352 protein-coding genes, 2 tRNA genes, 2 pseudogenes and 1 riboswitch (1 of these 357 cut by a window edge) are annotated in these 461,373 nt (G+C 36.1%); of the genes and pseudogenes, 184 read left to right on the top strand and 172 right to left on the bottom strand.

Features of this window, described 5'->3' with window-relative positions; genetic code table 11:
- Positions 1 to 18 precede the first annotated feature (18 nt).
- From pepT to E4T88_RS04840, 7 genes and pseudogenes are all read left to right on the top strand, one after another.
- Positions 19 to 1,239: a peptidase T gene (gene pepT, locus E4T88_RS04860; RefSeq protein ID WP_135104332.1), complete on the top strand. Its 1,221-nt coding sequence runs from the start codon at positions 19 to 21 to the stop codon at positions 1,237 to 1,239.
- Positions 1,240 to 1,413: 174 nt separating this feature from the next.
- Positions 1,414 to 2,511 (top strand): glycine cleavage system aminomethyltransferase GcvT, encoded by a 1,098-nt coding sequence (gcvT, locus tag E4T88_RS04855; protein ID WP_135104331.1) that lies wholly within the window; start codon positions 1,414 to 1,416, stop codon positions 2,509 to 2,511.
- Between the two features lie 135 nt (positions 2,512 to 2,646).
- Positions 2,647 to 3,321: a neutral zinc metallopeptidase gene (locus E4T88_RS04850; protein WP_135104330.1), complete on the top strand. Its 675-nt coding sequence runs from the start codon at positions 2,647 to 2,649 to the stop codon at positions 3,319 to 3,321.
- A gap of 354 nt (positions 3,322 to 3,675) precedes the next feature.
- Positions 3,676 to 5,031 (top strand): PAS domain-containing protein, encoded by a 1,356-nt coding sequence (locus E4T88_RS18240; RefSeq protein ID WP_228093726.1) that lies wholly within the window; start codon positions 3,676 to 3,678, stop codon positions 5,029 to 5,031.
- Positions 5,012 to 5,236, top strand: a pseudogene (locus E4T88_RS18235) (PAS domain-containing protein); the annotation flags it as partial. The gene E4T88_RS18240 and the pseudogene E4T88_RS18235, both read left to right, overlap by 20 nt.
- 21 nt (positions 5,237 to 5,257) lie before the next feature.
- Positions 5,258 to 6,424, top strand: a complete 1,167-nt coding sequence (locus E4T88_RS18230) for an ATP-binding response regulator (RefSeq protein ID WP_260393671.1) — start codon at positions 5,258 to 5,260, stop codon at positions 6,422 to 6,424.
- 13 nt (positions 6,425 to 6,437) lie between these two features.
- Positions 6,438 to 7,493 (top strand): endonuclease/exonuclease/phosphatase family protein, encoded by a 1,056-nt coding sequence (locus E4T88_RS04840; protein WP_135104329.1) that lies wholly within the window; start codon positions 6,438 to 6,440, stop codon positions 7,491 to 7,493.
- On the opposite strand, the gene E4T88_RS04835 is transcribed toward E4T88_RS04840, so the two are convergent.
- Positions 7,490 to 8,620 (bottom strand): hybrid sensor histidine kinase/response regulator, encoded by a 1,131-nt coding sequence (locus E4T88_RS04835; protein ID WP_135104328.1) that lies wholly within the window; start codon positions 8,618 to 8,620, stop codon positions 7,490 to 7,492. The two genes, E4T88_RS04840 and E4T88_RS04835, sit on opposite strands and share 4 nt — an antisense overlap.
- Before the next feature lie 373 nt (positions 8,621 to 8,993).
- Here E4T88_RS04835 and E4T88_RS04830 point away from each other — a divergent pair, with 373 nt between their 5' ends.
- The 15 genes from E4T88_RS04830 to E4T88_RS04760 all read left to right on the top strand — a co-directional run bounded on the left by E4T88_RS04830 (position 8,994) and on the right by E4T88_RS04760 (position 26,827).
- Positions 8,994 to 11,333, top strand: coding sequence for an LruC domain-containing protein (locus E4T88_RS04830; protein WP_135104327.1), 2,340 nt, complete (start codon positions 8,994 to 8,996; stop codon positions 11,331 to 11,333).
- A gap of 120 nt (positions 11,334 to 11,453) precedes the next feature.
- Positions 11,454 to 11,819, top strand: coding sequence for a response regulator (locus E4T88_RS04825; RefSeq protein ID WP_185146729.1), 366 nt, complete (start codon positions 11,454 to 11,456; stop codon positions 11,817 to 11,819).
- A complete protein-coding gene (locus E4T88_RS04820; protein ID WP_135104325.1) occupies positions 11,816 to 12,967 on the top strand; it encodes a sugar transferase in 1,152 nt (383 codons plus the stop codon). Before E4T88_RS04825 ends, E4T88_RS04820 begins: the two co-directional genes overlap by 4 nt.
- Positions 12,968 to 12,999: 32 nt before the next feature.
- Entirely contained in the window at positions 13,000 to 13,731 is a 732-nt protein-coding gene (locus tag E4T88_RS04815; RefSeq protein WP_135104324.1) for a TolC family protein, read from the top strand.
- A 6-nt stretch (positions 13,732 to 13,737) separates the two neighbouring features.
- Positions 13,738 to 15,861, top strand: coding sequence for a GumC family protein (locus E4T88_RS04810; protein WP_135104323.1), 2,124 nt, complete (start codon positions 13,738 to 13,740; stop codon positions 15,859 to 15,861).
- Between the two features lie 410 nt (positions 15,862 to 16,271).
- Entirely contained in the window at positions 16,272 to 17,360 is a 1,089-nt protein-coding gene (locus tag E4T88_RS04805; protein ID WP_260393669.1) for an O-antigen ligase family protein, read from the top strand.
- Between the two features lie 16 nt (positions 17,361 to 17,376).
- Positions 17,377 to 18,267: a glycosyltransferase family 2 protein gene (locus E4T88_RS04800; protein WP_135104321.1), complete on the top strand. Its 891-nt coding sequence runs from the start codon at positions 17,377 to 17,379 to the stop codon at positions 18,265 to 18,267.
- The gene (locus E4T88_RS04795; RefSeq protein ID WP_135104320.1) at positions 18,264 to 19,415 is read left to right on the top strand and encodes a glycosyltransferase family 2 protein; all 1,152 of its coding nucleotides are present in this window, start codon (positions 18,264 to 18,266) and stop codon (positions 19,413 to 19,415) included. Before E4T88_RS04800 ends, E4T88_RS04795 begins: the two co-directional genes overlap by 4 nt.
- Positions 19,416 to 19,430: 15 nt before the next feature.
- Complete coding sequence (locus E4T88_RS04790) at positions 19,431 to 20,546, top strand: glycosyltransferase family 4 protein (protein ID WP_135104319.1); 1,116 nt, start codon at positions 19,431 to 19,433, stop codon at positions 20,544 to 20,546.
- Positions 20,543 to 21,163, top strand: coding sequence for an acyltransferase (locus E4T88_RS04785; RefSeq protein ID WP_135104318.1), 621 nt, complete (start codon positions 20,543 to 20,545; stop codon positions 21,161 to 21,163). Before E4T88_RS04790 ends, E4T88_RS04785 begins: the two co-directional genes overlap by 4 nt.
- Complete coding sequence (locus tag E4T88_RS04780) at positions 21,148 to 22,128, top strand: glycosyltransferase (protein WP_135104317.1); 981 nt, start codon at positions 21,148 to 21,150, stop codon at positions 22,126 to 22,128. Before E4T88_RS04785 ends, E4T88_RS04780 begins: the two co-directional genes overlap by 16 nt.
- Entirely contained in the window at positions 22,115 to 23,593 is a 1,479-nt protein-coding gene (locus E4T88_RS04775) for an oligosaccharide flippase family protein (RefSeq protein ID WP_167755426.1), read from the top strand. The genes E4T88_RS04780 and E4T88_RS04775 overlap by 14 nt, the downstream gene beginning before the upstream one ends.
- An 11-nt stretch (positions 23,594 to 23,604) precedes the next feature.
- Positions 23,605 to 24,486 carry an alpha-1,2-fucosyltransferase gene (locus E4T88_RS04770; protein ID WP_135104315.1) on the top strand — a complete coding sequence of 294 codons (882 nt, stop codon included), beginning with the start codon at positions 23,605 to 23,607 and terminating at the stop codon, positions 24,484 to 24,486.
- 1 nt (position 24,487) lies between these two features.
- A complete protein-coding gene (locus tag E4T88_RS04765) occupies positions 24,488 to 25,609 on the top strand; it encodes a glycosyltransferase (RefSeq protein WP_135104314.1) in 1,122 nt (373 codons plus the stop codon).
- A 21-nt stretch (positions 25,610 to 25,630) separates the two neighbouring features.
- Complete coding sequence (locus E4T88_RS04760; protein WP_135104313.1) at positions 25,631 to 26,827, top strand: glycosyltransferase family 2 protein; 1,197 nt, start codon at positions 25,631 to 25,633, stop codon at positions 26,825 to 26,827.
- Between the two features lie 34 nt (positions 26,828 to 26,861).
- Here E4T88_RS04760 and E4T88_RS04755 read toward each other — a convergent pair whose 3' ends face one another.
- The gene (locus E4T88_RS04755) at positions 26,862 to 27,272 is read right to left on the bottom strand and encodes a Fur family transcriptional regulator (RefSeq protein ID WP_135104312.1); all 411 of its coding nucleotides are present in this window, start codon (positions 27,270 to 27,272) and stop codon (positions 26,862 to 26,864) included.
- A 546-nt stretch (positions 27,273 to 27,818) separates the two neighbouring features.
- On the opposite strand from E4T88_RS04755, the gene E4T88_RS04750 reads away from it, so the two are divergent.
- Positions 27,819 to 29,978: a TonB-dependent receptor gene (locus E4T88_RS04750; protein WP_135104311.1), complete on the top strand. Its 2,160-nt coding sequence runs from the start codon at positions 27,819 to 27,821 to the stop codon at positions 29,976 to 29,978.
- Entirely contained in the window at positions 29,975 to 30,457 is a 483-nt protein-coding gene (locus tag E4T88_RS04745; RefSeq protein WP_135104310.1) for a DUF4625 domain-containing protein, read from the top strand. Before E4T88_RS04750 ends, E4T88_RS04745 begins: the two co-directional genes overlap by 4 nt.
- A gap of 335 nt (positions 30,458 to 30,792) precedes the next feature.
- Here E4T88_RS04745 and E4T88_RS18755 read toward each other — a convergent pair.
- Positions 30,793 to 30,975, bottom strand: a pseudogene (locus E4T88_RS18755) (alpha-L-rhamnosidase-related protein); the annotation flags it as partial.
- A gap of 195 nt (positions 30,976 to 31,170) precedes the next feature.
- On the opposite strand from E4T88_RS18755, the gene E4T88_RS04735 reads away from it, so the two are divergent.
- From E4T88_RS04735 to E4T88_RS04705, 7 genes are all read left to right on the top strand, one after another.
- Complete coding sequence (locus tag E4T88_RS04735) at positions 31,171 to 32,475, top strand: TolC family protein (RefSeq protein ID WP_135104309.1); 1,305 nt, start codon at positions 31,171 to 31,173, stop codon at positions 32,473 to 32,475.
- Positions 32,476 to 32,497: 22 nt separating this feature from the next.
- Positions 32,498 to 33,580, top strand: a complete 1,083-nt coding sequence (locus E4T88_RS04730) for an efflux RND transporter periplasmic adaptor subunit (RefSeq protein WP_135104308.1) — start codon at positions 32,498 to 32,500, stop codon at positions 33,578 to 33,580.
- A gap of 4 nt (positions 33,581 to 33,584) precedes the next feature.
- Positions 33,585 to 36,791, top strand: a complete 3,207-nt coding sequence (locus tag E4T88_RS04725; protein WP_135104307.1) for an efflux RND transporter permease subunit — start codon at positions 33,585 to 33,587, stop codon at positions 36,789 to 36,791.
- A 2-nt stretch (positions 36,792 to 36,793) separates the two neighbouring features.
- A complete protein-coding gene (locus E4T88_RS04720) occupies positions 36,794 to 37,105 on the top strand; it encodes a hypothetical protein (protein ID WP_135104306.1) in 312 nt (103 codons plus the stop codon).
- A 2-nt stretch (positions 37,106 to 37,107) separates the two neighbouring features.
- Positions 37,108 to 37,296 carry a YgaP family membrane protein gene (locus tag E4T88_RS04715; protein ID WP_135104305.1) on the top strand — a complete coding sequence of 63 codons (189 nt, stop codon included), beginning with the start codon at positions 37,108 to 37,110 and terminating at the stop codon, positions 37,294 to 37,296.
- 67 nt (positions 37,297 to 37,363) lie between these two features.
- A complete protein-coding gene (locus tag E4T88_RS04710; RefSeq protein ID WP_228093724.1) occupies positions 37,364 to 38,278 on the top strand; it encodes a phospholipase A in 915 nt (304 codons plus the stop codon).
- 16 nt (positions 38,279 to 38,294) lie between these two features.
- Positions 38,295 to 38,912: a class I SAM-dependent methyltransferase gene (locus E4T88_RS04705; protein ID WP_135104304.1), complete on the top strand. Its 618-nt coding sequence runs from the start codon at positions 38,295 to 38,297 to the stop codon at positions 38,910 to 38,912.
- 51 nt (positions 38,913 to 38,963) lie between these two features.
- Here the strand turns inward: E4T88_RS04705 and E4T88_RS04700 are convergent, their stop codons facing one another.
- Genes E4T88_RS04700 through E4T88_RS04675 form a run of 6 tightly spaced genes read right to left on the bottom strand, consistent with a single transcriptional unit; the run spans position 38,964 to position 40,801 of the window.
- The gene (locus E4T88_RS04700; RefSeq protein ID WP_135104303.1) at positions 38,964 to 39,152 is read right to left on the bottom strand and encodes a heavy-metal-associated domain-containing protein; all 189 of its coding nucleotides are present in this window, start codon (positions 39,150 to 39,152) and stop codon (positions 38,964 to 38,966) included.
- Positions 39,153 to 39,161: 9 nt separating this feature from the next.
- Positions 39,162 to 39,539 carry a MarR family transcriptional regulator gene (locus tag E4T88_RS04695; protein WP_135104302.1) on the bottom strand — a complete coding sequence of 126 codons (378 nt, stop codon included), beginning with the start codon at positions 39,537 to 39,539 and terminating at the stop codon, positions 39,162 to 39,164.
- Positions 39,540 to 39,563: 24 nt separating this feature from the next.
- Complete coding sequence (gene trxA / locus E4T88_RS04690) at positions 39,564 to 40,034, bottom strand: thioredoxin (RefSeq protein ID WP_135104301.1); 471 nt, start codon at positions 40,032 to 40,034, stop codon at positions 39,564 to 39,566.
- A 2-nt stretch (positions 40,035 to 40,036) separates the two neighbouring features.
- Positions 40,037 to 40,273 (bottom strand): hypothetical protein, encoded by a 237-nt coding sequence (locus E4T88_RS04685; RefSeq protein WP_135104300.1) that lies wholly within the window; start codon positions 40,271 to 40,273, stop codon positions 40,037 to 40,039.
- A gap of 8 nt (positions 40,274 to 40,281) precedes the next feature.
- Complete coding sequence (locus tag E4T88_RS04680) at positions 40,282 to 40,584, bottom strand: rhodanese-like domain-containing protein (protein WP_135104299.1); 303 nt, start codon at positions 40,582 to 40,584, stop codon at positions 40,282 to 40,284.
- A gap of 13 nt (positions 40,585 to 40,597) precedes the next feature.
- The gene (locus E4T88_RS04675; protein ID WP_135104298.1) at positions 40,598 to 40,801 is read right to left on the bottom strand and encodes a DUF6132 family protein; all 204 of its coding nucleotides are present in this window, start codon (positions 40,799 to 40,801) and stop codon (positions 40,598 to 40,600) included.
- A 183-nt stretch (positions 40,802 to 40,984) separates the two neighbouring features.
- Positions 40,985 to 41,082, top strand: a riboswitch (TPP riboswitch).
- A 104-nt stretch (positions 41,083 to 41,186) separates the two neighbouring features.
- Here E4T88_RS04675 and thiM point away from each other — a divergent pair.
- From thiM to arsM (E4T88_RS04635), 8 genes are all read left to right on the top strand, one after another.
- Positions 41,187 to 41,981 carry a hydroxyethylthiazole kinase gene (thiM, locus tag E4T88_RS04670; RefSeq protein ID WP_135104297.1) on the top strand — a complete coding sequence of 265 codons (795 nt, stop codon included), beginning with the start codon at positions 41,187 to 41,189 and terminating at the stop codon, positions 41,979 to 41,981.
- Entirely contained in the window at positions 41,978 to 42,634 is a 657-nt protein-coding gene (gene thiE / locus E4T88_RS04665; protein ID WP_135104296.1) for a thiamine phosphate synthase, read from the top strand. Before thiM ends, thiE begins: the two co-directional genes overlap by 4 nt.
- Positions 42,621 to 43,271 (top strand): thiaminase II, encoded by a 651-nt coding sequence (gene tenA, locus E4T88_RS04660; RefSeq protein ID WP_135104295.1) that lies wholly within the window; start codon positions 42,621 to 42,623, stop codon positions 43,269 to 43,271. Before thiE ends, tenA begins: the two co-directional genes overlap by 14 nt.
- A 13-nt stretch (positions 43,272 to 43,284) precedes the next feature.
- Positions 43,285 to 44,097 (top strand): bifunctional hydroxymethylpyrimidine kinase/phosphomethylpyrimidine kinase, encoded by an 813-nt coding sequence (gene thiD / locus E4T88_RS04655; protein ID WP_135104294.1) that lies wholly within the window; start codon positions 43,285 to 43,287, stop codon positions 44,095 to 44,097.
- Positions 44,098 to 44,226: 129 nt separating this feature from the next.
- Positions 44,227 to 44,553 (top strand): ArsR/SmtB family transcription factor, encoded by a 327-nt coding sequence (locus E4T88_RS04650; RefSeq protein WP_135104293.1) that lies wholly within the window; start codon positions 44,227 to 44,229, stop codon positions 44,551 to 44,553.
- 67 nt (positions 44,554 to 44,620) lie between these two features.
- Positions 44,621 to 45,046, top strand: coding sequence for an arsenate reductase ArsC (locus E4T88_RS04645; RefSeq protein WP_135104292.1), 426 nt, complete (start codon positions 44,621 to 44,623; stop codon positions 45,044 to 45,046).
- Positions 45,039 to 46,073: an ACR3 family arsenite efflux transporter gene (gene arsB / locus E4T88_RS04640; protein WP_135104291.1), complete on the top strand. Its 1,035-nt coding sequence runs from the start codon at positions 45,039 to 45,041 to the stop codon at positions 46,071 to 46,073. Before E4T88_RS04645 ends, arsB (E4T88_RS04640) begins: the two co-directional genes overlap by 8 nt.
- 21 nt (positions 46,074 to 46,094) lie before the next feature.
- Positions 46,095 to 46,904, top strand: coding sequence for an arsenite methyltransferase (gene arsM, locus E4T88_RS04635; protein WP_135104290.1), 810 nt, complete (start codon positions 46,095 to 46,097; stop codon positions 46,902 to 46,904).
- 76 nt (positions 46,905 to 46,980) lie between these two features.
- On the opposite strand, the gene E4T88_RS04630 is transcribed toward arsM (E4T88_RS04635), so the two are convergent.
- A complete protein-coding gene (locus tag E4T88_RS04630; RefSeq protein ID WP_135104289.1) occupies positions 46,981 to 48,315 on the bottom strand; it encodes a KamA family radical SAM protein in 1,335 nt (444 codons plus the stop codon).
- A 478-nt stretch (positions 48,316 to 48,793) separates the two neighbouring features.
- Here E4T88_RS04630 and E4T88_RS04625 point away from each other — a divergent pair, with 478 nt between their 5' ends.
- The 5 genes from E4T88_RS04625 to E4T88_RS04605 all read left to right on the top strand — a co-directional run bounded on the left by E4T88_RS04625 (position 48,794) and on the right by E4T88_RS04605 (position 56,329).
- Positions 48,794 to 49,789, top strand: a complete 996-nt coding sequence (locus tag E4T88_RS04625; RefSeq protein WP_135104288.1) for a FecR family protein — start codon at positions 48,794 to 48,796, stop codon at positions 49,787 to 49,789.
- Between the two features lie 23 nt (positions 49,790 to 49,812).
- Positions 49,813 to 53,172 (top strand): SusC/RagA family TonB-linked outer membrane protein, encoded by a 3,360-nt coding sequence (locus E4T88_RS04620; RefSeq protein ID WP_135104287.1) that lies wholly within the window; start codon positions 49,813 to 49,815, stop codon positions 53,170 to 53,172.
- Positions 53,173 to 53,191: 19 nt separating this feature from the next.
- Positions 53,192 to 54,721 (top strand): SusD/RagB family nutrient-binding outer membrane lipoprotein, encoded by a 1,530-nt coding sequence (locus E4T88_RS04615; RefSeq protein ID WP_135104286.1) that lies wholly within the window; start codon positions 53,192 to 53,194, stop codon positions 54,719 to 54,721.
- 222 nt (positions 54,722 to 54,943) lie between these two features.
- On the top strand, positions 54,944 to 55,753 hold the full coding sequence (locus E4T88_RS04610) for a glycoside hydrolase family 16 protein (RefSeq protein ID WP_135104285.1): 810 nt from the start codon (positions 54,944 to 54,946) through the stop codon (positions 55,751 to 55,753).
- A gap of 30 nt (positions 55,754 to 55,783) precedes the next feature.
- Positions 55,784 to 56,329 carry an RNA polymerase sigma-70 factor gene (locus E4T88_RS04605; RefSeq protein WP_135104284.1) on the top strand — a complete coding sequence of 182 codons (546 nt, stop codon included), beginning with the start codon at positions 55,784 to 55,786 and terminating at the stop codon, positions 56,327 to 56,329.
- 31 nt (positions 56,330 to 56,360) lie between these two features.
- Here the strand turns inward: E4T88_RS04605 and E4T88_RS04600 are convergent, their stop codons facing one another.
- The 12 genes from E4T88_RS04600 to E4T88_RS04545 all read right to left on the bottom strand — a co-directional run bounded on the left by E4T88_RS04600 (position 56,361) and on the right by E4T88_RS04545 (position 78,073).
- Entirely contained in the window at positions 56,361 to 57,449 is a 1,089-nt protein-coding gene (locus E4T88_RS04600) for an endonuclease/exonuclease/phosphatase family protein (RefSeq protein ID WP_228093723.1), read from the bottom strand.
- A gap of 92 nt (positions 57,450 to 57,541) precedes the next feature.
- Positions 57,542 to 59,632, bottom strand: coding sequence for a glycoside hydrolase family 36 protein (locus E4T88_RS04595; protein ID WP_135104283.1), 2,091 nt, complete (start codon positions 59,630 to 59,632; stop codon positions 57,542 to 57,544).
- A gap of 164 nt (positions 59,633 to 59,796) precedes the next feature.
- On the bottom strand, positions 59,797 to 61,872 hold the full coding sequence (locus tag E4T88_RS04590) for a glycoside hydrolase family 36 protein (protein WP_135104282.1): 2,076 nt from the start codon (positions 61,870 to 61,872) through the stop codon (positions 59,797 to 59,799).
- A 57-nt stretch (positions 61,873 to 61,929) separates the two neighbouring features.
- On the bottom strand, positions 61,930 to 63,090 hold the full coding sequence (locus E4T88_RS04585; RefSeq protein WP_135104281.1) for an MFS transporter: 1,161 nt from the start codon (positions 63,088 to 63,090) through the stop codon (positions 61,930 to 61,932).
- Between the two features lie 74 nt (positions 63,091 to 63,164).
- Complete coding sequence (locus tag E4T88_RS04580) at positions 63,165 to 64,850, bottom strand: leucine-rich repeat domain-containing protein (RefSeq protein WP_135104280.1); 1,686 nt, start codon at positions 64,848 to 64,850, stop codon at positions 63,165 to 63,167.
- Between the two features lie 22 nt (positions 64,851 to 64,872).
- Entirely contained in the window at positions 64,873 to 66,453 is a 1,581-nt protein-coding gene (locus E4T88_RS04575; protein ID WP_135104279.1) for a glycoside hydrolase, read from the bottom strand.
- A 25-nt stretch (positions 66,454 to 66,478) separates the two neighbouring features.
- Positions 66,479 to 67,057 carry an SIS domain-containing protein gene (locus E4T88_RS04570; protein ID WP_135104278.1) on the bottom strand — a complete coding sequence of 193 codons (579 nt, stop codon included), beginning with the start codon at positions 67,055 to 67,057 and terminating at the stop codon, positions 66,479 to 66,481.
- A gap of 10 nt (positions 67,058 to 67,067) precedes the next feature.
- Positions 67,068 to 68,039 (bottom strand): ROK family protein, encoded by a 972-nt coding sequence (locus E4T88_RS04565; protein ID WP_135104277.1) that lies wholly within the window; start codon positions 68,037 to 68,039, stop codon positions 67,068 to 67,070.
- A gap of 4 nt (positions 68,040 to 68,043) precedes the next feature.
- On the bottom strand, positions 68,044 to 70,446 hold the full coding sequence (locus tag E4T88_RS04560) for a glycoside hydrolase family 2 protein (protein ID WP_135104276.1): 2,403 nt from the start codon (positions 70,444 to 70,446) through the stop codon (positions 68,044 to 68,046).
- Positions 70,447 to 70,460: 14 nt separating this feature from the next.
- Positions 70,461 to 72,143 carry a RagB/SusD family nutrient uptake outer membrane protein gene (locus E4T88_RS04555; protein ID WP_135104275.1) on the bottom strand — a complete coding sequence of 561 codons (1,683 nt, stop codon included), beginning with the start codon at positions 72,141 to 72,143 and terminating at the stop codon, positions 70,461 to 70,463.
- A 14-nt stretch (positions 72,144 to 72,157) separates the two neighbouring features.
- Positions 72,158 to 75,304 (bottom strand): SusC/RagA family TonB-linked outer membrane protein, encoded by a 3,147-nt coding sequence (locus E4T88_RS04550; RefSeq protein WP_135104274.1) that lies wholly within the window; start codon positions 75,302 to 75,304, stop codon positions 72,158 to 72,160.
- 117 nt (positions 75,305 to 75,421) lie between these two features.
- On the bottom strand, positions 75,422 to 78,073 hold the full coding sequence (locus tag E4T88_RS04545) for a family 78 glycoside hydrolase catalytic domain (protein ID WP_135104273.1): 2,652 nt from the start codon (positions 78,071 to 78,073) through the stop codon (positions 75,422 to 75,424).
- 883 nt (positions 78,074 to 78,956) lie between these two features.
- Between E4T88_RS04545 and E4T88_RS04540 the strand changes: the two genes are divergently transcribed.
- The 6 genes from E4T88_RS04540 to E4T88_RS04515 all read left to right on the top strand — a co-directional run bounded on the left by E4T88_RS04540 (position 78,957) and on the right by E4T88_RS04515 (position 87,762).
- A complete protein-coding gene (locus E4T88_RS04540) occupies positions 78,957 to 79,979 on the top strand; it encodes a LacI family DNA-binding transcriptional regulator (protein ID WP_135104272.1) in 1,023 nt (340 codons plus the stop codon).
- 418 nt (positions 79,980 to 80,397) lie between these two features.
- On the top strand, positions 80,398 to 81,081 hold the full coding sequence (gene araD, locus E4T88_RS04535; RefSeq protein ID WP_135104271.1) for an L-ribulose-5-phosphate 4-epimerase: 684 nt from the start codon (positions 80,398 to 80,400) through the stop codon (positions 81,079 to 81,081).
- Positions 81,082 to 81,110: 29 nt separating this feature from the next.
- A complete protein-coding gene (locus E4T88_RS04530; protein ID WP_135104270.1) occupies positions 81,111 to 82,646 on the top strand; it encodes an alpha-N-arabinofuranosidase in 1,536 nt (511 codons plus the stop codon).
- Between the two features lie 36 nt (positions 82,647 to 82,682).
- Positions 82,683 to 84,185 carry an L-arabinose isomerase gene (gene araA, locus E4T88_RS04525; RefSeq protein ID WP_135104269.1) on the top strand — a complete coding sequence of 501 codons (1,503 nt, stop codon included), beginning with the start codon at positions 82,683 to 82,685 and terminating at the stop codon, positions 84,183 to 84,185.
- 148 nt (positions 84,186 to 84,333) lie between these two features.
- Entirely contained in the window at positions 84,334 to 86,001 is a 1,668-nt protein-coding gene (locus E4T88_RS04520) for a ribulokinase (protein WP_135104268.1), read from the top strand.
- A gap of 15 nt (positions 86,002 to 86,016) precedes the next feature.
- Positions 86,017 to 87,762 (top strand): sodium:solute symporter, encoded by a 1,746-nt coding sequence (locus E4T88_RS04515; RefSeq protein ID WP_135104267.1) that lies wholly within the window; start codon positions 86,017 to 86,019, stop codon positions 87,760 to 87,762.
- A gap of 454 nt (positions 87,763 to 88,216) precedes the next feature.
- Here the strand turns inward: E4T88_RS04515 and E4T88_RS04510 are convergent, their stop codons facing one another.
- The 9 genes from E4T88_RS04510 to E4T88_RS04470 all read right to left on the bottom strand — a co-directional run bounded on the left by E4T88_RS04510 (position 88,217) and on the right by E4T88_RS04470 (position 106,024).
- Entirely contained in the window at positions 88,217 to 90,424 is a 2,208-nt protein-coding gene (locus E4T88_RS04510) for an endo-1,4-beta-xylanase (RefSeq protein ID WP_167755433.1), read from the bottom strand.
- Positions 90,425 to 90,444: 20 nt separating this feature from the next.
- The gene (locus tag E4T88_RS04505) at positions 90,445 to 91,494 is read right to left on the bottom strand and encodes a DUF5627 domain-containing protein (RefSeq protein WP_135104265.1); all 1,050 of its coding nucleotides are present in this window, start codon (positions 91,492 to 91,494) and stop codon (positions 90,445 to 90,447) included.
- A 35-nt stretch (positions 91,495 to 91,529) separates the two neighbouring features.
- The gene (locus E4T88_RS04500) at positions 91,530 to 93,335 is read right to left on the bottom strand and encodes a RagB/SusD family nutrient uptake outer membrane protein (RefSeq protein ID WP_135104264.1); all 1,806 of its coding nucleotides are present in this window, start codon (positions 93,333 to 93,335) and stop codon (positions 91,530 to 91,532) included.
- 14 nt (positions 93,336 to 93,349) lie between these two features.
- Positions 93,350 to 96,187 carry a SusC/RagA family TonB-linked outer membrane protein gene (locus tag E4T88_RS04495; protein ID WP_135104263.1) on the bottom strand — a complete coding sequence of 946 codons (2,838 nt, stop codon included), beginning with the start codon at positions 96,185 to 96,187 and terminating at the stop codon, positions 93,350 to 93,352.
- 43 nt (positions 96,188 to 96,230) lie between these two features.
- On the bottom strand, positions 96,231 to 98,174 hold the full coding sequence (locus E4T88_RS04490; protein WP_135104470.1) for a RagB/SusD family nutrient uptake outer membrane protein: 1,944 nt from the start codon (positions 98,172 to 98,174) through the stop codon (positions 96,231 to 96,233).
- An 11-nt stretch (positions 98,175 to 98,185) separates the two neighbouring features.
- The gene (locus tag E4T88_RS04485) at positions 98,186 to 101,329 is read right to left on the bottom strand and encodes a SusC/RagA family TonB-linked outer membrane protein (protein ID WP_135104262.1); all 3,144 of its coding nucleotides are present in this window, start codon (positions 101,327 to 101,329) and stop codon (positions 98,186 to 98,188) included.
- A gap of 545 nt (positions 101,330 to 101,874) precedes the next feature.
- Positions 101,875 to 103,599 carry a glycoside hydrolase family 43 protein gene (locus tag E4T88_RS04480; RefSeq protein WP_135104261.1) on the bottom strand — a complete coding sequence of 575 codons (1,725 nt, stop codon included), beginning with the start codon at positions 103,597 to 103,599 and terminating at the stop codon, positions 101,875 to 101,877.
- A gap of 279 nt (positions 103,600 to 103,878) precedes the next feature.
- Complete coding sequence (locus E4T88_RS04475; protein ID WP_135104260.1) at positions 103,879 to 104,850, bottom strand: glycoside hydrolase family 43 protein; 972 nt, start codon at positions 104,848 to 104,850, stop codon at positions 103,879 to 103,881.
- Between the two features lie 31 nt (positions 104,851 to 104,881).
- Complete coding sequence (locus tag E4T88_RS04470; protein ID WP_135104259.1) at positions 104,882 to 106,024, bottom strand: endo-1,4-beta-xylanase; 1,143 nt, start codon at positions 106,022 to 106,024, stop codon at positions 104,882 to 104,884.
- 757 nt (positions 106,025 to 106,781) lie between these two features.
- Here E4T88_RS04470 and E4T88_RS04465 point away from each other — a divergent pair.
- From E4T88_RS04465 to E4T88_RS04455, 3 genes are all read left to right on the top strand, one after another.
- Positions 106,782 to 110,750: a hybrid sensor histidine kinase/response regulator transcription factor gene (locus E4T88_RS04465; protein WP_135104258.1), complete on the top strand. Its 3,969-nt coding sequence runs from the start codon at positions 106,782 to 106,784 to the stop codon at positions 110,748 to 110,750.
- Between the two features lie 248 nt (positions 110,751 to 110,998).
- The gene (locus E4T88_RS04460) at positions 110,999 to 113,026 is read left to right on the top strand and encodes a transketolase family protein (protein ID WP_135104257.1); all 2,028 of its coding nucleotides are present in this window, start codon (positions 110,999 to 111,001) and stop codon (positions 113,024 to 113,026) included.
- Between the two features lie 105 nt (positions 113,027 to 113,131).
- A complete protein-coding gene (locus E4T88_RS04455; RefSeq protein WP_135104256.1) occupies positions 113,132 to 115,495 on the top strand; it encodes a glycoside hydrolase family 127 protein in 2,364 nt (787 codons plus the stop codon).
- A gap of 97 nt (positions 115,496 to 115,592) precedes the next feature.
- On the opposite strand, the gene E4T88_RS04450 is transcribed toward E4T88_RS04455, so the two are convergent.
- The 10 genes from E4T88_RS04450 to E4T88_RS04405 all read right to left on the bottom strand — a co-directional run bounded on the left by E4T88_RS04450 (position 115,593) and on the right by E4T88_RS04405 (position 131,914).
- A complete protein-coding gene (locus E4T88_RS04450; RefSeq protein ID WP_135104255.1) occupies positions 115,593 to 116,294 on the bottom strand; it encodes an NUDIX hydrolase in 702 nt (233 codons plus the stop codon).
- Positions 116,295 to 116,514: 220 nt separating this feature from the next.
- Entirely contained in the window at positions 116,515 to 117,393 is an 879-nt protein-coding gene (locus E4T88_RS04445; protein WP_135104254.1) for an alpha/beta hydrolase, read from the bottom strand.
- Complete coding sequence (locus E4T88_RS04440) at positions 117,390 to 118,544, bottom strand: alpha/beta hydrolase-fold protein (RefSeq protein ID WP_135104253.1); 1,155 nt, start codon at positions 118,542 to 118,544, stop codon at positions 117,390 to 117,392. Before E4T88_RS04440 ends, E4T88_RS04445 begins: the two co-directional genes overlap by 4 nt.
- A 20-nt stretch (positions 118,545 to 118,564) precedes the next feature.
- Complete coding sequence (locus E4T88_RS04435; protein ID WP_135104252.1) at positions 118,565 to 119,848, bottom strand: family 8 glycosyl hydrolase; 1,284 nt, start codon at positions 119,846 to 119,848, stop codon at positions 118,565 to 118,567.
- A gap of 13 nt (positions 119,849 to 119,861) precedes the next feature.
- Positions 119,862 to 120,662 carry a sialate O-acetylesterase gene (locus E4T88_RS04430; RefSeq protein WP_260393668.1) on the bottom strand — a complete coding sequence of 267 codons (801 nt, stop codon included), beginning with the start codon at positions 120,660 to 120,662 and terminating at the stop codon, positions 119,862 to 119,864.
- A gap of 105 nt (positions 120,663 to 120,767) precedes the next feature.
- Positions 120,768 to 122,123 carry a glycoside hydrolase family 43 protein gene (locus E4T88_RS04425; RefSeq protein WP_135104250.1) on the bottom strand — a complete coding sequence of 452 codons (1,356 nt, stop codon included), beginning with the start codon at positions 122,121 to 122,123 and terminating at the stop codon, positions 120,768 to 120,770.
- A 20-nt stretch (positions 122,124 to 122,143) separates the two neighbouring features.
- Positions 122,144 to 123,445, bottom strand: a complete 1,302-nt coding sequence (locus E4T88_RS04420; protein ID WP_228093757.1) for a glycoside hydrolase family 43 protein — start codon at positions 123,443 to 123,445, stop codon at positions 122,144 to 122,146.
- 41 nt (positions 123,446 to 123,486) lie between these two features.
- Positions 123,487 to 125,427: a glycoside hydrolase family 97 protein gene (locus E4T88_RS04415; RefSeq protein WP_135104248.1), complete on the bottom strand. Its 1,941-nt coding sequence runs from the start codon at positions 125,425 to 125,427 to the stop codon at positions 123,487 to 123,489.
- A gap of 30 nt (positions 125,428 to 125,457) precedes the next feature.
- Positions 125,458 to 127,905 (bottom strand): glycoside hydrolase family 31 protein, encoded by a 2,448-nt coding sequence (locus E4T88_RS04410; RefSeq protein ID WP_135104247.1) that lies wholly within the window; start codon positions 127,903 to 127,905, stop codon positions 125,458 to 125,460.
- A gap of 136 nt (positions 127,906 to 128,041) precedes the next feature.
- Entirely contained in the window at positions 128,042 to 131,914 is a 3,873-nt protein-coding gene (locus tag E4T88_RS04405; protein ID WP_135104246.1) for a hybrid sensor histidine kinase/response regulator transcription factor, read from the bottom strand.
- 344 nt (positions 131,915 to 132,258) lie between these two features.
- On the opposite strand from E4T88_RS04405, the gene E4T88_RS04400 reads away from it, so the two are divergent.
- Both E4T88_RS04400 and E4T88_RS04395 read left to right on the top strand, forming a co-directional pair.
- Positions 132,259 to 133,326, top strand: coding sequence for a sensor histidine kinase (locus tag E4T88_RS04400; protein ID WP_135104245.1), 1,068 nt, complete (start codon positions 132,259 to 132,261; stop codon positions 133,324 to 133,326).
- On the top strand, positions 133,307 to 134,047 hold the full coding sequence (locus tag E4T88_RS04395) for a LytR/AlgR family response regulator transcription factor (RefSeq protein ID WP_135104244.1): 741 nt from the start codon (positions 133,307 to 133,309) through the stop codon (positions 134,045 to 134,047). The genes E4T88_RS04400 and E4T88_RS04395 overlap by 20 nt, the downstream gene beginning before the upstream one ends.
- Positions 134,048 to 134,053: 6 nt before the next feature.
- On the opposite strand, the gene E4T88_RS04390 is transcribed toward E4T88_RS04395, so the two are convergent.
- Positions 134,054 to 134,950: a phosphatase PAP2 family protein gene (locus tag E4T88_RS04390; RefSeq protein ID WP_228093718.1), complete on the bottom strand. Its 897-nt coding sequence runs from the start codon at positions 134,948 to 134,950 to the stop codon at positions 134,054 to 134,056.
- Between the two features lie 228 nt (positions 134,951 to 135,178).
- Here E4T88_RS04390 and E4T88_RS04385 point away from each other — a divergent pair, with 228 nt between their 5' ends.
- Complete coding sequence (locus E4T88_RS04385) at positions 135,179 to 135,766, top strand: phosphoglycerate mutase family protein (protein WP_135104468.1); 588 nt, start codon at positions 135,179 to 135,181, stop codon at positions 135,764 to 135,766.
- 143 nt (positions 135,767 to 135,909) lie between these two features.
- Here the strand turns inward: E4T88_RS04385 and E4T88_RS04380 are convergent, their stop codons facing one another.
- The 4 genes from E4T88_RS04380 to E4T88_RS04365 all read right to left on the bottom strand — a co-directional run bounded on the left by E4T88_RS04380 (position 135,910) and on the right by E4T88_RS04365 (position 143,090).
- Complete coding sequence (locus E4T88_RS04380) at positions 135,910 to 138,342, bottom strand: alpha-L-arabinofuranosidase family protein (protein ID WP_135104243.1); 2,433 nt, start codon at positions 138,340 to 138,342, stop codon at positions 135,910 to 135,912.
- A gap of 40 nt (positions 138,343 to 138,382) precedes the next feature.
- A complete protein-coding gene (locus tag E4T88_RS04375; protein ID WP_135104242.1) occupies positions 138,383 to 139,339 on the bottom strand; it encodes a glycoside hydrolase family 43 protein in 957 nt (318 codons plus the stop codon).
- Positions 139,340 to 139,467: 128 nt separating this feature from the next.
- Positions 139,468 to 141,438 (bottom strand): alpha/beta hydrolase-fold protein, encoded by a 1,971-nt coding sequence (locus E4T88_RS04370; RefSeq protein WP_135104241.1) that lies wholly within the window; start codon positions 141,436 to 141,438, stop codon positions 139,468 to 139,470.
- Between the two features lie 104 nt (positions 141,439 to 141,542).
- Positions 141,543 to 143,090: a glycoside hydrolase family 43 protein gene (locus E4T88_RS04365; RefSeq protein ID WP_135104240.1), complete on the bottom strand. Its 1,548-nt coding sequence runs from the start codon at positions 143,088 to 143,090 to the stop codon at positions 141,543 to 141,545.
- A 786-nt stretch (positions 143,091 to 143,876) separates the two neighbouring features.
- On the opposite strand from E4T88_RS04365, the gene E4T88_RS04360 reads away from it, so the two are divergent.
- The 9 genes from E4T88_RS04360 (at position 143,877) to E4T88_RS04320 (ending at position 157,500) form a co-directional block, all read left to right on the top strand.
- Positions 143,877 to 146,402, top strand: coding sequence for a glycosyl hydrolase 115 family protein (locus E4T88_RS04360; RefSeq protein ID WP_135104239.1), 2,526 nt, complete (start codon positions 143,877 to 143,879; stop codon positions 146,400 to 146,402).
- An 11-nt stretch (positions 146,403 to 146,413) separates the two neighbouring features.
- Entirely contained in the window at positions 146,414 to 148,348 is a 1,935-nt protein-coding gene (locus tag E4T88_RS04355) for a sialate O-acetylesterase (RefSeq protein WP_135104238.1), read from the top strand.
- Positions 148,349 to 148,356: 8 nt separating this feature from the next.
- A complete protein-coding gene (locus E4T88_RS04350; protein ID WP_135104237.1) occupies positions 148,357 to 149,769 on the top strand; it encodes an MFS transporter in 1,413 nt (470 codons plus the stop codon).
- Positions 149,770 to 149,794: 25 nt separating this feature from the next.
- Positions 149,795 to 150,946 carry an endo-1,4-beta-xylanase gene (locus tag E4T88_RS04345; RefSeq protein WP_135104236.1) on the top strand — a complete coding sequence of 384 codons (1,152 nt, stop codon included), beginning with the start codon at positions 149,795 to 149,797 and terminating at the stop codon, positions 150,944 to 150,946.
- A gap of 34 nt (positions 150,947 to 150,980) precedes the next feature.
- Entirely contained in the window at positions 150,981 to 151,955 is a 975-nt protein-coding gene (locus E4T88_RS04340; RefSeq protein WP_135104235.1) for a glycoside hydrolase family 43 protein, read from the top strand.
- Positions 151,956 to 152,058: 103 nt separating this feature from the next.
- Positions 152,059 to 154,089, top strand: coding sequence for an alpha-glucuronidase (locus E4T88_RS04335; RefSeq protein WP_135104234.1), 2,031 nt, complete (start codon positions 152,059 to 152,061; stop codon positions 154,087 to 154,089).
- 7 nt (positions 154,090 to 154,096) lie between these two features.
- Positions 154,097 to 155,269, top strand: coding sequence for a mannonate dehydratase (gene uxuA, locus E4T88_RS04330; RefSeq protein ID WP_135104233.1), 1,173 nt, complete (start codon positions 154,097 to 154,099; stop codon positions 155,267 to 155,269).
- Complete coding sequence (locus E4T88_RS04325) at positions 155,266 to 156,105, top strand: SDR family oxidoreductase (protein ID WP_135104232.1); 840 nt, start codon at positions 155,266 to 155,268, stop codon at positions 156,103 to 156,105. Before uxuA ends, E4T88_RS04325 begins: the two co-directional genes overlap by 4 nt.
- A 21-nt stretch (positions 156,106 to 156,126) precedes the next feature.
- Positions 156,127 to 157,500, top strand: coding sequence for a glycoside hydrolase family 43 protein (locus E4T88_RS04320; RefSeq protein ID WP_135104231.1), 1,374 nt, complete (start codon positions 156,127 to 156,129; stop codon positions 157,498 to 157,500).
- A 316-nt stretch (positions 157,501 to 157,816) separates the two neighbouring features.
- Here E4T88_RS04320 and E4T88_RS04315 read toward each other — a convergent pair whose 3' ends face one another.
- Positions 157,817 to 161,743, bottom strand: a complete 3,927-nt coding sequence (locus E4T88_RS04315) for a two-component regulator propeller domain-containing protein (protein WP_228093716.1) — start codon at positions 161,741 to 161,743, stop codon at positions 157,817 to 157,819.
- An 863-nt stretch (positions 161,744 to 162,606) separates the two neighbouring features.
- Between E4T88_RS04315 and E4T88_RS04310 the strand changes: the two genes are divergently transcribed.
- The 3 genes from E4T88_RS04310 to E4T88_RS04300 all read left to right on the top strand — a co-directional run bounded on the left by E4T88_RS04310 (position 162,607) and on the right by E4T88_RS04300 (position 169,353).
- On the top strand, positions 162,607 to 165,798 hold the full coding sequence (locus E4T88_RS04310) for a SusC/RagA family TonB-linked outer membrane protein (RefSeq protein ID WP_135104229.1): 3,192 nt from the start codon (positions 162,607 to 162,609) through the stop codon (positions 165,796 to 165,798).
- Positions 165,799 to 165,865: 67 nt separating this feature from the next.
- Positions 165,866 to 167,893: a RagB/SusD family nutrient uptake outer membrane protein gene (locus E4T88_RS04305; protein ID WP_228093714.1), complete on the top strand. Its 2,028-nt coding sequence runs from the start codon at positions 165,866 to 165,868 to the stop codon at positions 167,891 to 167,893.
- 293 nt (positions 167,894 to 168,186) lie between these two features.
- A complete protein-coding gene (locus tag E4T88_RS04300; protein ID WP_135104227.1) occupies positions 168,187 to 169,353 on the top strand; it encodes a BamA/TamA family outer membrane protein in 1,167 nt (388 codons plus the stop codon).
- Between the two features lie 5 nt (positions 169,354 to 169,358).
- Here E4T88_RS04300 and E4T88_RS04295 read toward each other — a convergent pair whose 3' ends face one another.
- Positions 169,359 to 170,699, bottom strand: coding sequence for a HAMP domain-containing sensor histidine kinase (locus E4T88_RS04295; protein WP_135104226.1), 1,341 nt, complete (start codon positions 170,697 to 170,699; stop codon positions 169,359 to 169,361).
- A complete protein-coding gene (locus E4T88_RS04290; protein ID WP_135104225.1) occupies positions 170,696 to 171,385 on the bottom strand; it encodes a response regulator transcription factor in 690 nt (229 codons plus the stop codon). Before E4T88_RS04290 ends, E4T88_RS04295 begins: the two co-directional genes overlap by 4 nt.
- Before the next feature lie 554 nt (positions 171,386 to 171,939).
- Between E4T88_RS04290 and E4T88_RS04285 the strand changes: the two genes are divergently transcribed.
- The 5 genes from E4T88_RS04285 to E4T88_RS04265 are packed head-to-tail and all read left to right on the top strand — an operon-like array spanning position 171,940 to position 178,394.
- Positions 171,940 to 173,412: a TolC family protein gene (locus tag E4T88_RS04285; protein WP_135104224.1), complete on the top strand. Its 1,473-nt coding sequence runs from the start codon at positions 171,940 to 171,942 to the stop codon at positions 173,410 to 173,412.
- 31 nt (positions 173,413 to 173,443) lie between these two features.
- Positions 173,444 to 174,433 carry an HlyD family secretion protein gene (locus E4T88_RS04280; RefSeq protein WP_135104223.1) on the top strand — a complete coding sequence of 330 codons (990 nt, stop codon included), beginning with the start codon at positions 173,444 to 173,446 and terminating at the stop codon, positions 174,431 to 174,433.
- A gap of 8 nt (positions 174,434 to 174,441) precedes the next feature.
- Positions 174,442 to 175,626, top strand: coding sequence for an ABC transporter permease (locus E4T88_RS04275; protein ID WP_135104222.1), 1,185 nt, complete (start codon positions 174,442 to 174,444; stop codon positions 175,624 to 175,626).
- A gap of 1 nt (position 175,627) precedes the next feature.
- Positions 175,628 to 176,818: an ABC transporter permease gene (locus E4T88_RS04270; RefSeq protein WP_135104221.1), complete on the top strand. Its 1,191-nt coding sequence runs from the start codon at positions 175,628 to 175,630 to the stop codon at positions 176,816 to 176,818.
- A 31-nt stretch (positions 176,819 to 176,849) separates the two neighbouring features.
- A complete protein-coding gene (locus E4T88_RS04265; RefSeq protein WP_135104220.1) occupies positions 176,850 to 178,394 on the top strand; it encodes a M20/M25/M40 family metallo-hydrolase in 1,545 nt (514 codons plus the stop codon).
- A 10-nt stretch (positions 178,395 to 178,404) separates the two neighbouring features.
- On the opposite strand, the gene E4T88_RS04260 is transcribed toward E4T88_RS04265, so the two are convergent.
- The 11 genes from E4T88_RS04260 to E4T88_RS04210 form a co-directional block, all read right to left on the bottom strand.
- Entirely contained in the window at positions 178,405 to 179,412 is a 1,008-nt protein-coding gene (locus E4T88_RS04260) for a DUF5106 domain-containing protein (RefSeq protein WP_228093712.1), read from the bottom strand.
- Between the two features lie 307 nt (positions 179,413 to 179,719).
- Positions 179,720 to 180,853 (bottom strand): clostripain-related cysteine peptidase, encoded by a 1,134-nt coding sequence (locus E4T88_RS04255; protein WP_135104219.1) that lies wholly within the window; start codon positions 180,851 to 180,853, stop codon positions 179,720 to 179,722.
- A 47-nt stretch (positions 180,854 to 180,900) separates the two neighbouring features.
- Positions 180,901 to 181,791 carry a peroxiredoxin family protein gene (locus tag E4T88_RS04250; protein WP_228093710.1) on the bottom strand — a complete coding sequence of 297 codons (891 nt, stop codon included), beginning with the start codon at positions 181,789 to 181,791 and terminating at the stop codon, positions 180,901 to 180,903.
- A gap of 24 nt (positions 181,792 to 181,815) precedes the next feature.
- Entirely contained in the window at positions 181,816 to 184,506 is a 2,691-nt protein-coding gene (locus tag E4T88_RS04245) for a FimB/Mfa2 family fimbrial subunit (RefSeq protein ID WP_135104217.1), read from the bottom strand.
- A gap of 29 nt (positions 184,507 to 184,535) precedes the next feature.
- Positions 184,536 to 185,477: a FimB/Mfa2 family fimbrial subunit gene (locus E4T88_RS04240; protein WP_135104216.1), complete on the bottom strand. Its 942-nt coding sequence runs from the start codon at positions 185,475 to 185,477 to the stop codon at positions 184,536 to 184,538.
- 105 nt (positions 185,478 to 185,582) lie between these two features.
- Complete coding sequence (locus E4T88_RS04235) at positions 185,583 to 186,854, bottom strand: Mfa1 family fimbria major subunit (RefSeq protein ID WP_135104215.1); 1,272 nt, start codon at positions 186,852 to 186,854, stop codon at positions 185,583 to 185,585.
- 242 nt (positions 186,855 to 187,096) lie between these two features.
- Entirely contained in the window at positions 187,097 to 188,569 is a 1,473-nt protein-coding gene (locus E4T88_RS04230) for a DUF3868 domain-containing protein (protein WP_135104214.1), read from the bottom strand.
- Positions 188,570 to 188,688: 119 nt separating this feature from the next.
- The gene (locus tag E4T88_RS04225; protein WP_135104213.1) at positions 188,689 to 189,777 is read right to left on the bottom strand and encodes a DUF3575 domain-containing protein; all 1,089 of its coding nucleotides are present in this window, start codon (positions 189,775 to 189,777) and stop codon (positions 188,689 to 188,691) included.
- 11 nt (positions 189,778 to 189,788) lie between these two features.
- Positions 189,789 to 190,802 (bottom strand): FecR family protein, encoded by a 1,014-nt coding sequence (locus tag E4T88_RS04220; RefSeq protein ID WP_228093708.1) that lies wholly within the window; start codon positions 190,800 to 190,802, stop codon positions 189,789 to 189,791.
- 137 nt (positions 190,803 to 190,939) lie between these two features.
- On the bottom strand, positions 190,940 to 191,494 hold the full coding sequence (locus tag E4T88_RS04215) for an RNA polymerase sigma-70 factor (protein ID WP_135104212.1): 555 nt from the start codon (positions 191,492 to 191,494) through the stop codon (positions 190,940 to 190,942).
- 461 nt (positions 191,495 to 191,955) lie between these two features.
- A complete protein-coding gene (locus tag E4T88_RS04210) occupies positions 191,956 to 192,900 on the bottom strand; it encodes a linear amide C-N hydrolase (protein ID WP_438503324.1) in 945 nt (314 codons plus the stop codon).
- A 529-nt stretch (positions 192,901 to 193,429) separates the two neighbouring features.
- Between E4T88_RS04210 and E4T88_RS04205 the strand changes: the two genes are divergently transcribed.
- From E4T88_RS04205 to E4T88_RS04195, 3 genes are all read left to right on the top strand, one after another.
- Complete coding sequence (locus E4T88_RS04205) at positions 193,430 to 194,170, top strand: ABC transporter ATP-binding protein (protein ID WP_135104210.1); 741 nt, start codon at positions 193,430 to 193,432, stop codon at positions 194,168 to 194,170.
- 23 nt (positions 194,171 to 194,193) lie between these two features.
- Positions 194,194 to 195,312, top strand: a complete 1,119-nt coding sequence (locus tag E4T88_RS04200) for an ABC transporter permease (protein WP_135104209.1) — start codon at positions 194,194 to 194,196, stop codon at positions 195,310 to 195,312.
- Positions 195,313 to 195,546: 234 nt separating this feature from the next.
- Complete coding sequence (locus tag E4T88_RS04195) at positions 195,547 to 196,857, top strand: sigma-54-dependent transcriptional regulator (protein WP_135104208.1); 1,311 nt, start codon at positions 195,547 to 195,549, stop codon at positions 196,855 to 196,857.
- Here the strand turns inward: E4T88_RS04195 and E4T88_RS04190 are convergent.
- On the bottom strand, positions 196,854 to 199,232 hold the full coding sequence (locus E4T88_RS04190; protein ID WP_135104207.1) for a hybrid sensor histidine kinase/response regulator: 2,379 nt from the start codon (positions 199,230 to 199,232) through the stop codon (positions 196,854 to 196,856). The genes E4T88_RS04195 and E4T88_RS04190 overlap by 4 nt on opposite strands.
- Positions 199,233 to 199,495: 263 nt before the next feature.
- On the opposite strand from E4T88_RS04190, the gene E4T88_RS04185 reads away from it, so the two are divergent.
- Positions 199,496 to 199,831 (top strand): hypothetical protein, encoded by a 336-nt coding sequence (locus tag E4T88_RS04185; RefSeq protein WP_135104206.1) that lies wholly within the window; start codon positions 199,496 to 199,498, stop codon positions 199,829 to 199,831.
- 118 nt (positions 199,832 to 199,949) lie between these two features.
- Here E4T88_RS04185 and E4T88_RS04180 read toward each other — a convergent pair whose 3' ends face one another.
- The 8 genes from E4T88_RS04180 to E4T88_RS04150 all read right to left on the bottom strand — a co-directional run bounded on the left by E4T88_RS04180 (position 199,950) and on the right by E4T88_RS04150 (position 207,387).
- Positions 199,950 to 200,564 (bottom strand): peptidase E, encoded by a 615-nt coding sequence (locus E4T88_RS04180; RefSeq protein WP_135104205.1) that lies wholly within the window; start codon positions 200,562 to 200,564, stop codon positions 199,950 to 199,952.
- Between the two features lie 166 nt (positions 200,565 to 200,730).
- On the bottom strand, positions 200,731 to 200,874 hold the full coding sequence (locus E4T88_RS17960; protein ID WP_167755425.1) for a hypothetical protein: 144 nt from the start codon (positions 200,872 to 200,874) through the stop codon (positions 200,731 to 200,733).
- A gap of 196 nt (positions 200,875 to 201,070) precedes the next feature.
- A complete protein-coding gene (locus E4T88_RS04175) occupies positions 201,071 to 202,702 on the bottom strand; it encodes an alpha-L-fucosidase (protein ID WP_135104204.1) in 1,632 nt (543 codons plus the stop codon).
- 67 nt (positions 202,703 to 202,769) lie between these two features.
- The gene (locus E4T88_RS04170; RefSeq protein ID WP_135104203.1) at positions 202,770 to 203,156 is read right to left on the bottom strand and encodes an L-rhamnose mutarotase; all 387 of its coding nucleotides are present in this window, start codon (positions 203,154 to 203,156) and stop codon (positions 202,770 to 202,772) included.
- A 48-nt stretch (positions 203,157 to 203,204) separates the two neighbouring features.
- Positions 203,205 to 204,470, bottom strand: coding sequence for an L-fucose:H+ symporter permease (gene fucP, locus E4T88_RS04165; protein ID WP_135104202.1), 1,266 nt, complete (start codon positions 204,468 to 204,470; stop codon positions 203,205 to 203,207).
- Positions 204,471 to 204,487: 17 nt separating this feature from the next.
- Positions 204,488 to 205,411 (bottom strand): amidohydrolase family protein, encoded by a 924-nt coding sequence (locus tag E4T88_RS04160; RefSeq protein WP_135104201.1) that lies wholly within the window; start codon positions 205,409 to 205,411, stop codon positions 204,488 to 204,490.
- Positions 205,412 to 205,425: 14 nt separating this feature from the next.
- Entirely contained in the window at positions 205,426 to 206,442 is a 1,017-nt protein-coding gene (locus tag E4T88_RS04155) for a zinc-binding alcohol dehydrogenase family protein (protein WP_135104200.1), read from the bottom strand.
- A 12-nt stretch (positions 206,443 to 206,454) separates the two neighbouring features.
- Positions 206,455 to 207,387, bottom strand: a complete 933-nt coding sequence (locus E4T88_RS04150; RefSeq protein ID WP_135104199.1) for an aldo/keto reductase — start codon at positions 207,385 to 207,387, stop codon at positions 206,455 to 206,457.
- A gap of 141 nt (positions 207,388 to 207,528) precedes the next feature.
- Between E4T88_RS04150 and E4T88_RS04145 the strand changes: the two genes are divergently transcribed.
- Positions 207,529 to 208,554 carry a LacI family DNA-binding transcriptional regulator gene (locus E4T88_RS04145; protein WP_135104198.1) on the top strand — a complete coding sequence of 342 codons (1,026 nt, stop codon included), beginning with the start codon at positions 207,529 to 207,531 and terminating at the stop codon, positions 208,552 to 208,554.
- A gap of 20 nt (positions 208,555 to 208,574) precedes the next feature.
- Here the strand turns inward: E4T88_RS04145 and E4T88_RS04140 are convergent, their stop codons facing one another.
- From E4T88_RS04140 to E4T88_RS04125, 5 genes are all read right to left on the bottom strand, one after another.
- Positions 208,575 to 210,065, bottom strand: a complete 1,491-nt coding sequence (locus E4T88_RS04140) for a UxaA family hydrolase (protein WP_167755424.1) — start codon at positions 210,063 to 210,065, stop codon at positions 208,575 to 208,577.
- Entirely contained in the window at positions 210,062 to 211,498 is a 1,437-nt protein-coding gene (locus tag E4T88_RS04135) for a tagaturonate reductase (protein WP_135104196.1), read from the bottom strand. Before E4T88_RS04135 ends, E4T88_RS04140 begins: the two co-directional genes overlap by 4 nt.
- Positions 211,499 to 211,809: 311 nt before the next feature.
- Positions 211,810 to 212,142, bottom strand: a complete 333-nt coding sequence (locus E4T88_RS04130; protein ID WP_135104195.1) for a beta-xylosidase family glycoside hydrolase — start codon at positions 212,140 to 212,142, stop codon at positions 211,810 to 211,812.
- A gap of 19 nt (positions 212,143 to 212,161) precedes the next feature.
- A complete protein-coding gene (locus E4T88_RS18220; protein WP_228093706.1) occupies positions 212,162 to 212,323 on the bottom strand; it encodes a hypothetical protein in 162 nt (53 codons plus the stop codon).
- Positions 212,324 to 212,357: 34 nt separating this feature from the next.
- Positions 212,358 to 215,321: a glycosyl hydrolase 115 family protein gene (locus E4T88_RS04125; RefSeq protein WP_135104194.1), complete on the bottom strand. Its 2,964-nt coding sequence runs from the start codon at positions 215,319 to 215,321 to the stop codon at positions 212,358 to 212,360.
- Between the two features lie 572 nt (positions 215,322 to 215,893).
- On the opposite strand from E4T88_RS04125, the gene E4T88_RS17955 reads away from it, so the two are divergent.
- From E4T88_RS17955 to E4T88_RS04080, 10 genes are all read left to right on the top strand, one after another.
- Positions 215,894 to 216,061, top strand: coding sequence for a hypothetical protein (locus E4T88_RS17955; RefSeq protein ID WP_167755423.1), 168 nt, complete (start codon positions 215,894 to 215,896; stop codon positions 216,059 to 216,061).
- Between the two features lie 996 nt (positions 216,062 to 217,057).
- Positions 217,058 to 218,914: an O-antigen ligase family protein gene (locus tag E4T88_RS04120; protein WP_135104193.1), complete on the top strand. Its 1,857-nt coding sequence runs from the start codon at positions 217,058 to 217,060 to the stop codon at positions 218,912 to 218,914.
- Between the two features lie 61 nt (positions 218,915 to 218,975).
- On the top strand, positions 218,976 to 219,218 hold the full coding sequence (locus E4T88_RS04115) for a hypothetical protein (protein WP_135104192.1): 243 nt from the start codon (positions 218,976 to 218,978) through the stop codon (positions 219,216 to 219,218).
- Positions 219,219 to 219,287: 69 nt separating this feature from the next.
- Positions 219,288 to 220,475: a DUF4221 family protein gene (locus E4T88_RS04110; protein ID WP_135104191.1), complete on the top strand. Its 1,188-nt coding sequence runs from the start codon at positions 219,288 to 219,290 to the stop codon at positions 220,473 to 220,475.
- 24 nt (positions 220,476 to 220,499) lie between these two features.
- Positions 220,500 to 220,949, top strand: a complete 450-nt coding sequence (locus E4T88_RS04105; RefSeq protein WP_135104190.1) for a hypothetical protein — start codon at positions 220,500 to 220,502, stop codon at positions 220,947 to 220,949.
- Between the two features lie 37 nt (positions 220,950 to 220,986).
- Positions 220,987 to 223,305: a hypothetical protein gene (locus E4T88_RS04100; protein ID WP_135104189.1), complete on the top strand. Its 2,319-nt coding sequence runs from the start codon at positions 220,987 to 220,989 to the stop codon at positions 223,303 to 223,305.
- A 53-nt stretch (positions 223,306 to 223,358) separates the two neighbouring features.
- Entirely contained in the window at positions 223,359 to 223,898 is a 540-nt protein-coding gene (locus tag E4T88_RS04095) for a hypothetical protein (protein WP_135104188.1), read from the top strand.
- Positions 223,885 to 224,763, top strand: a complete 879-nt coding sequence (gene lepB / locus E4T88_RS04090; protein ID WP_135104187.1) for a signal peptidase I — start codon at positions 223,885 to 223,887, stop codon at positions 224,761 to 224,763. Before E4T88_RS04095 ends, lepB begins: the two co-directional genes overlap by 14 nt.
- 68 nt (positions 224,764 to 224,831) lie before the next feature.
- Positions 224,832 to 227,324, top strand: coding sequence for a TonB-dependent receptor domain-containing protein (locus tag E4T88_RS04085; RefSeq protein WP_135104186.1), 2,493 nt, complete (start codon positions 224,832 to 224,834; stop codon positions 227,322 to 227,324).
- Positions 227,325 to 227,407: 83 nt separating this feature from the next.
- Positions 227,408 to 229,351 carry a transglutaminase-like domain-containing protein gene (locus tag E4T88_RS04080; RefSeq protein WP_135104185.1) on the top strand — a complete coding sequence of 648 codons (1,944 nt, stop codon included), beginning with the start codon at positions 227,408 to 227,410 and terminating at the stop codon, positions 229,349 to 229,351.
- Positions 229,352 to 229,596: 245 nt separating this feature from the next.
- On the opposite strand, the gene E4T88_RS04075 is transcribed toward E4T88_RS04080, so the two are convergent.
- A complete protein-coding gene (locus E4T88_RS04075) occupies positions 229,597 to 229,782 on the bottom strand; it encodes an Arm DNA-binding domain-containing protein (RefSeq protein WP_135104184.1) in 186 nt (61 codons plus the stop codon).
- Positions 229,783 to 230,551: 769 nt separating this feature from the next.
- On the opposite strand from E4T88_RS04075, the gene E4T88_RS04070 reads away from it, so the two are divergent.
- Genes E4T88_RS04070 through E4T88_RS04060 form a run of 3 tightly spaced genes read left to right on the top strand, consistent with a single transcriptional unit; the run spans position 230,552 to position 238,584 of the window.
- Complete coding sequence (locus tag E4T88_RS04070) at positions 230,552 to 234,382, top strand: protein NO VEIN domain-containing protein (RefSeq protein ID WP_135104183.1); 3,831 nt, start codon at positions 230,552 to 230,554, stop codon at positions 234,380 to 234,382.
- 28 nt (positions 234,383 to 234,410) lie between these two features.
- Positions 234,411 to 236,222 carry a DUF262 domain-containing protein gene (locus E4T88_RS04065; protein ID WP_135104182.1) on the top strand — a complete coding sequence of 604 codons (1,812 nt, stop codon included), beginning with the start codon at positions 234,411 to 234,413 and terminating at the stop codon, positions 236,220 to 236,222.
- A gap of 4 nt (positions 236,223 to 236,226) precedes the next feature.
- On the top strand, positions 236,227 to 238,584 hold the full coding sequence (locus E4T88_RS04060; protein ID WP_135104181.1) for a DUF262 domain-containing protein: 2,358 nt from the start codon (positions 236,227 to 236,229) through the stop codon (positions 238,582 to 238,584).
- Positions 238,585 to 238,718: 134 nt separating this feature from the next.
- Here the strand turns inward: E4T88_RS04060 and E4T88_RS04055 are convergent, their stop codons facing one another.
- The 12 genes from E4T88_RS04055 to E4T88_RS04000 all read right to left on the bottom strand — a co-directional run bounded on the left by E4T88_RS04055 (position 238,719) and on the right by E4T88_RS04000 (position 255,287).
- Positions 238,719 to 239,468 (bottom strand): hypothetical protein, encoded by a 750-nt coding sequence (locus E4T88_RS04055; RefSeq protein WP_135104180.1) that lies wholly within the window; start codon positions 239,466 to 239,468, stop codon positions 238,719 to 238,721.
- 155 nt (positions 239,469 to 239,623) lie between these two features.
- Positions 239,624 to 242,917 (bottom strand): DEAD/DEAH box helicase, encoded by a 3,294-nt coding sequence (locus E4T88_RS04050; protein ID WP_135104179.1) that lies wholly within the window; start codon positions 242,915 to 242,917, stop codon positions 239,624 to 239,626.
- Positions 242,918 to 243,216: 299 nt separating this feature from the next.
- Positions 243,217 to 244,458 carry a BamA/TamA family outer membrane protein gene (locus E4T88_RS04045; RefSeq protein ID WP_135104178.1) on the bottom strand — a complete coding sequence of 414 codons (1,242 nt, stop codon included), beginning with the start codon at positions 244,456 to 244,458 and terminating at the stop codon, positions 243,217 to 243,219.
- Between the two features lie 160 nt (positions 244,459 to 244,618).
- Positions 244,619 to 245,488, bottom strand: coding sequence for a lysophospholipid acyltransferase family protein (locus E4T88_RS04040; RefSeq protein ID WP_135104177.1), 870 nt, complete (start codon positions 245,486 to 245,488; stop codon positions 244,619 to 244,621).
- 203 nt (positions 245,489 to 245,691) lie between these two features.
- The gene (locus E4T88_RS04035) at positions 245,692 to 246,852 is read right to left on the bottom strand and encodes an acyloxyacyl hydrolase (protein ID WP_221411790.1); all 1,161 of its coding nucleotides are present in this window, start codon (positions 246,850 to 246,852) and stop codon (positions 245,692 to 245,694) included.
- 51 nt (positions 246,853 to 246,903) lie between these two features.
- Complete coding sequence (locus E4T88_RS04030; RefSeq protein ID WP_135104176.1) at positions 246,904 to 247,659, bottom strand: LytR/AlgR family response regulator transcription factor; 756 nt, start codon at positions 247,657 to 247,659, stop codon at positions 246,904 to 246,906.
- A 5-nt stretch (positions 247,660 to 247,664) separates the two neighbouring features.
- Positions 247,665 to 248,681 carry a sensor histidine kinase gene (locus E4T88_RS04025; protein ID WP_135104175.1) on the bottom strand — a complete coding sequence of 339 codons (1,017 nt, stop codon included), beginning with the start codon at positions 248,679 to 248,681 and terminating at the stop codon, positions 247,665 to 247,667.
- A gap of 60 nt (positions 248,682 to 248,741) precedes the next feature.
- On the bottom strand, positions 248,742 to 249,161 hold the full coding sequence (locus E4T88_RS04020) for a DUF2147 domain-containing protein (protein WP_135104174.1): 420 nt from the start codon (positions 249,159 to 249,161) through the stop codon (positions 248,742 to 248,744).
- A 22-nt stretch (positions 249,162 to 249,183) separates the two neighbouring features.
- Positions 249,184 to 249,693 carry a hypothetical protein gene (locus E4T88_RS04015; RefSeq protein ID WP_135104173.1) on the bottom strand — a complete coding sequence of 170 codons (510 nt, stop codon included), beginning with the start codon at positions 249,691 to 249,693 and terminating at the stop codon, positions 249,184 to 249,186.
- 41 nt (positions 249,694 to 249,734) lie between these two features.
- Positions 249,735 to 251,111 (bottom strand): TolC family protein, encoded by a 1,377-nt coding sequence (locus tag E4T88_RS04010; protein ID WP_135104172.1) that lies wholly within the window; start codon positions 251,109 to 251,111, stop codon positions 249,735 to 249,737.
- Complete coding sequence (locus E4T88_RS04005; RefSeq protein ID WP_135104171.1) at positions 251,098 to 254,196, bottom strand: efflux RND transporter permease subunit; 3,099 nt, start codon at positions 254,194 to 254,196, stop codon at positions 251,098 to 251,100. Before E4T88_RS04005 ends, E4T88_RS04010 begins: the two co-directional genes overlap by 14 nt.
- On the bottom strand, positions 254,193 to 255,287 hold the full coding sequence (locus E4T88_RS04000; protein ID WP_167755422.1) for an efflux RND transporter periplasmic adaptor subunit: 1,095 nt from the start codon (positions 255,285 to 255,287) through the stop codon (positions 254,193 to 254,195). The genes E4T88_RS04005 and E4T88_RS04000 overlap by 4 nt, the downstream gene beginning before the upstream one ends.
- A gap of 335 nt (positions 255,288 to 255,622) precedes the next feature.
- Between E4T88_RS04000 and E4T88_RS03995 the strand changes: the two genes are divergently transcribed.
- The 6 genes from E4T88_RS03995 to E4T88_RS03970 all read left to right on the top strand — a co-directional run bounded on the left by E4T88_RS03995 (position 255,623) and on the right by E4T88_RS03970 (position 260,943).
- A complete protein-coding gene (locus tag E4T88_RS03995) occupies positions 255,623 to 256,234 on the top strand; it encodes a GNAT family N-acetyltransferase (protein ID WP_185146721.1) in 612 nt (203 codons plus the stop codon).
- A 252-nt stretch (positions 256,235 to 256,486) separates the two neighbouring features.
- Positions 256,487 to 257,335, top strand: coding sequence for an RteC domain-containing protein (locus E4T88_RS03990; RefSeq protein ID WP_135104168.1), 849 nt, complete (start codon positions 256,487 to 256,489; stop codon positions 257,333 to 257,335).
- 275 nt (positions 257,336 to 257,610) lie between these two features.
- Entirely contained in the window at positions 257,611 to 258,144 is a 534-nt protein-coding gene (locus E4T88_RS03985) for a dihydrofolate reductase family protein (protein WP_135104167.1), read from the top strand.
- Between the two features lie 294 nt (positions 258,145 to 258,438).
- Positions 258,439 to 258,801: a helix-turn-helix domain-containing protein gene (locus E4T88_RS03980; RefSeq protein ID WP_135104166.1), complete on the top strand. Its 363-nt coding sequence runs from the start codon at positions 258,439 to 258,441 to the stop codon at positions 258,799 to 258,801.
- 4 nt (positions 258,802 to 258,805) lie between these two features.
- The gene (locus tag E4T88_RS03975; RefSeq protein WP_135104165.1) at positions 258,806 to 259,168 is read left to right on the top strand and encodes a helix-turn-helix domain-containing protein; all 363 of its coding nucleotides are present in this window, start codon (positions 258,806 to 258,808) and stop codon (positions 259,166 to 259,168) included.
- 74 nt (positions 259,169 to 259,242) lie between these two features.
- Positions 259,243 to 260,943 carry a hypothetical protein gene (locus tag E4T88_RS03970; protein ID WP_135104164.1) on the top strand — a complete coding sequence of 567 codons (1,701 nt, stop codon included), beginning with the start codon at positions 259,243 to 259,245 and terminating at the stop codon, positions 260,941 to 260,943.
- 41 nt (positions 260,944 to 260,984) lie between these two features.
- On the opposite strand, the gene E4T88_RS03965 is transcribed toward E4T88_RS03970, so the two are convergent.
- The 3 genes from E4T88_RS03965 to E4T88_RS03955 all read right to left on the bottom strand — a co-directional run bounded on the left by E4T88_RS03965 (position 260,985) and on the right by E4T88_RS03955 (position 268,442).
- Positions 260,985 to 266,363 (bottom strand): helicase-like domain-containing protein, encoded by a 5,379-nt coding sequence (locus tag E4T88_RS03965; RefSeq protein ID WP_135104163.1) that lies wholly within the window; start codon positions 266,361 to 266,363, stop codon positions 260,985 to 260,987.
- Positions 266,353 to 266,790 carry a DUF1896 family protein gene (locus tag E4T88_RS03960; protein WP_135104162.1) on the bottom strand — a complete coding sequence of 146 codons (438 nt, stop codon included), beginning with the start codon at positions 266,788 to 266,790 and terminating at the stop codon, positions 266,353 to 266,355. The genes E4T88_RS03965 and E4T88_RS03960 overlap by 11 nt, the downstream gene beginning before the upstream one ends.
- Positions 266,791 to 267,050: 260 nt before the next feature.
- On the bottom strand, positions 267,051 to 268,442 hold the full coding sequence (locus tag E4T88_RS03955) for a DUF3945 domain-containing protein (RefSeq protein ID WP_135104161.1): 1,392 nt from the start codon (positions 268,440 to 268,442) through the stop codon (positions 267,051 to 267,053).
- 192 nt (positions 268,443 to 268,634) lie between these two features.
- Here E4T88_RS03955 and E4T88_RS03950 point away from each other — a divergent pair, with 192 nt between their 5' ends.
- From E4T88_RS03950 to E4T88_RS03935, 4 genes are read left to right on the top strand one after another with little or no spacing between them, the layout of a single operon-like run.
- Entirely contained in the window at positions 268,635 to 269,018 is a 384-nt protein-coding gene (locus E4T88_RS03950; RefSeq protein WP_135104160.1) for a hypothetical protein, read from the top strand.
- Positions 269,019 to 269,026: 8 nt separating this feature from the next.
- Positions 269,027 to 269,584 carry an ABC-three component system protein gene (locus tag E4T88_RS03945; RefSeq protein WP_135104159.1) on the top strand — a complete coding sequence of 186 codons (558 nt, stop codon included), beginning with the start codon at positions 269,027 to 269,029 and terminating at the stop codon, positions 269,582 to 269,584.
- A 52-nt stretch (positions 269,585 to 269,636) separates the two neighbouring features.
- Positions 269,637 to 270,077, top strand: a complete 441-nt coding sequence (locus tag E4T88_RS03940; RefSeq protein WP_135104158.1) for an ABC-three component system middle component 5 — start codon at positions 269,637 to 269,639, stop codon at positions 270,075 to 270,077.
- The gene (locus E4T88_RS03935; protein ID WP_135104157.1) at positions 270,055 to 271,953 is read left to right on the top strand and encodes a coiled-coil domain-containing protein; all 1,899 of its coding nucleotides are present in this window, start codon (positions 270,055 to 270,057) and stop codon (positions 271,951 to 271,953) included. Before E4T88_RS03940 ends, E4T88_RS03935 begins: the two co-directional genes overlap by 23 nt.
- Before the next feature lie 11 nt (positions 271,954 to 271,964).
- Here E4T88_RS03935 and mobC read toward each other — a convergent pair whose 3' ends face one another.
- Positions 271,965 to 273,965 (bottom strand): conjugal transfer protein MobC, encoded by a 2,001-nt coding sequence (gene mobC, locus E4T88_RS03930; RefSeq protein WP_135104156.1) that lies wholly within the window; start codon positions 273,963 to 273,965, stop codon positions 271,965 to 271,967.
- 424 nt (positions 273,966 to 274,389) lie between these two features.
- Here mobC and E4T88_RS03925 point away from each other — a divergent pair, with 424 nt between their 5' ends.
- Complete coding sequence (locus E4T88_RS03925; RefSeq protein ID WP_135104155.1) at positions 274,390 to 275,940, top strand: BACON domain-containing protein; 1,551 nt, start codon at positions 274,390 to 274,392, stop codon at positions 275,938 to 275,940.
- A gap of 47 nt (positions 275,941 to 275,987) precedes the next feature.
- Here E4T88_RS03925 and mobB read toward each other — a convergent pair whose 3' ends face one another.
- Both mobB and mobA read right to left on the bottom strand, forming a co-directional pair.
- Positions 275,988 to 277,262: a conjugal transfer protein MobB gene (mobB, locus tag E4T88_RS03920; protein WP_135104154.1), complete on the bottom strand. Its 1,275-nt coding sequence runs from the start codon at positions 277,260 to 277,262 to the stop codon at positions 275,988 to 275,990.
- Complete coding sequence (mobA, locus tag E4T88_RS03915) at positions 277,247 to 277,690, bottom strand: conjugal transfer protein MobA (RefSeq protein WP_135104153.1); 444 nt, start codon at positions 277,688 to 277,690, stop codon at positions 277,247 to 277,249. Before mobA ends, mobB begins: the two co-directional genes overlap by 16 nt.
- 680 nt (positions 277,691 to 278,370) lie before the next feature.
- Between mobA and E4T88_RS03910 the strand changes: the two genes are divergently transcribed.
- From E4T88_RS03910 to E4T88_RS03845, 14 genes are all read left to right on the top strand, one after another.
- Entirely contained in the window at positions 278,371 to 279,144 is a 774-nt protein-coding gene (locus E4T88_RS03910; protein WP_135104152.1) for a ParA family protein, read from the top strand.
- Positions 279,137 to 279,541: a DUF3408 domain-containing protein gene (locus tag E4T88_RS03905; protein WP_135104151.1), complete on the top strand. Its 405-nt coding sequence runs from the start codon at positions 279,137 to 279,139 to the stop codon at positions 279,539 to 279,541. The genes E4T88_RS03910 and E4T88_RS03905 overlap by 8 nt, the downstream gene beginning before the upstream one ends.
- Positions 279,542 to 279,544: 3 nt before the next feature.
- Positions 279,545 to 280,207: a hypothetical protein gene (locus E4T88_RS03900; RefSeq protein ID WP_135104150.1), complete on the top strand. Its 663-nt coding sequence runs from the start codon at positions 279,545 to 279,547 to the stop codon at positions 280,205 to 280,207.
- Between the two features lie 159 nt (positions 280,208 to 280,366).
- Complete coding sequence (locus E4T88_RS03895; RefSeq protein WP_134435464.1) at positions 280,367 to 280,666, top strand: DUF4134 domain-containing protein; 300 nt, start codon at positions 280,367 to 280,369, stop codon at positions 280,664 to 280,666.
- A 42-nt stretch (positions 280,667 to 280,708) separates the two neighbouring features.
- Positions 280,709 to 281,044, top strand: coding sequence for a DUF4133 domain-containing protein (locus tag E4T88_RS03890; RefSeq protein WP_135104149.1), 336 nt, complete (start codon positions 280,709 to 280,711; stop codon positions 281,042 to 281,044).
- A complete protein-coding gene (locus E4T88_RS03885; protein WP_135104148.1) occupies positions 281,041 to 283,536 on the top strand; it encodes a TraG family conjugative transposon ATPase in 2,496 nt (831 codons plus the stop codon). The genes E4T88_RS03890 and E4T88_RS03885 overlap by 4 nt, the downstream gene beginning before the upstream one ends.
- 61 nt (positions 283,537 to 283,597) lie before the next feature.
- Positions 283,598 to 284,560: a fimbrillin family protein gene (locus E4T88_RS03880; RefSeq protein WP_135104147.1), complete on the top strand. Its 963-nt coding sequence runs from the start codon at positions 283,598 to 283,600 to the stop codon at positions 284,558 to 284,560.
- A 94-nt stretch (positions 284,561 to 284,654) separates the two neighbouring features.
- Positions 284,655 to 285,284: a DUF4141 domain-containing protein gene (locus E4T88_RS03875; RefSeq protein WP_135104146.1), complete on the top strand. Its 630-nt coding sequence runs from the start codon at positions 284,655 to 284,657 to the stop codon at positions 285,282 to 285,284.
- Between the two features lie 20 nt (positions 285,285 to 285,304).
- Positions 285,305 to 286,297, top strand: coding sequence for a conjugative transposon protein TraJ (traJ, locus tag E4T88_RS03870; protein WP_135104145.1), 993 nt, complete (start codon positions 285,305 to 285,307; stop codon positions 286,295 to 286,297).
- Between the two features lie 32 nt (positions 286,298 to 286,329).
- Positions 286,330 to 286,953 (top strand): conjugative transposon protein TraK, encoded by a 624-nt coding sequence (gene traK / locus E4T88_RS03865; protein ID WP_135104144.1) that lies wholly within the window; start codon positions 286,330 to 286,332, stop codon positions 286,951 to 286,953.
- Between the two features lie 12 nt (positions 286,954 to 286,965).
- Positions 286,966 to 287,289 carry a TraL conjugative transposon family protein gene (locus E4T88_RS03860; RefSeq protein WP_135104143.1) on the top strand — a complete coding sequence of 108 codons (324 nt, stop codon included), beginning with the start codon at positions 286,966 to 286,968 and terminating at the stop codon, positions 287,287 to 287,289.
- Entirely contained in the window at positions 287,279 to 288,565 is a 1,287-nt protein-coding gene (gene traM / locus E4T88_RS03855; RefSeq protein WP_135104142.1) for a conjugative transposon protein TraM, read from the top strand. Before E4T88_RS03860 ends, traM begins: the two co-directional genes overlap by 11 nt.
- A gap of 45 nt (positions 288,566 to 288,610) precedes the next feature.
- Complete coding sequence (gene traN, locus E4T88_RS03850; RefSeq protein WP_135104141.1) at positions 288,611 to 289,576, top strand: conjugative transposon protein TraN; 966 nt, start codon at positions 288,611 to 288,613, stop codon at positions 289,574 to 289,576.
- Between the two features lies 1 nt (position 289,577).
- Positions 289,578 to 290,153: a conjugal transfer protein TraO gene (locus tag E4T88_RS03845; RefSeq protein WP_135104140.1), complete on the top strand. Its 576-nt coding sequence runs from the start codon at positions 289,578 to 289,580 to the stop codon at positions 290,151 to 290,153.
- Here E4T88_RS03845 and E4T88_RS03840 read toward each other — a convergent pair.
- Entirely contained in the window at positions 290,150 to 290,434 is a 285-nt protein-coding gene (locus E4T88_RS03840) for a YciI family protein (RefSeq protein ID WP_135104139.1), read from the bottom strand. The genes E4T88_RS03845 and E4T88_RS03840 overlap by 4 nt on opposite strands.
- A 41-nt stretch (positions 290,435 to 290,475) precedes the next feature.
- Here E4T88_RS03840 and E4T88_RS03835 point away from each other — a divergent pair, with 41 nt between their 5' ends.
- The 9 genes from E4T88_RS03835 to arsM (E4T88_RS03795) all read left to right on the top strand — a co-directional run bounded on the left by E4T88_RS03835 (position 290,476) and on the right by arsM (E4T88_RS03795) (position 296,880).
- On the top strand, positions 290,476 to 290,904 hold the full coding sequence (locus E4T88_RS03835; RefSeq protein ID WP_135104138.1) for a DUF3872 domain-containing protein: 429 nt from the start codon (positions 290,476 to 290,478) through the stop codon (positions 290,902 to 290,904).
- A 197-nt stretch (positions 290,905 to 291,101) separates the two neighbouring features.
- The gene (locus E4T88_RS03830; RefSeq protein ID WP_135104137.1) at positions 291,102 to 291,668 is read left to right on the top strand and encodes a hypothetical protein; all 567 of its coding nucleotides are present in this window, start codon (positions 291,102 to 291,104) and stop codon (positions 291,666 to 291,668) included.
- Positions 291,669 to 291,678: 10 nt separating this feature from the next.
- Positions 291,679 to 292,260: a hypothetical protein gene (locus tag E4T88_RS03825; RefSeq protein WP_135104136.1), complete on the top strand. Its 582-nt coding sequence runs from the start codon at positions 291,679 to 291,681 to the stop codon at positions 292,258 to 292,260.
- Between the two features lie 33 nt (positions 292,261 to 292,293).
- On the top strand, positions 292,294 to 293,589 hold the full coding sequence (locus E4T88_RS03820) for an AbiH family protein (RefSeq protein ID WP_135104135.1): 1,296 nt from the start codon (positions 292,294 to 292,296) through the stop codon (positions 293,587 to 293,589).
- A gap of 141 nt (positions 293,590 to 293,730) precedes the next feature.
- Entirely contained in the window at positions 293,731 to 294,051 is a 321-nt protein-coding gene (locus tag E4T88_RS03815; RefSeq protein ID WP_135104134.1) for an ArsR/SmtB family transcription factor, read from the top strand.
- A 7-nt stretch (positions 294,052 to 294,058) separates the two neighbouring features.
- Entirely contained in the window at positions 294,059 to 294,520 is a 462-nt protein-coding gene (locus tag E4T88_RS03810; protein WP_228093704.1) for a GNAT family N-acetyltransferase, read from the top strand.
- 73 nt (positions 294,521 to 294,593) lie between these two features.
- On the top strand, positions 294,594 to 295,019 hold the full coding sequence (locus E4T88_RS03805; protein ID WP_135104133.1) for an arsenate reductase ArsC: 426 nt from the start codon (positions 294,594 to 294,596) through the stop codon (positions 295,017 to 295,019).
- Positions 295,012 to 296,046, top strand: a complete 1,035-nt coding sequence (gene arsB / locus E4T88_RS03800) for an ACR3 family arsenite efflux transporter (RefSeq protein ID WP_135104132.1) — start codon at positions 295,012 to 295,014, stop codon at positions 296,044 to 296,046. The genes E4T88_RS03805 and arsB (E4T88_RS03800) overlap by 8 nt, the downstream gene beginning before the upstream one ends.
- 21 nt (positions 296,047 to 296,067) lie before the next feature.
- A complete protein-coding gene (gene arsM, locus E4T88_RS03795; RefSeq protein ID WP_135104131.1) occupies positions 296,068 to 296,880 on the top strand; it encodes an arsenite methyltransferase in 813 nt (270 codons plus the stop codon).
- A 69-nt stretch (positions 296,881 to 296,949) separates the two neighbouring features.
- On the opposite strand, the gene E4T88_RS17950 is transcribed toward arsM (E4T88_RS03795), so the two are convergent.
- From E4T88_RS17950 to E4T88_RS03780, 4 genes are read right to left on the bottom strand one after another with little or no spacing between them, the layout of a single operon-like run.
- Complete coding sequence (locus E4T88_RS17950) at positions 296,950 to 297,096, bottom strand: hypothetical protein (RefSeq protein ID WP_167755421.1); 147 nt, start codon at positions 297,094 to 297,096, stop codon at positions 296,950 to 296,952.
- A 25-nt stretch (positions 297,097 to 297,121) separates the two neighbouring features.
- Positions 297,122 to 298,393: a PcfJ domain-containing protein gene (locus E4T88_RS03790; RefSeq protein ID WP_135104130.1), complete on the bottom strand. Its 1,272-nt coding sequence runs from the start codon at positions 298,391 to 298,393 to the stop codon at positions 297,122 to 297,124.
- Between the two features lie 3 nt (positions 298,394 to 298,396).
- On the bottom strand, positions 298,397 to 298,807 hold the full coding sequence (locus E4T88_RS03785) for a PcfK-like family protein (protein WP_135104129.1): 411 nt from the start codon (positions 298,805 to 298,807) through the stop codon (positions 298,397 to 298,399).
- A gap of 5 nt (positions 298,808 to 298,812) precedes the next feature.
- Complete coding sequence (locus E4T88_RS03780) at positions 298,813 to 299,832, bottom strand: fusion protein (RefSeq protein WP_135104128.1); 1,020 nt, start codon at positions 299,830 to 299,832, stop codon at positions 298,813 to 298,815.
- A gap of 621 nt (positions 299,833 to 300,453) precedes the next feature.
- On the opposite strand from E4T88_RS03780, the gene E4T88_RS03770 reads away from it, so the two are divergent.
- Genes E4T88_RS03770 through E4T88_RS03760 form a run of 3 tightly spaced genes read left to right on the top strand, consistent with a single transcriptional unit; the run spans position 300,454 to position 302,886 of the window.
- On the top strand, positions 300,454 to 300,888 hold the full coding sequence (locus tag E4T88_RS03770; RefSeq protein WP_135104126.1) for a LexA family protein: 435 nt from the start codon (positions 300,454 to 300,456) through the stop codon (positions 300,886 to 300,888).
- Between the two features lie 10 nt (positions 300,889 to 300,898).
- Positions 300,899 to 301,636: a DUF559 domain-containing protein gene (locus tag E4T88_RS03765; protein WP_135104125.1), complete on the top strand. Its 738-nt coding sequence runs from the start codon at positions 300,899 to 300,901 to the stop codon at positions 301,634 to 301,636.
- Complete coding sequence (locus tag E4T88_RS03760) at positions 301,636 to 302,886, top strand: Y-family DNA polymerase (protein ID WP_135104124.1); 1,251 nt, start codon at positions 301,636 to 301,638, stop codon at positions 302,884 to 302,886. The genes E4T88_RS03765 and E4T88_RS03760 overlap by 1 nt, the downstream gene beginning before the upstream one ends.
- 146 nt (positions 302,887 to 303,032) lie before the next feature.
- Here E4T88_RS03760 and E4T88_RS03755 read toward each other — a convergent pair whose 3' ends face one another.
- The 5 genes from E4T88_RS03755 to E4T88_RS03735 form a co-directional block, all read right to left on the bottom strand.
- Complete coding sequence (locus tag E4T88_RS03755) at positions 303,033 to 304,511, bottom strand: radical SAM/SPASM domain-containing protein (RefSeq protein WP_135104123.1); 1,479 nt, start codon at positions 304,509 to 304,511, stop codon at positions 303,033 to 303,035.
- Between the two features lie 397 nt (positions 304,512 to 304,908).
- Positions 304,909 to 305,436: an ORF6N domain-containing protein gene (locus tag E4T88_RS03750; protein WP_167755420.1), complete on the bottom strand. Its 528-nt coding sequence runs from the start codon at positions 305,434 to 305,436 to the stop codon at positions 304,909 to 304,911.
- Position 305,437: 1 nt separating this feature from the next.
- Positions 305,438 to 305,857 carry a virulence RhuM family protein gene (locus tag E4T88_RS03745; RefSeq protein ID WP_135104121.1) on the bottom strand — a complete coding sequence of 140 codons (420 nt, stop codon included), beginning with the start codon at positions 305,855 to 305,857 and terminating at the stop codon, positions 305,438 to 305,440.
- A 10-nt stretch (positions 305,858 to 305,867) separates the two neighbouring features.
- Positions 305,868 to 307,100: a site-specific integrase gene (locus E4T88_RS03740; RefSeq protein ID WP_135104120.1), complete on the bottom strand. Its 1,233-nt coding sequence runs from the start codon at positions 307,098 to 307,100 to the stop codon at positions 305,868 to 305,870.
- Positions 307,101 to 307,369: 269 nt separating this feature from the next.
- Positions 307,370 to 307,454: transfer RNA gene (locus tag E4T88_RS03735), tRNA-Ser, on the bottom strand.
- Between the two features lie 575 nt (positions 307,455 to 308,029).
- Between E4T88_RS03735 and E4T88_RS03730 the strand changes: the two genes are divergently transcribed.
- Positions 308,030 to 309,145, top strand: a complete 1,116-nt coding sequence (locus E4T88_RS03730; RefSeq protein WP_135104119.1) for an AAA family ATPase — start codon at positions 308,030 to 308,032, stop codon at positions 309,143 to 309,145.
- A 177-nt stretch (positions 309,146 to 309,322) separates the two neighbouring features.
- Here E4T88_RS03730 and E4T88_RS03725 read toward each other — a convergent pair whose 3' ends face one another.
- The 6 genes from E4T88_RS03725 to E4T88_RS03700 form a co-directional block, all read right to left on the bottom strand.
- Positions 309,323 to 310,369 (bottom strand): carbohydrate porin, encoded by a 1,047-nt coding sequence (locus E4T88_RS03725; RefSeq protein ID WP_135104118.1) that lies wholly within the window; start codon positions 310,367 to 310,369, stop codon positions 309,323 to 309,325.
- Positions 310,370 to 310,515: 146 nt separating this feature from the next.
- Complete coding sequence (locus tag E4T88_RS03720; RefSeq protein ID WP_006842764.1) at positions 310,516 to 311,274, bottom strand: NYN domain-containing protein; 759 nt, start codon at positions 311,272 to 311,274, stop codon at positions 310,516 to 310,518.
- A 135-nt stretch (positions 311,275 to 311,409) separates the two neighbouring features.
- Positions 311,410 to 312,207: an inositol monophosphatase family protein gene (locus E4T88_RS03715; RefSeq protein ID WP_135104117.1), complete on the bottom strand. Its 798-nt coding sequence runs from the start codon at positions 312,205 to 312,207 to the stop codon at positions 311,410 to 311,412.
- A gap of 115 nt (positions 312,208 to 312,322) precedes the next feature.
- Positions 312,323 to 312,496 carry a BF3379 family histone-like protein gene (locus E4T88_RS03710; RefSeq protein ID WP_006842762.1) on the bottom strand — a complete coding sequence of 58 codons (174 nt, stop codon included), beginning with the start codon at positions 312,494 to 312,496 and terminating at the stop codon, positions 312,323 to 312,325.
- A gap of 106 nt (positions 312,497 to 312,602) precedes the next feature.
- The gene (locus E4T88_RS03705; protein WP_135104116.1) at positions 312,603 to 314,729 is read right to left on the bottom strand and encodes a Tex family protein; all 2,127 of its coding nucleotides are present in this window, start codon (positions 314,727 to 314,729) and stop codon (positions 312,603 to 312,605) included.
- A gap of 323 nt (positions 314,730 to 315,052) precedes the next feature.
- Positions 315,053 to 316,342: an MFS transporter gene (locus tag E4T88_RS03700; RefSeq protein WP_135104115.1), complete on the bottom strand. Its 1,290-nt coding sequence runs from the start codon at positions 316,340 to 316,342 to the stop codon at positions 315,053 to 315,055.
- Positions 316,343 to 316,953: 611 nt separating this feature from the next.
- Here E4T88_RS03700 and E4T88_RS03695 point away from each other — a divergent pair.
- The 12 genes from E4T88_RS03695 to E4T88_RS03640 all read left to right on the top strand — a co-directional run bounded on the left by E4T88_RS03695 (position 316,954) and on the right by E4T88_RS03640 (position 328,648).
- The gene (locus E4T88_RS03695) at positions 316,954 to 318,144 is read left to right on the top strand and encodes an L-serine ammonia-lyase (RefSeq protein WP_135104114.1); all 1,191 of its coding nucleotides are present in this window, start codon (positions 316,954 to 316,956) and stop codon (positions 318,142 to 318,144) included.
- Positions 318,145 to 318,262: 118 nt separating this feature from the next.
- A complete protein-coding gene (locus E4T88_RS03690) occupies positions 318,263 to 320,290 on the top strand; it encodes a transketolase family protein (RefSeq protein ID WP_135104113.1) in 2,028 nt (675 codons plus the stop codon).
- 18 nt (positions 320,291 to 320,308) lie between these two features.
- On the top strand, positions 320,309 to 320,764 hold the full coding sequence (rpiB, locus tag E4T88_RS03685; protein WP_135104112.1) for a ribose 5-phosphate isomerase B: 456 nt from the start codon (positions 320,309 to 320,311) through the stop codon (positions 320,762 to 320,764).
- A 199-nt stretch (positions 320,765 to 320,963) separates the two neighbouring features.
- Positions 320,964 to 321,827 carry a glucose-1-phosphate thymidylyltransferase RfbA gene (rfbA, locus tag E4T88_RS03680; protein WP_135104111.1) on the top strand — a complete coding sequence of 288 codons (864 nt, stop codon included), beginning with the start codon at positions 320,964 to 320,966 and terminating at the stop codon, positions 321,825 to 321,827.
- Positions 321,828 to 321,881: 54 nt separating this feature from the next.
- Entirely contained in the window at positions 321,882 to 322,430 is a 549-nt protein-coding gene (rfbC, locus tag E4T88_RS03675; RefSeq protein WP_135104110.1) for a dTDP-4-dehydrorhamnose 3,5-epimerase, read from the top strand.
- A gap of 6 nt (positions 322,431 to 322,436) precedes the next feature.
- Positions 322,437 to 323,228: a glycoside hydrolase family 25 protein gene (locus E4T88_RS03670; protein WP_135104109.1), complete on the top strand. Its 792-nt coding sequence runs from the start codon at positions 322,437 to 322,439 to the stop codon at positions 323,226 to 323,228.
- An 18-nt stretch (positions 323,229 to 323,246) separates the two neighbouring features.
- Positions 323,247 to 324,260 (top strand): S41 family peptidase, encoded by a 1,014-nt coding sequence (locus E4T88_RS03665; protein ID WP_135104108.1) that lies wholly within the window; start codon positions 323,247 to 323,249, stop codon positions 324,258 to 324,260.
- Between the two features lie 175 nt (positions 324,261 to 324,435).
- Complete coding sequence (locus tag E4T88_RS03660; RefSeq protein WP_135104107.1) at positions 324,436 to 326,718, top strand: NADP-dependent malic enzyme; 2,283 nt, start codon at positions 324,436 to 324,438, stop codon at positions 326,716 to 326,718.
- 63 nt (positions 326,719 to 326,781) lie between these two features.
- Complete coding sequence (locus E4T88_RS03655; RefSeq protein WP_135104106.1) at positions 326,782 to 327,255, top strand: GNAT family N-acetyltransferase; 474 nt, start codon at positions 326,782 to 326,784, stop codon at positions 327,253 to 327,255.
- An 89-nt stretch (positions 327,256 to 327,344) separates the two neighbouring features.
- The gene (locus E4T88_RS03650) at positions 327,345 to 327,752 is read left to right on the top strand and encodes a GFA family protein (protein ID WP_135104105.1); all 408 of its coding nucleotides are present in this window, start codon (positions 327,345 to 327,347) and stop codon (positions 327,750 to 327,752) included.
- A gap of 120 nt (positions 327,753 to 327,872) precedes the next feature.
- Entirely contained in the window at positions 327,873 to 328,130 is a 258-nt protein-coding gene (locus tag E4T88_RS03645) for a hypothetical protein (RefSeq protein WP_135104104.1), read from the top strand.
- 155 nt (positions 328,131 to 328,285) lie between these two features.
- Positions 328,286 to 328,648 carry a 6-fold beta flower protein gene (locus E4T88_RS03640; protein ID WP_135104103.1) on the top strand — a complete coding sequence of 121 codons (363 nt, stop codon included), beginning with the start codon at positions 328,286 to 328,288 and terminating at the stop codon, positions 328,646 to 328,648.
- Positions 328,649 to 329,039: 391 nt separating this feature from the next.
- Here the strand turns inward: E4T88_RS03640 and E4T88_RS03635 are convergent.
- From E4T88_RS03635 to E4T88_RS03610, 6 genes are all read right to left on the bottom strand, one after another.
- Positions 329,040 to 329,113 (bottom strand) — tRNA-Ala (locus E4T88_RS03635).
- A 73-nt stretch (positions 329,114 to 329,186) separates the two neighbouring features.
- The gene (locus E4T88_RS03630; RefSeq protein WP_228093702.1) at positions 329,187 to 329,852 is read right to left on the bottom strand and encodes a hypothetical protein; all 666 of its coding nucleotides are present in this window, start codon (positions 329,850 to 329,852) and stop codon (positions 329,187 to 329,189) included.
- A gap of 141 nt (positions 329,853 to 329,993) precedes the next feature.
- Positions 329,994 to 330,935 (bottom strand): hydrogen peroxide-inducible genes activator, encoded by a 942-nt coding sequence (locus tag E4T88_RS03625; RefSeq protein WP_006842748.1) that lies wholly within the window; start codon positions 330,933 to 330,935, stop codon positions 329,994 to 329,996.
- Between the two features lie 21 nt (positions 330,936 to 330,956).
- Positions 330,957 to 331,625, bottom strand: coding sequence for a YggS family pyridoxal phosphate-dependent enzyme (locus E4T88_RS03620; protein ID WP_135104101.1), 669 nt, complete (start codon positions 331,623 to 331,625; stop codon positions 330,957 to 330,959).
- Positions 331,626 to 331,674: 49 nt separating this feature from the next.
- Positions 331,675 to 332,130 carry a DUF4494 domain-containing protein gene (locus tag E4T88_RS03615; RefSeq protein ID WP_135104100.1) on the bottom strand — a complete coding sequence of 152 codons (456 nt, stop codon included), beginning with the start codon at positions 332,128 to 332,130 and terminating at the stop codon, positions 331,675 to 331,677.
- 363 nt (positions 332,131 to 332,493) lie between these two features.
- Positions 332,494 to 333,027 (bottom strand): RNA polymerase sigma factor, encoded by a 534-nt coding sequence (locus tag E4T88_RS03610; protein WP_006842745.1) that lies wholly within the window; start codon positions 333,025 to 333,027, stop codon positions 332,494 to 332,496.
- A 396-nt stretch (positions 333,028 to 333,423) separates the two neighbouring features.
- On the opposite strand from E4T88_RS03610, the gene htpG reads away from it, so the two are divergent.
- Positions 333,424 to 335,313, top strand: a complete 1,890-nt coding sequence (htpG, locus tag E4T88_RS03605) for a molecular chaperone HtpG (RefSeq protein ID WP_135104099.1) — start codon at positions 333,424 to 333,426, stop codon at positions 335,311 to 335,313.
- A 107-nt stretch (positions 335,314 to 335,420) separates the two neighbouring features.
- Here the strand turns inward: htpG and E4T88_RS03600 are convergent, their stop codons facing one another.
- The 12 genes from E4T88_RS03600 to E4T88_RS03545 all read right to left on the bottom strand — a co-directional run bounded on the left by E4T88_RS03600 (position 335,421) and on the right by E4T88_RS03545 (position 345,999).
- The gene (locus tag E4T88_RS03600) at positions 335,421 to 336,047 is read right to left on the bottom strand and encodes a ribonuclease H1 domain-containing protein (protein ID WP_018074830.1); all 627 of its coding nucleotides are present in this window, start codon (positions 336,045 to 336,047) and stop codon (positions 335,421 to 335,423) included.
- Between the two features lie 80 nt (positions 336,048 to 336,127).
- On the bottom strand, positions 336,128 to 336,412 hold the full coding sequence (locus E4T88_RS03595; RefSeq protein WP_135104098.1) for a hypothetical protein: 285 nt from the start codon (positions 336,410 to 336,412) through the stop codon (positions 336,128 to 336,130).
- An 83-nt stretch (positions 336,413 to 336,495) separates the two neighbouring features.
- Complete coding sequence (locus E4T88_RS03590; RefSeq protein WP_135104097.1) at positions 336,496 to 337,194, bottom strand: porin family protein; 699 nt, start codon at positions 337,192 to 337,194, stop codon at positions 336,496 to 336,498.
- A 33-nt stretch (positions 337,195 to 337,227) separates the two neighbouring features.
- On the bottom strand, positions 337,228 to 338,451 hold the full coding sequence (locus E4T88_RS03585; protein WP_135104096.1) for a M16 family metallopeptidase: 1,224 nt from the start codon (positions 338,449 to 338,451) through the stop codon (positions 337,228 to 337,230).
- Entirely contained in the window at positions 338,448 to 339,149 is a 702-nt protein-coding gene (locus E4T88_RS03580) for a DNA alkylation repair protein (protein WP_135104095.1), read from the bottom strand. Before E4T88_RS03580 ends, E4T88_RS03585 begins: the two co-directional genes overlap by 4 nt.
- Positions 339,150 to 339,282: 133 nt before the next feature.
- Positions 339,283 to 340,758 (bottom strand): cysteine--tRNA ligase, encoded by a 1,476-nt coding sequence (cysS, locus tag E4T88_RS03575; RefSeq protein ID WP_135104094.1) that lies wholly within the window; start codon positions 340,756 to 340,758, stop codon positions 339,283 to 339,285.
- Between the two features lie 160 nt (positions 340,759 to 340,918).
- The gene (gene dusB, locus E4T88_RS03570; protein WP_135104093.1) at positions 340,919 to 341,914 is read right to left on the bottom strand and encodes a tRNA dihydrouridine synthase DusB; all 996 of its coding nucleotides are present in this window, start codon (positions 341,912 to 341,914) and stop codon (positions 340,919 to 340,921) included.
- Between the two features lie 156 nt (positions 341,915 to 342,070).
- Positions 342,071 to 342,748, bottom strand: coding sequence for a tRNA (5-methylaminomethyl-2-thiouridine)(34)-methyltransferase MnmC2 (gene mnmC2 / locus E4T88_RS03565; protein WP_135104092.1), 678 nt, complete (start codon positions 342,746 to 342,748; stop codon positions 342,071 to 342,073).
- A 19-nt stretch (positions 342,749 to 342,767) separates the two neighbouring features.
- Positions 342,768 to 343,247 carry a 2-C-methyl-D-erythritol 2,4-cyclodiphosphate synthase gene (ispF, locus tag E4T88_RS03560; RefSeq protein ID WP_135104091.1) on the bottom strand — a complete coding sequence of 160 codons (480 nt, stop codon included), beginning with the start codon at positions 343,245 to 343,247 and terminating at the stop codon, positions 342,768 to 342,770.
- A gap of 32 nt (positions 343,248 to 343,279) precedes the next feature.
- Positions 343,280 to 344,446 (bottom strand): type IX secretion system outer membrane channel protein PorV, encoded by a 1,167-nt coding sequence (gene porV, locus E4T88_RS03555; RefSeq protein ID WP_135104090.1) that lies wholly within the window; start codon positions 344,444 to 344,446, stop codon positions 343,280 to 343,282.
- A 145-nt stretch (positions 344,447 to 344,591) separates the two neighbouring features.
- Positions 344,592 to 345,218 carry a fumarylacetoacetate hydrolase family protein gene (locus E4T88_RS03550; protein ID WP_135104089.1) on the bottom strand — a complete coding sequence of 209 codons (627 nt, stop codon included), beginning with the start codon at positions 345,216 to 345,218 and terminating at the stop codon, positions 344,592 to 344,594.
- A 43-nt stretch (positions 345,219 to 345,261) separates the two neighbouring features.
- The gene (locus E4T88_RS03545) at positions 345,262 to 345,999 is read right to left on the bottom strand and encodes a polyprenol monophosphomannose synthase (RefSeq protein ID WP_135104088.1); all 738 of its coding nucleotides are present in this window, start codon (positions 345,997 to 345,999) and stop codon (positions 345,262 to 345,264) included.
- Between the two features lie 218 nt (positions 346,000 to 346,217).
- Between E4T88_RS03545 and E4T88_RS03540 the strand changes: the two genes are divergently transcribed.
- The gene (locus E4T88_RS03540) at positions 346,218 to 347,054 is read left to right on the top strand and encodes an energy transducer TonB (protein WP_135104087.1); all 837 of its coding nucleotides are present in this window, start codon (positions 346,218 to 346,220) and stop codon (positions 347,052 to 347,054) included.
- A 104-nt stretch (positions 347,055 to 347,158) separates the two neighbouring features.
- On the opposite strand, the gene E4T88_RS03535 is transcribed toward E4T88_RS03540, so the two are convergent.
- Positions 347,159 to 347,920 carry a TIGR03915 family putative DNA repair protein gene (locus tag E4T88_RS03535; RefSeq protein WP_135104086.1) on the bottom strand — a complete coding sequence of 254 codons (762 nt, stop codon included), beginning with the start codon at positions 347,918 to 347,920 and terminating at the stop codon, positions 347,159 to 347,161.
- Positions 347,920 to 349,182 carry a putative DNA modification/repair radical SAM protein gene (locus E4T88_RS03530; RefSeq protein ID WP_135104085.1) on the bottom strand — a complete coding sequence of 421 codons (1,263 nt, stop codon included), beginning with the start codon at positions 349,180 to 349,182 and terminating at the stop codon, positions 347,920 to 347,922. Before E4T88_RS03530 ends, E4T88_RS03535 begins: the two co-directional genes overlap by 1 nt.
- Before the next feature lie 306 nt (positions 349,183 to 349,488).
- On the opposite strand from E4T88_RS03530, the gene E4T88_RS03525 reads away from it, so the two are divergent.
- The 3 genes from E4T88_RS03525 to E4T88_RS03515 all read left to right on the top strand — a co-directional run bounded on the left by E4T88_RS03525 (position 349,489) and on the right by E4T88_RS03515 (position 352,789).
- Complete coding sequence (locus tag E4T88_RS03525) at positions 349,489 to 350,694, top strand: C40 family peptidase (RefSeq protein WP_135104084.1); 1,206 nt, start codon at positions 349,489 to 349,491, stop codon at positions 350,692 to 350,694.
- A 26-nt stretch (positions 350,695 to 350,720) separates the two neighbouring features.
- Positions 350,721 to 351,869 (top strand): dipeptide epimerase, encoded by a 1,149-nt coding sequence (locus E4T88_RS03520; protein ID WP_135104083.1) that lies wholly within the window; start codon positions 350,721 to 350,723, stop codon positions 351,867 to 351,869.
- Positions 351,870 to 351,940: 71 nt separating this feature from the next.
- A complete protein-coding gene (locus tag E4T88_RS03515) occupies positions 351,941 to 352,789 on the top strand; it encodes a hypothetical protein (protein ID WP_135104082.1) in 849 nt (282 codons plus the stop codon).
- Positions 352,790 to 352,803: 14 nt separating this feature from the next.
- Here the strand turns inward: E4T88_RS03515 and E4T88_RS03510 are convergent, their stop codons facing one another.
- The 7 genes from E4T88_RS03510 to E4T88_RS03480 all read right to left on the bottom strand — a co-directional run bounded on the left by E4T88_RS03510 (position 352,804) and on the right by E4T88_RS03480 (position 367,604).
- Positions 352,804 to 353,259 (bottom strand): cold-shock protein, encoded by a 456-nt coding sequence (locus tag E4T88_RS03510; RefSeq protein WP_135104081.1) that lies wholly within the window; start codon positions 353,257 to 353,259, stop codon positions 352,804 to 352,806.
- Positions 353,260 to 353,287: 28 nt separating this feature from the next.
- Positions 353,288 to 354,412, bottom strand: a complete 1,125-nt coding sequence (locus E4T88_RS03505) for a DEAD/DEAH box helicase (protein WP_135104080.1) — start codon at positions 354,410 to 354,412, stop codon at positions 353,288 to 353,290.
- A 356-nt stretch (positions 354,413 to 354,768) separates the two neighbouring features.
- On the bottom strand, positions 354,769 to 357,792 hold the full coding sequence (locus E4T88_RS03500) for a golvesin C-terminal-like domain-containing protein (RefSeq protein ID WP_135104079.1): 3,024 nt from the start codon (positions 357,790 to 357,792) through the stop codon (positions 354,769 to 354,771).
- 14 nt (positions 357,793 to 357,806) lie between these two features.
- A complete protein-coding gene (locus E4T88_RS03495; protein WP_135104078.1) occupies positions 357,807 to 360,347 on the bottom strand; it encodes a bifunctional glycoside hydrolase family 9 protein/polysaccharide deacetylase in 2,541 nt (846 codons plus the stop codon).
- Between the two features lie 108 nt (positions 360,348 to 360,455).
- Entirely contained in the window at positions 360,456 to 362,216 is a 1,761-nt protein-coding gene (locus E4T88_RS03490; protein WP_135104077.1) for a RagB/SusD family nutrient uptake outer membrane protein, read from the bottom strand.
- An 11-nt stretch (positions 362,217 to 362,227) separates the two neighbouring features.
- Positions 362,228 to 365,596, bottom strand: a complete 3,369-nt coding sequence (locus E4T88_RS03485; RefSeq protein ID WP_221411789.1) for a SusC/RagA family TonB-linked outer membrane protein — start codon at positions 365,594 to 365,596, stop codon at positions 362,228 to 362,230.
- A gap of 151 nt (positions 365,597 to 365,747) precedes the next feature.
- The gene (locus E4T88_RS03480; protein WP_135104076.1) at positions 365,748 to 367,604 is read right to left on the bottom strand and encodes an outer membrane protein assembly factor BamB family protein; all 1,857 of its coding nucleotides are present in this window, start codon (positions 367,602 to 367,604) and stop codon (positions 365,748 to 365,750) included.
- 569 nt (positions 367,605 to 368,173) lie between these two features.
- On the opposite strand from E4T88_RS03480, the gene E4T88_RS03475 reads away from it, so the two are divergent.
- The 14 genes from E4T88_RS03475 (at position 368,174) to E4T88_RS03410 (ending at position 386,942) form a co-directional block, all read left to right on the top strand.
- Positions 368,174 to 369,337 (top strand): exo-beta-N-acetylmuramidase NamZ family protein, encoded by a 1,164-nt coding sequence (locus E4T88_RS03475; RefSeq protein WP_135104075.1) that lies wholly within the window; start codon positions 368,174 to 368,176, stop codon positions 369,335 to 369,337.
- 12 nt (positions 369,338 to 369,349) lie between these two features.
- Positions 369,350 to 370,828 (top strand): sodium:solute symporter, encoded by a 1,479-nt coding sequence (locus E4T88_RS03470; RefSeq protein ID WP_135104074.1) that lies wholly within the window; start codon positions 369,350 to 369,352, stop codon positions 370,826 to 370,828.
- A gap of 10 nt (positions 370,829 to 370,838) precedes the next feature.
- Positions 370,839 to 372,296 (top strand): glycosyltransferase family 2 protein, encoded by a 1,458-nt coding sequence (locus tag E4T88_RS03465; RefSeq protein WP_135104073.1) that lies wholly within the window; start codon positions 370,839 to 370,841, stop codon positions 372,294 to 372,296.
- Positions 372,297 to 372,381: 85 nt separating this feature from the next.
- Complete coding sequence (locus E4T88_RS03460) at positions 372,382 to 373,335, top strand: DUF4922 domain-containing protein (RefSeq protein ID WP_135104072.1); 954 nt, start codon at positions 372,382 to 372,384, stop codon at positions 373,333 to 373,335.
- On the top strand, positions 373,320 to 374,615 hold the full coding sequence (locus E4T88_RS03455; RefSeq protein WP_135104071.1) for a SpoIID/LytB domain-containing protein: 1,296 nt from the start codon (positions 373,320 to 373,322) through the stop codon (positions 374,613 to 374,615). Before E4T88_RS03460 ends, E4T88_RS03455 begins: the two co-directional genes overlap by 16 nt.
- Before the next feature lie 25 nt (positions 374,616 to 374,640).
- Positions 374,641 to 376,491: an MFS transporter gene (locus tag E4T88_RS03450; protein ID WP_135104070.1), complete on the top strand. Its 1,851-nt coding sequence runs from the start codon at positions 374,641 to 374,643 to the stop codon at positions 376,489 to 376,491.
- Positions 376,492 to 376,513: 22 nt separating this feature from the next.
- On the top strand, positions 376,514 to 377,749 hold the full coding sequence (locus E4T88_RS03445; RefSeq protein WP_135104069.1) for an exo-beta-N-acetylmuramidase NamZ family protein: 1,236 nt from the start codon (positions 376,514 to 376,516) through the stop codon (positions 377,747 to 377,749).
- 128 nt (positions 377,750 to 377,877) lie between these two features.
- Positions 377,878 to 379,047: an acyltransferase family protein gene (locus tag E4T88_RS03440; protein WP_135104068.1), complete on the top strand. Its 1,170-nt coding sequence runs from the start codon at positions 377,878 to 377,880 to the stop codon at positions 379,045 to 379,047.
- Entirely contained in the window at positions 379,044 to 379,901 is an 858-nt protein-coding gene (locus E4T88_RS03435) for a BadF/BadG/BcrA/BcrD ATPase family protein (RefSeq protein WP_135104067.1), read from the top strand. Before E4T88_RS03440 ends, E4T88_RS03435 begins: the two co-directional genes overlap by 4 nt.
- Before the next feature lie 6 nt (positions 379,902 to 379,907).
- Positions 379,908 to 380,729 (top strand): N-acetylmuramic acid 6-phosphate etherase, encoded by an 822-nt coding sequence (murQ, locus tag E4T88_RS03430; protein ID WP_135104066.1) that lies wholly within the window; start codon positions 379,908 to 379,910, stop codon positions 380,727 to 380,729.
- Positions 380,730 to 380,922: 193 nt separating this feature from the next.
- The gene (locus E4T88_RS03425) at positions 380,923 to 382,215 is read left to right on the top strand and encodes a 3-keto-disaccharide hydrolase (RefSeq protein WP_135104065.1); all 1,293 of its coding nucleotides are present in this window, start codon (positions 380,923 to 380,925) and stop codon (positions 382,213 to 382,215) included.
- A 178-nt stretch (positions 382,216 to 382,393) separates the two neighbouring features.
- Positions 382,394 to 384,490, top strand: coding sequence for a dipeptidyl-peptidase Dpp5 (gene dpp5, locus E4T88_RS03420; RefSeq protein ID WP_135104064.1), 2,097 nt, complete (start codon positions 382,394 to 382,396; stop codon positions 384,488 to 384,490).
- A gap of 197 nt (positions 384,491 to 384,687) precedes the next feature.
- Positions 384,688 to 386,394 (top strand): tetratricopeptide repeat protein, encoded by a 1,707-nt coding sequence (locus E4T88_RS03415; protein ID WP_135104063.1) that lies wholly within the window; start codon positions 384,688 to 384,690, stop codon positions 386,392 to 386,394.
- Between the two features lie 167 nt (positions 386,395 to 386,561).
- The gene (locus E4T88_RS03410; protein WP_135104062.1) at positions 386,562 to 386,942 is read left to right on the top strand and encodes a DUF3244 domain-containing protein; all 381 of its coding nucleotides are present in this window, start codon (positions 386,562 to 386,564) and stop codon (positions 386,940 to 386,942) included.
- Positions 386,943 to 387,115: 173 nt separating this feature from the next.
- Here the strand turns inward: E4T88_RS03410 and E4T88_RS03405 are convergent, their stop codons facing one another.
- From E4T88_RS03405 to E4T88_RS03355, 12 genes are all read right to left on the bottom strand, one after another.
- Positions 387,116 to 387,334 (bottom strand): heavy-metal-associated domain-containing protein, encoded by a 219-nt coding sequence (locus tag E4T88_RS03405; protein ID WP_135104061.1) that lies wholly within the window; start codon positions 387,332 to 387,334, stop codon positions 387,116 to 387,118.
- A gap of 20 nt (positions 387,335 to 387,354) precedes the next feature.
- Positions 387,355 to 389,568: a heavy metal translocating P-type ATPase gene (locus E4T88_RS03400; protein WP_135104060.1), complete on the bottom strand. Its 2,214-nt coding sequence runs from the start codon at positions 389,566 to 389,568 to the stop codon at positions 387,355 to 387,357.
- An 80-nt stretch (positions 389,569 to 389,648) separates the two neighbouring features.
- Positions 389,649 to 390,218 (bottom strand): helix-turn-helix domain-containing protein, encoded by a 570-nt coding sequence (locus tag E4T88_RS03395; protein WP_135104059.1) that lies wholly within the window; start codon positions 390,216 to 390,218, stop codon positions 389,649 to 389,651.
- A 378-nt stretch (positions 390,219 to 390,596) separates the two neighbouring features.
- Positions 390,597 to 390,770 (bottom strand): hypothetical protein, encoded by a 174-nt coding sequence (locus E4T88_RS17945; protein ID WP_167755419.1) that lies wholly within the window; start codon positions 390,768 to 390,770, stop codon positions 390,597 to 390,599.
- A 384-nt stretch (positions 390,771 to 391,154) separates the two neighbouring features.
- Positions 391,155 to 392,369, bottom strand: coding sequence for an anaerobic glycerol-3-phosphate dehydrogenase subunit GlpC (gene glpC / locus E4T88_RS03390; protein ID WP_135104058.1), 1,215 nt, complete (start codon positions 392,367 to 392,369; stop codon positions 391,155 to 391,157).
- Positions 392,350 to 393,627, bottom strand: a complete 1,278-nt coding sequence (gene glpB, locus E4T88_RS03385) for a glycerol-3-phosphate dehydrogenase subunit GlpB (RefSeq protein ID WP_135104057.1) — start codon at positions 393,625 to 393,627, stop codon at positions 392,350 to 392,352. Before glpB ends, glpC begins: the two co-directional genes overlap by 20 nt.
- A gap of 7 nt (positions 393,628 to 393,634) precedes the next feature.
- Positions 393,635 to 395,251, bottom strand: a complete 1,617-nt coding sequence (glpA, locus tag E4T88_RS03380) for an anaerobic glycerol-3-phosphate dehydrogenase subunit A (RefSeq protein WP_135104056.1) — start codon at positions 395,249 to 395,251, stop codon at positions 393,635 to 393,637.
- 146 nt (positions 395,252 to 395,397) lie between these two features.
- Positions 395,398 to 396,570 carry an OprO/OprP family phosphate-selective porin gene (locus E4T88_RS03375; RefSeq protein WP_135104055.1) on the bottom strand — a complete coding sequence of 391 codons (1,173 nt, stop codon included), beginning with the start codon at positions 396,568 to 396,570 and terminating at the stop codon, positions 395,398 to 395,400.
- Positions 396,571 to 396,572: 2 nt separating this feature from the next.
- The gene (locus E4T88_RS03370) at positions 396,573 to 397,526 is read right to left on the bottom strand and encodes an HAD family hydrolase (protein ID WP_135104054.1); all 954 of its coding nucleotides are present in this window, start codon (positions 397,524 to 397,526) and stop codon (positions 396,573 to 396,575) included.
- 55 nt (positions 397,527 to 397,581) lie between these two features.
- Entirely contained in the window at positions 397,582 to 398,277 is a 696-nt protein-coding gene (locus E4T88_RS03365; protein ID WP_135104053.1) for an MIP/aquaporin family protein, read from the bottom strand.
- An 18-nt stretch (positions 398,278 to 398,295) separates the two neighbouring features.
- Positions 398,296 to 399,786, bottom strand: a complete 1,491-nt coding sequence (gene glpK, locus E4T88_RS03360; protein WP_135104052.1) for a glycerol kinase GlpK — start codon at positions 399,784 to 399,786, stop codon at positions 398,296 to 398,298.
- Positions 399,787 to 399,831: 45 nt separating this feature from the next.
- Complete coding sequence (locus E4T88_RS03355) at positions 399,832 to 401,427, bottom strand: glycerol-3-phosphate dehydrogenase/oxidase (RefSeq protein WP_135104051.1); 1,596 nt, start codon at positions 401,425 to 401,427, stop codon at positions 399,832 to 399,834.
- A gap of 241 nt (positions 401,428 to 401,668) precedes the next feature.
- On the opposite strand from E4T88_RS03355, the gene E4T88_RS03350 reads away from it, so the two are divergent.
- A complete protein-coding gene (locus E4T88_RS03350; protein ID WP_006842690.1) occupies positions 401,669 to 402,433 on the top strand; it encodes a DeoR/GlpR family DNA-binding transcription regulator in 765 nt (254 codons plus the stop codon).
- Between the two features lies 1 nt (position 402,434).
- Here the strand turns inward: E4T88_RS03350 and dapA are convergent, their stop codons facing one another.
- The 5 genes from dapA to gldG form a co-directional block, all read right to left on the bottom strand.
- On the bottom strand, positions 402,435 to 403,328 hold the full coding sequence (gene dapA, locus E4T88_RS03345) for a 4-hydroxy-tetrahydrodipicolinate synthase (RefSeq protein WP_135104050.1): 894 nt from the start codon (positions 403,326 to 403,328) through the stop codon (positions 402,435 to 402,437).
- A 73-nt stretch (positions 403,329 to 403,401) separates the two neighbouring features.
- Positions 403,402 to 403,914, bottom strand: coding sequence for a DUF6913 domain-containing protein (locus tag E4T88_RS03340; protein ID WP_135104049.1), 513 nt, complete (start codon positions 403,912 to 403,914; stop codon positions 403,402 to 403,404).
- Between the two features lie 90 nt (positions 403,915 to 404,004).
- Positions 404,005 to 405,147, bottom strand: a complete 1,143-nt coding sequence (gene galK / locus E4T88_RS03335; protein WP_135104048.1) for a galactokinase — start codon at positions 405,145 to 405,147, stop codon at positions 404,005 to 404,007.
- Between the two features lie 35 nt (positions 405,148 to 405,182).
- Positions 405,183 to 407,180: an NAD-dependent DNA ligase LigA gene (ligA, locus tag E4T88_RS03330; RefSeq protein ID WP_135104047.1), complete on the bottom strand. Its 1,998-nt coding sequence runs from the start codon at positions 407,178 to 407,180 to the stop codon at positions 405,183 to 405,185.
- A gap of 119 nt (positions 407,181 to 407,299) precedes the next feature.
- Positions 407,300 to 409,696: a gliding motility-associated ABC transporter substrate-binding protein GldG gene (gene gldG / locus E4T88_RS03325; RefSeq protein WP_135104046.1), complete on the bottom strand. Its 2,397-nt coding sequence runs from the start codon at positions 409,694 to 409,696 to the stop codon at positions 407,300 to 407,302.
- A gap of 33 nt (positions 409,697 to 409,729) precedes the next feature.
- Between gldG and E4T88_RS03320 the strand changes: the two genes are divergently transcribed.
- The 3 genes from E4T88_RS03320 to E4T88_RS03310 are packed head-to-tail and all read left to right on the top strand — an operon-like array spanning position 409,730 to position 411,904.
- The gene (locus tag E4T88_RS03320; RefSeq protein ID WP_135104045.1) at positions 409,730 to 410,554 is read left to right on the top strand and encodes a hypothetical protein; all 825 of its coding nucleotides are present in this window, start codon (positions 409,730 to 409,732) and stop codon (positions 410,552 to 410,554) included.
- Positions 410,555 to 410,604: 50 nt separating this feature from the next.
- Positions 410,605 to 411,015, top strand: a complete 411-nt coding sequence (mscL, locus tag E4T88_RS03315) for a large-conductance mechanosensitive channel protein MscL (RefSeq protein ID WP_135104044.1) — start codon at positions 410,605 to 410,607, stop codon at positions 411,013 to 411,015.
- Positions 411,016 to 411,055: 40 nt separating this feature from the next.
- Positions 411,056 to 411,904, top strand: a complete 849-nt coding sequence (locus E4T88_RS03310; RefSeq protein WP_135104043.1) for a M48 family metallopeptidase — start codon at positions 411,056 to 411,058, stop codon at positions 411,902 to 411,904.
- A 55-nt stretch (positions 411,905 to 411,959) separates the two neighbouring features.
- On the opposite strand, the gene E4T88_RS03305 is transcribed toward E4T88_RS03310, so the two are convergent.
- The 11 genes from E4T88_RS03305 to E4T88_RS03255 all read right to left on the bottom strand — a co-directional run bounded on the left by E4T88_RS03305 (position 411,960) and on the right by E4T88_RS03255 (position 426,838).
- Entirely contained in the window at positions 411,960 to 412,565 is a 606-nt protein-coding gene (locus tag E4T88_RS03305; protein ID WP_135104042.1) for an HAD family hydrolase, read from the bottom strand.
- Positions 412,565 to 413,449 (bottom strand): UbiA prenyltransferase family protein, encoded by an 885-nt coding sequence (locus tag E4T88_RS03300; protein ID WP_135104041.1) that lies wholly within the window; start codon positions 413,447 to 413,449, stop codon positions 412,565 to 412,567. The genes E4T88_RS03305 and E4T88_RS03300 overlap by 1 nt, the downstream gene beginning before the upstream one ends.
- Positions 413,450 to 413,456: 7 nt before the next feature.
- Entirely contained in the window at positions 413,457 to 414,743 is a 1,287-nt protein-coding gene (locus tag E4T88_RS03295; RefSeq protein ID WP_135104040.1) for a DUF6080 domain-containing protein, read from the bottom strand.
- 376 nt (positions 414,744 to 415,119) lie between these two features.
- A complete protein-coding gene (locus E4T88_RS03290) occupies positions 415,120 to 416,004 on the bottom strand; it encodes a helix-turn-helix domain-containing protein (protein ID WP_135104039.1) in 885 nt (294 codons plus the stop codon).
- Positions 416,005 to 416,894: 890 nt separating this feature from the next.
- Positions 416,895 to 417,362, bottom strand: coding sequence for an SMI1/KNR4 family protein (locus tag E4T88_RS03285; RefSeq protein ID WP_135104038.1), 468 nt, complete (start codon positions 417,360 to 417,362; stop codon positions 416,895 to 416,897).
- Between the two features lie 237 nt (positions 417,363 to 417,599).
- Positions 417,600 to 419,219 (bottom strand): OmpP1/FadL family transporter, encoded by a 1,620-nt coding sequence (locus E4T88_RS03280; RefSeq protein WP_135104037.1) that lies wholly within the window; start codon positions 419,217 to 419,219, stop codon positions 417,600 to 417,602.
- A 177-nt stretch (positions 419,220 to 419,396) separates the two neighbouring features.
- Positions 419,397 to 420,905 (bottom strand): dermokine domain-containing protein, encoded by a 1,509-nt coding sequence (locus E4T88_RS03275; protein ID WP_228093698.1) that lies wholly within the window; start codon positions 420,903 to 420,905, stop codon positions 419,397 to 419,399.
- A 378-nt stretch (positions 420,906 to 421,283) separates the two neighbouring features.
- Positions 421,284 to 421,703 carry a GNAT family N-acetyltransferase gene (locus tag E4T88_RS03270; protein WP_135104036.1) on the bottom strand — a complete coding sequence of 140 codons (420 nt, stop codon included), beginning with the start codon at positions 421,701 to 421,703 and terminating at the stop codon, positions 421,284 to 421,286.
- Between the two features lie 4 nt (positions 421,704 to 421,707).
- Entirely contained in the window at positions 421,708 to 423,186 is a 1,479-nt protein-coding gene (locus tag E4T88_RS03265) for a DUF3943 domain-containing protein (protein WP_135104035.1), read from the bottom strand.
- Positions 423,187 to 423,285: 99 nt separating this feature from the next.
- Complete coding sequence (locus E4T88_RS03260; RefSeq protein WP_135104034.1) at positions 423,286 to 425,913, bottom strand: carboxypeptidase-like regulatory domain-containing protein; 2,628 nt, start codon at positions 425,911 to 425,913, stop codon at positions 423,286 to 423,288.
- A 25-nt stretch (positions 425,914 to 425,938) separates the two neighbouring features.
- Positions 425,939 to 426,838: a GLPGLI family protein gene (locus tag E4T88_RS03255; protein ID WP_135104033.1), complete on the bottom strand. Its 900-nt coding sequence runs from the start codon at positions 426,836 to 426,838 to the stop codon at positions 425,939 to 425,941.
- Between the two features lie 198 nt (positions 426,839 to 427,036).
- On the opposite strand from E4T88_RS03255, the gene crcB reads away from it, so the two are divergent.
- The 4 genes from crcB to E4T88_RS03235 all read left to right on the top strand — a co-directional run bounded on the left by crcB (position 427,037) and on the right by E4T88_RS03235 (position 434,661).
- Positions 427,037 to 427,393 (top strand): fluoride efflux transporter CrcB, encoded by a 357-nt coding sequence (gene crcB / locus E4T88_RS03250; RefSeq protein ID WP_135104032.1) that lies wholly within the window; start codon positions 427,037 to 427,039, stop codon positions 427,391 to 427,393.
- A 90-nt stretch (positions 427,394 to 427,483) separates the two neighbouring features.
- Positions 427,484 to 433,465 (top strand): alpha-2-macroglobulin family protein, encoded by a 5,982-nt coding sequence (locus E4T88_RS03245; protein ID WP_135104031.1) that lies wholly within the window; start codon positions 427,484 to 427,486, stop codon positions 433,463 to 433,465.
- On the top strand, positions 433,462 to 434,139 hold the full coding sequence (locus tag E4T88_RS03240; protein ID WP_135104030.1) for a murein L,D-transpeptidase catalytic domain-containing protein: 678 nt from the start codon (positions 433,462 to 433,464) through the stop codon (positions 434,137 to 434,139). The genes E4T88_RS03245 and E4T88_RS03240 overlap by 4 nt, the downstream gene beginning before the upstream one ends.
- A gap of 126 nt (positions 434,140 to 434,265) precedes the next feature.
- On the top strand, positions 434,266 to 434,661 hold the full coding sequence (locus E4T88_RS03235; protein ID WP_006842670.1) for a DUF1573 domain-containing protein: 396 nt from the start codon (positions 434,266 to 434,268) through the stop codon (positions 434,659 to 434,661).
- A 165-nt stretch (positions 434,662 to 434,826) separates the two neighbouring features.
- Here E4T88_RS03235 and E4T88_RS03230 read toward each other — a convergent pair whose 3' ends face one another.
- Both E4T88_RS03230 and E4T88_RS03225 read right to left on the bottom strand, forming a co-directional pair.
- A complete protein-coding gene (locus E4T88_RS03230) occupies positions 434,827 to 435,201 on the bottom strand; it encodes a DUF805 domain-containing protein (protein WP_135104029.1) in 375 nt (124 codons plus the stop codon).
- A gap of 136 nt (positions 435,202 to 435,337) precedes the next feature.
- Positions 435,338 to 435,928, bottom strand: a complete 591-nt coding sequence (locus E4T88_RS03225; protein ID WP_006842669.1) for a sigma-70 family RNA polymerase sigma factor — start codon at positions 435,926 to 435,928, stop codon at positions 435,338 to 435,340.
- 368 nt (positions 435,929 to 436,296) lie between these two features.
- On the opposite strand from E4T88_RS03225, the gene E4T88_RS03220 reads away from it, so the two are divergent.
- The 4 genes from E4T88_RS03220 to aspS all read left to right on the top strand — a co-directional run bounded on the left by E4T88_RS03220 (position 436,297) and on the right by aspS (position 439,610).
- A complete protein-coding gene (locus tag E4T88_RS03220) occupies positions 436,297 to 436,803 on the top strand; it encodes a hypothetical protein (protein WP_135104028.1) in 507 nt (168 codons plus the stop codon).
- A gap of 74 nt (positions 436,804 to 436,877) precedes the next feature.
- Entirely contained in the window at positions 436,878 to 437,291 is a 414-nt protein-coding gene (locus E4T88_RS03215) for a putative quinol monooxygenase (RefSeq protein ID WP_135104027.1), read from the top strand.
- 254 nt (positions 437,292 to 437,545) lie between these two features.
- The gene (locus E4T88_RS03210; RefSeq protein ID WP_135104026.1) at positions 437,546 to 437,836 is read left to right on the top strand and encodes a putative quinol monooxygenase; all 291 of its coding nucleotides are present in this window, start codon (positions 437,546 to 437,548) and stop codon (positions 437,834 to 437,836) included.
- Between the two features lie 19 nt (positions 437,837 to 437,855).
- Positions 437,856 to 439,610, top strand: a complete 1,755-nt coding sequence (gene aspS, locus E4T88_RS03205) for an aspartate--tRNA ligase (RefSeq protein ID WP_135104025.1) — start codon at positions 437,856 to 437,858, stop codon at positions 439,608 to 439,610.
- A gap of 91 nt (positions 439,611 to 439,701) precedes the next feature.
- On the opposite strand, the gene E4T88_RS03200 is transcribed toward aspS, so the two are convergent.
- Together E4T88_RS03200 and E4T88_RS03195 are read right to left on the bottom strand one after the other, a co-directional pair.
- A complete protein-coding gene (locus tag E4T88_RS03200; protein WP_135104024.1) occupies positions 439,702 to 440,469 on the bottom strand; it encodes a M15 family metallopeptidase in 768 nt (255 codons plus the stop codon).
- A 74-nt stretch (positions 440,470 to 440,543) separates the two neighbouring features.
- Positions 440,544 to 441,497 carry an aldo/keto reductase gene (locus E4T88_RS03195; RefSeq protein ID WP_135104023.1) on the bottom strand — a complete coding sequence of 318 codons (954 nt, stop codon included), beginning with the start codon at positions 441,495 to 441,497 and terminating at the stop codon, positions 440,544 to 440,546.
- Positions 441,498 to 441,695: 198 nt separating this feature from the next.
- On the opposite strand from E4T88_RS03195, the gene E4T88_RS03190 reads away from it, so the two are divergent.
- A complete protein-coding gene (locus E4T88_RS03190) occupies positions 441,696 to 442,394 on the top strand; it encodes a carbonic anhydrase (RefSeq protein ID WP_135104022.1) in 699 nt (232 codons plus the stop codon).
- A 70-nt stretch (positions 442,395 to 442,464) separates the two neighbouring features.
- Here the strand turns inward: E4T88_RS03190 and E4T88_RS03185 are convergent, their stop codons facing one another.
- Positions 442,465 to 444,165 (bottom strand): tetratricopeptide repeat protein, encoded by a 1,701-nt coding sequence (locus tag E4T88_RS03185; RefSeq protein ID WP_135104021.1) that lies wholly within the window; start codon positions 444,163 to 444,165, stop codon positions 442,465 to 442,467.
- Positions 444,166 to 444,295: 130 nt separating this feature from the next.
- Complete coding sequence (locus tag E4T88_RS03180; protein WP_135104020.1) at positions 444,296 to 445,165, bottom strand: mechanosensitive ion channel family protein; 870 nt, start codon at positions 445,163 to 445,165, stop codon at positions 444,296 to 444,298.
- A 234-nt stretch (positions 445,166 to 445,399) separates the two neighbouring features.
- On the opposite strand from E4T88_RS03180, the gene E4T88_RS03175 reads away from it, so the two are divergent.
- From E4T88_RS03175 to E4T88_RS03135, 9 genes are all read left to right on the top strand, one after another.
- Complete coding sequence (locus E4T88_RS03175; protein ID WP_135104019.1) at positions 445,400 to 446,182, top strand: TIGR02757 family protein; 783 nt, start codon at positions 445,400 to 445,402, stop codon at positions 446,180 to 446,182.
- Between the two features lie 258 nt (positions 446,183 to 446,440).
- Positions 446,441 to 449,173, top strand: a complete 2,733-nt coding sequence (locus E4T88_RS03170) for a DNA gyrase/topoisomerase IV subunit A (RefSeq protein WP_135104018.1) — start codon at positions 446,441 to 446,443, stop codon at positions 449,171 to 449,173.
- Positions 449,148 to 450,080, top strand: coding sequence for a DUF3316 domain-containing protein (locus E4T88_RS03165; RefSeq protein WP_135104017.1), 933 nt, complete (start codon positions 449,148 to 449,150; stop codon positions 450,078 to 450,080). The genes E4T88_RS03170 and E4T88_RS03165 overlap by 26 nt, the downstream gene beginning before the upstream one ends.
- Positions 450,081 to 450,096: 16 nt before the next feature.
- On the top strand, positions 450,097 to 450,492 hold the full coding sequence (locus E4T88_RS03160) for a hypothetical protein (protein ID WP_135104016.1): 396 nt from the start codon (positions 450,097 to 450,099) through the stop codon (positions 450,490 to 450,492).
- 13 nt (positions 450,493 to 450,505) lie between these two features.
- The gene (locus E4T88_RS03155) at positions 450,506 to 450,994 is read left to right on the top strand and encodes a pyridoxamine 5'-phosphate oxidase family protein (protein ID WP_135104015.1); all 489 of its coding nucleotides are present in this window, start codon (positions 450,506 to 450,508) and stop codon (positions 450,992 to 450,994) included.
- Between the two features lie 181 nt (positions 450,995 to 451,175).
- A complete protein-coding gene (locus E4T88_RS03150) occupies positions 451,176 to 452,597 on the top strand; it encodes a GDSL-type esterase/lipase family protein (RefSeq protein ID WP_260393664.1) in 1,422 nt (473 codons plus the stop codon).
- Entirely contained in the window at positions 452,594 to 454,039 is a 1,446-nt protein-coding gene (locus E4T88_RS03145) for a LysM peptidoglycan-binding domain-containing protein (RefSeq protein WP_135104013.1), read from the top strand. The genes E4T88_RS03150 and E4T88_RS03145 overlap by 4 nt, the downstream gene beginning before the upstream one ends.
- A complete protein-coding gene (locus E4T88_RS03140) occupies positions 454,029 to 455,591 on the top strand; it encodes an MBOAT family O-acyltransferase (RefSeq protein ID WP_135104012.1) in 1,563 nt (520 codons plus the stop codon). Before E4T88_RS03145 ends, E4T88_RS03140 begins: the two co-directional genes overlap by 11 nt.
- A 12-nt stretch (positions 455,592 to 455,603) precedes the next feature.
- The gene (locus E4T88_RS03135; protein WP_135104011.1) at positions 455,604 to 456,797 is read left to right on the top strand and encodes a hypothetical protein; all 1,194 of its coding nucleotides are present in this window, start codon (positions 455,604 to 455,606) and stop codon (positions 456,795 to 456,797) included.
- A gap of 20 nt (positions 456,798 to 456,817) precedes the next feature.
- Here the strand turns inward: E4T88_RS03135 and E4T88_RS03130 are convergent, their stop codons facing one another.
- Together E4T88_RS03130 and E4T88_RS03125 are read right to left on the bottom strand one after the other, a co-directional pair.
- Positions 456,818 to 457,570, bottom strand: coding sequence for an RNA methyltransferase (locus E4T88_RS03130; RefSeq protein WP_135104010.1), 753 nt, complete (start codon positions 457,568 to 457,570; stop codon positions 456,818 to 456,820).
- A 44-nt stretch (positions 457,571 to 457,614) separates the two neighbouring features.
- Positions 457,615 to 458,007, bottom strand: a complete 393-nt coding sequence (locus tag E4T88_RS03125) for a VOC family protein (protein WP_135104009.1) — start codon at positions 458,005 to 458,007, stop codon at positions 457,615 to 457,617.
- 121 nt (positions 458,008 to 458,128) lie between these two features.
- On the opposite strand from E4T88_RS03125, the gene tamL reads away from it, so the two are divergent.
- Together tamL and E4T88_RS03115 are read left to right on the top strand one after the other, a co-directional pair.
- On the top strand, positions 458,129 to 460,543 hold the full coding sequence (gene tamL, locus E4T88_RS03120; protein WP_135104008.1) for a translocation and assembly module lipoprotein TamL: 2,415 nt from the start codon (positions 458,129 to 458,131) through the stop codon (positions 460,541 to 460,543).
- A 129-nt stretch (positions 460,544 to 460,672) separates the two neighbouring features.
- On the top strand, positions 460,673 to 461,373 hold the 5' portion of the coding sequence (locus E4T88_RS03115) for a tetratricopeptide repeat protein (protein ID WP_135104007.1). Its footprint extends 121 nt past the window's final position; only the first 701 of its 822 coding nucleotides appear in the window; its start codon is at positions 460,673 to 460,675; its stop codon lies off the right edge, out of view.

The following is a 461,373-nucleotide window of genomic DNA, read 5'->3' as shown; positions in this document are numbered from 1 at the left end:
AAAAAATAAATAGAGAATATGACAGTAGTAGATCGTTTCTTGAAGTATGTAAAATTTGACACAGAATCAAGCACTGAAACAGGTACAACACCAAGTACTCCCGGACAAATGGTTCTAGCCCGTGAACTCGAAAAAGAGTTGCATGAAATGGGTTTAGAAGATATATCTTTGGATGAGAAGGGGTATATTATGGCAACTCTTCCGGCTAATACAGATAAAGAAGTGCCAACCATAGGGTTCGTTGCGCACATGGATACTAGCCCCGATTTAACGGGTAAAGATGTAAATCCACAGATTGTAAAAAATTATGACGGAAAAGATATTATATTAAATAAAGATCTTAATATAGTTTTATCTCCTAACGATTTTCCTGAGATGCAAGACTATGTAGGTCAGGATTTGATAGTAACTGATGGTAAAACACTATTAGGTGCGGATGATAAAGCCGGGATAGCCGAGATATTGACTGCAATCAAATACTTGAAAGATCATCCGGAAATCAAGCATGGAAAAATCCGAATAGGATTTACACCTGATGAAGAAATTGGTGCAGGAGCTGACTATTTTGATGTTGAAAAATTTGGCTGCGAATGGGCTTATACGATGGATGGTGGACCTATTGGCGAACTAGAGTACGAAAATTTTAATGCTGCCGGCGTAAAAATTAATATACAGGGACGAAGCGTTCATCCCGGATATGCGAAAGACAAGATGGTTAATGCATTGGTAGTAGCCAACAAACTAGTCTCTCTCCTACCCTCAAATGAACGCCCCGAGCATACTACCGGATATGAAGGGTTCTTCCATTTGACTAATATATCGGGAACAGTAGATGCTGCAACCGTAGGTTATATAATACGTGACCACGATCGTGAAATATTCGAAAAGCGCAAACAAATAATGTTAGACACTATTGCTTTCATCAATAAACTATACCCCGATAGTACTACTGTAGAAATAAAAGACCAATATTATAATATGCGCGAGAAGGTTGAACCGGTAAAGCATGTGGTTGATTTAGCTTTCGAAGCAATGACTGCTGTAGGCGTTACCCCTATTGTAAAACCTATCCGGGGAGGAACAGATGGTGCACGTCTATCATTTATGGGGTTGCCTTGTCCGAATATCTTTGCAGGTGGGCATAACTTCCACGGACGTTACGAATTTATACCTATCCAATCGATGGAAAAAGCTGTACAGGTGATCGTTAAAATTGCAGAATTGGTAACGAGTAAATAAATTGCTGTTTATATAGATAAGTGTATTCATTTTTTAATGTGAATAAAATTATCTATATTATATGAAAATACACTATAAATAATAAAAAGTAACAAGTAAAACCTATATTATTATGTGTTACTTTTGTTACTTTTTAGTAATATTGAACACTAATAACGAAATATATAATAAGTAATGAAAAAAACTCCATTTACAGACATCCACATTGCTCTTGGCGCTAAGATGCATGAATTTGCGGGCTATAACATGCCAATCGAATATTCAGGTATTATAGATGAACATATGACCGTCTGCAAAGGCGTGGGAGTATTTGATGTATCTCATATGGGCGAGATATGGGTAAAAGGATCCAGAGCTCTTCCTTTTTTACAGAGAATGTTAAGCAATGATGTTGCCACTCTTGAAATAGGTAAAGCCCAGTATACTGCCATCATTAACGATCAGGGTGGAATAGTAGATGATATAATCATATATCATTACGAACCCGAGAAATACATGTTAGTAGTAAATGCATCGAACATAGAGAAAGACTGGAAATGGTTGACAGATCATAATGAAGAATTGGCTGATCTTGAAAACTCATCAGATACGATAGCCCAATTAGCCATACAGGGACCTAAAGCTTTGGCGACACTTCAAAAGCTAACCAAGATAGATCTAACAATGATTCCTTATTATTCTTTTGTTATTGGTAGTCTTAAGGGATCGGGGCTGGAGAGCGTAATTATATCCAATACAGGATATACCGGAGCAGGAGGTTTTGAGTTATACTTTTACCCTGAATACGGAGAAGATATATGGAATGCTATTTTTGAGGCAGGAGAAGAGTTTGGCATTAAACCGATAGGACTGGGTGCTCGCGATACACTTCGCCTCGAGATGGGATTTTGCCTCTATGGAAACGATCTGGATGATACAACTACTCCTATCGAGGCCGGATTAGGTTGGATTACCAAATTTACAGAAGGAAAGAATTTCACTGCTCGCGAAATACTTGAAAAACAAAAGCAGGAAGGCGTAAATCGGAAATTGTGTGGATTCAAGATGCTTGAAAAAGGAATTCCACGTCAAGGCTACGATATCGTAAACGAAAATAATGAAAAAATAGGAATAGTCACTTCGGGTACAATGTCGCCAACTTCGAAAATAGGGGTAGGATTAGGTTATGTAAAACCGGAATATGCTAAGCTGGGAACTCCTATTTTTATTAAAGTACGAGAAAAGAATTTGAAAGCAGAGGTAGTAAAACCGCCATTCAGGAAATTGGATTAATCCAATAAGACTTTTTCTTCGCATGATGCAGCAGCAAGAGATACAGACAGAGGCAAAGGAAGATTTAAACAATCTCTTTGTTTTATACGTTTGTATTTATAATGTATACTCGAGCAACATCTAAGAATACAAAATATGAGATTGGATGGCAGAAGGACTAGTGGCAATGTAGATGACCGTCGAGGAAAAAGGTCTTCGGGTAAAATTTCTTTAGGCATTGGCGGAACAATCATAATTGGTTTCATTATTGGGCTTGCTGGCGGTACCCCTATGGAATTCATGACTCAGCAAGCAACCGATATAATATCGCCGGAGAAAATCTATGTGTCATCTGCCCAAGAGGAATCTGCTGCTACTTTTGCAAAAACAATATTGTGCGATACAGAAGATGTATGGGCTGACATATTTGCTCAGAATAGACTAAAATATATAGTTCCCGAAGGAGGTCATCACGTACAGTACTTGATAGGTACGTTGCAAAAAAGACAACAAAAGCAACAGTTGACCGAAAAAGAAAGTAACGAGCTTAACGTTAGGCTTGAACTACAAGCTGAATTTTATGCCGAAGTATGGGTCTGTCACGATAATGAAAACTTCAATTCGCTTGAAGACGGTGATATAGAAGAAGGACTGAATGCAGCCTCGCAGATTGGAGACGACCGCTTGCAAATACAATCGCAAGGATACACGGTTCCCGACACCTCCAATCACGGAGCCTCTGCTCAACGTATACGTTGGTTGAAGAAAGGACTCCAAACAGGGAATATAAAAGAAGGAAACACCTTTGATATCCCCTATAAACAGTTATAACATAGAAACGAGGATTAAGCGTAGTAATTAGTTTCTTTTTTATAATTATAAACATGAAGTAAGCCTAAAATTTGCCCTAAATAGACAGAAAGTTTTATACTTCATTGTTATACTTTTACAAAAAACAAATATAAATCAGTAACACATGAGAAAAGCTAAATAAAGTTTTGATCATACTATATTCCACGTTATTTGATTGATATTTTAAATTTACAAAACCAATTTTGGATAAAATATATAGTGGCAAAACAGTTGAGACCACTAAACCATTATACCCTTATTGGTGTTGTTATAATCATCTTTTTTTGATAGTATTTATAAATATAGTTTCCTCTTTTTAATACACTATATACAATGGATATAAAGTATAGACAATATTCCAAGGATGAATTGATACAGCGCATAAAAGATCTGGAATATGACAATTTTGCATTACAGAAAGAATTAATAAACAAATATGTAGGGAATGTATCCTATAGTAATACGGAGGAGACCAATGTTAATCTGTTGCATGATAGAGAAAGAGCCTTTGAAATATTACTAAAAACCTGTGATTCGCTTTTTTTATTCCGCTACGACGGAACCTGTGTAGATTGCATTATAAAATCAAATCACTGGTTTCTAAAATCGGAACAAATTGTAGGGCAAAATATTTTTGATATACTCCCCGAAGAAACGGCATTAAATTTTAAAGCTCATTTTGATGATGTTGTAACAAATGGAGGAACTTCAAGCCTTAACTATGATCTTCCTTTAAAAAGAAACACCATATATTTCAAATGTATCATACAACTTTATGAAAAGGAGTTTGTACTTTGTCAATATCGTGATATAACTCAGCGAAGCCAGATGAAAAAGAGGTTGGATAACGCCAACCGAAAGCTAAAAGAAACGCAAAAAATAGCAAAAATAGGACATTGGAAATATAACCCTCAAGTAGGAATGTTGTATTATTCCGGATTTGGAAATATATTCTCTATAGTTGAAGAGGAAGCGATTATATCTATTGATGAATATTCTTCTAAAATACATCCGGCCGACAAAGAAGCATTTATAGATTATCTGAACGGCAGGATTTACAACGGTAAATACCTGGACTATAGACGAGTTTATACGAAAGACAATTACTCGATTGTATCTTATATAAGAACGCAAATCACCAGTGTATACGAATATAAAGGCGAAACAATCATAGAAGGGTACGTACAAAATATAGACGATGTTATAAAAAATCGTTGGGAATATGAAACAGTAAACTTCATGAATAATGTGACAAGCGATCATGTTTTTGGAGTTTATATGGAAGATGGCCAACTAATATTTGCCAATCAACAATTTTTACTTCACAATAATATATCAAAAGATAAAGATATTTCCGATTATAAAATATCAGATCTCAAACAACTTAGCACAGAACAATGGGAGCTTATTCTAAAAAATCTGGAATCGAATGAAAGCTATAAGTATAATATAATTTACACAGATAGTGAGACTGAAAAGACTTCTTACTTTGACTGTATCTCGTATTTGACGAGAGATACTTTCGGCACAAAATTTATATGGAGTTACTGGTCAAATACCACAAAACAGAAATACGCTGAGATTGAAAGTAAAAACACACGTAATCTCATGAATATGGTTTTAGATAATATGCCTATTTCTGTATTCATTAAAAACCCTTTGAACGACTATAGATATATATTGGAATAAGATATCAACACAATTTTACCTCGTTCAAAATGATGATTTTTCCGATAAAACGGACTTTGATATTTTCCCCAAAGAAGTAGCTGAAAAATATCGGACTGAAGACATAGGAGTATTTGAAACCGGAGTTCCTCAAAGAGTATTTCAAGAATTTGTAGATAATGATGGAAATATCCGATATGTTGATATACTCAAAATACGATTAAACAGCGAAACGGATAATTCTTCTTTGGTAATAGGTTTAGGTTGGGATATTACAGAACTCAAAAAAATAGAAAAAGAGCTTACAACAGCAAAGTTGAAGGCAGAGCAGTTAGACAAACTCAAATCTGCATTTCTATCTAATATGAGTCATGAAATACGCACACCTTTGAATGCGATATTAGGATTCTCTCGCATTATAGCAGAAACCGATGATCAGGAAAAACGAAATTATTATTTTAATTTCGTTGAGTCCAATAGTGGTCGCTTATTAGCCTTAGTGAATGAAATTTTAGACTTCTCGAAAATAGAATCCGGCATTGTAGAATTTGAACCCGAAGACTTTGATTTTGGCATGTTATGTCTGGAGATATATGAAACATACGCATCTCAATGCCATCCCGAAACAGAACTTATCTATAATAATATAGGAACAGAATTATGGATACGATCCGATAGAAACAGAATACACCAAGTTCTATCAAACCTTATTATTAATGCTCAAAAATTCACGAAGAAAGGATATATAAAGTATGGATTTGAGGTAATAGACAATAAGATCAAAGTTTATGTAAATGATACCGGAATCGGAATAATAGAGGATCAATTAGATAAAATATTCGAACGATTTATGCAAGTTGACAGCAATGCTATTGGAACCGGATTGGGCTTAGCGATTTGTCGTTCTATAGTAGAGCGTCTTGGTGGAGAAATATCGGTTAAATCAGAATTAGAAAAAGGATCTTGTTTCACTTTTACATTGCCGTATGAACCTACAAAAAACGGGGAAGCAGAAAAAAATAATACCGATAATTCGGTCAAGAATTATTCTTTCGATCAGAATTGCACGATCTTAGTTGCCGACGATGATGACAATAGTTATCAACTGATAGATGCAATGATAGGAGAAGAGTATGCTTTGCTACAAGGGCTAGATGGAGTGGAGGCTGTGAGAATGTTTGAAGAATATAATCCTGATATGATCCTGATGGACTTGAATATGCCAACGCTTAATGGATTTGAAGCAACAAAAATTATCCGTCAAGTTTCTCCTGACATTATCATTATTGCAATTAGTGCTAAAGCTTATGAAAAAGACATAAAAAAAGCAATTGATTCAGGTTGTAATGAGTTTTTAGCAAAGCCAATCTGCAAAGATAAATTAATAGAAACTATTCATAAATATATCATTTAAAAATCTGAATTTAATGGGAAAAGTTGCTGCAATAAAATTAGTAAACTTTTATATTGTTATTTTTAGTCTACTCATTGCAGGCACTACAATTGTAGGTGTCCTCTCCCCATTCTTTGACCCTAGAGATTATAGTATTATTCCTTTTATAGGACTAATATTACCTGTAATTTTAATCCTCAATGTACTAAACTGCTTATACTTACTCATTACTAAAAGATTTATCATCGCATCTATTATTGCTATCACCTTCTGTATAGGCTTTCTTGGTGCCGGCTACAAACTTCCTAACTCTTCCCCAAAAGTAGATCTAGAAGGAAAGAATATACGGGTAATGACATTTAATATAAGTGAAAATAAGGCTAAGAATGATAGTTATGGCAATCTACATCAAATAGTAGAGTTTGTAAAAACAGAAAATGTAGACATTTTTTGTATCCAAGAATATCCTAATAATAAGGAAATAGGAGACTCTCTGAGAAAATGTCTTAGCTTTTTACCTTATTATACCTTCTCCGAAAATGGAAGTGATTATTTAAAAGTAGCAATTTTTTCACGCTATCCAATACAAAACATAAAGCCTATATTATTCAACAATAGCAATAACAGCGCCATTGCAACAGACTTGCTGGTTGAAGACAAAACGATACGATTAATCAGTGCCCATCTACAGACGACAAACTTCAATCAGAAAAGAATAGGTTCGATATGGAACACTCCAAACTCATTGCATAAGACGATAAGTAAAATGAATGTAAACCAAAGAATACGGGCATCTCAGGCTAATCTTATCAGAGAAGAAATTTGCTCGAGTACCATGCCTATTATATTTTGTGGAGATATGAATGATACCCCAACCTCATATGCATACAAGACCATAAAAAAAGATCTACAAGATGGATTTAAAGAATGTGGAAACGGCATTGGGCATACTTATAAAGGTTTATTAAATATGCTACGGATTGATTATATCTTATATTCAAAAGAAATTACAGGAATAAAATATGATTCACCGAAGAAAGCTTATAGCGATCATAATCCCGTTATCATGGATTTAGTATTAAACTATTAATTGTTTATTTCTTTGGGAAGAGAAAAGAAAAATGTAGACCCCACTCCTTCTTTCGATTCAAACCATAGTCTGCCATTATTCTTCTGAACAAATTCCAATGTCAACAGCAGTCCCAAACCGAAACCTTCTTCCTGAGCTGTTCCATAGCTTGTATAATGAGTGCCGACATTAAGTAGTTTTTGCTGATTTGCCTCACTTATACCACATCCGTTATCAGATACAGATACAATATACTCATCATCAGTTTCTTTTATTTCTACTTTAATTACTCCTCCTTCATAACTAAACTTAATGGCATTGCTGATTAAGTTCCGCGTACAACTTTTCAACATATCTATATCTGAAAAAATATTCGCAGATTTAACCTCTGTATTAAATTCTATTTTAATATTCTTGATACTGGCAACATTCATAAAAACATCCGTAGTACCTTTCACAATAGGGACAAGATCTACACTTTGAGGAATAGCCAATTGCTTACCGATCTGCAATTTAGTCCATTTCAACAAGTTATCTAGGAGGGAAAATATATCTTCGGTTGTTTTATTTGCAAGCTTCAAAAGCTCATATATTGCCGGATCGACTTTATCTTTATCAACGTCATGCATTATTGAATTCATTATCATCATCATCGATGCCATTGGCGAACGTAGGTCATGTGCTATTACCGAATACATTTTGTCCCTATCCAGAATCGTCTTCTTAAGCACATGGGTTCGTTTTACAATTATACGTTTCGCGGCAAGTAATGAGAGTTGATGAATTATACGGGCCATTAATTCTTCCTTATTAAAAGGCTTTGTTATATAATCACTCCCACCTAATCTAAATCCCTTGACAATACTGTCAACATCATTCATCGCAGTTAAAAATATGACAGGAATCTCTCTATATAATGAGTATTTTTTCACCTCTCTTATCACTTCAAAACCATCCATATTAGGCATATTGATATCCAAAAGGATAAGATCAGGCGCATCATTCCGAATTATTTCAATGGCTGCTTGTCCCTCATTTGCTGTAACAACGTTGAATCCCTCCTTATCCAATAACACTTGAAGGAGTAATACATTCGTCATCACATCATCTACCACTAATATTGTATAATCGGAATGATTTATTTTCATTTTAAATAATTAGGTGTTAGTTTTAATAAAAATTTTTTATTGGATATTAGATACAACAAACAAGTGCCTATGAAGTTCACGAAACGGGACATTTTTAAAAGAAAAAGGCGTGTTCACATAAGATAGACATTGAAGACATTACAAACTGAATTATTCAAGAGAATCATAATGTGTTAATTTTTTCTCTTAATGAACTTGAGCGTATTTATTTTTGTTATAGCTATGACCTTAAGATATTTCAATAATATTTTTTGGAAATAAATGACTAATAATAAAGAAAATATATATACTTTTACTCAGTTTTTTATAAAACCATTTATACTATATATAGTTTATATTGAGGACAATCAGAAAACCCCATTTTTATTTAATTATGAAAATCAAATTTGCGTATACAGCATTGCTGTTCATAGCTTTACTAACTAGTTGCAGTGAACAAGATTATTATGACCCTAATTCTCAGGTAATACCTGATGAATTATCAGACTTAACCGTTCCTTCAGGTTTTGACTGGACTACAAGTTCCAATATTAGTCTCAATTTGGATGTGGATGACCAATTCAATGGTTCATATTATTACAAATTACAAGTTTTTAATCAAAACCCCATCATTTCACCAAATGCATCACTTTTGGCAGAAGGCCTAGCTAAGAAAAATGAACCATTTAAAGCTAAGGTTACATATGCTAAGTCTGATAGTATCTTGTATGTCCAAGAAACTGACCCAACAGGAAAAAGATCAGTAAGAGCGATCTATACCTCTAACGCATTAAAGTCAGCTAGCATAGCAACACTAAAATCAGGATCAACTAAAAGTTTAGACATAAATTATACTGCGCCAACAAGAACATATACAACACCATCTAATGCAACCGTTATATCCGGATCATCATATAGCATCAGCTATTCAAGCAATCAATATGTGATACCGGCAGGGCAAACATTTGAAGGGCAAATAAACAATAGTTCTTGGTACGATGCATACGTATATGTGGAAGGAACATGGAAAAACACTTCAACTAATACAGAATTGAATAATTTAAAAATAATTATTCAAGATGGAGGAAAATATATTCCAACACAAACTTCTTCAAACATAAAAGCAAATGGTTCGGCTAAAATTGTTGTAGCTACAACAGGGCAATTCAATCCGGATAAGAAAGAGGTTAATGTGGATATGAATAATGAAAATGGACAAATAGTAAACAACAGTACTGTATTCAACATCAATAACATTTCGAATATAAGAAGTTTGTTTAATTATGGCACAATGTCTGCATCCGGTACATTATCAGCAAATACGAGTAATGTACAGGTTATAAATGAAAGTTCCTTGACTGCTCAGAACTTGTCTATTAACAACAATGCGAATTTTATCAATAAAGGTCAATTTACAGTTAATGGCAATACATTCTTACAGAACTCAATCATCAACAACAATGCTGCATTTACAACTCAGAATATAACTGTTAATGATGCTACAATTGAAAATGGATGTAAATTTATCATTAATGATAAAGGAACTTTCCAGGGCACAACATTAAATACAGCTGCTGAAACATTGTTAAAATGTAACATTTTAGACCTTCAGGGTAATAATAAAATAAATCTTGGATCTTATGCTATAATGAACGTTACCAATGAACTTAAATTCAGTAACTCAGGAACTAGTATAAATGGTCCTACTTCCGACAATAAAGCCTTAGTAAAATTAGAGAAATTTTCAATCACAGAATGGAGACACCCGGCATTTACCGGTTATTTAGAGATAGAGTCATCAAACTATCCTGCAAACTCAGGATCAACAGGGTATGACGTTCCTTCAGATACTAAATATGTTAACTTTGTAAGAAAAGGAGAGTCTACTGTTGACATTGAAGCAACAAGCTGCAACGAGGGTGGAAATATTATTCAAAGAGGAGGTCCCGTTATTATAACATATCCACTAAGCACTACATTAGGAACAACTTATACTTATGCTTTTGAAGATAATTACCCAAGTATTGGTGATTATGACATGAATGACTTTGTTCTGGATATAAATTTAGGATATACATTATCGGCCGCTAATAAAGTTTCAAAAATAGACATTCAAAGTAAAGTAAGAGCTGTTGGCGCTACAAAAAGACTTGCTGCAGCTATTCAGCTAGACGGCGTATTGAAAGGTAATATTAAAAGTATAACAAATTCAAATACAAGCTTCAGTGGTGACGTTTTCTCTATGAGTAATGGTTTGGAAAACGATCAGGATTATGCAGTTATTCCGCTTACAGATAATGCTCATGCATTGTTTGGAGCTAATACTTCTCAGATAATAAATACTAAAGCAGGAGAAACTCATTTTCCGGCTAAAGCTATCACTATTAGCATATCATTCAACGAGCCTATAGATATTTCTAATGTTTCTTTGATCGATATACTAAACGTATTCATTGTCAACGGTGGTTATAATACATCTAATAGGAAGGAAATTCACTTAAGGAATTATGCAGCAACAAAAAAATCGACAGATGTATCTTCTGGAAGAAACTATAGTACATCAGACTTAGTATATGGCATAAGAGTTCCACTATCTTTGAAATATCCATTAGAGTGGGTTCGAATTATCGATGCATATCCTCAATTTAAATCATGGGTATCCTCAAATGGGCAAAATTATCCTAATTGGTATGAAACTTACGAAACAAATAAAGTATATTTATTAGAACAATAGAAAATAATACGAATATCTCAAATTATTTTATTAAATTGAGATATTCGTGAATTTTGGAACAAACTATTTCTATTTTCATATTTATTTGTTTATCCGAAGAATCCCTGATAAAAAAAGGAAATAATGCAAAGAATATTAATTATTGATGATAAAGAAGCTATAGCCAAAGTTATAGCTAACTATTTTAGAGAGGACTATGAATGTATTTATTTTGAGAATCCATTAAAAGCAATTCAATGGTTAGAGCAAAATTCGATACCGGATTTGATTATCCTGGATTTGAGAATGCCTTTCATGACCGGTGAAGAGTTTTTGGCATATATCAAAAAAAATGAGCTCTTTAAATCTATCCCCGTGGTTATCCTTTCTAGTGAAGATAACAGTATCAATCGAATTCGATTATTAGAAAATGGAGCGGAAGATTTTATATTGAAACCCTTTAACCCGATGGAGTTAAAAGTTAGACTAAAAAAAATCCTTAAATGACTTTTATTATATATATAGGTAGTAATAAAGAATATATCAATCATTTTCAAGAGTTATTACAAGAAAATATAGTTATAGTCAAAAATAAAGAAGAGGCTGGTATTATATTGAAAGAATTACCCTCAAATAAAATCCAGCCTCTTTTATATGAAAAAATTAATCCTGATGTAGATAAGGTTAATATTGCATACCTGAAAAAGAAATTCAAAAATCTATATATAATTCTCGTTACCAAAAAAATAGGAAAAGAAGAAACTAGTATATATATAGAGGCAGGAGCAAATAATACTATTTCTCCGTATGCCGATTCAGATGTATTTAAAGCAATCACTAATTTTATATCTAAAAATGAAATTCTGAATAAAAAAGAAAGAAAAGAAAAGAATAAGGTTGATGAAGTATTTACAATACCTAAAGGTAAACGTATATTTGACATAATTATTTCACTTTCAGCTCTTATCGTTCTATCTCCATTCTTGATTTTAATTATGGTCTTAATCAAGCTTGAAAGTAGAGGACCTATTTTATATAAGTCTAAAAGAGTTGGGAGCAACTTTTACATTTTCAATTTCTTGAAATTCCGATCTATGTATATAGATGCCGAGGAGCGCCTCTCTAGTTATCTATCAATGAATCAGTACACCAAAGAATCGAAAGAAAAAACATCGGAAGTAAGCGCAACAAACTCTGATATTATCAATGATGATACGGTACTAGTTTCAGACGATTACGAAATATCAGAACATGAATATCTAAATAAGAAAAAAGAGAAAAAAGATACAACCTTTTTTAAAATAGCACACGACCCCAGAGTCACAAAAATGGGTAGATTTATGAGAAAATATAGTATCGATGAAATCCCCCAACTGATAAATATATTAAAAGGAGATATGTCAATAGTAGGCAATAGACCTTTACCTCTTTATGAAGCAGAACTATTGACCGGAGATGAATATATTGAACGCTTTATAGCTCCGGCAGGATTAACCGGGCTATGGCAAGTAGAAAGGCGCGGAGGAGAGGGCAAGATGTCAGCAGAAGAAAGAAAACAGCTGGATATATATTATGCTCACAATTACTCCATATGGCTTGATTGCAAGATTATTTTTAAAACATTTTTCTCATTTATACAAAAAGAAGATGCTTAACATCTATTAAGCATTTGCAAGTTTTTACATTTATGAAACTAAAACTAGTCATCATTACATTTTTCCTATTCTCTTGTAGTATCTCTCTGCTAGCTCAAGATATAACAGAGTTAAAGCCTAAAGATTATCTAGACTTTCAGCTACCACCGATATCTGTTCTATACGAAAACGCCAAAGCTAGTCCTATTCTCAGCTATTATGAGAAAAAGAAGCAAGCAAATAAAAGTTTGATGGATTCCGAAAAAAAAAGATGGTTGAATTTTATTAAACTAGTTACCAACTATCAATATGGAATAATAGGTAACAATACTACTTTTTCGGATACAAACACACCAATATTTTATCAATACTCTGGTAATAAACAAAGCTGGTATAACTTTGGTGTCTCTGTAGCCATCCCATTAGATGACCTTTTTGATAGAAAGAATAAGGTAAGAAAACAAAGGATGGATATGGAAGCAACAGAGTTTGAGAAAGAAAAATGGTATGATGAACAAAAAATCCGTATAGCAACAATGTACAGTCTTGCTATGAGAGACTTAGCATTAATAAGAATCAAATCTGAAGCTCTACTATTTACTGAAGCTCAATTGAAGCTAAGCGAAGACGATTTTATTAATGGTAAGATATCTGTTCAAGACCTTGGGCGACAAAAATCTGCATATACAACAGCAGCATCAGAATATGAGGTAACCAAAGCAGATTTAAACTCCTCTCTACTTCAACTTGAGATATTGGCAAAAACTAAAATTATATCTAAATAAAAGAATATGCAACAAATAAGATGTGTATATACGTTCATCAATAAAATAAAATGGTGGTTGTTGATTGTACCGTTGCTAATATCTGGTTTAGTTATTTTATATACGAGAAATCTCAACCTCGAGTATGGTGTAGAAACTACCATTTTTACCGGAGTTGTCTCCGGTTATGGACTAGACCCTGAACAACCAACAACACAAAACTGGAATATCTTAAATAACACTTTAGAAAATATAATAAATATTGTAACTTCTAAAGAAACATTGAAAGATGTTGCACTCAGGCTTTATGTACAAGATATGATACATGGTAATGCGGAAAAAGATAATACTTACATCAAAGCCTCCAATTACAGGAAACTTTTAAGTATAACCCCGAAAGAAGTCCAGGCCCTTATAGATAAAAAATCAGAAGAAAAAACGCTCGAAAATATTCTTGCTTACGAAAAGTCTGATCCTACGAATTTTATATATGGATTACTAAATTGGCATCATCCACACTATAGTTATGAGGCATTAAGCAAGATCTCGGTAAAGAAACTGGGAAGCAGTGATATGCTACAAATAACATATTCGGCAAATGATCCGGGCATAGCATACAATACTTTGGTAATACTAAATCAAGCGTATGAGAAAAAGTATCAGGATATCCAGTTCGGAACAACCAATAATGTTATTCTTTATCTGGAAAAAGAACTTGCTAAAGTTAGTGCGGAACTTAAAAACGGAGAAGATTCTCTAACTAATTACAATATCGAGAACCGTGTTATTAACTACGATGAACAAACAAAACAGGTAGCAGCTTATGATAAAGATATTCAGTTGATATATCAGGATGCCTTGCTCAGATACAGTAGCTCTAAGGCATTAATTGCTCATCTTGAAAGTAAGATAGCCGAAAACTTAGCATCAATAAAAAACAACTCTGAGTTTGTCGCCAAACTCAATACGATATCTCAATTACGCAGTAAAATTGCAGAGATAGAACCATTCTACAAAGATACTCTGGTTAGTCCTACAAATCAAAGACAGATTAACCGGTATAAGGCCGATCTAAAAACGGCGGAAGGTGACCTTCATGTAATTATGAATACATTGAGTAATCAAAAATATACAAAGGATGGCTACCCTACATCAAATTTTGTATCTCAATGGCTTGACGAAGTATTGAAAAATGAAAAAGCTTCTGCAGAACTTGCAGTATTGGAAAGGAGACGCTCAGAATTAGATCAGGAATATCTTCATTTCTCACCAATAGGCTCTACAATAAAGCGGAAAGAAAGAAGTATCGACTTTCTAGAACGTTCTTATCTATCAATTTTATCAAGCCTTAATACGGCTCGATTAAGATTAAAAAGCTTAGAAATGAACTCAGCTTCATTGAAAGTACTCAATGAGCCTACATTTCCACTATTGTCAAAGCCAACAAAAAGAAAAGCTATCGTTTTAGGATCTTATGTCTCCAGTTTTATATTTATACTTGGACTATTCTTATTAAAAGAATTATTTGACAGGAGATTATTGGATAAAATGCGAACTGAACACATTACTTTAGGTAAAGTGTTAGCAGTATTTCCAGAAGAAGGAAAATTAGGTAAAAGAATATTCAGAAAATCTTATGAAGAAACCTGTATACTCCTATTAGGAAATAACTTATTAAATTACTTCGCATCTGAAAAGCCTAGTATAATAAACTTCTTCAGTATCTCTCCAGGGGTTCAAAAAACATATATAGCAAATGCTTTATCGGATTATTGGAAAAGCATAGGTTTATCCGTAAAAAATATTGATTGGAAGAAAGATTTCTCTAACTCTTCAAAAAGCTATCTATTAGTCAACAAATTATCCGATCTGGATATAGATGTAGTTAATAACGATGTCGTGATTGTTGAATATCCTTCAATAAAAGAAAATCCAATACCTAAAAACTTGTTACAGACAGCTACTTTTAATTTGATATTACTCGACGCAAAAAAACAATGGACAGGAAGCGATCAATTAATTTTTGATGAAATAACAAGACTTTCAAAAGAAGTTCCGATTATGATTCTATTAACAAATGTAAGTCATACAGTAGTAGAAAATATAACCGGGCTAAAACCTCTTAAAAAAGAACTCGAAGCCAATAATTAATACATCAGCTAGTAATGAGCAAAGTCTCAGATATATATTCCAAATGTTATGATAAATATTTTTATCTAGGGCTATTTCTTGGACTACTGACAATATTAGGGATAACAATATATACAACAAATTTTATTAGCGGAATATTATTCGCATGCATTCCAATAGCATGCCTCATTTTATTCTTTTTTTTTAAGTTTCCTCATTCGCTTCTAATTACTCTATTCATAGTTAATTACATAATTATGGGCGTCAGCCGGTATGTCTCGAGCATTTCCGGAGGAATAGTAATGGACGCTTTATTGCTATTAATACTATTTATTCTATTTGTACGTACGGTCTTCTTTTCTGTCGATTATTGGAAAAGATTTAATAATCCATTGACATATCTTTCTCTTATTTGGCTTATTTACTGTATTATGGAGATTTTAAACCCATATACAACAATTGAGCTTTGGATGACTTCAGTAAGAGGTTTGGGATTTTATTTATTCTTATTTGTAGTTGTTACCACGGCTTTATTCAAACACTATAAAGAAGTGAAACAAATACTGCTTTTATGGGGAATCCTCACTATTTTGGCTGTTTTAAAGGCTGTTATTCAAAAATTTATAGGATTTGATTGGGCTGAAAATCATTGGCTCTATCTTGAAGACGGAGCAAGAACACATATTATTTATTCGGGCATACGATATTTTTCATTTTTCACTGATGCTGCTAACTTTGGGTGTAGTATGGCTTTATCTATGGTTGTATTCTCAATAAGTGCATTATATATCAAGAGTAAAAAGTTAAAAGTTTTTTTCATTATTGTAGCTATATTAGCTGGATATGGCATGCTGATATCGGGAACCAGAACGGTTTTAGCGATATTATTTGCAGGATATGCAACCTTTATTTTAATATCAAAGCTCGGTAAAGTTATTATTGGTGGAACTTTTCTTATATTATCCTTATTTATTTTTCTCAATTTCACCAATATTGGTCAGGGTAATGCAGATATACGTCGCATGAGAACAGCTTTTCATGGCACCGAAGATGCGTCTTTCAATGTTAGGGTTGAAAATCAAAAAAAAATGCAGGAGTTCATGCCTGCCCATCCATTTGGAATTGGTATAGGAAAGGCTAAGCACACAGATTCAAAAGATCACATGTATGGTTTAGCGACAGATTCTTCTCTTATATATGTATGGATAGAAACAGGTATTGTAGGCCTCATTCTTTTCATTTCTATTTTTCTATTTGTACTAGGAAGAGGTATATATGATGTGTTGTTTCGTATCAAAAATAAAGAACTTAAAGGCATAATGAGTGCCTTAATAGCCGGGCTCTCCGGAATTTTAATTGCATCTTATGGCAATGAGGTACTACAACAGTTCCCTACCGGGCCAATTTTATATATATGTATGACATTTATTATGATGGGGCGGTATTTTGACAAAGAGATAGAAAACAAAGAAGCCGAAAATAGCAAGTTATCTTCAGAAAACGAATATAACTCTAATTAAGATTTAGCATAAGGATATGAATGATATCTATATATCTATAATAACCGTCAACTATAATGGAATGAATGATACATGCCATATGATAGATAGCTTAATGCAACATCTATCAAAAGTATCGTATGAAATCATTATAGTGGATAATGCTTCTTTAAAAAATGAAATCACCGAGATACAAGCAAAATATAAAAACATACATTGTATAAAAAGTGATTCGAACTTAGGTTTTGCTGGAGGCAATAACTTGGGCATAATGCAGGCTAAGGGGAAATACGTCTTATTATTGAATAATGATACATATATTAATGATGATTCATTATTAAGTCTCGCAGAGTTCTTAGATTCAAACACAACTGTAGGAGCTGTTTCTCCTAAAATAAAATTTGCAGATTCCAACATTATTCAGTTTGCAGGCTATACCGATTTATCTCAAGTCACATTGAGAAATAGTCTGATTGGTTTTGGAGAGACTGATTTAGGTCAATATGATACACCGGCTAAGTCTCCATTCCTGCATGGAGCAGCAATGATGCTTAGGCGAGACATTATAAAAAAAGTAGGTCTAATGTCTGAAATATATTTTTTATATTACGAGGAATTAGACTGGTGCGAGCAAATAAAGAAGAATGGATTTGAGTTGTGGTATAACCCTCAGGCTGTAGTATTTCATAAAGAAAGCCGGAGTGTAGGACAAAATAGTCCTTTGCGATGTTATTATATGACACGTAATAGATTATTGTATGCATGGAGAAATAGGAAAGGCTTGATTCGATTAATAGCTATACTATATCAATTTCTTATAGCCAATCCTAAAGGAATTTTTACCTATATATTCAACGGGCGCTTCGATTTAGTTCGAGCTTCTATAAGGGGAATGATTAGTTTTACTAACATGAGAAAAACTTTATGAACATCATTAATATAGTTGATTCAATATTATTTGCATTGATGTTATTTTCTGTTTTGTACCTTCTTCTATTTGCAATAGCTTCGCTAAAAAAAAGAAAGATACATTATCCTGAAACAGAAAACAAACTCAAATATGTTATTCTTTTCCCTGCATACAAAGAAGATAAGGTTATAGTATCATCTGTAACCTCCTTCCTTGCTCAGGAATATCCTAAAAGTCATTTCGATATTGTTGTTATCTCGGATCAACTGAAAGATGAAACAAACGAAGAACTATCTCAGTTAACTGTTGATCTACTCTTTGCTAATTACAAAGACAGCACAAAAGCAAAAGCTTTAATTTTCGCGCTTGATAATCTAAGTAAAGATGATTATGATGCTGTAGTAATAATAGATGCAGACAATACGGTAAGTCCTAATTTTTTGAATGAAATAAATAAAGCTTTTTCCTTTGGTATAAGAGCCCTGCAAGTTCATCGTATAGCAAAAGAGCCGGAGACTGATATGGCTATCTTGGATGCTGCAAGCGAAGAGATAAACAATTCTTTTTTCAGAAGAGGGCATATACGGTTAGGACTATCATCTGCACTCAGCGGTTCAGGGATGGCCTTCGAATACAAATGGTTTAAAAAGAATATTAAAAACATATCTTCTGTGGGAGAAGACAAAGAATTAGAACTACAGTTATTACGACAAGGTATATATATAGATTATTTGGAAGATGTATTTGCCTATGATCAGAAAGTACAGAATCAACAGGTCTTTTACAATCAAAGACGAAGATGGATGGCTTCTCAATACGAAAATTTGGTAAGAGGGATGAAATATATTTCAGAGGCTCTGACAACAGGAAATATCGATTTATGTAATAAACTTATACAATGGGCTATGCTTCCTCGGCTGATCTTATTGGGATTGATATTCGTTGTTGCAGTTTTATTCTTATTTATTAATATATTTTGGGCTATAAAATGGTGGATATTGTTAATGTTTATGTGCTTATCTTTAGCCATTGCTATTCCGGATGAGATGGTTAATGAACGTTTGATAAAAATACTCAGGAAATTGCCGAAACTGTTTATTTTGATGGTTATAAATCTATTCCGAATGAAAGGCGCAAAAAAGAAATTTATACATACAGAACATTGATATTAAGAATAGTAAATGAAAATTGCAATTGAAGCACAGCGTATATTTCGGAAGAAGAAACACGGGATGGATATTGTCATCTTAGAAGCTTTGCGGGAATTACAGAGACAAGATACGTTTAATGAATATTATATATTCGTAGCTCCGGGACCTGACAAGTGTTTAGAAAAAACCTCAAACTTTCATATAGTAGAAGTAAAATGTCCGTCCTATATATTATGGGAGCAAATAGGACTGCCTCGTGCTGTATCTAAAATAAAACCCAATGTGGTGCACTGTACAAGTAATACCGCTCCCCTATTTGTAAATGTACCGTTGATAGTGACATTACATGATATAATATTTTTAGAAAAGAAACAAAGTTCCAATAAGTCCCTATACCAAAACCTAGGGCGGATATATAGAAAACTTGTTGTGCCTCAAATTTTATCGAAAAGCAAGAAAATTATTACCGTATCAGATTTTGAACGTGAGAATATTTGCAAAAAGACAAATATACCACCATCTCAAGTAGTCACTATTCACAATGGATACAATAAGCGGTTTCATTATATACCAAACTATCATAACATTACAAAAAAATATATAGAAGAGGATAACTACATTTTATTCTTTGGAAACACTGATCCTAAAAAAAATACGCTGCGAACAATAAAAGCTTATGCCTTATATCTGGAGAAATCCGATTATAAAAGACCTCTTTTAATTTTAGATATTAATAAATCTATCATTGAGGAAATCCTGAAGGAAGAAAACATAGAGCACATAAAGCCTTTTGTACATTGTCCCGGATATATAAATAATTCAGATCTACCATATATATACAATGGCGCATTTGTTTTTATTTACCCATCTTTGAGAGAAAGCTTTGGCCTTCCAATCTTGGAGTCGATGGGCTGTGGAACCCCTGTTATTGTATCCAATACATCTGCTATTCCCGAAGTAGCAGGCGAAGGAGCTTTATATACAGATCCATATAACGAACAAGATATTGCCAATAAGCTGCTACTTATTGAAAATGACGAAGAAAAATATCAAAATTTAGTTGAATACGGAAGATTAAGAGTAAATTCGTTTTCGTGGGAATGGACGGCTAAAAAACTGATGAATGTATATAACTCTGTATTATGAATATACAAAAGGTAAGGATCTTATTAGAAAATAAACCTCATTTAAAAAAGATAGTATTAAATGCGGTCATGCATCCGATTAAAACCAGACCTAGATTATGGGTTCGCTTTTTCCAATTCATATATATAAAAAAAGGCAAAGGAAGTGTTATATATAGAAATGTTCGTAAAGATATAACCCCATTTAATAAGTTTGTAATAGATCATCATTCAGTTGTCGAGTCTTACTCGGTATTAAATAATGCTGTAGGAGACATATTTATAGGAAGTAACAGCCGCATAGGTATGTCCAACACAATCATTGGACCTGTCTCTATCGGGAATAATGTTAATCTTGCCCAGAATGTTGTTCTTTCGGGCTTAAACCATAATTATGAGGATATAGAAAAAAATATCGATGTACAAGGAGTATCAAAAAATTTAATAAAAATAGAGAATAATGTATGGATTGGAGCTAATGTAGTAATTTTAGCGGGAATAACTATTGGCACTCATTGTTGTGTGGGAGCAGGTAGTGTAGTAACAAAAAATATACCTCCATACACTATAGTTGCTGGAAATCCGGCAAGAATTATAAAAAAGTTTGACTTTCAGAAAAAAGAATGGGTGAGAATATAAATAATCCAAAAGTAAGTATTATCATTCCTGTTTATAATACCGAGTCATTTGTTGAAGAGGCAATTCTGTCTATACTCAATCAAACGCTGAGTGAGACAGAAGTAATTGTTGTGGACGATGGCTCAACAGACAGCAGTCTCGAAATAATAAAAACACTCGCTGACACTGATTCTCGTATAAAAGTTTTTTCTCAAAGAAATCAAGGACAATCTGTAGCCCGTAATCTAGGACTAAGTATCGCAAAGGGGGAATATATTTACTTCATGGATAGTGACGACATACTGAAAAAAGACACCTTAGCATGTTGTTACAAAAAATGCAACGAAGAACAATTGGATTTTGTCTTTTTTGATGCCCTCAATTTTGGCAGCGAAAATATATCTTTTCCTCTAAATTACGACAGAAAAGGAAAAATCAACGATCACCTTATTTATAGAGGACCTGAGATACTCAACATACTGCTTGATATAAAAGAATACAGAGTTCCTTTATGGCTTTATTTCATTAAGACTTCTTTTATTAAAGAAAATGAGTTATTGTTGCAAGCCGGATTATCTCATGAAGACCAGATATTTTCAGCGCAAATATTTTATCTGGCTGAAAAAGTAGGATACATACCTGAAATATTTTTCATGAGGCGCATAAGAGCTAACTCTGTTATGACAAGTCTCTTCTCTATACGAAATATCACCTCTTATTTTAAAATAGTTAGATACCTATTAAAGTTTGTAGAAAACAAGCCTCAATCAATACAAGAACTGAATGCAAAGACGATAAAATACATATTTGATCCGGCTGTATACGCCTCTCATACTTTAAACTTCAAGGAACGTATGTCTGTAGCCGAAACCTGTATGTTAGAGTTTAGTAAATATATCTCGTTTAAAAGTTGGCTAGTACTTTTGTTCCCATCTTTTCTTACTATTAAATCTTATTTCAAAAAATTACATAGTGGGAGAAAATAAAGCATATAGGTCTATAATAAAAACAACGTCTTTGTTCGGAAGCGTGCAGGTGTTTCAGATACTTATCAATCTGATAAGAGGTAAGCTTATTGCGATTTTATTAGGGTCGAGCGGTATGGGATTAAACAGTCTTCTGGTATCGTCCATGACTATGATGAATAATATTTCGGGATTGGGACTTAATTTTAGTGCTGTACGTGAAATATCAAAAACTACGGAGACAGAAAGTCGAGCTAAAATCATCGTTATTTTTCGCAGATGCCTTGGCTTCACTGCTCTACTCGGATTTCTGCTAACTATCATTTTTTCTCCAGCTCTCAGTTATTTCACATTCTCGAGATTCGATGAAACGTGGATATTTGGATGTTTGGCTGTCAGTCTGGTATTAAATATTCTGTCTACAGAAGCAGTAGTGCTATTGCAAGGAACCCGTAATCTGAGTGCATATGCAAAACTAACGGTTTCTATTTCTCTCATTTCGTTATGTGTTACTATACCGGTTTATTATTTTGGAGGAATTAAGGCAATCGTCCCTGCAATTATATTATCATCGTTTGTCAGTTTTGTTTTAAGTAAATATTATATCAACCGTATCAAAACAGGTAAACCCGAAGTTACTAAAAAAGAGACGATAGACAAAGGAAAAGAAATGCTCAAGCTTGGTATAGCAATGATGGCAGCAACTACAATAGGATCTACTACTTCATATTTGGTAAACACTTTTATATACAGTTACGGGACAGCATCCGACTTGGGGTTATATCAGGCGGGGATGAGCATTACAAGTCAATCTATCGGGCTGGTATTTTCAGCAATGTCTATCGATTACTTTCCTCGTTTGGCTGCAGTAAGCCATGATAGGACAAAAACAAGACGTATGGTAAATCAACAAGCCGAGATAACGCTATTACTATCCACTCCTATCCTACTCGTATTGATGGTTACAGCACCACTATTGATACATCTACTCCTTACCTCAGAGTTTATGCCACTTGAAGGATTTATAAGAATTTTAGCATTAGGGATGTTCTTCAAAGCGGCCTCATATCCTTTAGGAACTATATCCTTTTCGAAAGGTGATAAAAAAACATTTTTCCTACTCGAAGGTGTAGGAATTAATATTGCAACTCTTATATTCAATATATTAGGATATAGCATCGGGGGATTCAGCGGCTTAGCTTATTCATTCCTATTTGTGAATGCAGCATACTATGTAGCTATCAATATTATTACATTCAAACTATACTCATTCAGGATGAGTAAATCATTGAAAAGAATCTTTATAATACAGCTATTAATTCTTGCTTTAGCCTTTTTATCTTTTAATAGTCTCTATAGTCTATATGCTTATATATTACCTATTATATTAGTTTTGGCCGTTGCTATTTTTTCGTACAAACAATTGGATAGGTTAATAAATTTAAAAGCTTTTATTATCAGTAAGTTTAGCAATAAAAACAGTTAATATAACAAGATATGGTATATAGTATATTGACCGATCGAATAGGAAATAATTTATTCCAGATTGCCGCCGGAGCATCATTAGCACATCGCAACAATACCGATTACATGGGATGTGCGACAGATTTTGAAGTTCCAAACGGAGAACAGATTGAAAAATATATTAAGCAATATGAGCATACAATTCTTAGGAAAGTCAAAATTATAAATACTCTCCCAACAGATATTGTAACCTATAATCAGCCTGATTTTGGTTATACACCTATAGAATATGTCGATAATATTTGTCTTAGAGGATATTATCAGACAGAAAAATATTTCGATCAGGATTTTATCCGTGAGCTATTCGAAATAGATGAGCAAACAAAAGAATACATACAAAAAAAGTACGGGCATATCCTTTCTAAAGGTGTAATCTCGCTACATGTCAGACGGGGCGACTATATAAACCGTCCCCTACGCCAACCGGTTTGCTGTATGCCTTATTTTAAAAATGCGATTAGTTACTTTGGGAAAGATAAACTATATTTAATCATTAGTGATGACATAGAATGGTGTAAGAAAAATTTCAAAGGGAATAATTTTTTCTTCTCAGAAGGAGAAAGTTCTATTGTTGATCTTTATCTCCAAACAATGTGTAATCACAATATCATTAGTAATTCATCTTTCAGTTGGTGGGGAGCGTGGTTAAACAATAATCCGGAGAAAATAGTTATAGCACCAAAAAACTGGTTTGGAAAACAAATGAAGGATTGGAATCTTCAGGATTTAGTTCCATCTGAATGGGTAAGACTACCTAATCCGAAAGATCTAGGGCTAAAATTAAAAATATTGAGATATAGCATTGACGATCTATATAAAAGAGCCATAAAAAGATTACAACATATTTTTAATTGAGATGAAACTATTATACCTGATTTTTCATGGATTTGAAGCATATAATGGCATCAGTAAAAAAATACACTATCAGGTTAGTGCTTTGAAGCAGTGTGGCGTAGAAGCACATCTATGCTATATTCATATTGACAATGATGGTTATCAGAGACGAATGATAGATGATCAGGTTCTTGAAAATATTGGGCATGGAATTAAAGCCAAAATAAAGAAAAGAATTGACTATTCTGCGATATTAAATTATATAGAAAAGAACAACATCAACTTGATTTATATTAGATCATATCACAATGCAAATCCGTTTTTAATTTCCTTTGTTAAGCAAGCGGCTAAAGTAGGGGTGAAAACATTACTCGAAATCCCGACCTACCCATACGACAACGAATATATCAACAGTTCTTTGCCAACTCGCCTACAGCTACTTACAGATAAACTCTTTCGCCGCAAACTAGCTCATAATATATTCAGAATTGTGACATTTTCAAACGAAACAAATATCTTTGGAGCAAAAACAATTAATATATCGAATGGTATAGACTTCGATGCTATAAAAATAAAAGAGCCGACAAATAGTAATCCGAATATAATTACTCTGATAAGCGTAGCTGAAATTCATGTTTGGCATGGATTCGACCGTTTACTAAAAGGATTAACCGAATATTATAAAGTGAAACAAGATGTCGAAGTTCGGTATGAAATTGTTGGATACGGAGATGAACGTGAAATCTCGAAATTAAAAAATTACATAATCCAGAATAAACTAGAGAAATATGTCACCTTCCACGGGCCACAATATGGAGAAAGCTTAGATAGCTTGTTTAATCAGGCTTCAATCGGAATTGCGAGCCTGGGACGTCATCGAAGTGGAATCACCAATATAAAGACTCTAAAAAACCGAGAATACGCAGCAAGAGGCATTCCATTTATCTACTCCGAAGTAGACAATGATTTTGAAGAAAAACCTTATATTATGAAAGTAAGTGCTGACGAATCACCAATAAATATCCTTGACGTGATTGCATTTTATGAAAAAGTAAAAACAATATCTGCTATAGAAATACGCAATTCTATCAATAATCTTTCATGGAAGAATCAGATGGAAAAGGTTATTTTAGCTTGTAAATAAACGATTTGAATTGTTGTTTCTATGATTTTAATTATTGTATTCTGCCTATTTGCATTCATTATTTTCTATACTTACTTAGGGTATGGCATCTTAATTTGGTTTCTGGTTAAAATCAAAGAAATTTTAAAACCACAAAGTAAGAATAAATTGCAAGATGTCGAGTTACTCGATGTGACCTTGCTGATTGCAGCTTATAACGAAGAAAACGTTGTGGTCGAAAAAATGGCCAATATAGAGTCTTTAAATTATCCAGAGGAAAAGCTCCATGTTGTCTGGGTTACTGATGGTAGTACAGACAGTACAGTAGAAATGCTAAAGTCGTATCCTAATATAAAAATCTTACATAAACCTGAACGTGAAGGCAAAACTGCAGCCTTAAACAGGAGCATGTCTTACATAGATACTCCTATTGTTATATTTACAGATGCAAATGCTATACTAAACACTCAATGTATAAATGAAATAGTATCGCTATTTGCAGACAGTAAAGTAGGTTGTGTAACAGGAGAAAAAAGAGTAAACATAGAATCAAAAGATAACGCATCGTCTAGTGGCGAAGGATTTTATTGGCGCTACGAATCTGTATTAAAAAGCTTAGACTCTCGTTTATACTCTGTAGTTGGTGCTGCGGGAGAGTTATTTGCCATAAGACGTGATTTGTTTCAATATATTCCAAATGATACAATTCTTGATGATTTCGTCTTGTCTCTAAAAATAGCACAAAAAGGTTATCGCATAGCATATTGTTCCGAAGCATATGCAATGGAATATAGCTCCGATTCGATGATAGAAGAAGAAAAAAGAAAAGTAAGAATTGCAGCAGGAGGACTACAAGCTGTATGGAGATTATGTCCATTACTTAATATTTTCAGATACGGGCTACTAAGCTTTCAGTACATATCCCATCGCGTGTTGAGATGGACCATAACGCCTTTGGCTCTTTTTGCTCTATTGCCTCTTAATGTATTACTTTGTATACAAACCTACCCTACTTGTACATTGCCTGCTATATTATTAATATTACAAGTTATTTTCTACTTATTAGGTTTTGTAGGATATACACTTGCTAAAAAGGAGATAAAAAATAAAGTGTTGTTTATTCCATATTATTTTCTTTTTATGAATTTAAATGTCATAAAGGCATATTCTTATTTAAAGAAAAGAAGTAATAGCGGAATATGGGAGAAGGTTAAAAGAAAATCTACTCAGAATAGTTAAATTGGAGAAATCAAGATACCAAGAAAGAACCTAATTATAGAGGCTCACTACATTTATTACAACTCCCTTTTATTAATATCTCACATTCGTCAGATTTAAATCCTTCCGGTAAGTTATACTTTTTTAAAGATATATTGTCGAGACAAGTTATTGAATGACAACTTTTACAATAAAAATGAGCATGATCTTTTTTATTGCCTGAAAGATGAATATCATTCAGTACATATTTTGTTATGTTATCAACTGTAATTTTATGTATGATTTCAGTTTCCAATAATGTTTGAACAGTGCGATAAAAAGTTATACGATCGTAAAGATCTCCCATCTCCATCTTTATATCACCCTCGGTTAAAGAAATACTCCTCTTTTGCAAAATATTAATCAGCATAACTCGCTGAGCTGTTTTCTTTAAACCCTTATTTCTGAGTATATCTATTGCATTCATAATATCAATATTTATAGGTAAACAAAAGTACCACAAAATCACAGACCACACAAATTGATTATATATTAATATTGAAACAATGTTGCATTTAAATAAAATTTATATCTTTGCTGTCTCCTAGTCAAAATTCATATTCGGTGTGAGGCAATATAAAGTAAATAAAATTATCTTGGCGTGGCTATTAGCGGCTATCTTCATAACCCCGCTTATAGTTAAGGGTATTCATATTTATAAATATGAGTGCTACGAAGAACATTGTTCACATGCTAACGATAAACATAAACCTCAACATAATAGTAATACATGTCAGGTTTGTAAACTCACGTTTTCTTTATTTACTGAAGCTAGTTTTCGCATTTCGGATACAATACAAATAATATATACTAGCCGGATATATTCCTTATATCTGGAAAATGGATATAACTCGATAACCCAACTCAATTATCTACGAGCACCACCCTCTATTAAAAACATATTTTCCTCCGGGATAATTCTATCCCAACTTTATTCGTAAATTATTTTAATAAAATAAAAACAAATACTTATATGCATATCCGAATTATTCGGGTTATGCTCTTGCTGGTATTTGTATTGCCTTTGTATAGTCAAGAATCAGATTCTATCAAACAGGTAGAGTTAGAAAGTATTACTATAACTGCAACATCTTATAAGACATCGAGTAAACTTAATTCAGCTCTGTCGATAGAAGTAGCAGAAAAGGATTTTTTAAGAAGTCACTTTACAGGCAATCTTATACAAGCACTAGAGCATATACCGGGAGTCCGTTCTATGGATATTGGTTCCGGATTTTCGAAACCCATGATAAGGGGAATGGGATTCAATCGCATTTCTGTAACCGAAAATGGAATTAAACAGGAAGGCCAACAATGGGGAAGCGATCACGGCTTAGAGATTGACGCGTTTAATATCGAACGAGTCACTGTCCGCAAAGGGCCATCCTCACTCCTTTATGGGAGCGATGCAATGGGAGGCGTTGTAGAAATAACACAAGGTCCCCCACCCTTTGATAATCAGATTTTTGGTGAAGCTATGGTACTAGGCAAAAGTGTAAATGAAACATTCGGCGGTTCTGTATTATTAGGTCTGAAAAAAAATGCATGGTATACAAAGTTTCGATATTCCGAACAGCGTTTTGGAGATTATCGCATACCGACAGATACCATTGTTTATCTTACTCAGAAAGTACCAATATATAATCGGAAGTTGAAGAATACAGCCGGTATTGAGCGTAATATAAGTTCATACACCGAATACCGTAGCGGAAAGTATTATTCGAATTATTCAATCAGTAATGCCTATCAAAAAATAGGATTTTTTCCCGGAGCACATGGCATACCTGATATATACCGTGTACAGGACGATGGAGATGACCGTAATATTGAATTACCATATAGCAAAGTAAATCATTTGAAAATAACATCGCGACAGCAATATATATGGGATAAACTCATTGGATATTGGGATGTTGGATATCAGAAGAATCACAGGGAAGAGTGGAGTAAATTTCATACACATTATGGAACACAAGCACCTCCGGATAAAAATCCGGATCAGGAATTGGTTTTCACCCTGGATACATATAGTTCTTCTATCAAGTTGAAAACAATAGCCTCAGCCACATGGGAATATAATGTCGGGCTTGATATTCAATATCAACAAAACCGTATATCTGGATATTCGTTTCTCTTACCCAAGTACAATAGATTTACAAGTGGAGTATTTGGTCTTGCTACATGGCGACCATCACAGCAGCTTAGCTTTAGTGGAGGTATTCGCTACGATCATGGGAATATTGACATATCGGCTTATAATGATCCTTACCTAGAAACATATCTGCAAGAAATGGGATATGAGGACGAACTGATAAAGCAATATAAGTGGCGTAGCTATCCAGTAAATCGCAACTTTGGAGACTTTTCTGGATCGCTCGGTATTATATGGAATCCGAATATCTATCATCTTGTAAAAGCGAATATAGGACACAGCTTTCGGCTTCCCGGTGCAAATGAGTTAGCAGCAAATGGAGTACATCATGGTACGTTCAGGCACGAGCAAGGAAACCCATCGCTTAATTCAGAAAGAGGATGGCAGCTGGATGCATCTTACTTATATGAAAACAAGAGCATTTCTTTTTCCATCACTCCGTTCTTTAGCTGGTTTGGCAATTACATTTTTCTGAAACCAACAGGCGAATGGTCTGTACTTCCTCATGCGGGACAGATATATCGATATACGGGTGCTGAAGCTATTTTTGCAGGAACGGAGATATCTTTCAGTATAGACTTGTTTCCACATCTGAATTATTCTTTCACAGGTGAGTACGTATATACTTGCAACCTTGATGAGAATACTCCTTTAAGTTTCTCGCCACCGGCATCTATGCGAAATACAATAACATGGAAAAAGAATCAATTCCAAATACATGCCGAACTTTATAGTATTGCAAATCAAAATAGAGTGTCAAAGAACGAAAGTCCAACATCAGGAACCAATTTAATTAATCTCGGAGGAAATATAAGTATTCCGATATATAACACAATGGTAGATATCAGTTTATCACTGCGAAATCTATTGAATAATAAATATTATAACCACTTAAGTTTTTACAGAAAAGTTGAGATTCCAGAACCGGGACGCAACTTTCAATTATCAATTAAAATACCTTTTAAAAGTAAATTAAAATGAGAACAATTATTAAAATCCTATTCCTATCAATTATTAGTATAATAACATCTATATCATTTACATCTTGTAGTAATGATAACGATGGAGATACAACTCCACCTGTAATCAATCTAACTGCTCCGACAGAAGGCGCTGTATTAAAAATCGGATCAGATATTCATTTGGACATGGAATTATCTGACAATGAAATGTTATCTTCCTATAAAGTAGAGATACATAACAACTTTGATGGTCATAACCATACAAAATCATTAAAAGCCGAAGACAGTACTACCGCATTTGCTTTTCAGAAAACATGGAGTGTAACCGGACAAAAAACAGCCAAGATACATCATCATGAAATAATCATACCGGAAAATGCAACCCCTGGTAATTATCACTTGATGGTATATTGTACAGATGCCGCCGGGAACGAATCGTATGTTGCACGTAATATTGTATTAAGTCATGACGGAGAAGATGGTGATCATGATCACTAGATAAAAGCCCCTTTATAAGTAAAACCTCAGTATAAATCAATAAACTATACTGAGGTTTTCTTTTGAATTCAACAATTTCATTTACAGCAAAAAAAAACTCTTATACAATAACTTAACAAGTATTTTATTTGTAATTCAGATTCTAAATCAAAGAAAAAGGCTAGTTCAGACACGCCATTTCCAATTTCAATAGAAGATTTTGCTTTTTCCAAAGCAAGCCCATTTACTTTACTCTTATGAGCATTAGTTGGTACGATAACTGTTCCACGGCATCCCACCGGAAGTGTAACATTCATTTTCAACATGGAATACATAAAGTCTGCCGATTTGTTTTATATAGCCCATCTGGTAAGAATAGAAACGCCCACCAATCCTACTGCTATATGATCATTGTATTTCTCTTTTGTTTCTCTGAATAGTTAATCTTTCACTTTATCATAAACGTCCGAAGGCGTTACTCCTACAAGCATTGGATACAACATATCAAGTTATGAAGCTGTAGAATATATATTCTTATCAGCATCAAAGTTACTAAACAACAAAATTTAAACGGTCACTTACATACCCATTTGAAAGTTCAAATAATACCCATCCAAATATTTTCCATTGGAAATTTGTTTCTTTGGAAAATTATATTTTACTTTGCAATATATTTCTAAAGGATATTATTTCCAGTAGATATTTTATTGATCTAAATAATATTAAAATATAAAATGAAAAAGGCAAGTATTATTATTAGTGCTATTCTGGTTAGCTTTCTAATGCAAGCGCAAAATCAGTATATTTCAGTAAGGGATGCTGTAGAGATTGCAATGAAAAATAACAACAATCTTAAGATCTCCGAGTTGGATGAAAAAGTAGCAAATGCTAATTATCATCAAACAGATGCAGTATTTCTTCCACAAATAACAGCTGGATATACAGCTTTAAGTACAAATAACCCACTAAATGCTTTCGGATTTCTATTGCAGCAAGAATCTGTTACTGCAATGGACTTCGATCCTGCCAAACTGAATAATCCCGGAGCAAGACAAAATTACAGTGCTCAGGTAGAGGCTAAGCTACCATTGTTGAATATGGATATGATCTATGCTCGCAAAGGAGCTAAAGCTCAAGAAGAAGTTTACAAATACAAAACGGAACGAGCCAAAGAATACATCGAATTTGAAGTACGAAAGGCATATATTCAATTACAAATGTCTTATCAAGCTCGAAATATCCTTCAAAAATCATTAGACGATGTGAAACAAATACATCAATCAGTTTCCAATTTCTATAATCAAGGATTAGTTCAAAAATCGGATGTACTGAATGCTCAGGTGCAAGTAAATACAATTGAAACAGCATTGGCAAAAGCCGAAAGTAATATACAAAATGCCTCAGACGGACTGCGTCTCCTGATGGGATTAGATAGCAGCAGTGATGTGTATGTGACAGATTCGCTATCACAAGAGATAAACCTGAATCAAGACAGTGAGCTTTCATCTTTTCGGTCCGATATCATGGCATTAAACAAAGCTGTAGATGCAACTAGCATGATGGTAAAATCCTCAAAGATGGCATTCCTTCCACGTATCAATGCCTTTGGCTCATATAGTTTAAATGATTCTAAGGCTTTCAAATTTGGGAATGATTCTTACCTCGTTGGTATAAATCTAAGTTGGACAATATTTTCAGGCAATCAAAATCGGAGTAAGATGAAATCGGCACAATTCCAACGAGATAAAATACAAGAAGAGCTCAGCCTGCATATCAAAAAAGAAGAACTAGAGCTAAATAAAACCAAGCGTGATCTGAACGATTCCCAAGTCGAGATCAACAAGCAAAAGGCCAGCGTGGAACAAGCTGATGAAGCATTACGTATTCTCTCCAATCGCCACCGAGAAGGTTTAGCGAGTACCACAGATCTATTGATGGCACAAGCTCAATTCTTTCAACAAAAACTTATGCTATCTCAATCTATTATGTCGTATAATATAACAGAAGCATACCTCAATTTTTTATCAAAAACTAAGTAACAAATAAAATCGATAAATAGATATGAAAACTTTAAGAAATGCATTTTTAGGAATAGTGGGAATATCAACTCTTTACTCCTGCTCTTCTTCTGATAAGTTAGAGGATAAAGATAAGACTATAGTAAAAGTAGAAGCTTACTCTCCGGCCCAATCGACAAACGAAGGATTTTACCTTAGCGGTGAGGTCACAGCCAAGCAAACGGCTAATATAAGTACCCGAATGATGGGCTATGTAACGAAGATATATGTAAAACCTGGTGACAAGGTAGCATCAGGACAGCTTCTCGTATCAATCAGCAGTGATGATATTCTGGCAAAAAAGGCTCAGATACAAGCTATGATCACCGAAGCTGAAGCAGCAGCAAAAAATTCCCAACGTGATTATGAGCGTTTCAAAACACTACGCAACCAAAACAGCGTATCTGATAAAGAACTCGAAAATGTAGCTTTGCAGAATACTTCGATGAATGCCAGAGTACAAATGGCTCGTCAACAGATGAACGAAGTAAATGCGATGCTTTCCTACACCAATATACGCGCTCCATTTTCGGGAGTCGTAACACAAAAAATGGTGGACGAAGGAAGCATGGCAAATCCGGGAATGCCTATTTTGACAATTGAGCAGAATGGTGAATTGCAGGTTATAGCATCTATCCCCGAAAACTATATACAGTATGTAAAAGTAGGCGATGTAGCCAAGATGGAATTGAAATCATTAGGGATAACGATCGATGGAAAAGTATCCGAACTCAGTCCGTCGGCATTCCGCACAGGAGGACAATACTCTATGAAATTGGCTATTGACACAAAAGATAAAGAAAATATACGTCCGGGAATGTATGTAAATATATTGATACCGAACAAAACAGGTGAGAATATTACATCTAAAATCATGCTGGACAAAAGCTCTATTGTATACCGCGATCAGCTTACGGGAGTATATGTGATAGACGACCAAAGTCAAGCTAATCTTCGCTGGATACGTTTAGGCAAGACAATCGGCAATCAGGTAGAAGTACTTTCGGGGTTGAGCCAAAATGACAAAATTGTATCCAAAGCCGAAGGCAAATTATATAACGGAGTAAAAGTATCTGTAAATAAATAAAATTATGGAAAACGGAATTTCAGGAAAAATAGCCGGAGCGTTTATCAAGTCTAAATTGAGTATCCTACTCATGCTAGCTTTTATGCTCTTAGGTCTGTTCAGCATATATTTTATACCCCGCGAAGAAGAACCTCAGATTGAAGTTCCTATGGCGGACATCATGATTGGTTATCCCGGAGCAACACCCCAGGAAGTAGAATCAGGTGTTGTACAACCTATCGAAAAAATCATATCGAATATCAAAGGTGTAGAGCATGTTTATTCTACTTCTATGAATGGTATGGGTATGCTCACCGTGCAATTTTATGTGGGCGAAGATGTGGAACGTTCGTTAGTAAAACTTTACAACGAAATGATGAAGAATATGGATCGTATGCCACAAGGTGCTACTATGCCATTGGTAAAATCACGAGCCATAGATGATGTACCTGCATTAGCTTTCACTTTTTGGAGTGATAAAATGGGTGATTACCAAATACGCCAGGTAGCAGAAGTAGTTGGCAACGAGATAAAGAAAATACCGGATGTAGCACAAGTGAATATCGTAGGTGGACAAAGTCGACAAGTGAAAGTCATGCTCGACAAAGACAAGATGGCTCAAAGCAAGCTCGACTTTCGATCAATAGCCCAATCACTGCAAGTAAATAATGCACAGATGCAAAGCGGAAATATCGTAACAGGAGATATGGTTTACTCTGTGCAGACAGGCAATTTCTTTGCGAATGTAGATGAAGTGAAGAATCTGATTGTAGGAACAAATGATAATCAGCCGGTTTACCTGTATCAAATAGCAGAAGTAGAAGACGGACCGGAAGTACCCAAACAATATGTTTCGTTTGGATATGGAGCTGCGTCAGGCGATAAAAAAGCCGGCATGCCCGACGACTATTCGGCTGTAACTATTTCTATTGCCAAGAAAAAAGGTGCTGATGCAATGAAGCTGGCAGAAGTAGTCATTGATAAAGTAGATCACCTGAAAAAAGATGTCATCACAAAGGATCTGAATGTGGAAGTCTCTCGTAATTATGGAGAAACTGCGTCGCATAAAGTATCCGAATTACTGTTCCACTTATCTATTGCAATTATAGTTGTAACCCTGTTTGTAATGATAGCTATGGGATGGCGTGGTGGTTTGGTGGTATTTCTTTCCGTGCCTGTAACATTTGCCCTCACTCTTTTTGCTTATTACTTCTTGGGATATACACTCAATCGTATTACACTGTTTGCTTTGGTGTTTGTTACAGGTATTGTTGTGGATGACTCCATTGTGATTGCGGAAAATATGCACCGTCACTTCAAGATGAAAAAACTACCACCGTTACAAGCTGCGCTATATGCTATCAATGAGGTAGGGAATCCGACTATCTTGGCAACGCTGACTGTTATCGCTGCCGTACTGCCCATGGCATTCGTATCGGGAATGATGGGGCCATATATGAGTCCGATGCCTATAGGTGCATCCATAGCCATGATTTTCTCATTGCTAGTAGCACTAACATTGACTCCATATTTCGGATACTTATTCTTAAGACATAAAGAAAAGAATGGAAAAGGAGAGGATTCCGCAGAAAAAGAATTGGATTTACACGAAACAAAAATATATAAGTTATATGCTAAAATAGTAACACCGTTTTTGGAAAGCAGAAAACGCCGCTGGACATTTATGATTGGCTTAACTGTCGTTTTACTGGGATCGTTTGTGTTGTTTTATACAAAATCTGTTCCGGTAAAAATGTTGCCTTTCGACAATAAGAATGAATTTCAAGTGGTAATAGATATGCCGGAGGGAACGACTTTGGAACGTACTGCCGCCGTAGCTAAAGAATTAGCTGTATATATCAGCCGAAATGATAAAGTAACCAATTATCAAACTTATGTGGGAACTTCTGCTCCTATCAGCTTCAATGGATTGGTTCGCCACTATGATATGCGAATGGGTGACAATGTAGCTGATATACAGGTTAATCTTGTTGACAAAGGAGAACGTAGCGAACAGAGTCATGATATAGCGACATCGGTGCGTGCCGATTTGCAAGCTATCGGCAAAAAATACAATGCCAATGTAAAAATAGTAGAGGTACCGCCCGGTCCTCCTGTAATGTCTACAATTGCAGCCGAGATATATGGTCCTGACTATGATCAACAAATAGCTGTAGCCAAACAAGTGAAAGATATACTGACTGCGACAGATAACGTTGTTGATGTGGATTGGTCGGTAGAAGATGCTCAGACTGAATATAAGTTTGAGGTGGATAAAGACAAAGCTATGAAATTGGGAATTCCAAATGCACAAGTAGTTCAGAATATGAGAGCGGCTCTATCGGGTATGCCTGTAGGTATATTGCATCAACCTTCGTCAGTCAATCAAGTAGGTATTGTACTTCAACTGTCAGAAAAAGAGAAATCAAGCATAGAAGATGTATTAAGCATGAAAGTTGTGAATCAACAAGGTATGGCAATTCCCGTTAGCGATTTAGTGAAAGTCACTAAAGGTGAAAAGGAAAAGAGTATTCACCGCAAAGATCAAAAACGTGTAGTTTACATATTAACCGAAGTTGCAGGAAGTTTAGAAAGCCCTATATATCCTATTACGGAAGTGTCGGATAAGTTATCTCAGGTAAAACTTCCTGATGGATACACTTTATCAGAAGAATATAGTAAGCAACCAAAATATGAAGACAACTTTTCCTTAAAGTGGGATGGAGAATGGCAAATAACATACGAGGTGTTCCGCGATTTAGGATTAGCATTCTTATTTGTATTAATTATTATCTATGTACTCATTGTCGCATGGTTCCAAAACTTTATCACACCATTGGTACAGCTGGCTGCTATACCTCTATCATTGATTGGTATTATTTTCGGCCACTGGATTATGGGAGCTTACTTTAGTGCTCCGTCTATGATTGGATTTATTGCCTTAGCCGGAATTATGGTACGCAACTCTGTATTGCTTATCGACTTTATCGACATACGTCTCAAAGATGGTATTCCATTAAAACAAGCTGTAATTGAAGCCGGAGCTGTACGCACTACACCTATCATACTGACTGCAGGAGGCGTAGTTTTGGGGGCAATCGTCATTCTATTCGACCCTATATTCCAAGGGTTAGCAATCTCACTGATGGGTGGAACAATAACCTCTACTGTGTTGACACTGATTGTTGTGCCACTGTTGTATTTCAAAATGTTGAAAAAGAAAGTAAAATGATTATGAAGCTATTAGTTGTATTAAGTATAAAGGAATATCAGGAGCAGGTAGGAAGTCTGCTCCATGATGCCGGAGTAAAACGGTTTAGTGTAACAAATATCACCGGATATAAAAAGAAGGAAGAAAACTTGGGCTGGTTTGCAGCGAATGGAAGTAATGCAAAAACTAATTCGATAATGCTTTTCAGCTTTGTAACAAAAGAAATAGCAGACAAGGCTATTTTAGATATTGATAGTTGTAATATTGAGACAAAAAATCCTTTTCCTGTACATGCTTTTGTCCTTGATGTAGAGAATTTTTCTAAACTGATTTGATTATGAAACGTGAATATATTATACGGATAGTAGCGGGAACAATGGTACTAACAGGTATTTCTCTGGCTTATTTTGTTTCTATCGGATGGCTGTTCTTACCTGCATTTGTTGGTGTGAATCTTATACAGTCTTCGTTCACTAAATTTTGCCCGTTAGAAATCCTGCTCGATAAACTGAATATTAAACGGTAAATTGATTAATTAAACTTGAGAGAGCAAAACCGAACACTGAAATCGTCTTTTGCTCTCTTTTTTAGATATGAAAGCAATATTTTATATAATAATCGTATTGTTTATCCTCATTATACACATACCCAGGGTCTACTCACAGGAAAATACTATCTTACAGGTAGATAGTATTTCACTTCGGAATAACTATCTGAATGAGATGCAGTCAATAAATGTATTGAAACATAAACCGATTGAAGTTTCGGAAGACCTTGTAAGGTCAGTACTCGACAAACAGGCTCCTTTTGCGGTATATAAGGATAATTATATGGTAACCGGAATCCCTTTAAATAAATCTGTAACCCGCAAAACAGCGGATGCATTTTTCCAATTTAGCATTCGTCATAGAGTTACCAGAAGTGTACTCCCTTTCAACTCATTCTTATACATTACTTATTCTCAGAAATCATTTTGGGATATTTACGATGAATCAAGTCCTTTCAGCGATACAAATTATAATCCGGGAATAGGCATAGGTAGGTATGTGATAAAAGACAACAAACTGAAAGGGGCAATGATGATTTCTTTGGAACACGAATCGAATGGTAAAGCAGGAGAAGATTCCCGTAGTTGGAACTATATAAATCTGTCAGCTAAATACTTTTACAATATGCGATTATCGGCTAAAGCTCAAATATATCTACCCTATGTAGATGGTGGTAATAATAAAGATTTGTTGCGCTACAAAGGATATGGAATCTTTTCGGTCAATTATATTGATAAGGAAAATTTATGGTGGTTTAGCCTTAATATAATCCCTCGAGATAAGATTATAAACCCTAATTTACATACATCTTTATCATTTAGAGTATCTAAAATTTCAAATCAATACTTAACTTTGGATTATTATGCAGGATATGGAGAAGGGTTGCTAAATTACAAGAAATATACAAATCAGGTAAGAATAGGATTTACGATAAAACCGGATTTCTTCAGTGCATATTAACAAAAAATGAATGACTATGAATAATAAATGGGACGAAAGTTACAATATGAAGGAATACCGCTATGGAGAAGCTCCGAATCTATTTTTCAAGCAAATCATCGATACGCTTCCAATAGGAAAAATTCTTCTTCCGGCTGATGGAGAGGGACGAAATGGTGTATATGCAGCGACAAGGGGTTGGAATGTAGATGCTTTCGACCAAAGCCAGCAAGCTAAAGAAAAAGCCTTGCGTTTGGCTCAAAAGAATAGCGTGGATATTTCATTCAAAGTGATTGATTTCGAAGACATCTCTGAAAATTATATTGTAGACTCTTATGATGTAATCGCTCTTACCTATGTTCACCTACCGGAACAGTTAAAAGCAAGATATCACAGATCATTATTGCCTTTTTTTAAAATTGGAGGGCATATTATTATCGAAGGATTTAGCAAAGAGCATGTAAAATACCAGCAACAAAATCCATTGGCGGGAGGTCCTCCTCAACTGGAAATGATGTATTCGAAGGAAGAGATTTTATCTATTTTTGAATCTTTAAAAATAGATTTATTGGAAGAGATCACTGTAGAATTGGCAGAAGGTATAGGGCATAATGGAAAAGCCTCTGTAATACGCTTTATCGGGCAAAAGATATAAAAGAAAGAAGCAACAGTTGTTATTTACCGTTGCCTCTGTTTACTTTATAGATCAATATATATTTTCAAATTTTTCCTGAAGTTCTTTTTCTGTGATTTCTTCTGTGTGATCGATAACAATAGCTTTATTCGCAATATCCACATTCACACCATATACTCCGGGAACAATACCGATTTCTTTGCCTATAGACCGCGCACAGCTATTACACTGTATATTTTCTACATTTATAATTGTCTTCATAGGCTACGATTATAAATTGACTACAGGTTTGAGCGTTTCGGGAATGTCGAACTCAGCACATTTTATCGATTCAAGCTTTTTCTTGCCCAAATCAGTCAAAGCAAAATACATCTGACGCTTGTCTTCCTTACCTACAATACGGCGGATAAGACCTTTCTTTTCGACCGACTTTATCACTTTTGATGTATTCGAATTACTCAGCCCCAATACGCTCGCCAACTCATTTGATGAATATTTTTGAGTATTTAGCGAACATAGCAGCATTCCTTCATTCAGTCCAAGATCATATAATTGTTGAAAATTTAGTTCAAAGTCATAAATCGCCCGATACACATCTCTGATCTGACATAATGTTTTTACTTGCGAATTATTTATATTGTCTGCCATTTTAGTCTAAGTTTATATTTACTGTTATTCTTTTAATAAAAGATTATCAATAGCTTCCTTTAATTGCTGCTTAGGTAATGCTCCTGCAGCCATCTGAGGTTGTGCATTCATCGGAACAAAGAGTAAAGATGGTATACTTCTTATTCCGAAGAGAGCTGCAAGTTCAGGCTCTGTTTCCGTATTTATCTTATAAATATATATACGATCTCCATATTCTGCAGCCAATTCTTCCAACACCGGAGCTATAGCCTTACAAGGGCCACACCAGTCAGCATAGAAATCGATCAATGCCGGCTTATCCCCCAAATATTTCCACTCAGTAGGATTTGTTTCAAAATTAGCAACTTTTGATAAAAATTCAGCTTTTGTTAAATGTATTGTTGTCATTTTATTTTCTTTTTTAATTGTTTCTTCTATTTGATTTTTTGTTTTTGCCTTGTTATTACAAGAAATAAGCAATAATGCCACGAGTGAGAATAATACTGTATATTTCATTTTTAATCGGGTTTATATTTTTTTATCTGATCTCCATAAATATTTTCTTTGTGCTTAGTATCTGTATAGCATTCTCCGGAACCACAACAGGAAATATTCATAATTGCCTGAAAAAGCAGCCATCCTCCAAAAACCAGAAATATATAATTTTGCGAAATCATAGAATAGATAGCCATAAGTATTCCCAATAGCAAACGAACGATCCGTGCAAAATCCCAATTCTTCAATATGCGATTCATTTTGTTATTCATTTAAAATTAAACCAACTTCCACCATTATATACTTCCTGAAAACCTTTATTTCTTAGAAATGTTACTGCACTGCGGCTACGCATGCCACTCACACATACAGCAATAATCGGTTTATCTTTTTGCAGTTTCGATAAATTACTGCTTAAACTATCCAACGAGATATTAATAGAATGGGTAGCTGCCCCTTGTTTATACTCTTCTTTTGTACGAACATCTAAAAGTATAGCACCATCCTCTAAGAGTGCCTTAAAGTCAGCCTTATCCTCTAGTCCGAAAAATCTGCTAAGAAATCCTGCCATATTATTTATTTTATTACTGTTTCTTTACTTTATTCTTTTTAAATATTCCACCGAATAAACCGCCCAACAATACTCCGTATAGAGTACTGATAGTAGGTGATGAAGTTATGGGACAAGTACCGGTACTACAGCCGATATACCTCCAGTACATATATCCGCCTATTGCTCCGATGAGAGCACCTAAAAGGTATGTCCAATTGTTTTTTATAATTTGCATATTTAGTTATTCTTAGATTATGATGCTACAAAGATAGCAAATAATTTCCATTAGAAAATAATTCTAAGAGAAATAATTCGCATATATTTAATAAATAACATTAAATAACAAATAAATAAAGATTAGTTCATAATGAGTCGCAAGAATATCCTTTATTGTCAATATTTATATGTAAATTTGTTTTATCTCTGTTAGGGGTGTTCTTTTTATAAGAGCTGAGATTAAACCCTTGAACCTGATATGCTGTAATTGGCATCGTAGGGAAACGGAATGAATAGAAGATATTAATAATACTATATATAGAGTATTAATCAAGCCGTTTCATAGATATGAAGCGGCTTTTTTATTGTAAAAAACAAAATATCTATACATAAAATAAATAATTATGATAAATATCGAATCTCTTATACGAGATCTGGATCTTATCCGAAAACAATCACCGCTCATACATAATATAACTAATTATGTAGTAATGAACAATACAGCCAATGCCTTACTGGCTATAGGTGCATCTCCTGTAATGGCACATTCTGTGGACGAAGTGGTAGAGATGACAAATATAGCCTCATCACTGGTTATCAATATCGGCACATTAGAGGCTCTGTGGGTAGAGGCTATGCTTATAGCCGGGAAAACAGCGTTGAATAAATCTACTCCGATTGTCTTCGATCCGGTTGGAGCCGGAGCCACGTCATACCGCTCGAAGGTATGTAAACAATTGATAGATGAATGTAAACCCTCGATTATACGGGGTAATGCTTCGGAAATAATAGCCTTGTCAGATGCTCAGGCTCAGACGAAAGGCGTAGATAGCACAAATGCTTCTGACTCTGCATTAGATTCGGCTAAAACATTGGCTTATAAAACAAAAGCAATAGTTGTAATCAGCGGTGAAACTGATTATATAACCGATGGTATAACTGTTGAAACTGTAAAAAACGGTAATCCGATGATGGCGAAAGTCACCGGGATGGGATGCACAGCTACAGCTATAGTTGCAGCTTTTGCTGCAGTAAATAAAAATCTGCTCGAAGCTGCTACACATGGGATGTCGGTGATGGGAATATGTGGAGAAGTTGCCGCTGCACACTCGCAAGGGAATGGAAGCTTACAAGTAAACTTTCTCGATACATTATTTAATATCAATGAAGAAGTAGTAAGAAAAAAGATCAGGCTATGAAAGACTTTGATCTAACCTTATATTTGGTTACCGACCGTTCATTATCCCTCGACAGACCATTAGAACTTGTTGTGGAAGAAGCTGTAAAAGGTGGTGTAACGATGGTACAATTGAGAGAAAAAACATGTTCTTCGAAAGAATTTTATGACGAAGCCTTGAGATTAAAGAAATGTCTGAAACCGTATAATGTACCTCTAATAATCAACGACAGATTGGATATTGCACTAGCTTGTGATGCTGAAGGACTGCATATCGGTCAAGAAGATATTCCATATCATATAGCACGTAAAATATTAGGCAAAAATAAAATTATTGGTCTATCGGTAGAGAATATACAAGATGCTATTGAAGCCAACAAGTTGGACATAGATTACATTGGTATATCCCCTGTTTTCGGAACTTTAACCAAGACCGACACCGCACAAGCTTTAGGCTTAAGCGGAGTACGAGATATAACTCAAATATCGAAACATCCGAGTGTGGGTATAGGAGGAATTAATAAATCAAATACACAAGATATTATTCGTGCCGGAGCAGATGGGATTTCCGTCGTATCGGCTATTATGTCTGCTGACAATCCCCGACTAGCAGCATCGGAATTATTGGAAATCATAATTAAATCAAAAAATAAAGAATCAAATGAAGTGGAGTGAAGAAGCATGGGTTTCCGCAAAACCTGTTTATGATAAGATACTGGAGTTACCATTTATAAAAGAATTAATAAACGGAAAGTTAACAAAAGAACGATTTATATTCTACATCAGACAAGATGCCTTATACCTCGCTGAATACGGAAAGATATTGATAGGTATAGCCTCAAAGCTGGACAAAACAGAACATACTACTGCGTTTGTCAACTTTGCCAGCGACAGTATAAATGTAGAAAATGCATTGCATGAATCTTTTCTGCAAGAAATAAAGGATGAAAAGAGTGAAGCATCTCCTAGCTGTTTGCTATATACATCATTCCTACATAAACAATTAGCCCATGCTCCTATAGAAGTGGCATTAGCTGCTGTTTTACCTTGTTTTTGGATTTATAAGAAAGTGGGAGATTACATATTAAAAAATCAAACTGAAAGATATAATCCATATCAGAGTTGGATAAACACTTACGGCGGAGATGGTTTCGAAGATTCTGTATCGAGAGCTATTGCTATTTGTGATGAGGTTGCTGCACAATGTACCGAATCACAAAGACAAGCTATGACCGAGGCATTTGTGATGTGCTCCAAACTGGAATGGATGTTTTGGGATAGTGCATATAAACAAGAAAAGTGGATAATTTAAACAGCAAAGGAAAATGAAAAGACAATATAAGCGAGTGTTATCTATAGCAGGAAGCGACCCTAGTGGAGGAGCCGGCATTCAGGCAGACCTTAAAACGTTTTCTGCTTGCGGATGTTATGGGGCAACAGCAATAGTGGCGGTAGTAGACGAAAATACGGTTGGTGTAACAGGTGTACACCCTATTCCGGTTCCCTTTGTAGCAGGGCAAATCAAATCCGTACTAGACGACATTGGTGCGGATGCTATCAAAATAGGGATGCTACATTCCTCTGAACTTATACGTACCGTAAAAGAAACATTATCGTATTACAATATAAAAAACATTGTATTAGATCCTGTTATGGTAGCTACATCAGGCGATAAATTGCTGCAAGATGAGGCCATCCAAACATTAAAAAATGAGCTTATTCCTTTTGTGCGGGTAATAACGCCCAATATACCCGAAGCGGAGATAATATTAGGAAAAAAAATCCAAACACAAGAGGATTTACCTTTAGTTATCAAAGATTTATCTTTTGACAGATCTGTTTCTGTACTTCTAAAAGCCGGACATTTGACAAATGATGAGTTAGTAGACGTTTTTTATAACGCTGAAACAGATGAAATTATACATCTGAGTTCTAAGCGAATTAAAACACAAAACACACATGGTACAGGCTGTACTTTCTCGTCTGCCATAGCGGCTTATCTAGCTCATGGTATCTCGCTCAACGATGCTATAATAAAAGCGAAGGAATATATAAATAAAGCTATACTAGCCGGCGAAGAATACAAAATAGGGAAAGGACATGGCCCGGTACATCATTTTTTCAATTTTTGGCAATGACTTAGGGTTCTAAAACTCAAAAATTAAAAAATTACTGAATTAAATTGATATCGGCATAAAAGAATTGTTCGTAGATATACGAATTAAAATATTATTCGTATATTTGCGAACATAAAAAATATTAATTCAATGCAAAAAAAAGAATTAACAGCCGATCAGGAACAACTTGCACGCTTTGCGAAAGCATTGGGACACCCTATTCGCATTGCTATCCTTGAAATGCTTGCCAATCAATCATGCTGCTATCATGGCGATATGTCCGAGGTATTACCAATTGCCAAAAGTACGCTATCACAGCATTTAAACGAACTAAAAGATGCAGGGTTAATTCAAGGAACAATCACATTACCTACTGTAAAATATTGCATCAACAAGGAGAATTGGAACAAGGCCAAAGGTTTATTTTCAACATTTTTCATAGAGATTCGCAATGAAGATAATTGTAATGCTAAGTAAAAAATTTATCTGCAATATTCGTATTTTCACGAACAACGAACGGATTAACTTCTAATAAATATAAAATATGAAGATACTCATACTTTGCACTGGCAACAGTTGTCGCAGTCAAATGGCACATGGCTTTTTACAATCATTTGATCCTTCATTGTCTGTTTATTCCGCAGGGACAAAGGCTAGTGGAAAAGTAAACCCAAAGGCTATAGAAGTCATGTATCACGCAGGAATAGATATTTCGCACCATACATCCGATAGTGTAGACAAATACATGAATGATGAGTGGGATTATGTGATTACTGTTTGCGGAGGTGCAAAAGAAAGCTGCCCAACATTCTTAGGAAAAGTAAAGAACCGCTTACATATTGGTTTTGATGATCCGTCCGAAGCTACGGGAACACTTGAATTTATTCAATCCGAGTATATCAGGGTAAGGGATGAAATCAAAAAAATATTTTACGAATTATATATTGATAAAATAAAAGGTCATGAGTAAAAGGAAGATGAATTTCTTAGATAAAAACTTAACGCTTTGGATTTTCCTTGCGATAGCTATCGGTATAGGATTGGGGTATCTTATACCCACCTTCAGCAGCTACATAGATTCTATGTCGAGCGGTACAACAAACATTCCTTTGGCAATCGGTCTTATTCTGATGATGTACCCGCCATTGGCAAAAGTGGATTATAAACAACTACCGAAAGTATTTTCCAATATTAAAATATTATCTATTTCCTTAATCCTAAATTGGATTATCGGGCCTGTCTTAATGTTCTTACTGGCCATTTTCTTTTTGCACGATTATCCCGAATACATGGTTGGGGTTATTCTGATAGGTCTTGCACGGTGTATAGCGATGGTACTTGTATGGAACGACCTGGCAGAAGGGAATACCGAATATGGTGCAGGATTGGTTGCATTAAACAGTATCTTTCAGGTATTCTTTTATAGTTTTTATGCTTGGTTATTTGTAACAAAGCTACCACAGTTATTTGGCTTCGAAGGTGTAATTGTTGATATATCCATAGAAACAATTGCCGAAACGGTAGCTATCTACTTGGGTATTCCTTTTCTGATGGGCATTCTAAGCCGTCTGATATTAGTAAAAACTAAAGGGGAACAATGGTATAAAGAAAAGTTTATCCCGACAATCTCACCCATTACTTTGATCGCCTTACTATTTACCATTGTATTAATGTTTAGCCTCAAAGGGGAACTGATAGTACAAATACCATTGGATATGGTACGCATAGCCATACCATTATTAATCTATTTCGTAGTCATGTTCTTCCTCAGCTTCTTTGCAGGAAAATTAATGGGAGCATCTTACGATAAAAATGCTTCGATAGCATTTACCGCTACGGGCAATAATTTTGAATTGGCTATTGCAGTTGCTATTGGAGTCTTCGGCTTACATAGCGAGCAAGCCTTTGCTGGGGTAGTGGGGCCATTGGTTGAAGTACCTGTACTCATACTTTTAGTGAACATTGCTTTTTTGTTAAAGAAGAAATATTACAAATAAAATAACTACAATACTTTCATTATGAACACGAACGAAGAAAAGAAAGCTTTAGTAAAACAAAGGTATAGCGAACTAGCATTGAATAGTAATGCTCTAAAATCTGGTTGCTGTTGTGGAACGAACCCTGCAACTCCTTCAAAAAAGGTCTTTACAATCATGAGCGAAGACTACAGCGGGCTTAAAGGATATGAAGCCGATGCGGATTTGGGTGTAGGCTGTGGATTACCTACTGAGTATGCAGGTATTAAAGAGGGTAATACCATTTTGGATTTGGGCTCAGGTGCGGGCAACGACTGTTTTATAGCCAGAGCAGAAGTCGGAGAAACAGGGAGAGTAATCGGCATTGACTTTTCTCCACAAATGATAGAAAAAGCGCGAAAGAATGCAACTAGGCGAAGATATACCAATGTCGAATTTATTGAGGGAGATATAGAAAATATGCCTCTACCCGATAGTTCTATAGATGTTGTAGTAAGTAATTGTGTTTTAAATTTGTTACCTGAAAAGGATAAGATATTTAAAGAAATATATCGGGTATTGAAACATGGAGGCCATTTCTGTATTTCCGATGTGGTGCTGAATGGTTTATTTCCAAAAGAGTTTACGGATAATGCTTCTATGTATGCAGGCTGTATAGCCAGTGCCATACAAAAAGACGATTATTTAGGTGAGATTGAAAAAGCTAATTTTACTAATATAAAAATTGAACGGACAAAAACGGTAATCATTCCTGATGATGTTTTACAGGAACATCTCGATGAATCGACAATTGAAAAATATAAAAAAGGAAATGTCGGTATTTATTCCATTACTGTGACAGGAGTAAAGTAATAGAATTCATGAATAGCTTAAGCCATCATAAGGTGGCCTAAGCTATCAAATTTGTATTTCTCTATAACTTTATTTATTATTCAAACAAAAATGGTTTCGTATCGATAAGTTTATGACGGTCTTCTTCAAAGAAGAATTTGTCTTCACCGAATGCCGGTTTAAGCTGATTAAACCAAGTTGCTTTAGGATCATATTCAGCAAAAAACGGAATATGTACCCATTTAGGATTACGTCCCTGAATAAAACGAAGAACAAACAGCTTTTCTCCTTTAATTTCCTGTACACCTAGTACCTGTATCTTCCCGGCATGATCACTCATACTCGGTCCTCTTACCGTCCGGCATAGACCACTCACTTGCTGATATGCTCGGCGAAAGATATTCCAACATCTTTCGAGTGGAAGTTCAAAGTATTGCTTTGACCCTGTATCTCGTGCTATAAACATATAATAAGGAATACAGCCCAAATCAACTTGATTACGCCACATCTGCGCCCATATTTCAGGCTTATCATTGATATGCTTTAGTAGAGGTGATTGCGTCCGTATCTGTGCACCGGTATTCTTTATTCGTAAAATGGCTTGTTTAACAGCATTGGTAGAAAGCTCTCTTGGATGGTTAAAGTGTGCCTGAATAGATAAGTTCTTCCCAGATTTGTTAATTTCTTCAAATAAACGGATAACATCATCACTATCAGAATCGGTAAGGTATCTATATGGCCAGTAGGCTAATGACTTTGTTCCAATACGGATAGAACGGATATGATCAAAATCGGATGTCAATAATGGTTTGATGTAACTACCGAGAATAGCAGCATTCATTACCATTGGATCTCCACCCGTAAACAAAACATCTGTAACCTCTTTATGAACTCGCAAATACTTAAGTAACAGATCAACTTCTTTCATTGCAAATTTCAATTCGCTCATCCCTGAGAATTGAGGCCACCTAAAACAAAACGTACAATAAGCATGGCAAGTTTGTCCCTGGCTGGGAAAGAACAATACCGTTTCGGGGTATTTGTGTTGAATACCTTTCAGCTTTACTTCTCCTAAAGACGGAACATTGTGCTCCTGCCCCGCAGGATTTGGGTTCAAAGAAAGGCGGATTTTGTGTATTTTATCTTCAATAATAGATTTTTCGACATTGTCATCTAGTAGCTGTTCAACTATAGCATAATGCTTTTTATCAAGCATTCCTTTTCTTGGAAAATTTAATGTAAATATCGGATCAGTGTCGATATTATCCCAATCTATCAGTTCATCTATTACATAATTATTTGTTTTGAATGGTAGCACTCTTCCTACAACTTCAATATCCTTCACAAACTCCTTTGGAATATTGGCTATTTGAGGTATAGATTGATAATTCTGTAATGTGAACGTTTTTAGTTGATTTCGGGATTTATTCATATTATAGTTAAGTTTTTTAAGCTACACTTATTGATGATCTAAGCGTAGGCCATTTAATATATATTTTGCAGAGACATAAATGTCGCTAGCTGAATAATTACAATCAGTTAAGAGGCAAAAAGACAAGCTTAAATTATAATTAAGCTAAATTAGATAAGACTCAAAAATTTGTCTTATCTGTTTGTAAAATATGCCACAACGATATTTGTCTAATCATATCCGGAGCAAACACAGGTACAGCTAAAAGGATGCTATTGCGTTTGTATAAATGATTCCGGTTCGTAAATATATAAAAAATAATCGGGATACTGATCTTAAAAAAGCAGAAAATGGGTAAGAGACTAACTCCATATATGAATGGAAACAATTGATTTTCTAAATAAAAAACACCTCCCCTAAACAAATTCAAAAAATATTTTCCATTCTAAGGTAGGGTTTTCTTCAACATATGTGTCATAGTTGTATAAAGCATTAGAAGATGGAGATTCCTTACGAAATATTGATCAAATATTGCAAAAATGAATGCAATATCCAAGAAAAGCGATTTATTGAAGACTGGCTTGCTGCTGATGACAACAATCTAAATACCTTTCTTGACTTACAGAAAGAATGGATTTACATAAATCATCCATCATATGTTATTCCTGATAAAGAAGCTGTATGGAAGCAAGTCTGTAATAAAACAGATTACAAACAAAATCTCGAAAAAGGCACAGGCATAAGAAAGAAACATTCTATTCCGTATACTATGTGGGCACTTACTGCTGTATTAATACTGTCTTTGCTCACTATATCGGGGTATTTGATTAATAATGCTTACAGGCCCAAGTCTTTTACTCATATAAGTACTCAATGGGGCGAGAAGTCTCAAGCAATACTTGCTGATGGAACAAAAGTATGGCTTAATTCTAAGTCAGAGCTATCATTTGCTAGCGACTACAATGATGAAAACAGATCAATAGAAGCGCATGGAGAACTTTTTTTCGATGTTGCTCATGATCAGGATAAACCCTTTATTGTAGACATCGGTAAGGTAAAAATCCGCGTACTCGGCACAAGCTTTAATGTTTCCAATTACGATGGTGATGATTTTTTTGAAATATCCCTCATCGAAGGTGAAGTAGAAGTATTAGATGCAAAAAAGAACAAGCATATGTTTAATCTGTCACCATCTCAACGAGCACACATAAATAAACACAATCTGAAATACGAAATAATAAACGAAGATACAGAGGAAGCAAAACTTTGGACTGCAAATAAATTGCTCATTCATAATGCGACACTATATACTGCAATAAAGAAACTAGAACGATGGTATGGAGTCAATATCTCTTACTCTCAATTAGATGAAAGTAAAAGATACACATTCCTTTTGAATACCGAATCGCTGCGAGAGTTTCTCGACCTATTTAACAAGATAACACCAATAGAATATGAAATATATGACAACTCAGTAAAAATAAAAGGGAAATAGTTACTAACATTTTATTTAATACCATGAAAACAATAATCAGAAAATTGCTATTTACACTCATTTTGTGTCTAATGGCGCACTCAGCAATTCTAGCTCAAAAACCAATTAATATCAGTGTAAAAAATATCTCCATCAAAGAGCTATTTAGCGACATCCAGAAAAAATACGGCTATTCGTTTATATACAGCAACAGTGATTTGGACGACAAGCAAAAAGTAATCCTGAATGTCCAAAATGCGTCTATACAAGAAGTATTGACAGAAGTCTTTAAGAACAAAAGCGTTGGCTACGAAATAAAAGGCAACCAAATAGTTTTAAAACCCATTACGGTTCACCAACAAACCGTTCAAAAGAAAATATCAGGAGTCGTATTAGATTCAAATAATGAACCTATTATTGGAGCCACTATAAAAGAAGTGGGAACAACAAATGGTACAATTACTGATATCAACGGAAAGTTTGAACTATCAGTAAACGAAGGCTCAAAAATTAATATTACATCTATCGGCTTTCAAACAAATACCGTAACGGTGGGTTCAAAATCGGCATTCGACATTATTCTGATAGAAGATGAAAGAGTACTTTCAGAAGTCGTAGTTACTGCATTGGGTATCAAACGTGAAGAAAAGGCTCTTGGCTACGCTGTACAAGGAGTACAGGGACAAGCCTTGCAGACAGTACGCCCATTAGATGTTGGAACATCACTGACTGGTAGAGTGGCAGGATTGAATGTACTAAACAGTACCGAATTTGGAGCTGCACCCGAAATAACTCTTCGTGGCGAAAACCCGTTAATCGTTATAGACGGTGTTCCTTATACAAATATGACATTGCGCGATTTGCCGGCTGACGACATAGAGTCTATGAACGTATTAAAAGGCTCTACCGCTTCTGCCCTTTATGGATCTAAAGGTGATGGAGGAGCCATCATGATTACAACAAAGAAAGGTTCGGAAAGACAAGGCTTATCCGTATCTATAAATAGTGGAACTATGTTTACAGCGGGTTATCTTGCCATACCCGAGATGCAATCAACTTACGGACGTGTTGTGAATACAGCAACGAATACCTATGCACGTACAGGCGATGGTTCGTGGGGCGTACCGATGGAGGGGCAAGAAGTAGTACAATGGGACCCTATTTCAAAAACAATGACGCCAATGCCATACACTGCTAGAGGAAAAGACAACTTTAAAAACTTCCTGGTACAGGGCTATATACTAAACAACAATATAAATGTTGTACAACAAACTAAAAATAGTAGTTTACGAGCATCTGCGACATGGGTACAAAATAAAGGTCAATATCCCAACTCTTTATTCAATAAATATACCTATAGTCTTGGTGGAGAAATGAAAGTTGATAAGTTTACATTGTCTTCGAGCTTAGGATTCAACAAACAAACCTCTCCCAATCTAGGATTCAATGGATATGCCGGATATGATCCTATGTATAGTCTATTGGTATGGTCGGCTCCAGACTACGATATCAGAGACTATAAAGACTATTGGCTAATAAAAAACGAGAAGCAAAATAGTAGTTATGAAAGTGCAAATAACAATCCATACTTCGACAGATACGAGAGATTGCATACATTAAACAGAGATATTTTTAACGGGACGCTTTCTCTCAACTATGATGTTACTCCTTGGTTGAAAGCTACATTAAGAACTGGATTCGACAGTTATAGTGACCGTCAGGATGTACGCATATCCAAAGGTTCGTTCACAGGAGGAGGTACATCAACCGTAATAAAAAATGGGACAGAGATATGGGGAGAATCAGCAAAAGGTTCATTCAATATGGGCGTAGGCAGAGGTTACAGCATCAACAACGACCTAATCTTTGCTGCAGACAAGGCATATAAAGATTTCAGATTCGACGGATTTGTAGGAGGTTCTATTTTCTACAACCAAGATGAAGGAATGGAAGCCCGCACACAAAGCGGACTCTCAATACCGGGATTCTACTCATTGAAGGCATCTATTAATTCTGTACTTACCAATTCAAGATTGTATAAGAAACAAGTAAACAGTGTATTCGGACGTGTGGGTGCATCGTGGCGAAGCATGGCATATATAGAAGCAACTATGCGTAACGACTGGAGTTCTACCCTTTCAAAATCAGAACGTTCTTATTTCTATCCATCGGTAGCAGGTAGCTTTATTGCTTCTGAGCTTCTACCGGAGATGAATTGGCTATCATTCTGGAAGCTTCGCGGATCATGGACAACATCCAAAAAGCCCGCTAACATATATGATATTAATTCAGACTATGCGATCACACAAAATGCTTGGGGAAATCTAAGTTCGGCTACATATCCTACATCTATCAGAAGTACAAGCGTAAGAGCAGAGTCTACATCAACATTCGAAGTAGGTACAGCCCTCAATTTTTTCAAAGGTAGAGCTTCGCTTGATGTCGCATATTATAATAAACGCATGTACGACTTTATAGTACAAGCGCCTATAAGCCCAGCCTCTGGTTATAAAAGCAACTATATCAATTCGGGAGAAGAAATCACTCGTAGAGGTTTTGAAATTACAGCTAGTGTAACACCAATCAAAACAAAAGACTGGGAATGGGATGTAACGCTAAATTGGTCGAAATATGCCCGCTATTATACAAAACTGGATGAAACATTTTCGCAAGATAAACCTTGGGTAAAAGTTGGAGAGAGAGTAGATCATTATATAATCAGAGAGTATCAAAAAGATCCACAAGGTAATATAATACATAGCAATGGCCTACCGCTTTATTCTGCATACGATTCTAAGTTTGGAAATTACGATCCTGATTGGATTTGGGGTATGAACACTAGTGTAAGGTACAAAAACTGGCATTTCAGAATGACGATGGACGGACGTGTAGGTGGTATTGCTCAAACAACTACCGAAATGTATATGTGGCGTGCCGGATCACATCCTAACTCAGTCGTTCCTGAACGTTATCTGGATGCAACCCAGCCAGGAACGAAAAACTATACAGGGCAAGGAGTAAAGGTAATATCGGGGAAAGCAACGTACGATACATACGGAAACATTACAAGCGACACTCGCGAATATGCTGCTAATGATGTAGCTGTTACTTACAAAACATATATTGAAAATCTACATAAAGGAACAGCATGGGGAGGTTCTCCTTCTTCGTTGGATGCTTACAGCACCACATTCTTCAAAATCCGAGAAATTGCTCTGACCTACAATCTTCCAAAAACACTATCGGCTAAACTAAGAGCGAAAGATATTGCAGTATCGGCTGTAGGGCAAAATATGCTATTATGGGCTAAAGATTTTAAATATTCAGACCCCGACGGAGGTATAGATAATTTTAGCGACCCGTCTCAGCGTTATATTGGATTTAATGTGAAAATAGATTTTTAAAACTTTAAACTGAAACGAAATGAAAACCATAAATAAATTCACGATTATAGCAAGCATCCTTCTTTTATCAATATTTATAGGATGTAGCAATTTCGACGATTTGAATACTAACCCCGACTCTACATCTCAGGTTAGTGCATCTTTGCTATGCACAAATGTAGTGTTACGTGTAGCCCGATTTGATGGACGAGACGCAAAGGTAATGATCTCCGATAACGCATTATCCAAATATGTAGGCTATGCTAACGAAGGACAAATGAGTACGCAATACAACACAATAGGAAGTAGCAGCTTCGAAATACTGACAGTACTTCCTAACATAGATAAAATGCTAGGCTATGCGCAAGGCAGTCCGATGGAGAACTCGTACAAAGGTGTGGCAAAGTTTGTTCGCGCAGCTGCATTTTTCAAACTAACAATGGAATTAGGGGATATACCGTATAGTGAATCGAATAAAGGTGCATCTGGTGTTTACAAGCCAAGCTATGACACACAAGAAGATGTATTCAAAGGTATTCTAAACGAATTGAAAGAGGCAGATCAGTTCTTTGCGAACGGAACAAACTTCGATGGAGACCCAACTCCGTATAATGGAGATCCTGCTAAATGGCGCAGAGCATCAAATGCACTCGCACTAAAAGTCTTGATAACATTGAGCAAAAAAGAGAATGTGGCATCTTTGGAAGTAAAGAAACGTTTTGCTGAAATCGTTAATAGTGGCAACCTACTGGAAGCCTCAACAGGATTTTTCGGGCTTAATTATTCAAGTCTAAATAGACACCCACTATCAAGTACCAATGATTTGTTTACCAGTAAAACAATTGTAAGTTCTTTACTCGTCGACAATTTGAAATCTTTGGGAGACAGAAGATTATTCTACTTTGCAGAACCTGCAGGAGCAGTTATCGCTGCAGGTAAAACAGAATCGGACGAAGAAGCCTATATCGGTGTTGATGTTTCAATGGATTATTCTGCAATGAATGCAGGTCATAGCGCCAATAAATATTCGCTATTAAACAAGCGTTACTTAAAAGAAGATGCTAGTGAACCACGCATGGTATTAACTTATGCCGAGCAACAACTAATCATTGCAGAAGCAAGAGTAAGAGGCTGGATAACAACTGGTGATGCAAAATCTTATTACGAAAGCGGTGTAAAATCTGCTCTTGCCTCTATTATGGCTACTAAGGCTGAATATGCGCACGGAAAAGCTATTACTCAGAGTTATATTGACAATTACTTCACTGGTGACGCAGCATTCAAAGGCTCTACCAACGAGCAATTGAAACAGATATGGATGCAACGCTACATTCTTAACTTTATGCAAGAAGCTCAAAGTAGTTTCTTTGAATACAGACGTAACAACTACCCTGACTTCCCGATTAACCCTGAAACAAGTTTGAATGAGAATAATAAAAACGGATTACCTATGCGTTGGTTGTATCCGAGTTCAGAAACAAATTACAATCGTGATAATTTAAAAATAGCACTGGACAAACAGTACGAAGGCTATGACGAAATCAATAAATTGATGTGGTTGCTTAAATAACATGCAATTGTTATAAACTTTATCAATTATCCAGCTTGTTTTTGTATCTTCATCTATAATTATTATGTGCTCTATGGTTTTCTTATAGTTATCAAACGAGACTAAAGAAGATTGTGATAAAGGAAACCATAGAGATACATATATTCGCTAAAAAAAAGATTTAGTACGACGAGTAAAAAATCTTATAATGGAGAAAGGAAGTATAACTAAAAAATTAAAGAAATGAATCATTATATCCAAAAAGGAATAATCTTAATCGCCTTAATTTTATTTATTTTACCCAAATCGTTATCCTCTCAAAACGGTGATTGGGAATTAGTATGGTCTGATGAGTTTGAATATACAGGTCTACCTGACTCTACAAAATGGAGTTTCGATACACATGGAAATTCATATGGCTGGGGAAACAACGAGTTACAATGGTATACCGACAGAAATATAAACAATGCTCGTGTATGTAACGGTGTATTAAGAATCACTGCCCTGAAAGAAGAGTCTAATGGTAAACAATATACTTCTGCAAGACTAAGGACAAAAGGGAAAGGAGATTGGCTATACGGAAAGGTAGAAGTAAGTGCAAAGCTACCGACAGGTAGAGGTACATGGCCTGCAATATGGATGTTGCCTACAGAGAGTAAATACGGTGGTTGGCCCAGATGTGGTGAAATAGACATTATGGAACATGTAGGGTTTTCACCTGACAGTGTATTTTCTACAGTTCATACCGAAACATATAACCATACGAAAGGCACACAGGTAGGGAAATCAATTCACACTCCACTAGTTACCGATAGGTTCCATGTTTATACTATGGAATGGAACGAGCATCAGATCAGATCGTATATTGATGGTATTCATTATTTTACATTCGACAAGCAAGCGGGAATAGACGCTTGGCCTTTCGATCAACCATTTCACTTATTGCTTAACCTTGCCATAGGCGGAGGATTAGGAGGTATAAAAGGTGTAGACGATACGTTGTTTCCACATTACTTCGATATTGATTATGTACGTATTTATCAGAAAGAATAGTGACTCCTTCTACAAATAAGAATATAAGATATGCGTAGTTATATAGAGTCTGAGTTTGAGGAAATATTCAACACATATTATGAACCAGTATGTTATTTCCTAAATCTTTATACTAAAGATGAGCATGTTATCAAAGATATTGCCCAAGATGTATTTTGTAGCTTATGGGTAAATAGAGAATTGCTCCAAATAGATGATATAAAAGCATACCTTTATACCGCTTCCCGTAACCGTATATTAAACTACTTTAGAGATATAAAACTTCACGAAGAGTTGCTCGCCAAATGGATATCTGAAGAAAAAGAACTGGATGAAGCATACGATTGCGTGGACAGAACTGAATTTGAAAAAAGTATAGAAACAGCCATTGAAAGTCTAAGTCCGAAATGCAAGACTGTATTTAAACTTAGTCGCTACAGCCGTATGAGCTACATTCAAATTGCAGAGCAAGAAGGTATATCTCAAAAGATGGTGGAAAAACATATTTCGGTAGCCCTGAAGAAGATAAAAGCGCATATACTCAAATCAATGTTCCTCTGGATTATCTTTTTCTCTTATGTGGAAAAAAACACTTAATAGGTATTAGACTGTGTATAAATATTAAAGTCTATTTTATTTCGAAAGTAATAAAAACCCCTTTGTGGTCAGTCGGCCAAACATCTTTAAATGGTTTAATAACCCGATCTTTTGTTTTATCCTCATTTCTCTTTCCCCTTACTATATACCCTTTTGGTCCAAATAACGCTGCTCCTTTTACCGTCAACCGCTTATCCGGATAATAGTATACAAAATCAATACGTTCCCGCTCATCTGCATCTGGAGTCCAAGTAATAGCATTCGGGGCAACATCTTTATTATTAGCCGGAAATGTAAATCCGGGGTATTTTACTACATCGGGATATGTCTCTCGGTATGCATCTTTAAATCCATTCTCATATAATAAAGACGATACACCCCAATTTACCACGCATCCATTATGGTCGAATAAATTAGCTGTTTCGGCTTGCCAATCGAGATGAGACGGTTCGTTGAAATCTCCGGCATAAAGAACTAATCCACCTTTGCTCATTTCGGTTTTAGCATCATTTATAAAGTCTTGAGCAGACTCTATACGTCCCGAAAGGTTACATACTTTCAATATTGTAGCCACATCAGTAATAGGCGAGTTTAATTTATTCCAGTCTTTACTGCCATCGTTATAACCTCTCGGGTAGTAGCAAGTATAGTATCTATACTCGGAATGGGCGGGATAAACTGCAACACGTTTACCGTCTACATTCAGCACAGCCTTAAACTGCCATTTGTTGATCCGCTGCTGTTCTACAATCGGATATTTGCTTATAATAGCTCTACCATCTATACGCGCACTATAATAATTAAGCCCTTGTTTTTTTAAAGCATCTATCAATTGGGGCATAACGGGATCATCTCCCTCCCCTTTATACAATTCACAGAATGTGGCGACATCGGGTTTCAATCCTGCTATCTGATCTATTAATCCCTGAACTGCATTCGGTACTTTGGTACATTCTACCCAAATATTAAGCTGTAGCAGAGTAAGCTCTATTGCTTTCCTTTTTTCTTCTTTCTCTATATCAGGTTTAATTGACTTTGAACAATAAGTATTCGATAAGAAAAAAAAGGGCAATAAAGAGATTAATAGCATTTTACATATTGGTGAGAACTTCTTATACATAGTAGTATTCTTTAATTAGAAATAAGAAGATAGTACCATCATGAATCATCATCAAATAACAATTATTCCGGTACTATCTTTTGCAATAAATATTAAGGCTTTATTTCAATCTTCATTAAAAGGCTAGAGCGAGGTTGATCCAAAGTAATTTCAAACCCTTTGGCAAGTTCACTTCCCTTTTTCACAAGGACAGCTCCTGTATCTTTATTTGTTAATATATATTCTCTATCCAACTTTAATCCTTGCAACTTTACTTGATAAGTTTGGTCGGGAGAATTAGCTCTACGAAATCCAACGATATAGCCGCTGTCATCCGACGGACGGTATAATTGGTATACCATCCATATATTATCGGCTGTAATATCCACATCACCCGATCCGCTTAATGGATAATAATCTTCATAAAAGTAAGGACGTACTTCGTTAAACTCAGCCTGTTTGTTGCGCATATCAACTACATTGTAGTTTCCTTCTGTTACTTTCCAGTTATAAATAACAGATGTTCCCAATCCTGAGCGGAAGGTATAGGAATCAGCCTGCTGAATACCTGTACCATGTAGAGGTAAATAGAGTTCGAGTCCGTAAGTATGGCATTGAGATCCGTTAGGCTCGCCATAATTATAGTCTGTACGCCACAATGCGGCACTTCTGGATATACTTTCCAAGTCGATACGACGTCCGCCACTTGCACAATTATCGATTATTGTATTCGGAAACCTATTCAATAAATATTCCCAGAATTTATAAAGGCCCTCGATGTAGCGTATCTCGCAAATACCACGTCGTCCTTCCTCATCATTATTATACCAGAAGCCAGCCGGTTCGATATTAAAATCCTGACGATAATAATCTATCCCGTTCGTTTCCATAAAATCGCCTATAAATTTTCCAAGCCATTTACAAGCTTCCGCATTTCCCAGATTGAAAAGTACAGCATCATGATCACCATCTTTCTGCCATTCTTCTTGTTCCACTGATCCTTTTGCATCGAGCATCCATTGCGGGTATTGATTCGCCCAATCCGAATTCTTCATCACACGTTCGGGTTCAAACCATACCATAAATTTAGCCCCCTGTTTGTGTACCTCATCCGCTATAGGACGAAATCCACGAGGAAATCTTTCAGGATCAATAGTCCAGTTACCGACAGTGTTAGCCCAGTTTTTTTTACCGGCAACATCTGCAGCTTTAATATACCACCCTGCATCAAGCCAGAAAACATCCGGTACCAGTTTATATTGTGCATAGCGCTTGATAAGAGCGATAGCATAATCCTCTGTCATGCATGTATATTCATTACATGGAGCAGGATCTCCATAATTGAAGCTGGTAGATACGGGATATACCGTAGGCTTACCATTCTGTTTCCATGTATAATGTTCGAGAACAAGTCGCCGGAAGGCGTTGTGTCCTACAAAGCGGTTCTCACCGTTCCAGAACAATAAGCATACTTTTGGTGTGCGGATACTCTCTTTTGGATAAAGGTATGTTTTAAGATTTACCATACCTGATTTCAGATTTGTACTCTTGCTCGTCTCTGCCTTTACTTTGGCAAACCATGTTCCAGTCCATCCTATGGCTGCCAATACGCCCCCCTGCCCTTTGGGTGCTTGCATATTAAAGAACGGAAAAGCATTCTGAGAAGAACGCCCTCCGTATGGCTCCATATACAGACTGTCGTGAGGCTGCATCACTTTTAGCCTTTGATGAAAGTCTTCTTTTGACACATGGCTACCATCTGCGTAATGCATTTTCAAGTCTCCGCCCTTTTTATATGTGAATGTAATATCAGAGGCATTCACCGATGAGATCTCGGGAGTATTCTTATTTCCTGTATTCACAAAACGGAGTACCCATTCTACGGCGTTATAAGCATTGAAGCCCTTTACTTCGCATTCTACAGTGAGTCCCGACACCGGGTCTTTGTAAGAATAGATACGCTTAATAACAGAAAGATCTCTTCCCGTTATATTTTCCACACTATAGCTCCAATTCTTAATGAATGTGCTCGAATGTTTTCCGCCATATACAAACGAAAATGGAGGAGTAACTCCCTTTCTGAAATTAGCGGAAATCCATTTGCCGATATCATTTTTATTACCTGTTATTTGTACCGTCGACTGCCCTGCGACAGACAAAGATCCCAATAACAGTAGGATTAGATAAACTATGTTTTTTTTCATTATATATTTTTATCAATTTATTGATTATCAAAACATCATTGATAAAAGGTGACAAAAGTAACACCTTTTTACACTTTTTATTTCTGTCACTTTTTCTATACTATCAGTTAAAAGATATTCTATTATTATTATAGATAAAGTATTCTGCTTTTCACATATCTGCCCTACTCCACTGCCTTGTATTTTATCAGCAGCGATTGATTTGGCTTATCCAAAGCCAAGACAAATCTATCGGCAAGCTCTCTTCCCGACATAATAACGGATTCGTTTTTGTCCAGATCTGTTACTTTATATTTCCTTTCGGGTTTGATGCCGGAGAGTTTCACTTCAATAGTGTTTTTCTCACAAGCCTTTCGACGGAAAGCAATTATAACCCCGCTGTTATCTGAAGGTCGGTTGAGTTGATATGCCAGCCAAATATTATCGAGAGTTGTATCGTCTATCCCCGTCAATGGATAATAATCCTCATAGTAATAAGGGCGGATATCTTGAAATTCATTTAATCGGGCTTGCATTTCATATATCGAAAAACTTTTGTCTGTTATTTTCCAGTTGCAGGTCAAACAGGTACTCATACTTGAACGGAACGCATACGGGTCGGTCTGTAAAATTCCGGTACCATGCAGAGGAAGGAAAAAGTTTAATCCATAAGTATGACATTGATAGCCATCAGGATCATCGTAATGATAGTAATCGCTTCGCCATAGAGGTGCACTTCTTGGAATTGTTTCCATATCGATCCGTTTTCCTCCACTGGCACAATTATCTATAAACAAATTAGGGAAACGCTTGAGCAGATAGTCCCAAAACTTATACAAATTTTCGATATGGCGTATTTCTTTCATCCCTACTCGTCCTTCTTCTTCGTTCGCAGCCCAATAAATATCGGGATGCATATTAAAATCCTGACGATAATGATCAACTCCGTTTTCTTCTATCATATCTCCGATATATTTACACAGCCAGTCGCAAGCGTCAGTGTTTCCGAGATCAAACATGAGATAGGTATCATCGTTATGTTCCGGGATATCCAGCATCCATTCGGGGTGCTCTACAGCCCATTGCGTACCTCTTATTACTCGTTCGGGTTCGAACCACACCATAAATTTTGCTCCTAGCTTATGTGCTTCTTCCGAGATCGGCTTTAATCCACGAGGAAAGCGTGTTGTATCTACCGTCCAGTTACCAACTGTGTTAGCCCAACTTTTACCCTTTTCCCAATCTGCAGCTCCGGTATTCCATCCGGCATCTAACCAGAATACTTCAGGCATAATGTTGAATTGCTTGTAACGTTTCATCATCGCAATTGCGTATTCTTCAGTCAAACCCGAATACTCAGTATAAGGAGCAGGGTCTTTATAATTGAAGCCTGTAGCCAATGGATAAGGAGCATTTTTCCCATTTATTTTATGTGTCTTATGATTCAGCACAAAGCGACGAAACTGATTGTGTCCCTCCATTCGGTCATCGCCGTTCCAGTACATTAGTGTAATGCTTGGCGTGCGTATACTTTCTTTTCCATACAAGTAGAGATCCATCGTTTTCATTCCCGACTCTATGGATATTCTTTTTTGATTTTTACAGCTGATATATGCATACCAGCTACCGCTCCACCCGATGCCCACAAAAACACCTTGGGATGAAGCTGATTCGATATTGAATATTGGCAGATAATCGCCTTCCGATGAACGCCCGTTTATTGGCTCCATCAATTTACTTTCACCGGGCTTTAACGTAAGCGTACGAGGATGAAAATCGTATTTGGATATATGATTACCATCTGCATAATGCAGATTAAAATTGCCTTCGACAGGATAATCCATATCCATATCTATGGCTTTTACCTGTTTCAGGTTTTTCGAATTGGCAGTAGCCATATTTGTGAAATGAATCGTCCATTCCAAAGCCTTGAAATCCGGATATCCTTTTATTTCACATTCCACTTTCAGTCCTGTCCGGGGTTCGGTATAAGTAGCAAGATATCTGACAACTCCCGATTCTTCTACCTTTTGTTTCTCAATAGTATGTTTCCATTTGCGAATAAATTCTTTTGAAGAAACACCACCGTATACAAACGAAAACGGAGGAGTTTTACCTTTGGCAAATAGTGTTGATATCTGATTTTCTACATTTACCGGTGTTTTGGTCATCTTAGTAACAGTTTGCCCGCGAGAACTCATTGTCGCACAGATGAAAATAAGAAACGTGATGATTGCTTTACTGCAAATATTTTTTATCATAGAACTTTTATTTTATTACAAGAAATCTGCAATGCTTTAATATAGGTTTCAATGTTTTTATTTACTTGTTTTTCTGACAATGCTTATTAGCCACAATAAGTAGCACCATATAGCAGCGATGAGAACAATTGCTGATATCTGCGTTTTGAAAATATCGGTAACAACGCCAAGCACAGGAGGCAGTATAGCACCACCCGAAACTCCGACAATCAGCAGAGCCGATATTTCGTTTGCTTTCTCAGGAATGCGTTTTAATGCCAATGAAAATATGATAGAAAATAAATTGGCATAACCTAAACCAAATATTGCAACACAAGCCAGTGTTATCCAAACATTCGTATTGATGCACAGTAAAAGCAGTCCAACTAATCCTATCCACACACTGTAGGTAAAGAACTTCGACTCGGAGCTCTTCATCAACAATATACCCCCTAAGAATGCTCCCACGGTACGAGACAGAAAATATACACTGTTGCCCATACCTGCATCTTCTACCGAAAGTCCGGCCTTTTCCATCAATAACTTAGGAAATGTCATGTTCATTCCTACATCAACACCCACCAACACCAATATTCCGATAAAAAAGGCTACGATATACTTATCCTTGAAAAGTTCAAGAGTATTTTTAATTGAAATATTAGAAGCGTCATTTCGCTGATCTTCGATCTTGGTTAAGCTCAACCAAATAAAAGCAAGAAGAGAAAGAGCCGCATATATCGGAAATATCATTCTCCATCCCAGTGTAGTACCGACTACCGATGCTGCGAGAATAGGTCCTACAAAGGAGCTTATCGCTTTCACAAATTGACCTAAAGTAAGAGTGCCTGTTAGTTTGCCCGAGCCTACTACGTCTGCCACGAGCGGGTTGAGCGATACTTGTAGCAATGTATTGCCAATCCCTATCAGTCCAAACATAATTAGAACAGTGGTGAAGTCATAGGTTGCCAAAGGCAAGCACATAGCTAATACATGGAACGCAAAACTAATTAACACTGTTTTTTTTCGGCCTATTTTATTCATCAGCATCCCCGTGGGGATAGATAAGATAAGAAACCACAAAAAACAGGATAGTGATACCAGATTTACCATGGAATCGGTAAGATGACTAAAGTCATTTTTTACGTAATTAGTAGAAATCCCTATGATATCTACAAATCCCATGATGAAAAAGCCAAACATCACTGATAATATTTTTATGGCGGAAGTATTATTTTTCATCCTTTACAAATTCGTTTGATTAAAGCTACCCCGAACCCTAATCCGGGATAGCTTACTGTGTTTAATAATCCTTTTTAGTTGACCGTTTTTAATAACTCTCCATAGTTACCCGTAGCCGCATTTGTCCAGTTATAGTACTCTACACGAACACCTGCTTCAATTGCTTTCTGAACAGGGTTTACACCTGAGTTCCAAACACTACTCCAACCTCCGTTTTCTGCAGTTTCTACTTTCAGCGTCCGTGATTTAGATGTATCGGCTGTAAAGTCGAATGCCAACTTATCTCCACTTTGTCCCCATGTAGACCAAGCATAACCATTACGTAGATCAAGATACTCTATCGGACATCCTGTAGCAATGAAACGAATATTATAGTTGCTAAGTAATGAAATACCCCGCATGTCAATATATTTCAATGAAGTATTGTTACTTAGATCTATATCTCTCAACCATGGTTGATCCTTCGTTTTGAAAGAAGTTAGTCCTGCATTTTTCGCTGATATCGTTGTTAGATTGTACCAGCCTGTCATATCAATCTCACTTATGTTATTGTTATCACATACCAGATACCAAACATCATCGAAGTATTTCAAACCATCTAAAGATGTAATATTTTTGTCCGAAAGATCGAGCTTATTAGCCAGATTAGTTGGTAATTTAGCATTTCTGGCTTCACTGATTATGATGTCATTTCCACTGAACGCTTGAGGACAATAACCTTTCATTATGGCACGCAGATTTGCATCCGGCATGGATGCTGTACCTGCATTAGTCCAATTAATTTTATCAAATACAACTTCTTTGTCAAGGCCTATTGTAGTTACCTTCACTCCCGAAAGACCTGCTGTTCTTACAGCACTCGACCTGTTGAACATATCCATGTGCCAGAACCATATATTGCTCACTAGTAACTGACATTCCTGATTTGTATCGAAGTCGAACTTGAAATTATCGAACGAACCAAAACACATGCAGTTGCTGATATCTAATTTACGGAATTTGATATTATCCAATACAATGTTTAGTAATGCCGGACATTTGCTCAAGTCTAGTTCTGTGAGAGGATTATTGCCCATGTATAAAGTTTGCAATGTTTTAGACTGTATATTCATACTTGTAATATTGCTACTCCATGCAAAGATGCTGACAATACCATCCATTCCCACTAGTTCAATATTGCCAAGATTATTATCTGTAGCCCAAAGAGTTTTCAATTTAGGGAATTTTTCCAAACCACTCAAATTAGTAATTCCTTTACCCGAAATATTCAACGTTCCATTTTCGAATTCGAAATCAGCTGCTACAGAAAGTTTCAAACTATCCTGAGCATCAAATAGCTGAGGTCCGATTACTTTAAGTGTATTACGCAAATTTATATCTGCTACCCATCCCTTAGGTAACCATTGCTGCATACTACCCAGTGATATCTCTTTGTCGCCCCTGACAAGAACTAAGGAATAGCCACTCTCTTTTGCATTGAGAGGAAACAAGAATGAGAGATAAGAAGATGTAACCTCTTTTATTTCAACATCTATATCAAAAGAACCGTCCAGAGGTTTCAGTAACGGACGTAAATGCAGGTGATCGGTAGACTGAAAACCCCGTCCTTCTATTTTAACTTCCGTTCCTTGGATACCTTCTTCATATTTAGGTATAACAACGCCGGATATACCAAATGATAAATCATACTCAGTCACATCATCGCAACTCCAGAAGCAAGTTAGCGAAACCAATAATATTAATAAATTAAACTTATTCATTTTATTAGGCTTTAATTACTGTTTATTTTTGAACTAATATTAAGACACTAGAGCGCGCAATGCTAAGCGAAGTTTTATCCTTAATATTTATAGTTTCTGTAGATTGAATGAGATTATCCCCGGTAGGAAGACTTCCTTCTACATATTTGTAAACCTCATATTCTCCATTTGCCTGAGACTTGTCATTGATAATTTCTACAGGTTTATTGTGCTCCGAACCATTTGCAAAAATGTAGACCCATTTATTATTTTCATTCAGAATGGCTGTTCCGGCAACAAGATTTTCGTTCAAATCTAATGGAAATACTTCTGCATTTTTTTTGATGAAACGAGTCAACAGACTATATGCATAGTAATGAGGTCTGACCTCATAGTCTTCCTTTATTGCATTATAAATTTCCGGATCAGGCTCATATGCTTTTTTTACATATTTCCATAGGCCGAGCTGTTGCATTTCCGAATAACTTCCGTTTCTGCTATAGTATTGATCTATCAACGACCAGTAACTTACACCTGCAGCACCTCCGTTAAGCAGGTTGATAGCAATACGAGTCAGGAGGACTCCTCGTTCGTACTTATCGATATCTAACTGACGTGAAGAACCCGAAGTTTGATTAGATCCGAACTCCCCTACAAAGTGTTTCTTACCGCTCGATAGAGTCACATTATTTTTTTCCCAATTAACGATATCGGCATTCGAAGTAGTGTATCCAAACTTATAAGTATGAGTATTCAGTAAATTTGTTTCTGCTTGTAGAGCTTCTGCACATGATTTTAAATAGTTAGGGCTACCATCTGTATTGTCAGATAGATTGAACTCTACTTTATCCCTAAGTCCCATTGCCTTAAATTTTGCATCCAAAGCCTTTACCATAGGTGCATACTGATCGGGATGGCTGTCAGGCTCTCCTTGCCACATCGTTCTGCCGTAATTGGGGGTATGGCTATCAGGCTCGTTGAATGGAGTTACTGCTTTTACACATGTAAAACCTTTCGTCTCGATCAGATATTTGACTAATACCGAGAAGTTTTCGGCAAATTCTTCATACTTATCTGTTCCGCATACCCACGGAGCATTCGGTCTGCTATCGCAAAGAAAATGCTTCCCTGTTGGTGTTCCTGCTATCAAATCCATATTTACAGGACATCCCCATAGCACAAGTGTTACTTCTCCATTATTTTCCTGTATCAATTCCAGTACTTTATATAATGATTGCATCTCCTGCGAATCGAAAGTAAATTTACTCATATCCGCAACATTCGGGTCATCATTATCATTTAGCGGTTCCCACCAATGCGGTTGTACCATTACCCGGAAATTTTGGACACCCATTTTCTTTACACGCTCTTTTACGATGTTCCAATCTTCAGCCTTAGATCCGTCTTCTGGACGGGTTAAATTTTGTGAGAAGAAATGAGGATCCAGTTCTACTCCTATCCCTACCAATTTCACTCCTGTAGATTCTTTTACCTGAGTGGGGTAAAAATTGGATGGAATACGGTTATAACCTTCATCTATATTGGAACAGGCACTAGAAATAGTCATCATACTAAAAAGAAGCACAATAACAAATGTTTGTTTGAAATATTTCAGTGTTTTCATTGATTAACTTTTTTATAAAATCCAATTATTCAAAACCTAGTTGTTTTTCTATCGCTTGAATCAAAATGTGTATTATTTGAATATGTATCTCTTGCACCCGGTCGGAAAAATCAACTTTCGGTGCAGCAATTACAATATCACTCAATGCAGAGAGACGATTATCGCCGGTAGAGGTTAGTGCTAAAACTTTCATTTTTTTTAGATGGGCACTTTCAACTGCCTTCACTATATTGCTAGAGTTACCACTGGTACTGATAGCCAATAATACATCCCCTTCGCATCCCACACCTTCAACATAGCGGGAATATATTTCGTCGAACGAAAAATCATTTCCAACACATGTTATGTATGCCGGATCATTTATTGAAATGGCTGGTAAAGACGTTCTGTTTTTACGATAGCGTCCCGTCAATTCTTCTGCAAAATGCGTAGCATCGCAAAGAGATCCTCCATTGCCACAGCTAATAATTTTATACCCCTTCTTCAATGAATCGGAGAGTAATACAGCAGCCCGTTCAATGACTTCTATTGTTTCAGGATTGCTCCAAAAACTATCGACCTCCTTTAATATTGCTTGCGAGCTTTCTCTTATCAAATTTTTCATAATATCGTTTTTAATCGATTAGATTGGCAGCTATAGAAAGAGCAGCATAATCTCCAATATTTTCGCCAAGAGCCGCAGGAACTATCTTGCAAACATCTCTTGCTCCTTCCAGAGCTTCTTTCGAAATCTGATCTAAGACATAAGGTTCCATCATATCCTTGTTGCGGGCATATATACTGCCTATAGCGATAAGTTCCGGATTTAGAATATCTATTAGCATAGCAAGACCTTTCCCTAAATAGGTCGCTGATGTTTCATACACCTTCAGGGCAAGTTTATCTCCTGCTCCGGCAGCTTCTGCAATGAGCTTCGCATTTACATTTTCCATATCATCGAGAGATGGGCACCATGAAACATGGCCTCCTTTTTTTATCTCTTCTGTAGCTAAACTACGAGCCAATTGAGCTATTCCGCCACCACTGGCATATCCCTCAAAAGAGCCTTCTTTACCGTACCCTATCGGCCCGTCATCTGTTAGACGAATATGCCCAACTTCTCCGGCATTGTCGTTCGTTCCCGAATATAAAGAACCATTAAGAATTATTCCCGCACCAAGTCCTGTACCACATGTCAGAAAAATCATATTTTGAGTTCCCCTTCCGGCACCGAACTTCCACTCGGCTAATGCACACGCATTGGCGTCATTCTGCAATCCGGCTCTTACACCAAGCTCTTCCTCAATGATTTTCACGATAGGTATATTATCCCAGCCCGGCAAATTGGGTGGAGACATTACCGTTCCCGACTTACTGTCGAGCGGTCCGCCACAGCTAATACCTACAGCACGGACTGTTTGAGCGGTAAGATTGAAGCGTGCCATCATTCTTTTTGCTTCACTCATTATATTTCTGATCGTTTCTTCAACTGTAGTAGTCTCTATTTTTGTTTTATCAACTATCTGCAAATCAGAACCTATTCTTTTCCCGTAAACGATGGCACATTTAGTGCCTCCTATGTCAATTCCTAATAAATTATCTTTCATATTCCTATTTAATACTAGGATACAATCCTGTCTTTTTTAATAACTTTTTATATTCCTGCAAATTGAAAGGAGCTTCTCCATATAAATAATGATTGCTATATTCTTTTTGCCCCACTTTATATTTGATGAGAAGTATCCCTTGCCCTTTTTGCAGAGGTAATGAAGCTATCTTGTTCATACCATTTGCCGAAACCTCGAAATTTCCTTTGTATATTTCTTTATTAGATGCCATGTCAGACACAATCACCTGTCCTTTTTGCAGATTACGGGTGTCATTGGCAACAATCAAAGGATAGCCATTATCTACAGGATCATTTATGAGTACACAAAGGTCTGTTTGTGCATTTTTAATGAAATAATACGCCATTTTCTTTGAGTTGTAGTAATCTACGATAGCATCCGAAATTATTGGCCAGCCATCACGAAGATTCCACCACACGATCCCTGTTTTAGGACTAAACTTCTGCCCACGCCACAACTCTACAAAAAACTTCATAGCCTCGGCCTGCACAGCTTGCGATGCAAAAACAAAATCGTCAAGTTTGGTTGGTACTTCGCCAAAAAGCAAATTCACCTGATTCAACATTAGATTGTTGCGATCGAAAGTTTTTCCTTGAGAAGTGAACCGACGTGTCGACTTTGTAACCCACTCATCATTCCATTCTTTGTCTTTAGTCCAAGGGTAAACACCTTCCTTAGTCATCATTTTGTTTAGACTTTCGACATTCGGACATCCATGATACCCTATTTCGCTAACAAAACAACAGGCTGCCTTTGTATAATATGGTTCTTTATAGTATCCTCGTGGCCCCCAGAGATGATTTTCGGGTAATAATTCATCACCACCGCCATGTTCCCATACTGCTTGACTATAATATGGAGAACTTGGTATATAAGGTCGTGTGGGATCAAATTCATAGAGTACTCTAGCAATAACTTCACGAGTTATCACATCCTTATTTGGATTGATATTCAGAGGTTGCAACGTCCAACGCATAGCCAAATCGTTCTCATTATTGCCCGACCAAAGAATCAAAGAAGCATGATTTCGAAACTTAAGCACAACAGACGTAACCTCCTCTTCAATCATTCTTGCAAAATCATCACGCTGTGGATAGAATGTACACCCCATACCGAAATCTTGCCATACAAGAATTCCATTTTGATCACAAAGATCAAAAAAGTCGGTGTCTTCATATACATTACCACCCCAACAGCGAATCATGTTGCAATTGATGTCTACGGCCATGTCGATCATCGTATTCAAGTGAGATTTATCTCTGCTATGCAATGCATCCATTGGTACCCAATTAGTGCCATGAATAAAGATTGGTTCATTATTAACGATAAATCGAAATTGTCCGGGTTTTCCGGGGAGATTTATATCATCCATATCCAGCTTTACAGTGCGAACCCCAATTTTACAATTGTTGATGTCCAGCTCTTTACCATCCGAATCTATCAATTGCACACTTGCATCGTAGAGCGCAGCTTCACCGTAGCCCCTAGGCCACCAAAAATCAACATTCTTAAGTTCGAATATATGGCGAAAAGCCGGAGTGCTTACAATCTGCGAATTCTGATATACGATTTTCCCTTTACGGCGAAGGGTAAATTGAGCCTTAACATTGTCAAACTTATCAAAGGGAATAACCATCTGTACATCTGTAAAAATACGTGCAGTATGAGCCGTTGTATCGATGTTGATGGTCATCCAATTTACATCTTTGAGACGAGTAGAATTGAGTACCCGAAGTTCAACATCTCTCCACAATCCGGCACTGACCAAACGCGGCATAATATCCCATCCATACATGTGCGGAGCCTTTCGAATATAAACAGCCTCCTCTGCCGGAAAATTACCAATACTAATCGTACCAAGTGTATGTTTCTGAGCTTCCATAACATCCGAACGGATAATTACTTGCAAAGTATTTTCTCCTCTTTTCAGAAAATCTGTCACGTCATATTTATGCTCGATTAACATATTTGCAGCCTCACCCACTTTCTCTCCGTTGAGCCAGATATCAGCAAGACAATCTATCCCTCCAAAAAACAATTCGACCCGTTGACCTTCTTGGACTAATGGAGCTTCGAATATTTTTGTGTAACACCATTGATAGTTTTCATACTTTCGTAATGCGTTCACATTACTACCTATCATTGGGTCGGGAATCAAGCCCGCAACCATCAAGTCTAATTCAACATTTCCGGGAACAGAAGCGTCTATTTTTTCCACTTGCATATCTTTGATAGCTTGTGGAGTAACAACCGGCTTAGAAGGCTGTTTCCAGTAGGAGAGCTGCCATTTCCCATTCAAAGAAATATTCCCGGACAAAGCCGTTATATTTCCCAGAAATAGGGCTGAGGTCAATAAGATTAATAATCGATATTTAATTATAGTCATAATTCTTCTCTTTCTTATTCACCCGGTTGCAACATAGCATCATTGGTATTCCAACCCGGTGTTTGAGTCAAGACTCCATTAGACAATGTTATTTCGGCTTCCGGAATAGGTAAGAATCCTCCGGTTTCGGGACGGAATTTTATCTTATAGGTAGCATTCTGGCTATTATTCTTCAAGGTTATACCGTTCATTCCGTTAACAGTAGATTCAGCATCTCCCCATCTCAATACGTCGAGCCATCTTATACCTTCAAATGCTAGTTCGTATTTACGCTCATTCTTGATATTTTCCAATGTTGCCGGAACTGATGGTAGGTCTACACGTTTACGTACCCGATCCATATATTCCTGAGCTTTAGAACCACCTAACTCCGCACCCATTAAAAGGAGGTCAGCAAAACGGATAAGCACTATATCCTGAGTGCTATTAAACTGAGGATCGTTTGGCATATTCCATAAGATAGAACTGTACGATACAATATTTCCTTTGTCGTCATACACATTCACCGGCATATATTTCTTTGACCAATAACCCGTTTCATTCCATTGGTAAGCTTGTCCCCATTTATATTTTGAGGTAGAACCTTCTCCTTCGTGTGTTGCATCAGACACATCGAGAACCGAACCGCGTTTGCGTAGATCATTATTAGGCCATTCGTTATAGAATTTACTATTGACAGGTCCTTTTCCCCAACCTGACCCGAAAGGCAATAAATCCTGATTACCTCTAAATCCGAAGTGTAAGTTCACCGTATTTCTACGATCATAGTTATTTCCTTGAGCAGCAGTGGAACATTTGATAGCAAACATAGTTTCGTTATTATCTCCATTTTCCCCTATCCATTTTAAATTGTTATCCGCTGCGTACTTGTAATCAGATTTTGTTTTTCCTGACATTACAATCGAATATGGCCACAAGTTTCTGAAGTCAGGAATCAAATCATGGCCGCTGTTAGCTATACAGTCGTCAACCCATGCTACGACCTGCTCTTTTGTAATATCACCCATTTGGGGTTGTTTGTAATAATCAGTATAGAATAAAAATATACGAGCCATTAAAGCCTGAGCAGCCCAACGTGTAGCCAATCCATTCTCACTTTTAGGAATATCCTGAAATTTAGTAGCGGGTAATATTTCAATTGCACGCTTCAGATCGGCCCCCATTTGTGCATATACATCCTCTGCCGAAGCACGAGGAAGGTTTACAGGTTCGGGAGTAGTAATCAGCTGTACGGGTCCAAACATAGAGCACAGACGGAAATAGGTAAAAGCCCGTAAAAAAAGTACCTGACCCTCTATTTTGTTTCTTGATTCAGAAGTTGGCCACTTTATATTATCCAAAGAACCAAGCAGCAAGTTTGCTCGATAAACCGAACGCCATGTACATTCCCATAGATCGGTGTACATTGTTCTTGATGTAAGCTTGAACAAATCGATAGCATGAGCAGTGAGGTCGTCTTTCCCTCCACCTCCCAGCATATCATCTGCCATGAGGTTGAGAACAATAAAAGAATGTTCTGTTTCGCCCCCACCCACACGTGATCCGAAAGCATTATATACACCCATAAGAGAGGTATATGCTTCATCAGGAGTTTGAGGGTAATTTGATGAATCTTTCTGCGTTAATTGATCTGTATCCAAAAAATCGGAACAACTAACTGTAAAAACAGAAATTAATATTATAATTATCTTTTTCATTTTGCCTTAGATTTTTAAAATTTGAGATTAAGACCAAATAAGAATGTACGGGAGTTTGGATAAAATCCATAATCTATACCACTCATCCATCCTGTAGGCCCTGCTCCAATTTCGGGATCAAGCCCTTTGTATTTTGTCCAAGTAATTAGATTCTGTCCGGTAATATAAAGACGTACTTGAGAAAAGATATTTTGTTTCTTTAGCAAGGTTGCAAAATCATAACCAATAGTAAGGTCATTCAAGCGGATATAGTCACCATCTTGCAAGTAAAGGTCGGAAACAATATTGGTATAAGACGATTGTCCTAGTCTTGGCCATTTGTTAGATGTACCTTCTCCGTGCCAACGATCCATCGGATCATGTTGTCCTCCGTATATCTGGTTACCATATACACCCGAGAACGAAGCGCGGAAATCAAAACCTCTCCATGCTCCGCCGAATGAGAATGAAAATATTCCATCAGGGTTAGGGTCACCAATAAATACACGGTCTTGCTCGTTGATTTCACCATCGTCGTTCTGATTTACATATTTGATGTCGCCCGGTACTGCATTTGGCATAACGAGTTCTCCTTTCGAATTGCGATAAGCATCTATCTCATCCTGATTTTGGAATACGCCATCGGTTTTCAATCCCCAGAAGTAACCGATAGGATATCCTACCTGCGCTCTGTAAAACTCGGGACTCCATGTTCCTACAGTTCGAGCACTACCATGAATAATTCCTTCCTGGTTAGCGATACGAGTCACCCTGTTTTTGTTATAAGCCCAGTTGACATTTATATCATAGCTGAAATCGCTTATCTGATCTCTCCATACTACAGCCAGTTCCACACCGGTATTTCTGATATCTCCTCCGTTTATATCGGGAGCATTAGCTCCGTATGAACCAAGAACTGGTGCTGCTACAAGCCAATCTTTGGTTGTTTTGCGATACCAGTCGAAATTGAATGATAATCTGTTCTTGAGCAATAAAGCATCAAAACCCACATTTAGCTGTTCTGAGGTTTCCCAAGTTATATTCGTATTGGGCAGATTAATCGGGTATGAAGCAATTGTATAACTGTTTTTGTCTACTCCCGGATAATAATAGCTATATTCTACACTTGAATAATCTCCTGAGTTTTGACCTCCTACACGCATTTTTGCGAGATACTGGAATGGTGAAATCGCCTGATTTCCGTTCTGTCCCCAACTTGCTCTCAGTTTAAACATATTGAGATGATTCTTAAAAGATTCCATAAATGACTCATTACTAATAACCCAACCGGCCGAAACTGAAGGGAAGAATCCCCAACGTTTTCCAGGAGCGAAGTTTGACGAGCCATCCGAACGCGCAATAAGAGATAACATATAGGTTTCTTTGAAGTCGTAATTGACACGACCAAAATATGAAAGCAATGCTGATCGACTCCATGGTGAGCCACCTAAGCGAGTGGATGTTTCACTCACTTTTGGAGTATTAATAAGGTAAGCATATTTAAAACCTTCGAAAATAGAATTGGTATTGAAACCCGAAATACTTGAACCTAAACCTCCTTTTTCTGCACTCGTACCAGCCAACACATCAAAGTTATGCTTGTTTTCGTCTAATGAGAATTTATAATTCAACGTATTCTCGAATGTCAAACGACTAAATCCTAATGATATATCCTGACTTACTTTTGTTTCTTGGCTTGTATATTCAGGTGCCAGATTATATTTAGGTATATAAGCCCTGCTTTCTTCGGCATCCATTGTTAATCCAAAATTTGAGCGAAATACTAAATTTTTAATAGGCTCGATTGTTATGAATGCGTTTGTATTTAATTGGTAATTCTTTTTGTTGTTATTACTGTTATAGACAAGATATGCAATAGGATTGGGCGCATATGGAGCATATGCTATCGGCCCATGATAATCTCCATTGTCATCATATATCGGCATAAACGGGCTTCCCCCCATTATCATACCCAATGCACCAAGTCCTTCGGTAGACCTTCCGCTTAAAGAACCATCTTTATTGGCATATATAAAATTGATTGTCTCCCCCATGCGTACAATGTCACGTCCTTTTGCCGAAAAGATCGTTTGATCGGCATTGAGACGAAAAGTATATCTATCTTGCTTCGTTTGAACGGGTTTCCCCAGAGTACCTTCCTGAGATGAATAAGAAAAGCTGGTAAAATAAGATGATTTTTTGCTCCCTCCGGAAATGGTAACCGAATGGTTTTGTGTGGGTGCATTTTTATTCTTTATTTCTTTATACCAATTTGTGCCTTTCCATTCTCCTGAAAGAACTTTATCCCAATTAGGAACCATCTGAGAAAAATTAATTCCATATCCGTAAGTGTTTTTTGAGTATTCGTCATCCAACATCGCCTGTGTTGTTGCATCAACGTACCATTTGTAATCAGGTGCATTTGAAATCCCTATATATGTATCGTAAGCAACACGTACTTTATCTTCGCCTTCTCCGCGATGTGTTGTTATCAGCACCACGCCGTTTGCAGCACGAGCACCATAGATTGCAGCAGATGCAGCATCTTTCAATACATCTATCGACTTAATATCTGCAGGATTTATGTTCGATATATTCCCCGGTACACCATCCACAATGTAAAGTGGATCTGCATTGCCGATTGTACCCATTCCTCGAATATAGACTTTGTATGATGATCCCGGTTCTCCTGATGTCTTTGTAATTTGCATACCCGGAGACATACTTTGCAAAGCAGTCAGTGGATTTGGAGTATGCAACTCTTTTATTCTGTTTCCGTCAACTTGTAATGTAGCACCTGTTACAAGTTTTTTCTTCTGTGTGGCATATCCGATAACAACGACTTCATCCAATAGCGAAGCATTTTCTTCTATAATTATTTTATATTCTTTTTCAGTTCCTATCTGAATCGTCTTCGGTTTAAAACCCACGTAAGATACAACTAGCGTTGAACCGGGTTGTGCGGCAATAGTAAACAATCCATCAAGGTCTGTAACTGTACCAACCTTCGTCGTATTGTTCATTATTGTTGCACCAATAATTGGCTCTCCTTTCTGGTCAAAAACGGATCCTTTTATATTGCCATCTGTCAGTATGTTTTGAGCATGTACAATATTTATGAATAAAAGGGACATAAACATTATCAAAAATATCTTTTGATAATAATTAAGTTTGTTTTTCATTGATAAAGATTATTTAATTTATTTTCAGTGATGTAATTTGCCTTTAATATTTATGCATTTACAATGCTTATTCTGCCATAGTCGTTCCTCCTTTCATTGATTTATTTTAGGTTGTATTTAAAAGTTGAATTTGTGCTTTCCTCCTTCAATAGAAATCGTCTTATCTCCTACTAGAACAGTAGCTGTTGTATTGATTGGAATTTCGACTTCTAATTGAATGCTGCCTCCTACCCGCTTCCATTCAGATCGTATAAGTCCTTTTACGGAGTTGTACTCTCCTTTCACCCAATCCAGACCTTCTACAAAATGAGGTTGTATGAGAATATGTTTGAATCCGGGATTGTTAGGATCAAAGTTTATACCAGCTAATACATTATACATCCATGCATTGATATCGCCCAAAAACATGTGATTGATAGATGCATCTCTGAATTCGGGAGACAAAGTCCATGTTTCGGGCATTGTATTAAAACCTTTCTTTATCCATGCACCCCACGAAGGTTCATCTTCTTTTGAAGCCATCTGATAAGCCATATCTGCATAGCCATATTTCGACAGCATTCTCAGTACTGTCTTGCTTCCCAATACTCCGAAATCGAGGTATCCGTTATTTCCCTTTACCGCCTGATATAAATTGTCGGCGATCTTTTGCTCCATACCATCAGGAACAATTCCTAAATAAAGTGCTATGGCCAATGATGTTTGCGAGCCGTTAGCATATATATTTTTTCGGGAGTCAAAGTATTTATTATTAATCAAACCCTTAAGCTTTTTCGCTTTTGCTTTATAAACCGATCCATCGTAACCTAGTATTTCCGAAAATTTAGCCATATAAAGATTATCCAGATAATAATAGCACGAAGTAGTATATTCGGTAGGCGTTTGAGTTTTGTAAGGTACCCAGTCTCCTATACCATAGGTTACACAGCCGTCAGTATCTTCTCTGGTTGCCAAATATGCAAGATATCTCTCGCATGTGCTATATATTCTATTTATACTTTGTTTGTCTCCGTAGTAATCGTACAGAGCCATTGGGACAATAAACATCGCAGCATCCCATACAGGGCCAATCCAGTCATCGTATCCCCAACCTGAGCTTGGTATAATTCCGGAAATACGACCTTCTGAATTCTGGTTATCAATCATATCTTCGATCCATTTTTCATAGAATCGGATACCATCGAAATTTAGTAATCCCAAATCCATCGTAATATGAGCATCCGCAGTCCATCCATTTTTTTCGCGTTGAGGACAATCGGTAGGTATACTCATCACATTCGATAAATATGACCGATTTGCAGCTTTCCATATCTGATTCAGCAGGTCATTAGAACAGCTGAAATGACCGACTTCTTTTAAATCAGAATGAAAATTAAGTGCCGTTACATTTGTTTCATCAAGTTTTATCGGACGACTTGAACAGATTTCTACATATTGGAATCCTTTGTATGAAAATCTAGGTGTAAAGACACACTCCTTGCCATCAAGGATAAATACATCTGTTTGAAAAGCCAATCCCGGAAGAGGCTTATAATAGATGTCGAGATTTCGCATCTCTAATCGCCCATTTGGCTTCAGTAATTCACCATATTGTATCTCTACTCTTGTATTTTTCTCTCCCTTTATTCTTAGTTCACATCCACCTGTCATATTCACACCAAAATCATAGACAAAAACAGTATCGCCAAAAGACTTTAGTGATATCGGGTTTATATTTTTTATTTTCCTTATTACGGGCTCTGTTTCTGCAACCAGACGATCAGACGGAGCATTCATTATTTTTGCATTAGCCCACATAGAGTCGTCAAAGGTAGGTTTATCCCATCCTTCAATTTCTTTATTCGCATCGTAAGTGTCCCCACTGTAAATATTGTTTTGCACATAAGGGCTCGACGAAGAAACTTTCCATGTGGAGTCTGATATTATAATATCCTTCGTATTATCTTTATAAGTGATATGTAATTCGCTGATCATAGAAGCGCGGTTGCGCCAACGGGCTTTTTCGAAGCTCCACGTTGCCACAGGTGCAAATGCACTGTAAAACCCATTTCCTAAGATAGATGTTATAACATTTTTACCGGATTGTACCAATGACGTTGCATCATAGATGTTATACAAATTCCGTTTATCATAATGAGTGTAGCCCGGAGCCAAAAAGGCGGAAGAATCAACAGACTTCCCATTAATAGAAACATCATAATACCCGGCGGCGCTAATATATAACCTAGCTTTCGCTATTTGTTTACTACCATTTATTTCAAAAGATTTACGTAGCATGGGTGCTCTAGGACTGTCTATAGCCTCATTGTCTGATATCCATTTTCCTTGCCAGGCTGAAGGTTGCATGAAAGCCGTTTCGAAATGACTGACAGGTGATACAATCTTCTGCTTTTTATTATTGTCCCATACTATAACTTGCCAATAATATGTGGTGTGCGGTTCAAGCACACAACTGGAATCAGGGGTAATGAACATTTCGTTGGTAGAGATTATTCCCGAACGCCATATATCATTAGAGGTCTTTTCTGAAAGAGCTTCCTTATTCCTTGAAAGTAGAAGTTGAACGCTTCCTTGTTTAAAGTCATGTCCTGAAATTGCTTCATAATTCCATGTAAATCGAGGAGAAACAGCATCAATTCCAATAGGATTGTGCATATACTCACATCTTAAGTTGTTAATCTTGACTTTCTTTGTTTCACATGATTGTGCTAGAATAATAAAGAGACTTGTCAATAATAAAAAGGTTATGGTTAATCTAGATTTATGCATGGTTATTATTATTTTATCACGAATAACTTTAACGGTTTAGTAAAATATTCAAAAAAAATAGAAGAAGCTTTCGATAAAACTGTTTGCAAAAGTAGAAACTACATATTAACAAACTATTACATACGTATAAAATTATGGTTTCATTATATTTTCATGTATATTAATTTGGTTATTCCGTATTGATTAATCCAATAAATTTATATTTAAATATCGTTTTTTCCATTATAATCATGCTTCCGCCTCTATCCTAAGAAATGGGATTTGTTATTTAAATTGATCCAGACATATAACAAAACCTCATTTAAAGACACCTAAACACAACTTAAACGGTTAAACAATACAAATTTAATTCTTATTTTAAAAACCACAATAAAAAGTTCAAATATCTTTCATAATTAACCATTGTTAAAAAATGGAACATTTAGAATAGAGACATTAAAATAACAAACAAACATCTAATTAATAATATATTATAATTATAAAATAGAATCTAATATACATTCGATTAGGAAAGAAACAAGAGTGAGGATTCTTATATAAGATAAAAATAAAGTATTATTATTTTAACGAGAAAGTAAAATAATATACATTTGTAGAAATATAAATAGTATATTATATTTGAATGATAAAAAGGAATTGGTATCCTTATATATACTTTTAGAGACATAAATAGGTATTTATATGTATAGATGAAGCGAAATAATACTAAAACAATTATCTATAGATATCCGAACCTAATCAGAGTTAAGATAATGTAGATGTAGTTGGTAATAATACTAAACCTACTATTGCACATATAAATATCTAATATACTTATATATCATTCAGATAAGTTAAATATTTAACCGTTAAATATAGAAAATTACCAATTTGTGTATTATATATGAAAACAAGGGTTTCACTTAAAGATATTGCAGAAAAATTAAACTTGTCTAAAACCACAGTATCATGGGTACTAAACGGACAAGCAGAGAAAAAAGGTATAAGTAAAAATACACAAGAGATTGTACTAAATTGTGCAAAAGAATTGAACTACCAGCCAAATTTAATAGCTCGAAGTCTGAATATTGGGCAGACCAAAACCATTGGACTTATCCTGCCTTCCATATCCGATTATTTTTATTCCTCAATAGCCAGAGAAATAGAAAATCAAGCCAACATGCATGGATATTCTCTGATGATAGCAAGTTCCGAATCGGACTTCAACAAAGAAGACCTTGTTATACAAATGTTCAAATCGAAGGGAGTAGATGGAATAATTATAGCACCAACTAAGCGATCGAAAGTTGAAATAGAGCGGCTTATATCTGAAAAATTTCCTTTAGTAACATTCGACCGTTATTTTCCTGAACTGCAAACAAGTTATATAATTATCGACAACAAGGAAAGTAGCTACAAATTAACAAAGCATCTCATAGGTATGGGGTGCAAAAACATTGCACTTATTACCACAAACTCTCATCTTACTACAATGGGTGAAAGAAATGAGGGTTATAAACAAGCATTGTCAGATTCCGGTATCAAATTTAATCCAGCGCTTGTGGGAAATATAGAATATGAAGATTATGATAATAAAATTGTAAAAGTACTAGATAATATATTTGAAAAAGTACCTGATGTAGATGGTTTCTTTTTCACCACACATATTCTAGCAGTAGAGGCCTTCCTTTATTTTGATAACAAAGGAATCGACTTTAATCGACAATTTCAACTGGCATGCATACATGGTGTATCTTTATTCAAAATTTTAGCACCAAAAATTAACATTGCAAAAATGCCCGTTGCAGATATAGGTAAAAATGCTGTAGATATTTTACTCGGAGAGATTCAGGAAAAAAGCAAACAAGCTGGTGAGAAAGGACAATATAAAGTTATTTTACCATGTACTCTTTATTTAAATAATTAAGAGTACAACATAAATATAAATAGGATTTTTAAGCAATTCAAATAACAGTTATTTCTATAAACTTCTATAATAGTCTTGTTTTCTTGTTTTACCTATATAAACTAAAAGATTGAATCTTGGATTCCTAACAAGGCCTTTCCTTAAACACAAACTACCTAAATAATAGAACCCAAAACAATAGGATATACTACAATATTCTCCTTGTCTGCATTCATTTCGAAAGATATAAAATAAAGATTCGAGGTTTTATTTTCCATCTTTTTTGAAAACAGATCAAATTAGACATAAGAACTCTTAATACATGTTTTAAAACATATCAAAATAAGTGTATATTTTTACACTTATTATTAACATTGTACTCATAAGTGTATAGTGAACACTTATGCTTTAAATAAGCTTTTAAACCATATATAATATCATGCTAGAATCATTAAAAAAAGAGGTATTCGATGCTAATCTGGATCTGGTAAAACATGGATTAGTCATATTCACATGGGGAAATGTTAGTGCTATCGATAGAGAGAAAAATCTGGTAATAATCAAACCTTCAGGAGTATCATATGAAAAGATGGACGCTGAAGATATGGTTGTACTCGATTTAGATGGAAAAATTGTAGAGGGACAATTAAAACCCTCATCCGATACTGCAACTCATATAGCTTTATATAAAGCCTTTCCAAATATAGGGGGAATTGTACATACTCATTCTACTTACGCCACATCTTGGGCTCAGGCAGGCCGTGATATACCTAATATCGGCACCACTCATGCCGATTACTTTAAAGATGAGATACCATGTACAAGACAAATGACAAAAGAAGAGATTGAAGGCAAATATGAACTCGAAACAGGTAATGTAATTATCGAGCGTTTTGCCGCTCTAAATCCGGATTATACACCGGGAGTTCTTGTCAATAATCATGGTCCTTTCTCGTGGGGAAAAGATGCGCATAATGCTGTTCACAATGCAGTAGTATTGGAACAAGTCGCTAAAATGGCTTATTTGGCATATAGCATCAACCCACAAATAAAGATGAATGATGAGCTTATAAAAAAACACTTTTTCAGAAAACATGGTCCGGATGCATATTACGGACAATAAAAATGTTACACACGTTTAAATATTATACCATGAAAAAAGTTATTCTTTCCATACTATTTCTAAGCGGTGTCGCTGTTATTTCAGTAGCCCAAAATAAATTGGTTATTAATGCAGATCAGGGGAAAGATGTTATCAGCAAACATGTTTATGGACATTTTTCTGAACATCTCGGACATTGTATTTACGGAGGCTATTGGGTAGGTGAGGACTCCCCCATTCCCAACACGCGAGGTATCCGCAACGATGTAGTAAAAGCTTTACGCGATATCAAAATTCCTAATTTGCGCTGGCCCGGAGGCTGTTTTGCCGACGAATATCATTGGATGGATGGGATTGGCCCTCGCGATAAACGTCCTAAAATGGTGAATACTCATTGGGGAGGAGTTGTCGAAGATAACAGTTTTGGCACGCACGAATTTCTCGATCTCTGCGAACAGTTGAACTGTGAGCCCTACATCTGTGGAAACGTAGGGAGTGGCACAGTGGAAGAAATGTCTAAATGGGTAGAATACATTACTTTCGATGGAGAAAGCCCAATGGCAAACCTGCGTCGTCAAAATGGCCGCGAGAAACCTTGGAAAGTATCTTTCTGGGGAGTTGGAAACGAAAACTGGGGCTGCGGAGGTAATATGACTGCCGAATTTTATGCAGATCAGTACAAACGTTATTCCACTTATTGCCGAAACTATGGCGACAACAAACTCTATCTTATTGCCGGAGGCGCTAATTCAGACGACTATAATTGGACAGAGACTTTAATGAAAAATGCAGCACGTCAAATGCAGGGATTGTCTTTGCACCATTATACAATTCCAAAGAATTGGGAAGACAAAGGTTCCGCTACACAATTCGACGAAGCGGAATACTATGTGACTATAGAAAAAACGCTAAAAATGAATGATTTGTTAAAAAGACATTCAAACATTATGGACCGATACGATCCGCAAAAAAGAGTCGCCCTTATCCCCGACGAGTGGGGTACTTGGTATAACGTAGAATCTGGAACCAATCCGGGGTTCCTCTACCAACAAAACACTATGCGCGACGCGATTATTGCTGCTATCAATTTGAATATATTCAATAGCTATTGCGATCGGGTAAAAATGACTAACATAGCGCAAACAATAAATGTATTACAAGCTGTAATATTAACCGACAAGGAAAAGATGTTATTGACTCCTACTTATTGGGTCTATTATCTTTATAAAGTTCATCAAGATGCAACTTTGCTTCCTATTTCACTATCTTCTGCTAAATACGAGCTGAATGGGAAAAAAATTGATGCCATCAGTGTATCAGCATCAAAAGACGCTTCAGGAAAAGTTCATATTACATTGGTAAATATAGATCCCAACAAAGAACAAAGCATAGATGCCGATTTGCGGGGAATAGAAGTTAAAAACGTTTCGGGACAAGTATTGACATCTGGCAAAATAAATGACTACAATTCCTTCGACACTCCCGATGTTGTTTCAGTGAAAGCATTTACAGGAGCGAAATTATCAAAAGACAAAATATCGATAACATTACCATCCAAATCGGTTGTAATGTTGGAACTTAATTAACAATTCATTAACAATTCATTAACAATTAATAATATCATGGATTTTAAAGATTTAGAAATTTGGTTTGTTACAGGAGCGCAATTATTATATGGAGGCGATGCTGTTGTTGCTGTGGATTCACACTCTACTCAAATGGTAAAAAGTTTGAACGACTCAGGCAAACTACCTATCAAAGTTGTTTATAAAGGAACTGTCAATTCATCTAAAGAAATAGCAAAGGCTTTTTCTGATGCTAATTCTGACAATAAATGTATTGGAGTAATAACATGGATGCACACTTTTTCTCCTGCAAAAATGTGGATACAGGGATTAAAGAATTACAAGAAACCCCTGCTACACTTTCACACCCAATTCAACAAAGAAATTCCTTGGAATGAAATCGATATGGATTTCATGAATCTAAATCAGTCAGCACATGGCGACCGTGAATTTGGGCATATGGTAAGCCGTATGCGCAAAAACAGAAAAGTAATTGTCGGACATTGGTCTGATGAAAAAGTACAGGCAAAACTAGCTTCTTGGATGCGTGTATGCGCAGGATGGGCTGATGCTCAGGATATGCTTATCATTCGTTTCGGAGATAATATGAACAACGTCGCTGTAACAGATGGAGATAAGGTAGAAGCCGAAATGCGTTTGGGTTATCATGTAGACAATGCACCTATCGCAACATTAGTTCCGTATATAGAAGCCGTAAAAGAAACTGAAATAGATGCATTAATTACTGAATACGAAAAAGTATATGACTTTGCTGCTGATTGCAAAAAAGGAGGAGAAAAACATCAATTTGTACGTGATGCAGCAGCTCAGGAGATAGGGCTTCGTCGTTTTCTTCAAGAAAAGGGAGCGAAGGGATTCACGACCAGCTTTAATGAACTTGAAGGCATGAAACAATTGATGGGATTTGCTTCTCAACGCCTCATGGCGGAAGGCTACGGATTCGGAGCCGAAGGGGACTGGAAAACGGCTGCCCTTGTCCGTACAATGTGGGTAATGGGAAAAGGACTGCCCGGTGGTCAATCGTTCCTTGAAGACTATACGCTCAATTTCGATGGAGAGAACAGTACTATTCTGCAATCGCATATGTTGGAAATCAATCCGGATATAACCGGAACAAAACCTCGCATCGAAGTTCATTTCCTTGGTATTGGCGATGCTCGCACTTGTTCGCGCCTCGTATTTCAAGCACATAAGGGTGAAGGTGTTGCAGCTACAATTGTAGACATGGGTAATCGCTTCCGTATGATTGTAAATGAAGTAGTAGTAGAAGAACCGAAACCACTACCTAAATTGCCTGTAGCATGTGCATTGTGGAAACCAATGCCGAACCTTGAAATTGGTGCCGCTGCATGGATATTGGCAGGTGGTACTCATCACTCAAGCTTCTCTTATTCTGTCACTACCGAAATGCTGGAAGACTATGCTGATATAGCTGGTATAGAACTGGTAACTATAGACAAGAATACAACCATAAATAACTTTAAGTTTGAGTTGAAAGTAAATGAAGTATACTACTTATTAAATACAGCGTTAAGCTGAGTTAGATTGTTTCAAGTATGGGGAGTAGTGATATTCCCTATACTTATTTTATCATTAAAAAGTTAACTACCTTATGAAAGGAACATATACTATAGTTACCAACTATAATGAAATGTGAATTTCATACTATTTATGAAAAATAAAATATATGAAATATACAATAGGACTTGATTACGGTTCTGACTCTTGCCGAGCAGTAATCATAGAAGCTGAAACAGGAAAGGAAATTGCATCATCAGTCAAATATTATAAAAGATGGATACAGGGGAAATACTGTGATCCTCAAAAAAACCAATACAGACAACACCCTCTCGATTATATAGAAGCTTTAGAAGAATCCGTAAAGGAGGCTCTGAGTAAGTCTCCGGCAGGTACAGCAGAGCAAGTAGTAGGCATGTCATTTGATACTACAGGCTCTACTCCTGCCCTGATTGATAAAGACGGACAGGTGTTAGCTCTAAGATCTGATTTTGCAGAAAATCCAAATGCAATGTTTGTCCTTTGGAAAGATCATACAGCGATCAAAGAAGCAGCTAAAATAAATGAGGTAGCCAAACGTTGGCCTATCGACTATACCGCCTATGTAGGTGGTATATACTCCAGTGAGTGGGTTTGGGCAAAAGTGGCACATGTTCTGAAAGAAGATAAAGCCGTAGCCGGAGAAGCTTACAGTTGGATAGAGCATTGTGATTGGATGCCCGCTCTAATTACAGGCACAACAAAGCCATCAGATATAGTAAGAGGACGTTGTGCTGCAGGGCACAAAGCCATGTGGCTGAAAGAATGGGACGGCTTGCCAACAGAAGATTTTCTTGTAGAAATAGCACCCGAACTGAAAGGGTATAGAGAAAGACTATTTCACGATACATACACAAGCGAAGTTAAAGTAGGAAACCTAACAGAAGAATGGGCTGGCAGGCTTGGATTAACAACAAATGTAGCTGTTGGTGTAGGAGCGTTTGACTGTCATATGGGAGCAGTAGGTGCCGAAATAGAACCGAAGGCATTTGTTCGTGTTATCGGAACCTCTACTTGCGATATTATGATTGCTCCATATGAAGATATGCACGGAAAACTAATACCTGGTATCTGCGGACAGGTAGATGGATCTGTTATTCCGGGAATGGTAGGTCTAGAAGCCGGACAATCTGGTTTTGGTGATATTTATGCCTGGTTCAAATCTGTATTGGCTTGGCCTTTGGAGAATATACTAAAAGACTCGGCACTAATAGATCAGGAAACAAAGCAAAAACTAATAGACGAAACTCTTGACAAGATAATCCCTACCCTATCTAAAGAAGCTGAAAAAATTCCCGTATCAGAAAGTTCTATTTTAGCAATCGATTGGATGAACGGACGTCGTACGCCTGATGCCAATCAAATGGTAAAAGGAACAATAACAGGATTAAATTTAGCCAGTTCTGCTCCTCTAATTTTCAAAGCGTTGGTAGAGGCCACAGCTTTTGGGTCGAAAGCAATTGTAGATCGCTTTCTCGAAAACGGAATTGAAATCAATAGCGTAATTGGTATAGGGGGTATCTCCCTGAAATCGCCATTGGTCATGCAAACATTGGCAGACGTATTGGCAATGCCTATAAAAGTTGCTAAATCAGAACAGGCATGCGCCTTTGGTGCAGCAATGTTTGCTTCTGTTGCAGCTGGAGTTCATCCTGACATTAAAGCTGCTCAGAAAGCAATGGGACAAGGTTTTGCTCACGAATACAAACCTAATATGGCGAAACATGATGTATATATGCAGATATATGCAAAATATCAAAAACTAGGTAAATTTACTGAAACAGAATTATTCTCTTAAACATAATATCATACTATGAACTGGAATTCACACGAATTTATTTGGCTCGACTGGGTGATTATTGCAGTTGGGATATTGGCAGTAACATGGGCTGTCTGGCGTTCGATACAAAAAGACAAACGCCTGCAACAGGGTGCCAGTAGCGAAGACTATCTGTTCGGAAAAGGCGAACCATGGTACATAATAGGTGCTGCCATCTTTGCAGCAAACATCGGATCGGAGCATCTTGTAGGACTTGCCGGAACAGGCGCTAAAGCCGGAGTGGGTATGGCACACTGGGAGATGCAAGGCTGGATGATACTTATTTTAGGTTGGTTATTCGTACCATTCTATCAACTGATGAACAACAAGATGGGCAAAATCATTACAATGCCCGACTTCCTAAAATACCGTTATACACCTGCTACAGGTTCGTGGTTGTCTATCATCACGCTCATAGCCTATGTACTTACCAAAGTGAGTGTAACCGCATTTACAGGAGGTATCTTTATGGAAAGCCTTCTCGGTTTGCCTTTCTGGTATGGGGCTATCGGCTTGATAGTACTAACGGGTATTTTTACTGTTCTCGGTGGTATGAAAGGAGTTATGACTCTATCTGCAATCCAAACACCGATACTTATTATAGGTTCATTCCTTGTGCTTTTCCTAGGATTATCTGCTCTTGGAGGAGGCAGCATCCCTGAGGGTTGGACAGCAATGATCGACTATGCAAAAACATTGAATGTAGGAGAAGATGGTGTTGCATACGGTACAAACCACATGTTTCACTTCAATACCGGTGATCCGTTATATGATGATTACCCCGGCTTTTGGGTATTTATCGGAGCTTCAATAATAGGTTTCTGGTATTGGTGTACCGACCAGCATATCGTTCAACGTGTACTTGGACAACGCAAGGGCGAAGACAACGATGTAGTGATGAAACGTGCTCGTAGAGGTACTATTGCTGCTGGTTATTTCAAATTGTTGCCTGTGTTTATGTTCCTAATACCGGGTATGGTAGCAGCGGCATTGGCTGCACGTCCCGATAGCGGATTTACATTGGATGATCCGGACACAGCGTTCGGTTCAATGGTTAAATTTGTATTGCCTGCGGGTGTGAAGGGAATTGTTACCATCGGTTTTATATCAGCTTTAATTGCTTCTTTGGCTGCATTCTTCAATTCTTGTGCAACATTGTTTACGGAAGACTTCTATAAACCTATGTTCAAAAATAAGAGTGAATCTACTTATGTTTTGGTAGGTCGTATTGCGACAATTGTAGTAGTAATACTTGGTATTGTTTGGATACCTGTTATGATGAGCCTTGGTAGTCTTTACGACTATCTGCAAGGTATTCAATCATTACTCGCTCCTGCTATGGTAGCCGTATTTGCTCTTGGTATCTTTTCTAAAAGAATTACACCTAAGGCGGGAGAAGCTGGTATGATAGTGGGATTCGCTATTGGGATGGTACGCTTATTAACCAATATATTTACCAACACCGGTAAGGACGCAATGACCGGCTGGTATTGGGAATACACAAGTTGGTTCTGGCAAACAAATTGGCTTATTTTTGAAATATGGTTATTAGTATTCATCATGTTGCTAATGGTCGTTGTATCATTTTTCACTCCGAAGCCAACAGCCCAACAAATAGATGCTATCACTTTCTCTAGCGATTACAAGAAACTTATTAGCAAGAGTTGGAATAAATGGGATGTTATCGCATCACTGGGAGTTGTAGTTCTCTGTGTTGCATTTTACATATACTTTTGGTAAAATAATAACATACTTATATATAATCTTTTAACAATAATATACTTTTATAAAGCAATAAAGCAAGAGGCTGTCTTAAGACAGCCTCTTTTGCGTTTATGCAACTCTCTTTAATTATATTTTTATAAACAGACAAATAGAACAATCATAAACAATTAAATATAAAAGCTTTTCTAAAAGCTAAAAACAGTTTCTTATACACAAGAGAACTAATCTTCTTTAATCTAATAAAAATACAAAAGACACCTCATCTCCTATCCCTTCTATATCTATCAAAATATTGCGAAAAGATATGCATACATCAGTTCTGCCTATAAATGAAACTTCTAATATCATTTGATAGTAAAGAGAAACAGCGAAACCTTTATACAAAGATTTCGCTGTCTCCTCAAAAAAAGTACGAATCACCTAAAAGCCTATATGATATTATCTCATATCATTAAAAAACATTAGATTATTATTTACCACTCAAACCTTCCGCAAATCCGGCATAAACAGGCTTACGGTTATAGTTCAAGCTCCATAGCCCAATAGGTTGCCCTTTTCTCCAACCGCTGTCGTCAGGACTGTCTGTCGGACTCCAATGAGTAATTCCATATTGTTGACTCACAGGAATAATTTCAAAGTATTTTTTCACAATAAACTTATAATACTCAGACATCAATAACTGTTGCTCGAAAGTAAGGTTTGCTGTCTTAATTTCATTACCATTCTCATCTACTATACCCATATCCAATTCAGATATTTTTATGAGTTTTCCTGAAGCTTTTAATAGTTCAAACATCTTCACGACATGGTCTTCTTTGCTCTTTTGTGTTGCAGAGTTTAGATAATAAGAGACATGCATTTGAGTCCCAATACCATCAATCTTCGTTCCGTCTTTCTCCCAACGTTCAATCCAATTTATCAAACTCTTCAGTTTCATGTTATCATCCCAGTCTGATTCCAGATTGTAGTCGTTGATGAACAACTTCATATCTTCAGGTCCATATTTGCGGGTAAGTTGGATAGCTGTACGCACATAGTCATCACCCAAGTAATCTTGCCAATAGAAATTATTCTTAGCGTCTTCTGCCGATACATTATTTACAGATTGTAAATCATACCAACCATCGCCATCTTTATCAGCACCGGCCAGAGGCTCATTCACTACATCCCATGCTTTCACATATCCGCCACAAGCTTCCATCATACCTTTTACCCAATTTTCCATCGCATTGGTCAAAACTTCTTTCTTTTCTTCCGGAGTCAAAGGAATGGTATTGCCTGATTCTTCTATCTCAAATACGATATCATCAAAATAGAATGTAGTTGCCAGCTTATTTTTTGCAAGATTAAAAGCTATAGTACTCATTCCTTCTTGTGATGAATTGATAGAACCTGAATTAGTATATTCCTGCCATTCTGTAGTTACATCAGGACTGCCCACCATAGCGTAATGCAAATAACCGCCCGGCTCTTTATGCGCCTGAGAATCAATACTAACATTTCTACTAGCCTTGACCTTCATACTGAAACGATATTTTTCACCTTCCTTAAATACGTGAGGAACCTTTACAAAGAATTGTGTGTCCCAATCCTGAGTAGCATTATCGCCTGACTGAACAATGATAGCCCGTCCCGTACCACCGGCACCTGTACCTGCAGCACTAAATGTAGCCGCCTTAGGACCATTAGATACTTCAGTAGCATAGAAACAGGAGACATCATTGTCTTCACAATTACTATTGCTTACAAGATTTTTCCACCAACTAGCTGGACCTGCTGCAAGTGCTTCAATATTGAAGGAATAGGAATGCCAGCTTGGTTTTCCCCAGTTTGATAAATCTTTACTGTCAAAGGCGCCATTATTGATTACATTATCCGTAGAATTAACTGCTGTCAAAGTAATATCGTCAAAATACAAATCGCCACCAAATTTACCAAAACAGAACTGAAGTTTGTTAAACGCATGACTTGGTGTAAACTGAATAGTAACATTACTCCATTCTTTACTTGCCGCAAGAGATAAACCATAAAGAACATTACTACCATCTGTAGGCCAAAAGTCTACAGTGGCCGCCGCAGAGGCCTTGATTCTCATGCTTAATGTATATGTCACACCAACCGTTAATGGACTTGCCGGTTCGTAATAAATTTGCCAATCCCACGTATTAGCCTTAGCTTCGGTTGTATTTATATGCAAGCAATTATTTGCATCGTTAGGGTCGACTTCAATCTCCTTATCAGCAATCAAATTATTCAGATATTTATTATTTTGTTGAGAGTGCCACAATATCGTATGTCCATAAATACTAAGACCTGCACCTTTAGCAGCATCAACAAATTTTACTACCTGAGAGAAATCCATTGAACCATCGTCTTTTACAATCGAACCATATTTCATCGCATTACCCGCTGTTAATTCATCGAAATTGGAACAGGCAAGACTATAAACCATGTCCCTCTTCAAAAAATCGCTAACAGTAATGCCCGATCCTAATTTAAAATTTGGATTAGCCTTCCGGTCTACATACGATTTCAGAACATCATATTCATTCAGATATTCATATTTCTCGAGATCTGCCGGCTTATCAACATTAAAGTTGCTATCAAAATTATCGACACAAGAGACCATTGCCATCATAGCGACAATAATCAACAATAATTTATTATAATACTTCATCATACTCATCTTTAGTAAAATTAAAAATGATTAGTTTTATAAGTTGGAACAAACAATTCAGAATCGATCCCTCGGGTTTGTACCACCAAAGTATCTTTAGTCACATATTGCTTTGATCCGAAGTTTATATTGTACTCCAAATACATAGCATTACGGTCTTTATTACCCCAGCTATTTTTCTCTCCTTTTTTTACAAATTTACCTGAGCCACTAGCGGTATAGCCTTGCGTATCGGTAGAGATAGTACACTCATTATTATCATTAAAAGTTAGGAGTAAATCACATGTAAGAGTTTGTACACCTCCTAAACCATCAGAAACAGTAGTTTTAACCGGAAATTTAGTCACCTTTAAACTTGCAGTCGTTAAACTACAAAGTTCGTCATTTTCTACATGTGGTTTGCGACGTACATTCGTTGCAGTTGCACCATTCTCGGTTACAAGATCTACTCCTCTGCGCAGATATTTTGCATGCCACGGATTAATAAATTTCAGTGCATATAAGACATAGTCTTGAGGCTGAATATCCCACGCTTCTGAATATGTACGAGGTGCGTTCTGTATCAAGTGACGACCGCTCAAAATACTGTCTGCATTTTGTACTTTAGTCATTAATAACGGAATTACATACGTTTTTTTCAAAGCGTCGGGATCGGAAAAGAATGCATCTTGCAATTGAACTCCTACCGATCCTTGAATCTTCTTATCAAGAATGATCTTACTCCCCCCTAAAGTGTAGTAATTGGATGGCATAGCTTGAACCGGACTACCGTCTTCGAAGAATAAGTTATCACACAATCCATTATCGACGGCAATATCTATGCTGATATTCTTTTGGTTTTTATATACACCTCCCATTGTTGCGTATATCTCGCAACGATGCTCATTATCTAAAGTCGTATCATAAGTATCATCTCCTAATACGATTGTACGCACGGGGTATTGATAGGCAAAATAAACAGTTGTTCCACCTTCATAGTTTGGGAATTCAACACCTTGATTTTCGCATGATGTCATTGATGCAATCAAAATTCCGGCAAACAATACAGGCAATAATTTGAATCGTTTCATATTTTTCAATATTTAGATATTTTTTGATTATTCATTTACCAGCCTTGATTCTGCTGTAGGTTGCTCCATTTTATAGTTTCACTATAAGGCACAGGTCCATGATACATATAATCTTTGTAGCTTCTTGCTTCTACAGGAATTACCTTATATACCAAAGCTCCATCAAGTTTATCTATTTGCATACCTTTAGCACCCTCATTCAGGTTGGCTTTCCAACGACGCAAATCCCAAAAACGTCGGTTTTCGAAACAGAGTTCAATACGACGTTCATTACGTATCAACTCTCGCATTTTATCTTTATTGTTTTTAATACTTTCAAGATAAGGGTCTCCTCCATTAGAACCTACACCAGCACGAGTGCGGATAGCCTTGATTACGTCGTAAGCACTGTATGAATGTCCGTTGCCATTAGTTGGTCCCCAAGCTTCATTTGCTGCCTCAGCATAAGCTAAGAATATTTCAGTAAATCGTATGCGTACAGGATAATGGTATTGTGCCGTATTATATGTCGGATCTGGATTACAATCGTCACGCAATAGTTTTCTCAAATAATATCCGGTACGTGTAGATGTGCTTTCTTTATTTAATGCATCTTCATTTGTACCGTATGTTCCGGTGACAATTTTCTTTGAATTTGTACCATACGTGGTTTCGTTATACAATACATAAGCTGTCAAACGCGGATCTCTGTTGGTGTACGGATCACTTGAAGAATATCCACTTGCAGGATCAGATATTGGATATCCGCTTGCCATAGGAAATGCATCTACTAGATTTTGAGTTGGATTTATACGTCCACTTCCATACAGCGATGGAGGATAATTACTCTTCTCTTGCGAAAGCCCCATTGCATAATCTTCGGTGCTATTATCTTTGTCCCCTCTCCATAGAATCTCTTTAGGAACAGCTCCTGATCCCAATGAGTTGATTTCAGTTTTGTTCATATACCATGTCCATCCTGTTGGATCTATTCCGCCTAAACCATTGATACGATCTAGTACGATAGCTGCATTATCTGCAGCATTAGCCCATGTTACGGTTGTACCCGTGTTATATGCAGGACTTGCTGCAAGCAAAGCTGCCTGTGCCCTAATAGCTTCTGCGATACGAGCAGTAAGGCGACCTCGTATATGAGTACCATTTACCCGGTTATAATCACTGGCATTGGTTACACCGATTGCTTTATATTTAGCAGGAATATTTGCATCACTGATGTCATTATAATCAAGAGGTAAGTATTCAGTTGCTTTTTCTACATCACTAAAAATTTGATCTATACAAGCCTGAAATGTATCTCTTGGAACATTGAAATCTGTACTCATATTATCTACAGTAGTTATATTAGGTATTCCCAATAGTTTTCCATCTTCAGTCCAACCACCATGAGCCATCAAGAGATAGTACATATTTAAAGCACGCAAACCATACGCTTCGCCTTTAAGACGATCGCAATACATGATATGTACATTCGGATCTTTTGCCCATGCCACTTTGTCGGCATTTTCTAAAAAGATGTTGAGATATTGAATAGCAGCTCTACAGTTCTGCCACTTAGACATAGGGTCGTTACTAGCTGTCCACGATCCTGTTGCCATACTTAAATAGCTACTAGCTTTATCGTTAGTCACTGCATCATCTGTCGCAATGTCTGTTTCAGATTTAGTCTGATAGGGAAGCATGGAATAAGCGTATCCTAATATCCCTTGTGCATATCCCGGTTCATTATACATATCATCTAACTCTCTATTGTTCTCTAAAGCAGGAGAAAACAGATCATCACAGGATGTTAAGAAGAGCAAGATAATGACCAGAAATTTTGTTATATTATTTATTGCTTTCATACTGTTGTTATTTATTAAAATGCAGCTTTTATACCTATATTATAAAATCTGGTTTGTGGAGAACTACCTACATTCATTTCCATATGTTTGCGTTCCTTCGATATAGTAAGCAGATTAGCGCCACTTACATATGCCGAAAGTTCGCGGATGAAACTATTTTTCAATAGCTGCTTAGGTAAGTCGTATGTAACCTGTATCTTAGCCAGATCAAAGCGGTTAGTTTTATACATCCAGAAGTCTGAAGTACGGAAATTATTGCTTCCACTTTCAGTAGTTAAACGAGGGTAAGTCGCGGTTGCCTTTGTTTCTTCTGTCCATCGGTCACGAACTACTGCAGAGTATTTACCATCTCCATGGATCCAATAATAAGAACTATTTTTCAAACTATTCGCTCCAAAGCTACCTGTTCCTAAAGCAAAGAATGTAAAATCTGACCATTTAAGTGTCATGTTTATACCCAAAGTAAACGGGGCGCCATACCAGCCTCCTTTACCTAGATATATAACATCTTGATCATCGATGACTCCGTCGCCATTTTGATCTACATATTTAATATCGCCTGGTTTTACTGTTCCTCCAAATTTTTGTTCCGGAGAATTAGTTATCTCATCGCTACTCTCAAACAGGCCGTCACTTTGTAAACCCCAAATACCATCAATCGGCTTACCTGTTCTATTTTGATAGCTAAATTCATTTATCTCGCTACGCTTGGTTGCTTTAGTATCGTAATAAGTACCAGCTACACCTAATGAGAAGTCTACCTCTTCGATTTTCTTGTTGAAGTTAACATTGAAATCAAATCCTGTACGCTTATTATTATTATAGTTCATATATGGAACAAATGACGCTTCGGGATAAGCTGTAGACAAATAATTAGGGAAAAGCGAACTTGGTGTTATTATATTACCTTCCATAGAGTTTACAAAGAATGACAGATCTGCAGTTATCATTTTCTTCCACAAAGAAGTTCTTAGATTCGCTGATATTTCTTTGCGTTTAATAAATGTAAGATCATCATTATTTCCACGGAGAGACATTGTATATTTCTCTAAACTACCATCATACCAACTCCAACCGTACGCTTGAGACCAAGCTGACTTGTACATATAATAATTTTGAATATCAATATCTTGATGTAAGATACTACCTGAAACACTCAACATTAAATCATCTATAATAGAAGATCCCGATAGGAAGTTTTCATTGCTCATTCTCCAACCTAATGTAAGAGATGGAGAAAATGCATTACGCTGCCCTTCGGCTAACTTTGCTGAGTGTATTACGGCTCCCCCAAAATCGGCATAATATTTCTTTTGATAATTATAGCCTACTTGTAATGCCAAATTTGCATTAGAAGTTTTGTGATATTCGGACGATAAGGTTTGCTGGTAGCCCGAAGCTATTAGCATAGCCGACAAGTTATGATCATCTGCAAAAGTATTTACGTAATCGAATTGCCCCGAGAATGCCATAGTTTGATTATCAGCACTCTCACTAATATTCTGTACACCAGACTTCTTATCATTGTTATATTTTGTTAGACCTACAATAACATCCTTTCCGTTAAAGTTACCCCAAGTTGGAGCATATACCGAATATGTGTTGTCAAAAGACGTTGTATAACCTGTAGCATAATCCACTGCAAATTTGGTATGAAACGAAAGCCCTTTCAAGAAGCCTTCCAAATCAATATCAACTCCAGTATCAAATTGAAAATGACGGCTTGTATATTTGCTACTTCCGGCAGCAAATATATCTGCAAATGCATTCTTTTGATCAATCTGAGATCCTCCTAGAAAATATTTACCATCAATGATATTATTGGTATTATTAACCAAATCCCAAGCAGCTAAAGCATTCTGATCAATCATATCTAATGAAATCAACGGCGCTACACGATTGGGACGAAATGTTGATGCAGCATTCCAATAATCTCCTTTTGCATTTTTAGCGTCATAGAAAGTTGCATTCGCATTAATATATGCACTAATAGCATTACTAATCATAACATCCACATTACCACGCACATTTAGACGATTGATACTATTATCCTTCGCTTCACCGATCTTAAACAAGTCATCTTGATGATAATAACCTACATTACTATAAAAATGAGCACGTTTACTTCCGCCTGTAATTTCTGCTGTAACTTCTGAACGATTAGATACTTTCTTCAAAAACTCAGAAGAATAAAAATCTACATTCGGATAACGATACGGATTTAAGCCCGAAGCAGAATGATAAATGTCATTATCGCTATATAAAGCCGATAGCCCATCATTAGCGCGAGCTTCATTATAAAGAGTCATATATTCAGCAGATCCTAGATATTCAGGATAGCTTTTAGATATATGAAAACCCGTGTTAGCTCTTACGCTTATCCTAAGATCTTCGGTCTTACCTCTTTTGGTCGTTATATATATAACACCTTTTGCTGCGCGGCTACCATAAAGGACAACAGCCTGCGCTCCTTTTAGAAATGTTATTTGATCAATTTCGCTAGGCAAAACATTGTTGGCTACACGGGGAATTCCATCAACCAACACTAAATATCCTGCATTGTCGGCATCCATACCCCACAGCGAATTTCCATTCCACCCCCCGATATAGGCCTGCATATTATCTAAACTATATGTGTTATAGTTCTTTTTTGACAGTTCCTCTACATTAACAACAGATACACCACCCAACAAGTCGCTTTGCGCTACTTTTCGAAAAGCAATCTGTACAAGCGATTCTTTATCACTTTTGAGTGTGTCCGCCTCATTTTGGTCAAATGTTTGAGCTTTAGTTGCAAATGGGCAGAAGACAAACATGGCACACAAAATGAATATTGATTGTATATATTTCATCTTTTATTCGTTTAAATTACACATTCATTTACTCTATTTGGATTTACCAGCCCGGATTTTGCCCGAATTCAGGATATAGATATACATCATTGTCAGGAAGAGGGAACCAATAATGTTTGGTACCAAATACTCGTGTAAGAATAACTTCTTCTTTGAATTCTGATACCCTTGCATCTTTTGGGTCGTTATTCTTGAAAAAGTCATTGTTTTCTACACGCTTAAATTCCTGTGATGTTTTTACTGTATACGGATATTCTGTTAGTAATAACCAACGTTGCAAATCATTGAAACGGAATCCTTCAAATGAAAGTTCTACGGCACGCTCTCTACGAATTTCGTCTATAAATTTATTTTTACTTGCTGTATAAGAGCTGCCTACATGTCCTGCTTTTACACGATCTCTCACTGTATTGATCGCACCTTCTGCCGTTTTTGAGAAATTAGAAGATTTACCACTAGCACCACCAAATGCAGCACATGATTCGGCATACATCAAATAAATATCAGATAAACGCATATATGGCAAATAGCAGTGATAGTTTCCTCCCCAGTCATATGTTCTATCATACTCGTTGCAGGTATGAGGTACCAGCTTTTGGATAAAATATCCTGTACGGCTAGCATTAGCTACGGGTCTCATTGCACCTCCTGTATAAAGACTACAATAACGCAGATATTCCATATCCGCAGGCATAGTACTATTTACATATTTGAATCCATCAAATACAATATCATGATAGAAGCGAGGATCTCTATTTTTGAATGGGTAATTAGGATCAAAGCCTGAAGCTGGATCATTTAGAGGAAGTCCATTATCCATACCATACATATTAACATAGTTTGCTGTTGGTTGGTGAATCACGTTATCATGAGCAACCAAACCGCCAACTTTAGGACCAAATACCTTCGCAGTATTCCAGTTACTGGCATTGAAGTCTGGAGATGGCCCCCTGAAAATTGCTTCAACAGATCCCGGTTGTAACCAGTTTTGACGAGTGGTGTAAAAAATATCCGAGTAGCTAGATGTAGAACCTTCAGCTCTCTCATGATTATAAATATCTTTGTAGTTGAACTGAGCTAATGCATATTGAGTTTGATTACCTTCTACAAGACTTAGTAGTTCACCAAAGGCTTCAGCAGCTTTTTTACAGTATGCCTCATCATAGTCATAAGTTTGACTTCCACCTACTTTAGGACCGTTTTTCATCAATGGGCTACCTGCCCAAAGATAATTTTTACCCAAATAACCTAATGCCATTATTTTATTAATACGCAATTGGTTTTTGCCCACTGTATTTTTCCCTACTGTTGTGTTATCCCAGTCGATAGGAAGTAGATCGGCAGCTTGCCTAAAGTCGGCAGCAGCTTTATCTGCACATTCCTGATAACTCAATCGAGGAAGAGTCAATGTTCCGGTAGCATCTAATACATGGTCTACATAAGGTAACCCACCAAAGAATGTCATGAGTTCAAAATGCCACCATGCACGAAAGAAATATAGTTGCCCTGCAATCAGATTTTTTTCCTCAGCTGTGGCTGTTGTTAACTTGTCCAGATTAGCCAATCCTTCATTTGCTTTACTTATGCAATACCATGCATGAGGCCATAATGAATGTCGTTTAGGAGATCCGTCTCCGGTAGCTGTAGAACTACTATTACTGTTATATAACCAATCACCTGCGCTTCTCCATGCGCGGTAGTTTCCAAGGTCTACTTGGTGAGTCATACGACCATCAGCCTCGGGGTTGAAGATTTCATCGTCACCCCAATTCCAGGAAGGAGCCCAATTGCACTTCTGTTTGTCAGGTATGCAATTGTAAATCTCTTCTATGTAGCCCTGAAAATTCATGAAGTTCTTAAAGGCATCATCTCCTGATATAGTAGAATCAGGTTCTTTATCCAAATAATCTTCACAAGAAGCTAAACTAGTTCCTAATATTAAGAACAGGATACAACTCTTTAGAAAAGTTTTATATATATTTTTCATCATCTTTAATCTTATAATGAGAATTTAATACCTAAATTGTAACGTCTTACAGTAGGATAAGCACCTAAATAACCTGCACCGGATAAATTTGCTTCACGGTCGTCAGGCATTCTTGTCCACAACCAGAGATTATTTCCGTTCAGATATATTTTCATATTTTTCACACCTAATTTCTTAATCCAGCCATCAGTAAATGTGTAAGCAACCTCAGCATTCTTCAAACGGATATATGATCCGTCATATAAAAACTGAGTACTGGTATTATAGCTCGGACTAGAAGACCATCGTGGCACTACAACATCGGCAGATGTATTATCTTTCGACCACCATGTTCCGATATCGTATACAGTGTTTAGTTTATTACCGAAGCTTGTTAATGATACATCTCGGGTTACATTTGTCACACCATAGAACTGAACGAAAGCACTAAATCCTTTCCATTCGAAGCCAATAGTAGCATTGAATGTATTCTGAGGTGTACCAGAATATCCGTAAGGAACTAAGTCTTTATTGTCAATAACCCCATCTCCATTGAAGTCTATTATGTTATAATCGCCGGGTAATTTTTGCGAATCGTTAGTGTCATGTCGAGTACTTCCATATAATTGGTCGTAGGTATTGACATATCCTGCATCAACGTAAGATGTATATTGTCCAATGCTATATCCGGCAGCTTTCTGATAAGCAGGTCTTAACGCCTGGTCATCTTTTTCTAATATTTTATTTTTAGAATGTGTCATGTTGAAATTACCCCAAAGTCTCATGTCATTAGAGAGTCGTTTATTTATACGTAATTCCAATTCATAACCATTTGTACGAACTCTACCAATATTCGCTGTAGGAGGCATAGCTCCTAAATACGACGGAGTAGAGCGTTGATCACCCCATACCAAGATATCTCTACGGTCATCTCTAAAAACATCCACACTACCAATAAATAATCCGTCCAAGAAAGAGTAGTCTGCTCCTACATTTATCTTTCTTACGGTTTCCCATTTCACATTTTCATTTCCAAGTGCTGATTTTCTGTACCATGTATAAGGACTATTTCCATGATTTAAATCCATTGCTGTAACCCCTCCATAAGCCCACTGGGTCATATAAAGCCAACGTCGCGCTGAATCGAATTTGTCACCACCAAGATTATCATCTCCAATTTCCCCATATGAAGCTCTGATTTTAAGCATATCTAAGAATTTTAATCCTTTCATAAAATTCTCATTGCTTAACATCCATCCTATCGCACCGGAATTAAAGAATGCAAAACGATTTTCTTTACTGAATTTATCAGAGCCATTATAAGCACCGTTGTATTCTATAAAGTATTTGTCTGCGTAATCATAAGTAGCACGGAAAGCCCAGTCTTCACGGAAAATAGGCATTACACTACCTCTCGCCTCTTCTTGACGGCTGAAAACACCCATGGCTGTTATGCTATGCGCATCAAATTTACGAGCCCAATTCAATTGTGCCTGATAGTATAAATTACGTAATGTTGCTCCATTATTTACAGATCCTCCTGATGTAGCCCAGTTAACACCTTGCATCCAGTCGAACTTATTATTACCATCAAAATTTTGTCTATAAGTTACTTGACCTGTTTCTGGATCTATCCATTTTCCCTGAGCCGAATTATTTAAATCATTTATTCCTCTTTCGAATTCAACAAAAGTATTATCCCAAGAAACAACTCCTCTAGCAGACAATCCTTTTGTTATAAAGCCCAAGTCTTGCTCTAAAGTAAAGTCTGTATTGATACGAGTAGTTGTTGTCTGCATTGTACCTCCCAAAGAAAGAACGGCAGCCGAGTTACTAACATTCGAAATATTTGGATAGAATCCCCAAGAGCCGTCCGAATATTGCGGAAGGAAAACATCCGGTGCAATATTATAGGCTCCAGACCATTGTTGAGCAACAGCCCATGTAGAGTTATCGGTTTGTCCCCAAGGTGTTTTCTTGATAGCATTAGAACCTGCTAGATTAACCTTAAACAAAGTTGTCTTTGTTATTTGAAAATCCAGATTACTACGAACATTTAGTCTGTCGAATCCATATCCGGCATTATAATTACGTCCATTATCATAAACGCGGAAAAGGTCGCCTTCATGCACAAAGTCGGCAGAAGCAAAGTATTTTACAACTTTTGTTCCTCCCGATACATTTATATTTGCATTATAAGACATTGCAGTCTTCTTGAATAGAGCATCCTGCCAATCTACATTCGGATAGCGTTCTCGTTGCTCTATAGTAGTCTGGTTCCGATAGTTGTTGATAAATGCTTGTGGTCGTATATAAGCCCAAGAATCAGGAGTTAGAGCTAATTCATGCTCAATAGCCCTGTTACGAGCCATTAATGCATCATAAGAATCCAATTTGTTAGGTAATTTAGACGGAGCTTTTAGTGTTGCGTTGAAACCAACATCTATTTTTGCGCTTCCGTCACTACCTCTTTTGGTAGTAACCAGAATAACACCATTCGCACCTTTAACTCCATAAACAGCTGTAGCAGAAGCATCTTTCAGAACAGATACGCTTTCTACCGAACTAATATCTACGGAGCTCATTGGACGTTCGATACCATCGACTAATACTAGAGGATCGCTATTGTTCCACGAACTAGCTCCTCGAATAACAATCTTTGGTTCTTCTTCTCCGGGCATCCCTGTACTCTGAGTAGTGATTACACCGGGCAAATTACCGGTAAGAGCAGCTCCAATATCGGAAATACCAGCGGCACGCTCTAAAACTTTACCTGTTGTTTGTGTGATTGCTCCTACAACACTGGCCTTCTTCTGTTGACCATAACCTACCACAACCACTTCACTTAAAATCTCTTCATTTTCGGACATAACCACTCTTACATTCTGTTTGCCTTGTATGTTTATGTCCTGTGTTGTCATGCCTACATAAGTAGCTACGATGGTCTTTGTTCCGGTTGGAACAGTTAATGAAAAATTTCCATCAAAATCTGTTACAGTTCCTACTGATGTATTGCCCTTTAAAGTAATATTAACTCCTGTAAGAGGCTCATCATTTTTGTCTACGACATTTCCCGTAATAACAGTTCCTTTCTGCGCATATGCTGCAAAGCAAATAAATAGCAGGAGTAAACTTATGCAGGGAATTTTCCAAGCTCGTTTTGTTTTATTATTCATTACTATTAGTTTAATATGATTAACAATTTTAATTTATCATAATATGATCGATTCTTAATATCAATCTAATAGGATTATAAAAGTCAGCTGTCATCAATATTAGTTTTCATGGATTAAAAATTAAATAATAAGTTAATGCCTATTATTAAAAAATACATTTGCATACTCTCTTCGAGAATTTGTCAAATCAGCATTTAGGTCTAGGAGATTATTGATCATAGAAAACATAACATAGAGTATTGTCTAGCTACATTTTCTTCAGTTTATTGGTATTTTTTCACAAAAGAGTTTTTTATCATATGGTATTACAATTTAAGGTTATTTTAAGTGTATTATTTACAATTATTATCTCAGACAGTATTTTTTATCACCACAGTTTTGGTTATCGTTTTCTGTTTTTCTAATAGTATTTGCTGCAGTAAAATGCCTGGATAGGTGGTATTAAATTTTTTAGGTAACTATCGACGTAGTGAATAATCGACTCCAAAATGAAATGTTAGTTCTCCACTACGCCGAAAAAAGTTTATATGCAAATAAGCTAAAGCTTATGGTTGAAAATCATTTGAAGATGTTGAATATAAACCAATCAATGCTCCAGTAAACCCACCGGCAACATCTGTGGAAAGAATATCACCGGAAACAGTTCCTCCAATATTTTTGAATACTTGATTATCAACAGAGTAATTAAATCTATAATTATCTTCGTCTGCTTCAACCTGCAATTGTATTGGTTTGCTTACATCAATTTTTTCACTAGCAACAAGGGTAGACTTATTCTTATCTGTTCTGACAAGCAAGATATAAGAGTCGCTTCCTTTTTGTGTAATACCAAATACATAGTTGAATGATTCTTTTTGATAACAAACGATTCCGGCTAAATCAGTTTCAGAGGCAGGTACATAGTTCATGTTCACTGTTGTTGAAAATGTTTTATGCTGTTGTCTATGAAACAAAGCTGAAATAGGCTTACGATCTTTGATATTTGTCTGGAATGGCTTAATCTGTAAACCCTCTTTCGTAATATTCACAAAATCTTCACGAGGACCTCTTACTGCTATCCATCTATGATCTAAACTCTTGCTTGAAAAATCGTCATTAAAAGTAAAGTTTCCATTAGGGAAGAAACCATTCATTCCTGTTTGATTTTGTACACCTTCCGGCATTTTCAATTTAGGCGATAGAGGAATAAGCCCATTCTCGAAAACAGGGAATTCTCCACTCCAATCTACAGGTAATATAAATGTTTCTCTACCCGAATTTACTCTTTGTTTATTATTAGGACGAATTGCTAAAAATACTCCGTAATACTTACCATCAGGAGCTTGTACTAAATCGGCATGTCCTGCCCAATCTACTTTATCTTTTCTATCTTTTGCAAAATATCTTTGAGTCAATATAGGATTATTAGCAGCCGGCTTAAATGGTCCGCGTGGATTTTCGCTAACAAAAATCACTTCACTATGCCAATCACCAGTACCTCCTTCTGCACACATCAAAAAATAACGACCATCTTTTTTATATATATGAGGGCCTTCTATCCATATAGGTCTTTTTGTAATATCCACCCCCCCATCTACTATTATTTTATCTGTACCAGGAATAACTCTATCGTTTTCTACATCATATTCCCATTGTTTAATAACCCTGTGGCCAGAATACAATTCTTTGCCATGATCCGGAGCATCATTGTGTACTAAATAAGCTTTACCGTCATCATCAAAGAATAAAGCCGGGTCAATTCCATTAAACTCTAGACGGATCGGGTCACCCCATCCTTGTCGAGGATCTTTAGTTTTAACAACTATATTACCCAAACCTCCTCCAATATGAGTTGTGATCATATAAAAGGTATCATTATGAGGATTGTATGCAATGTCGGGAGCATATACTCCTGCACTCATTTCTATATCTTGTACTTTTAGTTGAGTTGGTCTTTCTAATACATTTCCTATTTGTGTCCAATTAACTAAATCTTTACTATGAAAGATTGGGACTCCCGGGAAAAAAGCAAAAGATGAGTTGACCAAATAATAGTCATCTCCTTTACGAGTAATACTCAGATCGGGATAACACCCTTGCAAAATCGGTGTATAAAATTCATTGCTTTTTAAAGGGTTTTCGTTATAAACCTTATCATTCCCTTGATAAATAAATTTGGAAAAAGTAGGAACCCCTTTTTGAAGTTTTTTGTTTGCCTTAGTCTGACTGCTCAAACTAAAAGGACTAAATAAGAGTATACCTGTAATAATAGCAATTACATTTTTTTTCATGATATGAATTAAGTTATTATATGGTTTTACGCTTTAGCGATAACATTACAAAGCTATATATCTAAAAAAATTAAAGGATAAAAACTTGTTTCTTTTACAATCGCACAAGTAATTACAACCCTACGGATTGTTGCATTTTCAATCTTCTATGTTGCACACCACATTTCCTTTCACTAAAAAGAATCTCTTTATCAGATAGAAAGCGAGTAATTGGCTTTTTTATATTATTTATAATCGATTGCATAAAAACAGAGTCATCGTCCCTCGTATATCAAGCAACTAATTAAGTGTACCTTCAATCGTTTTAATTTTACCGTTGCTATCATATTCCAGTTCTACCACCTTAAGGCTACGCAACCATGTTTTCCCTTCAGATGGTACACAGTCATGGTAAAATAAATACCATTTCCCTTTGAATTCGGCAATTGCATGATGAGTAGTCCAACCGATAACCGGAGTAAGAATTACTCCTTGATACACAAAAGGACCGTACGGATTATCTCCGGTAGCATAACACAATAAATGTGTATCACCTGTGGAGTATGAAAAGTAATATTTACCATTGTATTTATGCAACCATGATGCTTCAAAAAAACGTCTCTCTGTATCTCCTGCCGTTAATGGGTCTCCGTTCTCATCTAGGATGAGAACATCGCGAGGCTCTTCTGAAAATCCAAGCATGTCAGCACTCAATTTTACAACTTTAGGACATAGAGCTAAATCTTTTCCTTCGGGCAGAACGGCACATTCTAGCGCTTTGTTGTTGCGATAACGTTGAAGCTGTCCACCCCATAATCCACCAAAATACATATAGTATTCGCCATTTTCTTCCCAAATAGCAGGATCGATACTATAACTTCCCTTTATTGGATTTTCCTCAGGAGTGAATGGCCCTTCGGGCTTATCGCTAATAGCTACTCCTATACGAAAAATATCATTTTGATCCTTCAGTGGAAAATACATATAATATTTGCCATCTTTACAGGCTACATCACAATCCCACAATTGACGACCAGCCCAAGGGATATTTGCTGTATCTAACACAACACCATGATCTGTAAGGACACCATTTTCGATATCATCGGTAGAAAACACATGATAATCCTTCATATTGAAGTGATCGCCATTATCATTTTCTTCGATTCCACTTTCCCAATCGTGTGAAGGATATATATACAATCTCCCGTTAAAAACATGAGCAGCTGGATCTGCCATGTAAGCATCAGGAACTAAATATTTAGACGTTTTCATCTTTCCGCTATTTCGAAGTTGATATTGTTTTTTATTTTCTTCTAGACATTGCCTCATCTATAATACTCTGAACAACAGGTTTAGCTTTATAATTCCGATCAAATAATAAAGGATAATCTGTACGTCCTCTCATTGGAAAATTATTTTTCCACGAATCGCCATCCGTAACACCCCACATAGTTACCCTACTTACTTTATCAGAATTATCCAGAAAAAGTGTAAAGTATTCCAACATCCGCTTACTCCAAATATCTGAAACTGAATCGGGCAAAGCTTCAACATAAGGATTCATCTCCTTCCTATAAGCTTCTGTATCCGATATATTAGCTCCCACATTAAAACGAGGAGAAGGCAATGCACTCAATTCAAACTCTGTAATCATAACTTTCACACCTAATGCAGTATAGGCATCTATCGCCGCCTTATAATCGGCTAATGTCGGGGAATCTAACCCCACATGACCTTGCATACCAACGCCATCAATACGAATACCTTTTTCCTTTAAAGTTTTAACTAGATTCACAATCGCATCGCGCTTCTCATTGAGCCATTCATTATAGTCATTGTAATAAAGCTCTGCATCGGGATCAGCTTCGTGAGCATATTGAAATGCTAACGGAATGAATTCTTCACCTAATATCTCATAGAATTTACTTTTGCGAAACTCTCCATTATCTAATATCGCTTCGTTAACAACGTCCCAGCCTTTTATGCGTCCTTTATAACGGTTCACAATTGTTGTTATATGATTTTTCATCCTTTCTTTTAAGACTTCAGGCGAAACGTCTTTTCCTTTATCATCAGTAAAGAACCAGGACGGAGCCTGAGAATGCCAGATCAGGCAATGGCCTGTGACAAACAGGTGGTTCTGCTCACCTAATTCAACAAACTTATCCGCATCATCAAAAAAGAACTCTCCTTCTTTGGGCTGCATATACATGCTTTTCATGCAATTTTCTGCTACAATGGCAGCAAACTGATCTTTTACAATTTTCAATGAAGCTGTATCACGACCTTGTATCTGATTTAGATTTAAAGCCGTTCCGATATAAAACTTTCCATCTAACGCGTTTTTTAAAGATGGATTTTTGTCATCACTTGTCGATTTAGCCTGAACACAGCAGAGCAATAAAAGCATCAAGCTAAAACTAAGAATAGGTGTTAATAATTTCATGATAATGATTTTTCTATATTATATATTTATTAATTTCATTTTTAGAGCGACATTATTTCTCATCCAAATACCGTTCTTCGATTTCCACATTGATCTTGTTTATCACATTATCTTCCAGTTCATATTTAGATTTATCCCTGTCGATTTTATAAATTGAGCTTTAAGCACAAGCCATACCAGTATCTTTATTGATTTTGATTTATGCCCCCCTATCTTCACACGTCTAAGGCTAAGGACTTTCTGTATTGTAAAATTAAACCATTAACAAAAGAGAGGTAACTATTATTGATACAGGTTACGCTATCATATGTTTCGCAACAACTCTAAGATGTTTCACTTTATATCTATATTGTTTCTTCAGATTCTTGAAAGCATACAAAGAGATTTTTTGTGCTTCTTTTTCACAAAAGAGCTTCACCTCAAAAAACAGATTATTATGTCTAAAAAGTAAATGCTAGCATAAATGCTATAGATTTACACTTATAATTGAATTGATACATGTATAGATTTAGCTAAAATTATACTACCATTTGATATTTAAAGAAACGTGCATGCAATTATACCACCATTAATATATGTGCTACCAAAGCAGAAGAAACCGATATAATCCACCTAAACAAAGACATAAAACACTCTTTACGTTTCACAAACGATAGTTTATGTTGCACATGGAACAAAATATGTTTATTTTGTTCCCTTTTTCATTGTTTAATTCTTTATTTTTGTTTCACATTCTAATACCGAAAATCTAAAATACATGAGCAAACGCCTTTTTTTGTTTATTGCCCTTTCGTGCGTCTCCATTAGTTTAAGCTTAGCTCAACAGGAACGCTTTTATGGATTAGGGAAATTATCGAGCAACCTAATCACCCGAATAACTCAAGATTCCTCAGGATTTATTTGGATAGCTACCCAGAATGGATTAAATAAGTTTGATGGATGGAATTTCACTCATTATTTTTACAATGACAAAGACTCCACATCCTTATCTGGTAATTATATCGAAACTTTTTTCACTGATGACTCCGGCGCTCTCTGGATCGGTGCCAATAGAGGATTAGAATATTACAATCCTTACAAAGACTCTTTCATTCATGTCAAATTCCCCGATAATACACATCCATCAGTCAGAGGAATTATACAACTGCATAGTGGAGAAATCTGGATTGTAACAGGAGGCTATGGCCTCTACTCTATCAATAAACAAACAATGGCAGCAACGTCTCTCACAGATATAAACAAACTATTGGGAATCCCTTATTCTAACCATATTTTTGAAGATCGGGCACACCAAATATGGGTAGTATTATCAGAAAGCCGTATGGCATGTATTTCTCCAGACAAAAAAAACGTAAAAACTTATGATTTACCTATAGACCCTCAATATAAGGTCTATGGAATAACAGAAGACCACATGGGTAGAATGTTTGTTGCAACAAGCTCTTGTGTTTTTTTATGGGATATAATCCGTCAAGACTTTATGCGTATCAAAAATGATGAACCAAATGTAAATATACGAGGTATCGCTTGTCTTAAAGACGGAATGGTATACGTCAACACCGTAGGGCAAGGACTGAAATATATAGATACCAATACGATGACCTTGGTTACGCCTTCTAAACTTAAAAACGGATACGACAATCCTATAAAAGAACGTATTACAACTTTTTTTGAAGACAACAAAGGTAACTTATGGTTTGGATGCAATCAAAAAGGATTATTAATGGGCTTAAATGAGCCTACTCAGTTCGACTTTTGGTATTTTAAAGAAAATGGAGAAACAGGATCTATTACTTCATTATATGAAGACCGCGAAAATGAATTATGGCTAGGAACGGACAATGGTAAACTCAATAAGATAAACAACAGAGGCAAGATTTTAGAGTCTTATAATATCCAAAAAGATGTTTCTACCATATATGAGGATATCAACGGAACATTTTGGATTGGAAGCTACCAAGGAGGTGTTTATACTTTTGATAAAAAAAGTGGGAGGAGTGCTAAATATCCATCCTTCGAAGGAAAATCGGTTGTTGCTATAGCTGAAGATAAAAAGAAAAATGTATATATATCCGTGCTTGGTGAAGGTTTCATTCGCTATAATATTGAAACAAAAAAATGGATATTGATATCTGATAAAACCCGTTTAGCAAATGATCAGGTTTTATCTAACAACTGGATTAATGATATCTTGTGCGACTCCGATGGGCTTATTTGGCTTGCACATAGTATAGGTGTAGACTGTTACGATCCGAATAAGAATATCTTTCTACACTATAGCGATGATACATCTCTTTCTTCTATGATTTGCACCACTCTAATGGAGGACAAGAAAAAAAACATTTGGATTGGGACAAATAATGGATTATACAGATATAACAAGAAACGCAAAAAGATAGAACACTATGGGATGGAAGAAGGTTTGCCGAACAACATTATATGCGGACTAGGCACTGATGCTACGGGAAACAACATTTGGGGAAGTACACTCAACGGAATATTCCAATTAAGTATAGAAACCGGACGTATCGCATGTTACTACACAGGGAATGGACTTGTAGATAGAGAATTCTCGAAGAATATTTTCTTACAAGATAAGATGGGATATTTATATTTCGGTGGGTTATATGGAGTAACCAAATTCCTCCCGGATTCAATTAAGGCTCTAAGTTTAGACTTTCAACCCAAACTAACTCATTTATACATAAATAATGTATCAGTTAGTGCTGACAAGATAATAAAAGGCAAACCGATATCCGAGACTAGACTGTTTGATGCCTCAGAGATAAACCTATCCTATAACGAAAAGTCTTTTTCTCTAGAATTTTCTACAATGAATTATCATAATCCAGAGAATGTGATTTTTGAATATCGCCTACTAGGAATGAATGAAGAATGGATATCTACATTTCCGGGAGAGAATCGTATAACATATAACTTTTTATCTCCAGGGAATTACACCTTAGAAGTAAGAGCTTTCGAGAACAATGCTTATTCTTCTATCAAGACTCTAAACATAAAGATTTCACCACCTTGGTACAGTACTACTTGGGCAACATCCTTATATGTATTACTTTTTATCGGAATATTAACTGGTATTGCCTATACATGGCAGAAACGTCAACAAAGACGTAGAGAAGAACAAAATAATGAAGATAAACTAAAATTCTTCATTAATATTGCACATGAAATACGATCACCTACCACATTAATTATAAGCCCATTATCTGAATTACTAAAAACTGAATATGATGAAAAAACAAAAAAGTTATTAGAAACAATACAGCGTAATGCACATCGGATAATGAGCCTTATAAACCAGCTTTTGGATATTAGAAAGATAGACAAAGGACAGATGAAGATTGCATGTCAGGAAACAGATATGGTCGGATTTATAAAAGATCTAACACTTGTTTTTGATTACCAAGCAAATAAGCGAGATATAAAATTTACTTTCGAATCAACAGAAGGTCGTCTTCCTGTATGGATTGACAGAAACAACTTTGACAAGGTCTTGATGAACTTGCTCATAAACGCATTCAAATATACGAAGGACGGAGGAGAGATTAAAATAACCCTTGCAACTACTAAATCCGAAAATACAGGGAATGCAGGAAAATATGCTGAAATTAATATCATTGATTCGGGATTAGGATTAAACGAGAAAGAGGTTGAACGCATTTTCGAACGATTTTATCAAACAGAGCCATACAATCCATTAGGATTCGGCATAGGGCTGAATTTATGCAAACTATTAGTTGAGCTTCACCATGGAACTATAAAAGCTTCTAATAGGAAGGATATACAGGGTAGCTGTTTTACTGTTCGTATTCCTATAGGGAATGAACACTTCACAAAAGACGATATTGTTCAGCAAAGCGAAACAATCCGCTTTGCATTAGAAACGCCTATTTGTTGGGAAGAAAAAGACCATCCAACAGTAGCTATTAAAAATAAAAAAAGACAACGCATATTGGTTGTAGATGATGATGAAGGACTACAAGAATATATACAAAGAGAACTAAGTGCGAGTTATAAAGTCGTTACGGCAAATAATGGCAACGAAGCTTTGCAAATATTACTACAAGAACGCATAGACTTGGTCATATCAGACGTAGCAATGCCCGAGATGGATGGTTTCACTCTACTCAAGAAAATTAGAAGCAATGAGAATATAAGTCATATCCCGGTGATCCTCTTAACATCTCAGGTTGAAGCGGATAGTCGCATGATGGGCTGGAATGTAGGTGCCGATGGCTTTATGGATAAACCGTTTCTGATGGAAGAACTGCTCTTCCTTTGTAATAATCTGATATCAAACAGATCTTTATTGAAAGGTAAATTTGTAGGGGTAAAAGAACTGGAAGAGAAAGTGACTCCTTTAGATATTAAATCGAATGACGATTTATTTATAGAACGACTGATGACTCTTATTAATAAAAATATAGACAATTCTAAATTCAGCATCGAGGCTCTATCTAAAGAGGTTGGTATCAGCCGTACACAGCTACATCGAAAGCTTAAAGAAATAACAGGGATAACTACCAGCGACTTTATTCGAAATGTACGATTAAAACAAGCTGCAAAATTGTTAGTTGAGAAAAAAGTAAATATATCACAAGTCGCTTATGCTACAGGTTTTTCGAACCCTACCATTTTTGCAGTTGCATTTAAGAAATTCTATGGATGTACCCCTACAGAGTATGCAGAGAGGGGAGAAAGTTAAGATGCAACATAAAAGAATGAATATGCGACATAATAGCAGTCCAAAGCACTATATTCGATTGTAAAAGGAATGGATTCTGTAATTATTATTTTTAATGTTTCGTAAATTTGAAATATGATTATTGAGAAAAAACAATTATTGAAAATAAGGGAACTTTAGTAATGAAAATGACGGTTTATATCTAAAAAACCCTTGTTTTACAAATATAATTTCTCTGATTAAACTTCGAAACATCAAAATATTTAACAATGAGTTCTATTGATTTATTAAACAAAAGTGCAGACAATATTCGTATACTGTCGGCTTCAATGGTTGAAAAAGCGAAGTCAGGTCACCCGGGGGGAGCAATGGGGGGAGCGGACTTCATCAATGTTTTATTCACTGAGTTTCTCGTTTACGATCCGCAAAACCCGACATGGGAAGGTCGTGACCGTTTTTTCCTCGATCCCGGACACATGTCACCCATGCTTTACAGCACATTGTGCCTGACTGGAAAATTCACACTCGAAGACTTACAACAATTCCGCCAATGGGGAAGCGTTACTCCAGGACACCCTGAGAGAGACATCAACCGCGGAATAGAAAATACATCAGGACCACTGGGGCAGGGACATACTTTTGCCGTAGGAGCCGCAATCGCTGCCAAATTCTTAAAACATCGCTTTGGTGAGCGTATGGATCAGACCATATATGCGTTCATCTCGGATGGAGGTATCCAGGAAGAGATTTCGCAAGGAGCAGGACGTACAGCCGGACATCTGGGACTTGACAACCTGATCATGTTCTATGATTCGAACGGAATACAGTTATCAACCAAAACAAAAGAAGTAACAGAAGAAGATGTTGCCGCTAAATATCAGGCATGGGGATGGAGAGTGATCACCATCAAAGGAAATGATGCCTCCGAAATACGTGCCGCTCTTACAGAAGCTAAAGCTGAAAAAGAAAAGCCGACCCTTATTATCGGTAAAACAATCATGGGTAAAGGTGCCATTAAAGCCGACGGTTCAAGCTTTGAAAATGAGACTGAGACTCACGGACAACCCTTAAGTGCTGCCGGAGCTTCTTTCGAGAAAACAATCGAAAACCTCGGAGGTGACCCAACAAATCCGTTCGTTATTTTCCCGGAGGTAAAAGAGCTATATGCTAAACGCAAGGCTGAACTCGAAGAAATAGTAGCAAAGAAACACGCCGAAAAACAAGCCTGGGCTAAACAAAATCCTGAGCTTGCCGAAAAAATGCAGAAATGGTTCAGCGGCTATACTCCGGCAATCGATTGGGCAGCCATAGAGCAAAAGCCTAATCAGGCGACTCGCGCGGCATCGGCAACCGTACTGGGTGTGTTGGCAAAGCAAGTGGAGAACATGGTTGTTTCATCTGCCGACCTTTCCAACTCGGATAAAACAGACGGTTTCTTGAAACATACCCACAGCATGAAAAAAGGAGACTTCTCAGGAGCATTCCTGCAGGCAGGGGTATCGGAACTGACAATGGCTTGCCTGTGTATCGGCATGACACTGCATGGCGGTATCATTTCGGCTTGTGCAACCTTCTTTGTTTTCTCCGACTACATGAAACCGGCGATACGTCTGGCTGCTCTGATGGAACTGCCGGTTAAGTTTATCTGGACGCACGATGCTTTCCGTGTAGGGGAAGACGGACCGACACATGAACCCGTAGAACAGGAAGCCCAGATTCGTCTGTTGGAAAAATTGCAAAATCACAACGGGCACAATTCCATGCTGGTACTGCGTCCGGCGGATGTTACAGAGGCAACCGTTTCTTGGAAAATGGCCATGGAAAATCAAACAAGCCCTACCGGTCTGATTTTCTCTCGTCAGAACATCAACGACCTGCCGGCAAAAGAAAACCGATATGCAGAAGCTCTTCAAGCAGAGAAAGGAGCATATATAGTGGAGGAAGATGCGAACTATGACATCATCCTGCTGGCTTCCGGATCGGAAGTATCGACACTCGTTGACGGGGCTAAACTGCTGAAAGAAGACGGCATAAAAACACGTATTGTTTCCGTTCCATCCGAGGGAGTATTCCGCACACAAAGTAAAGAATACCAGGAAACCGTATTGCCGCAGGACAAGAAAAAGTTCGGATTGACTGCCGGGCTACCCGTGACATTACTTGGGCTCGTTGGCGACAATGGTAAAATTTGGGGTATGAACTCTTTCGGGTTTTCCGCTCCTTACAAAGTACTCGACGAAAAACTAGGCTTTACTCCTGATAATGTATATAAACAGGTCAAAGAATATCTGAAGTAATATAAAAAACAAAGCTGATATGCAGAATGGTTCGTTAACCAACCAGAAGTATACCAGCTTGTCTATTTTTAATAGTGTTTATGTATAGAAATTAAATCAATATCAATGAAGAAATTATTTACAACAATATTCTCTTTCGTTTGTGTTATTCACCTTTGTGCTCAGGAAACTACTCCTAAAATCAACTATTTTGATCTGAAAGACATAATGTTATTGGATAGTCCTTTCAAAAGGGCACAGGATCTTGATAAAAAATATCTTTTAGATTTAGATGCAGATAGACTTTTGGCACCATTCTTAAGAGAAGCTGGATTGCAGAAAAAGGCAGAGAGTTACACGAATTGGGAAAATACGGGTCTTGACGGACATATCGGAGGGCATTATGTTTCGGCTCTTGCTTTGATGTATGCTTCTACAGGAGATGAACAGATAAAAAATCGTCTTGACTATATGATAAGTGAATTGAAACGATGTCAGGATGAAAATGGTAATGGATACATTGGAGGTGTTCCCGGCGGAAAGGCTATTTGGGATGAAATAGCCAAAGGTGATATTCGAGCCTCTGGTTTTGGGTTAAATAACAGGTGGGTTCCTCTCTACAATATTCATAAGACTTATGCAGGCCTACGTGATGCCTACCTTATTGCAGGGAATGAGACAGCAAAGGATATGTTGATTAAAATGACAGACTGGGCTATAAAACTAGTATCGAATTTGTCCGAAGAGCAAATACAAGATATGCTGCGCAGCGAACACGGAGGACTAAACGAAACTTTTGCGGATGTTGCCGTAATAACGCAAAATGAAAAATATTTGAAATTAGCTCATCAGTTTTCTCACCAATTAATACTAAACCCATTATTAGCTCATGAAGATAAATTAACAGGATTACACGCGAACACGCAAATTCCTAAAGTTTTAGGTTTTAAACGTATTGCTGATATCGAAGGGAATGAATCTTGGTCGGAGGCCTCTCGTTTCTTTTGGGAAACTGTAGTAGAGCATCGCTCGGTATGTATAGGTGGAAATAGTGTAAGAGAACACTTCCACCCAACAAATGATTTTTCGAGTATGATAACAAGTAATGAAGGCCCCGAGACTTGTAATACATACAATATGCTCCGTCTATCTAAAATGTTTTATCAAACATCCTTAGATAAAAAGTATATTGATTATTACGAAAAAGCATTATATAATCATATCCTTTCAAGTCAAAATCCTCAAACCGGAGGCTTAGTTTATTTCACACAAATGCGCCCCGGACATTATCGTGTATATTCGCAGCCTCAAACCAGTATGTGGTGTTGTGTTGGATCTGGAATAGAAAGCCATGCAAAATATGGAGAAATGATTTATGCACACACAAGTGATGCTTTATATGTAAACCTATTTATTCCTTCTTCATTAAACTGGAAAGAAAAAAATGTTGAGATCGTTCAGGATAATAAATTCCCCGACGAATCAAAAACAGAAATCACTGTAAATCCTAAGAAAAAAAGTGAATTTACAGTGTATGTACGATGCCCATCATGGGTAGAAAAAGGAACAATGAAAATTAGGCTGAATGGAAAAACATATGCTGGAGTTCTAAAGAATGGTTATATTGCAATAAAAAGAACTTGGCAAAAAGGAGATCGCATAAGCGTAGAATTACCGATGACTATTGTTGCGGAGCAACTTCCTGACAAATCAAATTACTATTCATTTCGATATGGACCTATTGTTCTTGCTGCGAAAACAGGGCAGGAAGATATGACTGGTTTGTTTGCTGATGATAGCCGTGGTGGACATATAGCACACGGAACTCTTCTTCCTTTGTCCGAAATGCCTCTATTGGTTAGCGATAAAGAAGATATTACTTCTAAAATTAAACCTGTACCAGGTAAGCCTCTGACTTTCAAGTTGAGTAGCCTTTATTCCACCAAATATCCGTCAGAATTGGAATTTATACCTTTTTTCAGATTGCATGAGTCTCGCTATATTATATATTTGCCCCAAACAACAACTGAAGGATTAGCTAGTTTGCATGAACAAATAAAGCGAGAAGAACGAGAACGTATCAAACTGGATTCTAAAACTATAGATAAGGTAGCTTGTGGAGAACAACAACCCGAATCAGATCACTTTATACAATTCGAAGAATCGAATGCAGGATCATTCGAGAACATTCACTGGCGGGAAGCAAAAGGTTGGTTTAGTTATCAAATGAGAAACAAAGACAAAAAAGCCAAAGTTTTATATGTCAAATATCTAGATTCTGATAAACCAAGCATTTATGAAATTTCGGTCAATGGAGAGAAACTTCAAAATCTAAGTATAGATAATAAGCCTGAATCGGGAATCCAATTTATACTATTAGATATTCCTCTAAGCGAGACGACAAAAGAGATATTAGATATTAAATTTACTGCAAACAAAGAACATACAACACCGAAAATCATAGAAGTTAGATTATTAGAAGATAAATAGCTGTTTAAGTATTACCTTTACATTAAAATAAAAAAGAACCAAGACTAGCTGAGTCTTGGTTCTTTTTTACGATAATATTAATGGTATATAACCAGTGTTAATCAACATATGAAAAAAAGGAATACCCTTTTTTCAATAATTCATCATATTTTTCTTTGTTGAATTTGTAGTAAAAAGCACCTCGCTTCGAGGTTGATTTATCTTTATCCTGTTGCTTTTCCAAAACATTCATTTCCAGCATCTTCTTTCTAAAATTACGTTTATCTAATTTTGTTTGATAGATTGCTTCATAAAGGGATTGCAATTGAGGTAAAGTAAATTTTTCAGGTAATAAATTGAAACCGATAGGCTGAGTCGCAGCTTTTCGTCTAAGTATCACTAATGTATCTGATAGCATCTGGTTATGGTCGAAAACTAATTCTCCAACCTTATCCACTTCTTCCCATCTGGCATTGTGAACCTTACAAAGTTTATCATCGAACAATTCCAGATCAATCAATGCATAATATGCGATAGACACAACCCGTTCTCCTTCATCACGATTAATATCGCCATATACACCAACCTCTTCCATATATACGTTCTGAATACCTGTATATTCATAAACAACACGAGAGATTGTTTCATTAAGATGTTCATTCGAACGCAAAAATCCACCCATGAGTGTATCATGACCTTCTAATGGGTTAAATTTTCGCTTCGAAATAAGTAAGTACATTTTATCATCTTTAAAACCAAGTATTATACAGTCGACGGATATATAGAATTTTTCTTGCTCTTTATAGAATGATGGTGTCATCTCAATTTATTTAAATTAAAAACAAACAATAGAGTGTATAATAAACACTTATTACATGCAAATATACCATCTTTTTTATAATTATCTATCCGACTCGTATTCAATATATAATATTGCGTCATCAGACAAAAGTATGAATATACAACAACTAGAATAAAGACACAGATAGTTAAACACTTAACTACGATCTATATTATATTCTCTAATAAGTAAAACTTGTTTATTCTTGAAATATTCGTCTGACAAAATTATACAGGCTATTCTTCCATACATCAAAATCGTGCCCTCCGGGTGTAATGTAATAGATATGTTCTACTCCATTCTTATTAAGTGTGTTATTATATACTTCTGGCCATTCTTTTACGACATCATCATTGCTTCCTTTTACTATCATTATCAAAGTCGATTTCTTATACTTTGAAGGCACTGTAAGCGTTTCTTGTGTAAAAAGACCTTTCTCTACATCATAAGGCAGAACACCTACTGCAGGAGTGAATGCTCCGATATATGCAAATTCATCAATCATTTCTATTCCAATATGGAGAGCAGAACGACCTCCCATGGATAGACCTGCTACAGCACGATTATCTCGTCCGGAAAGTACCGGATAATTTTTCTCTATATATGGCAACAGGTCATTTTGAAGATCATTCAAAAAATTATCATATTCCTTAAAATGTTGGACAGAGTAAAACTCCGGGGCAACTTTCACACTATCATGCCTAGCTTTGATATTGGGAATAACAACTATCATTTCTTTACATTTTCCCTCATGGAGTAAGTTCGATATAATTTGATCCGGATTGCCGCCAAACCAGTCATTCTCATTTCCGCCCAAACCATGAAGAAGATATAAGGTCGGGTATTTCTTATTCTTATCATAATTTGGCGGTAAAATTATTTTAGCGAGCCTATTGCTATTCGTTGTCTTCGAAAAATAGCTGACATCGTTAACTACACCATACCTTACATCCGGTTTGCGTTGATCGAAGCCAATAGGTGTATCATAATTGTTATCTACAAATGATTTCACCTTAGATGTAGTACAACTTACTAATAAAATCAGAGATGCACTGAATAGAAAAAACAGCTTTTTCATTGTTTTTGTTTGAATATTAGAGGTAAAAATTGATTAAGGCATCGTCTCCAAGTAAGCCACTCATGATGAGTTCCTGGAGATTCGTAATATGTATTATTTATCCCATTTTCCTTTAAGAAATCACTGATGCGTTTGCTGCCCATTCCCTCTTCAGACCCCATACCTAAGAAAAGAGTATGTACTTTTTTGTTGAAAACATCAGGCTGCGCAAAAACACCATTGTAGGCTTTCTTTATATTGTCTTCTTTCAAAAAGAAAAGAGCACCACTAAAAGCTCCTATATGCGAAAACTTATCTATATTATTCAATGTAGTCTCAAATGTCTGATGACCTCCCCACGACAAACCGGCCATGGCTCTGTTATCTCTATCCGAAAGGGTCCGGAAATTTGAATCAATATAAGGTATAATATCATTTATAAGTATTGGAGTAAATAATGCTCCAAACTCCTTTTGAGATTCTCCTTTTTTAGTTCCATGTATATATCCACAATTACCATAATCCATTACAACAATCATCGGAACAGACTTCTTTTCACTTATCTGGTTATCTAAAATAAATGCCATTTTTCCTTGTCTGCTCCAGCCGGTTTCGTCTTCGCCCATACCATGTTGAAGATACAGTACAGGATAACGTTTTGTAGAATTCGTTTCATATTCGGCAGGGGTATATACAAAACATCTACGTTGCTTCTCCTCTACTTTCGAGAAATAATAACATTCTCTAACTTGTCCATGAGGAATATCTTTTTGATACGAATAATAGACAGATTCTGCTTTAGGTTCCGGAATTTCTATGCCGCTCGCCATTCTTCCACAACCAAAAAACGTCTGGCTGGCGGGATCTACTACAGATACTCCATCTATCAATAAGAAGTAGTAATGAAATCCTACCACCAATGGGTCGGTTGTTGCTTCCCATATACCGGCTGCATCTTTTGTCATCGGATATTTTTTTCCACATATATCAACTTGCATGCTTTGCGCAGAAGGAGCTTGGATACGGAATGTAGCACTTAAATCTCTATTCACTATAGGATATTGACCTTCAGGAATATTGTACTCAGAAGAAATACCTCCTTCTAAATCTTGTGCTGTAGCTTTAGAGGCAATAGACAGAACTAAAATAAACAGCAAAATACAGTTTTTCATAATAATTAGATATTTAATAGTTAGGACGGAAATATTATTTTATAGTTTCCACTTAAATGCATAAAAGCAAACAAATACAATAGTCCATCATAGTATGCATCGAAAAATCCATCTTCGTATGGCTTATGTTCAGAATTCCAAAGATGATGAATAAATTCACTCCTCTTAGGATAAGTAGACATTGTAGTTGCTGCAGCACTTGTAGCAACTAATCCTAAGGAGTGTCTTAAATTCTTTTTATAGCTCCCTGCCGGTAATGTATCAGAAACCATTCCTCCATCAATCGTATACTGGTCTACAAATGTTTCCAACCCTTGAGAGTATAAGAAACTTTGTATCTTAGTGCCATAGTCTTGTTGCCATTCTTTGTCTGCACAACTCCACGAATAATCTAATGCTATATTCAAAGGGACTCTCCATGAATCAAATCGAAAATCTTCACCTACAATACCATATTCTGTACGAAATGGCCTTCCATCGTAATATGAATAATCAGGAGTTAGGCCTGTTACAGGATGTACAGCCTTATGCAAATACCCTCGGCTAGAGCGAGCACATTCTTTCCAATATTCAGAACGTCCATCTTCTGCCCATTTAGCCCAAACTTCATAGAATACAGGAATGTGATACGATGGATCGGTAAACAGAGCGGCCCCTCTGAAAGGCACAAAAGTAATCAGTTTGTGCTCTGCATCAATAAGGTTGGTCACTCCTTCCTTTCCCCCACCCTTATTCATCGAACAGTTAAGTATATTCTGAGCTTCTTTCAAATAATCGATTCCTTCATCATTTCCCCAAAGATTAGATGCAAATATCAAAGAAGTAATATAATAGAGCTCTCCATCAGACGCCGGTCCTTTTGCATTAGGCGTTCCATCGGTTTTGCAACTCCATGCGAAATAACCTTCAAAAGGTCCATCTTGATGTTGCATATTCTTTTTACTCCAACGCCATAAACGATCAAAAATATCCTTCTTGTTCAGTTGTACGACAATCATCATTCCATAAGACATTCCTTCTGTTCGCACATCATGATTTTTTACATCTGATATGTAAGCCATTGAATCTCCTACTTCAAAGTAAATCTTATTCGGACCGAAAAAGAGATTTTGAAATATTCCCTGTAATTTCTCATCAACCTGTTCTTTAGAGTATCCTACTTCAGTAAAAAGATTCCTATATTTCTGCGATTCAAAAGCTCCTGTCTCCCATGGAGTAACTTCGATATGTTTATTATGATTACAAGATATCAAAGAAAACAAGCAAAGTACGGAGAATAATAATTTACAATAATATTTTTCCATAAGTACACTTTAATTACTTCTTTAATGAACTTTCTTTATACAATTGCAGCATTTTCTCTGCATATCTAGTTCCTAAAGTTCGATATCCGACAGCACTAAAATGCAATCGGTCTTTAACCCCTTCGCATCCTTTTGAAGAAATGACATGGGCATTCGGTATAACATTGGGTAAAGTATTTATTATTAAATTCATGTTTGCGCATGCGCCATATTGTTCTTCATCTAATAGTTCTCCGGCTAGTAAGGGGATTGAATTCGGCTCAAGATTGAGATCTTTTAGTATATTGTCATATACTTTTCTGACTTTTTCCGGCCAATCAGTTTCTCCGTTATTAGATTCACCTTGATGAAGTAATATTCCTTTAATCACACCACCCTGACTTTGAGTCAGCTTAGCCATTTCTATCAATCGGGCATAAGGATTGCCATCGTATTCATTAACCATGTTTTTGAGCCATTCTGGAGATTGATCTACATAAGATTGAAAATTTTCTTTATCAAAAAGTTCTATTCTACAACCTCCTACTGCAACATTGATTACACCAACCTTCATATCTGACGGAAGATTTGCAACCATCATCCTTCCAAAATAATCAGCCGGACTAAGTCCTGTATGACATCGTGCTAATGGTGGAATAGCTTTATACCAGTTCCCCTTAAAACGTCCCAGTTCAGGACAGTCAACAGTCTGTAACACCATAAAACGACCATCTATATCAATAGTATCTTGCGCTTCAATCTTCGCATGCCCCTCCATGTTGGATTGCCCAAAACATAAAAAAACATGAAACTTTTCCTGAGCTAAAATGGACATATTAAGTGACATAAAAAACAATACAATAAAAAGAATATTTTTTTTCATATAAATGCATATTTAATAGTAAAATCTAAAGATATAATTGACTATAAAAGCATTATATCATTCAGCAAACCTCCAATAATCAAAGTACATGACATCAGTATTCTGAGGCCCTTTGAAAACGAAATATAAATCATGTACACCTGTTATGTTAGGAACATCAATCGAAACCAACTTCCATCTGTCACTGCCGCCGGTACGTGGAACTTTTATTGTACCGAGTAAAGCCCCATCTAGTTTATCTTGACGAATTTCAAATGTAACATTTGCATTATGAGTAGTTCCTATTCGTGCAAAAAACTTAGAAGCTCCTTTGTTTTGGAAATCAACATCTCTAACTTTTATGTATGCCCGATCCTTTTTTGCGGTCACAAAGACTCCAACCTGTTTATTTTGAGATGCCTTTATACCTTCAGACCATGCAATTGTTTCGGCTTCTGTTTTTCGATAAGGATTGAGAGCACCTATTCCTTGCTTAATTCCTTCAGTCATTTTCAATTGAGGGATAGAACCATCTGTATTAAACGTCATTTCCTCGACACAGACAGACCTTGTAAAACCGCTTCCACCGGGCAGTGCTCCACTATGATAGAAAAAGTAAGTTTTCCCTTTAAAATCAATCACTCCGGGATGGTTTGTAAAAGATTTACCTTCTGTAGGCATAACAATACCACCATATTTCCATGGTCCTATAGGGCTTTTACTTGTCGAATATCCTATAAATTCGGGTAAAGGTCCTCCCGGCCAAAATAAATAATAAAGATTATTACGCTTATATAACCATGGTCCTTCCTCATATGAAGTTGGTCTCTCCGGATTATTTTCTCTTTTGCCGAATGATTCTGCAACCATCGGAACACGGACTACATCGCCCGAATAAGAGATCATATCTTCATTTAACTTAACATAGTACAACTTGGGATTTCCCCAGTAAAGATAAGCCTGACCATCATCATCAATGAATACTGTAGGGTCGATATCACCCCATTCTGTTTGTACCAAAGGTTCACCAAGAGCATCATAAAAAGGACCATACGGACTATCAGCCACTGCAACACCTATTGCCCCCCTATTATTTATTCCGGATATAACAGGTACATACATATAAAATTTCCCATCACGCTCGATACATTGAGGAGCCCAAGCATCACCTTTAGCCCATTCGAAGTCTGTATATTTCAGAATTACACCATGATCTGTCCAGTTAACCATGTCATCTGTAGAATACAACTTCCAATCATTCATTGTAAACCATGTAGAGTTATCCTCATCATGAGTTGTATAAACATATAATCTGTCATTATACACCATTGGAGCCGGATCGGCTGTATACATCGTTTGTATGATCGGATTCTGTGATTGCAATAATGTTGGCATAAATATTGCCAACATTATTAAGTATATTTTCTCTTTCATATTTTTTTCGGATTCTAATTTCATTTAAATTCCCAATAATCAAGGAAGAACAAGTTATTTTTCTGAGAGGTGCTTCTAAAACAAAAATAAAGGTCATGAACCCCCTTAGCTCCATTTACTGCACACGACATCAACTTAAACCTGTCCATTGCACCCGAACGAGTTACTTCTAATGTGCCGATCAAAGGGCCACTGGTACTATCTAGGCGAATATCGATATAACCACCATTTACATTACATGCTGCAAGCACTGAAAATTCTTTTGCTCCTTTACCAAAATCAACTCCACGAATACACAATGATTCATTATCATCTATTCCGGTAAGACAAATTCTGCCATCAGGCATTTTTTCCGTTTTCAAACCATATCCCCAAGCCATAGTTTCGGCTTCTACTCTGCGATACGGATTAAATAATTCAATTTGCTCTAATACATTCTCTGTCCAATATGGAACTTCCTGAATAGTTCCATCCGCATTATAATGCATTTTTGCTGCCATAGACGACCTCCTCTCATGATGTTTGAAGGTTTCGAGGTGCATTAAATCGTAACTCAACCCAAACACATAAGAACTACCCTTATAATCAATTACACCAGGGTGGTTTCCTCTTGTACGCTGAGTTGGTTTCATTATGTATCCTTTAGTTGTCCACGGGCCTGTAGGTTTGTCGCTCATGGCATACCCTAACCCTTCGGGACAACAAGTAGCGGCAAAAGCCATATAATAATGTCCATTTCGTTTATATACCCATGGTCCTTCCTGATAATGCTCAGGATTCTTATCTAATTTCACAATATTTCCAGAATAAGAAATCATATCTTCATTCAGCTTCACATAATAAACATTCGGGTTCCCCCAATACATATATGCCTGTCCATCATCGTCTATAAGAACTGTGGGATCTATATCCTCCCAATGTTCTTTTTGCCAGACAAGTGGTTTGTTTATAGGATCTTTAAATGGCCCATAAGGAGAATCAGAGACTAAAACGCCAATACCTTGCCCATGTATCGGACAATACATATAGAATTTACCGTTTCGTTCAACAACTTGTTGAGCCCAAGCTCCATTATCCTTTGTAACCCAACTAAAACTTTTTAATGATGCAACAGTCCCATGATCTGTCCAGTTTACCATATCCGTAGAGGTATAAAGCAACCAGTCGAGCATTTTAAATCCCTGAGAATCGTCCTCGTCATGGGTGGTATAAAGGAATACGGTATCGTTATATACCATTGGAGCCGGATCGGCCGTATATCTTGTCTGTATAAGTGGGTTCTGTGCTTTAATTTGTGATAAATTAATAACAAAAAGACACATAAAACAGCTTAAAAGAGTTAATCTTATATTCATAATTTATTTTAATAAGTTAATACAAATCCTCCCTGAGACAAAATAGATATTTCTACATCTCCATTCTGTTTCACTTCTATTTCCTTCAAATAGGTTTCTCTGTTTTTATCATCATTATACATTTTAATCTTCTTACCGGCATACATAGGCAAGTTTAATTTTAACTTCTGAGTTTCCTTCAAGGCATTTACTCCGGCAACATACCATTGGTCATTATTACGGCGGGCAATCACAGCATATTTCCCCGGATATCCGTCAATATATAATGTCTGATCCCAAGTTGTGGGTATTTTTTTCATAAAATCAAGAATGAAGCCTTGTGTATCTGTAAGGTTATTAGGTGTGAGAGCAAACATTTGAACAGCATTCTGATATAAAATACCTGTTGCCAGCTGAAAAGCATCGGTCGTCAATCGTTTTTGTCCTTGCTTGTTCCCTTTATTCAGGAATTTATTCAAGAATACACCACCAAACTCCATAGATCCTACCGTATTGCGAATAAACGGATGCAGCGTCGAAAAGAATGCCTCATTTTCTCGTATACCTTCCGAAAACACAAGCATTTCAGACGCCAATACAGCCTCGCTACCCACATAGTTCGGATACATACGTTCCCAACCACGAGGAAGAGTACATCCATGGAAAATAATCATCAGTCCATAATCGTTAGCATCTGAAAGAATATCTTCATACAAGCGCATCGTCTCTTGCTTATCACCACCGAAAAAGTCAACTTTCAGTCCTTTAACCCCAATCTTCTTTAGCCATTTCATTTCTTCTTTACGTGAAATAGATGTATTCATCTTATTTCTTGGTCCTTGAGGAGCATCATTAAAACCTCCATTAGAATTATACCACAAAAACACATCTACATTTTTTGATTTCGCATATTTTATCAACTCTTCAATTTTTGTATAGCCGATATTTACATCCCATAATGCATCCACCAAAATATATTCGTATCCCATTTCGGAAGCTAAATCAATATATTTTACCTGATCATCCCAATTCATACTATTATCTTGCCATACAATCCAACTCCAAGTTGCCCGACCATATTTATATGATTGACTTGCTTGGTATAGAGGGTCAACAACATCGAATGGAATAGTAGTTTCTACAATAGGTTTGAGAGTTTCTCCTACAGTTATCGTACGCCAAGGTGTAATACCGGGCAAACCAACTTGAGCACCTGTGCTGCCAAATCCGTTATTTTGCCTTTTATCCGGAAATGCTACTGTGTATAAGCCTTCTTGCGTACCATCACTTAAATGTGATGCGCAATACAAACTGTTGACTCCTGTTTCTGAAACAAGAACCCAGCCGGCATCATTTATACGAAATAGACCGGGAAAAACATATCCTTGATTTTCGTGAGTTGGTTTTCCTACTTGTTCATCGTTGGTATAACCACTTTCGTAACTCGGTGAAGTACGAGCAAAGGCTTGCATCGGACTCATCATATATGACAAAAAGGTTGTAGTCGATTGAGGAAATTTGAAACCTGTAGCTTCCTTTTCTATAACACAAGCCTTTCTTTCACCCCATTCCGGAAGTTCGTAACGGAAAGCAATGTTATTGTTACTAACCTGAAACAGGATAGATACTTGATTCCCTTTTGAATTCTGAAATGTGCATATCAAAGAATTTGCATTATAATGGATCTCTGATTGCTTTATCTTATCTTGTGTATATTTTTTATCTACTGCTCCCTCTTTTTTTGAAATATATTCGAGTCCTTTACTAAAGTCACCTTCATTTGTAATAATACCTAATGGAGACTTCTCGAGCATAGTCTTATTTTTATACTCAACGGCATACATAGGAATACCATTATCAAGGAAAATATTTACCGATAATAGTCCATCAGGGCTAGTCACTGTTGCTTTCTGACTATATGCCTGAAACATAAAAAAGGCTATAAAAACTAAACAAACAATTCTTTTCATTTTTTCTTTTATTCTATATTTAAGTATATATCAAAATTTTATTTCTAACTTATTACCATCGTATTCAACTGTCTTTTGGGTAGCATCCTGAAGAATTATTGTGAATTTTCGACTAAGTAACATCCCTTTATAAGATCCTTTTCTATCTCCGATAATTAAGGTACGGGAAGCATTATTCCATGTAATAGGAATCTCAGTATATTCTCCCTTTTCATAATTATAATTGTCAAATTCATCTTCGTAAAGAACAAATGACCCGTTAGCACCTGTATATACACGTAGTTGCAAGTGATCCCATTGTTTCTCTGTAGCATATTGTACTTTTGGTCCAAATGGAATAATACTTCCGGCTTTAATAAATAATGGAGTATTATCGATAGATGTTTCCAGCTCTATTCTTTGTCCGCCTTTATATTGTTGATTAGTCCAGAAATCATACCAAGTAGTTCCTGCCGGGAGATATACCTGAGTACGCTTCTTCGCTGTAAAATCAACAACCATATTGCCATCCGCATCTTTTGCTTGATCTCTGTTCCATCCTTCTTCTTCATTTACCTTTACAATCTTTTCGGGTGTGTATTGTGCTTTCACGATAGGAGCTACAAGGATTGACTTGCCAAACATAAACTCGTCATTAAGGTCTAACGCTTTAGGATCATTCGGAAAGTCCATCACTAAAGCTCGCATAAAGCTAGACTGCTTATTGGTTACTTCCCATGAAGTAGAGTAAATATATGGTAAAAGGGCATAGCGCAGATTAATCGTTTTTTCAATGGCATCATAAATAGACTCTCCTTTTGTTCCAAAATGATAAATTTCCCTTGGCGTATCTGTTCCGTGGGAACGCATCATCGGATTGAAAGCCCCAAATTGTAACCAACGAACATACAATTCCTGAAACATTGGATTACGAGTTGCACTGCCGTCATTCCACGTTTTATTATAAGCACCGGCAAAGAAACCTCCGATATCGCTATTCCAATGAGGCAACCCACAAATAGAAAAGTTAAGACCAGCCGGAACCTGATTGCGTAAAGATTCCCAAGATGAACTAACATCCCCTGACCAAACGTTAGCTCCATATCTTTGCTGACCGGCAAAACCAGAACGGGTAAGTATGAATACACGTTTATTCGAAGAGGTAGCTCGCTGATGGTCATAAACACCGCCTACTGTCATCAATGGAAATGCATTACGCACTTTTCGAAACGAACCGAGATAAGTTTTGGTATCCATATCTTCGGGTTTCCAATCTAAGTGGTCGGGTTCGGTAGAATCCATCCACCATCCATCTATTCCGTATTTAAAAAGACCGCTATTTAAATATTTCCAATAGATATCTCGCGCTTTAGGACTATACGCATCATATACACGCACACCCGATGGATAATCCATATTTGGAGGCCAAGTATCCATACCGGACTGAGGCCATGTTGTAAAATTGAATAGTAATCCGTTTTTGTCGAGTTCTCTGTAAGGCTTTGTTGCAGGACCGAATGACGACCAAATGGAAATAATCATATGAGCATTCATCGAATGAATATCATCAACCATTTTTTGAGGATCGTTAAATAGTGGGTTTTGAAAGTCCATCGCATTCCACAGATAATTATGTCCCCAGTATTGCCAATCTTGAATAATTCCATCAAGAGGAACTCCCAAGTCTCTATATTTTTTTACAACACCAACTGTTTCATCCTGACTTTTGTATCGTTCTTTACTTTGCCAAAAACCGTATGTCCATAACGGAAACATAGGTACTTGCCCTGTAAGTTCGCGCATTTGAGCAATTACTCCATCCGAATTTCCGCCATACATAAAGTAATAATCAACACAGTCTCCTACCTCAGAGGTGAAAGAAGTCTCTTCTTGATCATCCTTAAATGTAGTTGGAGAATAATTGTCCCAAAATACACCATAGCCTTTATTTGATTGGAAAAATGTTACAACATTCTCCACATTTCCCTGAATTAAATATTTGGTTAAATTTCGTTGCTTCATTTTTCCATTTTGCAGCTGCCCTAAACCATAAATCGATTCATCCTTTTCAAGAGCAAATTTTTGAGAGACCGAAAACGTTTTCTCTCCGGCATCATCAAAATCCGTAAATACAGGCTTGCCTTTTTCTTTTAGCAAAAGTTTATTCTGCGCATTGTAAAAAAACATTTGCCCCGATTTTAAATTCAGAGTAACATGCATCGATGGAGTCTTTAATATAAGAATATCTCCCTTTTGTCTTTTTTCTATATTTACAGCACGATTATTATCGATAACCGAAAGGCTTTCCTTTTTGTATTGATGATTTTGTGGAGATTTTAGAATTCTTACACAAGATGGGGTGTAAAAGCGAAGCTCTATATCTATGTCACCTATGGTAGTTCGAATGCCGGATTGTGCATCCTTATAATTTTGAGCTATTGACTGTGAAGTATAGCCACATGTTAGAAATAGAAGTAAAAAAATGAGACTGGGTTTCATTGTATATTAGATTTCATTAACAAATATGATTTAACAAAACTAATATATGAACTCCCTTTTTCATGTTTGATTTCAGATAAAAAACCTTACATTTTAGACAAATCAGCCTGTTTATTTCTAATTATATGTAGTGTTATTATATTTCTGTGGGAGATTTTCCAAAATATTTTTTGAATGCTGTGCTAAAATAATTATTACTTGAAAAGCCACAGATATCACTTACTTCCGAAATAGTATATTGGTGCGTTTTCAATAATTCCAAGGCATGATTAAACCTTATTGATCTGATGAAATCGATAGGTGATTGTCCTGTAAGTGCCTTCAGTTTCTGATATAGAAGAGAAGAGCTGATGTGCATTTCTGAAGCAAACTCTTCTTTCCCAAATTGAGTATTTGACATATTTTCATGAACGATACTCAATGCTTTTTTTATAAACTTATCATTCAACTCATTTAGGAAAATATCTTGCTCTGCATCAGATTGACTAATTAGCTTTAGAGCTTTATCCCGGACTATAATTCTGTTCTTTAAGATTGTACTGATTCGATAATTAAGAATACGGATATCAAAAGGCTTTGTTATATAATCATCTGCTCCAAGGTGCAGACCTTCAATCAGGTTCTCTTTTTCGGCTAAAGATGTTAAAAGTATAACAGGTATATGAGATGTTTCGAATGTCGATTTTACTAATTTACACAATTCCAACCCATTCATTTCAGGCATTAGAATATCAGAAAGAATCAAATCAAAAGATTTGGATTGAATAATAGCCCACGCTTCACCCCCATTACTTGCCGTTGTAACATTGTATTGATCTCTAAAAGAACAAACTAAAAAATTCTGAAGATCTATATTATCCTCCACAAGCAATATCGACATTTGTTTATCTTGAATATTTTTCTGATCTATATCTTTATAAAGCGAAATGTCATCGCTGAATTCTGTATTATTTTTTATTTCAGACAAAGCTGGTCTAGACATTGCTTCCTCAACGTGTTTATAAGGAACAACTATTTTAAAGCTAGAGCCTTCATTTTCTTTACTTTCGAAAAGAACATTGCCTTCATGCATGAGTATATAACTTTTCACAAGTAATAGCCCAATACCCGAGCCAACTATTTTGGAATTTATATTATTATCTCCTCTGTAAAATTCTCTAAATAATTTACCTTTTGCATTTTCGGATATTCCTAGTCCGTAATCTTTAACCTCTAAAATCCATTGTTTAGGCTCACATGTTAAAATTATATCGACTTGGGTATCATCGTGCGAATACTTTATTGCATTGGAAATAAGATTATCTACTACTTTTTCTATTTTCATATCATCCAATGCAGTATTATATGAATTTTGATTTGAAGAGAAGTTTAATTTTATATTTCTCTTTCTTGACATTTCTTCAAACATCAAACATCGCTGAGATATTAATGCTACAATATCTGTCATCATCAAAAAAACCTGTCCTTTTCCAATATCTACTTTTTGGAAATCCAGCAATTGTGTGGCAACAGAGAGCAAACGTTTCGATTGACTTTGTGCTAAAAACAGGTAATATTTGGATTTTTCGGACATCATTTGATCTTTCTCGAGTTCTTCAATCGGAGAATTTATCAATGTTACTGAAGTTCGGATATCATGTGCAATATTGGTAAAGAATCGTATCTTATCTCTGGCATGCTTTTGTTTTAACCTATTGGAATATGACCTTAGAAGGTAAGCTATAATTCCTATTATAATTATAAGAAGAATAAGGCGAAACCACCATGTTTGCCAAAATGGAGGGGTTACATTTATAAACAACGAATGTTCGTCAAGCTGATTGCCAGAACTATCGAACATTCGTATTTTCAAATTGTAATTTCCTTTCTGGAGATTTGTATATGTTAGAATGGATAAATCACTTGGATTACTCCAGTCTGAATCAAATTCTTCTAATTTCCATGAGAATTTATATCCACTTAAAGAGCTGCTTAATGGTAATAATTCGATTGTAAAATTATTTTGGTCATACCTCAATGTTAACTCAGCTCTTTTATTGATTGGTATATCACTCAATAAATCCTTATTTTGTCGTATAGATTTTCCTGATATAATTATATCCTGAATAAATATCTTCCCTTTAGTTTCATTATTATATAATAAATCAGGATTAAAAATAACCGCTCCTTTATTTGTACCCCAGATCAAGTTTCCATTTTTCGGTCTGTATTTCGAATTTGTATTAAATGATACTGTTTTTAATGATAATGATGATGGGTACTCATATACCGATTTATCTTTTATGCTGAATCTACATAAACCACTTTCGGTTCCAAGCCATAGAGCGTCATTATCTAACATAATACTATTTACGTAGTTCGATGTCAATCCTGATTCGAGAGTATATTTCTTTGAGTTTCTTGTTTTATAGTTGAAGTAAACCAATCCATTACCTGAAGTCCCCAGCCAGATATCATCCCCATTAATAAGAATATCCTGTACAAGACAATCATTTAAGAGCAAGTCTTTATTACCTGTATTTTTATTCATAGATATTAATCCATAATCACAAGCCAAAAGAAGTTTATCGGACGACAACTCTGCAAAAGCATACATGGATTGACGATCAAAAATACGAAAACGCTTTTCTTTCTCTTTATAACAAATAATATTGCCGGTCCCCCCAATCCAAATATTACCTTGAGAATCTTTAAATATGTCGGATATAAATTTACCGGAAAAGCCATTTTCTTCTTTCTCTTGAAAATAATGATTCAGTTCTCTTCCTGTATCACCATCAAGAACATATACTCCGGACGAATAACTTCCTGCCCAAATATTCCCATCATTATCTTCACATAAGGCTAAAAAGACTTTAGCCTGTTCTTGTTTATTATCGTAAAATGCATCCCATTTATTTGATTTTGGATTCCATCTATTTACGCCATTATTCGTAGCAAACCATATATTACCTTTTTTATCTTCAATTACCTTATTTACATGATTATTTATTAGCGAGTTTGGGTTATTAATTTGATGGGTAATTTGGTTTACAGGGAAAATTTTTTGTTCAAAGAATGATAGACCTCCGGTATAAGTTGCTACCCAGATACGTTCATTATCATCACAGAATATATCATATACACCATCTCCATGAAGCGAGAAAAAGTCGTTAACATCTTCTTTATAGATATTCAATACTTTATCTCCATTTTCGCTCAACTCCCATAATCCCTGACCATCAATACCAATAAGAAGTGATGAGTTTGTATTTTTTTTTATCGACAATATAGGTTGTCTGGGTAATTTATTTGCTTCTTTATTCAACAATTGACGATTACTAAGATCATAAGACCAAAGCCCATTCGAAATTGTTCCTATCCAAAGTTTATTTGTTTTCACATGGTATAAAAATGAGGAAACTTCCAATTCGTTATCTCGACTATACTTATATATATATTCCAGTTTATCTGTATCCGTATGAAAAATAGCCATTCCTTCAGGAGTAGCCAAGAACAAGCTATTTGAAGTATACTTGCTTATGAAAACAATCTCTAGATCGTGTTTTAATTTCAATTGATGATTCTCATACTTGTACAAACCATTAGAGGTGCCAATCCAAATACTTTTATTTTTATCTACTACAGCTCTTTTTGTTGCAATATATTCGTTATTCAATAATCGCTTCAAGTCGACCAATAAATCAAACCGATCATATAGAGGATCGTATTTAAATATCTGACTATTATTTGTGTAAGCTATTAATGTAGAGTCCGAATAATCGAGTCTTGTAAAGTAAATATCGGTAGATTTATGAGGTAATTGATATTTTCTGCAATTATTAGAAGATATCCTTAATATGCCCGTTTTGGAGGCACCCCAAATAAATCCATTATCGTCTTTAGTTATAGAATATACTTCACGAATGGATGTACCGTAAACATCATTTATATTATAAAATCGGATATCAGCAGCAAGTGCACTAATTGTAAATATAAAAAAAAGAAGTAAAAGTAAAATATTCTTCATGATATATGATGTCCATTCATTAAAGCTATAATAGGCATAGTACTTTCTTTGCCTTGTATATAATTTCTGGGATAGAAAGAGTTAAAGATATCAGCTTTAAGATTATAACAAAAGTCTAAAACAGATAACAAATATAATTGAATAAAGCCATAAAAAAAAGAAATACAAAGAATAGAACTCTACTGATTACACATAAAAAACACTGAGATAATAAATCTTTATATTTGATAGAATGATAGAGAGAATATCAGATGTAATTAATACGATAGCATTTATTGACCAATAGTCTAATTCCTGTGATTTGTGGACATTTACTGTTGAGTATTATCTATTAACTTTGTCAAATGAAAAAGTATCAATTAAAAAGCTTCAACAGTGTATTCTTCCTGCTATGGATTATTATTGCAGGTATCATATGGGCTGTAGATGATTCTAATTATCCATTTTTATTTCAAAAAATATTATCGGCGATTGCTCTTTTGGGAACTTTAATTGTTACTACACACCTTTTGTGCAATCGTATATTATCAGGAGCAATCCTAAAAAACAGAATGCCTCTAATAGTCATCTGGATTTTCCTAATGGCTATTAGTCAATCCATTCTGTTGTCGTTATTTTTAGAGGGATTCTACTTATTGGAATCACATGGAATATTGCCATTATCTGAAAATTCAGAAAATAAAGAGCTCTTTTTAGCAGAAGTATTTGGTTTTTTACCATTGACTATTCTGGTTAATCTTGGTTTTGGTGGGCTAAAGTTTTATTTTGAGCATGCTAAGCTCTATGAGCAACATCTTATATTACAAAAAGAACATCTGGAAACTCAACTTCAATCCTTGCAAGCTCAGATCAATCCGCACTTTATGTTTAATGTACTAAATCACATACATATCCTGATACAAAAAGATTCAGATTTGGCTTCTTCGTTGCTCATAAAATATTCAGACATTCTTCGCTATCAACTCTATGGCTCTGATAAAGAGAGTGTGAATATAGAAGATGAAATCCGATTTATGAAAGGCTACATAGAAGTTGAGAGGTATCGTTGGGAAAACACCTTGAATTTTAACGCCAACTGGCAATTAGAAAACCCTAAGATGCAAGTACCACCACTACTACTTATTCCGTTTATAGAAAATGCTTTTAAACATGTTTCACGGTCAAAGTCACACAAAGGATATATAAGCATCAATCTGAACCAAAACAATAAAGAATTAACTTTTGAGGTTGAGAATTCAAAATCATCTATAAAACGAACAACAGCTTTCAATTCGGGAATAGGACTGGATAATGTAAAAAAACGTCTCAACCTTTTGTACCCGAATAAACATAGTCTCATAATCAGTGAAACTGAAAATGTTTATCATTCAAAACTTATAATAAACCTCAGCAATGATGGAGAATCTAAATAATATACGACTGAGATGCTTAATTATTGACGATGAACCGGGCGCAATAGAAGGAATCAAACTTTATATTGGCAAATTAGATTTTCTAGAAATTGTAGATACCTGCTTCTCTGCTATCGATGCAGCCAGCATACTCAAAGAAAAGGAAATTGACTTGATGTTCCTTGACATTAACATGCCGGATCTCACAGGGCTTGAATTTCTCGAATCGTTGGAAACTGCACCTTTAACTATTCTTACAACAGCATACTCTGAATATGCTTTGGAAGGTTATCGTTTCAATGTTATCGACTATTTGTTGAAACCTATTGCTTTTCAACGCTTTTTTCAAGCTGCACAAAAAGCGAAAAACACTTATACTTCGCAGTTACTTTTCAAACAAAATTTGGAAAATAATGACAATGATATTTATATTAAGCAAGGCGATTCATTTATACGTATTGTATGGGCAGATATACGGTATATAGAGTCTATGCAAAATTATGTAAAAATTCACCTATCGGATAAAATTCATATCGTACATCAGACAATGGCTGCTACTGAGGAGATGCTACCTAGAGAATCATTCTTCAGAATCCACAAGTCTTTTCTTGTAAATATATCACATATCGACAGTATAAAAGGAGGTAGAATTTATGTAAAAGACAAAGAACTGCCTCTCTCAAAATACCGTCGCGGTGATTTATTTAAAGTAGTTATCAATAAAAAACTCTTTGGTAAGTAACCTTTATCAGAAGGTATAAGATACTCCTATGCTATACTGTTTTTGGGAAATAATAGGAACAATAGCCAGGTTCTTATTAACATCTTCAATTCCAAACATTTTCTTAATATGAGGTAGCAACAGATAAGCTGCTTCTGCACTCAAAATACCAATCCCTGCTCCTGCCACTACATCGCTCACCCAATGTTTATTATTCATCACGCGCAAAACTCCTGTTGCAGTAGCAACGGCATAACCACTAACAGCCAGCCACCAATTAGAATCCTTATACTCTTTGAATAGAATATGTGCATTAACAAATGCGGTGGCTGCATGTCCTGAGGGGAAAGATTGCCTGTTTGAACCGCTTGGACGCATCACTTTAGTGGTATGCTTCAATGTCTGTACCGTCGCACACATCAAGAGGTTCGATGTTGCCATTAGAATTGTACGATCCCTGAGGTTGTCTTTTGCTTTTATTCCCATCAAATCAAAAGCATATACACCTACTGCTGGAGCAAACTGAATATAATCATCTGCCGGGATACGCTTGGTTACATGCTTTATTGAAGATAATTGAGCTTCTTTATCTAATTTCTGCAAAGGCTTGACATATTGAGCAGCAATACCATAAGAGATCAACAACGATGGAGCGATCAGATTCGCATAAGGAATCCTTATTTTAGGCTGGTTATTAATCTCAAATTTCAAATCGGCTAGTTTCAAATCTATATTATCTTCTTCTAACAATACGGGAGTAAGTATTGGCTGTAAAAATAGAGAATCAGCCTTCCCCTCCATATCAATTTGCTTGTTAAGTAGATGTTTATGCAATATCAATGTATCATTTTTTATTTCGGTCTGCCCCTTAAGAATTAAATAGAAGAAAATCAAAAGAATAGAAATAGAAACTCTTTTAGTCATATCAATACTTTAATAGTTTACAAACACAAATTTCTTGAGCTTTAAGGGGCTTTTCAAAAAGGATTGACAAGTGGACATTAGGTGTTGACCTATGGACTAAATAATATATCAAGTAGATGTTTGAATGTTAAAGGAGAAGAAGGTAAAAATAAGAGAAAAAGGGTCGTTATACCCCATTTTAATATTTTGAATATCTTTGTTTTCGAAATACGTAATAGAAATCGAATGATGGATAAAATTTTAGCATTATCTACACAAAATCAGCAAAGAGCTTGGGAAATTATTAAGGATACTAACGTAATAAATATATGGAAATCTATAGGAGCAACAATCAATCTGATTGGCTCTTTAAAGCTGGGACTTATGATGAAGCACTGCGATATCGATTTTCATATATACACATCTCCATTCTCGTTAACTGATAGTTTTGCAACTATGGCTCAACTAGCTGAGCATCCTTCTATAAAACGAATAGAATATAGTAACCTTTTAAAGGAAGAGGATGCTTGCCTCGAATGGCATGCATGGTATGAAGATAGGGATGGAAAAATGTGGCACATTGATATGATTCATATCGTCAAAAATTCACGCTTTGATGGATATTTTGAAGATGTTACGAATCGTATTGCTAGCGTATTGACCGAAGAAATAAAAAATACTATTCTACGTTTGAAGTACGAAACGCCTGACGATCAAAAAATAATGGGAGTTGAGTATTATCAGGCTGTAATTGAAGGAGGTGTGAGAACATTTCAAGACTTTATCCAATGGCGTAAGGAGAATCCGGCTACAGGTATAATAGAATGGAAACCCTAATTTTAGACATCAAAGAGTCTCATTTAAGCCCATAAAAGACTATTAGAAAACGAATAAACATAGAGTAAATAAGCATAACAAAAACGAAGGCATCTCAATGTGAGATGCCTTTGCTTTTATAAAGATTTTTATTTTCGCAATTTTTACTTTTTAGTTGTCAGGCGTAATACTGTCAACGAATTACCGGGGAATGAACGTGTAAGCTTTTTCCCAGAAAATTTGAAATTTTCACTCTTAGGCGAAACTTTTGTGGGTTCGTCCAATGTGTTTTCATCAAAGGGACTAGCTGACGTCAATACTATAGCCTCCCCATTTCCTGTAAGCAAATCAGTACCCTTCAAGTCAATCTCAGTTTTTACACTTTTACCCGTAACATTCACGATTTTCAAAATAATATCGCCTGTTTTATCATCACGTGAAGCACTTGAGCAGAGACCTTTTACTTTCAGACTTTCATCAGCAGAGACTTCCTGTATAAGTTTACCGTCCAGATATGCTTTTACCGAAGTGCCGCGAAGCTCTATCTTCACGTCATACCAACGACCGGGTTCTACATTATAAGGCATACTTTCCGTTATCAAACCGACCTCTAACATGTTCACAGAGTTCGTAAATCCACCTAAATCCCACCGGGTACGCTCTCCTCTATTCTTATTGTGGAAATAAATTTGAAATCCATTTTCGCCCTCTATTTTACGAGCTTTCACTTTTATAGTGTAATCGGTCCAGAGGGTATCTCCCATATAAATAGTGGTATTAGGAGAAATTGCAGATTGTTTCAATACACCATTGGTTGCAGACCATTCACTGCTAGGTGTATGTTTCCATGTTTCATCTATTTTATTAAAATCTGGTTTGAATAGTACTTTACCATTCGGTGCTGTTACCTCCAAATCTTTGAACTCTGCCGAATTCAACCAAGTTCCCAATCCAATACAACCGCTCGAACGAGGCATCTCAACATTCGGGGCATAGTCTATATTAACGGGCAAATTTACTGTCCCTTGATTGGTTGCGAACATCTGCTGAACATAATAGCTTGGAATACCGAACCAGCGATTATTATCAAAATTGATCAGGTTTACAGGCCATGCTTTATGCTTGGCATGACAAAAAAGTGGCGCATAAGCTGCCATAACCACGATATCAGAATTGCGTTCCATACCCGTCATCCAAGCTGCTTCACCGATAGCTCCTCTTAGATTACCATTACCTGTACCACTTGTTACAGCATACTCTCCCACAAATATTTTAGAGCCATTGCGATCATAACTGTCATATTTATTCGAATTCCAGATAAACCAATCAGGATTGCTATAATAATGCTCATCCACGATTTGTGGTTTTGGATTTTTGGGATGTCCTCCAGCCCATTCGTTAGCGATTAAAAGAATATCAGGGTATTTATCATGAATAGCCTTCACAAAGAGTTCCCAGCGTTCAGCATAAGGAGCCATTCCATTTTCATTCCCTATCTCTAAATATTTCAAGTTGAATGGTTCGGGATGCCCGTTTTTGGCACGAATACTCCCCCATACAGAAGTGACAGGACCATTTGCATATTCAATCGCATCCAAAGCATCTTGTATCCATTGTCCCATCTGATCCATTGGAACCACCTCGCGGTGCGAAATACCGGCATTAATGCAAAATAAAGGTTCAGCGCCAAGATCTTCGGATAATTGTAAATATTCATGATACCCCAGGCTGTGTGTAGCATTATATCCCCAGATATTCCACAATGGTGTACGGGTATCTATATTACCTATAGTCTTTTTCCAGTTGTTCATATGGGCTAAATCTTCTCCTTCTACCCAACAGCCTCCTGGAAAACGAAGAAAGGTAGGTTTTAAAGCGTTGATTGATTCAGCCAGGTCGATACGTAATCCACTGTTCTTCCACGTTTTCTCAGGAATCAATGAAACCATATCCAGAAATAATTTACCATTTCCACTACCTGAAATCTCAAGCCGGGCATTAGAGTCTCCTGCCGATGCTGTAAGTACGAGAGGATAATATTTCCATTCTGAGGTGATACCATTTATTTCACCTGAAGCAAGAATATTTCCCTCTGCACTCACAATCTTTACTTGCAATGGCGTTTTTAGTCCGCCAACAGCGCAGGCAGCCAATTTGAACAAATATCGTTCACCACGAGCAACATGAATCCCCCAATAACCGTTATTTTCTAATTTGAAGGAGCCATCAAAATCGATAAGAAGTGACTTACGATTGTAAGGGTTTAACGGGGGCACGGGTGGACTCGAATGAACATTGGCCTTAATGATACTAGCTGTTGATTTTTTTTGAGCCCCAATAAACTTCCAGTACTGTAATGTATCGGCATCTTCAAACGAACGGTTGCGAATCAGTTCTGCATACAACCCACCATCAGCCGACAAGTTTATATCTTCGAAAAATATACCGAACAAAGTAGGCGAAATTGCATGTCCCGGTGTTCCGACATCAACAGTTATTTTAGCTGTCGAAGATTTCTGAGCATAAAGTTGCAAAAACGAAACAGATAAAGTTAGGCTCAAAAAGAGACAAGCTTTTCTAATTATTTTTGTTGTCATAATTCTAAATTATTATAATTTCAGTTCTTGATATACTTTATCAAACGGGCTTTACACCTTCTTTTGTTTGTACAACTTTCTGAATCGTCCCATCCGGATTAAAATATAAATAATCTACACAAATAGAACGGCGATAGCTTCCTCCGGTAGGAAGAGCCCCGTTGTGATAAAAGAAATAAGTATTGCCTTTAAAGTCAAGAATTCCGGGATGAGTCGTAAAACTATTGGGTACATTATCTTGTATTATTCCTTTATATTCCCATGGTCCTTCAGGACTATTCGACATACAGTATTCGATCATCTCGGGTTTTGTACCTGCTCCTGCATAGATTAAATAATACATTCCATTTCTCTTGTAAAGCCACGGACCTTCAATATATCCTTCCGGCTTGAAAGCTGTGATCTCACTATCAAGCTCAATCATATTTTCCTTCAGTTTAGCCCATTTGCAACTGCCGTTTCCCCAATAGAGATAAGCTTGTCCATCATCATCTACAAATACAGAGGGATCAATATCATCCCATCCATGTTTCATATCTGTAGTCATTTCATTTACCACTAGGGCTTTCCCTTTCGCATCCTTGAATGGTCCTATAGGACTATCAGAAACAGCGACACCTATTGCTGCGCCACCTTTAGAGTTTTCGTCACTTTTATGAAAGGTTGATACATACCAATAGAATTTACCATTACGTTCAACACACTGTGCAGCATAAGCATCACCTGTAGCCCACGAAAATGTTGAAGGCGAAAGACATGGTCCATGATCCTTCCAATTTACCATATCGGTAGACGAAAAAACATACCAGTCGGGCATTTTATAATTTGTATCTTGTTCGGTTGCACCATCGTGTCCGGCATAAAGATATACTGTGCCATCGTGTACCAAAGGTGCAGGGTCGGCTGTAAACATGTGAGTGATAATTGGGTTTTGAGCATTAGTAGCTATCGCCAATGGCAAAACACCCAAGAAAAAAATCAAAGCTTTCTTTTTCATTAGATTTTATATTTTGTTGTTCCTTTAACAATTGTTTTTCACGTATATGATACTTGTCAATTATATTCATTTCTTACAATTCAATCTTTAGACTATTATTATTTTCGTATAACAATCTAATTATATCGTTACTTAAATAGCAACTCAGCAAATTGATTCAATGATCTTCTCCATGTCAACCATTCGTGGGATGTTCCCGGCGATTCGTAATAAACATGTTTAATTCCTGCTTTCTCGAATTCTTTATGAAAGTTATTTACAGTTTGATACATATTTGTCGGCTCGGCAGTTCCAATACTTAAATATATCAATTTCACTTTTTTGTTGAATGCATCAACGTCAGACCAAACATTATTATACATTTTAGAAAAATCAGCGCCTTGTTCTATTATTCCGCCTCCGCTAAATCCGCCTACATAAGCAAATTTATCCAAATTTGTCATAGCAATCTGGAATGACTGAAACCCTCCCATCGATAAGCCTGCCATAGCTCGATGATCACGATCCGGAATAGTACGAAATTCTTTATCTACCAAAGGGATAATCTCGTTAATAAAAACTTTTTCCAATGCGCTGTTCTGAAATAAACCTCTAAGCCCCTGAGGTGAATTAGCTGAAGATGCCGACGGATCTATAGCATAGCCGTTATCCATAACTACGATCATCGGCTTAGCTTTACCTTCTGCTATCAGATTATCCATAATTGCATCCATTTTGCCTTGGTTAGGCCATCCTGTTTCGTCTTCGCCTCCACCATGCTGTAAATAAAGTACGGGATATCTTTGCGAAGTATTAGTATCATATCCTGCCGGCGTATATACAAATGCTCTACGCCATGCTTTGGTCACATCTGAAAAGTAACGAATCTGCCTTATTTGTCCGTGAGGTACATTCTTTAGGTTATAGTAATCCACACCTTTCTCGGGTATTTCAATCCCACTTGCCATACGGCCCATACCATAAAAAGTGCGACTTGCAGGATCACAAACAGCAACACCGTCAATAAGGATAGAGTAATAATGAAATCCTTCGACAATAGGTTCGGTAGTAATTGCCCATGAACCTTCTTCTTCTCTAACCATGTCATATTTCTTTCCTAAATCCACTTGCACTATTTTAGCATCAGGTGCTTTTATCCGAAATAGCACTCTGTTTCCAGATAATATCTGAGGATATTGAGCCCCGGGAACATTTGTTGATGCAGGGATACCGCCCTCTGCTTCTTCAGGAATATAGCTGTATTGTTCGATAAGATCAGCAGTCACAGGTTTAAACAGCAATTGGGAGAACATATACAAGTTTTGCTTCCAAATATTGAAATCGTGATATCCATTCGGTATAACCTGATAAACATGAGGAACTTGATTTTTAGCTAAGTAGTCATGAGTACGCTTACTGAAGTTAAGTAATCCGTCTTTGTCTCCACAAGAGATCCAAAGGAGTTTCAATTTTTTCTTTGCTTCATCCGGATTTGGGACTAACACTTCTGGGGCTTTAGTGTTTGGCGCAGAAGAAAAACCTCCTACCCATGCAAATGTATCAAGATTCCCGAGGCCAAAATTCAAAGATTGTCCGCCCCCCATCGATAAGCCGGCAAGCCCTCGATTTTCCTGATTTTTCAAGACAGGATAAGTTTTCTGGATAAAAGGAATAAGGTCATTTAACAAATCTTTCTCGAAAGTAGCAAATGCCTCTACTTTTGGTGCCTCCATAATATTTCCAATAGCACGATCATCTTTCATAGCACGTCCGTTGGGCAATACGACAATCATGGGTACTACTTTCTTATCAGCATACAAATTATCAAGAATTACTTGAGGCTGTCCATGGCTAAGCCACTCTTTTTCATCGCCTCCAATACCGTGCAACAAATACAATACAGGGTATTGTTTGTTTTTAGAGTATCCGGGAGGAGTATAAACAAGAGCTTTTCTATTAGTATCTACGGTCTTAGAATAATAAGTTACCGTATCTATTTGTCCATGAGATATTCCTGTACGGGGTACATCGTATCCATTCGGCGCACTTTTATAATTTTGACTGATAGCCCCGACAGTCAGTCCCCAAATAAATAAATGTAAAAAGAAAAATTTTTTCATACTATATGATTTAGATTAAGTACATCAACTTATGCATAGAATAAAAACACTACGGTTAGGATTTATTTCACCTTAGAAACTATTTTAGCCCTTGTATATTCATATTATTCGCTTTTAGCATATTCAAAATAGTCAACATCAACATACCCTCCGGCAGCTTTAGTGGCATAATTGTATATTGCAAAACGGTTGCCCATAAAATGTTTCAGGTTATAAATCATATGAAATTCGGTGCCTAATTGTATCCAATTTTCTTTATCAACACTATAGAAAAAATTAGCATTATCGGTATTGAAATCACAATCCATACGTAAATATATCTTTTCAACGGACAGATCAACTCTAGCTTTTTCTTGATCTCGGTCTGTCATAACAAGGTACTTTTTATTCCCTTCCATTACCACGGATATTAATCCCGGTTCTGCACAATATGCTCCGAGCCCTGCAATATCTCCATCTTTCATATTCGAAATATCCATAGAAATAATACCACTACATTTTGGACCTTCTGTTCTTTGTGATAAAATATTACGAGCTTCAAATATAGTTTCAACTACTTTACCTGTTTTCAATCTCATGTATCCCGGACGTTCTGATAGAGACCATAGATTATTATCAGGATTATGGTTCCATTGCCAGTTTAGAGCTAATTTATCAGTATCGAAATTGTCGCTTATAACTAACGGTGTTGCATTAAATCCTTGTATAGGTTTTTCCATTACTTTAGGCACTTTCCCCTCTTCATTACCTAGTATTGGCCAACCATCTTCCCAACGGCAAGGCATCAATACCGGTACACGTCCTACAGCCCCTCTGTCTTGGAATAAGAAGCCATACCAATCTCCATCTTCTGTATCAACAATACAACCTTGTGCAACACCTGCACCCGGTCTATCCATAAAGTCTGACAGGATTACTTTTGACTCATAAGGTCCTCCGATCTGGTCTGAACGAAAGCATAATTGTGTACGAATGCCCCCCTGAGGCCACCAGATTAAAAACATATAATATTTATCGTTGTATTTACATAGATGAGTGCCTTCTAACAAATTGGGGAAGCCATCTTCTTTTCCTTTGATCACAACGGCATCAAGTCCATCAGGTTTAACATCCGAAAGATCGCTCTTCAATTCTGTTATGCGAATCTGACCGCTACCATACGCCAGATACACTTTACCATCATCGTCGAACAAAAGTGATGCATCATGAAAAGTTCTATCAAATTCACTTATTTTTTCCCACTTGCCTGTAGGATCTTCTGTCTCATAAATATATGTTCTCTGAGGTCTGTTCGTAGCAAACAGAACATAAAATTTTCCATTATGATATCGAAGAGATGATGCCCATTGTCCTTGCCCATATACGTTGCCACCTTCTAGATCATATAAAGGGCTATCTTTAATTTCATCAAAGAGGTAACTTATAATTTCCCAATTAACAAGATCTTTAGATCGCATAATAGGAGCTCCGGGCATTAAATGCATAGTAGTACTAACCATATAGTAGTCACTCCCAACTCTGATTATATCCATATCGGGAACATCTGCATATATTACAGGATTTGTAAACTTATCTTTTTTGACTGAAGGTGTGTTTTTACACCCAGCCAAAGCTGATATAAATAAGGATAATACTAAAATAATATTTTTCATATGGTAAATATTTAGATTATTTATTTTTCATATTTAGAATAAGGATTGTGATAATTCACGTTGGTACAGACCAAACCCATGGCATACTACAAAATTAAAACAAGCTAAGAGAAACAGAGACTATTGTTGTATACTATTACCCAAGTAAATGTCTTATCTATATTGCATGTGTTGCATATCCTTTTGCTTTTGTTGCACACAAGGCGCACAACCATTTATCCACAAGAGTAATTAAGAACTCATTTCTAATTAGATATACCTATAAAAAAAAGAAAATAGCCAAAATACGATTATTATCACCACTCCAGAAGTAACAGACAGATGGAAATTTCATTATATCTATAGCAAAAGCTGAAATAGAACAAACTCCATCAGTTTTTTCTAAAAACATACAATTAACGCACGGACTATTTACCGATATTAATATTTTTCTCGATTTCAACTTCCTAAATTTCAATTAACACTAAAGAGATCCACCGGAAAACAATACAATAAAAAAACTGCAAAATTCAAAAAGAAAAGATGATTAACAGCTAATCTAAAAGTTAGAATTTAAGACAGTTTTAATTCTAAAATTAAACAATAAGACAAAAACGAAAGGATATGCAACACATGCAATATAGATAAGACATTTACTTGGGTAATAGTATACAACAATAGTCTCTGTTTCTCTTAGCTTGTTTTAATTTTGTTTAATACATATCGTACATAATCTTAGACTAAAATTGACCGGTTTTATGCCGGTATGATGATAAAACTATCGATACTGAAAATCTATCATATATCATGAATAATATAAAGTACATTCTATTAACGCTCTGCTTATTCCCTTTGATTTTATTTGCTCAAGCAGATCAATTTGTTTCATTCTCTGACAAAGACAAAGAGGACGTCTTTACTCTGGTAAAACCTTTTGTTGCCACACCTATATTGATCGATAACAATATAGACTCCGGAATACTGAAAGCAATAACGAACTTATCTGTGGACATAGATAAAGTGACAGGAGTATCTCCTATATTGAAAGTAGATAAAGTGTCTGCCGAAGAAACTGTATTGTTGATAGGCACTATAGGCAAGAGCAAATACATTGATGATTTGGTAAAAAACAAAAAGATCAATGCCTCAGAATTGCAAGGGAAATATGAGAAATATTTGATTCAAACGGTACAAAATCCTTTCGAAGGAGTAAAGGAGGCCTTAGTTATAGCTGGTAGCGATAAACGAGGTACCATATATGGTATATACGAACTGTCTAAACAAATAGGAGTTTCTCCTTGGTATTATTGGGCAGATGTTCCAATAAAAAAACAACAGTATATATATATAAAGAGAGGAAAATATACAGAAGGAGAACCTGCTGTAAGATACAGAGGCATATTTCTGAATGATGAAGCACCTGCCCTTAGTGGTTGGGCTAATGCAACATTTGGCGGATTTAATTGCAAATTTTACGAGAAAGTTTTTGAGCTAATCCTTCGCCTGAAAGGCAATTTCCTCTGGCCGGCCATGTGGGGAAGCGCATTCTATGACGACGATCCTCAAAACGGAGTTTTAGCAAACGAAATGGGGATTGTCATGAGTACATCTCACCACGAACCCATGGCTATGGCACAATCCGACTGGCATCGTTATGTAAAAAGAAATAACTTACCAAACATTTGGGACTATACTAAAAACACAAAAGCGCTACAAGAATCTTGGAGGTTCGGAATGAAGCGAGCTAAAGACTGGGAAAAAGTAGTAACAGTGGGCATGCGAGGCGATGGAGACGAAGCAATGAGCGAAGATACAAACATAGCTTTGCTCGAAAAAATAGTAAAGGATCAACGAAAGATAATAAGCGAAGTTACAGGAAAGAAACCGGAGGAAACACCTCAGGTTTGGGCGCTGTATAAAGAGGTGCAAGATTATTACGATCAGGGGATGCGAGTACCTGATGATGTCACACTTCTCTTCTGTGACGACAACTGGGGAAATGTACGAAAACTTCCCGAAATCAATTCGAAACCGCATAAAGGAGGATATGGAATGTACTATCACTTCGATTATGTAGGCGCTCCCCGAAACTCGAAGTGGATCAACATAAATCCGATACAACGTGTCTGGGAACAGATGAATCTTACTTACACACATGGAGTAGATCGTATATGGGTTGTTAATGTAGGGGATCTTAAACCAATGGAGTATCCAATCAGTTTCTTCCTCGATATGGCATGGAATCCCAGCCAATTTAATCCGCATAACCTTTTGGATCATACAGAAAAGTGGTGCGAACAGCAATTCGGAAGTACATACGCAAAAGAAGCGGCACGATTGATTAATCTTTACTCAAAATACAATAGACGTGTTACTCCTGAATTATTAAATGATAAGACTTACAGCCTTGAAAATTATAACGAATTTGAGACTGTAATGAACGATTATCGCAATCTGGTAATCGATGCTATGCGTTTATATTACCTCATGCCGAGTGAATATAAAGATGCATTCGATCAGCTGGTATTGTTCCCAATCAATGCATGTTCCAATCTTTATGAAATGTATTATGCTCAAGCAAAGAATAAATTGTATGCAGCTAAAAAAGATGTACAGGCTAATTATTGGGCCGATAAAGTAAAAGATTGTTTTAAGAGGGATTCATTACTGACTGTCCATTACAATCAGACTATAGCCGGAGGTAAATGGCCGCATATGATGGATCAGGTACGTATAGGATATAGAAGCTGGAACAATCCACCTAAAAGCATTATGCCTAAGGTAGAATACATAATGCAGACAACAGACTACAAGAACAAAGTTTTTGTTGAGAAAAACGGATATGTTTCTATTGAAGCGGGCAATTACAGTCGCTTGAATAATTCCGACAAGATACATTGGGATATAATACCGGATATGGGGAAGACAAAATCAGCCATGGCGACTTTCCCTCAAAATATCTATCCAAAAGAAAATGATAATATCTATCTCGAGTATGACATTGATTTCGAATCGACAGGAGACTTTAATGTACATCTATTACTTTCTCCGACATTGAACTTCAATGCGAATAAAGGGCTTCGTTATGCAATCTCATTTGATGGTAGGAATGAACAAATCGTAAATTTCAACGGGCATTACAAAGGCGAGCTTGGTCTATGGCAGGCAGAAGCTATAATTAAATCGACCACAAAGCATACGATAACAGAAAAGGGAAAACACACTCTTCGATTCCGCGTATTAGAACCGGGAATTGTTCTACAAAAAATATTAATAGATACTGGAGGTCTGAAACCGTCGTACTTAGGTGCACCTGAAAGCGAATTGAAATAAAGTTTAATAATATGCAAAGTAAAAATATTGTAAAATTCTGTTTGATTGTACTATTCATTTTGGGTTTTGGTATACAATCAAGTGCGAAAGTAAAATTACCTCGCCTGATTAGCGACGGAATGATACTTCAAAGAGATACCCCTGTCAAAGTATGGGGCTGGGCATCACCTAAAGAATCTGTAATTGTAAAATTTCGAGGAGAAACATATAAGACAAAAGCGGATAAAAATGGAGATTGGACAGTTATTTTGCCGGCACAAAAAGCAGGGGAACCCAACGAAATACAGATCAATGACATCTTAATTAAAAACATTTTATTTGGAGATGTTTGGTTATGTTCTGGGCAATCTAACATGGAATTACCGATCAGACGAACACTCGATTTGTACCGTGAAGAAGTAAAGGAGATTAATAATCCGTATATAAGACTTTTCCGTATGCCAAACAATTATGCTTTCGGCGATCCCCTTATTGATTACAAAGGAGGAGAATGGAAAGATGCTTCGCAGGCAAACATTATGGAATTTTCAGCCACGGCATACTTTTTTGCAAAAGAGCTGTATGACAAGTACAAAGTTCCAATAGGACTTATAAGTACTGCCATTGGTGGCACTCCTGTTGAAGCATGGATCAGTGGCGAGACTATAAAAAAATATCCCGAGCTGAATGCTGAAGCTGAAAAGTTTGCAACAATAGGATTTATCGAAGAAACTAAAAAAAGAGAACAACAAAAAAGACTTGAAAGATGGTCTGGCATCAGACCAATTGACAAAGGCGCTGGCAGTTGGCATAAAGAAGATATTGATATATCGGAATGGAAAGATTATTATCTCCCGGGCTCATGGAGAGAAAAAGACATGGAAGTAAATAGAAGTGTCATCTGGTTTCGTAAAGAGTTTGAACTAACAAAAGATGAAGCAGCTCAAGCGGCAATCTTACGCTTAGGATATATAATAGATTCAGATTCAACCTTTGTTAACGGGCAACTTGTTGGTACAACAAGTTATCAATATCCGCCGCGTATCTATAATGTTCCCGAAGGAATACTTAAAGCCGGGAAAAATACTATTACGATAAGAGTTGTTACCAATAGAGGAGGTGCATTTATGGAAGAAAAGCCATATAAGATAATTCTGAGTGACAGGACAATCGATTTGACTGGAGAATGGAAATATCGTGTCGGAATAGAAAATCTACCTATAGAAGGTGGTTATACTTCTTATCAGGATAAACCTACCGCACTGTATAACGGCATGATTGCTCCATCAAACAACTATAAGATCAAAGGTGTAATATGGTACCAAGGAGAGTCCAACGTCGCCCGAGCGAAAGAATACGAAGCCTTATTTAAGGATTTGATCAAAGATTGGAGAACCCAACGAAATGAACCGGAGTTACCATTTATATACGCTCAACTGCCTGAACTTAACAGAGCAAACAAATATCCTTCGGAGAGTGGCATGGCCGAACTTAGAGAAGCACAAAGAAAAGCCTTGAGTTTACCATATACAGGTATGGCTGTCACATTAGGACTCGGTGACTGGAACGATATTCACCCGCAAAACAAAAAAGGAGTAGGTCATCGTTTAGCATTGGAAGCTCAACGCGTAGCTTATGGTGACACCACAATTATAAGCAGAGGCCCCCAATTGGAAAACTTCGAAGTTAAAGGTAATAATATCATTCTCACTTTCTCTTCTGTAGGATCAGGCTTATATTCCAACCAGGTGCTTAACGGATTCACTATTGCAGGGTCAGATAACAGGTATGTTTGGGCAGAAGCGGCTGTACTAAATAAAGACACAATAAAAGTATGGAGCAATCAGGTGCAACAACCTGTATCTGTACGATATGGCTGGGCTGACAATCCAGAAGGAGCCAACCTGAAGAATAAGGAAGGTCTTCCCGCATCTTCATTCCAAGTTGAATTAATAAAAAATAAATAAAACATACAATGGAATCAACATCACAAGGTAAAGCCGAATCAAAAGGTTTTTACAAATTATCGGGAATACAACGCATTGGATTCGGCTCGGGCGATTTAGCCCAAAACCTTATCTATCAGACGGTATCAATGTACCTTCTCATTTTCTACACAAATGTATTCGGCATTTCTGCTGCCGCTGCTGGGATCATGTTTCTTATAGTACGTATTGTTGACGTAATCTGGGATCCAATAGTGGGAGCATTCGTAGACAAACACAATCCTAAATTAGGTAAATACCGTTCTTATCTGGTGCTTGGAGGTATACCTCTTACGGGCTTTGCCATCCTTTGTTTCTGGAATGGATTTTCGGGGTCATTGCTCTATGCCTATATCACGTATGTTGGCTTATCAATGCTTTATACCCTTATAAATGTTCCTTATGGAGCGTTGAATGCCTCACTTACACGCGATACAGACGAAATCACCAAACTTACTTCGGTACGTATGTTTATGGCAAATCTGGGAGGACTGGCAGTAGGCTATGGAATACCTATTCTTGTAAAACTCTTCTCATCTGACGGGAAAATTAATTCGCCGGAATCTGCCAACGCATGGTTTATCACAATGACTATTTATGCCATAGCCGGATTAACATTATTAATTTTCTGCTTTACACAGACCAAAGAACGAGTAGTAATGGCAGAAAAAGAAACAGAAAATGTAAAAGTTTCGGACTTGTGGATAGAATTCAAACATAATCGCCCACTGAGAATATTGGCTTTTTTCTTCATTACAGCTTTTGCGATGATGGCAATCGGTAATTCAGCCGGGTCGTATTATATGATTTACAACGTGCAGGCTCCCGATATGCTTCCATACTTTATGGCTTTGGGATCTATCCCTGCTTTTATCTTTATGCCGATGGTACCTGCCATCAAAAGAGCAATCGGCAAAAAGCAAATGTTCTATGTATTTCTAACGGTTGCTATTATCGGTATGGCGCTGTTATATGCCATTTCGGTAATACCTGCGCTTAAGACCCAAGTCTGGCTGGTCTTTATTGCCCAATTCATCAAATCGACAGGAATAATTGTTGCTACGGGATATATGTGGGCTCTGGTTCCGGAAGTAATCTCGTATGGAGAACATACAACAGGTAAAAGAATTTCAGGAATAGTCAATGCTTTGACAGGTATCTTCTATAAGGCAGGAATGGCCTTAGGTGGTGTTGTCCCGGGGCTTGTATTGGCTTTTGTCGGCTTCGACAAAGACAACGAAGTTACACAATCTGCCTTTGCCGAACAAGGTATTTTATGGCTTGTTGCTGTAATACCTGCAATACTTCTTCTTTTAGCTATGTTCATTATATCTCGATATGAGTTGGAAGATAATGTAATCGACAAAATAAACATGGAGATTGAAGAGAGACATCTGAAATAAAAATAACGCTATAAAACATTTTAGTATGAAAAAAAACATCTATTATTTTCTCATTTCTTTGTTGCTGATGACAGCATTTGCCTGTAGCGCAAAAAGTAATAAAGAAATAAAAAATGAACCGTCACTAAAAGGAGCCCTAAAAGGAAAATTTTATATAGGGACAGCTCTTAATGTAACCCAGATACATGGGAAAGATACCGCATCGATAAATATTGTGAAAAACGAATTCGATGCCATAGTAGCAGAAAACTGTATGAAAAGTATGTTCCTGCAACCCAAAGAAGGTGAATTTTTCTTTGAAGATGCTGATAAATTTGTAGAATTTGGAGAACAAAACAATCTTTATATCACAGGACATTGTCTAATTTGGCATTCACAAGCTCCATCGTGGTTCTTCGTAGATAATGATGGAAAAGACGTATCAGCTGAAGTTCTTAAACAACGCATGAAAACTCATATCACGACAGTAGTATCTCGCTACAAAGGACGTATAAAAGGTTGGGATGTGGTGAACGAAGCGATTATGGAAGATGGATCATATCGTAAAAGTAAGTTTTACACAATTTTGGGAGAAGAGTTTATTCCTTTAGCTTTCCAATATGCTCATGAGGCTGACCCTGATGCTGAACTGTATTATAACGACTATAACGAATGGCATAAAGGCAAACGTGAAGCTGTTATCAATTTGATAAAATCGTTTAAGGAAAAAAATATACGAATCGACGCTGTTGGTATGCAAGGACATTTTGGCATGGATGGACCAAGTCTGGAAGAATATCAGGCAACTATTGATGATTATACTTCAACAGGTGTAAAGGTTATGGTTACAGAGTTGGATCTTAGTGCCCTACCCTCCCCTCGTCGCAACACAGGAGCAAACATCTCTGATATAGAAGCATATAATCAGAAAATGAATCCATATACAACCGGACTACCTGATTCCGTTTCAGTAGCATGGACAGAGCGTATGGGAAGTTTCTTTAAGCTCTTTATAGATAATAAGGAAAAAATAACCCGTGTCACCTTATGGGGTGTAAGCGATGTAGATTCATGGAAAAACGATTTTCCAATGAAAGGCCGTACCGACTATCCTTTATTGTTTGACAGACAATACAAGGCTAAACCTGTTGTTCAGGAAATTATCAAGATGGCAGGTCTTCCTGAAGAGAAAAGATAAGCAAAAATAATAAGCATCATTATCTAATAAAAAAATGAAACAAGCACGATATTTATTTCCGAAGGATTATATGGCTGACCCATCTGCACATGTATTCGAAGGTAAGATCTATATTTATCCTTCCCACGATTGGGAAAGCGGCATTGCAGAAAATGACAACGGAGATCATTTTAATATGAAAGATTATCATGTCTTCTCTTTAGACGATGTGGAAAACGGAGAGGTAACCGATCATGGAGTTGTCCTTTCAGTGGAAAATATTCCCTGGTCTGGTCGTCAGCTATGGGATAGCGATACGGCTTTTAAGGACGGCAAATATTACTTGTATTTCTCAATGAAAGACAAAAATGATATTTTCCGTTTGGGAGTAGCTGTTAGCGATAAACCTTACGGGCCATTTATACCACAGGCTAACCCAATAAAAGGAAGTTATAGTATAGACCCTTGTGTATTTGAAGAAAACGGACAATATTATATTTATTTTGGAGGCATCTGGGGCGGACAGCTGCAACGCTATCGCAAAAATAAAGCATTGGAGTGCGCTGCTTTTCCGGCTGAAAACGAACCCGCTTTGTGTGGAAAGGTCGCACGTCTGAGAGATGACATGCTCGAATTTGACGAAGAGCCTCGAGATGTAATTATTCTTAATGAACATGGCAATCCATTGACGCAAGGTGACACCAATCGACGATTCTTTGAAGCATCATGGATGCATAAATATAACGGCAAATATTACTTCTCGTATTCCACAGGAGATACGCACCTTCTATGCTATGCTATAGGTGACAATCCATACGGGCCTTTCACTTATAGTGGTGTTATACTCACTCCTGTAGTAGGCTGGACAACGCATCACAGCATTGTCGAATACAGAGGCAAATGGTATCTTTTCCATCATGACTCTGTACCCTCGGGCGGAAAAACATGGCTTAGAAGTATGAAAGTTATCGAATTGGAATATAACAATGACGGAACAATTAAAACAATAGAAGGGTTAGAAAGCTATTAGTTTATTTTAGGTTTAAAGGTTTTAGGTTAATTTTTTGGACTCTTAGTTTTCTGGCAAGGGCGAATGAATATTCGCCCTTGTATTTAATATTAAAAGGATTAATATGACAATCAGATACATTTCGCTCTTTATTATTTTTATTTTATCATCTCTCTTATCATGGGCTGAAGACGGAAGCCGCTTATGGCTACGCTACCCTGAAATAAAGCAAAAAGAGAAATCGATACTATCATCACATAGTAGCCCTACTATCAATATTGCTTTGGATGAATTATCAAATCATTGGCAAGGACAGACCGTAGAGCTACAGTTAAATAAAAAACTCAAGCATCTTAAAGATGGGTATAGTATTAAATCCAATAATCAGAAAATTATTATTTCAGCAGGTTCTGATGTCGGGCTACTATATGGATCATATTGTTTATTACGATTGCAACAGACAGGAGCAGATTTAACTACTTTAGATATAGAAGAACTGCCCTCTTACGATATACGTATCCTCAATCACTGGGATAATCTGGAAAGAACTATCGAACGTGGATATGCGGGTTATTCGTTATGGAAATGGGATGAACTGCCCAATACACTTTCTCCACGATATAAAGAATATGCTCGGGCGAATGCTTCGATAGGAATTAACGGAACTGTACTGAATAATGTGAATGCTTCACCGAATATTCTAAAGAAAGATTATTTGGAAAAAGTAAAAGCTTTAGCTGACATCTTCCGTCCCTATGGACTTAAAGTTTATCTCTCTGTAAATTTCTCTTCTCCTAAGGTATTGGAAGGTCTATCCGATTCGGATCCATTAAACCCGGAGGTGCAGAAGTGGTGGAAAGCCAAAGCCAAAGAAATCTATTCACTAATCCCCGATTTCGGTGGGTTTCTGGTAAAAGCTAATTCTGAAGGGCAACCCGGACCTCAAGACTACGGACGAACCCATGCCGATGGAGCAAATATGTTAGCCGATGTACTGAAGCCATACAAGGGTATAGTTATGTGGCGAGCATTTGTATATGATCCGAGCATGGAAGACCGGGCAAAACAGGCATATCAAGAGTTTGTTCCATTGGATGGACAATTTCGGGATAACGTCATTATTCAGATAAAGAACGGCCCTATCGATTTTCAGCCACGAGAACCATTCAATCCTTTGTTTGGTGCACTGCGTAAGACTCCGGCAATGGTAGAATTTCAGATAACACAAGAGTATCTCGGTTTTTCTAACCATCTTGCATATCTGGCTACTATGTTCAAGGAAACTCTTGACAGCGATACGTATTCAGATGGAAAAGGTTCTACAGTAGCCAAAATAACAGACGGGACATTACGTCCGGCTAAAACAACGGCCATATCGGCTGTAGCTAATATAGGTGAAGATACAAACTGGTGTGGACATCATTTTGCACAGGCTAACTGGTATGCATTCGGACGCTTAGCTTGGAACCATCAACTTTCTTCAAACCAAATAGCTAATGAATGGATAAGAATGACATTTTCGAAAAATAACGAATTTGTAGAACCCGTGAAAAATATGATGTTGAGTTCTAGAGAAACCATTGTTGACTATATGATGCCGCTAGGACTTCACCATATTTTTGCTGAAGACCACCATTACGGACCTGAACCTTGGTTGTCTCAAGCCGCTAGAGAAGACTGGACTTCTGTATACTATCACAAAGCAGATACTATAGGGCTCGGTTTTAATCGTACAACAACGGGGAGTGATGCCGTGTCCCATTATTTTCCTCCTTTGAATAATATTTATAATGACATATCAACCTGTCCAGAGAATTTACTCTTGTGGTTTCATCATGTTCCATGGAACTATAAGATGAATGACGGTAAAACGATGTGGGATGCTCTTTGTTATAAGTATGATTCGGGTGTACAGCAGGTAAGAGAGTATCAGAAAGTTTGGGATAGAATGGAGCAATATGTAGACTCCAGACGTTTCGAGGAGGTTCAATCCAAATTAAAAATTCAGGCACGAGATGCCGTATGGTGGAGAGATGCTTGTTTGTTGTACTTCCAGACATTCTCAAAAAAGCCTATCCCCTATCATCTTGAACGTCCTATATATGAGCTCGATGACCTGATGAAAATAAAACTAGATATGAAACACCATAATTAACGGGAAAATGAAAAAGACATGGAGGTGGTTCGGGAAAAAAGATAAGATTACACTGCCTATATTGAGGCAAATCGGAGTAGAAGGGATTGTTACCGCATTGCATGATATACCGAACGGTGAAGTATGGTTGTCAGAAGCAATCAACGATCTGAATAACTATATAAAAGAAGCCGGGCTGTACTGGTCTGTTGTAGAAAGCCTGCCTGTTAGCGAAGCCATTAAATATGGAGGAGATAATAGAGACTTACTGATAGATAATTATATTACAAGCCTCAAAAACCTTGGAGAAGTGGGTATTAAGACTGTTTGCTACAATTTTATGCCCGTTATAGACTGGATTCGTACAGATCTCATGTACCCATGGTCTGACGGTACTTTCTCTCTTTATTTTGATAAGACACGCTTCGCTTACTTTGATTGCATGATCCTTAAACGGGAAGGTGCAAAAGAGGATTACTCAAAAGAAGAAATGGATAAGGTCTACCAACTGGATAAGATTATAACAGAACATGAAAAAGAACAGTTGATAGACACTATCATTGTAAAGACACAGGGTTTTATCAATGGTAATATAAAGGACGGGGATAAAAATCCTGTTGCTATTTTTAAAACACTTCTAGCATTGTACAATGGGATAGATCAAAAAGCATTAAGAGAAAATTTAAAATACTTTTTAGAGCGAATAATGCCAGTCTGTGACGAATACGGTATTAATATGTGTATTCATCCAGACGATCCGCCATATCCGGTATTGGGTTTACCTCGTATTGTTTCTAACAGAGAAGATATTGAATGGATATTAAATGCTGTTAACAACCCACATAATGGAATCACATTTTGTGCAGGATCGCTAAGTTCAGGAATACACAATAATGTTCCGGAATTGGCTCGGCAGTTTGCATCGCGTACACGCTTCGTACATTTAAGAAGTACAAATATCCTTTCAGATGGCAATTTTATCGAAGCCCCACATCTGGAAGGACGGGGACATCTAATAGAATTAGCCCGTATTTTTGAAAAGGAAAATCCGTTACTGCCCATGAGAGTAGATCATGGCAGACTAATGCTCGATGATGCTGATAAAGGCTATAATCCGGGTTACTCATTCTACGGACGCATGTATGCTCTAGCACAGATGGATGGAGTAATAGAAACCATAAAAAACGAATTGAACAGATGACAGATATTAATACAAAAACAAAACAGAATATCTTTTCTATAAAAGATAAAGTTGCGATTGTTACAGGAGGATACGGCGTATTAGGTGGCAGTATCTCCAAACACCTTGCAGAACAAGGAGCAAATGTTGTAATACTGGGACGTAACGAAGATAAAGGAAATACTCTGGTTAAGGATATTAATGAAAATGGAGGTAAATCTTTATTCATCAAATGCGATGTGATGGATGAAAATCAGCTGATAGAAAGCCGAGAAAAGATACTCAGCACATATGGCAAATTAGATATTCTCGTTAATGCAGCAGGGGGTAATGTTCCGGGAGCAACATTAGCTCCTGATCAGGATTTTTATACAATGAAAACAACGGATTGGGAAAAAGTTATAAAGCTCAATATGGACGGTACAGTTTTTCCAAGTCTGATATTTTCAAAAGTTATGGCTGAACAAGGAAGTGGAAATATTATAAATGTCTCTTCCATGGCTGCATATTCTGCAATAAGTCGTGTTCCCGGCTATTCGGCAGCAAAAGCAGCAATAAGTAACTTCACAGAGTGGATGGCTACTGAAATGGCTCTGAAATATGGAGATAAGATTAGGGTAAATGCGATTGCTCCGGGATTTTTTATCGGAGACCAAAACCGGGCTGTACTTATCAATCCTGACGGTTCTTTAACAGAGAGAAGTAAAAAGGTATTGGCTAAAACCCCAATGGGACGTTTCGGAGATATTACAGAACTAAACGGAGTTGTACAGTTTCTATGCAGTGATGCAGCAAGTTTTATAACCGGAGTAGTGCTTCCTATCGATGGTGGGTTTAGTGCTTACAGTGGGGTTTAAATATTTATATGACAGAATAATATGAATAAAAAAAGAATTATACGTCTCTGCTTATTATTGATCTTGATCAACTTGCCTTTATTTAATTTAAAGGCTCAAAATCCTATTATACAAACAATGTATACCGCAGACCCGGCACCGATAGTCTATAATGATACATTGTTTTTATATGTGGGCCATGACGAAAAGGATGCTCCGCCAAATGGTTATTTAATGAGGGATTACCAATTATTTTCAACCATAGATATGGTAAACTGGACAGCACATAAAACACCCCTGAGAACAAGTGATTTTATTTGGTCGGTAGGTGATGCAAGTGCGGCACAATGTATTTATAGGAATGGTAAGTTTTATTGGTATATCTCATCAATGAACAAATTCTTTCCCGGAGTTGCTGTAGGAGTAGCCTCATCCGATAGCCCTTATGGGCCATTTAAAGACGCTTTGGGGAAGGCGTTAGTGACTAATGATATGACTCGCCATGCTAAACATGCGTGGGATGATCTGGATCCTTCTGTCTTTATAGATGATGATGGACAAGCTTATTTGTTTTGGGGTAATGGCGTATGTTATTGGGCTAAACTTAATAATGACATGATTTCGCTTGATGGTGACATTACCGCTCTCGATGCTAAAGACAAGTCTATCTTTGGACCAGGCTTTACCGAAGCGCCATGGGTCTATAAACGTCAAGGTTTGTATTATATGATCTATGCATCGGGGTTCCCTGAGTCGCTCCATTATACAGTAAGTAAAAATCCGACAGGTCCGTGGGAATATAAAGGTTGCGTAATGCCTTTGGAAGGGGGCAGTAATACGAATCATCCCGGAATAATTGATTATAAGGGGAATTCATACTTCTTTTATCACAATGATGCCCTGCCCGGAGGCCATAGCTATTGCCGTTCTGTATCTATAGAGCAATTCTTCTATAATGAGGATGGATCTATCCCTGAGATGAAAATGACCAAAGAGGGTATCATGAAGGGTGTTAACAAATTGAATCCTTATAAAAGAACTGAAGCAGAAACGATGGCTTGGAGTGAAGGTATATCGATAGAAGAGAATGAGAAAATCGGTGTTTATGTAACCTCCATACATAATGGAGATTATATTAAAGTACGGGACGTTGATTTCGGAAATAAAGGGGCTTCACGATTTTCCGCATCAGTATCAAGTAGATATCATGGTGGAACTATTGAAATACGACTTGACAATATTGACGGACAACTGGTCGGTACTCTGCACGCGCCATATACCGGAGAATGGGATAATTGGAGCTTAGTGGAAACAGCTGTTAAAAACACAAAAGATGTTCATGATGTATACTTTGTGTTTAAAGGCAGAGAACCTCACTCTTTATTCAATTTCGACTATTGGATGTTTGGAGAATAGATGATTTTGCTATGATATAAATTCTTGTTGTTCTAGTCAGATTCTCTCTACATATAAATGAACTTGAACAACTACAAAAGATTTAATCCTGCCAGTGTTATTCTTGGCAGGATTATTTATCTATATATGAGTTGGTCGAATAGAAAGTAACAAGGAAATATATACAATAACCTGTTACTTTTGTCACCTTTGTCACTTTTTTAGGATATCTGCTTACAGATAAAGAAATTAGCAAACTAAATTTCAAAAGGCCTGCAAAACTCTTTTTCGATATCAAAAATAAACCTCAAGATAATTCTTGAGGTTCATATTAATTCTATTTTTTTGCATCATCTTCATCCTGAGCTTTCATTATATACTCAGTAGGAGAAATGCCATATAGTTTTTTAAACATTGTGGAGAAATAAGATTGATTCGTAAATCCGACGGAATATGCAACTAAAGACACATCCATTTTCTTTTCTCTAAGAAGATTCGCAGCTTGCTTGAGTCGAATATTCTTAATAAAGTCTACAGGCGATATACCGGTCATATCTTTCATCCGTCGATGTAGCTGCGACCGACTAAGGCCAACTTGAGATGCCAGCATATTTACATTGAGTTCGGTATTACTTATATTCTCATTTATGACCGTAACAACACGTTCCATTAAAATATCATCGCCTGATTTGAAGTCGATCGGCTTTATTTTATCTTCTTGATCTTGAGCTCCCGAAAATTTTCCTTTAAGTAGCCTGCGGTTTAAAATCAGATTATTTATAGTGACGATTAGTTCTTCTATATTAAATGGTTTGGACAAATAGGCATCTGCTCCCCTATCTAAGCCCTGTATACGATCTTGGTATTCAGCTTTTGATGTTAGAAGAATAATAGGTATATGGCTTACATTATTATTGTTTTTAAGTCTTTTCACCAAATTCAAACCATCCATATTGGGCATCATTACATCAGAAATAATTAAATCGGGTTGTCGATCTATAGCAACTTGTAACCCATCAACACCATCAACAGCCGTAATTACTTTAAATAACTCACCCAATTCTTGAGAAAGAAAATCTCTTATTTCTTCTTCATCATCGATTATTAGAATTTTATAATTTGTTCTTCGCCTATATGATTCGGATTTTTCATTTGCTACATTTTCTATAAAGGTCCTTTGGTTTAACAACGGACGACTGTCTGATGCCTGATCTGCGATCTCATCCTTTCTCAAATGCTGATTTCCTAAAGGTATGCGAATTGTAAAACAACTACCTGTAGCACCCTCTCTGTTCTTAGCTGTAATAGCACCATAATGTAATAGCACCAATGTCCGAGCAAGGTTTAATCCTATCCCCGACCCTACAGTAGTGAACGTCTCCTGATTTTGTCCTTGATAGAACCTATCAAATATTTTTTCTATCTTCCCTTCTTCTAAGCCTATACCTGAATCAACGATTGATATCTCCATGTATTTCTGAAGTGGCCCCCAAACACTGTTATCGACTCCTGTGGCTAATGATACATTTATTTCTCCACCATCAGGAGTATACTTGAACGCATTTGATAATATATTCATCAATATTTTGTCGAAGTTATTCCGGTCAATCCACACTTCTAAGTTGTCATCTTGGTGTTGAAAGGTAAACTGAATATTTCTCCTCACTGATTGGTATTCAAAAACATCAAACAACTCTTTTATGAAACCAACCATATCAGTCTTACTAAACCTCAACTTCATTTGTCCTTTATCCAGCTTTCTTATATCGAGCAATTGATTCACAAGCCCCAATATTCGGTTTGCATTACGATGCATATTTTGCAAAGTTTGCATGGTTTCTTTATCGAAATTACTTTTCAGAAGTTTTTCCATAGGACTTATTATCAGAGTAAGAGGAGATCTTATCTCATGGGAGATGTTAATAAAAAACTGAAGCTTCGATTCATTTATCTGTTCATTTCTCTTCTTCCGAATAAGATTCACGATCAATACTCCAAAAATAAGAATGAGAAATAAGTAAAATGCATATGCCCATGTACTCTTATACCAGGGAGGTGATATAATAATAGAAAACTGCTTCGGCTGAGAGAAAGCACCAAATTTACCGGCCTTAACCTCTAATGTGTATTTTCCGGGATTCAGATGATTATATGTTACCTGATTAATTCCCGGTAGTGTTGAACTCCACTCGCTACTTAATTCTTTTAATCTATATTCGTAGTATATATTCTCCGGGTCAATGAAATCCATAGTCGAGAATTCGAATGTGAAAGTGTTGTCTTCATATGAAAATTTAAATTCTTTTGCTGATAGTATCTCCGAATCGATTATATGCTTCCCTCCTGATAATGTATTAATATTCACAGACTGATTATGGACATACAGATTAGTAGTCAATATCTCATGTTCATAACTGGGTGTAATAATATTTTCAGGATAAAAAGAAGTTATTCCATTATTCCCTCCCCAATAAATAATCCCATCAGCACCCTGAAAATAAACACCTCTATTATAAATCTTATCAAATAATCCATTTCCTATATAATAGTTTATTATTTTATTATCTTTTATTTTTATTTGATTAATACCCTGAAAGGTACTACACCAAATATTCCCCTCTTTATCTTGAGCCAAGCCACAAATAACGTCACTCGACAGCCCATCTTTTACTGTATAATTGTTTATATCCTGAGTAGCTCTATCTATAGAGAAAAGTCCATTATATGTTCCTAACCATATATTGCCATCGTTACTCTCCATAATAGACAAACATATCTGATTTGATAAAATACTATCATGCTTGATAGGAATAAAACGGTTTTGAGATGGGTCAAAACAACTCACCCCTTTATAATGGGCAAACCATATTAACCCTTTGGAATCACATAGGATAGAAGTAATCCAATCATTGCCAAGCCTACCCTTTTGCGGGTCCTCCTGCCTCATATTATATTGTTTGTGAATACCTGTTTGAGGATTATATTGAATAAATCCGGCACCAAAAGTTGATATATAGAGTAAATTATCCCTACCTTCCCTTATTGTCTTCATATAGCCATAATAAGGAATATTCAAGAAATTACATTTACCTGTTTTACGATCTAACTTAGCAAGCCCCTTACTATAAGAACCAATCCAAAGATTATTTTTTGAATCTTCCACTATCGATATTATATCATCAACATCAGTAAACTGTTTTACAACTTCTCCTTTGTTATTTAGTTTAAGAACTCCTACTCTATCTACAGTACCCCAAATATAGCCTTCATGATCCTTACATATTGATGTTATTAGATTTCCTAATTGATTTTGACTATTTATGATACTCCAAAAATTAAATTGAGTCGATTTATTAGGAATTACTAATAACCCTTTCATAAAACAACCCAACCAAAGATTTTTATCACGATCCTCTAATAGTGTATAGATCTTTGCAGTATTTATTGCTATACTATTTGTAGGATTTGTATATGTTAAAACCTTTCGGCTAATCTTATCGATATATTTCACTCCCTGCCCTTTAGTTGTAGTACTAATAAATACAGTTCCATTATGACTTAGCATCATATCGGTAATTCCATACCCAGGTTGTCCATCCCATTCTAAGGGTATAAACTTTTGACTATTTCGCTCAAAATAACTCACTGATTTTGATGTACTCATTAGCAATCTATCGTTGTCATCTTCAAGCATACAAATGATAGAATTAGAAGGAATATTCGGAGTCGTAAATTTCTTCGTTTTTTTTGTGACAGGATTCATTTGAATAAGCCCTTTGTCATTAATTCCAAACCAAATGTATTTTTCTTTATCCTGATAGACATATGCAATAAAATCGCCCGTCAACCGTGTAACCTCTACTAGAGGCTCTGCTGTCAGATTATCTCTGTTGATAGAAAAGACTCCACTACCTGCTGTCGTCACCCACATCTGACCATCATGCAACTCTATTATATTGGAAACGTGAAGAGATAAATTTTCAGGAAAACTTATTGTTTTAAAAGAATTCTCTAAAGAATTATAACATTGAATTCCCTTGTTTGTGCCGATCCATAGTATACCATTCTTATCAATCATCAATGTTTTAACATTATTGCTTAACAAAGATGTACTATCCTCTTCTAGGTGCAAATACTGAGTATATTTTATTCCATCAAATTTATTTAATCCGTAATCAGTTGCAACCCATATATAACCATTAGAATCCTGAATTATTTTATTGATAAGATTTGAGGATAGTTCTGTCATTCTATAATCTTTCATAGTGAAAGAACGATTGTGCTGTGCTGACAGTTTACTTAGGCAAAAGAATGACAATATAGATAAAAGGTATACGTATTTCATGGTTTAAGTTTAGATTGTAACAAAGATACTATTTATAAGAGAAACTTTCTTATCCATCATCAATAATGCCATTCCTTAACAATGAACTCAACAAGTATAACCCAATACACAAACAAGCCATCAACACAATATAGATCAGATAATTATAAAACAATCTGTTACTTTTTACAACCCAGGTAATATTAAAGATTTTAGGATGCGACAAAAACAAAACAATATGCGACAAGATAGATTTTGGTACAACAATTTTAAACAAATAGAAGATAGTTTCATTAAACAATAATCCATGCTAGTTTCTAGATTTGTTTAACGTATTTTTGCATAAGTGCCGGTATATATTGCATAAATATTATAGTGAAATCTGAATTATGTTCAGAAGAATATAACGATTGGTGTATAGTTTTTATAACTATCGCTGAGTGATTCTTTTTGTTATAAAATATTTTATATTATGAAAAAGCTACTAAAAATCAAATCTATTACAACTGAACTTTGGGAAAATTTAACCTAAAAAGATAATGGCTGAAAGCTGTTATTTTGAGAATCTAAATCGATAGTGTTTTATAAAAATTTCTTTTTTACTGATTAGCCTAAGTCTATGTAGAATTCCTATCAAATTCTAAAATCTTCTGTAGAATAAAACAACAAGTGATGAAAAATACAAAACATTAAATGATATATTTATGAAATAACATGTAACAAAAAAGAAATAACATCAAGCTTCTTATAAAGAAGATATTGCGAATAAAACAATTAAATTTTTAATACTTAAAATTGTTATAATGAAAAATACATTTTTATATAAACCTACTTCTCTAACCAAGAGTAAGTCGTTTTTAGTCATATTACTATTAGGTATTTTATATAGTTTACCGACTTTAGCACAGCAAAAAGGTAGAACAATAAATGGTAAAGTTTTAGATGAAACTCAAGAGGCACTCATTGGAGTTTCTGTTGTACAAAAGAATACAACGAATGCAACTGTAACAAATACAGATGGAGAATTTAATATTGAACTTACCTCAGGAGAGCAAGTCTTGATAATCTCATACATCGGAATGGAAACACAACAAATTGATGTTTCGAACAAAAATAATATCCAAATTATCTTAAAAGAAAATAACAAGAGATTAGACGAAGTTGTGGTTATTGGTTATGGTGTGCAAAAGAAACGAGACCTTACAGGCTCTATATCTCAAGTGAAAGCCGAAGACTTGATTGCTACAGCACCAACAACCATACAAGAAGCGCTGCGTGGAAAAGTGGCAGGGATGATGGTTGCAGGAGCAGATCTTAATACCGACCCCATGATTCGTATACGAGGGAATCGCTCTATTGAAGCAACCAATGACCCCTTATTTGTAATTGATGGAATACCATCAGCCAGTGGTGTAAGTGTAATCAACCCATCGGATGTTGCCTCAATTGAAGTTTTAAAAGATGCATCTGCAACAGCAATATATGGATCTCGCGGAGCAAATGGAGTTATACTTGTGACAACCAAAAAAGGAGAAGAAGGAAAAGTGAATGTAGAATATAATGGTTATGTCACTATTGGTAAAATAGATAATATGAGGAAAGTGCGAAATGCGGCGGAATATATAGAATATTTACGAGAAGCCGATCGCAAATATATATATGACGGACAAGGAGGATATACCTTAGATCCGACTTCGGCATACCCATCCATGACTCCGAATTGGGAATATGATCAAAAAATGGAATATATCACCCGCGATCAATCCGGATATGTACTTGAGTCTGTACGCAAAGCATGGGAAAGTGGGACATATAACCCATCTATGCTTCGCGGATTCAACTGGCAAATGGCAGGATACAGGGATGAGGCAATATCTCAAAATCATAACATAAGTATACGTGGAGGTAGTAAGGATACCAAAATCTTCCTATCCGGATCGTTTATGGATAATCAAGGAATTACCCCACGATCTTTTCGAACAAGATATACCTTACGCATGAATGTAGACCAAAAACTTGGTAAACATATAAATATGGGAGCCACTACAAATTTCGCTTATTGGGAATATTTTAATGGTACCGGAGTTGGAGGAAACTGGAACCCATTAGGTACTCCTTATTATACTCCGGGAGGTAGTGGTGATTACGGTAATGGAGGTGATGTTACAAAAAATGGAGATCCTGCTTTAGGATTAGTTCCACATCCAACAGGAGAAGGTATGTTATGGAACCCTTTCTATGACTTTACCGGAAATCAAGGAAAAACCAAAAGAAACCAGATTGATGCAACCCTATATGCTCAAATAACATTAGACAATGGTTTATCATACCGAGCTAATTTCGGAACAAATTATTATAGTGGACAAGAGCAGGCCTTTTACGCTTCTGCCTCTACACAACAAGGTTTTGGTCATGCCAGAGCCAATCAGAATCTGGAGTTTAAAAGAAGTTGGACCTTTGAGAACATACTCAGCTATAACAAAACGTTTGGACAACATAGCCTTAATTTAACAGGAGTACAGTCTGTTGAGAAATCAATCGATGAGCCTGTTACGGCAAGCGGTGTGGGCCTACCAATTGAGTCTCAATGGTACTACAATCTAGGAACAGCAAGTACACAATCTGCTACAAGTGGTTACACGCAATGGTCAATGATGTCATGGATGGGTCGTGCTATCTATGGGTTCAAAGACAATCGCTATATGTTAACAGCATCTATCCGTAGTGATGGTTCTTCTCGTCTGGCTGAAGGTCATAAATGGGTTGCATTCCCATCTGCATCTTTTGCTTGGCGTATTTCCGATGAAGCGTTTATAAAAAATAATATACCAGTAGTTTCTAATTTGAAGCTTCGTTTAGGTTATGGAAAGACAGGAAACTCTGCTGTTAATCCATATCAAACTATAGGACAAATCTCTAGTAGTCGCTACACATGGGGAGAGATAGGTGCAATAGGTTATGCTCCTAATTCGCTATCTAATCCACTCTTAACATGGGAAACTACAGGACAATACAACCTCGGAGTCGATTTTGGGATATTAAGAGGTCGCATCTCGGGTTCCGTTGATGTTTACAAGCAAAATACAAAGGACTTGTTAATGTTCCGTGCGTTACCTGAAGTATCTGGATTTGGTCAAATTCTTTCAAACATCGGAGAAACAGAAAATCAAGGGATTGAAGTAGCCATCTCCACTGTGAACGTTGAAACAAAAGACTTCAAATGGAATACCTCATTACAGTTTTCAATGAATAAGGAAAAAATTGTAAAATTAGCATCCGGTCTAGAAAAAGATGTCGCAAATATGTGGTTTGTTGGACATCCGGTTGATACATATTACGATTATGTAAATACTAAAAACGTTTGGGGATACTCAAAAGAGGACATGGAAGAAATGGCAAAATTTAATGCAAACGGCCATTCTTACAAACCTGGTGATTTACGTTTTGTTGATCTGGATAGAAACTACAAAATTGATGAAAAAGACCGTGATTTCCGCGGACAAAAAATGCCAAAATGGAATCTTGGTATGGGAAATAATTTCTATTATAAGAATTTTGACCTTTATATATTTATGTATGGAATGTTTGGACATACAATTTATAGCGATCCAGGAGTAGGACACGATGGACGTATGAACACACGGGTCGTAAACTACTGGACACCCGAAAATACTCAGAGCAGTTTCAGAAAACCGACAAAAGGAGATGCCGACCAACCGCATAGAGAAGCTTATTGGTATAACAAGGGAGACTTCGTTCGAATATCTGATATTACATTAGGATATACTTTACCGGCCAGTCTTACAAGGATTGTTGGTGTCGAAAAAGCTAGATTTTACGCACAATTACAGAATCCGTTCACTTTTACGAGTTATCCAAACAACGACCCTGAAGGTTCGGTTAAGGCTACAAGAGACTATGCTCGCAAACACGAATCCTATAGTGAACCTACAACCCTGAGAAATTATATGTTTGGCGTAAATTTAACATTTTAACAATTAAATAATAAGAAACATGAAATCCTTAAAATATATAATTACAATTGGAATATTTGGATGTATTATGGCATCTTGCTCAGATTTTTTGGAAGAAAAAGGATATAACACGAATTATACCTACTACAATTCCAACGAAGGGCTTAATGCGTTGGTTGTATCAGCTTACCAAAACGGAAGGGGAATGTTTTCAACATCGAATACTCCATCAGGAATAATCTTTCAGGAGATCGGTACAGATATGTACACAATAGGGGGAGACGGAGGTACTGATTTTGCTTTATATACATCAGCAATGAATCCTTCGAATGAGACATTCTCTGCCTTTTGGACAGATTGTTACAATGGCGTAGCTAGAGCTAATCTAGGGTTAAAATACATAGAATCGAATACAACGATGGCTGCTGACATCAAGAATATAAGAAAAGGTGAGCTATTATTCCTGAGAGCCTATTATTACTACGTGCTGGCTATACACTACGGTGATTGCCCGTTGGTACTAGAGCCTGTTGATGCACCAAAGCTCAACTTTGTACGTTCGCCACAAAAAGAAATTTGGGCACAAATCATAAACGATGCTACAGAAGCATGGAATTTACTTCCGTGGGCTGATGCGCAAGGTAAAGTAACAGGTGATTATGGTCGTGTAGGTAAAGGTGCTGCAGGGCATTTACTAACTAAATCGCATATGTTCCGTTATTGTCAGAAATATACACAAAGTCAGTCTGACCCTAAAATGAATGAAGATCGTGGAGCAACTACAGACGATTTAGATTTGGCTATAAAATATGCAAGTGCAGTTTGTAATTTTGGTACAGGTGCAGGAAGTGGAAGTAATCATACCCTTAGTCCCGACTATGCTGACTTATGGAGATTTAATCCTAAGACAGGAGGCCCGACTCCGGGTGATTATGCCGGTCCTGAGATTCTTTTTAGCATACAGTTCTCAACCAACCATTTTTATAACAACCAGACTCCAGACAAAGTCAATGATGGCGGTAACTGGCTGCATATGATGTTTACTACACAAGCTGACGGTATGCCTATGGTTACAGAAAATGGAAAAGGTACAGAAAGTGTAAGTAGAGGTACCAGTATGGGAATAGGTCGTGATTTAATTACTGGTCGCGGATGGAGACGGACTTCTCCAACACCTTTCTTGTATGCTGATAACGGACTATACGGACCACAGTATTATGCAAGTTCTAAACAAGGTAAACTGATAGACTCTCGTCTTTATAAGTCTCATGTATGGGTATATTATGCCAACCAAACACCTTCGGCTGATGTGAGTTGGAAATCTTTCACGAATGCCGCAGGAACCTTTGATCCTACATCGATAGGTAAGACTGAAGGGTCTCCTCGTTATGTGGTAGGCGATACAGCCATTGTATTCTCTGTAGAGAATCTGGATAAACGTTTTCAGAGTGGAACTCGTTCTGAGAAGCTTGCTTTAGCACGTTCTATGGAACCTTACTGGTATATACCAATGCAATCTATTACAAAAACCGAGATTGGAAATAGAGGTATCAGAGACGGAATAACAAATACTTTCCCTACTCTAATAAAATATTTGGATAGTCGTCGAGCATCAACCAACGATCAGGCCGGATTTAGGGATTATTTCTGCTACCGCTTGGGAGAAACATATATCTTGTTAGCTGAAGCTTTGGCTATGAAAGGGGATTATGCAAATTCGGCTGCAGCTCTAAATATTGTCCGCGAGCGCGCTGCATGGAAAGAAGGTGAAAGCAAATATTCACATTATTGGAAATATGATGGAGGTAACTACGCTGACAGAAATAAATCGACAGTAGATGAAATGAAAGTTACTGCAGGCTTTATCAGTGCTATGACCGATGATGCCAGATTAGTATTCTTCCTTGACGAAAACGGTAAAGAGACAGAAGGTGAATTGCATCGTTTTGAATATTTAGTAAGAAATGGAGCCGATTTCTTTGTCAAAATGCTCAAAGAACGCAATTCTTTTGCTGCACCGAATGTTAAACCGTTTCACCGATTCAGACCTATACCTCAAAAACATTTAGACCGAGTAAGTCCAATGGATCCAAATGGACAGAATTACGGATATTAAAGAAATGTAATTATTCTTCAAGTATAACTCATTTTGGAAAAGTCCCGAATCTTATATAAGAATTCGGGGCTTTCTTTTTTGGGGAAAAGCATTTGAAAAGCTCTCATAAAACGATTATCCGTCCTTAGACAAGCAAAAACTCCTTAAATATCATTTTAATAAAAGACAGAAAATCATTAGAATGGGATATCTAATTTTAATAACTTTCTAATTGAAAACAAGAAGAATAAACAAGCTGGAGACTCTATTTTTGTATCGTGAAAAAACCGACAAATAAATCCCTAATAAATTATATGCGATACAAAATAATACTTTTTCTCCTTATAGGAATAGTAACAACAGTGAGTGCACAAACAAATAACGAGAAAGACACAATTATAGTTGAAAATAAAGGTTTTATAAAACCAGCGATTAGTTATATCGAAAATACAGTTTTTCAATATTTACAAAAATCCGATCAAACGTCATCAGACAAATCTTTTAACTATTCTGTAATCGGAGGCCCTTATTATACGAATGAAACTAAGATTGGTATGGGGCTTATAGGCTCAGGGCTATTTCGTCTACACGGTTGTGAAAAAGATAATGATCCGTCTAATATTTCTTTATATATCAATGCCACCTCCTCGGGGGCTTATGCTCTTGGAATACGCAGTAGTATTTATTTCCCTAAAAAGAGATATTGGATAGATTCAGATATTTCTTTTTCCGATACACCTTCCCAATATTGGGGTGTTGGTTATAATGCAGGAAGAAATTCAGATTACACTGATTATAATATACAGGATATGCAGGTAAAAGTCAATTTATTCAAGAAAATAGATAACCATACTGCGATAGGTTTGATGACAAATGCTCGAGATATAAGGGGCAAATATTTTGATGATATGAGTGTGCTGAATGGAGAGAAAAGAAAAATCACAGCTATAGGTGCCGGAATGACTTTAATCTATGATTCCAGAGATAATGCTACTGAACCTCATAAGGGAATCTATACAAAAATAGGAGATGTATTCTATCCTAATTTTTCTAGTAACACTTCAGGCTTTAACAAAACAGAGATGACATTCAGATATTACAAACAACTCAATAAGAGAACTACCGTTGCTTTTGATCTTGGAGGGCAATTCAACAGGGGGGATGTCCCTTGGAACCTTATGGCTCAAGCGGGAGATGCAAGCCAAATGCGTGGATATTATACAGGACAATACAGAGATAAAAATTTCATAGAATCACAAATCGAATTAAGACAGCATATTTACAAACGAAGTGGTATGGTCGCATGGGCAGGTGCTGGAAATGTTTTCCCTAAATTAAGCGATTTCAAGATGAAAGAAACCTTGTCTACTGTTGGTCTTGGATATCGATTTAGGGTTAAAGACCAAACTAATCTTCGAATTGATTACGGGATAGGTAAAAGTCAGTCGGCATTTTATATTAACATAAATGAAGCTTTTTAATATTCTTAGTTCAGAGTAAATTCAATCGTAAAAGTGGTTCCTTTATCTAAAACAGAATGAATATTTATTATGCCTTTATGCAGAACTATTACTTTTTTTACCAAAGCTAACCCGATACCATTCCCCTGTACATATTTTTTGTTAGTTCCGCGGAAAAACGGAGTAAATAGATGTTCTATCTCATCCTCGGGAATACCTATACCGCTATCTGAAAATCGCAAAATAACTCTTTTGTCAATAAGGGAGATTTCAACAGTAGAAGTTTTATTATCCGAATATTTGCAATTATTCTCCATTAGATTAACAAAGGCTGTCTTTAAAAGATACTCATTTCCAATAATAGATAGTTCTGTATTCTCCATAATGCCTTGATTGAAAATAAGCTTAATATCATATTCAGGATTTCCTTTTAAAACTAATTCTACTGCCTCTAAGAGTGCTTCATCAATCTTTACGGGACTCATTGACATATTGTTTTCATCGTAACTGGCTTTTGCCAAATCGAGTAAACCATTAAGCAGTTTTATCAGTTTACTTGTATCCTGACGCGAGTTTATTAAAGTATTTCTATATTCTTCTGCGGTACGTTCTTTTAATAATGATAGATCTATTTCTCCTATAAGTGTTGCCAAAGGTGTACGAAGTTCATGTGATACATTGCTGACAAACATTTTCTGCGACTCAAAGGATGTCTCTATTATATCCAATGCTTTATTAAATGATGCTGCAAGTTCTCCAAATTCATCTTTCTCATTATATCCTATCAGCCGCAAATGGAGTTTATTAGCCGTTATATCTTTCATTCTATCCGAAATAGTTCCTACCGGTTTTAAAACGGATTTTGCCAGATAGTATCCGAGGGCACATGCCGCAAGTAAAGAAACCAAGCTTAATATAAGAAGGTAAAGAACCAATTTTTGCATTTTGATCTGTCCATAGTTATCATGTCCAGATGTAATTACTGCATAATTTACATTCTGATGAGTAAAGATAAATCCGATGGTCTGGAATTTCCCTTCATTTTTCGTATAGTCTTCTTTTGTCTCAAATATCTCTTTTAGTATAGTTGTTAGTTCTTGTGTTCTGTTAGAAATTTTATCTGCGTCGGTATAAAGAAGCTTGTAATTACTATCATATATAGAGACATCTATTTTATCTAATTCTTTCTGGATAACTTTTGCTTTCAAAAAAAGTTCGGTTCTTGCAGCTCCTTCCTTTTTTAGATCTACATAAAATTCCTGCATCCTTACCCTAGTGGATACAATATAGTTGAGTGCAACAAATACAAACATTACAGCAGTTATCACAGCTGTAATACGAAGGGCTATCCTAGTGCGTATTTTCATTCTTCACTTTTTAGTATAAAACCTAATCCCGGACGTGTGTGTATGAGTTTCGAATCGAACCCTTTATCAATCTTCACCCTTAAGTAATTTATATAAACATCGATGAAATTAGTGCCCGTGTTGAAATGAGTATCCCAAACTTTTTCAGAGATTTCAGTTCGCGATAGTACACGTTCGGGATTGAGCATCATATATTGCAACAAGTTAAACTCCTTGGGTGTAAGTTTCATCTCTCGATCACCTCTCGTCACGGTTTTATTATCTAAATTTAATTTTATATCGGCATATTCTAAATGATCCGTTTTAACTGTTGCCGATACGCCATTTTTTCTTTTTAGCAAAATATTTATACGAGCATTTAACTCTCTCAAGTCAAATGGTTTTACCATATAATCGTCCGCACCCGAATCAAAACCATCTAGTTTATCATCTGTTGTGCCTAAAGCCGTAAGCATAATAATTGGAATTTCGGGCTGAACTGCCCTTATCTCCTTACAGAGTTCGAAGCCATTGATATGCGGTAGAATTACATCTGTAATTATTAGATCATATATATGATTATTTACGAGGCGTTTTCCCATTTCGCCATCAAAAGCCAAGGTAACAATATAGCCAAATTCTTCCAACCCTTTTTTAAGAAGTTCGGCAATCCTCAGTTCATCTTCTACTACCAATATCTTTTTCATTCGTAATATTATTAATGTATTAACAATAATCTGTATTTAAAGTTTTGTATAACCTTTTGCCTCCAGATTTGCAAAAGAACCTATATATAGAGAGTTTATCAAATACGAATATAAAAACATATTTACCTGAGTTTTTTATAATTGATTTTGTACTTTAAGATAGCCACCACTTCGTATCACAAGCGATAGAATTTATTGAGAAAATCACATAGTAAAATAAAACAAAATATACTAATCTTTATCAACTAACTATATATATTTTACATGAAAAATAACCAATTTACCTTTATTTACTTTATAATACAGATAATAATAGACAAGCTCAGATTATTAAATACACATATTCTCGGGTAATAACACAGACGATCGAACGACTCTTTTAACTCATATTTCTATCTATTATACAAGCATTAGAAAATCATTAGAAACCAAAATTCAATTCTAATATTTTTGTAATGAAACTTCTGATAAATAAACAGTTGACTCCCTCTACCTTTGTAACACGAAGATTAATGTGCAGAGTTAATATTAAAAAATTATAATAGTCAATTAATATGAAGTTAGTTTATAATACCAAAAGAACTTTTACTCGCCAAGTCATCATCACTTGTATTTTCCTGTTTCTTTCAGTAGCTTCTTTATCAGCACAAGAGAGAAAAAGGCAGATAAGCTTTGAGGAGGCATATCAACTGATGAACAGAGACAATAAAACATTGAAGATTGCAAATAAAGAAATGGAATGGGCTAAAAATGAACAACAGCGGCTGAATTCTTTTTGGTATCCGCAAGTAATGGCAACCGGAGCATATATGCATATGGTGAATGATATAGAAGTGAAAGAACCATTATCTCAATTCACAAATCCGACTACAGATTTCATTCACTCTATTGATCCAAATGAACAGTTTATATCCTCTATCCTTAATAATTTAGGAAAAAGTTCTTTCAGTGTTCCTATTTTACCACAGAATATGACAAGTATTGATGCTATTGTTACTATGCCGGTTTTCACGGGTGGAAAACGAATATATGCCTGGAAAATAGGCAAATTAATGGTAGATATTGCTGAAATAAATAAAGAGAAAATAAGTGCAGATCAACAAATCCTTTTAGTTGAAGCTTATTATGGTTTGCGTCTAGGACAAAGAATAGTAGAAGTAAAAAAAGAAACATATAATGCACTGGAACATCATTTCCAAAATGCATTGAAACTCGAAGCCAACGGAATGATAAATAAAGCTGAAAGACTATTCTTTCAGGTAAACAGGGATGAGGCCAAGAGAGAACTTGAGATTGCAGTGAAAGATTTGGAAATAGTAAAAAATGCCTTTAAAACACTAACAAAAATAGAGTCAAAAGATAAGATCCTCACTACTACACCCATGTTCATTAACGAATCTATGCCGGAGATTATATATTTTAAGAATCTTATTCTAGAAAAAAACCATTTGGTGAATGGATTGATGACACAACAATACATTCAGAAAAACGAAGTAAAAATAGCTAAATCAGCCTATTTGCCGAATATAGAATTGTTCGGAAAACAAACGCTCTATTCGAATGGAATTCCTAAAAATATAGCCCCACGCACAATGGTAGGCGTTGGTTTCTCTTGGAATATATTCGACGGACTGGGTCGTGAGAAGAGAATAAAGCAAGCAAAAATAAAGAGCGTCATTTTAGAAACTGAGAAGGAAAAGATTGTAGACGATATAACTCTGACTGTAGATAAGTTTTATAATCAAACCCAATCAGCTTTGGTGAATGTGTCAGCTCTTAAAACCACAATAGAGATGAGTCTGGAGCTTTTACGTTCACGTCAAAGAGCATTTACCGAAGGCATGGCATCTTCATCCGAAGTAATTGACGCAGAGCTAATACTTTCAAAAGTACGTATAGCAACTCTAATGGCTTACTACCAGTTCGATTCGGGTCTGATAAATCTATTAGCAGTATGCGGAATACCTGAAACATTCCATCAATACAGCCTATCGGGTAAGGACGAAAGTCAGATTCTTTTAAAATAAAAACACTTAAAAAAATATTAATTATACAGTTATGGATAAAAATAAAAAATATATAGCAATAGCATTTGTAGTGGTACTTATTTTAGTAGTTGTTATCACTACTGTTGGAATTATTTCTTTGGGAAACAAACCCGAAATACTACAAGGACAAATAGAGGCGACAGAGATCCGTATATCAGGAAAAATACCGGGACGTATCGATAAATTTTATGCAGAAGAAGGGCAAAATGTAATGAAAGGAGATACACTCGTAATTATAAACAGTCCCGAATTCTCAGCAAAATATGATCAGGTAAGTGCATTGGGTAATGTAGCGATCTTTGAAAATCAAAAAATAGAGGAAGGCCCCCGTAAGCAAATTGTAGAAACAGTACGTCAGGTATGGGAAAAGTCAAAGTCAGACCTCGAGTTGGCAAAAACTACTTACAACCGAATCGAACTGCTTTACAAAGATAGCGTAGTCACAGTGCAGCGTTTTGATGAAACAGTAGCATTATATAAAGCAGCACAAGCTGCTGAAAGGGCAGCCTACCAAGAATACCAAATGGCAAAGGACGGAGCGAGAAAACAAGACAGAGAAAGCTCAAAGTCTATAGTCAATGCCGCCAAAAGCACAGTAAAGGAGATTGCCTCCCTTTTAGAAGAGACAAAATTAATTGCGCCTGAATCAGGACAAATTGCGGTTGTTTACCCTAAGCGTGGAGAATTAGTGGGCCCCGGAACACCTATAATGTCACTCGTGGTACTTGACGATGCCTATGTAGTATTGAACATAAGGGAAGACCTCATGCCGTACTTCAGAATGGGAGGAAAATTCAAAGGAGATGTTCCATCTATCAATCAGCAAGGAATCGAATTCGAAATATATTATGTAAGCCCATTAGGGAGTTATGCTACATGGAAATCTACGAAACAGAGCGGCTCATATGATATGAGGACTTTTGAAATAAAAGCACGCCCAAGAGAGAAGGTTGCTGACCTTCGTCCGGGAATGTCGGTACTTGTAACAATGAGTAAATAAGCCTTTGAATGAGAACAGCAAAAATAAACAAAGCATTCTTTCTTGTCCTCAAACGAGAACTGGCAAGAATAACATCACGAAGGCTATACTTTGGAGTATGTATTATTCTCCCTTTATTTTGTATATTCTTTATGAATACAATCTTTGGCTCGGGTGGTATGGAAAACATACCTATAGGCATTGTAGACATGGATCAGACTTCAACTTCGCGACAAATAAGCCGTACTCTGAGTACTATTCCTACTGCTAAAACCATAAAGTACTATTCCGATCCGAAAGAGGCAAGAGAAGCCACTGTAAAGAAGGAGATATATGCATATGTTGTTATTCCCAAGAATCTTGAATCTGATCTACTTGGTAAACGGGATGCTACTATCCCATATTATATTCATTATGCTCTTTTGAGTGTAGGTGTAGAAATGGAAGCCGCACTCGAAACTGTTCTGGCTGAAGTCTCTTTAGCTCCTATGGTAGGTGCAGGAACAGCTGCGGGAACAGATCAAGACAGAATCGAAAGCGTTATCTTACCTGTCAGTTTTGAGGCTCATCCTTTATTCAATCCGTCCTTAGACTATTCTATATATCTGACAAATCCATTCTTTTTTGTTCTGTTACAAATAATTATCATATTAGTTACAATGTATGTTTTAGGATCTGAAATTAAGTTTAAAACGGCTGATGAATGGCTCAAAACAGCTGATATGAATATTTTTATTGCAGTTACAGGCAAACTGCTACCTTATACGATTATGTATATTATTATGGCTATTTTAGGTAATTTCGTGATGTTCAATATATCGAATATACCCTTGAGTGCAAGCTTTCTTTTCGTCAATCTGGTCACTGCTTTATTTATTATTGCCACGCAAGCTTTCGGTGTATTTATATTTTCTCTTTTTCCGGCCTTAAGCATCATCATTAGTGTAGCATCAATGGTTGGTTCTTTAGGAGCTACTCTTTCAGGGGTGACATTCCCGGTTTTTGCTATGCCTCCTGCTGTTTATTATTCTTCGTTTCTTTTTCCAATAAGACATTTTATCGAGATCAACCAGAATATTTTATACGGCAACTATGGATTCGCTTATTCATGGCAACATATAGGTATCTTGCTTATATATGTTTTATTGGCTCTACTAACATTACCTCGTTTCAAAAACGCAACATTAAGTCATAAATATCAAGACATTGAATAATATGAAAAAACAATTGAACATAATATCAACATATATTATAAGAGAGTTTAAAACGATAGCTACCAGCTATTCTATCTTGTTGGTACTCATTGGAGGTATATTTATTTACGGGTTGTTATACAACTACATGTATCAGCCAAACCTTATTCGTAGTGCACCTGTAGTCGTTGTTGATATGTCTCACTCACCTTTGAGCCGTGAATATACAAGGTTGCTCGAAGCCTCTCCACAGGTAACGATACATAGCTTTTCTACAGATATTAACAGTGCGGAGGAATTGATGAAAAAGCAAGAAACGATAGGTATTATTTATATCCCACAGGATTTTGAGACAAGAATGGGACGTGGGCAACAATCAGTGTTTTTAGCAATGGGGAATACGAGTGCTTTTCTTAATTTTGCATCCATTCAGGAGGCTACGGTTGGTGCAATGCTTGAGCTTGATGCACGCCACCGCTCCGACATGATAGTTTTTCTTCCCTTAACAACACTTTATACAATGTCACAATCACAAACCGTAAACATCGTTGGTTCTCATTTGTTTAATTATACAGAAGGATATGGAAGTTACCTTATTCCTGCTGTGCTTATTGTTATCATATTTCAGACATTAATGATGATGATAGGTATGATAACAGGAAATGAGCGCCATGAAAAGTCTATTCTTTATTATGAAAAAAACGGTTTGAGATTTGGAAATATGGCTTTAATAATATTAAGCAAAACATTTGTTTACAGTATGCTTTATAGCGTATTTGCATACTTCCTGATAGGATTATTACCGAAAATATTCAGCATACCCGATATTGGCAATACTGGGGAAATCATAACGCTTTTGATCCCATTTTTCTTAGCATCTTGTTTCTTTGGATTTACATGTTCTATTTTCTATACCGATTCTGAAAGTCCTATTCTTATGGTAGCTTTCTTTTCTGTAGGGCTTGTTTTCCTTTCAGGAATATCTTACCCACTCGAATTAATGCCCTGGTATTGGCAAGCTGTACACTATATTATTCCCGCTCCTTCCGGCGTTTTGGCTTATATAAAAGTAAACTCGATGGGAGCCTCATTAGCTGATATCAAAACTGAATACATAACGCTTTGGATACAATGCTTCGTTTATTTTATCACTGCTTGCTTAGCATACAGGTATAATATTAAGAAGGCCAAAGCAGAATCGATTATTGCATAATCAAATAAAAACAACACCCTAAAATTAAAATATGGAAGCAAAAAAAATTATCATTTTCTTATTGGTCATAATCGCTATTCTTAGCCTTGTTTTTATCATAAGAACTATTACGTATAAATTTGGAAATACGGCAAATGGTTCAAGTAATAAAGAAGCCGTAAACACGAAGCCTTCTGAAAAAGCGATTCGTCGTTTTGCAGGTGGAATACGAATTCCTACAATCAGTAATGAAACTTATAATCAGACAAACTTTAAACCATTTGATGAGTTTAAAGAATATCTAGCTCAGGTATATCCTGAAGTGTATAGAGTAATGGAAACCGACACCATAAATACATATGGCTTGGTGTTTCATTGGAAAGGAAAAAATAGTAGCCTGAAGCCTATACTATTTCTATCTCATTATGATGTGGTTCCTGTAATTGGCTATGATCTGGCAATGATGGATACAAGCGATACCGTTTTGCAGATAAATGACAACCCCATACCTCCTATTCAGTCTATTTCTGACAAATGGGATTATCCTCCATTTTCGGGCGCAGTAGCAAACGGACGCATATATGGGCGTGGTACACTCGACATGAAGGTTATGCTGTTTTCTCTCATGGAAGGTGCTGATAATCTGATAGCAGAAGGGTTTCAACCGGAAAGAGATATTTGGTTCGCTTTCGGTCACGATGAAGAAGTAAGTGGACGTCAAGGAGCTCTTAAAATTGCAGACTATTTTAAGCAAAAAGGATTAAGGTTCGATGCTGTTTACGATGAAGGTGGTATTATCGCAAGTCCGGGTTCAGCTATGGAGATGATTCAAAAGCCTATGGCTCTCGTAGGTATTGGCGAGAAAGGTTTCCTTACTTTACAACTAACAGTTAAAGGCATTGGCGGGCATTCTTCCATGCCTCCGGCTAAAAGTTCGTTGATATATGCAGCAGAGATAATAGAAAAACTAAATGAAAATCAATTTCCGGCACGTATAATTTCTCCGATAGCATCTTTTTTTGATAATATAGGCAATGAAATGAATTTCTTCGCTCGCATGGCAATAGCTAACCAATGGATACTGAAACCACTATTGTTAAAAACCATGGAGAAAACCCCGGCTTCGAATGCCCTGGTGCGAACAACAACTGCTGTTACAATGGCGAAGGGAAGTGATGCACCGAATGTATTGTCATCAGAATCAGTAGTAACTGTAAATTTCCGTATCCTACCCAGAGATTCAGTTGCCGACGTTATTGAGCATGTTAAAAAAATATGTGACGGTTACGATGTTAATATAGAAGTAATATCTCAACGCGAACCTTCGGGTATCTCACCTATAGACGTCAGAGGATTTGAAGTGATAAAAGAAAAAATAGCACAAATATATCCTGAAGCAATAGTAACGTCATACATTACCATAGGAGGAACTGATGCCTACAAATATCAGATTGTAAGTGATCATATCTACCGTCTTTTACCACTAGAACTAAATCAGTACGAACAGCGTACAATTCACAATGAGAATGAATACATCTCGCTCGAGAACTTCGGAAAAGTGCAATGGTATTTTAAAGAAATAATGAGGACTTATTAAAAACCTTCAATCAAAATCGGGAGGTATCATTATCATATATCATTGATGATGATACCTTTGTTTTTAGAAAGAGTTCAATGTCTGCAGCATTAGCGTCTTTAAGTAATACTCTTTTTTCCTTATCTAAAAGATAAAGAGATGGTATTGCCTTCAAATCATATAATAACTTATTCTTCACCTCTTGTTTCTGGTCATGACTATTTATCCAAGTTTCGGGAATATCCGAAAGATGCTTCTTCCAAATACTCAAGTCATCATCCGGATAAAATGCGAAAATATTCAACCGCCTTTCTGCCAGAAGAGTATTGATTATTTTTGATTGTTTCAGGTAATTAATCGTCTCCGAGCAGGCATGACAATCGGGGTTGTAAAACATCAATAAAGTATATTCAGACTTTATCTGATGTAGTGTTCTCTGTTTCCCTGATTGAAGAGTATAGGTGAAATTTGTCGCAACATTTTCTTTACGGTTCTTTTGCATCATCATTAAGGAAAACTTTGCGCGTTCTTTTGTTGTCAGATCATTGATAGTATCTTTAAGTATGCACTCAACAACGGGGATATAATATTCATCATCCCGCATCGGTGAATTAGCATCGTATAGATACTTTTTATACAAATTCAGAAAATATGAATATACTTTGTTCGTCTTATCTTGCCTTATAGAATGTTCTAACATTTTCGTTATCGAAGAGTAGACCTTTTCATTCTCTACTTGAGGAAATATATTAATATAATCTACAAATGCCTGTTCTGTAATCTCGGGTAAATGAATATAGGTGGTGTCGGCAAAATCGAAATTATCCCAATAATGAGACAATAGATAATCAGCTCTTTCATTGGCTTGGGTTAATGCGTCAGGGATAGCCACCATACGGAATGTTTTTGGTGTTAATCCGAGTTTATCCTGATCCATTCTCTTATTTTGTTCAGACCCTTTTTTTATACATGTCACAAATAGAAGCCCTAGTACTAACAGAATGACTATTGGATAGATAACCCATAATAAAATTTTCATTATACTATATTTTCTTATCATACCTCTATTTTTATATATTTTCCTTAACTATCATATATCTGAAAACAATTACAGTAAAAATAATATTTTTTGTTTTTCCATCAATAAAATATATCGAGTTAATCATCTATTCTTAAAGAATCAAATTCAGCTTTATTGATATCTGTTATTAAATAATATTCGTTTTTAATGTAAAAAAAGCCATGCGAATTATCCCAACCCACATGGCCGCAAACTTTACAAAACTACACACAGGCTTGAGACTCGCCTGTATTTCGATATGATATTTGTGCCAGAATGTTAATTATCATTCTAATTCTAATTCTACATTAACTGAAGCTTTATACCATTTCAAGTTCTTATATTCTGTATTTAAATAAGAGTATTGCTTTTGGCCTATATATACCGTCAACCCCGAATGTTTTCTTATATCAAAGCCGTTATAATCCTTCATAAAGGATAAGGTGGATTCCTTCCATAAAACACAATTGGAAATCAAACTCTTTAACATATTTCTCTGTGCATCTGTTTCAAGCAGTGCACTGTAATAATCTTCAAAGTCAAAGAATAGACTATAAGAATATCTGTCGAAGTGTTGAATTATATTTATATCAACTTGCTTAGATAAGTCGCAATTACCTTTAAGCCATCCGGCCAGCCTATCAAGTTCTGACGTTCTAATAATAGAAAATGTCGCCGAATGTAAATACCCCGTTTTATTATCAAACCAAGAGAAAGCATCCTTTGCAAACAGTTTTAGTCCATCTAAAGAACCCGATAAATGATTTATACTATTGGGATAAATTGCGGTAAAGCCAGGAGATATGATCTCTGCTGAGGATGCCAAAATATAATTTGTTTTTTCTTTTAATTCGTAGGCGACTTCTATACCAGCCATGAAACAAGCTTCAAAGATGATGTATTCAAACGTATTATCAGGAATGGCCTGAGCAAAATCAACCAGTTCCATTTCATGCTTCTTATCCATAATGATAGACCTTGGGCTTGTTAATGTAGCCTGAGGTAACCAGCCAGAAGCATGCGAGAAAATGATGAGACCGTATGAGGAAGAGGGATAAAGACTTGTCACTTCTTTTATAACACGGGACAAAGTTTCTTTGCTTGCAGAATTCTCCTCGTTGTAATTATAGATTGTTTTCTTTATGTTTTGCCCATTCTCTGTGGCTATTTCTATTAATGATGGGGTCGTATCGGCTGAATCCGTATATATCAACAACTTTTTATCAGCACTGCCTTTCCACCCTTGCCTAATAGCCTCTATTTTCTGGTAAGTTTCAGAAGATAAATTGTTATCGCCTCCCAAATAAAGAAGGATTACATGTTTGTTAGAAGTTACAACAGAAGTGTTCTCATCTTTCTCGCAGGATACAAAGAATATCCCCGAAAAGATAATTAGAGCTATTTTTATTATTGTCTTCATTTTTTATTTATATATTATCAGATGGAATGTAATCAAACAGAAATAATCTAATTCAATAATTTTGTTTCTTGCAAATTACTATACTGATCTACTACCATTCCATCTTTATCTATCACAAGCATCTCAGGAGTAGCTGCTATACCAAAACGTTTAAAGTTTACACCGCTAAACGATTGATAATCGCATAATTTATCTGGCCATGGGTATTTTCGAATATTCTGTTCAAAAGCCTCATTACTCCCATCTGCAGATATTGTCACAACTCTGATTCCTCTTTCTGTCAATTTACTGTAGTTATCTGCCAGCTCATCCAATAAATGTTGACAAATACCACAACTACCATCGTAAAATAAAATTAAAGTCGAATTTACCCCCGTCATAGATTGTAATCCTTCAATCTGAGGAGCTTTATTTCCGGGAAGTCTAGTGGACACAAGAAGACGTGTTGCAATTTCACTATATCCATCGGCCGGCACATCTATTCCATAAGCATAAGCAACAATAGCCGCTGTAGCATCTGGATATTCTCTCAAAGCATTATTATGAGCAATAACTTTAATAAAAATTTCTATATTTTCCGGAGATTGTTTTTCCAAGCGACCTATTAGTCTCTTTGAATCTCTAACTAACTTTTCTGTTCCACTCTTATCCACGTACAGTTTTATCCAGGCATTTATATACTGTTTTGTGAGACCAAGCGAATCGAGTGAGACAAAATTGAGTGAATCAACCGTATAAAGTTCTACTTCTACAATTTCTTCGGATGTCCCTCCGTTCTCCATTTTTTCTATTATTTTCTCTATATAATGCTGATTCTTTTTCCCACACGAGACAATCGCAAGAGTAAGTATAAAAGATACGATTAAAGCGGTTAAACTATTCCTAATCATCAAGTTTCTTTTTTTATTCAGAACGAGCAATGGAAATTTACTTTCCATTGCCGGTTCTTGTTGATTTTTATTTTAATCTTGTACACAACGTACAGGCAAGATAGCCGTAGTACTCCGTCCTGTCTCAGAAGTTAATTTGGTCGAACTTCCAACTAAATTTGTTCCACCATTTATCCACCAATAACCTAGCTGAGACCAGCTTGACCATGTATAATAAGAATCCGAAACCCAATAGAAAGCACCTCCTGTTAATGTAGCATTTACATTCGAAGAGTTTAGTCCTGTTATAGCCGGTCCTGCCCACCATTGAGCACCTTTCTTTCCTTGGGTATTTGCTATATCCTGAGTTACCAGATTTATTAGACTTGAAGCTTCTCCAGTTGCAGGTAAATGCCACCCGGCAGGACATGCTGAATATCTATTATTATCCGAATAATAGTACTGTCCATTACTTGCTGATGGCGGATAAGTAGATCCATTTCTCCAATTCGTCCCACTAATAGCTCCACCAAAATACACAGCACTTGCTGTACCTTCTTTAGAGTTTTCTACCATCCAGCATTTCGTTCCATACATATGAGTCAAATAAGATCGATTACCGATTTTCAAAGGAACTGCTACTCCGTTTATACCGCAAGCCACAGGATTAATCTGCACTTGCACATCCTCATATTTACCTGCAGGATCAAAAAGTGTAAATATGATATACGACGAAAGATCAGCTTCTGTAGACGGTTTTCTTAAAGTAAAAAGTAAAAGATCGCCGCCTGCTACGTTGTAGCCTCCATTTTGGTTCATATCGAATGAAATCAATAATGATTGAGGATCACTCACGCTTTTGATTTTCCACAAGCTATTCGACTTTATCCTCATACTTTGTTGTGAATTATCTAAGATATAATATTGATTTAGTACAGACTGTACCCCATAGCGTATTTGGCGCAAATAGATCGTTTTGGTAGTGAAACCGGCTCCATTAGATAGAGTAAAGTCAATTTTAGATGCCTTCTCTATAAGAGGATTTGCATCTATTTCGGCCTGAGTCAGAGCTGTAGGAACAATCGTAAAAGTTTGTTTTCCTGTACCTCCAGAAGAAGTATTAAGTATACCATTCAATCCGGGAGTATCAGAACCTGAACCAAAGCTAAAAGGCTTTCCGCCCAATCCTAAATAAGTCAAGCTACATTCCCTATCAATAGGCATCCACGAAGCTACAAATTGTTGACTAGCAGGAATTATACCTGCCGATTGACTCTCAAATATAAGCTCATTGATTTCTACACCGTTCAATTTTTTCAATCTCAGTTCGAGTGGAGGAACCATACTTTGTCTCACTTCAATCTTATAAGTGAGCCTTCCGGCACTGATAGTAATATATCCTAGTCGATTTGCCCCCGAATTATTTTCAGTCAGAATTAGTTGCATATCGGTAGTAACATTAGCATCACCTTTATTAACTGAAGTTTTTAACCAATCGTTTATAGGATTACCGCTGTCATCGATGATAGAAGTTACTTTCCACCCCTGTACACTACCATCATTACTTTTGTAGTCAGTCTTAATGCTTACTGTATTATCATCACTAAATGTAGTATAAGCACTTTTTGTAAAGTCAAACTGCCCTTGAGAAACTGCAAGCATAAACTGCCCATCGAATTCAATATTGCCAATCGCAGCTTCATCCCAGACAACAACCTCCGCCTCAATATTGATAGGACGGGAGTTGAATGCATCTTCTTTGGTACGATACCCTGCCGATTTCACTTTGGTTATATTTATTGTATATAGATGATTTCGTAATATATCCAAATAGGTCTTCCCGTTAGCGATATCAACACGATAATAACTAACCTCGGTAGAACCATTATATTTGCCTCCCAGCACCAAAGTTGTTACTTTACTCAGATTCACTTCAGAAGCAGTCTTCGGCACTAAAGATTCGAAAGTATATATGTTATTAATAATACTATTGTTTGTAACTATACCAGAGCCTTCATAGTCGATAGGCCCTTTAGTTGTTGTACCTGTTACTGTGGGCTTTTCTACGGATGAGCTGCTACCTGGCACAAGATTTTCCGCATCAGGAACAATCCTTCCCGAGCTATAATAGTTATATAAAGACACGCTTGATAGAGCAAAACTATTCTCGCTTATTGATGGATCTATTTTGACATTAATTTTGGCAACCATACGTAATAACTTCAAGTCTGTAATTGTAGTATTATCTTGAATTATTATATTATTAGGCGTTTCTCCCCACATCGGAATCGGTAAATATCCGGCAGTTCCATTATTTACATTCCATTTATTTATACCTGTAAGTTGCAATTGTTGCATTATGGCATCTTTAGACGCCCCCACAGTAATACCTCCGGCAAAAGCATTATCCAACTGATCTTTCGCATTAGCCAAAGCAACAAATCGGTATGTCTGGGTACCATCTTTAAAGAGAGTAACAACAAACTTTTTCTTATTATTAACTCCATCATCGACTATCGATCCTTGCTCGGCTTGTGCGCGATAAGCGAAGGTTTCGTCATTTCCACTCACTTTAAAAGCCAATATATCAATAGATCTAACTTCATTTTCATCGTTTTCATCCAATGCATATGTTTTTGGCAATTGAGCCGGCATACTTATGCTAAATGGGACTTGTACTTTACCTTCTTTCGATACGGGAAAGTGATCTCCTTCTTCATAATCGTCACGACAGCCGATTAGTACCAAAAGTAATGGTAGTATATAAAAAAATATTTGCTTCATCGATTATCTGTTTTCTATATTATTATGAGTTATTGTAATTCTGTATTATCCATATTTACGACCCATCCATTAATGGTTACCGTTATATCCATATTGGATTGCCCGGGAACATAAGGGCGAGCAAATGTCAATAGAATGTCATATGTATGTGTATTTTCGATATCTATCACCTCTCCGCCTTCATTCACTTTTTCGATAAGAGTCATCAGATTGGCCTGATAGACAATCTGGCTGTTTATAGGACTTAGAATTTTCAGGATAGGATCTTTACGGTCTTTACTCAATCTGAGTATATTCTGAGAACCTGACAATTGTTGATCTCCGCCAATTAGCAGAGAACTTGTATAATGAACCACTTCCGTATCGGAAGCGAATGAGTTGTCAAATTTATAAATACCGTTACGTGCTGTTATAATCAGCTTGTAATCGTTGCTGCTTGGTACGAAATTTTTCGTCTTAATATTTATTGTATTTGTATTTCTTGTAAGAGACAATCTCACACTTTGATCTTGCTCTTCTTTTACATCTACCGATGTTCTGTAGGCATAAAATAATGCCGGAGGATTTGTTCGGACAGTATCATCTTTATCTTTTTCAATATATACTCGTCTTTCATCTAAATTCGAGTAGCTGTTTTGTTTATATGGATCTTCTAAATTTATCCATGAAACAAAAGTGTATGTGCCTGGCTGAAGAGAAATAGTCATGTAATAATTTGTTCCGAATGATGGTTGAGCATCATGCTTTTCTTGCATAAAGTTGCCATCTTTATCAAATATATAAAGCTTTACATCGTTTACTTCTTTTGTATCCAGAATAGTACCTGAGTAGATTCGAGGTGTGTATTCAAAATATACACGTATATCTTTATTTTCGGGAAGGCAATCTTCCAGCTTCTGGTCAATACAAGAATATTGCATTGAAACTAACAGAATCAGAAATAATAGCGGTATATATTTCAAGTGTTTCATTATAAATATTTGTCAATAAGAGAATCTTTTTATTGAGTTAATCCGTATCGCAAAGTATCATTGCTTTGCGATACCGGTATTAACTATTTTCTTTTAATGTTAGAATTATAAAATTTCACTATTCTGAGTATTTTCTGCCCAAGGCTCAACCACTATATCAACTGTAATGTTAGTTGGTTTAGATATTTCATGACCCGGATTATCGATATTATCTCCACTTTGTCCTAAACCATTTATTGCAGTAATATTTACTTTGTAAAGGTTGTTACGGAAAATATTATAATTATGTGCCGGATTCAAATAGGCCTTGTAAAAACAATATCCGTCTTGATAGGTACTCATAGTTGGAGTAGTCCCATTTATTGTAGCATCATAAGCAGCAGCATCTATTTGATCTATAAAATAATATTTAACACCGGCATTTGATACAACATAGAATGTTTGGGGATTAACAGGAGCCGTTTCACTAACTAATCCGCTAGAACCATTTCCGGCAACACTTAGTTTTACAACTTTAGTTGGTAAAAATTTTGCACGGATAGATGTGTAGGTAGAATAACCTTCGAGACTCTGCGCAGATATATTTTCCAAAGCATACGATACATTTGCTGTAGTAATGGTTGTACCATTTGCATTTACAGCTTTATAAGCATTTTCTTTATAAAAATCAGCTAGTGTATTGGTCGGACTAAACGTTGAAGCACTAGGAAGTACATAATATAATTTCGTAATGTTACTTAGTGAAAATTGTAAGTCAGATACTGTTCCTCCCAATACATTATATTGCAATCCTGCGCCTTTTTCTACGGCTACCTTTGCTAATAAACGAGATACAGTTGCAGATACTTTGTTTGCTGTAGCAGCATTAGTATCAGTCTCTTCTACAAAAGTAGGATTTGATGCAACTTTACTGAACATAGCAAAACCGTTTGCAGTATTCATTAAATCATTTGCACTTGAAACTTGATATATTGCAGTCAGCCCCCTGCTTGCAACATCTCTTGCTAATTCGTCTGATAAGTTAACACCCACATAGATTTTTTTTGCTCCTACTGTTGTTGCAATTGTCCTGTTAGCTGTGTACTCATTATCTGTAGACGAGGTAAAGTCTGAACTACTCAAACGTTCACGTTTCTCAAGGACATCGCTATCATTAAAGATGAATACATCAACTGAAGTCATCATATTTTCATCGGCAGTAGCATTCACATCTGTTGCATAAGTTTTTGGCTGAGCTATCGAAAGAGTAAAAGTTGTAGCTTTACCATTAGGAGTAGGATTTCCACCCTTACCTGTTAGGTCATCATCATTGGAGCAACTTGTGAAACCGGCTATCAGAGCTGAAGTTGCAATTAAATAGTTGAAAAATACTTTCATTTTTAAAATTGTTTTTGAATTAATTATTTATTTATGGATTCTCTCTTTATAAATTATTTATCGAATAAATCTTTTTCAGGTTTCCTGATTCGAGATTATCAATCACTTTAATTTATAGTACAAAACTAGGCATATCAGATGAGGATGGTCTTATATATCTCATTATAAAAAAGTTAGAATCAGCATCTAAAAATCTAATCTTTTTCTAATGATTATCAATACACTAACCACATATCTCATCTTTACTTATTATATCGTTCCAATTTGAGATTATCTTCTCGTTTGATCTGTAACTCCTGTAGATTATGATTTGCTTCTGAAACCCCTCCTGTTAAAGCCCTTCGAAACAAGTCTTCAGCCTGATCCAGATCTCCTTCTTTCAAAAAAATGACACCAAGGTTATTTAATGTGGATGGATTAGAGCCTGCATTTAACAGATTTCTTTTAGCTAGAGACAATTCATTTACTAAGATAAGAGCTGCACCTGCATTATTATTTGCCGTTTGATCGCCGGGATAATATTTTGGAATAGTATCGACTAATATCTCTACAAATTCTTTACTCCCTTCACCATAGCTTTGAGCTATTTCATAAAGTTCCAATTGATTGAGTTGTGAGTCTTTTTTTCGAAATAAACTTTTGGACTGATCGAGTGTATAATTTTTAACCGTCACATTTATATTATATTCAACACGCCTCAATTGAGGAAATAATTCGTCTGACATTTGTTTATAAGGTACTCCATTTGCTAGTTTTCTCAGTTCAAACTCGTATCCATCAGAAGTATCTGCATTATCTATAATATTTATTATTTCATTCTTGTATGTAATATTCGATTGAAGTACCAGCTGTTTAAGCCTATCCCAATCTTCAGTAATATTACTTATCCGAAAGCAGCTTTCCGAAAAACCAAATTTATCTTTCATATAGTTTTTCAAGGATATTGCCCGTGCATAAGACAAACGATCATTCGTGGCATATAAACCTTCAGGAGAAGCATAACCTTCAATAAATAGGCTTTTTATTTTTAAATCAGGATCATTGATAATACCTTTTACCAAAGTATCTATTTTCTCTAACTCCTCCTGATTATGCCTATATTGAGGAAGAATAACAGATTTCCCCACCTGAAAATCAAGATATGCATCTCCGTGTATTGTAAGTATTTTAGATTCATATTTTGGCTCTATATAAGAAACGAACGGATTTACCTGATAAGGGGGCTGAGATTTTAATTTTACCTTATTGTTCATCAGAAAAGTAAACAAGTGACTTTCATTTCTACACCCTGTTACCTCTTGATTGATTACAAAATGTGCACTATCCATCCACATCTCATACGGAATTTTAAAATCATAAGTAAGTAATGTATCTGTAAACTGATTGGGGATAATGGTTGTATAGGGAACAATGTTTTCAAATTTATCTTTATTTAAAGACCTCCATCTTTCGATTAGATTGTATTTCTTATTTCCGGAAATTAGCATATAGGGGAACTCCATAATTGATTCATTCGAAAGTAACTGAGGTGTTAAATACATGGCAGTACAATCACTGACAGCACCTGCACGGATATTTACTTTAAAGTATATATGAAGACTGTCATTCTCTTCTTTTACCTCGTTACTTATAAAAATGATTCGTCCTGTATATCCCTTTGCAGAAACATTTAATACAATGATTGTAAATAGTATAAATATTAATATTCGTTTCATATGATTTTACTTAAGCCATTCATTAAAGGCTTTAGACATATATTTGTTATATTTTATTAGTCAAACATATTTAGAAGTATGTCTGCCAATTTTTATTCTCCCTTGAGTGTTGCAAACTGTTACTTAATAAAATAAATCACAGATAATGAAGCCTTAGTGGGAGTAAAGAAGTTTTTGCTCTCACTGCCTAAAAACTTTTTACAACTCTTGCAGGCATATCGATCATAATCAGCATGCACATAGCCCATTCCAAAATTTCCTTCGAGCGACCAACGTTTAGACATACTCCATTGATATCCGTAACTAAATCCAACACCATATAAGTCTCCCTGCAAACGACTGCTTTTCATATAATCCGAGAATGGAAGCCCAGTCAAATTATAATGAGCATAGACGCCATGCAATCCGAAGAAATGACCACTGAAAGGTTCACATAACCAATACCGAATTTCAGGCTGTACAAGTATATGTTTCATATTCTTGTTTACATTAAACTCCCATGGATTGTAACTAAAAGACATGTCGATGCTGTATCTTTCTCCGACTTTGATTTCTGTTCCAAAAGCAATCGAGCTAGTCATATCCAACAACAAGTTACTTTTTACTGCCCATAGAGGAGTCTTCGCTTGAATTGGTCTCCAATCTGTCAGATTATTCAGAATATCAACCATTTTGTTCAAATCCAAAGAATCTTTTGCTGAGGATATCGATTCCAAAGTGACATAGTTGCCCTCTGATGGTAATGAAAGATCAACAGGCATTATTTTTATTTCCTCATTCAACTCTTTGTCGACCTTAACAGATACAGCCGGACTTTCTTTAGTATCTTTTGCGTAAACAAGGTTTTCCTTTTTTTTCGAGGTTTTAGTCGTAGATAAAAAAATAAGATTTTTCCGTATAGTATAAGTATAGTCCGTATCTGCTAACAATTTATCTAAAACAGTTTTCAGATCAGCGTCATGCAACCTAATTGTTATCTTACGGTTTGTGTTAAAGTTGGAGTTTACAAAGGCAAAAGAATATTTTGTTTGAGATTCTATCTGAGAGAGAATTTCACTCACCGAAATATTTTGTCCTACAACTGTCACGCTACTCTCCTGTGCCGATAGTGCGGGTAATGCATAGAGACAAAGTAAAAGAAGCATCGTTTTGAGCATGTAAAGCCTATATCCATACATAAGTGGATACATTTTGTTATATAGTTGCATTTTTAAGTTGGTTATTCTGTCTTATTATTACTTATATATACCGTATTTTTTTCTATTTTATAGGATAAGCTATTATCCAGACATCTGAATATCTCTATTATCTCAGTTATATTATCCGATTGGTCTATCGTTAGTGTATAACTTCTATTGAGATCGACATCTTTATCAATTTCTACATCAATATCAAACTCTCGTTTAAGCGTTAAGGCAATTGCTTTTAGTGTTTCATTATTAAATACAATCTTTCCATTCGTCCAATCCGCAATATCTTTAACTACATTTGTATCCAGATCACGTATGATCCCTTCTTTGGTTGTGTTATTTAATACAAACTGCTGATTCGGTTTTAGTTTAAATTCCCTATTATCAATAGTTCGTATAGCAATCGAACCCTTATTTAGTGTTACAACAGTTGATTGGTCATCAGGATATGCCGATACATTAAATTGGGTTCCAAGGACCTTTACATCTAGATATTTTGTGCGTACTATAAATGGCATGTCCTTCTGCCTTGTTACTGATAAATAAGCTTGCCCTTCCAGATTAATAATTCTTGCGCTGTCATTCGAATTTTCATTATATTTAATTTTACTCCCCGGCTTAATCCATATCTGCGAACCGCAAGCGAGCCTCACCTCTTCATGTTTGCCATAAGGAACATCAACTACAACCACCTGTTTATCTTTATCTTTCTGAACATCCTTCGTCAAATTATATATTCCTATCAATAGTAGTAAAGGTAAAACCACTACTGCTACACGAAGCCAATAATAAGGGTGTTGGCTCATTCTTTTCTTTTTGTTAAAGCCTAGTTTTTTTGTAATCTTTTCATATTCTTGTTTAGAAGATAAATCTTCCTGATTATCTAATGAATCCCAGAGCCTATGCATAGCTTTTTGCTTTTCTTCAGAATTTTCAGGATTAACCAGCCATGCATGTATCTTATTTTCCAACTTCTCGGAGTATCTATTCTCAAAGAACCGGCTTATAAGCTTATAATATTGCTTAGTTGGTATATTATCCATTTTCTATTTTTTGTTGAGCTTTACTTTCACGTTCTGTATTAAAAACGATCTAGCCTATATCTACGCACGGTCAAAAAAATAATTTTCTTTCTTTAATTACATAATGTTTTAATAATATGATCATTGTATATCTTTTTTTAAAAGAAAAATGATAGTACATTTCTAATTTTTCTCATTGCTAAGCTCAATTGATTTTCGACTGTTCTTTTACTTATCTCTAGCTGTTCGGCTATCTTATCGTTCGGTATCCCTTGATTTCTGCTCATCTTATATATAGTTCGCTGCTTTTCAGGCATATTTTCTATTTCCATTTCTACCAGCAGCATGGTTTCCTTTGCTATATACTCATCCTCAGCATTTACTAAGTCTAAGGGTAATACTATTCGTTCATTATAAAATGATTCGCGAATCTGTTTGCCTCGGATGTAATCGATCGTTTGGCGATAGGCAATCGTGTATATATATGAATCAAAGCCTTTAATCCCTTTAGAAGTTATCGTAAACGAATCATGATTCTCCCAAACTTTGACAAATACATTCTGAGTTAGTTCTTCTGCAACAGCAACAGACTTTACAAAGCCATTTATGTAATACTTTACTTTCGGAAAATACTTCAGAAATATAGTTTCAAATGCTTTATGGTTCCCTTTATGTAAAGCTTCTAATAATTTGTATGTTATCTGATTCTCCAAAGAATAATTAGATTATTTATAGAAATTAATTGATTTATCATAAATACTCCTCAATAAGAGCAAACGGATAAGACAGTAGCAACGCACGATCTATCAATAAATATTTTACACTTCTTAATGTCCGATGGTCATTATAAAATAGAATAAGACACTCATGACTTTTTCCGAAGAGAAAAAATCTATACAGTTATATACCGAAAAATAATATCGGAATATGGTAGCGTAAATACTTTCAGAACAAGTGCGAATCTGATTTACTTAAGAAGATAAGAATATTGCACTTTGTGATAAAGACGGCTCGAGAATAAAACGATGTAACACCGAATCCTAAATTATTATAAAACAGAGCCAAGGAGGGTAGTATATTTATTGGATAAAGACCAAAAATAAGTGTAATAAACTACGTGTAAAATACAAATCGAAAAGTCCATTTCTTCAATGGACTTTTCAATCTTTATTCCTTAATCATTCACACCCAAAAATTTGAACGGCTGTGAAACCTTGAAGTTATTTATTGTATTCCCATTGTAAGTTTCACCATTAGCTAAAGACAATTTAAGGACAGGAGCACCTTTTGATAAATTCATGTCCTGAAGATTTACCCAGAATGTATTCGGAGTCAAACTCGATTCAAAGAAATAAGTCAAATTCTTACTATCCGATACTGTTCTCCATTGTGTTGTAGAAATCTCAGGACTATCAGGAGTAGAAATTCCATAAGGAACAGAGGCGTTACGAATAACACTGAAAACGCTTGCTACCGCTAATTTCTCATCTCCTATTTTGGGAAGTGCATCGATATAGAAGCTAGCTCTCGCAAAACGATCGGCAGCACGATTAGTACCCGGAAGGAAAGTCAATCCGCCAATAGACTTCCAATAGTCATTCAAGGCCAACTGTTTATCATAAGTTGGAGAATTGGTCATTACATTATAGTCCTTGCTATGGTAGATATTGAGCTTTCCATCTATATATTCGAAAATAGCGCTATCGCCTGTAGCATCAGAAATAGCAAGGTGTAATGTTGCCAGTCTCGAACCATCAGGCATCTTATCAGAAACTACTTGAAAAGAATTTTTACCTACAAAAGAAACAGCTTCATCAACCGAAGCAAAGTTATCGAGCATATATTGTACCCAAGCAGCTATGGTTAGTCCCGGTTTGCTCTTATCCCATGCCGGATATACAGACTCATTCAACCATAACAAATTTGCAACTAAACCCTTCTCATTCATTCCATCCGTACTGGCTATTTCAAAAGCAGATGTTACTACACTACCATATCTAGAGGTCCATTTTAAAGAATTGCTTCCGGTTTCCCCACTTCTTTCCATCCCTCTAGGGAAAACCCATATATTACTATGCATTTCAGTTTTCCAGTCCATTGTACGACCTGTTACTACCATTCCATTATCTCCGGTATAAACGACGCGTGTACATGCATTCGCTTTCGGTATTGTTACCAAACATATAAAGCCTACGATAAACAAATAAATTCTTTTCATTTCTTTAATTTTTTAATTGTGATTTAAACTATTTTTGATTTTATAATATTGTTTTCTAATTTTGATACTGCAAAGGTAGATACTACGACATAAATACATATCAAACAGATAATTATAAAAATATTAGAATTAAAGAGTAGGACTCTAATATTTTTCTAATAATATTCTTTAGATATTAAAATTTGATTATTCATCGCGTCTTCTAAAGCGGTATTGAATATCACAAATACAGCATCTCTCAAATATTCTTACAGAAACATACAATAACAAACTAATGAACAACATACGCCTTTAATTTTAATATGGATATAAAGATGTGTTTAGAGCTATAATCAAAATAGATTACCAAATACCAAAACTTTGTAGTGATAAAATTCGTTATTACTTTTATCACTTAATAATAAATAGGTAGGGTAAATAAATTAGAATAATGTATCAGATAGAAGTAAAAGACGTATATAAGTCATTTAAGGATGTACATGCCGTTAGAGGTATCTCTTTTGGAATAGAACCCGGCAAATTTGTAGCTTTGCTTGGACCTAATGGAGCCGGAAAGACAACAATGGTTGAGATGATGGAAGGATTAAAAAAGCCGGACTCCGGAGAAATTCTCTTGCAGGGTAAAAATTGGCATAAGAATGAAAAGGAACTCCGGGCAATAATAGGTCTATCATTACAAGAGACTCGTTTCTCGGATAAACTGACTGTCTTTGAAACATTATGCTTGTTTGCCAGTTTCTTCCGACTTGGTGAGAAACGAGCAAATGAAATTATCGAACTCACCGGTCTGGAAAGTAAACGAAAATCTATGGTAGGAACACTCTCCGGAGGACAACGACAACGGCTTGCTTTAGGAGTAGCACTACTAAATACTCCTCAAATTCTTTTTTTGGACGAACCTACTACCGGACTCGACCCACATTCGCGACTCGACCTGTGGAATATTCTGAAAGAATTAAAAGACAAAGGTGAAACCACTCTTATCCTGACAACACATTATATGGAAGAAGCTGAATCTCTTTGCGACCATATAATCATTATTGATGAAGGAAAAATATTAAAGGAAGGAAAACTAGAAGAATTGTTGGACGAAAATTCCCGTAACCTCGACGAATTATTTATCAACCTCACAGGAAAAGCTCTTCGAGAGAACGGAAATATTGTACTGTAAATAACACTTATATACTTTCAATTATGTCAATAAAGGAATCAATCAAAACCAATCAACTATATCAACTTTTCAAGACCCAGTTTTTATTAACAATCCGTGAACCGGAAGTTCTTTTTTGGGGTATGATCTTTCCTGTACTCATCTCCATCGGATTGGGTTTGGCTTTTACACAGCAAACGGAATCAAAATTTAATGTTATTCTTGTAGAAAAGAATAAAACAGAATTAGATTCACTCCTCCATATTTATGGAACAAATGTACAAAGTAAAGATGGGAACGTCCTAAATTGGAAAATTAGTAACAAAGAACTGGGTAATACCGTATTTAAGTTCTCACAAAGCGACTGGGATTCTGCTATCATTTCATTAAAGAGGGGCGAAGCAGATGTGATTGTTACAGACTCGTTGGGAAAGGCCATCTATCATTTCGACCCGCTCAATACTCAGTCTCAATTAGCATATATGAAACTTTCAGCATTGGTAAAATCACCCGATTTAACCATGAATGCAGAAAACACCAATATAGAACCATTAACATTACTAGGTGTTCGTTATATTGACTTCCTCATACCAGGGCTAATTGCTTTCGGATTGATGAGTTCTATTATGTGGGGAATTAGTTATACAATTATCGAACGAAGATCCCAGAAATTGTTAAGACGGATGGTTGCAACACCCATGAAGAAGTCGAATTTCTTGTTTGCATTGATGTTTGTACGTATTCTCATGAATGTAGTTGAGTCTCTGATTCTTCTGTTTTTCGCATGGCTAATATTCGATATTCATATCCAGGGAAACATCGGAGCGTTGATTGTCTTATTTTTGGCCGGAAACCTTGCGTTTACAGGAATCGCCATCTTAGTTGCATCCCGTACTACTAAAACGGAGGTGGGCACAGGATGGATTAATGCTGTACAAATGCCTATGATGCTGTTATCGGGAATCTTCTTTAGTTACCATAATTTCCCCGAGTGGAGCATCAGTACTATTAAGTTACTTCCGCTAACTGCACTAACAGATGGAATACGTAGCATTTTTAATGAGGGAGCAGGATGGATGGAAGTGATTTATCCTACTTGTACTTTATCAGCTCTTGGAATTATCTGCTTCGTTATAGGTATGAAACTATTTAAATGGAATTGATTTAGGTTACCCATTATCAATCTCATTTACAAAAAACATATGATTATTATTAATCAAACAATATAGTTGAGGGGAGATTAATCCCCTTCAGCTATATGTTGTTTTATACAACTTTGATTAGTAAGTTGATCTAATAGCATTTTATTCATTAGTGTTAATTATGAATAAAAGCTTTTCGTCTGAAAATAAAAACAAATAATTTTGAGAGAATATTCCTCTAACTGATAATGAATAATGGCTTCCAAAGTTTTAATTATTGAAGATGACAATACATTCGGAATTGTCCTAAAAAAATGGTTTAATAAAAATGGATTTGATCCTTTGGTTAGATCGACTGTAGACGAAGCTAAAAAAGATTTATTAAAAGTTGATTTCTCGTTAATCATCACAGACCTAAGACTTCCTGATGGAGATGGTATAATGTTACTGACTTGGATCAGAGAGAAGAAAATTAATACTCCTGTTATTGTTATGACGAGCTACGGAGAAGTTCAAAGTGCAGTCTCTGCAATTAAACTTGGAGCTTTTGATTATATGGAAAAACCCATAAACCCGGAAGTTCTAAAATCAAAAATAGAAGAGGCTTTAAATCATACTCCTATTCAAACATCAAAAGAAACACTTTCTACTACACGTATCGTTTATGGTACCAGTGATTTATCCAAACAGATGTATGAGCATATACAACTCGTAGCACCGACACATTTGTCTGTACTTATAAGAGGAGAAAGCGGCACCGGAAAAGAATATACGGCTAAAATGATACATGATTACAGTCAAAGAAAACAAGCTCAGTTTATAGCTGTGGATTGTGGTAGCTTATCAAAAGAATTAGCCCCAAGTGAACTGTTTGGACATCTTAAAGGATCTTTTACCTCTGCTATTGCAGATAAGAAGGGTGTATTTGAGCAAGCAGAGGGAGGTACTGTTTTTCTTGATGAAGTCGGAAATTTGTCATATGAGGTTCAGGTTCAGTTATTAAGAGCCATACAGGAGCGAAAAATACGCCCGGTGGGTTCTGCCACAGACATAAAAGTAGATGTAAGAATGATAGTTGCAACGAATGAAAATTTGGAAACAGCTATCACCGAAGGACGTTTCCGAGAAGATCTGTACCATAGATTAAATGAATTTACACTCATAGTTCCACCTTTGCGCGAGCGAAAAGATGATATTGTTCTTTTTGCAAATAGCTTCTTAACTGATGCCAATAAAGAATTGGAACGAAAAGTGGAGCGATTTTCGGAAGAATGTATGTCGATACTAAAAGAATACCACTGGCCCGGAAATCTGCGAGAATTAAGAAATGTAATACGTAGAACAGTATTGTTTACGAAAGGAACAGAAATTACTCCAGACCTTTTACCTGAGTTTATCCAAATCCCGAAACAAACAGAGCAAATCTTATTACCAATAGATGAACGGGAGCAAATTATCAAAGCCTTAAAAATAACAAAGGGAAATAAAACGAAAGCAGCTAACCTACTCAATATTGATAGAAAAACCCTTTACAATAAAATGCATCAATATGGTATGGAAATTTAATGAGAATCCAAATAATTTTGAACATCATTTATTATTTGTTCGGCATATTCGATAAATTCAAAGACATCGCTCTCCCAATCGGGATACATTGCAGTAGCATCTAAACGATGTGCATCTAGTTTCTTCAATATATCTAATTTATCAACAGCCGCAAGTTGTATAAACATTGGCTGCATTTTATGACCAATAAGTTGAGCCGTATTAAAATCACTCTCAAGGAGAGCCTGCTTAAGCCGACTCACGTTTTCTGCTGTAGATTGAACAAAAGATATCAGAACCTCATGTAAAGCATCAGAATCTTCTTCCAGCATTTTATTAAGCGAACTAAAACCAGTCTTCCTTTCATCTTTTATTTGCCCTCCAAATAATAATTTTAGATCACTTATTGACACAGGCTTTTTAACATAGGCTTTAAAGCCCATTCTTATAAAGTCATCATAATCGACATCTTCTCGGGCTGTGACTATTGTAATCGGTATATTTATTCCACTGTATTTTATCCTATTTAAAACATCAATACCGCTAAAAGTCTCCATTTCCATATCTGTCAAGATCTCATCATATTGACCAATCTCAGCTACTATCGCGTCAAATTCATCTATATTGTTACAAGTAGAAGGTATATGCCCTAGGCTTAATAACATATTACGAATAATAATCAGATAAGACATATCGTCGTCTACCACTAATATTCTCTTAGGAATGAAACTATCCTTTACAAAGACCTCGCTTACAGGAATAGATATTTCAGTTCTCGAGCCTGTCCCTTCCTGAGAAGAAACTTTTATACTCCCTTTTAGTAAATCGACTAACCCCTTAACTACGTACAGACCAAATCCTGAGCCTTCGGATAAATGAGAATTTTGATCTATCCGGCTAAATGGTAGAAATATATTTTTTATTTGATTTTCAGGAATACCTACGCCCGTATCTTCTATAATGCAATATAATATGGAATTAGAATATTTCACATCAAATTGAACGGAACCTTCAGATGTATACTTAATCGAATTAGATAAGATATTTATTAGTATCTGCTTGATTTTTAAAGAATCAGATGACAATATCAAATTCTCATAGAATCCAAATGAATAAGACAATTTTAGCTTCTTCTTATTGGCTAAAGGAATAAACATTTCGACTATCTGCTGACACAAGTCACGCAAATTAAATATACGATTCGATATGTTCGAGGTACCTTGCTCAATACTCGAAAATTCTAATAAATTACCTAAAAGTGCAAGAATATATTGTCCCGAATCCTTCATTGTACGAATCTCATCAGAAAGGAAATTATACCTTGTTTCTTTTAATTCTAAGGTTCCGAGTATAGAATTAAGAGGCGTTTTAATATCATGAGAAATAGACAGTAATAACTTATGACGGCTATCCAGAATCTGCTTGACTCTTCGGTTTGCCTGCTCTAGATTCTTTCGCAACCTATAACTTTTATTTACATCACTTATTATAAGCAATATGAATATAAAAATCAGGATAAGAGAAACAATACTGCTTATAATAGAGTAAGTATTATTATCTCGTATAAGTTGTTCGCTTTTCTGAATTTCATCAAGTCTTGTCTGCACGGTCTGGTTATACAAACCAATAAGCAATGTTGTAATCTCAGAAGAAATTTCTTGGTCTGCTACAATTAGATTACTTAAATTGCTTTCGATTGATATAATTCGTTTTACATAATCGTCTTTAGCTTGTTCGGCTATTTCTGTGACTTCTGATACTATATGGAGTGTATCATTCTTGGGCATGGTCAATGTATCCAATTTGGCTGTAGTAATAGAAGTTACAGTATCTGATCCTTTTGATGATGAAAATAATTCACCCAGTTTTTTCCAAAAACCTTTTTTAGAGCCCGAATAGATTATAGTATCTTGTATGGTAGCAGTAACTAAAACAGTATCTTTTCTGATAACAGGATCAATTTCTTTTAATACTTCATTTATTGACTCGATTGGATTTTTATTGCTAAACTGCTTATTCAAATTTGATACAATTACTCCTTTCTTTACCAAAAGATTATTGATCTGCTGTAGTTTCTCATTGTGTAGTGGATTTATATGACTTAGAGAATCCATTAAACATTCAACAATATTTAATCTTTCATTAAAGAGTTTATAATGCTTTACTTGTTTCGAGGACACATAAAGGTTTACTTCCAATTGTGATGCGTTTACAGAATCAATCAGCTTGTTTACAAGTGACAACTCCTTATAGTACTGCAAAACACTCCTTTTTTGATCATCGATATCGTCTCTAAGTTTATATATATAAATGAGCATTCCGCAACAAATAAGAGCTACGATTAAATATATAAGCACAGCTTTGAATCTTATATTTTTCTCGGGAGTTTCTACCATTACTTAGTCTTTTCTATATATAAAACGAACAATTAATGATTCTATTTAGTTTTCCACAACTTAGATTGTAGAAATTTTCCACAATTCTACAGTTCGATTATTCTTCTTTATTAAAAAAAAATGAAATAAAAATCTAATAATAAACACATTACACAAACAAAAGACATTTCTATTTCTTTTGGCATAGCTATTGCAAACTATATAGTGTAAGTGAAGATTACACATTTATACCTAAATTAATAGTAATTTAAAAATTAGAAGACATGAAAACAATGAAATTTATGATGTTAGCCATTGCGATAGTTTTTGGAACATCAACTTTTGCAAATGTACAAAGTTTCTCTAGTGAAAATAATGCAGTTGTTGCTATCAATCAAACAAACGATGATGGATATGTAGACGTGAAGTTTGAAGACTTGAATGAGAAAGTACAAGCTGCGATACAAGGATACACTGAATCTTATAATGTTACAGCTCTTGCCTACAATGCAGATAAGAAACTTACTAAAGTAACCCTATCTTCAAAATCAGAAGAAAGCATTAAAGTTGTTATCTTGGATGACGAAGGTAAGGAATACGTAGAAGCTACTGCTAAATAAATCAGCCCCAACCTACATCTGACAATTTTAGTAAATAATAGGAAATACTTTCGGTATTTCCTATTATTTTTTTTCATATAAGCACAGGGCAAAAACAGCCCCTATAAATGCATATAAATTATTTACCAACAACCCGAATATTATCTTTTTCTACTAAAATAACTTGAGAGTTATTAATCGGATATAAATTTATTTTTGATTCATATTTAGCTATTATTTTCTCCACTGCTTTAGCAAACGGAAAGTTTGTATGGTGAGGCACCGGATAAAAATCAATTATATTCAAAGCTTCGAATGTATTTAGACCTGATGCCATCTTACAATCATCCATATCCTTAACATATTCAACATTTGGAGACACAATCATTGCTCCTGCGGATTCGCCAATATACAATTTTCCCGAATTAATTTCATCTATAATTATCTTATCTGCTCCTGTTCTCTTTAACTCTTCAAGTAAAAAGAATGTATTTCCTCCCGAAACGTAGATATAATCATTTTTTTTCAACTTGTTCAGTATATCCTTACTAGTAGCCTTTGTTAACTCTAACTCGTCTACTACTAAACCCATCTTTTCGAATGCTTTACGTGCTGATTCAACGTAAAACTTTACCTTTTCATTAATACTCGCAGTTGGGATGAAAGTTACGGTTTTCCCTTTTATGTCTTCTTTTGCAAAATCTATCAATAAAGATGCTACATCTTTGAAAGAGGACAGAAATAATTTTCTCATTTAATTTTATTTATTAGTATACAATCATTCAAATAACAATTAAGAGCAAAAATAAATATATTTAGTGACAACTGTATGTCATCAATATCATCAATCTTAAACTTAAAACTGTTACATCTTCGTCTATTTTTGATTGTAGTTTTAACATAGAGATATTTAGTATATACTAAATTCCATCAACTTCTTTCCATATATATACAACTCCATCTTTACGATTCGAAGTTGCACAACCAAAATCAGCGGAATAAGGCTCTCCTGTTTCATAATCAAAACCCACATACCTATTCAGAATACATTGATTATCAAGCATGTTTTGTCACATAAAAAGGCTTCCTATATTCTCTTCCTTAACTGAGTCTGCATAATCATTATTAACACAAGGGCAATAAGCATTATATACCTGTTTTGTTTTAGAAGAACATCTGCAAATATTTTTATTTTATATATTTTCTGTTAGTTTATGAATAACTTTATAGTCGACTTTCTTAGAACGAAAAAGACTTTTCTTAAATAATTTTCAATAAGATAGATATGGCCTTTTTATCTGTATTTTCAGGTAATTCAATAACCAAGCCTTCTTTTGTTCTGGAATATTTTATTTTCCCATCATTACCCACCATTTCTATATTATGAATCGTTTTAGGGTACAAACTATTCCCATCAGACAGAGACTTTATTACAACTTTGCCATTCTCTGGCCATGCCAATACATGCGCATACAGAGCATTTCCTTTAGTCACAAAACGGATATCTTCTGATGTGTAAGGTTGGTGTTTACCTTCATTAAATCCCTGAGCTTGTATAGGGTTAGGTGCCTCGGCAACCGGTCCTTCTCCAAACACCTTCCATGGGCGAGTCCCATATACGCCGTCATTATTTACAGCCATCCAGGCTGCAATATCTTCCAGTATTTTCAACTCTTTATCATCTATTGTGCCATCTCCTCTCTGGGGAATACTTAACAATAAGTTCCCGTTTTTACTTATAATATCAATTAGCATATGTATCACCGTCTTGGCCGATTTATAATGGTTATTTTCATAAATAGATCGATCATAATGCCAAACTCCGAGGCAGGTACATGTTTGCCATGGTTTTTCTTGAATCTTATCCGGAATACCTTTCTCCACATCCCAAACCAAAGCGTTTTTTTGCTCATCGGTCAATATTTTAGCAAATGCAACGGCTTCATTTTTTCCATTATTATATTTTAAGCTTTTGTTATAGAAGTGCGATAAAATCTTTAGCCCCACATCACTTATCGGCCATAGTGGCAAGCTTGTGTCGTCATAGTAAATCAGATCGGGGTTGTACTTGTTTATGACATCAATATTTCTGTCAAGGAAGTTCTGGCAATATTCATCTGAAGGAACTGATGCTCCATTCCCCCACGCCCATTGACTGTGGATTTTCCAGTTATCTTCACTTTCTTTACTCAATGCATGGTTTTGTACATATAACTCCTGAGGATCGTAACCTTCCCACCATTTTCCTTTTCCATCTTTTTTTGTTAATTTCCCATCATACGGTATACCAACTTTGGATCCTTCTTTATCGGCTCTTTGCGCCGTTTCATACCATGTCCACGCATGAGCAGAATGGATACTGATTCCAAAATGCAGATTATGCTTTCTGGCTGCTTTTTCCCATGCACCGACAATATCTTTGCGTGGGCCTAAGTTCACTGAGTTCCATGTCTGGTATTTGCTTTCCCAGAGATCAAAGTTATCATGATGGTTTCCGAGTGTAAAGAAATAACGCGCTCCTGCCTTATAATATAAATCCATCAGTTGGTCAGGATTCCATTCATCGGCTTTCCATAAATTGATTACATCTTTGAATCCAAATTCTGAAGGATGTCCATAGTTTTCAACATGCCATTTATATTTATGAGTCCCTTCCATATACATATCTCTGGCATACCAGTCACCCTGTTCCGGTTGGCATTGAGGTCCCCAATGTGCCCAAATTCCAAATTTTGCATCACGAAACCAATCTGGAGCCTGCTTATATTGAGAAAGCGACTGCCAAGTGGGGCTATATCTCCCTTCCAACAACGTTTCATGCTTTGTCGCCGAACAAGACATCAGTAGGATCCCAAGCCAAATGTAAGTTAATCTTTGAATATTTTTTTTCATTCGGTATTATATATTTAGTTATTACTTTCTATTATTTTTTGTATTTTTCAACGTAGTAACGGGGAAACTAAGGCAGCTGAAAAATCCGCTCCATTCTTTGCCATTTTTCAGATGATGAGGCTTTCGAATCCGCATCTTGAAATATAGCCATATATTCCTCCCACTTGATTTGTATCGGCATTTCTGATAATTTCTCAAAAGATTTTTCCCAATCGAAGTCTAAGGCAGTTTCCACAACCATAACCAAATGTTGATTGTATATAAATATTTCCATCTCAAGAACTCCTATTTCACGGATACCTGCTCCAACTTCGTCCCAATAGAATCCCTTTTGATGACGCTGCCTATACATTTCTATCAGATTGGCATCATTTTTTAGATCTAAAGTCTGATAATAACGTTTAGTTGGAAAATCATATCTTTTTGAAGTATAACCAAATTCCTTTTTTTCCATCTTGCTTAATTTAAATCATCTAATATTAAAAAACTATTATTTATCTCTTTAATTTATAATCTTATAGCCCTTCCAACCATAATAGGCACATACAATAAAGCATACAAGAGGAATTATATAAGCTATGTGGTACAAGCGTTCATTCAAGTCCATTAAATGTCCTGTTAATGGAGGTAGCACAACATTGCCGACAATAGCCATAACAAGGAAAGCCGAACCACTCTTTGTTTTACTCCCTAATCCCTCCAGAGCAAGAGAAAATTGAGTAGGGTACATGATCGACATAAAGAATGATACCCCAAGCATCGCATATATACCTGTCATACCTCCAAATATCATAATTACAGCACATAACATAATATTAACAAGAGCATATATAACCAACATACTCTGAGGCTTGAATTTTACCATCAACATTGTTCCGATCCAGCGTCCCAACAAAAATGCCAGCATATAGAACCCGAAATATGTAGTAGCTGTACTTTCCGAAAGTCCTACATATTTGCAACAATAAATCAGGAACATAGCATTCAGGGCAGTCTGTCCACCATTGTAAAAGAATTGGGCTATAACACCCCAGCGCAAGTGAGAACGCTTCAGCACACCAAAATCAATCAGTTTTTCGCCTTTAATATCTCCCTCCTCACGGTCACCTTCTTTAATTTTGGGTAAATGAGAAAATATAAAGATAATCGCAATTACAATTAAAATACCTGCGAGAATTAAGTATGGTAGCTTCATCGCATCTGTTTCGAGTTGTACAAAACCTTCCCATCCACCAGAATAATCGGTAGGGATAGTTTCTCTACTATAGTCATTGCCGCTCAATACCAGTTTACTAAGGAACATTGCTGCAATGAATGCACCCAACCCATTAAATGACTGGGCAAGATTGAGCCTGCGAGGAGCTGTTTCTGGACTTCCTAAAGCAGTTACGTAAGGATTGGCTGCTGTTTCGAGAAAACACATACCTGTTGCAATAATAAAGAAGATAGCCAGATAAGCCCAGTATTGTTGTATAGATGCTGCCGGAAAAAACAATAATCCTCCTGTAGCAGCAATCAACAGTCCAACAATAATTCCGGCTTTGTAACTAAAGCGTTTCATAAACATTGCTATTGGTATAGGGAATATAAAATAAGCCATCCAATAAGAAGCCTCAGTCAGAGATGCTTCGAATGCAGAAAGCTCAAAGGTTTTCATCAGCTGCCTTATCATTGTAGGCAATAAGTTACTGCTTATAGCCCATATAAAAAACAAACTGAATATAAGCGCTAGAGTTATGGTATATTTGTTTTTGTTATTTGTTTTCATGGTATATAAGTTATTATCTATTCTGACATATTTTTAATATAAGGAAGGTCAATCAAGTTCTTAAATCGGTAAAACTTTTCTGCATTAAATCCAAGAAACCGTGCTTTATTTTCCTCTTCTATTTCTTTTGACTTTAAAATAAAATCATATGACATTCGGTATGTAATAGCTGTAATAGTACGGGGATAATCAGATCCCCACATTAATTTATCCATTCCCACCAGATCTGCAGCTTCCTTTATGGCTTTTACAGCTCCTTTAAATGGGTAAAATTCATCATTAAACAGCCATGTGATTCCCCCTGATTCGATCATTACATTTTTATTTTGTGCTAATTTTATTTGTTCCTGCCACTTAGGTCGGGTTACCATAGCAAAATGTCCGATCGCGATTCTCAGATTGGGGTATTCTGAAATAATTTCTTTCATTTCTCCAACTTGCGTATCTCCATCGGCAAGGTCTATGGATAACAGTATGTCATTCGTCTCCATCAACTTGAATATTTCCATTAAAGGTTCGGAAGTGAGATACAATCTTTCTTCGGACGAAATAAAACGCTGTGCCGGTATTTTTAAAGCTTTAAAACCGCTATCAATTAGTTCTTTTGCATGTATTAAATAATTCGGCTGTCTTACATCAAACATGCCACAACAAAGAAAACGGTTCGGGTATTTTTTCTGTACTTCCCATAAATAAGTATTTTGTAGCCCATCTATATATTCTTGAGTAATAACAGCTGCGGACACTTGTGCATAATCCATATTAGAAAGAAATACCTCAACTGTATTTCTTCCATCAGTGATAAAGGGAGGAAGCATCTGACGCACTTCTCCCATAAATATGGACTTCCCATTATCGAGTGTTTTTATTTTCTGTCCGTTTATTTCCGTATCTTGCTTAAGCCAAAGGTGGGCATGTGCATCGATTATCTTGTATTCCATACATGTATATTTTTTTAGAACTCAATGAGTACTCTGAACACTTTACCCGGATCTTCTGCCCAATATTGCAGAGCCTGCTGTGCTTGTTCGGGTCGATATATACCACTAATCAGTTCATCGACAGGGCAAATTCCGCGTTTCATATATTCTATTACAGCCCGGAAATCTTCAGGCATAGCATTCCGTGACCCTCTAATGTCTATTTCCTTTTGAACAAAATATTTAGTATGGAAGGCTATTTCCGTTTTAGCATAACCTATGCAAACTACTCGTCCGGTAAATGCAACTTCGTTTATTGCTGTCTGATAAGTAATAGGAACACCTACGGCTTCAATCACAACATCGGGGCCGGTATTATTTGTTATTTCCTGTAAGCGATTATGTACATCTTCTGTTTTGGAATTGATAGTGTAAACTGCACCCAATTGTTTTGCCAGACTCAATTTATTATCATCCATATCCATTGCGACGACTCTGGCTCCACGTATTGCTGCGCGGACAATAGCGCCAATACCAATCATTCCACAGCCTATAACCAATACAATATCCAGATCGGTTACTTGTGCACGCGAAACGGCATGGAAACCAACGCTCATCGGTTCTACCAAGGCAAAATTTTTATAGGTGATATCTTTATCAACGATCACTTTTTGCCAAGGTACAGCAATATATTCGCACATAGCGCCGTCACGCTGAACACCCAATGTCTGGTTAAACTGGCAAGCATTAGGCCGTCCGTTACGGCAAGAGGAACAATATCCACAATTGGTATAAGGGTTTACTGTGCACGCCATACCCCGTTGTATATTCTCCGGTACGCCTTCTGCTATGGCTTCTACAATAGCTCCTATTTCATGACCGGGTATTACCGGTAGTTTGACCATTGGGTTTTTACCCAAAAATGTATTCAGATCGGAACCGCAGAATCCTACATATTTTATCTTGACGAGTACTTCCCCTTGTTTAAGAATTGGTTTTTCCCGTTCAACAATAGCGAGTTTATTCTCTTCTAATATCGTAATAGCTTTCATCTTACATTACATTTAACTGTTTAACCAAGTATCTCTGAAACGAGGTGCTAATATCGTTTGCACTTCATGTAGCAATTCTTCATCTAGGGCTTGTTTTACCCATACTATATTCTGTATAACAGCCTCCGGACGGGTCGTGCTGAACAATGTAGTTGCAATTCGTGGATTACTAACTGAATATTTTATAGCCAATTGTTCAATTGAGACTCCTTTCGATTTACAATGATTAACAGCCTTTCTGCACAGATCCTGCAATGGCTTTGGTGCGGGATGCCAATTGGGAGCTCCCCGCTCGGTTAGCAATCCCATCGAAAACGGAGAAGCGTTAATTACTCCGATCTTTTTTGTTTCGAAGTAGTCTATGTAATCGGTCAATGCATCGTCATTGAGGCAATAATGGCAGAATGATAATACACTTTCTACCGTTCCTTCCGGAACCTTATCAATTATATATTTAAAATGTCGTAGAGTAAGATTGGTTATACCCACATGTTTTACTATGCCCTTCTCTCTTAATTCGACAAGGGCCGGAAGCGTTTCATTACATACCATATCCAGGTCGGCAAACTCAATATCATGTACATTGATTAAGTCTATATAGTCGATATTCAAACGTTCAATACTTTCATAGACACTTTCGGTAGCCTTCTGTGCTGAATAATCCCAGTGGTTTACCCCGTCCTTTCCATAACGACCTACTTTAGTCGATAGATAGTATTTATTACGGTCAATGCCTTTTAATGCTTTACCCAGCACTGTTTCAGCTTTCAGATACCCGTAATAAGGGGAAACATCAATAAAATTGATGCCGCTTTCTATTGCTGTATGTACAGCTCTTATACCCTCTTCTTCTTTGATTTGATGAAAAACACCTCCCAATGATGAGGCACCGAAGCTAAGATTGGAGACTTTCATTCCGGTCTTTCCTATTTCTCTGTATTCCACTATATTATTTTAAATAATTGTTATTGTTCAAAAATATAACATCATGCATTTTCTTCAACCTTAGTAAGTATAAAATCGAACGCAAACCTTTGCGCTTAATTTGCATTTATGTATCTTTATTCTTTAATTATTATATATACTATGCAAAAGATAAGACCTATTTCTTTAAAAGATTTGGCTAAGGAATTGGGAGTATCAATCTCTACAGTATCTCGAGCTCTAAAAAATAGTCCCGAAGTGGGTAAGGAAATTACAGATAAGGTAAAAGCTTTAGCCCGAAAACGAAATTATCGTCCTAATCCCTTTGCTATGAGTTTGCTAAAAAACTCACCGAGAATAATTGGCATAATAGTTCCCGATATAGTCACCCATTATTATTCGTCTATTATTAGTGGGATCAATGATATTGCACGAAAAAATGGTTATTCGACAATTATTACATCTTCATATGAGCAATATGAACAGGAAAAGCAATGTCTCGAAGATTTGATTAACATCAGGGTCGAGGGCATAATTGCGTGTCTTTCACAGGAAACAACAGATTACTCTCATTTTGATGTTTTACTTGAGCAAAATGTACCTTTAGTTTTTTTTGACCGGATTTGTCTCAAAGAAAAATTCTCTTCTGTTATAACTGACAATGTCGAATCTGCACAAAGGGCTACAAACCATTTTTTTGAAACGGGTTCAAAGAGAGTCGCTTTTATAGGAGGAGCAAACCACCTTGAAATAGTTAAACAACGAAAACATGGATATCTTCAGGCTTTACGAGAAAATAAGATACCAATAGAAAAAGAACTCGTATTTTGTAAAAAAATAAGTTATGAAACAGGTTATGAAGGGACTCGCATATTATTGGCATTAACTAATCCTCCTGATGCAATTCTAGGTATGACAGACAGCTTGACTTTTGGAGCGATGAAAGCTATTAGGGAATGGGGACTAAGAATACCTGAGGACATTGCTCTAATCGGGTATACAGACGAGATGCATTCCAACTACGTAGATCCTCCTTTAACGGCTATGACTCATCAAACGTATAAAATGGGAGGAACAGCATGCAAATTGCTCCTTAGACAAATTAAAGGGAGTAATAAAGTTCAACAGATTATTATTCCTTGCATTTTGTCAATCAGGCAATCTTCTGTAAAAAACATATCAGGTTAAAACATCTATCTTGAAATTAGCTAAAGAGTAACTCCTGTCTTAAATATTGCAATTTCTCTGTAATCTTTTTTTTCATTATTTACAAGCTCTCCATTGGACACCTTTATTACATATTCGATAAAACGTTTACTTAGATCTCTCATCGTTTCGCCTTCGAGCAATGTTCCGGCATCGAAATCTATCCAATTTCGTTTATGTTTATACAAATTACTATTAGTAGATATTTTCATAGTTGGGACAAATGTGCCAAAAGGTGTTCCCCTGCCTGTTGTAAACAATATTATATGACAACCCGATGCTGCCAGAGCTGTACTTGCAACAAGATCGTTACCGGGTGCACTTAATAGATTTAATCCACTCTTTTTAAGGAGATCTCCATACATCAAAACATCTTTTACTATTGACGTACCTGATTTCTGTGTACACCCGAGTGATTTTTCTTCTAAGGTGGATATACCTCCAGCCTTATTTCCAGGTGAAGGGTTTTCGTATATTGATTGCTTATTCTGTATAAAGTATTCTTTGAAATCGTTTATCAGATGAACAGTCTTCTCAAAAACCTCTTTATTCTGGCTACGTCCCATTAGTATCGTTTCAGCACCGAACATTTCAGGAACTTCAGTCAGGACTGTTGTCCCTCCGTGTGCAACAAGAAAGTCTGAAAATACACCTAATAATGGATTCGCCGTTATTCCAGAAAATCCGTCAGATCCACCACACTTCAACCCTATTTTCAATTCACTTAAAGGAACATCAACTCGACGGTCTTCTGAAGTCAAATTGTAAAGTTCGCGCAGAATTTTCAGACCTTCTTCATGCTCATCATTTACTTTCTGAGTAACAAGAAATTTGACACGATCCGTATCGTATTCGCCAAGCATCTCGCGAAAAGCATCAGGCTGATTATTTTCGCACCCTAACCCTACTACAAGAACAGCTCCGGCATTAGGATGTAAAACCATATTGCGAAGTATCTTACGTGTATTCTCATGATCGTCGCCAAGCTGAGAGCAACCGTAGTTATGCGGATAGGCTACAATTGCATCTATTCCTTTGCATCCGGTTTCAGTTTTCAAATCATTGACCAATTCTTTTATGATCCCGTTTACACATCCTACAGTAGGAATAACCCATATCTCATTGCGGATACCAACGGTTCCATTCTTACGAGGGTAACCCTTAAATGTAAGGATCTCATTTACAGATTCAGCACAAACATCCTGAGGTTCATAATTATACTCTAAAACACCATCAAGATTAGTTCTTATATTCTTCTCATTGACAAGTGCACCTTGTTTGATATCTTTAAATGCATGACCAATAGGAAAACCATATTTGACAATATTATCTCCAATTGTAAAATTCTGTAAGGCTATCTTATGTCCTGTAGGGACATCTTCGAGTACTGTAAACGATATATTATCTATCGATAACTTCTGACCTGCTGATATTGTATCTATAGCAACAATAACATTGTCGGCAGGATTGATCTTTATAAATTTACTCATCAAAGGATCTCCTTTACTACTTCTTTTATTTTTTTCTGCTGTATAGCATCAAGGTAACTTGTTACTTTATCGGTAAGTCCCGATACATTATTAAGGTTCTCGCCCCATATAAACTGTGCACCAAGAACTCCCTCGGCAACCTGACGTGTTGAGCCTGTTGCCCAAAGTCTTTGAAGCATATCTACAATTTTCGGGTCATCTTGAATAACAATAATATCGTCTCCACGCTTCCCCCCTTTATAGTAAGTGATGATTGCAGCTAGCCCTAATAGGATACCATTTGGTAAGGAACCTTTACGGCTAAAATATGTTTTCAACCCAGGAAGATCTCGAGTTTTAAATTTAGAAAAAGAGTTAAGCATAATGCCCGTTAGTTGATGTTTTATATAAGGATTACGAAAACGGTCGAGCACATCGTTAGAGAACCGAATCAGTTCCTCTTTTGGCAAATTAAGAGTAGGAAGTAATTCTTCAAACATTACTTTTTGAACATAAGCACCTATAACTTCATCCTCTACACATTGGCGAACAGTATCTAATCCAGATAGATATCCGACCGGAGAAAGTACAGTATGAGGACCATTTAGCAATGTTACTTTACGCTCATGATATGGTTCTTCACTAGGAACAAACAAAACATTCAATCCTGCGTTATCGGCAGGGAACTCTTTTGCGACACTTTGTGGTGCTTCTATCACCCACAGGTGAAATATTTCACCCTCATCTAGCAGACAATCATTATAACCAATTTGTTCTTTTATCTGAACTGCTGTTTCACGAGGATAGCCCGGGACAATCCGATCGACAAGTGTACTATATATATAGCAACATTGTTTTACCCATTCGTTGAATTCCTCTCCCAAATTCCAATGTTTGATATATTTATCGATACACTGTCTTAATACTTTTCCGTTGTCAAATATCAATTCGCAAGGGAAAATAATAAGACCCTTATCTTTTGCCCCATCATATTTTTTGAAACGGTGATACAGTAATTGCACGAGTTTTCCTGGATAGCTATTTGCAGGTTTATCTTCAAATTTATTATCGGGGTCAAATGATATGCCTGCTTCTGTAGTATTAGATATTACAAAGCGTATATCTGGATTGACAGCTAACTTAAGATATTCCTCGAATTGGATATATGGATTTATCCCGCGACTGATAACATCTATCAATTGTGTGTTATGTATAGCTTCGCCATTGAATAAACCTTTCAGTATAAGGTGATATAAGCCATCCTGAGCATTAAGGGTATCCACCATTCCATTAGGAATCGGTTGTACTACTACGACATTGCTATCGAAATTAGTTTTTTCATTCATATTCCATATAATCCAATCCACAAAAGCGCGAAGAAAATTACCTTCGCCAAATTGAATAATACGTTCCGGACGAACCCGATTAAAAGCTGTTTGCCTATTTAAGTCTCGCATAAATTTTATTGAATTAACAAACCTATTATACAAATATATTTTCAAAAACCTAATCTCATCAATAGACAATTCAAAAAAGATACGCAAAGGTTTGCGCTTTAATAAAAGCAGGTGCATTACCTGTTTTATAATTAGGTATTCATTTATAAAATCAGTAAAGTAAGACTCGTCGTTTCATCAGCAAGGATCAAGAATAAATTTCCATTCACGGTTGATATTCTATTTCAATCTGGGAGGATTTTTCGCTTCGGATGATAATATAGAAACTGAACAAAATGCAATAAATAAAAGAATTTTAATCTGATTCATATTCAATATGCCTTATTATCACTTTTCTTATATTCAAAGAAATCCATATCAATATATCCTCCATTGGCCTTGGTTGCATAATTGAAGATAGCAAATTTAGTACCCATAAAAAGTTTCTTATAATCGAATATCATTTTAAAATCATCTCCTATTTTCTTCCACTCCTTATTGTTTAAATTGTAATAAAACGAAGCTATATCTTTATTTAGGTTAAAATCAGCATCAATACGCAGGTAAATAATATCTGAATCAAATTTCACACGTTCTTTTTCTTCAATATCTACACTAAGGATAGACTTGCTTCGATCTTCCAAGTTTACAATATTTGTAGACATTGCCAAATATTTCGTATTCTCATCTTTTATATATGGATAAAATACCCGAATGTCCATTAAATGCACTAAATTCGGCAACATCGCCATCTTTCATTTTAGAAATATCGATAGATACAATTCCACTACATTGAGGACCTTCCATTCTTTGTGTAATCGTATTAGGAGCAGCAATCTTCTTCACTTTATATTTATTTAAATGTTTTTGTCATATTATTTTAAAACGACTTTGGTATAGCACCAAAGTAGCTAGGGTACTGGTTATCGGGATTTACGATAATCTTTTCAAGAACGACCTCCGCATCCACCATAAACACTTTCAACGTATGGATGCCTGGTTCATCAACATCAAACTCGACATCCAACCAGCGGATATTATCAAAAATTTCATTTCTGAAATGTTTGTTATGAGATATTAATGCTAAATCACGGTTCACTGGAGGCAATGGTTTCAATACAGTAGATTTTGCCAAGTTTTCTTTATTGTATTCTCCGAATGTATCGACAAGCCCTTTACGAGCATCAAGAATCAGAGGAGTCTTATCATCTAAGGCAACAGCAATCCTCAGCCCCCTTTGTGGATAAACATCTTGTGTGGGTAAGATACCAAGGCAAACTGTTGTTTTCCCCGATTTTGGAAGATATATTTTATATTCCAACACAGGTGATTTCTCTGGAGTTACACTTGGTGCTGTTACCGGATAAATTCCCATACATGCCTCTCCTCTTCCCAAATCTGGTAATGTTATCCATTCTGCATCACGTCCTGATATATTAGCATTATATTTATTGGCAGGAATAGTAAATTCGCCAATGAACCCACCAAAATAATTCTCTTTAGTATCCGGCATTGAATATTTTACAGCACTCACCTCGACAGGTATAATTATCTTACCTTGTTTTACATTTATAATACCGTCTGCTCTTCCATTAGGTAATAAATTCCAATCAATTTCAACTTGTAAACGAAAGTCTTTATTGACTTTACCTTTATTATTGCTTAATTTAATCCAAGGTTTATCCGCTTTGGCCGTAAAATCGAAAGTCCCGACTCCTTTGTTAAATATATCGATATAATAAGATTTGTCATTTAAGAAATCAAACACAGGCAACTTTACTTTCCCTATTGCTTTCGACCATGCTTCTTCTGATCCTTCTACTGCAACCCCCATTGTCGGATTTCCCAGTGCTTTTACTTCTATGAGATCGGGCAGTTTATTTTCTCTAGGCATGAACCATTTCTCATAGCCAATATGTTTGTCCAACATCATATCCTTCCATTTACCATTGGCTATCTTTTCATTATAATAATCACTAAGTTCTTCGTCGATTTTAAATAACTCCCGTGCTCTTGCTGCATAATCATTTGCGCTAGTGCGTCCTTGTCTGGAATAGAGATTGTTTTTACCTGCTGCTAAATATATTTCAGCGACTCCAGCGGATGCTTTAGTCGGGTATAGTACAAGCTGATAATAGGCGTCTTGCGCTTCCGCAGGTATTTTTTGTTGTATTGCTTCCGCTTTGGCTACAATATCGTGCCATAGCTTCAGTACTCTGTCTGCTTCATGATAATTTACATGACTAAAGATAGTCGTTGCCTGAACTTCGGGTTTTCGCCAAAGGTTATATTTTGCATATTTGGAAACAATATCTGCAATATCTTCTGCATATTCTTTTCCAAAAATATTTTCAGCCCAGTTGACTGTATAATCTTGCACTTTATCTGCCGGTATAGCATCAGGGTTCCATGCATAACGCATTATAAAGTCAATTGGAAGCTCTTTAGGTTTAAGATCCCCTACATTTACTACCCAAAGTGCATCGAGACCGCTTTTATATGCAAGGTTAAATTGCTCTCTTAACTTGGGTATAGTAGTGGTATTTATCCAGCGATCATTCCATGGTCCACCATTCATGTCGATGTGATAATAAAGACCGCATCCTCCGGCTTTACCTCTCTCGTGAGGAGGTGCAATACGACGAATATATCCCCAATTATTGTCACAGAACATGAGCAGTACATCATCGGGAACAGAGAAACCTGCATCATAGTAGCGTTGTACTTCAGTAAATATAGCCCATGTTTGTGGAATCTCGGAAGGGTGCTTTCCATAAACATTAGTAAGTATTTCTCTCTGACCGTCAATAACACGGTGTAATATCTTCATATTTTCTTCGTCCCCTCCTTCACTCATAGCGACATCTCCATCACCACGCATTCCGATTGTCACTAGATTGTCATATTCTTTATTCCTCTTAATTCCCTCAAGAAAGAACTTATCTAATTTCTCTTTATTTGTAGAATAATCCCAAGGACCAACTTCATCTTTTCGCGATGTATATTCTTTGTGTGAACGCATCATTGGTTCATGGTGCGAAGTCCCCATTACAATACCGTATTCATCAGCCAAAACAGGATTCATCGGGTCGTCTTCATTAAATGACTTTCCCCACATTGCCGGCCATAGATAATTTGCTTTGAGACGAAGCAATAATTCAAACATATGAACATACATTTTGGAATTTATCCCTCCAAAATTACTACGTGCCCAACCTCCGAATGAAGGTTCTTCGTCGTTAATAAATATACCTCGGTATTTTACTTTTGGAGAAAGTTGTACATATCTTCCGGCTTTAACATAAAGTTTAGAGTTCTTTCTTATCGGTGCATCTGCCCACCAATACCAAGGAGATACTCCTATTTTTTCTGATATATCGTAAATGCCAAAGATGGTACCTCTTTTATCACTTCCTGCTACAACAAGATTGCCATCGACTGTTGCTATCAAAAATGATTCCCACTTACCGCGTATACCAGATACGTCTATTTTTTTTTCTGCAATTAGTTGGTCAATAATCCGACTTTTACCTATGGTTCCTATCAGAATAGATCCTTTTTCAAAGCTGGTTCGTGCAGCAACCAGTGATGAAGTTCCTGAAACCTTGTATATATCGTTACTCAGATTATTTGTGGCAATTATTACTCCTTTCCAATCATCAGGATCAACATATATTTTAGCAGATTTACCATTTGCTACAATTTCGAAGCTATTTTCAGACCTTTCATTCTGTATATATTGCGGTAAAGAATATGCTTCATCTATATCTATAATTTGAGCATTAATCGTTTCGAAAACAAAAAATACAGTAAAAAGAAAAAGTATGTTTGCCCTGTTTGACATATTTCTTATATTTTATTTAGATTGCAACCTTTTTTATTATTTTATCAAGTATAATAATAAAGCCTCCGCTATTCAAAAATGTATTAATTAACGATTTATCTATTTATCTCAAAAACATATATTGTTCTTCTTCGATTTGTTTTAAAAAGAGGCTTCCTACCTAACTTTTTAAAACATATGGAATACTACAAAATTAAAACAAGCATATAGGAACGCTCATTTTTATTGTATGCTATTGCCCGGATAAACGTCTTATCTCTGTCGGAAGAGTCGCATATCTTTTCCTTTTTGTCGCACAAACAAGATCTGGACAGTCATCTGTAAAAATAACTTCAAACTCAATCTTAATTACATATAGGACTATTGTATAGCAGAGTAAATACGAAAAATTGAATTATTACAATTAAGCCCAATGAATAATAAGGGATTCTATTCAGATTAGGTCTCCTCTGTTTACTCGAGAAAAATAAGCAATAAAAGCTTAACTTCAGACAAAGAAGAAATAGGCTCAAAATATAGTGTCAAATATTCTGTAAATGAAAAACATATAACTTTATCAAAATAAAACACTTATGGACACACCAAAAGATTTTTCAAGTAAGGAATTCCAGAGTAAGTTCAAGCCACAGGAAGATGTTAAAGCCTTTATCTGCGAACTTCATGTAAAAGTTTATGAGCAGATGCATCAAGGGGAGATAGATTCTCTTTTAGATTATGAGAAAGGTTCAAAAGAATATTAATACGAGAAATTCCTGCAATGGGAGTTATCCGAAGAAGATTCAGAGTAAGGATGGAGGATCGTCATAGAAGTCCCTCGTGCCGACAAAGTGATTTTGAGTCTGTTGCTGTACCCAAGCATCAAAGGCATGGCTTATATATTAAGCGTTAGTCATACCTCTTTATATCAAAAGTATGAGTACATAGGATATAGAATCGCAGATACATGAGATTTACGGTGTTAATCTATCTACATCAGTCATTGAATGCCAGAACCATCCATTAAAAAGCCTATATCTGATAATGTGGGTGGATGGTATCGTCTTCAAAGTCCGATAAAATGGCAAAGTCATGAACAAGACTGTTTACCTATGTGTGGGATTTCATAATGATGGTTTTAAGGAGGTAGCTGGCATGTAGATTGGTAAAACTGGATCAGCCTAATTTTGGATGGAAATCTTGACAGACTTAAAGAAGTGCTATTATTTTAAATCGCGCCAAATACCTCGAAGCTGGAATGGAGGCATAGTATCATTTTCTGATTATATTTAGAGCAGTTAGCAATTGATGTATCTGGAGTTTTAAAGACTCCCATTTAGTTGTCTGTCTATATTTTGATCTAATAATTCACTTATGGACTACAAACGATAAATTGACAAATTAAAAGAATAAAATAAGATTAGAAACCAATTGGGCACGAAAATATGTTTTCACCTTTCATGTTTTTGTGTTTTTATCCAATACACCCCCCAATTAAACTTTTAACTTTTTTTAATTACTGTATTCTATTAACAATTGTAATCCCTATTTTTAAGTTAATTTTATTACAAATCATCAGCTAATCTCTTAAGATAGAAATACCAAAGATATTGTAATACAGACCTAGTATTTGTAGTATGTAGCTCTTTTTTAAGCTTTCACGTATCAGATAGAATTATTACTTTGCGAGAATATTAGTCGTCTGCCTTTATAAACACAATAAGATTTGTTAACATATAATTTTCTATGAAATCTAAAATATGACTCACATAGATTCTATAACATATTGTTTTAAACAGAAAAAAACTTCATTTAATGACGTTGTTAATTATATTATAACTGCATTTATTATAATTCAAGTAATCTTTTTACCTGTATTTACAACGGATGAATTTATGTTTGGTGCCATAAGTGGAAAGACATCTGTTTTTTTAATTTCTATATTGATTACGTTCTTTTTAATTTTGATAAAATTTCTATATAAAAAGTCTATTACCCTTGTAATATGTAATGTAGATATTTTTCTTATAATCACTGTTTGTTATGTTTTCATTAACTGTATCATTAAAGATGGGGCGGTTACCAATAGGGTTTTAGAGCTTTTAGGATTGTGTTTTTTGTATTTATCACTTAGGGTGATCAAACACAAACAGTTTATTCTTATTCTCACTGCAATTATCTTTAGTTGTATCATTCAATGCATATATGGCAATTTTCAATTGTGGGGCATATTAAAATCTCAGCATAATCAATTTTCTTTAACTGGAGGCTTTTTTAACCCTGCTCCATATGCAGGATATTTGGCAAGTTCTTTTCCTATCATATTAGGCTTATACTTTGCAAAGGACTTAAAGATAAAAGAAAATGCTCTGTTAGAAAATAGTAATGCACTAAGATCTATGTCACTTCTAGCAATAATTCTAATCTTTATTACTCTGCCTGTAACAGAATCACGTGCAGCATGGTTTAGTGTTATTTGTACTTCAATCATAATATTTTCATTTAAATTTTCTTTGCTGAAAAGGTTAAAGGACCTCCATCCGATAAAAATTAAAACACTTCTAATAAGTGTCATTATGGTGTTGATTATAGGTTGTTTTGCAATGTACAAGTATAAGGTAGATTCCGCAAATGGGCGTCTATTAATATGGAAAGTAACATTAGGCATGATTGAGAAAAATCCAATTTCTGGAGTCGGATTTGACAGATTTAAGTCGTTTTATATGAATGAACAAGCAGAATATTTTGCACAAAATCCGCAATCCTCTTCAATCGCTGTCGCAGGAGATGTTGAATATTGTTTTAATGAGCCTCTTCAATTCATTGCAGAAAACGGACTAATCGGATTAATCTTCATTTCTGTTTTAGCCTTTCATCTAATAAAAATTCCTAGCAATGGACTGAATCGGCATCTTATATTTATCCTGAAAACAGGACTATTCGGAATTTTGGTCTTTGGGTTGTTTTCATATCCATCTCAGATATTGCCGATCAAAGCAAATGCTGTTTGTTACATGGGATTACTTGCTTTTTTTGATCTGAAGAGATGGACGATTGAGTTTAAAATAAATAACATTTTAAAATGTACAGTTCTCTTTTTTTCAATCTTAGTATTTTCTTTAAGTTTCAAATACATCTCAAGCTATATCGAAGCATGGAAAAATTGGAATAAGGCTTATCAGTTTTATTCTATAGATGACTATGGCAAGAGTTTAGAATATTATTCAAAAACAAATTTTACTTTGGCTAGAAACGGAGATTTTCTGACTAATTATGGAAAAACTCTTGTTGTTTCTACCCAGTATGATACTGCGATCTTGGTTCTTTCGGGTGCTATTAAGGAATATCCCAATATTGTTGCTTTTACCGCTATCGGAGACAGTTATAAGGCGACAAAGAGATATGTGTTAGCGGAACAAGCATATCTGACGGCTTATCGAATGAATCCCAATCGATTCTATACACGCTATCTGCTCGCAAAATTGTATGATGAAACGAATCAGGATGAAAAAGCTATTAATATAGCGTACGGGTTATTGAATGAAAAGCCTAAAGTAGAAAGTACAGCAGTCAATGAAATTAAAGAAGAGATGAGAAATATCTTAAACAAAAAATGAGGTTGTGTTCACCCGGGATTTACACTCTCTTATGTTTTATTATTAACTTAAAATTAAAATGATGAAAAAGAAAATTTTAACAGGTTTTTGCGTGGTTGCTTTTGTCTCTGCCATGCTTCTAAATGGAACTATCAATATGGATAAAGGAGCTTCAGATGTAACCTTATCTGAGTTGATAAGTACCCCTACGGCAAATGCGGCAGAATGCCCTCAGTCTCCTTGGGGGGGCAATGGTAGATGTTCAGAAACATCAGGAAGGTGCTATTGGGATCCTTCTTCTTCGGCATGTGATCCATGGTATTAAATTACTAATCAAGAAAAGGAGTAAGGCTGTTTTTCAGCCTTACGTCCTCATCATTAACATATAAATCATATGCGCAATCAAATTTATATTTTATTTCTGTTTTTATTTGTCTTTACTTCTTGTAATGAAAGGTCTACGATAATAAACAAAAATATCAATGCTGGAAAATTAGCCGGAACTTATCAACTAGTCACCAAAGACAATAAAAAATTCCGGTTAGATTCGGTTACGGCCCCCAAGCCTATATATATGCAATTGATCAATGATCCTGTAAAAGGGACGGTATTGACATTTCTGAATGAGTATAATCATAAGATATATTGTTATAATTATATCGACACAGTCTTTATGCGTTCAATCAGATATGATGGAGATGCTGAAAAAAGCATCAGGAAAGCATCAGGATATTTTATACAAAATATGGACTCGATCTATATTTATGATATGGCAGGGGTTACAATATCACTTGTCGACAGTTCCGGTTTAATGAAAAAGAAAATTACATTACATAGCACTGATAAAAACTGGCCCTTACATTATCCTCAATATGTGTTAAGTCCTGTAAATTCCATATTGGAACATGGTGGAAAATTAATACTGACAGGACAGTATATCCCTTCGATACCATCCGAAAGGATTGATGAATTTAGTTTTACTTGTTTTTTCGATCTGAAAAGTAATGAGGTGGAATATAAATATACTTATCCGAAAGAATTATATGGTAAAGATGCAAACTGGGGAGAAGAGGTGTTCACTACCGTATATCCCGAATTATTGAATAACGGAACCATTATTCATAGTTATCCGGTGTCCCATGACATATATAAATCCGACATCAGAGCAAATGATTTCAAAACAATTTATGCCGGAAGCAATGTTGCCAGAACTATAGAATCTATAGATTATGACGATGTAAGAGGTACTCCTAAAGTCCAGATATTTGCTCATTATCTGCAAAGTGATATGTATACAGCAATAATACATGATCCTTACCGGAATGTCTATTATCGGTTCTTATTGGAAGGAATACCCGAAGCAACCTTTAAGACACCTCAGGAAGATAAACCTGTGACCATTACTATTTGGGATGAAAATTTTAATTATTTAGGTGAGACCCGCATTGGAACCGGGCATGAATGGAACTGGAAGAACTCATTTGTAACAAAAGAAGGATTAAATATCGAATATATTACAGATGAACTCGATGAAGATTATCTGACCTTTAAAATATTTATATTAGAGAAATTATTGAATTAATAAACTACTGAATCAAATATCAATATGAAAAAAATAATATATTTATTACTCTTACTAATACCTCTTTTTCTGGGGTGCAAAGATAAACCGGAGAAGATTGAACATGAATATCTGGTTGATATGGTTACCGAAATTGGAGTTGCCCCTCAATACAAATGGCTGGTTATCCTACCGGGATTGGGATGTCATGGATGTATCGTGGAGGCTGAACTTTTTATGAAGAATCATGTCGATGACTCACGAATCCTTTTTGTTTTAACAAATATATCCTCCCTGAAAATATTGGAACAAAAGATAGAGTTAAAGTTATCGGATTATTCGAACGTTTACATTGACAAAGAGAAAATTTATCAAATGCCGACAGGAAATACAATTTACCCATGCATCATAGAACTAGAAAATGGAAATATCATTCGTCATTCATTTCAGTCGCCCAATACCGCTGCTTTTCACGAACTGAAGAAAAAGCTATGATAAATTTCATTTAATTCATTAAAATATTCATACCATCATGCGGCTATTCCTATTCATATTCGTATTTTTTTTCATTTTCAGGGTGTTTCCACTCTCGGGTCAGACTGCTTTTGACTTTATACCGTCACAATTGATTCAGGGATATAAGGATGCACCTTCTGAAATGATTTACCTGCAAACTAGCAAGGATATTTACGAGACTGGTGAAGACCTTTGGTTTAAAGCATATCAGTTAGATGCACGAGATCATACCCTGTCGACCGGATGCAAAACGCTGTATTTACAGGCAGTCGGCAATGAGTCGGATAGTATCGTGTGGCAGGAAAAATACTCATTGGTAAATGGCATTGCCGACGGGCATATCTATCTGGATGAAAAGCTACCGGAAGGCATTTATACCCTGGAAGCTTATACAAAAAACAGCTTTTACAGTGATAGCTCTGCCTTTTCCTCTATCCGCAAAATACAGGTGGTAAAAAATATTGGGAATATTGGAAAAAGGCAAGAGATCAAATCTACAGATAGTTTGAGGTTTGAGCTTTTCCCCGAAGGCGGAAATCTTGTTTCGGGAGTACGCTCGGTACTGGCTTTCAAGGCAACGGATGGAAAAGGCAATCCCCTTGATGTTTCGGGAGAGCTGTTCGAAAACGATTCTCTGGTCACCGATTTCAAAAGTCGACATGACGGTATGGGACAACTCTCGTTCACGCCATCTGCAGATAAAGCATACCAGATCAAATTGCCCAACGGAGAAAGATATCCTCTTCCGGCTATACAAACACAGGGATTCGGATTGCATCTGCAAAGTCAGAATCAGGAGTTTCTGGAATTTATGGTATACCAAAGTTGTGACCTACCCGAACAAAATATTTATATACTGGGGCAAATGGGAGGAACTCCTTGTTCCCTGGTAAAAGCTTTAATCAGGGATAGCCTGAGAATAAAGATCCCGGTCAAGGAGACTGATTTCCCTGTTCAGGGAATAGCCGAATTCACGCTATTTGATGACCGTGAAAATCCTGTAGCCGAAAGGCTTGTGTTCATTCACTCGGATAAAGAATTAAATATATCCACTAGCTTCGACAAGAAGGTTTACATGGTCAAGAACAAGGCTCTTTTAAAACTGAAAATAACGGATGAGAATGGCAATCCGGTCAAAGCTCATCTGGGAGTCAGTATCTTCGATAAGGCTTATTCCGATCACTCTTACCCTGTTAACATACAAACCCATTGTCTACTTTCATCGCAGATACAAGGCAGTATACATAATCCTTACTATTATTTCAACAAAGAGAATATAGACAGGAAAGAAGTTCTTGATTTATTGCTGATGACTCAAGGCTGGCGCCGTTATACATGGAAATACAAAAAAGAGGCTAACCTTGGTAATTCCTTATTAAGTGATGAAGTCAATGGAGTACAGACCATCAAGAATAAAAAGATGAGGAATACCGAGCAAATGATTCAGGTTTTTGATGCCAAAGAACGATCCGGGTTTATCTGGGCAGACACACTCGGTCATTTTTCTATCGACCCTGAAATCCTGTACGAGCTTCGTGGTGGCTACCTGTATGTAAAGCCATTAGTCGGTAAAGATAACGGTCCGAAACTAATTATTGAAGATCCGTTTAAAAATATAAATTCGATCCGTAGCCATAAGCAAAGATACTATCCTTTTATTGATACCAGTCGCGTAAAACATGACCCGATTAACAGAGAACCCCTTATTAATCAGTTTGGTGGGGTATTACTGAAAGAAGTGACAATCTCTGCAAAGTCACACAAGCCTCTAAGAGACAAACACATGGGGCATCTGGACAGTCTAGCACAGATAAATCTGGGTCCATGGGTTTGTAACTGTCGGAATACTCCCCCTTACCTCAATGATTATTTGGACGGATACACACATCATCCCCAAGGATCAACATGGCCATGCAAAAGAAGATCATTACCGATCAAGGGTGCAACTTATGAATTGATAAAATATGTTCCAAGTGCTCGTGCCGGTTTTTGGGATGTGGCATCTATTAAGCAAATCGTATATAACGGTATGGAATATAGCGATGAAGAATTACTAAGGATGAATAATCTTTGGCGTGCAAAGGGATATTACGGAGAGCGCGAATTTTATATGCCGGACCAGATGGAAATGCTCTCCTCATTACCCGACACCCGTAATACATTATTGTGGAATCCTTCCGTTATAACCGACGAGAAAGGAGAGGTGACACTTGAATTTTATACCTCCGATCTAAATACCGGATTTGTTGGGCGGATAGAAGGCATCGGGGACAATGGTTTGTTGGGTGTTTCTCAGGGAGAGTTTAATGTTATCAGGTATGGACAAAACGAATAGAGGACAAAATAAATATCAATATTAACGAACTATTTTAAGCTAATAAGCAGAATATGGATGAAAAATCAATATATATTATTTTAATATCATGTCTTCTGATATCATGTAGTAACAGACTCGATCAAAAGAGCATTGAAAAGGAATGGGTAGGAAAAACTATTATATTTCCGGAAGGTTCTTCACCTTACTCTGTTAAAAGCGATAGCACTTACAATAAATTTACGTTCCCTTATAAACTCGTGATATTTACAGATTCTACCGGCTGTACCGGCTGTAAACTTAATCTTGAAGCATGGAAAAAGTATATGACCGAATCAGAATCATCATTTAGAGGAAAGCTTGATTTCATATTTTATTTTCAGCTTCAGGATGAAAAAGAACTATATTATCTATTAAGAGCAGAAGAATTCGATCAGACTGTTTTTATTGATAAGGCAATGGTATTTAACAAAGTAAATATTTTGCCTGACAATCCTGAATTTCAATGTTTTTTGCTAAATCGAGAAAATAAAATACTATCGATAGGCAATCCGGTTATAGATCCTCATCGATGGGAAATATATAAAGAAATTATTAATAATGACAAAGAGTAAGCTAAATAAAAGATACGGTAAGAAAATAGCTTTCATTATTAAAGTTATTGTAATGGTGTTTTTTATTATGCTATTTATCAGGCTGTTTATTTTTTCGACTTATTCAATACATACAGAATCAATGTATCCGACTCTTATAGATGGGGATCAATTACTTGTTAACAAATTCATCCACGGTCCCAGATTCCTTTTTGGAACGGGTGATAAAAAAGATGCAAAGAGGATAAGAGGAATAGGTTCTATAAAAAGGAATGATATTATTGTGTTTAATTTCCCCTTCAGAAAAGGAAATGCTCGAATCGATATAGATTATAATAATTTCTATGTGAAAAGATGTATCGGGTTACCTGGAGATACCGTTTGTATTGATAATAGTTTTTATAAGATAAATGGAACAAGTACTATTTATGGAAATTACTTTAATCAATATTTGTTATCCACAATATCCAGAAAAGACCTACTTAATTTCTGTCGTGATATTGAAACGTTTCCTTATGACTCATTTTCTTGTGATTGGTCAATATACAATTTGGGACCATTGTATGTCCCTAAAAAAGAATGCACTATCAAATTGGATCATAAGAATATAGAGTTCTACAAATCAATAATAAACTATGAAACAGGTAGATATATAACCCTAAAAGGAAATAAAGTGTATTTGGATTCATCTGAAATTGGAAGCTATTGTTTTAGACATGACTACTATTTTGTTGGAGGCGATAATGTATTTAATTCGTACGACTCCAGATACTGGGGGTTACTACCTGAAAAAGCTATTGTAGGAGTCGCAACACATATATTAAGATCAACAGATCCGATTACCAATAAATATCGAGAAGAAAGATTTTTAAAGGCTCTGGAGTAACCTTCAGTTTAACACCAGTTAACGAGCTATATATAAAACTATTAACTTTAAAAAATATATAATATATAATGAAAGCATGTATCCTGTTAATTACTTTTTTAATATTTTCTTTTATTTCAGCCTCAAGCCAGATTGATCTGAGTTCTAATTTTATTGTAAAAGGGCAAATTAAGGATTCAGTAACAAATGAAGTTATTCCATATGCGACAATCAAAATAAAAAATAAGGTAAATCCTGATAAGGTGTTACAAATATTTGTTACAGATGAAAATGGAGACTACACATTTAATCTAAATCAAAAACGTGATTATTTTATTACAGTAGATTTTATTGGCAAAAAAACTATGGTTAAATCAATTCAGGCGAGAAGCGCTGAAACTATGGATATGGGTGTTATATATTTACAGGATGAAGATAAGCATTTATCCGAAGTTGTAGTATCTGTGAGGAAACAGTTAGTGAAAGTCGACTTAGATAAAATAATATATAATATGGAAGATGATCCCGAATCTGAAACAAGCAATGTGCTGGAGATGCTTAGAAAAGTACCTCTGCTTTCACTCGATGGAGATGAAAATCTTCAGATGAAAGGTTCTTCAAACTATAAAATATATCTTAACGGTAAGCCATCAAATATGATAATGAGCAATCCGAAAGACGTACTGCGCAGTATGCCTGCCAATTCAATAAAGGAAATCGAAGTAATAGCTGACCCCGGAGTTAAATATGATTCGGAGGGGATTACAGGAATTATCAATGTGGTAATGAAAAGAAATAGCTTATTAACAGGTTATACAGCTACATTAAATGGCCGTGCAAATGATTTTGGTGGATTTGGCAGTGGAGTATTCTTACAGCTAAAATATGGTAAAGTAGGATTCACCGGAGGCTATAATTATAATCAAAATAAAACACCGAAAGGAAATACTAACAGTTTCACTGAGGATTATAATAATAGTTTGAACAGATACCAAAAACAAAATGGTTCTTCCAAAACAAATAGAAACGGACAGGTTATGAATGGCGAGATCAGCATTGAGGTTGATTCTCTTAGCCTCCTCTCTCTAGGCATAAACCGATATAAAGGAAATGCAAAGTCCGATTTTATGAGAACTACAGAAATGCAAAGTATAGATTATACAACTCAATATATATATGATCTTGATAATTATTCCAGACAGAAGGATGGCGCAACTGACATCAACCTTGATTATCAACGATCATTCAACAAAAAGAATCAATTATTGACAGTATCATACAGATTTAGTTCGAATCCGAATAATAGAAAATCGGAAAATTTAATTACTCCAGTAATTGGCATTCTTCCAGAATCAGCAGAGACAAATAAGCAATTTACGGATGCAAAAATGAAAGAGCATACAATCCAGTCTGATTTTATTACTCCATTTGGGAAAGCACACAGCATAGAAACCGGCGTAAAATATATCATGCGCTCCAACAAGAGTAATAGTGGATATGATTTTATAGATAATAATGAAGAGTGGGTGAATAAACCACGATTATATGATGATTTTAAATATGAACAAAATATTTTGGCAGCCTATGCCGGTTATAGTGCTAAATTAAAGAAGTGGGGGATAAAAACAGGGCTCCGCTACGAAAGAACATCGTTACAAGCTAAATTTCCTAAAGCAGAAAATAAAAACTTTGAAAACAAATATTCCAATTTAATGCCTTCAGCCACCATCGCTTATCAAATAAAACCAACTCAAAATATTCGCTTGGGATATAATATGCGCGTCCAACGCCCGGGTATCTATCAATTAAATCCATATGAAGATACATCCAATCCCAATAATATCAGAATAGGTAATTCTGAATTGGATGCAGTACAGAACCACAAACTTAATATCAATTATAGTTTTTTCACTCAATCTGTCAATTTTATAACTAACTTATCTTATGATGTAGAAAATAATGGAATTGTTGAAATAACGACAAGGGAAAACGGTATATCAAAAACTACATTTGAAAATATTGGGAAAAAGAAGGATTTAGCATTATCAGCCTATGTAAATTGGGCTCCCAATAAGAAAATCACCATGTATAGTAATGTTGACGGTCGATATATCGACCTAAAGTCCGATTTTAACTCTGAATCAGCTATAAGAATTAAAAACAGTGGATTCGTTGGTAATATCGTTATTGGGGGGGAATATACATTCCCTTACAATTTCAGAGCATATATAAATGGTGGATATTCCAGTCGACAAATTAGTCTACAGGGAAAGGGCTCTTCCTATTTTTTCCATAGTATGTCTGTTACAAAAGTAATATTAAAAAACCGTTTACAAATTCGCGCTTACGCCCAGAATCCACTGGAAAAGAATAAGAAGTTTCGCAATTCAATCAATACTAACGACTTCTATTCAGAATCAAAAAATATATACAAGGTTCGTCAATTTGGTATATCTGTCTCTTTCCGTTTTGGAGAAATGAAAACAAAAATAAAGAAAGTACAAAAAACGATTATTAATGATGATATTCTAAAAGCTAGCAAGAATAATGATGAAGATCAAATTGAAAATCAAACTAAATAGGAAAAGCTATTTATATTCATGTATCGATACAACAAACCTAAAATTTCATCTCTTTATTTGTTAAACGGTTAAAAATATAGTTTATGAAAAATATCCTATTTGTAATGATTGGAGGATTCTTATTTCTCCTTTCTTGTAATAAAGATTCGTCACATATTGAATATACATTGTCCTTAGCGGGCATAAACCGGATTGAACTGGAAAAAGTTATTGCCTATTATTCTAATAACAAAGCTGATTCATTAAAGCTCAAGGCTGCCATTTTTCTAATAGAAAATATGCCAGGCCATAAATCTCATGTGGGAAACAAATCTGAAAATTACTATAAGGATGTTGAAAGTATTCTGTTATCCGAAATGGAGCCAATAAAACAGAGGGATAGTGTTCTAATCCTTACTAAGCTAAATGGAGATCTTCAGAATGAATTAGTCGAAGATGCTAAGATAATAACATCGGATTTCTTAATTAAAAGTATTGAAGATGCTTTTAATTTGTGGAAGACTAAACCATGGGCCGCACATCTTAATTTTGAAGAATTTTGCGAGTATATCTTACCCTATAAATGCTTCGAACCGCAGCAACTGGAAAACTGGAGGGATAGTTTGTCCGTAAAATTCGGAGATACGCTTTCTTTGATGTTATACAATGACGTGGAGTACGACTCTCCTTTCAATGCCGCAAAAATTGTACGGAGAGATATAGAAAGAAAGATCAAACCTCTGGGTTTGTATGCTTATAATTGGCATCCATTTTTCAGTACAGAACTTTTATCAAAAATGACTTTTGGAAAATGTACTGATTACGTTAATCTTGCTGTTGCAACAATGAGAAGTATGGGGATTCCCGTTGTTATTGATGGAACTCCACAATGGGGCAGATACCGCGCAGGGCATGATTGGTACACACTCCTAAATGATAAGGGAGAACTCTTACCCGCAGAGTGGGATGTAACAACTGATCCTGGAAAAGTGTTTTTTCCTCACGAAAGAATACCTAAGATATTCCGACAGACATATGCTATAAATCGGCAAATTGAAGAATATAATAAAGAAACATTATATCCTTATTATTTAAACGTTTTTCGGAAGGACGTAACCGATCGCTATTTTGTAACAAGTGATATTGATATACCAATTATTAGAAATGATATAAAAGATAAATACGCATATATTGCTGTGTTCAATGGGAAAGACACAGATTGGAATATCATCGATATTGGTATTGTAAAGGGAAAAAGTGTGGAGTTTAAAAACATGGGTAGGAATATTCTCTATATAGTATTAGGCTTCGATGGTAATAAATTAATGCCTATTAGCCATCCTTTTATTCTTCATAAGAATGGAGATATAGAATTTTGTATCGCAGATAATACTCTTTTTCAGGATGTAATACTAACCCGTAAATATCATAAAAAAGAAAATGTAGTGAATATGGAACATCGTATTTTGGGCGGCAAGATACAAGCCTCTAATACTCCCGATTTTTCAAGTCTTAAAACATTTTATACGATTGAGGATATAAACTACCCTGATTTGATAAGAATCGACGCAAATAAATTGTATAGATACTGGCGGTTTGTTGGGGCAGATAGTTCATATTGTAACATTGCAGAATTGCAATTTTATCAAGATGGGAAAACAGAAAGATTTATCGGTAAAATAATAGGCTCTTTAGGTGTTACAGGGAAAGAAGGAAAAAATGCATTTGATAATAACTGGCTTACACATTTTGAAACCCAAGCTCCAAATGGTGCATGGATAGGGATGGATTTTGGTAAGTCTGTAAAAATTGATCGTATAAGGTGTGTTTATCGTAGTGACGATAATAATGTTCGTTCTGGAGATGAGTATGAATTGATGTATTGGACATCTGAAGGATGGGAATCCCTTGGGAGACAAACGGCTGAGGATAAATATATTATTTACAAGAGTGCCCCGATTAGTGCCCTTTTGTGGCTAAAGAATCATACAAGAGGTTGGGATGAACGGGTATTCTTATATAGGGATGGAAAGCAAATCTGGTGGTGACAGATTAAAAAAATGGAAAAACTGATAAAATAATAGCGTAATGATACTAAGGTCTTTACTCCTACGTTTCTATTACTCAATGATTCTGTTATCACAAGAAATAGAGGGGTGTCTTGTCCTGAAAAACGATTAATTACCGCCTCTGCAGTAATCCGTTCAGTATCGTCTTGTTCGAAGTCCCGGTGAATCCGAATAAACTTCGCACGAATTGAATCGAGATATATATTCAACTCTTTTACAAGGAGTTAACGATCATACACCTTCCCCTTAGCGGAATCCCAAAGTTTTGGATTAATTGTTTTCTTAGCTGTTGTGTCTCCTCTTATTCCGTCTACGGTAACTCTAACAACTATCGCAGCTTCACCATGTTTGTTAAGTCTTGTACGACGAATATAAAATGCTACGCTGAAAGTGGATCTTTTTTGTGTCATTTCTGAATGCTTTTATTAATTACAAAGTTATAGTATCTAGGTGAAACTAAAACTATGCAAAACATTGAATAACAGCGGAAAAGAATCCAATCTGTGGGCAATTTTAGAAAATATTTTCTGCCCACCAGATAACCCACAGATATACTTCTGTATTATACACTTTTCTTCTTCTGATAAAAAAGAAAAATCGCTGTAAGTGTGCAACTTACAGCGATTCGACTTCTTTTTCTATGTTACTTGGCGGAGAGAGAGGTCGATGAACCTTTCCCCTTATGTCCTACTATTCAGTGTATTATAATTTCAAAGAAGCTGTTGGTTATGAATTAGCAATGCTTTTCCCACAGTATTTTAAGCAGTTTTTGTCTCTGATTTGTCTGCCTTATCTCTAGGTTCAAAGATAGTCAAAAAAAAGTAATATTTATTCACTTCTATTTCAATCTTTATTTAGCACCTTTTCACATCGAGCAATATTAATTAGGAGAGTATACTATCTATCCCTATCAAGAACTTTTTTATAATATTTTAAACCATCTAACTTTCCCTTCAATAGAGACAGTTCTTACATCCATTTATGTTCTTCAGTAATTGATACAGAATAAAAACAATACGCTGATAAAACTACTGAATATCAGTTTTTCAATAATAAGAAATGTTTGGGAGTGAAATTTATAATCTGTAAATCTATTTTCATTTTTACGTTAAATATTTGCAAAAAGGATAGTCTAGTTTCCAACCAGAAAAGTTACCTTTATTTTCATAATAAAAAGGTATGAATAAGACAATAATACAACAGCCAGAGAGTGTTGGTAGTGCTTTTGATGAGTTGCTAAACAAAATGTACATTAGTAATGTACAAAACAGATTGAGGCAACTAAATGAGCCTACAGAAAATGATTGTAAACGGTGGATCTGGGAGTTGATTCAAAATGCAAAAGATAGTATCTCACAAGACAAATGTAGAGCTTTTGTTGACGTGAAGATCATAGTTAAAGACAGCGAAGTGAGATTTTTACACAATGGCTCACCATTTACAGCAAAAGCTCAACTAGGATTGCTTTACAAATACAGTGAAGGGAAAGTGAACAATAGTGAAAGTACGGGGAGATTTGGAACAGGCTTTCTAACAACTCACACACTTTCAAAAATTGTATCTATTGAAGGAAATGTTTTGACAGAAGATATAGACAATCCGCTCTGTGGTTTTTCTGCAATAATGTATCGAGATGGATTGGACGAACCCGAATTATTGGATGGAGTAAGAAAAATGAAAGAGAGTATGGTATATACTCAAGAAACTAATGATTGGACTACATATACATATCATTTAAGAACACCTCAAAACGAAAAAGCTCTGCGATTGGGAGTCGAAAATTTTATATCAAACATTGCTCAAACAATGTTATTCTGCAAAGAACTAAATAGCATCGAGTTAGACAATAACGGTATCTTAACTAAAATAGTTAGAAAACAAAGCAGCTTATTAAAAGATGAAATTTATTTGTCTCAATTTGAAATAGAAGGAAAAGACACTTATACCCGGAGATTTATTCATAAATCTTTAAAAAGGACCAGTGAAGAATTAACTAAACGATTTAAGACTGATCGAAATATACGTCTTACTGTTGCTATAGAAATAGACAAAGATAATAATCTCGTTGAAAATCTTGACACCCCTTCTCATTTCTGTGTTCTGCCACTTGTCGGCTCCGAGAAACATATTATGCCTATTTATCTCAATAGTCCGGACTTTGAACCTGATTCTGAACGTGAAAGCTTAATCCTCATTGGCGAAGATATACTTGCTGATAAAGATGTCATTTCAGAGGGAGGTATAAACCGTTTGATTTTAAAAGAAAGTATAGCTCTTTATGACTCAATCGTTTCATACTTGTCAAGCAATTGTTATCATAAATTATATTTGTTAGCCAAAGGTCTAAAGAAAGTTCCAAAATTTGAGAAAAATTTTAATAAAGAATGGTTTAAAGAAGAAATAATAAATCCATATCGTAATGTTCTAAAGAAATATGCGATTGTTGAAACCGAGATTGGCAATCAAAAACTTTTTGCAGATGATGGAATACCCAATATTATAATTCCTATAGATGCGAATAGTAATAATCAGAGTAAAATATATGATCTATCAATAGATCTTTTTCCTAAAAAATTGCCGTTTCCAGAAATTGCAAAAGATTGGGCAAAGTTAGCTTGGGAGGGTTGTGGATTATTCAAGACAGAAGACTTATGTAAATATGTTGCCGATAAAAAAAATATAAGCAAGCTACATGTATCTTCTAATCAATATGATTGGTTAAATCGCTTTTTGTTATTTATCAGGGAAACAGAGGAGAACCTTTTGAAAGAATATGCGTTAATTCCAAATCAAAATAATGAGTTTGTCTCTCTGGAAAATGAAAAATTTGCCGAAGGTGTTGGACTGACCGATTATATGATAAAAGTATTGAATGATTTGGGCGAGGACCTATCTCCAATATTACTAAACAATAATATTTCGTCAATAAGTCTTCCTGTAAAAATAGACTCCAAAAGGATTGCTGATAAAATTAATGAACAAGTGGATAGTATCCTTAAAAATAAAAATCTTTCCGTCGAAAAAACTATAGAAGGATTATTTCCATTGTTAAATACAATTCCAATAGACGAATCTAAATATGAAACAGCGTTTATTTATAAACAAAAACAAATTAATAGTTTTGCCAAGACCCTCTATGCTGATTTACAAATTAATGAGATTATAAATAATGATATTCCTGAAACAGCATATCAATCATTACATAAATGGCTTATTAAACAGTTAATGGCAACTGTTTCAGAATTACAGAATGCTGAATCGTTGCCTAAAAGTATTGAAGATAAATATAAATGGACAAACAACTTTATTGCATTTGTAGCTAAAGAGATAAAAGAGGGAGAATTAGATGAATATGCTATTATCCCAAATCAAAAGGGTGATTTTTGTTATAAAAAAGATTTATCAAAAGACATAAATATACCCGAAGAATTAAAATCAGAAAGAGCTGAGAAATTCGGAATTAAATTAAAAGAAACTCTTCTTCATAAGAATATTAATTCCACAAATATTACAAATGAAAAAAACATAAATACTGTTATCGGAATAATAAATACTATTTTTAAAGATAACAAATTTGAAAAAGGAAATGACTATTTAGATTTTGCTGTATTTTTAGTTCATTTTTTGCCAAAAAAAGAAAGTCTATTGTTATACAATTCTCAGAAATCAATATTGGATATCGTTCAAAAATATTATTACAATAGGAGTAATCCATATTCACAAACGATGATTTCTTGTAATATAGAAGATTTCTGGCATAAGGCAAATGATGAAATAATAAAATCATTACAAGGACATTTAGAAAATAATACAGATTTGGAAAATTTGAAAATATTCTTGTCTGAATCAGGAAAATCCTATGATGATGGTGATACAATTATTTTCTTGAATGATTTTTATAATTATTTGAAAAAATCAAACAGAAGCATATTAAGGCGTATTATACCAAATCAAAACGGAGTTTTCTGTTCTCTTGATGAGATTTATTACGATGACAATATTCCAAATGTACTAAAAGATATTTTATGTTTAGTTAATCCAGACGACGACTTCCGAAATACATTAGCTGATAAGTCTTTATCTATCCAGCCATCTCTTCCTCTAAAGATTTCAAATATAGCCAAGTTAATTGATGATAGCATAAAGATAGCATATTCTGATCCGAGAAATTGGGAAAGTGAAAGTTTCAAAACAACCATTCAATTATTAATGATTGAGTGGTTTCCTAAACATAAGGGAAAAGAAAGCAAAGATATCTTCCCTTATACATACGATAGAAAAGAAACTATAGAGATGAATGTTCTTTGGAGTTTAGAAGAACGCCAGAGGATGCAGAGAGCTAGATCTATTGATCCAGAATTGTTAGATCGGTTCATTGAATCAAATGTGGGTATTGACAGACTCGAAAAGAAAAAAGAGGAGTTAGAGGCTAAAGTTGCGAAATTATCAGAACAAGTTGAAAATACTGATTTTAATAAAATTACATCTGAATTCCCTGATATAACAGTGGATAAAATTCGAGAGTTACTAAAAATGGAAGAGCGTATAAAGGGTTGGAATGCCATAAATACATATACTCCCGAAACAGAAGATCAAGAAAAACGTAATTATGAAAATGGATATAAAGGCGAAGCATATATCTACAAACAGTTACTGAAAAGTGATAACTATAAAAATGTCACTTGGGCACATAAATCTAAAACCCCAGCAGACTTTGAAATAATTGATTTTGAGGGAGAGGTTCATCATATTAAAGATGATTATTCTAAATATGATTTGTCGGTAGAGACATTTAATGGAAACAGAATATACATTGAGGTCAAATCAACAAGTACAACTTTAGCCGATGCTGATACAATCGCACTCCCAATAAGTACGCGTGAATGGGAGTTTATAAGTAAAATCAATGAAAATGATAAATATTATTTAGCAAGAGTTTTTAATGTAGCAGATCAGCCTGAAGTACATTTTCTTTCTTTGATTGGAATTGAATTACCGAAAAATATATAAAGGTTGAAAGATTAATTGAAATATAATTATGGCAGAAAAAGGATTAAAAGCAATATGTGAATTAATGGGACAAACATTTACAATCCCACATTATCAACGAGGTTACAGATGGGAAGATCAGGAAGTGACTGAATTATTAGACGATTTGTGGGCTTTTCAAAAAGATAAAGATAGTGGAGATTTTTATTGTCTTCAGCCCATTGTATTACAGCAAAATGAAAAAGGCAATTATGATGTATTAGATGGTCAGCAACGGCTTACGACACTCTATCTTTTGTTAGTTTACCTTGAGGAAAGAAGAAAAGATGATGGTTATTTGCAACCTTTATTCTCTCTAAATTATTCAACACGAGAAAAATGTGAGGAGTTTTTATCAGCGAAAACATTTTCCAACAATGAGATTGATTCGTCAAACATTGATTTCTATCATATTTGCAAAGCATACCAATGCATTGACAAATGGTTTAAAGATGAAAAACATAGTGGGGCAAAAGGCAAGATACTTAATATTCTTTTGGATAAAACAGAAAAAGGCAATAGAAATGTAAAGGTAATTCATTATGAAGTCGAAAATGAGACAAATCCTATTGATGTTTTTATTCGGCTGAATGTTGGGAAAATTCCTTTAACTGATGCCGAATTAACAAAAGCACTACTATTGCAATCTGATAAATATCCTCCGAAAGAATTAGATTTTAACAAGATGAAACTTTATAATATTGCAAATGAATGGGATTTCATTGAAACAACTTTACAAGAAAGAGCTTTTTGGTATTTTTTGAATGATAATTCAAATGCAAAAAGTACTCACATAGAATTTATTTTTGACCTGCTTGCTAATAAAATAAATACAGATAAACAATATTTTAAGATTAAGCCCAAGAAGTATGCAACATTTCTTATCTTCTCAGAGTATTTGCAAGATCTTATTGACAACGGAAAGCTGTCAAGAATAGAAGCTGTTGAAAAAATATGGAGTTCTGTAATAGAATATTTTGAGTATTTTAAAGAATGGTTTCAGAATCGAACACTTTATCATTATGTTGGATTATTAATTGCTCTAAAAGACAATAATATAATTGAATCTATAGTTCAAAAAGCAAAAGAATTTTCAAAATCTAAATTCAAAGAATATTTAGAGAGAGAAATTGCGATCATTATAAAGAATAAGAAACCAATAGACAAATTGGCTTATGAAGATGAAAATGGACGAAAATCAGATTATCAGGATATTATTAAAGTTTTATTATTGCACAATATTCACACAACATTAAGAAGCGAAAAAGAAAAGCCTCGTTTTCCTTTTGAACTGTATAAAGAACAAAATTGGAGTTTAGAACATATTCATGCTCGTAATTCTCAATCATTAACTGACACAACCAAGCAAAAAGAGTGGTTATCTGACCATATAAAATCATTATCAAATTCAAATATAGAAGGTTCGTATAATGAACTTATAAGTAAAATGGAAGGACTGATAAGCCAGAACGAAGTAGACAATACTACTTTTGAGAACATAGAAGAGGAAGTTTACGAGTTACTTGAAAAAAACTTTGAGTTCGGTAGTGATGAGAATATTCATTTAATAAAAAACTTATGTCTGCTAGACAAAGCAACAAACAGTCAATTGAATAACTCTGTCTTTGACGTAAAACGAGAAATAATAAAAAAACGTGAATTAACTGGATATTATATTCCTGTTTGCACAAAAAATGTGTTCTTGAAAGCCTATACAGCCTACCCAACAACCAATGTATATTGGACAAAAACAGATAGAGGCGACTATTTCAAGGATATTGAAAACACATACAATTTTTTTGTAAATAAATTAACGGTATAACAATATGAATTATTCATTTTTAGAGTTGCAGAATAAATACAAAATCATAATTCCACAAATACAAAGAGATTATGCTCAAGGAAGAGAAGATAAAGAAAACGAGAATAAAATCAAAAGCTATGATTTTATCTTAAAAATCATAGAGGTATTAACAAGCGAATCCTCGACCTTGAACCTTGATTTTGTATATGGTTATACAAAAAAAATATCAGAAATCCAATCTGCTTTTATACCTTTAGACGGACAACAACGTTTGACCACACTTTGGTTGTTGCATTGGTATTTATCGCCCAAACAAGAAACAGAACAAAATGGACTGAAAATAAAGTCTGTTACTAATGAAATAAAAGAATGGCTGAAGAATTTCATTTACGAGACGAGAAGCTCTTCATCTCGATTTTGCGAAGAACTGATTAACAAACATTTGCCTATATCCGATGATATATGTGCTACAATAAAAAATGCCAATTGGTTTATGGCTTCGTGGGAAAACGATCCTACAGTTGTTTCTATGCTAAATATGCTTGATACTATCCAAAAACAATCTTTTGACAGACAAAAAGCGTGGACGAATTTGTTTGAAAATCGAAAAATCACATTTGACTATATTGATATTAAGTCAAATGAGTTTAAACTTACAGATGAGCTGTATATTAAAATGAATTCTCGAGGCAAACCGCTTACTACATTTGAAAATTTCAAAGCACAATTTTCAGAAACTCTTTCAGCTAAAGATACTGATTACGTAAATGAAAAATTAAATTATGAAGGGACAAAAATAACATTTCAAAAATACTTTGCCTTCAAGATAGATAGTATTTGGACTGATTTATTTTGGGATTTTGAGATGACAAAAAACAAAGATATCAGTTCTTGTTTTATGAACTTCTTTATCTATATTGCCCAAATATGTTATTTCAAAGACAACACAAATAAAAATACTTATGATTTCAAAAACGATTTTTCAGTATTCAAAAAGAAAGATAATGTATTATTTTTGTTCAACACACTAGATTTTTTTTATAAAATAAGCATAGACAAATCAAATCAAGTAAAAATTAGTAACATAAATACATTTTTTGAAAATCTATTTCAAAAAGGCAAAATAGACAGCTCCTATCAAGGGCAAGTTCGACTCTTTGACGATAAGGGGGTGAACTTGTTTGAAAAATGTTTATTAGAGGGTAACCAATTCGATAATAGATATAGAATTATCTTGTATTGCATTGTTTCATATGCTATTAAATACGATTTGAAAGAAATAAACAATGATCTGCGTTTTTACATTAGAGTGATTCGTAATTTATTACAAGCTACAAGGCAACGAAATGAAATTGTTTATAACACGAATGTCCGTATCAATTCTTTCGGAAAATATTGGAACCTATTCAATCAAATACAAGAAAAACGAAACCCATACGAACGATTACTTGAAAATATAACAAATAAAGAAACAGATATTAGTGATGATGCTTTAAATAATGAAAAAGAAAAAGCAAAAATTATTATCGATAATATTCATTCAAGACCAGCAGAGATTCAAGCATTATTTCAATTGGAAGAATTTAAATATTCTAAAGGTTTAATCCATAATTTGAAACCCAAAGACAATATTGAGAATTTTATCAAATGGTCAAAATTCGTTAGAGATATTTGGAATTGTAGTGACAGCCTAATCATTGCGGCATTAATAACCTGTAACTTTGAAGGTCTCTACACAAAAAGTGGTCGTTTAGGCGAAATGTGGTTTTGGGGACAAAAAGATAATTGGAACACAATATTAGCAGGACAAAGTAAAACAGACAGTAGCATTTCCGACCCAATTATCTCATTACTGAACACATACAACAAGATCAAATTATCTAATTCGGAATTAAATCCACAGGAAATATTAAAAGAAATAATTGAAAAATACCTAAATACTTTAATAGAGAAAAATTGGCAATACTATTTCTGCAAATATAGAAAATATTTCTTGAGTGATTCTAATTACTTTTCATGGAATGCAGATAAATTTGAACACGAAATATTAGGTAGTACAGGATATAATCCATTGTTATCATATCATATTAATCCTTATATTAAAGCGGTTAGCAATCTTTTAGATGATTCAATTTGTTTAGAAAATCGATGTTATGACCGTTATAGCTATGAATCTTGCTTAATATTGGAAAATGGCTTTGGGCTGTATTCGAAAGAAAATGGATGGCATATTGTAGTACCTGAAAAACAAACTATTCCAGATTATTTAAGAGAAAAATACAATATTAATAAACTAAATGTATTTTCTGAGACAGATGAGAAAGATAGGATTGAAATAGCAGTAGACTTCTGTATGGATTTCTCTACAGAAAAATATTGATGAGAAATAACAATAGCTAACAGATATTACGATAACCACCTCTTATTTAAGTCTTTATAAAGAATATTGAGTACCAACAAACTTAAACAGACATTCAATTTTTTATTGGATAAAAAATTGAATGTCTCCATCTATCATCTATTGCCATCAAGAATTTTAAGACAATATTTCAAACCTTTCAACTCTCCTCTTAATTCATTTCGGTTTTCTAATGTATCATCAAAATTAATCATCCTATTTTCAATAGATTCTATTCTATCAATAATCTGTATTCGTACTTCATTAAACGCAATATCTGCATTTAGAATAAGGCCTTTAATAGGTTCTCTATTTTCTATTAACAGACTTAATTGCTTGTAATATTCATCTTTGAAATTCTTGAGATTTTGCGGATCATGCAATAATTCTATTGTTAGATTGAAGAGTTGCCTCATCACCTCTTCCGGCAAAGTATCTAATTCTTTCCTTGCTGTATTTCGTCCTCGAATTCCACTATATCGGGAAAAATTACAATAAAAATTATCTATATCATTGTTAATATCTATAGTTACATGCTTAGAATCTGTAAAAAGATATAATTTACAGGCTTTTATGCTATATTTAAAGTAATACTCTCCATTTTCTGAAAAAGATTCACTCAATTTACGAATTGTACTTGTATAATATGAATCGAATATTTCGGGAATGATACGTTTCACCTTCACATATTCACTAGCTAAAGTTACTTCTGATTTATATTCCTCGCTATAACTAAGTTCAATATTGGGAGCGTATTCCCAATCCTCATTTATAGATACATAGAGGTACTTATTGACAAGTTCTAATGTATCCCCTCTTCTGATATAGGGAGAGATGCTTTTTATAAGGTAACATTTATCTTTCATAGCACACTGCAATATTTTAATCTTTAAGAGTACAAAGAATTGAAAAAAGATGATTGAATATTTATTCAGTATAACTTATTTAGGAACTTATTTTAGTGGCTTTGACTGTATTTACAGAATTGACAAATAATTTTATTATTATCAGCCGTAGCCAATTATTCATTCGTGATTATAGAAAATTCGTTTCCCGTTCTCTTTAAAAGTAAATCGGTTGCACCAAGTAATGATAGTAACTCCGAACTATTAGCCAATTTATTCTTCTCTATCCCTGGCTGAACAACATATATATGAAACTCAATATCGCAATAATTAGAAAGCAACATATTTTGGATTATAAGTAATTCATCGTCTCCACCTTTCTCGTATCTTGATGGATTTCCTTGTGCTAGCCGGTTGCTATTCCTGCGGTTCATGTGGTTCAACAATTCTATTGCATTATGTCTCCAATGATAACTTCGTTGTGCTTGCCCACACACCTCATATAAATCTTTTAAACGTCCTCCGGGTTCATCTTTAGAGGAAAATTTGCAATGATATAATTCAAATATAAGTTTGTTATATTGTGATTCATAGCCTTTTATTTCGATAACATCACTAGCTTCGTTTGCATCATCGTCATCAAAAATAATATCATATTCCTGTTCTTTTTTTAATCGCTCAAGCATTCTGTATTGTATTGAGTCATCTCTTTTAGTTTTCTTCTGTGATTCTTTAGTGATATCAATGCCGTCCCAATTGTAAGCAATTATCTTTTTCGTGTCGAAAATTGGAGATTTGTAGTTGAACAAGAAAAATAAGTCATTGTACATTTTCGAATTGTCCTGAAACCATATAGTAGGTGGGTATTCAAAGAATAGGTCGATAATATCTTTATCTTCTTTTCTTTGGCTTACAGTAATCGGATGGCCTTTAATGAGAATATATTTATATCCACGTCCATTTTTATACTCATCTAATTCCAACCTATATGAAGAAACTCCAAGTTCTGTAATGATATCAAAATCAACAGTATGAGAAGCGTATGCGACTAACTTAATATTGTAGTCTATTAGTAAGTTAGATCTATAAACTGCCGATTGCGGGTCGTAATAAAATTTTTCATTCCATTTTATTGATATTGGAACTTTCCCTTCAGGAAAGTTAGATATTCTATCAGGCTTTTGGATAAAATCAAAGATATTCTTTGTGTCAATCGTTTCATCTAACAGTTTAACACCTGTTTTATCGCACCATTCGCAATAATCTGGGATTGATTTAACTAATTTTGTCCATACACGCCCTTTATTTGAGCAACCAATAGTTATTTTTTCGCCTTCCTCATAGCCTGTTCCAAATAGATTCGAGCTATGCATTCCTTTTTCAATTTCACTCAACCCTTTTACTATTCCGTTTCCAGCATACATTGTAAAGCTAATCGGACCATCTAGATGAGACTTTAATCCAAGATTGAACAACTCCAACTGAAATACATTGTGTAAAACTCTATATATATCACCTTCATTATATAAAGAAATATTTTTACCAACCAATGCTTCTGCTAGTTTATCATGGGTAGAACCATTATTCGAACTATTTATATACAAAAGTTTTTGTTCAGGATTCAAATATGCAATATACAAATCATATTCGGTATTAATTAGGTCATCGATTTTTCCCCAAGGAACTTTCTCTGTGCTTCGTGCTATGATTACCTGTAAGTTCTTTTCATTATGCTCTACTGAAACTGTTTCATATTTTTTATTTTTAAAATATTCAATATATCTTTCAGGATGCCAAAGGACATTACTGTCATATAGTTTAAAAACGACAGTGCTCATTGCAGGCATAATATTTCGAATAGGAATTTTGTATGGTATTGGTACATCAGAAAAATTTTTAAAGAAATTTTCTTCTTTGACAATATTTCCAATAATATCTTCATTTGATTGGCTTATGATTTTGTCCCAATCCGAATCTTTACGATACAATTCGCTTAGCACTCCTTTAAAGCTATTATCGACGATGTTAGCTATAATAGTAGCCGGGCCAAGATTACTTCCAGTTGTTCTTGTAAACCTTCCAATAAACTGAAATGACGTGGTAATGTTTTTATGCATCTCATGCATTGCGCAAATTTTTAATTGAGGAAGATCAAACCCTTCACCAAGCATGTCTACACAAACAATAATTCGATGTCTTTTTTCTTTAATACCTTCAAGTATTTCCCGCTGTAAAGTTTTTGATATACCACTATGGATAAATACAGGAGAATATTCCGAGTATTTTTTATATATCTGCTCGTAAACTTCTTCTGCTTTCGATCTCTCATCTACACGAGCCATTAAGATATGGTCATATCCAGCTTCAAGGTCTCTTTTTAGCGTTTCAATAGCCTTTTCTGCAATTTTTTCATCAGCTGTAGCGGGATTGAAATCTACAATAGGGCTGAATATGATTTTCTCGTAATATCTGTCTCTTTGCGCTAAAGATAGAGGATAGTTATATATAGTTTCTCCTTCAATCCGGCCTCCATCATTTCTGAATGGTGTCGCGGTAAATAGTAATACTGGTTTTCCCTCAGCCTCAAAATTTAATTTTATTTCTTTCCATGTTTTTGCTGCAATGTGATGGGCTTCATCTACAATCAAATTATTGCATTGCTGAACAATCAACTTGAAAATATCACTTTTTCCATTTTTAAGAAGATTAGTCAAGATTTGAGGTGTAGAAATAATTACATTAGCATCTAATATTTTCTTTGCATCTTCAATCGTATCAATGGTTGTTTTAAGTACAGATACTTTAGGATACAGAGCTGAATCATTTACAACCTCAAATGGTTCAATTTTCAGAATACCCAACCCTATATATTTATTGGAAATTTGTGTCCGTAAAGAATCTGTTGGAACAATAACTAGTGTTTTTTCATTTTGATTTGCTATTGATAGGCAAAGCATTGTCTCTGTTTTCCCTGTTCCTGTTGGCATTATAACCAAAGCTGGTTTGGTTGAAATACTCCAATGTGCTAAAATGGAATGTAATGCACCGATTTGTGGTGGACGTAACCCATATTGTACAATGTCACCTATTTCATTTCGTATCTCTTGTTTGTATTGAAATGCGTTATGCCATGACGAGGCTATCTTAGAATAAGATGGATGTTTACCTATAAGAAGTTTCTTCTTACAATTTTGAATAATTTCTAAAGATATTTTTTGATTCTCATCTAATTGAAGATAAAATACAGCATCATAACCTTCTTTTGGATATTTATCTTTATTCTTTGAAAGAAAATAGATAAATCCATTCATCGTACGAAACTCATAGCCTAGAAAGTCTTCGCCTATATACTTTTTAAGGATACCTTTTTCTTTACCGATATAGTAGCTCTTTTTGTTTTTTCCGACTGAAATAGAAATCTTGACGGAAAAATCAATATATACGTGTTCGTCTGGGAATAAACTATACATAATTAGATTTTAGATTGTTACACCATAAAAATAATCAAAACTATTATAAATATAGAGATTTACAAACGGAATTATCAACATGTTAATAGAGTTTCTGTAGACTTTTCTAATTAAAAAACGAATGAGATTTGACCATCTTAGAAGAAAATTATATCTAAAATAAGACGAATAGAAATTGTACACGTTCGTTCAGCAATTTCCAATTGGTAAGAAACATCCATTTTTAATTATATTTGAGGTCTATATATTGAGAGTGAATAGAACTGTATGATAATTTAAAAAATTATCTGTTATTATTACTAAAAATATTCTCCCAATGTAAAATATGGACCACAATAATCACGGCTTACGGCGTAGTCTAAAGAAATATTAGTTCCGGAATCTCTATCAACCTTAATTCGAAGCCCCCCTCCTGCTCCAAGGTTCCAATTGGAAAATAGCTTACTTTTTGGGCCATTCAAACTATTGATGTTAACAAATAAAACAAATCCGAGAAGTCCATCTCTGGTAATATCCCTCCTATACTCCGCTTCTGAATAAAATAAAGACTTTGACCGGAATCTCCCTTGCTGAAACCCTCGACCTGAACTATTGAAACTATCCCATCCGATGGATGGCAGATCAAAATAAGGAGGGCTGGAATTAAATGTCGTCCAAAAATAACTCCATAATGCAATTAGATTTTGATTTCTCGAAGAATTACGTAATCTGTAATATTTCCGCACATCAAAATATAAAGAATGCCACCAACGGTCACTACCCAAGAATTTAAAATTATTTCTATACTCTAAATTTATATAATCACCTTTCGACGGATTAATAGAATTTCCTCGCGTATCATATAGAAGGTTAAAGTTTATGCCGGAAGAAATACTTCGTACATAGTTTTCAGTCCCATAATGATAGTTTGTGTATTCTGCGAGCGTCTTATCTGAAGAATCCGTATGAACATTTGAGTGTACATCTAAATTATAACCTAAGCCAACGAGTAAGCCGGGAGAAACCCGCCGTAAAAAATGTTGATAAATACGCAGATAAGACCTATCTACGAGTAATTTATTCTCATAAGAATTTGATTTTCCCAGTTCCCAGGTATACTCCGGGTAGTTATAGATCCTCATATCGCCACGTAGAGCCCACGTATTTTGTTTTAACCAGATATAAGAACGAACTGAAATGCCATATCTATTTTCAAAATCGATATATGGTTCAAGCCAAACTTCAGATTGGTTGGTATTCTTTCGATTTCCTAAATAAAAACTTGCGGATAGTGATGTTACTAGGATATTTCCACCACCAGGGACTTCAGTTGTAAATGGCAAAACAGAAAAATTAAATTTTCTGACTGTTGTATCCATGGTCTCTGGCTTTTTTATATCAAATAAGCCCTCGATGACATCAAAAACATCTTTCTTTCTGAGTGTATCTAACTTATTCTCAACAGCTGTCGAATCCACATGAATTTGTGCCTGTAAATCGAAAGAGAAAACCCCAGAATATACCAAGATGGTGCTTATTATTTTAATATATTGAGATATCATTTGAAATAGTTTACTAAATATATGAACTCTGCGGACTGTGCCATATTATTATTCGTCGTCATCACTAAATACTCTTAAGAAAACAAACAGAATAATTAGGCAGGCAATTAATAGCAATATTATTGCTATTAATGATATTAAAAAAAAGTACATCATCTTTTTATTTTTTCCATCGTTTATGTGTCCATAACCAGCCGTATGGCTCTTGATTGATATTTTCAGCTAGTAAGTTTATGTATCTTAGAGATATTTCCCCTTCATTCATAGACTCCGTTTCAGAACATATAGGTATGCACGTTACTTTATAACTTCCTTTCGATAATTGTTTGATCTGTAGATAAATTACAGATGATCGACTAATTCGTGACAGCTTTTCCATGCCTGAAAAAACATATGTCTCCTGGTTTAGGAACTCGAATTTGTATTTGTCATCTTTTATTCGGGGACATTGGTCTGCCAGAAAAAAGTAAACAGCAGGAGATGACTTTTGGGTCAGGATGTGGCGCACGATTGATTTATGAGATATCAGTTTTACGCCAAAACGGGATCGAATTTTGACCATCAGCCTGTTTATTGTTATTGACCGTAGAGGTTTATACACGGCATACATATTGTAGGGAAGTTTGCAGGCAATAAAATTAGGCATCTCCCAATTAGCACAATGTCCCAGACAGACAATAACATTTCGTCCTACATTTATATGTCTGTCTATAAGTTCCAGATTTTCAAAAATTATCTTCTTATCAAGTTCTTTTGCAGGGATGGATATGCTTTTTATGATTTCAGCAAAATAGGCAGTAAAACACATATAAAATTTTTTCATTATATAGTGAATCTCCCCATACGATTTATCGGGAAAGGAACGTGCCATGTTTTGGATTACCACAGCCTTCCTGTAACCAATAATATTGTAAATAAGAAAAAAAGCGAAGGAAGCCATTGCATACAGGAATACCATAGGTATTAGGCTCACGGTATAAGCAATAACATAAATACCTTTATAGATAATCATTTGCAATATTTGTTTCATTTTTTAATCAGTAATGGGATTTAGTAGTCCAAAATCGCTAATCTATATAGCGGATGGATTGATAATAATTGATTTTAAATAATACAGCTTCTCATTTTCTCAGCTAATATTTTCTGAAAGAATGAGTTTAAATTGACAGGAACTCATCGTAAATTTATTTTAATCTTCATAATAAAGCGGATTGTGTGCTTTAAGCAGAGTTTCTACTTGTTAATCGTATATCCTAATGACCATTCTATAAAATCAGCTTTGCCCATATGGGCTTTGATTGAAAGGCCGGTATTCAGATTCTTATACACATAATACCTGATCCCCGCGCGCAGGAAGAATCTGTTTATCTCTCCATTGAAGTTCTGTTTGTGAATATAACAGCCGATGTTACCATTCAGAATCAGGCGTTCATTCAATATATGGACAAGATAAAAAGAGGGGCCACCGGAAAATATGGAACTTATTCTTCCTGCTTTATCGTCAGCAATCTCTTTTTTATTGCCGGATGCAGCATAAAAAATATCCAAGCCTCCACCGATTCTCCATTTATGAGATATGTGCCTGCTTGCATAAAAACCAATAGAAATTTTAAGATATCGCTTGCTCAGGTCTTCATGAAGTTGCTTAAATCCCATTCCATAATTAAAATGATACATCCACTTTCTACTATAGGATTTTATAGGAAGATTTTTGTGAACCGGTATATCTTTCTGAGGCTGGTAACTCAGCGATAAGGATAAGGGCATGAGGTTTATTCCTTTATTCGGTAATGCCAGCGCACCATTTGAAAAATGATGGAATGACAACCCCATTCCCATTTTCCAGTTGGGATGCAGTTTATATTGTACCCTGAACCCGAAACCAATGTAAACATTATGTTCAGAGCCGATAACCTTATTTGTGGGGTTCTTTACTTTATCAAACGGATTAAAATCTCCGGATAAACCCAAGGCTATACGGTAATCGTATGACCATTTACTATTCAGTTCATGCTTTAGGGGCACCTGTACAAACCCATATAGAGTATATGGATTGCCTATTGATGATTTATTCAATGTCGCCAAATACAAACCTATTCCATAGACTGGATTGTTATAAAGCTGATTGTATTTATCATTCGTACCTAATTGTTTCCAACCGATTCTTAGATGAATACCTTGGTAATAAGCATTTTTATAAGCAATGCTTCCTACCCCCTTTTGTTTCACGATTCCTCCATTGTCTAACTCCATCTCATAAATAACAGGATTTTTAACCTGTTTATCATTGATAGAGTCAGTCTGCGCAAAACAATCAGTGGATAATAACCCTATAAAAAGGCACAAAGCAATAACATACATTCGAATTTTCGAATGAAAACAAAATGGATTCATAAATGATATTTAGATTATCTAAACAGAGATAAAGGGTATATAAATAGCATTTTAGCTATCTAACCATATTTTAATTTCCGACACCCGCTCCCTGCTTACAATCACCTCCTCTTCCGGAGCCGGGAACAAGTAAAGCTTCAGTCGATTTCCAAAGTACACGTGTATATTTCTTATACATTTCCTGGAAACAATAAGTTGGCGGTTAATCCGAATAAAGAGATGAGGATTGATCTCTTTTTCCAGATAATCCAGAGTAGATGAGATAACGAACTTTTTATCTGCCGTAACAAGGTATGTTATTTTGTTTGACAAGTGGAAATAGGCTATATCTGTTTCAGGAACAGATAATAACTGGTCACGCCATTCTACCAGAAAATTAGCCTTATACACAGGTTGCTTTTGGGATACTTTCCAGAGGATATCCTCTATGTCAGGGACTGGAGAAACAGGGTGATATTGTCTATACCTGGCCAGACTTTTTTCAATATCATCAAGGGCAATCGGTTTGAGTAAATAATCAATGCCATTGGCTTTAAAAGCTTTTATGGCATATTCATCATAAGCAGTCGTAAATATTACGGGCTTTGTGATTTTGAATGCCGAAAATATATCAAAACTCAGACCGTCAGATAACTGAATATCCATAAAATACAGATCAGGCTCATCATTGGAGGTTAACCATTCCAGCGTTTCTTTAACTGTTTGTAAAAGAGCCACTATTTCTATATCTTCCCGCACCTTCCCTACCAGCCTTTTCAGGCGATTGGCTGTTAACGGTTCATCTTCTATAATTACTGCTTTTATCATGTTGATCAATCTAATAATGGAACTTTAACAAGGAAAGTATGCTCACTGTGTTCTATATTTATAGATTTCTTACTTAGAAGATTATATCTATAGGATATATTGCGAAGACCGATTCCGGTACTATCCACAGGATTAATAATGGGATTGATATTATTTCTTATAACGATAAAATTATCTTCGGTGAAGATCTCTATCTTTAATGGATTTTGCCTGCTTATCGAATTGTGCTTAATAGCATTTTCTACTAATAATTGCATCGTGGCCGTAGCTATTCCTTTTTGCATGAGGTCCTCGGGGATATCAACCGTTACGATGAGGCTTTCCTGATATCTCATCTTATAAAGGAAGAGATAAGAGTTGATAAAATCCAATTCATCATGTAATGGAACAATATGCAACTCTTCATCTTTTAGTACATGGCGGTAAATAATAGACAGCCGTTGTACATATTCGACTGCCAACTGTGGATCTTCTTCAATCAGGGAGGCTAATGTACTGAAATTATTAAATAGGAAATGCGGATTTATTTGCCTTTTCAAATGTTCAAGTTCTGTCTGGGCAACCTTTTTTTCATATTTTGCAGCCCTGATTGTAGCTTCATTCCATTGTATAAAAAATGATCCGGCTGTAAATATTGTCGATAATAGCAGGGATAAAATAACTCCTGTTGCAAAAGATTGCCTGAATGCGGTCGTATCTGTAAACAGATAGGGTATTAACAATTTTAAGATAAAGAATATAAGGCTTACCAAAACGATTTGAACAGAGAGCTGGACTAAAATTCGCTTTACTATCGAAGAGCGCCAGGGGAAATATTTATCCAGTTTTTTTGTAATAATAAATCCCGACTCCATGATCAGTATCACCCCTAGCCAGGTAACGAATAATTCTCCTGACATTTCGATAAATACGCTGGGAGTCAATTCATAATCCCATGGATTGATGAAAAGCAGAATCAGATAAAATACTATTCCAATGATAAAATATCCGATGAACTTAAATCCTATATTTTTTAATATCATAACAGTTACGAATGTAGAAATTATTATTGACCCGGATGTGATAAGGCGGTGACAATTACATCATCCATCTGTTTTTCGGGTCCACGTCTGGGTCTGATAGAACATCCCGATATACCCCCGGACTTTCAGTTTTCCTTTTTCCAGCCAGATACTGCATTTATAAGTTTTCCCTTCCGATGGATCATAAATTTTACCGCCTTCCCATTTTCCGTCATTCTGTTTAAAATCCATTAACATAAGCAGACCGATAAGTGTTCTGGTGCGTTTGGATTTATCGGGATTCTCATGGTCTATAAGCGATTTTCCATTCGCATCATTGGCATTCTTCAACCAGACAATTTTACCATTGAGCTTATCCCCGGACAGGTAAGTTTCTACAACAGCCTCACTGTCCTCTGTCAACCATTTACCTGTTATGTCTTGGGCATAAGCCAATGATGACATAAACAAAAGTATCAATATTAAAAATAAATTTTTCATGTTATATTATTTTTGTTACAGATTATTTTAACAGTTTTATTTCATTTAACCTGATATTACCTTTTTCTGATTTGTCAATAACAACAGCAAAATTTGGCCTTATAGTAAAGGTTTGTTTTTGGCCAACCTTTACTTCATAGGTCAATAAGATTTCACCCTTTTCGTCTTTCTGTAAACTTACAGGATAAATTTCTGTCTGCCTGTCTGTTTCCGGTAGCACAACAGCCAATACATTTTGCTTGGAAAAATCAATAACGGTAGGCTTTCCATCATTTCCCATGTGTGCTGCCGTTCCAAAAATTTCATCAAACTGTTCCTGTGTTTCTATTTTAGGATTCTCCAATTTTGTTACAGTGTTATTTACGAAGTAATTTTTAGCTAAAGTAAAATCCACCGCTATGGTATTTGACACCGTGTCTGTTGAATTTAAAGTTTGTTTCAACGTGCTCTCCTTTTCAGGTTTTTGGGCGTTTTGACACGCTATAAAAGAAAATACTGCAATTGTTAATAGTATTACGTTTCTTTTTGTCATTTTTTTATTATTATGGTAGTTATTGAATGAAGGATTCCGGTTTATCGTATAATGCCAAGTGCCTTTTTCTTAGCAGCTAATGCGATATAAGCATCATAAACAGCTTTATTATAGGCGTTATTGGCTTGTATAAGATTAAACTGTCCGTCAAGGACATCCTGATAACGACCGATCCCTTTTTTATAACGCTCATTGACCAACTCCAAGCTTTTTTCTGCTGCCTGAACGATATCCTTGTTTATACGTATTTTGGAAAAGGATGCCGTAAAATCGCCGTCTGCATTTTTATATTCCAGCAGAGCTCTGCTGGCTAGTTGTTCCTCTGCAATTTTTAATTCCTGTAATGCTATAAACGACTGTTTGGCTCTACGGTCATGTTTAAATCCATTGAAAATCGGGATATTCAACTGTATACCGACAAAAAAGCTTTGGGGCCAATCATATTGACGGAACTTAAAGTTATCCGATTGAGCCTGTATCTGATATTGGCTGATAAAATCCAGGGAAGGCAGCCTTCTGCTTTTGTCCAGATCAATCTGTTTTTTTGCAAGGCTCTGATGGGATATATTCTGCCTGATATCCGGACGGTCTGAAAAGGAAGGAATAGATTGTCCCGCCAATATTTGTCCCGATAGGTAGTCTTCATCAATGGCATCAATTAGTATCAATTCACTGGCCAGGGAAATCCCCATTAAGTCTTTCAGGTAATTCATCGCCTGTATAATCTGGTTATCCACCATAAATAAGTTGGATTTTTGGCCTTGTACGTTGATATAAACATTCAGGGTATCGGAGACTAATACGACTCCATTTTTATATAGAACCCGGGTGTCGCTCAAGGTTTGCTCCGCTCTTGAAATGGCTCTCTCAACCAGTTCTTTATTGAGTTCAGCCAACAGTACATTATAATATGCTTTGCGTATTTCATCAGCCAGTTCCCATTTTGCAACTTCCCTATTGGCTTTTGACAGTTCCGTATTGAGTTTGGAGAGTTTTATACCTTCATTCAGTTCGGGATTGAACAGGGGAAGATGAAGGTCGATAATACCATTAAAGTGGTTTTTCGATGATGCGTTGACGCTCATCATCTCGTTGTTGTTAACGGCCAGTTCTCCCGTAGGCGAAATCCCTACTTTTGGAAAATAAAAAACAGTCGGTTTGATATTCCGAACATAAGAGGTTGTCGCATTAACCTGGGGATAACGGTCTGCCTGTATTTCCTTCGTCGCATATTGTGATTTCAATGTCGATAGCTCCGTGGCTTTGATCGTCCTGTTTTGGGATAAGCCTAAATCGACAGCCTGTTCTATAGATAAGGGGATGACTAAATCTTCCTTCGCCGCATTCATTTGGGCTTTTAGCTGTATACTGCCAAACAGGAGTATAAGAATGATAAATATTGCTTTATTCCGTCTCATTTCCTTTTCTTTTTCTTGTTTTTTGTATCAATTTTGTAATGCCATAGTGAACTACCGGAACCAGTACCAATGTAAGGAACATGGAACTCGTAAGCCCTCCGATAAGCACCCATGCCAGACTGCTGATCATCTCAGCTGAGGCTCCCTTTGACAGGGCGAGTGGCAACATCCCGATCACCATCGCGAGTGTGGTCATCAGAATCGGTCTTAACCGGGTTTTTCCCGCATCGATCAATGCTTCATGCAAAGGTTCACCTTCGGCTAACCTGTCATTGGCCCTATCGACTAAAAGGATTGCATTCTTTGCAACAAGCCCCATCATCATGATCAATCCGAATATGGAAAAAATATTCATGGATCTCCCTGCCAGTGCTAAAGCGAGAATGGAACCTCCTGCTCCCACAGGTATGGAAAACAGTACCACAAAGGGGTAAGCCCAATTGTTATACAGGGCAACCATGATCAAATAAATCAGGATCAATGACATGATCAAAGCAACGGCAAGGCTTCCAAAAGCATCATCCTGCATATCCAGGTCTCCTTCGTACGAAAGAAACACCGAAGATGGCAAAGGATTACTTTTTACCATGGCTTTGATGTCTTCCCCGACATCGCCTGTCGGCCTGCCGGTAACTTTAGCCATCAGCATAACGGAAGATTGCTTGTTACGTCTTTCCAACACGGAAGGTGCTGTGGAGAGTTTCACTTCTGCAAATTGCTTTAAATATACGGATTGTCCCGAGCTGTTGACAAACGGGAAATTTTCCAGATCGGAGATGTTAGCCCTATCCTTCTCCCGTAATGAGATTTTCAGATCTATATCTGTGCCATCTTTACTGAATTTCATATCATCGGAACCATTTATCGCAATACGCAAGGCACTGCTGATTCCTTCAACTGTCAGGCCCAAATCACCTAGTTTCTTTCTGTCAATATTTACCTGAAGTGAAGGTTTTGATTCTTCCACAGACAGCTTTGGAGCCACAATTCCATTGACATTTCTTACATCATCCAATAACCGTCGTGCCGCAGAAATAACGGAGTCTCTGTTCTGTCCATACAATAAAAGCTGTATCGGTGCGGCATTGGTCCCGAATAATCCAACTGTGGACACATCGACTTTTACCCCGGACTCTAATAAAGCAATCCGCTTTAATTCCCTGCTGATTTGAGAAAGGCTTTTTTTCCGGTCTTTTGCCTCTACTAAGGAAATATTTATGCTGGCAACATTACCGCCCTTGTTTTCGTTAAATCCGTCGCTCTGATAACCGACCAAAGTGAACTGCTTTGTTACCTCAGGTACTTTTTCAATCCGTTTTTCTATGGATTCAACTATTCTGTCCATCTCATTGAGCCGTGTTCCGGGAGGTGCGGTTATCAATAAGGAAAGCTCTCCTTTGTCGGCAGTCGGAACAAATTCACTACCGACATATCCGGTAAACATCAAACTGAGAGATGCTATAAGAAAAGCACCGCAAATACCAATCGTTTTCCATTTGTTTTTTAAAGCCCAATCTAAAACCCGTTCATACAACCTTGTCAAAGATTCAATTTGTTTTTCAAAGAAAAGAGCAAATCTGGAAAAGATGCTTTTTCCATCCAGGTGCGTCAGTTTTGAAAAACGGGAAGAGATCATTGGGGTAAGCGTGAAAGAAACCATTAAACTGGACAGTGTGGAAATAACGATTACCAACGAGAACTCCTTCACCAGGCTACCTACCAGCCCCGGTACAAAAGCGAGTGGGAGAAAGACAACCACATCCACCAGGGTAATAGACATGGCGGCAAAACCAATCTCGGTACGTCCGTCCAGTGAGGCTTTCATCCTGTCGGAGCCCATTTCCAAATGGCGATAGATATTTTCCAATACCACGATTGAATCATCCACAAGGATTCCTATCACCAGTGACATGGCCAGCAAAGTCATCAGATTCAATGAATAATCCAGGGTAAACATCATGATAAAGGCGACAAGTAAAGACGTGGGTATCGCAATTAGTACTGTTACGGCATTGCGCAAACTATGCAGGAAGACGAGCATGACTAAAGCCACCAGAGCAACTGCTACGAAGAAGTCGAAATATACCGAATGAGCAGCTTTGAGTGTAAACTCCGAAGAATCCTGAATAACTGAAAACTTTAAGCCGATATCGCTGTATAGTGATTCCAGCTTGGTAAGATGTACTCTTACCAGTTCTGAGGCTTCTACGGCATTAGCTCCAGTCTGTTTATCCACAAGCAGACCTATTGAATTCTCTCCGTTTACGCGGTTCACGACTGACAAATCTTTCTTGCCTTCTTTTATGTCGGCAACATCTTTTACATAAATTATACTACCGTCAGAGAGTATCCTGACAGGCTGCATCCTTAACTGGTCGAAATCCCTTACTTTGCCGGTTGTACGTACATCGAATTCTCCGTCTGCAGATTTAACTGCTCCGATAGGTATTTCAACATTACTACGTCCAATGGCTTCGGTCAGTTCATCGATGCCGATACCATATGCTTTCAGTTTCTCCAGGTTTACCGATACTTTTACTTCCCGGGGAGACCCACCCAAAAGAGTAACCCGTCCCACATTCCTGATTTGTGAAATCCCCTGCCTGATCTGTTTATCCAGCAATTCATATAATTGCTCTTCCGGTATATTGGCTGTAGTGCCGATCCTTAGTACAGGTTCTGCATTTATACTGTAACTTTCCAGTGTCGGAGATTTTACTGCGGCAGGAAGCTCAGGAAGCACTTTATTGACAGCTCTCTGGACATCCTGCATCGCTTTTTCAGGATCTGCATCGGCTATGAATTCAATCGAAATAACTGAAGAGTTTTCCGCTGAATAAGTACTTACCTTTTTTATTCTATTGACTCCGGCAATCGCATCTTCCAGTTTTTTTGATACTGTATTTTCTATTTCCGAGGGTGATCCTCCGGGATAGACGGCAGTAATTGTAATCACAGGGGTAGCTAATTCAGGAAGTAACTCATAACGCAGCTTGCTGTATCCTAAAATACCCAAACCGGCAATGATAAGATAAAATACGATAAATAATATGGGGCGTTTAATTGCTAATTCTGTAATTTTCATTTTGATCCCGTTTGGTTTTGTGTATCCGATTTATAATCTACGATCTTTAAGTTTTCTAAAACAAGGCCTTCGTTTATATTGGATTGTCCTTTAAACACAACAGTGTCTCCAGCCGCTAATCCTGATAGGATTTCAACCTGATCTTCAAATTCTCGCCCTGTTTTGATCGTGCGGCGGACAGTCCTACCTGCCTCTTGTACCAACCAGACGTAATTGTCGCGGATAGCGGTTCGGGGAATAATAAGCGTAGAAACTGCCTGAGCATCTTCTGTCTTAATATTAGCTGTCATTCCGCCCATCAGAGTAATACCATGCTGGTCATTCTTCACTTTGATTAATATAGGAAAGGACTTAGCCTGATTAGCTGTGGGAATAATCGCGGAGACAATCCCTACAAAAATATGTTGAGGATATGCGTCTATTGTAAAATTCACCTGCTGTCCTTTCTGAATCCGGGATATTTCTTTTTCCGGAACATTAAAGCGGATTTCAAGTTCATTCAGGGGAACAATTACTGCAATCGGACTACCCGGAGATAGAATATCTCCCGCATTCACGGATTTTCCGGCTATAATTCCACCGACGGGTGCATGTATTACACCCCGATCCAACTCCGACTGAGATATTCGTAATTGCTTTTCAGCAGTTTCCAATGCATGCCGGGCGGTTTCCAGTTCTACGCCTGTTGCATTATTTTTTTTATGTAGTTCCAGATAGCGTTGATAATCCTCCTTTGCTTTTTTATAATCAATCTGATGAATCTGATGAGAGGATATTTTCATGTCATTATTCAGGATGGCGATCACCTGGCCTTTCTTGACCGTACTGCCATTTTGAATATTTAGTTTTACGACTCTTCCGTCGGTCTCTGAAACAACATTGACCATACCCGACACTTCTACGGTTCCCGGATATGAAACTGTATTTGTAAAATCAGACTTTTTGACTACAATGGCTTCTACTGCAAATGGAATCGATTCTTTTTCGGCCTGTATTTCTTTTTCAGCGTTTTCTTTATTATTGAAAAGCTTGAATAAGATCAAACCGACTAATAACAAGACTCCAAGTATCAAATAAAGTTTTTTTCGCATAATCGTTTTATTTTTTTTCGCATCAAAATTAAGGTATCCTATCATGGGGTTAATAGGAAAAAAAATCGAATTGTTACTATTAAGGGTTGAACCGTTATATAGTGATCTGAACTGATTTTTGAATCGAATTTCTATGGAATACTGAAAAAACATAGCTGTCACACATCAAAAAAAACAGCTTAAATGACTCTAACACACTTTAGATGCGCTTTTTGTCAGTTCAGACAAATAAGATGGAATGCAGTTAATATATATAGTAAATTTACCAGTAAAGGAGGCGGAAGAAGGCCGTAGAATCAATAATTAGATGGTATAAATTAATAAAATGAATAATTATGAACATTGTAATCAAGCAACTCAGGAAACCGGATTTTAACAGAGCCCGGAAATTTGCCATTGAAGGCATGCATTTATCCTGGTATACCACAAACAAGATCGAACTTTATTTGTATAGTAAGTATTTTTGGTATTTAGAAATAACGAAGGCTACCAAAGCTATTGGAGCCTATATGGATGACCGGTTAGTCGGTGTTTTACTGGCTGACATGAAAGATGAACCCAAAATTTTCACATCCGCCTTTTATAATGCTTTTATAAAAGTAGTTATCTTCTTTATAAACCTGTTCTACAAAAATGCATCCAGTGTTTACGATAAGGCTAACATACAAATGCTTAAAGAATTTAAAGAAAGTAATAACCCTGATGGAGAGATTAATTATTTCGCCGTTGATCCCGATATTAAAGGAAAAGGAATAGGTACATTATTATTAAACGAATTGGAAAAATATGCGAAAGGAAAACTAATTTATCTGTATACAGATTCAGGCTCGACTTACCAATTCTATCCACATCGTGGATTTAAAGAAGCTGTAACACGGAGTATAATATTAGAAATACATAAAAGAGAGATTCCTTTAAACTGTTTCTTATTCTGTAAATTGTTCTAATTGTTATGAATCCTAAATAACGATATCATCTTATGTATGTGATATACCACTTTAGTCTATTTCTTGTTTAAAGATAGAGGGGCTGTAAAATAGAATTAATACGTCTTAGTAAAAGATAAGATGATTTAAGAATCTAATAAAGTGGGTATATTTTTAGACCTAAAAAAAATAATTCTGCGAAAAAATATATTAGGGTATATCCTTTCTTTATGATCGAAGGTATATAAATTATTCAACATTGAATAAAATACTATGGAACAATTTATTCGTAATATCAAAGAGAATATCAATAAAGAGATTCAGCTTATAGAACGAGAAGAAAGTAATATCTTCCAAAAATCTATCAATATTATTTCTCTTTTAGAGTCTACATTTGATAAATTAAAAGATTTCGTATCAAATTACTCTTTCGAATCTCAATCTGAAGAAATTACTTTTTTTAAGGAAACAAAGCCTCAACTATTTAGTATATTAATTTATCATCGAAAGATATATAACCTTGAAATGAGAATGCCTACAGGTAGTCATATTGACAAGAAGAATTATCTGGAGGGAATGCTTGCCAGAATTAAATACTTCTTCGATACAAATGCAGACTTTTACCAATATTATCGCTCAGGGAGTACACACCTTGATCGGTATTATTTTTTAAGGGGCAAACCTGATATTCAGCTAATCTTAGATTGTTTCTACTTTGAAAGAGATAGTCGATTCTCTACAAGTTTTGATTTCAAAGTGGCAAAAATGATTGCTAATGAAAGGCTGACTGTTTACATCAACAACAAATTAATTAATATCAAACAACTAGAGAACAATATCCCCGAATTATTAAACTTACCTAAATCGAAACTTACCTGGACAGCTAAAAAAGCAGAACTTGTTGAACAAATTTATGCTTGGGATAGTACAGGATGTTTTAATAACGGCAACACAAATATAAAAGAACTGGCAGAATATATAGAAACGGTATTCAATATCAACTTAGGCGATTTCTATCACACTTTTCTTGAAATTCGGGAACGAAAAGGGAGCCGCACTTTGTTTTTAGATAAATTGATTAAGTATTTAGACGAAAGAATGGATGGGTTAGACAATAAATGAATCGAAAGAATGGCTTATATTTGTATTAGTAAAAAGAAAAACAGAAGTATTCTGAATACTTCTTGACATATATAACATAACGTTCACGTAAACGTCTCGCTGTGGAAACTGGTAATTTTTGGAAGGACGAGACGAAATGTGCAATGTTCATGCTATGCGAAAGTATAGTGTGGACTTGCTTGTTTCGTCCTTCGGGTATACCAGTACCTCATAGCGGAACAATGCAAGCTCCACACTTCTTTTTTGTATATTGCACATCTTAAAATATTTTGACTATGAGAAAAATAAGATTATATATTGCAGCATCCATTGATGGATATATTGCTAGTTCCGATGGGGAACTGGATTGGCTTTCCGATTATCCAATTACTCCGGAACTAAATTATGGTTACAAAGATTTTTTCGAATCTATTGATACAGTAATTATAGGGGGACGTACATATCGAGATATCCTTAATATGGATGTAGTATATCCTTATAAGAATAAAACATCCTATATAATTACACGAAATGCCATAAACACTCCTAAAGAAGATATCATTTATATAACCAATAATATCGAAGATAATATATCTGAATTAAAGAAAAGGGAAGGAAAAGACATCTGGCTTGTTGGTGGTGGAGAAATCGTTTCCCTATTCTTAAACCAGAATTGGATTGATGAAATGATAATTACCTATATTCCTATTCTATTGGGAGATGGAATTCGTCTTTTCCCGAATAAAGCGAAAGAATCGAAATGGTCTTTAATTCAATCTCAGGCATTCATAAATGGTGTAGCACAGACTAGATACCAAGTTCAAAAATAATAAGGCATGTAAAAATATAGCTAAATAGATAAAATAATACCCAAGCTAAACCCCAGTTTGGGTATTATTTTTTTATCTATGCTTAGCTTTAAAAGCTATGTTTTAGGCTGAGGGAAAATTTTTTTCACCTTATAAGCCAGGCTCCCAAGATTGAATTAAGTTACTCTATCGTATTAATTAGAAAAACACATATAACACTCAATCCATTATAACTATTTTCAGAAATAGTTGTCCCATCTTGGGGTAATTATATATCGGAATATCAGACTTTTGTATCAAACAACAAGTAAAAATATGGAAGTTATAACATTTGATTCAGATGCATATAAAGAGTTGATCAATAAACTTGATGCTATTGCGAGATATATAAAAGAAGGGGATGTTCCTAACCAATCAAAAGAGCTGGATGAAGTTTGGGTGGACAGTTACGAGGTCTGTACTTTCCTTCGAATCAGCGAACGGACTTTACAACGTTTACGATCCAACAGCCTGATATCATATTCCGTATTATCAGGAAAAACTTACTACACCATTGGCGAGATAAAACGCATACTTCAGGAACGCTTGATCAAATCAGGAGAAGAAGCTTTAAACGATCTGATCAATAGCCACAAACAATATCTCGAACGCAGAAAAAGAAATAAACCTAAAAAGTAAGGTTATGATGATAGATGACGAAATATTCGAATCAAATATCAAAGGCTTAGCCAGACTCCTCAAGCGTATCGATGAGAAGGTTGATAAGCTATTGGTTACAGAGAACAATAATGCTCTGGAAGAGCGACTATTCGATAATCAGGATTTGTGCCTCTTTCTCAAGGTTACTCCCCGGACATTACAGCGATATCGCAATCTAGGATTACTACCTTTTAAAACAATTTGTAAGCGAAACTATTACCGGGAATCAGATGTGAAAATATTTGTCAATCAGTATTTCGGAGGAAAAGATAAGCTTACTGATAAAGATAAATGGCAAAAAAAGGACTCTTCAATGAATGATAAACAGCTAGGTTCTATAGATTAATATTAATAATATTTCAGATGCTTTTTATTATCTTTAGGGAAAAGATAAAGTACTAGTTATTTATATAAATTGATATGGAATATATAGTATACCCAATAGAATTTCATCATATTTTTGATGAGGAACCACTATCCACTGAAGAGTATTTAAAGGGATTAGATAAAGTAGATTTGATTTTAATGACACTTCACCTGATTGGAATAGATAATAAAGACTCCTATTCTTTAGAGTATACTAACTTCCTTAAAATGTTTTTCCAAGATTTTCCTGATAGTAAGCAACTTCAGGACATAGACAAAAGAATAAAAAAGCTAAAGCAAACTAGTAATTTACAAAATAATCCAGACATAATCTTTACTCTGATAGAACCGAGAGCAGCTCTATTATTCCTAAAAGATATAATTCTTCTGCCAACAGGGAAAAAAGAAGTAAAAACAGAAAATGATCATATAAACTTTTTGAAAGCATATTTATCTCAAGTAGAACAGGTCCAAAAATATAAAAACAATCTGCTTAAGAGTATTCCTGAATTTGAAAATCCATTGTGTAAAGATGCAAGAATTCGTTTTGCTGGTGATTTATTACAAATGGGATTGTCTGATTATAATTTTTATGACATCTTAATGACGCAACAGATGAAAGTTTTAATGCTAGATGATTTCATCAAAGAAAAGCCACAATTAAGTAATATAATTAAGCTTTTCTATGCATCAAAAAATATAGAATCTATTTTTGATCATCTATTGAATCTTAGGATTGTAAGAGTGTATGAAGAGAATAAATTTAAAGAAGGACAAATAAGTCTTTACAAAAGGGATTATGTCAATCATGATAATCTATTTAATCGTATATCTACATATTTCGATAGTATATGTATTGATGTAAACAATCCATCTGAAGCAGAAAAAAAACTTGAAGATTTAAATGATTTCACATGCTACAAACAATATCCTGTACTAAAATTAAATAACGATCATTACTCAATTATATCTCGATACTTTTTTACTCTTAATATATATGATGGATTATTTATAAACTTACTACAAATAAGCCAGAAGACTGGAGAAAAAGATATACAGAGATTAATTAAGAGTGAATTTTCTGAAGAATATATGTTCTATAAAGTTATGAATAGGCTACTATTTAATGCAAAAAATATAAACATAAGTGGTAGAACTTTTTATGATTTAAATGACAATGGACGACCTGATTATTATGTTAGGAATAAAAAAAGAGCACTCTTATTTGAATACAAAGATATATTAATGAATAAATCAACTCGAAATTCTCAAAGTTTTTCTGATATAGAAAATTTCTTTAAAACTAGGCTAAATGAAACAAAGGGTATTCCTCAAATAATTAAAAATGTAAAAGATATTCTACTCCAAGATTTTAAACTTGACAAAGGATATAATGAAAAAAATATTGAAATTTATCCTTTCTTAATTACTCAAGATAGACTTTATTCAGTACATGGAACAAATTATATTTTAAATGACTTCTTTCAACAAAGAATAGATAATGACAATTTCTTAGCACTGAAAAAATCTCATATAAGGCCTTTAACCGTTATTGATATTGACTTTCTCCTAATATTATCATTAGAACTGAAACATAATTTAAAAAGATTTCTCGATTTAATTCATTCATATCACATATATTGTTCTAATAAAGACAGATTTATCTCTTTTCGAAATTATATTTTAAATAGTAAAAAAATAACTCTTAATCGGATTGATGAAAAAGATTTGATTATACATTATTTTAATAGATAGATAGAGAATATACTATATTTTCTATCTATCCAAACAATATCTTATCTTCTCATTTTGGGATAGATGGTATCCTCTACTTGTTGAGAACTAATCAATATCCGATCTCGATTTGCATCAATAATCTCCTTAATACTCATCGGCTGTCCCGAACGAACATCATTTGTCGAATCTTTTGGTGTGGATTGTACCGATGATAATTGATTACTTTCTTTAGGCTCATCTTTCGTTGTCAAAGTCAACTGAATCTGGCGATCCAATGCTGTTAATTGAGTCTTGAGGTCTTTCAATTCCGGCTCTTTCTTATAAGTGGAATCAATCACCTGTTTGAGGATAGGAAGATCCTTCGACAGCCTCTCATTATCTGTTTGATACTTCTCAATCAATTTAGGAATACGCTCCAATGCATTCAGAAAATTCATAGCGGCTAGTTTCGGATCAGTGGCAATATGACCGTTATTGTAGTTGTATTTTATACCACCCTCCCCTTCTATAAAGAATCGGTTATCTTTGAAAATAGAACCTTCTTTCTGGCTATCTTCTGTTTTCACAAGAAGCTTGAAATCATAGAGTGTTCCAATGGTGAAATACTCGTTATTGGTACGGGCATTATCCGATAACTGGTTTAACTTTTCTCCGACAATTTTAGGATCGGAAGAATTAACACCTTCCAGCTTTACGCGATTTAATTTGTTTCCGTCCTGATCTGTCTGAACACGACTATTAAAAGAATCCCAATCCTTTGTCATGCGGTTTATCATTTGCGTGTTTCCTTCAATCGTTCTTGTACTGTCCTCGAATTTGAAAGTAGCCGATGATTTATTCTTGACAAATGCTTTCTTCTCACTCTCCATCGCATTGATCTTCTTTTCCAATTTGGCTTTTTCCAATAAATCGGTATTACCTGAAAGGATTGCAACATACTCAGAGAAATTCATTCCCGAGCTTTCATCCATGCTGCCCTCGTCAATAGTACGACTACCGAGGCTATTGTTCTTTAGCTGATTGATAAATGTCTGCTTATTCTGTAAGAGATTGAATTTATAGGAATCTAGACTTTTCTCAACAGCATAGATCAGTACATCCACTTTATTATCTGCATAAAGCTTAGCAATTTCATTTCCTTTACGGATTGCACGCCCATCCCGCTGTTGCAGGTCTGATGGCCTCCACGGTGTATCTAAATGATGGATAGCCACGGCTCTTTGTTGTGCATTGACTCCTGTTCCCAACATAGAAGTAGAACCGAATAGTACACGGATACGCCCTTCATTCATACCTTCGATCATTGCTTTACGGGCATTGTCTGTTTTGGCTTCCTGAATAAATCGTATCTCATGGGCAAAAATACCATGATCTTCTACAAGCTTGCGTTTAATTTCCGAATAAGGATTCCACTCATTGGGTTTGTATGTGCCTAAATCAGAGAAAACAAATTGCGTTCCTTTATTGGATGCGTACTTATTGTAGTACTCGGCTATCTTAGCTGCACAATGAGATGCTTTGCTATCAACATGATCTCCATAAGCCTGATTAATCATCCGCATATCCAGAGACATCTTACGGGCATAATCTGTTGCTATCAGCATTTTTGCTTTCTCTTCTTTCTCTGTCAATGGTGCATGACCCAGTAATGTGGCATCGCCCGTCTTGGCAAACTCCATCAGCTTTTGAATAAATATCTCCTGTTGTGGTGTCGGTGGAATATTATACAGTATCTCATTCTTCTCGGGTCGGTCTATTCCGATATCCCGTGCAGTTCTGAAATCTGTTATCTCGGCATAGAAGTTTGCTAATTCAGGAACTTTGATGAAATAGCGGAAACGTTCTTTCTGTACGATCTGGTTGGTAACCGAAAATTCATAGTCTGTTGTTTTCTTGGCATAGATGGCTGCCCATGCATCAAAGGAATTGATACCCTGTGTCTCCAATTCTTTGGGTCGAAGATATTTGAACAACAGGTATAACTCTGTCAGGGAATTAGAGATCGTTGTACCCGATAGAAATGTTGCTCCTAAATCTTTACCTGTACGCTCTTGTATAGTGCGTACAGCAAATAGCATATTCAAAGCCCGTTGGCTGCCTTCAGGATTACCCAATCCTGCAACACGGTCATGCCGGGTTGTAAAAGTCAGGTTCTTAAACTGGTGGCTCTCATCTACGAACAAATGATCAATTCCCATCATTTTAAAATCTACAACATCATCTGTACGGTTCTTTATCGTATCAGCGAGTACACTGAGCTTTACTTCCAGATTTTGTTTCCTCACTTCCAATCCTCGTAACATGCGTTTGGATGCTGATTTACCTTCTATTTGTTCTATAACCCGAAGATTCTCTTCTACTGAATCGAGTTCCGTTCGGAATATCTTCTGCTGCATTTCCGGAGATTGTGGAAGTTTTCCGAATTGGTCGTGCGTAAGGATAATAGCATCCCAGTTATTGTTTTTTATATCATTGAAAATCTTCACACGCTTACTCGGTGTAAAGTCTTCCTTGCCGGGATAGAGTATCTTCGCACTCGGATATGCTGTTCTGAAGGTATGGGCTATTTCATGTACATTAGCTTTCAATCCTAGTATCATCGGCTTATTCGCTAATCCTAATCGTTTCATTTCATAAGCTGCAATACACATAATTAGGGTCTTTCCACCGCCAACTTCGTGATCGGCTATACCTCCACCTATCAATTTCTGCATCCAGATACAGTCTTTTTGGCTTGGGTACAGATCAACGATACCCAATGCTTTCAGGTCAAGGCCTGGGAATGTCTGGTGCGATCCATCGTATTCGGGACGTATATAACAATTGAATTTCTTATTATACAGATCAGCCAGCTTGTTCTGAAATTCAGGCGACTGTTCATTGAGCCAGTCGGTAAAACCGTTTCGTATCTCATCTATCTTGGAGTTGGCTAATTGTATTGCTTCGGGATCAGCAACTTTTACACTTTTACGCTCTCCGTTCTCATCCAATACTTCGATTGTTTTGGTAATATTCGGAGTTGTATTTAGTAACCCATGTTTCATCAGATGAATACCTGTAAAAAGCTGTTTCTCACTCTGCACGGCAAACTTTTCACTGATGATCAGGTTACTGCGTTCCGCACTGACAGTAAAATCATCACGGGAGGCATAATACTCTATATTTACATTGGTTTCAAAGAGTGTGCCGGCATAATCGCGGTAGATCTGCATCGGTATCCATCGTTCTCCGAAATTAAAGTCGAGTTCTACATAACGTATCGGTTCCGGCATAGCTTCTTCTAAGGTCTTAAGGGATACCTGTGATACCTGATCAAGCGGATGGTTTATAAGATAATCTCTGACCTGTTCCGCTTTTTCAATTACATTTCCTGCAATAAACTTATCCCGGATCTCATAGTTCTGTAGCATCGGATTGAAATAGATTTGTCCTTCCAGCTCCTTTAATACATCGTCTTTAACTTTGTTATCAAGTATAGAGAGCATATAGTCCAGATTGATCTTTCCATATTTATTCAGGGATGCAACTAAGGCTTCACGGGAAGTCTCAGCATGTTTGATCTCATCCGGGTTAAATGTTACAGGCCTGTCGAATATATCCGCTTTTTGAAGTTTCCCGTCTATTCTGCGTTCCAAAGCAAGGATAGCAGTTCCAGATGCATCCATCTTGATAATATCCAGGTTCTTCTTATCATTCAGGTTACCATATAGTCTGAAAAAGGAATCATAAGAGCTGTTCAGGTTTTTACGTAAAACAGGCTCTTCTTGCAGATTCTTTGCTTCATAATCATATAGCTTATGATAAGTATCCCTTAATTGAATATACATTCCAACTTTGGATTGTTGTATTGTCGGAAGGTCTAACGGTTGAAACATGGCATCGTTTCGATAGCGTTCTTTCAGATAACCGATCTGCCCGTTATCTTTTACCAGTGAACCTTGTTTGTAGTATTCTTCGAGTACACCGGAGAAGGATTGAAGCTCCATTGATGGCTTTGGCTTCTCTTCTTTGAATACTTTTTCTGTATACTCTCGTGCTTGCTGCTTCTGTTCTTTGTTATTGGAGAACAGGCTAAGTTGTATAGGTTTTTGATTGGGTGGTAAAGTCCGTTTCTTTCGGCTGGGTTTAATTTGTGTTCGTTCTTCTTCACTTAATCCGAATAAATCATACAAGGACATTACGGGTTGGGAAGTATCCAACTCAATGACTTTGTTTTTTTCTTCTGCTTTTTGATTGATAGCGGATGTAGGTGTATTGTTTCCTGATCTTTGGCTTTGTCCTGAATATTGCAGGTATAAGTCTAAATTGAGATGGGTAGAGAAATCAGCCTTTAGCATCTTCTTTAAATCAGAAGAGATTCCCTCCATTCCACCATCATGTAAAAATACCTGTGCCGGTTTTCCGTAAGGATCGGTATCGTTATACCCTTTGGTATGGATAATACGGTGTAAGTTCTCGAAACTGCTATTGAGAGTTATTCCCGTTGAAAGGTTATAGGTTGTCAGAAACTTCTTTTCTCTGGCTGTTAGTTCCTGTTTCTGTGTATTCTTTTGCAGGATGATTAAATCACTGCCGACTTCTGTTCCGGCATTTTCAACAAACAGATTATTAGGGAAACGAATGGCGGAGATCAGATTGGTATTGTCCATCAGCCATTGCCGTACATCTTTGTTATTGGGTGAATTTAAGACTCCCTGAGAGGTAATAAATGCCAGAATACCTCCTTCACGCAGTGTTTTAACTCCTTTTATAAAGAAATAGTTATGGATAGCTCGTGTGGAATCCCTGTGCAACCTGTCTGTCTTCATAAATGCAGCATCGAATACACTCATTTCTCCGAAAGGGATATTGGAGCTAACAACATCAAAGTAATTATTATAACGGCTCTCGATTGTCTCAAAGCCTTCTACATGGGTATGTTCATTATTCTTATCATTAACATATGAGAGAATCTTTCCTGTAATCAGGTCTTTTTCAAAATTGATCTTTTCACTATCTCTAGGCAGATCAAAAGCATTTGAAAACTCACCCATGCCTGCTGACGGATCTAAGAACCTGATTATAGGAATCTCGTTTTCTTTGAAAATATCCGATATGGTTTGTACAACTTCAGAAGGTGTATAAAATGCGGTCAGTATCGAATTCTTGATACTACAGATATAACCTTTGTATTCCTGTTCTGTTGCTGTATTTTCCCGAATAGTTCGATGTAATTCGGCAACCAGAGGGAATAGGTCTAATTCTGATTTAGGCCAGGATACGGTATCCATCAGGCTATTGGCAGGATTAAGCACGCACTTGAGTCCTCCGAATCCTGAATATTGCCGAAGAACTTCTTTTTGATCTTCACTGGCCGATAGATTCTCTTTTTCGAGTTTAAAGACCAGCTTAATAGCTTCGATATTGGCTCTTAGATGAGCTTTCTTATTATAGCTCATGTTCGTCCTCCCACATATCGATTAGTCCAACCAGGTCCGTATAAAGCCTGTTGTATTCCGCTGAATAGGCAAACTCATCATGTAATGCATATTCTGTAAAGACTTCTTCACAGTATGGGAGCAATGACATGGTCTTTTGGAAAACCTCGCTTTCGGGGATATAGGAGAATTCTTCAAAGAGGATATTGCGGATTGTATCGAATTTAGAGAACAGCAATCCTGAATACAGAGCTTTACAAGCCATTTCTTCGGCTCTGTCATGTGAAGAACCTTCTTTTATGGCATTGGAATAGGTTTCGGCTGCCATATCAGCTCTGTTTTTAATTAACTGTGGGTCATTTGTTTTATCAGGATGGCTTTCCTGAAGGTATGAAAGGAGCAGCAGCCCGTAATAGGACAGCTCCTGCCTGTTATGTTTTGATTTCATAATTGGAAAAATTAGTGGAGGTCGATCGACCTTTTAAAATGGTAGGTAAATGGAATCCGGCTTATAAAAGCAGAACGGTTCCCGGGTTTTCCGTCCCGAGAGCCTCCACTAATTTCTCAATGTTACAAGCCAACCGGAGTATCTCCCGATACAAAGGCTGCTTATGAATGTAAAATTGTAGAAATGAGTGGTAAATATACTCAATTATATGAATGGGACTATTCTGCTTTTTTTAAAGAGATGGTATGTTCTAATTTAGATTACATCCGTCTTCCTCTTGTCTGTTGTTGGGATTCTTCCTGTTCCTGTTTATTCTCTTCTTTCTCTTTCTGCTTCTCGCTTGGAGCCGTCTGACCTTGTTCCAGTGGTTCTTTTACCTTTCTGGTGGCCTCATTGGTCTTCCCTTCGGAATTAACGGCAACCTGTACTTTATGTCTGTCATCTGGTTTGACCAAGCCCTGTTCCAGAGCTTTCTTATAATCTGTCGCAAACATAAAATTGGTTTTACCGTCTTCGGGTTTCCAGGTTATATAACCGTTATAGTTTTTACCGTTGCGATCAGTCAGACCGCTTACATAAACGGTTTTTCCTTCATTCAGGCTCGCCTGCTGATCTTCGGTCAGTTCTTTCTTACGGAAAGTCTTTGGAACTTCAGGCTGGTTTTCTGATTGGTGTTGGGACTGGCTTTGCCTGGGATTATTACCAAAATGTATTTCAAGACTTCTTCTGTCGGCATTCACCTGGACTGTACCACTGAACAGGGTGTCTTTCTTAGATTTCATATTTTCTAAGTATACGCCTTTTCCTTCTGCCAGATCTCTCTGCTGTTCTTCACTCAGTTTTACTCCTTTGAATTCATCAGGGATCTTTACCCTGTCGACACGAAGGGCAACCAGCTCATTCGTTAACTTATCAATGGAGACAAAGGCTTGCATTTTCATACCTTCCTTGGGTTCGATCTCAATCAGTCGTCCGGCATTACCTGTCTGGCGAAGGTTGTCTTTATCTTCCTTGGTGAATGTTGCTCCCATAAAGGGAAAGTTAAGTTCAGGAGCATTGCGGATATTATGAATCCGCAGTTTGAGGTTACCGTCAGCATCTTCTCTGAATGACAGACGGGCATCACTATACACGGATTCGCCTAGTGCTTCTGTTTTGATGGTTACAAGAACCGGTGACTTTTGCCAGTTAAGCATTGGCTCAAGGCTTCCAGATTTCTCCAATTTTTCCTTGGTGATACCGAGCTGAGCCAATTGATCCCAGTTGATACGGGATTCGTCTAATGCCTGATATTCTTTCGGAGCAAATGCTTCGGGTAATACTTTGTATGCGTCTAATGCTTCTTTATTGGATGGATTATCCGGATCTTTCAGCATCTCTTTGAGAACAGGTGTAATACTCTCAAACAGTTCTAATGGGATTTTAAAGAAATGAAAGTGTGTAGGATCTTTACTCTGGCTCAGGAAGTTTTTGAAGAAGTTTTCTAATACATCGGCATTCTTGTCGATCTTCAGAAAGGCTGGTTCGTTTTCTTTGGTTGGTTTGACACTTTTGGGTGTTCCGTCTTCATTGTTACCGCTGACAACATTCAGGTTATTAGTCTCTTTTTCTGTGACCAGCAGAATTTCTTGGTCGTTTACTTGTTCATTCATACAATCAAAATTAGTGGTGCATCAATAGCAATGCGTCACTAATTTAGAATGAAAAGGGGTGTATGTAGTTAGTATTCAAGCAACTGTCATCTTATGACATCTGGCGTCATCATTTGTCATATATTTTATGCTTGAAATTATAGACTTGCTGGAATTAATAATATATTTGTATTAACTTAATTTGTTGATACTATGAAGAAGTTTATCTTTATATTGAATATTATTGTTGTTGTGGGATTTCTTCTTTGGTTTATAAATGAACCAGGGTGGGAGCCAGCTATAGGATTTATTGCTGCAATAGTTGGACTTATAAGTCAATTCATCTTTAATGATGAGATAAGAAGAACTGTTATCCAAATAAAAGAGATGTCTCAAAAAGCAGGTAATAAATCTACGCAATACCAATCAGCTGGAAATATGACTATAAGTAGTAATACCTCTTCATCACTTGAAACAGGGAATGGTAGTCGTAATGCTAATACATCAGCAAATATTGATAAAATGAGTCAAGAAGCAGGTGATAACTCTACCCAATATCAGTCAGGTGGAGATATGACTATTATTAATGATAAATGATGACTGATATGAAACAAGAAGCCGGAAACGGAGCTAAACAATACCAAGCACAAGGGGATATGGTAGTAAACCATTATGAGTCTATTCCTACAGGCTTTAGTATCCAATATAAACGGTTAGTTGAAGAATTTGAAAAAGAATTAAAAGAAAATAATACAGAGTATACATCCTTTATCGGAAAAATCAAGCACTATACTTCTAAGATAGATGATTTTATTGGGCTTGAAGAAAAGCTACGTGAAGCAGGATATGAAGACCACTATAAATTTGCATTGAGATATAAAGAAATGTATTGGCAACTTTTAACAGAGAACGATCTTTCTAAAGCAACTCAGAAAATTCATGCTTTTATTCTAGCTCGAGTTTCTGTACTATTTATTCTTCACATTAAAGGTGCAATAAATAATGGTGTTTCGAAAGAAGATGTCAATGATTTAATCTTTAACAAGGTTATTTTCCCTATTCAAGAAATGTTGGGGGAGAACAATGTTCTGGATCTATATGATGATGATATAATGTCAATGATATATTTTTTAACAGGCAATTGCCATATTAGATGGATATAATATGATAATTTATCACCCCTTATATGACTCTTATCATTCAATAGTTAGAGTTTTGAAACTATTGAATTTTTTAGATGATAAAGCTTATGAAATAGATAGAATAAGAATATATGATTATTTCTTATTATTTCCATTTGAATTAAATAAAATCACAATGCCAATTGGCTTTTTTGAATATAAAAAAATTGCAAAAGAAAATCGGTTTAATAAAATACACGATGTCAGGAATATTTTTTTACAGCTAGAGGGAGTACAAGAGCTAGCATTTAATGCTATGATTTCTTATGGCTTTCTTAGTAAGGATTTTTATTTAGATGGAAATATAAAGATAGATATATCCCTTATTCCAAGTGATTTATCTTTAACTCTCAATGATATTGAGAGAACATATATGGAGTTTGTCACTAAGTGTTTTGAGAAAATGTCATTAAGAGAACTTAAAGAAAGGACTAAATTAATGGAATATAGATATGAGCTTTCTGAAATTAAATAGTTTACTTGTTACTAAAGATGGTAAAGAGGTTTATTTTGAAGAGTTTCACTCAGGAGTAAATATAATACGAGGAGACAATAGCTCTGGTAAGTCAACTATCTCAAATTTTATTTATTTCATCATTGGTGGTGATTTTTCTAATTGGTTACCAGAAGCAGCTTCTTGCGATTTCGTATATGCGGAGGTTACTCTCAATGGAGCTGTTGCAACATTTAAAAGGGAGATAACACAAAAATCACTTCAACCAATGTCTGTGTTCTGGGGAACAATTGATAAGGCTCTTTCTTCTAGTTTTGAAGGATGGAAAAATTATCCATATTCGAGACGAACACCACAAACTGAAAGCTTTAGTCAAATTATATTTAAAGCATTAGATTTTCCTCTAATTTCGTCAGATAATGAAGAATCTATAACCTTTAATCAAATCCTAAGGTTAATTTACATTGACCAGTTGAGTTCTCTAGATAGTTTGATGAGGAATGAGGACTTTGATTCACCAACAATTAGAACAGCTGTTGGTAATTTGCTTATTGGCACTTATGATGATGATTTGCTAAAGAAAGAAATGTCAAAAAAAGAGAAAGAAAAAGAATTATCAGAAGTAAAGAAAAATATAAAGGCTTTAGATGATATATTTGATAAAAGTCCCCTCGAATTTGATAAAAAAACACTTGGAGAATCTATCTCAGAAAAGGAAGGTCAGCTTGGAAGAATCATTAGTACACTTAAGTCACCAGATATCCTTTTAGACACAATAAAGAAAAATGATATAAAGAATGAAATAAAAGACCAACAAAAAAATCTAAATAATATCAAAAATGAATACAAAACTCTTTTAAATTATTTAGAAAAGGAGAATATGGCTATTGTTGATAGTGATAATTTTATTGAGGTACTAAATAATAAACTCACGGCAATAAAAGAATCTCTGAATTCTAGAAATATACTTGGTTCATTACCTATTCAATACTGCCCTATTTGTATGGAGAAACTTGATGAACCAATTGATGATTGCCATTGTCATCTATGTAAAAAACAAGTATCAGCTAATGATGGTAATACAAAGTTGATTAGAATGAAGATTGAGATAGAAACTCAAATTGCAGAGTCCACGGTCTTACAAAAAGATAGATTAGAGAGGATTGATGAATTAAAAGAAGAAATTAAAAAAACAGAAAGAGAACTAACTAGAATTCAGTCTACATATGATTTGTTAATTAGCCAGTCTAGGACTACTTATGAGACAAAATACGATGAATTATGGGTAATGAAAGGAAAATTAGATGCCCAAATTGATTTTTTAAAGCAACAATTACAACTCACCGAATCATACGAATCATACAAAAACAAACAATTTCTATTAATTGCTTCTATCGAGAAATTAACTGATGAAATAGAACGGTTGAAAAAATTACAGAGAAGTAAAGCTACTAATGCTTATTCTCGAATTCAGTATTATGCATTAGAACTTCTAAAAGGCGATGGGCAATATGAAGATAAATTTCAAAATGGGGATAGCATTTCAATATCTTTTCATCAGAACCTTTTTTACTTAAACGATCGAAATCGTTTTTCAGCAAGTTCAATGGTCTTGCTGAAAAACTGTGTCCGATTCGCAATTTTCTTTGCCTCTCTTGAACTCAATTATTTCCGATACCCGAGATTTATCCTATGTGATAATATGGAGGATAAAGGTATGGTTGAAGCTAGGAGTAAAAACTTCCAACGCAATATTGTTCGTTTAGCAAATGATTTTGATGTAAACTCTTTTCAAATAATATTCTCTACATCTATGATAGATGAATCATTAGATATTCCTAAATATACTGTCGGCGAATTCTATTCAGCAAATAATAAAAGCTTAAAATTAAGTTGAGCTTCAAACTCTTACTTCTTCACCAACTTACTCAACTTCGGATCTTTCATAATCCGATCCATTTCCACCTCGACAATATTAGCTATATCTTTTTTGATGTCGTAATAATTATTTTCGATAACCTCTTTCATTGGTTTATTATAAACCTCTTGAAAATCCATGATAATAGGTATTTGTTTGAACTTATCAGTTTCAGCTGTTACCTTTTCTTCATCTACGACTATTTGAGCATGAAAGATTTTTTGCTGTATCCGTTCTCTAAAGTTATCAGAAACAGAGCCGACAAATATCCCTTGAGTGAGTGTCGAAATTTTAGATGCCGGGATCAAAGCATCTAACTGGGTATTGATTGTAGTAGACTTATCCTGTTTATTAATGGTTATAGATTGTCGTTTTTGTAATACTTTCCCGAATCGATCTGAGAGATTTTTTGCAGTATCACCAACAACTTGTCCTGAAAATATATTCCCAACCGTATTTATTACCACATCTGCTTCTTCGCGGCCATAGTCTCTGGTCAATTGTGATATATCCTGAAATCCCAAGCATACAGCAACTTTATTACTTCGGGCTGTTGCAATCAGATTATCCAATCCCCGAAAATAAATAGTAGGCAACTCATCTATAATAACAGAAGATTTTAGTAGTCCTTTTTTGTTTATCAGTTTAACTATACGCGAATTATATAAACCAAGAGCTGTCCCATATATGTTTTGTCTTTCAGGATTATTTCCTAAACATAGAATCTTTGGAGCATCGGGATTATTTATATCTAATGTAAAATCATTGCCAGACATTACCCAATATAGTTGAGGGGAGATCATTCTTGACAATGGTATCTTAGCACTCGCAATCTGTCCCTGCAACTGTTCTTGTGCATTTCCATGCCAGGCATCCATAAAAGGAGAAAGATAGTTCTCCAATTGTGGATAGGATGTTAGGATAGGAAATATCTCTTTATAAGGTTTATTCAGAAATTCAATAGCATGAGGAAAGGTGCAATATCTACCACTATCATATAATTTGAGATACCAAATAATTGCAGCCAGTAGAATAATTGGGGATTCCACAAAGAAGTCTCCTTGCTTTTGTATCCAAGTCTTATTTAGATTGAGCATTATAGTATAGGCTGATTCATAAGCATCCGAGATATCAGTCATAAATTCAGGTGCAATAGGATTACATCGGTGGCTATGTTCAGGATCGTCAAAGTTTATGACAAAGAACTGAGGATCGACATTATACCCATCGGCATATTGTAACATCTTGTTGTATGCAATAGTAGATAGATCAGGATATTTAAAATCATAACAATATAGAGCAAATCCTTTACTGATTTGCTGATCTATATAGTTATTTATAATAGCTAATGACTTACCACTACCGGGAGTCCCCAACACTATAGTTGCCCGAAACGGATTGACCACATTAATCCAACCTTTGTGTTGTTTCTTTTGATACTGAAATAAGGTAGGCAGATTAACCGAATATTCATTTTCCATAAGCTTTGTTTCCTGCATAAAACTTTCGTTCTCCATATTGAAAACATCATCCATTAGATTCGTTTTCAATAATCGACTCATCCATAAACCTCCCATTAACAAGAGGATATAGCCGATTGTCAATGTAAATATATACAAAGCGGTATTGGCAGCTAATGGAAGGGGCAAAATTAATACCCACCAATTGAGAAAAAAGAAGATAAATCCAAAGAACAAGAATACATATATTTTATACCATGTTATTTTTTCCTCTTTCACCCCCTTTGTTCCTAAACAAGATAGAGCTAAGAACACAACAGCAAACAACTTTGTCCAAAGAATATGGGAGAACAACCCTGCTCTATTCTGAAAGTTGAGGAGTATTCTGTCTACTACTCCAATATTAATTCCACCATCCGATATCGCTTGGTAACAAAACCAGTAAATATGGATAACCACAAATAAAATACTAATGGCTCGCATAAATTCCATTACTTTGGCGAGTCCCCTCAAATCATCTTCGTTCTGCATAATCTCTATTTTTGAATTTTGATTTCAAAAATATGACCATTGACAATTGAGTGAGTAGACATTCCGCTGCCAATATCGGACAATCACTTTTGATATACTGAATATTTATCAAATATTCTATTCTACCCGAATAAAGAAGTTGTATTTTTGTATTCTCAATTATGAACTATTCTAATACATGATGGAAAAAATATTCAATAGATATCTTCGACTCCATAAGATTGCCTTTCTTCGAAAATGGTTTCTTGATAAAAATAAGAGAACAGAATACTCCAAAAATAGAAGTTTTGTTTACGAAGCGAATTTCATCCAATATATAGAGCATATCCAAACTAACTCATGATAAATTCCTATTGCAAGAATTTACATTCGATAAACAAGCTTAACTCGACTAGAAAAATAAAATCTAAATAGTATCTTAATTATGAAAAATATAATACTACTACTATCCGTACTATTCATGTTCTCCTTTGTTGCTTGTGATGATAAAAATGATGATGGAGATTTCTATATTAAATTTGATAAGAAGGAAGTAAAGTTAAACGCAATAGAAGGTACATCTGAAATAATCGAAATTTCTTCCAGTTCTACCTGGAGTCTGGATACAGAACTTCCTGATTGGATTGGTATCAGTGATTTTGTGGGAGATGAATCGCCGATGAGTATTACTATTACCGCAAACAGAAACGATAATATGGAAAAGAGAGAAGCTACTCTGATTTTTCATAATAGCGATGATATTAAGCAGTCAATAAAAATCATTCAACTAGGTTTAGCTGATTCTGATCCCTTTATAGAACTAAGCGAAAAAAGTATGGATCTAGCTATTGACGGAGCTGCTAAATCTATCGATCTTACCACGAATGTGTCTTGGGAAATAACCTCTGTTCCAACATGGTTGGTGATATCCTCTAAATCAGGAGATAAATCAACTCGAATCACTATCGGTGCAGAAGAAAATGACCAAATAAAAGCAAGAGAAGCGACACTCACTTTTAGCTCTAAAGATGGGAAAGTAAAAGGTCAGTTAAGTATTTATCAGACTGGACGGGAAGATATTATACAGAGTCCCTTTCTTCCTATTTTTCACTATTCCGTATTTTCTAACACCAACAATGGGCATTATAATGTAACTACAGAAAATCTTTTCGTTAACGCAACTCTTCGAGATAAAATATATCTCGGAAATCTGATGGAAAACAAAACTGAAATTTATCCGAGCTTTCCTATACCTACCGGGTATACATTCAATCCTATTAGTGCTATTACAACTCAGGTAGTTAATCCTACAAGTAGAACTTTTGTTCCATCATTTCAAGAACAAGAAGCCTTTGGTCAAGAGGCTACCGCAAATCCTCCTCGTGAAAATGCAAGCCTTACACATGACTACTTTAATCCGACCAGCTATCCTACTCACCGTGTACTTTACTCCATCGGATGGGCCAATATGGGAATTGCTTTGGATAAGATTGTATCGGGGGTATCATATAAAGAACAAGAGATGACTAAGAAAAATGGAATGATCTTCTCTTTCAAACATACACTATTTACGTTTGTAATGGATTATCCTCAAAAATTAATCAAAGAAGAACTAAGGGATGCAGATAAAGGAAAAAATCTGTCATATATTAATTATATGGAATATGGCAAAGTGGGATTACTAATAGTCGAATCGGATGCCAAATATGACCGTATGAGAGATGCAGTACGAAGTGTATTGATAGGAGAAGAGAATAGCATACATCAAGCAGAATTTGATGCTTTGATAGAGGCTGCTGACATCAGCTATGTTTATTTCAATAATAAGAATGAAGTGCAGCTCAACAAAAATAAAAAGGATGCAATCAAAGCTTATAAAACTGCTCTTTCCAACAAAAAAGACAAGGAAAATATTTATCCGATTGGTTTTACATTGCAAAATTTCGGAAATCACACAGCTGATAAAATAATATATTCATTCGATGCCCTGAAATAAATAAATTTTACAATAAAAGAAATCCCTGACTAAAACTCAGGGATTTTCTATAATCCTCGTTTACGTCTTTTTTCTTCTATCTTCATTCTACGAGTAAAAGCCTCTTCAGCATAGTCTGTCCCATGCTGTTCCAATAAAGAAAGATCTATTGTCGAATCTTCCTGTCTATTATTGTATTCGGTGTTTTCGGTAAAGCTGTCTATTAGATTATCAGCATTAGATCCTTTCGTTGTATTGTCTGTTGGATTTATGATAAGCGGAGGTGTATTTGTAGTATCACTCTTAAATAATTCATTAAAAATGTTAGCAGAAAACTCTTTCCCCATTTTAGAGCCATTGAATACACATCTGCTCTGATGATCTATAAAAGTTGCACCATAAATACGACCTTCTGTATTTTCCCGAAATATTATATTGATATTATTTTTTGCCAAATCATTTAGAAAAGTCTGCTTATCGGTATAGTTACTTATTGCCGAACCAACAATCAACTTCGGGGATTCAAATACCTTTTGTTCTTTCATATACTTTACTGAATACTCCAACCGATTTTGTAATGCACCATATCCCACACTTTTGCTGATAACAGACGCTTTGATAGGATTTCCGACCTTTTCTCCTTTCTCATCTATAGCTGAATATACCAAACCTGAATAATTCTTACCTTTTATGTCCCCTTTGACTTCCTCTACTGTTACTCCATAAAGGGATAATAAAGCACGGAATTCATTTACCGATTGGAAACGATAATTTTTAATGAGAGATTTTGAGATGCTAGAGATTTGTTTCTTTATATCTCCCGATTGATAATCTACCCGCTTTAGTGTTGGTAGCTCTTCGGATTGTTTTTTCTTCTTCTCTGCAGGATGCAGATTATAAAATTTTTCCAATTCACGGGTAATATCTTTAGAGCGTCTCTTTTCAAAAGAGTCATCGACCTTTTTACCATTTTCGTCTATATTGATTGTCACGATATGAATATGTTTTCGGTCTAAATCTTCGTGCTTATAAACGATATAGGGTTGATTTCCATAACCTAATTTTTGCATATAGGTTTGAGCAATTTCACGATACATCTCATCACAGACAACGTCATCGGGATGTGGATTGATTGATATATGTGAAACTGTTTTCTCTGTATTCTGGTTGGCATTCAGGTATGGGGCAAATGATTGGTTTGCCAGATACATACTCAGTGATCCATCTTTATTCAATATGATCCTATTGCTAAAAAGGACCTCCGCCTGTTGCTCTTTTACCTTCTCCTGATTATATAATAAAGCCCCTTGCAATGAACTTCCCTTACTTATTTTTGCAACCATAGATGGCTATATCTCTGTTCAAATTCATCTGTCAGGTCCATCATCTGTTTTTGTAAAGTGACCAATTCAAGTGTTACTTTTTCCAGTTTATAGAGAAAAGCCAACGCCTTTTTCTCCGCAAAATTCGATTTTAAAGCTTTCACTATTTGATTATAATTTGTCCCGATAGCACGATACTGTCCAAAAAAAGTTGTCAAACGCATATAATAATCCTGTACTCCTTTGTCAATCTTGACCACCTTAATCGGTCTATTAAAGATGCATGAGGTTATAAAATGCGCTTTTACACTTTCTCCCGATTGCTCAAACATGGATAAAAAACGGTTATTATCGACATTATTCAAATAGATAACATATCTATTTTTTGCAGGATCATTTTTAGGATTCCGTCCTCCTTTTCGCTTGTTTAATTGATTATCTGGTATCATAATTATATAAAGATTTAATAAATAAAAATCATGACTTTGGAATGATTTTCTCCCCTGGAAGGGGCAAGGGTTTTGAGGCACGGAAATTTATTTCGAGTGCTTCAAAACACACCTTGCTGTATTCTGACGAATACCAAAATCCATCCTCCGATGGATTGCCCGAGAAGCTAATTTCGGAAACGGGATTAGCCTGATACAAAACAGGAAGATTATCATTACACTACAAAGGTAGAGTCCGTTAATCGAAAGGTTATCATTTGTTTATCAGACAAAAGGTGACAGTAGATGTCATTAGATGACAGTTCCTTTCAAACCTTATCAATCTGCCTGTTTTCAGTGTTCTTTTGTGTGAATCAATTATTGAATTAGTGAGTTCGGGTATTCAGAAATTCTTTCAGAAAAGAAATACTGAGTTGATTTTATACTGAATGGTAGAAGGAGATCACTAAGTTCTGAATGATGTCAATCATCATTGACTTGATGATTGAGAGGATAGCTTCTTTAACACATGAGTTACTGAACTCATGACTTTATAGAGTCAATCCCTATAGAAGGAATTACTGAACTCCTCAATCAGAGCATTACTTACAGAACAGCATAATGAGTGAATAGCTGAATGAACTCTCTGATTCCTGATTGACAGAATGAATTATAGAATTACTTATTTAAAACAGTATCACATGAAAGGAAAAACATTATTTATTGCTATCTCTACTCAAAAGGGAGGAGCCGGAAAAACAGCATTGACCGTATTACTTTCCAGTTATCTGCATTACTCACGAGGCTACAATGTCGCTGTTGTAGATTGTGATTATCCGCAATACAGCATCAATGGAATGCGATTGAGGGATAAGCAGTCTGTAACGGAAGATCCGTATTATAAATCTCTCTTTTACAAGCAATGTAAAAGCCTGAATAAAAAGGCTTATCCTATTGAAGTCAGCAGAACACCTGAGGCCATTGAAACAGCAGAGCGGATTATCAAGGATTCGGAAGTTCCATTGGATTTTATCTTCTTCGATCTGCCCGGAACAATGAATGCCAAGGGCGTATTGAGTACCCTTGCTCAAATGGACCATATCTTCACTCCGATAACAGCGGATCGTATGGTTCTGGAAAGTTCACTGGAATATGCCGGACTGATCAATGAGCAGATCATAACCACAGGTAAAGGTAATATCAAAAGCCTGTATCTATTATGGAATATAGTCGATGGACGGGAAAGTAATCATCTGTATGGTGTTTATGAGCAAGTCATAGCAGAATTAGGGCTACAGGTTATGAAATCCTTTGTTCCTGATGCCAAACGCTTCCGTCATGAGATAACAACAGAACATAAACCGATTTTTCGCTCTACATTACTTCCTGTTGATAAACGACTTATTCAAGGAAGTAATCTGGATCAGGTAGCCGATGAATTCCTATCTATCGTGAAGGGAGGTGCTAATGGCTAACAAGGAGAAAGAATATGAAATTGATGAAGATTTCCTACTGGCATCTATCGGAGATCACAAAGAAGGGAAACCGCCTCTAAAAAAAGAAGAAGCTATAGCTGATGACAAACCTATAAAACCCAAAGACAGCAGTGCGAACAGCAAACGGAATAAACGAAATAGTAATACGGAAGATTATGAAGAGCTCTTTTTATGCCGCAATGAGATACGCCAGCGACAGGGAGTCTATATCAGTCAATCGGTACACCAGACTATTATGCAGATTGTAAAACAGATAGCAGGAAATGATGTATCTGTTGGCGGATACATAGACAATGTGCTGAAACATCATCTTGGAAAATACAAGGATGAAATAAACTCTTTGTATAAACAAGACCGAACCAATTTAATAGATTAAGCAATGGTCGAATTACTAATTATTCTCTGTATTGCAGGGATTATCCTGATTAAGTTATCGGATTACAAAATAACCATAAAGAAGAATTCTTCCGACTCTAAATTGCGGGACGAAGAGTCTCAAAAGAAAGGAAAAAGAGTCGGACGGGTTGGTAAAAGTATGCCCGATATCAGACAAATAATGACATTGAACGACAGTTCCTTAGAATCGGATAATCCACAGAAAAAAGCGTATATATTTGATTCGTCAAAGGATGAAAGCGAGTCTGATCCGAAGGACTTAGTCATAGATGCCGATCCGACAGAAACAGTAGTTGATGATGAAGAGGAAGACGAAATTGCTGCTTATACAGGAGAAGAAGTCTATACAGCCGGAGGGATGGATTATGAGGTTATGATGAATACCGTAAAGGTTATAAACAGCAAGACCGCCACCAAAGAAGAGGAACAGAAGGCCGGACAGATCTTGTATGATAACCGGGATACGGAACTGGTGGATAAGATGGTTTCAACAAAGAAAGAATTATCTGTCAGGATAACATCACTCATCGGACTCCGTCTTCAACAACATGCCAAAGAGAATCCGGAGTATGTTGAATCAAGCCTCGCTTCTCATCTGAATGGATCGGATGAATACAGAAATTTTAAAGCTGACGATTATTTCTAAGTTCAGATAATAATCATTTTAAGAAAGGAGGTTGCTTATGAAGTAGTAAATTGTAGAATATCTTAAACAAAACGGTCTGCGACCGCCACTAATTTCCAACGTTACAAGTTTAACCCGCTATGGGGAACTATCCACTCCCCATAGTTTAACATCAATTTTATGTACAAAAAAGTTTCATTTTTTGTAGCCATGCTAATGGCTGCATCAGCCTCTGTATTTGCCCAAGGGAACGGTATGCAGGGTATCACCGATGCCACTAATATGGTCACCTCTTACTTCGACCCCGCCACCAAACTTATCTATGCTATCGGTGCTGTTGTCGGACTGATCGGAGGAGTAAAAGTGTATTCCAAGTTCAGCTCCGGTGATCCGGACACATCTAAGACTGCCGCTTCGTGGTTCGGAGCATGTATCTTCCTGATCGTGGCTGCCACTATCCTCCGCTCATTCTTCTTATAGGGGTCACAAACCCTCTTATTAATCTATTAATAAAGAGAAAGAATGGCAGAATATTCAATCAACAAAGGAATCGGCAAGCCTGCTGAATTTCGGGGACTCAAAAGTCAATACCTTTTCATTTTCGCAGGTGGACTCTTAGGTGTATTTATTGTCTTTGTGATTATGTATATGATCGGGATCAGTCAGGTTATTTGTATCGGTTTTGGTGTAATCACTGCCGGAACATTGGTTTGGGGAACATTCCATCTGAATGACAAATACGGAGAACACGGTCTTATGAAATTGCAGGCTATGCGTAATCACCCCAGATATATTATCAACCGCAGACGGATAATCCAGCTGATTTCAAGAATAAAGAGGAAAGGAGAAAGCGCATGAGAAATACACTAAAAGCTGCAACCCTCGAAAGCAAGTTTCCCATACTGGCAGTAGAACACGACTGTATCCTGAGTAAAGATGCAGACGTTACCGTCGCCTACAAGGTTGAACTTCCCGAACTGTTTACCGTAACAAGTGCAGAGTATGAAGCGATCCATGCAGCCTGGGCAAAAGCCATTAAGGTATTACCTAACTACTCTGTGATTCATAAACAGGACTGGTTTATCGAAGAAGACTATACGCCCGAGCTAAATAAGGAAGACATTAGTTTCCTGTCCCGCAGCTTTGAACGTCACTTCAATGAACGTCCGTTTCTAAATCACACATCTTATCTGTTCCTGACCAAGACGACCAAAGAACGTACACGCCAGCAAAGCAGTTTCAATGCTTTAACCCGTGGCTTTATCGTACCGAAGGAAATGCAGGACAGGGAAACGGCTCAGAAATTTCTGGAATCAGTCGAACAGTTTGAGCGGATCATTAATGACAGTGGATTTATCAGGCTGGTACGATTAACTACCGATCAGATTGTAGGCACAGCAGGTCAGGCAGGCATTCTCGAAAAGTATTTCTCTCTATCGCAGGAAGATACCACCTGTCTGAAAGATATGGATCTGGCAGCAGGTGAAATGAAGATCGGTGATAAACGCTTATGTCTGCATACTTTATCCGATGCCGAAGACCTACCCGGTAAAGTGGAAACAGATAGCCGCTATGAAAGACTTTCGACAGATAGAAGCGACTGCCGCCTATCTTTTGCTGCTCCCATCGGAGTATTACTGACCTGTAACCACATTGTCAATCAGTATATCTTTATTGATGACCATGCGGCAAACTTAAAGCAGTTTGAAAAGCAAGCCCGTAATATGCACTCACTATCCCGATACAGCCGTTCGAACCAAATTAATAAGCAGTGGATCGAAGAATACCTGAATGACGCCCACAGTTTTGGTTTAACCTCTGTTCGCAGCCATGTTAATGTGATGGCGTGGAGTGAAGATAAAGAAGAGTTATCCCGAATCAAAAACGATGTGGGTAGTCAGTTAGCTCTGATGGAATGTAAGCCACGGCACAATACTGTTGATACACCGACTTTGTTCTGGGCAGGGATTCCGGGTAATCAGGGTGATTTTCCTTTTGAAGAATCTTTCTACTCTTTTATCGAACAGGCTTTATGCTTCTTTGTAGAAGAAACAAACTACAAGAGTTCACCTTCTCCTTTCGGTATTAAGATGGTAGACCGAGTAACAGGCAAGCCGCTTCATGTGGATATATCCGACTTACCCATGAAAAAAGGAATCATCACTAACCGTAACAAATTTGTATTAGGTCCATCAGGTAGTGGGAAGTCTTTCTTTATGAATCACCTCGTCCGCCAATACTGGGAACAGGGTACACATGTTGTCTTAGTCGATACGGGTAATTCTTATCAGGGCTTGTGCGAAATGATCCGCAGTAAGACCAAAGGAGAAGATGGTATCTACTTCACGTATACTGAAGAAAAGCCGATCTCATTCAATCCTTTCTACACCGAAGATAATCAGTTCGATGTAGAGAAAAAGGATAGTTTGAAAACCTTGTTGCTGACTCTCTGGAAAAGTGAAGACGATAGAATCTCCAAGACTGAAAGCGGAGAACTGGGTAGTGCTGTCGATGAGTATATCAAAAAGATACAAACTGACCGAAGTGTTGTTCCAAGCTTCAACACTTTCTATGAGTTTATGCGGGATGAGTATAAAGTAGCCCTGAGAGAAAGGGAAATTGAAGTAAGCAAGGCTGATTTTAATATAGATAATCTGCTTACCACACTCCGTCAATACTATCGGGGTGGCCGCTTTGACTTCCTCCTGAACTCGGACAAGGAACTGGACTTATTGAACAAACGCTTTATCGTCTTCGAAATCGATGCTATTAAGGAGAATCGCGACCTTTTTCCGGTGGTAACCATAATCATTATGGAAGCATTTATTAACAAGATGCGCCGATTGAAAGGTATCCGAAAACAGCTGATTGTGGAAGAGGCATGGAAGGCTCTGTCTTCTCCCAATATGGCTGAGTATCTGAAGTATTTGTATAAAACCGTTCGTAAGTTCTTCGGTGAAGCAATTGTTGTGACACAGGAGGTAGACGATATTATTTCATCTCCGATTGTAAAAGAAGCTATCATCAATAACTCCGATTGTAAGATACTGCTCGACCAACGAAAGTATATGAACAAGTTCGATTCGATACAGGACTTATTAGGTTTGACTGAGAAAGAAAAAGCTCAGATACTTTCCATCAATATGTCTAACAATCCAAGCCGTATTTATAAAGAAGTATGGATCGGACTGGGTGGTATGCAATCGGCAGTCTATGCCACTGAAGTTAGCCCGTCCGAGTATTACACCTATACCACCGAAGAAACAGAGAAGCTACAGGTGCAGAGGCTATCGGAAAAGCTAGGCGGGAATATCGAGCAGGCTATCAAGCTAATCACTTCTGATAAGTAGATCCGGCAATCTGGCTTATCAATCATTTTTTAATTAATCTCAAACGTAAAAAATAAATTATATGAAAAAGTTCTTTTTTCTGACAGCCATTGCTGTCTCTCTATTTAGTTTCAACAGTTGCAGTAACGATGATGATCCGGTAACTCCGACAGGTGGAGATGCCGTTCTAAAAATTCAGGCAGGCATCTCAGCAATAGATGTTATCAGTACAAAGGCATCCGTTGTATCCGCATTTCCTGAAGGAACAAATATCGGTTTGTTTGTTACATCGGGTAGCCTTGGGGATAACAACAATTCGTACAAAGAAAATAACAATGCGGTCTCTGTTTTCAGACAGGGAATCTGGTATCAAACACCCGAGATCAGGCTAACAGGAGATAATGCCACTGTCTATGCTTATTATCCATACAGTAGTAACAATACTGATGGTAGGTCTATTTTTGTGGATCATGCTACCCAACAGGATTATATGTATGGAACGCATACTCCGGGACAATCTGCCATCAACAAGGATAATCCGGACGTAGCACTAACGATGAAGCATGCAATGGCTTTGGTGCAGTTTAATATCAGTAAGTTCAATTATCCATGGTCTGGAAAACTTACCCGTATTGAAATAGCTAATGCCGATAAGAAAACGATAATATACAACGAAGGGACAATGGATATCTCAACCGGTATTATCAAGAATACTGAAGGAAAGAATAGACCTGCTACTTTGCAAACTTATTCGGATGTTCATCCGCTTCTGACTATTCCTGAAAAACCGTCCCAATCGGAAGCTGACTTTCTGAAAGTCTTTGTCCTTCCTGTAAGTTCAACAGGTGCTGAAGGAGATGTTGTTTTTAAGTTTACGATCGATGAACGGATCTATACATGGAAAGTTCCTGCAAAAACGGCTTGGAAAGGTGGAACTAAAAATACCTATACAGTAACAATAAGTGGTTCAAGCCTGAAGATCGGAAATGTAAATATTTCGGATTGGACAGGTGGTATTTCGGCAAACCTAATCATTACCGACTAATCTCATACAAAGAGTAAGGGCACAGACTCTTGTACTCTTACTCTATCTCTTCTCTCTTATTTATAGAATTTACATCATTAAAAATAATTGAAATATGAAATCAAAAATCTTCATGTTGTGCGTAAGTCTTGTGCTTTTCACTTCAAATATATCCGCTCAATGGACTGTCTGGGACCCGAGTAATTTTACCCAGAGCATTGTCAATACCAGTAAGCAGATCGTGCAGACCTCTTCGACTGCCAGTAATATGGCCAAAAATTTTCAGGAAGTTCAAAAGGTTTATAATCAAGGTAAACAATACTACGATGCACTCAAAGCCGTGAACGGATTAGTCAAAGATGCAAAAAAGGTACAAAGAACAATACTGATGGTCGGTGAAATATCCGACATCTATGTACACAGCTTTCAAAAGATGCTGTCCGATCCCAATTACTCTATTGAAGAACTCAATGCCATAGCCAATGGCTATACCCGCCTGTTGGAACAAAGTAATGATGTGTTGACCGAGTTAAAAGGAGTGGTTAATATCAGCACACTTTCTCTTTCGGATAAAGACCGTATCGATGTGGTGAATTCCTGTTATGATGCAATGCTTGATTACCGGAACCTAGTTCGATATTATACAAACAAGAACATCGGAGTTTCTTACTTGCGTGCCAAGAAGAAAGGGGAAACAGCTCGTGTAAATGCTTTATACGGCAATCCTTCGGATCGTTATTGGTAAAATTTTAAATAAGAAAAGATATGGATTTTGATCAATTTCATCAAACCCTGCGGACGCTGTATGATCAGATGGTGCCTTTGTGCAGCAATATGATCGGTATCGCCAAAGGAATAGCAGGACTGGGAGCTTTGTTCTATGTGTCATACCGTGTATGGCAATCCCTGTCACGGGCTGAACCCATAGACGTCTATCCACTTCTTCGTCCGTTTGCAATCGGTCTGTGTATCATGTTTTTTCCTTCTGTGGTACTTGGGACAATTAATAGCATTATGAGTCCTGTGGTACAGGGAACTAACGGAATGCTGCAATCCGAAACACTGGATATGCAAAAATATGCGGAGATAAAAGACAAGCTGGAATACGAAGCTATGAGGCGTAATCCTGAGACAGCCTATTTAGTAGATAACGAGATCTTTGAAGAGAAGCTGGATCAGTTAGGTATTACCGATGTTGGGGAAATAGCAGGCATGTATATCGAACGGGGATTATACCAGACTAAGAAATGGATACGGGAAGCTTTTCGTGAGATACTGGAAATTGTATTTAAAGCGGCAGCATTGATTATTGATGTGATACGCACTTTCTTCCTGATCGTTCTTTCAATACTCGGACCACTAGCTTTTGCTATATCTGTATGGGATGGTTTTCAATCGACACTCACTCAATGGATCACACGCTATATTTCGGTTTATCTGTGGCTGCCTGTTTCCGATCTGTTCAGTACGATACTGGCAAGGCTTCAATCCTTAATGCTCCAATCGGATATTGAGCGTATGCAGACAGATCCGAATTTTTCTCTGGATAGTTCGGATGCCATTTACATAGTCTTCCTCATTATCGGGATTGTTGGCTACTTCACGATACCGACTGTTGCCGGATGGATTATTTCGGCAGGTGGTATGGGCAATTTCGGGAAGAATGTAAACAATACAGCTACCAAAGCAGGAGCAATGGTGGGTGGTGTCGGAGGTGCTGCCGCCGGAAATATTACAGGTAGACTGAAAGGGCGGTAGTTATTATTTCCAATTATTAAATCAAAAAATCAATGGAATTTAAATCATTAAAAAATATCGAATCTAGCTTTAAACAGCTCCGCATCTTTGGCATTGTCTTTCTGTGTCTGTGTGCTGCGGTTGCAGGGTACTCCGTTTGGAGTGCCTACAACTTTGCAGAAGCACAACGTCAGAAGATCTATGTCTTGGATAACGGAAAGTCGTTGATGCTTGCCCTTTCTCAGGATTTGTCACAAAACCGTCCTGTGGAAGCACGTGAACATGTCAGACGGTTTCATGAACTGTTCTTTACCCTGTCTCCCGATAAGGCGGCTATTGAAAGTAATACCGGGAGAGCCTTACAGCTTTCGGATAAATCGGCTTTCAACTACTACAAAGACTTATCGGAAAAAGGGTACTACAATCGGATCATTTCGGGAAATATAAATCAGACCATTCAGATAGACAGTGTTAACTGTAATCTCTATGTCTATCCGTACCAGGTAGCAACCTATGCCCGGCAGATGATTATCCGAGAAAGTAATATCACGGAACGAAGCCTTGTAACCACCTGCAAACTATTGAACTCGGTCCGTTCGGAGAATAATCCGCATGGATTTACGATTGAAGCTTTTGAGATCAGGGAGAATAAGGATTTAAGGGTTCTTGACCGATAACACACCAGGCTTATGAAAGAAAGAATAAAAGAACTGGGTTACTGGCTGGAAGACAAGCTGAAAGACCTCTGTGGGGAGATCACTCCCGATAAACGGCTGACTGTAATTATTATCATGCTTTTACTCTTTACTATCCTGAACCTGTATTTCATCTTTACGGCAATCAGTAATTGGGGAAGAGAACAGGAACGCAAGGAACAATTGAAGATTGAGCATATCAAACAATTGGAACTGGAAAAATCAAAGTCTCGAGAATGGGATTTTGATTATCAGGACACTGAACCGGAAATACCGGATAGTACTAACGATACAATAAACAAATCATATGGCGGATAAAGCAAAACTAAGTGAAGAGCAAAAACAAAAGCTAAAGAAATATGCGATTTACGCATTGATGGCGATTGTTTGCGCAGGATGTATTTGGCTGATCATATCTCCTTCAGAGAAAGAAAAAGCCAAAGAACAGATAGGTCTGGGCTTCAATGCCGATATACCTGATCCAAAGAAGGATGGGATTATTGGAGACAAGAAAGATGCCTACGAACAGGAACAGGTGCAGGAACGGCAAAAAGAACGGATGCAATCTTTACAAGGCTATGCCGATATGCTGGAGAGTTCGAAAAATGAACGGGTTGTCATCAATCTGGATGATGCCCCTCAACAAGCGGTGAAAAAAGAAAAAGTACCGATCAATAATTCTGTATCTGCCTATAGGGATATCAACCGCACACTGGGCAATTTCTATGAAAAGCCGAAGGACGATCCAGAGAAGGAAGAGATGAAAAAGAAACTGATGGAACTGGAAGCCAAAATGCAGGAAAAGGAAAATACCAAAAGTACAATCGACGAACAATTGGAATTGATGGAAAAATCCTACGAAATGGCAGCTAAATATATGCCACAGACACAATCCGATCCTCCATCAAATAATTCGAATTCTTTGAAAAGTAAGATAGAGTCTTATGGGAAAGATGGTTCGTCTAAAAATGGAAAAACGGCAGTCAGTGCTGTCCATCAGATACAAAAGAATACAGTTTCATCACTGGCTCAGAATGCAAATAATGAAGATCTGTTCCGAATGTATGACCAACCCCGAAACACAGGATTCAATACAATGGGTGGGGAGGCTGGTATTTCGATAAAGAATACCATCTCTGCGGTTATCCATGATGACCAGACTGTTGTTGACGGACAGACAACACGTTTGAGGTTGACTGAACCATTGATGGCAGGCACAATCCTTATTCCTGAAAATACAATCCTGACAGGAGTGGCCAAGATACAGGGCGAACGGTTGGATATACAGATATCCTCGATAGAATATCAGGAGACGATTATTCCTGTAGAGATGGTAACCTACGATAGTGACGGGCAAAAAGGGATTCATATACCCGGCTCATTGGAAATGAATGCAGCCAAAGAGATTATAGCCAATATGGGAAATAGTGTGGGAACGAGCTTTACTATGACACAAAGTGCAGGGGCACAGCTAAGTTCCGATTTGAGCAAAGGTGCCATACAGGGCTTGTCAGCTTATATGCAGAAGAAAATCAGACAGGTTAAAGTAACTCTTAAATCAGGCTATCGGGTCATGCTGATGCCTAAACAGTGAACGACTGGATAAGAACAAGTATTTATTAATTAAAGAAATAAAACAATGAAGAAATATATTATCGCATTAGTATGGATGCTTACTGTCATCGCAGCCAATGCACAAACAGTAGAAACGACCAAAGAGATGCAAGAATATCTGCAACAGGTACTAAAACCCACTTATGGGGATTATTACGAAGGATTGAGTAAGAAAATCACCTTTGACAGGATGATTCCTCCTTATGGCTTGGAAGTAACCTTTGAGAAGACCGTGCATATTATCTTTCCTGCACCGATTCGATATGTGGATCTAGGTTCAAACAATATCATTGCAGGAAAAGCAGGGAGTTCCGAAAATATCCTGCGGGTTAAGGCCGCAGTCCGTCAGTTTGAATCGGAAACGAATATGGCTGTGATAACCGAAGAAGGTAGTTATTATACCTTCAATATTAAATATGCGGATGAACCGGAGAAGCTAAACATTGAAATGAAAGACTTTATGCACGATGGTATTGCAACCAACAGACCAAATAACAGTATGGAGATCTATCTCAAAGAACTGGGCAGCGAATCTCCCCGTTTGGTATATCTGATTAATCGGGCTATTTACAACAGTGATAAACGATTGGTTAAGCATATCGGCAGTAAACGTTTCGGAGTCCAGTATTTATTGAAAGGTATTTACACTCATAACAATCAACTATACCTGCATACCTCTATCAAAAACTCCTCGAATGTAGCTTTTGATATTGATTTTGTGCGGATGAAAATTGTGGATCGCAAAGTTGCCAAACGGACAGCTATCCAGGAAACGGTCATTTATCCCCTCCGGGCATACAATTTCATTTCTTCTGTAGGTGGAAACAGCACAGAGCGAACTGTTTTTACCATTGACAAGGTAACGATTCCCAATGATAAGCAATTGGTTATAGAGCTCTTTGAAAAGAACGGTGGACGCAACCAGTCTTTTATCATTGAAAATGAAGACTTGCTAAGAGTGGAAGAGATTAACGAGCTAAAGATCAAATAAGATGAAACGGATACTTCTATTATTAACCCTGAGTCTTGTCCTGATCGGACAGGCTCAGGCTCAACGTTACTTACCGGGACAGAAAGGTGTTCAGGTAACAGGAGGATTTGTGGATGGCTTTAAGTTGAAGAATCAAAATGGTCAGGCTTTCTTCGGTGGTATTGCCTTATCGACTTATACGCAAAATGGTAACCGATGGGTATTTGGTGCTGAGTATCTACAGAAGAGACATGAATATAAAAACATTTTAATTCCGGTATCACAGATAACTGCTGAAGGTGGGTATTATTACAAGTTCTTATCTGATCCGTCTAAGACCGTATTCTTTTCTGTTGGGGCTTCTGCTATGGCAGGCTACGAAACAATCAATTGGGGTACAGAACTGCTTTTTGATGGCGCAACTATCACAACCGAAGATAATTTCTTATACGGTGGTGCGGTTAGCTTTGAGATAGAAACTTACCTGACTGATCGGCTTGTATTACTGCTTAATGCACGGGAACGGGTATTGCTCGGATCGGACAGAAATAAATTCCATACACAAATTGGTATGGGGATTAAGATAATTATCAATTAGATAAATCGTTCAAATCCATCAGCATACTTGGTCGGAAGAAATTCGATGATATCGTATGTGGCTACTTTATTGATATAAAACGGATCGGACCTCATAATCTCCAAAGCGAGTTCTTTGGTTTCTGCTCTGCATAGGATAACACCTCCGGTACGGGGTTCTTGTCTTCCTGAAGCGATAAAACGACCTTCTTTATAATTGATATCCAAGTAAGAGCGATGCATATCCAGATATTTTTCAACCTCACTTAGTGGTTTCTGATAGGTTAGAACGAAAATAAACATAATATTCAAATTTGAAACAAAAGTAAAAAATAGAAATCAATATGAGAAAAATAGCATCATATATAATATACACGATACTGATTGCATGTATCGCATGTGCCTGTAGCGACGATATTGATATTCGCCAAAGCTATGAATTCAAGGTTACTCACTTGCCTGTGCCGAAAAAGCTAAAGAAGGGGGAGATTGCGGAAATTCGCTGCCAGTTGGAACGATTAGGCAGATACGATAATGCAAAATATTATCTGCGGTATTTTCAACCGGATGGTAAAGGTGAGCTAAGAATGGATGATGGAACAGTATTTTTACCAAATGATACTTATGAATTGACTAAAGAAACATTTCGGTTGTATTATACTTCTGAATCGGAGGATCAGGCTATTGTAGATATTTATTTTGAGGATAATTATCAGAATGCATATCAGCTTTCTTTTTCGTTTAATAATGATAATGGGGAGGAAGAAGAATGATGACAATGATGGTTATTTCGTATATAGTCACTTGGATAAGTATTATTTACTCATTGGTGACGGCTCCGAGTGATATAGAGTTGTGGGGCAAAGAAATGGAATAGTTGCTGTATCTAAAAAATAAAGAAAGCTGAAGAATCTAAATTCTCTGGCTTTTTTTGTATTTTTATTACAAATAACAATTAGATGAGTTCAAGATGAATTGGATAAATGTCTTTGAAAATATAGGCTTCTTTACAGTTGGTGCCACAGGTATTTCTGGAATTATTATTTATCTGTTTAAAAAGATATTTGAGCAACAGATATCCTTATATAAAGAAAAAAGTATTTACCGTTTTTCTAAAGTATATACAGATAGGCTTGATATCATACGTGAAGTATATCGGAGATTAGTAAAAGCGGAATACTCCATTGAAATTCTCATGAGGCCTATTACTATTGGAGAAAGAAAATCAGAAGAAGAGTTGGAAAATGAAGCTTATCGTGACTACACTTCTTTATTTCAATATTACCAAGAAAATGAAATAATTTTTGAAGATGATACTATTACCCTTATAAATGATATTAAAAATCGGTTTGATAAGGTTTGGAAATCCTATAATTCCATGAAATTTATGGAAACAGCAAGAGGCAGTGAGCCTTGGGCCAAATCAATAGAAAACTCGATCTCTGTATATGAAGAGGAAATAATCAATGAAATTCCAAAATTAAAAAAGCTCCTGAAAAAGCAATTCCAGAAAGAGTTTGATTTATTACAGGCGTAATTGAATATTTATGAGTATGCTAAGCAAGGGAGGAAAAGGATATTGCATAATGTGTGCAGAAATCATCCCTCAGAATATAGATGATGTTTTTTGTGATAATTGTAGAAGTCAATATCATTACCCTATAAATAAAGGCTGCTATTGTCATATCTGTGGACAAAAAGGGTTGTTTAGTCACTTTTACCCCATCTGTATGGAATGTAAAGGACTCGACAGAGAAGGGTTGGATGCAAAGAGTGATATTTACAGGAAATGGCTAGCGAAATATAGTCTAGCTCCTATTGATAACTTAAAGCCATTATGGACCTGTATACCTGAGAAAAACGATACTGTATATAATGCAGATATAATAAAACTAATAGAAGTAACCAATTTAGGAAAAAGCTTTGATTTGAATAATATTTTCAAGGATGATGTCCGAAGTAATAGCCGAATTCTGAATATCTTGGAAAGATGGAATAGAAAGTTATATGTTGATCCTCCCACAATAATAAGAAATAACGACTCTTATATATTTAAGGATGGTCGCCACCGAACCATTGCAGCTTATCACTTACAAATTAAAACAATACCTGTGTTCTTAAAAAAGTAATTGCATTTTACCTTTTATATTTAAAATTTAAGCATGAATAGAATTATAATTATTGGTAATGGTTTTGACAAGGCTCATAATCTTAGAACTGGATACATTGATTTTATAGACGATTATTGGAGTAATTTTACCAATGAAATACGGGATATAATTGGGGAACAATATGGTATGGATACAATGATTAGACCTTACTCTGATAGTTGTGTCAGTCTTGAAAAAAAGACCAAGAGTGATGTAATGCAGAATAAGTCTCTTTTTTATTGTGAAAAAGAAAATCCGTACAACGAATTACTTAGTTATATTGAAGAGTATAATAAAGTATTTTCCCAAAAGCATGTTTCACTAAATTTTAAAAATAAATTCTTTGAATATATATCCAATCAATGTTCATTAACAAGCTGGTTGGATATCGAAAACGAATATTATGATGCATTAAAAAGACTTCTTCTGGAAGAAAGTTCTATAAAGCGAAACGAAAAGATTATTGAGTTAAACAAAGAATTTGAGTCCATTCAAGACCTTTTGGAAAAACACCTAGTGAATGTAACTGAGAATGTAGAAATAGAGAAACATCAATCTATACAAGAAGCCTTCTCAAGTGTTATAGAATTTGATGACATTGCTACTTGTAAACAGACTGAGTTTGTCGATTCGATATTCTCCGATATGTATCGTTTCGATAATTTAATGAATTTTGAACAAGATAAAGAAACAGATCCTCAATACAATATATGCAGTACTGTAGATGAAGAACGAATGTACTTTGTTGAAAAAAAATTAAAAAATCAGAACTTTAAAGAAGAATATTGTATGCCTTATACATTAATTCTAAACTTCAACTATACAAAAACAGCTGAAAGACTATATACAAACGAAGAAATGAATTACAAGGTCATCAATATCCATGGAGAACTTCAAAATCAAAATAATCAAATTATCTTTGGATATGGTGATGAGTTAGATGACGATTATCAGAAAATAGAAAAATTGCAGGATAATGATTTTTTAGAGAATATCAAATCTATAAAATACCATAAAACAAGAAATTACAGAGATTTATTGGAATTTATAAAATCTGGAATTTATCAAGTATTTGTCATGGGACACTCTTGTGGGAATTCGGATCGGACCCTACTTAATACTCTGTTTGAACACAATAATTGCGCTTCAGTAAAAGTATACTATAGACAATATCCAGATGGTTCTGACGACTATAGTAATTTGATAAGGAATATTTCACGGAATTTCAATAATAAACCTCAAATGCGAGACATAGTTGTAAATTGGGAGAATTGCTCACCACTGGTTCCGTACAAAAAGTATAATTAGATTATTATATTTTAATACTTTAGTTCATTAAGGGCTTTTATAACTGTCCCTCTCTTATAAAAACTTTCTAGATAAAAATCATTCGTAATTTTGCGAATAAAATAATATTCGTATATTTGCGAACAATAAATATAAATAGCTATGTCAAAGAAAGAATTAACATCCGATCAGGAACAATTAGCACGCTTTGCTAAAGCACTGGGACATCCTATTCGTATTGCCATACTTGAAATGCTTGCCAATGAGTCATGTTGCTATCATGGCGACATGTCAGAGATATTACCAATAGCCAAAAGTACGCTGTCACAGCATTTGAATGAGTTAAAAGACGCAGGATTAATCCAAGGGACAATTACATTGCCTACTGTAAAATATTGTATCAACAACGAGAACTGGAATAAAGCCAAAGAATTGTTTGGTGGCTTTTTTACTCAGTTACAGAATACAGACGAAAATTGCTGATATAATTATGGACATCAGGTTTGCGACTAAAAAAGATATCCCCGCTATTAAAGAACTGTTCCGTTCAACTATCCTTTCAGTCAATTTAAAAGACTATACACCCGAACAGGTTGGATTCTGGGCTGCAAGAGGAGAAGAGGCGGGTGTATGGGCAGAACGGATAAATGAGCAATACTTTATCATTGCTGAGGAAAACGATACGATATTAGGGTTTGCTGCCCTAAAATTGTCAGGGTATTTAAATTCTATGTTTGTCCATAAGGACTATCAGGGAAAGGGCATTGCAACATTCTTACTTAAAAAGATTGAAGAATATGCATGGTCGAAAGATATTTCAGAAATAACTGCTGATGTCAGTATTACAGCCCAACCTTTCTTCTCAAAAAAAGGTTATGTTATTCTGGAGCAACAGACCGTTTGCATTGGTATTTCCATGACAAACTATAAAATGTCAAAAGTTTTATCCTGATATTTTTTTAAGATACATATTCGTTATTCTACGAAATAGGAACTGTTAGTATAAATACGAAATTATAAACAATATGAGAATTTTAATTCTGTGTACAGGAAATAGTTGCCGTAGCCAGATGGCACATGGATTTTTGCAATCATTCGATCCTTCATTGTCTGTTTATTCCGCAGGGACAAAAGCAAGCGGAAAAGTAAATCCAAAGGCAATAGAAGTCATGCAGGATGCAGGGGTGGATATTTCGCACCATACATCCGATAGTGTAGAGCAATATATGAATGATGAATGGGACTATGTGATAACCGTTTGCGGTGGTGCAAATGAAAGCTGTCCTGCATTCTCAGGAAAAGTAAAGAACCGTCTGCATATCGGCTTTGATGATCCGTCCGAAGCTGCAGGAACACCCGAGTTTATTCAATCCGAGTATATGAGGGTAAGGGATGAAATCAAAACAGCATTTTATAAATTATACACCGATAGGATAAAAGGTCATGAGTAAAAAGAAAATGAGTTTCTTAGATAAGAACTTAACACTTTGGATATTCCTTGCAATGGCTATCGGTGTAGGATTGGGGTATTTTATACCGTCTTTCAGTGGTTATATAGATTCCATGTCGAGCGGAACAACAAATATTCCTCTGGCAATCGGACTTATACTGATGATGTATCCGCCATTGGCAAAAGTGGATTACAAACAACTGCCGAAAGTTTTCAAGAATGTCAGAATACTGACTGTCTCGTTAATCCTGAATTGGATTGTTGGGCCTGTCTTAATGTTCTTACTTGCCATTCTCTTTTTACACGATTATCCCGAATACATGGTGGGGGTAATTTTAATAGGCTTGGCAAGATGTATTGCAATGGTGCTTGTATGGAACGATCTGGCAGAGGGCAATACGGAATACGGTGCGGGATTGGTTGCCCTGAACAGTATCTTTCAGGTATTCTTTTATAGTTTTTATGCGTGGATATTTGTAACAAAACTGCCTCCCTTATTCGGATTCGAAGGTGCAATCGTAGATATATCCATCGGTACAATAGCCGAAACTGTCGCTATCTATTTAGGTATTCCTTTCCTGATGGGTATTTTAAGCCGTTTGATATTGGTTAAAATAAAAGGGGAACAATGGTATAAGGATAAGTTTATCCCTGCAATTTCACCAATTACTTTAATAGCTTTACTATTCACCATCGTATTAATGTTTAGTCTCAAAGGGGAACTGATCGTACAAATCCCGTTGGATGTAGTGCGTATAGCCATACCGTTATTAATCTATTTCGTAGTCATGTTTTTCCTCAGCTTCTTCGCAGGAAAATTGATGGGTGCATCTTACGATAAAAACGCATCAATAGCATTTACCGCTACAGGCAATAATTTTGAGCTGGCTATTGCAGTTGCAATAGGTGTCTTCGGCTTGCATAGCGGACAAGCCTTTGCAGGTGTAGTAGGTCCATTGGTTGAAGTTCCTGTACTTATACTCTTGGTGAACATAGCCTTTTGGCTAAAAAGAAAATATTATAAATAAAATAACTAAAATACTTTTAATATGAACACGAACGAAGAAAAGAAAGCTTTGGTAAAACAGAGATATAGCGAACTAGCGTTGAATAGTAATGCCCTAAAATCGGGTTGCTGTTGTGGAACGAATCCTGCGACTCCTTCAAAAAAGGTCTTTACGATCATGAGCGAAGATTACAGCGGGCTTAAAGGATACGAAGCCGATGCTGATCTGGGTGTGGGCTGCGGACTACCTACTGAGTATGCAGGTTTTAAAGACGGTAATACAGTTTTAGACCTAGGATCAGGTGCAGGTAACGACTGTTTTATAGCCAGAGCAGAAGTCGGAGAAAAAGGAAAAGTAATCGGCATTGACTTTTCGCCACAGATGATAGAAAAGGCACGAAAGAATGCAACTAAAAGAGGATATACGAATGTCGAATTTATTGAAGGAGATATTGAAAATATGCCTTTACCTGATAGTTCCATAGATGTGGTAGTCAGTAATTGTGTTTTAAATCTGTTACCCGAAAAGGATAAGATATTCAACGAAATCTATAGGGTACTGAAAGAAGGCGGTCATTTCTGTATTTCTGATGTTGTGCTGAAAGGTGTATTTCCGAAAGAATTTACGGATAATGCTTCCATGTATGCGGGTTGTATAGCCAGTGCTATACAGAGAGAGGATTATTTAGGCGAGATTGAGAGAGCTAATTTTTCTGATATAAAGATTGAACGGACAAAAACAGTTGTCATTCCTGAAGATGTTTTACAGGAACATCTGGATGAGTCGACGATAGCCGAATACAAAGGGGGCAATGTTGGCATTTATTCGATTACCGTTACAGGAGTAAAATCATAGAGTTGTTTAATGAAAATGATACGCCGCCTTTTAGGCGGCTTTTTTTGTCAAGAACCTGATTACAGATAATTATCGGAATACATACCATGGATCCCGATAATTATCTCCGATCAGATTAAATACTCCACTCAATCTGCTTTTTCCTGCAAATTGTTTAGCTTCACGAATACTATGAAATTCGCCTAAAAGTCTGAATCTAATATATAGTCTGTACATTGTTGTTGATTTTTAGATTAATAAATTAGGCAGCCAATCGTTCCTCGATTTGCGAGATATTATTCTCCACAAGGCTGATAATCTGATTGTGATACTTGGTATTCTTATTACAAATACCTCTTGATTGAATAACCTTTAGTTGAGAAATTGAGACTTCTATTGTTTCAATCCGCTTACCATCTATACAAGCCGAAAGAATCAACGAATCTTTTTTTGAGTGATAACCGCCTACACAATGGTGCATGGCTTTACCCTCAGTTATTATCTCTGCAACACTTTCCAATACCCGTACACTGATTAACCCATCTGAAAATATGAGTCCGAAAAACTTAGCTTTAGCTTCTCTGAATGAATCTTCTTTTGCGAGTTGCTTTTCTATTTCTAATTGGGCATCTACTTTTGCTTTTTTTGCTACATATCGGTCGTGCTCTGCTTTCAGATTATTGGGGCAAACGTATTTAGGATTAAGCAGGTCTTTACTAAAAAATCGAAGCAAGTCAATATAATCACACCAAAGAGTAGCATCTTTGATTTTGTAGTTATTGCGAATACAGATTCTAATCGATTGCCAATAGTTATCAATATTCTTCCATCCGCTATCCAGAATACGCTTTAATAGCTTGGCTTGTTTAGTTTTTATCAGCGTTTCGGCTTTACTATCTGTTAGTAGGATACGGAATAAATCCAACGGTTTCTGATTGTATAAAGCTTTCTTGTAGCCTGTACGCTTTAGTTCGGGTATCAGTTTTTGTTTTGGATATATTGCACCTGTATAGATACGATTATAAACATCAATCTCTTGTCTTAATTCCAATGGAGTATGAAATATCCATGAATCGTAATACATTGTACCCATTGTCTGCCTGAGTTTAGCAAATGTACAGTACTTCCCATCGGGAGCAATCCAACGTTGCATTACTTCAGATGCGCTGTATTTGGGTAGTTCCCCAATTTTGCTTGTATAGCCTAACATAATAGTGCGTAGTACTTGATAGCCTTTATGGGCATCAATAACAGTCATATAATAACTATCATTGAATGTCCGTTTGGCTATAGCTTTCACAGTCAGTTTTGATTTACAGTTCGGGCAATCACATCCTAAAATAGTCGTAATCAATTCTCCTTCTCCCTGCCATGAGTGTCCGCATTTGGAACATGTCATAATCCCTTTCTTTGAACGGTACCCGAGATATTCAATTGCATTATCATATCCCCATTGTATTTGCTCAGTAGTAATAGCAGATAATGTCTTGCTTGCTTCTACAACTTGTTGTTGGAATTTACTCTTTGCTTTCATAGGTCAAAATAAGCTTAGTTGGTTTGTATTGGCTGTTTGTTTAGCTGTTGTCTTCTTCTTGGGTTGCATCATCTTATTATAGGCATCATTTTGTGCTTTTTGAATAGCATCCTGCCGTGCCTGCTGTTTTTCATCCTCTGTTAGTTCTACTACATGGTTTACTGCAATTCGGGAATCGATAGGTTTGCCTACTTCTATGTTTTCTTCATCGTAATAATGTACTGCCATTGAGTAGACTTCATCATCAGTGAAGCCATTACAACCGCTTTTCTGTACTTGGTTCAGGATGTAAGTACAGCAATCATCAATATTCTTATCAAGGTTAGCAAACGATTGGGCGAACAAAGGGTCTATAGATGCCCTTTGCTCTAAATGTGTTAATATGGTTCGTGTAAAATATGCTGTTGATTTCATAGCTGTTATTTGTTTAGGTTTAATATTGTTTGTAATTCTTCTCTCTTGGTTTTAGAAAATATCCATCCTGCTTGCTTTTCTTCATTGTGTGTCAGTCTCGGATTGAATTTTCCTCCCATTGCTTTGAGTAAATCTTTGATTTCTTTGGTATCTCCGAACAGGGCAATTGCTTTTTCTGAATAAGCAACGATCTCAAAGGAAAGGTTATCAGATTCAAATTGGAGGGTTGGCTCTTTCTCGTTTTCGATAGAAGTATTATTACCATTGCTGTTAGTGATATAAATACCATCGGAACATCCTGCCACATAGGCAAATTCATCAATTTTATTCTTTCTGTCGTATATAGGAGATTTTTCAATGATCCATCCGCTGTATTTGCTTTCTCCTAAATAATAGCCTGCACCCATTGAATACTTTTCTCTGTGTTCATAGTCCTCATTATAGATTGCCAGATGTGCTGTTTCTTCAAAATTTGAAGCATACTTCCTCATTTCGGAAAATATATCACGTTTGTGTTTGGAAAAACCTAAGATTACAGTGCGTGTTACCCTTGAGGCATAATAATCGGTTTGTGAGTCGGATTCATCTGCTTTCAGGCGAGCCACAATAATTGCTTTGGCATCTTGGGGTAAGTTTTCATTCAGCCATTTTCGACCGATCTCCCTTACAGCCTTTCTGCGTTCATTTTCTTGTCGCTCTTTTTCCTGTTCTGCATCCTCTTTAGCCTTTGCTTTGACATAGAGTTCAGCGACTTCTTTTTCGGGCATGAATTCGATATTGCTTTCATCGTAATACATACCGATTCCAAACTTTTGGCTCAACGGTTTAATAATTTCGGATTGTTGCATATCAAGTGTACGTAGGTTAATCAGATGATAGTGATAACCGTATTTGTCGTGTGTAATTTGGTGGACTACATAACGGTCATAAGAATATCCTTCGATTTGAATAATTTGGTTTTCTGCTACTGCTTTCACTTCTGTGTAGGTTGTTATTCCTGCGAATAATGAATATAATTTTGTCATGGCTGTACAGTTTAAAAGATTAGAATTAAGAAAATGGAGATAAGAATGATAAAGGCAAGGATTGATAAGATCATCTTGATGAATAGCTTTACTAGCTTAAATACAAGACATATAATCAGATAGCCACCGATAAGTCCTGTAATAAGAGAGATGTTTATACTCACTTGCGTTACTATCCACGCACATAAAGCCATTATTGCTACCCCTAAACCCAATTTTATGATGATTCCAGAGGAGAGGGAGTTTTGTTTCATTATTTTTCTTTCGTTTCTCATAACTGCGACTTTTTTTTTCATGCGTCATCCACCGTGTCGGTCGTTTTTTGTTTCAAGGGCAACAAATGGGTATAGGCTTTTAGACAGGCATATTTTTTCGTCAGTAAATACGCTCGCCTGAAAGGAAAGAGGAAGATTTCTGCGAAAACCGTCAGGCAATGAATATGTAGGACTAAAAGCCATTCATACCTTTGCCCGATGAACAGAAAGACCGATCAAGAGATGACTCTACCAAAAGAGGAGTGGTTATAAAAAGAGAAACAGAAAGTAAAATTCTATAATATGGATGTATTAATTAAGATTCTTAATTCACGTTATCTCTGTTGCTTTATGTACTTTTGTTTTGATGGAAAAGAAATCTCTTGAAATATTTCGTGCTGAAGTAGATACTGAATTATCACTTCCTATAGCTGACGGAGGGATCAAAGCCGGATTCCCCAGTCCGGCACAGGATTTTATGGATCTGGCTATTGATTTGAATAAAGAGTTGGTTCGCCATCCGTCCAGCACATTCTATGGCCGTGTGCGTGGTGACAGCATGCAAGATGCAGGTGTTTATGATGGAGATATATTGATTATTGATAAATCTTTAGAGCCGCGGAACGGAGATATGGCGGTCTGCTTTGTCGATGGAGAATTCACTATTAAGTATATCAAAATAGAAAAAGAGATAGTGTGGCTTATACCTGCCAATGATAAATATAAACCCGTTAAAGTGACAGAAGATAATGATTTTCTTATCTGGGGGATTGTTACTTATTCAATAAAAAAACAGAGATAGTTTGCTTAATATGGATATAAAAACTTTAATAAATCGTCTACGTGTTAGGATAGAGGATGATTATTCTGAATATAGTGAGACATATTCAGAAAATATATTCGAGATAATTGACAACTATATAAATAACGATAAATATTCTGATTTAGAAAAAGCATTTTATCTGATATTGAATCAATATCCTAGTGATATGAAGAATTATTTTGTAAAGCCTAATGAAATGGTTCTTATACCAGATGTATATGATATGGGAAGTCCTGGAATAGAATATGAAGTAGATTTTGCTATTTATGGAGGGGTATTGAATAATCCTGTTAAAATAGCAATTGAATGTGATGGAATTCGTTCTCATAGACAAAAACATAGTAATAAAGACAGAAAAAAGGACGTAAACTTTCAGGCGGCAGGTTGGATTGTTATTAGATTCGGTTCAAATGAAATTCATGAAGAATTGGCTAAGCATGAAAATCAAGAAAATTACACATCAGATTTTTTACAGTATATAGAAAATGTAATAAATGAAACTTCGCAGATAATCACATGGAGGTCATATGCGAAAGCTGACTTTAGAAGTAGATTAACTGGATATAAGTGGGGATATATACTTTGCCCACTATGTGGAAAAAGCCAAATGGGAGAATTGAATCATATAAAACATGCCTGTAGGCATTGTGGTGAAAAATTCAAAAGAGAGGTCCTTTCAAGTGAAAATGTAAAATATCAACATAACGGAATATTGTATTTTGATTAATGTACGCTCTAATCGATTGTAATAACTTCTTTGTTTCGTGTGAACGGGTTTTTAATCCGGCATTAAACAATCGTCCTGTTGTTGTACTCAGCAACAATGACGGTTGTGTTATATCCCGAAGCAATGAGGCCAAAGCGTTAGGTATAAAAATGGGAGTACCATTCTTTCAAATAAAAGAGCTTGTTAAGCAGTATAATGTTGGGGTTTATTCCACCAATTTCACACTCTATGGAGATATGTCGGATAGAGTAATGAATACACTATCCAATCTAGTTCCCGATATGGAAGTATATTCTGTGGATGAGGCTTTTCTTCATCTGCACGGAATAGAGGATGTTACAAGCTATAGCAGACATATCGTCCGCACAGTAACTAAAAATACAGGAATTTCTGTATCCATAGGCGTAGCACCGACTAAGACATTAGGAAAGATAGCTAATCACTTTGCCAAGAAATACAAGGCATATAACAATGTTTGTATTATTGACAGTGAAGAAAAACGGATTAAAGCATTACAAAAGACACCTATCGGTGATGTTTGGGGAATCGGGCGTCGGCATACAAAGATGCTTGAATATCACGGAGTAAAAACAGCATATGATCTAACACAAAAGACTCGATCATGGGTCAGAGGTAAGATGACTGTAATCGGGGAGCGTACCTGGCTGGAATTACAAGGTATCCCCTGTATTGAAAAAGACGAACTGTCGGCTAAGAAACAACAGATATGTACATCCAGAAGTTTTGGACAGCCAATCACGGAATACAATAATTTATTGGAGTCCATTGCTTCTTTAGCTTCATTGAGTGTCGCTAAATTGAGGAAACAGAAAACCGTTACCAAAGCCGTTTATATTTTTGTGCAAACCGATCGATTTGACGAGGATGTATACAAACCTTCAAAGGTTGTTCCTTTGTCTTTCTATACATCGGATACAGCTGAGATAATCGGATATTGCCGTCAAGTTTTGGATTCTATCTATCTGCCGAATTTAGAATATAAAAGAGCCGGAGTCGTATTGATTGATATTATTCCCGAAGAATATGCATTGCGGGATTTCTTTGATGAAAAAGACCGCGATAAGCAACAACGATTAAATCAAACATTGGATGAAATAAATAAAAAGAATGGACGTGACACCGTAAAACTTGCTATTGAAGGAAACGGCTATAGTAAGAATATTCGTCAGGAACACCTCTCGAAACGATATACGACCAATTTTAATGATATTATTGAGATTAGAATTTAATCGTATTATTATAATTGAAACGTAATTTATAATCCACGAAAAAGGTTTAACTATTACTCATAATTAAATATCTTTCTTAGGGCAACAAGTATTCTATTCTGTTTGATTTTAATCAAACAGAATACTCTCATGATAAATATATTTTATTAATTTGATCGTTCTAACTTTTCCAGATCAAGTACTATTTGTTTATTGAGTTTTGCAATATTACAAAAATGCTGACTGACTATTAATGGATCTCCGTAAGAGTTTTCATTTGAATTCCTGACCATACACATGGTGCAATATTCCCTATCTATACATTGAATACATTTAGGGAAATCTTTGTTCCGCAAACCTCTTAAATATTGTACTTTTTCGGAATTCTCCCAAATATCTTTGAGGAGAGTATTTTTTACATTACCAACAATATAATCCTGCCAGCCTGCACATGGGTATACATCTCCATTTTCTGTTATACATATAGAGAAACGGCAAACACTACAAACAAAATCATTCGATGTCGCATCTTTTTTCTCTTTGGCAGCCATTTGCATCTGTTCTAAATATTTTGTATCAGTTGCGACTTTATCGTATATGATTCCTCTGATTTCATTAATCGGTAAGCGACAATTCAAATTTTGCGTTGTATGATCATATTCTGCAATAAGGTTATAATCAGTTCCGACATGAACTTTTTGTTTATTAGCCCATTCTATAACATCATTATAAGTACTCTTATTTTGTTTCATTATTGGACAGCTTATTTGCAAAGGGATATCGTTCTCAATCAGTTTTAAAATTGCATTTTTCGTTTTCTCAAAACTTCCTTTCATTTGAGTTATCTCATCGTGGATAGCTGGAGTCATTGAGTATAATGAGACTTGAACACCTAAAAGAGGATTCGCCTTCATTTCTTCAATTATTCTATCATTTAGTAATGTTAAATTACTAAGTACATTTACAGAAAAATTATATTCTCTGCATTTTTTTAAAAAGTCACAGAACTCCTTGTGCAACATTGGTTCTCCACCACTTAAGGTCAAATGCAGTAATTTTAGATCTTTACATTGTTCTAAAATAGCATAGAACAAGTTTGGAGAAATACTACTTATTTTATTTTCGTGAGGTATATAGCAGTGTAGACATCTTTCGTTACATTTACTGGTAAGTTCTATGTGTAAATTTGTAAGCTGTGGCTTGCCATTAAAGTATTCTTCAAAGAAATCTTGTGTATCTTTTTCTGAATACTTACTTATTGAAAGAGAATCCTCATTTATAGTTTCATCATCTAACATCTTGTATGAAAATTGTGTATCTTTTTCTTCACATTCCTCAAATGTTTTGCCAGACACAACAAATCCATCTTGTTCAAGCATGCAATAAAATTCAGAAGCATCACTTTTTATTGTTTGTATATCAACATCAGGGAATTGCTTATTTATTTTATTTGAAAGTTCATTAATGTTTTGAGGTTTTCTATCTAATACCGAGAAAAATACATTTCCACTTTCTGATAGAATTTTGTCGCCGATGTAATTTTCATTACTATTAATTAGTTTATATCCAAAATTTCGATTATCGGTAATATATCCAAAAGACTCATAACTTCTGAATATGATATTAGATTTTTGCTTGAAAAACATAAGAATACTTCTTTAGTAAAATCAGGAAATGCATTTAATTATAAAACAGCATCTCCTGATTAATTTGTTCATTAACGTCCTCCAGGTCCTGGTTTATTACAAGGCCTTCCACTTGGCTTACTATTAGGACGGCATTCTGCCATCTGATTAGTACTTTTTGCCAATACTTTAGGTTTCGTATAGGTCATAAGTTACCTCCTTTTTAATAGTTAATATTTTAGTTGTTAATCACACTTAAAAATATAAAACAACTATCATTCTACAAAGCATTTATCAGTTTTATTTTAACATTTTCATGTAAATATTTTCAATAGATAGAGATGTTTTGATTAATATTGGGATACCTTTCCTACATATTATTGTTATTTACTGCGGAAGACTGCAGGATGAGGAGCTATCACCCCTCTTCTTCATTTTGTATATATCCTACACGCTTTCGAGATTTACTGTTCTGCTCTCTTGTACTGGCTAATTCAGTCAAAGCCTGATATATCTGATTAAACTGTATATTAGTTTCGATCATAAATGTTTCTAGCTTTTGATTTAGTTCTGCATAGTCTAAAGTATACTGTCGTAAAGCGACAAAAGCTCTCATGATTGAGATATTGATTTCAATGGCTATCTTACTTCGGAGAACGGATGAAAGCATAGACACTCCCTGTTCTGTGAATGCAAATATTTTAGATATACCCACATTATAGCCTGAGGGTATCACAGATTGTGATACCCCTATATTTATCAATTCTAAAGCTTCTTCGTTTGTCAATTCAAACATAAAGTCGTTTGGGAAACGCTCGATATTTCTTCTTACAGCTTGTTTTAATGCTCTGGTTTCTACCTGATACAACTCTGCTAAATGAAAATCAATCATCACCCGTAATCCACGAACTTCAAAAATCTTATTTTGTATTATCTGTAATTCCATATTAATTCGAAGTATTAAGTGAATATTTTTTCATATTAGAATTAAATAGTATAATCATTTCTGATTTAGCTTCTACTTTTCCGTATTCACAGAAAGCATTCAATACCCATTCCCGAAAAGCTTTGGTATATAAGGATTGAACACGAAAACTCAAGAAGATAACAACCTCTAAATTATAATAAGTACGAATATATTCTTCTGTCTCATTCCGAGTATATCTGTATTCTACTGTCACATCCTGTTCTTTCAATAACCTTTCTTTAAACATAGCTTTGAGGTGCTTATTGATTGTGGGAGTATATGTACCAAACAAATCAGCAATTTCATTTACTGTCATCCAAATCGTACTATTTACTATTTTTACTTCAATAATGGGACTATCAGTCTCTACATCTATAAACTTTATATATCCTGTTTCCATAATTTAGATTTTATTGATTTACTGCAAATTTATCACTCAGACCTTTTACTTTTGAAGCAAAATCATCCATGTCGTTACTTATCTTAGAATCAGTGATACGGGCATATATTTGAGTTGTTCGAATATTAGTATGCCCAAGCATCTTACTTACACTCTCAATCGATACTCCCTTAGAAAGAGTCAGAGTCGCAAATGTGTGCCGGGCTAGGTGGAAGCTCAATTCCTTATCAATTCCACATAAAGAACCGATTTCTTTCAAATACGCATTTACCTTTTGATTGCTAGGAACCGGAAGTACACGATCATCTGATAATGCTCCTTCATATTTATCCAGTATTTGTTGAGGAATATCAAGCAAAGGAATGGTAAAAGACACCCCTGTTTTCTCTCTTTTACCTATTAACCAGAGTTTGTCATCGAATGATATACGAATATTTTCTTTTCTCAGATTTTTCACATCGATGTAAGCCAATCCGCAAAAACAGGAGAAAATAAAAATGTCCCGAATCTGATCCAGGCGCTTTATCGTTATCTTCTTGTTAATGATAGATTCTATTTCGTTCTGTGTTAAATAACCTCGATCGACTTTCTTAATCCTGATCTTATAATTTATAAAAGGGTCACTCTTTAACCAGCCATTATTCCTGGCTATAATAACAATCCGTTTGAAAAACTGCATAAATTTGGCTGTTGTATTCGGATTACAACCTGCTTTGGTCAAGAGGTAAACCTCAAAATCAGTTATAAAAATAAAGTCGATTTCTTTTAAGGCAACATCCGAACGATTGTATTTTTCTTTGATGAAAGAAGTCAGATGTTTTCTGGTAACTTCATACTTTTGATAAGTAGCCTTACTTTTATTTATGCTGATCAGTTTCTCAACATCTTCATTATGCTTCCTAAAAAGATCAAGCAGCATCTGCTGTTGAATTTCAACACCAAAAAAGATATTTTTAATACGTTCAGGGGTGACAGAAACTTCTCTTTCGAGTAGTTCTCTGTAAATCTTAGTCATCGTAGCTTTGATACTATCAAGCACTGTGTTTTTATTAATGACTTCCTGTGTTTTTCCGACAAGCTTACCTGCCGTTACATTCCATAATTTAGGATCAACATCAACCTTTGTTCCAAACTGGATCGATTTTCCATTAATGGTAATTCGTCCCATAACCGGCATCTTGCCGTTTGCTTTTAATCCATTCTTTTTTCCATAAAAAAGGATACTGAATGTCGTCTTTTTCATAACTCAAAATTTAACTTCAAAAATACATTCAACAATCAAATAATGAGATAAATACAGACTTCCAAAAATGGACTATAAACTGCCTAAATCAGACAAATCGTAACCTATTTTGATTTTCTGACAATAGGTTACGAATAGGTTACGCAGCTATGTCAAAAAATGGCTTTTTTATGGCTTCTATATGAAATGGGAATAAATAAAAAAGTCCCACAAATCACTGATTTGTAGGACTTTTCTTATTTTTGGCTTGTTTTGTCTTAGCCTTTCCGCGGAGAGAGAGGGATTCGAACCCCCGGAACCTCGCAGTTCAACGGTTTTCAAGACCGCCGCAATCGACCACTCTGCCATCTCTCCAATATTTTTGCTTATCGATATTTCCTCTAAAGCGATGCAAATGTATGTCTTTTTTTTGTTTCCACAAACAATTCCACCAACTTTTATACACGTTTTTCACAACAAGCTCTGTATCAATATTTATTGAATGGAAATTTTAAAGAGTTTATTCGAGATGCTGTTCTATTATTATAACTTTAGCTCAATTTTGTTTAGTTAAAAAATCTTTATACCTTTGTAAGAATCAATTTATTCATTTTTCAGAAAATAAAGTCATGTAATTGTTCAGTATAGAATAGATACTGGAATTCTTTCCTTTTATTATCCCTTCTTGAGTCTTACCTCACGGGCTATATATTATACATTTTATTAACTAAAGCAATTGCATTATATTTTCACAAAGATATGATTCTGTATATCTTTTCATTTTATAGAACTATATGTAATGGCAACCTAAATCATATATATATATATATTGAACAGAAATCTAAAAAACAAATGCCCGTTGGGCTCACAATAAAAAATGAGGAATGTCAGCTTGAGATGAAGCCCGTTAATAGGGGAATGACTCTTCCGGCTGAATAAAACTAGAAATTATGGAAAAAATTTGGAAATTAACACAAAATAAAAGTTGGAATAGCCTTGAAAAAAAATTTGATTGGGTAGAGGATATGAAAGAAGTTCCGCAACATAAGATACATCATAAAGAAGGTAACGTAGCAACTCATACACAGATGGTCTTAGATGAATTGACGAAATCGGAAGAATACAAATCTCTATCGGAACAAGATCAAGAAATACTTTGGGTAAGTGCCCTATTACATGATGTAGAAAAACGTTCAACATCTCTTGACGAAGGTTTCGGCAAGGTATCAGCAAATGGACATGCTCGGAGAGGAGAATATACAGCACGTACAGTCTTATTTCGAGATGTCCCCACACCGTTTCATATCCGTGAAAGAATTGCATCCTTTGTGCGTTACCATGGTCTGCCTCTTTGGCTATTAGAAAAGGTAGAACCTGCAAAAAAGATCCATGAAGTGTCTTTAAGGATAAGCACTTCGCAATTAAAAACACTAGCCGAGGCTGATGCCAAAGGTAGAATATGTAATAACTTACCACAATTACTTGAATCTCTTGAGCTTTTTGAACTGTTTTGTAAAGAGCAGGAATGTTGGGGAAAAGCATTAGAGTTTGAAAATCCGAATGCACGATTTCAATATTTCGACTCGATAGACGGATATATCGGCTATATTCCGTTTGATAACTTCAAAAGTGAAGTTACGATACTTTCAGGTCTACCAGGGATGGGAAAAGATCACTATATACAATCTTTAAATACAGATATTCCAGTTATAAGCCTCGATGCTATTCGCAAAAAGTATAAATTAAGTCCAACAGATAGATCTGCTACCGGAAAAGTAGTTCAAGAAGCAAAAGAACAAGCTCGTGTATATCTTCGAAAAGGACAAAATTTCATCTGGAATGCAACTAATATTACACGGCTAATGCGTCAACAATTAGTAGATCTTTTTACTTTATATGATGCAAAAGTCAAAATAGTATATTTAGAAAAGCCTTACGCCCAATGGCGTGCTCAAAATCTAAATAGAGAGGATGTTTTACCTGAAAAAGTATTGGATAAAATGCTACAAAAGTTAGAAATTCCACAATTGGTAGAAGCTCATGAGGTAGAATATATTGTAGAATAGTAAATTCGATGATTAAAATACTTTAAAGATTAGATAGAGAAAAATAAAATATAGGAATAGAATATCTATACCTATATTTTATTCTGATTATCTCGAAAATAAGAGATAATAAAATTTATACTTTTCACAAGCTAAGACCGATGATATATTCGACAGTATCAAAAAAAAGTAATAACCTTAGTTTCCAAAAGTAAAGCTTCCACGGAGAAGTCCAACCAAATCATCTTTACCCTGTCTATGTATATAGTGCAGTGCGGGTTGAATCGAAATATGTGAAGTGATTATATATTTATATGACATTTCCAAAGCCGTTTCTGCTCCCTGTGAGGTATTTGCTCTGAAAGCATTTAATCCTACAGTATCCCGTCCTTTTCTTCCGAATAAATTATTCATAACGACTCCCACCCCATAGTATAAATAACATTCATTGCTTTTCCTTGGGGCATATCCTAACTGAGCAACAATTCCTAGTTCTTGTTTATCTGTTTGCAATATAGATTGTTCGGCCAACATATACAATGAATATCTTAAAGACTCTTCGGGGAGTTTATCCAAAACCACCCCTGCTGCATAAAACCCATCTAAAGGCATATATGCAAATTGAGTGATATTGACGAACCCATATTTCTGTGGATTAAATTTAAAGTTAAAAATCAATGCTTTATTTACATTATCTAAATTATTATAATATGAATTTTTGACATTAATAACTCCTTTCGTATATTCTGTATGCAATCCGATAGCTCCAAGTGGATAGTTTGGTACACTATAGTTGATAGAGATGGTGGGAAAGATTCCTGCCGAACTATTTGTAAAGAAAGAAGAATACGGGCTATTAAAATAATCTAAGTTCATATTTCGTATCCCTGCAAACAAACTAAAGTCTCCGAAGGTCTGCTGATAACCAAATTTTGAGCAAACAAGCCAAAAGTTATCTTCTTCTATATTGGAAAATGTCAAGAAATCATTTGCTATATTGTGAGAGAATGTTCTTCCTACCGACCAAAATGCAATATCAAATGATCCGTTTTTCCACCATTTATCTGTTCTAAGGGAAGCCTCCATGCTCAATAAATTAACATACTTCACATCTTTTTCGCGGGCATCTGTTATATTGTATTGTAGTTCTCCTACATTGTTTACTTCATACTTTAGTCTTTGATCTTGTCCCTTAATTGAGATAAAACAATACAAAGACATACATATAATAAAAATTCTCTTCATTGTGCAGCTTTTAAATATTCTCATATTCAGGGTGCGAAGATATATTCTTCAGACTAAACAACAGCCCAATAAACATATAAAAAATTAATATTATTCTTAATAGAGACGAATAGTATTAATAATAAACAAAGAGCGAGAATATAAAATCACTCCTTTATTTTAACAAATACCAAACGCGAATGTCCCTTTTCGCTCTTGCGCTCATCCATTTCAAAATGCTTACTCTGAGCTTTAACCAAGGCAGCAAGCTTTGAAAAGCCGTAATTGCGTGAATCAAAATCAGGACGCTTCTTTATAACGAGATTACCCATATCACCCAAATAAGCCCACCCATCATCATCGGCAAGGTCTCTAATGGTACTCTTTAATAGATTTATCAACTTTTTATTTACAGGTTCAACAGTCTTTTCCTGTTGTTTCTTAACTGTAGACGCAGGAGACTCCGTTTCGTTATTATCATCTGAATCTCGTATAATCTCTATATAAATAAACTTATCACAAGCTACAATAAATGGACTAGGCGTTTTCTTTTCTCCAATACCTATTACTTGCATACCGGACTCTCTCAGCCTCACGGCTAAACGCGTAAAATCACTATCGCTGGATACCAGACAGAAACCATCAACCCGACCGCCATGCAAAATATCCATAGCATCGATAATCATTGCCGAATCGGTAGCATTCTTACCTGTTGTATAACTATATTGCTGTATTGGAGTTATTGCATGCTCCAACAAAGGTTGCTTCCACCCCGAAACGCTAGGCTTTGTCCAGTCCCCATAAATTCTTTTGATAGTTGGCACACCTATTTTAGCAATTTCATCAAGCATGCCCTTTATATTCGAGTAAGGCACATTATCGGCATCGATAAGCACAGCCAAGTTTAAATCTCTCTTTTCTATCATATATTTTAATTTAGCTTTGGAGGTATAGCGTATCTGTATATTGATAGTTCAAATTTATAAAACTTATCTTACTAACGAGCCCAATTTTAGTATAATATTCTTAACAAGCTGTTTTCATTAAAACAAATGAAACAATCACAAAGAATCCTTAAATGGAGCTAGTAGTTCCAACATATCATTATGGAGCAATCGATTGGATGCCAATACATCATGTCCTTTCCTGAATAAAGAACTACCGGTAAAATTAGTAACAGCCCCTCCTGCTTGAAGCACAATTAATGCCCCTGCCATAAAATCCCACGGTTTAATATATGCTTCAGCCCACGCATCGAACCTTCCTGAGGCAACGTAACACATCGACATAGCAGCTGAACCATTTATCCGCACACTCGAAACCTTCCCATACAATGAATCCATCAAATGATTAACTACCGGTTTGTAATCCCTTGAATTATAAGGAAGGTCTAAGCCGATAAAAGCTTGACTCATATTGTCCGTATCAGAAACGCGTATTTGGGTCTCATTAAGGAAAGAGTTACTACCTTTCCAAGCATAGAAGCATTCATCTCTACAGACTTCGTAAACCACACCTAACAATATTTCGGTATCACTAGTCAGAGCTATGCTCACGCAGTAAGGGGCGTTGTCTTGTATATAATTGGTAGTACCGTCCAAAGGATCGATAACCCAATAATAATCTTTCTTCTCAAACGCAACAGTATCTTCTTCCGTAATAAACCCCGCTTGAGGCAGAAGCTGTGACAATCTGGCAACTAATAGCTTTTCTGTTTCCTTGTCAACATACGAAACATAATCATGAGCATTCTTCTCCTCTACCCTATCCTTACGAAAGGTTTTCCTTTCTTGTGCTAAAAAGTGTCCTCCTCCTTTAGCTATTTTACAGACTTCTGATGTAAGAAATTCTAAATTCATAATCTAACCCTTAATTATAGGAGCAATAATATAATTAACATCTAAAGCTAATAAATTAAAAAGGCCATCTCAAATCTAATATGAGACAGCCTCCGTGCAATATTGCATTATGCTTTTATTTAGCTGCTTCAATTGACTGTTTACGAAACTCTTTTAGAGCTTTTTCTATGTCAAGTGAAATTTTTCTAGCACGTTGGCCAGCTGCTTTATTACCGTTTTCGATTTGTGAAGCTGCGTCTTTAGAGAATGCGGCAAAATCTTGATTTAATTTTTCTACTAAATTTTTCATTTGTTTTTCTATTTAAAAAGTTCAGACAAAGATAATCTGATTTTAATAACAATTATAACGAACCAGAGTTTAAAAATAGGCTTAAAAACATAATTTTCTTGTTATTTTATGCCGTTTTCATTGATAGTTGCACTCTTTTTCGAGATGTGTCAACAGACAATACCCTGACTTCCACATGTTGATGTAACGAAACAACCTCTGTCGGATCGGAAACAAAGCGGTCAGCCAGTTCTGAGACATGAACCAAACCATTTTCTTTTATACCCACATCCACAAAGCACCCGAAGTTTGTAATATTAGTCACAATACCCGGTAATGTCATCCCCTCTCTGAGATCCTCTATCGTTTTTATATTCGGATCAAACTCAAAAACCTTAATACCCTTACGAGGATCACGTCCGGGCTTATCCAGTTCGTCTATTATATCATTTAAAGTCGGTAAACCAACTTTATCCGATACATATTTTTCAAGCTTAAGAGACTTTTTCAAGTCCTTATTATCGATCAAATCTTTTACCGTACACTTAAGATCCTTAGCCATATTCTCTACTACATGGTAGCTTTCAGGATGCACGGCAGAATTATCTAAAGGGTTTTCTGCTCCCGCTATTCTCAAAAATCCGGCACACTGCTCAAAAGCCTTTTCACCCATACGAGGCACTTTCATCAGTTCTTTACGAGAGCGGAACGCTCCATTAGAAGCACGATAGTCTACAATATTTTGAGCCAAAGCAGGCCCCAAACCGGAAACATAAGTCAAAAGATGCTTACTAGCAGTATTAACGTTTACTCCAACAAGGTTTACACAACTTTCTACGGTAAGATCCAATGATTTTTTCAACTTAGTTTGATCCACATCATGTTGATATTGACCTACTCCAATCGACTTCGGGTCTATTTTTACAAGTTCGGCCAATGGGTCCATCAATCGGCGACCAATCGACACTGCCCCTCTTACCGTAACATCATAGTCTGGAAATTCTTCTCTCGCAACCTTTGACGCAGAATAAATAGATGCTCCGTTCTCACTGACTACAAATACCTGAACTTCTTTCTCATAGCGAAGATTTGTAATAAAGTGCTCTGTCTCACGGCTTGCTGTTCCGTTTCCTATGGCAATAGCATCTATATTATAAGTCGTTACTAATTTCACCACCTTACTCCCTGCTTTAGACATTTCTTTCTGAGGAGGATGTGGATATATAGTTTCATTGTGAAGCAAATTTCCCTCGGCATCAAGACACACTAGTTTGCAGCCTGTACGATACCCGGGATCGATACCCAATACTCTCTTTTCTCCTAGTGGAGCAGCAAGCAGTAATTGGCGCAGATTTTCGGTAAATACATGTATCGAGTCTTCATCTGCTTTCTCTTTCGACAAGGCACCAAATTCTGTTTCGATGGAAGGCTTCAAGAGGCGTTTATAACCATCTTCGATTGCGTCAGCAACATAGTTCGTTGCTTCGTTATCGTTATCTCCTTTCAGAAAACGTTTGTCTAACCTTTCTAAGGCGGCATCCTCGTCGGGTGCAATATTTACCCTGAGAAAACCTTCCGATTCACCTCTGCGTATAGCCAATATTCTATGAGAAGGAACTTTATTCAGTTTTTCTGAAAAATCGAAATAATCTCGATATTTATCCCCTTCTTCTTCTTTTCCTTTTACAACTTTTGATGTTAAAACCGCCTCACGCTGAAAAAGGTTGCGAATAGAATTACGGGCATATTCATCCTCATTTATCTGTTCGGCAATTATATCACATGCTCCAGCAATAGCTTCTTTTACATCCTTGACATCCCCTTTAACAAAAGCCTGAGCCTTAGATTGCACGTCAATCCTTTGCTGAAGCATAATAATATTAGCTAAAGGTTCCAAACCCTTCTTCCTTGCTATTTCAGCTCGTGTTTGGCGTTTTGGCTTATATGGCAAATAAATATCTTCAAGCTCCGATGAGTTCCAACAATTCTCTATGCGATTTTTCAGTTCAGGTGTTAACTTTTCCTGCTCTTCTATCGACTTTAGGATTGTTTCCCTACGTTTTACGAGCTCATTTAGTTTATCATTCTGCTCTTTTATTGCAGTTATCTGAACTTCGTCAAGACCTCCGGTTACCTCCTTACGATAACGACTGATGAAAGGAATTGTAGCACCCGATTCGAGTAAATCTACAGTTTTCGATACCTGAGACTCCTTAATATTTAAGGTCGAAGCAATTATACTTTTAATTGACATAGTTTTCTTTATTTCAATATGCTTTATTCTTCTGCTTTTTGTTAAAAAGTAACAAAAGTAACACCTTTCTACTCATTTTTATTTGTCACCTTTCTATTATACGATCTCAATTTTAACAATACAAATATAAAATATAAAGCGATTAAATAAAAAATGAATCATAAGTTTAGCTGAATAAAAATAATACGTTGAATACAGCTCCTTATGAATTGGTATAAGAAGCAATCCGTATTATTATAAGATAATTATTTATAAGAATAAAAACATAAAAGCCTGCTAAAAGATTCAGCAGGCTTTTATAATATATTTTATATCCAGTATTATTATTCTACAGGAATATTTGTGTTTACATTTTTGCTACCGATAGCAGCATAATATAATAGATAAGCCAATCCAACAAATACTACCCAGTAACTTGCCATATAACCAACGCTATCAGCTAGGAAGTTTTGAAGAAGTGGTAAGATACCTCCACCACAAACTAATGTCATAAATATACCCGATGCTGTTGTTACATATTTACCTAGTCCTTCTACTGCAAGATTAAAGATACCACCCCACATTACAGAAGTACAAAGTCCACACAATACCAAGAACATTGCATTGATAGGCACTTCCATCATACCGAATGAAAGACTACCGTTAATGCTTTGGAATACCGGCATTGACACTTTCGTCGTTATAGGAAGGAAAATCGCTAATAAGACTAATACAAGACCTAAACCTGCTGCAACAGTAAGCATTGATTTACTTGACACCTTACCACCAATAGAAGCTCCGAAGAAACGTCCGATTAGCATCAAGAACCAATATGTACCCGTTACAAAACCTGCTGATGTTGCATCCAACCCTGCAATCGATTTATCCGCAAGGAATAAGTTCAATGTTCCTGGAATACCAACTTCAACACCAACATATACAAAGATACCTATCGCACCTAATACAAAGTGACGGAAAGATAATGCACTATATTTGTCTTTTACGTTGTCAATTGCTTTCTTCACTTCCATATGAGGTTCCGGAATCTGAACCAATGCCAAAATAATAAAAGCGAAAGCAAAAACACCCATAGCAATATACATAACAGGGTATACATCTTTAATGTTAGCCTTTGTCACGTCAGCAACGAAAACACCCACTAAAACAGGAACCAATGTACCACACAATGAGTTGAAAGTACCTCCTGTTTGTATCAATGCACCACCTTTGTTACCACCTCCACCAAGAGTGTTCAACATAGGGTTTACTACTGTATTTAACATACACATAGAAAAACCTGCAACAAATGCACCAATCAGGTATATAGCAAAGCTACCGGCTCCTCCTGATAAGTATTGAATACCAATACCAACGAAACCAACAACGATAGCGATAAGTGCTGTTTTCTTGTATCCGATTTTCTTCAACAAGATACCAGCAGGAATACCCATAAATGCATACGCTATAAAGTTAGCAAGCACACCTAGCATACCTTCGGCGTTACTAGCTCCAAATTGGTTTTTCAAAACAACACCCATCGGCGCTGCTAGATTTGTTACGAATGAGACCATCCCGAAAAGCAGGATCATCACAATGATGGGTAACAAGTAATTTTTTTTCTCCGTACTACTCATGATTAAGTTTTTACATTTAGTTAGATTGTTTTATTTTTATAGTTTTAGTCAAATTTCATTCTTCTTTAGGTCGATCTTCTGCACTTAACTCTGAGAATTCAAAGAGTAATTAAACTAAACAAAACTCAATTACCCTTTGATTCTCATTTGGATATGGTTAGTATCCAAAAACTCATGGTCGTTTAGGTTAAGTGAAGATTGTTATTGTATAAAATCGATGTAAAAATACTTATCTCTTTTCAGCTGTCATCCATAAAAAAACGTGTTGTACAACATGTATTTTTAGATCAAAATATCATTTCTTTTTATATCATATTGCTGACAAGTTCCTGTTTATTTATGTCTTTTTGTATCCAACTCCAAAACGCCTTAAGAATGACTAACAGATTATCAAATCATTAACTTTAACCCAACCGCAAATCATAACAAAAAAATATACAAATGACATAAAAACTTACTCTTTGAGAATTCTTATAAAAACAGGAATAATAGTAAAATATCTTAATTCCTGCTTTTATAGGATTAACAATATTTAATATTGCTATTTTTGTGCTCTAACTAAGAACTGAACAGTAGAAAAGAAGAATTGTTATAGCTTATAAATAAATATTATGGAATCGATTCGCAATTTGTATAAAATCGGACATGGCCCGTCGAGTAGCCATACAATGGCTCCACAAAAAGCAGCTTTGATATTTAAAGAAGAAAATAAGGACGCCACATCGTTCCGAGTTACATTATACGGAAGCCTTGCAGCTACAGGAAAAGGTCATATGACGGATGTAGCTATCACAAACACCTTACTACCCTACCCTACAGAAATTATATGGCAGCCTGAGATTGTTTTGCCATACCATACCAACGGTATGAAATTCGAAGCTATAGCAGCAGGTCAACCCGTAAAAGAATGGATTGTATACAGCATTGGCGGAGGTGACCTATCGGATGGAAATAGCAAAGTAAATAAGGAAAAATTGTACGACAAAAATACAATGAAGCAAATCCTTCAATGGTGCCACGAAACAGGCAAAACATTTTGGGAATATGTAGAAGATACCGAAGGCAAAGAAATATATAATTATCTTCTGGAAGTATGGAGAACAATGGAAGCTGCAATACACAGAGGTATCGACGCAGAAGGATTGCTTCCCGGAGGATTGGGATTGCAACGAAAAGCCTCGATGTATAGCATAAAAGCCAAAGGATATCAAGGCTCAATGAAAAGCAGGGCACTGATATACTCTTATGCACTTGCTGTGTCGGAAGAAAATGCAAGCGGCAATGTAATTGTTACGGCACCTACATGTGGATCAAGCGGAACTCTTCCGTCGGTATTGTATCACCTAAAAATAAACCACGATTTCAGTGATCAAAAAATAGTAAGAGCCCTTGCAACAGCAGCACTTATAGGCAATATAGTGAAGACAAATGCATCGGTATCGGGAGCAGAGGTCGGCTGTCAGGGAGAAGTTGGAGTAGCATGCGCAATGGCAGCGGGTGCGGCTTGTCAACTATTCGGAGGCTCACCTCAGCAAATAGAGTATGCTGCCGAAATGGGATTGGAACACCATTTGGGACTCACTTGCGACCCCGTGTGCGGGTTGGTGCAAGTCCCATGTATTGAACGAAACGCTTTTGCTGCTGCCAGAGCCCTAGATTCTTGTTCGTTCGCAATGTTATCGGATGGAAAACACCTTATTAATTTTGACAAAGTTGTTCGTACGATGCAACAAACCGGACATGACTTACCGAGCCTCTATAAAGAGACATCAATGGGGGGACTAGCAATAAACCTTGATTAGTAAAAAGAATTAAGCAGAGAGGCAATATTTGTCTTTTTTGAATATTATTTTATTTTAATATACATGTATATTTCATTACTTTTGTAAGTGAAATCAATTTACAAATAACCATATCACTATGACATCAATCGATTTACTTAACCGTTCGGCAGACAATATTCGTATACTGTCGGCTTCAATGGTTGAAAAAGCGAAGTCAGGTCACCCGGGGGGAGCAATGGGGGGAGCCGACTTCATCAATGTTTTATTCACTGAGTTTCTCGTTTACGATCCGCAAAACCCGACATGGGAAGGTCGTGACCGTTTTTTCCTCGACCCAGGACACATGTCACCCATGCTTTACAGCACATTGTGCCTGACTGGAAAATTCACACTCGAAGACTTACAACAATTCCGCCAATGGGGAAGCGTTACTCCAGGACACCCTGAGAGAGACATCAACCGCGGAATAGAAAATACATCAGGACCACTGGGGCAGGGACATACTTTTGCCGTAGGAGCCGCAATCGCTGCCAAATTCTTAAAACATCGCTTTGGTGAGCGTATGGATCAGACCATATATGCGTTCATCTCGGATGGAGGTATCCAGGAAGAGATTTCGCAAGGAGCAGGACGTACAGCCGGACATCTGGGACTTGACAACCTGATCATGTTCTATGATTCGAACGGAATACAGTTATCAACCAAAACAAAAGAAGTAACAGAAGAAGATGTTGCCGCTAAATATCAGGCATGGGGATGGAGAGTGATCACCATCAAAGGAAATGATGCCTCCGAAATACGTGCCGCTCTTACAGAAGCTAAAGCTGAAAAAGAAAAGCCGACCCTTATTATCGGTAAAACAATCATGGGTAAAGGTGCCATTAAAGCCGACGGTTCAAGCTTTGAAAATGAGACTGAGACTCACGGACAACCCTTAAGTGCTGCCGGAGCTTCTTTCGAGAAAACAATCGAAAACCTCGGAGGTGACCCAACAAATCCGTTCGTTATTTTCCCGGAGGTAAAAGAGCTATATGCTAAACGCAAGGCTGAACTCGAAGAAATAGTAGCAAAGAAACACGCCGAAAAACAAGCCTGGGCTAAACAAAATCCTGAGTTTGCCGAAAAAATGCAGAAATGGTTCAGCGGCTATACTCCGGCAATCGATTGGGCAGCCATAGAGCAAAAGCCTAATCAGGCGACTCGCGCGGCATCGGCAACCGTACTGGGTGTGTTGGCAAAGCAAGTGGAGAACATGGTTGTTTCATCTGCCGACCTTTCCAACTCGGATAAAACAGACGGTTTCTTGAAACATACCCACAGCATGAAAAAAGGAGACTTCTCAGGAGCATTCCTGCAGGCAGGGGTATCGGAACTGACAATGGCTTGCCTGTGTATCGGCATGACACTGCATGGCGGTATCATTTCGGCTTGTGCAACCTTCTTTGTTTTCTCCGACTACATGAAACCGGCGATACGTCTGGCTGCTCTGATGGAACTGCCGGTTAAGTTTATCTGGACGCACGATGCTTTCCGTGTAGGGGAAGACGGACCGACACATGAACCCGTAGAACAGGAAGCCCAGATTCGTCTGTTGGAAAAATTGCAAAATCACAACGGGCACAATTCCATGCTGGTACTGCGTCCGGCGGATGTTACAGAGGCAACCGTTTCTTGGAAAATGGCCATGGAAAATCAAACAAGCCCTACCGGTCTGATTTTCTCTCGTCAGAACATCAACGACCTGCCGGCAAAAGAAAACCGATATGCAGAAGCTCTTCAAGCAGAGAAAGGAGCATATATAGTGGAGGAAGATGCGAACTATGACATCATCCTGCTGGCTTCCGGATCGGAAGTATCGACACTCGTTGACGGGGCTAAACTGCTGAAAGAAGACGGCATAAAAACACGTATTGTTTCCGTTCCATCCGAGGGAGTATTCCGCACACAAAGTAAAGAATACCAGGAAACCGTATTGCCGCAGGACAAGAAAAAGTTCGGATTGACTGCCGGGCTACCCGTGACATTACTTGGGCTCGTTGGCGACAATGGTAAAATTTGGGGTATGAACTCTTTCGGGTTTTCCGCTCCTTACAAAGTACTCGACGAAAAACTAGGCTTTACTCCTGATAATGTATATAAACAGGTCAAAGAATATCTGAAGTAATATAAAAAACAAAAAACAATGACAATTACGATACAAGGAGATAAACCGATAGGATTGGCTAGCGATCATGCAGGATATTCTATAAAGCAATATATTATCAGCCTCTTTGATGAACAAGGAGTTAAATATATTGACTATGGAACTTATTCTACAGAAAGTACCGATTATTCTGACTATGGTCATAAATTGGGAACAGCTATCGACAATGGCGAATGTGATTTTGGTGTTGCTGTTTGTGGTACAGGCAATGGCATTAATATGACATTGAACAAGCATAAGAAAGTACGTAGCGCGCTTTGCTGGAATGTAGAAATAACTCAATTAGCAAGAGCACACAATAATGCAAATGTACTTGCATTACCGGGAAGAATGATTTCTCCTGAGGAAGCTTCTCAAATGGTAGAAGCCTTCTTCAATACTCCTTTCGAAGGAGGAAGACATCAGAGACGCATCGACAAAATCCCTTGCATCTAATCTGGTTATTGTAAATAAAATAAATGGAGGCATTTCGTTAAAGTGCCTCTATTTTTTATATATTCTCAACTTCTATTTTGAGTAAATAGTCAACATCGGCAAAAAGAGCATGCAACAATAAACTATTCTCGATATATACTCGAATCATACGCTAGATTTACTATTTTTGTGTATTGCTATTTATATAAACATAAACACTATGAAAGGAATTATTCTTGCCGGAGGAAGTGCTACACGACTTTTCCCACTCTCTAAAGCAATATCGAAACAGATAATGCCTGTGTACGACAAGCCAATGATCTATTATCCGCTATCAACGCTTATGCTGGCAGGTATTCGGGAAATATTGGTTATATCTACACCTCGTGATCTCCCTATGTTCAGAGAGCTACTCGGTACAGGGGAAGAACTCGGCATGAAATTCGAATATGCGATACAAGAGGTTCCGAACGGGCTTGCACAGGCTTTTGTTCTTGGAGAGAAATTCTTAGATGGTGAGCCGGGTTGCCTTATCCTCGGCGATAATATGTTTCATGGGCAAAACTTTTCACAGATGCTAAAGAAAGCGGCCTCTATCGAAACCGGCGCCTGTATATTCGGATACTACGTAAAAGATCCTCGTGCATACGGTGTTGTAGAGTTTAATGAGTCAAAAAAAGTGTTATCTCTGGAAGAAAAACCCGAAAAGCCAAAATCAAACTATGCTGTACCGGGATTATATTTTTATGATAAAACGGTAACAGAGAAAGCCAAAGCTTTAAAACCATCGGCAAGAGGTGAGTATGAAATTACAGACCTAAATAAATGCTACTTGGAAGAAGGAACGTTAGAAGTACAATTGTTTGGTCGTGGTTTTGCATGGCTTGATACAGGAAATTGTGATAGCTTACTAGAGGCCGGAAACTACGTAGAAACAATACAGAATAGACAAGGATTCTATGTTTCTTGTATCGAAGAAATTGCATGGCGCAACAAGTGGATTGATGATGATCAGCTGGCTGCCCTTGGGCAGAAACTAGATAAAACAGCTTACGGACAATATATCTTAAGTTTGGTCAAGTAAAAATCGCATAAAAATAGAAACACATTATATCAACAACAAATCGTATACTGAAAAATGAAATTTACGGAACAATCCATCAAGGGAGTCTGGGTAATAGAGCCTAAAGTATTTAATGATGAAAGAGGATACTTTATGGAGTCATATAAGAAAAATCTTTTCGATGAGCACATCGGTAAGATTGATTTTATTCAAGATAATGAATCTAAGTCTACTCGTGGAGTACTAAGAGGATTACATTATCAAATAGGAGAATATTCTCAGGCTAAATTAGTAAGGGCACTTAAAGGATCTGTTCTGGATGTTGTAGTTGATTTAAGGAAAAGCTCTCCTACTTTTGGACAATATCTGGCAGTAGAGCTAACAGATGAAAATAAAAAGCAACTCTTTATGCCAAGAGGTATTGCTCATGGTTTTTTGGTGCTTAGTCAAGAAGCTATTTTTTCTTACAAAGTAGATAACGTATATGCTCCTGCACATGAAGCATCTCTACTGTGGAGTGATCCATCGGTCGCTATCAACTGGGGAATAGATGAAAAAGAACTAATCTTATCACCCAAAGATAAAGCCGGAAAATTGTTATCCGAAGCTATTTTATTTGACTAAGAGTAAATGGCAAAAACAGTACGAAAAAGAACAATACGAAAAAGGGTAAACAGGAGAAAATCTAAAAAAAGTAATTTAAAGAAATATATCCTGTCGATGAGTGTAGCTGTATGCCTAGGTATTGCAGCTTTCTTCGTTATTAAAGGATTTTTTGAAGAACCCGAATCTTTCGATTCTAGTAAATATTTTGTGAAGGGTATAGATGTTTCACATCATAATCCAATTCTTAATTGGGATAATGTAATGGAACAAGATATAACATTCGCTTATCTTAAATCGACAGAAGGGACGACACATGAAGACCGGAATTACCCTTTCAATTATGATCTGGCTCGAAAGTCTAATATAAAGGTAGGCTCATATCATTTCTATACGTTTGCCTTATCGGGAGAAGAACAGGCAAAACATTTTCTTAAAACAGCAAAATTTAATAGCGGAGACCTGATTCCTGCTATAGACGTGGAACATTCTCCGGCAAACCCGTATAGCAAAGACAAAGAATTTGTAGGTACTGTTGTCAAAGAGCTTAAAATAATGGAAAATAAGCTCTATGAACATTTTGGAGTTCATCCTATAATTTATACCAACAGAGATTGTTATAAACTATATATAAAAGGTAACTTTCCGAAGAATATTATATGGATGTGTGATCTACACAACGAGCCATCAGACGATGTTAATAACTGGAAAATATGGCAATTTTCGCATAAAGGAGAATTACCGGGAGTAGACGGGCATGTTGATTTGAATTACTATCGATATACATTCAACGAGTTTAAAGAATTATTACTACCTTGAACACTCAAAATTAAGCTGATGAAGTATCTATATATTGCCATATTCGCCTGTTTCTTTTTTACATCTTGTTTTAAGGAAGATAAGTTCGAGAGCTCAAAGAAGGGAAACTTTGAAGCTCTTTGGCAAATTATGGATGAGCATTATTGCTTTTTTAATTATAAGGACGTAGATTGGAAGGAAGTCTATAATCGTTATTCGCAACGTATAAGTGAAAATATGGATAACGATGCATTATTTGCTGTCTTAGGCGAAATGCTTGCGGAGGTACAGGATGGACACGTAAATCTAGTTGCCTCGCACAATGTAGCTCGTTATTGGAAATGGTTTGAAGATTATCCTGACAACTTTGACTCTAAGATACAAAAAAACTATCTCGGAACAGATTATGGTATTGCGGGAGGGCTTAAATACAAGCTGTTGGATAATAATATAGGATATATATATTATGGCAGCTTTTCGAGTGGCATCGGCGAAGGAAATATCAATCAAGTGCTCGACCGGTTTGCTCTATGTGATGGTATCATTCTCGATGTGAGAGATAATGGAGGAGGCCTGATGTCCAATAGCGATAGACTGGCATCCCATTTCTTTAACGAAAAAACATTGGTTGGTTATATGAGACATAAAACGGGAAAAGGGCACGATGACTTTTCCAAACCCTATGAAATATGTGTAGAACCGACAAATGGAGTTAAGTACCAAAAGAAAGTGGTTATACTTACAAATCGTAGTTGCTACAGTGCAGCGAATGATTTTGTTAATGCTATGCGATATGCTCCCAATGCAACTATAGTTGGCGACAAAACCGGCGGAGGAAGTGGACTTCCATTTTCTTCAGAATTACCGAACGGTTGGTCTATACGTTTTTCTGCATCTCCTATCATGGATGCAGAAATGAATCAACTGGAATTTGGAATCGATCCGGACATTAAAATAGACATGACAGAAGCAGATATGGACAAGAGTATAGACACAATAATAGAAAAAGCTAAAGAAATAATTAAAAGCTCTAGCGAAAACCTATCTTTTTGAAATTAAAAAACCTAAATACAAACCAATTACAAAACATATAACGCCACACAGGTGTTATACAACATATAATAAAGATCAAAATGATTTATTAAAATATAAATATTTTGAAATTCATTTTGTATAACTTTGTATAAAGCAGAGATTTCATCTACAAACCTGTAAAACATTAATAATCATGCCTAAAGTTACAAAAGAAGCCGCTTTGAAATATCACAAAAGTGGGAGACCCGGAAAAATAGAGGTTGTACCTACTAAGCCGCATAGTACTCAAATGGATCTGTCTCTGGCATATTCTCCGGGTGTGGCAGAACCATGTCTCGAAATAGAAAAAGAACCTCAATTAGCGTATGAATATACGACCAAAGGGAATCTTGTTGCTGTTATTTCGAATGGGACAGCAGTACTTGGGTTAGGCGATATTGGTGCACTTGCAGGCAAACCTGTAATGGAGGGCAAAGGGCTCTTATTTAAAATATTCGCAGGTATTGATGTTTTTGATATTGAGGTGGATGAAAAAGATCCTGAAAAATTCATCCAAACAGTCAAGGCAATTTCTCCTACTTTCGGGGGTATTAACCTTGAGGATATAAAAGCGCCCGAATGTTTCGAAATAGAAAGAAGATTAAGAGAAGAGCTTGATATTCCGGTAATGCATGACGACCAACATGGCACAGCAATCATTTCTGCAGCAGCTTTGATAAATGCATTAGATATAACGAATAAAGATATATCCAAAATAAAACTTGTAGTAAATGGAGCCGGAGCTTCTGCTATCGCATGTACAAACCTGTATATGAGATTTGGTGTGAAAAAAGAAAACATCATTATGTGCGATAGCAAAGGTGTAATCACTACCAAACGCCCTAATTTAACAGATACTAAAAAAGAATTTGCGATCGATAGCGATATTACAACGCTAGAACAGGCTATCGAAGGAGCAGACGTTTTCTTAGGATTATCTACTGCTGATATTCTTACAAAGGAAATGATACGGAAAATGAATAATAATCCGATAGTATTTGCTTTAGCGAATCCGAATCCTGAAATTTCGTACGAAGAAGCAATGGAATCACGTGATGACATTATTTTTGCTACCGGCCGTTCCGATTATCCCAATCAGGTAAATAATGTTTTGGGATTTCCATACATTTTCAGAGGTGCATTAGATGTAAGAGCTACTACGATAAACGAGGAAATGAAACTCGCTGCATCTAGAGCGATTGCCGACCTTGCAAAAGAACTGGTTCCGGATGTTATTAATTCAGCCTATGAAATAAAAAAATTGACTTTTGGAAAAGACTATATTATCCCGAAACCGCTAGACCCAAGATTGTTGACATCAGTATCCACCGCCGTAGCCAAAGCCGCAATAGAGAGTGGAGTAGCTCAAAAGACAATCACCGACTGGGTAGAGTACCAAAACAGGATATCTGAGATGATGGGATATAGCAACAAGCTAATCCACCGTCTGACAGCTCTTGCCAAAAGCGAAAGAAAACGTGTTGTATATTGTGAAGGAAACCACGTTAATACTATAAAAGCTGCCATCATTGCGTATAAAGACAATCTGTGTGAACCTATTTTACTCGGTAGCGAAGAGCGAATACAGAATATAGCCAAAGAGAATGGACTTGACCTCAACGGAATAAAAATAATAAATCACAGAAATATCTCAGAGGATGTACGCAGAGCACGCTATGCTCAGCTATTGAGCGAGAAGAAGTCGCGAGAAGGTATCCGCTACCAAGAAGCATTCGAGAAAATGAGTGACCGCAACTATTTCGGAATGATGATGGTAGAGACTGGCGATGCTGATGCAGTTATCACTGGGATATATAGCCACTACCGTGAGTTTGCAAAAACGGCTTTGGAAGTGATCGGATTAAAACCTCAGTATAAACATTTTGCAGCCATGCATATTGTACAAACAAAAAGAGGCCCTTATTTTCTTGCTGACACACTTATTAATCGTTGGCCGGAAGAAGATGTGTTGATCGAAATAGTAAAACTGGCACACGACACTGTACAATATTTCTCTACAGAGCCGGTGATTGCAATGCTTTCGTTTTCGAACTACGGTGCTGATGATAACGGAAGCCCTAAAAGTATAGCAAATGCAGTAAGATATTTTCATGAAAATTATCCGGATTATAATATTGATGGAGAAATGCAGCTGAATTTTGCGATGAATAAAGAGCTAAGAGATAAAGCATTCCCATTCAACACACTTAAAGGCAAGGATGTAAATACATTGATATTCCCCAATTTAAGCTCAGCCAATATATCCAGTAAACTATTGATGGAATTGGGTATTGCAGGTGAAAGCTTAGGGCCAATTCAGATGGGATTGCGCAAAGCTGTCCACTTTACTGATATAGAAAGTTCAGTAAGAGACATAGTCAACTTAACGGCCGTAGCTGTTGTAGATGCAATTGCAAACAGCCTACAAAATAAGTAAGTATGTTGCTTCGGGAAATATTGAAGGGTAAAAAGCTATATTATACTGATCATAAGAAAAAGAATGCAACTGACTTTAACTCCGGTACAAGATCCAGACATCGAGTTATTAAGCGAATGGTTACATAAGGATTATATCCTGCAATGGTACCATGATGCTGATGAATGGATTCATGAAATAGAAGAAAGAGAAGGAAGCTTTAACTTCTTATCTCACTATATTGTTCTTGAGAATAATAGGCCTATTGGATTTTGTCAATTTTATGATTGCTTCGACGCCAAGGAAGATTGGTATTCGGTAGAGTTCCCAAACAAGATATATAGTATTGATTATTTAATTGGAGAAGAAAATTTTCTAAGGAGAGGATATGGCAAAGAAATTGTGAGAATTCTTACAAATAAAATAATCCGGGACAAAAATCCAGAGGCAATAATAGTTCAGCCGGAACAAGAAAATGTAGCATCATGCAAAGCTCTTTTAACGAACGGTTATATTTATGACTTAGATAATAATTATTACATACTAAAATGCTTATAAATATTATTCAATTGAATGTGTAATAACTAAGTTTTATTCTTTAATGAAGATTTCATGGAAATTGTTAGCTTTACACAAAACAAATCAATATGAATAAAAAACATAAAGGAACCTGCTTATGTGGTAAAGTTGCGTTTGAAATAATAGGGACTTTTGAACGTTTCTTCCTCTGCCATTGTGAATATTGTCGTAAAGATACAGGCTCTGCCCATGCTGCAAACTTATTTTCTACGACAGCTAAATTAATATGGTTATCAGGAGAAGACAACATTAAGACCTTTGATTTCGAATCATCAGGACATATTAAAAGTTTCTGCCTCGATTGCGGCTCTGCACTTCCAAATATTCAGATGCATGGAAGTTTGCTTGTTGTTCCCGCAGGCTGCCTTGATACAGATATTTCTATTGTCCCACAAGGTCATATATATTTTTCGCACAAGGCTAATTGGGATAATGATTTACACAAAATTCAAATATTTGAAGAGCTCCCATTATAAGTGATATAAGTCGTTCATAAAATATTAAGTACTTGTTTGGAAATAGAACAAAGAATCTAACTCTTTTTGTGAAGATTGGAGAGATATTGTTAGATTTATGGAATATTTTAAAAGATAGTTATGATAACCAAACAGAAAATTACAATATATTTAAAGTATCAAAATATAGATAACTTTGCTCGTTTTGCTAATGCTAAAGAGAAAAATATATTGGGAGATAAAGATTGGGCTCTTATCGAAAATTTAATACAAGATATCCATTTATTAAAAAACAATATGGTGTCTAGTGAAATGAGAGATAAAATAGAAAACAAAATCAAAGATTATACAGAAGACGAAAATGAACTTATCGAAAAACTAATTAATATAAAATTTTAACTCCCCAAATATTTCTGCATGAGAATTAGCTCTAGTGAGGCATATCTCCACTGTATCTAATTCTTTTGAGAAGATGGGATAAAAATCATTAGCTTTTAAATCTTAGTAGTTTTTAAGAGTTTTATCAATAAGTAATATTTATAAATTTGAAAGCCATGAAAAAAACAATTATTACATTTCTTTTTATCATCGTTTACCTAAGTGGGTATGCACAAGACAGTAAAGTGTATAAAGGGAATTCTACATTTATGAGTGCGATAGTATACACAATCAAGGATGGCAAGGTATACAAAGGAAATTCCACATTTACAAGAGATATAGTATATACAATTAAAGATGGTAAGGTATATAAAGGAGACTCTACTTTTATGACCGATATAGTATACACAATTAAAGATGGTAAGGTATACAAAGGAAATTCCACATTTACAAGAGATATAGTATATACAATTAAAGATGGTAAGGTATACAAAGGAGACTCTACTTTTACAAGTGATATAATTAAGACTATTGAGTAATTATAAAAAATCCCAATATCGTCTAATATTGGGATTTTTATGGGGTATAGCACCAAAGTATCGAGCTCTCTTTATGAGGATTGGACAGAAAGGTCAACTTTATTAAATCAACAGTTTTTTCATGAGAAATATAATATATGACTTTGCTCGTTTTGTAGGAGCCCGAATCAGATTTTACTTCCTTAAACTCATAGGGTTTCCTAAACCATTTAAATATTTAGAAGGTAATTCTAATGACTATGCAAATAAGATTAGCCACGGATGCATTAATACTATTATAGGGATTCCTATTGTATTTGGAATTATTATAGGAATTGCTTACTTATATTTTACATATTTTAATTAAAATAAACTCCCCACACATTTCTGTATGAGGAGTTTAAAATTATTGTGGAGCATATCGGACTCGAACCGATCACCTTTAGACTGCCAGTCTAACGCTCTAGCCAGATGAGCTAATGCCCCCGATGAAAGCTGTGCAAATATATACAATTTTCGCTAATAATGCCAGATATATAAATAAAAAGAGAACTTACCTCTATTTAACTGTATACTGTGAACAATATTCCACAGCAGACTTAATATCTTCCGGATTACCAAAATCCAGCTTATTTTCCTTAATATATTTCTTGATTTCTTCTTTGTGAGCTTTAAATAACTTTGCTAATGAGTCTGGTGAAGAAAAGCGCTTCTGTGTATTATTGATCTTTATATAATAGAAATTATCAGGCTTGTAATTAAACTTCTCGGAAACGTTCAGAGGAATAGTACGTCCTTCTTTATTAATTACACTTACACTCGTAATAGCGCTTGTTGTAGATGTCATACCATAACCACTCGGTTTTCCCTCCGATACAGCTTTATATCTCCATTGTATATAAAAAATGAAGTTATTATAATTAATCCGCTCGTAGAATAAATTGCCTTTTATCTGCTCAAACATTCGCCCTTCAATGTTGATATATGAAATATCCGAAGGATTGACTATCTCTAGTAAAGCATTATCCGAAGGTGAGAGGAAGAGCATCCTTTGATTTAAAGGATCATAATTAAGTTTTGCAGATACAATTGCACCATTTTTATATACAGCTTTTCCATTTTTAAATTCATCGAATATATATACATTGTCTTCTTGAGCTTGCAGCTCCAATGATACAAAAAAGAGACTAAAGAATAATGATAGAAGGAGATATTTGTTTTTCATAACAGGCATTTATTTAAAGCTATAACAAAGAAAATAAAGTATTTATAAATCTACAAATAATTCAGTATTTATTCTACTTAAACAGTGAAAGTCCTGATAGTTTCAGGACTTTCTTATATTATGTTATACAAAAAATTCAGATCAAATATCCACAACGAACTTTTTTAGCTCTAAACTCAATAGAGGTTGGGGTACCGATTGCTTTATTTCCGAAATTATTATATCCAAAACTCTTTCTCTCAAAAATTCTTTACGAGTAACCAAGCTGATTTCTCTTACCGGCGAAATACCTTTCAGTGGACGCACATTCTTTTTTTGTTGTTCGGTAAGATCTTCTATTGCCATTTCGGGAATAATAGTAAGCCCGCTATTGTTATCTACAATATTGATCAATGTGCTTATGCTTCCTGCTTCATAAGAGAATAAAGAATGTGAGCTTTTACGCTTACGCATATTACAGATTCTCAATATTTGCCCTCTGAAACAATGAACTTCTTCAAGCAACCACAAACGGTTTATATTCAGATCATCTTCTTCCAGCTCTTTTTTTGCATAGAGTGACGTTTCGCGGGGAGAAACGTAAGCATAGAATCGTTCGTAATATATAGGATGTTCCGATATTTTGTCATTTTTCAGAGGTGTAGCCAATATCGCTCCATCTAAAGCCCCATTCAACAACTTCTCTATTATCTGACCGGTTGTAGTTTCTTCTATTACCAAAACAATATCATAACCATTTTCGTCATGAACCTTCATAAGTTTCGGCAATAAATAAGGCGCGATAGTAGGGATTATACCCAATTTAAACACTCCTTGTACTATTCCTTTTTCTTCTTGGATTATTTCTTTTATCTGCTTTACTTGCGATACAATGACACGAGCCTGATTTATGATCTGAATACCAATAACAGTTGGCTGAACAGGCAACTGACTACGATCAAATATTTTAACCCCCAGTTCATCTTCCAATTTCTGGATCATCATACTTAGGGTGGGCTGCGTTACAAAAGAGGCTTCAGCCGCTTTTGCAAAGTGGCGGTGATTGTCCACTGCAATAATATACTCCAGTTGCTGTATGTTCATATCTACGGTATTTAGTTAGTGTTAGTATTCTCTTTGTCCAAATATTGAAGAACCTACTCGTACTATAGTAGCTCCCTCCTCCACTGCTATTTCATAATCATCAGACATTCCCATAGAAATTTCGGAAAACGAATCAAAATCATGGAAATAATCTGCTTTAAGTTCATCATAGAATAGTTTCAGGCTACGAAACTCTGTTCTTATGAGGTCTACATTGTCCGTAAAGGTAGCCATACCCATTACCCCTCCAATATATGTACACTTCAACTGCTCCCAAAGACCTTCATCCAGCATCTGCCGACAAGTATCAAATGATAAGCCATATTTAGAATCTTCTTCAGCGATATGAATTTCTAAAAGACAGCAAATACGCTTATTTACACTTGCTGCCTGCTTATCTATTTCTTGTAAAAGCTTCCAACTATCAACACTATGAATAGTATGAACATATGGAACGATTGCTTTTACTTTGTTTGTTTGAAGATGACCTATAAAGTGCCATTCTATATCTTGTGGCAACTTACTATGCTTCAGATCTACCTCTTGCATCCGACTTTCACCAAAAACACGTTGACCGTTATCATAAAGTTTCTGTATAGCTTCTACAGGATGAAATTTAGATACAGCGACAAGTTTTACAGTTTCAGGTAAAGTCTCTTTTATTTTATGTAAGTTATCTGATATATTCATTTCAAGCCGGTAACACAATATAATTTATCAACCATAAATTTATGGCAAATCATACCAATACTACTTTCTTCTTTTCGTCTTCTGAATAAGGAAACACATCCATAATAGTAGTCTCGGATAATGAAGCAATAGTATAATCAGCCAAGGTTCCCTCCATACCTTTTTCTACAACCTTAAGTGCTTCTTTTATATCAGAAGCCTGAGCTAGCATCTGTACTGCTGTTTTCTTTTCCGTTCCACTTTTTTCATCCAAACTAATAAACATTACTTTAGCTTTAAAAAAACGATCTCCATTATCATTAAAGAATAATTCAGACAGTTTAGCTCTTTTAATATCTGCTATTGTAAATTCTCCGGATATATAAGGTTTTATTTCTTCAATTATACGGGCTTCCGCCTCGGTGAAAGATAGTGCATCTACTAAATATGGTTCAGTTACTTTCTTTTGCATACCATTTTCCAGTACTTTTTCGTAACTGACCTTGCATTCAAACCAATTATGCATATAGTCTAGGTTATTGTTTTAATCTATAATTTATTGATACAAATATAAACAATTTAATTCATTATATCTATCAATTGATAAAAGTTCTCTATTGCTTAATTATGAGATTCTTCTATCACAAAAAAAGAAAATAAAGAACAAATCTATGTATATTTAACTATAAAAATCTATATTTCTCAAAAAATATTTAACCTCATCTTTTTTATTATTATTCAACTTATGAGATAGTAATAATAACATAAAGGCAGGATATTTTAAAATAATAAATTAATATATATGTTAGAATAAAGAGAGCTTTCTGTCTCAAAAAAAAGCCTGCAATTATACTGCAGGCTTTCGTTTATTATTTAAATAATTTCTATATTATTCTCTGTCTTGATATTTATAATCGTTCAGCAGTTCTTGAAGACGTTTACGAGCAAAGAAAATACGACTCTTAACCGTACCTATTGGCAAACCTAGTTGTTGAGCAATTTCTTCATATTTATAACCCGACACGTGCATTGTAAAAGGAACTTTATATTCGTCCGCAAAACTATTTATCACTTTTACTATTTCAGATACTGTATATGCGCCTTCTGGTGTATCAAAACCTGAATCTTGAGGTAAATTTAAATGATATAAATTTTCAGTTTGATCTATCATTGTCTGACTGCGAACTACACGACGATAGTTATTCACAAAAATATTATGCATGATAGTAAAAACCCAACCTTTGAAGTTTACGTTTTCATAATATTTCTCTTTGTTGTCTAAAGCACGTAAAGTTGTTTCTTGCAACAAATCTTTCGCCTCTTCTCTATTGGATGTTAGAGTAAGTGCAAAGTTCAACATATTATTCTGCAAGTCTATTAACCTGTCTTCAAATCCTTTATAAGTGTTATTTAGTGTTGTCATTTTTTTGTAATTTTTAGTCGGCTAATGCAAATTAAGTAATCTTGTATGGCTTTTTAAGCCAAAATATAGTAAAACAACGCTTTGTTTTATAATCTCTTTTCATTAATTCTTTAAAACAAATATACTCTTTTTTTTCATCAACCAGAAAAAACTTTATAAAAATATACTTTTTTTCAGAAAAATAAGCAAAGACAAAACATATAAACACCTGATAATATGTATTCTCAAATATTATTTTAATATTAATATAAGTTATAAATTATTTCTATAAACTTCATCAATTAATCAAAATAAATCTAACATACTACGACAAATTGTCACTCAGATACTCTTTGGCATTTATTTTGTCTTAACAATACATAATTAACAAATATAACTGGTAAAATATTATACAACATGGAAAAAACTGGTAAAATTGGGGTTACGACCGAAAACATTTTCCCTATCATCAAAAAATTCTTATATAGTGATCATGAAATATTTCTTCGTGAATTAGTGTCTAATGCCGTAGATGCTACTCAAAAATTAAAGACATACGCATCGTTAGGAGAATTCAAAGGAGAAATGGGCAGTTTGTCGGTAAGTGTATCTATTGACAAAGACAAAGGTACTCTTACAATCTCAGATAAAGGTATTGGGATGACCGATGAAGAAATAGACAAGTACATCAATCAAATAGCATTTTCTTCAGCAAACGAGTTTCTCGATAAATACAAGAAAGACGCTAATTCTATTATTGGACATTTTGGATTAGGTTTTTATTCATCTTTCATGGTATCCAAGAAAGTAGAGATCATCACCAGGTCTTTCAAAGAAAATGCTCAAGCGGTAAAATGGAGTTGCGACGGATCTCCTGAATTTACGTTAGAAGCTGTAGAAAAAGCAGAAAGAGGGACTGACATTATTTTATATATAGATGATGAGAATAAAAATTTCCTCGAAAAAGCAGAAATAGACAAACTATTAAAAAAATACTGCCGCTTTTTACCTATACCCGTAATATTCGGAAAGAAAACAGAATGGAAAGACGGCAAATCTGTAGAGACAGAAGAAGACAATGTTATAAATGATACAAATCCCCTATGGACACGCAAACCTGCCGATCTGAAAGATGAAGATTATAAGAAATTCTACCAAGACTTATATCCTTTCTCTGACGAGCCGATGTTCTGGATACATCTAAACGTTGATTATCCGTTCAAGCTGACAGGAATATTATATTTCCCTCAAGTTAAAAGCAATATAGACCTCAATCGCAACAAGATACAATTATATAGCAACCAAGTATTTGTTACCGATTCAGTAGAAGGTATAGTTCCCGAATTCCTGACATTGATGCATGGGGTTTTAGATTCTCCGGACATCCCTCTTAACGTTTCTCGCTCGTATCTGCAAAGTGATCAGAATGTAAAAAAGATATCCAATCATATTACGAAAAAGGTTGCCGACAGACTGGAAGAAATATTCAAAAACGATCGTAGTCAATTCGAAGACAAATGGGATAGTCTCAAGCTCTTTGTTGAGTATGGCATGCTTACCGACGAGAAATTCTACGACCGTGCTCAAAAGTTCTGTTTATTGAAGAACGTTGATGGTAAAGCATTCACATTTGAAGAATACAAAACACTTATATCTTCTGATCAAACAGATAAGGATGGCAATCTAATTTATCTATACACCAGCAACAAAGAAGAGCAGTTCTCTTACATAAACACAGCTAAAGGCAAAGGTTATGATGTAATCTTATTTGACGGTCAACTAGATGTACATATGGCAGGACTGCTTGAACAGAAGTTTGAGAAGAGTCGTTTTGTTCGAGTAGATAGTGATACAGTGGACAATCTGATCTTGAAAGAAGACAGCAAAGAGATCAATCTAACTGATAAACAAAAGGAAGAGTTGAATGAAGCCTTTACTTCTCAACTACCGAAGATTGATAAAACTGAATTTACTGTCGACTACAAATCGTTGGACGAAAAGGCACAACCAATACAAATAACTCAGAATGAGTTTATGCGCCGTATGAAGGAAATGTCTGCTATGCAGTCGGGTATGGGATTTTATGGTGAGATGCCGAACAATTATAATCTTGTATTAAACATCGAGCATCCATTAATAAAAAAGATAATGGCTGATATAGATAACAAAGATAAAGAGGCGGTAAGTGCTTATGCTAATGAGAATAAAAATATCCGTCAATTGATAGATTTAGCTCTGCTGTCAAACGGTATGCTGAAAGGCGAAGCTTTGAGCAACTTTATCAAAAGAAATATGGATAATATATAATCTACAGAATATATTAACCCAAGCAGGTAATAGCGGAGCTTAATGTCACTAAACAAAGAAGACATTTTGCTCCGTTTATTTATTGTAATAAATTTTCAAACCAAAGTTTACTTCCGTCCAAAATCTGCGGGAATCTCACCCCATTCATCAGTTTTCCATTTAAGGATTGTAGTTGTATAAGTATTTGTTTTAAGCCAGTTCTCGGCACGTTCTATCATGTAGAAAAGAGATTCATTTTCGGGAATCCGCTCCAGCTTGGTCTTACATTTCTTTTCTTTTACCCACTTTATTGCATTTACACTATCTGAATAAATGGGAATAGAAAAGCCTTTCTGCTTCAACAAAGCCAAGCCGTGTACCAAAGCAAGAAACTCTCCAATATTATTTGTCCCTTGCTCAAATGGTCCTTGTTTAAAGATCTCCTCTCCGGTCTTCACATATACTCCGCGATACTCCATCAAGCCGGGATTACCACTACAGGCAGCATCTACGGAAAGGCTATCTTTTATAATCTCGGGAATGTTATGTATTGAAACCTGCTTCTTTTTTTCAGCATTCTTACCTACATACAACCAAGGACTTTCATTGTAAGCTTTCTCAGCCTCGAGTTTCGATGGAAATGATTTATAAATAGCACCATCATAACCTTCTACCTGAGCTTTACATTCTGCCCATGAAGAGTAGACACCGGTCTTAACTCCATTCCACACCACATAAAAATTCTTCTTCGCCACCTTATTCCAACAGTATGTATATATCACAAAAATATCCGTAAGCTGTACTTACAGATATTCTACATCTTTTATTACTCTAATTACTTTTCGTTAAAAAAATCAGAAGCCTTTTTTCGAGCCTTATCTGCAAACTCATCAACCTTATCTACAAATTTTTCAGTATAACTTTGCGTATGCTTCGACACGTCTTCAAATAAATCTTTAGCCTTAGTTAAAAAATCTTCTGTTTTTCCTTTAAAGAATTTATCCCAGTCTATATCAAGACCTTCCTTATCCATATAATCTTTGACTACAGAAACAGCTTTAACGGCCTGTTCGTACGTAAGCCCAACCTCATCTTGCAGTTTTTTTATCAAGTTTTCCATGATTATAATTTTTGATGGTTTTTATTTATAGAAAACAACAATCAGACAGACAAAGTTCAGACTATAAAACACATACCAATAGGCTAGAATCTGAATCCGAACGAAACAAAAAAGTTTCTATTTTTTAATTCAGGACCGGTATATGCAATATTGTAGAGTCCATATTCATACCCTATGTTTATTGTATATATATCATACACCAGACCAACTTTCGCGTTCAAGCCATAATCAAACCTTCGCCACCGGTCAGGAGTAAATGATTCGAATTCGACCTCAGGAACGGTTGTAACAACAGGCTTCCCTATATTATCGGAAATCACTGTAACGCTGCTTGTTGTACCTGTCCCTTTATATCCATAAGCGGCATATAGTCCTCCATTAATATTAAATGCCCATGACTTCGTGAAATACAATTCATATCCCAAATTAAAAGGCATCTGTATATAATTGCCTGTGGCATTATAATATCCGTCATAGGTAGTTACAGAAATATCACCATTTTTCTCTACAGTATGAATATGTCTTTTCAATCCTTTCTTAGTAACAAACAACCCTGTTTGGAGCTGCATATTACTCCAAAATTTATAATTTACATTGAACCCGATATGAACTCCTACTTTGGCTTGCTTATATGTATTTTCATTCTTAATATCCATTCCGGCAAGGTTTAATCCCACATGTATATCCGAAGTGATACGTTTTTTAGGATACTGAGCATTTATAGTTCCAATACTGCAAACAAACAAAGATATAAGTAAAAATATTTTTAAGATTGTTTTCATAAAGTTAGTATAGCTAATGCAAAGTTAAGAGAATTAATCATATATTAAAGTAAACAAACTTCTTTCATCAAAAATTTCGTTACTCACAGCCAGTATTTGTTCTGCCGTCACAGCTTCTATTTTTTGAGCGGTTTCCGCCAACGTATTGAAGTGATTATGATGCAAAAAATTCTTACCCAAGGCTAATGCCAGATTCTCATGATTGTCTCCCATCACTCCTATCTGCCCAATGAGTTGCTTCTTGGCTGTACTTAGTTGACTTGATGTAAGCTTCTCTTTTCTTAATCTATTTAATTCTTTATTCACCAAACTGATACACTTATCCACATTTTTCTTATCGCAGCCAAAATAAATTGAAGTTATCCCCGTATCGGTATATGATGTGATCGACGAGTCTACGTTATATACATAGCCTCTTTTCTCTCGTAAAGAGATATTCAAACGGCTATTCATTCCCGGGCCACCCAAAAGGTTATTCAAAAGATTTAAGACTCTTCTATTGGGGTCACACAATGAATATGAACGTCCGCCAATCAGAACATGTGCCTGCGAAGTATCTTTATCCTCCCTCTTATTTACTGATGAGATGTCAACCGGCTTAATCCGTTGTATATCTGATTTTATATTAGGAATAGCCGACAAATATTTCTCGGCATAATAAACAATCTTCTTAAAGTCTGTTCTTCCAAGTGAAAAGAACACCATATTGGAAGGATTATAGAATTTGTTCACAAAACCCTTAGCCATCTGCCCATCAAAGTTCTGCAACAGCTCTGCACTTCCTAATATATTATGCCCTATCTGGGACTGATCAAAAACAAGGTTTTCGAATTCATCAAATATCAGTTCTGATGGACTATCTTCATACGAATGTATTTCGTCTATTATAACCTCTACTTCTTTTTCGATTTCCGATTGAGGAAAATTCGAATGAAAAGTAATGTCTGAAAGTAACTCTATCGCACGGCTAAAGTGTTGCTCAAGAAAGACTGAGTAAACAACCGTTTCTTCTTTATTAGTAAATGCATTGAGCTCTCCACCCACATTTTCCATACGGTTGATAATATGATACGCCCGTCTTTTATCCGTACCTTTAAACAGCATATGCTCTACAAAGTGAGCCATACCGTACTGATCGGGAGCTTCATCGCGTGTACCTGCATTGACTATAAAACCACAATAAGAAACGTTACTTTCAATTGGTTTGTGCACAATACGAAGTCCGTTGGATAATGTATGAGTGAGATAATTTATCATTTCTTCATGTAAAACGCCCTTTCTTCAGGGCTTAATTTTTCTATTGAGTAACGCAACATCGTACGAGGCATCTCTTTACTATAACGATCAAGAAAATCAGTTAAATGCATTTTATCTCTCTTACCCATCTCTCTTAGCATCCATCCAATAGCTTTATGCATCAGATCGTGCTTATGATATAATAATCGTCGGGATAAATCTAAAATATCTTGATAATCGTTTCGACGGATAAATGCGAATGTGGCAATAATAGCAATACGTTGATCCCACAACAGAGAGCTGTCTGCTAATTGATATAAGACTGACCTATCTTTATCTACAAGATACTCTCCAACAATATCTTTTGCACTGAGATCTACCAAGTCCCAGTTATTGATACAATGTGTATGAGCCAAATAAAAATCTACAATCTCTTGTTTTCTTGTCTCGTCCTTTGTCTTTTTAAATAACTCTACGAGAATAAGCAAAGCACACAGGCGACACTCATGATATTCATTATTGAGAAGTTTTCTTACCTCTGTAAAAGGAATATCTTTATATTTCTTAGCTACTTTTCGAGTATCAGGAACAACAACTCCCAGAAACTTGTCACCTTCTCCATATTGACCTTTCCCTGTTTTGAAAAAGTACGGAAGAAATTCCCGCTTTTCAGGAGTTGAATAAGCATTTAGCTCTTCTTGTATCTGTTTAGCTATCATTACATTCTCTATAAAAGGTGACAAAAGTGACAGATTTCAGGCTATTTTCATTTGTCACTTTTTAAAGTTCATAAAAATAGCCTTCGATGTATAATAAGATAAATATTGATGCTTTAGATAAAGAGAAAAAGAATCATTTCAGTTTCCATTCGGCACCATCCTTGCCATCTTTGATTTCAAATCCAGCTTTAGCCAATTCGTTGCGAATCTGATCTGAAGTAGCCCAATCTTTATTTTCTTTTGCTTTTTGGCGAATCTCGAGTAATAAGTCCACAGCTTTACCAAACGCTTCATTATTACTACTGTTTGCACCTATTGCATCGTTACGGATACCGAGTATACCGAACAAAAAGATATCAAATACTTCTTTAAGCTCATTTATATCTTCCTGACTCAATGTTATATTACCCGCACTTGCAGAATTGATTGTTGTTCCGGCTTCACATAGATGTGCTATTACGATTGCCGAATTCAAATCATCATTTAATGCCTCATAGCACTTGTTCCTAATATTTTTCACATCTACAGAAGATGTTGCTGAGACAGGAATTTTCTCTATACGTGCGTATGCATCATAAAGTCGTTCGAGGCTCTTTTCTGCAGCTTGCAAGGCTTCGTTACTGAAATCTACTGTACTACGATAATGCGCCTGTAAAATAAAGAAACGAATTGTCATAGGGCTATACGCCTGTACCAGCATTTTATGAGAGCCTGTAAAGAATTCATCCAGTGTAATGAAATTCCCTAGAGATTTACCCATTTTCTGCCCGCCGATAGTTATCATATTGTTATGCATCCAGTATCTTACTACCTGATGCTTTTCCATTGCCGTATTCTGGGCTATTTCACATTCGTGATGAGGGAACATAAGATCAAGCCCACCTCCATGTATATCAAATTCTCGGCCGAGATACTTTATACTCATTGTTGAACATTCGATGTGCCACCCGGGAAAACCATCACTCCAAGGCGAAGACCAACGCATAATATGTTCGGGTGCAGCTTTTTTCCACAGAGCAAAGTCAACTCTACTTCTCTTCTCTTCCTGACCATCGAGCTCACGTGTAGTATTTAGCATTTCTTCGATATTGCGATGAGAAAGAATACCATAATCGTAATCCTTATTATATTTCTCTACATCAAAATAAACTGAACCATTACTTTCGTATGCATATCCGGCTTTCAATATACCTTTGATTGCCTCTATCTGCTCTATGATATGCCCTGAAGCATGAGGCTCTATAGATGGAGACAGTACGTTCAAAGCATCCATTGCCTTATGGTAACGATTTACATAATACTGAACAACTTCCATTGGTTCCAACTGCTCCAAACGTGCTTTTTTGGCTATTTTATCTTCACCCTCATCAGCATCGTTCTCCAAGTGCCCCACATCCGTGATATTGCGTACGTAACGCACCTTATAACCTAAATGTGTGAGATAACGAAATAGTATATCGAATGTTATAGCAGGACGGGCATGTCCGAGATGGCCATCTCCGTATACGGTTGGTCCACAAACATACATCCCCACATGCGGTGCATGAAGCGGTTCGAATACTTCCTTTTTTCGTGTCAGAGTATTGTAAACCAATAATTTTTGTTCCATAAACAGTCTGTAATTTTTTTAGCAATACAAAAGTAAGAAAATTATATAGAAGTAAGGAGGTTACACACCGAATATTAAGTGTGTAACCAAACCTATGTATTATTAAATATTTAGGGGTTATAGATTTCTTTATTCCTGTTACCGAAAACTCAATTTATATTCAATTGTTTGATTCGATCTGAAATTGCTCCTGTATAGTATCCATAATTTCAAAAAGTTCATCAACGGACTCTGTTCGTAACATAGCCACTCTTACTTTCTTAAAATCGGGCAACCCTTTAAACAATGAGCTTGCAGCCAAATGACGCCGACTATGAATAATTCCGCCACGTTCCCCTGAATGAGCAACATTTTTGCGGATCATCTCTTTTAGAACATTCAGGTACCATCCAAATTCTTTCTTCGGAAGTGTTTCACCTGTTCTCAAATAATGCTTCACATCTTCAAATATCCACGGACTACCGATACTCCCCCGCCCTATCATTACGGCATCCACTCCTGTCTCGTTGAAACGGCGTTTGCATATTTCGGGACTAGTTACATCCCCATTACCTACTATCGGAATATGTATACGAGGGTTATTTTTCACATCGCCGATCAATTTCCAATCAGCCTCTCCTGTGTACATCTGTGAGCGTGTGCGCCCATGTATCGTCAAGGCTTGTATTCCTACGTCTTGCAATTGCTCTGCCAACTCCACAATAATCTTCGACTCATGATCCCAACCTAAACGAGTTTTTACCGTTACAGGGATTTTTACGGCTTTTACTACAGCAGCCGTTATTTCAACCATAAGTTCGGGGGTTTTCATCATACCCGAACCGGCACCCTTGCCTGCCACTTTCTTTACCGGACAGCCAAAGTTTATATCCAATATATTCGGATTGGCTTCTTCACAGATTTTTGCAGCTTCCACCATTGCATCGACTTCCCTTCCGTATATTTGTATAGCCACAGGACGCTCTTCTTCACTGATGGTGAGCTTAGCCTGAGTCTTATTCACATGACGAATAAGTGCATCGCTGGATACAAACTCGGTATATACCATATCTGCCCCAAATTGCTTGCACATAAGACGAAATCCCATATCTGTTACATCTTCCATAGGTGCAAGAAAGACAGGGTTTTCAGAGAATTTTATATTGCCTATTTTCATTATATTATAGTGTAGATTCTTATAGATATTTATTAAATATCGGGCACAAAGATAAGTATCTTTTATCAGAAGATAAAAAGATGGAATTGATCTTAACTATATTATAAACGCTGAGGAAATGAATATAAAAAGAATATAGTAAACAAAAACGAAGCATCAATCTGTTTTTGTAGCACGTAGCATTTCTCTTTTTCCGGGAGGTCCGGGAAGTCTTTCAGTTTTGTAGCCTGCTTGTTGTAGCATTCTACGCACAACACCTTTAGCACAATAAGTAACTAATATCCCATTCCGGGCTGTAACAGAATACAATGAATCAAAGATTGATTGCGTCCACATTTCGGGCTGCTTATCGGGAGCAAATGCATCGAAGTAAATGAGATCGAAAGAAGATTTTAATGAGGAGAAATCAAACTTGGTAAAATCACATTCTATCTTCGACAAATAAAACTCAGGTAAAATTTGAACTTCCCTATTCCAATCCGCATCATGCAACTTATTATATAAAATCTTGGCTTGCTCCGAATGATTATCCGAATAATTCAACTCGTTGATAATTGATTTAGGCAAAGGATATAACTCTAACCCTGTGTAATGAATAACTCTTTCAGTATTGGTTACATCCAATGCTGTCAGAAAAGCATTTAAGCCTGTTCCAAAACCAATTTCAAGAATATTGACACTCTCTTTTTTGCAATGATGCAATCCTGTCTTAATAAATACGTGGGTTGATTCTTGTATAGCTCCATTTACCGAATGATAGTGTTCATTCAGGTCGGACATGAAAAGAGTGTGAGACCCATCAGCGGTTAATTCTATTTTGGGTTTCACACTCATTTCTTTTTGTGTCTAATTATCACTTTTTTTCAATTAAAGCAACGGCGTATGCGGCAAAACCTTCCTCACGGCCTACAAACCCCATTTTTTCTGAAGTTGTTGCTTTTATCGATATATCGTCTACCGAGATCTCTAAAATCTCAGCCATCACTTTCTGCATCTGAGGTATATGAGGATTTATTTTAGGACGTTCGGCACAGATAGTTGCATCTATATTGCCTATACTATATCCTTTTTCGGTTATCACCTCTAATGTTTTCTTCAATAAGATCTTACTGTCTATATCTTTATATTCTCCGGCTGTATCAGGAAAATGAAAACCTATATCACGTAAATTTGCCGCACCAAGAATAGCATCGCAAATAGCATGTATAAGCACATCAGCATCGGAGTGTCCTAATAGTCCCTGACTATGTTCTATTTTGATTCCACCTAACCACAAATCTCTATTATCAGCAAGGCGATGCACATCATAGCCAAAACCTACCCTTATCTTCATTATATCAAATAACTTTATCTACGAAACAATAATTACTTAAATAAATTTTTCATTGCATCAATATCAAAACCTAGAGAAAAACGCAATGTTTGGTCTAATGGATTTTGTTGAGCCGTAGCCAACAGATATGCTACATCCAGTTGGAATGCGCTTAGCTTAAATCCTGCACCAAAAGAAAGATACTGACGATTACCTTTCATCTTATTTTCGTGGAAGTAACCGGTACGTAAACGGAACTTATCATTATAATCATATTCTGCACCAAGCGACCATGCAATCTCTTTCATTTCTTCCGAGAATCCACCGGGAGCATCACCAAATGATTTGAAGATACCCGCTATCGGGTTAATATCTCGATAATCTGCCATGCGTTTGCTGAATTCATCATTGGTTTCCCCTTCTTTTTTAACAGGAGGAGTTGGAACCAAATACTTGTTCAAGTCTGCACTGAATGATATTGTACTTACCTCGTTGATCGGATACATAAGAGAAGCACCTAAACGCAGATTGGTTGGCAAGAATTCGTTTCGTGAATCTCCGTTGGTAGAAATTTTCGTACCAATATTAGAGATATTGAAACCAAAACTTAGTAGACTTTCTGAACTCCCTGTACGGATATAAGATTCGTTATAACCAGAAATATCTGCGGCAAAAGCATTACCTACTGAAGTTTCTTCAGAAGCTCCTGTATAATCGGCACGAATATAACGCACAGTTACAGCTCCGGAAAAAGTCTCTGTCAATTTACGGGAATATGCTAAGTCAATAGCCAACTCGTTCGGACTTAATACAACACCATTAAAGTCATTCAAATCTGTGACAACCTTCACATCTCCGATAGAAAAGTAACGGATAGATGCACTTAATGCCTGATTATTTTCATTCCCTAATTTATAGTAACCAACACCATAAACTAGTGCTATATCATTAATGATCTTTCTCAACCATGGAGTATATGATATTCCAAAACCTACCTTACTTGGGCTAAATGCATATTTAGCAGCATTCCAGTGTTGGGAATACACATCCGGTGCTGTAGCCACTCCGGCATCTCCCATCCCTCCTGCACGGGCATCAGGAGCTATATTTAATGACGGCATAGCCGTTTGTATCGGATTCACGTCATCTTGTGCATACGTACCTAATGCAAGTAATGCAAAAATATTTACAAATAAGATTTTTCTCAAAAGACTCTTCATTTATTCTACTATTTAAGTAATTAATTTATTTGCTAAGGTTTAATTATAGTTTGTTCGGATTTCTTATTTAATTATTCAGTATGTATAGATAACAATTTTTTATAATATTTATTGTTATGTAGTATAAATTTAACATTCTAATTTATCAGCAAATAAATATTTCCAACAATTTCTCTCCTTCTATTTCTCCTGATAAATGATTTCCTATTTGCACCTTCCCTACTCCGGCGGGTGTGCCTGTAAAGATTAAATCGCCGGTTTTGAGCGTAAAAAACCGACTGGCGTATGCAATTATCTTATCTATCGGATGTATCATTTCGGTAGTGTTAGCCGATTGCACCGTCTTATCATCAATAGACAAACTGAAATTCAAATCATCCATCTGTTTGTCCCATTTACCTTTCGATACAAACTGTCCTACCGCTGCCGAGTTATCAAAGGCTTTGGCTATTTCCCATGGGAGTCCTTTTTTCTTTAATTCGGATTGTATATCTCTTGCCGTAAAGTCGATACCAAGAGTAACTTCTTCGTAATAACGATGAGCAAATCGTTCTGCTATATTTTTACCCATCTTACTTATCTTAACTACAACTTCAGCCTCGTAATGTATATCGGCAGAGAAATCGGGAATATAGAAATCTTTCTTATCTCCCGAAAGCAAAGATGTATCGGGTTTCATAAAAAGAACAGGATCATCGTCGCTATTCGATAATGCCCTGTTCATTTCTTTATTATGTGATTGATAATTTTGCCCTACGCAAATAATCTTCATCTTTTTGCTGTATAAAAAATATACAACAAAGATACACAAGTTTTTATTTCTTTTTATGAATTCCGCCAAACATTTGCCTCAAGCGCATTGTAATTACACCGATTACACCTTCAGCAAAAATACCGGAGCTCATTTTTGAAGTACCCAACATCCGATTAACAAAAATAATAGATACCTCTTTTATATTAAATTTGAGACAATGTGTCGTATACTTCATTTCCACTTGGAAAGCATATCCTTTGAAGCGAATATTGTCCAAATCAATAGTTTCTAGAACTGCACGCCGATAACAAACAAATCCGGCTGTAGAGTCATGTACCTTCATGCCCGTAATAAAACGCACATATCTGGAAGCAAAATAAGACATCAAGACCCTGCCCATAGGCCAGTTTACAACGTTTACGCCACTACAATAGCGTGAGCCTACCGCTAGATCGGCTCCTTGATTAACACATGCCTCATACAAGCGGAGAAGATCGTTCGGATTGTGAGAAAAATCAGCATCCATCTCATACACATACTCATAACTACGTCCTAAAGCCCATTTAAACCCTGCGATATACGCCGTTCCAAGACCAAGTTTACCGGCTCTTTCCACTAGATGTAACCTTTCGGGAAACTCTGTTTGAAGCCTCTTTACAATAGAAGCGGTTCCATCAGGAGAACCATCGTCAATAACCAGAATATCGAACTCTTTAGGTAAATTGAACACTGCCCTTGTGATGGCCTCTATATTCTCCTTTTCGTTATAAGTCGGGATGATAACTATTGAATCTGACATTTCCTACAATATATTAAGTTACAAATGTAGCATTTTAAGTATTGATAAATAAAAATTTGCCCGACAAAAAAAACTAAAATATTACGATATCCATTTCGCAAAAAGAACTTTTTCAATGAGATTAAAAAAAATTAATACCTCTTTATGGAATTTCAGAGACTTTAATATCTATTAAGTAGAAAAAGACAAGATTAAGTAACAATTTAAAACATACAGTTATGAAAAACGCAGTAAACCTAAACTCAACAGAATGGTGTGACATAGTTTTTGAAGGGAGAAACAAATCATATGGTGCATTCGCTTTAAGGCAATCTTCTTGGAAACGACACATTCTCGCTTTTGCTATCATCTTAGTTTTTGTAGGTTTTGTAACAGCTCTACCGTTAATCATCAGTACAGTAAAAGCTGCAACAGGTATAAAGCCGGATAATATAACAGATAAATATACAATAGTAGTTATCGATCCGCCATTAAACAAAGTGGATGAGATTGAAAAACCACCAATTCCTGAACCACCTAAATTTATACAAATGACGAAGTTTGTTCCACCAACAATTGTTGATGACACTAAAGTCAATAATGAAGAAGAGATGGTGACAATGGAAGAGGTTGCAAAAGGCAAAGACGCCATTGGAAAACACAAGGTAGAAAATGGTTCTACTGACCCTGATGCTGTCCGAAAAGATATAGAAAGCATAATGACACCAACGGCTAAGGAAGGAACAGAAAAGAAACCCGAGACATTTATTGCAGTAGAAATCATGCCCCAATTCCCTGGTGGTGAATCCGAAATGTATAAATTTATAAGTGCCAACCTTAAATACCCCGTTGTAGATCAAGAGATAGGAACACAGGGACGTGTTATAGTAAGATTCGTTGTTAGTAAAACCGGTGAAATATCCAACTTGGAATTATTAAAAGGTATCAGTCCGACATGCGACAAGGAGGCGATGAGGGTTATAAAAAGTATGCCAAAATGGATCCCTGGGAAGCAAAGCGGAAATCCTGTTCAGGTATATTTCACAATTCCGATTGTATTCAAGCTGAAACAATAGAAGTACTCTGCCCAAGAAGGCTGTATAGAGTTTTTACCTCATCCCATATTGATTTCTCTTCGATCAGGATGAAAAAGGACAAGAAAAACACTATTACAGCCTTCTTATTGTTTCTCGGTAAGGTATTTCCAAAAACGTTTTGGCATGTGCTGTCGATGCAGTTTTGGATTTATACGTTCTTTTATGGTCATCGACTTAAAATAACCTTTCCACAACTCTTGAAATAACTTTTCGTCTTCGGCCATCAACTTTTCATCCAATTTTCCTCCCAGCAAATGCTCTTCATTATCAAGTGTGATCTCTACCATTGTATTCAGATCATAGTAATACCCATATTTTCTTTTCATATCATAGATAACCCATTTTTGATCCGAAAAGCGATCTTTGAAATGACCAATAGCCAAAGGAAGAGCATTATATCGGGGAAATACAGGTGCAAAGAATATATCGTCAGCAGCTTTTTGAAAACGCACAAACTGTTTCAGATAGAGTTCCTCGTGGGACACTTTCCTAGCCAGTTGGCTCATCTGCAAAACATCGCTATCTGCAAAATTCGTTTCTATAGAGATTTTATTATCAAGCGCTTTACGAATATAACGGAACATAAGATCGTCACTTCCTTCTTCCTCCGAAAGCCAAACATAGGTAAGCATGTTGCATGCTCCTTTCGACAGTTTATTTTCTAATCCTTTCCAAACCCGAGTAGCTTTGTCTTCTTGCGTAACCACCGTATAGCTATCATCCATAAACATGGGAGCAATATCTCCTTCTGCCAGTAATCTGTCGGGAAATACTTTTCGGCTATATGCATCAAAGATGGCGGTCAATAAGCCTTCGAATGTTTTATCGTAAAAAAAAACTATCATCAGTCGGGGAATATTATAGACAACTGGCTATCATCACCTTTTCGCTTTTTAGGTTCAGTAAGGATTTTGCGAACATACTCCGGCGTAGCCTCATTGACTGTATACATGGGCAGCTCGTTGCAAGTAATAAAATACTGCGCTTTTTTCATTACCACTCCAATCTTTTTAAGATGTGAGGCATTCAATCTACCATGCCGACGCGAAGTTACAATATACTGGGCTGACTTAACCCCAATACCCGGCACACGAAGAATCATTACATAGTCAGCTTTGTTAATATCCACCGGAAACATCTCGGGATGACGCAAAGCCCATGCCAATTTCGGATCTATCTCGAGATCAAGATCAGGATATGCATCGTCTACTATTTCGTCAGCTCTATACTGATAGAAACGCATCAGCCAGTCGGCCTGATATAAGCGATTTTCTCTCACCAATGGAGCCTGCTTTAGTGCTGGCAAACGAGTATCATAACTATTTACCGGAATAAAGCCCGAATAGTATACACGCCTCATCTCTGTCTGTTGATAAAGAACGGAAGATACGCGCAAGATATCCTTATCCCGCTCATTGGTTGCACCTACTATCATTTGCGTACTCTGTCCGGCAGGAACAAAGCGTGGTGCAGAACGAAACTTCCGCCTGTCTTCTATACTTTGTTGCATTCCCTGCTGAATATAACGCATCGGCTTGTATACACTGCGATGATCTTTTTCAGGAGCCAAAAGTTTCAGATTTACCTCTGTAGGTATTTCCAGATTTACACTCATACGATCGGCATACAATCCGGCTTCACTAATCAATTCCTGACTAGCACCGGGTATGCTTTTCATGTGAATATATCCGTTGAATCGTTGTACAGTTCTGAGATTTTTTATGACTCTCACCATACGCTCCATCGTATAGTCTGGGTTGTTGATAACGCCCGAACTAAGAAAAAGACCTTCGATATAGTTGCGACGATAAAACTCAATTGTAAGATCAACCAATTCTTGGACGGTGAAAGTAGCTCTACGAATATCATTACTCCTACGATTGATACAATATGCACAATCATAAATACAGTAATTAGTTAGCATAATTTTCAACAATGAAACGCAACGCCCATCTTCCGTAAAACTATGGCATATCCCCATACCACCTACAGTATTCCCGAGTCCGCCCGCTTTATTTTTGCGGACAGTACCACTGGAAGAGCAAGAAACGTCATACTTTGCCGACTCTGCCAATACCTTCAGTTTTTCGAGTACATTATCATTCATAGAAATACAAAGAAAAGCATTTTAAAAGAGAGGTTATTATAAAATAATTTAAAATAAGACCTTTTGTTGAAAAATAATTAAAGACCTAATTACATGCAATTTATAATCAAATATTTTATTACCATTAAGCAAAATGTATCGTTAAAGTCGAGCATAAAGGCACATACATCGAATTAGTGTTTAGATATATATTTTAAACTATTTTAACCACGCAAAAAGAGAAAACACAAAGTAAAACTCTGCGGAAATCCTTATTTTGCATATATTTGTAATATCACATCTAATAAATTATTCAGGCCTGCCGTTATGAAAAAAATATGCACACTGATTGCTTTATGTATATGCTATTCTGTATTATATGCGCAAAATACAGACAAACAAATTTACAAGTATGCAGAACTAGAGACAATCCTCAACAATATCAGAGAGAAACATATCCCTGATAGAAGAGTAAAAGTGTTTGATATAAAAGTAGATGATCACGAAAAGAATCCTACATTATCAGGAGTTACATCCGACATTGCTGCATATAATGAATTAATAAAGCAGTCTGGAAAAATCTATGGGAAAAACTTCACGGATAAGATAAAATTATTACCCGATAAAGATTTAGGAGACAAAACTTATGGTGTGACAACCTTGTCTGTTGCCGATATCCGAGTTGAAGGTAAATTCTCGGCCGAAATGGCTACTCAGGCTACCCTCGGAACACCAATCCGAATTTTGCAAAAAGATGGATGGAGTCGCATACAAACACCTGATGGATACATAGCTTGGACTCAGGAAATAAATTATCACCCGATGACTAAGACTGAATTTGAGAATTGGAACTCGGCTAAAAAAATAATATTTACAGACTATTTTGGGTTTGCATATTCTGCACCTGATACACAAAGTCAGACTGTATCCGATCTGGTCAGTTGCAACATTCTGAAAAAAGAAGGCGAGGTTGGAGATTTTTATAAAGTATCATACCCCGATGGACGAAAAGCATATATACTAAAAAGCCAAAGTAAAAAGTATGAAGACTGGCTTGACGGAATTACAATATCAGGGGACAACTTTGTGAAAAAGGCATACACCCTGATAGGGATTCCCTATGTATGGGGTGGCACATCGGTAAAGGGCATGGACTGTAGTGGGTTTACCAAAACAATAGCACTGATGCACGGTATTATTCTGATGAGAGATGCCTCACAGCAGGTACATACGGGCATACCAATTGATGTAAGTAATGGATATGGGAATTTACAACCCGGAGATTTGATGTTTTTTGGAAAAAAAGCTGAAAAGGATAAAAAAGAGCGTGTACGCCATGTCGCATTTTATATTGGCAACAATAAATTCATTCATGCATCAGGGTATATCCGTATCAGTAGCCTCGATCCTAAAGACAATGATTATGACGAAGTGAATACAAAAGAATTCATCAGAGCTTCGCGCATAATAGGGGCCATAGATAAAGAGGGATCGGGAATATGGTCTATATCAAACAACTCATTCTATAAGTAATTCATCATACCTAAATATATCGAATCATGTCACAATCGAGACGTAATTTTCTAAAAACAGCAGCTTTAACAACAATAGGAAGTGGATTATTCGCCGGCAATCCATTAGCAGCATTTGCTCAAAACAATAAGAAGACTATTTCATTAAATAAGAAAATGAAATTAAGCTTTAAGCCATACGATCTGCAATTGCGCCATGTATTCACTATTGCTAATTCTTCACGCACAACAACACCTGTTGTACTGACTGAAATTACATACGATGGTATAACAGGCTATGGAGAAGCTTCTCTCCCTCCCTATTTGGGCGAAAGCCAAGCTTCGGTAATCGAATTTCTGAAAAAAGTAGATCTCGAACAATTTTCCAGTCCGTTTGAACTGGATGATATACTCACCTATATCGACAAAATAACAGAGAATAATACTGCGGCTAAGGCTTCTATAGATATTGCATTGCATGATTTGGTAGGCAAAATAATGAATCAGCCCTGGTATAAAATATGGGGGTTGGACAAAGAGAAAACACCATCTACAACGTTTACGATTGGTATCGATACGGATGAGATTGTTAAACAAAAAACCAGAGAGGCCGCACCATTATACAATATACTGAAGGTAAAGCTCGGAAGAGAAAATGACAAGCAGATGATAGAGGCTATACGGACAGTAACCGACAAGCCTATAGCCGTGGATGCCAATCAGGGATGGAAAGATAAACATTATGCATTGGACATGATCAACTGGCTAAAAGAAAAAGGTATAGTCATGGTCGAACAACCAATGCCCAAATATAATCTGGAAGATGCCGCATGGATTACAGAAAGAAGCCCGCTACCTATATTTGCTGATGAGTCTTTTCAACGTCTTCAAGATGTGCTACGGCTAAAAGGAGCTTTCACCGGAGTAAATATCAAGTTAATGAAGTGTACAGGCATGCGTGAAGCTTGGAAAATACAAACTGTAGCACGGACAGCCAACATGAAAGTAATGATAGGCTGTATGACCGAAACGTCTTGTGCCATTTCTGCCGCAACGCAATTATCACCGGCTGTAGATTGGGCTGATCTGGATGGGAATCTATTGATCAGTAACGACTGCTTCAAAGGAGTAACAGTTATAAATGGTAAGTTACATCTGGATGATAAGCCCGGAATCGGAATAGAGAAAGTCGGGTGATCTAAATAGTTTTTTGATGATAAGTTATATTTATTTATCTATCTTTGCATAAATTTAATACATAAGAATACGTGATATTACTAGCTGAAAGCGGCTCTACAAAGACAGAGTGGTGCCTGGTGGACAGAAGTGGAATTGTAGAACATTTCTTGTCCGATGGTATTAATCCTTTTTTCCAGACAAGAAAGGAGATAAGTCGTTCTATTCGGCTACAATTGCCACCGATCTTCTTTAAGACTAAATTTCATACCATACATTTCTATGGTGCAGGCTGCTCTTCACTTGAAAAGAAGAATGTAGTAAAAGCTTCACTTGAAGCCCAGTTTAAAACACCATCGATCATAGAAAGTGACCTTTTGGGTTCGGCTCGTTCCCTATTTAAAAACGAAGCCGGTATTGCCTGTATTTTGGGAACCGGCTCTAACTCGTGTCTATATGATGGGGATACTATAATAAAGAATGTGAAACCTTTGGGATATATCCTTGGAGATGAAGGAAGTGGCGCTTCTTTAGGTAAGATATTTCTTGCAGATTGCTTAAAAGGATTAGCTCCTACTGAGCTTATAGAGCCATTCTACAGAAAGTATAAGATTGATCCTGATGAGATCATGGATTATATTTATTCTAAGCCATTCCCAAACAAACTCTTATCCGTCTTGTCATTCTTTCTATACGAATATCTCGAACATCCTTATATCAATAATTTAGTCAGAAAGAATCTACGATCTTTCTTTGAAAGGAATATCCTTCAATATGAATATACGGAATATCCTATACGATTTGTAGGATCTATAGCAAAAATGTACTCCTTCATCTTAAGAGAAATAGCTCAAGACTTAGGAATATACATTGATGTTATTATTGAAAATCCGATAAAAGGACTGATTGAATATCATAAGGAAAACGGACAGTTAATATAGATAAGGTATCTATATTACTTTTTATCTTCCTTATTAGCCAGAGTGATTCTTACAGCATTCATACCTTTTTGGCCTCGCTCCAATTCGAATGTCACCATATTGCCTTCTTCAATGGGAACTAAAGTGCTGCTTACATGGAAAAAGTATTTTTCTGTGCTACCTGTGTGTTTAATAAAGCCATACCCCTTATCCTGATTAAAGTATTCTACACGGCCATTGAGGATAGGATCTTCTACATCTTCTTTCTTAGGCGTTGAAATAGCGATATCTTCTATTTCTATATCTTGTTTATTTGTCTGAGTGGGAGGTGTACTGGTTATAACACCATTTTCATCCACATAAGCGATCATATCTTCAAATGAATCGACAGGAGCATTTCGCCTTTCCTCTCTTTTCTGTTGTTTTTCTTTTCTCTTTTGCTGTTTGTTTTTTTCTATTTCTCTTTTGTTAAATGAATTTGATTTTGCCATTAATTATATATTTATGTTTTTATATTTGTTACGCTGGAATTGATAATTGATTCAACTTCTTTCCTGTTAGTTTCTGAATATCATTTAGCATTGCATTCTCTTCCACCGAACAGAAAGTAAGAGCAGTTCCACTATTACCTGCACGTCCGGTACGGCCGATACGATGCACATAAGTTTCGGGAACATCGGGCAAATCATAATTGATAACCAACTCCAGTTGATCCACATCTATCCCCCTTGCAGCAATATCCGTAGCAATGAGAACTCGTGTTTTTTGCGACTTGAAATTATTCAACGCACGTTGACGTGCATTTTGAGATTTGTTGCCATGAATAGCTTCGCTACCGATCCCTGCTTTACAAAGAAGACGTGCAATTTTGTCTGCTCCATGCTTCGTGCGGGAAAAAACTAAAACAGATTGCTTTTTATCTTTTTTCAACAAATTGATTAACAAGTCTTTCTTTTCTTGTTTCTCTACAAAATACAAATATTGTTTAATAGTATCTATAACAGATGATGCAGGTGTAACTTCTACCTTAAGAGGATCTCGCAGAATAGAGCGAGACAAGGAAGCTATTGTAGATGGCATAGTAGCAGAGAAAAACAAAGTTTGTTTCTCTTTCGGCAACTTAGGCAGCAGACGTTTAATATCATGAATAAAACCCATATCTAACATACGGTCAGCTTCGTCAAGAACGAAATGACGTATAGAGTCCAGATTTATAAAACCCTGATTAATCAAATCCAATAGTCGTCCCGGTGTAGCAACTAATATATCAATTCCTGTTTTTAGTTCATCTGTTTGCGCTTTTTGCTTCACTCCTCCATATATAACACAGTGACGAAGTCCTGTATACTGAGTATAGTCATTGAGGCTGTCGTTTATTTGGATTGCCAGTTCTCGTGTAGGAGTTAATATTAAAGCTCTTATTTCTCTCTTTTTGCCACTAACTTTATTCAAATAAAGTTGCTGAATGATAGGCAGTGAGAAGGCGGCGGTTTTACCTGTACCTGTTTGTGCCAATCCTAAAATATCCCGATTAGTTAAAGCCGGAATAATAGCTTTTTCTTGTATAGGAGTTGGCGTTGTATATCCTTTTTCTTCCAGAGCCTTTAATATCGGCTCAATAATATTTAATTCTTTAAATGTCATAAATAGTTTAACTGTAATCTACTACAGATTTTATAATTGAATAATGTGTTACGAACACTGTGCAACACATTTCCGTAAATTGTTAATAAAATAAACAAGAAAGTTAATTTTGACGTCATTTTTTACGATGGGAAGTTCCGCTAAAACAGTGGCGGAGCAAAACATTGCGAAGAAAGATACAATATAAACTCGATTGTTCAAAAGACAAAGATACGAAAACAAATCGACTTATTGTATTCTTCGGGTTTTATTTGATAAAACCATCTAGTATATAGGGGAATAAAACGATATAGACGATAATAAAAAAGTGTCCTGAAATAATTTGTATTATTCCAGGACACTCCCTCCTTTTTCCTTTATTTAAACATAAAAGAAAGAATATTTGACATCAGACTGTTTCTTTCTGCTTGATCTTTTATCGCTTCGAAAGGAAAACCAATTACACATGTTTTGTAATCGCCATCATGAGCAATACCGGCACTAAGATTATTCTCTGTATATCTGAATACTGTATAACTATTATCTCCGGCTGGTTCTAAAGCATCAGGTGATTCTACAGCATAAGCTACGGAATTGAGTTTGGTATAAAACTCATAGTTGCCAGAAAATACGGGAAATGGAGACGCTATTGTTTTTACTTTCCCTTCAACTGCTGCACGCCCTACTCTCCATTTATATTTTAACACATCAGAAGCAAACTTTTGATCTTCTACTTGAGGTTTTTCCGTATCCCACAGATCAGAAGCTACATAAGCTCCGCTTATAAAGATATTTCCTCCGTGTTTACAATAATCAGTAATTTTGCTTTGCAACTCTTTAGTAAATGTCTTGAACTCAACAGGACTTACTCCTCTACCTATTTTTGTCTGTCGTTGTTTCCCTAATATCAAATCTACTAATTTGTAAGAGTTCATATTCACCGCTTCGTCCAATATAGCATCACGGCTTACAGACACGAACGAATATCCGGCTGCAGCAATAGATCTCCCATGCATAGACGGATAGTCAAATGTATTTCCGGCAACAACTGTTGTTTCATAATTCGCATTGCTTGCACCAAAGCCTGCTGCATCGTCATCCATCCAAGGTATCACCCTCCTGAATTCGTATTGGCTTCCAATATAATTATATTCTACTTTATCTGGCACTCCATGGTCAATAAAGTCTAAAAATCCACCAATGCTATCTCTCGAAGCAAAGCTATAAGGAGCAGATAGTCTATCAAAACCATTAACTATAAGCACTTGCCCTTTCTCTTCCGACTTCTTACATACCGAAAGTATTTCAGACGGAAAGCTTTGTCCTCCTTTGTTTACAGCAGTTATCTTAAAGCTATATAATACTTCTTTTTCGATCGGCATAATCGCACTTGTACCATTCACCACCTTCCCATTATCAAAGTCTCCATCGCCTATACGTGTATATACGATATATTGATCAGGCTTTGCGCTTGGCTCGGTAACATCATCTACCGGCTTCCATTTTAATTCCACCTGAGTATCCCCGGAAAATTGCGCACTAAATGACTTTACAGGTAATGGCTGCACAACATAATCATAGCCATATTGATGAGCTATGAATTTGAGCATACCTTTATATATGGAGCGGCTAACCGTAAAACGAAAACGAGGATCGAGCCCATATTTCATATCTGCAAAATTCTGATGCGACAGTAATTCCAACAACATGGTAGGCACATTCGGAACACGGGCCTCACTATAAGAACGATTCCACATCTGGCGACGAGTCCACTGCGGTTCATACTCGCGGCGAATATCTTTTACGATCTCATCCATTATCAGTTCGGTAAGGTCACGAGAAGCCCAGCGAGTCTTACCATTTTCAAACTTTTCATCATTATGATGTGTCATATAAATACCCAGGCTTCCAATAATAGAATCGTTGAAGGTAGTACCCGCATCGGTATGAAAAGCCATCGCAAGGTCTATCGGAATATTCAGTCCGTCCTTTTTAGGTAATACCGAAGAACCCCCTGCAATATAATTTACCCAGAAACCTCTACTTTGATAATCGTCGGTATAGTCATTTTTTCCTTCGCTCTTGTTGTATATACTATCGGGAGCACCAGCCCATTGCAACCAGTAACGAGCACCCTCTGTATAACGAGGATAACCGCTCACCTCAGGTTTGTAATCTATCGCCGGAAGTTTCTTTATTTTATCATTTTCAATAGTTTCAGAGCTTTTAGTATTGTCGGTTACAATACCGCTGGCATGAGGTAGTCTTGCAATATTACCCATTCCTCCTCCTATTTTAACAGCATCAGCAGTCAATATACGTCCGGCTTTATTGCTTTTATTAGTCAATACAACCTTACAATTTTCATTTATACCCTTATCAAAAGAAAAATAACCTAGAAAAATCCACGTACCTCCACCCATCTTTTGATTAATACTAAAGTCAGTTTTTCCACCCTTATGATATACTGTATATCGGGCATCATCTGTACTATTTCCTAATGTCTTATATGATATATACACACCATATTTACCATTTTCGGGAATATCAGGAATCCATTCACATCGACTTTCTTCTCCGTTCTTTATTGTCTTTACTTCTTTGTAAGAGCCTGATCTGAATGGATTTTCTCCATCCAGATATAACTCTTTCAAATATGCAAATCCTTCATAGTAGCCAGCTGTCCAGCTGTCTTTTCCATTAATTTCTTTATATATCGATTTATCTTTATTTCTATCGTTATCTACAATTATTTCATGTCGCTGTATATCACGTTCGCGAGGCAACAAAACATTTGCACCTGCATTTTCGAGCATAGGTACTAAGTATGGCAATACATAACTTTGAGTATATAGATCTTCCACAGTCTGAAAGATACGAGCGCGCTGCCACTCCCAACGTGCTAACTTTTGTTCGTAATACCATCCGTGGCTTTGCCATATAGCCAGGTGATGATTCTGCAATCCTCGGTCAGCAACATAGGGTTGAGATAAGTTTGCTATCAATGGTTTATCAAGCTTGTTAGCAAATAGCTGCTTTCTTTCTTTTCCAAATAAAACCAAATCTTCTACTTTTCGGGTATCTGTAACCAATTCGGCTTTGTATTTTTTATACTTTTCGGGAAGTAGACCTTTAATTTTATTATAAATAACATCTACTTCATTTTTCTGAAAAGGAATATAGGAAAGGTTTACTCCAGCAAAGAAGGTTATAGTTTTCCCTTTCATGTTGACAGAGTCTATTTTTATTCTCCCTGTTTTTACATCCTTGTTGGCAAATTCTGTCAGGTATGTTCCAATATTACGTTTAATACTATCGGGAATAATTTGAGCTTTTATTTCATTCACTATAAAAAATGAGAGAAATAAAAGAGAAACATTGAAAAAAAAATTCCTTTTCATTATAATTTAATTTATCATAAACGCTCAAAAGAATAACCTCTTTTTGCTAAACCTTTTATAATTTCATTTAATCTCAAATATAATTTATCTTTTCTATCAGGATGAGTTCCCGGATGAATAAGAATGATAGCGCCATCCAATGTATTTGCTTTTTCATATGCAAACAGCTGGTCTATTATCTGTTGGGAAGACATGTAGTTTTTCATATCCGGGGTCGTATAATCGGCAGCTGTTCTCAATCCGGGAGTAAAGTTAATCGTTATCTGATTTTGCGATTCAATTAAGTTCACATTTTCCTTATTATACCACTCATACGGAGGCAAATAATAATTCACATCAGATTGTTTTACTCCATGCTTTTCGAGTTCATTCATATTTTGCCTTAAATCATTAATAAGGCTATCTGATGTCACAAGAGACTGACCCCTATTTCCCCAAGATGCATACAACAGATGCTTATCTGAATGTCCTCCTACATAATGTCCTTTTTTAATAATTTTATTAATCGTTTCTTTATGTTCTTTCATTCGCAGACAATTCCCTGTTAGGAAAAAAGATGCTTTAATTTTATTATTATCTAAAGTATTGAGAATAGATGAAGCTCCCTCAAATACTGAATCTGCAGAAAAAATTAAATGAATTACTTTTTTATCTGTGTTGATTCGAACAGTGGCTCCATAGGCATCAGTTACCGTATTATTTAGTTTACTAGACTGTTTTCTTCCTAATTGCTCCATTATGGAGAGGTAATATATCATGTAACAAGTACCATCGATCACAGGCTCATTAGTTCCATAAGAATCTTGATGAAATACAGCCGGACCATTCTGAAAGGCAGCTAAAGGATCTTTACTGCGACTCACTTTTGGGACGCCCAAGAATGTATCATGCCAACCTTCATTGATGGGACCATCAACCAATCCTCCCAAACGAGTTTCGTCTGTTCTGGAAGAAACGGCTCCTTCAGGAAAACCTCCGATAAAAGAGAATCCCCAAGGATTACAACCTAAAATCCAATCACGTAAAGCAGCTTCCATCTCTTGAAAAGAACTATCTCCTGAGACCTCTTTATATTGATGAGCATAAGAAGCGGCACCAATAACGGCAAAGTTAGCACACCACACATAAGGTACACCATTCATAAACGGCTCATTTCCTGCACGGTTTCGAATAGTTTGTAATCCTTGACGCATAAAGTCGGTGAATTTTTTACTTGTTACTGTATCTTGAGATTTTGCCATCAGGTGATGTCCTTGATTAACAAAAGGATAGAATTGATAGTGACGTGCAAATCCAAATGCCCACAAAGGATTAACGGGTTCAAGTTGTCCCCAATAGTCTCCTTCGGCACGCCATTTAGGCTCTTTGGTAAGAGTATAAAATGTAGCAGCCGCTAACTCTATATCATCCACATAATTGTCTTCTTCGTAAAAATAAGGGGAAACTACACAAACTGTTTGAGTATTTCCGGGATGCTCAAGAGCAAATTGATAGGCAGGCTCTGCCTTATCTGATAGTACTTGAGCAAAAGTAGGATCTATATTCTTGAAAAGTTCGGCTCCCAGAGCAAAACAGGAAGCAAATTTACCTGCAGAGGAAGCCACTCCGGTGGTACGATTCAGTTGAATCTCTCCATTTCTGGGATTAGGTAAATCTTGAGGCTCTCCGGTAATAAAATAAACCGGTCGTCCCTTACCAGGTCCCCAGCCATAATCTACATTATCGTTTTGGGGCAGCCCATAACCGGCATGGTCTCGGTCATCAGCTATCTGATTGTACATTTCTTTAGGTGCAGGGTTCATTCTGGATAGCCAGTCTAATCCCCAACGGATTTCATCTAAGATATCCGGAATTCCGTTACTGCCGGGACTAGCATCAGCACGATAATTGTCTTTAAAAATTGTTTTATCTTTTGCCTGATAATAAGCTAACATCATGTGATAGATAGCACTTGCTGTGGTAGTAACATATTGTAATTTATCGTCTGCGTCATGCCAACCACCACGAACATCAATATGTTCCCCAGTACGGGTAGGATGCTCTACAATAAAACCATCATGTTGGTGACAAACGGTACCTAAAAAATTATTATGCCCGCAACGTTGACGGCGCATATAATTGAGCATAAAATCAACAGACCCTTCGTAAATATCTGCTCCAATCTTAAATTGAGGAGATTTAACGCCGGCAGCTTCAATATAATAATCGCCTTCTGCCTGAACAGAAGAAAAATCGAGACGAAAAGCCGATTTTAATCCCCAATATGCAGCATCTGCAATTTTTCCCTGTCCGCTGTATACTACTTTTCCGGTTTTTGCATCAACAAGAGAAAAATCAGGGGTACCATGTTGAGTTGTAGGCAACACGGGAGGTTGTCCTCTATTGCCACGAAAAGATAAATCGGGGGTAATTTCTTCAGTTGAGATCAACACTGCAACTTTGATATCTTTGGGTAGATATCCCAATTGATTTATCCTTACCCATGAAGATTGTCCATAAGACAGGGAAACCATCATGCAAAAAATAAAAAAAGCGACTAAGCGATGCTGTTTCATGTGACAAAAGATTAAGATAAAAGAAGGAGACAACTTGGCATCCCAGGATGTCTCCTTCTATATAGAATGTATAAATCTAATTATATAAAGAAGGTAGAATTTATAACATTATTTATTCCATCCTGGATTTTGAGGTAAATCAACACCTTCCCCTTTATATAAATCGATTTGCCCTGTTGGAATTGAATTTAAATAATTTTTACCAGCATCAAATACTCTATTGTTACTAGGATATACTTTAATATAACCATCATCGTTTAACGTTATATTTTTCTTTTCATTCTCTGATAATTTACTTTTATCCAAATATGCACCTAAAGCAACATCGGGATTTGAAGTATAATCAAGATAATCTCCCTTTTTCCAACGCATAAGGTCATAATAACGAAGCTCTGTCCATGTCATAAGTTCTGCTCTGCGCTCACGACGAATTTCCCATATAATAGAAGAAACAGCTCCTGTCTTATTTTCTAAAACACTTGTACGTTTTGGATCATTGATTGTTACTCCGTCAACCTGAACATTATCCTCAGTTACATATGTAAGTTTTTTTATGCCTGCTCTGGCTCTTAATAGATTGATAGATTTATCCAAATCCGCTTGTGTAATTTCCTTTAGCTCCGCACTCGCTTCTGCATAATTTAGCAATACCTCTGCATAACTAAATATTGGAGCATCAATTGTATTTTGTCCTGTGGTTGTTATATTAGGAGATGCAGAGTTATAGAATAAACTAATAACATATCCTGTAGACGATTTTCTCGATCTTGATAATGATTTATCAGAACCTCTAAAACTTATACCCTCTTTTTCAACCGCTGCTAATAAACGAGGATCCCTATTCTTTAATGTTTCTTGAAAATCCTTAGTTGAAGTATACAATGGTGATTGAGAGATTGGAAGACCATCAGTACACACATAATTTTCAAAAGCGGCCTTTGTCATCCCATTTACAACTGTAGATGTGTTCGTATAAGCCTGAATAGAATTAGCCTGTACTCCAAGAATATATGACTTATATAAAATCATTTCTGAGTTTTTGCTTAAGTCTTCCGAATTATAAACAGACTGATAGGCATCTGCTCCTGTAACTAATTTAAATTTCGTTGAAGCAATAATATCCTCAGCAGCACTTTTAGCATCTTGTAAGAAAACCTTTCCATCCCCAGCATTATGATATTTTCGGTAAGTACCCTCATAAAGACCAATCCTAGCTTTAAGAGCAAGCCCTACATATTTATTTACAGAATTAGCTTCATCGGCTTCCCTTAACAATGTTACGGCTTTATTTATATCTTCACGAACCTTATCCATCACATCGCTACGGCTAGTTCTAGGAAGATACACTACCTGCACATTATTAATATCCGTCACTCGTTTATCGTAATATGGGACATCTCCAAAGCGTTGAACCAATTTATAATACGCTAGAGCCCTATAGAAACGAGCGACACCTTCCCAATGATTTTTGGCTTCATCTGTCATTGGTACAGTAGGTATCTTTTCGAGCATAATATTTGCTCGATTGATATACTCATAATTATCTCTCCATTCTGTGTTAGAGCTACTTGGATTGGGCTGATATGGCAAATAAGAGTTTGCTGTTATATCATCTGAAAAGTTAGCACAAGTTGTAGCTCCTGCACTTTGAAAAAAGAACTCAGCAGTTGTGCCTGTACCGATACCATACGCTTTAAATTGATTGTAAAATTTCCATGCATATGTTTTCACATTGGCTTCACTTGTCCAATAATTTTGATCTGTAAAACCATCGAGAGGGTCTCTTTCAAGGAAATCATTACATGAAGTAAAGAAAGCCATTGTTCCTCCGATTATAGCCAGACTTATATATTTTTTAATTTTCTTCATAATCGTAAAATTTAGAAATTAACTTGTAATCCAAATGACAATGTTCTTGGATATGGATATGTACGCCCCCAAGCAGCTTCTGTCTCATTAATCTCAGGATCGACAGGCAAACGGCTATTCTTAAATTCAGCAAGGTTTTGACCACTGAAATAAACCCTTACTTTATCTACGCCTATTTTGCTAGTTAAAGTAGTCGGTAAAGTATAACCAAGTGTTACATTCTTTAGACGAAGATATGCCATACTTAACAGATATCTTGATTGAGACACAAAATTATTTGATCCGGTTACACCTTGACCTACAGCATTACTTGCATGAGGAAAATATGGATTCGGGAAGAATGCGTCAGTATTATCTTCTGTCCAATAATCCATTTGATGGGCATATAAAGCATCGGCACGGTTATATAAAGGCAAAATTAAGTCAGAACTAGCCCAATAATCACGTTTACCTACTCCTTGGAAAAATACATCGATATCAAATCCATAGAAATTAGCCCCAACACGGAAATTATATTGATAGCGAGGTGTAGAATTTCCTATCACTTTCATATCTCCAGGATTATCTGCAGTACGATCTCCCGATGTGATCTCTCCATCTTTGTCTAAATCTTTATACTTAACGTCTCCAGGACCATATTTAAAGCTACCAGTTATTAATTTCGATTGACTTGCAATTCCTGTTTTAAATGTTCCATCAGCATTAAAATCATCTTTCTGGAAAAGGCGATCAGTCTCAAATCCCCAAATTTCTCCAACCTTCATCCCTTTATAAAATTCGCCTAAAGAATTTGTAGGATTATCCCATTTTGTTACCTCTGTTTGATAATCAGATAAAGCAGCACTAGCATATATCGTTATATCCTTGTTGATCGGATAATTAAAATCTACAGAAAGTTCATACCCTCTAGTTCTTATATCTCCTGCATTAGTTAATGGCGCTGTAGTCCCTGTACCTTGAGGTAGAGTCTTTCCATATCTCAGAATTCCCTTATTTTCGCGTTGATACCAATCAAAACTTATACCGAACATATTGTTTAAGAACTTTGCATCGAGTCCGATATCATATGTTCTTATTTTTTCCCACGACAAGTCTTTATCTACTAAGCCCGGAGCAGCAACTGTAGGAACTAATGTTCCTCCAACAATCCAGTCAGCACTTTCAATGTTCATCATTGGTCGAAAAGCATTTGCCTTTACATTCTGATTTCCAACAGATCCCGCTGATGCTCTTAGCTTCAAGTCATTCATAATATTTTTAATCCCTTGCATAAATGGCTCTTCTGTTATACGGTATCCGACTGACCCTGAAGGGAAAAATGCCCATAAATGACCTATAGGGAAATTAGAAGACCCATCGTATCGTCCGTTAAGTTCTAGTAAATATTTTCCTTTATAATCATAATTCACACGTCCGAAAAATCCAGCAATAGCATATTCGTTGTGCGCAGGTTTTAATATATTCCAAGTCGATGTTGTATATTGAGCCCCCGTTGCAAGCTGTATATCTGGTAGAGCTTGATCCATAACATTTCTACGTTCTGCATAAAAACGCTTGAACTCATTCTTTTCAATATTCGTACCTGCTGTTACTTTTAAATTATGATTATCTGATATTCTTTTAGAATATGTTCCGTACGCATTCAATACATGAGTTTGATCTTTACTATTACCTAATGCAATTTTATCATATGCACTACCTACTGCCTGTACATATTTATATGCTGTCCCCATTATGTTATTAGGATCCCAACCTCCAGACCAAAAGTCTAATAATTGAACAGGATGTCCATTTATTGTACGATCCATTGTTTCAGTTGTAAAACTATATTCTGCTTTAAACTGCAAATCTTTTGTTATATCAGCAGTTAAAGATGCATTAAGTCTCATCAAGTCTGTTTGAAGGGTATTCATATTAGCTGCGTTCATAAAGCCTGGAGCATGACGGAAATACTTTCCTTGATATGTTCCATAAGGGAAATATTGTCCCCAACGCATATAATACCCAAAATATCCGTTTTCCCCTTCGATAGTATTAAGACCGCTGGAATTATAATAATTGAAAGGCTCTTTAAAATCTTTACGAGTAAATAACATACCAACACTTGAAGTCAACCATTTTGCTAGCTTTGTATCAAGACTCAAATTTGCATTATAACGCTTCAATTTATCTGTGTTGATTCTCATGAAACCAGACTGATCAACATAACCTAATGAAATAAGGAAAGTCGAGTTATCACCTAAGCGACCTTGTGCAGAAAGATTATGAGTCTGTTGCGGAGTCCAATCTTTTAACATTTCTTTGTGAGCATCCCATACCCGATAGGTATAAGCACGCCCATCAATAATTTCCCAATCTTCACCATAAATCATTTCTTTGTTATCAAAGGATCTGCTAGAGGCATATTTTTCCTTCCATTTTATAATTCCTGGAAGCAATACATCATGATACATCCCAAAAGATTCAGACCTTGATCCTGGAGTATTACGCTGAGAGGCAGCCATTAGCACAGGAAGCTCATCAACGGGATCTACAAATTTAACCAGATTGCTAGGTTTACTAAAAGCCATATTACCACTATAACTGAATTTAACCTTGTCTCCTTCTGCCCGTCCTTTTTTGGTGGTAATCAATATCACACCAAAAGCAGCTCTTGCTCCATAAATAGAAGCAGAAGAGGCATCTTTTAGAACAGATACATTTGCAATATCAGCCGGATTTATTAATGTCAAATCAGTAGGAACACCATCAACCAATACTAGAGGCTCTCCGGCTTCCTTTCCGTCAATAATAGTTCCAACACCACGAATGTTCATTTTAGCTCCTGCACCTAAATTTCCACTATTATATGTAATTGTCAAACCAGGCGTAATACCTTGCAGCGCTTTTGTCACATCAGTAAGAGGCTTACTACCTAATGCCTTCTCTACATCAACAGAAGCCACAGCCCCTGTTAAGTTTTCTTTTTTCTGCACACCAAAACCAACAACAACAACCTCGCTCATCATTTGAGCATCTTCTATCATTGTTACATTAATTGTTTTTTGATTCCCTATCGCTATTGATTGTGGTTTATACCCCACATATGTAAAAGTCAACGTTGCATTAGCTGTAGTGGAAATACTATATTCCCCATCCATATCAGTGAGAGTTCCGTTTGTTGTTCCTTTCACGGTTACGCTAACACCAATCAGTGGTTCTCCTTTAGAATCTATAACTTTCCCTTGAATAGTTACCTTTGCTTGTTGTTGCTCCATAAATGTATTTAACTTCGCCCCCGAAGCATAAACACTCATGGTAAATGAGCAAACCAGCCCAATAGCTAACAAACAAAGAATTCTCTTTGACAGTGTTTTTCTGTTTGTTTTTGAGTTATTCATAATACTTTGTTTATTAAAATTTTAAAAATACTTTTTCTTAATAAGTATAAAACATGAGAAGATTAAGGATTAATTTTAGGCTTATAGCTTTTTTTTCATACGTTTATTTAATAAAAGGTTATACAAATATTTAATTTCTGATTTTCTTTTTTTATTGAGCAGACAGAACACCAACAATCCCTTCACTAGAAGAAAATAGACATTCTTTATTGTCTAAGGGAACTACTGTATTTATTAATGAATTTCCTTTTTTATGTTTCCATAGTAGTTTGCCTGTTCTCGCATCCAAAGCGAAAACAATTCCATTCTTGGTACTGCCATATACAATATTATTCTTTTCCACCGGCATTGATGGGGCATGATCATATCCATAAAAGGCATTAACAGACCATATTTTATTCGGTGTATCACTTAATGCTGAATAACAAACAACACTATCTTGCATTGTTTTACTATACAGTCTGGTTTTATCGATGGATAGACCTATTGTCTCACGAACCATTGATTCTTTTGTGCGCCAAACTGTGTTGCCCGTTTGTGCATCTACAGCGGTCATTACCCTATCCGGAGCCGCAAAAAACACCTTACCATGTGCGGCTACAGGCCACACTGCTGCCGGAGAAAAATGCATACGAGTCAAACCGCCATTCCATTTCCACAAAAGACCACCCGTCTTTCTATCCAAAGCGTACATATTATTATCCCAAGCTCCGAAAATAACCTTGTCTTCATAAATTAAAGGACGAGTCTCTATATACCCTTCAACCTGACTGTACTCCCAGACAAGCGAGCCATCTTTTATATTTATAGCTCTCATTGTATGATCACTAGCCCCAATATAAGCAATTCCATCTTCAATTGCGACGGCTCCTAAAACAGCTTCTTTAGCCGGATATTTCCATATCTGCTTACCGGTATTTGCATGTATTCCATATATATACTTATCTGCAGACCCAAAAACAACAATATTATTACTTACAGCTGGAGTACCAACAATTCTGTTATTTGTTTTAAAGCGCCAAATCTCCTTCCCGTCTCGCAAACCCAAACAAGATAAAATGCCCGAATCATCTCCGACATAAACTTTATTCTGATAAACAACAGGAGATGAATATATAGTGTTGCCTATATTTGTAATCCATTTTTCTTTTACTTGAGGATAAATGTGATTTACAGAGTCTGATGGTCGCTTATAAATAGAATTATCTTCAGTGTAATATTTTTGAGATAAAGAATACCCACCCCATTTTTTAGGCTCTTGTCCTATTTTATGTTCATAAACCAATATTGAATCTGGTGTTACTCTGTATAAGGAATAGCCTCCCAATCCATCCGATTTATCTCGCAAGTTAGATCTATTCAAAATACCCGGTATCCCATCATAAGAAAACAATAGGTTACGATGATAATGACCTCCTAAAACTACTTTAACGTTGTATTTCCTTGCTAAATCTGTTACTTCATACCAATTATCGACATCTCCATCTTGTAAAGGATAGTGTGTTACAAGAACAAAAGGAGTGTTTGGCTTAGCAGATGAAAATTCATTTCTCAACCATGCGATATCTTGGGGTGCAACATGCCCATCCATCATCCGAATTATTGGCCCTGTAGCAAATCCTAGAAATGTAATTCCATTATATTCGAACTTAAATCGTTCTGAGCCGAAAATATGGCCAAAATCAGTAGCACCGGATTCACTCCATTTAGTCTCATGATTGCCAGATAACGGATAATATTTCACACTAAGTTGATCCAACAAACTTTTTACCTTTTCTAAAGATGCCCTATCTCCCTCTTCAGTTAAATCACCCGTAACCAAAACAAAACTAATATCGGGCGTTTTATTGATCTGATCAACAGTACGTTTTAAATCATTATAAGCCAAAGAATCTTTCGTTACATGCGTATCTGTTACTAGAGCAAAATTGAAACTTTGCCCTTTTATTATTCCAGCAAGCAACAATAAGGATATTAATAGAGGTAAACGGCAAGATAGGTTCTTCATATAAACAAGGTTTGTATAGATAAGCTGAATAAATAAGATCACTTCCCGACTTGAACTATACAAATATATAAGGTTTTTAGATACATTTTTTGAGTCATTCATTAATTTTAATATTTATTATATTTTATACATAAATTTTATACATAAATTTTATACAATATAATATTTACAAGAGTAAAATATATACCTAATAAATAATATGTTAGACATATAAAAGAGAAAAAGCACACGAACCCAAATAAGCAGAAAACAATATATATTAATATCATCAAACCACTCCAAATACTAAAAACAACTATAAAAAGAGAAAATACAGACCCAAAATAAGAATCAAACAAAGATACTTAAAGAAATTACACATAGCAACATTATACACAAAGCAAATATTTGTACATAACACTAAATTATTGTTAATTTAACAATTTATTATAACGATAAAGATGCCTAATTAAAGATATCCTCTTATATTTGTTGTGTAATCCTAATAAAATTAAAGCCACTGAACTATATAATCTCTAATCTCTTATCTTTGGAGTTCGAATTAGAATTAACAATCAAAGAATTAAACTATGAAAAGACTTTTGAATATAGCCCTTTTATTGCTCTTTATGGCAAACATATACGGACAGAATAGCCCGATTGTTGCTGCGGAATTAACAGAAGAATACATACCATTATTAAAAGATAAGCGTATAGCTGTATTATCTAACCATACTGGCATGGTTGGAAATAAACACTTAGTAGATATATTAGTACAAGAGAAGGTTAATGTAACGTCTATCTTCTCTCCCGAACATGGATTTAGAGGTGATGCTGACGCAGGAGAACATGTTTCGAATTCGGTGGACAAAAAAACAGGTATACCTATAAGATCCTTATATGACGGCAATAGCCGCAAGCCAAGTAAAGAAGCAATGGATTCATTTGATGTTATGCTATTCGACATACAGGATGTTGGTCTTCGATTCTACACTTATTATATTACAATGGTAAGACTTATGGATGTATGTGCAGAATATAACAAAAAATTTATCGTCTTAGATCGTCCTAATCCAAATGGACATTATGTAGATGGGCCGATACTAGACATGAAATATAAATCTGGCGTAGGATGGCTCCCAATACCCGTAGTACATGGAATGACTTTAGGAGAGTTGGCTCTGATGGTGAATGGAGAACATTGGCTTAGTGAAAACCGCATCTGTGACCTGACAGTGGTTAAATGCAAAAATTACACCCATAAAACTCTTTATGAATTGCCGATAGCTCCATCTCCGAATTTACCGAATATGAAATCAATATATCTGTATCCGTCAACATGCTTATTCGAAGGAACACCTGTGAGTTTGGGACGAGGTACAACTTATCCATTTCAGGTATACGGTCATCCTCAAATGAAAGGATATACATTCTCTTTTACACCCAAAAGCATACCCGGCGCAAAGAATCCGCCTCTTTTAAATCAAAAATGCTATGGAGTTGATTTAAGAAACATATCCGACGAAGATATATACAAGAAAGGAGTTGATCTCTCTTATATTATAGATGCATATAAAAATTTAAACATGGGAGACAAGTTCTTTACTCCTTTTTTTGAAAAACTCATTGGAGTAAGTTATGTACGAGATGTGATCAAACAAGGAAAATCTGCCTCAGAGATTAAAGAAATGTGGAAAGAGGACGTTGAAAACTTCAAGAATCAGCGGAAGCCTTATTTATTATACGAAGAATAAAAAAACAGTTGAATGAGTCCTATATTAGTACTATTAACTATAGCATTTTATTTTAGCATACTCTTTGCCATATCATATATAACAGGACGCAAAGCAGACAATCAGGGATTCTTTACCGGAAACCGTAAATCGCCATGGTATGTCGTTGCCTTTGCTATGATTGGATCTGCTATATCTGGGGTAACTTTTGTATCTGTCCCGGGTATGGTTGCCACCAGTGGATTTTCGTATATGCAAATGGTGATGGGGTTTGTTGTTGGACAATTTATTATTGCATTTGTTCTGGTTCCTTTATTTTACAAGATGAACCTGACATCCATATATGAATATTTAGAAAACCGCTTTGGTATTGCATCATATAAAACAGGTGCTTGGCTCTTTTTCATATCTAAGATGCTGGGAGCTGCTGTTCGATTATTTTTAGTGTGCATCGTATTGCAACTATTAGTTTTTGCACCACTTAAGCTTCCTTTTATTTTGAATGTGATGTTCACTGTGGGACTGGTATGGCTTTATACATACAAGGGTGGAGTAAAATCATTAATATGGACGGATTCTTTAAAAACATTCTGTTTGATTGTTTCGGTAGGATTATGTATCTATTATATTGCATCAGACTTAGGGCTTAATTTTTCGAGTATGTTATCAACCATTAACGAACATGATTTCTCCAAAACTTTCTTCTTTGATGATATAAATGACAGACGCTTCTTTTTCAAACAGTTTCTTGCCGGCATATTTACTGTGATAGCTACAACAGGACTAGATCAAGATATGATGCAGAAAAATATGAGCTGTAAGAATTCCAGCGATTCTCAAAAAAATATTATCATCAGTGGTTCGATGCAATTAATAATTAATCTATTGTTCTTAATGCTCGGGGTTTTATTATATACCTATGTATTTCAGAACAATATATCTACTCCCGGAAAAAGCGATGAAGTATTTCCCCTACTAGCCACGGGCGGATACTTCCCTACCATAGTCGGCATATTGTTTATTATCGGTTTGATATCTGCGGCCTATGCTGCTGCCGGATCGGCACTGACAGCTCTGACTACATCTTTTACGGTAGACATACTGGAAAGCACAAAGAAAAAATCAGAAAAAGAGGTAGCACAGATACGGAAAAAAGTTCACATAGGCATGGCTATAACGATGGGAGTGACAATCATCATAATAGACCTACTTAACAATACTTCCGTTATTGATGCCGTATATATTCTGGCCAGCTATACGTACGGTCCTATATTAGGCTTATTTGCCTTTGGTATTTTTACGAAAAAGGCAGTCAAAGACAGATATATACCATTAGTTACAATTATAGCACCTATAATCTGTTTTATTCTGGATAAAAACTCCGAAATATGGTTCAACGGATATAGGTTCAGCTACGAAATATTGATTATAAATGCGATATTAACATTCATAGGATTATTTATTCTTACAACTAAAAATAAATCAACAGTAGAATATTATCAAACGAAATAAACTGAAAACGATGAAGATCAATTGTTTTATACCTTTTCAAAGCGTAAGTCAAGTAAAAGAGACTATATTATCTCTTAAGGAATCTGAGCTAGTAAATAAAATATATCTGCTAAAAGAAAACGATAATCAAGAAACCATTGAAGGTTGCGACATATTAGATATAGATACGCTACGCTCAACAGCAACAATAAAGAAAATAGCATCTAAAGCCGACGCTGAATATACCCTGATCTACACCAAGTCTGCAAGTCTACGCCTTGGCATGTTTGCCTTAGACCGTATGTTGCAAATAGCAGCTGACTCAGGTGCAGGAATGGTGTATGCCGATCATTATCAAATAGCAAACAACGAAAAGAAAAACAGCCCTGTAATCACATACCAGAAAGGGAGTTTGCGCGACGATTTCAATTTCGGGTCTGTATTAATATACAAGTCTGATAGATTGAAAAAAGCTGTAGCCGATATGGAGACAGAATATAAGTTTGCAGGCATATATGATCTTCGATTAAAAGTATCTCAAGAATCCGAGATTGTGCATATAAATGAATATTTATATACAGAAATAGAAAACGACACTCGCAAAAGCGGCGAAAAAGTTTTTGACTACGTAGATCCTAAAAATCGGGAAGTGCAAATTGAGATGGAAAAAGCATGTACAGAACACCTGAATACAATTGGTGCATACTTAGCTCCTAACTTCCGAAAAGTAGAATTTGATCAGGTAAACTTTGAGTACGAGGCTTCGGTAATAATTCCTGTCAGAAACCGTATCAAAACAATTTCTGATGCGATAAAATCTGTACTAAGCCAGAAAACAAACTTTAAGTTCAATCTTATTATCGTAGATAACTATTCTACCGATGGCACCACCGAAGCTATTGAAAAATTTACAGACGAACGCCTTATACACGTTATTCCCGAAAATAAAGAACTGGGAATAGGTGGTTGTTGGAATGCCGGTGTACATCACCCGAAGTGTGGAAAATTTGCCGTCCAATTGGATAGTGATGATGTATATTCTGATGAAAATACCTTACAAAAAATAGTAGATGCATTCTACGAACAAAACTGCGCCATGGTAGTAGGAACATATATGCTTACCGACTTCGATATGAAAATGATACCTCCGGGTATTATTGATCATAAAGAATGGACACCAGACAATGGACGAAACAATGCTTTGCGTATAAACGGCTTGGGTGCTCCACGTGCATTTTACACACCTGTTCTGAGAGAAATCAAAGTACCTAATACCAGTTACGGAGAAGATTATGCGTTAGGCCTACATTTTTCGCGCAACTACCAAATAGGACGTATATATGATGTCTTATATCTCTGCCGCCGTTGGGATGACAACTCTGATGCATCATTAGACATAGTGAAGATGAATGCACACAATACATATAAGGATAGAATTCGCACATGGGAAGTTGAAGCTCGTATTGCTCTTAACAAAAGCAATAGGTAATTGTAATTAAAAAAGTTTGAAAAAATGAGGGTTGGATTTACGACTCATGAAAAAGCCCTCATTTTTTGATGCCAAATAAAAAGATATGGATCGTACATCTAAAGAAGCAAAAGAACTATTACAATCTCAGTTGAAAGAATGGGATTTGGCAAGAATAAATTTTGAAGCTCTTAACCGTGTAAAAACAAAAGAGTTTCATTTTGATGGATTTAAAATAAGGGTTCAATTCAATCCTGCACGCATTCAATCATCTGCTGCAAAAGTGGATGCGAAATCCATACAGGAAAGAAAATGCTTTCTTTGTCCAAATAATCTACCAAAAGAACAAAGAGGAATTGACTTTGCCAAAAACTATCAGATACTTGTAAATCCATTTCCTATTTTTCCTGAACACTTTACAATACCAACATATGAGCATACCGATCAACTTATCTTCAACAGATATGGTGATATGCTCGACTTGGCAAAAAGCCTGTGTAAATATACTATATTTTACAATGGCCCTAAATGTGGAGCTTCAGCACCCGACCACGCGCATTTTCAGGCGGGGATAAAAGGATTCTTGCCAATAGAAAATGACATAGAGTCGCTACCAAAAGAAACGATATATACAACCGAATCAACAGCGGCTTCTGTATTAAAAAACTATCAAAGAAATTGTTTTTTGATTGAGACAAAAGATAGAGAAGAAGGCATCCGTTTTTTCAAGCTGTTGTATAACCTCCTTGAAGTAAAAGAAGGCGATCAGGAGCCAATGATGAATATCATCACTTGGTACAACAATGATATTTGGTACAGTTGCATCTTTCCTCGAGAAAAGCACCGTCCGTCTTGCTTCTTTGCCGAAGGTGAAGAAAATTTGCTAATCAGCCCTGCCTCTGTAGATTTGGGAGGTGTATTTATCACTCCTCTTGAAAAAGATTTTGAAAAAATTACGAAAGAAGACATTTCTCTCATATTAAAAGAGATATGTATCGACAGTCAACAAATGCAGTCTATTACCGATAAGATAAAACAAAGCGTATGGAACCAAAAGTAAGTGTCGGCATTTTATGGAATAAAAAAATAACTTTTATTCTCAATGATGCCTATTTATACCAAGGACAAGAAGCCTCTGGAGAAAACACCGTTTCTTTCATCGATGGAAAAATCGTATGGAATGGAAGTGCCTATGATGAATTATATTTCGAACCAAAACATAAAGATGCATCATTCACTATTAAAGATGTCGTAATTGGCATCAACTTCCACTGGGAACGGAAGGAAGATCAAGAATTTCAAGGAGCATTGAAACTAATAGTAGAGAATGATACGATCACTGCAATCAATATTATCAGTGTAGAAGATTACCTGACAAGTGTTATATCTTCCGAGATGAGTGCCACTGCTTCTCTCGAATTACTAAAAGCTCACGCAGTGATATCTCGTAGTTGGCTCTTAGCCCAAATAGAAAAAAATCGCGAGATTATTGCACAAGAAGAAAAATATACCACTTTCATCGAAACTGAAGATGAAAGAATTCGTTGGTACGATAGAGAAGACCACGTCAATTTTGACGTATGCGCAGACGATCATTGTCAGCGTTATCAGGGCATAACAAGAGCCAACTCAAATATTGATATCGTTAAACAAGCTATAGAAGAAACCAAAGGTCAAGTACTAAAGTCTGAGAACAAAATATGCGATGCTCGTTTCTCTAAATGTTGCGGAGGAATTGTCGAAGAGTTTCAAAACTGCTGGGAAGATACAAAATTCCCCTACCTAGTAAAACTAAGAGATGATGACAGTACAAAGGATATACCTGACCTGACACAAGAACAGGAATCCATAAAATGGATACATACTCGTCCTTCTGCATTTTGCAATACGCAAGATAAAAAGATATTAAGTCAGGTTCTGAATAATTATGATCAGGAAACAACCGACTTTTATCGTTGGCAAGTAGTATACACCCAAACAGAATTATCCGAATTGGCATACAGGCGTTCAGGTATAGATTTCGGAACAATTCAAGAACTAATCGCTATAGAAAGAGGAACATCAGGACGATTAATCAAGCTGAAAATAGTAGGATCTAAGAAAACCATGACCATCGGCAAAGAATTGGAAATCAGGCGTACTTTGTCAGAATCTCACTTGTATAGTTCTGCTTTTACTGTCGACAAAAAAGATGATCAATTCATCTTAACAGGAGCCGGCTGGGGACATGGTGTCGGCCTTTGCCAGATAGGTGCTGCAGTGATGGGTGAAAAAGGCTATCAATACAATCAAATATTGTTGCATTATTATATCGATGCAACTATTGAAAAGTTATATTAAATAAATTTATACGAAGGATAAAACCATGAAAGAAAAGAAAAAATCACCGTGGGCATGGATTCCATCGCTTTATCTAGCTGAAGGTCTACCGAATGTTGCTGTAGTTACAATTTCTGTTATTATGTATAAGCGGATGGGCATATCAAATGCAGATATAACGCTTTATACGAGTTGGTTGTACCTACCATGGGTTCTTAAATTCTTATGGAGTCCCTTTGTCGATTTATTGAAAACCAAACGTTGGTGGATAATAACGATGCAATTACTAATTGGAGCCGGATTTGCAGGAATTGCTTTTACTATACCTGTTCCATTCTTTTTTCAAGCTACATTAGCATTTTTTGCATTATTATCCTTTAGTTCTGCAACACATGACATCGCTGCGGATGGATTTTATATGTTAGGGCTTAACTCTAACGATCAAGCTAAATACGTAGGAATCAGAAGTACGTTTTTCCGTATCGCAATCATTATGGGCCAAGGAGTACTCATTATTCTTGCAGGCTTTCTGGAAAGTACATCGGGATGTGAACCTGTTACAGTAAATATTGATGCATCCCCTCAATACTCCCAATCTACTTTATTTGTACCGAAAGTGCAAAATATTACTGAGCAAGATGGAGATATACATTTCATTACAGATAAAAATATTATACAAATAGGGACACACAAAGTGAATAAAGATAGTTTGACAGTTATCCTGACAAAGGTTTCAGAATCAAACATAAAAAATGGCTTTATATTAAAAGAAAAGGAAGATAAAAAAAAGGAAGACGGTTGGTGGAAAAAAAACATTTCAAACCCTTTTGGGAATTGGATAAAAAATAACTTCGGAGAAAAACGTTACGTTACAGAAGCCGATCATACTGGAAATATTGCTATCCAAGCAATATGGTTGTCGAAGAAGCCAGAAGAAGGAAAAGAAATGATCTTAAACACAACCATGAATCGAGGAGATAATAGTATTTCTTTGCTACATGGGGAACGGCTATCTTTTAACCAGAATAACTGGAATAAACCCGCATATCTTATTTTTCAGATAGATCCTAAATTAACGACTGCTAGTTCTGCTGAATACAAAGGTCTATCAGGGAATATCCCTTTTGCATGGTCTGTCACCTTTTTTGTATTAGCCGGATTATTTATATTTTTCAGCTTCTACCACAGAGTTGCATTACCTAAACCGGATTCGGATATACCGCATGCGCACATTACAACTAAATCTATCTTACGAGAGTTTGGAACAACGATTGTTACATTCTTTAAGAAACCACAAATAGGTATTGCTATATTTTTCATGCTCACTTATCGTTTTTCTGAAGCTCAACTACTGAAGCTTATTAATCCGTTTCTATTAGATTCAAAAGATGTAGGTGGTTTAGGACTAACGACAGGTGAGGTTGGATTAGTATACGGTACAATCGGTATTATCGGGCTTACACTGGGAGGTATTATAGGTGGATTGGTAGCCGCAAAAGGTGGATTAAAGAAATGGTTATGGCCAATGACATTAAGTATGTTACTTACCATTGCAACATTCCTTTATTTAAGTTTTAGCCAAACGGATAATCTATTAATAATAAATATTTGTGTATTTATTGAGCAATTTGGTTACGGATTTGGTTTTACTGCATATATGTTATATCTAATGTATTTCTCTGAGGGGGAACATAAAACATCCCATTATGCTTTTTGTACCGCCTTTATGGCTCTAGGCCTTATGATTCCGGGTATGTTTGCAGGATGGCTTCAAGAACAATTAGGATACAATCACTTCTTCATTTGGGTAATGATCTGTAGCATTATTCCGATCATTGCTGTTTCTTTACTGAAGATAAATCCAAGCTATGGTAAAGCAACGGATAAAGAATCTTAAAAACAATAAAAAGTAATCAACAATGAAAAAAGTATCGATAATATTATCACTATTATTCTTGTTCTCTTTCACAACCTTCGCACAGAAGATAAAGATTAAGACAGGAATCGAAGTTTTAAAAGAACAAAACTTTAAAATACTAGAAGGAAAGCGTGTGGGACTTATAACAAATCCTACAGGGGTAGACAATAATATGAAATCTACCATCGATATTCTTCATGAAGCAAAGAATGTACAGTTAGTTGCTCTTTTTGCTCCCGAACATGGAGTAAGAGGCGATGCGCACGCAGGAGATCATGTAGATAATGTAACAGACCCGAAAACAGGATTACCCGTATATTCATTACATGGAAAAACACGTTTTCCTTCTACCGAGATGCTTAAAAACATTGATGTGCTGGTATATGATATACAAGACATAGGTTGCCGTTCGTTCACTTACATTAGTACAATGGGACTAGCAATGCAGGCTGCTGCGGAAAACAATGTGGAGTTCGTAGTTCTCGACAGACCAAATCCTCTAGGAGGTTTAAAAGTTGAAGGCGGATTGGTTGACGACAAATTTATTTCTTTTGTAAGCCAGTTCAAAATACCTTATGTATATGGGTTGACTTGCGGTGAATTAGCATTGCTGCTAAACGGAGAGAATATGCTAAGCAGACAGTGTAAACTGCACGTAGTAAAAATGAAAAGCTGGAAGCGTAAAATGACGTACGAGCAAACAGGATTGCAATGGATTCCATCTTCACCTCATATTCCACAACCAATTTCAGCAGTTATGTATCCCGTATCCGGAATCTTAGGTGAATTAGGCTATATGTCTATCGGTGTAGGTTATACAATTCCATTCCAGATGTTTGCTGCCCAATGGATCAAAGCCAGCGATCTGGCTGATAATCTTAACAAATTACACTTGCCGGGGATACATTTCAGACCAATATATCTGAAACCGTTCTATTCTGTAGGACAAGGAGAGCAACTGGAAGGTGTACAAGTACATATAATGAATTATGAAAAAGCTCGTTTATCCGAAATACAGTTTTATGTGATGCAGGAAATAGCTAGATTGTATCCTGACAAAGCTATTTTTGACAATGCGAATGATAAACGCTATAGAATGTTTGACCAGGTTTCGGGAAGTGACTATGTAAGACTTACATTTGCTAAGAATAATAGATTCGATGATATAAAAGATTTTTGGTATAAAGAAACAGAACCGTTTAAAAAGACATCAAAAAAATATTATCTATATAAATAGTTATTTGAGATACCAATTTGAAAATTACAAAGCAAAAGGTTACAATATAAACATACCGAAAAAGTGTCACTTTTGTCACCTTTTAGCACCATAATACTTGATTATAAGCAATATAAAAAAAGTAACAAATGACTCAAAAACCAAGTAGCAGACTCCTATCTCTCGACATACTGCGGGGAATAACCATTGCCGGAATGATAATGGTAAATAACCCGGGTTCGTGGAGCTATATATATTCGCCTCTGGGACATGCAGCGTGGCATGGACTAACTCCTACCGACTTGGTTTTCCCATTTTTCATGTTTATTATGGGAATATCAACTTACGTCTCGTTAAGAAAATTCAATTTTGAGTTCAGCAAGCCTACACTCTTCAAAATACTAAAAAGAACGGTAGTTATATTCCTCATCGGGATTGGATTGGGCTGGCTCTCATTGTCATTCAGAACATTTAATAGTCTATCGAGTGAAGATATTGGCTTTTTTGAAAGATTTATAACAGCTATTACAAACTTCGAGCATATCCGAATACTCGGTGTTATGCAACGACTGGCACTTACATACGGTGCTACAGCTCTGATAGCTATATTTGTAAAACATAAGTATATCCCTTATATCATAGTTGTTACACTCATTGGATATTTTTTACTGCTCTTATTTGGCAACGGATTCGACTTTAGCGAGGATAATATTATCTCAGTCTTTGACAGAGCTGTTTTGGGTACAAATCACATGTATAAAGATAGCGGTTTGGCAATTGACCCTGAAGGGCTATTAAGTACAATTCCTGCAATCTGCCACGTACTAATTGGATTCTGTTGCGGAGAAATTCTCCTAACAACCAAAGACAATAACGAGCGAATACAACGTTTATTTATAATCGGAGCGGTAATGACATTCTTGGGCTTTTTACTTAGTTACGGTTGTCCGATTAACAAAAAAATATGGTCTCCTACATTTGTTTTGGCAACATGTGGGTTAGCATCAACGTTGCTTGCTCTTCTGATATGGATCATTGATATAAAAGGGCATAAAAAATGGAGTGTATTTTTTGAATCATTCGGTGTAAATCCTTTATTTATATATGTTGCAGCAGGTATTTTCTCTATTTTGCTCGGAAACATAATTTTTACATATGACGGAAATATAATTAATTTAAAAAATTTCATATATCAAATCTGCCTACAACCTTATCTGGGTAATTACCTCGGTTCGCTTGTATATGCCCTTTTGTTTGTAGGATTTAATTGGATAATAGGAAACATATTGTATAAAAAGAAAATCTATATTAAAATATGATATTATTAGCAGATGGCGGCTCTACAAAGGTCGATTGGCGTTTAGTAGAAGGTACTAAAGAGATCAAACAGATTTCTACCAAAGGAGCAAATCCGTTTTTTCGGTCTCGAGAAGATATTAGTGAAGAAATAAAGAAAGTTATTAACCCCGTCCTCAATGGACACACAATAGATTCTGTCCATTTTTTTGGTGCAGGATGTGCATCACCCGAAAAGAATAAAATTGTAAGAGATGCGATAGCAGATAACATAAAGACATCTCACATTGAAGTAAATAGTGATTTGGTTGCAGCGGCAAAAGGATTATGTGGAACAAAAAAAGGTATCGCTTGCATACTTGGCACAGGATCAAACTCTTGTTTTTATGACGGAGAAGAGATTGTTGAGAACGTTTCACCTCTTGGCTATGTATTAGGTGACGAAGGAAGCGGTGCTGTACTTGGACGCTTATTCTTAGGAGCATGCCTGAAAAACCAATTAACAAAAGGGTTGAAAGAAAAATTCCTGAAAGAATTTGATCTCACCCCAGCAGCTATTCTGGATATGGTATATAGACAACCTCTTGCAAATCGTTTTTTGGCAAGTTTATCACCGTTTTTGGTAGAGAATATACACGATAAAACGGTTTATGATCTAGTATACAATGCTTTCAAAGACTTTTTTGTAAAAAATGTGATGCAATATGACTACAAAAATAATGATGTGCATTTCACCGGGTCGGTAGCATACTATTATAAAGATTTGGTACGCAAAGTTGGTGCTGACTTAAATATTAAAGTAGGTATCATCTCTCAGTCTCCGATGGAGGGTCTCATAAAATACTATGCAGGCGAATGTCAAACAATACATAATTAATTCAACATGGCTTTTGTAAAGATAACAGAGCAACCGTCGCTATATGACAATCTTGAGAACAAGTCTGTACTTGGACTCTTGACAGACATAAACAATGAAGATAAAAAAGTAGCTTTAGCTGTAGAAAAGGCAATACCACAAATAGAAAAACTTGTTTCGCAAATAGTACCCCGGATGCAACAAGGAGGGCGTATTTTCTATATGGGAGCAGGTACTAGCGGACGTCTTGGTGTATTGGACGCTTCCGAAATTCCACCAACATTTGGCATGCCAAAAACATTCGTTATCGGGCTCATTGCAGGAGGCGATACAGCATTGCGCAACCCGGTAGAAAAAGCCGAAGACAATATGGAATCGGGCTGGACGGAATTACAAGCTCACAACATAAATGATAAAGATACAGTAATTGGGATTGCTGCATCAGGTACAACGCCATACGTTGTAGGAGCTTTACGTGAAGCTCGCAAACATGGAATTCTTACAGCATCCATCTCTAGCAATCCCGATTCGCCTATTGCTCAGGAAGCAGAAATAGCAATAGAAATGATAGTTGGCCCTGAATATGTCACAGGTAGTTCGCGCATGAAATCCGGCACAGGTCAAAAAATGATATTGAATATGATCACTACGGCTACCATGATAAAATTAGGACGGGTGAAAGGTAACCGAATGGTCAACATGCAATTATCGAATGCAAAACTTGTAGACAGGGGAACACGCATGGTATCCGAAGAGTTAGGCTTGGATTATGAACAAGCAAAGCATTTACTATTACTACATGGTTCGGTTAAAAAAGCTGTGGATGCATACAGAACTGACAATAAATAATCACTCTAAATAGTAAACATATAGATCACTACTATACAGAAGATTATACACTTATTCGATACGTCAGCATTATTGGGTCATTCGTCCCAAAAAGTAGATTTATACAAAGTGTTGCTGCTGAGCAGTAAGTGTTTTATACATAATTCATTATCTTTACCGATAAGTTTAACCTATTTATAAACCAAAATCAAATATGATGTTTACAATTAAAAAACAGACTCCTAAAATCCTACTGACACTATGCTCCATTGTGGCAGTATCTTTTACAGCCTGCATCGGTGGAGAAAAACCCAACACTCTGACCGAAAAAGAGAAGCAAGAAGGTTGGCAACTTTTATTTGATGGAGAAACACTTAATGGATGGCGCGACTACAATGGCACATCACTCACAGAGCCTTGGCATGTTGTAGATGGCTGCATTCAGGCTAAAGGTGATGGTAGCGATGCCAGTGGATACATTGTTACAGAGAAACAGTATGAAAATTTCGAGTTGTCTTGGGATTGGAAATTATCGAAAGGAGGGAATAGCGGCATGCTATATCATGTAGTGGAAAGACCGCAATATAAAGTTCCGTATGTTACAGGCCCTGAATACCAATTGATAGACACCCCTAATTTCGCGGAAAAACTTGAAGCTTGGCAAGATCTGGGTGCAGACTATGCTATGCATATTCCTGATACAACAAAAATGAAAGTCAATCCTCAGGGAGAATGGAACAATTCTAAAATTGTATTTGACAATGGTCATGTAGAACATTGGTTGAATGGTGTAAAAATATTAGAGTTCGAAGCATGGACTGATGATTGGTTCGAACGAAAGAATAGTGGAAAATGGAAAGATGCTCCAGAATACGGACTGGCGAAAAAAGGTGTATTATGTCTTCAGGATCATGGATATCCGGCATCGTTCCGCAATATAAAGATTAAAGAACTACCAACGAAATCGAAAGAAGTAAATCTGTTCAACGGGACTGACCTGAAAGGCTGGGACGTTTATGGAACAGAAAAATGGTACGTACAAGATAAACTTTTGGTATGCGAAAGCGGCCCTGACAAACAATATGGATATCTCGCTACGCGCGAATATTATGATAATTTTGATCTGACTGTTGAATTTAAGCAAGAAGCAGATGGTAATTCGGGAGTATTTATCCGTTCGTTTATCGAAGAAGATGTAAAAGTGAATGGCTGGCAAGTAGAAGTAGCGCCTAAAGGTCATGGAACAGGTGGCATCTACGAATCGTACGGCAGAGGATGGTTGATTCAAATACCTAAAGAGAAAGAAGAGTTTCTTAAGGTTGGCGACTGGAATACTATGCGTATACTCGTTCAGGGTAACAAAGTAACGACATGGCTTAATGGACAAGAGATGGTCAACTTTGATGATGAGAAAATCGGTGCAGGACAAGGACGTATAGCTCTTCAAATACATGATGGCGGCGGCATAAAAGTTCTATGGCGTAATTTAAAGCTAAAAACACTGTAATAGAAAAGGTAATTCATATAGAATTAATAGAGTGGCGGTTATATCTTAATCGCCACGCTTATTTTAGAATCCTAAAAAAATATGCAATTGAGTATAAATATATGATTCCTACAGACCAATTAAAGTTGTATGTATTACAAAAAACCAATACCTTTGAAGCCATAAAATAAATAAGTATATGAAATATAAATCCATTATGGCATTAGTTTTAGGTGCAGTCTTGGCCGCATGTAATTCTGCCGACAAGAAGGCAAGTACAGAAAAAGATGAACCCATCATAGGTAAAGCCTCCGTAAAGGTAGAAAACGGAATAATGACGCCCGAAGTATTGTATAGTTTTGGACGTGTATCTGATGTTCAGGTCTCACCTGACAAATCGAAGATATTGTATGGTGTAACTTATGTAAGCATTGAGCAGAATAAAACAAACAAAGAACTATTTACGATGAATGTAGATGGTTCTGACAAAAAACAAATTACCCAAACGCCTAAAAGTGAAAACAACGCTATCTGGGTGAAAGGCGGTAGTAAGATTGCCTTTTTGAGTAGCGAAAGTGGATATTCTCAAATATGGGAAATGGATCCAGATGGTAGCGGCCGTAAACAAATAAGTAATATAGAAGGTGATGTTAATGGGTTTTCTTATTCTCCTGACGGAAAAAAAATTATGTACATCAAAAACATAAAATTCGGAGAGCGTACAACAGACCGTTACAAAGATCTTCCTAAAGCGTCAGGACGAATTATTGATGACCTGATGTATAAACACTGGTCTGAGTGGGTTGAAGAAATCCCTCATACTTTTGTAGCTGATTTTGATGGAGAAAAAGTATCAGACGGAATTGATATTCTTGGCGATGAACCATACGAATGTCCAATGCTTCCATTTGGAGGTACCGAGCAGTTGGCTTGGAGCCCTGATAGCAAGTCCATCGCATACACATGTCGCAAGAAAAAAGGATTGGAATACGCTTTGTCTACCAATTCAGACATTTATCTATTCAATATAGAAAGTAAGCAAACAGTAAACCTCACAGAGGGGATGATGGGATATGATATAAACCCTGTATTCTCTCCCGATGGCAGATACATAGCTTGGCAAAGTATGGAACGTGAAGGCTACGAGTCAGACAAAAACAGAATGTTTGTCATGAATTTAGCAACAAAAGAAAAGACATACGTGACCGAAGCATTCGATTATAATACCGATTTCCTTTTATGGAGTGATGATAATCAAAGCATTTATTTTGTTTCTTGTGTTGAAGCTAAAACTCAATTGTTCCAGGCTTATATTCACACAAAAGAGATAAAACAAATCACCAAAGGCGATCATGATTATGAATCATTTGAGATAGCCGGAGACAAACTTATAGCACTTCGTCACTCATTATCTAAACCGAATGAAATATACTCTATAAATATTTCTACAGGAGAAGCGACTGAACTAAGTTTCGAAAACAAAGATATACTCAGCCAATTAACGATGGGTAAAGTAGAGGAACGCTGGATAGCGACTACCGATGGGAAGAAAATGCTAACATGGGTTGTTTATCCTCCAAACTTTGACCCGAATAAGAAATACCCTGCAATATTATACTGCCAGGGAGGACCACAAAGTACTGTGAGCCAGTTTTGGTCTTATCGTTGGAATTTACAAATGATGGCAGCTAATGGATATATCGTTGTAGCCCCTAACCGTAGAGGTTTACCTGGCTTTGGTCAGGAATGGCTGGAGCAAATAAGTAAAGATTATGGCGGTCAGAATATGAAGGATTATCTTTCTGCAATTGATGCTTTAGCAAAAGAGCCTTATGTAAACGTAGACAAATTAGGATGTACAGGCGCTAGTTATGGCGGGTTCTCGGTATATTGGTTAGCCGGAAATCATAACAAGCGGTTTAAGGCATTCCTTGCGCATGCAGGAATCTTTAATTTGGAAGCCCAATATCTTGAAACTGAAGAAATGTGGTTTGCAAATTGGGACCTAGGCGGTTCTTTCTGGGATAGAAGCAATTCTATTGCTCAACGCTCGTATGCTAACTCTCCTCATAAGTTTATAGACAAGTGGGATACTCCTATTATGATCACTCATGGCGAACTTGACTACCGAATTCTTGCATCTCAAGGTATGATGGCATTCAATGCTGCAAAACTTAAAGGCATTCCGGCTCGAATGCTGATTTATCCAAACGAGAATCACTGGATATCTCAACCTCAAAACGGAGTTCTGTTCCAGAGAGAGTTCTTCCGTTGGTTTGACGCATACCTAAAATAGAAATTTAGGACTCATATAAAAGGTTATTATCTTAATTGGCAATAACCTTTTTTGTTTGCTCTATTTAATTCTATTATTATTAATCTACACAACGAAAATTTAACTATTTTAGAACAAACATTTGTTAGATTAAAAAATATAAAAAGTAACTTTGTATATAGAGAAGTATACAGTTTTCACATTGAAGTTTACGAATTATGAGATATATAAGATTATTTATTATTCTAATCTTAGCCTTTACGTGTTTTGCATGTAACCCCGGATCAGAAAATGCTGAAAGGTATATTTTTGAAGCAGAATCGCTTATAGACAACAAGCCCGACAGTGCTCTTGCTCTATTAGATTCTATTTTATATCCCGAGAATCTGAATAAAGAAAAATTCAATAAATATAATCTCTTAAGAATTCAGGCTAGAGATAAAAGCAACAAAGATATTTCGAAGGATACTATAATCTTCAATGTAAAAGACTATTATATAAAACACAATGATATGGTTAACGGAACTCTCGCTAGCTTTTACTCCGGCAGGGTTCTGAAAGATCAAAAAAAGAACAAAGAGGCTATGAGTGCCTACTTGGATGCCGAGACCTATGCAGACCAAACAATAAATAATTTCAATATTAAAGGGTTAATTCAATCACATATAGGATATTTGTATTATAATGAACTGTTGCAGGACGAATCTCTTATCCGTTTTAAGAGAGCTGCCAACTATTTTGAAAAAGCAGGAAACTATAAGAATGAAGCATTTTCACTGAGAGATATAGGAAATAGTTTTTTATTGAAAAAAGAAAATGACAGTGCGTTCTATTATTATCAAAAAGGGCTTGAAATTGCCGATATTACAAAAGACTCTACCTGTCAATCAAGCATTAGAATTAATATAGGATTAATTTATAAAAATCAAGAGGAATATAATAAATCGAAGGAGTATATAAATCAGGCACTACCTTTTGCATCAAACAATCTGACCAAAGCTAAAATATATTCCTCTTTAGCTCAGGTTCTTTATAGTGAAAATAAAAGTGACTCTGCAATTTATTATTTCGAGAAATCTTTGGAGTTTCTTAAAGAAAGTAATGAGCCTTTTTTAACTTCAAGAATATATGAATCTTTATCAAAAATAGAAGAATCAAAGAATAATTTTAGGCGCGCTTTAGACTATAATAAAGACTGCATCAACAATCTTTATAATATATATGAAAAGAACGAAAATCAAGCCATTCTGGATATACAGAAAAAGTATGATTATGAGCTGGTAAAAAATACGAATAACCGACTGTTAATCCAAAGACAGTTTTTATTTATCATATTATTAGGACTTGGACTTACCACGCTTATTATAGGGTTCTTCTTTTATTATAAAACACAAAAAAATGGTCGAGAATTATTAGAAGCAGAACAAAAAATAAGCCAATTGAACCAAATGGCTAAAAGTTACGATAAAAAAGAAGATTCCTTCAGAAATAAATTACTCCACCACTTCGATATCCTAAAGAAATCTGCTCTACTGGAAGGTTTTTTACGTGAAGATGAAAAGAAGCATGGAGAAAAACTACTAAAGAAGTTTAATGAAATTGTATATAATCAAGCTAGTCTTGATTGGGACTTGCTATATCAAACAATGAATGAACTACACGATGGATTTTTCGATTCGCTGAGAGAAGCCTTTCCTCAACTAGATGAATCTGAATTTAGAATATGCTGCCTTATATATTCAGATTTTACGAATGCTGAAATAAGCATTATCATGGAACAAAGCATTAATACCATTACTTCGAAAAGATCATCGATTAGAAAGAAAATTGGGGTAAAAGATTATGGAAATATAGTCGATTATTTGGATAGTAATGTTGCAAAGAACCAAAACGAGACATTTTCAACACCGACTAAGTCAAAATAAAAGTCATATTTCGGTTCCTGTCGAACAGAAATAAACAACTGTAACAAAAAGACTTATCAAAAAAGGATAGTCAAAAAAAGTCATATCCACCTATATATATAGCACAATCATAGCATATCTTGAGTAATTTAGTGTCTGGAATTACAAACATTAAATTAATGCATGTTATGAAAAAATATCTTTACCTTATATCATTTATTTTTCTTTTACTGCCGGCAACTATAAATGCTGATACAACTTCTATCAACGATAACAAAGTACAAATAAAAGGTGATATTAGTGATGAAGGGATGACTAAGACTTCAGGTGTAGAGCCTATCGATATGTACATCGAAGGGACTAATCTAGATTTGTATTTTTATACGAAGAGTGAGTTTAAGATAGAAGTATACAATGCTGCAAATACATTAGTATATACTAAAACTGTTGTTAAATACGGAGGTAAAGTATTATCAATTGACATGGCAACCTGGGCTTCAGGATCTTATAAAATTGTATTAAATAACGTTACCTATAAAAAGTCTGCAACAGCTAATTTTATCTTATAAAGTTAGCATAAAAATATAGAGTGGTTTTTCTGATTTTCATTACCGTAGTGCGGCAATTATTTTGCTTTTCAATACTTCTTATTTACAGCTTGCACTACGGTTACTTATTTTCATTCAATTAAATTATTGTAAAAGTCTATCGTTGTGGTAATGACAGACTTTTATTTTTTTATTTAATTGATCTTTTCTATTTTAAATCCTGCTTGCTGAAGAGCATTGACAATATCTGATTCCACAACCTCATCAGATATGACAGACAATACTTTATTTTTATCAGCTGTATCTACTTCCCACTGAGATATACCTTTCACAGAATCTAGATAAGGAGTCACTTTAGCTATACACCCTCCACAATTAATGCTTGTTTTGAATTTCAAAATATTATTTTCCATAACTTTAATATATAAATTAACTATTTAGTCCATTTTAATCTCAAACTATTACTTACAACACTCACACTACTTAAAGCCATTGCTGCACCGGCTATCATAGGGTTTAATAAGAATCCATTTATTGGATAAAGAACTCCTGCAGCCAAAGGAATGCCAATCAGGTTGTATACAAACGCCCAAAATAGATTTTGGCGAATAGTGGCGACTGTTTGTTTTGATAATTTTATAGCTTCAGATATCTTTGTCAGATCTGAAGAGATAATGGTCATTTTAGCCACATCTATGGCGATATCACTCCCCTTTCCCATCGCAATACTCAAATCCGCCTGTGCTAATGCAGTGCTATCATTTATACCATCTCCAACCATAGCCACAACTTTACCCTCTGATTGTAACTGCTTCACAAACTCAGCTTTATCCTGAGGCAAAACTTCTGCATGAAAATAATTTATACCTACTTTTAAAGCTATCTCTTTTGCTGTGGCATAATTATCACCTGTTAGCATATACACTTCTATACCTGAAGATTGAAGCTGTTGTATTGCTGATAAAGATGTGGTCTTTATTTCATCTGTAATAGCTATTAAAGCAATGGCCTTTTTACTATCAGAAAACCATATCATAGTTTTTGAAGAATGGCTTGAATTTTCCATCTTTTCAAGCAGCAAATTATCGACAATTACGCCGTTTTCATCGAGGAATTTCTTATTTCCAACAAAATATTTTTCTCCATCAACAAGCCCAATCACACCCTTTCCTGTAATACTCTCAAATTCCCAAATAGGCACTGAAACAATACCAGCCAAATAATTTGTTACAGCATCAGCCAAAGGATGTTCAGATTGTTTTTCTAGGCTATACAAAACATCTTTTTTATTATCATCGCCATTCAGCCAATAAATATCAGTAACAACTGGTTTACCTTCTGTTATGGTTCCGGTTTTATCTAACACTACGACATCTACTTTTTTTGCTAACTCAAGACTTTCGGCATCCTTTATCAATATCCCTTTTTCGGCACCTTTTCCTATTCCAACCATAATAGCTGTAGGTGTAGCCAACCCCAAAGCACAAGGACAGGCAATGATTAATACGGTAACCAATGCTAAGATACCATGAGTAATCCCATCAGAGCCTCCATATATAAACCAAACAGCAAGAGAAAGGAGGGCAATAGACATCACGATGGGAACAAATATACCTGCAATTTTATCTACTAACTTTTGTACAGGGGCTTTACTTCCCTGAGCTTCTTGTACCATCCTGATAATTTGAGCGAGTATTGTATCCGCTCCTACTTTTTCTGCCTGAAACAAAAAAGCCCCTTTCTGATTTATTGTTCCGGCATAAACCTTCTCCCCTTCTTTCTTTAATACAGGTATCGGTTCACCACTAAGCATACTTTCATCAACATAAGATGAACCTTCTATCACCACTCCATCAACAGCGACTTTTTCACCGGGTTTCACAACTATTATATTGCCAATATTTACCTGCTCTATGGGAAGCTCTGTATAATTCCCATTTTCGGAAACTGTAACTGTTTTAGGTTGGAGCCCGATCAGTTTTTTTATCGATGAAGATGTATTCCCTTTGGCTTTTTCCTCTAATAATCGTCCAAGCAAGATAAATGCTATAATAACACAGGCTGCCTCGAAATAAACATGAGGATGGACTCCCCTATCTAGCCAAAATTGAGGAAATAAGGTATTGAAGACACTAAACAGATATGCGACACTCGTACTCAGAGCAACCAATGTATCCATATTAGCCGAACGATGCTTCGCCTGCTTCCATGCGTTGATAAAAAAATCCCTTCCGAGCCAGAATATAACAGGAGTGGAAAGCATCCACATTATTTCATTGGCATACGGAATATCCATAAAGAGCATGCCGATAATAACAACAGGCAGTGAGAAGATAACTGCAAAAATTGTCTTCTTTTTTAAGACATTAAACTTTTTGATATGCATATCTTCTAATACATCAGCCGCAGCATCCTTGTCATCCTCTATTAACAAGTCATATCCTCCATCTTGAACGGCTGTTCGTATTTGCTCAGGGGTAATCACATCTGGTTGGTATTCTACGCTTAGAGTTGCCGTAGCAAAATTGACTGAAGCATTGTTTACACCATTCAGCCCTTTTACTATACTTTCGGCACTAATAGCACACGAAGCACAACTCATTTGCAATACAGGAAATGTTTTTTTTACTCTATTATCAGTTTTCATAATTGTATTCTTTTGTGATACAAATATGGAAACAATAGCCTAGAAGGCTGTTATATTATTCCTCGAAAAGTTTATGAGATTTACACCTCATCTAAGGGCTTGCGTTTGTTGGTTTTGATCTGTTTAAAATGACTAGGCGTCAGCCCTGTTACTTTTTTGAACTGGGAACTTAAGTGTGCCACACTCGAATAGTTTAACTTAAACGCGATCTCGTTCAACGTCAGTTCATCATATACGAGTAGTTCTTTCACCCTCTCTATCTTTTGTGCTATAAAGTATTTTTCAATTGTTGTGCCTTCTATTTCCGAAAAGAGGTTACTGATATAATTATAATCGTGATGAAGCTTATCGCTTATATAATCAGATAGATTCACCTTCAGATCATTATTATTATAATGCACCAGTTCTATAATTGCATTCTTGATTTGCTCTATCAGGCGTGCTCTTTTATCGTCTATCAGAGCAAAACCCAAGTCTTCTAGTTTTTTACTCAAAGTATCTTTCTGTTCAGTACTTAAACCTCCCGACAAGGTTACTTCACCTAATATAATAGATGCAGGGCTAATTCCGAGTTTTTCAAGTTCGGATTTCACAACCATTATGCAACGATTGCAAACCATATTCTTTATATATAATTTTTCTTCTAACATATCGGCCTCCTAGTTTACTAACTATTTATATACAAAAATAGCACCAAATAGTTCAATTATCAATGCTTGTCTTCTATTAGAAAAGGTGACAAAGCAGAAAAATATAAAACACTAATAAACACAACAATACAATCAAAAGGTGACAAAAGTAACAGATTACAATATGTTTTTTAATGTCACTTTATTAATTACCTCTAATTACATAAAAGTTACTCTATATTAGATAATTATAATTATCCAATATAAACAACCGATAGGATTAATAAGACCAAATATAAAAACAAAGAAAAGAATAGTGTGTAAAAAAAGAGCTAGAAGCTATAAAAACTTCTTATAGGAGTTTATCGAAGAGAGGAAGGGCTAAAATAAAACAATTAACTACTTATCATTAATTATTTTAGAAATATCAACATGTTTGAATATTTCTTTAAATATTTTCAGTATCTCCATATATGTTGGTGATAAATTATTTATAGCTTCATAATTATCAAAGATATTATAATCATTCACGTTCATATTCTGAGTTGTTTTTATACTGTAGACTTTTGACATAATATTTTATATTTTATAAAGTTTATAATCCCATCTGTAATAATAGCAAAACAACAAAATAACCCGATCTGAAATTATAAATAGTTCTACTACTATACTCTATAACAAATATACGAATAATATACTTTTTTTACTAATTTTAGGACAACAAAAAGCTTCGAAAAGTTTCGATTCGAAACAAACCAACATCTACATCTATAAAACAATCAATTACAAGACTTTGAAAACGCTATAAGATACGATGCACAAATTAAAAAAGTAAATCATCAGCTCTATATGAAAAAATATAGGATAAGATACCTTTCGCTATCCTATAAAACACCAAAATGATCGAAACCCTATTCGAAACCACGTTATACTCTACTTAATTTATCATCTCCATCTCTAAGCCAAAGCTTCTGCCAATATAGAAATTGGATGTTCACAACGTTTTGTAGTCGACATTTCTATCTGCCACTTACAGGTTTCGCAATCCGTCACTATATAATCATAATCCTCTGCTTCAATTTGGTTAAAGAGAGACTCTCCTATATCTTGCGATGTTTTATAATTTTCTTTCTTGAAACCATAAGTACCGGCTATACCACAACATTGAGAGTCTAATACTTTGAGCTCGATATTCGGAATTAATTTCAACAGCTCTATCGAATAATATGACCAACCCAGCTTCTCCATGTGGCACGGTGTATGATATGCTACCTTTATTCTTTTATCTCCCAACTTCAGATTTGTATCAGATGTACTCAATAACCTGTAGATATAACGTGTAGCAAGCTCAACATGCTCTCTGACATCCTTGGTATCAATTCCCAATAAGTGCGGATATTCATCTCTTATCGTGAAAGAACAGGTAGATGATGTTGCAACCACTGGAATATTTTTCTCCAATATAGATTCACGGATAGATGCAATATTTGTCCTAGCCTGTTTTTTGGCTTGATCAATAAACCCATTAGAAATCAATGCAACTCCGCAACACTTTTCTTTCTTTAGCAACTGTACACCTATTCCCAATGAGTTGAAAACCTTAACCAAATCTTTCCCCAACTGCGGATTATTATAATTTGCGTAGCAGCCATGAAAATAACTCACTTGCTTCGGAAATACCTTTTGTTCATCAGCATGTTTCTTATACCAACCCTCAAATGTACCCAACGAATACTTAGGAAAAGTTCTGCGATGATCTATCTTAAATACAGAATCAAGTACAGACTTTACAGGGTTCAAGCCGAGTGTTGCATTCACAATTGGAGCAAATGGAGTAGCAAAGCTACCAACCAGATCCGTATTTGCTAAAATGAAATCCCGAACCTTGGGTTTCTTTTTACTATATTTAATTCTGGCAGATTGTATTATATCGCCAATCTTAACATTCGACGGGCAAGCAACCTCACATCTTTTACAATTAATACAATACTTCAAAGCCTCATCATAAAAATCAGCTTCTTTCAAACGCAAGCGTTCACCATCCGGCCCGGCTTGCTTTGGTCCCGGATAATCGGGATTAACGGCAGCTACAGGACAATAAACAGTACAAACGGTGCATTTTATACATTGTTCAAAGTTGTTTTCACTTATATTATGTTGTTGCAAATTCATAATTCTCCCTATTTATTTTTATTATGCTTTCGGCTATACTTAGTGCACTCAGAATAGACACACCGGCTCCACAGCCTTCTTTTATCGGATTGAATCCTTCGAGGATAGCTCCTGAAACATATAGATTATCCAATGCAGTTCCGTTAAAAAGTCCTCTGAAATTATTATCTGTTTTAACACCAAACTGCTGATAACCTTGTGTATCAAACATTTTTGAGCTATACCATTTTTGCCTGTTATCTGAATATGCGACATCCAGGTTAAAAATCGGCTCATATATCCGATCCGATGTGGCAATCAGTCCTTGACTGAAATAGCTTCCGGTAGCCAAAATATAGTTTTTACCCACAAAAGGAATGTCTCCATGATTGAATGAATAAACCCTCTTTATCGTATTATTCTCAATTTCTGCTTTTTTGATACTATCACCAAGCATATAAACTCCCCCCAGCTTCAAAAAATGATCATGAAGATATTGCTGTGTATAAATCCCAACAATAGAAGGCGGCATCGTGGGAATCAGCAAGATTGGCTTATTTACCTCTTTTTGTAAATCCTGAAAGGCTATTGCATTTAGCCCTATACATGCAGGTAAAATAATAGCTTCAGCATCTGCACTTTTATCATTTAATATTTCAGCCACAAGGCTTATATTTCTATCCAAAACCCTAGCAATATTAGTTGATCGCATTTCGGTCGGATTACGCCTGAGATAATCTAAATCGGGAATATCAAACAAATGAATCTCGCTCTCTGTGCCTAGCTTGAAGAACTCATCAGCTATAAACTGCGGATAAAAATCAAGAAAGCCTACAGGATTGAATATCGAAACCTTTTTCCATCTTAGGCTATCAATTTGTTCGCTTGTTGCAAAGCCAAAAGAGGTCAGCCATGTTGGCTTTAATGTCCCCATTGGAGTAATTCGGTAGTGATTCGCGTCACCACTCCCAAACATTGGAAGCCCAACATTTGTAAAAAAACTTTCTGCATCAGAAACCAAACGTCGAAATCGGTCTAAGCCCAGTTTTGCATAAGGATGGTTGGGCATTTGCTTTATTAAATCAGGCAAAGCGGATAAAGGATTATCCACCGCTGTTCCTTCAGGTAATGCATTCAATAGATCGTACGAACCGGAAGAAAAATGTAAAGCACTTTGTCCGGAAGATACAATAACACAACGTTCTCCCTGTTGAGCCAATTTGATACCACAAACAAGCCCCGACAATCCACCTCCTATTATAATCGTATCAAACTTCATAATATTATTATTTTTCAACTGAATCTAACCCGCACACACCCTGATAAACCCAAGCAGTATATTCGCTTTCACGCAAGGTATCGCCCCATGCTATAGGATAGATACCCTTCCAACGCTCAGTCAAGAAAGATGACAAATCATCTTTTGCTCTCTTGGTACAAAACCGTTCAGTACTTCGCATTACACCGGATGCCCGACATGCACAAAGCTCTCCTTGGCAAGTCCCCATTCCAATACGTGTTCTTCGTCTTAGATCGACAAGACTTTTCACATTCAATTCATCCAAAGCATATTTTACTTCACCTACCGATACGCCCTCACACTCACAAACCAGACTATTATCTAATTGTGTATTGTCTATGAGCTTTTCAGCCAAGTCTCCATGGCGATATATCGCAGCTTTTCGTTGCGTAGCAGGTAACGAAACTATTTTTTTATTTATTTCTTCTATATTTTCTCGAGATCCCGGCAATCTCTCTTCGGCCGTAGTGCATGGCGACGAAATATTCAACTTCTTACACACAAGGTCTGTCGCCCATTCTGCCATCAAACGATAAGTCATCAGCTTACCTCCCGTTATCGTTATATAACCTTGCAGCCCATCACGTTCGGCATGGTCTAGCAGTACGATACCACGACTAACATTTCGTCCCGTAGGATCATTATCGGATGCAACTAACGGTCTGACTCCGGCATAAGCTCTCAAGATACGAGTTTGCGCCAATCGTGGAGCAAGCTTTTCTCCTTCCCTTATCAGAATATCAACTTCTTGGGGAGTTACTGTCATGTTATCAATTTCATCGTATGGAATATTCATCGAAGTTGTACCGATGAGAGAAATAGTATCTCCCGGAACCAAGATATCCGAATCGGCAGGTTTTCGGCATCGATTAAGCACCACATTATTAACACGGTGGCCAAAAATCAATAAAGAACCTTTGGCGGGTAACATTTTCATTGTAACACCTGCAAGCATAGAGATATGCTGTCCCCAAATCCCTCCGGCATTGACAACAATCGATGCGTATATCTTTTTTGTTTCGTTCTCTTTATGATCAAATACCTCTACTCCAATTATGCGATCCTGTTCTCTCAACATCCCTATTACTTCATGGTATGTCAATATTTTTGCACCACGATCCCTTGCATCTATCATATTGGATGCCGTCAGGCGAAACGGATCTACCGATCCATCAGGAACTTGTACTGCTCCTAATGTCGACGGATTGGCAGAGGGTTCGAGTAAGAGCGCTTCTTTTGGATCTATTATATCAGCTCTTATCCCTGCAAGATTACAAGCCTCTACAAATTTTGCCTGATAGTTTATATCATCTTCCGGAAGTGTTAGAAACAAACCATTGGTTTCTTCGATACAATGGCTGGCTATTCGTTTCAATATCATATTTTCTTTGATGCATTCTTCAGCAGACTCTCTATCAGTTACAGCATAACGCGCACCACTATGCAACAATCCATGGTTGCGCCCTGTTGCACCTGTAGATATATCGTAACGCTCGAGCAAAACAGCATTCAATCCCCTACGGGAGCAATCTCTAGCAACACCCGCTCCGGTAATTCCGCCACCGATGACTATAACATCAAAAACATCTGAAGAATATTTCATAAGAATAACTTTTATGATGATTCACAAATATACGAAACTATTCGAAATATAAAAGAAATATATCGAAACATTTTATAGATAAAATAAGAGGATAGAAATTAAATCTACCCTCTTATCCGCATGTTAATATATAAAACTAGATATAATTAAAAGACAACTTGAAGCCTGCCTTGAATAGCATTAATAGTTTCTCCTGCAGCCAAAGGATTTGTATTACCTAAAGAAATATTAGAATAGTCTAATCTTAACATTATATATTTATTTAAATAATAATTTGCGGCAAACGTCCAATCACTCATTCTACCTCCTTTTATCCCTGAGTTTTTATTGTCAAGATCGGTATAGTTGTACCTCAAAGCAAACTCTAAAGACTTCGGTTTAGGAGTACCCATCCTCGCCCATGAAGAGGAATAAGTATAATTGCCACCAATAGCCAAAAAACCGATTTGAGCATAAGCCCCACTGGCTTTATATGCAGGCAGATCATCTTTCCTTTCCACATTACTATGAAAATATTCAGCTTGAAGATACAAAGGACCATATGCTCCGATGAGTTCCACAGCATATTTAGCCTGATAATCGGCATTTGATATGCTCGCCTGAATAAATTTACGCTTTTCTACATTTGTGATCAACGAACTTCCATAACTGATTACTTTCGGCTTCTGTATACCGTTAGCATCAAATCCATTAGCATCAGCCTTACGGTAAGAACCGGCTAAGCCTATATGGAATATTTTACCATCTTGCTGCAACGGATTAAAGACAACACGCCCTGTGGCCGAATATCCATCATCTCCTTCAATGGAATTAGTCATAGAGTCGCCATCAGCAAATACACCTATGCCTACCCATGCATATTTATTCCAACCGATATACTCAACTCCGAGTTTTCTTCCCGGAGAGAAAGCAAACGATGTAGCATTGGCTGTAATAAACTTGATGTTAGCAGAACTTTCCATATGATCGATACCAAATGGTTCGGCAAAATGGCCACCTCTAACATAAGATGTTTTATTCAGATTATACTGCAAGAAAATATCTTTATAGCCTACTTTCCCTCCGGCAAATCCGAGATCAACTTTCATATCGAAACTTTTATATTTCGCTTTCAGTCCTAACCGGACATCTGACATAGCTACCCCATTACTTAGGTCTGTTCCGTCTTCTATATAAGTTGCTCCGTCAAAATAAAAGCGACCCATTGGAGTTATTTTCACGGTTTCGTCTGCGATTTTCACATCCACAGATTGGGCGAACAATGAAGAGAAAGCAAACAGGGAAAGAGCAGCCAATATAGTTAATCTACAACTAGACATGACTATTGTTTCTTATTGGTTTTATTAACTTTCACACCCCATTCCTGAGTAGTATATTTATAGTTTCCTTCGGGAACATCGTTACAATAAACAATAACACAGTTAGGATCTTTATCCCAATATTGTTTTACTGTCATACCTTCCATATTTCCAGCATGTTCTTTTTCTATCTTTACATTATCAGGGTTAACCATTAACTTCAATCCTACGGACTCATCCATCATTTCCATATCACCACGGCTATTACCACCAACGATAATCGGACGAGCTTTTATAAACGTGTGAATAGTTTCAGCTTTACCCCAATCCTGAGGTGTTGGCAATACTAATTCGTCTGTTGTCTTTCCATTTCTTACAGCAGACTTCACTCCGATAATACGGTCTACAGGAATACCTAGCTGTTCGTGAACAAAGCGTTGATATAAAAACTCGGGAGATGCAGTCAATACCCATATTTCGATTCCATACTCTTGTAGGTTTGCCAAGAATTCTTTCATCTCAGGATAGAACTTTCCTTGAAATTTTTCGTGATAGCAATCATTCCCTATTGTAGATATTTCGTCTGGAGATAATCCGGCAAAAAATCTCACACGCTTTTGCACATAAGCGATTCCCACATTATCTTTTCCATGAAGCATATCATCTACAATTGCCATTTTTTCTTTTGCTTCTTTATCTGTTCTATTTCCATAAGTTTTTTGTGCAAAACCGAAAAGAGCTTCGTCCGCCAGATAATAAGGAACCTGACCAAACAGTGTACCATCGCAGTCAAATATGGCTACTTTGCGTTCTTTCATAGGAATCGTAGAGTTCAAAAAGCTCTCAATACGATCGTTAGCTTCTTTCGGCCAGCCTTTTATATAACGGTATGTTTGAGCCGTTAAAGCGAACGAAGAAGTCAAAATCATCACTACCGCAAGACATAATGCCTTACGCATAAAATTAATCTTTTTCATAACTTAGTAATTTAAAAAGGTTTTAACAACTAGATTTTGGTATTAGATATAGTTTCTACTTGATTAATAAATATAGTCCCGAAGCTAGAGCAGCACCAACTATCGGTCCGAGAACAGGTATCCAAGAGTAGCCCCAGTCGCTATCTCTTTTATTTTTTATAGGTAGTATCGCATGTGCGATACGTGGTCCAAGGTCACGAGCCGGATTAATAGCATATCCGGTAGTTCCCCCTAATGACATACCTATAGATACTATAACCAACGATACCGGAAGCGGTCCATCTATTTGCGCACCGCCTACCATCAGCACCCCAAACATGAGGACGAATGTTCCGATTACTTCACTGATAAAATTATAGGTATAAGCCTTTATTGCAGGACCCGTACAGAATACACCTTTTTTAGCATTTGGATTTTCTTCAGCATCGAAATGAGGCTTATACATCAGAAAAACTAAAGATGCACCAAGTATAGCACCCAACATCTGCGCTACTATATACCCGATTACACTCCCTTTGAAATTGCCTGCAATTGCCAAGCCTATAGTAAGAGCCGGATTAAGATGAGCCCCCGAATATGGAGCAGAGATATACGCTGCAACAAAAACAGCCAATCCCCAACCGAAAGAAATCACAACCCAACCGGAACTATTACCCAATGTCTTCTTGAGATTAACATTTGCACAAACACCTGCACCCAATAAAATGAGTATAGCTGTGCCTATAAATTCGAATAAAATATCTTGTCCCATGGTATACAGATTAGAGTATTATCTCACCCACGATTGGGCACGGTAAACAGCTTCAGACCATTTTTTCTTAGCCAAATGCATATCAATCTTAAGGTCAGGTTCAAATTTGGTATCAATATGCCATTGTTTCTTTATCTCCTCCACATTCTCCCAATAGCCAACAGCAAGCCCGGCAAGGTAAGCAGCCCCCAGAGCGGTGGTTTCGGTAGTTTGAGGACGAATCACTGTTTGCCCAAGTACATTAGCCTGAAATTGCATCAGTAAATTATTCTTAGCAGCGCCACCATCTACTCTGAGCTCTTTAAGCCCTACGCCTGCATCCAAGATCATTGCATTGATTACATCCATAGTCTGATAAGCAATACCTTCAAGTGCAGCACGAGCAATATGCGCAGAAGTAGTTCCTCGCGATATTCCAACAATTGTACCCCGTGCATATTGATCCCAATAAGGAGCCCCCAAGCCTGTTAAAGAAGGCACGAAATATACATCTCCATTGTCTTTAACCTGGGTAGCCAATTCCTCTATTTCGGAAGATGAGTTTATAATTTTAAGTCCATCCCTGAGCCATTGTACTATTGCTCCACCAACGAAAATACTTCCTTCGAGAGCATAAGTTGTTTTTCCATCCAACTGCCATGCTATCGTAGATATTAAATTATTTTTTGAGACAACGGGTTTATTCCCTGTATTCATCAAGATGAAACATCCTGTTCCGTATGTATTCTTTACCATTCCTTGTTCAAGGCACATTTGCCCAAATAGTGCGGCTTGCTGATCGCCGGCAATACCCGAAATAGGAACTTTGGAAGCAAAAATTGTAGTTCTCGTATGTCCATACACCTCACTGGAAGCACATACCTTAGGCATCATACTCACCGGTATATTAAACAACTCGAGAAGATCATTATCCCATTGCAAAGTATGAATATTAAACAACATTGTACGTGAAGCATTCGAAACATCGGTTACATGTACCGAACCCCTTGTTAATTGCCATACAATCCAAGTATCAACTGTACCGAACACCAATTTTCCTTTTTCTGCTTTTTCTCTCGCCCCCTGAACATTATCCAGTATCCATTTTACTTTTGTAGCACTGAAGTATGCATCAACAATCAGGCCTGTTTTTTCTTTGATAACAGGAAGTAGCCCTTCATTTTTCAGTGCATCGCAATACTCGGATGTTCTTCGGTCTTGCCATACAATAGCATTGTATACGGGCTCTCCTGTTTCGCGATCCCAGACAATGGTAGTTTCGCGCTGATTGGTAATTCCGATTCCTGCGATATTCGTACCATTGATTCCAATTTTTGTAATAGCTTCAGCAGCTACGGCAGCTTGCGAAGCCCATATTTCGAGAGGGTCATGTTCTACCCAACCACTCTGTGGAAAAATTTGCGGAAACTCCTTCTGGGCTACAGAGCATATCTCCCCCTTGCGATTGAATACGATAGCCCTTGAGCTGGTAGTACCGGCATCAAATGATAAAATGTATTTCTGTTCCATGGTATATTAGTTATATGATTAGTTTTTCTGCTATCATTCCATATGCTAAGGTATATAATTCGGCTTATAGTCTACTAATAAATAATGCTGAGCCAGTTCCACAAATTCACGAACTTGTATCGCCTCCCACTCCTTATCTTTTTCCATCTCTATAGCCATAATCGACGTAACTTGTGGAGCCATATCAATAGCAGCACGCGCATCTAAAAACAAAATCCTAAAACGTCTTGCAAGTACATCTTCTACAGTCAAAGCCATTTCTTCTCGAACAGCCCATATAACCTCAGCCACTGTATAATCATAATCGGGATGTAATTTTTCGGCAAATTTCAGAGATTGGTTCTGAAGCTCAACGATCTTATCAATATCACTTCCATAAACATAGTTAAAGTTGGATCTGTCTACCTTTTCCTTGTATCCATGTATTCGCAGATCTTTGGTAACACACTCTTTGCGAGACAATCCCCCTATAGTAATACCTTTATCAATAACATCCTGAGCCATATCTCTATAGGTAGTCCACTTACCACCTGTAATAGTAATGAGCCCGCTATCTGATATTACAATTTTGTGGCTTCTTGATATTTCTTTTGTTTTCTTACCGTCAGATTCCTTTTTAGGTGCAGCCAAAGGTCTCAAACCAGCAAAGACAGAAAGGACATCGTCCCGTGTTGGCTTCTTCGCTAAATATTCTCCGGCAGTTCTCAGAATAAACTCTATCTCCTCTTCCAATGCCTGAGGTTCCAAAACAAACTCTTTTAATGGAGTGTCTGTTGTACCTAAAACAACCTTATCGTGCCATGGCACACCAAACAGAACACGTCCATCACTCGTTTTTGGGATCATTATTGCTGTATCTCCTCCTAAAAATGATTTATCTACAACAAGATGGACACCCTGACTCGGACGAACTATATTATCTTTTTCCGGAGCATCCATCTTCATTAAACCATCCACAAATATTCCGGTAGCATTCACTACAACTTTTGCTTTTAGCGAATATGGCTGCTTACCTATTTCATCATAAACATTTACTCCTGATATTTTGCCAGAATCATCCTTTATCAAATTGGTCACTTTAGCATAATTAATAACAACTGCACCTTGTTCAGCTGCAGTCTGCATCAAGTTGATCCCCATACGAGAGTCATCAAACTGACCATCATGATAAACAACACCTCCTCTTAATCGAGTCTTATTTATTTGAGGTATCTCACATTCTACAGCCTTCTTTGTCATAGGCAAAGAACGCCCCAAACCTCTCTTCCCAGCCAGCAGGTCATAAACAGTAAGACCAATTGTATAAAATGGCTTTTCCCACCACTTATAATTTCCGATGATAAAACGTTGATCTTTGACAAGATGTGGAGCATTCTTTTTCATTAAACCTCTTTCACGAAGAGCCTCAACAACTAAACTAACATCTCCTTGTGCCAAATAACGCACACCACCATGCACAAGTTTCGTACTGCGACTGGAAGTGGCTTTTGTAAAATCAGCCTGCTCCAACAACACAACCTTGAACCCTCGTGAAGCAGCATCAACTGCAGCACCCAGCCCGGTTGCTCCGCCTCCGACAACAACAAAATCCCATATTAGAGATTTATCTGCTATTTGTTTTATATAATCATCTCGTTTCATTGTATCACATCTATATACACACAAAATTAATTAAGAGTTTGAAATAAACAAATAAATTCGAAACTTTTTTATAACAGTTCGGAGTTATTTATAGTTAATTCGAAATCAAAACATACAATTACGAAATGAAACACATATAACAAAATAAAAAACTTAACAATAAAGATGCAAAGCATATTACATAAACAATAGAAATATTTATACCTTTGCAGCAAGATCTAACAACTAATTAGCAAATAATATGGGAAATATAGCGAAGCGACATAAATATATACTGGAGCAACTTAAAGAAGACGGATATGTAAAAGTTCTGGACTTAAGTGAAAAACTCGGAGTTTCGGAAGTTACGATACGAAAAGATTTAAAGTTTCTCGAAAGCAAAAAGATGTTATATCGTAATCATGGAAGTGCCAGTAGTCTCAGTTCAATTATATCAGACAAACATATAGATGTGAAAGAAAAGCTGAATATGGATGAAAAATCATCGATAGCAAAAGCAGCAAGTAAATTATTGGAGCCAAACGATAAAATTATAATAGCATCGGGAACAACTCTACTCGCTTTCGCAAACGAAATAAATGCCAGCGAAGGTATTACAGTAATCACATCTTCGGTAAAAGTTTCATTAAGCTTATGCTACAACCCGAATATTGAGATCATTCAATTGGGAGGCATTATGAGAAAAAACTCGGTATCAGTGATTGGACACTATGCTGAAAACATACTGGAAAGCCTCTCCTGCAACAAGCTATTCTTGGGGGTAGACGGAATCGACCTAGATTATGGACTAACAACCAGCGACATGAGCGAAGCTAGAATCAATCAGCAAATGATAGATGCCGCACAAAAAATTATTGTACTTACAGACTCGTCAAAGTTTGGCAGAAGAGGGTTTTGTAAAATATGTGATTTAAATAAAATACATCACATCATTACAGACAAAAACGCACCGGCCCATATAATTGAGATGATGAGAGAAAGAGAAATAGAAGTAACCCTTGTCTAAACTAACATTTAATATTGAGCTCGAGCAATACGTTTCTTATTTGCTCATAGGTAGTTATACGTGTAGGAACTAAAGGCAGACGAAGTTTATTTTGAATATAACCCATCATATTGAGCATACATTTTACTCCTGCCGGATTTCCATCCACGAAAAGAAGGTTGAATAGCTCGTTGAAACTATGATGTATAGTCAAAGCACTGGCATAATCACCTTCAAGTGCCAAACGAGTCATACGACTAAATTCGCGAGGGAATGCATTGCCAATAACTGATATGACACCAACAGCGCCGAGGGTTATCAAAGGAAAGGTAACCCCATCATCACCTGATATCACATCAAAATGTTCGGGCTTACGCTTTATGATATCATCCATCTGAGTCATATTTCCGGAGGCTTCTTTTACCGCAACAATATTTCTGAACTCATTAGCAATACGCAACGTTGTATCAGCCGTCATATTAACACCTGTCCGCCCCGGAACATTATAAGCTATAATAGGCAGGGAAGATGCTTCCGAGATAGCTTTATAATGCTGATATATACCTTCCTGTGATGGTTTGTTATAGTAAGGAACTACCGAAAGAATACCGTCTATGCCGACGTAATCATTTTTCTTTAACTTATCGACAATGGCACGTGTATTATTTCCACCTTCTCCTATAATAATAGGAATTTGACCGTTGACTTTATTTACCACCAATTCGACAATCTGTTTTTTTTCTCCTTCAGTCAATGTTGGGGTTTCTGCTGTTGTACCAAGTACAACCAGATAATCAGTTCCATTTTGCAACTGATAATCAACAAGCCGAAGCAGGGCATCATAATCGACACTCTCATCTTCTTTAAAAGGAGTAATTAAAGCAACTCCCATTCCTCTCAGATTTATCCTGGACATAAAGTCAATCTTTATCTTTAGAAAAGTGTATATCTCTTTTCAGTTTGTGCAAAATTAAGAATTAATTTACACCCTATAGCACTTTGCTCAGGTAATTTTTTATTTGCTGATAAGTTTCCTGTAGATTCATTTCATCAGTTTTGAGCACCAGAAAGTCATAGTAAGGCTGATCCGGCTTTGCAATACCGATACTAAATTCAGAAGAATTATTGGACAGCAGATATTCATAAACCTTACTTTCAGTAGTAGTCAAGTCAATAAGCGTATCATATTCCAATGCCTTGAACTCATTCAAGACGGATGGAGCAAGTATCTGAAGGAAAGACATTTCCTGAGGATGAATAATTCTCACATTCGCCGGAAATATTGTATTCCCCGGAGCCTTCTTTGTAGATTGATACGTCCACAAGACAACTTTTTTACCATTTGCTGCTAAATCTTTTGATATAGCATCTATAGCCGACCAATCGTTATATGAGAACAGAATAAGTACACTTTTCATGCTCTCTAAATTTCGGAAAGCATGTTTTCTTTTATTATCTCGGAAAGCAGAATTTATTTTCCATTTTACTAAAAAATCAAACATAATAATTTTGTTGTGTTAGATATCATAATAAACCAGCAGTCGTATATTTCGTTTTCAACCGGGAAAAATAAATTCTGCTTCTATTACTTTTTATAATTTTCTGGCACCATCACTGATCACCACATCGTATACCTTCGGCTTGATTCTGAACTTTTGCTCATAGCTTTCGGTAGCACGTTTGATGAAATCATCATGAAGCTCATTTTTCACAAGATTGATAGTGCAACCACCAAAGCCACCTCCCATCACACGAGATCCGGTTACGCCACACTGACGTGCGATATCATTCAGGAAGTCAAGTTCTTCGCAGCTAACTTCATACTTACGGCTAAGCCCGATATGCGTTTCGTACATTTTCTTACCAACGGTTTCGTAATCACCTCTTTCCAAAGCATCACACGCTTCGCTCATACGTTGAATTTCTTCGATAACGAATTCGGCACGCATGTAATCTTCGGCACTAACTTCGTTAGCCACTTCTTTCAACATGTCGATTGTAGCATCACGCAATAACTGCACTTCAGGATGATATTTACGAATGTATGATGCCGCATTTTCGCACGATTCGCGACGTTTGTTATAAGCGGAGGAAGCCAACTCATGTTCTACGCAAGTATTTAACAACACCAAACGGTATCCTTCCGGATTGAACGGAATATATTTATATTCAAGAGAGCGACAATCCAGGCGAATTAATGATCCGGCCTTACCAAAGCAAGACGCGAACTGATCCATAATACCACATTTGACTCCTACATAATTGTGCTCTGTAGCTTGCCCTATTTTGGCTAGTTGAAAACGATCTAAGCCAAGATTATACATATCATTGATAGCAAATCCGAAACAACTTTCCAAAGCTGCTGACGAAGACATTCCTGCTCCGAGAGGCACATCACCGGCAAACACGCAGTCAAAACCTTGAACTTGTTTTCCTAGCTTCATTATTTCGTGACATACGCCGAAGATATATTTCCCCCATTGTTTGATCGGAATATCATCTAGTCCGAACTCATCCATTTCGGACAAGTCCATAGCGTATGCTTTAATACGGTCGGGCGTTCCATTTGGCTTGATCACACAATACATGGCTTTGTCAATTGCTCCCGGCAACACAAATCCGCCATTGTAATCTGTATGTTCACCAATAAGGTTGATACGTCCCGGCGATGTATACATTGTACCTTCAGTTCCGAATAGCGATTTAAATTTTTCTTTTAATAAATTTAGCTCCATGGTCGATTTTAATTATTTAGGGTTTATACAAAAAATTATTCCAACATTTTGAGAAAATCATCTTCATTAATAATAGGAATACCCAGACTTTTCGCTTTCTCGAGTTTAGCAGGCCCCATATTGTCACCGGCTAAGACATAATTAGTTTTTGAAGATATAGAACCGCTGTTCTTACCTCCATTCTGTTCTATCATACTCTTGTATTCATCGCGGGAATATTTTTCGAAAGTCCCGCTAATTACGATTGACAAGTCTTTCAGTTTTTCTGTTCTCTGGGCAATAATAGATTCACTAAGCTCAAATTGCAATCCAAATGTACGAAGTTTATTTATGACTTCAAGATTGTTAGGATTACTAAAATATTTAACGATGCTTTGAGCTATCCGATCACCAATTTCATCAACCTGTGTCAAGTCTTCTATTGTAGCGGCTTGTAACAAGTCGATATCAGGAAAAGCCAATGCTAGTTTTTTCGCTACGGTTTCGCCGACATAACGGATTCCCAAAGCAAAAAGCACTCTTTCGTAAGGTACAGATACCGATGCATGAATGCTATCTATTAGATTCTTGGCACTCTTCTCAGCCCAACGCTCAAGACGAGAGACATCCTGCCACTTTAGTGTATATAGGTCTGCAATATTTCGAATATATCCGGCATTGTAAAGGTGCTCTACAGTTTCTGTCCCTCCGGCAATATTCATCGCTTTTCGGGTCAGAAAGTGCTCGATACGCCCTTTTATCTGAGGTGGACATGACACATCGTTCGGGCAATAATATATAGCCTCTCCTTCATCTTTGACAAGAGGTGTACCACATTCGGGACAATCTTTTATAAACTCGACTTTAGTATCAAATATATTTCTTTGGGTAACATCTACCCCGGTGATCTTAGGTATTATTTCTCCTCCTTTTTCTACATAAACCTGATCATTGATATGTAAATCAAGAGAGTTAATATAATCTTCGTTATAAAGTGACGCTCGCTTAACGGTAGTTCCTGACAGCTTTACCGGTCTAAGGTTGGCCACAGGTGTAACAGCTCCTGTTCGCCCCACCTGATATGAGACAGACTCTAGCGTTGTAACAGCCTGCTCTGCCTGAAACTTGAAGGCAATAGCCCAACGAGGAAACTTAGAGGTAAAGCCTAGATTCTTTTGCTGTGTCAGCGAATTTACTTTAAGGACTATTCCATCTGTAGCTACAGGCAGGTTTTTACGCTCCTTATCCCAATAGTGTATATATGCGAATATTTCGTCTAAAGTCTTACACTTCTTGGTTGCATCCGAAATTTTAAAGCCCCATTCCTTCGCTTTCATCAGATTTTCGTAATGTCCGTCAGTAGGCAATTCTTCTCCTAACAAATAGTAGAGATAAGAGTCAAGCTTACGTGAAGCCACTATTTTAGGGTCTTGCTGCTTAAGTGTTCCTGATCCGGCATTACGCGGATTAGCAAAAAGGGCTTCTTCCTGTTCGGCTCTTTCCTTATTTATTTGATCAAACACAGACCACGGCATCAGAATCTCTCCTCTGATTTCAAACTCGGCAGGATAATCTGTTCCATGCAATCGCAAAGGAATACTACGAATAGTACGCACATTAGCTGTCACATCATCACCCTGCACACCATCGCCACGTGTAACGGCCTGAGTTAACTGACCGTTGATATATGTAAGAGAAATAGATGTTCCATCGTACTTTAATTCACATACAATTTCGAAATCATCATTCAACCCTTTCTTTACCCGATTGTAAAAATCTGTAATTTCTGCCTCTGTATATGTATTTCCCAACGATAACATGGGATATTTATGAGGGACTTGTTTGAATGATTTATTAATATCGCTGCCAACACGTTGACTCGGAGAATTAGGATCGAAATACTCAGGATACTGAGTTTCCAAATCGGTCAATTCCTTTAATTTCTTATCAAATTCAAAATCTGAAATAGTTGGTGCTGAAAGTACGTAATAGTCGTAATTATGTTTGTTCAACTCTTCCCGAAGAGTATCAATTTGGTGCTTTATCTGATCCATTCTTTTGTTAAAATCGTAAATACAAATATAAAAAGAAATAGGCTGAAAGTGTGCAAAATTAGATATTTTTCAGAAATCTATTTACACATTGACTTCTCTTCAGCTAACGGAATATCAAGTTACTTCTCATATTTTCTTTTTCTATACAGAGAAATCGAACCCATGACCAAAGCAATAAAAAATACAGGAAAAGCAATATTTAATATAGCATATTGATTTCTGTTTTCATAAGCCTCTTTTTTGTTCAGGATATATAGCTTTTGTTGCTTTGTCCTCAACTGCATCAGTCCGTCATCTCCTGTTAGCCAATTTACGGCATTCACAATAAAATCACGATTACCGAACTGCTGTTTGGAAACTCTATCATAACCCATAGGTAATACCTGAGAACTTTGTCCATGCCCCTGAATCTCATTTGTTATGATATCGGAAGATGAAACAACGATCATTTTTGTTCTTTCACTTATATTCTTAGTTTTATGACTATCAACTTTAATGCTATCAGGCATCATCCTATTTTGGAATACAGAAGTAAATATACCTTCGAGACTTACCGCCACAGGAACAAATTGCTGATCGAAATAGTCTTTATTGTTTTGTATTTTTGCAATATCAAAATCAATCGCATCAGGCACTTTTACTAAATGCGTGTTAGCTGAAGTAGTCAATAATATATGCTTTGTCACATTAGTAGAATTGTTTACAATATCGATAGAACTGGCAAACCCGGCTTTTACGTCCCTTATATTCTTTGTAATGGGAAAATCCTGAGACGGGATCAACAGTGGCTGAAAATAACTGGGCACAACCGAAGCCGACTGACCTCCTGCATCACTCATTAAATATGTAGAAACACACTGGCTATCCTGAATAAGGTTTGAATTTATGCGTACACCGTATGAAAAAAGCATATCATCGAGATTGACATCATTTTTCATACTTGCAGAATGTCCTAATTGAGCGAGATCCTGATGAGAGTAAAAAGCCCCATCGATAAGCCACAATACCTTACCTCCCGACATTATATACTGATCGAGGATATACTTATCCGTTTCACTATATTTTGATAAAGGCCCGGCAATAATCACAGCATCAAAGTTGTCCAATATATTAATTTCGTTACCAATCTGCCCCCTATTCACTGTGTAGTATTTAGATAATACTTCCTCGGCATCATATACATACGTACGTGAAATCTCATTATGACCTTCAATAAAAGCAATAGATTTAGATGCTTCCTGATTTAGTAAGCGAATAGCGTCTGTAAATTCAAACTCCAGACTCTCGATAGATGCATTTATGTTTTCTTCCGCTGTATACCCCGCAATATTTTTGAGCAAAGGAACAACCAGAGTATCTTTTCCGTTTGATATCTGGGCGTATGGATATATTATTTTTTTGCTGGCTTTCCCTTCCCTATCGATCTCGTTAAGAATAATACCGGGCATACCTCTTTGTGCCATCGCCTCATATATCTCAGAGGCAGAGCTTTCGGACTGATATATATTCGTTTGTCTTATTTCGAGACTGCTATTCACATATCGGTTATAATCATTTAATAGATTAACGGTTGCATCCTGCAAACGCTGGAATCCATAGTTGAGATCTCCACTCAAATATATATTTATATTAAGAGGAATCTCATTTTTCGTACCCTTCAAGAGGTTTATTGTATAATCACTTAGTGTATAACGCTTATCGGATGTAAAATCAATTCTATAATTAGGTATAAAGTACAATCCAACATTAAGGATAACAAACAAAACTACCCCCCTGACTAAAATTCTTGATTTACTCCCACTTAATACTACAAGAGCAAGAATTACAAACAAAACCAAATAATTAACAACAACAAGCAAGTCCTTAAATCGGATAACCCCCTTTTGCATCAATTCGTAATAATGAAACAGTCCCAGAGATGACACGGCTGCTTGCGTTTTTCCGGCAAGGAATAAGCCGGAGAGCAAAGCGAAGCCATAGTAAACAAAAACACTTAAAATTACTGAAGCTATAAGTGCTACAACCTGATTCTTAGACAAAGCCGACCCAAATAGACCGATAGATACAAAAACCATAACCAATAATAGCAAAGAAAAATACGAGGCAAAAATAGCATTAAGGTCAATGTTTCCTTCTGGATTGGCTAGTTGCGATAAAGAATAAACATAAACACATGTAGGCAATAAGGTAATAAATACGAAGATAAGTGCAGCCAGATATTTACTTAGATAGATATGGAAGATACTAACAGGCCTCGTCATTAGAATATCTAAAGTTTTTCCCTTTCGTTCTTCTGAAAAAGAGCGCATGGTAAGAGCCGGGATCAATACCAAAAATAGTATGGGAGACAAAGCGAAAAAGCCGCTCAGATCAGCGTAACCGGTATCCACCAGATTGTATTTTCCGGAGAAGAACCACAGTAAACCTCCTATAATGAGAAGAAAAGCTAAAGAAAAGAACGCTCCGAAGGAAGAGCAAAAAACAGACTTAAGTTCTTTAAATACTAAAGCTTTCATATATCTTTGTATAAATTGATGTTTAATTACACAATGGCTAAACGAGAGATAAAGATAGTTATTTTATTTGTTCTGATAATTGTAGTCCTTATCGGAGGATGGCGATTATATAACAAACTTGAAAAGAACAAACAATCTTTCTCTGTTGATATTTATGAATATATATCTCCTCAGGCAGTGGCTGTAATAAATATCAATAGAGAGTATAATCTGGATATGCTATACCAGTATGATCCTTCACTTCGCAGCTTAACGGGTGTACTCGGAGAAAATTTATCTTTTCCTACGATTATTTCAAAGTATAAAGACAATAGTAGTATTTTAATAACAAAAATAAAACAAGAGAAAGAATCAGAGATAGCAGATTATATAAGAAATCAGATAGCATCGGATTTTCCTCCTCACAAAAGAGAATATAAAGATGCAATCGTATGGTATTTTACTCAGCCGGATGATAAATTTCTCGTTTGCTCTTTTTACAAAGGAATGCTTGCCATCAGCAACCATCTCAGACCTATTGAAATATTTATTGATTCTGACTCGGAAAACACATTCTTTTCGGACGAAAATAACATCGAGTTTATAACCAAAATTCGAAATAGCACACCTGTCTGTATTTTCACAAAAGTGCAGGACAAAACGTTGGCTCTTAATTATGTCCTTTATGACAACTCAACACAACTAATAGGCTATATACTAGAAAACAAACAGAAGGCGGCAAACGAATTGATCAAATTAGATTACGCAACAATCCCCTTATTAATGGATTTTCCGGATAGAATGTGCATCGATAGCATAAACATACAAAATGGCAGCAAACCGGTAAGCGTAAAAATATTTCTAAACAAAAAGTTTTAAATTCGTGTTTATAAAAATATATTACAATTTATTAATTTAATAAAATAGTTATGTCGGTATTAAAAGAATTAAAGGAGTTTATGATGCGTGGCAACGTAGTTGATATGGCTGTCGGTGTCATTGTAGGTGGAGCATTCGGCAAGATTGTATCATCGCTTGTAAGCGATATTATCATGCCTCCAATCGGGGTTGTACTTGGCGGTGTCAATTTTTCGGACCTGAAAGTAACGCTAAAAGAAGCAGTAGGTGACGTAGCAGCTGTAACAATCAATTATGGCTCTTTTGTACAAACTGTTTTTGATTTTGTTATCATAGCCAGTGCTATATTTTTTGCTATCAAGGGTATCAATATGCTACAAAAGAAAAAAGAAGAAGCCCCTGCTGCCCCTCCGGCTCCAACTAAAGAGGAAACGTTACTAACAGAAATAAGAGATTTATTGAAGGAACAAAATAAAAATTAAATATATACCTTTTATAAATTGAACTTAACAAACAAGCATTATGGTAAAGTATTTCCCTATTTTATTTATAGCGATGTCACTATTGTTCTCCAGTTGTGGCAGCGTACCTGTAACCGGACGTAAACAATTGAATCTGGTTTCGAACCAAGAGGTTCTTTCGTTGAGTTTACAGCAATATCAACAATTTATAAAATCTGCGCCAATATCAACCGATAAGAAGAATACGGCATTGGTACAGAAAGTTGGTAGAAATATAGCGAATGCTGTTGAAACTTATCTGAAAAACAATGGTTATGCAGATGAATTAGCATCGTATGCATGGGAATTCAACCTCGTGAAGAGTGCTGATGTAAATGCTTTTTGCATGCCCGGTGGGAAAATTGTCGTATATGAAGGAATACTGCCTTACACTCAGGACGAAACTGGTCTGGCTGTTGTCTTAGGACATGAAGTCGCACATGCTGTTGCAAAACACGCAAATGAACGTATGAGCCAACAAATGATGACTGAATATGGTACAGCTGCAATAGGTACAGCACTTGGCGGGACATCAACCGGAGTACAACAAGCCGCTGCCGCAGCAATTGGGCTCGGTTCTCAATATGGAATTTTATTACCTTATTCACGCAAACAAGAATTAGAAGCTGATAAACTTGGTCTGATATTTATGGCAATGGCAGGATACAACCCGAGTCAGGCTGCTGCATTTTGGACTCGCATGTCGCAGCAAGGAAGTAGCACTCCTGAATTTATGAGTACTCACCCTTCAGACAACACACGTATCCAACAGATAGAAAAAGATTTGCCTGAAGCTATGAAATACTATAAAGGTGGAACAGGAGCAACGAATACGAATTCGTCAAAAACATCTAACAAATGGAAGTTCTAATTGAATAAAACATAAAACAGAAGAGGCTATCTCGTGTAAGGTAGTCTCTTTTATTTTAGAATTCCTTATAAAACGGAAAATCTGCAATGTCTAACAACGGTTTATCCCCACTACTGTCGCCGTATACATATAACTGATAAGTATCTCTATAAGGATAAAGTTCCAGGAAACGTTTGACCTTCTCTACTCCGTAGCAATTTTCACCTGTGAACTTCCCTGTTATTACGCCTTCTTTAACTTCAATCTCCGTACCGATAACTTTCTCAATATCGACTGATTGAGCCCAAGGCAAAATCCAATTGTAAATAGATGCGCTATTAATGAGAACTATATGCCCTTCCTGTTGATGAAATCTGATCTTATCGATCGCTTGTGATCTTAACGTCTGATTTATTCGATTCTTGTATTTTTCGCAAATAGCATTAAACTCCGATAATGTCTTTCCTTTAAAGAAATAAGAAAACAGCCGTTCCTTTGCCTTATCATTTGGGATAAACCCTAGTTTAAATAAAATCAAAATAGGAGAGAGAACAAACACCCCCCAAATCAACCGTGGAAACCCATAATAAAAGCGAATAAAATCGAATAAGGTATCTACGGTCGTTATAGTTCCGTCAAAGTCGAAAACAGCTATTACCTTCGATGAATTTGCATCTACCATTACCTAAAGAATTTTGTGATAACAAAGAAAGAAATAATCCATAAGATTATAATGATACGGATAAAATTATCTTTGAGGAATATCAATGTTGGATTACCACTCCTTTCTTCCACAAATATGATTTGTAAATATCGGAACAATCCAATAAATACAAAAAAGGAAGTCAGATAAAGATTATCTCCATTATGTTCTGTTACCTCCTGCGAAATAGTGTACATAATATAAGCAACCATCATTACCGCCGCTACAACCACAATCGCCACATTCAGAAATGGAATATTATACCCATCGACATTCTTACGAACTTTATCTCCTGTTTCCTCATAAATTACTACATCATCACGCCGTTTACCCAAAGCCAAGAATATAGCCAACAAAAAAGTCATGACCACAATCCACCGAGAAAGAGGAGTATCTGTAACAACCCCACCTATAAATATACGGATAACAAATCCTATAGCCACAATACTAATATCAATAACCGGTATATGTTTCAACCTTAGCGAGTAAAATATGTTTAGAATAAAATAAGACACCAATAATGCCAATGCGATATAGTTTCCTAAAACAAATATATACACAGACACACCGACTGCCACTAAACTAAGAATCATCAACAATGCCTCTTTTTTATTTATAGCTCCCGAAGCCAAAGGTCTATTTCGTTTCTCGGGATGAAGCCGGTCTGTTGCAATATCGTTCCAGTCGTTGATAATGTATATAGAACTGGCTATTAAACAAAAGCCGACAAAAGCCCATAAATCGGCAATCAACAATGGAATATGATCCATTTTAAAAGAAAAGAATAGAGGTAAAAAGATGAAAAAATTCTTTACCCACTGATGTATTCGCATCAATTGTAAATAGTGTTTTACTTTATTCATTATTTGTTTATTCTGTTGGATATAAAGATTGTGCCATATTAATAAAATCCGTGAGATGATACAGATTGTTTATAATCAAACCGACAAACATGCATATAAAGAATACGACAAAGGCCTTTGCTTGTTTTTCTTTCAACTTATTATACAGCCATCCGATTAATAAAGGAATACAATACACCCAGTGTGCGCCGTAGATAAAGGGCTGATTGATACCGAATTTCATTACACAGTGTATAATAATATCGATAAGGAATAGTAAGAAAATCATTTGTAAAAAAGGGTTCTTATAATTCTTTACCAGAGAAGCTACAATGATTGCCAGTATTAAAGCAACGAATGTATATTGCCACCAATAAGAATAATTTCCTTCAATTATATACTGCATCGTTGAATTGTAAGCTGTATAATTCATCATTGGAGGAAAGAAGATTGAAGAGCCAAAAAAATGAGTAAAAACCATCTGGAATAAAGAGGAGCCTCCCAAAGCGCTATTGGTAAAAGATTCTCTGTGTATGAAAATGGACTCAAAAAAATTCTTCGAAAGAAAAACTATACTAATAAGCTGAACAATAGATAATATCGCAAGAAATATTACCCCCAATAAAACGACCTTCTTTAATATACTTATTTTCTTTTCTTTAAAAAATAACACAGGGACAATACCTTTTGCAACATTAGTAAGTGTAATTCCTCCTAAAATAAAATCTGCTAAAACTATATTTGAAAGAAATGGAGGTGATTTTTGTTTCTTTATATAAGATGAATTGTAATAAACATTAAATGCCAAAAATATAGCAGATAGCGTAAAGCTTTCAGGTGTAAAGCTCAAGAGTAGATTTGTAGAAAAAAATGCGAAAAATAATGTTATCAAATAAGCTACAGACCTTTTTATTTCAATGATCTCTCTCAGATATCGAAAAATATAAACAGAGGACATACTGATCATCGAAGAGGACAATAAAACAAAGAGGAGAGTTTTAGCTTTGAATGTAACTAAATATGCAAGTCCATTGCCAATAAGAACAAAAGGGTAATAAAATAACATCAGGAGAGGATGCCCGCTTATCTGTGTTCGTCCCAACTTTAAGATTAAGGGATTATCATAAGAAAAATAAATATCTGTTTCATACGACATATTATCTATCACAGATGTACTTAATGCTATATATATCGAATAGGATAAATAAATTAATAGCAGTATAAAGAATAGCAACTTCTCTTCTTTTTTCTGGGGCAAAAGTGCTTTCGATAAAAATTTAAAATCAGTAATTTTAAAACGAATACTTTTATTCATATTTTATGCAAGTAAGTGTTAGTCTGGGATACACCGATCTTTATTAAGTTTGATAGGCAAACTCAAAAAATAAAAGCCAAAATTACATTAATTATTTTTAAATTACACAGATAATAATTGAAAATTAAAGAATTAGACTGTACTAGCTGTGTCAAAATTTATTATTAAAATCTGATCTCTGTTGAAATAAGAAGTATAGTATCTTGTTTTATTTATAAAATAATGGAGTTTCGTGTGAAGTTGCTTCAAAAAGAATCCTGCTAATCTCACGACTTGCAGGACCCCAACCTTAACACAAACTTTACAAAACTACACAATATATTTTTATTTATTTTTCTATCCTTTACGAAGCATTTATTTACCTCTGATCAATATTCTAAAACATACCTATCTGAGCGTCGAGCCTCGCCCTATATTCCGACGGAGACTGCCCTGTATGCTTTTTGAAAAATCTACCTAAAGAAGCTTGACTCGAAAAATGTGTATCCAATGTTATTTCCTGAATATTTAACGCTGTATTATTTAACAACGATTTTATTTCCAACAAAGTATATTCTACAATCCAGTCTTTGGCAGATCGACCACTTACATCCTTTATCACCTTAGAAAGATACTTGGGTGTTATATCCAATTGCTTCGCATAAAAAGACATTTCTTTATTTTCGTGGTAATGCTTTAGTATTAAAAGAAAAAATTGATATGCCAAGTTCTCTTTCCTCGAACAAGGAGTAGCATTCGTTGACAATAAGCTATTCTTAAAACTATAATAAACATCCAAATAAAAAAGTCTTATTAAACTTACTATATATTCCCGCTGAAACATACAGTCTGACGTAAGAAATCTTTCATTAACAAGATTATAGTATTCAGAATACCGAGACATCTCATTCTTAGTCAGTTTGTAAAAGTGCTTTTGCCTCATATATATGAAGAATAGTGGCGAAAAGCGTGAAATACCACCTAGAATATCATCTGTTATTGTTTGGGAAAGTAAAAAATAATCAATTTTAAAGTTGTCGCTTTTATCTTTTACCGAGATAGTCTGATTTGGCAATAAAACGATCATCTCACCTTCTACAAAACGATGCTCTTCTTGACGCTGATGAACTTCGATAGTAATAGCTCCTTCATGACAAATACCAACTATACCAAAAGTCGTACAAAATGCTGAATGAGGAACTGGTAAAGAGTGAGCATTCTTATATAATTTAAATTCGTTCTCTAACGAATATCCAAGCTCGTTACTTTCCTTTTCTAGCATGACTTTAGTTTAGTTTTGTTATGTGTTATTTATCATGAAATATTGCTCTTAATATTTCACGGTGCAAATATAGAATTTAATTTCTTAATAGCGAAAATAAATGGACTTTTAGTATAATATTTATAATTATTTAAACCTTTACTCTTCACTTCTTTTACAGATAGAGATTTTCTGTTATTTTCGATCCTTTTTCTTCATTCATTGATAGTTTTAATAAAATACTCAATAACAGATCATTAATATAAGAAGAAAGATATAATTACTCTCAGTTGTATTAAACTATAAGTCTACTAATCTTTAAACTCATTATTTTGATAAATAGTTATTTTTTTTGAAGATAAACTCCCAGCAGAACCTGGATATATATTTAGAAAATCTCGTTTACACGAATATCATCGTAGTGTTTCTATTTGTTTTGTTAATCTTTTGAATGATACCAATCGATTAAATAACTCATAAAAAACCGTCCTGAGACGGGCAATCTCAGGACGGTGAGAGGACAACCAAAGCAATCCTCATTTTCGGGAACTTTATAACTACCTTATAACAAGGCTTTGTCATATAGACAAATGTTTCACTAAAAATTATTATCAATATTTATATGCCTTGCTAGATTATCATCAGTGTAAGAATGGATATATTATTCTATTTCAAGATTCTGATTATTTTATAATTATAATGCATAGTTAGCAAAGACTCGCTTCAATAACAATAGGATACAACTTTTTGGCACAGCACAAAACGCATAAGATTCTACAGATAAAGAGATTAACCCCTTTCTTAAAACATTAAAATATGACTTTTTAAGGAGTAAAAAAATGCTATAACTTTTACCTTATAGCATCATATATCTCTTTGATTGTAATTTACTCTTATATTCAGCCTGTGTATTATTTCATTTGATGTATTTTCATTTCCAAAAACTTAAAAAAATCATCCGCATAAAAATCATCATCTTCATTCATATAATCACGACAAAAGACTCTATACTCATTGCCTTTTAGCCCGGGCTCAATTAAGAAATAATACAAAGCATCCCCCTCTCCTTCTTCCAAAACAGTCAATTCATTCTGAGATGTAGCATTACTTATTATCTGAGACTTATATAAATATAAAAGGCTATCTACATCTGCAATATTATAGTTTTCGGGAGGAGACACATATTTAACATATTCATCTTCTACTTTGAAGTACTCAAACTCCTGCGACCACCATTTATAAGAGTCAGGTAAAGAAAATCCTAATTCTTGCTCCGTGTAGTCAATCCACTCTTGCTTTACTACACCCTTCTTTCCGTGTTTTATTTTATATTCATTAGCTCTGAATAACTCAAGGAACTTATGATACGCGGGGGTCATCTATACTAATTTTAATGGTTTGAGATACAGAATACATTTAGCTTAAAAGTTAACAAATGACCAATTAAACTAATAATTCGACGTAAATATATTTACAAAGATACAATTCAAAATCAAATACGACCTTACTTGTCAGTAGCAAAATAAAACTTTCGAGATCAGAAACATTCTGCTATAAAACAGAAAAGGCATGCTCAAAGCATACCTTTTCCATTTTATTTTGTTTTCAAGAATGATCTAATTCATACTAAACTTATACCCTAAAGTCAATAGTCCTTGGAATGAGTTTGTCTTCAAAGAAGCTTTATCTGCTCCTGCAAAAGAATACAAATCTGCCTTCTGAGATTTCATTACAAAGGCAACATCTGTGTAAAAATAACCATTCGACCAATCGGATTTACCTCTTCTTTCAGGAATAAATTGATATCCTAATCCATAAGTGATATAGTGAGTATCGGCATCGAATGCATATTGCGTAACAGGACGAGGATCTGTAGTAACCTCATTTCCATTATTCTTTATTTTTGAGTCAAAAGGACTTTGCACCCATGAATAACCTACACGACCTGAAAATTTGCTGGTAAAACGATATTCAAGACCAACGCGTAAGGCTGATGCCATTTTGAAATCGTTTTTAATATATTCATTCGGGTCCGGAGAAAATGCTTTACTGTTACGATTAAACAGCTTCATATTATTCTTATAGTTTGTCAATTCATAATCTGCACTTATGATAGCCTTTGTCCCTATAACTCCCGCCATACTAAATGTCCATTTATCGGGTGTACGTAATTTATAATCAAAAACAGCATCTTCCCGCCCATCGTAGCTTTTTACTGTTCCTGCTACATAATCGGGATCAAGACTAGAGCTAGATACTCCTGATAAATTATGACTCAAATCGGCAGCAAAATGATCTGTCATTTTATACCATGTTGGTGAGTGGTAAGCAATACCTATACGGAATTCTTGAACCGGTTTTATTATAACTCCCGCTTTTACTTGCCAACCTGTTCCATCCGTTCTATTCCAATTATACAAATCAAATCTGCGATTATCTGCCAGTGCGCCATTTCCATCAGGCATATACTCTGTATATTGAGAATAGAGACGATAGTTTATATCTGTCATAGAAATTGTAGCACCAACGCTCACGATATCAGAGAAAGAAGTTCCGATATTGAAATCATATGAACTAATATAACCTTTTTCTTCCACAAACAAATCATTAGAAACGTTGTTTGATATTGCCGGACTATAGCTACCTCCGTTAGAACCTTCATTTATCAAAAAAGAATTGTAGCCTAATACCGTCAACCAATCCTGACTGTCCCACACTCCCCAAAAGTCATTATCTTTTAGAGATAAGCGTGAAGCTGGAACTTCATTGAAATTGGCTCTACCAGCCATATAACCGGTAAGAGATCGAGTATTATCGCCCATTACGGCATATTTCCTGTCAAAGCTTTTTAAACGGTTATAAGAAAATCCAAAATTAAGAAAAGGAACTACGTCATCATATAAAGGAAAAGTTCCCACAAAGGCTAAATTATCAAAAGCAAAAGTAAATTTATTTTCATTTTGCTTACCTATATTCAACTGACCTTGTGACTTTGTATTCTGAAAATTCATTGTAGTCACAATTTCAGACTTTTGATAAACTCCTATACCGGCAGGATTTATTGCGATACCGGAGATATCACCTCCCAGTGCACCAAATGCACCCCCCATAGCCACAGATCTTGCCGTACCGGTTAAATCATTCTTGGAAAATCTGTATGCATCCATTTCATTTTGAGCATAAACCATTCCTACCGAAAAGGCAACAGCAAGCATTAATAATGATAATTTTTTCATATTTCAATATTTTTTATCTAACAGATGAAATTTGCATGTTTAAACTCTTTCGAAACGAAACATACACATTTCAGAGTATATTAAATGTTCTATTTTCTTATATTTTCCATAAAAAGCTGTTCCAATAACCACGTTTGTTGAAACAGCTTTTATATTTTTTATTATGATACGATCGTATTATCTGCGTCCGCTACTACTTCTACCACCGCCGCCACTGTATGATCCTCCACCGGAAGAACGTCCCGAAGAAGAACTACCGGAGCTGTAAGAACCTGAGCTTCTTGAAGAAGAGCTACTAGAAGAACTACTACTATAACTTGGGTGTGAACTTGAAGAAGACGAACTGCTGCTATTATAGCTTGGTCGGCTACTAGAAGAGCTACTAGACGAACTGCCACTGTTGTAACTTGGACGGCTGCTACTAGAAGAGCTCCTTGATGGGCTACTACTGTTATAGCTTGGTCTTGAGGAACTACCGGACGATCCACTATTATAACTTGGTCGGGTACTGTTGGACGAACCACTATTGTAACTTGGACGGCTACTATTTGATGAACCGCTGTCATAACTTGGGCGTGTGCTCGGACGAGTACTTACATCGGATGAAGAACCTCTTCCCGAAGATGTTCCGCTATTGTAACTTGGACGAGTAGTAGGTCGTGTACTAATACCGCTTGACGATCCTCTACCTGTAGATGTGCCGCTATTGTAGCTTGGACGAGTAGCCGGACGGGTGCTCACACCGCTTGACGACCTTCTACCGGTACTATATGATGGACGAGTACTTACGTTACTTGATCCTCTACCCGAACTGTATGATGGTCGAGTACTTACACTAGAAGAAGCCCCACGTCCTCCACTATATGAAGAATATCTGCCGGAGTTATTATATCCGGAGTTGTAGCGTCCTGAATTATTGTAAGCCGAGTATCTGCCGCTTGAGCTATATCGTGGACGTCCAGAATACGAATAGTTTGAACGATGATAATGTCCACCACCATACCAGCCTCCACCGCCGTACCAGCCGGAATACCAGCCACCATACCAAGGACTATTCCATCCCCAACCCCAAGAGCCTCCATACCAAGGTCTGCTCCAACCCCAGCCCCAAGAGCCATAGTACCAAGGATCATACCATCCCCATGCATAAGAAGGGGAATACCATGAATCGTACCAAGGATAATATCCATATCCTCCCCAACCCCAGCCGAAGTTTACGTTAAAATTCCAACCTCGATTACGATAATAGTTGCTATATGTATCATTTACAACATATACATTAATCTCGTTATCACTAGAAATTTTAACACTATTAGCGGGATCGTGGAATCTTACTATACGATCGGTATATTCATAATCATTATATCCATCTGCGTTTACAATAGAGTCGTCAGGCATCTGTATTTGCTCGGCATCGTATACGCTTACATTACCTCTACGGTTATAAGCATCTACATCGATATTCACATTCCCTGTTCGCTCTAATGTTATATCCCCATTGTCTTTCACTACCAAAACCTGAGTTTGGTCTACTTGCTTTTGGGGAGCAGTAGTCTTTACTTTTACTTCTTTCTGTTTCGATTCTTTCGATTTAGAAGTAGCATATATGTCATCCCATTCCTGAGCAAAAGCCAAGAACGGTATAGCTGACACGAGAATCATTAGAAACATTTTTTTAGCTTTCATAATCTGCTCTCCTATAATTATTATTTACTAATTTAGTTTTGTATTCACTTACTGTACAATATACTTTCATGTATATATCTTAGACTAAACATTCGTCAAAAGGTTTAAAACTTACAGTAAGATCTTATGGTATATAAAACAAATGTACGACTTTTATTTTTCAATTCAATATTATATATACTAAAGATGCGAAGAAACAAACCGATGTTGCTCCCTATTGTGTTAAAAATAGTTATCCTTAGGTTATTTCTTCACATAACCTCGTTTATACCAATAAAAAGATGCTTCTTGGTTTAGAAGGTACTTTTAGCGACGTTTATTTTCGAATTATAGAGAACGTGATGAGGTAAAAGAAAAAGCGTATTTATAAAAGTCACATTAAGCGAATTCATGATTGAATTTTCTCTCCATTACAATATAATCATAGCCATTTTTAGAGAAAAATTCATCGGTTTCACTATAACCAAATTTTTTATAAAAATCGGTTGCTTCACTGCGGGCATTGCACCATAGACGATCTAGCTTTAAATCGTTTGCATAAGATATAAGCCACTCCATTAGAGCTGTAGCATATCCTTTACCTTGCATTTCGCTGCGAGTTGCTAGTTTTCGGAACTGAACATCTCTACCATGCAGAAATATAGACATAACAGATACTAAGTCATCATTTTCGTATACACCAATATGCAAACCTCTGTCATCGTCAGGCAATTTTACGAACTCAATATCTTTATCCGGATACATCACTTGCCTGCGCAAGCCCAAGACATCTTCATATGGGGCTTCGGAAATAATCATTTTATTAAAATTTATATGTTAGCATTAATCGACCTTCTGATGTTTTAGAAAACACATCATCAAAATATCTATAATTTGTGTCGCGCATATAGTTGTAATATATACCCGTTAAGAACAAATGGCTTCTTAATTTTATATCCGTACGAAGGCTGATCGCATGTAGAATTGCTTGCGATCGATCCCCCTGATAATTAAATTCATGGACATCAATATTATCCCAATCTATATCTTTGGGATACCCCTTCCAAGTAAACATACGATAGACCTCATAATTACCCGACATACTGATCCAATCCTTGTACGTCAGATTAAAACCTAACTTTGTACTGAAACCACTGGCAAGGTTATAATTACGCATATCTACCACATAATGATCGCTAAGTGCTCCACCAAGCAACACCAGATTTGTATGCATAAACGCATTAAATCCTACGTTCTGTATACGTTTGCTTTGATAGATGAACCCAGCCCCAAATGATGCAGGAGTACAAAACTTGTATGGAATTTTACCCGAAACATCTGATATTGTATCCGAATCATAATAATCGAAATGTTGATAGAATCCTAAACTTAGAAAATCATTTTTTGTATCTACCAATTCTGTTACATACAGCCGACCAATAATATTTAATTGGCTAAGCATTGGCTGCGAACTGTGTATATTGAGATTGCTCTTAAATGTGAAATAATCATAGGGTTTTTCATTCTCATCTGAAAATCGATCGCCATATTCGATGTTTACATCCATTGCAGCCCCTACCCCCTTGTCGAGAATCTCACCTTTCAGCTCCAAAACTCTGACTCCGGCAGATACCTCTACACTTACATCGGGCACTCCAAACTGTTTCCCAGTAGTAGAACGTCTACGCCAAGCATCTCCATTCAAGATTCTTGTCAGCCCTCTGGTTGGAGCTATCACAAAGGCTGCTAATTCGCGTCCAAAGCGATGGCTTCCTTCGCGGCGATCGTCCAACACCAGATCGGACGTCCGATAAAGTACCTCTCCAAGCGATAGTCCACCAATAGGCGTTGCTATTATATCATTTATTGACGGATACTCATTTTCCATAAACAATTCCCACATAGCACTACCACCGAGTGCAAAAAGCCCCGACTCCCAATAATTAAAGCCTCTGGAACGAGCCGAGTTGTAATATAGATTACCATGATAAGGGTGCAGAAACATATTTGTTCCCATCTGATCATTATCCCAAACGAAACCACCCTTTAGATTTTTCTTTATGGTATGCATATTTATATATGCAAAATCTTCCTTCATTACAAACCGATCAAATCCCCAGATAGCCATATTCAAGCCAAAATTCTGAGTTGCCGCTTCCCAAAACTTTTTCTTAGAATAAAAAGCTATGTCAATCGAATCAGCCGGCTTGGGTGGAGCCACCTGATAACGAATAGCAAACTGAGCTTGAGCGTAAAATGAGATTAATAAAAATGTAAAGAATAAGAGAAACTTATTTTGCATCGATTAACCTGATTTATTAAAAATATTAAATTCAAGTAGCAAATATAATTCATTGCTTCTTGTAACGATACATATAGTATCGCTTTTTTATTGAAATCGCTACTTTAACTTAAATCTAACTTTTAGCAATACCTCTGTAGGCCTCAACATATATGCAGAATAATAACGACTGACATCGGTGTATGAAGCAGAAACAAACTGTTTGGAATTGAATATATTTGTATAATCAAACATAAACTCTAATTGTTTATACTTGTACTTTGCACTTATATCACCAAATGTCATAGATCGACTTCCCGATATAATTGCATTATTATAAAAACTTTCACACTTCAGGTTAAGCGACATCCCCTTGAATGGAAATATACTCAACTGAATGTTATGTGACATTATGCGTATTGGATCAAATGTTTTTTTCTCATTTTTCACCTTACTAATACTTTGTGAATATTTAAACTCATATTGTAAATTAACAGAAGGGCTTATCTTAGTTATTATACGAGGAGAAAAAGAGTATCCCTGATTATTATAATCGATAAGTCGTCCTTGTGTAACCTGAGATGAGCGACTAATCGTATAGTTCCCTCCCAGAAAAACAGTTGAGCCTAACGTTTCAATATCTTTACTGAGGTGCATATCTGCTCCTAGCCTTTCGGTAGTAGAAGGGGCTAAAATTGAAGAACGTAGAGTAAGAGTTCCCAAATAAGAATAATCAGACAAAAGGTTCGTCCTGACATTGGAATAGCTAATATTAAACATTCCAAATAGAGTTGTAATAGGATCCCTATAATACAAAGATGCGCTTGCATTATGCGCCTTTTGTTCAAAAACATCCCCGTCATTTTTCAACAAGCTACGATACGACGATAGAATATATCCTTTATACAGTTGGTTGATCTTACCGATAGAAGTTCTATAGCTGTAGTTGCAGTAAGACGTCCAATAACCAGATATCTTATAATGAAGAAATAAAGAAGGATTAAAAGAAAAATTATTTTTGCGACGCTTTTCATCAGAAAGATTGTTCTTTACATCAAGAAGTGTGTAATTAAAAGGCAATGCCAACACAGAGTTTAGCTTTCCTTTAGCATAGGTATAAACGGGGCTAAAGATTAGCTCATATTTAACTTGTCGGAGATCATTTTTAAATGAATCAGCTACATATGTAGTATTATCTGTTCCCAATTCAGAACTTAAACCTTGTATATCGGTACGCATGCTTACAGCATACTCCTGCTTCCAAGTTCCTTTACCGAACCCTAATGAGACCTTATTATATACAGCCAAATTATCTTGTTCTACACTCTGCATCATCCTTGATGAATAAGTCGAAGGACTTAACAAATCTTGATACAGCAGAGGCTCTATAGATAATGTATGCGCAGATGAATTGTATCCGAAAAAAGAATGAAAGTTCCATGTATACTTTTCTCCTGTTTTCACTATATTGAACGTATTATTAATACTATAGTACGGCTTTTTCAGATATTGGCTAACGCTATCAGCAGAAATGACATCTCCTCTCTCCCTATCCCATATACCCTCAATCTTGAAAAGATTATTAAAATAAAATTTGTCTTTATTTGCATTCAATTGAATATCTCCAGTCAACCGTTCTTTTCTTAGGCGAGAGTTCATATATTCTTCTATCTTCAAAATACTATCATTCGCCAAATAGTATTCAGTAAAAGCATAACTGTCTTTTCGTTGGAGATCGTTCAGGTAACTAAGGTTCGCCGTCAATTGATAATCATTCTTTAAAGACCACAAATTATTAGCAGACAATATATTTGCTTGATTATTCAGATAGCGTTTTTCTGCTATGGATGGAGATAAGGGGCTCTGCACACCCAGAAGACCTCCTTTATCCATATTGGAAGCATCATTCGAATAAAAAGAAGTCAACTCTCGAGTGACATCATCACCCGAATTGTTTCCCTTATAGATTGTTATATTCTGCAACTTCTTAGCTATGTACATCCCTGTCAATTCGTTGTTCCAAAGCAAGGGTGAACCGCCTAATCCTAGCTGTGTATTCGCAATGATAGTTCCTTTGGCCGAATCTTTCAGTTTCAGATTAATAGCCGCATCTTCCGACACTTCTTTGTCTTTTAGAGCTTTAATTGGTTGGTGATTTTCCAACACTTGCACCGTTGATACATCTTTTGCATCGATATTGTTTGTAGCAATACCATAACGCCCTTGCAACAGATCGGCATTCTCTATATAGAATTTGTTTATAGGACGATTCTGATATAAAATCGCGCCATTTTCCTGAACCTTTATTCCGGGCATCTTTTTCAGCACATCACCGATTGTTCTATCATTTAGATCTGAAAAGCTTTCTACAAGATAATTCAACGTATCACCCGCTTGCCTGATTTTAGGGGGTGTTATTTTCACTTCGTTTAATAAAATTGATGCCGATTCTATAGAAAAATCTATATTCTGATTTCTATTTTCTACAATCTTAGTTTGCTTCTGCACATTAAAGCCAGATACAGTAATTGCAATACTATCAGCCTTGCCTTTATATTCGAGCTTGTATGCACCCTTCACGTCAGTCATAGCAAAGCCAAGAGTCAGCCGCCCCGACTTCTCTTGTAAGGTAACATTTATGTCTGCTATAGGATTACGCTTCTCATCACGAACTATTCCTGTTATTATAGTTTGAGCTTGAGCCATAGCCGAAATCAAAATAAGAAAGAGGAAAAAATATCTTTTCATGTTTTGTGTCACATCAAGCAACCGGTTATTCCTTTTCTAATGATATGTACTCATTATTATTCTTTTTACGAACCATTATAACATTGCCTCCATTAACATTCACTGCCATACCCCCGGATCTCTTTTTTTTGAGCTTATCTAAATCCTTAAGGCTGGCGTTGATATAATCCTCTTTTGCCAATAAAATTTCTACAGTTGGGGTTAAATGCTCCAATCCTATAATCTCAAAAGAGAAAATATTTTCGGTATCATTTACTTTTAAAATCAGCCCGGGTAGTCCATAAAACTTCCAAGGACCATCGTTTACCGGAATATCAGAGGTAAACCAAGCGTCATACGTTCTACCTCTAAAAGTTGTACTCGCTTTCTGACACAAATAGCCCAAAATAGTCAAGGTATCCGTTTTTATATCCCATTGATAAGAAACCTTATCTATACATTTATATTTATTAGGAGCATCTTCGGATCTGTCTATAATTATAATCTCACCGACTTGCTTCTTTTTGTACAAATGTGCAGTCTCACCTTTCTCTTCCGATTCGAATGTTGTCCCCATGTTACTATCAAACGACGACATATCTCCATTCTTCACAACCGAAATACTCTGTATTGTTGCCGGATTCAGCTTGTTGTTCATAAAATCACCAAAAATCGAATCGCGTCTAGCTCTCGTAGCATCATAATAATGGGACACTTTTGCTCCAATATCGAGTGTTAGAGTGTCGATCTTCTGTTCAGTTTTCTGACTTATCGTTACCGGCTGCACGAACTTGTAGTAGCAACGAATACCGGCTTCATCAAGATTTTCGGATAAAACATTACCTTTATCAAGTTTAACAACTTTCACATTACTTGCTGATATATTCTGTGAAAAAGCTTGCATACAAGCAGATAGAAGGATCAATAAAACAAACATCTTCTTCATATTATTTCTTTTTTTAAAGTTCTCCGACAAATATAGTCTAAAAAATTAGACAAACAATGTTTAGGTCTAACAAAATAGACTAAATACCAAAATAAAAGTTTCGCTGCTTAGAGTGACTGAAATATGAAATATATTAGGTACCTCCATTTATCATCTCTAAAAGTAAAAAGTTAGAAAATATTGAATTAATTTTGGAAAATGATTAAGCAAATATTACTAGTAGGACTTGGTGGGGCTGTAGGAAGTATATTGAGATTTCTTACATCTGCTTTTATCGTAAGGATTGAGCCATTTCCTTTTCCATTAGCTACATTTCTAATCAACATTCTCGGATGCTTCTGTATCGGCTTATTTGCAAATCTGGTTCCCTCCAACAATTTACGAATGCTACTTATTACAGGATTTTGCGGAGGCTTTACAACATTCTCTACTTTTGCTAGCGAAACTTTAACATTGGCTAACAACAACCAATCAATACTGGCATTTGTTTATGTATTGGCAAGCTGTGTTATCGGAATATCTGCCGTTTGGCTAGGAATGTACCTAACAAAATAACACATTATATATATTTAACTTTTTTGATTGTGCTTTTGGCACCTCCTTTTCATCTATAATATATTAATAAGAAATACAAAACATAATAATATGAAAAAGCATTTATTCTTTATTCTTTTATTCTTTTCACTAAGTAGCATTATGAGATCACAAACTTCTAACAATAAATATGAAAATGAATGGAAAAACATAGAGCAACTTGCATCTGAAGACTTACCCCAATCCGCATTACAGTCGGTAGATGATGTACTGAAGATGGCAATCTCCGAAAAGAACAATACACAAGTAATAAAAGCACTTATATATAAGAATAAGTTCAAAAAAGAAATCGATTTTAGTGATAATGAAGGTATATTAAGTGACCTCCGGCAGCTTCTAAACCAGTCGAATGATACTACAGAAAAAGCACTGTTAAACTCTATGCTTGCCGAAGCTTATCTAGACTATTACAATGCAAATAGCTGGGAGATCAATAGACGTACCAACCTTTCTGATGTAATTCCGGATGACATCAAAGAATGGACAGGAAATATATTTGTTAATAAAATTGCAGATCATCTCAAGCTTTCAGTTGCAGATATTGCAACACTAAAAAAACATACAACAAAAGAATATGATGATATAATCAACCTTGGTAAGGATACTGAAAGATTTCCCACATTGTATGACTTCTTGATGAAAAGAGCCATAGAGATAGCAGAGAATATACAAAATATTGATAACAGTGATTTTGACCCTACCCTTATAGGTTTAGACATCAAACAACTAATCCTCCCGGCTGATGAGTTCGTTAAGCTTAGTATGAAGTTAGCTTCGGGTAATAGAATGCTTGCATATATATATTATCAGCAATATTTGAAAGATCTATTGGATAGAAATATGACTGCAACAATCATATCAATGGAGATTGGTAAGATAACTTTTACTCAAAACAAGTCGAATTCATTTACGCCAAAAGACGTATTGGATACATATTTGAAACTTGAGAAAAAATATGAATCAAACGAAAACTGTTCCGAAATAATAGCTAAAATAGTTGATGCTTATAATTACGGAACGGATGGTATGGACACAGCTAAAAGAAATGAAACCATATATGCATGGTTGAAAAAAGGATTAGACAAATATCCTAAATCGTATGGAGCGAGAATTTTACGACAACAATTGAACGTTCTTGAATCTCCCATCCTTCTAGTCAATGGTAAAAATCTGCAATATCCGAATGAGGAAATCCGACTAAAAGTAGAATATAAAAATGTAAAAACAGATAGCATAGCACCATTCAAACTATTGAGAAAATTAAATGGGAAATATTCCTTAATAAAAGAATACTCACTGAATCTGACATCTAAAACAACATACAACGCTGATACATTAGATTTGAATATAGGAAAACTTCAACCCGGCGAGTATACATTCACAACCCGAACTATTGAAGAACTTGACAAAGAAATACCAAAAGGTGAAGAAGAAGATATGCTTTATAATAGGTGGGATGACAACAAATTCAAATTTATTGTTTCTTCTCTAATGACATTCTCTCGCAATAGCGCAAAGAATGAATACGAAATATTTGTAGTTGACCGAAATTCGGGCAAGCCTATAAAAGATGCTACAGTAAGAATACATTCTATAGTCAGAAAAAAGGATGATAAAAAAATATTGCTAGCTCGATTAAAAACAAATGAAATAGGTATCGCAACATTCATAGATTCGCGCGATATCAAAGACCTATACTCTGTGGCTAAATACAAAGTAGAACTTGGTGCAGACTCGTGCTTGCAAGCAGAGAATTTAAATTCAAACTCGTACAGATGGGAGCGTACTGTTCCTTACAGCACCCAAGAGAATACGATTAATATATTTACCGACAGGAGCATATATCGTCCCGGGCAAACTGTTTATTTCAAAGCCATCGTGATCGATAAAGAATCCAAAGTTTTAGCGAATCAGACTTGTACAATAGAGTTATTGGATGTGAATGATGAAACGGTTACAGAAAAAGACATCATCACAAATGAATTCGGTTCTGCATCAGGAGAATTTATCTTACCGCAATCCGGATTATTAGGTCAATATAGCATAATGGCAACCGGCGGCGGAGCAGGAACTAATTATTTCAAAGTAGAAGAGTACAAACGACCAACCTTTGAAATCACTTTTGATAAATTAAAAGAAACTTATGCTTTCGGAGAAGAAATAAAACTGAAAGGTTATGCAAAAAATTATTCAGGTGTAAGCCTACAACAAGCGGATGTAAACTATACTATAACCCGCAAACAGCTCGACATCTGGCGCTGGGGAAGAGGCTACAAAGCTCCTTTTGCTGATGGAACAGTAAAAACAAATGACGATGGTTCATTCGAAGTTGTATTTACTCCACAACCTGCAGACGAAAAAAGATATACACCTTTCAACCAACAGAATTACACATTTGAAGTTACAGCAACAGTGACGGATGTAAACGGAGAAACTCAGTCGAACCAATACTCTATTAACGTTGGCAATATTTCTATGGCTATCAACATAGATATACCTAGCCAGATAGAAAAATCGGGAAATGATAAAATAAATATAGGCGCAAAAAATTTACAAGGGGAAGACATCAAGACATCCGGAACTTATATTCTTTATAGTTTATCTGAAAATGACTCTATCAATAAGAAAGTATTTGACGCCACATTTGAAACAGGAGAACAAACTAAATTGAAGTCTTTTTTACAAAGTCAGCCTTCAGGTAAATATCAACTAAAAGTAAAAGCCCTTGATAGTAAGAATAACGAAATAGACGAAAAGGCTAATTTCATTTTATACAGTTTTAGCGACAAAAAACCGCCGATAAAAACAAATGAATGGCTTGTGAAAAAGAATACATCTCTTAGTCCCAATAAGCCGGCTGAAGTTATATTCGGAGTATCAGACAAAGATATATATGTATTGTACCAACTAAATAATAATAAAAAAGTATTTGAACGTCGCTTCATAAAAATGAGTGAGGCGAATCAATTGTTCACTGTTCCTTATAAGGCTGAATATGGAGACGAGATATACATGTCATTCACCTTTGTAAAAGATGGAAAGCTATACAACCAAAATGTATCACTAGCAAAAGAAACCGAAAAAACTGACACGAAGTTAAATCTTAAGCTTGAGGTCTTTCGTGATAAACTACGTCCCGGACAGGCAGAGACATGGACAATCAGCGTAAAAGATACAACCAATACCCCTTCTATAGCCGAAGTGTTGGCATCTATGTACGATGTATCACTGGATAAGCTATATCCGTATATGGCTTGGAATTTCAATCACCCATACATAGGAAAAGAAGCAATATATCCTATTTCGTTCGACTATCCATCACGGTATTGGAATTTAGATGAATCTAAGTGGTTTTATGCAGGCTCGTTATATATGGCAGAAATGAATACGTCTGAAGAAAAAACGCCAGCGAGAAGATTTGATCAACTAAATTGGTTTGGATATATCAATAAATCTTTTGAGGAATATATTTATGAAAAAAGTAATCAAAGTATCGGAATTATCACCTCTAGCGGTATAGGTTCTGACGGGATATTTGCAGCAGATATGGCTGTATTAAATGAAAGTATGGTCATGGGGGTAGCACCAGCTCTTACACCACAGCAAGCTCGATCAAAAAGTTTAGATGGTTACTTCGCAGCAGACTCCATCAGCAGACAAGAGGAAACAGCCAATGAAGAAAACAATGCACCCACACCTCAAATCCGTCAAAACTTCAATGAAACCGCATTTTTCTATCCTCAATTGAGAACAAATGAAAAAGGCGAAACCCTGATATCGTTCACTGTACCCGAGAGCAATACGACATGGCGTTTCAGAGCATTAGCGCATGACAAAAATTCGAGAGTAGGAACATTGGAGCAATTTGTAATAACACAAAAAGAACTGATGGTGACACCGAATATGCCTCGCTTTGTTCGTCAGGGTGATAAGACTAGTATTTCTACCAAAATATCCAATTTGTCAGAAAATGCCATCTCGGGAAATGTAAAAATAGAATTCTTCGATCCTGCTACAGATAAAGTGATTGACCTCAGAATTGTAAATCAAGATCAAACATTCTCTGTAGATAAAGGAGCATCAACCTCTGCCCAGTGGACTTTTGATGTACCCGAAAGCATTGAACTGATCGGTTGCCGCATTATAGCACAAAACGAAACATTCAGTGATGGAGAACAGCATGTTTTGGCTGTACTATCAAACCGTATGATGGTGACAGAAAGCATGCCTATAGATGTTACAAAAGCAGGAACTAGTACATTTACTTTCGATAAATTATACAACAATACGTCATCCACTGCAAGTAATTATAGACTCACACTCGAATATGCATCCAATCCTGCATGGTATGCTATACAAGCACTGCCTTCATTCAGTAATCCTACCAGTGAAAATGCGGTGAACTGGTTTGCTAGTTATTATGTGAATACGCTCGGTTCTTCTATCATCCGTCAGTATCCGAAAGTGGGTGCTATGATAGAAGCATGGAAGAAACAAGGAGGTGATAAACAGACATTCGTATCGAAACTACAGAAAGATGAAGAGTTTAAGAACGTATTGTTAGAAGAAACACCGTGGGTGCTGGATGCCAAAAACGAAGCAGAACAAATGCAGCGCCTTTCTTTATTATTTGATCTGAATAATACAAAACAGATGACCGATGCAGCTACCAAAAAACTACAAGACCTACAAAACAGTAACGAAGGCGGATGGTCGTGGTACAAAGGGATGTACCCGAGCCGTTCTGTTACCCAATATATCCTGTATGGCTATGCTAAACTACAGCAAGTTGGGCAAATAGAATATCCTGAGGATGTGAAGGAAATGCAAATGAATGCTCTCAAATTTATTGATAGCCAAATACTCAAAGACTTTGAAAGCCTGAAAGAGAATAATAAGAATTGGGAGAAAACATCGTCCATATCAACCAATCAGTTAGAATACGCCTATGTCCGTTCATTCTACCGAGACATACCGATTGATCAGGCAACACGTGCAGCCGAAAGGTTCTACACGAATGTAGCAAGTAAAAACTGGCAAAAACTCGATTTGTACGAAAAGTCTATTCTTTCGGTTGTATTAAAAAGAAATGGAGAGAAAGAACTTGCCAATAAGATCATCAAATCAATACGCGAATATGCTGTTAAAAACCAAAAGACAGGTATGTATTGGCCAAATAATCGTAATCAGGTATTTATGTCTCTATCTGCAATCAGTGTACATACATTCTTAATGGATGCACTGCAAGAAGTTGGTTCATCGCAAGAAGAAATGGATATGCTTAAACGATGGTTGATAAATCAGAAACGAACTCAGATATGGGAATCAACGCATGCTTCGATAGATGCTATCACTGCATTGTTAAGCACAGGGTCTAATTGGTTTGCAAGTGAAGAAACGCCTGTAATCTCTGTAGAGAATGAGAAAATAGAACCCGAAAATAAAGAAGCAGGGACAGGTTATTTCAAAAAAGTATGGAACAAAGCCGAGATTAAAAACGAAATGGGTAAAGTAGAGGTGACAACATCAGATACCCGTCCGGCTTACGGAGCTTTATACTGGCAATATTATGAAAACTTGGATAAGATTACAGCGCATAAAGGAGACCTGAATGTAGAGAAACAGTTATTTAAAGAAATCAACACAGCTACAGGTAAATCTTTAAGTCAAATTACAGAGAACAATCCGCTTGCTGTGGGAGATAAAGTAGTAGTGCGCCTAACAGTTAGAACAGACAAGGATATGGAATTTGTTCATCTGAAAGATATGCGGGCTTCTTGTTTCGAACCTATTCAAACGATTTCGGGTATAAAATGGAATGAAGGATTGATGTATTACCAAACGTCAAAAGATGCATCTACTAATTTCTTCTTCGATGTTATGCCAAAGGGAACTTATGTATTTGAATACCCTGTATATGTAAACCGTACAGGAGAATACGCTAATGGAATAACAACAATACAATGTATGTATGCGCCTGAATTTGTATCGCATACAGCCGGAATAAAAGTAACTGTAAAAGAAAAAGAATGAAAAAATATCTTCCGATAATAGCTGTAATATTGCTCTTTACCGGTTTTGTATCTTTCATTTGCTATAAATCAAATAATAAATCGACAAAACAAAGCGAAGAAAGGGAAATAGTAGAATCCTCGGAATCGAAACAAAAGAAAGAAGAAAGAAAAAAACTTTATGCAAGGCTTAAAGCAAAAGCAGATGAAGCCAAAGTATATAGTAAACAACAAAGACTAAGCTCGAAACACTGTATACTGATTGATTTCAGTATACACTCGGGCAAGAATCGTTTCTTTGTATGGGATTTTGCAAAAGACAGCATAAAATACGAAAGTCTTTGTTGTCATGGATACGGACAGAAGAGCACACAGTCTAAACCCGTATTCAGTAATGCTGAGGGCAGCTATTGTTCTTCATTAGGTAAATATAAAACAGGAGCACGATCATACAGCACTTGGGGTATAAATTTACACTACAAACTGCATGGTTTAGAGAAAACCAATAGCAATGCATTCAAACGGATCATAGTGCTTCATTCGCACAATCCGGTTGCGAATAAAGAAGTTTATCCAAATCATCTGCCATTAGGTTGGAGTCAAGGATGTCCGGTAATAAATAATGAGGTAATGCGCAAATGCGATGCTTTACTCAAAGAGAGTAAAAAGCCTCTACTGTTGTGGATATATAATTAGTACAATACTAAATATTGCTAAATTCTTAAAAAATAGTCATATTTATTACTAACTTTGTAAGATGGTTATAGCTAATGCCTAACTACATAGTTAATAACTTAAAGTAAAATAAAGAAAATTAGGTATATGAAAAAGATTGGTTTTATACTATTGGCTTTGGTATTATCTACCAGCTTTATGATGGCTCAAAATGGAGATAAAGCTCCCAAGGCTGTCTTTACAAAAGATGTACACGACTTTGGAAAAGTGGATGAAAGTGCCGGTTCTGTTACTTGCGAGTTTACATTTAAAAACACAGGTACTGCTCCTCTTCTAATTCAACGCGTACAAACAACATGCGGATGCACAACTCCAGACTACACAAAAGAACCGGTTCTTCCTGGAAAAACAGGGGTAATAAAAGTAACTTATTCGACAACAGGTCGTCCGGGAATTTTCACTAAAGAGATTACAGTATTTACAAACGTTCCTGATTCGGTTTACAAAGTTCGTATCAAAGGAGAAGTTATTCGCAACAAATAAAATAATAGGTTCCGGCATAGTACAATAAACAGCTAAGAACCTATAAAACAATTAAAAACAAAACAGGAGAAAGACTAGTCTTTCTCCTGTTTTGTTTTTAGTATCTTATTAACTTCACAAACGTTTTATTTATAATCATCGGAAGCTTTAAATAGAATCTACGTATTACTCTTTCGGGTCGGGTCCGTATTGATTTTGTCCATGAGTACCATCAGTACAAAGAAGGATTAACAACCAAATACCACCAATTAGAGGTATAAGTGAAACAAAATACATCCAGCCACTATGATTTGTATCATGCAACCTTCTCACCGTAACTGCTAAACTTGGTATAAAAACAGCCAAACTGTATAAACCAACCAGTACCATGCATATTATAAAAGGAATTGAAGATTCGTTCATGGCGAATAATATGCCGCCAATAATCATCAAACCTATCGGAATAAAAGAGTTGAAAAGATAAAACATCCAATATTCCGTGCGCCTAGCCCTACCACTAAAGTCTGCATACTGCTTCAATACTTTCAGATACCATTCCATAATTTTATTGTTTTTATAGTATTAAAAAAATATGGGATAAAAATAATATAATATTCTGAAAATGAAAGGAAAAAGAAATGTTATTTATAACACATCTTTTTCCTTTCTCACCTAAAAAAACTACTTTAATAAAATACTACATTGTAAGAACAATGTTATTTTCTTCTGCCATACGACGCATATTAAGGATGGCATAGCGCATACGGCCCAACGCCGTATTGATGCTAACCCCTGTTTGGTCTGCTATTTCTTTAAAACTAAGATCTTGGTAATAGCGCATTTCTAAAACTTCGCGCTGATTTTCAGGCAAAAAAGATATTAACTTTCTAATATCAGATGTTATTTGCACCTTGATTAGTTCGTCCTCAATAGTGCCATCACATAGTGTAGGGTTATTTAATAAGTCTACAGGAGCCTCGTCATTTGATACCGTATTTTCGTTTTTCTCCTGACGAAAATGGTCAATAATCAAATTATGAGCTATCCGAGAAATCCATGCACGAAACTTACCCGATTCGGTATAACGTCCCTGCTTGATAGTAACGATTGCTTTTATGAATGTTTCTTGGAAAATATCTTCTGCAAGTTCTCTATTACGCACAGTAAAAAAAATGTAATTATATACACTTCTTTTATGACGTTCTAGCAGGATATCAAAAGCAAGATTGTTGCCGTTAGAATAATCACAGACCAATTGTTCATCAGTCATAGTAATTAATGTTTCCATTATCTCTTATATTTAAAAATTTAGAGTAATGTCTATTCTATAGGCGTTGATTTTTTGAGGTTTATAAACAAAACTATGTTAATGATGCAAATAAAGAATAAATTTACCAAACTTACAAATACAGAAAGAATATTTAACAATAAGGAGACGATACATCAGATACAGTCTCTTGTTGTCATGTTGATCCATAGGATAATAAGAATGAGACTGTTTTATCTATGCCAAAATAGAAGGCGCTCACGAGTGCATAAGATTCGAACAATAAATTGGGATGTTATAAGAAAAAAAGAAAGTTTTTTAGCTTTCGAATATTTTCTATTAACGTCATTGTATATATTTGTATAGAAATCTATTAAACACTAATCATTATGAAAAGACATCTGTTATTCCTTGCAGTATTTACGGTTTTAACTACAAGTTTGTTAGCTCAGGGATATGAAGTTCCTAAAAATTATAAATTTGAGAGTAAAGACGCTTATACTACATACGAACCCCAAGTAAAAGAGACTATAGACTGGTTATTAGGCACGCCGTTAGGAAAAGAGCCTATTAAGAGACAAGAAGCAAATGCCTTTTTTATGGCCTGGCTTACAGGTACACCGAATGTTAGTGTGGGTGTAGATAGCCGAGTTGTAGATTTCATAAAAGTCAATCCAGAACTATTAATGCCTTTTATGCTGGGTTGGACTAGATACTCTTTTGATAACAACTACTCAAAAGATAATATCCTATGCACAAAGGCGGCATTAGAAACGGTTGCAGCGTTTTATCGAAAAAACAGAGGATATCTGAAAAAAGATGGAAGCGTGGAGAAGTTAGAAAAATCAATAGAGAAAGGTAAATTAGAAGAAGAAATAAGAAAGAAACTTAAATAAGAAGTTCAACGAAGGAAAGGCTTAAGTATAAATTTCTGAAAGATAGAAACAGAACTATAAATATAAAACAGATTATGAAAAAAATTGTATTCCCTTTATTATTAGGATTAATCCTAATGGCTGGCTGTACACATAAGACGCAGACAGGACAAGACGATACTATTGTAATAAAATCGGATATGGAAGACGAAAGAACAGGAGATGAGCTCAAAATAGTTGCAATAATGACCGTTAAACCGGAGGCTATAAAAGAAATTCTACCTATTTTTCAGACATTGGTTCAGGGCAGCCAAGAAGAAGATGGCTGTATCAGTTACAATCTGCATCAAGATATCAGCGACTCTACAAAGTTTGTAATGCTTGAAGAATGGAAATCACAAGCAGCTATAGATTATCACAATAACACGGAGCACTTTAAAACATTTAAAGAAGCATCGAAAGGTATGATAGAAAAATCGGAAGTAAGTATTTTAAAGTTGGTATATTAATCACCGGCTTCTTCCATTAGAGATATCTTAGATTTGTATTTTTAGATAACAAGATTGTCTAATATAAAGATCTTTGATACAACAGATAGGTAGCTGACAGACAAAAAGTGATACAGAAAGAATAGAGTAAATACTTGATGTCTCAAAACACATAAAAACAAAGCGAGACAAGAAAAGTAACAAACAGAAAATATACTTATATCTGTTACTTTTGTTACTTTTGTAACCTTAAAGATTATAAAAGAATAAAAGCTATGACAGAATTGAAGATTGTTGCTGTAATTGTAGTTAAAGCCGAATTTCAGGAAGAATTGGAAAAAGTGTTTCAAAATGTGGTAGATGGCACACGTAAAGAAGATGGGAATATCTCATACGATTTGCATCAAGATGTAAAGAACCCTTTAAAGTATACAATTCTGGAAGTTTGGAAGTCTCAGGCTGCAATAGATGAGCATAATAATACGGATCATTTCAAGGCTTTTGTAAAAGCGATAGAAGGAAAAGTGGAAAGTCTGTCTGTAGATATAATCAAAAAAGTGTATTAAATATCATCAAATAATATATATGTATAGGAATCATACGTGCGGAGAATTAACTCTTGCAGATGTAAACAAAGAAGTAACGTTAGCCGGATGGGTAAACGCTGTCCGCAAGCTTGGTGGTGGAGTGACATTTATCGACCTCCGCGACCGTTACGGTATTACTCAATTGTCATTCAGTAAAGATATCAATGCCGACTTGTACGAGCGAGCGAATAAAATAGGTCGCGAATACGTATTGCAGGTGACAGGTAACGTAGAAGAGCGTTCGAGTAAGAACCCCAACAGGTCTACCGGCGATATTGAGATTATCGTTAACGAACTTGTAATATTAAATACATCAGATACACCACCATTTACGATAGAAGACAATACTGATGGCGGCGATGACTTAAGAATGAAATACCGATATCTTGATTTGCGTCGCGATGTGGTAAGAAAAAACCTTGAACTTCGTCACAAAATAGCATTCGAAACACGTCGTTATTTAGACGAGCGTCAATTCCTTGAGGTAGAAACACCTGTTCTTATTGGTTCCACTCCCGAGGGGGCACGTGACTTTGTTGTACCATCTCGTATGAATCCGGGTGAATTTTATGCACTGCCACAATCGCCGCAATTATTCAAACAGCTATTGATGGTTTCGGGATTTGATCGATATTTCCAGATCGTTAAATGTTTCCGTGACGAAGACTTGAGAGCAGACCGTCAACCTGAATTTACTCAGATCGACTGTGAGATGTCGTATGTTAATCAGGAGGATGTGCTAAATATGTTTGAAGGATTAACAAAGCATCTGTTCAAAGTTGTAAAGGGAATTGATATTCCTGATTTTCCTCGTATGACTTATGCGCATGCCATGAAGTATTACGGTTCTGATAAACCGGATACACGTTTTGGTATGGAATTCGTAGAAATAAAAGACTTGACAGAAGGTAAAGATTTTGTCGTATTCGATTCATCTGAATACGTAGGAGCTATCTGCGCTAAAGGAGGAGCTTCATATACCCGTAAGCAGATTGATGCCCTGACTGACTATGTAAAACGCCCGCAGATAGGAGCAAAAGGGCTTGTCTATGCCCGCTACGAGGCGGATGGCTCATTAAAATCTTCTGTAGATAAGTTCTATAGCCCTGAGGATTTGAAGAAGTGGGCAGAACGCTGTCAGGCAGAACCGGGAGACCTTATACTAATTATCTGCGGTGAAACAGAAAAGGCACAGAAACAGCTAGGAGAACTTCGTCTAGAAGTAGCAGATCAACTTGGGCTAAGAGACAAGAATCAGTTTAACTGTCTATGGGTAATTGACTTCCCTCTGTTAGAGAAAGATGAAGAGCTGGGACGTTATTTCGCAAAACACCATCCGTTTACAAGTCCTAAAGAAGAAGATATAGCCTTGCTTGATAGTGATCCGGGAGCAGTTCGTGCCAATGCCTATGATATGGTAATCAACGGCGTAGAAGTAGGAGGAGGCTCTGTCCGTATTTTCAACAGTCAACTACAGAATAAGATGTTCCAAATACTAGGCTTCACTGAAGAAAAAGCTCAGGCACAGTTTGGCTTCCTGATGAATGCATTCAAATATGGAGCACCTCCACATGCTGGTCTGGCTTTTGGTTTAGATCGTTTGGTGTCATTGTTTGCAGGATTGGATAGTATCCGTGACTGTATTGCATTCCCTAAGAATAACTCGGGACGTGATATGATGATAGATGCTCCGGCAACTCTTGATCCGGCTCAACTTGAGGAGCTGAACTTGAAAGTAGAAATAAAGGAATAAAACAGATCCTATATAAGTCAAAAGCGCTCTAACTATGAAGTTAGAGCGCTTTCTCGTTTTAAAAACACGTGTTGTTATCGGTTGGATAGTCTTAGTCGATAAGAAGTTCCGGTCGATATTCAAAGTGCATTGTATCATAATGATACCACTTGCCTCCCCAAATAAATCCATACTTCTCGAATATATCGACTATAAGTTGCGGTATTCTGTTTTTATACTGTAAAGTTGCGTCCTCTGATTTACAACGGCAGTCCCATTGCCAATAATTGGAATATTTCACATTCAGATCGATAGCAGTACCAAAGCTATGACTGCTCAGTCTGTTTGTTCCTCTTATCTTTCGCCAGTTAAATACGCCCGAACTATACAGGTATTCCCGTAACTCGGGATGCTTATCGAATTCGTCCGATACTTTCTGCAATTGCTTCGCAACACCATTTATCTTCGTCACTCTCAGAGTCTGGTTTACAAGCGTTGGACACCAAGTGATGGTAACCAAATTAGCTTGCACTTCCGCTGAAGTAGACCCATACATTAACTTTAAGAGCTCTTCATTTCTTATTCGTCCCGGATCGTAATTCTTAGAAATATTCTCAACCTTTCCTTTGATATAAGGATATGTAAAGATATCTCCTAGATCGTTACTGTTCATCAGATCAGAGTGAGTCTTCGTTCCACCTTCTTCATATTTGATAGTTCTTCCGTCTTTTAAGACAATATTAGAGTTCTCAAAAGCCACAATGCTCTCGGGATAAGCCTTCATTAGCTTATATACAGCTACGGGATATTGATCTTTATTCTGAGAAAAGCTTATTCCGGTAATAAAGACAAAGATCAGGACTATAACTGTCTTTTTCATATACTAAAGATAAAAATTTAAAAGGATATATCATGATAATATATCCTTCTTTTGTCATTAAAAACGGATGTTTTTTACTTCAGTATTTTCTCTATCAAGGTCAACTCTTCGGCAGAAAAGTTGGCATTCTCTTTAGCCTTCAGATTATCTTTCAACTGATTCAAAGAACTTGTTCCAATTATGACAGATGTAACCTGTTCGTTATGTAACAGCCATGCTAAAGCCATTTCTGCTAAAGTTTGACCACGCTGTAGAGCCAAGTCGTTCAATGCAGAAACCTGTTTTATCACATCCTGAGTAATTTCACTTTCCTGCAAAAAACCATGGCTTTTGTGAGCTCGGGAAGTTTCAGGAATACCATGCAGATACTTATTCGTAAGTAACCCTTGCGCTAATGGAGAAAATGCAATAAATCCTACTCCATATTCTTTATTAATAGCCATATGCTCAATTTCGGGATTGCGAACAAGCATACTATACTTGTCCTGATAAATCAAACAAGGCACATTCTGTGACTTCAATATTTCATAAGCCTTTATCAATTGCTGCGGAGGATATTTTGATACACCTACATACAAAGCTTTCCCCTGGCGAACAATATCGACTAAGGCTTGCATCGTTTCTTCTATCGGAGTCTGAGGATCATACCGATGAGAGTAAAATATATCAAAATACTCCAAGCCAGTACGTTTCAGGCTCTGATCAATACTTGCCATAATATACTTTCGCGAACCGCCATCACCATAAGGGCCATTCCACATCAAGTGACCTGCTTTTGATGATATAATAAGCTCGTCTCGGTGTCCTTTAAGCTCTTTAGCTAAGACTTTTCCAAAGTTAGCCTCTGCACTTCCGGGAGGTGGGCCGTAATTATTGGCTAAATCAAAATGTGTAATACCACTATCAAAGGCATGTAAAATCATAGATGTAGCCATTTCAAAATCATCTACATCTCCGAAATTATGCCACAACCCTAATGAGATTTCAGGAAGCTGTAACCCACTGTTTCCGCAAAAGTTATATTTCATCGTTTTCGTTTTATTTTGAATAAAGATAGTTTATTTTCTTTTAGGATTCTCGTATTTATTAAATTTTTAGATGATACTATTTACCCCTTATCTATTCATAATATTTAACAATGGAGCATTAATATTTCCATAATCGAAAAGAATTATGAGCCGAATCTTTATATACTTTTACCCGATTTTTTAACATACATAACATTTATGAAAATTATAAACTATCTAAAATTAACTTTAACAGCTGTAACACTCTGTTTGATTACCGTTTCTGTTTATGCTCAAGAAGCAAATGAAAATCCTTTAGCTCTACTTAAAGAAGGAAACCTCCGTTTTGTATCAAGTACTCCATTACACCAACATCAGGATATGGCTAGAGTTGACGAACTCAAAAGTGGGCAACAGCCTTTTGCTGTCATTGTCAGCTGCTCCGATTCCCGTGTATCTCCTGAAATCATATTTGACCAAGGACTCGGCGATCTATTTTCAATCCGTACAGCCGGTAATGTTATGGCTGACTTTGAAGAAGGAAGCATTGAGTATGCAGCGGAACATCTTGGTTCAACGCTTATAGTTGTTTTAGGACATACTAGCTGTGGTGCAGTAAAAGCATTCATGGATATCAAGCACAATCCGGATCATCAGCATGCGGATCATGCCGAAAAATTAGGTCATATAGAATCTATTGTAAATAAGCTAAACAGTGAAGATGAAGAAAACGAAGTCTTCAAAACAGAAGGTTCGGATAAGTACCAAAAGGCTATCGAAGCAAATGTTATACATGGAGTAAAGCAATTAAGAGAATCTACACCTATATTATCAGAAAAATATAAAGAAGGAAAGATTCAAATAGTGGGAGCTATTTACCACATTGAATCAGGAGAGGTTGAATTTTTAGACCTTTAATAATCTTCGTTTTTGGTCATAAAAAAAGCTCAGCCTTTGCGGCTGAGCTTTTTTTATGATATGCTTTATTTTAGAATAACATATTCTTAATATCTGGATTTGTAAGGAACTTAGCAAATTCAATATCTTTTGCTATTTCTGCAGGAGAAACTCCATTCTGAATAGCAGACTTTAAGTTTCCGGCAACACCTGATGCACTATTTGTTCTTGCAGCTACGATCGCAGCCAAATAATATGTAGTAGCATCTTTAGTTAGTACTGCATCCAATATTTGTTGAGCACGGCTATAATTCTTAGTCAAAATCTGAGCCAATGCAGCATTGTTAGATACAGTGTTACCAAACGATTGAACTGCACGGTTATATTCTCCTTTTTGGATATACATCAATCCCATTGTTTCACCTAACGAGTTAGCTCCTGCTGCATTACCAAGCAGTTGCTCTGCTTTAGCAGTATTTCCATCAGCCAATGACACTAAAGCTAAGTTCATATTCGCTTCAGCTGCACGAGAGGAAACTTCAGCAGCCTTATTGAAAGCCTGAACCGCTCTGCTGTTTTGTCCGTTCTTATAATAGTATGCACCTAGGTTATTCCATCCACGATAGTCGTTAGGGAATTTTTGAGTAACGAAAGTATATACTTTCTCTTTAGATACACCATTCAAGTTAGCAGCATATAACAATTCTTCTACTGTAAGGTCTCCAAGGTTACCGCTTACTGCAACATTTTTCAGTTCCTCATCAGTCTTACCAATTATTTCTACATTAGCCAATAGGCGAGAACGACGAAGTTTTGGTAAAATAGTTTCAGCTAGATCAGAGTATACAACTGAGATATTCTTAATTTCTTTTTCTCTGGTTTCCGGATCTGGATACATAGACAATACTCTAAGAACAAGATCTTTGTCTTGTAAGCTAGATGCTTGAACTAATTTTTGGAATCCATCCCAGTCTTGAGCTGTATATTTAGCATTAATTTCAGTATCAATACTATTTCTCTTGAATTCTTTAGTCAAATAGTTTGTTGTATTCTTCTCACGTTTTTCAGCTAGCTGATCATTCAGTTTGAACCCTCCATCAGGAGATGCATATGCCGAAATTTCAACATCTACTTTCTTACGCTCGTTACTATCTGCTTCTTTTACCAATTCTTTCCATGCATTCAGGTTTGTAGAATTCAATTCGCTAGAACGCAATTCTGCACGTTGGATCAAGAACATTATATCAGCATCATAAGCTTCTTTGATTATGCGTTGGAAAGCGTCAGGAGCAACAGCAGGAGCTGAAGTAGCCGCATTTGCAAGGGCTTGAGTTGCAACTACACCATCAGCAATTTTTACATCGCCAAAGCCAACCACTTGTTTTCCGCCTCTGTAAAAATCGAAGCGTAAAAATAATTCCGATTTTTTCATTGCCGGAATATAATCAAACTCAGACTTCATTGTTATAGCACTACCAGCTTCATAAGGTACTACGATTCCGTTTCCGGCTACCTTTTCGCCCTGATATGTATAAGGAGTTCCAAGAGTTTCACCTCCTGTATACTTCAATACCGGTGTAACTACAACTGTTGTACTTTTCTCGAACCATTTAGCAGGGAAGCGTCCGTTTATTGTAACAGGAACTTTAGTCCCTACCAATTCTAACGGCGAAGGATTTGTTGTAAATAAAGAATTTGCCAAAGGAGGCATTGTTTTTTTGCCGCACGATGTTGCTATGATAGCAACAAAGGCTACTAACGAAAGGAATTGAATGAGTTTCTGCCTTTTCATAACACTTAAGTAATTTAGTTTTATATATTTATTAAATTCCGATTCTTCGTATCACAAAGCTACTTGATTTCCATCTGAAAATAAAATACAATTACCTTATTTTGAATATTCCTAAGACTTTTAATTTTTTTTAATCTTTCAGCATTTTCACACTCAGTGTTGATGCGGTATAGATCCCTTTTTCGGAGAAAGACTTATATATATTCTCGTTCAAACTGACACTTGTATTTCCATAATCCTCACTATTCACCCATACCCGTATTGTTACATTGATAACGCCATTGGAAACATCTGTAACACCCACAAAAGGTGTAGGGGTATCTTTTATTGATTTGTTTTCTTTAATAACTGAGAGCAATACACTTTTTACAAGGTCAATATCTGTTCCATAATTAATATTAAACGTGAGGTCGATACGCCTCTGTTTCTGGGCTGAATAGTTCGTTATATTCCCGGTAGATAAAGGGCCATTGGGTATAAATATAGTGACATTATCGCCTGTCAGCAAAACAGTATATAATATTCCAATAGACTGAACGACACCATCCGTACTTTGGGCAACAATACGATCACCGACTTTGAACGGTTTGTTTATTAACAGCATCACACCTCCTGCAAAATTAGAGAGATTATCTTTCATAGCCATACCTACGGCTAACCCGGCAGCAGCTAATATAGCAGCAAAGGAAGTAGTTTGAATGCCTAGTATATTTACTATAAAAAGAAATAATACAATCTTTAATGAAATATTGATCAGGCTATCCAAAAACGAGCGCACTGTTTCCTCTATCCGTCGGCGAAGTAGAAACTTATCAAAAAACTTTCTTATCCACCCAATCACCCAGCGGCCAACAATAAATACAATAATTGAAGCTACAATTTTTGTACCTAGCGCCACCGAAACATCAAGCAGATAGTCAAGCAACTTATCGAGGGTTGAAACCGTGGCTTCCGCATTCACAACAGACAGACTATCAGTAGAAAATATATCTAATAACATAAACTATATAACAAGTGCAATAATTCGAGCATAAAATTATATATTTATACAATACAATTGTCATTTTATTCGGGATTAAAATAGATTTTTAACAATCAAATTTTACAGATTCGAATGGTACTTTTCTAAGAGTAGATAAATGATCTCGCATTTGTCGAACATGCAACAGACAAAGAGCGAGACTTTCTGCTCTTTTGTTTTTTATATCTTTGTCCTACCAAAATAGATTGACAAGTGAAAGGTATAAATATATTTGATCTCAAAAACTTCCTCGACCAGAAAGTAGAACAGTACAACACCCCTGCTTTTATCGATAACGATCCGATCTCCATTCCTCATAGCTTCACAAGCAAACAGGATAAAGAAATAATGGGTTTCTTTGCTGCTATTTTTGCATGGGGACAACGCAAAACCATTATCAATAAATGTAAAGAGTTGGCAGAAAGAATGGACAACGATCCATATAACTTCATACAAGGACACAGTGAAGAAGACTTGAAAAAGCTCCTACAGTTTAAACACAGAACATTCAACGATACAGACTTGCTATACTGTATCGACTTTATGAAAAGACACTTCACTCAATACAACAGCCTTGAGGAAGCTTTCTTCCCATCCTCCGACATGAATGTAGAGGCAGCCCTCAATCACTTTCAGGCATACTTCTTTTCTCATCCCGATGCACCTCACCGTACACGAAAGCATATCCCCTCTCCCGTTCAAAAATCAGCATGCAAACGACTGAATATGTACTTACGATGGATGGTAAGGGATGATAACAAAGGGGTCGATTTCGGGTTATGGAAACAAATCAGCCCATCCAAGTTGATTTGCCCACTCGATCTTCATGTAGAACGTACCGCCCGCAAGCTAGGTCTGCTGGAACGAGACAAACCCGATTGGAGGGCAGCGCTAGAACTAACAGAAAGTCTAAAAACACTGGATATCAACGACCCTGCCAAATATGACTTCGCTCTGTTTGGTATTTCTATTGAAGAAAAATGTATTATCCCTTAGAATAAAAAGTAACAAAGGTGACAAAAGTGACACATTTTATACATATTTTTCATGTCACCTTTCTGCTCTCAAATTTCAGTTGTTATAGATATCAAAGACCTCATTATATGACAATTTTATTCTAAATAAATAAACACAAATAAAATTTCTGTATTTTTTTTATTTGCAATATACAACACCTTTCTCATTTTGAATTCAAAGCAAAAAAAACTATCTTTGAGCTAGTTTTTTAGTAGCTATTAAATCCAATAAACACATATGCTCCCTGAAGATATTATTGACGAACCAGAGAATTTAGATAACGACGAACCAATATTGGATGATGAGTTGGAGAACGCTGATGCAGCATCCCATTCAGACTATAAAGTCCCGATAAAAGATACGGCTGACAATCAGACACATCTTTCGGGTATGTTCCAAAACTGGTTTCTCGACTATGCATCGTACGTAATACTCGAACGTGCGGTACCTCACATATCTGATGGTTTCAAGCCGGTGCAACGTCGTATTATGCACTCTATGAAGCGCATGGATGATGGTCGCTACAATAAGGTCGCTAATATCATCGGACATACTATGCAGTTTCACCCGCATGGAGACGCCTCTATAGGGGATGCATTGGTGCAACTGGGACAAAAGGATTTATTGGTAGACTGTCAGGGAAACTGGGGAAACGTGTTTACAGGGGACGGAGCTGCAGCTCCTCGTTATATAGAAGCTCGCTTATCAAAGTTTGCTTTGGAAGTGATTTTCAACCCCAAAACCACAGAGTGGAAACCATCATACGATGGACGTAATAAAGAGCCTGTTACGCTACCTGTTAAGTTTCCTTTACTTCTAGCTCAGGGTGCAGAAGGTATTGCTGTGGGACTTTCGTCTAGGATTCTTCCTCACAACTTCAATGATCTTTGCGATGCAGCCATAGCGCATCTTCAAGGAGAAAAATTTGCATTCTATCCCGATTTTCAAACCGGGGGCTATATAGACGTCAGCAAGTATAACGATGGAGAGCGAGGCGGATCAGTAAAGGTTAGGGCTAAAATATCTAAACTGGACAACAAAACGCTTGTTATAAGTGACATTCCCTACGGACGAACATCATCGTCTGTTGTGGAATCGATCTTGAAAGCCAACGATAAGGGTAAAATTAAAATCCGCAAGGTAGATGATATCACCGCTCAGAATGTAGAGATACAGGTACATCTGGCAGCAGGCGTCTCTTCCGATAAGACAATAGATGCTCTATACGCTTTCACCGATTGTGAAATAAGCATTTCGCCAAACTGCTGTGTTATCGAAGATAATAAGCCTTATTTCCTTACAGTAAGCGACATACTCCGTCATACTACAGACAATACGTTAAGCCTGCTTCGTCAAGAACTGGAGATACAAAAGAGTGAACTGGAAGAAAGCCTTCACTTTTCTTCGCTGGAAAAGATTTTCATCGAGGAGCGTATATACAAAGACAAAGAGTTTGAGAATGCTGACAATATGGATATGGCTGTAGAGCATATCGATAAGAGATTAGCTAAATATGCAAAACAGTTTATCCGTGAGGTTACACGTGAGGATATACTCAAATTGATGGAAATCAAGATGGGACGTATTCTCAAGTTCAATTCCGACAAAGCAGATGAACTGATAGCCAGATATAAAGACGAAATAGAAGAAATAAAGCACAATATAGAAAACATTGTAGACTATACGATCTCGTGGTTTGTAATGTTGAAAGAAAAATACGGAAAAGATTTTCCTCGCAAAACAGAAATCCGCAGCTTTGATACCATCGAAGCGACAAAGGTGGTAGAAGCAAACGAAAAACTGTATATCAACCGCGAGGAAGGATTTATCGGCACATCACTGAAAAAAGATGAATTTGTCTGCAACTGTTCCGACATTGACGATATAATTATCTTCTTCAAAGACGGTAAATACAAGATTGTAAAAGTGAGCGACAAGATGTTTATCGGTAAAAATATTCTTTATCTATACGTCTTCCGTCGGAACGACAAGCGCACGATCTATAACGTGGTCTATCGCCACGGCAAGAATGGCCCTTCGTATATTAAACGCTTTGCCGTAACAGGAATAACCCGTGATAAAGAATACGATGTAACACAAGGAGAAGACGGTTCTCGTATCACCTATTTCAGTGCAAACCCGAATGGTGAAGCTGAAACCATACGTGTAATACTGAAGCCGAAACCTCGTCAAAAAATACTTGTATTCGAAAAAGACTTTAGCGATATTGTCATCAAAGGACGTCAGTCTATGGGAAATATCTTAACGAAAGCTGAAGTACATAAAATATCACTGAAACAAAAGGGTGGATCAACACTTGGCGGACGCAAAGTTTGGTTCGATCAGGATGTGTTGCGCCTAAACTATGATGGCAGAGGCAAATTCCTTGGAGAATTCCAAAGCGAAGACCAAATATTGGTTGTACACGATAATGGAGAGTTCTACACCTCCAATTTCGATGTAACGAATCACTACGAAGCCGGAATCATCCGTATCGAGAAATTCGACGTAAATAAAAATTGGACAGCCGTTCTGTTTGATGCCGACCAGCAATTTATGTATCTGAAACGCTTTACATTCGAATCTTCTGCAAAAAAACAGAATTTCCTTGGAGATAATCCGAACTCGAAACTGAAGATTCTTACAGACGTTGTTTATCCTCGTATTCTTGTTACTTTTGGCGGACGCGATAGTTATCGTGAAGCCTTGGAAATAGATGCGGATGAATTTATTGCAGTAAAAGGCTTCAAGGCTAAAGGTAAGCGTTTATCGACATTCGAAATAGGCGACATCAAAGAACTTGAACCTATCCGCTTTCCTGAACCGGAAGAAGAAGAGGAAAAGAAATTTGAAGTACAGATAGACGATGACGATGATGAAGTGGACAATCGCCCCATCTCGGATATTTTGGATGAAATAACAGGGCAGAAATCGTTATTTAAAGATGATGATAAGGAGGAGGAAGAATAAATATATATTTCTATTATTTCTGAGTGTATGCGTTTTTATTAATTTACAAGCTCAAAACCTTGTTGATAAAACACATGCTCTTGATTCAGTAGAAATTGAAGGTTATGCCCCTCAAAAGAGAACGATAGTTATCGATGATTCCTCTTTAGGGGTTCCTATACCGTTAAGAACGAACAACGCCCTATCGGTCTCTATCGGCTCTGCTAACATGTACGATACATACCTATCGCCATTAGAGTATAAGGGTTTCTCTATTCATTTGATGTATGAGCAGATGCGCCGTACGACGTGGTTCGATTATAAGTTCTATAAACAGCAGATATTCGAACTGGATCTTTCGAAAGGAGATAATCCCGCAAAAAATGTATCGGAATACTGGGCACTTCTTAGCTACAGGATAGGAGGTCATTATATGGTTTATAATACCGACAACTTCCGTCTCGGGCTAGGAGGACTATGGGATATAAATGGCGGTGTATTGTACAATGAACGAAATGGAAATAATCCGGCTTCTGCCCGTGCATATTCCAATCTCAATCTGTCTGTTACCGCCTCTTATAAATTCAAATGGGGTGCTGTGCGCTGGCAAATAGATTCTCCATTTATGGGAATATTGTTCTCTCCTAAATACGGACAATCGTACTACGAGATTTCGTTAGGCAACTCTGTCGGACTTGTCAATTTCGCATCCTATCACAATCAACGAGCATTGCGCAACTACATATCGATGGATATCCCAATAAACAAATATACAATCAGAGTGGGGTATATGGGCTCATGGTATCAGACAAAAGTAAATGAGATACAAACGCATCAGTATACAAACAGCTTTGTGATTGGATTCCCTATAGAAGGGGTAAAGAAACCAAAAGAAAAAGCCCGCATCGACTATTGGAATGGGAAATAAGCAGTAAAAGGCTTAAATGAGAGATATAAAAGAAATAGAGAAAAGATATAAAGATCCTAACAGGATACCTAGGAAGGGTTCACATCTATTTAAAAAGAGATATCTTCTTTTTATCGTATTGCTTATTGCCTTTATTACAAATCCGGATGAAGAGAAACACAGAGAAGCCGTTAAACATAAAATAAACAGCATTGTGCTTCCACCTGACCCTTCGGGTTCGGGATATGTAGGTAGCCATCCGAGTGTAGACCCATTGGTGAATAATCATATCACTGTTAATAATTATTTTCTGTTCTCTACTACAAAAGCTTTCTGGAATAATGAGGAAGCAACGATCGGACTGGGAGTTTTTGGGCATGTATTCATTTCCGATATGGTAGACAAAGCTATAAATAGAAGATTAAACAATTAGTATTTAAACCAATATGTTCAGAGAAGTAAGAAGACAAAACAGAATACTTGAAGATAAAGCTCGCATAAGCGAACTATTAAAGACTTCAGAATACGGATTTCTTAGCTTAGGAACATCCGAGAATGGATATGGCTATGGCATCCCAATCAGTTATGTTTATGATGAAGAAGCCAATACTCTTTATTTTCATTGTGCTCCTGAAGGTCAAAAACTAGACCTGATAAACCAAAACAATAAGGTATCATTTTGTGTAGTAGGTGTAACAAAACCCATTGCCGAACAATTCACTACCTTATACGAAAGTGTTATATCCTACGGTAAAGCTGATATAAATCTATCTGATGAAGAAAAACGAAAAGCTCTCAGACTATTGGTAAATAAATATTCAAAAGGCTTTGAAGAAATAGGAGAAAAATACATAGACAAATCGTGGAGCCGTACAGCTACATTCAAAATAGAAATAGAACACATAACAGCCAAAGCAAAATATAGTCCACATTGAATTTCTTTTTACCCAAGCTCAGCTATATGTAACTCATAGCAGCAAGATAGAGGAGATCGGGAAAAGTAAAATATCGCTAAATTATACTTTCTCTCAAATAGATTTTCAAAGAAAGTGATTAGCTTTGCACAACTTTATAAATATATCGTAGCAACAATAAAAACTTATTAATTTGTTGATTGTGAGTTCATCTAATAATTCTTACTTCGGAAAAGCAATCTTGTTTATTGTTTTATCCGTAGGCTTCTTTTTACTCTGTAAACAGTTGCTTCCCAACCGCTTATTCCCCGAGAATAAAATAACAACCGAAAATATTGTTGTAGACAGCCTGATGCTGAATGCAATCAATGATACTACAGCCATTGACGATTCTCCACATATAGCCAAGGCTGACAGCACAAATACAACAGACAGCTTAAACATCCAGCCCGAAGAAATAGATGAGGCTATAAACCCCTCGCTTAATGCAGATGGTTATCAAAATCTAAAACGATTTTATGAAAAGCTGCATCAGCTGGAAGCAAATAAGTCAGGCAAAGTAAGAATAGCCTATTTCGGCGATTCTATGAACGACGGCGATTATATTGTACAAGACGTCAGAAGTGAATTCCAGAAAAACTATGGAGGGCACGGAGTCGGTTTTGTTTCTATATCATCTCTTTCTGCTGCTTCACGGGGATCTATCTCACACCAAGTTTCAAAAGAATGGATTGTACAATCTTTTATAAAAGTAAAGAAACCAACCAGACCATTTGGGATAGATGGACAGGTATTCTTTACACGTGGTTCAGGCTCTAATTATTGGGTAAAATATAAAGCTCAGGCTCAACCCTATTCAACTGCATTATATAATCCTATACTTCTATATGGTAGTTCTAATAATGCAAATGCGTCTATTACGATTCGTGCAGACAAAGACTCGATATCTACCAAAAAGCTTACCCCTTCACATTTACTCAATACGCTGCCACTTACATCTTCAAGTGTAAAGTCTTTGCAGGTTACATTTGCCCATGCCGATTCTATTCCTATTTACGGATTCAGTTTCGACGACGGACAGGGAGTACATGTCGATAATTTTTCCATGCGTGGCAACTCCGGTCTTCCACTTTCTATACTCAATCCATCGCTAATGAATGCGTTCGATAAAGTTTTAGGGTACGACCTCATTGTTCTTCAATACGGAACGAATGTATTGGGCTATGGTACTCTAAATTATAGTTGGTATGAAAAAAACATGACAACGGTTGTAAACAACCTACATCAATGTTTCCCGAATGCTGACATACTGATTATTTCCACAGCGGATAAGGCAAGCAAAATTGAACAAGAAATGAAAACAGATCCGGCAGTAGTTCCGTTGGCAAAAGCACAAAGGAACTATGCACGCAAAACAGGATCGGGCTATATAAACCTGTATGAATTAATGGGTGGCAATGGATCGATGGTAAAATGGGTCGATGAATATCATTTGGCAAATAAAGACTATACCCACTTTAATGCGTCGGGTTCGAAAAAGATAGCCAAACTGCTTTATGACGAGATTAATAAAGGCTACCTGAAATACAAACAACATAAGACCGAAACAGAGATTAAGAAATGATATTTTTGAAAAAAATACGGACAATCTGTTTATTTACATTATTCTTATTCTACCCTCTTACATTTTTCTATTCTTCAACGAAAGATGCGAGAAGAGTTAAGGACATAAAGAATAATGTTTTTGCAAATCAGGAATTATTAAATCCGATCTTCAATAAGTTATACAACTTGGAGAAAAGCAAAAAAGGGAAAATTAATATTGTCCACATAGGTGACTCTCATATTCAGGCTGATTTTTTCACGAATGCCATAAGAAGCGAACTACAGTCCAAATTCGGAAACGGAGGATATGGCTTTACTTTTCCTTATAGTCTGGTAAAAACAAACGGAACCCGAAATGTAAGATACAGCAGCAATGCCTCTTGGCAGAGCCTTAGGAATGTACTACCGATAGCAGATGTGGGCGTAGGGCTTAGCGGAATTGCATTATATACTTCTTCTAACGACTTCGTATTGCAGCTATATACAGAAGAAGGATATGAGTTTACCAATGTTAAAGTAATATATCCGGATAAAGAGTCTCATTATAGAATGAGCATATCGGCCGACCCTCTTGAAGTAACCGGAGCAGCGCCAACAGGCTCAACGTCGGGCACAAGCATTAAATATCACAAGGTAAAAAAAGGAGAAACACTGTCTTCCATAAGCAGGAAATACAGAGTAACAGTTGCTCAGGTAAAAAAAGCAAATGGAATGAAATCGAATACAATCCGATTGAACCAATCGCTTAAGATACCAACGAAAACTACAGCCAAGCCTGTTCAGGTTAAATCGAGGGAAACCAATTTGGATACGGAGAATCTGAAATTTGTGAATATGTTATCCAAGCCATATTACTCATCGTATACCAGTGATTCAGCCATAAACAGGATTACCCTTGTACCCGATGGTAAAACGGCGATGTACAACCTCAACGGATTTGTAATAGAAAACAATGAGCCGGGAGTTGTATATCACACAATAGGTGTAAACGGCGCTAAGATGACGGATTACATTAAATATCCTCTATTTTTCAAACAACTACCGATACTCGAACCCGACCTTATCATCCTATCTTTTGGAACAAATGAATCTTTCGGAAAAATGAGCGACACGGAGTATATCTTTCAGCTGAATGAGTTTATCAACAATATAAAAGCATATTGTAAAAATGCAACTATACTCGTAATGACCCCTCCTCCGTCTATGTTTCGAAAAGGCAGGCAAAACACATTCGTTGCCGACTATAGCGTTGCTCTTATGGGGATTAATTACCTACCGGTATGGGATTTATACTCACGCATGAGTGGCGATTCTGCCATCAGACCAAGAGGAGATTATGCATCGATGATAGCTCGCGACAAAGTACACTACACAACCGGCGGGTACGAAGCTCAGGGACAATTATTTATTTCTGATTTTCTTGACGCTTACAATAATTATAAAAGCAAATATGATAAGTAATATATTTGAAAGCATAAGAGATTTCTACTTACCTGATTTTTTAGAAAAGGTAATCAACGATATAGGACCATATTTTATTTACGACCCGTCGCGACCGCTCCTGTTCAATAGTGCCTTCTTTCTTGGGTTCTTCCTTGTCTTCTATATGGTATATGTAGCCAGTAAGAAACACGACCATTTCAGAAAAGTATACCTTATCGCTTTTTCTCTTTACTTCTACTATCTGGCAGGGGGAAATACGATGGATATAAATCTTTTCGGATTTCATTTTCCGCTCAACTATTTTGTACTGCTGGTTATCTGCGCTGTAGCAACACACTGGCTAGCTGTAAAAATGCATGAGTCAGAGAAAACGGGAACACGAAAATTATTCTTGACACTTATTATTGTCGGTAACTTATTGATGTTAGCATACTTTAAGTATACGAATTTCCTTATCGATAATATCAATGCCATTTTCAATGGAAACTTTGCATTACATAATATTATATTACCAATCGGTATATCATTTTTTGTATTCGAAGCGATAAGTTACGCTGTAGATTTGTATCGCAAGCAAATGAAACCGGCCGACTCCCTTTTGGATTTCTGTTTTTATATAACTTTCTTTCCGAAACTGGTAGCAGGGCCTATTATACGAGCGAAAGATTTTCTACCGCAGATGAAAAACAAACTGCATCTGACCAAAGAAGACGCAAGTGCTGCTATATTCCTTATACTTATCGGTTTGATAAAGAAGGCGATTATATCAGATTATATCTCTACCAACTTTGTTGATCGGGTGTTCGATTCACCAATGAGCTATACTGCATTCGAGAACCTTATGGCTGTATATGGATATACGCTTCAAATATATTGTGACTTTTCGGGCTATTCAGATATTGCGATTGGCCTATCCCTGTTGATGGGATTCACAATACCGCCTAACTTTTTAACGCCATATAAATCCCAATCAGTCACCGAATTCTGGCGTCGCTGGCATATATCCCTATCCTCTTGGTTGCGGGACTATCTGTATATTTCGATGGGAGGTAATCGTAAAGGCAAGATTAGAACTTATTTCAACTTATTCATGACAATGCTGATAGGAGGATTATGGCATGGTGCATCGTGGAAATTTGTTATTTGGGGCGGATTGCATGGAACAATGCTGGCAATAGAGCGATTTTTTAAGCAATTTATAAAAATACCTGACAACCGCTTGACTCGCATAATCTGTATCTTACTAACTTTTCACTTCGTAGCATTTTGTTGGATATTCTTCCGTGCCGGAAGTTTCGAATTGGCAGGAAGCGTTATTTCAAATATTGGTAAACTAACATTTGCTCCGAACGAATGGCTGGTTATTATAGAAGGATACAGAAATGTATTTATCTTACTGATTGTTGGATATATTATGCACTTCTTACCCGAGAAACTTGTTAATAATATAAAAGCGGGCTTCGACTCTATCCCGTTATTCGGGAAAGCTGCTTTTGCAGGTCTTATCTTTTGGATGATATTTGCAACAGCCTCTAGCGGGCCACAACCATTTATTTATTTCCAATTCTAAAAATATATTTAGTTGAACATCCACTACTTTAATCCCGGACACGAGACAGCAGTCAACAATGCGTCGCCTTACTATACACCTCCGGCAAATATAGCGGCTATGCAAGAAGAGTTGTCTTTTCTGCCGGCATGGTACGCCGATCGGGAAGATAAAGTTTTGGTCGATAGGAAGGACGAAGTATATTATTCATACTTAACAGAAAAATTCTCTACCCTAGCTCAACCAGTATCTCAGAACGAACTGACACTATATAGAGATGCAAATGTATCATTATGGGGAGTATCTCCTCAAGCGATTCGCTACTTCGAAGAACTAAATAAGGAATTAGAAATTAATCTGGATATTCCTGAATGGAGTGAAGAATATAAATATCTTAATAGCAGACTAGCAGCGAGAGACTGTCTGTCTGAATTAATAAACTCTATCCCCCTACTCTCTCAAGCAGTCATACCGCAATTCTATACAAACCTGGACGATATAAACAGGGCTGTAAATGCCTCGGCATATCAACTATTAGCAAAGGCTCCTTATTCATCCTCCGGCAGGGGATTGCTGTGGCTACCGGCAACAGGATTAACCCGCACCGAAAATCAGATATTACATGGAATTCTAAAAAAACAAGGGAGTGTCTCTATCGAAAGAGTTTTAGATAAACAAATGGATTTTGCCATGGAATTTATGGCAGACGGAAAAGGAAATATTGCCTTTGCTGGCTATTCTCTTTTTTATACCAATGCGAAGGGCGGCTACGAAGCAAATTATATAGGCTCACAAGAAAGCATAATAGAACAATTGTCTGAAAAGATATCGCTAGACCTCCTTGATTCTGTAAAGGGCAAGCTTATCAACATATTATCTAAAAAGCTTACAACACTTTACAATGGCTGTATCGGCGTGGATATGCTTATTTATTTAGAAGACAATGAGTATAAATTACATCCTTGCGTTGAAATCAATATGCGATACAATATGGGATTTCTCAGTTGCCGGTTGTATGAAAACTATATTGCGACGCAGTCTTGCGGGAAATTCTATATAGATTTTAATCCTAAAGCAGAAGAGATGTATAACAACCATCTCTTGATGGAGGAAAAGTACCCTATCCGAATAGAAAATGGCAAAATAATTTCAGGATACCTTTCGTTATGCCCAATCAACAGAAGCAACAGATATAGAGCTTATGTATTGGTTGAAGAAGGCTTTTAATACCCTCCCCTATCATATAACTACAAATTTCTCCTTCTGAATTCAGCGCAAATAATTGCTGTAGCTATAGCTACATTTAACGACTCCGATGTGGGATTACCTACAGGGTAGTTTGGTATATACAGTTTCTCGGTAATCAATCTTTCTATTTCAGGACGGATTCCATTGCCTTCATTTCCCATAACAATAATTCCATCTGATGTAATCTTTTTTTCGTACATATTTTCTCCATCGAGAAAAGTTCCGTACACAGGCAAATGTTTATTCCGAGTCAAAAAATCTGACAAGTCTGTATAATGAATATTAACCCTCGCTAAAGCCCCCATTGTAGCTTGTACCACCTTCGGATTGTAGACATCAACAGTATCTTGCGAGCAAAATATATGATGAATGCCATACCAATCAGCCAAGCGTATGATTGTACCCATATTGCCGGGGTCTTGAATACCATCCAATGCCAAAACCAGCTCATCATCAATCTTTATATCAGCTACATTTTCTGATTGGTAGAAGACAGCTAATACCTGTTGAGGGTTTTGTAAAAAACTCGCTTGAGCCAGCTCACTATCATTCACTTCTATTACTTCTTCGGCATTCGCCACATCAGCCGATCTCAAGAATTCGGGAGTAGCAACGAGTAACTGACATTTTATAAATGGCAGTAAATCGCTTACCATCTTATGACCTTCAGCGACAAAAGTTCCGAACTCGGCACGATATTTCTTCTCTTTCAAAGAGCGAATATATTTCAGCTTATTTTTGCTTAAACTCATTTATTTATTATCCAAATTTTACTTCACACGATACCTTAATCTAACTAAAACATTACCTCTAACCTATTTCCTTCAGGATCTAGCGTTTCAAACTCATAATAGCCATCGCCTGTTTGCCGAGGACCTCTTAATATCTGATATCCCGCATTCTTTAGTTCCTCAGCTTTCTTATCCACCTCTTCTATAGAATCAACAACAAACGCCAAATGAATAAGTCCTTTGTGCTGGGTTCCCACAACATCATTTGCATTATCAGGAATATCCGTTCTGTGCATTATTTCTAATTGCCCGCCTGATTCGAAACTTAAAAAATAGCTTCTGAATCCTGTGGTTTTATTTTCGTACAGTTGATTCGCTTGGGCTCCAAAATGTTTAACATAATACTCCTTTTCTTTTTCAAGGTCTGTAACCCAAATTGCAGCATGGTGAAGTTTCATAAACTATTCTATTTAAAATCAATTTATACTCTTTTTAATAACAAAACTACAAAAAGAAACAATTAAAACCCTAAATTTGTCGTTCAATTGAATAAATAGAGTTTGCTTCAGGTTATTTTCTATGAGACATAAGTTTTTCATTCCCTTCTTTGTAGTAATACTTCTTACGATCTTCATACAGTCGTGCAGTACAACGAAATATATCCCAGACGGAGAATATTTACTGGCAAGCACTACAGTAAAGAGTGACAAAAAGGTCATGTCAACCATGGATATGGAAACCTTTATCAAACAAAAACCTAACTATAAAACCTTTGCAATATTCAAGCTACCACTTTTCTTATATAACCTATCCGGAAAAGATAGTACAAAATGGGTTAATCGTACGTTGCGTAATGCGGGAGATCCACCTGTGCTATATGATAGTACTATGCTAGAGCAGACAGTAGTCAACCTGGAGCGTATGATGACAAACAAAGGGTATATAGATGCAAGAGTTACACCCATAGTAGAGCTAAAAAATAAAAAAGCAAAAGTAATTTATGATATCAAAGCTGGTGCACCTTATCGTATAAAGGATTATACTATCAACATCAATGACAGTGTAATAAAAAAAACAATAATACCTGCCCAGCAATACCAGCCATTGATTAGCCGAAAACGAGACAGAGGAAATCTACCGATGAGCATCGATAGTATTTTATCTCGGAACACATTGGTACACAAAAACTCTTTACTGGATTTAGATGTTCTCGATCAGGAAAGAGAACGAGTATCATCTTTATTCCGTCGAACGGGATACTATGCATTTAATAAAGAGTACGTAGGTTTTGATGCAGATACCACACTCGGCAATAATATGGTTAAGCTCGATCTCACTATCGAACCATTTGCTACACGTGCGGCAGATGGACAAATAACAGAAGTCCCTCACAGACAATACATAGTAGAAGACGTAGTCTTTCTGGTTGACTATAATCCTCTAACAGACCAAAGCGTTAATGAATTTGAACCTACAAGTGTATACGAAGAAGGTAGATATAAAATAAAGTATGGACCAAGAGAGCGTTACATCAGTCCTAGAACGGTTTTGGATAATTGTTATATCATGCCGGGAGCATTGTTTAATGAGAATGCAACGTCCCTTACATACAGCTCGCTAGCTCAACTTAAGATATTAAAAAACATAAATATCAGTTATTACGAATTTATCGATAATGATTCGACTAAACTGCATTGCGTAATTACCTGTGTTCCGGATAAAAAACAAGGTATTTCTGCCGAGGTGGAAGGCACTAACTCAGGAGGTTATTTTGGTGTAGGAGCCAGCGTAGGATATCTTCACCGAAACGTATTTAAAGGATCGGAGCTATTCAGCGCACGTTTGCGTGGAGCCTACGAAGCTATTACCCCTAGCTTCTCCAGCTTCTCAGACAACTATTTTGAAATTGGAGGAGAGACCTCACTTACATTCCCAAGCTTTATGTTTCCACTTTTGAGTAAAGAACAAAAACGAAGGATACACGCCTCTACGCAATTAAATGCGAGCTATTCATTCCAACGGCGACCGGGATTTTTCACCCGTACCGTATTAGGATCGGGAGTGCAGTATATATGGCAAGACAGACGACAATCTCTTAACCGTCATATATTTGATTTGATAGAGATCAGCTATATCCACCTTCCATCTATCGACTCAACATTCGAAAGCAAACTTTCTGCGGCAGCTAAACAGTATAGTTTTAAAGACCACTTTATTCTGGGAACAGGGTATACTTTTTCACGTACCAATGTAGCAAATGTAAACAGACGGTCTTATCAACCAATATATTCGCTACGAGCATCGATAGAAACTGCCGGAAACCTGCTCTCTCTAGCTGCTAAAATGTCAGGAGCAAAACCAGATTCTTTAGGTTCCAGACAAATATTCGGGACGAACTTTGCTCAATATGTACGGGCAACTATAGACTATAGTAAAGCATACCAAATAGACGAAAAGAACTCACTGGCATGGCATCTCGGCGGAGGCCTAGCCTATCCGTATGGAAATAATCAGCAGATACCTATCCAAAAACGCTTCTTTGCGGGAGGTGCAAACAGTGTAAGAGGGTGGTCGATAAGAGAACTTGGCCCCGGGTCTTATTATTTTAAAAAATCGGCAGATGGTAATGATAAGGACAACTTTTATTATCACTCGGGAGACATACGGCTCGATGCAAGTGTAGAATATAGAAGTAAGTTATTCTGGATTATAGAAATGGGAGCTTTTATCGATGCCGGAAATATATGGACAGTGAAGAACTATGAAGATCAACCCGATGGGGCTTTCAAATTAAATAAATTCTATAAAGAAGTCGCTGTAGCATGGGGATTAGGGTTACGCCTTAATTTCGATTTCGTACTTATTCGCTTAGACTGCGGATGGAAAGCTTATGATCCTTCGGGAGATCCCAATATAACCCGATGGCCTATCAAGGAACCTTGGCGAATAGCCAAAAATACAGCTTGGCACATCGCCGTGGGCTATCCTTTCTAATACTACATTAGCAAATTATAACATCTTAAGACTCCGCCCTATAAGTTTTAATTCTTTTTAGGCAATATGTTTTAAGCAAGCGAGTTAATAAGATGTACTTTTGCAATAAATAAAATTTCTATTTATTTGATGAAAAAATTATACATATTATTACTACTCCTTACTTTCGCAAATATTACGTGGGCTCAGACATACGAAGATATGGTAAATAGAGCCATGGACTACATAGATATGAAGGATTATGCCGCTGCCGAACAAGCGCTAAAGGCTGCATTGCGTAAAGAACCTGCAAATCCGAACAATATCATGCTGATGGTTAACTTGGGTACAATACAACGAAACCTGGGAGAATACGAAGAGGCTCTTATATCTTATAATGTAGCAATAGAACGATATCCCGATCGGGCTTTCCTGAAACATAGCCGTGCAGCATTATATTGCGATATGGGACGATATGACGATGCCATGAAAGACTACAATACGGTATTGATAAACGACCCGAAAGATATAGAGGCGCTTTATCGACGAGGGCTATTGCACCTCAATAACAATAATATATTTGCAGCCGAAGAAGATTTTGAAAAGACCTTAAAAGAAGCACCAGATAATCTACAAGCTAAACTGGGACAAGCTCTGATTATGAAACGAAGAGGCGAATTTAAAGAGGCAGAAGAGCTATACAGCGATTTAATATACAAACACAAAAACAACGCAGACCTATATTTCAACAGAGCAGAATGCTACTTGCAGTTAAACAAACTGGCACGGATGAATGAAGATATAAATAAGGCTCTGGAACTAGGCTTCAGCGATCCGATTATCTATCTATT

The organism is Dysgonomonas mossii, from assembly GCF_004569505.1.
Classification (GTDB): Bacteria; Bacteroidota; Bacteroidia; order Bacteroidales; family Dysgonomonadaceae; genus Dysgonomonas.
The sequence above is the reverse complement of the archived record's forward strand: the minus strand, read 5'-3'. Positions and strand labels throughout refer to the sequence as shown.

Excerpts from the sequence above, each read along its gene's own strand:
- pepT (WP_135104332.1), top strand. The coding sequence starts at position 19 with ATGACAGTAGTAGATCGTTTCTTGAAGTATGTAAAATTTGACACAGAA.
- gcvT (WP_135104331.1), top strand. The coding sequence starts at position 1,414 with ATGAAAAAAACTCCATTTACAGACATCCACATTGCTCTTGGCGCTAAG.
- E4T88_RS04850 (WP_135104330.1), top strand. The coding sequence starts at position 2,647 with ATGAGATTGGATGGCAGAAGGACTAGTGGCAATGTAGATGACCGTCGA.
- E4T88_RS18240 (WP_228093726.1), top strand. The coding sequence starts at position 3,676 with ATGGATATAAAGTATAGACAATATTCCAAGGATGAATTGATACAGCGC.
- E4T88_RS04840 (WP_135104329.1), top strand. The coding sequence starts at position 6,438 with ATGGGAAAAGTTGCTGCAATAAAATTAGTAAACTTTTATATTGTTATT.
- E4T88_RS04835 (WP_135104328.1), bottom strand. The coding sequence starts at position 8,620 with ATGAAAATAAATCATTCCGATTATACAATATTAGTGGTAGATGATGTG.
- E4T88_RS04830 (WP_135104327.1), top strand. The coding sequence starts at position 8,994 with ATGAAAATCAAATTTGCGTATACAGCATTGCTGTTCATAGCTTTACTA.
- E4T88_RS04820 (WP_135104325.1), top strand. The coding sequence starts at position 11,816 with ATGACTTTTATTATATATATAGGTAGTAATAAAGAATATATCAATCAT.
- E4T88_RS04815 (WP_135104324.1), top strand. The coding sequence starts at position 13,000 with ATGAAACTAAAACTAGTCATCATTACATTTTTCCTATTCTCTTGTAGT.
- E4T88_RS04810 (WP_135104323.1), top strand. The coding sequence starts at position 13,738 with ATGCAACAAATAAGATGTGTATATACGTTCATCAATAAAATAAAATGG.
- E4T88_RS04805 (WP_260393669.1), top strand. The coding sequence starts at position 16,272 with ATGGAGATTTTAAACCCATATACAACAATTGAGCTTTGGATGACTTCA.
- E4T88_RS04800 (WP_135104321.1), top strand. The coding sequence starts at position 17,377 with ATGAATGATATCTATATATCTATAATAACCGTCAACTATAATGGAATG.
- E4T88_RS04795 (WP_135104320.1), top strand. The coding sequence starts at position 18,264 with ATGAACATCATTAATATAGTTGATTCAATATTATTTGCATTGATGTTA.
- E4T88_RS04790 (WP_135104319.1), top strand. The coding sequence starts at position 19,431 with ATGAAAATTGCAATTGAAGCACAGCGTATATTTCGGAAGAAGAAACAC.
- E4T88_RS04785 (WP_135104318.1), top strand. The coding sequence starts at position 20,543 with ATGAATATACAAAAGGTAAGGATCTTATTAGAAAATAAACCTCATTTA.
- E4T88_RS04780 (WP_135104317.1), top strand. The coding sequence starts at position 21,148 with ATGGGTGAGAATATAAATAATCCAAAAGTAAGTATTATCATTCCTGTT.
- E4T88_RS04770 (WP_135104315.1), top strand. The coding sequence starts at position 23,605 with ATGGTATATAGTATATTGACCGATCGAATAGGAAATAATTTATTCCAG.
- E4T88_RS04765 (WP_135104314.1), top strand. The coding sequence starts at position 24,488 with ATGAAACTATTATACCTGATTTTTCATGGATTTGAAGCATATAATGGC.
- E4T88_RS04760 (WP_135104313.1), top strand. The coding sequence starts at position 25,631 with ATGATTTTAATTATTGTATTCTGCCTATTTGCATTCATTATTTTCTAT.
- E4T88_RS04755 (WP_135104312.1), bottom strand. The coding sequence starts at position 27,272 with ATGAATGCAATAGATATACTCAGAAATAAGGGTTTAAAGAAAACAGCT.
- E4T88_RS04750 (WP_135104311.1), top strand. The coding sequence starts at position 27,819 with ATGCATATCCGAATTATTCGGGTTATGCTCTTGCTGGTATTTGTATTG.
- E4T88_RS04745 (WP_135104310.1), top strand. The coding sequence starts at position 29,975 with ATGAGAACAATTATTAAAATCCTATTCCTATCAATTATTAGTATAATA.
- E4T88_RS04735 (WP_135104309.1), top strand. The coding sequence starts at position 31,171 with ATGAAAAAGGCAAGTATTATTATTAGTGCTATTCTGGTTAGCTTTCTA.
- E4T88_RS04730 (WP_135104308.1), top strand. The coding sequence starts at position 32,498 with ATGAAAACTTTAAGAAATGCATTTTTAGGAATAGTGGGAATATCAACT.
- E4T88_RS04725 (WP_135104307.1), top strand. The coding sequence starts at position 33,585 with ATGGAAAACGGAATTTCAGGAAAAATAGCCGGAGCGTTTATCAAGTCT.
- E4T88_RS04720 (WP_135104306.1), top strand. The coding sequence starts at position 36,794 with ATGAAGCTATTAGTTGTATTAAGTATAAAGGAATATCAGGAGCAGGTA.
- E4T88_RS04715 (WP_135104305.1), top strand. The coding sequence starts at position 37,108 with ATGAAACGTGAATATATTATACGGATAGTAGCGGGAACAATGGTACTA.
- E4T88_RS04710 (WP_228093724.1), top strand. The coding sequence starts at position 37,364 with ATGAAAGCAATATTTTATATAATAATCGTATTGTTTATCCTCATTATA.
- E4T88_RS04705 (WP_135104304.1), top strand. The coding sequence starts at position 38,295 with ATGAATAATAAATGGGACGAAAGTTACAATATGAAGGAATACCGCTAT.
- E4T88_RS04700 (WP_135104303.1), bottom strand. The coding sequence starts at position 39,152 with ATGAAGACAATTATAAATGTAGAAAATATACAGTGTAATAGCTGTGCG.
- E4T88_RS04695 (WP_135104302.1), bottom strand. The coding sequence starts at position 39,539 with ATGGCAGACAATATAAATAATTCGCAAGTAAAAACATTATGTCAGATC.
- trxA (WP_135104301.1), bottom strand. The coding sequence starts at position 40,034 with ATGAAATATACAGTATTATTCTCACTCGTGGCATTATTGCTTATTTCT.
- E4T88_RS04685 (WP_135104300.1), bottom strand. The coding sequence starts at position 40,273 with ATGAATCGCATATTGAAGAATTGGGATTTTGCACGGATCGTTCGTTTG.
- E4T88_RS04680 (WP_135104299.1), bottom strand. The coding sequence starts at position 40,584 with ATGGCAGGATTTCTTAGCAGATTTTTCGGACTAGAGGATAAGGCTGAC.
- E4T88_RS04675 (WP_135104298.1), bottom strand. The coding sequence starts at position 40,801 with ATGCAAATTATAAAAAACAATTGGACATACCTTTTAGGTGCTCTCATC.
- thiM (WP_135104297.1), top strand. The coding sequence starts at position 41,187 with ATGATAAATATCGAATCTCTTATACGAGATCTGGATCTTATCCGAAAA.
- thiE (WP_135104296.1), top strand. The coding sequence starts at position 41,978 with ATGAAAGACTTTGATCTAACCTTATATTTGGTTACCGACCGTTCATTA.
- tenA (WP_135104295.1), top strand. The coding sequence starts at position 42,621 with ATGAAGTGGAGTGAAGAAGCATGGGTTTCCGCAAAACCTGTTTATGAT.
- thiD (WP_135104294.1), top strand. The coding sequence starts at position 43,285 with ATGAAAAGACAATATAAGCGAGTGTTATCTATAGCAGGAAGCGACCCT.
- E4T88_RS04650 (WP_135104293.1), top strand. The coding sequence starts at position 44,227 with ATGCAAAAAAAAGAATTAACAGCCGATCAGGAACAACTTGCACGCTTT.
- E4T88_RS04645 (WP_135104292.1), top strand. The coding sequence starts at position 44,621 with ATGAAGATACTCATACTTTGCACTGGCAACAGTTGTCGCAGTCAAATG.
- arsB (WP_135104291.1), top strand. The coding sequence starts at position 45,039 with ATGAGTAAAAGGAAGATGAATTTCTTAGATAAAAACTTAACGCTTTGG.
- arsM (WP_135104290.1), top strand. The coding sequence starts at position 46,095 with ATGAACACGAACGAAGAAAAGAAAGCTTTAGTAAAACAAAGGTATAGC.
- E4T88_RS04630 (WP_135104289.1), bottom strand. The coding sequence starts at position 48,315 with ATGAATAAATCCCGAAATCAACTAAAAACGTTCACATTACAGAATTAT.
- E4T88_RS04625 (WP_135104288.1), top strand. The coding sequence starts at position 48,794 with ATGGAGATTCCTTACGAAATATTGATCAAATATTGCAAAAATGAATGC.
- E4T88_RS04620 (WP_135104287.1), top strand. The coding sequence starts at position 49,813 with ATGAAAACAATAATCAGAAAATTGCTATTTACACTCATTTTGTGTCTA.
- E4T88_RS04615 (WP_135104286.1), top strand. The coding sequence starts at position 53,192 with ATGAAAACCATAAATAAATTCACGATTATAGCAAGCATCCTTCTTTTA.
- E4T88_RS04610 (WP_135104285.1), top strand. The coding sequence starts at position 54,944 with ATGAATCATTATATCCAAAAAGGAATAATCTTAATCGCCTTAATTTTA.
- E4T88_RS04605 (WP_135104284.1), top strand. The coding sequence starts at position 55,784 with ATGCGTAGTTATATAGAGTCTGAGTTTGAGGAAATATTCAACACATAT.
- E4T88_RS04600 (WP_228093723.1), bottom strand. The coding sequence starts at position 57,449 with ATGTATAAGAAGTTCTCACCAATATGTAAAATGCTATTAATCTCTTTA.
- E4T88_RS04595 (WP_135104283.1), bottom strand. The coding sequence starts at position 59,632 with ATGAAAAAAAACATAGTTTATCTAATCCTACTGTTATTGGGATCTTTG.
- E4T88_RS04590 (WP_135104282.1), bottom strand. The coding sequence starts at position 61,872 with ATGATAAAAAATATTTGCAGTAAAGCAATCATCACGTTTCTTATTTTC.
- E4T88_RS04585 (WP_135104281.1), bottom strand. The coding sequence starts at position 63,090 with ATGAAAAATAATACTTCCGCCATAAAAATATTATCAGTGATGTTTGGC.
- E4T88_RS04580 (WP_135104280.1), bottom strand. The coding sequence starts at position 64,850 with ATGAATAAGTTTAATTTATTAATATTATTGGTTTCGCTAACTTGCTTC.
- E4T88_RS04575 (WP_135104279.1), bottom strand. The coding sequence starts at position 66,453 with ATGAAAACACTGAAATATTTCAAACAAACATTTGTTATTGTGCTTCTT.
- E4T88_RS04570 (WP_135104278.1), bottom strand. The coding sequence starts at position 67,057 with ATGAAAAATTTGATAAGAGAAAGCTCGCAAGCAATATTAAAGGAGGTC.
- E4T88_RS04565 (WP_135104277.1), bottom strand. The coding sequence starts at position 68,039 with ATGAAAGATAATTTATTAGGAATTGACATAGGAGGCACTAAATGTGCC.
- E4T88_RS04560 (WP_135104276.1), bottom strand. The coding sequence starts at position 70,446 with ATGACTATAATTAAATATCGATTATTAATCTTATTGACCTCAGCCCTA.
- E4T88_RS04555 (WP_135104275.1), bottom strand. The coding sequence starts at position 72,143 with ATGAAAAAGATAATTATAATATTAATTTCTGTTTTTACAGTTAGTTGT.
- E4T88_RS04550 (WP_135104274.1), bottom strand. The coding sequence starts at position 75,304 with ATGAAAAACAAACTTAATTATTATCAAAAGATATTTTTGATAATGTTT.
- E4T88_RS04545 (WP_135104273.1), bottom strand. The coding sequence starts at position 78,073 with ATGCATAAATCTAGATTAACCATAACCTTTTTATTATTGACAAGTCTC.
- E4T88_RS04540 (WP_135104272.1), top strand. The coding sequence starts at position 78,957 with ATGAAAACAAGGGTTTCACTTAAAGATATTGCAGAAAAATTAAACTTG.
- araD (WP_135104271.1), top strand. The coding sequence starts at position 80,398 with ATGCTAGAATCATTAAAAAAAGAGGTATTCGATGCTAATCTGGATCTG.
- E4T88_RS04530 (WP_135104270.1), top strand. The coding sequence starts at position 81,111 with ATGAAAAAAGTTATTCTTTCCATACTATTTCTAAGCGGTGTCGCTGTT.
- araA (WP_135104269.1), top strand. The coding sequence starts at position 82,683 with ATGGATTTTAAAGATTTAGAAATTTGGTTTGTTACAGGAGCGCAATTA.
- E4T88_RS04520 (WP_135104268.1), top strand. The coding sequence starts at position 84,334 with ATGAAATATACAATAGGACTTGATTACGGTTCTGACTCTTGCCGAGCA.
- E4T88_RS04515 (WP_135104267.1), top strand. The coding sequence starts at position 86,017 with ATGAACTGGAATTCACACGAATTTATTTGGCTCGACTGGGTGATTATT.
- E4T88_RS04510 (WP_167755433.1), bottom strand. The coding sequence starts at position 90,424 with ATGAAGTATTATAATAAATTATTGTTGATTATTGTCGCTATGATGGCA.
- E4T88_RS04505 (WP_135104265.1), bottom strand. The coding sequence starts at position 91,494 with ATGAAACGATTCAAATTATTGCCTGTATTGTTTGCCGGAATTTTGATT.
- E4T88_RS04500 (WP_135104264.1), bottom strand. The coding sequence starts at position 93,335 with ATGAAAGCAATAAATAATATAACAAAATTTCTGGTCATTATCTTGCTC.
- E4T88_RS04495 (WP_135104263.1), bottom strand. The coding sequence starts at position 96,187 with ATGAAATATATACAATCAATATTCATTTTGTGTGCCATGTTTGTCTTC.
- E4T88_RS04490 (WP_135104470.1), bottom strand. The coding sequence starts at position 98,174 with ATGAAAAATATATATAAAACTTTTCTAAAGAGTTGTATCCTGTTCTTA.
- E4T88_RS04485 (WP_135104262.1), bottom strand. The coding sequence starts at position 101,329 with ATGAATAATAAAACAAAACGAGCTTGGAAAATTCCCTGCATAAGTTTA.
- E4T88_RS04480 (WP_135104261.1), bottom strand. The coding sequence starts at position 103,599 with ATGAAAAAAAATGTAATTGCTATTATTACAGGTATACTCTTATTTAGT.
- E4T88_RS04475 (WP_135104260.1), bottom strand. The coding sequence starts at position 104,850 with ATGAAAACGTCTAAATATTTAGTTCCTGATGCTTACATGGCAGATCCA.
- E4T88_RS04470 (WP_135104259.1), bottom strand. The coding sequence starts at position 106,024 with ATGAAATTATTAACACCTATTCTTAGTTTTAGCTTGATGCTTTTATTG.
- E4T88_RS04465 (WP_135104258.1), top strand. The coding sequence starts at position 106,782 with ATGAGCAAACGCCTTTTTTTGTTTATTGCCCTTTCGTGCGTCTCCATT.
- E4T88_RS04460 (WP_135104257.1), top strand. The coding sequence starts at position 110,999 with ATGAGTTCTATTGATTTATTAAACAAAAGTGCAGACAATATTCGTATA.
- E4T88_RS04455 (WP_135104256.1), top strand. The coding sequence starts at position 113,132 with ATGAAGAAATTATTTACAACAATATTCTCTTTCGTTTGTGTTATTCAC.
- E4T88_RS04450 (WP_135104255.1), bottom strand. The coding sequence starts at position 116,294 with ATGACACCATCATTCTATAAAGAGCAAGAAAAATTCTATATATCCGTC.
- E4T88_RS04445 (WP_135104254.1), bottom strand. The coding sequence starts at position 117,393 with ATGAAAAAGCTGTTTTTTCTATTCAGTGCATCTCTGATTTTATTAGTA.
- E4T88_RS04440 (WP_135104253.1), bottom strand. The coding sequence starts at position 118,544 with ATGAAAAACTGTATTTTGCTGTTTATTTTAGTTCTGTCTATTGCCTCT.
- E4T88_RS04435 (WP_135104252.1), bottom strand. The coding sequence starts at position 119,848 with ATGGAAAAATATTATTGTAAATTATTATTCTCCGTACTTTGCTTGTTT.
- E4T88_RS04430 (WP_260393668.1), bottom strand. The coding sequence starts at position 120,662 with ATGTCCATTTTAGCTCAGGAAAAGTTTCATGTTTTTTTATGTTTTGGG.
- E4T88_RS04425 (WP_135104250.1), bottom strand. The coding sequence starts at position 122,123 with ATGAAAGAGAAAATATACTTAATAATGTTGGCAATATTTATGCCAACA.
- E4T88_RS04420 (WP_228093757.1), bottom strand. The coding sequence starts at position 123,445 with ATGTGTCTTTTTGTTATTAATTTATCACAAATTAAAGCACAGAACCCA.
- E4T88_RS04415 (WP_135104248.1), bottom strand. The coding sequence starts at position 125,427 with ATGAAAAGAATTGTTTGTTTAGTTTTTATAGCCTTTTTTATGTTTCAG.
- E4T88_RS04410 (WP_135104247.1), bottom strand. The coding sequence starts at position 127,905 with ATGAAACCCAGTCTCATTTTTTTACTTCTATTTCTAACATGTGGCTAT.
- E4T88_RS04405 (WP_135104246.1), bottom strand. The coding sequence starts at position 131,914 with ATGAAGAATATTTTACTTTTACTTCTTTTTTTTATATTTACAATTAGT.
- E4T88_RS04400 (WP_135104245.1), top strand. The coding sequence starts at position 132,259 with ATGAAAAAGTATCAATTAAAAAGCTTCAACAGTGTATTCTTCCTGCTA.
- E4T88_RS04395 (WP_135104244.1), top strand. The coding sequence starts at position 133,307 with ATGATGGAGAATCTAAATAATATACGACTGAGATGCTTAATTATTGAC.
- E4T88_RS04390 (WP_228093718.1), bottom strand. The coding sequence starts at position 134,950 with ATGACTAAAAGAGTTTCTATTTCTATTCTTTTGATTTTCTTCTATTTA.
- E4T88_RS04385 (WP_135104468.1), top strand. The coding sequence starts at position 135,179 with ATGGATAAAATTTTAGCATTATCTACACAAAATCAGCAAAGAGCTTGG.
- E4T88_RS04380 (WP_135104243.1), bottom strand. The coding sequence starts at position 138,342 with ATGACAACAAAAATAATTAGAAAAGCTTGTCTCTTTTTGAGCCTAACT.
- E4T88_RS04375 (WP_135104242.1), bottom strand. The coding sequence starts at position 139,339 with ATGAAAAAGAAAGCTTTGATTTTTTTCTTGGGTGTTTTGCCATTGGCG.
- E4T88_RS04370 (WP_135104241.1), bottom strand. The coding sequence starts at position 141,438 with ATGAAAAAATTTTTCTTTTTACATTTATTTATTTGGGGACTGACTGTC.
- E4T88_RS04365 (WP_135104240.1), bottom strand. The coding sequence starts at position 143,090 with ATGAAAAATATTATTTTAGTATTATCCTTATTTATATCAGCTTTGGCT.
- E4T88_RS04360 (WP_135104239.1), top strand. The coding sequence starts at position 143,877 with ATGAATAATATAAAGTACATTCTATTAACGCTCTGCTTATTCCCTTTG.
- E4T88_RS04355 (WP_135104238.1), top strand. The coding sequence starts at position 146,414 with ATGCAAAGTAAAAATATTGTAAAATTCTGTTTGATTGTACTATTCATT.
- E4T88_RS04350 (WP_135104237.1), top strand. The coding sequence starts at position 148,357 with ATGGAATCAACATCACAAGGTAAAGCCGAATCAAAAGGTTTTTACAAA.
- E4T88_RS04345 (WP_135104236.1), top strand. The coding sequence starts at position 149,795 with ATGAAAAAAAACATCTATTATTTTCTCATTTCTTTGTTGCTGATGACA.
- E4T88_RS04340 (WP_135104235.1), top strand. The coding sequence starts at position 150,981 with ATGAAACAAGCACGATATTTATTTCCGAAGGATTATATGGCTGACCCA.
- E4T88_RS04335 (WP_135104234.1), top strand. The coding sequence starts at position 152,059 with ATGACAATCAGATACATTTCGCTCTTTATTATTTTTATTTTATCATCT.
- uxuA (WP_135104233.1), top strand. The coding sequence starts at position 154,097 with ATGAAAAAGACATGGAGGTGGTTCGGGAAAAAAGATAAGATTACACTG.
- E4T88_RS04325 (WP_135104232.1), top strand. The coding sequence starts at position 155,266 with ATGACAGATATTAATACAAAAACAAAACAGAATATCTTTTCTATAAAA.
- E4T88_RS04320 (WP_135104231.1), top strand. The coding sequence starts at position 156,127 with ATGAATAAAAAAAGAATTATACGTCTCTGCTTATTATTGATCTTGATC.
- E4T88_RS04315 (WP_228093716.1), bottom strand. The coding sequence starts at position 161,743 with ATGAAAGATTATAGAATGACAGAACTATCCTCAAATCTTATCAATAAA.
- E4T88_RS04310 (WP_135104229.1), top strand. The coding sequence starts at position 162,607 with ATGAAAAATACATTTTTATATAAACCTACTTCTCTAACCAAGAGTAAG.
- E4T88_RS04305 (WP_228093714.1), top strand. The coding sequence starts at position 165,866 with ATGGCATCTTGCTCAGATTTTTTGGAAGAAAAAGGATATAACACGAAT.
- E4T88_RS04300 (WP_135104227.1), top strand. The coding sequence starts at position 168,187 with ATGCGATACAAAATAATACTTTTTCTCCTTATAGGAATAGTAACAACA.
- E4T88_RS04295 (WP_135104226.1), bottom strand. The coding sequence starts at position 170,699 with ATGAAAATACGCACTAGGATAGCCCTTCGTATTACAGCTGTGATAACT.
- E4T88_RS04290 (WP_135104225.1), bottom strand. The coding sequence starts at position 171,385 with ATGAAAAAGATATTGGTAGTAGAAGATGAACTGAGGATTGCCGAACTT.
- E4T88_RS04285 (WP_135104224.1), top strand. The coding sequence starts at position 171,940 with ATGAAGTTAGTTTATAATACCAAAAGAACTTTTACTCGCCAAGTCATC.
- E4T88_RS04280 (WP_135104223.1), top strand. The coding sequence starts at position 173,444 with ATGGATAAAAATAAAAAATATATAGCAATAGCATTTGTAGTGGTACTT.
- E4T88_RS04275 (WP_135104222.1), top strand. The coding sequence starts at position 174,442 with ATGAGAACAGCAAAAATAAACAAAGCATTCTTTCTTGTCCTCAAACGA.
- E4T88_RS04270 (WP_135104221.1), top strand. The coding sequence starts at position 175,628 with ATGAAAAAACAATTGAACATAATATCAACATATATTATAAGAGAGTTT.
- E4T88_RS04265 (WP_135104220.1), top strand. The coding sequence starts at position 176,850 with ATGGAAGCAAAAAAAATTATCATTTTCTTATTGGTCATAATCGCTATT.
- E4T88_RS04260 (WP_228093712.1), bottom strand. The coding sequence starts at position 179,412 with ATGAAAATTTTATTATGGGTTATCTATCCAATAGTCATTCTGTTAGTA.
- E4T88_RS04255 (WP_135104219.1), bottom strand. The coding sequence starts at position 180,853 with ATGAAGACAATAATAAAAATAGCTCTAATTATCTTTTCGGGGATATTC.
- E4T88_RS04250 (WP_228093710.1), bottom strand. The coding sequence starts at position 181,791 with ATGGAAAGTAAATTTCCATTGCTCGTTCTGAATAAAAAAAGAAACTTG.
- E4T88_RS04245 (WP_135104217.1), bottom strand. The coding sequence starts at position 184,506 with ATGAAGCAAATATTTTTTTATATACTACCATTACTTTTGGTACTAATC.
- E4T88_RS04240 (WP_135104216.1), bottom strand. The coding sequence starts at position 185,477 with ATGAAACACTTGAAATATATACCGCTATTATTTCTGATTCTGTTAGTT.
- E4T88_RS04235 (WP_135104215.1), bottom strand. The coding sequence starts at position 186,854 with ATGAAAGTATTTTTCAACTATTTAATTGCAACTTCAGCTCTGATAGCC.
- E4T88_RS04230 (WP_135104214.1), bottom strand. The coding sequence starts at position 188,569 with ATGAAACGAATATTAATATTTATACTATTTACAATCATTGTATTAAAT.
- E4T88_RS04225 (WP_135104213.1), bottom strand. The coding sequence starts at position 189,777 with ATGCAACTATATAACAAAATGTATCCACTTATGTATGGATATAGGCTT.
- E4T88_RS04220 (WP_228093708.1), bottom strand. The coding sequence starts at position 190,802 with ATGGATAATATACCAACTAAGCAATATTATAAGCTTATAAGCCGGTTC.
- E4T88_RS04210 (WP_438503324.1), bottom strand. The coding sequence starts at position 192,900 with ATGGTAGTAACAGGTCGTACAATGGACTGGAAAACTGAAATGCATAGT.
- E4T88_RS04205 (WP_135104210.1), top strand. The coding sequence starts at position 193,430 with ATGTATCAGATAGAAGTAAAAGACGTATATAAGTCATTTAAGGATGTA.
- E4T88_RS04200 (WP_135104209.1), top strand. The coding sequence starts at position 194,194 with ATGTCAATAAAGGAATCAATCAAAACCAATCAACTATATCAACTTTTC.
- E4T88_RS04195 (WP_135104208.1), top strand. The coding sequence starts at position 195,547 with ATGGCTTCCAAAGTTTTAATTATTGAAGATGACAATACATTCGGAATT.
- E4T88_RS04190 (WP_135104207.1), bottom strand. The coding sequence starts at position 199,232 with ATGGTAGAAACTCCCGAGAAAAATATAAGATTCAAAGCTGTGCTTATA.
- E4T88_RS04185 (WP_135104206.1), top strand. The coding sequence starts at position 199,496 with ATGAAAACAATGAAATTTATGATGTTAGCCATTGCGATAGTTTTTGGA.
- E4T88_RS04180 (WP_135104205.1), bottom strand. The coding sequence starts at position 200,564 with ATGAGAAAATTATTTCTGTCCTCTTTCAAAGATGTAGCATCTTTATTG.
- E4T88_RS17960 (WP_167755425.1), bottom strand. The coding sequence starts at position 200,874 with ATGCTTGATAATCAATGTATTCTGAATAGGTATGTGGGTTTTGATTAT.
- E4T88_RS04175 (WP_135104204.1), bottom strand. The coding sequence starts at position 202,702 with ATGAAAAAAAATATTCAAAGATTAACTTACATTTGGCTTGGGATCCTA.
- E4T88_RS04170 (WP_135104203.1), bottom strand. The coding sequence starts at position 203,156 with ATGGAAAAAAAGGAATTTGGTTATACTTCAAAAAGATATGATTTTCCA.
- fucP (WP_135104202.1), bottom strand. The coding sequence starts at position 204,470 with ATGAAAACAAATAACAAAAACAAATATACCATAACTCTAGCGCTTATA.
- E4T88_RS04160 (WP_135104201.1), bottom strand. The coding sequence starts at position 205,411 with ATGGAATACAAGATAATCGATGCACATGCCCACCTTTGGCTTAAGCAA.
- E4T88_RS04155 (WP_135104200.1), bottom strand. The coding sequence starts at position 206,442 with ATGAAAGCTATTACGATATTAGAAGAGAATAAACTCGCTATTGTTGAA.
- E4T88_RS04145 (WP_135104198.1), top strand. The coding sequence starts at position 207,529 with ATGCAAAAGATAAGACCTATTTCTTTAAAAGATTTGGCTAAGGAATTG.
- E4T88_RS04135 (WP_135104196.1), bottom strand. The coding sequence starts at position 211,498 with ATGCGAGACTTAAATAGGCAAACAGCTTTTAATCGGGTTCGTCCGGAA.
- E4T88_RS04130 (WP_135104195.1), bottom strand. The coding sequence starts at position 212,142 with ATGTCTACAAATATTGTAAACTTGGAAGATCGAAGCAAGTCTATCCTT.
- E4T88_RS04125 (WP_135104194.1), bottom strand. The coding sequence starts at position 215,321 with ATGTCAAACAGGGCAAACATACTTTTTCTTTTTACTGTATTTTTTGTT.
- E4T88_RS17955 (WP_167755423.1), top strand. The coding sequence starts at position 215,894 with ATGGACACACCAAAAGATTTTTCAAGTAAGGAATTCCAGAGTAAGTTC.
- E4T88_RS04120 (WP_135104193.1), top strand. The coding sequence starts at position 217,058 with ATGACTCACATAGATTCTATAACATATTGTTTTAAACAGAAAAAAACT.
- E4T88_RS04115 (WP_135104192.1), top strand. The coding sequence starts at position 218,976 with ATGAAAAAGAAAATTTTAACAGGTTTTTGCGTGGTTGCTTTTGTCTCT.
- E4T88_RS04110 (WP_135104191.1), top strand. The coding sequence starts at position 219,288 with ATGCGCAATCAAATTTATATTTTATTTCTGTTTTTATTTGTCTTTACT.
- E4T88_RS04105 (WP_135104190.1), top strand. The coding sequence starts at position 220,500 with ATGAAAAAAATAATATATTTATTACTCTTACTAATACCTCTTTTTCTG.
- E4T88_RS04100 (WP_135104189.1), top strand. The coding sequence starts at position 220,987 with ATGCGGCTATTCCTATTCATATTCGTATTTTTTTTCATTTTCAGGGTG.
- E4T88_RS04095 (WP_135104188.1), top strand. The coding sequence starts at position 223,359 with ATGGATGAAAAATCAATATATATTATTTTAATATCATGTCTTCTGATA.
- lepB (WP_135104187.1), top strand. The coding sequence starts at position 223,885 with ATGACAAAGAGTAAGCTAAATAAAAGATACGGTAAGAAAATAGCTTTC.
- E4T88_RS04085 (WP_135104186.1), top strand. The coding sequence starts at position 224,832 with ATGAAAGCATGTATCCTGTTAATTACTTTTTTAATATTTTCTTTTATT.
- E4T88_RS04080 (WP_135104185.1), top strand. The coding sequence starts at position 227,408 with ATGAAAAATATCCTATTTGTAATGATTGGAGGATTCTTATTTCTCCTT.
- E4T88_RS04075 (WP_135104184.1), bottom strand. The coding sequence starts at position 229,782 with ATGACACAAAAAAGATCCACTTTCAGCGTAGCATTTTATATTCGTCGT.
- E4T88_RS04070 (WP_135104183.1), top strand. The coding sequence starts at position 230,552 with ATGAATAAGACAATAATACAACAGCCAGAGAGTGTTGGTAGTGCTTTT.
- E4T88_RS04065 (WP_135104182.1), top strand. The coding sequence starts at position 234,411 with ATGGCAGAAAAAGGATTAAAAGCAATATGTGAATTAATGGGACAAACA.
- E4T88_RS04060 (WP_135104181.1), top strand. The coding sequence starts at position 236,227 with ATGAATTATTCATTTTTAGAGTTGCAGAATAAATACAAAATCATAATT.
- E4T88_RS04055 (WP_135104180.1), bottom strand. The coding sequence starts at position 239,468 with ATGAAAGATAAATGTTACCTTATAAAAAGCATCTCTCCCTATATCAGA.
- E4T88_RS04050 (WP_135104179.1), bottom strand. The coding sequence starts at position 242,917 with ATGTATAGTTTATTCCCAGACGAACACGTATATATTGATTTTTCCGTC.
- E4T88_RS04045 (WP_135104178.1), bottom strand. The coding sequence starts at position 244,458 with ATGATATCTCAATATATTAAAATAATAAGCACCATCTTGGTATATTCT.
- E4T88_RS04040 (WP_135104177.1), bottom strand. The coding sequence starts at position 245,488 with ATGAAACAAATATTGCAAATGATTATCTATAAAGGTATTTATGTTATT.
- E4T88_RS04035 (WP_221411790.1), bottom strand. The coding sequence starts at position 246,852 with ATGAATCCATTTTGTTTTCATTCGAAAATTCGAATGTATGTTATTGCT.
- E4T88_RS04030 (WP_135104176.1), bottom strand. The coding sequence starts at position 247,659 with ATGATAAAAGCAGTAATTATAGAAGATGAACCGTTAACAGCCAATCGC.
- E4T88_RS04025 (WP_135104175.1), bottom strand. The coding sequence starts at position 248,681 with ATGATATTAAAAAATATAGGATTTAAGTTCATCGGATATTTTATCATT.
- E4T88_RS04020 (WP_135104174.1), bottom strand. The coding sequence starts at position 249,161 with ATGAAAAATTTATTTTTAATATTGATACTTTTGTTTATGTCATCATTG.
- E4T88_RS04015 (WP_135104173.1), bottom strand. The coding sequence starts at position 249,693 with ATGACAAAAAGAAACGTAATACTATTAACAATTGCAGTATTTTCTTTT.
- E4T88_RS04010 (WP_135104172.1), bottom strand. The coding sequence starts at position 251,111 with ATGAGACGGAATAAAGCAATATTTATCATTCTTATACTCCTGTTTGGC.
- E4T88_RS04005 (WP_135104171.1), bottom strand. The coding sequence starts at position 254,196 with ATGAAAATTACAGAATTAGCAATTAAACGCCCCATATTATTTATCGTA.
- E4T88_RS04000 (WP_167755422.1), bottom strand. The coding sequence starts at position 255,287 with ATGCGAAAAAAACTTTATTTGATACTTGGAGTCTTGTTATTAGTCGGT.
- E4T88_RS03995 (WP_185146721.1), top strand. The coding sequence starts at position 255,623 with ATGAACATTGTAATCAAGCAACTCAGGAAACCGGATTTTAACAGAGCC.
- E4T88_RS03990 (WP_135104168.1), top strand. The coding sequence starts at position 256,487 with ATGGAACAATTTATTCGTAATATCAAAGAGAATATCAATAAAGAGATT.
- E4T88_RS03985 (WP_135104167.1), top strand. The coding sequence starts at position 257,611 with ATGAGAAAAATAAGATTATATATTGCAGCATCCATTGATGGATATATT.
- E4T88_RS03980 (WP_135104166.1), top strand. The coding sequence starts at position 258,439 with ATGGAAGTTATAACATTTGATTCAGATGCATATAAAGAGTTGATCAAT.
- E4T88_RS03975 (WP_135104165.1), top strand. The coding sequence starts at position 258,806 with ATGATGATAGATGACGAAATATTCGAATCAAATATCAAAGGCTTAGCC.
- E4T88_RS03970 (WP_135104164.1), top strand. The coding sequence starts at position 259,243 with ATGGAATATATAGTATACCCAATAGAATTTCATCATATTTTTGATGAG.
- E4T88_RS03965 (WP_135104163.1), bottom strand. The coding sequence starts at position 266,363 with ATGAGCTATAATAAGAAAGCTCATCTAAGAGCCAATATCGAAGCTATT.
- E4T88_RS03960 (WP_135104162.1), bottom strand. The coding sequence starts at position 266,790 with ATGAAATCAAAACATAACAGGCAGGAGCTGTCCTATTACGGGCTGCTG.
- E4T88_RS03955 (WP_135104161.1), bottom strand. The coding sequence starts at position 268,442 with ATGAATGAACAAGTAAACGACCAAGAAATTCTGCTGGTCACAGAAAAA.
- E4T88_RS03950 (WP_135104160.1), top strand. The coding sequence starts at position 268,635 with ATGAAGAAGTTTATCTTTATATTGAATATTATTGTTGTTGTGGGATTT.
- E4T88_RS03945 (WP_135104159.1), top strand. The coding sequence starts at position 269,027 with ATGAAACAAGAAGCCGGAAACGGAGCTAAACAATACCAAGCACAAGGG.
- E4T88_RS03935 (WP_135104157.1), top strand. The coding sequence starts at position 270,055 with ATGAGCTTTCTGAAATTAAATAGTTTACTTGTTACTAAAGATGGTAAA.
- mobC (WP_135104156.1), bottom strand. The coding sequence starts at position 273,965 with ATGCAGAACGAAGATGATTTGAGGGGACTCGCCAAAGTAATGGAATTT.
- E4T88_RS03925 (WP_135104155.1), top strand. The coding sequence starts at position 274,390 with ATGAAAAATATAATACTACTACTATCCGTACTATTCATGTTCTCCTTT.
- mobB (WP_135104154.1), bottom strand. The coding sequence starts at position 277,262 with ATGGTTGCAAAAATAAGTAAGGGAAGTTCATTGCAAGGGGCTTTATTA.
- mobA (WP_135104153.1), bottom strand. The coding sequence starts at position 277,690 with ATGATACCAGATAATCAATTAAACAAGCGAAAAGGAGGACGGAATCCT.
- E4T88_RS03910 (WP_135104152.1), top strand. The coding sequence starts at position 278,371 with ATGAAAGGAAAAACATTATTTATTGCTATCTCTACTCAAAAGGGAGGA.
- E4T88_RS03905 (WP_135104151.1), top strand. The coding sequence starts at position 279,137 with ATGGCTAACAAGGAGAAAGAATATGAAATTGATGAAGATTTCCTACTG.
- E4T88_RS03900 (WP_135104150.1), top strand. The coding sequence starts at position 279,545 with ATGGTCGAATTACTAATTATTCTCTGTATTGCAGGGATTATCCTGATT.
- E4T88_RS03895 (WP_134435464.1), top strand. The coding sequence starts at position 280,367 with ATGTACAAAAAAGTTTCATTTTTTGTAGCCATGCTAATGGCTGCATCA.
- E4T88_RS03890 (WP_135104149.1), top strand. The coding sequence starts at position 280,709 with ATGGCAGAATATTCAATCAACAAAGGAATCGGCAAGCCTGCTGAATTT.
- E4T88_RS03885 (WP_135104148.1), top strand. The coding sequence starts at position 281,041 with ATGAGAAATACACTAAAAGCTGCAACCCTCGAAAGCAAGTTTCCCATA.
- E4T88_RS03880 (WP_135104147.1), top strand. The coding sequence starts at position 283,598 with ATGAAAAAGTTCTTTTTTCTGACAGCCATTGCTGTCTCTCTATTTAGT.
- E4T88_RS03875 (WP_135104146.1), top strand. The coding sequence starts at position 284,655 with ATGAAATCAAAAATCTTCATGTTGTGCGTAAGTCTTGTGCTTTTCACT.
- traJ (WP_135104145.1), top strand. The coding sequence starts at position 285,305 with ATGGATTTTGATCAATTTCATCAAACCCTGCGGACGCTGTATGATCAG.
- traK (WP_135104144.1), top strand. The coding sequence starts at position 286,330 with ATGGAATTTAAATCATTAAAAAATATCGAATCTAGCTTTAAACAGCTC.
- E4T88_RS03860 (WP_135104143.1), top strand. The coding sequence starts at position 286,966 with ATGAAAGAAAGAATAAAAGAACTGGGTTACTGGCTGGAAGACAAGCTG.
- traM (WP_135104142.1), top strand. The coding sequence starts at position 287,279 with ATGGCGGATAAAGCAAAACTAAGTGAAGAGCAAAAACAAAAGCTAAAG.
- traN (WP_135104141.1), top strand. The coding sequence starts at position 288,611 with ATGAAGAAATATATTATCGCATTAGTATGGATGCTTACTGTCATCGCA.
- E4T88_RS03845 (WP_135104140.1), top strand. The coding sequence starts at position 289,578 with ATGAAACGGATACTTCTATTATTAACCCTGAGTCTTGTCCTGATCGGA.
- E4T88_RS03840 (WP_135104139.1), bottom strand. The coding sequence starts at position 290,434 with ATGTTTATTTTCGTTCTAACCTATCAGAAACCACTAAGTGAGGTTGAA.
- E4T88_RS03835 (WP_135104138.1), top strand. The coding sequence starts at position 290,476 with ATGAGAAAAATAGCATCATATATAATATACACGATACTGATTGCATGT.
- E4T88_RS03830 (WP_135104137.1), top strand. The coding sequence starts at position 291,102 with ATGAATTGGATAAATGTCTTTGAAAATATAGGCTTCTTTACAGTTGGT.
- E4T88_RS03825 (WP_135104136.1), top strand. The coding sequence starts at position 291,679 with ATGAGTATGCTAAGCAAGGGAGGAAAAGGATATTGCATAATGTGTGCA.
- E4T88_RS03820 (WP_135104135.1), top strand. The coding sequence starts at position 292,294 with ATGAATAGAATTATAATTATTGGTAATGGTTTTGACAAGGCTCATAAT.
- E4T88_RS03815 (WP_135104134.1), top strand. The coding sequence starts at position 293,731 with ATGTCAAAGAAAGAATTAACATCCGATCAGGAACAATTAGCACGCTTT.
- E4T88_RS03810 (WP_228093704.1), top strand. The coding sequence starts at position 294,059 with ATGGACATCAGGTTTGCGACTAAAAAAGATATCCCCGCTATTAAAGAA.
- E4T88_RS03805 (WP_135104133.1), top strand. The coding sequence starts at position 294,594 with ATGAGAATTTTAATTCTGTGTACAGGAAATAGTTGCCGTAGCCAGATG.
- arsB (WP_135104132.1), top strand. The coding sequence starts at position 295,012 with ATGAGTAAAAAGAAAATGAGTTTCTTAGATAAGAACTTAACACTTTGG.
- arsM (WP_135104131.1), top strand. The coding sequence starts at position 296,068 with ATGAACACGAACGAAGAAAAGAAAGCTTTGGTAAAACAGAGATATAGC.
- E4T88_RS17950 (WP_167755421.1), bottom strand. The coding sequence starts at position 297,096 with ATGTACAGACTATATATTAGATTCAGACTTTTAGGCGAATTTCATAGT.
- E4T88_RS03790 (WP_135104130.1), bottom strand. The coding sequence starts at position 298,393 with ATGAAAGCAAAGAGTAAATTCCAACAACAAGTTGTAGAAGCAAGCAAG.
- E4T88_RS03785 (WP_135104129.1), bottom strand. The coding sequence starts at position 298,807 with ATGAAATCAACAGCATATTTTACACGAACCATATTAACACATTTAGAG.
- E4T88_RS03780 (WP_135104128.1), bottom strand. The coding sequence starts at position 299,832 with ATGACAAAATTATATTCATTATTCGCAGGAATAACAACCTACACAGAA.
- E4T88_RS03770 (WP_135104126.1), top strand. The coding sequence starts at position 300,454 with ATGGAAAAGAAATCTCTTGAAATATTTCGTGCTGAAGTAGATACTGAA.
- E4T88_RS03765 (WP_135104125.1), top strand. The coding sequence starts at position 300,899 with ATGGATATAAAAACTTTAATAAATCGTCTACGTGTTAGGATAGAGGAT.
- E4T88_RS03760 (WP_135104124.1), top strand. The coding sequence starts at position 301,636 with ATGTACGCTCTAATCGATTGTAATAACTTCTTTGTTTCGTGTGAACGG.
- E4T88_RS03755 (WP_135104123.1), bottom strand. The coding sequence starts at position 304,511 with ATGTTTTTCAAGCAAAAATCTAATATCATATTCAGAAGTTATGAGTCT.
- E4T88_RS03750 (WP_167755420.1), bottom strand. The coding sequence starts at position 305,436 with ATGGAATTACAGATAATACAAAATAAGATTTTTGAAGTTCGTGGATTA.
- E4T88_RS03745 (WP_135104121.1), bottom strand. The coding sequence starts at position 305,857 with ATGGAAACAGGATATATAAAGTTTATAGATGTAGAGACTGATAGTCCC.
- E4T88_RS03740 (WP_135104120.1), bottom strand. The coding sequence starts at position 307,100 with ATGAAAAAGACGACATTCAGTATCCTTTTTTATGGAAAAAAGAATGGA.
- E4T88_RS03730 (WP_135104119.1), top strand. The coding sequence starts at position 308,030 with ATGGAAAAAATTTGGAAATTAACACAAAATAAAAGTTGGAATAGCCTT.
- E4T88_RS03725 (WP_135104118.1), bottom strand. The coding sequence starts at position 310,369 with ATGAAGAGAATTTTTATTATATGTATGTCTTTGTATTGTTTTATCTCA.
- E4T88_RS03720 (WP_006842764.1), bottom strand. The coding sequence starts at position 311,274 with ATGATAGAAAAGAGAGATTTAAACTTGGCTGTGCTTATCGATGCCGAT.
- E4T88_RS03715 (WP_135104117.1), bottom strand. The coding sequence starts at position 312,207 with ATGAATTTAGAATTTCTTACATCAGAAGTCTGTAAAATAGCTAAAGGA.
- E4T88_RS03710 (WP_006842762.1), bottom strand. The coding sequence starts at position 312,496 with ATGAAAAATTTAGTAGAAAAATTAAATCAAGATTTTGCCGCATTCTCT.
- E4T88_RS03705 (WP_135104116.1), bottom strand. The coding sequence starts at position 314,729 with ATGTCAATTAAAAGTATAATTGCTTCGACCTTAAATATTAAGGAGTCT.
- E4T88_RS03700 (WP_135104115.1), bottom strand. The coding sequence starts at position 316,342 with ATGAGTAGTACGGAGAAAAAAAATTACTTGTTACCCATCATTGTGATG.
- E4T88_RS03695 (WP_135104114.1), top strand. The coding sequence starts at position 316,954 with ATGGAATCGATTCGCAATTTGTATAAAATCGGACATGGCCCGTCGAGT.
- E4T88_RS03690 (WP_135104113.1), top strand. The coding sequence starts at position 318,263 with ATGACATCAATCGATTTACTTAACCGTTCGGCAGACAATATTCGTATA.
- rpiB (WP_135104112.1), top strand. The coding sequence starts at position 320,309 with ATGACAATTACGATACAAGGAGATAAACCGATAGGATTGGCTAGCGAT.
- rfbA (WP_135104111.1), top strand. The coding sequence starts at position 320,964 with ATGAAAGGAATTATTCTTGCCGGAGGAAGTGCTACACGACTTTTCCCA.
- rfbC (WP_135104110.1), top strand. The coding sequence starts at position 321,882 with ATGAAATTTACGGAACAATCCATCAAGGGAGTCTGGGTAATAGAGCCT.
- E4T88_RS03670 (WP_135104109.1), top strand. The coding sequence starts at position 322,437 with ATGGCAAAAACAGTACGAAAAAGAACAATACGAAAAAGGGTAAACAGG.
- E4T88_RS03665 (WP_135104108.1), top strand. The coding sequence starts at position 323,247 with ATGAAGTATCTATATATTGCCATATTCGCCTGTTTCTTTTTTACATCT.
- E4T88_RS03660 (WP_135104107.1), top strand. The coding sequence starts at position 324,436 with ATGCCTAAAGTTACAAAAGAAGCCGCTTTGAAATATCACAAAAGTGGG.
- E4T88_RS03655 (WP_135104106.1), top strand. The coding sequence starts at position 326,782 with ATGCAACTGACTTTAACTCCGGTACAAGATCCAGACATCGAGTTATTA.
- E4T88_RS03650 (WP_135104105.1), top strand. The coding sequence starts at position 327,345 with ATGAATAAAAAACATAAAGGAACCTGCTTATGTGGTAAAGTTGCGTTT.
- E4T88_RS03645 (WP_135104104.1), top strand. The coding sequence starts at position 327,873 with ATGATAACCAAACAGAAAATTACAATATATTTAAAGTATCAAAATATA.
- E4T88_RS03640 (WP_135104103.1), top strand. The coding sequence starts at position 328,286 with ATGAAAAAAACAATTATTACATTTCTTTTTATCATCGTTTACCTAAGT.
- E4T88_RS03630 (WP_228093702.1), bottom strand. The coding sequence starts at position 329,852 with ATGAAAAACAAATATCTCCTTCTATCATTATTCTTTAGTCTCTTTTTT.
- E4T88_RS03625 (WP_006842748.1), bottom strand. The coding sequence starts at position 330,935 with ATGAACATACAGCAACTGGAGTATATTATTGCAGTGGACAATCACCGC.
- E4T88_RS03620 (WP_135104101.1), bottom strand. The coding sequence starts at position 331,625 with ATGAATATATCAGATAACTTACATAAAATAAAAGAGACTTTACCTGAA.
- E4T88_RS03615 (WP_135104100.1), bottom strand. The coding sequence starts at position 332,130 with ATGCATAATTGGTTTGAATGCAAGGTCAGTTACGAAAAAGTACTGGAA.
- E4T88_RS03610 (WP_006842745.1), bottom strand. The coding sequence starts at position 333,027 with ATGACAACACTAAATAACACTTATAAAGGATTTGAAGACAGGTTAATA.
- htpG (WP_135104099.1), top strand. The coding sequence starts at position 333,424 with ATGGAAAAAACTGGTAAAATTGGGGTTACGACCGAAAACATTTTCCCT.
- E4T88_RS03595 (WP_135104098.1), bottom strand. The coding sequence starts at position 336,412 with ATGGAAAACTTGATAAAAAAACTGCAAGATGAGGTTGGGCTTACGTAC.
- E4T88_RS03590 (WP_135104097.1), bottom strand. The coding sequence starts at position 337,194 with ATGAAAACAATCTTAAAAATATTTTTACTTATATCTTTGTTTGTTTGC.
- E4T88_RS03585 (WP_135104096.1), bottom strand. The coding sequence starts at position 338,451 with ATGATAAATTATCTCACTCATACATTATCCAACGGACTTCGTATTGTG.
- E4T88_RS03580 (WP_135104095.1), bottom strand. The coding sequence starts at position 339,149 with ATGATAGCTAAACAGATACAAGAAGAGCTAAATGCTTATTCAACTCCT.
- cysS (WP_135104094.1), bottom strand. The coding sequence starts at position 340,758 with ATGGAACAAAAATTATTGGTTTACAATACTCTGACACGAAAAAAGGAA.
- dusB (WP_135104093.1), bottom strand. The coding sequence starts at position 341,914 with ATGAAAATAGGCAATATAAAATTCTCTGAAAACCCTGTCTTTCTTGCA.
- mnmC2 (WP_135104092.1), bottom strand. The coding sequence starts at position 342,748 with ATGAGTGTGAAACCCAAAATAGAATTAACCGCTGATGGGTCTCACACT.
- ispF (WP_135104091.1), bottom strand. The coding sequence starts at position 343,247 with ATGAAGATAAGGGTAGGTTTTGGCTATGATGTGCATCGCCTTGCTGAT.
- porV (WP_135104090.1), bottom strand. The coding sequence starts at position 344,446 with ATGAAGAGTCTTTTGAGAAAAATCTTATTTGTAAATATTTTTGCATTA.
- E4T88_RS03550 (WP_135104089.1), bottom strand. The coding sequence starts at position 345,218 with ATGAAGATTATTTGCGTAGGGCAAAATTATCAATCACATAATAAAGAA.
- E4T88_RS03545 (WP_135104088.1), bottom strand. The coding sequence starts at position 345,999 with ATGTCAGATTCAATAGTTATCATCCCGACTTATAACGAAAAGGAGAAT.
- E4T88_RS03540 (WP_135104087.1), top strand. The coding sequence starts at position 346,218 with ATGAAAAACGCAGTAAACCTAAACTCAACAGAATGGTGTGACATAGTT.
- E4T88_RS03535 (WP_135104086.1), bottom strand. The coding sequence starts at position 347,920 with ATGATAGTTTTTTTTTACGATAAAACATTCGAAGGCTTATTGACCGCC.
- E4T88_RS03530 (WP_135104085.1), bottom strand. The coding sequence starts at position 349,182 with ATGAATGATAATGTACTCGAAAAACTGAAGGTATTGGCAGAGTCGGCA.
- E4T88_RS03525 (WP_135104084.1), top strand. The coding sequence starts at position 349,489 with ATGAAAAAAATATGCACACTGATTGCTTTATGTATATGCTATTCTGTA.
- E4T88_RS03520 (WP_135104083.1), top strand. The coding sequence starts at position 350,721 with ATGTCACAATCGAGACGTAATTTTCTAAAAACAGCAGCTTTAACAACA.
- E4T88_RS03510 (WP_135104081.1), bottom strand. The coding sequence starts at position 353,259 with ATGGCAAAATCAAATTCATTTAACAAAAGAGAAATAGAAAAAAACAAA.
- E4T88_RS03505 (WP_135104080.1), bottom strand. The coding sequence starts at position 354,412 with ATGACATTTAAAGAATTAAATATTATTGAGCCGATATTAAAGGCTCTG.
- E4T88_RS03500 (WP_135104079.1), bottom strand. The coding sequence starts at position 357,792 with ATGAAAAGGAATTTTTTTTTCAATGTTTCTCTTTTATTTCTCTCATTT.
- E4T88_RS03495 (WP_135104078.1), bottom strand. The coding sequence starts at position 360,347 with ATGAAACAGCATCGCTTAGTCGCTTTTTTTATTTTTTGCATGATGGTT.
- E4T88_RS03490 (WP_135104077.1), bottom strand. The coding sequence starts at position 362,216 with ATGAAGAAAATTAAAAAATATATAAGTCTGGCTATAATCGGAGGAACA.
- E4T88_RS03485 (WP_221411789.1), bottom strand. The coding sequence starts at position 365,596 with ATGAATAACTCAAAAACAAACAGAAAAACACTGTCAAAGAGAATTCTT.
- E4T88_RS03480 (WP_135104076.1), bottom strand. The coding sequence starts at position 367,604 with ATGAAGAACCTATCTTGCCGTTTACCTCTATTAATATCCTTATTGTTG.
- E4T88_RS03475 (WP_135104075.1), top strand. The coding sequence starts at position 368,174 with ATGAAAAGACTTTTGAATATAGCCCTTTTATTGCTCTTTATGGCAAAC.
- E4T88_RS03470 (WP_135104074.1), top strand. The coding sequence starts at position 369,350 with ATGAGTCCTATATTAGTACTATTAACTATAGCATTTTATTTTAGCATA.
- E4T88_RS03465 (WP_135104073.1), top strand. The coding sequence starts at position 370,839 with ATGAAGATCAATTGTTTTATACCTTTTCAAAGCGTAAGTCAAGTAAAA.
- E4T88_RS03460 (WP_135104072.1), top strand. The coding sequence starts at position 372,382 with ATGGATCGTACATCTAAAGAAGCAAAAGAACTATTACAATCTCAGTTG.
- E4T88_RS03455 (WP_135104071.1), top strand. The coding sequence starts at position 373,320 with ATGGAACCAAAAGTAAGTGTCGGCATTTTATGGAATAAAAAAATAACT.
- E4T88_RS03450 (WP_135104070.1), top strand. The coding sequence starts at position 374,641 with ATGAAAGAAAAGAAAAAATCACCGTGGGCATGGATTCCATCGCTTTAT.
- E4T88_RS03445 (WP_135104069.1), top strand. The coding sequence starts at position 376,514 with ATGAAAAAAGTATCGATAATATTATCACTATTATTCTTGTTCTCTTTC.
- E4T88_RS03440 (WP_135104068.1), top strand. The coding sequence starts at position 377,878 with ATGACTCAAAAACCAAGTAGCAGACTCCTATCTCTCGACATACTGCGG.
- E4T88_RS03435 (WP_135104067.1), top strand. The coding sequence starts at position 379,044 with ATGATATTATTAGCAGATGGCGGCTCTACAAAGGTCGATTGGCGTTTA.
- murQ (WP_135104066.1), top strand. The coding sequence starts at position 379,908 with ATGGCTTTTGTAAAGATAACAGAGCAACCGTCGCTATATGACAATCTT.
- E4T88_RS03425 (WP_135104065.1), top strand. The coding sequence starts at position 380,923 with ATGATGTTTACAATTAAAAAACAGACTCCTAAAATCCTACTGACACTA.
- dpp5 (WP_135104064.1), top strand. The coding sequence starts at position 382,394 with ATGAAATATAAATCCATTATGGCATTAGTTTTAGGTGCAGTCTTGGCC.
- E4T88_RS03415 (WP_135104063.1), top strand. The coding sequence starts at position 384,688 with ATGAGATATATAAGATTATTTATTATTCTAATCTTAGCCTTTACGTGT.
- E4T88_RS03410 (WP_135104062.1), top strand. The coding sequence starts at position 386,562 with ATGAAAAAATATCTTTACCTTATATCATTTATTTTTCTTTTACTGCCG.
- E4T88_RS03405 (WP_135104061.1), bottom strand. The coding sequence starts at position 387,334 with ATGGAAAATAATATTTTGAAATTCAAAACAAGCATTAATTGTGGAGGG.
- E4T88_RS03400 (WP_135104060.1), bottom strand. The coding sequence starts at position 389,568 with ATGAAAACTGATAATAGAGTAAAAAAAACATTTCCTGTATTGCAAATG.
- E4T88_RS03395 (WP_135104059.1), bottom strand. The coding sequence starts at position 390,218 with ATGTTAGAAGAAAAATTATATATAAAGAATATGGTTTGCAATCGTTGC.
- E4T88_RS17945 (WP_167755419.1), bottom strand. The coding sequence starts at position 390,770 with ATGTCAAAAGTCTACAGTATAAAAACAACTCAGAATATGAACGTGAAT.
- glpC (WP_135104058.1), bottom strand. The coding sequence starts at position 392,369 with ATGAATTTGCAACAACATAATATAAGTGAAAACAACTTTGAACAATGT.
- glpB (WP_135104057.1), bottom strand. The coding sequence starts at position 393,627 with ATGAAGTTTGATACGATTATAATAGGAGGTGGATTGTCGGGGCTTGTT.
- glpA (WP_135104056.1), bottom strand. The coding sequence starts at position 395,251 with ATGAAATATTCTTCAGATGTTTTTGATGTTATAGTCATCGGTGGCGGA.
- E4T88_RS03375 (WP_135104055.1), bottom strand. The coding sequence starts at position 396,570 with ATGTCTAGTTGTAGATTAACTATATTGGCTGCTCTTTCCCTGTTTGCT.
- E4T88_RS03370 (WP_135104054.1), bottom strand. The coding sequence starts at position 397,526 with ATGAAAAAGATTAATTTTATGCGTAAGGCATTATGTCTTGCGGTAGTG.
- E4T88_RS03365 (WP_135104053.1), bottom strand. The coding sequence starts at position 398,277 with ATGGGACAAGATATTTTATTCGAATTTATAGGCACAGCTATACTCATT.
- glpK (WP_135104052.1), bottom strand. The coding sequence starts at position 399,786 with ATGGAACAGAAATACATTTTATCATTTGATGCCGGTACTACCAGCTCA.
- E4T88_RS03355 (WP_135104051.1), bottom strand. The coding sequence starts at position 401,427 with ATGAAACGAGATGATTATATAAAACAAATAGCAGATAAATCTCTAATA.
- E4T88_RS03350 (WP_006842690.1), top strand. The coding sequence starts at position 401,669 with ATGGGAAATATAGCGAAGCGACATAAATATATACTGGAGCAACTTAAA.
- dapA (WP_135104050.1), bottom strand. The coding sequence starts at position 403,328 with ATGTCCAGGATAAATCTGAGAGGAATGGGAGTTGCTTTAATTACTCCT.
- E4T88_RS03340 (WP_135104049.1), bottom strand. The coding sequence starts at position 403,914 with ATGTTTGATTTTTTAGTAAAATGGAAAATAAATTCTGCTTTCCGAGAT.
- galK (WP_135104048.1), bottom strand. The coding sequence starts at position 405,147 with ATGGAGCTAAATTTATTAAAAGAAAAATTTAAATCGCTATTCGGAACT.
- ligA (WP_135104047.1), bottom strand. The coding sequence starts at position 407,180 with ATGGATCAGATAAAGCACCAAATTGATACTCTTCGGGAAGAGTTGAAC.
- gldG (WP_135104046.1), bottom strand. The coding sequence starts at position 409,696 with ATGAAAGCTTTAGTATTTAAAGAACTTAAGTCTGTTTTTTGCTCTTCC.
- E4T88_RS03320 (WP_135104045.1), top strand. The coding sequence starts at position 409,730 with ATGGCTAAACGAGAGATAAAGATAGTTATTTTATTTGTTCTGATAATT.
- mscL (WP_135104044.1), top strand. The coding sequence starts at position 410,605 with ATGTCGGTATTAAAAGAATTAAAGGAGTTTATGATGCGTGGCAACGTA.
- E4T88_RS03310 (WP_135104043.1), top strand. The coding sequence starts at position 411,056 with ATGGTAAAGTATTTCCCTATTTTATTTATAGCGATGTCACTATTGTTC.
- E4T88_RS03305 (WP_135104042.1), bottom strand. The coding sequence starts at position 412,565 with ATGGTAGATGCAAATTCATCGAAGGTAATAGCTGTTTTCGACTTTGAC.
- E4T88_RS03300 (WP_135104041.1), bottom strand. The coding sequence starts at position 413,449 with ATGAATAAAGTAAAACACTATTTACAATTGATGCGAATACATCAGTGG.
- E4T88_RS03295 (WP_135104040.1), bottom strand. The coding sequence starts at position 414,743 with ATGAATAAAAGTATTCGTTTTAAAATTACTGATTTTAAATTTTTATCG.
- E4T88_RS03290 (WP_135104039.1), bottom strand. The coding sequence starts at position 416,004 with ATGCTAGAAAAGGAAAGTAACGAGCTTGGATATTCGTTAGAGAACGAA.
- E4T88_RS03285 (WP_135104038.1), bottom strand. The coding sequence starts at position 417,362 with ATGACCCCCGCGTATCATAAGTTCCTTGAGTTATTCAGAGCTAATGAA.
- E4T88_RS03280 (WP_135104037.1), bottom strand. The coding sequence starts at position 419,219 with ATGAAAAAATTATCATTATTAATGCTTGCTGTTGCCTTTTCGGTAGGA.
- E4T88_RS03275 (WP_228093698.1), bottom strand. The coding sequence starts at position 420,905 with ATGAAAGCTAAAAAAATGTTTCTAATGATTCTCGTGTCAGCTATACCG.
- E4T88_RS03270 (WP_135104036.1), bottom strand. The coding sequence starts at position 421,703 with ATGATTATTTCCGAAGCCCCATATGAAGATGTCTTGGGCTTGCGCAGG.
- E4T88_RS03265 (WP_135104035.1), bottom strand. The coding sequence starts at position 423,186 with ATGCAAAATAAGTTTCTCTTATTCTTTACATTTTTATTAATCTCATTT.
- E4T88_RS03260 (WP_135104034.1), bottom strand. The coding sequence starts at position 425,913 with ATGAAAAGATATTTTTTCCTCTTTCTTATTTTGATTTCGGCTATGGCT.
- E4T88_RS03255 (WP_135104033.1), bottom strand. The coding sequence starts at position 426,838 with ATGAAGAAGATGTTTGTTTTATTGATCCTTCTATCTGCTTGTATGCAA.
- crcB (WP_135104032.1), top strand. The coding sequence starts at position 427,037 with ATGATTAAGCAAATATTACTAGTAGGACTTGGTGGGGCTGTAGGAAGT.
- E4T88_RS03245 (WP_135104031.1), top strand. The coding sequence starts at position 427,484 with ATGAAAAAGCATTTATTCTTTATTCTTTTATTCTTTTCACTAAGTAGC.
- E4T88_RS03240 (WP_135104030.1), top strand. The coding sequence starts at position 433,462 with ATGAAAAAATATCTTCCGATAATAGCTGTAATATTGCTCTTTACCGGT.
- E4T88_RS03235 (WP_006842670.1), top strand. The coding sequence starts at position 434,266 with ATGAAAAAGATTGGTTTTATACTATTGGCTTTGGTATTATCTACCAGC.
- E4T88_RS03230 (WP_135104029.1), bottom strand. The coding sequence starts at position 435,201 with ATGGAATGGTATCTGAAAGTATTGAAGCAGTATGCAGACTTTAGTGGT.
- E4T88_RS03225 (WP_006842669.1), bottom strand. The coding sequence starts at position 435,928 with ATGGAAACATTAATTACTATGACTGATGAACAATTGGTCTGTGATTAT.
- E4T88_RS03220 (WP_135104028.1), top strand. The coding sequence starts at position 436,297 with ATGAAAAGACATCTGTTATTCCTTGCAGTATTTACGGTTTTAACTACA.
- E4T88_RS03215 (WP_135104027.1), top strand. The coding sequence starts at position 436,878 with ATGAAAAAAATTGTATTCCCTTTATTATTAGGATTAATCCTAATGGCT.
- E4T88_RS03210 (WP_135104026.1), top strand. The coding sequence starts at position 437,546 with ATGACAGAATTGAAGATTGTTGCTGTAATTGTAGTTAAAGCCGAATTT.
- aspS (WP_135104025.1), top strand. The coding sequence starts at position 437,856 with ATGTATAGGAATCATACGTGCGGAGAATTAACTCTTGCAGATGTAAAC.
- E4T88_RS03200 (WP_135104024.1), bottom strand. The coding sequence starts at position 440,469 with ATGAAAAAGACAGTTATAGTCCTGATCTTTGTCTTTATTACCGGAATA.
- E4T88_RS03195 (WP_135104023.1), bottom strand. The coding sequence starts at position 441,497 with ATGAAATATAACTTTTGCGGAAACAGTGGGTTACAGCTTCCTGAAATC.
- E4T88_RS03190 (WP_135104022.1), top strand. The coding sequence starts at position 441,696 with ATGAAAATTATAAACTATCTAAAATTAACTTTAACAGCTGTAACACTC.
- E4T88_RS03185 (WP_135104021.1), bottom strand. The coding sequence starts at position 444,165 with ATGAAAAGGCAGAAACTCATTCAATTCCTTTCGTTAGTAGCCTTTGTT.
- E4T88_RS03180 (WP_135104020.1), bottom strand. The coding sequence starts at position 445,165 with ATGTTATTAGATATATTTTCTACTGATAGTCTGTCTGTTGTGAATGCG.
- E4T88_RS03170 (WP_135104018.1), top strand. The coding sequence starts at position 446,441 with ATGCTCCCTGAAGATATTATTGACGAACCAGAGAATTTAGATAACGAC.
- E4T88_RS03165 (WP_135104017.1), top strand. The coding sequence starts at position 449,148 with ATGATGATAAGGAGGAGGAAGAATAAATATATATTTCTATTATTTCTG.
- E4T88_RS03160 (WP_135104016.1), top strand. The coding sequence starts at position 450,097 with ATGAGAGATATAAAAGAAATAGAGAAAAGATATAAAGATCCTAACAGG.
- E4T88_RS03155 (WP_135104015.1), top strand. The coding sequence starts at position 450,506 with ATGTTCAGAGAAGTAAGAAGACAAAACAGAATACTTGAAGATAAAGCT.
- E4T88_RS03145 (WP_135104013.1), top strand. The coding sequence starts at position 452,594 with ATGATATTTTTGAAAAAAATACGGACAATCTGTTTATTTACATTATTC.
- E4T88_RS03140 (WP_135104012.1), top strand. The coding sequence starts at position 454,029 with ATGATAAGTAATATATTTGAAAGCATAAGAGATTTCTACTTACCTGAT.
- E4T88_RS03130 (WP_135104010.1), bottom strand. The coding sequence starts at position 457,570 with ATGAGTTTAAGCAAAAATAAGCTGAAATATATTCGCTCTTTGAAAGAG.
- E4T88_RS03125 (WP_135104009.1), bottom strand. The coding sequence starts at position 458,007 with ATGAAACTTCACCATGCTGCAATTTGGGTTACAGACCTTGAAAAAGAA.
- tamL (WP_135104008.1), top strand. The coding sequence starts at position 458,129 with ATGAGACATAAGTTTTTCATTCCCTTCTTTGTAGTAATACTTCTTACG.